The sequence below is a fragment of the Arthrobacter sp. PAMC25564 genome (genome assembly GCF_004798705.1).
Taxonomy (GTDB): Bacteria; Actinomycetota; Actinomycetes; order Actinomycetales; family Micrococcaceae; genus Arthrobacter.
This window is the reverse complement of the sequence record NZ_CP039290.1, coordinates 3430137-3891509: the sequence shown is the minus strand read 5'-3', so window position 1 is coordinate 3891509 and position 461373 is coordinate 3430137. Positions and strand designations below refer to the sequence as shown.

Genomic DNA, 461373 nt, shown 5'->3' with positions numbered 1-461373 from the left:
TTGAGGGAAGTCACGGAGCAGACGTACCTCTCGCAGGAGACGTTGCGGCTGAACCAGGGCGTGAATCCCCACGGACAGATTCAACTTGCCAAGCAACTGAAAACGGCGCAGCGTTCCGCGTTCAGGGACATCCTCTGGGAAACAGCCGCCCCGTCCTATCCGCAGTTACTTGCTGTCTTCAGCCTGTTCTGGAAGACAATGCCGCCGCGAGGTGTCTCCTCTCACGGGGCGCGGTCACCCGAGCATCTCGCCATGCTTTGCTCAAAGATGGCGGCCGCCCATGGCGACATCCGTGAGGTCATCGCTAACTTCACCTCCCGTGCGGAAACCGACAAGGACCACGACAAACTTGTTGAGGATGCCTTCGATTTCGTGAGGTTCTGGATTGACCACAACCTTCCGGTGTTCATCAGAGCTGTGGACAGGATCGCCAAGGAAGTTCTGGAGCAGCGGGGAATCACCCCCGGAAACTTCGCCCCGTATGCCGCTCGTGTGGAAGCAGGATTCCAGACGCCCCTATTTCTGACCGCGGAGGAGTATGGCATCCCCTCGCAAGTCTTGAAGAAGCTCCAGCGAAGACTTTCGAGCGTTCAGAATCTCGACCAGTTGATGCTCGGGCTGAAAGTCCTCAGCGGCCGCAATCTTCCTGAACTGACTGCGTTCGAGCGACGTCTCCTCGACGATGCTCTTGCCAGCATGGCGACGCCGGCCGCGTGAGCAGCGCCGCTGGATAACCTCTAACACCACGGACGACCTACTCTGTCGAAGCGGGAATTGTGGTTCCGGTGTGTTCAATACTTTTTCCTACATAGGTAGGAATGCCTGTTTCTCAGAGATGGGGCGCTCAAGGAGCGACAAGAGTTCAAATACGTTGCTGTTGATTTGCGCCGTCGACTCCTTCAGTTAGAGCCTAGGTGCCGTGACTTGGAGTCCCCGCAGGGTTGGTCTTTGCGTCCCCTTAGAAATACCCTGGCGAAGTGAATAAAATCGACGGGGGACCGGTGGCGGAGCAGCTGCCGGAGGGATTATACGAGCTACTAAACACCGACGCGCTCTCGGCGCAGTTGCTGGCAACGCCGGGACTTGATTCCCGCTTCATGCCGGTAGAAGACGAAGATACCCCGGGCATCCTCTCCCGCCACGTCGCCGACGCCGTCCGGCAGGCCCTCGCCGCGGCGAAACCGGCAGAGAGAGTCGGCCTGGCCAACCGCCTCCTCCAGGAACTGAACACCACAGACCGCATCGCCGCTGGTCCCACCCAACTCCAGTCCCTGCACCGCCCGGACACCCTCAAACGCCGCAGCCTACGCCGCCCCACCACGAAGCTGAGTGATTCCGCCCTGCTCACCAACAGCAAGGACGATCCAAACCTCGCCGCCGAGCTAAGAACCGAGATCGAGTCCGCCAACACGGTGGACCTGCTCTGCGCCTTCGTCCGGTGGACGGGCCTCAGGCTCCTCCAGCCCGCGCTCGAGCAGCTCAAGGAACGCGGTGCCCGCCTAAGAGTCATCACCACCACCTACATGGGCGCTACGGAACGCCGCGCCATCGACGAGCTCGTCACGCGCTATGGCGCCGATGTAAAGATCAGCTACGAAACCCAGGCCACCCGGCTGCATGCCAAGGCCTGGCTGTTCCGCCGGGACTCGGGCTTCGACACCGCCTACGTCGGCAGCTCTAACCTCAGCCAGGCCGCCCTCCTGGACGGTCTCGAATGGAACGTCCGGCTCAGCTCAGTCGGAACGCCCACACTATTGCAGAAGTTCGAGGTCACCTTCGACAGCTACTGGGAGCAGCGCGCCTTCCAAAGCTACGATCCGGAACGGGACGGCGACAAGCTGGACGCCGCACTGGAACGCAACGGCGGCCGGCGCACCGCAGCCCCGGACGCCGCCACCGGTCTCGAAGTCCAGCCCTTCCTGCACCAGGAGGAGATGCTCGAAGACCTGGAAGCCGAGCGACTCAAGGGGTTCAACCACAACCTCGTCGTCGCAGCCACCGGCACCGGGAAGACAGTCATCGCCGCGCTGGACTACAAGCGGCTCTGTGAAGCGGAGGGCAAAGACCTGAAGCTGCTCTTCGTCGCCCACCGTCAGGAAATCCTCAAACAGGCCATGCGCACCTACCGTGACGTCATGCAGGACGGCGCCTTCGGCGAGCTCTACGTCGGGGAGCACAAACCCCGGCAGTGGAAGCACATCTTCGCCTCCGTCCAGTCGCTGTCATCCCTCGGCATCGAACAGCTGGAGCCGGACTTCTTCGACGTAGTCGTCATCGATGAATTCCACCACGCCATGGCGCCCACCTACCGCCGTCTGCTGGACCACCTGCAGCCGCAGCAGCTCCTTGGGCTGACCGCGACGCCGGAACGCGGCGACGGCGTCGACGTCGCCAAGCAGTTCTTCGACGGCCGCACCGCCAGCGAACTTCGCCTCTGGGACGCCCTGGACGCCGATCTGCTGGTGCCGTTCCACTACTTCGGCGTCTCGGACGACGTCGACCTGAGCCAGCTGGAATGGAAGCGCGGCAACTACGACACCGCGCAGCTGAACAACCTCTACACCGGCAACGACGCCCGCGCCGCCAAGGTGATCCGCGAACTCCGCGACAAGGTCACCAGCACCGAGCAGATGCGGGCCATCGGCTTCTGCGTCTCGGTCCAGCACGCCCACTACATGGCCGAGGTGTTCAACCGCGCCGGCATCGCCTCCATCGCGGTCGATGGCAGCACCGCCGACGCCGACCGCGCGGCCGCGCTGAAGCGTCTCGCCGAACGCGAGATCAACTGCATCTTCGCCGTCGACCTCTTCAACGAAGGCCTGGACCTGCCGCAGGTGGACACCATCCTGCTGCTCCGGCCCACGCAGAGCGCCACGATCTTCCTCCAACAACTGGGACGCGGGCTGCGCCGCGCCGAGGGCAAAGCGGTCCTGACCGTCATGGACTTCATCGGCCAGCAGCGCCGCGAGTTCCGCTTCGACCTGCGCTACCGGGCACTGACCGGCTACGGGCGCAAGGAGCTGGAGAAGGCGGTGGAGGATGAGTTCCCGTATCTGCCGTCCGGCTCTCAGATCGTGCTGGACCGGGTTGCGCAGAAGGTGGTGCTGGACAACATCAAGGCCCAGCTGCGGTTCAACCGGGCCCAGCTGGTCCGGGACATCGCCTCGTACGCGGAGACGGAGCTAGAGGCCTACCTGGAGCGGTCCGGAAACGACGTGAAGTCGATTTACCGGTCGACCAGGGATTCGTGGACCGGATACCTCCGCCAGGCGGGCCTGATCGACGGGTTCTCGCCGCTGGAGGCAGTCATCAGCGGGAAGATCCAGGAGCTCTCGGACGCCGACGAGAAGAAGCTCCTCGGTCGGATGGCCGCGCTGATCCACGTGGACGATCCGGAGCGCGCCGAAACCTACTCGATGCTGGTCGGCGCCGACGCGCCCCGCTACGCGGAGCTTGGAATGCGGGAACAGACGTTTGCCAGGATGCTGTTCTACACGCTGTGGGACGACGGCGGCGGTTTCCAGTCATACGACGCCGGACTGGACTATCTGCGCGGCTACCAGTTTGTCTGTAGCGAGATCCGCCAGCTCGTGAAGCTCGGCGTGGCCGCGTCCAAGCATGCCGCCAAGGGTTTGGGGGCGGGGCTGCAGCACGTCCCGCTGCTCTCGCACGCCACCTACCGCCGAGAGGAGATCCTGGCTGCCTTGCAGTACGGGTCGCTGGAGCTCGGCAAGAACGTGCAGCACCGCGAGGGCGTGGCGTGGTGCCCGGCGACGTCCACCGATGCCTTCTTCGTCACGCTCAACAAGGACGACAAGAAACACTCGGCCACGACCATGTACAAGGACTACGCCATCAGCCCGGAGCTGTTTCACTGGGAATCGCAGAACGCGACCTCACCCGGAAGCCCGACGGGCAAGCGCTACCTGGGCCGGGCTGCCCACGGTTCGAAGATCCTGATCTTCACACGGGATACTTCAGAGGATGAGACCGGGCTGACCGTTCCCTACACGTGCCTCGGTCAGGTGGACTATGTGCAGCATGCGGGGGAGAGGCCGATCGCAATTACTTGGAAGCTGCACCGGCCGATGCCTGCTGATGTCTTCGCGACAGCGGCTGCCGTGGCGCAATAATGACAGGATGTTTGGGTGATTGACCGAATAACGGCACCAGGCATGCGATTACTATCCAGCGGCAGGGGGCAGTGTCAACATGACAGAAATAGTCATTGACAGAGGCTCAATAGTCCAGCTACCTGTTTAGAAAAGAAGCTGGTCAGCGCGGCAAGCATAAACGGCAGCGACGCAAGCGAGGCCCTCTGTCCGAATGCCGGGTAGATATCCGGGCTGCTTAGCGCTCCTGAAGTTGATGATGCGAAGATACCGGGGTTGTCAGGACGGTGGGCATGATGACAGGCGCCCTGGACTCGCCGGCAGGGGTGTTGGCTGGGGAACCCCGGACACGTCGACTGGCTAGCGGAGCCGCTGCCGTTCGCCGACGCTGACGGCGCTGTCGGACACAACGTAGTCCCGGCGTCGTCTTTCCAGCCTTTCCTGCTGGCCCGGAGAGGGAATCCTGGCGCTTTTCGCTCGATTGCATCGGGCGCAGGCGGCGACAAAATTCTGCAGGCTGGTGGATCCGCCCTTGGACCATGGATAGAAATGGTCCCCGTGTTCAGCGGGCCGCGAACAACGGCGTCGGAAACCCGCCTCCATCTCACACTGTCCACCAGCCCTTGCCATGCCCTCACGGCGCTGCTGCCGCGTGAACCGTCGGACCGGGTCCCGGCGCCTGACGTCCCGGGCGCGGATGATGACCGCCGCGACTGTCAAGCCAACGATGAACAGGCCAAGCAGCGCGACCGCCGCCAGTACATCGTCGAAGATGCCGCGAAAAATGTCGGCGACGGACGAGGTGCCTAGACGGGCGCTGACGTTCGCGTTCGGCATGAGCGCCAGGACAACGGAGGCGCTCAACCAGACAATTACCGCCGAGTATGCCAGACGCAGAGACCGGCGGCTCCAGTAGATGCGTTTCAGTTCCACCATTAAGTCGTCCCCCATCGATCTTCAGCTCCGTCGAAGCTGCTGGCCTGTTGCTAGGGAGATCGTACCGTCGCGATGAACCAGGTGGGATGTTCTCGTGGCCATATTCTGACCATCCAGCGTGACCGCCGGTCGACGCCTGACCTACGAGCGCAGTCCCTAATCCGCAGCTGCCACTCCTGCCCTAAACGACAAGTACCGGGGATCGCCTCGTCCAATCAGACTGCCCAGCGCCTCTATCGCCGACATATCCGCGGAACCCATATCCGTGGACAGCCATCGGATGATGAGCCCGGCGTCGAGGCTGGAACGTACGGCCGCTCCCAACGCCAGGTCCAGCCGGTCCCGAAGGAGCTGCACGGCCAGGGTTCCGGAGCGGCTAAGTAGGGGAGCCCGGTAGGCCTCAAGCGCGTCAGACACCCTGCCCTCACGCAGCAGCCGCAGCACGCGACCGGCATCCGAATGGTCGGCGAGGCCTGCACTGAACCGGTAAGGATGTGACGCCACAGTATCGCCCAGCATGGAGCGGACCCTGAACATCTCGGTACGGATGGAGGCTGCGATGCCCGCATCACCGTGGAGCTCGTACGCCAGCTCGTCCGCAGTCCAGCCCCGGGCGCGCGAATCCAGCAGGGCCAGGATTTCCGCACGCCGCAGTGTCAGAGGCATACGGGTTCCGTCCCGAAATACCGCCGTCGGCTGCTCACCGAGCAGTTCCAGCGACTCGACTGCTGTCGCCGGCCGTTCAACCGGGCGTTGTACCTGCCGCTGGGTGGGCCGCCGGGCCGGGCGGCCAGCAGAACCTGCATGAAGTAAACCTCCCGCGTTGGGCCTGGTCAGCAGGACCTCGGCCATGCTGACCGCGCACCGTACCATGCGAAGCGTGTCTGCCGTGAGGGACTCCAGCGGCCCCGAGACATCCAGCACGCCCAGCAGTTGGCCGGTGGTCGTATCGGTGATGGGCGCCGCCGTGCAGGCCCACTCGTGGTGGGTGCGGACCAGATGCTCGGCGGAAAACAGCTGCACCGGCTGGCCGGTGACCAGAACCTCGCTGATGGCGTTGGTGCCGATTCCGGCCTCCGACCAGTCCGCGCCTTCGGAGAACTCAAGCTGGTCCGCTTGCCGCAGCACCTGCGGGCTGCCCACCCGCCACAGGATTTCCCCGTTGGCGTCGGCCAGCACCAGCAGATGCCGTCCGTCGCCGGAATCATCGGCCAGCAACTCGCTGAGCGCGGGCATCACCTGCTGCAGCCGGTGTTCCCGTCGCAGCTCCAGCACCTCGGACGCCTCATGCAGATGGCGGGGGCTGTGCTGATCTGGGCTGATCCCCAACGCCATCGATCGGCGCCAAGAGTCAGCCAGCATCTCCGGGATCTCGGGCCGCGGAACGCCGGAGATCACAAGTTCGTGGGCGCGGCGCAGCACCCGCGAATATTTCGCCGGGTCCGAAAATTTCAGGCCATGGTCCATGGTTCCCTCCCACCGCCGTCGCCGTCGACCGGCAGTGCTCGTGCAACGCTGCTGTAACCCCCACTGCGTTTCACTAGGGTGATGCAGCTCACGCCAGCCCAGCATATCGCAGGGTTCTGGACGGAATAAGGGCGGCCGGACCATCGACTAGACGGACCATCACACAAAGGAGTGGACATGACCGAATCACCCACTGCAGTCGCGCAGGCTTGGCTTAAGGGATTGGATGACGCCCTGCAGCGGCGCGACGTGGACGCAGCACTAAAGCTCTTCGAGGACGAAAGCTACTGGCGGGACTTCGTAGCCTTCACGTGGAACCTCAAGACGCTGGAAGGCAAGGCCGATATCCGGCGGATGCTGGAGGCCACCCTTGACCGCGTGCAGCCCTCCAACTGGACCCTGGCCGAGGACGCCACGGGCGACGCCGACGCTGTGGAAGCCTGGATCACCTTCGAAACCGGAGCGGCCCGCGGCTACGGTCACCTCCGGCTGCGGAACGGCAAGTGCTGGACCCTGCTCACCACCATGAAGGAGCTGAAGGGCTTCGAAGAGAAGAAGGGGCCCCGCCGCGAAAAAGGCGTTGCCCAAGAAATCGTCAAAGGGCGCCGGTCCTGGCTTGAGCTGAAGGAAGAGCAGGAGGCGAAGCTCGGCTACGACGAGCAGCCCTACTGCGTGATTGTGGGCGGCGGGCAGGGCGGCATCGGCCTCGCGGCCCGGCTGCGACGCATGGGCGTTCCGACGATCGTCGTCGAAAAGAACCAGAAGCCGGGGGACTCCTGGCGGAACCGCTACAAGTCCCTGCACCTGCACGATCCCGTCTGGTACGACCACCTGCCCTACCTGCAATTTCCGGAGGACTGGCCGGTCTTCGCGGCGAAGGACAAGATCGGCGACTGGCTGGAGCACTACACCAGGATAATGGAACTGAATTACTGGTCCGGCACCGAGTGCGTGGGCGCTGAGTTCGACGACGACACCCAGGAATGGGTGGTCAACGTCCGCCGCAACGGCGAACCCGTCACGCTGCGCCCCAAACAGTTGGTCTTCGCCCTGGGCGTCTCGGGTTACCCCAACATCCCCACCTTCGACGGCGCCGAGAGCTTCATGGGGGAGCAAAGGCACTCTTCGCAGCACCCGGGCGGCGGGGACTGGACCGGGAAGAAGGCCGTGGTGATCGGCTCCAACAATTCGGCGCATGATATCTGCGCGGACCTGTGGGAGCACGGCGCCGATGTGAGCATGGTGCAGCGTTCCTCCACGCACATCGCTCGGAGCGAATCGCTGATGGACCTGGCGCTGGGCGGGCTGTATTCCGAGGAGGCTTTGGCAAACGGCGTCACCACAGAGAAGGCGGACCTGCTGTTCGCCTCACTGCCGATGCGGATCCTGCCCGAAACGCAGGTGCCGGTGTACCAGGAGATGGCCGAGCGCGATGCCGAGTTCTACTCGCAGCTGGAGGCCGCAGGTTTCGACCTGGACTTCGGCGTCGACGGTTCCGGTCTCTTCGTGAAGTACCTGCGGCGTGGCTCCGGCTACTACATCGACGTTGGAGCTTCCCAGCTCCTTATTGACGGGCGGGTGAAGCTCCGGTCCGGCCAGGTCTCCAAGATCACCGGAAACGCCGTGGTCATGGCGGACGGGACCGAGCTGGAGGCGGACCTCATCGTCTACGCCACCGGCTACGGCTCGATGAACGGCTGGCTGGCCGATCTCGTCTCTCCCGAAGTGGCGGACCAGGTGGGAAGATGTTGGGGTTACGGCTCGGACACTCCGAAGGACCCGGGCCCCTGGGAAGGGGAGCTGCGCAACATGTGGAAGCCCACCAACGTGCCGAATCTCTGGATCCATGGCGGCAACCTGCACCAGAGCAGGCATTACTCCTCATACCTGGCCCTGCAGCTCAAGGCGCGAATGGAAGGACTGGACACGCCCGTTTACGAACTGCAGCCCACCCATCACAACCGCTGACAGAAGGGATCCATCATGAAGGCAGCACGTTTCCATGGCCGCAAGGACATCCGCATCGAGGATATCCCGGAGCCGGAACTCCGGGCAGGCGCAGTGAAGATCGACGTCGCCTGGTGCGGCATCTGCGGCACGGACCTGCACGAATACCTGGAGGGCCCCATTTTCGTCCCCGCTCCGGGGCACCCGCACCCGCTCTCCCATGAGGAAGCGCCGGTGACGCTCGGGCACGAATTTTCCGGGACGGTATCCGGAGTCGGTGACGGGGTGGAGGGCCTGGCGGTGGGTGACAACGTCGTCGTCGAACCGTATTTTGTGGACGGCGACTGCGACATGTGCCAGGCGGGCAGCTACCATCTGTGCCGGCAGATGGGCTTTATCGGGCTCTCCGGCGGCGGCGGGGGCCTGAGCGAAAAGATCGTGGTCGATAAGCGGTGGGTGCACCCCATCGGCGACATCCCCCTTGACGAGGCGGCCCTGATCGAGCCGCTGTCCGTGGCCCACCACGCGGTGGCGCGCAGCGGCGCCAAGGCCGGCGACGTCGCCCTGGTGGGCGGTTCTGGTCCCATCGGGCTGCTGACCGCGGCCGTCCTCAAAGGCATGGGAGTGACCACGATCATCAGCGAACTCACCCAGGCGCGCAAGGAGAAGGCCATCTCCAGCGGCGTCGCCGACCATGTGCTTGACCCCAGCCAGGAGGACGTCCCGGCCCGGGTGCTGGAACTCACCGGCGGCGCCGGGGCCGACGTCGCGTTCGAGTGCGCCGGCGTGAACGCGGTGCTGGACACCATGCTGGCCGCCGTCCGGCCCGGGGGAGTGGTGGTCAATGTATCCATCTGGGGCGCGCCGGCCACCGTGGACATGCAGAAGCTGGTGCTCAAGGAGATCGACCTGCGCGGCACCATCGCCTACGTCCGGGACCACCCGGCCGTCATCAAGATGGTGCAGGAGGGCAAGGTGGACCTCAAGCCGTTCATCACCGGGAGGATCGCGCTGGAGGACCTCGTGGCGCAGGGCTTCGATACGCTCATCAACCACAAGGACACGGCCGTGAAGGTGCTGGTGCATCCGTAGGCGCAGGACCAAAGAGTGGGCGTCAGCGCCGCGGGCGCACGAGCGTTGCCCACAGGTGCCAAAGCATCGCGGCAAGGGTGGCGAGGAATGCTGCGACTGCCAGCCACAGCTCCGTGCGGCCAATCAGCGCCACGAGGGGAAGATGGTCGGCGCGCCCCAGATAGATCCCGGCCACGGCGTACATACCCAGGGGGAAGATAACGCTCCAGAGGCCGGGTTCGTAGGACAGGGGCACGCGGTGGATGACGTGCCTCCACCATCCGGCGGCGAGGAGGACCGGAAAGAGCCACGAGGCGAAGGCCCAGAACACGACGGAGGAGCCGGCCACGAGTCCGCGCGTCGCATCCGCCATCGGCGCGCCGGCCATTTCTACGATCCGTGCGCCGGCGAGGACACTGATCGCCATGGCACCCATGGCCACGAAGTATGGCGGGCGCAGGTCCTCGGCCCGGATGGGGTAGGTCATGAGCCGCAGCGAGACGAAGATCCCCACTGCGGCGTACAGGATGAGCCCCACCGACCAGGCGACGACGGCGGCCAGCGCCAGGGCCGCGCGCCAGTCCGGCCCGGCGAGGGGTTCCACGGACGCCGCCGCGACCGCCACGGACTGACTGGCCACGCACCAGATGAACCAGCTGCCGTTGGCATCCTTCAGCACGGGGCGTTCCTCCCGGCCAAGCACGGCGGTCCACGGCACAACGTAGCCAAGCACCACCCAGGCGAGCACCGCGACGGCCAAAAGCGCCGCCGTCGTCCCCGGCCACCCCGCCATGCCCAGGCGCACGCCGAGCACATTCGTTCCGGCGATGAAGGTGAAGAAGCCGAACGCCCTGCCGGGGTCCAGGAAGTCGCGGCGCATGTCGGCGCGGAACCTGGCCAGCCGCACCAGGCTAAGAACCAGGAGCACGGCGTAGGAGACCGCGCAGACCACAAGGAGTGCGGCTGAGAGTGCGTCGAAGCCCTCGAGCTCGAGACCCACCGAGATGATCCCGCTGGCCATAGTGAGGGCGAAGTACCCCGGCGTGAGGGTCTGCACGGCTTGTGAGACGCGGGAGCCGAGGGGGTTGCGTTTCACAGGGGCAGTGGTCATGGCACCCAGCTTAGGGCTTGCTGATTCGGGCTTCTTCGCTGAACGGGCCGGGCGCAACGTCAATGGCAATGGAGGCCAAATGAACACCGCTCCCCACGTCGGTATCGACGACCTTCAGAAGGCGGCCGAGGACATCCTCAAGCTCAACGACCTGGGCGCCATGACCACCGCGGCGCCCAACTTTCACCCCCATATGTGGAGTTTCTGAGGGTGTTCGCCAACCGCTGCTCGGGTAGCGAAATTCTCACGGGTCAAGAGACGTAAGCGCCCAGTCCCAGCGGATCAGCTCCTGTTCCAGCCTGACTGACTCCCCGAACTGGCCGCTGCCCAACGCTTCATAGAGCGCAGCCTCCTCACCGGTCAGCCGTGTCAGCGCAGCCCGGGACGGCGACGGTTCGCTGCCCCAGGCATCGCGGTGCGCCAACAGCGTGGCCTCGTCCATCAGCACGCTGGCCACGTGAGGGTGGACCGCCCGGAGCTGGTCCAGGATCCGGAAGCCGTGCGTGTCCAGGTCGCCCCAGTACAGGACGTCACAGTCCCGCAGCCACTCCGCGTCCTGCAGCGAGGAGAACCCGTACCCGCCGCCGTAAATGGCCAGCGTGTCGGGGCGCGTGGGAAGGGCAAGGAAGTTCACGAGGTTTTCGGTGACGATCACTCGTTCAACCGGCAGACTCAGTGTGCTGAACGCCTCGGCGGTGACGGTGAGGTCCCGCGCCTCGCCGAGCAGGGGCAGCCGGAGGTCGAGCGCCCGGAACCTGACCAGCTCGGGCGGGTGCAGGAAACCGTGCCGCGCGGCGAAGCGTGCCGCCGGGGTCCGTGCCGCAGCCTGGCCCAGCAGGGAGCCCTGCACTGCCGGCACCTCCGGGAGGTCCCCATCGTCCGCGACGTCAGCGGGAACCGGCGGCCCGGCCCGCAGCTCCGCCGCCAGCTCATCGATGACTTTCCGGTGGTTCTCGACGAACTTCGTGTGCACTCCGGGCAGGCCCAGCTGCCGCACATAGATTCCCGGCGACGGGTTGTCCCGCAGCCACAGGGCCACCCGGGCGGCGGTCAGCGCGTTAGCCCCGAGTTCCAGCAGCTGCAGCGGCCGCCTCAGCGCCCAGGCACGGAAGGCAGCGTCCAGCCCGGACAACCCGTCGGCGAGCCCACGGAAGCGGGCCGCGTCCTTCGATCTGCCCACGAACGCAATCTCGTCCTCCACCGAGGTGAACACCGCCGCGGCCGGCAGCAGGTTGGACCCGATGGTGGTGCGCCCCACCTCCGCGGTCTCCAGGCTGAAGTGACCCGTGGCTGCGAACAGCTCGGCCGCCCACGCCCGGGCCGCGGCGTAGTCACTCCGGAGAGTGGCCGCCGTCGGACGTTTCAGCGGACGGCGCCGCGGATAGGCGCCAGAAGGTTCCAGCAGCTCGCGCAGCAGCTGGCTCCGGGACCACGCGGCGAGGGACAGCCCGCGCAGCTCGGCCAAAGTCGTCCATTTTTCCGGCCGCTCAGCGCGGAGGTCCCTCCCCAAACCTCGCAAGCTCGGTTCGGGGCCCTCGGGACGCCGCTTAGGCACGCCGGTCCCGTTCGTCCCGGTATTCCTGGATGGTCATGTTCCGCAGCTGCGAGTCGTCGCCGTTGGTGTTGGCCACGAAGCCCACATGGGCCACAAACGGTTCGATCACGTGGATTTTCTGCAGGGGAGTGACGATCAGCAGCTGCAGCTTCATCCGCTGGAACAGCTCCAGCCCGTACCGGGCGGACTCGTCGGATCCGCGGCCGAAGGCCTCATCGATGACGACGAACCGGAAGCTGCGGCCGTTGCCGGCGTTCTTTCCGGCGCCCTGCCCGGAGCCCAGGCCGAACTGGAACGCCAGTGCGGCGGCGAGGATGGTGTAGGCGAGCTTCTCCTTCTGGCCGCCGGATTTTCCGCCCGAGTCGGTGAAATGTTCGAACTCCTCGCCGGTCTCGGTCCACTTTTCGGACGCGGAGAACGTGAACCAGTTCCGCACATCCGTGACCTTGGCCGTCCAGCGTTCATCCAGCGTGGTGTAGCCGTCCCGGCCGCGGAAACGCTCGATCAGCCTCGCCACCTGCAGGTACTTCTGCTCCGAGTACTGCTCCTCGTCCCCGATGGTCCCTTCCGAACAGGCCCGCAGGTCGATGCCGAACTGGCGGACGTCCAGGTCGGTGCTGTTCTGGTGCTCCAGCTGGATGTGCCGGCCGGGGTTGTATTCGATCCCGGCCAGCGAGAGGTTGATCTCGCCGATCCGGTTCACGATGTCCTGCCGGCGGCTGTCCAGGAAGGCATTGAACGCCACCACTTCGTGGATGGTGTTCTGGTTGAGCGAGTCCTTGAAGTGGGCTTCGAAGCGGGGAAGGTCGTTGTCTTGCAGCTGCTCCAGGAGCTTGTTGTAGTCCCCGGCGGCCTCGAGGGCGGCGTCGATTTCGGTGGTCTCATTCGGGTACCTGTTGCGGAAATCGGCCATCAGCCGCACCGTGGTTTCCGCCGTGCGGGCGATCCGCTTCACCAGGGCATCGATGATGTCCGTCAGCCCGGCCCGTACGGTGCTTTCCACCGCCGCGGTGTTTTTGTACGTCAGCGGCTTGTCCCCGAGCGCACCGGCGGCGAGCTTCGCGACGGCGGCCAGCACGCCGTCGTCGTCCGTCAAGGGCTGCTCAGCCAGCACGGACGCGCACTCCTCGAGCGCGGCGGCGATCTCCTTGGCCGCTTCCTCGTTGGCGCCGATGCGTTGCTGGAGTTTGTTCGCCTGGTCTTCCAGACGCCCCAGCCGCCCGGCCATCTCCGTCTCCTTGGCGGCCAGCTGCTGCAGGACATCGCTGGCGGACTCGAGCTCGCTTTTCTCCGTCTTGAGGTCCTCGATGCGGCGGGCGGTGAGCTGCCAGCTGATCTCGGCGAAATCCGTTACGGACCGGACCGTGCCGAGCTGCTGGTTCTGCCTGCCGAGCGCGCCAAGGTAGTGGTCCACCTTCCCGAGCCGGGCGGTGTTGCCCTGGAGCTGGCCCCGGACCTCATCCTGCTCGGCGAGGAAGCGGGTGACCTTGTCCTGGTTGTCCCAGCCGAGCACATAGTTGCGGCGGTCGGCCAGGTCCTTGCGGTCGTCCTTCTCATGCCGGCCGCGGCCGCCCTTGAGCTGGCCGTTGAGGGTCAGGGCCTTCGGGTAGCGGCGGAAGTCCTCCAGGTTTTCGCAGCAGAAGTAGTCGAACCGGCTGCTGAGCTCGTCGAGGAGGAAGTCGCGGAACGGGGTGCCCTGCTTGATCGCGATTTTGGCCGCCAGTGTTCCCGGTTCGGCTGCCCTGGGCGAATGCGACTCGCCGATCTTCAGGTACACCAGCCGGCCACGGAGGTTGTTGGTATCCACCCACTTGCTCACGGCCGCATAATGCTCGGAGGGCACCAGCAGGGAGAGCGCGAAGCCGTGGAGGGTGCGTTCCGCGGCGCCCTCCCACTCGGCTTCCCCGTCGCGGACCCGCAGCAGCTCGCCGGCGTAGGGCAGCGCGTTTTCCGGAATCCCGGTTCCGTCACACAGACGACGGCGGAGCTCCAGTTGGGGCCGCGGCAGCAGGTTGGGGCGGGACTGCAGGCTGGTCAGTTCGGCGCCGATCTCGGCGGCGCGCTCGGTGAGCGTGGTCCGCTCGATGGTCAGCGCGGTGCGGCTTTCCTGCAGCCCGCGGGAGTTCTCGCCGAGCTCCGCTTCCACCGCGGCGAGCCGGGCGCGGTTGGCGTCGAACAGCACCCGGTCCTCCGGGACCTGCAGGCCCAGGCCGGCGGCCGCTTCGGTGTAGTTCTCGAAGCGCTGCCGCTGGGTGCGTGATTCCTCGGCGAGGCGCGTGGCCTCGGCATCGATGGCGGCCAGCCGGCCGCCGCCGTTGCTGCGGATGTCCTCCTTGACTGCGGAGAGGTCGTGGCGCAGCGCGGTGATCGCCGTGGACAGCTTGCTGCCGTCCTCCCGCAGCCGGACTCCGGTACCCTCCAGTTCCGCCTGGTGTTCCAGGCTCAGCTTCAGCCGCTGGTCCGTGAACCAGGGGTGGAGCTGGTCCCGCTGTGCCCGGGCGAGTTCGTCCTCAAGGCTCAGCCGGGCGTGCTGGGCGGAGCCCTCCTTTATGGGCGTCAGCAGGCCGATCTGGTCCTTGGCCCGGAGCACGGCGTCGTGCGCCTTCTTCAGATCGTCGAAGTGGTGGATGAGGTTGCCGATCCGCGCCGCCACATCGTCTTCCTCGAGCATGTTGGTGCGCACGAAGTGGGTGATGTTCTCCACCTGCTTCATGGACACGGTGCGGTGGAACAGCTCCATGGCCTGGTTCCCGCTGATGCCGAACTGCCGCTTGAACGCCGCCGCGTAGGGGTCGAAGGAGTCATGGACGGCCGCGCCCGCGGCACGGAGCTTCTTCTTCAGCTTCGCCGGATCCTGGCCGAAGTGCGCGAAGTCCGCCGCGATGGACTGGTCCGCCTCGGCCAGTGAGTAGAACCGGTTGGGCTGGCCCGCCTCCTGCATGGCCCAGAGCGTGACGGCCAGGGTGACGGATTTGCCCAGCACCGCGTTGTGGAAGACGCCGAGCACCACGGTGAGGGTTCCCGTCCCGCGCAGTGCCACCGGCTTGGAGTATTCACCGCCCGTGCTGCGGGTGCTCTTGTGGAAGCCCCGGACATAGGACATCAGGCTGCGTTCCTTCTTCTGCGCGCCCGCGGCCTTGTTGTACTCGATCTTGTTCGCCGGCAGCAGCAGGGTGGTGATCGCGTCCACCACGGTGGACTTTCCCGAGCCGATGTCACCGGTCAGGAGGCTGTTGGCGCCGTCCAGCCGGAAGGTGCGGATCCCCTGATGGAAGGTGCCCCAGTTGAGCAGCTCCAGGCGGTGCAGCCGGAAGCCCGGGGGAGTACCGGCGTCGTCCGCTTGTTCATCCAGGCTGAAAAGGCTGTCCTGCAGCTCGGCCGTCATTTGCTTTCCCCTTCCATTGCCTCGGTGCCTGCGCCGGCGGCTGCGCCTGCGCCTGCGCCGGTGAGCGAGGAGCGGTAGTCCGCCAGCCGCGCGTCGAACTCCTCCAGCCACTGCGCGTCCACGTAGGCCTTGAGGATGCGGGCCACCTCGTAGGTGCCCGTCTGGCCGCGCAGTTTCCGCAGGAAACCGAGCTCCACGACTTTCTTGATGTTGGCACCGAGCTGGTCCAGGATGCGGGCCTCGTTGCTCGATTCGGGCAGGAAAACCGAGACCATGTCCGCGATGTCCTGCTCCGTCATGATGAGGCGGAGCTCGCTGGAGTTGGTGTCAAACTCCAGCATCCGGCCGCGCAGCAGGGCGAGCAGCAGGCTCACGTTGAAGGTCAGCTGGCGCCGCGGGATCAGCCGGGGGAGGGTGCCGTCCGGGTCCTCGCGCGACTTCAGGAACGCGTAGCCCTCGGATTCGTCCAGGATCAGGTCCAGCCCCAGCACGGCAACGTAGTCGCGGACATGGGAGGCGAGGCCGATCAGCGACTGCCAGATCTTCTCATCCGCCTCGGCGTAGACCACGCCCTTGAAGAGCCGGGTGACGACGCCGGGAAGTTCCTCGGGTGTGCTGGTTTCCGTCTGCGTTGCCTGGGCTTCGCGGTTCATGCTGGCCTTCCAAAGATGATCTGGTCGATGGTCGCCTCGCGGATGCTTCCATCCGGCAGTGACCAGGACAATTGCTGCGTGGCCCCGGGATTGATGTCCGCCCAGTCCGACTCGGTGGCGAGCTGGTAGTAGGCGACGATCTCGGCCAGGCCCTGGGACAGCGGATACGCGTAGGTGATCTCCGCGAGGGTGGCCTGCTCCGCGTCGGCCAGGACGGCGTCGATGTTGGATTTGAGCCGCTCCGTATCCACGTGGAACTGGCTGAACAGGGCGCCGGCGTCCACGTCCGTGTCATCGGCGGCCACGACGTCATCGTCCACCATCACCTTCCGGCTGGGCTCATAGAGGGGACGTTCGAACGGCAGCGCCACGTCCACGGACGGCGCGGCGACGTCCATAAAGACGCCCGACGGCGGCGCCTCCCGGGTGCCCAGCGCGCCGGATTCGATCCTCCGGATCAGCCGCATGATGCGTTTGTTCTCCAGGAAGACCTTGTCATCGAGCAGGCGGCGCATCTGCTGGGACAGCTGGCGGACCGTCGCCTGGGTCTGTTCGACGGCGGGCAGCCAGTCCTGGTGCAGGTTGGTCACGGCGCTCAGGTTCTCGGCGCCGGACAGCGCCTCGATCTGCGTGGCCCGCTGCAGCAGGTCCCGGAGCTCGGTGCGCAGCTGCGGGGACATCAGGTAGTCCCAGAAACCCTGGAATGTGCGGCCCTGGACAGAAGTGTTGATGTCCTGCTGGTTGGCGAAGATGGTCTTCAGGAGATCGCCTTGGCTGCCCTCCCAGGTGGCGATCTGTTCGCGGACCTGCCGGTCCAGCTTCCGGAAGTTCTGTTCGACCTCGCGGAAGTCCGAGAGCAGGTCCCTGGCCAGTGAGGTCAGCTGCTGGAAATGGTCCAGCGCTTCCGGGACGCTCATGACCCGGACGTTTCCGTCGCGGATGCGCTGCATCTCGGCGTCGATCCCGTCCCGCTGGCGCTGGAGCTCAGCCAGGCGCACCTCCGGGTCCGTCTCGGACTGCTGGACGAGGGTTTTGAGGACGGCGAAGATGCTGGTCAGCCGTGACTGGGTGGCGACGAAATCCCGGCCGCGCAGGCTCTCCACCCAGCGGACCACGTCCTCTGCGGCGGCGGTGAGATCGTAGCGCGGCTCGTCCTGGCCGGGCACGTAGTACTTCCGCAGCCAGGCCCGTTCCGGGGCGGCCCAGTCGTCGAGGTATTCCGACGCCGGACGGGGGAATTTGTCCTCGCCGTAGGCATCCCGCAAGCCGAACAGCACATCATCCAGGGTGTCGACGAGCTGCTGGCGGCCGATGTTGCGCTGGTTGGGCCCGGTGAAGGCCGCCATAAAAAACGACACCGCGAGCGGGGCATTCTGGGCACGAAGCAAGGACCATCCTGCGTGGTTCTCACGCAGCGAATTGATCGCGTAGTAGTCCATGGCGTCCTTGGTTGCGGCTTGCGTGCCGCTTGATTGCAGCTTGACTTCAGCGTCCCCGGTCTGGCCGGTTTCCCTGTACCTAAGCTACCTTCAACCGCCGACATTTTCCGGTGGAACAACGATCGGATTGCTTCATGTTCAGACGCCGCTACCCGGCTACAGGCTCCCTGGGGACAAGACGTTGAAGCCGGCGTCAACGGCGGCGGCCAGCAGTTCGGCGTCGTAGGCGACCAGGACGTCGGCCTGCAACCGGATGGCCACGGCCAGATGGATGCCGTCTGCGCTGCGCCGTCCGCCGGGGAGGGCGGCCGCGTACATCAGGTCCGGGCGCGCCAGATCCACCAGGTTGATGCCGCCCAGCACGGCATTGACCAGCTGGCCGGGAAAACCGCGCCGGTGTGCCGCACAGTGCAGCTCGGTGTAGAGGAGCATGGACGCCACGAGCGTGTCGCCCTGGGCCGCGGCTGTGGAGAGGTACCGGGCGGCGGCGGATGATTCCTTCTCCTCCACTACAAGTTTGAGGACCGCTGAGGTGTCCACGTAGATGATCAACGGTCCCCGCGGAGGTCGGCCAGGATTTCCGCCGTGCTGGTGGGCGCCGCGACCCGCGGCAGGGATTGAAAGTCAACTGCTCCGCCGGCGGCCGGCCGCACCAGCCCTGCCAGGAGCAGCCGCTCGAAGGGGGAGGAGGACGGCGGGATCAGGGTGGCGGCTATTTCGCCGTTGTTCGTGACATCGATGGTTTCGCCGTTTTTTACGCGCTCAAGGATCTTGCTGCTCTGGTTGCGCAGTTCGCGGTGCGGGATGGTTGTCATGGCTGCCTCCGTAGCAATCGTAGCAATCGTAGCAAGCAGCGGCCCGCGCCGGAAGACGCGGGGATGTCGCCGCGGCACCCTTGGGGGCACCCGCGGCGACATCCCCGCCGTCGTTCCTGTGTCAGGCCTGGTTGAAGCGGACCATGTTGCCGGAAGGGTCACGGAAGGCGCAGTCGCGCGGGCCCCAAGGCTGGACGATCGGTTCCTGGAGGACCTCCGCGCCGGAGGCCCGGACGGCCTCAAACGTGGCGTCGAGATCGTCCGTGCTGAACACGAGCATGGGCATAACGCCCTTGGTCAGCAGCTCCTGGATGGCGTCCCCGTCGGCCTGGGAGCGGCCGGCGTGCGGAGGGGACAGGACGATCTCAAGGTCGGGCTGGGCTGCGCTGCCAAGGGTGACCCAGCGCTGTCCGTCCGAGCCGACGTCGTTCCGGACTTCCAGGCCGAGGGCGTCGCGGTAGAAGGCGAGAGACTCATCGAGATCGTTGACGGTGACGTGTGCGTACTTCAAAGAAATGTTCATGTCCCACACGCTATTGCAGCGGCCGCGGAGACGCTTCTTCAATCCTGCTCGGCTTGCGCGCGGGCCGTGTGCGCTGCCGGGCAATGCACAACGGCATGGCCTTCACCGCGTGGTGCTCCCGGGCCCGGTACGCGCTGGGCGGCATGCCGACGATCTCGGTGAACCGGGAGCTGAACGAGCCCAGCGAGGTACAGCCGACCTCCATGCAGGCATCCGTCACGCTGGCACCGGCCCGCAGCAGCGCCATGGCCCGTTCGATCCGCCGCGTCGTGAGGTAGTTGTACGGCGTCTCGCCGTAGGCCGCCTTGAACTGGCGGGAGAAATGCGCGGGGGACATCAGGGCACCGGCGGCCATGGTGGGCACATCGAGGGGCCGGGCGTATTCGCGGTCGATCAGGTCCCGGGCCCGGCGCAGGCGCGCCAGGTTGGCCAGCTCCTGTGGTGTCATGCCGCCATTTTAGTTGTTGACGTCCTGCAGTGGTTTCGGGAAAACCTCCGTGCCGGCCGCAGTGGTAATCCGCCCCCACAATCTCCTGTACAGTTGATCTTGTTGTTGTGTTTATGCAGTTCGTAGTTCAGGCAGTACGCAAGGTTGAAAGACCCTGTTCTTCTGAAGTAGCGGTTTTGAACACCCCACACCGGAGGACCCGAAAGTCGGGACTTTTCCTCCACCTTCACGAAGGACAAAAAATAATGGCTACTGGTACCGTCAAATGGTTTAACGCTGAAAAGGGCTTCGGCTTCATTTCCCCCGATGACTCCTCACAGGACGTCTTCGCACACTACTCCGCGATCGCCTCTTCCGGCTTCCGCTCCCTCGAAGAGAACCAGAAGGTCTCCTTCGAGACCGAGCAGGGCCCCAAGGGCCCGCAGGCCGTAAACATCCAGGCTCTCTAAGACTTAGTTTCTAACTAACTCTTCTGAGTCCGGGGCCGCAAGGTTTCGAGCAGGGCCCGTCATTGACGGGCCCTGCTTTTGTTAACCCACTTTTGTTAACCCGGTGTGCGGCCCGGGCCCAAGTAGCTGGCAGTTGTTGCCGTTTTGAGCCCTGAAAACGGCAACAATTGCGAGCCAGTTGGGGCCGCCGGGGTATTCGAAAGGCTCAACCGCCGTGGCGTTGCGCCAGGAACGCGGTCAGCGCGGGGTTGTCGATCTCCTTCGCGAGCCACGGCACCGCCTCGGCGGCGGCCGCGTCACCGAGGACGGCGCGGTGCGACTGCGCCCGGACCACGAACTCCCGCATCCCGCTGCGGCTGGCCAGTGCGCCGAGCCGCTCAGCGAACTCGGAAGCCCGTGGCGACTGCGTGGCGATGGCGACTTCCGCCGCGGCGTCCAGCAGCCGGGCCGAATACCAGAGATACCACGGGGCGGGTTCGAGACCCCGGTTGATCCAGTGTTCGGCGGCAGCGAGATCACCATGGGCCAGGAACAGCCGGGCTTCGGCGCCGGCCGCCAGGGCCATGTAGCAGTGGTCGCCGGCAAGGTCGGCCATCACCCAGGACCGGTCAATCAGGGCGGCGGCTTCCTCCAGCCGGCCGGCGGCCAGGTACGTCTCGCCCCGCAGGCCGGCCACAAACGGCTCGAACGCCGTCCAGTGTTCCGCCGCGACCAGGCCCAGGGCCCGGTCCAACGAGGCGGCCGCCTGCTCCACCTCCCCGCGCAGGAGCTGCACGCGGCCGAGCAAGGCGCCGCTGAACGCCTGCTGACGGCGGTTCCCGGCCGCCTCGGCGAGGATCCCGGATGCGGTGAAAGCCGTCACGGCGTCCGCGTAATGCGCGGTGTCCGACGCCAACATGCCCTTGATCGCCAGGATCCGTGACTGCTCGTCGGGAATTCCTTCCGCTGCCAGCATCGCCCGGTCAAGCCAGCTGGCCGCATGGTCCGGGACGCCCCGCTGGACGGACAGATAGCCAAGCTCGCGGTAGGCGGCCGCCGCCGTCCGGGAGACGCCGTCGGGCGCAACGGCGGCCAGCGCGCGGTGCAAATAATCGGCAACCTCGGCGCCGCGGCCGCCGGCCTGATGGATCAGCGCCCCGGACAACGTCACGAGGGACTCGGCGAGGAGATGACTGTCACCGGTGCGGCCGGCCAGTTCGACGGCGGCGCGCAGCTGATCCAGCCCCCGGTCCACGGAGCCCGCCGAGAGTGAAGCTTCGCCGGCGTCGAGATAGGACCGTACCGTTGCCGCGTTGGCCGCAATGCCGGGGTCCGCCGCCGGGCCCGCATCGGAAAGGGCCCGCCGTACTTCCTCCGGCAGCGGCAGACCCAGCTCCCGGTGATAGAGCTCACCGCATCTGGTGACCTGCTCACGTGCCCGCCGATGCTCGCCCAGCGCGACGAGCGCCTTCACCAGGACGGCGGTGCAGTCCGCATTGAAAGGATCCCGGCGCAGCGCCTGCGAGGTCAGCTCGACCGCCTCGCCGGCTGCGCCTGCGGCCAGTGCGGTCAGGGAGGCGTCATAGAGCAGCGACTGGACACAGTTCTCGAGCCGGTACCGCTGGTCCGCCAGCCAGGAATCAAAAACGGGACAATCCGCGAAGGAGAGCCCCTCAAGCAGCTGGCCGTCGAGCTTCCGGGGATCGACGTCGCGGCTGCCGGCCGAGTCAACCAGGGCGACGACGTCGCAGCGCCAGTCCGGCTGCAACGCCAGCCCCAGGGGGTCGCCGGCTATCGCTGCCCCGCCGAGGGCCCGCCGCAGTTCGGAGAGGTTCCAGCGCAGGGCGCCCAGCGGATCCGCGGCGTCAGGGAAGAGCAGCGCGGCAGTGCGGGAGCGGCTGGTGCCGGCCGTTTGCAGCGCGAGGTAGGCCAGCACGGCCCAGGCCTTGCGGCCTCGGGGCTGCGGGAAATCCCGTTCAGGGGACTCAATCCGGGGCGGACCCAGGAGCCGAATCCAGGTGTCGGCCATAGCAGTCATTTTACCGCCGGGCTTCCGACGCCGTCCGGCGGAAATTGGTTCACACGGCCGCTCACACGCTGCCTGAACAGACTGGATTCATCCCATCCACCCTCATATTCACCCGAGGTGAATCACAATGGAACTGTTTGTAGCCCTGCTGGCCGGAATCGTGATGGTCTCCGGCGGTGCCACGTTCCGCGCAGTGCTCAGGGACGGCCACGGCCATATCCCCGAAGTGCGCTCGAACGCGTCCTGGACGGCCGGCGACCTGCCGAGCGAACCGTACGCAGTTTCCCCTAATCGCATCCCGACGGCGTTGTGGTTCCGGTAGGTGCGCTGGTAGCCGGCGTTTGCCCTGGACACTCAACGAGTCTGGACACGAAAGCGGGGCGGTGGGATTCTGAGGCTGGCACCATCGGCGAGGGAGGCTGGTACCAGCTCATGGATGAATCACCGGATACACGTCAATTGCTCGCCGCCCGCATCGAACAGAAGCAAAAAGTCGTCCGCTCCTATCTGGGACGGGAGCGGCCCCGACGGAACAAGCTCGCCAACATCAGCATCGTGGGCAGCGCCCTTGCCGCCATGCTCACCGCCGGCCCGGCAGCCGGGGGCACCGGATTCACCCAAGCAGTGCAGGGGATCTTCTCGTTGGCAGACAGTTCGGTGGTGTGGCGCGTCCTGTGCCTAGGGGCTGTCCTGTTGTCCGTCGCCGCGGCACTGGCCACGAATTTCGCCAATTCACATTCCTTGGCGGACCGGGTCAGCGCAGCGGAGACCTGCAAGGCGCAGCTGGAAGGGTTGCAGGATACTTTGAGCTTTGGCCACATCGCCATTGACGATGCACTGAAGCTGTATCACCAATACACGGCCCAGGTGGCCTTCATGGACGAGCTGCCGTCCCGCTGACTTCCCGACACAGGATCCCGGCCACACGAGGGCCGTTGCTGTGATGCGCTCCACACAAAGCGCCCGGGCCTGTGCGCAGCCCGCAGGAGGGGTACCCGGGGCCGTAGCCCCCGCCAATCCGGGGAATTTATTGCCTTGCACCGCCACTTCGGGTGGATTTGCGCGGGGTGCGTGGGGCGTGTAAAGTCATTCGAGTCGCCGCCGCTGATGCGGAAAGATAGCGACCGACCCCCTTGATGAACAGCCTGGAAAATGGCGCACTTTGTGTGTGCCGGATGCGGGTGGGGGCCTTCCCGGGAGGGTGCGGATTGCGGAAACGTTGATTTGCTTTGTTTTCCGGGTTCGGGTAAGTTTGTTAGGTTGCTCCGGAGCGATCCTGGACCGTGTGGTCCGGGTGGTGCCGGGTGTGTCTGTTGTTTGAGAACTCAATAGTGTGCCAAGTTTGTTGATACCAATTTATTGTATTGGATTGGTTGAATTGACTGGATCCGCCACCCCGTGGTGTGGTCTGGTTTTTACAGCTGGTTTCAAATTTTGTGCAGCCTGGGTCCGCGTTTTCCCGTGGGCCTGTTGGTTGTGTCTGTTTTTGTTTTACTTCAACGGAGAGTTTGATCCTGGCTCAGGATGAACGCTGGCGGCGTGCTTAACACATGCAAGTCGAACGATGAACCTCACTTGTGGGGGGATTAGTGGCGAACGGGTGAGTAACACGTGAGTAACCTGCCCTTAACTCTGGGATAAGCCTGGGAAACTGGGTCTAATACCGGATATGACTCCTCATCGCATGGTGGGGGGTGGAAAGCTTTATTGTGGTTTTGGATGGACTCGCGGCCTATCAGCTTGTTGGTGAGGTAATGGCTCACCAAGGCGACGACGGGTAGCCGGCCTGAGAGGGTGACCGGCCACACTGGGACTGAGACACGGCCCAGACTCCTACGGGAGGCAGCAGTGGGGAATATTGCACAATGGGCGCAAGCCTGATGCAGCGACGCCGCGTGAGGGATGACGGCCTTCGGGTTGTAAACCTCTTTCAGTAGGGAAGAAGCGAAAGTGACGGTACCTGCAGAAGAAGCGCCGGCTAACTACGTGCCAGCAGCCGCGGTAATACGTAGGGCGCAAGCGTTATCCGGAATTATTGGGCGTAAAGAGCTCGTAGGCGGTTTGTCGCGTCTGCCGTGAAAGTCCGGGGCTCAACTCCGGATCTGCGGTGGGTACGGGCAGACTAGAGTGATGTAGGGGAGACTGGAATTCCTGGTGTAGCGGTGAAATGCGCAGATATCAGGAGGAACACCGATGGCGAAGGCAGGTCTCTGGGCATTAACTGACGCTGAGGAGCGAAAGCATGGGGAGCGAACAGGATTAGATACCCTGGTAGTCCATGCCGTAAACGTTGGGCACTAGGTGTGGGGGACATTCCACGTTCTCCGTACCGTAGCTAACGCATTAAGTGCCCCGCCTGGGGAGTACGGCCGCAAGGCTAAAACTCAAAGGAATTGACGGGGGCCCGCACAAGCGGCGGAGCATGCGGATTAATTCGATGCAACGCGAAGAACCTTACCAAGGCTTGACATGGACTGGAAACATCTGGAGACAGGTGCCCCGCTTGCGGCCGGTTCACAGGTGGTGCATGGTTGTCGTCAGCTCGTGTCGTGAGATGTTGGGTTAAGTCCCGCAACGAGCGCAACCCTCGTTCTATGTTGCCAGCGCGTGATGGCGGGGACTCATAGGAGACTGCCGGGGTCAACTCGGAGGAAGGTGGGGACGACGTCAAATCATCATGCCCCTTATGTCTTGGGCTTCACGCATGCTACAATGGCCGGTACAAAGGGTTGCGATACTGTGAGGTGGAGCTAATCCCAAAAAGCCGGTCTCAGTTCGGATTGGGGTCTGCAACTCGACCCCATGAAGTCGGAGTCGCTAGTAATCGCAGATCAGCAACGCTGCGGTGAATACGTTCCCGGGCCTTGTACACACCGCCCGTCAAGTCACGAAAGTTGGTAACACCCGAAGCCGGTGGCCTAACCCCTTGTGGGAGGGAGCTGTCGAAGGTGGGACTGGCGATTGGGACTAAGTCGTAACAAGGTAGCCGTACCGGAAGGTGCGGCTGGATCACCTCCTTTCTAAGGAGCACCTACAACTTTCCGTGCCCCGTGTATGCGGGTGTTCAGGGGTTGTCAGGAGTAGGCCCGTTGCGCAGGCGATTGTTCTGCGGCGGGTGCTCACGGGTGGAATATCAGCAGATAGGTGCCTGGCGGCACAGGCCGGCAGCTAGTACGGACGGGTTCCCTTCGGGGTGTCCTGTCCTGGAACGCTCGCCGGGATGGTCCGCCGGGTAGTGTTTGGCACACTGTTGGGTCCTGAGGCAACAGGGCCATGCCGCATGTCTGTTTGTTCCCTTGTGGGGGCGGGCGGGGTGTGGTGTGGGTTTGTTTGTTTCTGGTTTCCTGGCTGCACCGATCACACGGTTCCGGTTCCTGCTTTGGCGGGGCTGGTGTGTGGGGTGTGTGGTACGGGGTTGTTGTTTGAGAACTACATAGTGGACGCGAGCATCTTTTATAAGAAGCAATTTCCAAGAATATGAACCTGGATCTGTGCCGTTGCGTGGTTGTGCCTCTTCGGGGGTGTGGCTGGTGGCGGTGTGGTTTCCGTGGTTCTCTCGAAAATAGCGTTTTTGATCTTTTGTGGTCAAGTTTTTAAGAGCACACGGTGGATGCCTTGGCATTAGGAGCCGAAGAAGGACGTAGGAATCTGCGATAAGCCTGGGGGAGTCGATAACCGGACTGTGATCCCAGGGTGTCCGAATGGGGAAACCCCGCCAGGGGCGCGAGCTGCCTGGTGACCCGCATCTGAACACATAGGGTGTGTGGAGGGAACGCGGGGAAGTGAAACATCTCAGTACCCGCAGGAAGAGAAAACAATAGTGATTCCGTCAGTAGTGGCGAGCGAACGCGGATCAGGCTAAACCGTTCCATGTGTGATAGCCGGCGGGCGTTGCATGGTCGGGGTTGTGGGACTTTCCGTACCAGTTCTGCCGGACTGGTGAGGTGCGAAGTGTGGGCATAGGTGAACGGTCTTGAAAGGCCGGCCAGAGAGGGTGTGAGCCCCGTAACCGAAATGTTGTCATACCGCCTGGAGAGTATCCCAAGTAGCACGGGGCCCGAGAAATCCCGTGTGAATCTGTCAGGACCACCTGATAAGCCTAAATACTCCCTAATGACCGATAGCGGACCAGTACCGTGAGGGAAAGGTGAAAAGTACCCCGGGAGGGGAGTGAAACAGTACCTGAAACCGTGTGCTTACAATCCGTCGGAGCCAGTCTGATTCTGGTGACGGCGTGCCTTTTGAAGAATGAGCCTGCGAGTTAGTGTTACGTCGCGAGGTTAACCCGTGTGGGGAAGCCGTAGCGAAAGCGAGTCTGAACAGGGCGTTGCAGTGGCGTGATCTAGACCCGAAGCGAAGTGATCTACCCATGGCCAGGTTGAAGCGACGGTAAGACGTCGTGGAGGACCGAACCCACTTCAGTTGAAAATGGAGGGGATGAGCTGTGGGTAGGGGTGAAAGGCCAATCAAACTTCGTGATAGCTGGTTCTCCCCGAAATGCATTTAGGTGCAGCGTTGCGTGTTTCTTACCGGAGGTAGAGCTACTGGATGGCTAATGGGCCCTACAAGGTTACTGACGTCAGCCAAACTCCGAATGCCGGTAAGTGAGAGCGCAGCAGTGAGACTGTGGGGGATAAGCTTCATAGTCGAGAGGGAAACAGCCCAGACCACCAACTAAGGCCCCTAAGCGTGTGCTAAGTGGGAAAGGATGTGGAGTTGCGAAGACAACCAGGAGGTTGGCTTAGAAGCAGCCATCCTTAAAAGAGTGCGTAATAGCTCACTGGTCAAGTGATTCCGCGCCGACAATGTAGCGGGGCTCAAGTACACCGCCGAAGTTGTGGATTTCAGACAAGTGCCTAGCCTTCGTGGTTCAGGTGTCTGGAGTGGTAGGGGAGCGTCGTGTGGGCAGTGAAGTCGCGGTGTAAACCAGCGGTGGAGCCTACACGAGTGAGAATGCAGGCATGAGTAGCGAAAGACGGGTGAGAAACCCGTCCGCCGAATGATCAAGGGTTCCAGGGTCAAGCTAATCTGCCCTGGGTAAGTCGGGACCTAAGGCGAGGCCGACAGGCGTAGTCGATGGACAACGGGTTGATATTCCCGTACCGGCGAAAAACCGCCCATGCTGAACAGGGGATACTAACCGCCCGAGACCTGCCCGACCGCCCTTGTGGTGTGAGGGTTTTGGTGGAGCGCGGGACCTGATCCTGGGAGGCAAGCGTATTAACAGGTGTGACGCAGGAAGGTAGCCGGGCCGGGCGATGGTTGCCCCGGTCTAAGGATGTAGGGCGAACGGTAGGCAAATCCGCCGTTCATGATGCCTGAGACCCGATGGGACCCCCTCACGGGGGGATCCGGTGATCCTATGCTGCCGAGAAAAGCATCGACGCGAGGTTTTAGCCGCCCGTACCCCAAACCGACACAGGTGATCAGGTAGAGAATACTAAGGCGATCGAGAGAATTATGGTTAAGGAACTCGGCAAAATGCCCCCGTAACTTCGGGAGAAGGGGGGCCCCCAGCGTGATGGACACAAGCTGTCCGGAGCGTGCAGGGGCCGCAGAGACCAGGGGGAAGCGACTGTTTACTAAAAACACAGGTCCGTGCGAAGTCGCAAGACGATGTATACGGACTGACTCCTGCCCGGTGCTGGAAGGTTAAGAGGACCGGTTAGCCGCAAGGCGAAGCTGAGAATTCAAGCCCCAGTAAACGGCGGTGGTAACTATAACCATCCTAAGGTAGCGAAATTCCTTGTCGGGTAAGTTCCGACCTGCACGAATGGAGTAACGACTTCCCCGCTGTCTCAACCATAAACTCGGCGAAATTGCAGTACGAGTAAAGATGCTCGTTACGCGCAGCAGGACGGAAAGACCCCGAGACCTTTACTATAGTTTGGTATTGGTGTTCGGAGTGGCTTGTGTAGGATAGGTGGGAGACGTGGAAGCCCGGACGCCAGTCCGGGTGGAGTCATCGTTGAAATACCACTCTGGTCACTTTGGACATCTAACTTCGGCCCGTAATCCGGGTCAGGGACAGTGCCTGATGGGTAGTTTAACTGGGGCGGTTGCCTCCTAAAAAGTAACGGAGGCGCCCAAAGGTTCCCTCAGCCTGGTTGGCAATCAGGTGTCGAGTGTAAGTGCACAAGGGAGCTTGACTGTGAGAGAGACATCTCGAGCAGGGACGAAAGTCGGGACTAGTGATCCGGCGGTACATTGTGGAATGGCCGTCGCTCAACGGATAAAAGGTACCTCGGGGATAACAGGCTGATCTTGCCCAAGAGTCCATATCGACGGCATGGTTTGGCACCTCGATGTCGGCTCGTCGCATCCTGGGGCTGGAGTAGGTCCCAAGGGTTGGGCTGTTCGCCCATTAAAGCGGTACGCGAGCTGGGTTTAGAACGTCGTGAGACAGTTCGGTCCCTATCCGCTGCGCGCGCAGGAAATTTGAGAAGGGCTGTCCTTAGTACGAGAGGACCGGGACGGACGAACCTCTGGTGTGTCAGTTGTACTGCCAAGTGCACCGCTGATTAGCTACGTTCGGATGGGATAACCGCTGAAAGCATCTAAGCGGGAAGCTCGCTTCGAGATGAGATTTCCATACACCTTGTGTGTGAGAGGCCCCCAGCCAGACCACTGGGTTGATAGGCCGGACGTGGAAGACAGGACTAAAGACTGTTGAAGCTGACCGGTACTAATAGGCCGATAACTTACACCACACACTCTCTTCGTGAACGGATTCAAAAGACGCTCACACCATGAAGAGAGTACAAAGAAACAAGACTGCTTGCGTCCACTATGTGGTTCCCAAACAACAAACCCGCACCACGGGCACGTTGCACCAGGGAACACCACCACAACACAACAACACCACCACTGCACACACATGCAGCGGACAGGTTGTAACCACAGATTTCCCACCACACCCACCAGGGTGCCAGGTGCGGAGCAAGGGTTACGGCGGTCATAGCGTGGGGGAAACGCCCGGTCCCATTCCGAACCCGGAAGCTAAGACCCACAGCGCCGATGGTACTGCACCCGGGAGGGTGTGGGAGAGTAGGACACCGCCGGACAACCATTAACACGGTCGAGAGCCCCAACCACACGGTTGGGGCTCTCCCGCATTTAACCCCGAAATCCACATAGGAAACATTGCCCATCCCGGCGTCGTTGTGGTTCGGTAGGCTCGATTCTGACAAGCCCAGTTGCTGCTTCTGCTCAAAGGACTCTCCATGACCGTACGGACCATTGTTATCACCGGCGCCAGCGACGGCATCGGCGCGTCCGCCGCGCGGGCCCTGAGCAAACAGGGGAGCGGGTCGTCGTCGTCGGGCGTTCCGCGGAAAAGACCGGGCGGATCGCAGCAGAGATCGGCGCGGACTACTTCGTCAGCGATTTCGCCGAGCTGGCCCAGGTCCGCAGCCTCGCCGCGCAACTGAAGGAGAAGTACCCGCGGATCGACGTCCTGGCCAACAACGCCGGCGGGATCATGGGGCCGCGCGGGCTCACGATGGACGGCCACGAGAAGACGTTCCAGGTCAACCACCTCGCCCCGTTCCTGCTGACCACCGAACTGATGGACGTGCTCACCGCCAGCAACGCCACCGTGATCAACACCTCCAGCGCGGCCAACAGCGCCTACGGCAAGCTGGACATCGACGACCTCGAAACGGCCCGGGCATACTCGGCCAAGCGGGCCTACGGCAACGCCAAGCTGGCCAACATCCTCTTCACGGCCGAGCTACACCACCGCTACCACGCGGCAGGAATCTCGACGGCGGCCTTCCACCCCGGGGTGGTCGCCACGAATTTTGCCGCCGAAACCGGCAGCCCGTTCCGCTTTGCCTACCGGAGCTTCCTGAACCGCTTTATGCTTACCCCGGAGCAGGGCGCGGACACCCTGGTCTGGCTCGCCACGGCCACACCGGGTCAGGACTGGGTCTCCGGCGCCTATTACGCCAAGCGGGCGCTGGCGAAGGCGAACAGGCAGGCCTACGACGCGGACCTCGCGCGGGAGCTCTGGGACCGCAGCGAGGCGATGGTGAGCCAGGATCGCGACAAGCTCGAACGGTAGAACCGAGGGGAGCTCCAAGACCCGTGATCTCGTCGAGCGCGTTGGCTGGCGGGTCAGGCTCCCTGGGGCGTGGTGATCGGGTCCGCGTGCCGGTGCACGAGGGCCCACGTGGTGCCTTCGGGGCGGTAAATGCTGGTCACCCGCAGATCCAGGGACGAAATCTCATCCCCGCCGCCGATCCTGGCCTGCCAGTGTTCGACGTCGAGGAAGCACGCGAGATTGGGCGTGACATGCCGGGTCAGGGGATCGACGCTGGTGACGGTCCCGTCCCGGAACCGGGCCGCCGCGGCGTCCAGGGCCGCAGAGACTTTCTTCCAGCCCACCACCGGAGGGCCCCAAGGGTTGGCCAGGGACACGTCCGCGCCGTGGGAAAAGACGGCTTTGGCGGGTTCCGGATCGCCTTTGGCAAACTGATTCGCGGCGTCGCGAAACTGTTCGAGGACCTCTTCAAGGCGCATTGTTACCACTTTCTGACTCACAAGATATCGGCCCGACGGCGCCGACTTATTGCGGCGTCAGGGATATCCGAATCTTATCCCCGCCGCGGCGGGCCGGCACGCGTGCGGGCCCTCGGCCCAGGCCGCGGATGGTCCAGCCTTCCGCTTCCCAGGCGGAAGCGTCCAGGGCGTTGCGGGCGTCCAGCAGCGTCCGGCGTCGTACGAGGTCTCCGGCGGCTGCCGGGCAGAGCGAGGCGTACTCGTCCCATTCGGTCAGCAGCAGCACGAGTTCCGCGCCCTCCAGCGCGTGACGGGTGGAGGGCTCGAAGCGCAGCTGCGGGTAGCGCAGCCAGGCATTGTTGACGGCCGCCGGGTCCGTGGCCGTGACGTGCGCGCCGGCAGCGGCGAGCTGCTGGGCGACGTCGAGGGCGGGGGAGTCCCGGATGTCGTCGGTGTCCGGCTTGAAGGCGGCGCCGAGCACGGTGACGCGGCGGCCGCCGAGCTGGCCCCCGCACAGTTCCCGCGCCAGCTCCACGGTGCGGGAGCGCTGGTCCTGGTTGACGGAGTCCACCACCTCCATCCAGCGGTCCACCGACGGCACGCCCAGGGCCGCGGCCTGGACCCGGAGCGAGCGGATGTCCTTGGGCAGGCAGCCGCCCCCGAACCCCAGCCCGGCATGCAGGTACCGGCTGCCGATCCGCGGATCCAGGCCCATCGCCCCGGCCAGCTGGGTCACATCCGCGCCGGAGGCGTCGCAGAGCTCGGACATGGCGTTGATGAAGCTCAGCTTGGTGGCCAGATACGCGTTCGACGCCGACTTGATCAGTTCCGCGGTGGCGAAGTTGCAGACGAGCCGCGGAATCCCGGCGGCCAGCAGGGGTTCGTAGACGGCGTCGAGGGCGGCGGTGACGGCATCGCCATTGACCGCGGGGACGCCGTAGACGAGCCGGTCCGGCACGAGGGTGTCCTTGACCGCGGTGCCCTGGCGCAGGAATTCGGGGTTCCAGCCCAGCAGCACATCCGGCCGGGGCGACAGCACCCCGCTGAGCATGTCCACCGTGCCCACCGGAACGGTGGACTTGCCCACGACGGCGGCCCGCGGGGCCAGGTAGGGGAGCAGCGCCTCCGTGGCGGCGACGAGGTAGCTGAGGTCGGCGCCGTCGGAGGTCTTGGACTGCGGGGTTCCCACGCAGAGGAAGTGCAGCCGGGCGCCGGCCGCTGCAGCGAAATCCGTGGAGAAGCTGAGCCGGCCGGTGGCCCGGCCGTCCAGCAGGAGTTCCTCGAGCCCGGGCTCGAAGAAGGGTGCGACGCCACGCTGCAGCTGCGCCACCTTGGCTGCGTCGACGTCGATGCCCACGACGGTGTGGCCCATCGACGCCAGGGTGGCCGCGTGCACGGCCCCGAGGTAACCGCAGCCGATCACGGAAATTTTCATAGGGTGACTCCTTCTGGGGATTCGCTTCGGGTTCCGGGATCCCGGCCGCCCGCCTCGCCGGCGATGACTGCCTTGTAGTGCCGGACCAGCTCGGCGCCGAGCGCGGACCACGTCCGGCCCTGGACCGAGGCGTGCGCCGCGGCCGCGAACGCCCGGCGCTTGGCGTCGTCTCCGATCAGGTCCATCACCCGGGCCCGCAGCGCGGACAGGTCGCCCGGCTCGTACAACCAGCCGGTGCGGGAGTTCTCGACGAGGTCCAGCGGGCCGCCGCGGCCCGTGGCCACCACCGGAACACCCGATGCCATGGCTTCCTGGATGGTCTGGCAGAAGGTCTCGAACTCGCCGGGGTGCACGAACAGGTCGAAGGACGCCACTGCCCGGGCCAGTTCCTCGCCGCCGAGGAAACCGGTGAACACCGCGTCCGGCAGCGAAGCCTCCAGGGCCGCCCGCTGCGGTCCGTCGCCGACGATCACCAGCCGGGTCCCGGGGATATCCGCCAGCACCGCCAGGTCTTCCACCTGTTTCTCGACCGCGAGGCGGCCGACATAGCCGATGATCCGCTCGCCGTCCGGCGCGACGGCGGCCCGCCAGCCGCCGTCGCGCTTCGCCGGACTGAACCGTTGCGTGTCCACGCCGCGCCGCCACATGTCCACCCGCGGAATGCCGCGGCCGCGGAGCTGGTTCCGCGCAAAAGTCGAGGGCACGAGGGTCCGGGATGCCAGCAGGTGGATGTGCTCCACCCGGTTCCAGGCCCAGTTCTCCAGGAACGGGACGCCGTAACGTCCGGCGTACCCGGGAACCTCGGTCTGGTAGATGGCAACGGTGGGGATCCCCAGCTGGTGCGCGGCCTGCGCCGCCCGCCAGCCGAGCACAAACGGGGACGCCAGGTGGACGACGTCCGGTGCGTAATCGGCAAGGATTCGCTTGACCCGATAGACACCGCCCAACGCCACCCGCACATTCGCGTACCCGGCCAGCGGCACCGAGGGCAGCCGGTGGACGTACGCGCCGAACACTTCCGCAGGGACATCAGTGTCCTGCGTGGACGGCGCGATCACCAGCACCTCGTCCCCGCGCTCCTGAAGATGCTCCAGGACCCGCAGAATCGAGTGTGTTACCCCGTTCATCAGCGGCAGGAATGATTCGGCCACAATTGCGATCCTCACCCCTCCACGGTGCGCGGGGCGGCTGTCGGGAGGGGGGAGGGGGCGTGACAGCGAAGGGAAGAGTGGGTTAACAGGAGGGCCCGGCGAGCGGGTCGGACGGGGTCCGGCCGCGCCGCAGCGGCCGCGCGGCCCGCGATTCGCCAGGAATGGCCGCTAAGCCGACCCTATAGCGGCCGTCTGTGGCAAATCGCCGCCTGCGGCACTCGGCCGGACTCGGTGTGGCGTGCCCGGCCGTGAGCTCCGGAGCGGCTGCTAGTCCTTCTTGAGGACGTCCGGGAGTGCATCGACGTAGACCGTCTGGGGCGGCTCGTAGTAGATGACCAGGACCTTCTCGCCCACCGTAAAGACGCTGGTCTTGTCGAAGGGGTGGGCGTGGAAGGCGCTGGTGCCGCCGAGGAACGGCAGCATGACTTCGCCGATGGTGCCCGGCGCGATCCGTCCGGTCACCCGTCCGATCCTGCCGGTGAGGCTCCGGTCAACTTCTCTATGCATCAGGGGCTTTCGGCGGCTGTTTTGTCGCTTCCTTGCCGCTCTTGAGGGCGGTACGGAGGGCCGGGAGGTAGTCGCCCACCTGTGCCAGAATCCCGCCGATCATCCGGTTGATGCCTTCTCCGCCGTTGAGGACCGTGAACTGGCCGACATGGGCAAAGGGCTCGGCCGCGGCCGCGATGATCGCCGGCATGTTCTCGGCCAATTGCTGGGAGATGACGGCTTCCTGGTTGGTCCCGAGCGCTTCAGCCCGTGCCTTGATACCGTCGGCCTCGGCCAGGGCCTTGGCCTTGATGGCGGAGGCAGCAGCGTCACCGCGGGCCTTCGTGGCTGCCGCCTCGGCTTCGCCGGTGACGCGGGTGGCTCCCGCCGCGGCTGCCGCCGCCGTCGCGTTGGCCTGGGCTTGGAGCTCGGTCCGCCGGGCATTGGCCTGGGCTTCGAGTTCCGTGCGCCGGGCGAGTGCCTCGGCGGCACTGATGTCGGCGGATTTCTGGCCTTCGGCGTCGGTGCGCTTGGCGTAGGCCTTGGCATCGGCGGGCTTGCGGACGGTGGTCTGGAGCTTCTGCTCCTCACGGTCCGCCTCGAGCTTGGCCACCTCGGTTTCCTGGACGACGACCTGCTGGCGGGCAGTTGCGTCGGCCAGCGGACCGGCCTGGGCCGCATTGGCCTTGGCTTTCTCGGCATTGGCCAGCGCCATGGATTGCCGGATCGCGGAGACGCTCTGGGCATCGGCAATCAGCGCCTCTGCCTCGGCTTCCTTTTCCGCCGCCTCCCGGTTCCGGGTGGCCTCGGCGATGCGGGCCTCCATCTTGACCTGGGCAATGTGTGGCTTGGCGATGTTCTGGATGTAGCCGGTGGGATCCTGCAGGTCCTTGATCTGCAGTGAGTCGACCACGAGGCCGAGCTTTTCCATTTCAATGCCGCTGGCGCCGCGGACCTGCGACGCCAGCTTGTCGCGCTCGCGGATGATTTCCTCCATGGTCATGCTGCCGATGATCGAGCGCAGGTGCCCTTCAAAAACGTTGTAGACCTGGCTTTCCATTTTGGGCTGCTGGCCGAGGAAGCGCCGCGCCGCATTGGCGATGAAGGGCGGGGCGTCACCGATCTTGTAAATGACGACGCCTTCGACAATCACCTGGATGCCTTGCGACGTCACGCAGGAAACCTTGAGCTCGGTTTCATTCAGCGTCAGCGACAGGGTCCTCACCGTCTGGAGCCCGGGCAGCACCAGGGCTCCTTTGCCGGTTACGATCTTGAAGTCCATTCCCTCCCTGGTGTCCAGCGTGCCCCGCGTCAGCCCGGAGATGATGAGGGCCTCGTTGGGCTCAGCCACCTTCCACATCAGCTTGGTTGCCACCCAAACGACGGCGATGATGATGACCGCCCCAATGAGCACGGAAATGAGCGGGAAGAAGGCTGAGAAGTCCGGCATGACCAGGTCCTTTCGCGACGATGGAAAAGGCATTGCGGCAAGGCCCCCAACATTGCCGCTGATAGAACCCGGCTGGACTCGAATGCGGAATTGCGGGGCCGCGAAGCCAGCTGTTGTAGACAGTCTGATGCGCTCCCTGCCGGGAAGTCCAGCGATTCGGGGACACGATGCCGCCGGACGCCGGCCGGCCGGGGACCAAAGCCCTTGTTAAGGCGCCTGCCGCCGTGGAAGGGTGGGCATGGGACCGTGGGCGGCCCCGGAGAGGTGATTCGCGATGCGTGTCGGATCCGGAGTGTTCGGGATCGCGTGGGACGCCTGGCGGGCTGGGCACGGAGGCGCAGACGCGATCGCCCGCCGGCAGCAGGCCCGGCTTGCCGAACTCGTAGAATTTGCGCGGTCGGCGTCGCCCTTTTACCGCAAGTTGTATCGGGACGTGGCGGAGAGCGTCACGGACCCGTGTCAGCTTCCATGGGTGGGCAAGCGGGAGCTGATGGAAAACTTCGACGACTGGGTGACGGACCCGCACATCACGCTGGCTGCGCTGAAATCGGACTGGCTCTCCGACCTGTCCCGGCTGGGGAGCTGCTACCGCGGGAAGTACCTGGTGGTCACCACATCCGGGACGAGTGGGGAGCCCGCCGTGCTGCTTCACGACCGGTCCTCATGGGCTGTGGCGAACATCCTGGTCCGGGTCCGCGAGCGTCGGACCCTGGTCCGGGCCCAGGAGGTGCGGGCTTTTCTTCGGCAAGGGCTACGGGCGGCGGCCCTCATTGCGGGCGGCGGCCATTTCGCGGGCGTGGTGCTGACGGAATCCGCGCGGCGGCGCAGCCCCGCCATCGCCCGGCGGGTACGGGTCTTCTCGGTGCTCAGGCCACTTCCGGAGCTGGTGGCGGAACTCAACGACTTCAAACCAACGGCGCTTTACGGCTACCCGAGTGCGATGCTCCAGTTGGCCGCGGAGCAAAAGGCCGGACGGTTACGGATCCGTCCCATCCTGGCAATCAGTTCAGGCGAGAACCTGTCCGAGAACGGGCGTGCGGAGATCGAATCGGCGCTCGGCTGCCGCATCACCGAACGGTATCTTTCATCTGAGGTCCCTGCCCTGACCAGCCGGTGCCGCCACGGCTCGTTCCATGTCAACGCGGACTGGTACATCATGGAGCCGGTGGACGCGGACTACCGTCCAGTCCCGGCCGGTGTCACCTCCCATACGGTGCTCGTCACGGGCCTCGCCAACCGGGTCCAGCCGCTGATCCGCTACGACCTTGGGGACCGGGTAAGGCTTGCTGCGGAGCCCTGCTCCTGCGGCAGCCCCTTTCCCGTTGTGAGCGTCGAAGGCCGCGCCGGGGACCTTCTTTCCTTCAGGGCGCCCGACGGCGGCGCGGTGACGGTGCTGCCGCTGGCACTGGGCACGGTGATCGAGGAGACCGCCGGAGTGCGCCGGTTCCAGGCGATCCGGACCGGGCCGGCAACGCTGGCCGTGCGGCTGGAGACGTGGCCGGGCGCAGCCCTGGCCGAAGTGCGGAGGGCAGTGGATGAGCGGCTGGGCGGGTTCTTCGCGGCCCAGGGGGCGGACACGGTTGCCATAGAACATGAAGATACGCTTCCCCGGCCGGACCCCAGCGGCAAGTTCCGGCAGGTCTGGTCCGCTTGAGGGTGTTGCGGCAGCGCCGGGCGCCGTCGGGGGAGCGGAGCGGCGGCAGCGCCGAAGCCGGGCTACTGCTGTTCCAGCATCCGACGCGCTTCGCGTTCCGCTTCCAGCTCCTCTGGGCTTACCGTTGCCCCGGCCAGGAACCCGGCTCCGGCGATGATCCGGCGCAGTTCCGCCACGGTCCTCGGTGTGCTCACGCCCTGGTGCGCCATGGCATGGCAGTTGGCGCAGAGCGGCACCAGGTCCGTGATCGGATCAAGCTGATAGCCGCCGCCGAGTTGCGACACCGGGACGACGTGGTGGACGTGGATGAAATCCCTGCCGACTTCGCCATAGCTGACTTCGAAGGAGAATCCGCAGGCCGCGCAGTTGCTGCCGTGATAGGCGATGCACGCCTGCCGGGCCTCCGGGCTTCGCTCGTAGCGGTTAACTTCGACCCTGCTGACGGCCCCTTCCGGGTACGTGCCCGGCACGGGCTCGGTGGGGTCCGGTCCCGGCGGCGGCCCGAACTCGCTCCAGAGCGCACGGATATTCGCCTCCTCGGACGGCCCCACGGCCAAACCCGAGCCATAGACTCCGTCCCACGGAACCCCGGGCGCTTCCTCCTGAAGGACATCGACGGGGATCTGCTCGCCGAGGGGAAGGAGGGCATCGAAGGCCACCGTCACGTACATCGTCGTCTTCCCGGGCTCGGAGTGGTGCGCCCCCGGTTCCGGTTGCTGCGAAAGTACGACGCCGTGCCCGATCAGCCCGCGCCCGTGGCGCCCCTGCAGGAGCAGCCAAGCGTCGGCGCCGGCAGCGATGTCCTTGTGGCGGCCGACGCTCCATGGCTCCAGGTACAGCCCGGTTGCGGCGACCCGTTCGACGACTGCCGCGTAGTTCCAATCGTTCCAGCGGGCCGGGTTCCAGCCCAGGATGATGGCGGTCATGGGCCTATTGTTCCAGTGAGCCGGGCCGGGGCCTGTGAGTTGCCGAAAATGGCCGCTAAACCGTGGGGCTTAGCGGCCGTTTGTGGCAAACTGCCGGGCTCGGTCACCTGGCCGCCGCCGTCGGGCTCGGTCGCCGGGCCGCCGCCGTCGGCACAAAGAAGTTGGCACAAAGAAGCTGGTGCAGCCGCTGCGTTTCCGCGAGGCGCCTGCACCAGCAGGTAGTACGAATTTTCAGTTGCTATGAAACGGTACTCATTCGCGGCTCCCTTTGTCCCGGTGTTTGCTTCCGGGTTTACCGTGCGTCGTCGGCCAGATGCCTCGACATCAGCCAACCGGCGCCAACCATTGCCAGGCCCAGCACCATAAAGGTCCAGTTGTCCAGGGTGTTCAGCGACAGGAAATTGGCCGCCGACCCCACGCCGACAATGAGCCCGTAAACGCTAAGGACGATGTACAGCAGGCCAAAGCCCATGAGGAAGTTCCGGGAGCCCATGGCGTTCCGGGACATGGTCCAGCCGGCAGCACCGATGGCGAGCTGAACGATATTCAGCAACATCGACACCGGGAAGAGGTTCAGGAACATGGCCCTGGAATCAGGCCCGAAGAACCTCAGTTCGCTGTACTGCGTGGTGATACCCGGAATGAACCCCAGGACACCCACGACTAATAAGACGATACCCACACCCATGCCGACGTTCTGGACATCAGTCCGTCCGAAGTGAACGCCATGTGCATGTGGGGATGCGGTAGTCATTTTCTGCCTCCAACCACTGATTGCGGACATTCCAATTTTACGGCGGCCCTCTGGAAAAAGCTCCCGTGCGGGCAAGCACCGGATTCGGGAAAAACGCAGGTATTCCGGGACCAAGCCTGTCGAAACCGTGGCCGTGCCGCGCACATGGCACCATGGAACACGATGAAACTGCGCGCTGATCAGACCGGAGAACGTGGCCTTCCCATGCCCTTGTGGCTGCAGGGGGCGCTCGAGTCCGCGCAGGCAGCCGTCATTTCGGCCCTCGTGGTGGCCGCCCCGATCGTCGCTGTGTGGGCCACGGCGGGCTTCCAGAACGGCGGCTTCGACGTGCTGGCCCGGCTGGCCGGGCAGGCCTGGCTGCTGATCCACGGAGTCCCGCTGCTCCTTGACACCGCAGGCACGGGCGCCGCCGGGGCCGCGGCGCAGCCGGGCCCGGGCACGCTCTCCCTCATTCCCCTGGGGCTGACCCTGATCCCGTTCCTGCTGGCCTGGCGTGCGGGCCGCCGGCTGGCCCGCGCCTCCTACACCGATCAGCTCTGGCAGGCGCTGCTCGGCTCCTGGCTGGTGTACGCCGGCTTCGGGCTGACCACCGGCTTCATCTGCCGCACCTCCGACGTCGGGATCAACCTGTGGTCCGCCGGCCTGGTCCCGGTGGTGCCGTTCGCGCTCGGCATGGTGATCGGGGCCCGCCGCGAGGCCGGCTCGTGGAGCCGGCTGATCGGCGTCGACGCGGTGGACTGGATCTCCCGGACCAGCCAGCACTCGCGCTGGGCCGGCTCGTACCTGGGCTCCGCCATCAAGGCCGGCTCGGTGGCGCTGATGGCCAGCCTCACGATGTCCGCCCTGCTGCTCGCCGTCGACATCTTCATCCACTGGAACCTGGTGGTCGCCGTCTATGAGGGGCTCGACGCCGGAGCCATGGGCGGTGCCGTCCTCACCATCGCGCAGCTCGGCTTCCTGCCCAACCTCGCGGTCTTCGCGCTGGCCTGGACCTCCGGCTCGGGCTTCGCCCTGGGCGTGGGCTCGCAGGCCGGGGCGCTGGGAACCGCCGTCGGACCGCTGCCATCCATTCCGCTGTTCGCGGCGCTGCCGTCCGGTCCGCTGGACTACGGCTTCGTGGGGCTCGTGGTGCCGGCGCTCGCCGGCGCACTGGCCGGCTGGTGGTTCCTGCGCGAGGGCGAAAACCACTTCGACGAATGGCTGTCCATCAAGATCCGCGCCCGCTGGTTCACTGCCGCGGCGTCCACGCTCGTCCTGGGCGCCATGATCGGCAGCGTTGCCGGGCTGCTCGCCGCCGGACTCGCCTGGCTGGCCCGCGGCTCCGCAGGCATCGGGCGGCTGACGGACATCGGCCCGGACCCGCTGCGGACGGCCCTGTATGTGGCAGCCGAGGCGGGAATCGGCGTCGTCATCGGCTACACGGCCGGGCCCTGGCTGGAACGCCAGCAGAAACTGCGCGAAGCGGACCTCGAAGCGTCCGCCAGCAATTAGCCGGCCCGGCTAATGCAGTTGGCCGGGCATCGAATTCTGCAACTGCGTGCGGCACTCCGAGGCGGCCTGCAGGGTGAGGGCATGGCGCACGCATTGCTGGAAGTCCCGGAACTGGTTGAAGAACAGCGTGGTGCCGAGGATCACCAGGACCATCACCACCGAGGCCACCATCCCGGCAATCGTCCCCAAGAGCACGAGCCGGGATTCCCGATATTTCAGGGCCCGGATCAGCACCACGATGCCCAGCACGATGCCCGCCGCCGTCAGGATCGCGGTCAGCCACAGGTAGTTGATGTCCAACTGGAAGACGAAGACCGAGCCCAGGACCGTCAGGACGAAGATGCGGAACAGGGTGTGGGTCTTCAAGAGCGAGGCTTTGGCCGCATCGCTGAGCACTGGCTGGCTCCGCTGGCCGTCGCCGAAGCCCTTCGGGGGATTCATGGTTTCCAGCCTACGCGAGCGGCCCCATAAGCTAGGACGATGCGCATAGTTGTCCTCGTCTCCGGTACCGGCTCGAACCTCCAGGCCGTCATCGACGCCGTGAAAGAGGGCAGGCTCGACGTCGAGATCGCCGCCGTCGGCGCGGACCGGCCGGGGACCTTCGGGATCGAGCGTTCGGCGGCCGCAGGATTCCCGACCTTCGTGGTGGACTTCAAGGCCTACCCGGACCGTGCGGCCTGGAATGCCGCGCTCACCGAGGCCGTGGCCGCCTTCGCGCCGGATGTGGTGGTGTCCTCGGGCTTCATGCGGATTGTCAGCGCGGACTTCATTGCTGCGTTCGGCGGCCGGTACCTCAACACGCACCCGGCGCTGCTGCCCGCGTTCCCCGGCGCCCACGGGGTCCGGGATGCCCTGGCATACGGCGTGAAGGTCACCGGCTGCACGGTGCACTGGGCCGACGCGGGGGTGGACACCGGGCCCATCATCGCGCAGGAGGCCGTGGCGGTGGAGGACGGCGAGACCGAGGAGTCGCTGCACGAACGCATCAAGGTGGTGGAGCGCCGGCTCCTGGTGTCCACCCTGGCCTCCCTCGCCGCGGCCCAGAAGTAGCCCGCCCACCCCTAAGTAGCCCACCCACCCAACTGACTCGCAGCAGGGGCCGTTTTGAGCGCTTAAAACGGCCCCTGCTGCGAGTCAGTTGGGCACACGGGCTGCGTCCTGTGGATAACTCTCCGGGGCACTCCTCGGCTTTGCGACGATGGGTCGATGAAGACACCCCGACCGCTCCCGGTGCCGCTCGGCTCGGCGCCCTTTACAGTCCAGGAGGCGGTCGACGCCGGGGTCAGCCGGCGCAGGCTCAAGCATCGCTCCCTGCACATTCCGAGCCGCGGGATCCGGTTGCCATCCGAACACCCCGCTGAACTGAAGCTCCATGCCCGGCCCCTCACCCTGGTCACACAATTCTCTGCGGCCTCCCACGCGACAGCCTTCCTGATCTGGGAGTTTCCGGGCTTCCTCCCGGGCTCTGATGCCCCCGGCATCCACATTTCCCGTCCGGACACGATGGCAATACCCCGGCGCAGGGGCGTGATTGGCCACGTCGGGCAATTCTTCGCCGACGAAATCACCACGACCGACGGCGTGCTGGTCACCACACGGACCCGAACGTGGTTGGACTGCGCCCGGAAGATGAGCATTGACGAGCTGACCGTGGTGGCGGACCACTTGTTGCGGCATCCCCGGCCTGCGTTTGAAAGCCGGACGGAGCCTCATGCCACTCCGGGGCAACTGGCCGAGATGCTGGACCGGCACAAGGGCACGCCCGGCATCCGCAAGGCGCGGCTCGCCTTGGAGCAGGCCCGGATCGGAGCGGATTCCGCCCCCGAGACGAGGCTCCGGCTCGCGCTTTGCCGTTCAGGACTTCCGGAACCGGAACTGAACGTGGACACTGTCCTGCGCTCCGGCGTCGTACGTCAACCTGATCTTGCCTATCCGGAGCACGGGGTTGCTGTGGAGTACGAGGGTGCCGCGCATTCCGAGGCGGCCCAGGTCATCCGTGACATCGCCAGGGAAGAGGACTTCAGCGGCGCTGGTTGGATCCTGGTCCGGATCTCGAAACGGCACATGGAGAACGACGCGCGCGCCGCCGTCGCCAAGGTCCGCGCCGCTCTCGCCTGCCGCGGCTGGCACCCCAACTGACTCGCAGCAGGGGCCGTTCTGGACGCTCAAAACGGCCCCTGCTGCGAGTCAGTTGGGAAGAGAGGGCGCTACTCGAGCCGGCGCTGCTTGGTTTCGGGGGAGAAGAACGCCATCCACAGCACGCTCAGCAGCACCAGCCCGCCAGCCAGGGCGAACGACGTCGCGAGGCCCAGCTGCGGCCACAGGACCGCCGCGAAGATCAACGGACCGAAGCCGGCCCCGAGCCGCGAAAACGTCGATGCCCAGCCGAAGCCCGAGCCGCGCAGCTCCGTCGGGTACAGCTCCGACACGTACGCGTAGAGCACGGGGATGGCCACCTGCACGACAAAGCCGAACACCAGCAGCCAGAACACGGCCGCCGTCGGGATGTCCACCACGACCGCCACGATCACCAGGGTCAGCGCGGACAGCGGACCGGTGATGGCCAGGATCCACTTCCGGCCCACCCGCTCCACCAGCAGGGCTGCCACCACCACGCCGATGAGCCCGACGGCGGACATCGACGCCGTCGTCAGGAACGCCTGGTAGTCCTCGAAACCGGCGCCGATCAGGATCCGGGGCATCCAGGTCAGGGACAGGTAGTAGACGAGCAGGATGCTGAAGAACAGGGACCAGGCCGCCGTCGTGATCTTCCAGTTGAACTGCCAGAGCAGGCGCAGCTGGGTCCAGGCGCTGCCGGCGGAGAGCCGCGGCGAGTCCTGCGGCTCGGGCAGGCTGTAGACGCGCGGCTCGGCGCCGGTCGCGGCGACCAGGTCATCGATCACCCTTGCGGCCTCCCCGCGGCGGCCCTTGCGGATCAGGAACAGCGGGGACTCGGGCACGCTGCGCCGGATCCAGAACACGAGCAGCGCCGGGATCACCATCACGAGCATGGTCAGCCGCCAGTCCGCGAAGGCCGCAATCAGCCCCGCGGACACGAAGCCGCACAGTGCGGCGCCCACCGGCCACCAGCCGTCCATCGCGGTGAGGACCCGGCCGCGCTGCTTGCGGGGCGTGAATTCACCCACCAGCGCGTAGTCCACCGGGATGCAGCCGCCCAGGCCGAAGCCGGCCAGGAACCGGAACACGCAGAACCAGAGGAAGTCGGGGGAGAACGCGCCGAGCACGGTGAAGAGCGAGAAGACCAGCAGCGTGGCCGTGAAGGCCTTCTTGCGCCCGATCGTGTCCGCGATGGTGCCCCAGACGAAGGCGCCCAGCGCCATACCGATCAGGTTCGAGGCGCCGATCCAGGCGGCGGCGCCGGGGTCCAGGGACCAGTGCTTGGACAGCAGCGGAATCAGGATGCCGTTCAGGGTCACATCCCAGGCATCGAACATGAAGCCCAGGCCGCCGATCAGGAAGATCCGGCCCTGGACCTTCCACCGCCACGGCAGTTCCTGGACCACCTGTTCGCCGCTGGGCACAGTGGTGTAGGTATTCATCTCGGCCTCCTGTGAAAACTCTACGTGGCCCGCGCGCGGCCCGGGTGTGCTTCACACTCCGGCGCGCGGGAAGGGCCGGCGCCGGGACGCGATAAACTGACCCCATCCCCACCACCCGCGGCGCTGCCGCGATATAAGACGGAGACTTTTGTGAGCTTTACGCAGCTTGAGCGTGTATCCATCGACCGTGTTCCCATCCGCCGGGCCCTGATTTCGGTCTACGACAAGACCGGTCTGGAGGAGCTCGCGCGGGGCCTGCACGAAGCCGGCGTCAGGATCGTCTCCACCGGCTCCACCGCCAAGAAGATCGCCGCCGCCGGCATCCCGGTGCAGGAAGTCGAAGAAGTCACCGGCTCCCCGGAAATGCTCGACGGCCGCGTCAAGACCCTCCACCCGCGCGTCCATGGCGGCATCCTCGCGGACCGCCGCGTCCCGGCCCACATGCAGACTCTCGCGGACATGGACATCGAGCCCTTCGACCTCGTCGTCGTGAACCTCTACCCCTTCGTGGAGACCGTGAAGTCCGGCGCCGCGCAGGACGACGTCGTCGAGCAGATCGACATCGGCGGCCCCGCAATGGTGCGCTCCGCCGCGAAGAACCACGCCGCCGTCGCGATTGTGGTGGACCCGTCCTCGTACGGCGATGTGGTTGAGGCCGCCGCTTCCGGCGGCTTTGACCTGAAGACCCGACGCCGGCTCGCCGCCAAGGCGTTCGCGCACACCGCCAGCTACGACACCGCCGTGGCCACCTGGACCGCGAGCCAGTTCCTCGACGAGGACGGCGACGGCGTGATCGACTGGCCCGCCTACGCCGGACTGGCCCTGGAACGTTCCGAGGTGCTCCGCTACGGCGAGAACCCGCACCAGCAGGCCGCTCTCTACGTGGATAAGGCCGCCCCGGCCGGCATCGCCCAGGCCGACCAACTGCACGGCAAGGCCATGAGCTACAACAACTTCGTCGACGCCGACGCAGCCCTGCGCGCAGCCTTCGACTTCGACGGACCGGCCGTCGCCATCATCAAGCACGCCAACCCCTGCGGCGTGGCCGTCGGTTCCGCCTCCGCGGCGGACCCGATCGCCGATGCGCATGCCAAGGCGCATGCCTGCGACCCGGTCTCCGCGTTCGGCGGCGTGATCGCGGCCAACCGTACGGTGACCGCCGGCATGGCCCGGACCGTGGCGGGAATCTTCACCGAGGTCGTCATCGCCCCGGGCTTCGAGGACGAGGCCGTGGAAATCCTCTCCAAGAAGAAGAACATCCGCCTCCTGACCCTGCCGGAAGGATACGGCCGCTACCCGACCGAGTTCCGTCAGGTCTCCGGCGGCATGCTGGTGCAGGCCACGGATAAAGTCGACGCCGAGGGTGACAACCCCGCCAACTGGACCCTCGCCGCCGGTGAAGCTGCGGACGCCGCCACCTTGGCCGATCTCGCGTTCGCTTGGACCGCGTGCCGCGCGGCCAAGTCCAACGCCATCCTGCTGGCCGCCAACGGTGCCGCCGTGGGCATCGGCATGGGCCAGGTCAACCGGCTCGACTCCTGCAAACTGGCCGTGGAACGCGCCAACACGCTCGGCGTCACCGTGGAGTCCGACAGTGCTGCTGGGGGCGATGCCCCCGGCGGTGCCGCTGCTGTTCAAGCAGAACCGGGCGCGAGCGAAGCACCCGAGCGTGCCCGCGGTGCCGTGGCGGCGTCGGACGCGTTCTTCCCGTTCGCCGACGGACTGCAGATCCTGATCGACGCCGGCGTCCGCGCCGTCGTCCAGCCCGGCGGTTCCGTCCGGGACGAGGAAGTCATCGCCGCGGCCAACGCCGCCGGCATCACGATGTACTTCACCGGAGCCCGGCACTTCTTCCACTAGGGCCGGTTTCCGGGGCCTGCGGGTAGGCTCCGGCAGGCCCTTGCAGCACCAGGAATGGACATGCCCTCCCTTGATCGGAGGGCATGTCCATTTTTCGTGCGCAGGACCGGGCACAAGGGGATTATGTCCATGCCCGGCGCGGTGCGGAGGGCATGTCCGGTGGGGCTGCAGCGTCATGGAGGGCCCCGCGGCCGACGCCGGGACGCGCCACTACGGTCAACTCGGGTAAGTTAGGTGTGTCGAAATAACACACGATTCCGGATATCCGCAGACTTTCAGGAGACGCCCGAGCAATGGCCAAGATTATCTATACCCACACCGACGAAGCGCCGATGCTGGCTACCTATTCGTTCTTGCCGATCGTCGAGGCGTTCGCTTCCACGGCCGGTGTGGAGGTCGAGACCCGCGATATCTCGCTGGCCGGCCGCATCATCGCCGCGTTCGGGGACTACCTCACCGAAGCGCAGCGCGTCAGCGATGCCTTGGCTGAACTGGGCGGCCTCGTCAAGAAGCCGGAAGCCAACATCATCAAGCTGCCCAACATCAGCGCCGCGGTGCCCCAGCTGAAGGCCGCCATCGCGGAACTCCAGGGCAAGGGCTACGCACTGCCGGACTACCCGGACAGCCCCTCCTCCGATGAGGAGACGGACATCCGGTCCCGCTACGACAAGATCAAGGGTTCCGCCGTCAACCCGGTGCTGCGCGAAGGCAACTCCGACCGCCGCGCCCCGCTCTCGGTCAAGAACTACGCGCGCCAGAACCCGCACAGCATGGGAGCCTGGAGCCCGGAGTCCAAGACCAACGTCGCCACCATGGGCACCGGTGACTTCCGCGACAACGAGAAGTCCGTCGTCATCAAGGCCGACGGCACCATCAAGATCCAGCTCGTCAAGGAAGACGGCACAGTCAAGGTCCTGAAGCGGGCCTTCCCCGTCCTGGCCGGCGAGGTCATCGACGGCACCGTGATGCGGGCAGCAGCGCTGGACAAGTTCCTCGCGGCCCAGGTGCTCCGCGCCAAGGAAGAGGGCGTGCTGTTCTCCGCCCACCTGAAGGCCACCATGATGAAGGTCTCTGACCCGATCATCTTCGGCCACGTCGTCACGGCGTACTTCTCCGAGCTCTTCGACACCTACGGCAAGCAGATCGCCGCCGCCGGCCTGAGCCCCAACAACGGCCTCGCCTCCATCCTCAACGGCCTCCAGGACCTCCCCGAGGACATCCGCGACGACGTCGAGGCACTCATCAAGAAGGGCCTCAACGACGGTCCCGAACTTGCGATGGTCGACTCGGACAAGGGCATCACCAACCTGCACGTGCCGTCCGACGTCATCGTCGACGCCTCGATGCCGGCCATGATCCGCAGCTCCGGCCACATGTGGGGCCGCGACGGGCAGGAAGCGGACACCCTCGCCGTCCTCCCGGACAGCAGCTATGCCGGCATCTACCAGGTCGTCATCGACGACTGCCGCGCCCACGGCGCCTTCGACCCGACCACCATGGGCACCGTCCCGAACGTCGGCCTGATGGCCCAGGCCGCCGAGGAATACGGCAGCCACGACAAGACCTTCGAGATTTCCGCGGCCGGAACCGTCCAGGTTGTCGACGACGCCGGCACGGTGCTGATCGAGGAGCAGGTCGCCCCGGGCGACATCTGGCGCGCCTGCCAGACCAAGGACCTGCCGATCCGGGACTGGGTCAAGCTGGCCGTCACCCGCGCCCGCGCCTCGGCGATGCCGGCCGTCTTCTGGCTGGACAAGGGCCGCGCCCACGACGCCCAGATGATCTCCAAGGTCGAGGAATACCTCAAGGAGTACGACACCGAGGGCCTGCAGATCGAAATCATGTCCCCGGAAGAGGCCACGGCCTTCACCCTGGAGCGGATCCGCAAGGGCGAGGACACCATCTCGGTGACCGGCAACGTACTCCGCGACTACCTCACGGACCTGTTCCCGATCCTGGAACTCGGCACGAGTGCCAAGATGCTCTCCGTGGTCCCGCTGATCGCAGGCGGCGGACTGTTCGAAACCGGCGCCGGCGGCTCCGCCCCGAAGCACGTCCAGCAGCTGCTCAAGGAAAACCACCTGCGCTGGGACAGCCTGGGTGAGTTCCTGGCCCTGGCCGTGAGCTTCGAGCATCTCGCCACCAGCACCGGCAACGCCCGCGCGCAGATCCTGGCCGACACACTGGACCGCGCCACCGGCACCTTCCTGCTCGAGAACAAGTCCCCCAAGCGCAAGGCCGGCGAGCTCGACAACCGTGGAAGCCACTTCTACCTGGCCAAGTTCTGGGCCCAGGAGCTGGCACGCCAGAGCGACGACGCCGAGCTGGCCGCCGCTTTCGCAGCTGTTTCCGGCGCGCTGGACTCCGGTGAAGAGACCATCGTCGGAGAGCTCCTCGCGGTCCAGGGCTCCCCGGTCGACATCGGAGGCTACTACCGCCCCGACGAAGCCAAGGTCACCGCGGTGATGCGCCCCTCCGCGAAGTTCAGCGAAGTGCTGTCCCTGCTGGCCAAGTAACAGCGCCCCGGCAGCCTCGCTGCTGCACCGGAAACGCCCCGACTCCCGGAAGGGAAGCGGGGCGTTTCCGTATTCTGATGCGGCCGGGACCGCCGTCAGGGCTCCTGGAGCGACGCCGGTGCCCGCACCGGTCACGGAACGGCTGGGCCTTAACCGTTGCCTTTGCTTTTGCCGTTCCCCTTGGCCTTGGAGTTGTCGGCGGGGGCCGGTGCGGGAGCGACCACGGCGGGCGGTGGCGCAGTTGAGGCGGCGGCTGCTGCTGCGGCCGCCTGCTGTTCGGCCGCCAGCCTGGCCGCCTCGGCGGCCTGCTTGGCGGTCAGATCGGCCCGGACGGCGTCGATGGCGGCCCTGATGCTTTGGTGGCGTTTGAACGAAACATCCCCGTTGGCGGCGGCCTGATCCAACTTAGTCACCAGGGCGTCGAGCAGCTTCAGAGAACCGGCCGGGTTGTCGGCGGCCGCAGCCTCGCTGACGGCGAGCACCTGGGACTGGAGTTGCCGGGCAGTTTCGCTGCCCAGCTCGGGACCCGGAGTCCCGCAACCGGCCAGGACGCCGGCAAGCAGGACGGCGCTGAGCAGGGACCCCGCGGTCACTGCCAGCTGGCGGCGCCGGCTCGTGATGCTGCGGCTCATGGCTCGACGCTCTTCTGCAGCTGTTCCAGATGTTCCCCGAGGCTGCCGGTGACCGCCGGGTAGGGGACGACGGCGGGCGCCTTCGGCGAAATGACGGTGACGGCGACGGTGACGGCGACGGCCAGGAGGGTGACGGCGGCCAGGAGCAAGGCGATCCGGGTTCGCCGGCTGCCAGGGCGGAAACGGGCGACGGCGCGCGAGGCGAAGGAGGCGCGGACCGTTCCGGGAGCTGTTACCGGATCCGGGTCCGACTGATGCAGGGGACGCGCGCCGGCGTCGGGGCCGGGCAACCGCGGGGGACGGGGCGGCGGCGCGGGAAGCACCCGGGTGCGCGTTCCGGAGAGGATTCCGGGACGCGAATCCGGTGAGACGAGTGCCTGGCGCAGGGCCGCTTCAAGCGACGCGGCGCCCGGACGGTCCAGGGGGTCCAAGGCCGTCGTGGCCCGAAGCAGTTGCGCCCATTCGGCCGGAACGCCGTCCGGGATGGCAGGGGCGCGGTACAGCCGGGCAACGGCCGACTCCACGGCGCTGCCCGGATATTCCACCTCGCCCTTGATGCACTCGAGCAGGACCAGCCCAAGCGAGTAGATGTCACTCGCCGGGCCAAGATCGGCACCCCGGGCCTGTTCCGGGCTCAAGTAGGCCGCAGTCCCCACCATCGTGCCGGTGGCGGTGAGCCGGGTGCCATCCAGGATCCGGGCGATGCCGAAGTCCGTGAGCTTTGGCCGCAAGGGCTCGCCCGGCCGGACCGGCACCAGCAGGATGTTGGCCGGCTTGATGTCGCGGTGGATTATGCCCAGGCCATGCACATAGGCCAAGGCATCGGCTACCCCCGCGCCGATGACGGCCAGTTCGCCCCAGGACACCGGACCACGCCGGATCCTGGCCCTGAGGTCCTGGCCGTCCACCAGTTCCATGGTCAGGAACGGCCGCGGTTCCTCGGGGATCCGTGCGTCTGTCCCGGCGTCGAACAGGGTCACAAGGCTCGGATGATTCAAGGTGGCCAGAAGTTCAATCTCGGCCTCCTGGCGCCTCAGCTCGTCAGGATCGGCGGACTGCGGGCCGAAGAGTTTGAGCGCGACATCCCGGCCGAGATTGACGTCCTTGGCAGTGTAGACCGTGGCCATGCCGCCCCGGCCGATCACTTCCCCCAGCCGGTAGCGGCCGCCCAGCAGTTCCCCCGTGAGGCTGTTGGGCGAAATGTCCACGATGTCCCCGACCTTTCCCTTGGGCACCACGGTGGCGCCCCTCAAGAATAATACGGGTACCGGTATCGTCCGTCCCTCAGCGTGGCCTGAGTCCGGCTGCAGTGCAGCGGCCACGCTGAGGGACGGTATTCCGCCGGAGCCAATGAGTGCCGTTCGGTCCCCCAGCGGACCCAACGACGTCGCTCCGGCGGTCACGGGACCTGGACGGGAGCAGCGGATGCCTGACGGAGGGCGCTCCAGAGGCGCCGCCGACGGTTGGTGCCCGGCGGGCCGCGGGGCGGCTGAGCCCGGCCGCCGCGGCGCTGAAGGATGCCCTGGGGCGGGCGTCGGAGCAGGCAGGGAGGGTGCGCAATGGCAAATAGGATGCCGGAAACCCGGTTGGGGACGGTGGTGTCCATTGGGAATTCTCCTGAATGACTGATGGCGGGCGCCCAAGGCAGCCCGGTTGGCCGTGCTCTGTGGAGACAGAGACGGCCAACTAGTCAGGAGAAGAACCGGGGTCAGCGGAAACCGCTGAAGGCGCGTGCTGGAGCGGCCCGCGGATCGGGTCGGCGCCCGTCGGGGGCAGGTAGAAGTACAGGCTCGGAATCCAGGCAGCCGTCCCCGTGGGTCCGCTGGAGGAGTGTCCGCTGCCGGAGCCCGAGCCGGGAGCGGCAGGCAGGGCATCCGGAGCCGGCAGCCCGGTGCCACCGTGCCACGGGTTCGGGCTGTCATGGCCGATTGGTGGCGGTGTGCCCCCGGGTCCGGGATTCGGGGCGGTGGCCGGGGCAACCACGCCGGCGGCAGGGTCGCCGGGGACCCGCACTGCGCCAGCAAACAGGGCCGGGTAGGAGCCGGGCGGTGAAACGTAGAGGGCGGGCAGGCCGCCGGCGTTCGATACAGCCGGAAGATCCGTCGCCGTTGGCTGCGGAGTCGTGGCCTTGTCGCGGGCGGCCAGAGATCCGGGGGCTGCTGCGGGTGCCGGGGCCGTTGTTTCATGCGGCGGTGCGGATGCCACGGCAGCCGGCAGATCCTTAGCTGCTGGCGGGGCACCCGGAGGCGGGCTCAACGGATTTGGAACCGGCACAACCGGAACAACCGGCACAACCGGAACAACCGGAACAACCGGCGGGACGGGATTCACGGCCGGCAGCGCAGCGCCGGGGTTTGGAACCGGCAGGACCGGCACAACCGGCGGGACGGGGTCGACAACCGGCAGCGCAGCGCCGGGGTCCGGAACCGGTAGGACGGGGTCCGTGACCGGGACCACCGGATCGGAGACACGAACGGGGTCCGCTGCGGGAACGCCGGGAACCGGGGCGGCCGGCGTCGGATCCGGAACGGGAGGGACGGGGTCCGTCGCGGACGGTGCCGGCTCCGCTGCGGGCAGGGCGGGATCCGGGCATGCGGCGACAGCCCGGCGGTGGCCCACCGTTAGGGGGGCCACCGAATCCGCGGCCGGCGCACTCGCCGTGGCGTCGTCCGGATCCGCGCTGGCCGCCGTAACAGAAACGGTCGTGTCACACGGGAGGGGTGTGGAAGCGTCGGCGCTGGCGGCTGTCGCGGAGAGCGCCAGCCATGCCATTCCGGCCAGGCCGGCAAGGAGGACCCGGTGGACGGTGCGGCGGGCACGCCACGGAACTGCTGCTGGGTCCACCCGCACACCCCCGTTCCCAAGTCTCGACGATTGCCTTCAGGGTAAGTCCCTGCGCAGGGGCGAGTCCAGAGCGCACCCCAAAGTGTGGCGAATCCGAGACCGCCAGCGTGGGCTCAGCGGGCGTCGTTCGGGTAGCTGACGCCCAGTTGGGCACGGACGCCGTCGAACAGCCGCATGGTGTTCAGGGAGTCCTCCAGCGGCATGACCGGGCTCTCGGTCAGGCCCTGCTGGATGCAGCGTGTCACCTCGCGGAGCTCGTAGCTGTAGCCCCGCCCGACGACGGTGAAGTGTTCGCTGCGCGGCTCGTCGAAGCCGATCCTCAGCTGGATTTCCTTGGGGTTGTTGATCGAGCCGGTGGTCTGGAGGTAGCCCAGGCTGCCGGCCACGGTGGCCGTCCGGGGGCCGTACGCCAGCAGCGAGGAAATCAGCTGTGCCTGAGCGCCATGGTGGTATCCCAGGGTCAGCGCATTCTGGGCGTCCACGCCGTCGTCGTTGACCCAGCCGGTGGCGCTCACCGTCTGCGGGAATCCCAGGGTGCCCAGCGCCCACAACAGCGGATAGACGGTAAGGTCCAGCAGCGCGCCGCCGCCGTCCTTGGGCGCCCAGAGCCGCGAGCTGGGTGAGTACGGTGCGGGGAAGCCCAGGTCCGCCCCGACCCACTTGACCTCGCCGATCTCACCCGAGCCGGCGATCTCGAAGACCCGCTGCATGCTTGGCAGGAAACGGCTCCACATGGCCTCCATCAGGAACAAGCCCTTGGCCCGGGCCAGTGCCACGAGCTCGGCGGCTTCCCGGGCATTGACGGTGAAGGCCTTCTCGCAGAGGACATGCTTGCCTGCGGTCAGGGCGGCCAATGCGATTTTGTGATGATAGGCGTGCGGAGTGGCGACGTACACGATGTCCACGGCTTCGTCGGCCAGCAGCCGTTCATAGCCCGCCTGGCCGGCGCTGTCACCGTAGGACCTGGCAAAACCATAGTCGGCGGCGAAGGCTTCCGCGGCGGACTGGGCGCGTGAGCTGACGGCATAGAGTTCGGCGTCGGCCAGAAGCGTCAGGTCACGGGTCACGGAGGCCGCGATGCCGCCGGTGGCGATGACCCCCCAGCGGAGCCTGGCACCGGTGGCCGTGCGGGGATCCTGGTCCGGCTGGGTGAACAGCCAGGGCTTCGCGATGGGGACGGTCATAAGGCCATCATCCCACCGGCTGCCGGTGGGTTGCGGGAATGGCGGCGGAATGTGCGGGAGGGTTGCGGGAATGCCGGCGGAAGCTGAGGGAGGGTCGGGGGAGACCCGCCCCAGCTTCCGCGCGGCGCGGCGTGCGGGGAGCTACGCGGGTGAACCCGCCGTCGCGCGGTTCCTTGCCGGCTCCTCCGTAAGGCGGCCCTGCTGGAGCCGGAAGCGGCGGTCCGTCTTGTTGGCCAGGGTCCGGTCATGCGTGACCACGAGGATCGTGGTGTTGTGGTCCCTGCTCAGCGAGCTGAGCAGTTCGATGATGTGCTCGCCGGTCTGTTCGTCCAGGTTTCCGGTGGGCTCGTCGGCCAGGATCAGCTTGGGGGCGTTGGCCAGCGCCCGGGCGATGGCCACGCGCTGCTGCTCGCCGCCGGAGAGCCGGTTCACGCGGCGGACATGCTTGTCCGGATCGAGCTGCACCTGTTCGAGCAGCTGGCGGGCACGCTCCTGGCGTGCGGACTTGCGGATCCCGGCAAACTCCATCGGCAGCATGACGTTGTCCAGGGCGGAGAGATTGGGGATCAGGTTGAACTGCTGGAACACGAAGCCGATGTCCCGGCGCCGGTACTGGGTGAGCTTGCTGTCCGGCATGCCGGCCAGGCTCACGCCGTCGACGATCACGTCGCCACTGGTGGGTTTGTCCAGGGCGCCGAGCAGGGACAGCAGGGTGCTTTTCCCGCTGCCGCTCTTGCCCACGATCGAGGCGAGCGTGCCCTGTTCGAGTTCGAAGCTGACGTCGTTGACGGGTTTGATGGTTTTGTCGCCGGAATTGAACGTGCGGACGAGGTTCTTGACTTCGATCATGGCTACTCTCCTCGGAGGACTTCGATGGGGCGGATGCGTGCGGTGAGCAGGGCCGGGACGAGCGCCCCGATGATGGCGACGCCGAACACCGCGGCGATGCCGGCGGCAATCACGCCGGGGGAGGCGCTCGCGGTCACGGAGGTCAGCAGCTGGTTGGCGCCGCCGAAGGGGCTCCCCTGGCCGCCGGGGAAGCCAGCCGCCCCGCCGGGGAAGCCAGCCGCCCCGCCCGGGAAGCCGGCCCCGCTGCCGGGAACGCCGCGCTGCCCGGTGGCCGCGCCGCCCGTGGTGTTGGAGCTGATCAGGGCAGAGGCGATGCCTCCGCTGGCGAAGGATGCGACGGCGGCGCCCACGACGCTGCCCATGGCCACCAGCACCAGGGCCTCGAGCACGAACTGCAGGCCGACGGTGCGGTTCGGGGCACCGATCGCCTTGAGCACACCGATTTCACGGCGGCGCTCGCGGACCAGCATGACCATGATCAGCAGGATGATCAGGCCGGCGGTTCCGAGGGCGGCGACGAAGGCGATGAAGGAAATGTTCTTGACGCTGCCCAGCGAGCTGACGGCGCTCTGGAGGTTGCGCTGGCCCTGGCTGACGTCGGCCTTGTCCGTGCCGAGGGCGGCCTGGAGGGCGGTCTTGGCGGCGTCGACGTTTTCCATGGAATTGACGGTGACGATCATCGTGGACAGTTCTCCGGGAAGGGCCGCAATGGTCTGGGCGGCCGGGAGTGTCACGTAGAGGGCGTTGTTGCCGAAGGCCGTGCCGGCGTCGAACAAGCCCGCCACGGTGAAGGTCTGGTCCTTGATGGTGAAGGTCGAGCCCACGCTCAGGCCGTTCTTCTCGGCGAGGGTGGTGCCCAGCAAGGCGCCGGTGGACGCGGCGTTGTAGTCACCCAGGCCGGTTCCCTGCGTCAGTTCCAGTGCCTTGCCCGTGGCGTCCACCTCTGCGCCGATCCCGGTGGCGGTGATGGGCAGCGTGAAGGCGGGGGCCGCCTGCGTGGCGGTGCCGCCGGAGCTGCCGGAGGTTCCGGTGGCAGCCTGGTTGCGGTTGCCGAGCGTGCCGGCGTCGATGGCGGCGGTCAGGCTGGTGGTCACCGTGGTGGCAGACTGTCCGCCGGGGCCGCCCGGTCCGCCCTGCCCGGTCTGGGCAGCGGCGGCAGTGGCGTTGCGCAGCCGGAGTGCCTTGGTTCCGACGACGGAGGTCACGTTCGGCACGGCTGCCGCCGTCGCGGCCTGCGCGGCGGTCAGCGGCTCGCCGCCGCCCTCGAAGCCCTGGCCGCCGGCGGGGTTGACGGTGAGGACGGTGCCCACCGAGGCGTTCAGTTCGGCGACCTTGCCCGCCACTGCCTGGTTGGCCACCAGCATGGACAGGGCAAGGCCGATGGCCACGGCCAGGACGGCTACGACGGCGGCCGTCCTGACCTTGTTTCGAAAGGCATTGCCTACACTCCGGGCGAGGACGCTCACGGTACTCCTAGGGATCTTGGCCGGACGGATTGGCCGGCGACTGCTCCCTACACTGGTGGCTGGCGCTGTGCAGGAGGCACGGGGAAGCTATGTGTCCGCTGTGAAGGACCGGTCCGGAAGCTCCGGGCAGCAAAAGGCCCCGGGCGGTAGAACCCCGGGCAGCAAAAGGCCCCGGTCCGCCTGGAATTCAAGGAGGCGGAGCCGGGGCCTTTGAGGTGCTGTTTGAACAGTTACTACTTGGTCAGCGGTCCGAGTACCGGATCGTCGACGTAGGCCGTCTTGACGTTGTCCTTGGTCACGATGACCGGCTGCAGGAGGTAGGCCGGAACGGTCTTGACCGTGTTGTTGTAGGACTTGGAATCGTTGATCTCGGGCGTCTTGCCGGCCTGGATGTCCTGGACCATAACGATCGAGTGCTCAACGAGCTTGCGGGTGTCCTTGTTGATGGTGGAGTACTGCTCGCCGGCGAGGATGGACTTGACCGATTCAACCTCGGAGTCCTGGCCGGTGATGATCGGGAGCGGCTTGCCTGCGGCCTTGACCGAGGTCAGGACGGCGCGGGCCAGCGTGTCATTCGGGGACAGCACACCGTCGAGGGACGCGCTGCCGTAGGTGCCGCTGAGCAGGGTGTCGGCACGACGCTGGGCGTTCTCTGCCTTCCAGCCCTGGGTCACGGCCTGTTCGAAGGTCGTCTGGCCGGAGAGCACCTTGAGGGTGCCATCGTCGATCTTCGGCTTCAGGATGCTCATGGCGCCGTCGAAGAAGACCTTCGCATTGGCGTCATCCGGGGAACCGGCGAACAGTTCGATGTTGTACGGGCCTGTCGGCTTCTTGGCCTTCATGCCGTCCAGCAGCGCCTGGCCCTGGAGTACACCGACCTTGAAGTTGTCGTAGGCCACGTAGTAGTCCACGTTCGCCGTGTTCAGGAGCAGGCGGTCGTACGCGATGATCGTCGCCCCGGCGTCCTTGGCCTGCTTGAGCTGGGTGCCAAGCTGCGCACCGTCGATGGCGCCGACGATGATGACCTTGTCACCCTTGGTGACCATGGCGCTGATCTGGTTCTGCTGCTCCGAAACGCCGCCGTTGGCGAACTGTACATCCGGTTTGAACCCTGCGCTGGTGAGGCCGTCGTTGAACAGCTTTTCGGCGAGGACCCAGTTTTCGGAAGTCTTCTGGGGGAGTGCGACGCCGATTGCGGAGCCCTTGGGGAATGCCTCGCCGCCCGAACTGGAGCCGGTGGTTCCGGTGTCGGAACGGCCGCAGGCTGTCAGCGCCAATGCCGCAATAGCAGCGATTGCTGCTGCCTTTCCTGCTTTACCAATCAGTTGCATTGCTTGGTTCACTTTCTATAGGTGGTGTGCGGAGAAACCGTGGGGAAGCGGCTCAGGCGCCCTTGGAGATGGCCTCTTTGGTGGAGGTGGTCTCGTCGGGCTTGAGCTCGTTGTTGCGGCCGAAGTTCTTCATCATCATGCCGATGAGCGACTTCTTGCCCTGGGTCTTGTTGTAGACGTCGAACGCAACGGCGATCAGGAGCACCAGGCCCTTGATGATCTGCGTCAGGTCCGCGCCGACGCCCAGGAGCTGCAGGCCGTTGTTCAGCACGGCCATCACGAGGCCACCGACGATGGAACCGATCACGGTGCCGACGCCGCCGGTCACCGCAGCGCCGCCGATGAACACGGCTGCGATGGCGTCCAGTTCCCAGCCGACGCCGTCGAACGGGCCCGAGGCGGTGGAGCGGCCGACGAAGATCATGCCGGCGAGGCCGGCAAGGATGGACATGTTCATCATGACCAGGAAGTTGACCTTTTTGGACTGGACGCCGGAGAGTTCCGCGGCGTGCCGGTTGCCACCGACGGCGTAGATATGGCGGCCGATGATGGTCTTCGAGGAGATGAAACCGTAGATGATGACCAGGACGGCCAGGATGAGGCCCGGGATCGGGAACGAGGTGCCCGGCCGGCCGGTCGCGAACAGGTACGTGGCGTAGAGGATGGCGCCGCAGACCAGGACCAGCTTGACGATGGTGACCCAGCTTTCCGGTACGTCCGCACCCAAGGCCTTGGCGTTGCGGCGGGAGCGGAGCTCGCTGAAGATCACGAAGGCGACGCCGAGCAGGCCCAGCAGCAGGGTCAGGTTGTTGTAACCCGTGTTCGGCCCGAATTCGGGAAGATAGCCGGAGCCGATGTACTGGAAGTCCGCGGATACCGGGATGGTGTTGGACTTGCCGACGAACTGGTTGAAGCCGCGGAAGAGGAGCATGCCCGCCAGCGTCACGATGAAGGCCGGGATGCCGACATAGGCGGTCCAGAACCCCTGCCAGGCTCCGATCAGGGCCCCCAGCAGCAGCCCGAAGAGGATGCCGGCATACCAGGGGATGCCCCAGTCACGCATCACGAGAGCCACGCTGACGCCCACGAAGGCCGCGACCGAGCCGACCGAGAGGTCGATGTGGCCGGCAATGATCACCAGTACCATCCCGATCGCGAGGATCAGGATGTAGGAGTTGCCGTTGAAGAGGTTGATGACGTTGCCCGGGGTGAGCGTGCGGCCCTCTGTGAAAATCTGGAAGAAGACGATCAGCGCAACCAGGGCGAAGATCATGCCGAATTGGCGGGTGTTGCCGCCAAAGAGCTTCTTGAGCGCGTTCATTGTTTCAGTCCTTGTTTCCGGAGTGATCGGAGTGTTCTGGATGGTCCCAGAGGGTCAGGCGGTCTTGCGGGCGGAAGTCATGAGTTTCATGAGGCTTTCCTGGCTGGCTTCGTCCTTGTTCAGCACGCCGGTGATGGCGCCTTCGAAGATGGTGTAGATGCGGTCCGAGAGTCCCAGCAGTTCGGGCAGCTCGGAGGAAATGACGATGACGCCTTTGCCCTGGTTGGCCAGCTGCTGGATGATGCCGTAGATCTCGTACTTGGCGCCGACGTCGATCCCGCGGGTGGGTTCGTCCAGGATCAGCAGGTCCGGATCCGTGAACATCCACTTCGCCAGTACCACCTTCTGCTGGTTTCCGCCGGACAGCTTGGCCACACCTTCCTCCACGGACGGTGCCTTGGTCCGCAGGGATTTGCGGTACTGCTCGGCGACGGTGAATTCCTTGTTGGCGTCCACGATGTTGTGCTTGCTGATCTTCTTAAGGTTGGCCGAGACCGTGGTGGCCTTGATGTCGTCCAGCAGGTTCAGCCCGAGCGTCTTGCGGTCCTCGGTGACGTAGCCGAGTCCGGCGTCGATGGCTTGTTTGACGTTGCGGAGGCTGATCTCCTTGCCGTCCTTGTAGATGTGGCCGGAGATGAAGCGGCCGTAGGAGCGGCCGAAGACGGACCGGGCGAGCTCGGTGCGTCCGGCGCCCATGAGCCCGGCGAAGCCGACGATTTCGCCGCGGCGGACGAAGAAGGCGGAGTTCTTGCAGACCATGCGGTCCTGGATCTGCGGGTGGCCCACGTTCCAGTTCTTGACCTCGAAGAACACGTCGCCGATCTTGGGTTCGTGGTCCGGGAACCGGGATTCCAGGGTCCGGCCCACCATGCCCTTGATGATGCGGTCCTCGTCGACGCCGTCGGCCTTGACATCGAGCGTTTCGATCGACTTGCCGTCGCGGATGATGGTGATGGAATCCGCGATCTGTTCGATCTCGTTGAGCTTGTGCGAAATGATGATGGAGGTGATTCCACGGCCCTTCAGTCCGAGCATCAGGTCCAGCAGGTGCTGGGAATCGGATTCGTTCAGCGCCGCCGTGGGCTCGTCCAGGATCAGGAGCTTCACGGACTTGTTCAGGGCCTTGGCGATTTCGACAAGCTGCTGCTTGCCGACGCCGATCTCCTTGATGGGGGTTTCAGGATCGTCCCGCAGGCCCACCCGGGCAAGCAGCTCGGTGGAGCGCTTCCGGGCCTCGGCCCAGTCGATCACCCCGCGCCTGGTGGGCTCGTTGCCGAGGAAAATGTTCTCCATGATGGACAGTTCCGGGATCAGCGCGAGTTCCTGGTGGATGATCACGATTCCGGCGTGCTCGCTGGCCCGGATGTCCTTGAACTGCTGGACCTCGTTCTGGTAGACGATGTCGCCTTCGTAGCTGCCGAACGGGTACACGCCGGACAGCACCTTCATGAGCGTGGATTTGCCGGCGCCGTTCTCACCGCAGATGGCGTGGATCTCTCCGGCCTTCACCCGCAGGCTCACCTCGGACAAAGCTTTAACGCCGGGGAATTCCTTGGTGATGGAGCGCATCTCGAGGATTATCGGATCGCTGTGCGTGTCGAGGGACGTCATCTGCCCTTACGCCTCCAATGCATGACTTCGTTGTCCGCCCCTGCAAACCGCAGGGCCGTCTGATGAGAAAGTAAACTGGATCACAGCCCTTGTCGTCAAGTCTTTAACGCAACGAGGGGATAACGAATGGCTCAGTTCCGCCGGATTCCGGCATGCTGGAAGACCAAAGCCGTGGCTCCGAGGGCCTCGGCCCGGTCTCCCAGCGAGGACATCGTGAGGGTTGTCGTCTCACCGATCACGGGCACCGCATGGCGGATCAGGCCCCGCCGGATCGGGTCCAGGAGCAGGGGGCCAAGGTCCGCGAGCGGTCCACCCACAACGATCACCTCGGGATTGATCAGGTTCGCCACATTGCCCAGGGCGCGTCCGACGGCGAGCCCGGCGTCGTCCACCACGCGCAGCGTCGCGGAGTCCCCGGCGAGGGCCTTGCGGACGATGTCCGCCGGCGCGAGCGGCTTGTCCTCGCCGCGGCTTAGGAGCTCGATCATGGTGGTCGTCGAGGCGATGGTTTCCAGGCAGCCGCGGTTTCCGCAGCGGCAGACGAGTCCGTGTTCATGGATGGTGGCATGGCCGATTTCGCCGGTGATTCCGACGTTGCCATAGTAGGGCGCGCCGTTGAGGATCAGCCCGGCGCCGATGCCTGAGCCGATCTTCAGGAACATCAGGTTGCTGACGCCGGTGTGCGGCCCCCAGGTGACCTCCGACAGGGCGCCCAGGTTGGCGTCATTGTCAACAAAGACGGGGAGTTCCAAGGCTTCTTCGAGGCGGTGCAGGATGTTGATCCCGACCCATTCGGGCAGGATGGCGCCCTGCGCCACGGTCCCCGTGCGGCGGTCGATCGGCCCGGGAATTCCGACGCCGGCGCCTACCAGGGCGCTGCGTTCCACCCCGCTGTCAGCCAGCAGCCGGTCAAGGACTCCGACGGCGGCCGTGATGCCTTCCTCGGCATGGTGGCCCAGCGGGAGCAGCACCGATTGCTCGGCGATCACGTGGTAACTGAGCGAGGCCAGGACCACGCGCAGGTGCCGCCGGCCGAAGTCGATCCCGACGGCGACGGCGCCGTTGCTGTTGAGCCGGACATTCAGGGCACGCCGTCCGGAGCTGGTGATCGGCTCGGTGGAAGCGAGTCCGGCGTCCTGCATGATCTTGACGATATTGGAGACCGTCGCCGTGGAAAGGCCGGTCTGGCGAGCGAGTTCGGCCTGCGTGGAAGGGCCGGCCAGGAGGCATTCGATGATCCGCTGCTGGTTCAGATGCCGGAGTGCCGACTGCGATCCGGGGTTCTTGGTCCGGCTCCTCGTTGGGCGCGTTGGTGAGGGCATGGATGAAGCGTCCCGCATTCCCATCTTGTAGTCAAGAAGTTAACGCATAAGTCACGCGGGACCGGCTGCGGGAGGGCCGGGCGATCCGCCCTGCCGGCGGCACATCCGGGCGGAAATGCACCGGGACGGCGGCAGCACAGGGTGGCTAGGCTGGGCAGCAAGAGACAGTGGCCGGGCTTCCGCGTGCATTCTGCGTGCTGCGGAGCCCCCGTGGAAGAGGTTGGGTGGTAATGGTGCTGCTGGCCGTGATGCAGGCGAATGCCGCCGTGCTGGATATGGACGCAAACTGCCGGGCGGTGGATGAGGCTGCGGGGAAGGCTGCCGCTGCCGGTGCCCGGCTGCTGCTCACGCCGGAGCTGTTCCCGGTGGGCTACGCGCCGCTCAGGCTCCGGGCGGAACTGGACCCCTCGCTGCTGCCGCCCCTCCGCGAAACCCTCGCGGAGATAGCCCGCAGGCATGGCATCGCGCTGGTGTACAGCCTGCCGGCAGTCACCGCGGCGGGGGAGTGGCGGATCACGGCCACCCTCCTCGACGTGACGGGGGCGGAGCTGCTCAGCTATGCCAAGGTCCATCTCTTCGGCCCGGAGGAGCGCGCGGCGTTCGCCGCGGCCGGCGCCGCGCCCGGCGTCGTGGATTTCCACGGCGTCAAAACCTCGTTGGTCATTTGCTACGACGTCGAGTTCCCCGAGTCCGTCCGTGCCGCCGCCGTGCGCGGGGCCGGGCTGCTGCTGGTCCCGACGGCCCTTTCCGAAGGGTTCGACGCGGTACCGCAGGTGCTGGTCAGGGCGCGGGCGCTGGAGAACCAGCTGACCGTGGCCTACGCCAACCACTCCGGCGCCGAGGACGGCTGCGATTTCCTCGGCGGCAGCGTCGTGGCCGCTCCGGACGGCTCGCTGCTGGCTTCGGCTGGTGCCGGGGAGGAGCTGCTTTTTGCCGAAGTGCCGGAGCCGGACGTGCGTGCCGCAAGCGGGGAAGTGGCGTACCTGCGGGACCTCCGGCCGGCGGTCTACCGGTCCTGGGGGAACTGAACGCCCGGCAGCTGAACGCCCGGCAACTAAACCGTGTCTCAGGCAGGGCCGGTGTCCGGGGCGGGCTGAAGGCCCGGGAGCTCGCCGGTGTATTGCAGTGCGATCCAGAACTCCGCGCGGGCCTGGGCCTGGTTGAAGTCCGTCCCGAGCAGCTCCGAGAGCACGCCGATCTGGCGGCGGACGCTGTTGCGGTGAAGTCCCGTGGCCTTGGCCGTGGCGTCCCAGCTGCCGTTCTCGCCGAGCCAGGCGCGCAGGATGCCGAGCAGGGTGTCCCGGCGCTCCGGTTCGAGGGCCATGACCGGTTCCAGCAGCCGGGCGGCCAACATGGCGCCTGCCTGGTTGCCCAGCAGTCCCGTCACGGACCAGGTGACGTCATCAACCCGGACGCTGCTGCCGGTGGTCCGGACCCTGGGGCGGAGCGAGGAGGCGCGCTCGTAGGCGCCGGCCAGGCCGGTAAATTCGGTGGCGCTCCCGACCACCAGGCGCCAGCCCAGCCGTTCGACCTCGGCCAACAGGGCGTCGTCGACCTTCAACCGGGTAATGGCGGCAAAGCCGTACTCGGTGATCTCCACCAGCTTGGTATCAAACATCCTGCGCCACTCCAGCAGCTCCCGGACGGGGCTGTCGCCGGCACGGCCGCCACCGGATGTGCCGGCCGCGCCGGCCGGGCTACCTGGGCGGTCCGGGCGCCCGGCGGCCTCCGGGCGGATGCCCTGCACCACCCGCAGTTGCCCGGAGCGGGTGGAAGAGGCACTCTGCGCCAGCAGGTCCCTGAGGCCGTTGATGTGCCGGCTCCCACCCGACGTCGCGCTCTCCGGATGCAGCAGCAGCGCGGTGGCGAGCTGGCTGGGGGCCAAGGAGCCGCTGGTGCGCTGCCGCACCAGCAGTTCCAGGAGCCCGACGGCGGAGGAGACGACGCTGTTCTGGGCGGGCGTCAGCGGCGCATCCGTCCCGAGCACGAGGGCGCCCAGGTTGGCGTCCCGGGTGCTGCGCAGGGGATACCCGAAGACCAGCGCCGATCCGGCGGTGTCGAACGAGTCCAGTTCCACCCGCGGGCCGCTGCCGGCCAGCAGCCGTGAGAGCAGCGGCTGCAACTCCGCCGGATCAACACCGGCGGCACCGGTACCCTGCGCCTGGCTTGTCCCGTGTGCCTGGCCCGCCCCGCGGGCGCGGACCCGTCCGTCGGCCCCCACCAGCACCGCCCAGACCGGAACCCGCTGCACCAGCGCCGCCAGGAGCTCGTGTTCCGGCCGTGCCGACAGCACGGCGCGCATGAGCTGCCGGTTGGTGTCGGCCAGTTGCCGGAACGTTGTGGCGTTGTCCGATTCCAGCAGCTGCGAGAATTCCAGCCCGACGGCGGCGAACGGGACGGTCTTCGGGATTTCGACCAGGGTCAGGTTGTGCCGTCTGCAGGCCTGCACCACGCTCTCCGGCACCGCGTCGAAGTACGGCTCGAGGCCGAAGCCAAGAGCGCCGACCCGCGCCCCGACCAGCCGCTGCACGTAGCCATCCACGCGCGGTTCCTCGCCGCCCCCGCCAAGGAACGGCAGGCCGGCAGTCAGCACGAATTCGCCGTCCAGCAGGTACGGAGTCGGATCCTCCAGCTCACTGGGCTCCACCCAGCGCAGCCGTCCGGCACCGTTTCCGCCGTCGTGCAGGACCCTCAGATCCGGCGGCAGCTGCAGCAGGAATTGCGCCAGGGTCACGAAGCCGAGCCGCTCCGCGGCTTCAGCCGTCACGGCCGCCAGCTTCGCCGGTTGCGGGGGTGCAGGGCATTAAGTCTCATGGGTGAAGACTATAGGTCATTTTGCACAAGGATGAGAGCTGCCTCACAGCCCTACGCTGAACGGGGGAAAACGACCACTAGACAAGATAAAGGACGTCAACGATGACTGTGCCAACTCTTACGAGGGAACGCCCGCCGGCCACCTACCGCCGTCCCGGCCTGGCCGCGCAACTGCTTCGACGCAAGCCGATCGGCCAGCTGGTCAGCGAGGCCGAAACCGGCCACGGGGGCACCGGCCTGGTCCGCAGCTTCGGGGTCATGCACCTGACGATGATCAGCGTCGGCGCCACCCTCGGCACCGGCATCCTCGTCATCCTGGGCGAAGCGGTACCGCTGGCCGGACCGGCCATCTGGATTTCCTTCGTCATCGCCGGACTCGCCGCCCTGCTCTCCGCGGTCTCCTACGCGGAGATGGCCGGCCTGGTGCCCGCCGCCGGTTCGAGCTACTCCTACACCTACGCGACCATGGGCGAAGGCATGGCCTGGATCTGCGGCTGGTGCCTGGTCCTGGAATACGCCGTCTCCGTGGCCGCCGTCGCCGTCGGGGCGGGGCAGTACGTCAACGAATCCCTGGCGGTCTTCGGCCAGGTCCTGCCCGACGCCATCTCCGCACCGCCGGGCGACGGCGGGGTGCTCAACGCGCCCGCGATCGTCATCGTGGTCCTGGCCATGGTGCTGCTGGTCCGTGGCGCCAAGGAAAGCGCCTGGATCAACACCGCGATCGTGCTGATCAAGGTCGGCATCCTCGTGTTCTTCTGCGCCGTGGCCTTCACCGCCTTCAACGGCGGGCACTTCGAGCCGCTGATGCCGATGGGCGCCGCCGGCGTCTCGGCCGCCGCGTCCCGGGTGTTCTTCTCCTACATCGGTTTCGACGCGGCCTCCACGGCCGGCGAGGAAGCGCGGAACCCGAAGCGCGACCTCCCGCGGGCCATCCTGCTCTCGATGCTGATCGTCACCACCATCTACGTGCTCGTCGCCGTCGCCGCCATCGGTGCCCGGCCGTGGGGCTGGTTCGACGGCACCGAAGCCGCCCTCGTGAAGATCCTCGAAGAAACAACCGGGCAGCCCTGGGTCGGCGTCGTGTTCGCCGTCGGGGCGGTCCTGGCCATCGCCAGTATCGTGCTGACCGTCCTCTACGGGCAGACCCGCATCCTGCTGTCCATGGCGCGGGACGGGCTGATCCCCAGGATCTTCGGCCGCGTCTCACCCCGCACCGGCACCCCGGTTGCCGGGACCCTGATCGTGGGCACCGTCGTCGCACTGACCGCCGGGCTCGTGCCGCTCGGTGCCCTGGCCGACGCCACCAGCATCGGCACCCTGTTCGCCTTCGCCCTGGTCAACGTCGCCGTCATCCACCTGAGGCGCACCCGGCCCGAACTCAAGCGCAGCTTCCGCGTCCCGCTGTTTCCGTTGACGCCCATCCTCGGAGCCCTCATGTGCGCCTACCTGATGGCCAACCTCGGTGCCGAAACCTGGGCCGTCTTCGGCCTCTGGATGCTGGTCGGCGTCGCGGCCTACTTCGGCTACGGCCGCCGGCATTCCCGGGTGGCCGCCCTGAGCCACGAGGAATACCGTGGACTATCCGGCGCACAACCATCCGACCCAGCTTGCAATCCCACACCGTCCACCCCCGAACCGATGAAGGCAGGGATCTCATGACCACCGCCACCGAACTGCCGGCCCCCGGACCGGCCGCGGCTCCGGCCGAAGCACCCATCACCATGCTGAATCCGGATTTCCCGTTCAGCTACGACCACTACCTCGCCCACCCGGACGGCCTGGGGTCGGTGCCGCCGGCGTTGTACGGGACGGAGGTCGCCGTCGTCGGGGCCGGCCTGTCCGGGCTGGTGACCGCCTATGAACTCATGAAGCTGGGCCTCCGCCCGGTCGTTTACGAAGCGGACCGGATCGGCGGCCGGCTGCGGACCGCGAGCTTCCCCTCCGCGCCCGGCGTCGTCGCGGACCTCGGCGGGATGCGCTTCCCGGTCTCCGGCAAGGCTTTTTACCACTACGTTGAGCTGCTCGGGCTTCAGACCCAGGAGTTCCCGAACCCGCTGGCGGCGGCGACCTCCAGCACAGTGATCGAACTCGCCGGGCAGAAGCATTACGCCACCACAGCGGCGGACCTCCCGCCGTTCTTCCGGGAGGTCGCGGAGGCATGGAAGGCCGCGGTTAACGACGGCGCCAGCTTCGCGCAGATGCAGGAGGCCATCCGGGCCCGGGACACCGCCCGGATCAAGGAACTGTGGAACGAACTGCTCCCGCTCCTGGACGAACAGACGTTCTACGGCTTCATCGCCGGCAGCGACTCGTTCAAGGAAGCGGGCTTCGCCCACCGCGAGGCCTTCGGCCAGGTCGGGTTCGGCACCGGCGGCTGGGACACCGACTTCCCCAACTCCATCCTCGAAATCCTCCGCGTGGTGTACACGGACGCGGACGATGCGCACCGTCTCATCTCCGGCGGCGCCCAGCGGCTCCCCGAGGCACTCTGGCAGCACGCGCCGTCGGGCATGGCACACTGGCCCGAGGGGACCTCCTTGGCATCACTTCACGCGGGGGCCCCGCGGGGCGCCGTGGACCGGATCGCCCGCGAGGGCAGCGGAGACTTCCGGATCCGGGAACGGTGGGGCCGTGAGTCCGCCTATCCCGCCGTCGTGACGACCTGCCAGTCGTGGCTGCTGTCCACCCGGATCCACACCGAGGAAACCCTGTTTCCCGCAGCACTGTGGACGGCGATCGAGCGCTCGCACTACATGCAGTCGTCCAAGACCTTTGTTATGGTGGACCGGCCGTTCTGGAAGGACACCGATCCCGCGACCGGCCGCGAGGTGCTGTCCATGACGCTGACGGACCGGCTGAACCGCGCCACCTACCTGCTGGACAACGGCCCGGACCAGCCCGCGGTGATCCTGCTGTCCTACACCTGGAACGACGACGCGCTGAAATGGCTGGCACTCGATGCGGACGAGCGGGTCGAACTGATGCTGCACTCGCTCGCCCAGATCTACCCGGACGTTGACATCGCCGGCCACATCGTGGGCCAGCCGATCACCGTCTCCTGGGAAGCGGATCCCAACTTCATGGGCGCCTTCAAAGCCAACCTGCCCGGGCACTACCGCTACCAGCAGCGCCTCTTCAGCCACTTCAAGCAGGACAAACTGCCGGATGAACAGCGCGGGATCTTCCTCGCCGGCGACGACGTCTCCTTCACGGCAGGGTGGGCCGAAGGCGCCGTCACCACCGGGCTGAACGCCGTCTGGGGCGTGGTCAACCACCTCGGCGGCCGGACGCCCGCCGGCAACCCGGGACCCGGGGACCTGCTCGACGAGCTCGGGCCGATCTCCCTGGACTGAGCCCCATGGACGGGGCGGCACCCTGGCCGGCGCCGCCGTTCGGCGGCGTCAGGCGTGGATTTCCCGGTGGGCCCTGGCCAGCTCCTGGTAGTGCGAGGCGTTGTGCTGGATCCCGGCGAACTCCTCGTCGCTCAGCTCCCGCCGGACCTTGGCCGGGACCCCGGCGACGAGCGAGCGCGGCGGGATGACGGTGCCTTCCAGCACGACGGCGCCGGCGGCAATGAGCGATCCGGCGCCGATCACCGCACCATTGAGGATCGTGGCGCTCATGCCGATCAGGCAGTCGTCCTCGACCGTGCAGCCGTGCACCACGGCGCTGTGGCCGACGCTCACGCGGGCCCCCACGCTGCAGGGGAAGCCCGGGTCCGCGTGCAGCACCACGTTGTCCTGGAGATTGCTGCCGGCGCCCACGGTGATGGCGGCGGTGTCGGCGCGGACTGAGACGCCGTAGAAGGCGCTCGAGTTCTCGGCCAGCCTGGCCTTGCCGATCACCGAGGCGCTGGGCGCGATGAAGGCGGAGTCGTGGACGGCCGGGGTATCGCCGGCGAAAGCGTAAATAGGAGCCATGCCTCCAGCCTAGGACACGTCCGAAGCTGCTTGGGTCAGGCGGGGGAGCGCAGTACCGTGAAGCCCTCGCCGCGGCCCTGGGGAACAGGGTCCGGGAGTACGACGGCGATCGGGGCGCCCGGCGCCGTCACCCGCCCGAGCTCGCGGACGACGTCGTCCCACTCCTCGGGCGGCAGGCCCACCAGGGCGTCCACCGCCCAGACGGACGGGAACGCCGCATCGGCAAAGGGCAGCGAGACAGCCTGCGCTACCGAGGCCTCGAGGCCCCGGGCGCGGGCGGAGTGGATGTTCTCCTCCGACGGGTCCACGCCGGTGAAATGGATGCCGGACTGGACAAAGCGCAGCCCGTCCGAGCCCGCGCCGCAGTCCAGCCCCAGCACGCCGTTGCGGCCCTCGGACTTGAGCAGGGCCACGAACGCGGCCAGCGGGTCTTCCGCGGAAAGTGCCATACCCCTATTCAATAACCGGGGTCAGTTGAAGACAACCGTCCGGTTGCCGTCCAGGAGTACGCGGTGTTCGGCATGCCACTGCACGGCCTGGGCGAGAGTGCGCCCCTCCACATCGCGGCCCATCTGGACGAACTGTTCGGGGGTCCGCCGGTGGTCCACCCGGATGACTTCCTGCTCGATGATCGGCCCCTCGTCCAGGGCGGCTGTGACGTAGTGCGCCGTGGCGCCGATGAGCTTCACGCCGCGGGCATGCGCCTGGTGGTACGGCTTGGCGCCTTTGAAGGACGGCAGGAACGAGTGGTGGATGTTGATGGCCTTGCCCGTGAGTTCCCTGCACAGATCGTCGGAGATGATCTGCATGTACCGCGCCAGGACGGTGAGCTCGATGTCGTGCTCCTTCATCAGGGCGCGGAGGTCGTCCTCGGCCTGGACCTTGGTGTCCGGGGTGACGGGGATGTGGTAGAAGGGGATGCCGTAGAACTCCGCCAGGCCCTCAAGATCGCGGTGGTTGGAGACAATGGCCGGGATCTCGATCGGCAGGGTGCCGGAGCGCTGCAGGAAGAGCAGATCGTTGAGGCAGTGGGCCGAGGTGCTGGCCATCAGCAGGGTGCGGACCTTGCGTCCTGCCGGGTTGAGGCTCCACTGCATGCCGAAGGCCTGGGCCACGGGCTCGAGTGCGGCCTGGAGTTCGGCGTGGGAGGCCGCCGTCGCGGCCTCGACCCGCATGAAGAAGGTGCCCGTACTCTGGCTGCCGTACTGCTGCGAGTCAGTAATATTGCAGCCCGCCACCAGGAGGGCGCCGGCGACGGCGTGGACGATTCCGGGCCGGTCCGGGCAGGAGAGAGTCAGGATGTAGGAAGCAGCCAGTTGGTCGTCAGTCACGAAGAACAGCCTACCTGCGCGGAACGGCGGCCCCGGGCAGCGGCTGGGGTAGGCTTAACCCGTCGCAACTGGCGTTGGGTGGGCTAACCACCGGGGAGCGGCACTGATGAAGACCACGAATCGTACGCCTGGGCCGAGGGTCATGTTTTGCCGGTTGGCAGCGCCATGCTGCTGCCTCACCGCTGGCGCTCCCGGGCGCCGGCCCTTGGGCGCGTGTTCCTCCCTTGCGGGGCCCGTAATCTAGGACGCCGCAGCGTCCAAACCGGTAACCTGACCTTAAGCAGTGCCCGTTGCCTAGCCAGGAGTCCTTCGTGACCACTTCTCCCTCTTCCGTTAGCCTTTCCTCAGCCGCCGTGAGCAACCAGCCGCTGGCCGAGCTCGACCCCGAAATCGCCGCCGTACTTGCCCAGGAACTTGGCCGCCAGCGCGGCACCCTGGAAATGATCGCCTCCGAGAACTTCGCCCCGCGCGCCGTGATGGAAGCCCAGGGCTCGGTCCTGACCAACAAGTACGCCGAGGGCTACCCGGGACGCCGCTACTACGGCGGCTGCGAATACGTCGACGTCGCCGAGCAGCTCGCGATCGACCGCGTCAAGGACCTCTTCGGCGCCGAATACGCCAACGTCCAGCCGCACTCCGGCGCGCAGGCCAACGCCGCGGCACTGTCCGCCATGATCACCCCGGGCGACAAGATCCTGGGCCTGTCCCTGGCGCACGGCGGGCACCTCACCCACGGCATGAAGCTCAACTTCTCCGGCAAGCTCTACAAGGTTGCCGCGTACCAGGTCGAGGAGGACAGCTTCCGGATCGACATGGACAAACTGCGCGAGCAGGCCATCGCCGAGAAGCCGCAGGTCATCATCGCCGGCTGGTCCGCGTACCCCCGCCACCTCGACTTCGCGGCCTTCCGCTCGATTGCCGACGAGGTCGGTGCACTGCTCTGGACGGATATGGCGCACTTCGCCGGCCTCGTGGCCGCCGGCCTGCACCCGAGCCCGGTGCCGCACTCCGACGTCGTGACCTCCACCGTGCACAAGACCCTCGCCGGTCCCCGCTCGGGTGTGATCCTGGCCAAGCAGGACTGGGCCAAGAAGCTCAATTCCGCCGTCTTCCCCGGCCAGCAGGGCGGCCCCCTCATGCATGTCATTGCTGCCAAGGCGGTGGCCTTCAAGATCGCCGGCACCGAGGAATTCAAGGAGCGCCAGGAGCGCGTCCTGGAGGGCGCCAAGATCATCGCCGACCGACTCAACCAGTCCGATGTGGCCGACGCCGGCGTCTCGGTCCTGACCGGCGGCACCGACGTGCACCTGGTCCTGGTGGACCTGCGCAACTCCCAGCTCGACGGCCAGCAGGCGGAAGACCTCCTGCACTCGGTCGGCATCACGGTCAACCGCAACGCCGTGCCGTTCGACCCCCGCCCGCCGATGGTCACCTCGGGCCTGCGCATCGGCACCCCGGCCCTGGCCACCCGCGGCTTCGGCGCCGAGGAGTTCACGGAGGTCGCGGAAATCATCGCCACCGCACTGAAGGCCGGCGCCGCCACCGACATCGAGGCGCTCCAGTCCCGCGTGGACAAGCTCGCGGCCGACTTCCCGTTGTACCCGCAGCATGAGCAGTGGTAAGCGGATGACCAACACGGCCGGTACGGCAACAACAAACACGGCGACAACAGCACAGATCCTCGACGGCAAAGCCACCGCCGCCACGATCAAGGCCGAACTGAAGGTACGCGTCGCCGCCCTCAAGGCCCGGGGCGTCGTCCCGGGCCTGGGTACCATCCTGGTCGGCTCCGATCCCGGGAGCACCTGGTACGTCGGCGGCAAGCACAAGGACTGCGCCGAGGTGGGCATCACCTCCATCCGCCGCGACCTGCCCGAGGACACATCCCAGGACGATCTGCTGGCCGTGGTCCGGGAGCTGAACGAGAACCCGGAATGCACCGGCTACATCGTCCAGCTCCCGCTGCCCAAGCACATCGACCAGGACGTCATCCTGGAGGCCATGGACCCTGAGAAGGACGCCGACGGCCTGCACCCGATGAACCTGGGCCGGCTCGTGGCCAACGTCAGCGGACCCATGAAGTCCCCGCTGCCGTGCACGCCCAAGGGCTGCGTCGAGCTGCTGTCCCGGCACGGGATCAAGCTCAGCGGCAAGCGCGTGCTCGTCGTCGGCCGCGGCGTCACCATCGGCCGCCCGGTGGGTCTGTTGCTGACCCGCAGGGACGTCAACGCGACCGTCATCCTGGCCCACACCGGCACGGTGGACCTGCCCGCGGAACTGCGGCAGGCCGACGTCGTGATCGCCGCGGCCGGCGTGCCGCACCTGATCAAGGCCGGGGACCTCAAGCCCGGGGCGATCGTGCTCGACGTCGGCGTCAGCCGGGTCGACGACGGCACCGGCAAGGCCGTGGTCACCGGAGACGTGGACCCCGCCGCGGCCAACGTCGCCGCCTGGCTCTCCCCGAACCCCGGGGGAGTGGGCCCGATGACCCGCGCCATGCTGCTGGCCAACGTGGTCGAAACCGCGGAACGCCAGCTGGCGGCGGACAGCTTCTCCGAAAGCCACTGAGGGACCAGCCAAGGCATTTCCCTGACCGCAGGGCACCTGATCCTCCGGGACCAGGTGCCCTGCCGCTGTTCGGGAGGTGGCGGTCCCAGGAAACTGTTGCTGAAGCCCCGGGCCCCGGCGGCCCGTTCGCCCGGGGTGGAAGCGGGGCAGGCGGCGGCCGGGGTTTGCGATAATGGGCTCATGCGAACTCTCGGCAACTCCCCGTCTTCCAAGCCGTCCGCGTTCAACGCCGCGACGGGCCGGTTCTCCATGTTCCGCATCGGCGGGCTCGGGATGACGGTCTTCATCATCGCGTTCATCGTGGCCGTGATCTTCGCGGCCAACCAGAACGACGTCGTGGGCTGGGTCGTGGCGATCATCGCCGCCTTCTGGCTCGCCCTGGCATCCTTCGTCGTCTTCAGCATCCAGAAGGCAGCCCGGAGGGCGACCGCCAAACTCACCGAGGCGCAGAACGCGTTCAGCGCGGCGACCGGCCGGGCGCCGTCGTCGGGCAGCGCCGACCATGGCGGCACCCGCCTGGTGGAGGAACGCCGGGGGGGTCAACGCCGGGAGGCGGACGAAGTCCGGGACCTGAAGCTGGACCACTCCTTCAAGATCGTCCAGGTGCAGGTCCGCGTCGTCGAGCAGGAGCGTGCCAAGGGCGAGGCCTCGGACCAGGACACGATCCGCCGGGCGCTGGAGACCATCGCGATCACCGCCACGAACGCGCGGGACATGATCAAGTCCGCCGGCGGCGCCGACGAGCCCGTGACCGGAACCATCATCGACTAGAGTGGATCGGGTGAGCTCGGCATTGAAGAAGGACCACCTTCGTATCGCATCAGTCAACGTCAACGGCCTGCGCGCCGCCTACAAGAAGGGCATGGCGGAATGGCTGGAGCCCCGTGAAGTGGACATCCTCTGCCTCCAGGAAGTCCGCGCCCCTGACGCGATCGTCCATGAACTCCTCGGCGAGGGCTGGCACATCCTGCACGCCGAAGCCGAGGCCAAGGGCCGCGCCGGCGTCGCGATAGCCTCCCGCGAAGAGCCGCTCGCCACCCGCGTCGGGATCGGGGACGACTTCTTCGCCACCACCGGGCGCTGGGTCGAAGCGGACTACACCGTCCGGAACGCCGAAGGGCAGGCTTCGCAGCTGACGGTCGTCAGCGCCTACGTGCACTCCGGCGAGGCCGGCACCCCCAAGCAGGACGACAAGTTCCGGTTCCTGGACGTGATGCTCAGCCGGCTGCCTGAGCTGGCCAAACACAGTGACCATGCCCTCGTGGTGGGCGACCTCAACGTCGGCCACACCGAACTGGATATCAAGAACTGGAAGGGCAACGTCAAGCGTGCCGGCTTCCTTCCCGAGGAGCGCGCATATTTCGACCGCTTCTTCGGCGGGGAAATCGGCTGGAAGGATGTTCACCGGGGCCTGGCGGGTAACGTCGACGGCCCTTACACCTGGTGGTCGCAACGGGGCCAGGCCTTCGACAACGACACGGGCTGGCGCATCGATTACCACATGGCCACGCCCGCCCTCGCTGCTGCCGCAGTGTCAGCCGTTGTCGACCGGGCACCGTCCTGGGACACCCGCTTCTCCGACCACGCCCCGCTGGTAGTGGACTACCGGCTCTAAACCCGAAGGTTTTCTGCGAATGACTAGCTCTACCACCCCTGTTACCAAGAAGCGCATCCTGTCGGGTGCAAAGCCCACGGCGGATTCACTGCACCTGGGCAACTACATCGGCGCCGTCCGCAACTGGGTGGCCATGCAGGCGGAATACGACGCCGTGTTCTTCATCCCCGATCTCCACGCCATCACCGTGGACTTCGAGCCGTCCGAGCTTGCCAAGCGCACCCGCGTGGTTGCCGCGCAGTACATTGCTGCCGGCATTGACCCGGACAAGTGCACGTTTTTTGTGCAGTCGCATGTGCCGGAGCACGCGCAGCTCGCCTGGGCGCTGAATTGCATCACCGGTTTCGGCGAAGCGTCCCGCATGACCCAGTTCAAGGACAAGACGCAGAAGGCGGGCGCCGACGCCGCCACCGTGGGCCTGTTTGCCTATCCCACCCTGATGGCCGCCGATATCCTCCTTTACCAGACTGACCTGGTGCCCGTCGGCGAGGACCAGCGTCAGCACCTTGAGCTGACCCGAAACCTGGCCCAGCGCTTCAACACCCGCTTCGGCCAGACGTTCACGGTGCCTGAGGCCACCATCCTCAAGGCCACCGCCAAGATCTACGACCTCCAGAGTCCCACCGCCAAGATGTCCAAGACGGGCGGGTCACCCCACGGTTCCATCCAGCTGCTGGAGGACCCAAAGATCGCCGCCAAACGCATCAAGTCCGCCGTGACGGACACCGGCAGCGAGATCAGGTTCGATGCAGAGGCCAAGCCTGGTGTGTCCAACCTGCTGACCATCTATTCCACGCTGACCGGAAAATCGGTCGCGGAGCTGGAAACCGAGTACCAGGGCAAGATGTATGGGCACCTGAAGGCGGATCTGGCGGAGGTCATGGTGGATTTCATCACGCCGCTGCGGAACCGCACCCAGGAGCTTATGGCGGATCCGGCGGAGTTGGACCGGCTGCTGGCAAAGGGCGCCGAGCGCGCCCGCGAAATCGCGTCAGTGACGCTCACCCAGGTGTATGAGCGCATGGGGTTCCTGCCGTCGCTGAGCCTGGCCGGAGTCCGCTAGGCCGATGGCGTCCGTCAGCAAAGCCACCGCCGACGACGTTTCGCGCGTCCGTGCCCGCGGCGCGGGCGGCGACGGACAGGCCCGCAGCGAAGGCGTCAGCATCGGCGTGATCCTGGGGTTCCCGGCGGATATCGCCGACGAACTCCAGCGCTGGCGTGCCTCCTTCGGCGACCCCATGGCCGGTGTCATCCCGGCGCACATCACCCTGGTGACCACCACCATGACGCAGGACTGGGAAGCGACGCGCCGCCACGTGCGGGAGATCGCACGCAAGCAGGCGCCATTCAACGTCACCGTCGCCGGCACCGGGTCCTTCCGGCCGGTTTCCCCGGTGGTCTTCCTCAACGTCGAGGACGGTTTCGGGGACTGCGTCAGCCTGCACCGGAAGCTCCAGTCCGGGCCGCTGGAACGTGAACTTCCCTTCGCCTACCACCCGCACGTCACCGTGGCCCACGACGTGGCACCGGAAAGCCTCGATGAGGCCGAAACGGCGCTCAAGGACTACAGGGCCACGTTCCCGGTGGCTAGCATGGGACTTTACGAGCACGACGACAATGGCATATGGCAGCTACGGGAAGAGCTTGACTTTGGCACCGCACCTGACGACGACAGAGGCCCGGACGGCTCAGCAGCCGTCCGCTGATCCTCCGCTTCCCACCGAACTGGCCCGGCTGAAGCTGGAAGTCATCCGCAAGAGGATCGACTGGGGAAAGGCGCGCCGTTCCGGCGGTGGAGGGCCGGCCGCGTTGCTGCCGCTGCTCCAGTGGCTCCTCGCCCGGCTCAACGCCGTCCGGCCCATCCGGGCCTTCCAGCACTACAGCCTCCAGCATGGTCCGCTGATGAGCGCCGGCATCGGCTTCCGGATGTTCTTTTCGGTCACCGGCCTGCTGGCCACCGGCTTCTCCGTCGCTGGGCTGGTGCTGCGCGGGCAGCCGGCGCTGCTGGACCGGGTCATCAGCAGCGTTGCCATCAATGCCCCCGGCCTCTTGAAGGTCGACGGCGGACAGGGCCTGGTCGATCCGCAGGACCTGCTGAACCCCAATGGCCTCGGCTGGACGGCCGCGATCGCCGCCGTCGTGACGCTGGTGACCTCGCTCGGCTGGATTGATGGCCTCCGCGACGGCCTGCGGGGCGTGATGCGGCTGGGGCCCCGGAAGCTGAACCCGGTCCTGGTCAAGCTGCGCGACGCCGGTATCCTGCTGCTCCTGGGCGTGGCCTTGGGGATCAGCGCCGGCGTCTCGCTGGTCTTCGGCACGGCCGCCGGCTGGGTCACCGGGCAACTCCACCTTGACCCCCTGGTGGCCGGCCCGCTGACCACCTCGGTCAAGATCGCCGTGCCCTTGTTGCTGGGCTGGTGCACCGCGCTGGTCATGTTCCGGCTCGCGGCCGGGCTGAAGCTGGCCAGGCGCGCCCTGCTGGAAGGCACCGGCCTGGCCGCGGTGGGCACGGCCGTGCTGCAGATCTTCAGCGCCGAACTGCTGGCCGGTGCCGGACGGAACCCCATCCTGGCACCTTTCGCCATCATCATCGGCCTGCTGATCTGGTTCAACCTCGTCAGCCAGGTCTACCTGGTCTCGGCAGCCTGGGCCGCGGTCCGCGACGAGGACCTGAGGGCGGATCCCGCGGCCACGACGAACGGCTGGGGCGCCCGCCAGGTGCAGCCGGGCAAAACGCCTCCTGCCGGAAAACAGGCTGCGGGAAAACAGCGGAGTGAGCGCTCAGCCGTGCTCAGGCATCGAGGTACTGATCGGCCCACGCCGAGATAATCTTCGCCGCCCGCGCAGCCTGCCCCTTGCCCGTCAGCAGGTGGTCGCTGCCCTCCAGCGAGACGAAGCTGCGTGGATGCCGCGCCGTCTGGAAGATGGTGCTGGCGTTCTCGATCCCCACCGTGTTGTCCGTGGGGGAGTGGAGCACCATGAGCGGCCTGTGCAGGGCCCTGATGCAGTCGGTCAGATCGGCGTTCTCGAGGTCCTCGACGAAGTGCCGCCGGATCTCCACCCGCTTGCCGCCCAGGTCCACCTCCGCGCTGCCCTCGCTGAGGATGCGGTCCAGCGCCGCATCGAAGACGTGGGCCACGTGCTTGGGCGAAAACGGCGCACCGACGGTGGCCACGGCGTCGAGGTCCGGAATCTGCCGGGCCGCGGCCAGGACGGCGGCTCCGCCAAAGGAATGCCCCACGAGCAGTGAGACCGCCCGGCCCGAGGCGTTCATGAATTCGGCCGCTTTCACGGTGTCCGCCACCTTGTGGCTGAAGGACCCCTCCGACCACAGCCCGGCGGATTCGCCGAGGCCGAGGTTGTCGAAACGGAGCATGCCCACGCCGTTGTCGGCCAGCGCCTTGCACATCCGGGACGCCGCGGGGCTGTCCTTGCCCAGCGTGAAGCCGTGCGAGAAGACGCCCCAACCCTTCACTTTCCCCTCGGGGACGTCGATGATGCCGGAGAGCATTTCGCCGGTGGAACCTTGGAAGGAGACTTTTTCGGAACTGGACACCGTGGGCCCTTTCATGTGGGCGGGTAGACGACGGCGGCGCCCCCACCCGGAAGGTGAGAGGCGCCGTCGTCGTCTGTTTCCTTTGGTTCTGACGAACCAGTTGCTAGACCTTGCGGGACAGGATGGCCTGCTTGACCTCTGCGATGGCCTGCGTGATCTGGATGCCGCGGGGGCATGCCTCGGTGCAGTTGAAGGTGGTGCGGCAGCGCCACACGCCTTCCTTGTCGTTGAGGATCTCCAGGCGCATGTCGCCGGCATCATCGCGCGAATCGAAGATGAAGCGGTGCGCGTTGACGATGGCCGCCGGGCCGAAGTACTGGCCGTCGGTCCAGAACACCGGGCAGGACGAGGTGCACGCGGCGCACAGGATGCACTTGGTGGTGTCGTCAAACCGTTCGCGGTCCTCGGCGGACTGCAGGCGTTCCTTGGTGGGCTCGTGGCCGCGGTTGATCAGGAAGGGCATCACCTCGCGGAAGGACTGGAAGAACGGCTCCATGTCCACGATCAGGTCCTTCTCCACCGGCAGGCCCTTGATAGGCTCAACGGTGATGGGCTTGGACGTGTCCAGGTCCTTGAGCAGGGTCTTGCAGGCAAGGCGGTTGCGGCCGTTGATGCGCATGGCATCGGAACCGCAGACGCCGTGGGCACAGGAACGGCGGAACGAAACACTGCCGTCGATCTCCCACTTGACCTTGTGCAGGGCGTCGAGAACACGGTCGGTGCCGTACATGGTGACGTGGAAGTCATCCCAGGTGGACTCTTCGGAGACCTCGGGGTTGTAGCGGCGCACGCGCAGGTGGACGTCGAAGGACGGGATCTCCCCGCCGCCCCCGATGTGGGCGGGCAGTTCGATCTTGGAGGCTGGCTCAGCAAGTTCGGCGGTCATCTTAGTACTTCCTCACCATCGGCTCGTAGCGCGTAAAGACAACCGGTTTGGTGCCAAGCCGGATCCCTGCAATTGCCTCCGCAGATCCGTCCGCCGGGGCATGCTCATCCTTGTACGCCATGGAGTGTTTCATGAATTTTTCGTCGTCGCGTTCGGGGAAGTCCTCGCGGAAGTGTCCGCCTCGGGATTCCTCGCGGTGCAGGGCGGCCACGGTCATGACCTTGGCCAGCTCCAGCAGGAAGCCCAGCTCGACGGCCTCGAGCAGGTCAAGGTTGAACCGCTTGCCCTTGTCCTGGACGCTGATGCGCTGGTACCGCTCGTCGAAGGAGGCGATGTCCTTCAGGACCTGGTTCAGCGTGTCCGCCGTTCGGAACACCTGCATGTTGGCGTCCATGGTGTCCTGCAGTTCCTTGCGGATCGCAGCGACCTTTTCGGTGCCCTCGGAGGTGCGGACGTGGTCCAGCAGGTTCAGCGTGTAGCCCTCCGGGTCAGCCGGAAGTTCGACATAGTCAGCGGTCTTGGCGTACTCGGCCGCATTGATGCCCGAGCGCTTGCCGAAGACGTTGATGTCCAGCAGCGAGTTGGTGCCCAGGCGGTTGGAGCCGTGCACCGAAACGCAGGCGACCTCGCCGGCGGCGTACAGGCCCGGGATGACCGTGTCGTTGTCCTGGAGGACCTCGCCCTTGATGTTGGTCGGGATGCCGCCCATGGCATAGTGCGCCGTCGGGAAGACGGGAACCGGCTCCGTGTAGGGCTCGACGCCGAGGTAGGTGCGGGCGAACTCGGTGATGTCCGGCAGTTTCGCGTCGATGTGCGCCGGCTCGAGGTGGGTCAGGTCAAGGAGGACGTAGTCCTTGTTCGGACCACAGCCGCGTCCCTCACGGACTTCGTTGGCCATGGAGCGGGCCACGATGTCGCGGGGGGCGAGGTCCTTGATGGTGGGGGCGTAGCGCTCCATGAAGCGTTCACCCTCGGAGTTGCGCAGGATCGCGCCTTCGCCGCGGGCGGCCTCGGAGAGGAGGATGCCCAGGCCCGCGAGGCCTGTCGGGTGGAACTGGAAGAACTCCATGTCCTCCAGCGGGATGCCGCGGCGGAACGCGATGCCCATCCCGTCACCGGTGAGGGTGTGGGCGTTGGAGGTGGTCTTGAAGACCTTGCCGGCGCCGCCGGAGGCGAAGATCACGGACTTGGCCTGGAAGACGTGCAGCTCGCCGGAGGCGAGGTCGTAGGAGACGACGCCGGCGACACGCTTCTGCTTGTACGGGGTGCCGTCCTCGCGGACGGCGTCTTCCTCGACGGTCAGCAGGTCCAGTACGTAGTACTCGTTGTAGAACTCGACGTTGTGCTTGACGCAGTTTTGGTACAGGGTCTGCAGGATCATGTGGCCGGTGCGGTCGGCGGCGTAGCAGGCGCGGCGGACCGGAGCCTTGCCATGGTCCCGGGTGTGGCCGCCGAACCGGCGCTGGTCAATGCGGCCCTCGGGTGTGCGGTTGAACGGCAGGCCCATCTTTTCCAGGTCCAGGACGGCGTCGATCGCTTCCTTCGCCATGACCTCGGCGGCGTCCTGGTCAACCAGGTAGTCGCCACCCTTGATGGTGTCGAAGGTGTGCCACTCCCAGTTGTCTTCCTCGACATTCGCCAGGGCCGCGCACATGCCGCCCTGCGCCGCGCCGGTGTGGGACCGGGTGGGGTAGAGCTTGGTCAGTACTGCTGTTCGCGCGCGCTGACCGGATTCGATCGCCGCGCGCATCCCGGCGCCACCGGCACCGACGATGACGACGTCGTACTTATGGACCTGCATACCAGACGCTCTTTCTCTCAAAATTCGCTGTAAAACACCGGCCGGCGAAGCCTGTCCGGTGAAATCTCGTGGATATCCTGCCTGCGACGGGCGGGCGGGGATCCGTTACGGAAGCGCCCTTACGGCGCGGGGCAGAAACCGCCCGGCAGCTGGACACCGCTGACCACGGGGCACGGGTTGAAGGTGAAGATCACCAGGGTGCCCAGGATGATGATGGCGGCGGTAGCCGCGAAGAGGACAATCTTCAGCCAGAGGCGTGTGGAGTCCTTCTCAGCGTAGTCGTTGATGATGGTCCGGACGCCGTTGGTGCCGTGCAGCATGGCGAGCCACAGCATGGCGAGGTCCCAGACCTGCCAGAACGGGTCGGCCCACTTCCCGGCAACGAAACCGAAGTCGATCGCGTGGATTCCCTCGCCGACGAGCAGGTTGACCGTCAGGTGCCCGAAGATCAGGACCACCAGGACAACGCCCGAAAGCCGCATGAAAAGCCATGCCAGCATTTCGAAGTTGCCCCTGGACGGACCGCTGCGGCGGTACTGCGGCTGGATCTTTCCGCTACTGAGTTTTCCACTACGTGGGGGCTGAATGGTGGCGCTCATGGCTAGTGACCTCCGAGGGCGAGGGAAAGGTGGCGGATGGAGAAGCCAACCATGACGACGACCCACAGGGCCAGCACCGTCCACAGCATCTGGCGCTGGTACTTCGCGCCCTTCTTCCAGAAGTCGACGGCGATGATCCGCAGGCCGTTGAAGGCGTGGAACACGATCGCTGCGACAAGGCCCGTTTCACCCAGGGCCATCAGGGGATTCTTGTAGGCGCCGATCACGGCGGTGTATGCCTCGGGGGACACACGCACCAATGAGGTGTCCAGCACATGGACCAACAAGAAGAAAAAGATCACAACACCGGTAATGCGGTGTCCAACCCAGGACCACATGCCTTCACGGCCGCGGTACAAGGTGCCAGCTGGTTTTGTCGGCACTGAATAAACCTCCCTGCGACACAGCGGCGCTGGCATGGGATCCACGCGGGGGGAACGCCGGCTGCGAGAGCACTCGTAAGCTCAAGCCTAAATCTAGGCTTCGCTCACAGCTTATTCAATTCAAGGCATAGATCGTGACGGCACCGGGCGCGGTGCCCGGTTTTGAGACGAACGCCACACTGGCGGGCTTTCGGGGGTGTCCCAGGGTGCGGGTCACGGTCCCTTGCGGGCTGTTCGGCTAAAGTAGCCGTGATGAGTACAGAAAAAGTGACAAGCCAGAATTCGCCCCTTGACCGTTTTATTGCGGTGATTCCGGCAGGCGGTGTGGGGACCCGTCTCTGGCCGCTGTCGCGGGCAGCAGCCCCCAAGTTCCTCCACGACCTCACGGGTTCCGGCAGCACCTTGCTGCGCGCGACATACGACCGTCTGGAGCCACTCGCGGGCAAGCGTGTGCTCGTCGTGACCGGAACGGCACACCGGGCGGCAGTCTGCCGCCAGTTGCCCGAGGTGCAGGCGGCCGACCTGGTACTGGAAAGCGAGCCCAAGGACTCGGGGGCGGCGATCGGACTTGCCGCAGCCATCCTCTACGAACGGGATCCGGACACCATCATGGGCTCCTTCGCCGCGGACCAGGTGATCAGCCCGGACAGCCTGTTCCAGGACGCCGTGCGCGAGGCCATCTACACCGCGGCGGCGGGGAAAATCGTCACGATCGGCATCAAGCCCACCCACCCTTCCACCGGATTCGGCTACATCCGCTCCGGTGCCGCGCTCAACATCTCCGGGGCCCCCAGCGCCCAGGCCGTCGTCGAGTTCGTGGAGAAGCCCAGCGAGGACGTCGCCCAGCAGTACGTGGACAGCGGTGAATATGTCTGGAACGCCGGCATGTTCGTGGCCCCGGTCTCTCTTATGCTCAAGCATCTCGAAGCCAACCAGCCCGAGCTCTTCGCGGGCCTGCAGGAAATCGCCAAGGCCTGGGACACCCCGCTGCAGGACGAAGTCACCGCCCGAGTCTGGCCCACCCTGCCCAAGATTGCCATCGACTACGCCGTGGCCGAACCTGCCGCCGCCGCCGGTGATGTAGCGGTGGTGCCCGGCACCTTCCGCTGGGACGACGTCGGCGACTTCGCCTCCGTGGGCCGGCTCAACAGCGCCAAGGAAGTCGACGACGTCACCGTCATCGGCGAGGGCGCCCGTGTGTTCACCGAAAACGCCAGCGGCGTGGTGGTCTCCGACACCAAGCGCGTCATCGCCCTGATCGGTATCAAGGACGTGGTCATCGTGGACACCCCCGATGCCCTGCTGGTCACCACGAAGGAACACTCCCAGCGGGTCAAGCAGGCCGTCGACGCGCTCAAGGCCAAGGGCGACACCGACGTCCTGTAGCCGCCAGGCGGGCGCCGGCGCGGGCACGGGATGTTCAGGAATCCGTAACGCGCCGTATGCGATGCCGCTAATCATTGTGTGGTCGCTAGAGTTACCCTGTGCGCAACTACACTACTGAAGCCGAACCCACCACTGTGGTGGGGCCGTGGCTGGAGCCCCTCCTCCCGGAACTGATCGCTTTCCGGCGTGACCTGCACGCGCACCCCGAGCTGTCCTTCAAGGAGTTCCGCACCACGGACAGGCTCGCGAAACGGCTCGAGGCTGCCGGCCTGAAGCCCCGCCGCCTCGAAGGCACCGGCCTGACCGTGGACATCGGCGAAGGACCCATCGCCACCGCCCTGCGCGGCGACATCGATGCCCTTCCCATCATCGAGGACACCGGCCTCGAGTTCGCCTCGAAGAACCACGGGGTCACCCATGCCTGCGGGCACGACGTGCACACCACGACCATGCTGGGCATCGCCCTGGTCCTGCAGCGCATGCACGAGGCCGCTCCGCTGCGCGGCTCCGTCCGGATCATTTTCCAGCCCGCCGAGGAAACCATGCCCGGCGGCGCGCATGCCTGCATCGAGCAGGGTGTCCTCGAAGGCGTCCCGCGGATCCTGGCCCTGCACTGCGATCCCCGGATTGAGGTGGGCAAGATCGGGACCCGGATCGGCGCCATCACCTCCGCCTCGGACACCATCAAGATCGAACTTTCGGGGCGCGGCGGCCACACCTCCCGCCCGCACCTGACCGAGGAACTCGTCTTCGCGCTGGCCCAGATCGCGGTCAACGTTCCGGCGGTCCTGTCCCGCCGCGTCGATGTTCGCAGTGGCGTCTCTGTCGTCTGGGGCCAGATTTCCGCCGGCTCCGCCCCGAACGCCATTCCGGGCAGCGGCTACATGGCTGGCACGATGCGCTGCCTGGACCGCGACGCCTGGCACAGTGCCGGCGAGATCCTCGATGACGTCGTGCAGCAGATCGCCGCCCCGTACGGCGTCGACGTGCGCCTGGAGCACACCCGCGGCGTGCCTCCCGTGGTGAACTCCGAACACGAAACCGCGTTGATCGAGGCCTCTGCCCGTGCCGAGATCGGCGAGGGTGCCGTCGTCCTGACGCCGCAGTCCATGGGCGGGGAGGACTTCGCCTGGTTCCTCGCGGACCTTCCCGGCGCCATGATGCGCCTGGGCACCATGACCCCCGGCGGCGAAGAGTACGACCTCCACCGCGGAGACTACATCCTCGATGAGCGGTCCCTTGGGATCGGCATCCGGGTCCTCACCGCAGCGGCGCTGCGCACCCTCCGCGACCTCTAGGCCGCACCTCCCACGGCAGTCCGCCACAACGGGCCCCTTCCGCCTCAACCATCCGCAATTCAATTGTGCACAATTCAATTGTGGGCTATCATTTCCATATGACAGGCGCTCCGATCCCCGCAGTAGGCCGGCCGGATGCCCTCCGGCTCAACAGGCAGTTGTGCTTTGCGATGTATTCGGCGTCCCGTGCCGCCACCGCGGCCTACCGGCCGATGCTCGAAGAGCTTGGCCTGACCTACCCGCAGTACCTCGTGATGCTCGTGCTCTGGGAGGAGCAGCCGCGCAGCGTCCGCGGGCTGGGGGAGGAGCTCGGGCTCGATTCGGGCACGCTCTCGCCGCTGCTGAAGCGGCTTGAATCCTTGGGGTTCGTGGAGCGGCGGCGGTCCGCCGCGGATGAGCGCCGGGTGGAGATCTTCCTGACCGACCCCGGCACCGCGCTGAGCGCCGGGGCGGCCGGCATCCCGCAGCGGCTGGCGGATGCCGCCGGGCTCTCCGGCGCCGAACTCGACCAACTCCGGGAGACCCTGAACCGGCTCGCCGCCGCGCTGCATTCCTCCCACTGACACTTCCCACCCACAGGCTCGGAAATCCCGCGCACTTGCCACACAACGGAACGGAATCCCCATGAAGACTCTCTATACGGCAGAAGCACTGGCATCAGGCGAGGGCCGCGACGGCAACGCCCGGACCCAGGACGGCAAGCTCAACGTGACCCTGGCCAGCCCGGTGGAACTCGGCGGCAACGGGGAAGGCACCAACCCCGAACAGCTGTTCGCGGCCGGCTATGCGGCATGCTTCCACTCGGCGCTGCGCCTCGTGGGACGCAAGGAGCGGGTGGACCTGACGGACTCCGCGGTCGCGGCCAGGATCCACTTCGGCGCCCTCGCGGACGGTGCCGGCTACGGCCTTGCCGCGGAGCTCGAGATCGCGCTGCCCGCGGTCGGCCGGCAGACCGCCGAGGCCCTCGTGGCCAAGGCCCACCAGATCTGCCCGTATTCCAACGCCACCCGTGGAAACATCACCGTCGACATCAAGATCCTGGAGGTCGCCGCATGAGCACCAGCGCCGAAACCACTACCCTCCCGACCAGCACGCGGGAGATCCAGCTTGCCTCGCGGCCGCACGGCCGTCCACGGCCGGAGAACTTCCGGCTCGCCGAAACGAAGCTGCCGGAACTTCAGGACGGCCAGGTCCTGGTGCGCAACCTATACATCTCCGTGGACCCCTACATGCGCGGCCGGATGAACGACGCCAAGTCCTACTCCGCGCCGTTTGCGCTGGACGCGGCGCTCGACGGCGGCGCCGTCGGTGAGGTCATCGCCTCCCGTTCCGCCGACCGCAAGGTAGGCGACGCCGTCGTGCATCAGCTCGGCTGGCGCGAGTACGCGGTCGTCGATGCGGAGGCCACCACCCCGGCGCGCACGGACCTGGCCCCGGCGCCGGCGTTCCTCGGTGCCCTGGGCATGACGGGACTCACCGCCTACGCGGGCCTGCTGAAGGTGGCCGGGTTCAAGCCCGGCGACGCCGTCTTCGTCTCCGGTGCCGCCGGCGCCGTGGGTTCGCTGGTGGGGCAGATCGCCAAGGCCAAGGGCGCCTCCCGCGTGATCGGCAGCGCCGGAAGCCCGGAGAAAGTCGCGCGGCTGCTCGAACTCGGCTTCGACGCCGCCTTCAACTACCACGACGGTCCGGTGCGGGAACAGCTCCGGGAGGCGGCGGCCGGCAAGGGCATCGACGTCTACTTCGACAACGTCGGCGGCGAGCACCTTGAGGCGGCCCTTTCGGAACTGAACGTGGGCGGGCGTGTGGCCCTGTGCGGGGCGATTTCCCAGTACAACGCAACCGTTGCGCCGGCGGCCCCGCGCAACCTGGCCCTGGCGATCGGGAAGCAGTTGACGCTCCGGGGCTTCCTCGTCGGCGGCCAGCGGCAGCACGCGGCGGAATTCGCCGCCCAGATGTCGGCCTGGCTGGCCGACGGCACCGTGCGCTACGACGAGACGATCGTGGACGGGCTGGAAAACGCGCCGCAGGCCTTCATCGACCTGCTCGACGGCGCCAATACGGGCAAGATGCTCGTCCGCATCTAGCGCCCCGGCCGGTTGCGCACAGGAGGCGCAACCGGCCGCCACCGGAGGGAACTTCAGTGGCGGCTACTGCGAGGTAACAAGTTCTAAACAATCTGGGAATTCACAGAGTACTGTGCTAGCAAACGTGTCCCAGGACACTAAAGTAACGTCCATCAGTGCGCCTCGGCGCAGTGCTGCGAAGCCGTCAGTGAAAACTCCAGTTTCAGTGGAACACCGGAAACACCCACTCATTGAACGCCCGTCGTAGCGCCTACTCTTTCTTCCTGGAGGAAAATTGAAGAACTCACTGCGTGCAACCCTCAAGCGAGGTTCTGCGGCCGGAGTTGCGGCCGCGGGTGCGGCCGCTCTCCTGCTGACCGGCTGCGGGGCCGCCCCGTCCTCATCCGGCGGCTCGAGCAGCGCCACGAAGTCGGACTACACCGCATGCATGGTCTCCGACTCCGGCGGCTTCGATGACAAGTCATTCAACCAGTCCGGCTACGAGGGCCTGCAGCAGTCCGTCAAGGATCTGGGCATCCAGGAGAAGCACGTCCAGTCCAAGGCTGACACGGACTACGATCCCAATCTGCGCTCCATGGTGCAGCAGGGCTGCAAGCTCACCGTCACCGTCGGCTTCCTGCTGGGCGACGCCACGAAGTCCATCGCCACGGCAAACCCGAACAGCCACTTCGCGATCATCGACTACAACGATTCGACCTTCCCCAAGAACGTGAAGCCGATCGTCTACGACACGGCCCAGGCAGCCTTCCTGGCCGGTTACCTGGCTGCGGGAACGTCGAAGACCGGGAAGGTTGCCACCTTCGGCGGCATCAACATCCCCACGGTCACGATCTTCATGGACGGTTTTGCCGATGGCGTGAAGTACTATAACGACAAGAAGGGCAAGAACGTCCAGCTTATTGGCTGGGACAAGGCCAGGCAGGACGGTACCTTCGTCGGTGACTTCAAGCAGGTTGACAAGGGCAAGGTGCTGACCCAGGGCTTCCTGGACCAGGGCGCGGACATCGTTCTTCCGGTCGCCGGTCCCGTCGGCTCCGGTGCGGGCAGCGCCATTCTGGAGGCCAAGGCCAAGGGCAAGGACGCCAAGCTGATCTGGGTTGACTCCGACGGCTACCTCACGGCTCCGGACTACAAGTCCGTGATCCTCTCTTCCGTCCAGAAGACCATGGCGACCGCCGTTGAAACGGTCATCAAGGATGACAAGGACGGCAAGTTCGATGCCGCACCGTACATCGGCACCCTGGAAAACGGTGGCGTGGCACTGGCGCCGTTCCACGATCAGGATTCCGCCGTACCGGCTGATCTCAAGAGCGAACTGGACCAGCTGAAGAAGGACATCGTCTCGGGCAACGTCAAGGTTGAATCGAAGTCCAGCCCGAGCAAATAGGCTGCAACCGCGGGGCGCGCTGCCCTTCCGCCGTTACCCCGGCCGAAGGGCAGCGCGCCCTGTCTGTTCACCAGCCCACGCTGCCCAACGACCCTTGCGGACACTAGGCTGGCACTACCCGTTGGCCTGCCGCTGGTAACGCGCCCGAGGCAGACCCATACACACAGAGATTGGTTGGGGTTTTGAAACTCGAACTGAGAGGGATCACGAAGCGATTCGGGTCCCTGGTAGCCAATGACCACATTGACCTGGTGGTCGAGCCGGGACAGGTGCACTGCCTGCTGGGCGAGAACGGCGCAGGCAAATCCACGCTGATGAATGTTCTCTACGGCCTGTACGATCCCACCGAGGGCGAGATCCTGATCGACGGCAAGCCCGTTGTGTTCAAGGATCCCGGCGAGGCGATGGCTGCCGGCATCGGCATGGTGCATCAGCACTTTATGCTGATTCCCGTCTTCACCGTGGCCGAAAACGTCGCGTTGGGCAATGAGACGACAAAGGCGGCCGGCTTCCTGGATTTGGAAGCGACGCGCCGCAAGATCCGGCAGATCTCGGACCAGTACGGGTTCGACGTCGACCCGGACGCCATGGTCGAAGACCTCCCGGTCGGTGTCCAGCAGCGGGTTGAAATCATCAAGGCCCTGGTCCGGGACGCCGAGGTCCTGATCCTGGATGAGCCCACCGCCGTGCTGACCCCCCAGGAGACCGACGAACTGCTCGATATCATCCGGCAGCTCAAAAGGGACGGCAAGTCGATCGTCTTCATCTCGCACAAGCTTCGCGAGGTCAAGGCGATTTCGGACACCATCACCGTCATCCGCCGCGGCAAGGTCGTCGGCCAGGCCGAGCCCACAGCTTCCGCCAGCGAGTTGGCATCCGCCATGGTCGGACGCGCTGTCAGCCTGACGCTGGAGAAGGGGGCGCCCCGGATCGGGGACGTCACCTTCAAGGTGCGGCACCTGACCGTGGTTGACCACAATGGCCAGCACGCCGTTGACGATCTCTCCTTCGACATTGCCAAGGGCGAAGTACTGGCCATCGCCGGCGTCCAGGGCAATGGCCAGACCGAACTGACCGAAGCCATCCTTGGAGTCCAGCCGCATGCCTCCGGATCCATCACGCTGGACGGCGAAGAGCTGCTCGGCCGCAGCGTCAAGCACATCCTGGGAGCCGGGGTTGGTTTTGTGCCCGAAGACAGGACTGTCGACGGCTTGATCGGCACCCTGTCCATCTCGGAAAACATGATCCTGGATCTCTACGACAAGCCGCCTTTTGCCCGCGGCCTCGGCATGAAGCCTTCGGTGATCGCCGAAAACGCCGCGAAAAAAGTGGAGGAATTCGACGTCCGGATCTCGACCGTCACCGCAGCCGTCGGCACGCTGTCCGGCGGAAACCAGCAGAAGGTTGTGCTGGCCCGAGAGCTGTCCCGGCCGCTGCGCCTGTTCATCGCCTCGCAGCCGACCCGGGGGCTGGATGTGGGTTCCATCGAATTCGTCCACAAACGGGTCATCGCTGAACGGGACCACGGAACCCCGGTGATGATCGTCTCGACCGAACTCGATGAGGTGGTGCAGCTGGCGGACCGCATTGCCGTGCTCTACCGGGGTCGGCTGGTGGGCATCGTCCCGGCCACCACCTCCCGCGACGTCCTGGGCCTGATGATGGCCGGCGTCCCGGCCGACGAAGCCGAAGCCAGCGCCGCGGCGCACACCCGTCCGGTCGTGGATGCCGCCGGCAATGAAGGAGACGCAGATGTCTGAGAAGACGACGCCGGAGCCGGTTGCTCCGCACCGCAAACACAGGGCGGAGGAGTCCGCCGCGGACAGTGCGCTCCCGCCGACCCCGGCCGACGCTATCGCCTCCGACGTGGTTCTTGACACCGCCGGCGGCCAGATCCCGCCGTCGGCTGTTCCGCCGGCAAGCCCGCGGGGCCGGGGACGGCCCGGCGGCGAAACCGTGCTGCATCAGATCTTCACCGGCAACGCCATGGTGTCGGTGCTGTCCGTGCTCCTCGCGATCGTGCTGGGCGGCATCCTGATGGCTGTCACCAACCCCAAGGTCGCCGCCGCCGCGGGCTATTTCATGGCCCAGCCAGGAGATCTGCTGACCGAGGTCTTCCGCCCCTACACTGCCCTGGTCCAGGGATCCATCTTCAACTGGGCGGGCACTGACCTGGCCGCGCAGATGTACCCCATCACGGAAACCCTGACGGTTTCCACCCCGCTCATCTGCGCCGGCCTGGGCGTTGCCCTCGCCTTCCGTGCGGGCCTGTTCAACATCGGTGCACAGGGGCAGATCATCTTCGGCGCCCTGTTCGGCGCCTACACCGGATTCGCCTGGCACCTGCCGGTGGGGCTGCACCTGCTGGTCGTCATCCTTGCCGGCCTGGTCGGCGGCGCGGTGTGGGGCGGAGTTGTGGGCCTGCTGAAGGCAAGGACCGGGGCCCACGAGGTGATCGTGACGATCATGCTCAACTACATTGCCAACTTCCTCCTGCTGTTCCTGCTGACGACCCCCGCCTTCCAGCGCAAGGGCTCCACCAATCCCATTTCGCCGTTCCTGGACCAGAACGCGCTGTTCCCGGAACTGCTGGGAGCCCAGTTCCGGCTGCACGCGGGATTCATCGTTGCCTTGCTGGCCACGGCATTCGTCTGGTGGCTGCTCAACCGCTCCACGGTCGGCTTTGAATTCCGGGCCGTGGGCGCCAACCCCAGCGCCGCCAGGACCGCGGGCATCAACGTTTCCCGGGCCACCATCCTGGTGATGGCGATCGCCGGCGCCCTGGCAGGCCTGGCAGGCATCGCCCAGGTGTCGGGGACAGAGAAGTACCTGTCCGGGGGCGTCGCAGCCTCCATCGGCTTCGACGCGATCACCGTGGCGCTGCTGGGACGTTCCACGCCGTGGGGAACCTTCTTTGCGGGGCTGCTCTTCGGCGCATTCCGGGCCGGAGGTGTGGCCATGCAGGCGCAGACCCAGACGCCGATCGATATCGTGCTGGTCATCCAGTCCCTGATTGTGCTGTTCATTGCGGCGCCGCCGCTTGTCCGGGCGATCTTCGGGCTCAACCCACGTAAGAAGAAATCCACCAGGGGCGGGACCGCCGGTTCAACGGCCGGCGGCGTGACGAGCGGAGCGGCAGCATGAACGCCACAACACAATCTCCAGCCGGCCAGCCGCGGGCGGAGGAAACTGCGCCGTCTGCGGGTTCCCGCCCGGCCAAGTCAGCGACCTCCGAACTGGTCAGCTGGAAGGCCGGCATCGGACTCGGACTGCTGGCCGTGCTGGCCACCATTCTCTTCGGCTTGATGGGCAATGCGAAGACGGCCGGTTTCCGCATTGCCGAGGCGAGGGACCCGAACGCGTCCAACGCCGCTGCATGGGTGACCCTGGTGGTGGCGCTGGCCGCCGCAGCCTATCTGGCCTATCTCTGGGCCGCCCGCCGCCGGCAGGGCGGCGTTGTGAACCGCTGGATTCCGGCAGCCACCATCGCCGCCGTCGTGGTGCTTGGCCTGGCCGCCCTGGGCGTAACCCGGGTCGAAAAGGTTTCCGTGCCGTCGATGGCCGCGGGATGGAGTTGTTCGGTCCTTCTGCTGGCTTTGGCCGGGTACGCCATCTTCCTGACGCTGCGGCACCGCCGCACGCCGCGCTGGCTGGGAGGAGCGTTCGCCGTCGTCTTCCTGGTCGGATTCATGGTCTGGATCGTCGCCGGAGGCCGGGACAGCGAGCCGTCGATCTCCCTGGGCGGGCTGCTGGCCGGATCGGTGACGCTCGCCGTTCCGCTGGTATTCGGCTCTCTGTCCGGCGTGCTCTGCGAGCGTGTCGGCGTGGTCAATATCGCGATTGAAGGGCAGCTGCTGCTGGGCGCCTTCTCTGCCGCCGTGGTCGCGACAATAACCGGAAACGTCTACCTCGGCCTGGTCTCCGCGGCGGTAGCCGGCGCCCTGGTATCACTCGTGCTCGCCGTCGTCAGCATCAAATACCTGGTGAACCAGATCATTGTCGGCGTTGTACTGAACGTCCTGATCAGCGGGCTCACCAGCTTCCTGTTCTCCACCCTGCTGACGGCCGACCCGCAGCACCTGAACAAGCCCGGCCGGCTGCAGACCGTGGACATCCCGTTCCTCGCCGACATCCCGATCATCGGACCGATCCTGTTCCGTCAGTCGCTGGTCGGATACCTGATGTACGTGGCCGTGATCGTTGTGTACGTCGGGCTCTTCCACACCAAGTGGGGCCTGCGCGTGAGGGCGGTCGGGGAGCACCCCCAGGCCGCGGACACGGTTGGCATCAACGTCAACCGGACCCGGTTCCGCAACGTCCTGATGGGCGGTGCGGTTGCCGGCATCGGCGGGTCCTTTTTCACCCTCGTCTCGGTGGACGCGTTCAGCAAGGACATGTCCGGCGGCCGGGGCTACATAGCGTTGGCTGCCATGATCTTCGGCCGCTGGAATCCCATCGGCGCCTTCCTGGCCGCACTCCTGTTCGGCTTCGCCGACAACCTGCAGAGCATTATCACCATCATCGGGTCCCCGGTGCCCAGCCAGTTCATGGCGATGCTGCCCTACGCGCTGACGGTGATCGCGGTGGCCGGACTCGTAGGACGCTCGCGGCCGCCTGCGGCCGACGGCATACCGTACGTCAAGGGTTGAGCATGGCGCCCGATGTCGTCGACTGGGCGGCCCTCGAGGCCGCGGCCACCCTGGCCATGAAAAACGCCTACGCACCGTACTCGAAGTTCCCGGTCGGGGCGGCCGCCCTCACCGCGGACGGCCGGATCGTGAGCGGCTGCAACGTGGAAAACGCCAGCTACGGGCTGACGCTCTGCGCCGAATGCATCCTGGTGGGCAACCTCCAGATGACCGGAGGCGGCCGGTTGCGCGCCTTCTATTGCGTCGACGCCGGCGGCAGCGTCCTGATGCCGTGCGGACGGTGCCGGCAACTGCTGTACGAATTCCGGGCTCCGGAGATGGAGCTCATGACCACACAGGGCATCAAGACCATGGACCAGGTGCTGCCCGATGCCTTTGGCCCCGAACATCTGGAGGAACCCCGGTGACACAAACCCCAAACACGGCTGAAGCGTTCGACGCCGTCGACATCATCCGGATCAAGCGGGACAAAGGCGTACTGAGCCCCGCGCAGATTGACTGGACCATCGACGCCTACACCCGCGGCGCCATCGCCGACGAGCAGATGGCCGCCCTGAACATGGCAATCCTGCTCAACGGCATGGACCGCGCCGAGATCTCACGCTGGACCGCGGCGATGATCGCCTCCGGCGAACGGATGGACTTCTCCAGCCTGCGGCGGCCCGACGGCGGCGTGAAACCCACGTCCGACAAGCACTCCACCGGCGGCGTGGGGGACAAGATCACGCTCCCGCTGGCGCCCCTCGTTGCGGTCTTCGGGGTAGCGGTGCCGCAGCTGTCCGGCCGCGGCCTCGGGCACACCGGCGGCACCCTGGACAAGCTCGAATCGATTCCCGGCTGGCGCGCCGCGCTGAGCAACGAGGAAATGCTGGCCCAGCTCCAGGACGTCGGTGCGGTCATCTGCGCCGCGGGCGCCGGGCTGGCCCCCGCCGACAAGAAGCTCTACGCCCTCCGGGACGTCACCGGAACCGTCGAAGCCATCCCGCTGATCGCCTCCTCGATCATGAGCAAGAAGATCGCCGAAGGCACCGGCTCGCTGGTGCTGGACGTCAAGGTGGGCAGCGGCGCCTTCATGAAGGACGAGGCCCGGGCCCGGGAGCTGGCCGAAACCATGGTGGCCCTCGGCAAGGACGCCGGCGTCAACACCGTGGCGCTGCTGACCAACATGGACACGCCGCTGGGCCTCACCGCGGGCAACGCGATCGAGGTCGAAGAATCCGTCGAGGTGCTCGCCGGCGGCGGGCCGGAAGACGTCGTCGAACTCACGGTCCGGCTGGCGCAGGAGATGCTGGCGTGCGCCGGCGTCCATGATGCCGACCCCCGGGCCGCGCTGAAGGACGGCCGGGCCATGGACGTCTGGAACCGCATGATCGCCGCGCAGGGCGGGGACCCCCGCGCCAAACTGCCGGTGGCCAGGGAGTCCGAGGTCATCTACGCGCCGGCCGACGGCGTGCTGGTCCAGCTCGACGCCCTGGCCGTCGGCGTCGCCGCCTGGCGCCTCGGCGCCGGCCGCGCCCGCAAGGAAGACACGGTCCAGGCCGGGGCCGGGGTGCGGATGCACGCCAAGCCGGGCGCGCTGGTGCGGGCCGGCGAGCCGCTGATGACGCTCCTGACGGACACGCCGGAGAAGTTCACCCGGGCCCGGGAAGCCCTCGAACACGCCGTCGTGATTGCCCCGGAAGGCTCCCGCCCGGCCCGGCAGCTCATCATCGACCGCATCGCCTGAGCCCGAACCATGCAGGCCATCAACGACTTCATCCTGGCCGCCGCGGCGCAGCCCTGGGTCCTGTTCCTCGTCTTCGCCTGCTGCGTCATTGACGGCTTCTTCCCGCCCATCCCCAGCGAATCGGTGGTGGTCGGGCTGGCCGCCGTCGCGGCGACGGCGGAGGTCCCGAACCCTGTGTTCCTGGTCGTCACCGCGGCCGCCGGCGCCTTCCTGGGCGACAACATCGCCTATCTGGTCGGCCGGGGTGCCGGAACGCGCCGCTGGGCGTGGATGCGCGGGCCGCGCATGCAAAAGGCCTTCTTCTGGGCCGGACGGGAACTGCGGAAGCGGCCCGCGTCCCTGATTCTGGTGGCCCGCTTCGTCCCGATCGGCCGGGTGGCCGTGAACCTGACGTCCGGTGCCACCGGCTACCGCCGGTCCAGGTTCGTGGGCCTGACGGTCCTGTCCGGAATCCTGTGGGCGGGATACTCGGTGGCGGTCGGAATGTTCTTCGGGCAGTGGTTCGAGGACAACCACCTGCTCGGTGCGATTATCGCCATCATCTGCGCGATCATCCTGGGCATCGGCGTGGACCTCGGCATCAGCAGGCTGCGGGGCAGGATTCCGGAGGAGGCGGACCGCCCGGATTTCCGCCGGGGAACGTAGCGGATCCCTCCCCGCCGTGGGACACTGAAGATCGATTTTCCTTAACTTCCTAGGAGCAAAGCCCGCGTGGAATTCATCAATGAGGCTATTCTTCACGCCGCGGGACAATGGTGGATCTATCCGACGCTGCTGGGCTTCTTCTTCCTCGACGGCTTCGCGATGGTGGTCCCCAGCGAGACCCTCATTGTTGCCCTGGCGGCATATTCCCTGCACAGCGGCCAGCCCAACCTCTGGATCCTCGGCCTCACGGCGCTCGTCGGAGCCATAGCCGGCGACAACATGGCATACCTGCTCGGCCGGAAGATTGGTCTCGAGCGGTTCCGCTGGATGCGTAAGCCGAAGGTACAAAAGGTCTTCGCCTGGGCACACTACGAACTCGAGAAGCGCGGCGCCGTGTTGATCTTCACCGCCCGGTATATCCCCTGGGGCCGCGTCGCCGTCAACTACGTGGCGGGCACGACGGCGTTTCCGCACCGGAGATTCTTCTTCCTGGACGCCTTCGCGTGCCTCACCTGGGTCGGCTACTCGATCGGGATCGGCGTCCTGGCCAGTTCCTTCCCGTGGCTGCACCATAATCCGCTGCTCAGCGCTGGGATTGCCGTGGTGTTCGCGATCGTTCTCGGTGTCCTTATCGACCACCTGCTGCGCTGGTGGCACAAACGCCTTGGCCGAAACGACAGGCATCCCGCTGCCCCTGTCGGGGAACCTTCGCTGGCGGCCTCCCCGGGACCCGGTGCGGTACTCCCGGGCCCAACTGCAGAGGCCGAGGCCGGCAGAAAGTAGCGTCCGGGCCCTTGCGACCCTAAGGTTGGAACGTGACTGAGACTATTCCTGACGCTGCCCCTGACCTCGACTTCGACCTGAAGGGCCTCCCCAAGGTTTCCCTTCACGACCATCTGGACGGCGGACTGCGTCCGGCCACCATCATTGAACTGGCGCAGGCCGCAGGCCACACGCTGCCCTCGACGGACCCCGTCGCGCTGGGGGAGTGGTTCCGGGAATCCGCCGACTCCGGCTCGCTGGTGCGTTACCTCGAGACCTTCGACCACACCATTGCCGTGATGCAGACCAGGGAAGGCCTGTTCCGCGTCGCCAAGGAGTTCGTTGAGGACCTGGCGGACGACGGCGTCGTCTACGGCGAAGTGCGCTGGGCCCCCGAACAGCACCTGCAGCAGGGCCTGAGCCTGGACGACGCCGTCGAGGCAGTGCAGGCCGGGCTGGAAGCCGGCGTGGACGCCGTCGCAGAAACCGGCCGCGAGATCCAGGTGGGCCAGCTCATCACGGCCATGCGCCACGCGGACCGCGGCCAGGAGATTGCCGAACTGGCCGTCCGCCACCGCCACAACGGCGCCGTCGGCTTCGACATCGCCGGAGCCGAGGACGGCTTCCTGCCCTCCCGCTTCAAGGACGCCTTCACCTACCTTGCCCAGCACAACTTCCCGGCCACCGTCCACGCGGGCGAGGCCGCCGGCCTGGACAGCATCCAGTCCGCGCTCGTCGACGGCCGGGCCCTGCGCCTGGGCCACGGCGTGCGGATCGCCGAAGATATCACGGTTGAATTCGACGACGACGATGAAACCGGTGACGCCGGCTCCGGCGACGAAGTCAATGACAACATCGGCATGGTCACCCTCGGCGAGCTTGCGGGCTGGGTCCGCGACCGCGGCATCGCACTGGAAATCTGCCCGTCCTCGAACCTGCAGACCGGCGCCATTGCCGGCTTCGGCGAGGGAATCGAAAGCCACCCGCTGGACATGCTCTTCCAGCTCGGCTTCAACGTCACCATCAACACGGACAACCGGCTGATGAGCGGCGTGACCCTGACGGACGAGTTCGAACTCCTCATGGAGACCTTCGACTACGATCTCGACGATCTGCTGGAGCTGACGCTGAACGCGGCCGAAGCCGCATTCCTGCCGCTCGAAGAGAAGGAAGCCCTCGTCGAATACATCAACGAGGCTTACGCCGACCTTGGCTAACGAGGACACTTCACCCGTCCAGGCGCCGCCTTGTGGGCCCACCGCTGCAGGGGTCCCCGACCGAGCTTGCGAGGTCGGGGCGCTGCGGGGGATCATTACCGCCCTGCGCGAGCACTGCCCCTGGATGGGTGCCCTCACCCATGAGTCCCTCGTGGAGTACCTCCTCGAGGAGGCCTACGAGGTGGCCGAAACCATCGAGACGGCCGGCGGCGACGCCGACTTGAAGTCCGAGCTGGGGGACGTGCTGCTCCAGGTGGTCCTCCATGCCCGGCTGGCCGAGGAGCGCGGTGCCTTTGACCTCGACGACGTCGCCCGCGGCCTTGCCGCCAAGATGATCCGCCGCAATCCGCACGTCTTCCGCCCGGACGGCGCGCTGCAGGATTCCTTCCCGGCAACGGTGGAGGAGATCGTCCTGACCTGGGATGCCGTCAAGAAAGCGGAGAAACCGGAACGCGGCCACGTCTTCGAGGGAGTTCCTGCCGCGCTTCCGGCCCTGGCCCGGGCACAGAAGCTCCTGGACCGGGCCGAACGGGCCGGCCTGCCGGCGGCCGCTGGCGCCCCTGCCGTCGGACTCCCGGCCACCGAGGAACAGCTCGGGGAGCTGCTGTTCGGCATCGTGGCCGCCGCCCGCGCCCAGGGGCTCGACGCCGAGCGGGCCCTCCGCGGGGCAGCCCGCCGCTTCCAGGACCACAACACAGCCAGCCACAACACAGCATCATGACGTCCGATCAGTGGATAGGTTTCCGTAACCTTCGCTGCCCTCGACTACGCTGGTAGGGACTAGGACGTCGAGTTTTTCCGCTAGATTCCCAGCTGTCAGATTCCCAGCCGATCGCTTCACCCAAAGGAGCACATCCATGGCGCTTATCGATGCCATCCACGCCCGCGAGATCCTCGATTCCCGTGGCAATCCCACCGTAGAAGTTGAAGTCCTGCTCTCCGACGGCCAGATTGGCCGCGCGGCAGTTCCCTCCGGAGCTTCCACCGGCGAGCACGAGGCCGTTGAACTCCGCGACGGCGACAAGGGCCGTTACCTCGGCAAGGGCGTCCAGAAGGCCGTCGACGCCGTCATCGACCAGATCGCCCCGGCCCTGATCGGCTTCGACGCCACGGACCAGCGCAGCATCGACCAGTCCATGATCGACCTGGACGGCACTGCCAACAAGAGCAAGCTCGGCGCCAACGCCATCCTGGGCGTGTCCCTGGCCGTCGCCAACGCAGCGGCGGCCTCCGCCGACCTGCCGCTGTACAAGTACCTGGGCGGCCCGAACGCGCACGTCCTGCCCGTCCCGCTGATGAACATCCTCAACGGTGGCTCGCACGCCGACTCCGACGTCGACATCCAGGAATTCATGGTTGTCCCGCTCGGCGCCGAAACCTTCTCCGAAGGCCTGCGCTGGGGTGTCGAGGTCTACCACGCCCTCAAATCCGTGCTGCAGGAAAAGGGCCTGTCCACCGGCCTCGGCGACGAGGGCGGCTTCGCGCCGAACCTGCCGTCCAACCGCGCAGCCCTGGACCTCATCCTGGAAGCCATCAAGAAGGCCGGATACACCCCGGGCACGGACGTCGCCCTGGCCCTGGATGTCGCCTCCTCCGAGTTCTTCAAGGACGGCGCCTACCAGTTCGAAGGCAAGGCCCTCAGCGCGACCGAGATGAGCGCATACTACGCCGAACTCGTTGCCGACTACCCGCTGGTATCCATCGAGGATCCGCTGGATGAGAATGACTGGGAGGGTTGGAAGACCCTCACGGACGCCATCGGCGACAAGGTGCAGATCGTGGGCGATGACCTGTTCGTCACGAACCCCGAGCGCCTGCAGACCGGCATCGAGACGAAGACCGCCAACTCGCTGCTGGTCAAGGTCAACCAGATCGGTTCCCTGACCGAGACCCTGGACGCCGTTTCCCTCGCCCAGCGCGCGGGTTACACGACCATCACCTCGCACCGCTCCGGCGAGACCGAGGACACCACGATCGCCGACATCGCGGTTGCCACCAACGCGGGCCAGATCAAGACCGGCGCCCCGGCCCGCTCCGAGCGCGTCGCCAAGTACAACCAGCTGCTGCGCATCGAAGAGGAACTCGACGACGCCGCGCGCTACGCCGGCCGCAGCGCCTTCCCGCGTTTCAAGGGCTAGAAGCAGTAAAACCCGGTAACCGGTGGCTATGGTTGAAAGACCATGGCCACCGGTTTCTGCTGTGGCACCGCTCAAGGTGGATTGACCACACGTGGTGCCGCCGGTCCAGGCCACGGGCGTCAGCATAAGAGCAGCAAGCCAGCCCGGCAAGGACCGGGCATTACAGGAGTCACATGGCCACCCGCCGTCCCAAGGTTCCCCGGGCCACGCCTGCGGCCCCCGAGTCCCCGGCCGCAGGCCTGGGGGCAGGCGACGGCGGGGACGTCATCCAGGCTGATTTCGGCGGCTTCCGTAGCGCTGGAGTGGGCTCCGGAACAGGCTCCGGAACAGGCGCCGCGGCAGGCAAGCCGTCGACGGGCGTCCCGGCGTCATCACGCCCGGCGGCCGGAAAACCGGCGGCCGGGGCCCCTGGTGCGGGCAAGGATCCGGCCCGGCCAGGCACCGGGCAGTCCTCCCCGAAACGGAAGTCCGCGGGGAAGCCCGCCGTTGACGAGCCAGGGGAATCCCTCGATCCGGTCCCGGCCAAGGCGTTCTCGGGCCGGATGCTGGCCCTTGGAGTCGTCATGATTGCCATCACCATCATGCTGGCACCCACTGTGAAGATCTTCGTCGACAAGCGCGCCGAAATCGCCGGGCTTCAGGCGGATATCGCGGCCCAGCAGGCGAAGCAGACGGATCTCAAACGCCAGGTGTCGCGCTGGCAGGATCCGAACTACGTGAAGCAGCAGGCCCGCGACCGCATTAACATGGTTATGCCCGGTGAGACGGGCTACTGGGTATTCGGCAGCGAGCTTCCTGCCGGACAATCCGGTGGCGCGGCCGGTGAAGGAACAGCACAAGACCCGGCCGACCTGCCATGGGTGGACGCCCTCTGGCAATCCATCAGGCGGTCGGCAACAGACTAGAAGCGGCGCCCGCCGCCGGATTGTCCGACGGACAACCTTTACCGGGCAGGAAGGTGCCGCGCCAGTGGACGAGAACCCAGGGGCCCAGACCCCAGTGGCAGAGAACCCGGCAAGCACACCGGAGGAATCCCGCGGTCCGTCACCGGAGGACCTCGACGTCCTGAGCCGCCAACTGGGACGCCCGGTCCGCGACGTCGTCGAAATTCCGGCCCGGTGCGTATGCGGCAACCCCCTCGTCGCGGCAACCTCGCCCCGGCTCAGCAACGGCACGCCGTTCCCCACCACCTTTTACCTGACGCACCCGGTCATTACCTCCGCGGTTTCCCGGCTGGAGGCCGCAGGCCTGATGAATGAGATGAACGAACGGCTAGGCGCCGACGAGGCTTTGGCCGCGGACTACCGGGCCGCGCACGAGGCCTATCTCGCCTCGCGCGCCGAGATCGGCGCCAGGGCCGGCATCGGGAGCGTGCCTGAGATCGACGGCATCTCCGCCGGTGGAATGCCGACCCGCGTCAAGTGCCTGCATGTCCTGGTGGGCCATTCCCTCGCGGCGGGACCCGGCGTCAACCCGCTCGGTGACGAGGCCATCGCCGCCATCAGCGACTGGTGGACCAGGGACCGCTGCTACTGCGGCGGCGCGTGGGACACCGGCGGGGAGGCCCCCTCACGGGACCTCAGCCGCCACGGACCGCAGGGCCTGCCGGAGATCGTCGGGCGTCCCGCACCGGTCCGCAAGGCGCGCACCGAAGGCAGCCGGGACAGCGTCCGGCCGGTGAGCCGCGTCGCCGCCATCGACTGCGGCACCAACTCCATCCGCCTCCTCATCGCAGATGTGAAAACAGCAGATGTGAACACAGCAGATGTGAACACAGCAGACGAAACGGACGGCGGCGCGCCCCGGCTGAGCGACGTTGTGCGCGAAATGCGTGTGGTCCGGCTGGGCCAGGGCGTGGACGCCACCGGTGAACTGGCCCAGGAGGCCCTGGACCGCACTTTTGCGGCCGCGAAGGATTACGCCGACCTGATCCGGCACCACGGTGCCGGGAAGGTGCGTTTCGTGGCGACCTCCGCCACGCGGGACGCCAGCAACCGCCAGGTCTTTGTCGACGGGATCCGCGGGCTCCTCGGCGTGGAGCCGGAAGTCATCACCGGGGACGAGGAGGCCGCGCTGTCCTTCGCCGGCGCCAGCAGCGTGCTGCCTTCCCGCGGCGCGGACCCGGTGCTCGTGGTGGACCTGGGCGGGGGCAGTACGGAGTTCGTGCTGGGAAACGCCGACGGCGTCATCGCCGCGAAGAGCGTGGACGTCGGCTGCGTCCGGATGACCGAACGCCACCTGCGCAGCGACCCGCCGACAGCGGAACAGATCGCCGCGGCGGAGGCCGACGTCGACGCCGCGATCAGCGAGGCGGCTCTGCTCGTTCCGCTGGGACGCGCCACCGCCATCGTCGGCGTCGCGGGCTCCGTCACCACCATCACGGCCCACGCGCTTCGCCTGCCGGAGTACTCTCCGGCGGCGATCCACGGCGCCGAGCTGTCCCTGGCGGCCGTGGTGGCGGCCTGCACGGAACTGCTGGCGATGTCCCGGGCGGAGCGCGCCGCACTGCCCTACATGCACCCCGGCCGGGTGGACGTGATCGGAGCAGGGGCGCTTGTCTGGCGGCGCATCCTGGCACGCCTGGCGGACGTCACCGAGGGCCGGATCACCACGGCGGTCAGCAGCGAGCACGATATTCTTGACGGAATCGCCCTCAGCATCAGCTGAACTGCGCAGCGCCACCGCGAACTGCAGCACCACCAGCTGTACCGCCGATAGGACCCGAATGAGCAGAGCAACAGCCAGGCCCCGCCGGACCGCCTCCGCGTTGATGGCCGTGGCCCTTGCCGGCGGTGTTCTCACAGCAGCGCTGACCGGTGCCTTCTTGGCTGCGCCGGCCGCCCAGGCCGATTCCTGGCGCGACAAGGAATACTGGCTGGCCGAGTCCGGCATCACCAAGGCCTGGGAAGTCTCCAAGGGTGCCAACGTCAGGGTCGCCGTGATCGACAGCGGCGTGGACGGGAAGCACCCGGACCTGAAAGGTGCACTGATCGGCGGAACCGACGTTTCCGGTGCCGGCGACCCGGACGGCCAGAAGAGCATCGGCGCGAAACCCGAGCACGGCACGCTCGTGGCGACCATGCTCGCCGGGCGCGGCCACCAGCCGGCGGGAGCCACGGCCAGCCCCAGTCCGGACCAGGGCTCAGCCGCCGGCCCGGACGGGATCGTGGGGGTCGCCCCGGAGGCTCAACTGCTCTCTGTCTCCACCTGGCTCGGATCGGCCAACCCCGGCGGCAAGAGTGACCAGGACCAGATCCCGGAGGCCGTCCGGTGGGCCGTCGACAACGGCGCCCGGGTGATCAACATCTCCCTCGGCAGCACCTCACCCGAGTGGCCGCAGAGCTGGGACGCGGCATTCCTCTACGCGGAACAAAAGGACGTCGTGATCGTGGCCGCCGCGGGCAACCGTGTGGGCGGCAATGTGCAGGTCGGTGCGCCGGCCACCATCCCCGGGGTGCTGACGGTGGCCGGGCTGGACCGCAAGGGTGCCGCCAGCATCGACTCATCATCCCAGGGCATCAGCATCGGCGTCGCGGCTCCCGCCGAGAACCTGATCGGGGGCATGCCCGCCGGCGGCTACGCCGAATGGGCGGGGACCTCCGGAGCCACTCCCATCGTTGCCGGCGTCGCCGCGCTGATCCGTTCCAAGTGGCCCGACATGTCAGCCAGCCAGGTCATCAACAGGATCGTCAGCACCGCCAAGGACGCCGGAGCGCCGGGGAAGGATCCGTTGTACGGCTTCGGCGTGCTCAACGCCGAGGCGGCCCTGAAAGCCGATGTTCCGGAGACCAAGGTCAATCCGCTGGGCTCGATTTCGGACTGGATCCGTGTCCACCGGCGGGGGAACCTCGCGACGACGCCGGCGGCGGCCATTCCGACGCCCTCCAGCGCCGCCCCGACGCTTCCAGACGCCACGGTGCCGGTCGCGGAGCCGCCGTCGCAGCTCGACAGCGCTGTCCCGGCCCTGGTGGTCCTGGGCTTCGGGGGATTGTTCGTGGGCATCGTCGGAGCGGCGGCATTCCAACTGCGCCGCGCCACGCGAACGCCCGGAGCCGGGTCCGCCGACCCGGAGGCAGGGGTCCTGGATCCGGTGGATTCCGGGGGCCAACCATAGTTAGTGAAGTTTTTCACAAACTAATGTATTCTTGACGCATGGCATCCACCCCTCAGCTCCAGGACCGTCCCAGGGTACTCGTCGTCGGCGGCGGGTACGTCGGCCTGTACGTAGCCCTCAAACTGCAGAACAAGATCGCGAATGCCGGTGGCATCGTCACCGTCGTTGATCCCCTGCCTTACATGACCTACCAGCCCTTCCTGCCGGAAGTCGCAGGCGGCAACATCGAGGCGCGCCACGCCGTCGTCTCCCACCGTCAGCACCTGAAGCAGACCGAACTGATCCAGGGCCGGGTCACCTCGATCGACCACGCAAACCGCACCGCCGTGGTGGCTCCGGCCGACGGCGGCGACAATTTCGAGGTCCCGTACTTCGACGTCGTGGTCTCCGCAGGTGCGATCACCCGCACGTTCCCGATCAAGGGCCTCGCGGACAAGGGCATCGGCCTGAAGACGATCGAGGAAGCCGTTGCGCTGCGCAACAAGGTCCTCGAACGCATCGAAACCGGCTCACTCATCACGGACCCGGCCGAGCGTGCCCGCGCCCTGACCTTCGTCGTCGTCGGCGGCGGCTTTGCCGGCATCGAGTGCATCACTGAAATGGAAGACCTCGCCCGCGCCGCGGTCAGGAACAACCCGCGCGTCAAGCAGGAGGAAGTCCGCTTCGTCCTGGTCGAGGCCATGGGCCGGATCATGCCCGAGGTCACCGAGAAGCAGGCCGTCTGGGTTGTGGAGCACCTTCGCAGCCGCGGCATCGAGGTGCTGCTCAACACGTCACTGGACAGCGCCGAGGGCTCGCTGAAGCTCATCAACCTCCCGGACAAGAGCCCGGCGCAGGAGTTCCAGGCGGACACCCTGGTCTGGACCGCCGGTGTGCAGGCCAACCCGATGGTCCGTTCCACCGACTTCCCGATCGATCCCCGCGGCCGTGTCCGCGTGCTGCCGGACCTTCGCGTCTCCGGCGATGACGGCATCGTCGAGAACGCCTGGGCCGCCGGAGACGTTGCGGCCGTGCCGGACCTCACGGGCAGTGGCCTGCCGGACGGCACCTGCGTCCCGAACGCCCAGCACGCCCTGCGCCAGGCCAAGCGCCTCGCCAAGAACCTGTGGGCCTCCCGCTGGGACAAGCCGCTCAAGGACTACAAGCACAAGAACCTGGGCGCCGTCGCCGGCTTCGGCGAATGGAAGGGTGTAGCCAACATCAACCTCGTGGGCCGCATCGGCCTCAAGGGTCCCCTTGCCTGGCTGGCCCACCGTGGCTACCACGGCCTGGCCATGCCGACGGTGGAGCGCAAGATCCGCGTCATCGCAGGCTGGTTCTGGGGCCTGGTCCTGGGCCGCGACACCACGCAGCTCATGGATCTGGACCACCCGCGTGCCGCCTTCGTGGCGGCGGCGACGCCGGCGCCCAAGCCGGCCGCTGCCGCTCCCGCTCCCGTTGCTGAGAAGCCCGCGGCAGAGCCTGCCAGGACCGAATCCAAGGAAGCTGTCCCGGCCGACTCCAAGTAGCCTGCAGCAGCATTCGACGGCGGCCGTTCCCTCGCGGGGGAGCGGCCGCCGTCGTCGTTAACCCCGCCGTGTCGATCGCAGCCGCGGCCGGGAGCCGTCGGGCAGCCGCCGGCCTACACTGGCAGCATGACCGGTGAAAAGGACCTCCGCACGCTGTTGGCGCGGATGCATCCCGTGCTCCGCGACGGCGAGTTCGTCTACGCGCTGTGGCCGCACGGCAGGCCGCTGGCAGGGGACATCGCTGCTGCCGTGCGCGAGGCCGAGGGGCTGACTGTCGTGTTGCCGCGGGCGGAAGCGGACCGCATGGGGCTCGCGTACGACTTTGTCGCGGCCTGGATCACGCTCGAGGTGCACTCATCCCTGGAGGCCGTGGGCCTGACCGCTGCCGTCAGCGCCGCCCTGACCGAGGCGAAAATCAGCTGCAATGTGCTCGCCGGATTCCACCATGACCACCTGCTGGTGCCCGTGGCGGAGATGGACCGGGCCCTGGAGATCCTGCACCGGCTGTCCGCAGAGGCCGGCGGGCAGCGGCAACCGTCGGTGTAGTCGAAGGGCGGGCCTGAGGGGATACCATGGACCGGGCGCCCCAGTAGCCCAATTGGCAGAGGCAGCGGACTTAAAATCCGCGTGTTGTGGGTTCGAGTCCCACCTGGGGCACTGCCGGATGGGTAGCCGCCTGCGCCGGCCGTGCATCTCCTGCGGTCCGCTTCTGCAACGGCCAGATTCCTTCCATGCAACGAGTGTTATAAGGATGTGACCCGTCTCACTTATGTTCCCGTTAAATATGCATTAGCTTGAAGCTAAATCAGGAACACCTGATCTTTCGCGTCAAAGGCCGTTCGCACCTTTAGATCGAGGAGATTGTAAATGACTTCACTCCCCCAGGTGGCGCCGCGCATCGCTAAGCTCACAGCGCTTAGCATCGGCGTCGCCCTTCTGGCTACGGCCTGTGGCGGTTCGTCCACGCCGACGTCAACAACAGGATCAGCTTCCGCCAAGGCCGCAGGCATCTCCTGCCCGGCCCCCAGCGCCAGTGCCGCCACCACTGCCACAGCCGGCGCCGGCGGCTCCGTCCCGGCCTCCTCGACGACAACACCAACCCCGCTCAAGATTGGCTCGCTGCTGCCGACCACCGGATCCCTGGCGTTCCTCGGGCCGCCCGAAATCGCGGGCGTCAACCTCGGCATCAAGGAAGTCAACGACGCGGGCGGTGTGCTTGGCAAGCCGGTCGAGGTCATCCACCGCGACTCCGGTGACACGAAGACGGACATCGCCACGCAGTCCACCACGGCATTGCTTGGCCAGGGCGTCAGCGCAATCATCGGTGCCGCATCATCGGGCGTGTCCAAGACCGTGATCAACCAGATCACTGGGGCAGGGGTCGTCCAGTTCTCGCCGGCCAACACCTCTCCGGACTTCACCACCTGGGATGACAAGGGCCTCTACTGGCGCACCGCGCCCTCGGACGTGCTCCAGGGCAAGGTCCTCGGAAACTACATGGCCACCTGTGGGGCCCAGACCGTCGGCATGATCGTCCTGAACGACGCCTACGGGACCGGGCTTGCAAAGAACGTGCAGGCAGCCTTTGAAGCAGCCGGCGGCAAGGTTGTTGCCCAGGAGCTCTTCAACGAAGGTGATTCCCAGTTCAGCAGCCAGGTGGACAAGGTCCTTGCGGCCAAGCCGGATGCCATTGCCCTGATCACCTTTGACCAGGCCAAGAGCATCGTTCCGCTCATGACGGGCAAGGGCGTCAAGCCCACCCAGATCTTCATGGTGGACGGCAACATGTCCGACTACAGCAAGGACTTCCAGCCCGGCACCCTGAAGGGTGCGCAGGGCACCATCCCGGGCACGTTCGCCAAGGATGACTTCAAGAAGAAGCTCCTCGCCATCGATCCCGCGCTGAAGGATTACAGCTACGCAGGCGAGTCCTACGATGCAGTGAACCTCATTGCCCTGGCTGCCGAAGAAGCCAAGAGCACAAAGGGTGTTGATATCGCGGCACACCTCAAGGACGTCTCCGAAGGCGGCGAGAAGTGCAACGACTTCCCGTCCTGTGTCACGCTGCTCCGGAACGGCAAGGACATCGACTACGACGGCCAGTCCGGCCCCGTAACGTTCTCCGACGCCGGTGACCCGACGGAAGCCTACATCGGCATCTACCAGTACCAGGATGACAACACCTACAAGCCCGTCAAGGAAGAATTCGGCAAGCTGTAAGCCGACTCCTCGTCGCATATCAGAAGGCCCCCGTCCGCTCCGGACGGGGGCCTTCTGCGCGTCGGGGAAGGTGAGACGAGCGCTGAGGCGCCGGAGGCAGCCGCTTGTGAAAGCGCCGTTGTTGCTGGCCCACGGCGGCAGGGTTCCCTGCCCGAGCTTGCGAGGGGAGGGGACGCCGGGGAGGAACGAGCGCAGGCGCCGAGCAAGTGGCTGCGGAGGCGCCCGGAGGAGGATCACGCCGTTTGGGCTGCGCCGGGCACGCAGGAGGGCCGCCACCGGCTGGTGACGGCCCTCCTTGGCGCCTATCGGGTACTGCCTGGAAGGGCTTACCCGACCTCGTCCGCCAGGGTGCCCAGATAGAGCTGGATGACCTTGGGGTCCTTCATGAGCTCCCGTCCGGTGCCCGTGTACGCGTCCTTGCCCTGGTCCAGGACGTAGCCGCGGTCACAGATCTGCAGGCAGCGCCGTGCGTTCTGCTCGACCATGATCACCGAGACGCCGGCCCGGTTGATCTCGTGGACCCGCAGGAAGGTCTCATCCTGTTTGACGGGGGAGAGGCCTGCGGAAGGCTCGTCGAGCAGCAGCACGGCCGGATCCATCATCAGGGCCCGGCCCATGGCCACCATCTGGCGTTCACCGCCGGAAAGGGAGCCGGCCCGCTGCGCGCGCCGCTTGCCGAGTTCCGGGAACAGGCTCGTGACGAAGTCGAACCGCTCGGAGAAATCCTTGGGCCGCTGGAACATGCCCATCTGCAGGTTTTCCTCGATGGTCAGGGTGGCGAAAACGTTGTTGTTCTGCGGGACAAAGCCGACACCCCGGCTGACGAGTTTGTTGGCCTTCAGACCGGTGATGTCCTGGCCTCGGACGACGACCGATCCCGAGTGGACCTTGACCAGGCCGAACATCGCCTTGAGCAGCGTTGACTTTCCGGCGCCGTTGGGGCCGATGATGCCGATCAGTTCGCCCTTGCGGGCCTCGATGCTGCAGCCGTTGAGGATGTTGACGCCGGGAAGGTAGCCGGCCACGAGGTCGGTGACCTTGACGACCGAATCCTCATCGTAGCCGGGCTTCGCGGCGGGCGCCGCGCTGGTGGCGCTCATTCTGTGTCCTTCCCTGTGCGGTCGGCCCCGGGGCCCTGGTCGGTCGGTTCGGCGTCCAGGACGTCGACGGCGATGATGCCGGCATTCTCGGTTCCCACGATCGACTCCTCGTCGGCTTCAAGCTCGGCGGCGAGTTCCTTGATGCCCTCGGTGTCGCCGAGATCCACGTCATGGTGTGCGCCCAGATAGGCGTCGATCACGGCCGGGTTCTTCATGACTTCGGCGGGCGGGCCCTCGGCCACGATCTTGCCCTCGGCCATCACGACGACCCAGTCGGCGATGTGGCGGACCATGTTCATGTCATGTTCGACGAACAGCACGGTCATGCCCTCGGCCTTGAGGTTCTTGATGTGGTCCAGGAGGGACTGCGTCAGTGCGGGGTTGACCCCGGCCATCGGCTCATCCAGCATGACGAGTTTGGGCCGGACCATGAGGGAACGGGCCATTTCCAGCAGCTTGCGCTGGCCGCCGGAGAGCGAGGCCGCGTAGTCGTCCTTTTTCGCGTCCAGCTTGAATTTCTCCAGCAGGACATTTGCCTGGGCGGTGATCTCCTTTTCCCGGCCGCCCCACATACCCTTGAACAAGGCCTTCGAGAGCCGTTCGCCGGGCTGCTGGGACCCGCCCAGGCGCATGTTTTCCATGACGGTGAGCTTGCCCATGACCTTGGTGAGCTGGAAGGTGCGCACCATGCCCATCCGGGCCAGCTTGTACGAGGACACGCCGGCAATGCTGCTGCCTTCGAACTGCCACTTGCCCGTGTTCGGCGTATCGAAGCCCGTGAGCAGGTTGAACAGGGTTGTCTTGCCGGCCCCGTTCGGGCCGATCAGCGCCGTGATCTTATGCCGCGGGATCTCGAGGTATTCGACGTCGACGGCGTTGATGCCACCAAAGGTGCGCGTGACGTTCTCGGCAACCACGATGGGATCGCGCTTCTTGCAGCCGGGCGCAGTCTCGCCGGCGGCAATCGGGCGGGTATCCGTCATGTAGTTGATGGTTTCTTCTGATGACTCTTCGCTCATGCGAACGCCAGCTCCTTCTTGTTGCCGAAGACACCCTGGGGCCTGAAGATCATCAGCAGCATCAGTGCGACGCCCACCAGGATGTATCGAAGCTGCCCGGCCTGGACGGTGTTCAGCCAGGTGACGGCGCCGGATTCGATCAGGCCGTAGAGGATGTCCTGGGTGAGCGAGAGCACGACCCAGAAGATCATGGCGCCGACGACCGGCCCCAGCACGGTGCCGAGGCCGCCCAGCAGCAGGCAGGTGTAGAGGAAAAAGGTCAGCTCGGTGCCGTAGTTCGCCGGCTGGACCGCGCCGCGGGGGAGCGTGAAGATCATCCCCGCCAGGGCGCCGAGGATGCCACCGATGATGAGCGCCTGCATCTTGTAGGCGTACACGTTCTTGCCGAGCGAGCGGACGGCGTTCTCATCCTCGCGGATGCCCTTCAGGACGCGGCCCCAGGGGCTGCGCATCAGCAGCCAGACCAGGGTGCAGCAGATTGCGACGACCGCCCAGCCGACGACGCGGATGAAGAAGTCCCTGTTGTTCATGCCCAGATAGCTGCCTTCAGGGAACGGGTTCATCGCGTAGAAGTCGCCTTCGAAGGCGGCGAGGCCGTTGGCCGAGCCGGTCACCGAGGTCAGCTGGTTCGTTGTAACGATGTATCGGACGATTTCCGCCGCCGCGATCGTGACGATGGCCAGGTAGTCGGCCCTCAGCCGGAGGGTCGGAATACCCAGCAGCATGGCGAAGATCGCCGAGCAGACCACCGCGATGAGCAGGCCGACGAAGAACGGGACCTTGAAGGTCAGGGTGGAGATGGCGAAGCCATAGGCGCCCACCGCCATAAAGCCGGCCTGGCCGAAGTTGAGCAGGCCCGAGTAGCCGAAGTGAACCGCAAGGCCGAGCGCGGCGAGCGCGTACGCCGCCGTCGTCGGGCTGAACAATTCACCGGCAGCGCTGGAAAGAATGAATCCGAAGTCCATGGCTGTCCCCTAACCCACGCGCTCGCGACGGCCCAGAATGCCCTGAGGCCGGAACAGGAGGACAACAATCATGATGAACAGCGCTCCCACATATTTAAGGTCGGCGGCAAGGCCGAACACGGTGGTCAGCTCCACGAAGATGCCGACGATGATGGATCCGATCAGGGCGCCGAAGACCGTGCCGAGGCCGCCCAGGGTCACGCCGGCGAAGATGAGCAGCAGGATCTGCGAGCCCATGTCGAAGGTGACGCCGGGCCGGTAGTACGCCCAAAGAATGCCCCCGAGGGAGGCCAGCATGCCGCCGACGACCCAGACGAGCCGGATGACGGAGTCGACGTCGATGCCGGAGGCGGCAGCCAACGCCGGGTTGTCGGCCACCGCGCGGGTGGCCTTCCCCAGCCGGGTCTTCAGCAGGACGATGCCGATCAGGGCGATGACGACCGCGCTGATGACGAGCGACCAGAGGTTGTTGGGCGAGATCGAGACCGGGCCGATCTGGATTTCCGCGCTCTGGGCGTACGGCAGTTGCTGGGTGGCGCCGCCGAAGTAGAACTGGATCACATAGCGGACGGCCAGTGCGAGGCCGATGCTGACGATCATCATGGGGACCAGTCCCGTGCCGCGGCGCCGCAGCGGCTTCCACAGGCCGGCGTCCTGGACGTAGCCGAACAAACCGCCGCCGAGCAGGGCGAGGAGGATGGCCAGCCAGAACGGCAGGTGCATGGCATTGAACGCGAAGACAAGGACCGCACCGAGGGTGACCATCTCGCCGTGGGCGAAGTTGGTCAGGCCGGTGGTGCCGAAGATCAGCGAGAGGCCGACGGAGGCAAGTGCCAGCAGGAGGCCGAAGCTCAGGCCTGCCACCAGCCGGTTCAGCAGGTTCTGGCCGAAGTCCTGCTGCTGTATGACGATGCCCTTGCCGAAGGCGAAGATCACCGAGAGGTTGGAGGTCTGGCTGAAGGTGACCTTGCGCGGGTTCTCCTGGCCCTCGGCCAGCTTGATGCCCTGCGGAAGGGTGGATTCATCCAGCTTGATCTCGTACGTTCCCTGGGTGGGGACGCCGATGGTCCAGGAACCGTTGGCTGCGGATTTGGCCGTTCCCGTGAAGTCGCCGCTTGTGGCGGTGATGGTCACGTCCGCGAGCGGTGCGCGGTCGTCGCCGCGAAGAAAGCCGCTGATGGTGTCCGTGAACTGGGTGGCCGACGGGGATGGTGTTGGCGCGGGAGACGTGGCCTGCGAAGCCGGGGCGACGATGAGCAACAGCGCGGCGACGGTGGCAAAAACAGCCCCCACAACTTTCAGCAGTCTGCCGCGCCGTCTCTGCGACAGGCCTCTCGGTGTGTTTCTCAAATTGAAAACCTCCACATGGGGTGGTGTGGGTTGCGCCTGTGCAACCGCTGCGAACGGTCAGGGGGACGAACGGCGGTGCGGTGGTGCTGTGCAATGTGATGCTTAGGACTTGTGACATCCATCACCCTGTGCGGCCCATGTTACAGCCCGCGGGGGCCAATGAATGCCGTCGCGAGCAGGCAAAACGTCGCGATCGGATAACAACCGTGGGAACTATCCGTACCTGCCGGACGTGGGAATTGGTAGCGTGAGCTTTATCGGTCAGCACGCACCGGATCATCACTTACCCCCTATTTGGAGGACACCAGCAATGGCACTTGGCGGAAACCCGATCTTTAACGGAAAGAATTTCCGTGGGGCCATCCAGGCACCGCCTGCCCCACAGGCCTACGGACAGGGTTCCTACGGCCAGAACGCCTACGGCCAGGGCCAGTTCGGCCAGGTGCCGGGCCGGGCGCCCGGCCAGGTCATGGACGCCCAGGGCGGCTGGAGCGCTGCCCGGCAGGGGATGACCCAGGAGCAGTTGCAGCAGATGTACAACCGGCCCGCCGCCGGTCCTGCCGACACGGGCCGCATGACGTTTGACGATGTGATCGTCAAGACTGCCGCGTGCCTGGGCGTGCTGATCGCCGGCGCGGCCGTCACACTCCTGGTGGCGCAGGGCCCGGCCATGATGCTGATGCTCGCCGGCGCGCTGGGCGGCTTTGTCCTCGGCCTCGTCAACACGTTCAAGAAGCAGCCTTCACCGGCGCTGATCCTGGCGTATGCGGGCCTGGAGGGACTCTTCCTCGGCGGACTGACCCGCGTCCTGGACGGGATGTTCCCCGGAGTCGGCCTGCAGGCCGTCATCGGTACGCTCTCCGTCTTCGCCGTGACCCTCGTACTGTTCAAGAGCGGCAAGGTGAGGGCGACACCGAAGGTCATGCGGTTCTTTATGATCGCCATGATCGGCTACGCGGTCTTTGCGCTCATCAACATGGTCATGATGTGGACCGGCGCCGTAAATTCCCCCTTCGGCCTGCGCACCAGCGTCGAGATCTTCGGTATCCCGCTGGGCGTGTTCATCGGCCTGTTGGCGATCGGCCTGGCCGCCTTCTCGCTGATCATGGACTTCACCAGCATCGAAGCCGGCGTCCGCAGCGGCGCCCCGCAGCGCTTTTCCTGGACCGCGGCCTTCGGCCTCACCGTTACCCTGGTGTGGCTCTACGTCGAGATCATCCGCCTGCTGGCAATCCTCCGCGGCGACGAGTAACCCCGGCGCCACCCTGGTCTGCGGAGCGTCAGCTGAGCCGCTCCAGGATGACCGCCATGCCCTGGCCGCCGCCGACGCACAGCGTGGCGAGGCCCAGGTGTCCGTCCCGTTCCCGGAGCCCGTTCAGCAGGGTCGTGGTCATCCGGGCGCCGGTCATGCCGAAGGGGTGCCCCAGCGCAATCGCCCCGCCGTGGACGTTGAGCCTCTCCGGGTCGACGCCGAGTTCCCGTGCGCTCGCCACGACCTGGACCGCGAAGGCCTCGTTGAGCTCCACGAGGTCGATATCCCCGATCTTGAGCCCGGCTAGTTGCAGCGCCCGTCGGGTGGCCTCGACCGGCCCCATGCCCATCAGTTCGGGGGACAGCGCGCTGACTGCGGTGCAGACGATCCGCGCCAGCGGGTCCAGCCCCAGTTCGCGGGCCCGCGCGTCGCTCATGACGACGACGGCGGCCGCGCCGTCGTTGAGCGGGCAGGCATTGCCTGCCGTCACGGTGCCTTCGGCCCGGAACACCGGCTGCAGCGTACTGACCGACCCGAGCGTCACAGCTGCCCGCGGGGAATCGTCCCGGTCGACGACGGTGCCGTCCTTCCTCCGGTACGGCGTGATTTCGCGGGCGTAGAACCCGGAAGCGATGGCGGCTTCGGTCCGGTTCTGGCTGAGCACGGCCCAGGCGTCCTGCTCCGCGCGGCTGATGCCGTGGCTCGTGGCGACATTCTCCGCCGTCTGGCCCATGGCGATGTACACGTCCGGCATCCGGGCGCCCAGCCGCGGGTCGGTCCAAGGGGTGTTCGAGGACGCGCGGGCCGCGGTGCGCTTCCCGGCTGCGTCGAAGAGCGGGTTGTGGGTGCCGGCGTCGGTTTCCCCGGCACCGGCCCAGTCCCGGTAGCGCGACACTGACTCCACCCCCGCCGCTAGGAAGGCCTGCCCTTCCCCTGCCTTGACGGCGTGGAACGCCATCCGGAGGGTCTGCAGGCTCGAGGCGCAGAAGCGGTTGATCGTGGCGGCGGGTACGTTGTCCAGTCCGGCCAGGATGGTGACCACGCGGGCCATGTTGGAGCCGGCCTCGCCGCTCGGTTCCGCGCAGCCCAGGTACAGGTCGTCCAGGCCCTGGCCGGGGCCCGCCTGCGCGTCGAAAGACGGAAGCTTGGCAAGGGCGGCCGCCACCATGGCCGCGGCGAGGTCATCGGGCCGCTCGTCCTTGAGCGAGCCTTTGAAGGCCCGTCCGATGGGGCTTCTGGCAGTAGAAACTATGACGGCTTCCGGCATGCGCCCAGCCTACGCTCCGGCTACGCCAGCCGCATGGCCCCGGCCGCGGGGCGCACGCTGAAGATGTCCGGCGCCGCGTAGCCGGCCTGCGCGAAGGCGCGTTCGACGGCGGCCCGGACCTGCGGTTCGGCGCCCGCCGGGGCCAGCGCGATTGCCGAGCCGCCGAAGCCGCCTCCGGTCATGCGGGCACCGATCGCGCCGCCGGAGCGGGCGGCGTCCACCGCAAGGTCCAGCTCGGCGCAGGAGATCTCGAAATCGTCCCGCATCGAGGCGTGGGAGGCATCGAGCAGCGGGCCGATCGCCTCCGGACCGGCGGCCTCGAGCAGACCGACGGTCCGCAGCACGCGGTCGTTCTCCGTGACGACGTGGCGGACCCTGCGGAATGTCTCGGCGTCCAGCAGCCCGCTGGCCTCTTCCAGGTCCTCCATCCCGACGTCGCGCAGGGCCTTCACGCCGAGCACTTCGGCGCCGAGTTCGCAGGATTCCCGCCGCGAGCCGTAGCCGCCCTCGGCGTGCGAATGCGAGACCCTGGTATCGATCACCAGCAGGACCAGACCGGCGCCCTCGGCGTCGAACGGCACCAGGCGGACGCTCTGGTCCCGGCAGTCGAGGAAGACGGCGTGCCCCGGCGTGGCCCGCAGCGAGGCGGACTGGTCCATGATGCCCGTCGGGGCGCCGACGAATTCATTCTCGGCCCGCTGGGTGGCCAGGACCATGTCCTCAACCCGCAGCCCGGCGGCGGTGAGGGTGTTCAGGGCGGAGATCACAGCGCATTGGATCGCATGCGAGGAGGCCAGCCCGGCGCCCCGGGGCACATCGGAGTCCAGCAGCAGGTCCAGCCCGGGAATGGGAAGGCCCCGCTGCTGCAGCGCCCAGATGACGCCCAGCGGATACTTGGTCCAGCCCCGCGCGGTGGAGCGGTCCAGGGCGCCCGTATCCGCCGTCGTTAATCCCTGGTTGCCGAACGTGGACAGCATCCTGAGGGTGGAATCAGGGCGGAGGCGGACGGCCACCCGGGCCGTCCTGTCGATGGCGAAGGGCAGCACGAAACCTTCGTTGTAGTCCGTATGCTCGCCGATCAGGTTCACGCGGCCGGGCGCCTGCCAGACGCCGTCGGGGGCCACGCCAAACACGCCCTCGAACCGGGACGCAAGTTCATTGGTGCCCAGGATCATGCGGTTCCTTCCCATTGGGGGGTGACGGATGCCCCAGCTTATCCGCCGCCCTGTACCGTGGTGCCATGGATCTGAGCGAATCCCCCGGCACTCCGGGTAGTCCCGATAATTCAGTGCGGCGCTGCGCCACCGGCAGGCAGTATGAGCTGCGGCGCGGAGACGCCCGCGCCGTCGTCACCGAACTGGCCGCCGGCCTCCGGCTGTACAGCCGGGGCGGCACCGCGCTGACCGAGAGCTACAGTGACTCGGAGATTGCGCCCGGCGCCGCCGGGATCACACTGGCGCCCTGGGCCAACCGCGTGGAAGACGGGGTCTGGCACCTGGACGGCAAGAAGCAGCAGCTGGACATCACCGAAGTATCCCGGAACAACGCCAGCCACGGGCTGCTGCGCAACGCCTCCTACGAACCCGTGGCCCGATCCGAATTCGCCGTGACGCTGGAAGCTGCCATCTTCCCCCAGCACGGCTACCCCTTCCTGCTGCGGCACCGGGTCCGCTACGAACTGGGCGCCGAGCTGGGGCTGGCAGTCCGGCAGACCCTGGTCAACGACTCCGGCACGCCCGCGCCGTTCGTCCTGGGCTCCCACCCCTACCTCCGGCTGGGGGAGGTGCCCAGCGAGGAACTGACCGTGACCGTGGGCGCCCGCACCCGGCTCGTGACGGACGGGCGGCTCATCCCGCGCAGCACCGAGGCGGTCAGCGGGGACTTCGACCTACGGGGCGGCCGGAAGGTGGCCGGGCTGGAGATCGATTCCGCCTACACCGACCTGGACTTCGACGGCGGGGTGGCCCGCCACACCCTCCGGGCGCCGGACGGGCGGAGCGTGAGCCTTTGGCAGGACGGGAGCTGCGGCTACGTCCACGTCTTCGTGACAACGAACTTCCCGGGCCGCGCGAAGGCGGTGGCCATCGAGCCCATGACCGGCCCGGCCAACGCCTTCAACAGCGGCGCGGGCCTGCGCTGGCTGGCGCCGGGGGAGAGCTTCAGCATGAATTGGGGTATCAGCGCGTCGCTGGGCTAAGCCCAGGGGCGCGGATCTGCCCTGGGATGCGCCGGTTTCCCGTGCGCTTCCCAGCGGTTTTCCATCGGTTTCCCATTCGGGGTGTACTGGGGAATCATGGGGCTATGATGCCAGCTGAGGACGCCGCCCCACGGACCCGCATCGATTCCGGCGGGCCCGTGGCCGCGCCGGCGCCGGCCGCGCGGGTACTGACGGACCGTGAGCTCGATCAGGATATTCCCTACGGCGTCCGCATCGCGGCGTCCTGGGCCTGGCGGATCGGGCTCATCCTCCTCGTGGCCGGCACGCTTATCTGGCTGCTGGGCAAGATCAGCTTCCTCATCATCCCCGTTATGGTCGCTGCCCTGCTCGCGGGGCTCCTGAGCCCCGTGGCGCGGTGGCTGGCCCGGCACCGGGTGCCGAACGGCCTCGCCGTCGCGATCACTGTCCTTGGCTTCATCGGCGTGATCGCCGGCGCGCTGTCGCTCGTTGGCCGGCAACTCGCGGCCGGCTTCGGTGAACTCTGGTCCGAGGCGCTCGCCGGGGTCCAGCAGGTCCAGGCGTGGCTGTCCGAAGGCCCGCTGCAACTGACGGCCGCCCAGATCGACCAGTACATCAAAGACGCCACCGCGGCGCTGCAGAACAACAGCAGCAGCATCCTCAGCGGGGCGCTGACTTTCGGCAGCACGGCAGGCCACTTTGCCGCCGGCCTGGTCCTGGCGCTCTTCGTCCTGATCTTCTTCCTGCTCGAAGGCAGCCGGATCTGGGGCTTCCTCGTCGGGCTGCTGCCCAGGAAGGCCCGGGCCGCCACCTACGGGGCCGGCCGCCGCGGCTGGGCCTCGATGGTCAGCTACGCGCGGATCCAGATGTTTGTCGCGTTCGTGGACGCCGTCGGCATCGGGGCGGGCGCCGCCATCATCGGAGTGCCGCTGGCGCTTCCGCTCGGCGTGCTGGTGTTCCTTGGCTCCTTCATCCCGATTGTCGGTGCCCTCGTCACCGGCGCCGTCGCCGTCCTGCTGGCCCTCGTGGCCAACGGGCCGGTCAACGCCCTGGTCATGCTGGGCATCGTGCTGGCCGTGCAGCAGCTGGAGAGCCACATCCTGCAGCCCCTCGTGATGGGCAAGGCCGTGGCACTGCACCCCGTGGCCGTGATCCTGTCCGTCGCCGCCGGATCCTACCTGGCGGGAATCCCCGGTGCGCTATTCTCGGTGCCGATCCTCGCCGTAGCAAACTCGTCGATTCGCTATATTGCCGGCAGAACGTGGGAACATGAGGAAGTGCCGGCAACCGCGCGTCTCCAGGGCATCCCTGCACCCGACGGGACCGGCGCAGACAACACGTTTATGGACGTCCACGTGCCGGGCGACACCCCCGGCCGCCGCGACGCCCGCCATAACGGTGTTCCGGGCGGCGATGCCGGACGGGACGCCGGAGCCTGATCCGACGAAGGAGAACAGTTCGTGAATACCCTTGAGAGCCTGCCCGTCACGCTGGACGATGTCCTGGAGGCGCAGAAGCTGCTCGACGGGATCATTACGCGGACACCGATCGAGTCCTCGCGGGCCCTCGGCGCCATGGTGGGCGGCGAGGTGTTCCTCAAATGCGAGAACCTCCAGCGCGCCGGGTCCTTCAAGGTCCGCGGCGCCTACGTGCGGATGGCCAAGCTCACCGCCGAGGAGAAGAAGCGCGGTGTCGTCGCTGCCTCGGCCGGCAACCACGCCCAGGGCGTAGCGGTGGCCGCCAAGAGCCTGGGCATCAAGGCCCGCATCTACATGCCGCTCGGCGTCGCCCTGCCGAAGCTCGCCGCCACCCGCAGCCATGGCGCCGAGGTCGTACTGCACGGGCACAACGTCGACGAGGCCCTCGCCGAGGCCAAACGCTACGCGGATGAAACCGGCGCCGTCTTCGTCCACCCCTTCGACGACGTGGACATCGTGGCAGGCCAGGGCACGGTCGGACTCGAAATCCTCGAACAGGTCCCCAACGTCGACACCATCCTGATGGGCGTCGGCGGCGGCGGCCTGCTCGCCGGCGTCGCCGTGGCCGTCAAGGCACGGGCGAAGGAACTCGGCCGGGAAATCCGGATCATCGGGGTGCAGGCCGAAAACGCCGCCGCCTACCCGCCGTCGCTGGCCGCGGACGCCCTCGTCCCGCTCAAGCGCGTATCCACCATGGCCGACGGCATCGCCGTGGGACGGCCGGGCCAGCTGCCCTTCAGCATCATCCGCGAACTCGTCGACGACGTCGTCACCGTCAGCGAAGACGCCCTGGCCCGGGCCCTGATCTTCCTGCTGGAACGCGCCAAGATGGTGGTCGAGCCCGCTGGTGCGGTCGGCGTCGCGGCCCTGATGGAAGGCAAGATCGAAAACCCCGGGACCGTTGCCGTGATCCTCTCGGGCGGCAACATCGACCCGATGCTGATGCTCAAAGTCATCCAGCGGGGCCTCTCCGCCGCCGGCCGCTACATGACGGTGCGGATGATGCTGGACGACCGTCCGGGCTCGCTGGCCACCATCGCCCGCATTATCGCCGAAAATGACGCCAACGTCACCGGGCTGGACCACACCCGCCTGGGCGGCTCCATCAGCATGGGTGACGTGTCCATCACGGTCAACCTGGAAACCAAGGGCCACGAACACAGCGAGCAGGTCCTCGCGGCGCTGCGTGCCGAGGGTTTCCAGCCGATTGTGGTGCACTAGCGGCCATGGTGCTGGACGCCTTCCGGAGTGAACGGCCCCGCGCCGGTGACACCCCGGCCGCCCGCGCCCGCCGGGGGCTGCTGGTGGTGGGCTCGTTCGTTGGGCTGCTTTTCGTGATCGAGATCGTCAATACGGTCCTGCTGCACTCCCTGAACGGCGTGTTCGGCCTGCGCCCGCGCAGCCTGGACGGAATCCTGGACATCCTGACATTCCCGCTGCTGCACGCCAACCTGGCGCACCTGCTCTCCAATGCGCTGCCGCTGATGGTCTTCGGCTTCCTGGTGTTTCTCTCCGGGCTGCGGGTGTTCGTCACCGCGCTGGCGTCCAGCTGGCTGGGATCCGGCGCGGCGGTGTGGCTGATCGGACTGAACCTCACCGTCGGCGCCTCCGGGCTGGTCTTCGGGCTCTTCGCATTCCTGCTGGTGCGGGGGTTCTTCAACCGCAGCTGGTGGCAGATCCTGCTCGCCGTAGTGTTGTTCATGGCCTACGGCGGCATCCTCTTCGGCATCCTGCCGACAGTGGCAGGCTTCGTCTCCTGGCAGGCGCACCTCGGCGGGGCTGCTGGCGGCGTCGTGGCGGCGCTGCTCCTGAGCACCCGCCGGGCGGGGCAGCTGCGCGCCGGACGCTAAAAGAAGTCCACCAACGACGACGCCGGCCCTCCCGCTGAAGGGGAGGGCCGGCGTCGTGGTTCCGGTGTGCTGTATCCCGGTGTCAGCCCGCGAAGGGCTTGGCGGAGATGATCTCGACCGTGATGACCTTGCCGTTCGGGGCGGTGTAGCTGAGCGACTCGCCCTCCTTGTGGCCGACGATGGCCGCGCCCAGGGGAGATTTCTCGCTGAAGACGTCGAGATCGGAATCCCCGGCGATTTCGCGGGAGCCGAGCAGGAACGTCTCTTCGTCGCCGGCAATCCTGGCCACGACGAGCATTCCGGGCTCCACGATTCCATCGTCCGCGGGGGACTCGCCGACGTGGGCGTCCCGGAGCAGTGCGGTGAGCTGGCGGATACGGGCTTCGATCTTGCCCTGCTCCTCCTTGGCGGCGTGGTAGCCACCGTTCTCCTTGAGGTCGCCCTCCTGGCGGGCGGCCTCGATCTTCTGGACGATTTCCGCGCGGCCAGGGCCGGAAAGGTGGTCCAGCTCTGCCTTCAGGCGGTCAAAAGCTTCCTGGGTAAGCCAAGCTGCAGTTGCGCTGTTGGTGGTAGACACGGACTTCTCCTTTTTGTGGTCAAACAAGCAAAGACCCCGCCACGGTGGCCACTTTTAAGACTCAGTAACCAGCTCAGCGGGGGAAAGGTATTGATCCATTGTAGTCAATCCTGTGGATAAACCAAAGATCGCTGCGGCGTGGGTCACACCGCGTTATCCGGCGCCGCCGGCTGGTGCCGTGCTCCATGGGCTACTTTGCCGCGTCCGGAACCCAGCAGCTGTCCACGACGCCGGAGACGGCCTGCGATTCGGTGCGCACCAGCGCCCGCTGGACGCTCGTGCGGCCGCCGTCCGCCCCCGAGCCGGCGGCATTGGGCCCGATATCCAGGACTTTCCAGCCGACGACGGCGAACCTGTCATCGAGGGCCTTGACGGCGCATTTGGCGTCCGCTCCCGGGTCCTTGGTCACCTGGAAGTCGATTTCCGCGAGCGTGGCGTCCGGGGTGCTGTAGCCGATGTCCTTGAAGCTGACCGCGGGAGTCGCGGACGAGATCGAGAGCCAGGCCAGGAGTCCGATGACGGCCACGAGGGCGGCGATCAGGATGCCGCGTTTGGCCTTGCCGGTCAGGGCACGCTTTTGACCGCCGTAACGATTGGCTAGGCTGGTAGGGGCCGGTGCGGGCGCGGCAGGCTGATCCTCGGAAGTCACCACTCCAGTTTAGTGTGGATCGGACGGGCTAATTTCCGCGCCGCCGGGCCGCAAGGCACACCGGCCTGGCCAGCACCGCTTTTTCAGCCCGCTTTTTCAGACCCGCCGAACGAACCTGCAGAAGAAAGAGGAGCCGTCCCACGATGACAGCGTCCCCCAGCCCGTCAGTGCCGCTTCGACTGCTGGCCGTCCATGCTCATCCCGACGACGAATCCAGCAAGGGCGCCGCCACGATGGCCATGTATGCCGCCGCGGGCATCGACGTCCTGGTGGCGACCTGCACCGACGGCTCCCGCGGTGACATCCAGAACCCTGCGATGGAAGGCGAACCGCACCCCAAGCGCGACATGGCAGGGGCCCGCCGGCTGGAGATGACCCGGGCGGCCCGGATCCTCGGCGTCAGCCAGCGCTGGCTGGGTTTTGTGGATTCCGGACTTCCGGAAGGCGATCCCTTGCCGCCCCTGCCGGCGGGCTCCTTCGCCGTGCAGCCCCTGGAACGGGCCGCCGCGCCCCTGGTCAGGCTGGTCCGCGGGTTCAAGCCCCACGTGATCCTCAGCTACGACGAGAACGGCGGCTACCCGCACCCGGACCACATCATGGCGCACCGGGTGGCAGTGGAGGCCTTCGAAGCCGCCGCCGATCCCGCCCGCTACCCGGGAACGGGCGATCCCTGGGCGCCCGGCAAGCTGTACTACGACCGCGCTTTCAGCCCGGACCGCTTCCGTGCCCTGCACTTCGCGCTGGAGGAAGCCGGGCTGCAGTCCCCGTATGCCGAACGCCTGGCAACCTGGCTGGAGGCGGATGCGGAAGGCCACACCCCTCCGGCGCCGACGCACCCCACCACCACCCAGATCGAGTGCGGGGACTTCTTTGAAGCCCGCGACGATGCGCTCCGGGCGCACCGCACCCAGGTGGATCCGGAGGGATTCTTCTTCGCGGTTTCCCCGGCGATGCAGCGCCGGATCTGGCCGTGGGAAGACTACTCCCTGATCCAGTCCCGGATCCCCACGGAGCTGCCCGAAACGGACCTCTTCGCCGGGCTAAGATAGACCCAGCGGGCCATTTCTATACGGTGTAGAAGCCGTTTGAAGCACTCCCACAGCAGAAACCCGGCAGCAGAAAACCAGTAGACGCGGCCCGCCGTCGGATCCCGCCACCGGGGCCGACCCAGTTCCCACAGAAGGTTCCCAAGTGCATTCCTTGCTCATCGCCCTGGCAACGGCCCCGGCGCCCACCCCGTCGCCGTCGCTGCGTCCGGGACTCTCCCAGGACCAGGTCACGCCCGGCCTGCTGGGCTTCCTGCTGACGGCCTTCATCGTGGTGCTGACGGCGCTGCTGATCGTGGACATGGTGCGGCGCATCCGCCGGGTCCGCTACCGCGGGCAGGTGGAGGAAGAACGCGCCGCGGCCGAGGCAGGAACTGACGGCGCCGGCCAGGAGCCTGAAGCCGGCGGCGCCCCGGGGACTGCCCACGGTGCCGGCTCCCGCCCGGAAGCCAACGGTCATGCCGGGCCCGGAACCCGCTGACGGCGGTCCATCCCGAACCTTTCCCGAGGCCGCCAACGCCCTGGGCGGAGAACCCTCTGCCTACCTCCGGCAACACGCCGGGAACCCCGTCCATTGGCGCCCGTTCGGCGACGAGGCCTTCGCCTTTGCCGCCGCCCGTGACGTCCCGGTGTTCCTCTCGATCGGCTATGCGGCCTGCCACTGGTGCCACGTCATGGCCCACGAATCATTTGAGGACCCGGCCACCGCGGAGTTCCTGAATGCCAACTTCGTCGCCATCAAGGTGGACCGCGAGGAGCGCCCTGACGTCGACGCCGTCTACATGGCCGCCACCCAGGCGATCAGCGGCGAAGGCGGCTGGCCGATGTCAGTCTTCCTCCTGCCTGACGGCAGGGCCTTCCATGCCGGCACCTATTACCCGCCCCGGCCGATGCCGGGCCGGCCTTCCTTCGGCCAGGTCCTCGAGGCCGTACGGGAGGCCTGGCGGGAGCGCCGCGGCGCCGTCGAAGCCAATGCCGCCACCTTGGCGCGAGGCATCGCCGGGTCACAACTTGGTTCAGCCGTCCGGCTCGACGGGCCGCCCGGGCCCGTGGACGCCGCCTTGCTCCCGGAAGCCGTGCGCGCGCTGGCCCGTTCGGAAGACCCGGAGGACGGCGGTTTTGGCGCCGCGCCCAAGTTCCCGCCCTCCGCGGTCCTTGAATTCCTGATCCGACACGCCGCCGTGCCGTCGGCCGCTGCTGGCCCGGACACCGCGGCGGCCGCCCGGGACATGGCGGGCCGCACGCTCGCCGCGATGTCCCGGTCGGCGCTGTTCGACCAGCTCGACGGCGGCTTCGCCCGCTACTCCGTGACGCGGGACTGGTCCGTTCCGCACTTCGAGAAAATGCTCTACGACAACGCCCAGCTGCTCCGCGTCTACGTGCACTGGGTCCGGCTCGGCGGTACGGCGCACTTCCCGGCCGCGGAGGCTGCGGAGGTCGCCTCCCGCACCGCCGACTGGATCCTGTCCTCGCTGGGCCTCGGGGCCGCCGGCGGGGCGGGCCCAGAAGGCGGCCCCGAGGCTCTCGCCTCGTCCCTGGACGCCGACACCGTGGTGGAGGGCGTGCACTCCGAGGGGGCCAGCTATCTCTGGACGGCCGCGGAGCTGGCCGGTCTGCTGGGGCCCGCGGACGGTCCGGCCGTGGCGGAACTGATGAATGTGCATGCCCGCGGCACGGTCTCCGCGGACGGCTCCCCGCTGCACCCCGGGCGCGCGGCCGGCGGCGGGGAGGCCGCCCTGTGGCAACGGGCCCGGCCGTTGCTCCTGGCAGCGCGGAACCGCCGGCCGCAGCCGGCCCGGGATGACAAGGTCGTGGCCGGCTGGAACGGGCTGGCCGTCGCGGCGCTGGCCGAAGCCGGCGCCGTGCTGGGCCGCCCGGAGCTGGCCGGAGCCGCCGAACGGATCGCGGCGTACCTGGCGCGCGTGCACTGGAAGGCAGGCTCCGGCGGCGGACCCGGCACGCTCGTGCGGGTGTCCCATGCCGGGGCAGCCCGGGGGATCGGCGGCCTGCTGGAGGACTACGCCTTCTGCGCCGAAGGCCTGCTCGCGCTTTACGCCGTCTCCGGCCGCACCCGCTGGTACCGGCTGGCCGACGCCATGGTGCAGGCCGCCTGCACGCGGTTCGTGGCCGACGGCGCCCTGACGGACACCGCGGGGGAGTCGGAGCAGGTGTTCAATGCCCAGGGCCGGCGCGCCGCTCTGGACCCCTTCGACGGCGCCACCCCCAGCGGGGCCGCGGCCTTCGCGGGCGTGCTGCTGTCCTACTCGGCACTCTCGGGTTCGAGTCAACACCGTGCCCTGGCCGGCAACATCCTGTCCCTGCTGCCGCCGCTGGCCACCCGGGCGCCCCGGGTGGCAGGGTGGCTGCTCGCGACGGCGCAGGCCGGGCTGGCAGGCCCGGTGGAGGCCGCCGTCGCCGGCCCGGACACGCCGGAGCGGGCGGCAATGCACCGCGAGCTGCTGCGCTCGCCCAGCCCGGGGCTGGTGATCGCGGTCCAGGACGGCGGCGACGCCGGCGGTGAAGATGCCGCGGCGGTGCCGCTGCTGCACGGCCGCGGCGCCGGTCCGGACGGCGGCCCCCAGGTGTTCCTGTGCCGCGGCATGGTCTGTGACCGTCCGGCGGGTTCCGTCGAAGGGCTGCGGGAACGCCTGGCTGCCATGTCCCGATGACCCGCGCCCAGGCAATTCATTGCGCGCGGGGCCGGGGCGGCTCAGCCCAGGACGGCGATGGCAATCGCGATGAAATGGGCGGCAAAGGCGAACACCGTGAACGCATGGAACAGTTCGTGGAAGCCGAAGTGCTGGTAGCTGAAGTTCGGTTTCTTCAAGGCATAGAACACGGCGCCGGCGATGTAGAGGGCACCCCCGACGCAGATCAGCACCGCCGATGCGACATTGGCGGCGAAGAACTCCGGCAGGTAGAACAGCGAGCCGCAGCCCAGGGCGATGTAGATCGGCACATACAACCAGCGCGGCGCATGGGTCCACAGCAGCCGGAACAGCACACCAAGGATGGCTCCGGACCAGATGATCCCCAGCAGCAGTTCGGCCTTGGGCCGCTCCAGCAGCGCCCAGGCCAGAGGCGTGTAGCTGCCGGCAATGACCAGCATGATGTTGGTGTGATCGAGCCGCTTCAGCACGATCTTGACCCCGGGCGACCAGTTCCCGCGGTGGTAGATGGCGCTCACCCCGAAGAGCAGCACCCCGGTGAAGGCATAGACGGCGGAGGCGGTCTTCAGATCGGGGGTGGGGGCGAGGATCACCAGGACCAGGCCCGCGGCCAGGGCAAACGGCGCCGTGAACGTGTGGATCCAGCCGCGCCACTTGGGCTTGATCATCAGGAGTTCGGCAATCCGGACCGCGGCTTCGTCCACCGGACCGTGTCCACGGCCCGGGTGCCGCTCCGGCCGCGGCTCGCGGCTGTTGCTATCCATGCCGCCATAATAACTTACGCGGCAGTAAGTTACCGGAGGGTAAGTATTGTGCGGTCGGAAATGGCGGCGGGCTTGCACACGGCCCCTCCTTCCGGAAGGTAGCCTAGGATCTGCACTGCAGTCGTACTTTAAGGAAGCCAGGTGAATCTCCGGATGGAACTGCCCGGGTTCCTTTATGGCTTCTACGAGCGCTCGCTCCAGCGCTCGCTGGACCCGGGGCGCATCCCCAAACACATCGGTGTCATGGTCGACGGCAACCGGCGCTGGGCGCGCCAGTTCAACGCCCCCACGAGCCAGGGGCACCAGGCCGGGGCCGACAAGATCCACGAGTTCCTCGGCTGGTGCCAGGAACTCGGCGTCAAAGTCGTCACCCTGTACATGCTGTCCACGGACAACATGAGCCGCTCAGGCGAGGAACTTGACCTGCTGATGGGGATCATCGCCAACACGCTGGACCGGCTGGACGACGACGCCGACATTTCCGTACACGCCATGGGCGCCCCGGAACTGCTGCCGGACTACCTGGCCGAGCGGCTCAACCACCTGACCGCCCGAACTCCCGTACGCGACAAGATCCACGTCAACGTCGCCGTCGGCTATGGCGGCCGCCGCGAGATTGTCGACGCCGTCCGCGAACTGCTGCACGACGCCGTCGCCCGCGGGGAGGACATCGGGAAGCTGGCCGACGAGCTCACCGTGGACGACATCTCACGGTTCCTGTACACGCGGGGCCAGCCCGATCCGGACCTGGTGATCCGCACCTCGGGGGAGCAGCGGCTTTCCGGGTTCCTGATGTGGCAGAGCGCGTACAGCGAATTCTACTTCTGTGAGGCCCTTTGGCCGGCGTTCCGTAAAGTCGATTTCCTCCGCGCCCTGCGCGACTACGCCGGAAGGCAGCGGCGCTTCGGCACCTGAGCCGGTGTTCATCACGAGTTAATCAGACGGCAACAGGAATCGCCCACGAATGGCCGGGGAAACGCCGGGTCGGAGATTTACCTTTGACGCATTGGCAGGCAAACCGCCGGCCAATCGGGGAGGCCAGTACATGGAGCGGATGTTCGCACCGGGTGCAGGGGAGGCCGCGTCCGGCCTTCAGGCCGAACCGCCTCACCAATAACAATTCCGGGCATGTGCCCCGGGGCTGGAGTCGATGTGGCTATCTCTGAACAACTGCCCGACGTCAATACCGACCAGGGACGGAAAGCTACCTCTCGCGCCAAGCGAGCCACCTCAAAGACCGGTCCAGCGGATTCCCATGCTGCGGCCGGTCCCGCTGTTTCCGGGGAAGAAACGGCAGGGCGGGAATCGGCCCGGAGCTTCGTGATCGACACCTCGGTGCTGCTCTCGGACCCGCGGGCCCTGCTGCGCTTCGCCGAACACGAGGTCATCCTGCCGATCGTTGTCATCACCGAGCTCGAAGGCAAGCGCCATGATCCCGAACTCGGCTACTTCGCCCGCAAGGCGCTGCGGCTCCTCGATGACCTGCGGCTTGAGCACGGCGGCCTGGACCGGCCCATCCCGATCGGCCGCGACGGCGGCACGCTTATGGTGGAGCTGAACCACATCTCCGCCGAGGTGCTCCCGGCCGGATTCCGCGGCGGGGACAATGACAGCCGGATCCTCGCGGTCGCCAAGAACCTGGCCAACGAGGGCCGGGACGTCACGGTGGTGTCCAAGGACCTGCCGATGCGCGTCAAGGCCTCGGCCATGGGGTTGCAGGCCGACGAATACCGCAACGAGCTCGTCAAGGACTCGGGCTGGACCGGCGTCGCGGAAATCGACGCGAGCGAGGAGGACGTCTCCACCCTCTACGGCCACGAGCCGGTCTTCATCCCCGAGGCGGCCGAGATGCCGACAAACACGGGGCTGGTCCTGCTCTCCAGCCGCGGATCGGCCCTGGGCCGGGTGGGGGCGGACAAGCAGGTGCGCCTGGTGAAGGGCGACCGCGACGTCTTCGGACTGCACGGGCGCTCGGCCGAACAGCGGCTCGCAATCGACCTGCTGATGGATCCCGAGGTAGGCATCGTGTCCCTCGGCGGGCGCGCCGGCACCGGAAAGTCCGCGCTGGCCCTCTGCGCCGGCCTCGAGGCCGTCCTGGAGCGCCAGGAGCACCGCAAGGTGATCGTCTTCCGGCCGCTCTACGCGGTGGGCGGCCAGGAACTCGGCTACCTGCCAGGCTCAGAGGCGGAGAAGATGAATCCGTGGGCGCAGGCGGTCTTCGACACCCTCGGTGCGCTCGTCAGCCAGGAAGTCGTGGAGGAAGTGATGGACCGCGGCATGCTCGAGGTCATGCCGCTGACCCACATCCGCGGCCGTTCGCTGCACGATGCATTCGTGATCGTGGATGAGGCACAGTCCCTCGAGAAGAACGTGCTGCTCACCGTGATGAGCCGCATCGGCCAGAACTCGAAGATCGTCCTGACCCACGACGTCGCCCAGCGCGACAACCTGCGGGTCGGCAGGCACGACGGCGTTGCCGCCGTCGTCGAGACGCTCAAGGGGCACCCGCTCTTTGGCCACGTCACCCTCACCCGCTCGGAGCGCTCGCCGATCGCGGCGCTCGTGACGGAGCTGCTGGAGGGGGCGGAGATCTAGGCTGCGGGCCGCGGCCTCCCGCCGTCGCTCCTTGGAAGGGCCGTGGCCGGGTTTGCCGGGCCGCGGCCCTTTTGCGCGCGGTTGTGATCGGGTTTGCCCGGCCGTGAAAGAGGCACCTTGCATAGGGACCGTGGTCCGGCGTGTGCATGGGTCAATTCTTGCCGATATCCGGCTTCCGCTGGATCTTGAGGTACTTTGCTGTTGCCTCGTGGCCTCCCACCGTCAGCTGCCAGTCGGGGCGGTTGAAGGTTTCGTTGGTGAGGCGGACTTTCTGGACGTTCTGGGGCTTGCCGCCCCAGGACACGCGCGTGACTCCGTTGAGTTCGTAGCCGAGCGAATGGGAGACCCCGAGGGACTGGTGGTTCCAGGCAACGGCTTCGGATTCTGCGACCTCCGCGCCGAGCCAGTCGAAGGCATAGAGTGCGACGGCGGCACGCATCTCCTTGCCCAGGCCGCGGCCTTGGGCGCTTCTGCGGAGCCAGGAACCGGTGGTGACGGTCTTCAGCGTCGCGAAGTCCTTGGCTGCGATGTCCTGGCAGCCGATGAACCCGCCGTCGTGCCAGATGCCCAGCAACAGGGTCCAATCCTGTGGTGACATGTTTGCGCGGCAGCGCCAGTACCACTGGGCCATCTTCAGCCCAAGCTCGTGCGCCGGGGCTTCGCTCCAGGGGTTGCTGAATGGGTTGTGGCCAGGTTCGTGGATGCCGCTGAGGGCAGCCTGCACCGCTGCCGGGATATCGTCGTCGCTGATAGGCCGCAGGACGAGGCGCGGGGTGGTCAGCATGAGGGCAAAGGGCGGGAAACAGCCGGCGAGCTCAGTCATCCCGGAAGCCTAGCGCCGTGCTTCCGGCTCCGCGAGTTACGGGCGCCCTCATGCCTCCGGCGCGATATCCCAGCTGATGTGGCTGCGCACGTCCGTGAGGTTCATGGATTCGGCCAGGAACAGATCGTCGAGCATGTACTCGTCCACGGCCAGGATCCGCAGCCAGTGGCCGTAGCCTGCCGGCTCATCCTCCAGCCAGCGGCTCGCGACGCACACTCCGGTGCCGGCGTCGATCCTCAGCAGCGTGCGTCCCGGGCGGCAGAGCGGCGCCGCGGGATCAGCAGGCCGGTAGCTGGCATTGGGGACAACCCTGGTTTCCAGGGCAGGCCGGCTCTCGTGGTCCACCTCGGTGATAGGGCCCAGCTCCACGGCATTTGAGTTGGGGAACTCAAGGGGCACCGGGGCGTTTCCTGCCAGCTCCACCGGGTCCAGGGCGGCGCCGAAGCGGCCGTTGCCGAAGCATGGCTCGCCGTAGGCGGCCTCGGGGCGGCGGCGGACCAGGCCGCCGTCGTCGTACACCGGGGTGATCAGCTGTGGCGGCAGCAGCCATGACTTCCGGGTGGCGCTGACGTAGAAGCCGTCCCGGGAATCATTGATGCCGGTGGTGCTGTGCAGCACGAGCCCGTCAGCCGTCTCCAGCCGCAGGGCTCCGGGGCGCCGCAGCCAGGCCCTGACCAGACCCGACGGCGCGGCGGAGCCGGGGGAAGCGGCCGGATCAGCGGAACTGACGGGCCGGTCCAGGTATTCGAAGCGCAGCGACTGCCACTTCCACGGCGAGGAACGGCACAGGTTCCGGAACGCAGTGGCCGGATCCACGGTACCGCCGGAAGTGCGCGGCTCGCGCCGGTTCCTGCTGTCCCATGCCGCCATATCCACAGTTTACGCACACAGGAAGCCGCGTCCGGCGAATATCCAGTAGCATCCGAGGATGATCCAACGACTCGGCGAACTCGGCGCCGGCAATGCCCTGGCCTTCTGGCTGGTGCTGGCGGCCTGCGCCTATTTTGCCGTCATGGCCGTCCGGCTCACCGTCATCGACGTCCGCCACCACCTGCTGCCGAACCGGATCGTCTTCCCTTCCTACGGCGTCGCGGGGGTACTCCTGCTGGGAGCCGCTGCCAGCCTTGTCCTTTCCGGCGTCCAGGGCGCCACGCCCGACGGCGGCGCCGGGCTTTTCGGAGTGCCGGGACTCCGCATCCTGGCCGGGGGAGCGGTGCTGTGGCTGTTCTACTTCCTCCTGCGGGCCGCCTACCCGCCGGGGATGGGCTTCGGTGACGTCAAGCTTGCCGGCGTGCTGGGGATGTACCTGGGGTTCCTGGGTTGGCCGCACGTGTTCGCCGGAACGTTTGCCGCGTTCCTGTTCGGCGGCCTCTGGAGCCTGGGGCTGCTGGCGGTGCGGCGCGGGTCGCTGAAATCCAGCATCCCCTTCGGGCCCTTTATGCTGGCCGGCACCGCAGCCGCCATGGTCCTGCTGCCGGCGTCCTGACTGACCTCTACCCGCCTGGACATGCCCCGCCCTGCCCGCGGCCACCGGACATAAGCCCCACGTGTCCACTTCCCACGTGCAGGGCTGGACATGTCCCCTGCCGCGGGCACAACGACGAAGGAACGCCGCACCCCCAAGGCTGCGGCGTTCCTTCGACCCATCCAGGACTGCCGGGGCTCAGCTGCGAAGCTGCGTGAGCTCGTCGTCGTTCTTCGGTCCGGCTTCCCCGGCGGCCCGGGCCGAGTGCCGTTCGGCGTCGAGCCGCTCGGCTTCCTCGCCGCCCACGGCCTCGCCCCGGGCCACCATGCCGGCGGTGTCCGAGAGCGGGATCTGCTTCAGGGTCAGCGCCAGGATCAGCGCGATTCCGAGAAACGGCAGGAGATACCAGAACACGGGCGCCAGGGAGTCGGCGTAGGCGTTGACGATCGCATCCTTGAGCTGGGCCGGAAGCTGGCTGAGGGCCTGCGGATCCAGCGTCCTGGTGGACTGCGAGGCCTGATCGGCCGAGGCCCCGGCGCCGCTGAAGGCCTTGGTGAGGGATTCGGAGAGCCGGGACGTGAAGATCGAGCCGAACACTGCGACGCCCAGCGAGGCACCCACCTCACGGAAGTAGTTGTTGGTGCTGGTCGCGGTGCCGATCTGGTCCGCCGGCACCGCGTTCTGCACCACCAGGACGATCACCTGCATGATGGATCCGAGGCCGGCGCCGAAGACGAACAGCTGGACGCAGATGACCCAGATGGGGGTCGCCGCGGTCAGGGTCGTCAGCCAGAGCATGGCAGCGACGGTGAGGATGCCGCCGAGGATGGGGAACATCTTGTACTTGCCGGTTTTGGAGATGCGGATACCGGAGAAGATGGCCATGCCCATCAGGCCCACCATCATGGGGAGCATCAGCAGCCCGGACTCGGCGGCCGACGTGCCGGAGGACATCTGCAGGAACGTCGGGACAAAGGCGATCGCGGCGAACATGCCCAGGCCCAGGGTGAAGCCGATTGCTGTGGCATTCACAAAGATCGGGTTCTTGAACAGGCTCAGGGGAATGATGGGATCCTCGGCCTTGCGTTCCACCAGCACGAAGGCAACGACGGCCAGCACCAGGCCGGCGCCGAAGGTCCAGGTCAGCGGTGAATCCCAGCCCTCGTCCTTCTTGCCGCCGAAGTCGGTGAAGAAGATCAGGCATGTGGTGGCGGCCGAGAGCAGCAGCACCCCGAGGATGTCGATGCGCTTTTCCGCCTTCTTGTTCGGCAGGGTCAGGGTGAACCAGGCGATCGTGAACGCCGCGATCCCGATCGGGATGTTGATGTAGAAGGCCCACTCCCAGGTCAGATGGTCCACGAAGAACCCGCCCAGCAGCGGGCCCGCGACGGCGGAGAGGCCGAAGATGGCACCCAGCGGGCCCATGTATTTGCCGCGGTCCTTGGCCGGTACGATGTCGGCGATGATGGCCTGCGAGAGGATCATCAGGCCGCCGCCGCCCAGGCCCTGGATGGCACGGAAGATGACGAGGCCCCAGAAATCGGTGGCAAACGCGCAGCCGACGGAGGCGAGGGTGAAGAGTGCGATGGCCACGAGGAAGAGGTTCCGCCGGCCCAGGATGTCACCGAATTTGCCGTAGATGGGCATCACGATGGTGGTGGCCAGCAGGTAGGCGGTGGTGATCCACGCCTGGTGCTCCACGCCGCCGAGTTTGCCGACGATGGTGGGCATGGCCGTGGACACGATGGTCTGGTCCAGGCTGGAGAGAAGCATGCCCGCGATAAGGGCGGAGAAAATGATCCAGATGCGTTTCTGGGTCAGCAGCAGGGGTGCGGCTGCCGCCTTCGGACTGTCGGTGGTACTCATTGGGGTCCTTCTGGGGAGGGGAGGAGATTGAAAGACTGGGAAAAAAGTGTGCGGGCCGCGGCGATATTCTCCAGCAGCAGCTCCCTGTGCGGGCGGGTATTGCTTTCGGAGAAATACGCCATGCTGCTCTTGCGGGCGATCCCGCCGATCAGCAGCACGGCCATCCGGACCACCGGATGGTCCGGTGCCACGCCTTCCCTGGCCGCCAGCATGCGGGAAAAATCGGCCTCGCGTTGTTCCGAGGCGCCGATGATCCGCAGCACCAGTTGCGGTTCCTTCTTGATGACCCGGATCAGCTGGCGGGTTTCCTCCTCGGAGGAGCTCATCCTTTCGGACAGCTGCAGCGTCAGGGTCACCAGATCCTGGAAGAGCGTGGCGGAGATCTCCCCGGCCGGGGAACCCGCGCCGCCGCGGATGAAGGCTTCGACGGTTTCGGCCGGGAATTCGTCGTCGACGTGGCCGATGATGGCGTCTTCCTTGGATGGGAAGTAGTTGAAGAAGGTCCGGCGGGAGATCCCGGCCTTTTCGCAGACCTCATCCACGGTGTAACCGTTGAGGCCGCGCTCGGCTGTCAGGGATCGTGCGACGGCGGTGATCGCCGACCGCGTGGCCAGGCGCTTGCGCTCGCGGAGGCCGCCTTCTTGTATTGCACTATTGCTCACAAAGTAAAGTTTTGCACTATTTCTGGATAAGTGCAATTTTGTGTGCAGGCGGACAATTCCAACACCGGCCGGCCCGCGGCTGCCTTAACGCCAGCGGCCGGCCCCTTTCGTGGGAAAGGTGCCGGCCGCGGACGTACGTCGGAGGAAACTAGGCCTTGTGCGGGGGACGCGTCATGGACATAACGTCCAGGGCGGTGTCCAGTTGCTCTTCGCTCAGCTCGCCGCGCTCGAGGAAGCCCATGGCCACCACGGTCTCGCGGATGGTCAGGCCCTCGGCCACGGCCTTCTTGGCGATCTTGGCGGCGTTCTCGTAGCCGATGAACTTGTTCAGTGGGGTGACGATGGACGGCGAGGCCTCGGCGAGGAAGCGCGCGCGCTCGACGTTGGCGGTGATGCCGTCGATCATCTTGTCCGCCATGACGCGGCTCGTGTTGGCCAGCAGGCGGACCGACTCCAGCAGGTTGGATGCCATGACGGGGATGCCGACGTTCAGCTCGAAGGCGCCGTTGGTACCGGACCAGGCGATGGCCGTGTCGTTGCCGATGACCTGGGCGCAGACCATGATGGAGGCTTCGCAGATGACCGGATTGACCTTGCCGGGCATGATCGAGGAGCCCGGCTGCAGGTCCGGGATGGAGATCTCGCCGAGGCCGGTGTTGGGGCCGGAGCCCATCCAGCGCAGGTCGTTGTTGATCTTCATAAAGGAGATCGCGATGTTGCGCAGCTGGCTGGAGGCCTCGATCAGGCCGTCACGGTTGGCCTGCGCCTCGAAGTGGTCGCGGGCCTCGGTCAGCGGGAGGCCGGTGTCGGCGGCGAGCAGCTCGATCACGCGTTCCGGGAAGCCGGCCGGGGTGTTGATGCCGGTGCCGACGGCGGTGCCGCCGAGCGGGACTTCGGCAACGCGGGGGAGGGAGGCATTGATGCGCTCGACGCCGTAGCGGACCTGCGCGGCGTAGCCGCCGAACTCCTGCCCCAGGGTGACGGGGGTGGCATCCATCAGGTGCGTGCGGCCGGACTTCACGACGTCCTTGAACTCGACGGATTTGCGTTCCAGCGAGTCCGCCAGGTAGCCGAGGGCCGGAATGAGGTCGTTGATCAGCGCGGACGTGGCGGCCACGTGGACCGAGGTCGGAAAGACGTCGTTGGAGGACTGCGAGGCGTTGACGTGGTCGTTCGGGTGGACCACCTTGTCGCTGCCGGAAGCCTTGAGTGCACGGGAGGCGAGCTCGGCGATGACCTCGTTGGTGTTCATGTTCGAGGACGTGCCGGAGCCGGTCTGGAAAACGTCGATCGGGAAGTCGCCGTCGTACTTGCCGGCAGCAACCTCATCGGCGGCCGCGGCAATGGCCTGGGCGATCTCGTCGTCGAGCACTCCCAGTTCAGCGTTGGCCTGGGCGGCCGCCTTCTTGACGCGCGCGAGGGCCTCGATGTGGGCGCGTTCCAGGGTTTTGCCGGAAATGGGGAAGTTCTCCACTGCACGCTGCGTCTGGGCGCGGTACAGGGCGTTCACGGGGACGCGCACTTCGCCCATCGTGTCGTGTTCAATGCGGAATTCTGCGGTGTTCAATTCTTCTGTGGAAGTCATGGGCCTAGCTTATTGGGGGAGGGCGTGTCATCGAAAACCGTGAACGGCCTGCAACGGGCCACACGCCGGCGATCAGAGCCGGCCGATGCTCGAGACGAGGTCGGCCCGGCCGTCCGCCAGGCTGTAGGCCAGACCGATCACGGCGGTGCGGCCGCTGTCGATGGCGCCCGAAATCACCCGTGAACTGTCCACCAGCCGCTGCGAGGTCTGCTTGACGTTTTCGACCACCATGTCGTTGATGTCGGTCTGATTGTTACGCAGCGAGGTCAGCACGGACGGGGTGATCCGCTCCACCAGGCTGCGCATGAAGCCGACCGGCATCTGCCCGGTTTCCACGGCCGTCTTGGTGACGGTGACGGCACCGCAGTTGTCGTGGCCCAGGACCACGATCAGCGGCACGTCCAGTTCGCTGATGCTGTATTCCAGCGAGCCGAGCACGGCGTCGTCAATGACCTGGCCGGCCGTGCGGACGACAAACGCATCCCCGAGGCCCAGGTCGAAGATGATCTCGGCGGCCAGCCTGGAGTCTGCGCAGCCGAAGATCACGGCGAAGGGGTGCTGGTTTTCCACAAGGGAGGAACGGCGCGGGGCATCCTGGTTGGGATGCGACGCGGTGCCGGCGACAAAACGTTGGTTGCCTTCACGGAGGCGCTGCCAGGCGAGGGCGGGAGTCAGATAGGTAGCCACGGACTTACCTTACGGCGAAGGGACGGTGGAGGGTGAAACTGTTGCGTGTGGCGCGTTCCCCGGCGACGGCACGGCCGTCGGGGTTGTGGCGCCGGCGTCGATTGACTTTACGACGGCGGCGGCGAGCACGCTGAACTCGTCCAGTTGCGCCGCTCCGGTCAGGATGACGGTAGTGCCGCCGTGCACCAGCACCATGGACTTCTCGCCCTTGCCCGTGTCGCGCAGTTCCCAGTCCACTCCGCCGGCGTTCCGGGTTCCGGTCACGGCAGCGTTCCTGGTCTGCTGCAGCAGCCAGGTGGGATTGGACTGCCGGGTCTGCACCAGCCCGATGAACGACTCCTTGGGCGTGAGGTAGCCGACCTCCCAGGTGGGCACACCGCTGCCGGATCCGGACTCCCAGCGGGCGTAGTTCGCCCGGAATGTGTCGCCGGTATCCGGCGCCGCGGGTGTGAATCCCGCCACACCGGCGGCGTTCTGCGCCACGGCGCTGACGTTGACGTTGGGCCGGTAGCCGTCGGTCTTCGGCGACGGGTTCAGGAGGACGATCGGCAGGAAGACGGCGATGCTCAGGAGCAGGGCAATGAACATGCCGATCACGGAGGCGTTCGCGCGTTTCGCCGCCGCGGCGCGGAGGACGGGCTTGACCGGCGGTTGCCCGGCGGCGCCGGGACCCTCCGGTGCGGCTCCGCCGGACGGGGCTGCTGGGGCGGCGGGGGACGTATCCTGCAATTCACTCACCCCTCTATAGTCGCCCATGACCGGGCCGATGCCACATTCGGTCCGGGTGGCCGGGAAGGACATGAGCCGTTTCACCCGTTGGTCATTCAATGACCATTGATGCTGCCGCGACTATGATCAGTATCAGACGAATCACCGCGACGGGCCGGTACCGGCCGCGCGGGTTCAACGATCGCCACTCGAAGAAGAGGTTTACGTGACAACAGCGCCTATGCCCCAGCAGTACTCCACGCTTTCCCCGTCGCTCGCCGTCGGGATTGACGAGCCTGACCGTAACCTTGCACTGGAACTGGTCCGCGTCACCGAAGCGGCAGCCATTGCCGGCGGCCACTGGGTTGGCTTCGGGGATAAGAACAAGGCCGACGGCGCTGCCGTCGACGCCATGCGCTCCTTCCTGCAGACCGTGCACTTCAACGGCGTCGTCGTCATTGGTGAGGGCGAGAAGGACGAAGCCCCGATGCTCTTCAACGGCGAACGCGTCGGCGACGGCACGGGCCCCGAGTGCGACGTCGCCGTCGACCCGATCGACGGGACCCGCCTGACCGCCCTCGGCATCAACAACGCCCTGGCGGTCCTGGCGGTTGCCGAGCGCGGCTCAATGTTCGACCCCTCCGCCGTGTTCTACATGGAGAAGCTCGTGACCGGCCCGGAAGCGGCCGACATGGTTGACCTGCGCCTGCCGGTCAAGCAGAACCTGCACCTCATCGCCAAGGCCAAGGGCGTCAAGGTCAACCAGCTCAACGTCATGATCCTGGACCGCGACCGCCACCGTCCCCTCGTGGAGGAAATCCGCCAAGCCGGCGCCCGCACCAAGTTCATCATGGACGGCGACGTCGCCGGTGCCATCGCCGCCGCGCGTGCCGGTACCGGCGTGGACGCCCTGATGGGCATCGGCGGGACGCCGGAAGGCATCGTCGCGGCCTGCGCCATCAAGTCCCTGGGCGGCGTGATCCAGGGCCGGCTGTGGCCCACGAGCGATGATGAGAAGCAGAAGGCGATTGACGCCGGCCACGACCTGGACCGCGTGCTCTCCACCAATGACCTCGTCTCCAGCGACAACTGCTACTTCGCCGCCACCGGCATCACCGACGGCGACCTGCTCAAGGGCGTGCGCTACTCCAAGGACAAGGTCCTCACCCAGTCCATCGTGATGCGCTCCAAGTCCGGCACCATCCGCTTTGTCGAGGGCGAGCACCAGGCCAGCAAGTGGGAAGGCTACGCCCGTAAGAGCTAGCTCCTAGCGGCCGACCAGCAATGCCCGGATCCCGGGCCGCGTTCCGTGCGGTCCGGGATCCGCTGGATTAAAAGCCGTTTCTTTAGGGTCCCGGCCCCGGAATCGGGCCGCGCGGTTCGGTAGGGTGGTGCCATGACATGGCTCGTGACTGGCGGCGCAGGGTATATCGGTTCGCATGTGGTGTCCGCCTTGCGCGGCGCCCGGATCCAGCCGGTGGTGATCGATTCGCTGTCCAGCGGCCACCGGGAATTCGTCCCGGCGGATGTGCCCTTCATCCACGGCAACATCCTCGACACCGAACTGGTGGCCCGTACGCTGCGGGACCACGCGGTGACCGGTGTGATCCATCTGGCCGGGTTCAAGTATGCCGGGGTCTCCGTGCAGGAGCCGCTGCTCACCTATGAGCAGAACGTCACCGGCACCGCGCGGCTGCTCAAGGCCATGGAGCTCTCGCGGGTCGACAAGCTGGTCTTTTCCTCCTCCGCTGCCTGTTACGGAACGCCCACCGGCGACGTCGTCACGGAGGCCACCCCCACCCGCCCGGAATCGCCGTACGGGGAGAGCAAGCTGATCGGCGAATGGCTGATCAGGGACCAGGGCCGGGCCCGCGGGCTCAAACACACCTCGTTGCGCTACTTCAACGTCGTCGGCTCAGGCTCAGGCGAACTGTATGACACGAGCCCGCACAACCTCTTTCCGATCGTGCTTCGGGCGCTGACGTCCGGGGAGACGCCCCGGATCAATGGCACCGACTACAACACCCCTGACGGCACCTGCGTGCGCGACTATGTGCACGTGGCGGACCTGGCGACTTCTCACGTCGCGGCCGCGCAGGCCCTGGCCGGCGGCAAGCCGTTGGAACCGGTCTACAACCTGGGTTCCGGGGACGGGCTCTCGGTGCGCCAGATCATGACGGCCGTGGCCGAGGTGACCGGGATCGACTTCGAGCCGGAAATCGGGCAGCGGCGGGCGGGGGATCCGGACCGGATCGTCGCCGATGGAACGCTGGCCGCCCGGGACCTGGACTGGAAAATGCGGCACTCCGTCGAACAGATGGTCGCCAGCGCCTACGCCGCCCAGAAACGGGCAGCAGCAGGAGAGTAGCCGGTGGGCCGGCAGCTCACGGCATAAAGCTAGCGCGGGAGCCTGCTCCGCAGCGCTTTGAAGAGTTTCGCGGCAGCCTGGGCGCCCTTCCGGGCGAGCTGGTAGCCGCCGTAGCGGAGCTTCCGGACGGGCAGGTCCCACGTCCCGGGGTAGGCGATCCCACGGCCGCCGAACGATTTCTTGAATGCCGTGAAGCCGGCCCACTTATGGTCCGGCTGATCCGCCGGTGCCACGCCCCAGAGGTCGACGTGCTGCAGGCCCTTCTCTTTGGCGTCGGCCATCAGGGTGACCAGCAGGGGAATCCCCGCGCTCAGTTTCCGGTGCGTGTCGTCCAGGGCGGCATGGGCATACGTCCGGGTGTCCGCGGAGTCGTAGGCGAGGGCGGCTGCGATGGGCGTGCCTTCGAGCTCGGCTATGAACAGGGTGGCGGCCCCGGCGGGCATCAGCGAACGGGCCACCTGGCGCAGGTACTCATCGCTCTGCGGTTTGAAGCCGTTCCGGGCCGCCGTCAGGTGCAGGAACTCCAGGAGCACCGCGACCTCGGCCGGATCCTGGCTTGAGCGGAATGTCACGCCCTTCTTGTGGATGTTCCGGTACAGATTGCGGTTGACCGGCTTCATGCCGGCCAGCACATCTTTGAAGTCCCGGTCCAGGTCCACGATCCAGCTGAGCTCGGGCTGCTGGTTCGCCGGTGCGGGACGCAGGCCGCGGCTGCGCAGCACGGCATCGGCGTCGGCCGCCCCGAAGCCGGCAGCCACCGGTTCGATCCGGACAAACACGGCGCCGCAGCGGCGCGCCAGCTCCGTCAGCGCCGCCAGCGCCGCGTCGAACGCCGGCAGGGTCCCGGCCACCGGGCCGTACGGTGCGTAGAGCAGCTTGCCGGCGGGGTTGCTCTCCTCGACGGCGAGGAAGCTCCAGCCGGGGCCCGCCTGTTCATGGACGGTGCGGCCGAGGGCACGCTGGAAGCCTGCCCACGCAGGGCCCTGCAGGAAATAGTCCACAGTTCAGGCTTTCAGGGCGGTAGTGACGGCAAAGGCCAGGGCGGTTCCGGTGGCGCCGGCGACGGCGTGCACGTTGACCGGGGCCTCGGCCGCAGGCAGGAATGCACTGGCGCCGCGGCACAGCTGGAGGTCGCCCTTGGGCGAATCGAGCAGGACGGACCCTGAGACGACGAGGATGACGGCGGCTCCGGACTGCGCCAGCGGCACAGGCCCGGCCCCGGGCTCCAGCTCTATCCGCTGCAGCTGGAATTCCCGGAATGGCGGGCAGAAGAGTTCCTGGCCCAGCGGGGAGGTTGCCGGGTTCAGCAACGGCACGCCGACCGCTTCGAAGGCAATGGTCTTGAGCAGCTCAGGGACGTCCACGAACTTCGGCGTGAGGCCGCCGCGGAGCACGTTGTCCGAGGACGCCATCACCTCGACCCCGAGGCCATGCAGGTAGGAATGGACTTTGCCGGCCGGCAGGTACACGGCCTGCCCGGGCTTGAGCGAAACCCGGTTCAGCAGCAGCGAGATGAGCACGCCGGGATCCCCGGGGTATTGGCTGCTGAGGTGGATGACAGTCGAGAGCTCCGCCTCGTGGCCGGACATCGGCGCTCCGGACACGAGGGCCGCGGTCACGCGGGCCGTTGCGTCTATGACATCCGGCCCGCCGGCGATCAGGCGCTCGAAGGCGGCCCGGAGGGCCGCCGGCTCGTCGGTCCCGGCGAGATCCTCCATCAGGCGGGGGAGCAGCGGCGGGACTTCGAGTCCGGCGAGGTTGAAGCACGCCACGAGATGTTCAAAGACCTGGCGTGAGTCTGCGGCCGGCCGGAAGCCGCACAGCGACTCGAACGGTGTCAGCGCCAGGATCATCTCCGGCTTGTGGTTGTCATCTTTGTAGTTGCGCGCTGGGTCCGCGTGGTCCACGCCGGCAGCTTCCTCCCGGGCGAATCCTGCCCGGGCCTGGGCGAGCGTGGGATGAACCTGCAGCGACAATGGACTCTCGGCGGCCAGGATCTTGAGCAGGAACGGCAGGCGGGGACCGAATTCGGCGACGCTGGCAGACCCCAGATGGTGTTCCGGGTCTTCGGCGATCAGCTCGTCCAGCCCTAACTTCTCGTCGCCGTCAGCGCCGCCGGCAGCGGCCGGCTGCACAACGGCGGACGGGGAATCCGGATGCGCGCCGATCCAGAGTTCGGCCTCCGGCCCACCCGAGGGAGGCCTCCCGAGCAGCCCGGCGATCGCGGTGGTGGATCCCCAGGCGTACGGCCGGAGGACGTTGTGCAGTTCGTACATGGGCAGATCCTTGTCTGTGCAGGGAAGTTTGGTCACGTCCGGGCGTGCGGCGCAATAGTCCCGGAATCAGAGCGGTGCGCACTGGCCGTTGGTGGCAACCAGGTTGCGGATCGACTGCTCGTCCCCGTCACGCTTGAACTGGTTGAGCATCTCCTCGGTGATCGGCTCGCCCTCGGGCGTGGTGGTCACCGGTGTGAAGTCCGGGGTCGACGGCGCAGGCGGCGTCTTCGGCGTGGCCCCTGCCGCCGAGAGCGGCCCGGGCGCGGTGCCCGGCACGCGGAGGGTGTCCTCCGCGGCTCCGGCCGAGGGGCCGGAGCCCAGGAGTTGGTGGACGCGATCATGGATGACATCGAAGTCCGGGGTCGTGGAGAAGGCCGCGTCGAAGTCCGGCGGCCCGATCGTCAGGCGGCTCATGTCCTGGCCCTTGGCCTTCATGGCCAGGTCCACGAAGCTGCCGAGCTGGCTGGCGGAGATGTTCGACTCGACCACCTTGGTGCCGGCCTTGGCGATGTCCTCGAACTTGGACAGCAGGGTGGCGGGATCCAGCTGCTTCAGCATCGCCTGCTGGACGCACTGCTGCCGCTGGATCCGGGCGTAGTCGTCCACGAACTCGCGCGAACGGCCGTACCAGAGGGCGTGGTAGCCATCGAGCTTCTGATCGCCCGCCGGGATCCAGCCGGTGGGCATCCCGTGGATGCCGTTGGCCTCATCGATCATGTCTCCGCTGAGCGGGACCCAGCCGCCGGCCCTGATGCGGATGCCGCCCATGGCATCGATGAGCTTGGAGAAACCGTCCATGTCCACGAGCACATAGGCCTGGACCTTGATGCCCAGGGTCCCGGACACGGCCTCGAGCGTGGCCTGCGCGCCCGGGTCGTCAACGCCGGGGTAGAGGTCCTGGTGCTCGTTGGTGACCTCGGTGTTGATGGCGTTGATGAGGCATTCGTCGCCGCAGTTGTAGCCGTCGGGGTAGATCTTGCGCATCGGGGAATCTTCGCTGAACTGCGCATTCTGCAGGTTGCGTGGCACCGAGATGATGGATGTTTTCCCGGTCTTGGCATCGACGCTGATGACCGAGAGGCTGTCCGGACGCCGTCCGGTGCGGTCCGCTCCGGCGTCGCCGCCCATCATCAGGAAGTTGTACCGGCCGTCCGACGGGGCGATGGCGGGGCCGTCGGAGGAGAAGATGCTGCCGATGGCGTCACGGCCGACGTTGAGCAGGTAGGCGGCGTAGCCCAGGGAGCCGCTGCTGAGAACCATGGCCAGCACGAGGGCCCCGACGGCGGCGGGGCGGATCCCGGGCGCGAGCAGCACCGGCCGGATCAGTCGGAGCGTGTTGACGAACAGTGCTGCCCAGCCGATGGCCAGCGCGGCGAGCCCGATTACCAGCAGGAGCGAGGCGAGAGGATTGGTGACCAGGCTGATCAGCGTGGAGCGGCTGAGCAGGAGCAGTGCGGCCGCCGCGATAACGAGCACCCAGACGGTGAAGGTGGCCCGCAGCGCGATCCGTCCCAGCCGGTGGCTGCCCGCGACCGTCTGGGCGCTGCCGGGGAGCAGCAGCGTCATCAGGACCAGGGCGAAGGCCCGCTTGGTCAGCACCGGGGCCGGTGCCCCCGAGGGGTGACGGACCGGGTCCGTCAGGGCCCGCTTCGGCTGCCCGATGTCCTGCTGAGGCGGGGCGTAACTGTTGGTCATGTGGTGATCCTTAACGGCTGCCCCGCGTCGTGACGTTTCCGTCGGAGAAGACTTCGGCCACCTTGCGCCGCAGCGCGGCGCCCTTGCGGGTGGCGACGTCGTTGAGTTCCTGCGAGAAATCCAGCAGATCGGCCCGGAGCTGTGCCGCGAGGTGGTCGGTTCCCGAGGCCAGGATGCGCGCTGCCAGCAGCCCGGCGTTCCGTGCGCCGCCGATCGAAACGGTGGCGACCGGCACACCGGCCGGCATCTGCACGATGGACAGCAGCGAATCCATGCCGTCGAGGGTCTTCAGCGGCACGGGAACGCCGATCACCGGCAGCGGGGTGACGGAGGCGAGCATGCCCGGAAGATGGGCGGCACCGCCGGCGCCGGCAATGATGATGCGCAGGCCCCGCTTATGTGCGGTCTGCCCGTAACGGATCATCTCGGTGGGCATCCGGTGGGCCGAGACGACGTCGGCCTCGAAGGGGATGCCGAACTCGGCGAGGGCCTCGGCGGCGGCTTCCATGACGGGCCAGTCCGAGTCGGAGCCCATCACCAGGCCCACGACCGGGGCCGCGTCGGCCGGCTCTCCGGTGTCCCGTGCTGCGGAGTCGTGCGGCTCGATGCTGGCGCTCATGCGTTCTCCTCGGAAGTTCCCGGGTTGGCGACGGCGCTGGCCGGTCCGTTCCGGATAATGTCGGCCACGGTGGTGGCGCGGTGCCGGACGGAGTCGACGTCGGCGGCCGATGTGCCGACCAGGTTGACGTGGCCGATCTTCCGGCCGGGCCGCACGGCCTTGCCGTAGCAGTGGACCTTCGCGGCAGGTTCGCTGGCAAGGGCGGCAGGGTAGGCGGAAAAGAGGTCCTGGTTGTCCCCGCCGAGGAAGTTCTTCATGACGACGACGGGACCGAGGACGTCCGTGGCTCCGAGCGGCAGGTTCAGGATGGCCCGCAGATGCTGTTCAAACTGGCTCGTGACCGAGCCGTCCTGGGTCCAGTGGCCGGTGTTGTGCGGGCGCATGGCAAGTTCGTTGATCAGGAAGCCGGCGCCGACGCCCGGGGTTTCGAACAATTCAACGGCCATGACGCCGGTAACGCCCAGCTCGTTCGCGATCCTGATGGCCGCGTTTTCGGCAGCCGCGGCCACCTCAAGCGGGATGTCCAAAGCAGGGGCGATCACTTCGTCGCAGACGCCGTCGACCTGGATGGTGTGCACCACAGGCCAGGCCCGGCACTCACCGTCAGGGGTCCGTGCGACCAGGGCCGAGAGCTCGCGGCTGAACTCCACCTTGGCTTCGGCCAGCAGGGGAGCCATGGCATCGAACCAGGCCGATGTTTCCGCGGCGTCCGCTGCCGAGGAGACGATCCGCACGCCCTTGCCGTCGTAGCCGCCACGGGGCATCTTCAGGACCACCGGCCAGCCGGTGTCCTCGCCGAAGGCGATCAGCTCCGACACGTCGGCCACCGGGGCCCAGCGGGGGTTGGGGAGCTCCAGCCTGTCGATGGCGGCGCGCATCACCAGCTTGTCCTGGGCGTTGACCAGGGCATCCGGGCCGGGGTGGACGTTGACACCGGCCCGGATCAGGGAGCGCAGGTGCTCCGTGGGGACATGCTCGTGGTCGAAGGTCAGCACGTCCAGGCCGCGGGAGAACTCGAGCAGGTGGTCCAGGTCCGTATAGTCGCCGACCGGCGCGGTGGCCACGGCAGCGACGGCGGAGACGTCGTCGGCCTCCGCAAGGACACGGAGCTCGAAGCCCAGGGCGGTGGCGGCAGGGGCCATCATACGGGCTAGCTGGCCGCCGCCAACAACACCGATTACAGGAAAATTCACAAGCCCCAGCCTACCGAAAACCTCGCGGTTTCCCGGCTTTTACCCCGCCCGGCGCCGCAATCAGCTGCTGTGGGGCGCTCCCTTGGGGCGTCTTCAGGGCGTCTTCGGGGCGGGCTCCCGGGAATCGGCGCTAAAATGGGCAGTTGGCCCGAAGGCCGACAGTTCCAGCAGGCCACGGAGGGTCATGATTAATTCACTTACTGAACGCATGCGCGGATTAGCGTCGCTTTTCTGGCGCGAAGTGGCCAAGTTCGGCGCAGTCGGCGCCATCGCGTTCATCATTGACAACGGACTCACCTTTTACCTGATGCACGGCCCCATGACCGACAGTGAGGCAAAAGCGCGCTTCTTCGGGGCCAGCGTCGCGACGGTCTTCTCCTGGATCGCGAACCGCTTCTGGACCTTCCGTCACCGCCGCCAGGACAATGTGCTGCGCGAGTTCGTGATGTTCATCCTGATCAACGGCATTGGCATCGGCATCTCCACAGGCTTCACCGCGCTCGCCAAGTACAGCCTGGGCATCACGGACAAGAACATGCTCTTCTCGGCCGGGATCGTCGGCATCCTCGTGGCGACCGTCGTGCGCTTCTTCGCCTACCGCTTCCTGGTGTTCAACAAGGAACTCGATGACGAGCCCGAGTTCTCCCATGACCACGAGATCATCGACCGGCATCCGCACACGCAGCCGGGCGTTACGGTCCCGAAGCAGTCCGTCGCGGATCCGGAGCTGCCCGGCCCCAAGGCCTAGGCGGGGTTTCAGCGCCCGTGGACGCGTTCGTCACCGAGCAATCTTTCCGTCACCTCGACGTCGGGGTGCACCAGCACCACCGAGCCGTTGCTCCGCCAGGCGCCCAATGACTGGGCCAGGGCGGCCTCCAGCCCGTCGCCGGCCGGAACCAGCAGCCGCGGAGCGCCGTCGTGGATTGCCGCGAATCGTTGCAGCAGTTCCCCGTGCGTGTGCACGGCACCCGCCGCGGTCAGCACCGCGCGCCGCGATGCCTCCGGGTCCACATGGGGAATGAAGACGTCGCCGTGCGAACGCACCTCCGCGGCATAGTCCACGACGCCGGAGGGCAACTCGCCCGGCCACCGCATGGCCAACGCGGGCAACGCCACTGCCAGCACGGCATCGAAGGCTCCCGCCGCCGCGCCCGGGCCAGGGTCTGCGGTGGCCAGGAGCTCGGCCGCCGCGTCGTCGAAGACCACCTCCATTCCGAGCTGCCAGGCCGCCAGGGCCAAGATCAGCGATTTCCAGTGGGCCGGCAGATCCAGCCGCAGGCGGGTTCCCGGCTCGGCGTCGAGTTCGTCCTGCAGCAGGTTGCTCGTCTTGGCCACCCAGTTGTCCAGCACCCGGCCCGAGAGTTCGACGCGCTCCGAGTCCGGGCCGTACCAGGTGAGCCGGGGGGAGGTGGACTGGCCCGAACGCAGGGCTGTCATCAGTTCAATTGCCGGGATGGTCATGCCTTCATCTTGCCACGGTCCGGACTGCAGTGATCTGTGTCATAAGGGCACCTAAGAATTTGTCCGGACAGTGGAGGGCGGTTGCCTAAAATTCCCCGGAAATTCAACAAAAGCCGACACAAGTACTGTGTACTCTAATGAACCTGCGGCTTCGTGGCGGGCGTGTCGAAAAACCCCGGGCGTGGCGTGCCCCCGCTTTGCCTCCCCGGTTGATTATTATCCCCGCCGTGGCTTGACTCCCGGATACTTACACACGTGTAATTAGGTATCGAAGGCCAATGCGCATAAACCGGACCACAACCGAGTGTCCAGGTCTCAGTCAAAGGCTGCAAAATCAGAGAGGGAACGCCAATGGGGCTAGCAGAGCGTATCCATGAAGATGCCGTCGTTGCCGGCCAGGCCACGGCGAAATACCGTTCACGCGGAGTGCCGACTGACTGGTATGTGGATCCGGCCGATCCGGACGCGGCAGACCGCTACAACGAACACGCGCGGGACTCCTTGCAGGATGCCGCCACCGCCTTCCTCGCAGCGCACGATGAGCTGGTGTCCGGGCCGGATCAGGACAACGATCCGCTTGACCCGCCGATGGAACTCCGCACGCTACACGCCGTCCCCAGCACGCAGCCGGTCTGGATCGGGTTGCCTTCCCGGCAGGATTTCGACGACGAAGGCGAGCTCGGCTGGCAGACCGATGCACTCTGCGCCCAGACGGACCCGGAAGCCTTCTTCCCTGAAAAGGGTGGCTCAACGCGGGACGCCAAGAGGGTCTGCGGAGCCTGCAACGTGCGTTCCCAGTGCCTCGAATATGCCTTGTCCAACGACGAGCGATTCGGCATCTGGGGTGGCCTCTCCGAGCGCGAGCGCCGTCGGCTTAGGAAGCGAGCAATCTAATTCTTCAGGAAGTACGAGTCACCGCCATCGTGGTCTCCCACGACGGCGGTGACTTTCTCCCCAGGACCCTGGCGGCGCTGGCGGGCCAGACCCGGCCGGCGGATGCGTTTATCGGGGTCGATACCGGTTCCCGTGACCACTCGGCCGCCCTCCTCCAACAGGCATTCGGCACGGCCAACGTCACCGTTTTCGACCAGGCCAGGAGCGGCATGGGCGGAGCCGTCATGGCCGGGCTCAGCTTGCTGGCGCCCTGGCCCGCGGACGGCAGTCCGGCTGGGCGGCCGGGTTCCGAATGGATCTGGCTGCTGCACGACGACGCCGCGCCGGCACCCGAAGCCCTGGCCGAGCTCCTCCGTGCCGTCGAGCGGGCACCGTCCGTCACCGTGGCCGGCTGCAAGCAGCTGGACTGGCACGCCACGCGGCGGCTGATCGACGTCGGCCTGTCCACGAGCCGCTGGGCCGAACGGCTGACGCTGATCGACGCCGACGAGCTGGACCAGGGGCAGTACGACGGCCGCAGCGACACCTTCGCCGTGAACTCCGCCGGCATGCTGATCCGCCGGGATGTCTGGGAAGACCTCCAAGGCTTCGACCCGGCCCTTCCGGGAAGCGGCGACGACGTCGACTTCTGCTGGCGCAACCGGCTGGCCGGACACCGCGTCGTTGTGGTCCCCGGCGCGAAGATGTTCCACGTGTCCCACCGCCCCCATGCCCTGGGAAATGCGGTGGCGGCGCGCAAGGCCCAGGTCTACCTGCGGCTCAAGCATGCGGCCGGCTGGAAAGTTCCGTTGCACGCCCTCGGCTCGCTCCTGGGGAGCCTGTTCAAACTGGTCCTCAGCATCGCCGTCAAGGACCCGGGGCACGGATTCTCCCAGTTGCTCGCGACCTTTGCCGCGCTGGGCCGCCCGGCCGCCGTGATCCGCGGCCGCCGCAACGCTGCCCGCACCCGCCGCATCCGGCGGTCCGTCATCAAGGGGCTGCAGACGCCACGGCGTGAGGTCTGGGCCCACCGGCGCTCCCTGATGGAGGCCTGGGGATCGGACGAGGCGAGGGTGGGGCTGCCGGGCCACGACCCGCTGGCCGAACAGCCCAGCGGGGACTCGGCCGACGACTTCGCCGCCCTCACCACGTCCGAGCGCGGCTGGGTCGGCAACGGCGCACTGCTCGCGGTCCTCGTCACCGCGGCCCTCTCGCTGGCCGGCCAGCTCAGCCTGTTCCGGGCCGAGGCAGTCTCCGGCGGCGCGCTGATCCCCGTTTCCGCCCGGCTGGCCGAGATCTGGAACCATGCCTCGGGCTGGTGGATCACCCTCGGCGCCGGCCTTCCCGGCCATGGCGATCCCTTCGGCTACGTCCTCTGGGTGCTGGGCGTGCTCGGCGCCGGCGACGCCAACGGTGCCATGATCTGGCTCCTGATCCTTGCCATGCCACTATCCGCGCTGGGCGCCTGGTTCGCCGCCGGCGCCCTCACGCAGCGGCGACGGCTCCGGCTGGCAGCCGGCCTTGTCTGGGCTGCCGCGCCGGCCCTTCAGGTGGCACTTAACCAGGGACGCGTGGGCGCGCTGCTGGCCCACGTCATGATGCCCCTGCTGGTCCTCGCACTGCTGCGGGCAACCGGCACGGCCGCGGGCCGCGGCAACTATGCCGTTCCGGCCCCCGGGGAGCGGCGCTTCACCCAGGCGCCTCCCGCCAGGCCCGGAATCAACGGCACTCCGTCCTGGACCGCTGCGGCTGCCGCCGGGCTGGTCCTCGCCCTGGTCACCGCCTCGGCACCCTCGCTGCTGGTGCCCGCTGTGATCGTCGTGGCGCTGTGCGGGGTCCTGCTCGGCCGCCGGGGCCGCACTCTTTGGTGGACGCTGCTGCCCAGCCTCGCCCTGTTTGTTCCGTTCGTCTTTTCCGTCATCGACAGCCCCCGGGCCGCGCTGGCGGACCCGGGAATGCCGCTGGGCTTCGACGCGGCACCGCTCTGGCAGCAGGTCCTGGGCCAGCCGCTTGGTTTTGCGTCCGATGGCGGCCTGACCGGACTGGCAGTTTTCGGAGGGTCCGCGGGAGGAGTGCCCTGGGCGCTCCTGCTGGCCCTGCTCGCCGGGCTCCCCGTGCTGCTGCTGGCTCTTGCCGCCCTGTTCCTGCCCGGCCGCCTGGGTCCGGGACGGCCGTCCCGGATCGCACAGTGCCTCTGGGCCGCGGCAGTCCTCATGCTGGCCGGAGGCTGGCTTGCAGGACACGTCGCCACGGGTGCCGGCACCGAAGTCCTGGTCACGCCGTTCACCGGACCTACCGTTTCCGCCGCCGCGTTTGCGCTGCTCGGAGCCGCCCTGATCGGGCTTGACGGACTGCTGGACTCGGCTGACCGGGCCGCCGCTGCTGGACTGGGCCGCAAGTTCCTGTTCCGCGCCACGGCCGTCGTCGGCCTGGTCCTCCTGCTGGCAGGTCCGCTGGCGGGCCTCACCGCCTGGGCTGCCCAGAATCTGCTGCAGCCGACTGGACCGGCGGAATCCGTGGCCGGCACCGGCAGCCTGGGCACATCCCGGCTGGTCCAGCCGGCCAAGGCCCGCACGCTCCCGGCCACCGCCATCGACCGCGGCGAAGGACCGGAACAGACCAAGACCCTGCTGATCTCCGCCAGCGAGAACGGAAGCTACAGCGCCTCGGTCATTCGGGGCGCCGGCACTACCCTGGACGCGCTGTCCACGATCGCCGCGGCCCGCAACATCATCGGCGAGCCGGGACACGAGGGAGTCCGGGACGATGACGCCGTCGCCGGATCCCTCCGCAGCGTCGTCGCCATGATCGTTGCCGGACAGGGCGTGGACCCCCGGGACGACCTCGAACAGCTCGGCGTCGGTTTCGTGGTCCTGCGGGCCTCGGACAGTGCTGCCCAGCTGACGGCCAGCCGGATGGACGCCGTGCCAGGACTTGTCGCCGTCGGCCAGACCGACGTCGGCTGGCTCTGGCGGATCAGCCCGCTGAACCAGCCGGTGGTCGGGGCCGCCGACGTCGCACACCGGGTACGGATCGTCGACGGTGCGGGGGCTACGATCGGGCTGCTCCCGTCCGAGGCAGTCCCGGCCGCGGCCGAAGTGCCGGGCGGCCCCGAAGGCCGGCTCGTCGTCCTCGCCGAGCGTGCCGATCCGGGCTGGAGCGCCTGGCTCGACGGCCGGCCCCTGACTGCCACGACCTCGGGGTGGGCGCAGGCGTTCACGCTGCCCCCAGGGGGCGGCCAACTGAGTATCCGGTACGAAGCGCCCTGGGCCCTGTGGGCCGGGATTGCCCAGACCGTCGTGATCGGCCTGACCATTCTGCTCGCCATTCCCATGCCGGCCCGCCGGCCGAACACGGGCCTCTCCAGGGACGAAGGCTCCCTGCGAAAGGAACACCAGCATGCATAAGGACGGCGCCGCAGCGGCGCAGAACGATTCCGCAGCGGCCCCGGAGCCGCTGGTCCCATCCGCCCACGCGGACACAGCCGGCCGGCCACCCACGCGGACCAAAGGGACGAAGAAGGCGGCGGCCCGAAAGGGTCCGCGTCCGAAGGGATCCCCGCGGGGCGGGACCGTGGCGCGGGTCCTGTCCGCCCTGATCCTCGTCGCGGCGGGCGGCGGACTGGTCTCCGCGGCGGCGCTGTCGCCCCAGGGCCCGGCCAGCAGGCAACTCGAGGCACCCCTGACGGCCGTGCCGGCCGGCAGCAGCACCGGAGTCTGCCCGGGCCCGGCGCGGTTGCTCGAAGGCACGGCGGTGGGCTCCGATCCCCAGTTCAGCCCGGAGTCCGCCAGCGCCAAGACTTCGGTGAACGCAATCGTGCTCAGCTCAGGCACGGGCGTGCTCCCCGGAAGCCGGCTGGCGCCGCTCAAGGGCAGTCCCCTCGTGGAGCTCGCCAAGGCGACGGCGGCGCCCCCTGCCACTCCGGCCGCCGGGCCGCCTGTGCCGGTGGCAGGCGTGGTGTCCCAGCGCGAGGTGGACGCCGTCAGTGTGCTGAGCGCCGATGCCCAGGCAAACCGCCAGGCGGCCGCCGGGGCCGTCATGAACTACACGGCCGGCGACGGAGACCTCCGCGGGTCCGCCGCAGCGGCCTGCCAGCAGCCCGCCAATGATCTCTGGCTGTCCGGGGCGGACACGGCCTTGGGCCGGACCTCGGTCCTGAACCTCAGCAATGCCTCCGGCACCCCCGCCACGGTGAGCCTGGACCTCTTCGGCGCCAAGGGCCTGATCCAGGCTCCGGGGAGCCGCGGCCTCCTGGTGGGACCGGACAGCACCCGCTCCGTCATCCTGGCAGGGCTGGCTCCGGGCCAGGACCGGCTCAGCGTCCGGGTACGCAGCGCCGGGGGCCCGGTGTCTGCCGTCATCCAGCAAAGTGCGCTCCGCGGACTCACGCCGGGAGGCGTCGACTTCATCGCTCCGGGCACGGCCCCGGCCGTCCACCAGGTGCTCTCCGGCGTCGACATCCAGGATCCGGCCGGTCTGGCGGCGCTCACAGCCAAGCCCGGCTTCGCCGATGCCGGACCTGCCCTGCAGCTGACCGTGCCCGGGTCCTCCGACGCGGTCGTGGAAATCAAGCTGTACGGCCGTGACGGCCAGAAGGCACTGCCCGGCGGCGGCGTGGTCACGGCAAAGGCGGGCGCCGTCACGGAAGTTTCGCTGGCCGGTGTGCCCGCCGGTCTGTATACCGTCGCCGCCAGCTCGGATGTCTCCTTCACCGCCGGCGCGCGCGTCACGAGGGGGCTCAAGTCCGAGGACGCGACTGACATCGCGTTCTCGCCCGCCTCGGCCCGGCTCGGAAGCCAGCACGTGGTTCCTGTACCCCGGACGGGGGACCGGTACCTGGTATTCGGGGCGCCGGAAGGCAGGGCCAGGATCTCCTATTCGCCGATTACCGCGGACGGGAAGATCGGGACCGCGGCCGCCGCCGACATCGCCGGTGGCACTACCGCTTCCATCAAGGTCCCCGCCGATGCCGACGGTTCACCGCTTGTGGGCTACCTGGTCTCCGCCGCAGGGGACCCCGCCTACGGGGCGGTGCTGCTCGAGCAGGACGGCAAGCAGGATATATCAACGATCGCCATCGCCCCCGGTGTCTCAGGCCAGGAACAGGTTCCGGTCACCCTGGGGTATTAGGGCAGGTGCCTGCGGGTTTCAGGCCAGGTGGCGGCTGCTGCGCCGGTTCCAGCCGGCTAGTACCGCCGGCGGTACACCGGGTCCAGCGATTCGGGCGGCACACCCAGCATTTCGGCCGTGTGCTCCACAACGACGTCGTGCACCAGGTCCTGGAGTTCCTCCCTGCCGCCGCACGCCTGCTCAACCACGCGGCGGTACAAGGTGATGACAGGGCCCTCCTCCGCGGTGGCCGGGGAGTAGGCGCCCATCGGCGCGGGCGTGCGGTCCGCCACAAGCTTCTCCAGCCCCGGAGGAATTTCCTCCACGGCAAAGCGGACGCCATCCAGGGGCTTGCCCCAGATGTCGTGCAGCCGTTGGGCGGAATCCAGGACCAGGTCGTCGAAGATATCGGAGCGCGTCCGGTAGGCCGGCAAGGTCGGCAGCATGAGTTCGCCGCGCAATCCCCGGCCATGCCTGTTCCTGCGGCGTTGCCGGAAACTCTTTCCCTTGACGGTGCCCTCCGGGACGGTTCCAGCGGAAACGGAACCGGCCGCGGCACGTCCGGTGGCGGGGTCAGCCAAGCGGACCGTAAAACCCGGATCTTGGTGCGATGACTGCATATCTTGACTCTAAACCCGGCGGATGAAATACGCGATATGGCGCCCGCCGCGACCCGCCGCCGAACCGGCCGCAGCGGAGCCTGTGCGGGCGCCTGCCGGTTCTGCCAGGCCCGGCCGCCGGATTTAACCGGGCCGGGCGTTTCAATGCGCGGTTCCGGCGGCCGGGGGGAGTAGTCTCTGATGTCGTGGGTGCAATACGTCTCTGTTCAAGGTCAGCCTGCCGCAATTCAGCGGTGGCCACTTTGACGTACGTCTACGCCGACTCCACCGCTGTTCTGGGACCGCTGGCAACGTACGCCGAGCCACACTGTTACGACCTGTGTCAACAGCATGCTGATTCCCTGACTGTTCCCCGCGGCTGGGAAGTGATGCGCCTCGCGATGCCGGCAACCCCTGCAGGTCCCGGTCCCGACGACCTGCTGGCCCTGGCCAACGCCGTCCGTGAGGCAGCCGCCCGCCCCGCAGCGACGGAGCCGGTCAAGGGGCAGCGCACCCTGCACCCCGCGCTCGAGGCTCCGGCCGTCGCCGAGGGCACACGACGGGGGCATCTGCGCGTCCTGCGCGAACCTTCGTGAGCCGCGAACTGGCGGTAGGCTGGGAACTGCAAAATCCGTAAAGCCACCGGCGCCTGTCGCGGCGCCCACCAGGGAGCGATCACTATGCCAAAGCTCAGTCCCGAACTGTTGTCTGTCCTTCGATGCCCCGTGACCGGATCCCCGCTGGTGCAGGACGGCGAGGAACTCGTGACCACTTCCGCCGATGACTCCGGGCAGAAGCTGCGCTACACGATCGAAGACGGCATCCCCCTGCTGCTGCCGCCCGAGCTGCTCCCGGCTGCCGCCGCGGCCGCCGCCGATCAGCACGACGCGGGCCAGCACGACGCCGGGCCCCTCCCCGCCGCCAACTAGCCACCCCCACCGAGCCGCCAGCAGGCTACAACAAAGGACTCACATGACTTTCGATTACAAGATTGCGGACATCTCCCTGGCCGAGGCGGGCCGCCATCAGATCCGCCTGGCCGAGCACGAGATGCCGGGACTCATGTCCCTGCGGGAGGAATTCGGCGCCAGCCAGCCGCTCAAGGGTGCGCGCATCGCCGGCTCCCTGCACATGACGGTCCAGACCGCCGTGCTGATCGAGACCCTCACCGCGCTCGGCGCCGAGGTGCGCTGGGCCTCCTGCAACATCTTCTCCACCCAGGACGAGGCAGCAGCCGCCGTCGTCGTCGGCGCCGGAACCGTTGAGGACCCGCAGGGCGTCCCGGTGTTCGCATGGAAGGGCGAGACGCTGGAGGAGTACTGGTGGACTGCCCAGCAGATCCTTTCCTGGCCGGGTGCGGACAGCAACCCGGACCTGGGCCCGAACATGATCCTGGACGACGGCGGCGATGCCACCATGCTGGTGCACAAGGGTGTTGAATTCGAAGCCCTCGGCGCCGTCCCGTCCGCCGCGGCGGACGAATCCGAGGAAGGCCGCGTCTTCCTCGACGTGCTGCGCGCGTCCCTGCAGGCCGATCCGCAGAAGTGGACCCGCATCGGCTCCCGCCTGCTCGGCGTCACCGAGGAAACCACCACCGGCGTGCACCGCCTCTACCAGCTCGCGGAGCAGGGCAAGCTGCTATTCCCGGCGATCAACGTCAACGACTCGGTCACCAAGAGCAAGTTTGATAACAAGTACGGCATCCGGCACTCCCTGCCGGACGGCATCAACCGCGCCACCGATGTGCTGATGGGCGGCAAGGTCGCGGTCGTCTGCGGTTATGGCGACGTCGGCAAGGGCGCCGCGGAGGCGTTCCGCGGCCAGGGTTCGCGCGTGATCGTCACGGAAATCGACCCGATCTGCGCGCTCCAGGCAGCCATGGACGGCTACCAGGTGTCCAAGCTGGAATCCGTCCTCGGCGAAGGCCACATCTTCATCACCACCACGGGCAACAAGGACGTCATCATGGCCGAGCACATGGCCGGGATGCGGGACAAGGCCATCGTGGGCAACATCGGCCACTTCGACAACGAGATCGACATGGCCGGACTGGCCCGGATCCCTGGTATCAGGAAGGTCGAGATCAAGCCCCAGGTGCACGAGTGGGTGCTCGACGCCGGGACCGCGGAAGAACGCTCCATCATCGTCCTCTCCGAGGGCCGCCTGCTGAACCTGGGGAACGCCACCGGTCACCCCTCCTTCGTGATGAGCAACTCCTTCGCCAACCAGACAATCGCGCAGATCGAGCTGTTCACCAAGCGGGACCAGCCCGAGGGCGCGCGCGAGTACGAAAAGCAGGTCTACGTGCTGCCGAAGATCCTGGACGAGAAGGTTGCGCGCCTGCACCTTGACGCGCTCGGTGTTGAACTGACCGAGCTGTCCAAAGAACAGGCCGAGTACCTGGATCTGGACGTCGCCGGCCCGTACAAGCCGGAGCACTACCGCTACTAGAAGGCGCCGCGTTTCGCGACGGCGCGGCCGCACAGCGGCAGCCGCCGCGACAGCAGCGGGAGGGCTCCGGACCATGGTCCGGAGCCCTCTCTTTGTGACCCGATCGTGGCGGAACGTGCCCGGGATTCCGAGCTGAATCGCCTATGCTGGCAGGATGACGCGTGGAACGACCCGGGAACTGTGATGGCCCGGAAGACCTGGAATGCCGGCCGCAAGATCGCCCTTCTGGGGGTGGTCTGCGCCCTGGCCGCCGGTGGCGGAGCCTTCGCGGCAGCGGCCCCGGGGCTGGCCCACGCCATCGCCTCGGAAGCGTCGGGGCCGGAACGGACGACGCCGGGCCTTGCCATCCCCGTCGTCGCACCGGCGCAGCTCACCGTATCGCCGGCCGACGGCGCCAAGCAGGTCAATCCCGCGGCTCCGGTTTCCCTCAAGGTCAGCAGCGGGCGGATCGAACGCGTTGCCCTCACGAGCGAGACCGGTGACGCCGTGGAAGGGACGCTGAGCGCCGACGGCGCCGGCTGGACGGCGTCCGGGGTGCTGAAGTTCAATACCCACTACAGCTTCACGTACTCGGTGGTGGACAATGTCGGACGGAAATCCAACAGCACCCGGAGCTTTGGTACCGTGTCTGCCGCGAACGAGGCGGACGCCGCGATCTACCCCCTTGACGGGATGAAGGTCGGGGTCGCGCAACCCCTGCAGATCACGTTCAGTGAACCTGTGCTGAACCGGGATGCCGTGGAGAAGGCCATCAGGATCAGTTCCAGTTCAGGCCAGATCGGGGCCTTCCACTGGTTCAGCAACACCATGGTCAGGTACCGGCCGGAAACCTTCTGGGCCGCGAACAGCACCATCACCATGGACATGCAACTGTTCGGGGTCGACCTCGGCAACGGGCAGATCGGAAACTTCAACAAGAAGGTCACGGTCCACATCGGCGACAAGAAGGTCGCTATCGCCGACGCTACGGCGCACACCTTCACGGCGAGTATCAACGACCAGCCAGCCGGCCAGTGGCCCGCGACCATGGGTGACACGCGGTTCCCGTCGGCCCGCGGCTTCCTGGTGCTGATGGAGAAGTACCGCGTGGAGCACATGTCTGCCGCCAGCATCGGGCTCAAGCCGGGCGACCCGGCGTATTACGGCGAGCTTGACGTCAACTATGCCACGCGCCTGACACCCAGCGGGGAGTTCATCCACCAGGCCACGGACTCCGCGATGCCCTACATCGGCGTAACCAACCTCTCGCACGGCTGTATCGGCCTTGGTCCGGACGGTGCCAAGTGGGTCTTCGACAACATGACCAGCGGCGACGTCGTCCAGGTGATCAACACCGAAGGGGATTTCGCCAACTTCGACGACGGCTTCGGGGACTGGAACATCCCCTGGGCCCAGTACGCCAACTGAACGGGTCCTTGCCGGCCGGATCGGCTGCCGGCGCAATTGCCGCGGCGCCGGGGTGGCACCTCGTCCAGCCCGGTTCCCTGACGGTAGGCTCAGGGGCAGATAAGCAGCGGTGCCCGGCGCAGGCCAGGCAGCGCGGAAACCGACGGAAGCGAAACTGCAGTGACTGACGCAAGTCCCACCCCGCCGAACCGGCAGGATCCGCACCTGGACCCGGCCGATGACTCCGACGAACCCGCCTTCGACTGGATGAAGCCGCACTCGGCGATTCCGGCGGACCCGACGCCGGCGGACCCGACGCCGGAAAGTGCGACGGCGGACACCCCAATGCCCGAGGAATCCGCCACGGTGAGCCCGGTGCCGGTGCCGGAGGAATCCGCTTCCGCCCGGAACCAGCAGGGACGCCGGGCCGACCGGAATGCCCAGGAAGACGCCGTCGGACCTTCGCGGAAGGGGAACGACGCCGTCTTCAGCGAGCCGCTGCCCACCTCCGCCCTGCAGATCCGTCCTCCGCAGGAGGATGTGGAACGCCGGAACGCTGAACGCGAGCTGGCGGCCAGGGCCAAGCCGATCACCCCGCGGGTGATGCAGGTCCTGCTCGCCGTCTTCTACCCGCTGATCCTGCTGGTGCTGGCCGTCCGCGCCGTGACCAGCCCGCTGTTCCTCTGGGTCGAATACAACCGGCCAGGCTTTCCCGGAGACGGCTACGGGTTCAACACGGATGACCGGATGACCTACGGTTCCTACGCCGTGGATTACCTCAGCAACTGGTCCGGCCCGCGCTACCTCGGCGAGCTCGTCAGCCGCAGCGGGGAACCGCTGTTCAGGGACGGCGAAGTCAGCCACATGGCCGACGTCAAGCTCGTCATCCTGTCCACCTTCGGCGCCGGCGCCCTGCTGATCCTGCTCAGCCTGATCGCCGTGATCTACCTGCGCCGCCGCGGTCCCGGGGGAGTGCGCCGCGGCCTGTTTGCCGGCTCGATCATCGCCCTGGTCATCATCATCGGCCTCGGAGCGCTCGCCGCCCTCGGCTGGGAGCAGTTCTTCACCGAGTTCCACCGCATCTTCTTTGCCAACGGCACCTGGACGTTTTCCCTGCAGGACACCCTGATCCGGCTCTTCCCCGGCCAGTTCTGGGTGGACGCCGGAATCGTGATCGGCGCCCTTGTCCTGCTCACATCCCTCCTCACGCTGATTCTTACGTGGCCGACAAGGAAACGCCGCGGCCTGGCCAAGGAAGCCCGTGAGACGGGGCCAGCGAAGGGGATTGTGAGGGGGAGCCGCGGGAAGGGCTCCAAATCCAGGGACATGATCGCCGGCGGCGGCGCCGGGCCGGAGGATGCCCCGGACCCGGCCCACGAGGGCCACCACCACGAACCGGTATAGGCCTTAACAGCAACGCGGGGTCACTTCCGGCCCATCCCGATGCCTGGGATGGGCCGGAAGTGACCCCGCGTTGCTTTCTGCCCTAGATCCAGGAGGGCATCCACATCCTGAAGCGCCAGTCCTGGTACGTGATCGTCTCGGCGGTCCAGACCGGGTAGAAAAACGCGGAGAGCAGCACGGCCGTGACCACGAACAGCGTGACCAGGTACAGCCCGGAACGTCGGCGCCAGGGCGGGTCCGTCCGGCGTCCCAGGACCAGGCCCAGGCAGTACACCAGCGCCAGCACGAGGAACGGCTCGAAGGACACGGCGTAGAAGAAGAAGGTGGTCCGTTCGGGGTACATGAACCAGGGCAGGTAGCCCGCCGCTACCCCGGCGAGGATGGCGCCGGCACGCCAATCGCGGCGGCCCGCCCACCAGAAGAGCAGGATACCCAGGCTGATGGCCGCGCTCCACCAGATCACCGGGTTGCCGACCGAGAGGATGGCAGCGGTGCAGCTGGCGGTGTCGCAGCCGGGACTGCCCTGCTTGGGGGATTCGTAGAAGAAGGAGGTGGGCCGGCCCATCACCAGCCAGGTCCAGGCGCTGGCCTTGTACGGGTGGTCCGCGCTGAGTCCCTGATGGAAGTTGTAGGCCTCGAGGTGGTAGTGGGCCAGGGACCTGACGGCGTTGGGCAGCCAGCCCCATTCGGCCGAGGGATTGGCCTCGGCCCAGTGCCGGTAGTAGGCGTCCTTGGAAAGGAACCAGCCGGTCCAGGTGGCCGTGTACACCAGGACGGCGACGGGGACGATGCTCAGGAAGGCCCCGACGCCGTCCTTGAGGATGCCGCCGCTGATCCACCCATGCACGCCCGCAATCCGGCGCGCGCTCAGGTCCCAGAAGACGGTCATCAGGCCGAATCCGGCAAGGAAGAACAGGGCGGACCATTTGGTGCCCACCGCAAGGCCCAGGCAGATGCCGGCCGCGAGGCGCCACCAGCGGATGCCCAACCATGGGCCGGCGGCGAGCTGGAGAGGGGAGGGGCGGCCGCCGGCGGAGGCGGCCGCCTGGCGGCCGAGCCGTTCCGCGAGCCGGCGCCGGCCGTCGTCGCGGTCCATCAGCAGGGCCCCGAAGGCTGCCAGGAGCCAGAACATCAGGAAGATGTCCAGCAGGGAGGTCCGGGACATCACCAGGTGATGGCCGTCCACCGCGAGGAGCACCCCGGCGACGGCGCCGAGGGTCAGCGAGTGGAAGAGCTTCTGGGCGATCAGGGCCAGCAGGAAGATGGACAGCGTCCCGGTCAGGGCTGCCCCGAACCGCCAGCCGAAGGGGTTGTCCGGGCCGAACAGCCACATCCCCGCGGCGATCATCCATTTGCCGACCGGCGGGTGCACGACGTACTCGGGGGTGTCCAGCAGCACGCCGGGATTGCCGGCCATGAAGGAGTCATTGGCCTTGTCGGGCCAGCTCCGCTCGTAGCCGCTGACCAGGAAGGAGTAGGCGTCCTTGACGTAATAGGTCTCGTCAAAGACGAGTTTGCCGGGCGTGTCCAGTCGGACGAAGCGCAGGACGCCGCCGAGGGCAGCCGTGAGGACGGGAATGAGCCAGAACCACAGCCGGAGCGACGGCGGATAGTCCCGCCAGCTCTGGATGCTGCCGATCAGGCGCTCTTTCAGTGCCTCGGAGGTGAACGCCTCCGAGGGGCGGCTGATCCAGCGGTGCCCCTCCAGGTTCCGTCCTGCGGGGATCTTGCCGGTAGCGGCGTCTGGGGGCGCCGATCCGGCGGAACCGGCCTCGAGCGTCCGCGTGGGGGTCTGCGTCACGTTGCCCATGCTACCTTTTGCGGCTGGCCGCTCCTGCCAGCAGTAGGCTGGTCGTGTGGACCATGAACCGAGCACCTCCCCGATTTTTCCCTCCGACGAGGCAAGCCCGGCTGATGACCGCGGGGCGGGCGCCGCCCCCGACGCCGGCCCGGCGACGCTGCCCGTTCCGTCGGGTGGGCCCGGCAGGATCGTGCTGGCGGCCACCCCGATCGGCAACGTGGGTGACGCATCGTCGCGGCTGGTCGAACTGCTCTCGACGGCGGACATCGTCGCGGCCGAGGATACCCGGCGGCTGCACCGGCTGGTCCAGACTCTCGGCATCACCGTCGTGGGCCGGATCATCAGCTATCACGAGCACAATGAAGCGGCCAAGACCGGCGAGCTGCTGGAAGCGGTCCGTTCCGGCAAGACCCTCGTGATGGTGACCGACGCCGGGATGCCGTCCGTCTCTGATCCCGGCTTCCGCCTCGTGGAGGGCGCAGTGGCCGCCGGACTTACCGTCACGGCCGCCCCCGGGCCGTCCGCGGTACTGACGGCCCTGGCACTCTCCGGCCTCCCGACCGACCGCTTCTGCTTCGAGGGCTTCCTGCCCCGCAAGGCCGGCGAACGGGCTTCCCGGCTCGCGGACCTGGACGCCGAGCGGCGGACCATGGTGTTCTTCGAAGCACCCCACCGGCTCGAGCCCATGCTGCGGGCCCTGCGTGAACGGTTCGGCGCCGAACGCCGCGCCGCGGTCTGCCGCGAACTGACCAAGACGTATGAAGAGGTCATCCGAGGCACGTTGCTCGAACTCCTCGAATGGGCCGAGAGCAATGAGGTCCGCGGCGAAATCGCCGTCGTGGTGGGCGGAGCTCCGGAACGGGAGCCCGGCAAGCCGGAAGACCATGTGGCCGCCGTTAACGGGCTCATTGCGCAGGGAATCCGGCTGAAGGAGGCCGTTGCCGCGGTCGCCGAAGACGCCAAGGTCAGCAAGCGGGAACTCTACTCGGCGGTCCTTGCCGCACGCTGATCTTCCGTTGTGCAGCTGCACAACACCAGAGGTCCCGCATAGTGCGGCCAAGCGTAGACAGCCCGGAGAATCCGGCAGTACGGTGGCAATGATCCAGCGCAATCCTGGCGGGTCCCCTGGGGCCGAATCTCCGGGACCCGGTTCTCCGGAGCCGGTGCTGAACCCCGATCCCTACCCATACTGAAACTGCTGACGAGGGAGTCATCGTGACTGTAACTGCCCAGCCCACTGTTACCGCGGAGCGTGAGAGCGCCCTGCTGGCCTCTGTACCGACCGGCCTGCTGATCAACGGGCAGTGGCGTCCGGCTGCGTCCGGGAAGACCTTCGATGTCGAGGACCCGGCGACGGGCAAGGTGCTGCTGGGCATTGCCGACGCCGGGCCCGAGGACGGTGCTGCGGCGCTGGACGCCGCCGTGGCCGCGCAGGAGTCCTGGGCCAAGGTCCCGCCGCGGGAACGCGGCGAAATCCTGCGCCGGGCCTTCGGGCTCGTGACCGAGCGGGCCGAGGACTTCGCGCTGCTGATGACCCTTGAGATGGGCAAGCCGCTGGCCGAGGCCCGCGGCGAGGTCACCTACGGAGCGGAGTTCCTGCGCTGGTTCTCCGAGGAAGCCGTCCGTGCGTTCGGCCGCTACTCCGTGGCCCCGGACGGGAAGTCCCGGCTGCTGGTGACGAAGAAGCCGGTGGGCCCTTGCCTGCTGATCACGCCGTGGAACTTCCCGCTCGCGATGGCCACCCGCAAGATCGCCCCGGCCGTCGCCGCGGGCTGCACCATGGTGCTGAAGTCCGCGAACCTGACCCCGCTGACCTCCCAGCTCTTCGCGGCCGTCATGCAGGAGGCCGGCCTGCCCGCCGGCGTCCTGAACGTGATCCCCACCTCCACCGCCGGTGCCACCACCGGGCCGCTGATCAAGGACCAGCGCTTGCGCAAGCTCTCCTTCACCGGCTCCACCGAAGTCGGCCGCCGCCTGCTCGCCGACGCCTCCGAAACCGTGCTGCGGACCTCGATGGAGCTTGGCGGGAACGCCCCGTTCGTGGTCTTCGAGGACGCCGACGTCGACGCCGCCGTCGCCGGCGCGATGATCGCGAAGCTGCGGAACATGGGCGAGGCCTGCACCGCGGCGAACCGCTTCATCGTCCACGAGTCCGTCGCCGGCGAGTTCGCGGAGAAGTTCGCCGCGAAGATGGCGGAGATGACGACCGCCCGCGGCACCGAAGCACATTCCAAGGTCGGCCCGCTGATTGATGCCAAGAGCCGGGACAAGGTCCACGCGCTCGTCGCCGACGCCGTCTCCGCCGGTGCGGTCGCGGTGATCGGCGGCGGACCCGTCGAGGGCCCCGGCTACTTCTACCAGCCGACCATCCTCACCGGCGTCACCGAGGGAACCCGGATCCTGTCCGAGGAGATCTTCGGACCCGTCGCCCCGATCATCACCTTCGCTTCCGAGGACGAGGCGGTCCGGCTGGCCAACAACACCGAATACGGCCTGGTGGCCTACGTCTTCACGAGGGACCTGAGCCGCGGCATCCGGATGGGCGAGCGGCTCGAGACCGGCATGCTGGGCCTGAACGCAGGGGTGATCTCCAACGCCGCGGCACCGTTCGGCGGCGTCAAGCAGTCCGGCCTGGGACGTGAGGGCGGGCTCGAAGGCATCGAGGAATACCTCTACACCCAGTACATCGGCATCTCCGACCCGTACGCCGGCTAGCACCCGCGCTCCGGCAAAGGGGCGGCTAACCCCGGCGCAGCCGGCGGACGGCGTCGTGGATCCTCAACCAGGCATCCGCGGCGCCACGCCGGATGCGCTTTACCGTGCCTGAAACGGCATGGATGGCGGATGCGGCCGAGCGCCGCCAGGCGGCCAAGACCGACGGCGGCAGCCAGTCCGCGCGGAAGCGCACCAGGGGCTTCGCGTTGGCCCGCAGTGCCGCCTGCACCAAGGCAATCCTGGTGGCGGAGGACCCGTCGTCATCGGTGCCGCCATCTGGAACGGGGGCGCCGGCCGGGCGCCCGTACTCCTGGCGTTCGAAGTCCCCGGTCAGGGCAGCGACGGCCCGGTTTACCGCCGCGTCGATGCTGGCCGGTTCTCCCAGTGCCCCCGAGCTGAGCAGCCGCGCGGAGAAGTGCCGTGGCGTCTCGCTGGTCCGGGACGACACACCGTAATCCGTGCCGAGGTCCCGCAATTCCGCCCAGGCCGGAAGCGCCGCACGGGCCACCGGGGCGCCCCCGGCGGCGCCGGTGAGCCGGCGCCGCCGGATGGTGCCGCGCGCCAGCCGGGGCGAGGCCGCCAGCAGCGCCAGCAGCAGGAGTGCGACGGCACCGGACAGCACCGGCACCACGGGGTTGCCGGCAGCCGCCGGTGCCCCCGGGATCGGGACGGGGACGGTGCCGGGCGCTGGCACCGGGGTTGCCCTGTCCCTGGGAGTCAGCCCGTCACTGTTCTCGTTGGTGCTGGCGCCGCCGGGCGTTGAGGGTTCGGCGGCGTAGGCCGGCACCACGCCGCGCGAGGGCGTCGGTTCGAAGGCGACCCAGCCGGCGCCCTGGAAGTACAGTTCCGGCCACGCATGGGCATCCCGGGCATCGACCTCGAATTCGGGCAACGCCCCCTGCCCGGCGATGGACACTGTGCCGCCGGTGGGCCGGCCCGGCGCGTAGCCGACGGCGATGCGGCTGGGGATCCCCTCAAGCCTGGCCATCACCGCCATGGCGGAGGCGAAATGGATGCAGTATCCGCTCTTCTGGGTGAGGAAGTCCGCCAGCACGGACAAGCCGTTGCCGTCGTAGCCACCCTGCACCGGGGACTGCAGGGAATAGCTGAACCCGGGCGAGCGCAGGTACTGCTGGATCGCCATCGCCTTGGCATACGGCGTGCCCTTTCCGGCCGTCACGGAATCCGCTGTCTTCCGCACGATCTCCGGAACGTTATTCGGCTGGCGGGTGAACTGGTCCGCAACGCCCTGCGCCGGTGCCGTCGACTGCGCCAACAGCTCCGGCGTGAGCTGCGGAGTGACGGAGAGGACCACGTACTGCTGCTCGCGGGAATTCGTGTCGACACCCTTGATGCTGAGGGTGGCCGGGTCCCAGCTCCACCGGCCGGTGAGGCCGTTGACTGCCTCGGGGGCATAAGGCGCCGGGAGGTAGGGGCTCGTGAACTGGCCCGTATTGATGGCCGTAACAACCCGCAGCTCCGCCGTGGACGGCTCCAGTCCGGCGTCCATCCTTCCCGTTCCGAGCCGCCGGGTGGCCTGGCGGTCGTCCGGCGCCCAGGCGTCACCCTCGAAGCTGTCCACGGTCACGGACCGCAGGTAGGGTGCGGCCGGCGCGTTCGTGGCATAGGTGATCCTGCCGTCGCCGGAGGGACTGCGCAGGCTGGTGCCGAGACTGATCATGGGGTTGAGGCCTGTGGCCGGGCCAAAGGGGTTCAGCCGCGAGCCTTGGGGAAAGGTGCCCTGGTCGAAGCCGGGAATGACCAGCTGCAGCAGCAGCGTGCCGGTCAGCGCCACCGCACCGGTGAGGACGGCACGCTTGAACTGCCCGGGATCCGGTGCGGTGCCGGCCCGGGTCCGGGGATCCGGAGCGAACCGCCGGCTGCATCCCAGAATCAGCAGATAGCCGACGGCGGCGGCTGCGAAGCCCAGCGCCCCGACGCTTTGCGGTTTGACCACTGCGGGCACCACCAGGATGGCCAGGATGCCGAACCCGCTGGTGGCAGGCATGGCCAAGGGGAAGGCAAGGGCGTCCACCAGGATCACCATCAGCCCCAGGACGGCGCAAATCAGCATGACGATTCCGGCGTTGGGTGCGACGGGGGAGCTTTCGGCCAGCACCGTTTCGCTGGCCCGGCGCAGAAACATCCCCAGCTGGTCCATGGTGTCCGGCGACGGAATGAATCCGGCGATGCTGCGCTGCCGGAAGAAGGTGAAGGTCAGGACCAGGACGAGCGCGGCAAAGCCGCCGGAAGCCACCAGCAGGGCGTGAAGCCTCAGCGCCCGGAATACCGCCATAGCAAAGGCGACGGCAACGACCGTGGTGAAAACGGGGGAGTACCACGCCCAGCCCCGCAGCACTCCGTTGAGGCTGAGGGCCGGACCGGCGACGGCGACGGCGACCGCCAGGCCCATCGCCCATGGCTGCACCCCGGCACCCTGAAGCAGGGAAGGGGCACCGGGGGTGTGGGCCGCAGCCTCGCCCGTGCCGGGGGTGCGCTGCGGTGCCAGGGTCATAGCTGGCCCCCTGCCCGGCGGGGGACCCCGGCGGCGGCCGGGGACTTCCCGGCCCGGTCCTGGTCGAATGCCTGCCATGCTGCCGGCAGCGGCGTCGACTCGGAGACGGCCACCGCCCGCCACCCGCCGAGCCGCAGCGCTTCGAGAACGTCGCCGGAATCCCCGGCCCGGTCCGTGACCAGGAGGGCAAAGGCATTCGCTCCGAACCCGGCGGCCGGGGACAGCCTCCGGGCCTCCGGCAGGGACAGCCTTCCCAGGATGGCGAGAACCGGGCCCCGCAGCCGGTGGGCGGAGAGCTTGTCCATGAGCCCGTCGTCAAACGATTGCGGGCCGGCTTCCGCCGCGGCGGCGGTTCCCCGCCGGAACGGGTCCTTCCCGCCCGTGCGGGCGTGCTGGGGGCCGGTGAGCTGGATGGCGGCCAGGCTCTCGGCCACGGTCTGCAGCCCGGACGCGCCGCCGAACTCCTCCGCCCCGGGGTCGGGGGCGGACGGCGAATGCAGGAACGCGGGATCGCCTGCGGTGTCGAGGAACCGCAGGGCGTAGTTGCGCTCCGAGAGATGTGTTCCGATGGAGATTGCAGCCGTCACGGCCCACTCGAAGGTGCCGCTGGTGACCAGCTCATGGCCGTCCGCGTCCGTGGACCCCCCGGAGGCCGGGCCGCCACCGGGGTGATGCCCGCCCTGGGAAAAGGCGGCGAGACGCTGGTCCAGGATGATGGTCGCTTCCGGCGTGGTGACCGACTCCTCCTGGCGGACCATGAGGGCGCCGTGGCGTGCGGTTGCGGCCCAGTGCACGCGGCGCATCGGGTCGCCATGACGGTACTCGCGGGTCATGACGTCGTCGTCGCTGGGGTTGGCGCGGATCCGCGTGGCCGTGGCGCCGTCGTTGCCCCGGGCGCCGGCGAGGCCGGTCGCGGGGAGTTCGACGGCGGCGGGCGTCACGGTCAGGATGTCTCCGCCGTCGATCGCATGGCGGTGCACGGACAGCCCGAAGGGATCGCCGAATTCGGCCGTCACCGGCCCGACCCGGAACTGGCCGCGCTGCAGGGACCGCAGCCGGTACTCGTAGCGGCTCGTCCCTTCCGCGGCCGACCGGGAAGGGAACCGGAAGGCGGGGGATTCCCCGAACCTGGCCGGAAGCTGCTCTTCCATGACCGCCTGGCCGGAACCGGTGCCGGTCCGGGCGACGGCGAGCCGGACCGTCGCCGTCGCAGACGTTTCGACCGCGGACGGAATGAACTCCCGGTAGACCCGGAACCTGGGCTTGAGCATGCGCGTCCCTGCCAGGGACACCAGCGGCAGGATGATCAGCAGCACCGCCAGGGCCAGCAGGTCACGGCGTCCCATCATCTGCGCAGCCAGCAGGGACACGGCGCCCGCGCCGAGCAGGCCCCAGCCGCGCCTGCTGAAGATATGCCCTGGGAACCGATCCATGACCGACACGGCGGAGCCAACACCTACCGGCGGTTCGGCAACTTGGGCGCCGGGGGTGTCGCGCTTCCACGGCCGGCACGGGCGGCGCCGGCCGGCGCCGCCACCCCCGGGCTGACGGGGATGCCGGCCAGGATGGCCCGGATGACGCTTTGGGGCGTCTGACCCGTGCTGGCCGCCTTCCGGTCCAGGATGATCCGGTGGGCCAGGACGGCTACGGCGACGCTGACGACGTCGTCGGGCAGGACGAAATCGCGCCCCTCCAAGGCGGCCGTGGCCTTGGCAGCGCGCAGCAGCTGCAGCAGGGACCGGGGGCTGGCGCCCAGCCGGAGCATCCCGCTTTCCCGCGTGGCGCGTCCCAGCGACACTGTGTATTCCTTGACCGACTGCGAGACGTAGACCTGCTGCACGGTAGCGATCATGGATGCCACGTCCGCGGCGGTGACGACGGCGGTCACACGGGTCAGCGGTGATGTCGCCTGATGGGTCTCCAGCATTTCCATCTCGGAGTCCTTGTCCGGATAGCCCAGGGAGATCCGGGCCATAAAACGGTCCCGTTGGGCTTCAGGAAGCGGGTAGGTGCCCTCCATCTCGATGGGATTCTGCGTCGCCACCACCATGAAGGGCTCATCGAGCTTGTACGATTTGCCGTCAACGGTGACCTGGTGCTCCTCCATGCACTCCAGCAGGGCGGACTGGGTCTTGGCCGAGGCCCGGTTGATCTCGTCACCGATGACGATGTTGGCAAACACCGCGCCCGGCCGGAACTCGAAGGTCCGGGACGCCTGGTTGTAGATGGACACGCCCGTGACGTCGGAGGGGAGCAGATCAGGGGTGAACTGGATCCGGTTCACCGTACAGTCGATGGTGCGGGCCAGGGTCTTGGCCAACAGCGTCTTGCCGACTCCGGGGACGTCTTCGAGCAGCAGGTGCCCCTGGGCCAGGAGCACCGTGAGGGCCAGCCTGGCAGCGTCGGCCTTGCCATCGATCACCGTGTTAATGGCCCTCAGGATGCGTTCGCTGGCGGCGCGGAACGCCTGGGAATCCAGGGCGGCCGGCGCATGCGGCGCGGTCCGGCTTCCCGCGACGGGTTCTTCCACGGCGGAGCCGTCCGTGAAGCCCTGCCCCGTCGGGAAGACTTCGTCCACGGAGGTGCGGTGGCAGTCCATCGGCAGCCTTTCAGCCCTGGCGGGCCCCTTGGCGGATCGGCACTGGCTGCCGGGCCCCCACCGGGCGTGTTTGCCTGTATTCCTAACAGACTACTAACACAACTGCCGGCGCTGACAGAGAGTTCCGCGGAAATCTCTTGCCCCCGGGCGGCTGGCGGCGCCCGGGAACCGGCCCCGGTTAAGCTGGGAAGATGTGCAACCCACTCACCCCCGTTCCTTTCCGCGCGCCAGGCAGCGACGGCACCGGACGCCACGGCTATCCGCCGGCGCCGGAGCCCCTGCCCGTTCCCGTCATGGACAACCACACGCATCTGGATTTCCCCAACGCGGAGCTAACGGTCAGCGTCAAGGACGCCCTCGATGCCGCCGGGGCCGTGGGGGTCCAGGGTGCCGTGCAGGTGGGGTGTGACCTCGAATCGTCCAGGTTCACGGTCCAGGCCGTCGAACTCGACTCCCGGCTGCTGGGCGCCGTTGCGATTCATCCCAACGATGCGCCGGAGTACGCGGCACGCGGGGAGCTGGAAGATGCCCTGGCCGAGATCGAGGCACTCGCCTCGCACCCGCGGATCCGGGCGATCGGGGAAACCGGCCTGGATTTCTTCCGGACCGAGGGGGAGGGGCTGGCCCACCAGCGGTATTCCTTCCGCCGCCATATTGATATTGCCAAGCGGCTTGGCCTCACCCTGCAGATCCATGACCGGGATGCCCACGACGACGTGGTGCAGGTCTTGCGCGAGGAGGGCGCCCCCGAGCGGGTCGTCTTCCACTGCTTCTCGGGCGGGGAGGAACTGGCCAGGACCTGCAACGAGGAGGGCTGGTACATGTCCTTCGCCGGGACCCTGACGTTCAAGAACGCGGCCAACCTCCGGGCCGCGCTGGCGGTCGCTGTGCCGGAGCGGATCCTGGTCGAGACGGATGCGCCGTTCCTCACTCCGCACCCGCACCGCGGACGTCCGAATGCGAGTTATCTGGTCCCTTACACCGTCCGGGCCATGGCGGAATTGACCGGATCCGAGCTCTCCGCGCTGTGTGCCCAAATCGCCGGAAATACGGTGCGGGCATACGGATCCTGGGACTGAAAAAGACGCCTCGCTGGCCTCCTTCGGACCATACCGGGTATGCACAAAATCTTGGTGGGTTTATAACGCTCCGGTTACAGTTGACAACTATTAGCCGGGGTCGGGGAAGGCCTTCGGATATTTTCACTCCAGCAGGGCGTGCATCGTGGCCAACAAACCACATGCGCGCTCTCGTTTGTGAGTGTGGCAGTGCACGCATCTGCCGCGAACAGCCGGACCCGTTCCGGAGCTGCCTTTGGGGCGTTTGCGGTGGGTGGTCCAGTGCGCTTTTCCCCGTGCCCGGATGGTCCAAGAGATATGGGCAATCGTGGTCAAGTTCTTCACATCGGACGGCAAGTTCAGCTTTGTCAAGGTCGGCGCGCAGCTTGTGGTGCTTGTGGCACTCGTGCTGGGCCTGGTGGCCTTCGTCGGCAACAACAAGACAGTCACCCTCAATGTCGACGGGAAAGTGAGCTCCGTCCAGACCTTCGGCGGCACCGTCGGACAGGTGGTCAAGGGTGCCAAGGTCGAACTGCAGCCTTCCGACAGGGTGTCCCCCACGGTGGACTCCCATGTGCAGGACGGATCGGTCATCAACGTCAACCTCGCCAAGGACGTCAAGGTCAGCCTCGACGGCGCGGAGCGGACCATCAGCACCACCTCGCCCACCGTCGAAGGACTCGTGACGGAACTCGGCGTAGCCAGCGCCTCGCAGCTGTCCGTCCCGAAGGAAGCGCAGCTGGCCGTCTCCGGCTCCTTCGTGTCCATTTCGACGCCGAAGACCGTGAGTATCGTCGCGGACGGCAAGGCCACCCAGACCACCACGACGGCGGCCACCGTCGCCCAGGTGCTTTCCGATGCCGGCATCTCTCTCGGCGCCAGCGACCGCACTTCGCAGCCCGGCAACGCCCCCGTCGTCGGCGACATGGTCATCAAGGTTTCCCGTGTGGACGCCAGCAAGACGGCCGACACCACCGAGCCCGTCCCCTTTGAAACCCTCACCACCGAGAGCGCCGACCTGTTCAAGGGTGACAAGACTGTGACCCAGGCCGGCGTGGCCGGCACCACGAACAAGAGCTTCAAGCTGGTCCTGGTGGACGGCCGTGAAGCGTCCCGGACGCTGGTCGCGCAGACCGTCAGCGCCCAGCCGGTCACCGAGAAGGTCACCGTCGGGACCAAGGACAAGCCCAAGCCCGCGGCCGCCGCCAACACCGGTGCCGCAGCCCCCGCCATGATGAACGAAGCCATGTGGGACAAGATCGCCCAGTGTGAGTCCGGCGGCAACTGGGCCATCAACAGCGGCAACGGCTACTACGGCGGCCTGCAGTTCGATATCTCGTCCTGGCTGGCCAACGGCGGCGGAACCTATGCCCCGAATGCCGCGGCTGCCTCCAAGGCCCAGCAGATCGCTGTCGCCAACACGTACTACGCCAAGGCCGGCCTTGGCCCCTGGGGCTGCGGCTGGGCCGCCTCCAGCTGACAGCCGGCACCGGCAGGGCCTCCCTGCCACTTTTCAACAATGGCTCCCGCAGCGGCTGACCACGGCTGCGGCGCCCGGCAAAGGCCGGGTCCGGATCACCGGACCCGGCCTTTGCCATGCCCGGCCCTCCGGGGGCGGGATAGGATACCCAAGTGACTGAACCGACCCCCTCCGCGCCCGGCGCCAAGCCTGGCAGCGCGCCCGCACCCCTGATGGGCGCCTCCGACATCCGCCGGCTGGCCGAGGAAATCGGAATACGCCCCACCAAGACCCTGGGCCAGAACTTCGTCATCGACGGCAACACCATCCGCCGGATTGTTGCCGCCGCGGACATCCACCCGGACGAGACGGTCCTCGAAGTGGGGCCCGGGCTGGGATCGCTGACCCTGGGCCTGCTGGATGCTGCGGCATCCGTCGTCGCCGTCGAAATCGATCCGGTCCTCGCGGCCCGGCTTCCCGCCACGGTCAGCCAGTGGCGCCCGGACGCGGCCGAAAGCTTCCACCTTGTCCTGGCCGACGCCATGAAGGTGACACAGCTCCCGGTGGAACCGACCGCACTTGTGGCGAACCTGCCCTACAACGTTGCCGTCCCGGTGGTCCTGCATCTCCTGCAGCACTTCCCCAGCCTCCGGCACGGCCTGGTAATGGTGCAGGACGAGGTCGCCGACAGGCTTGCGGCCGGCCCGGGTTCCAAGACCTACGGTGTGCCCTCGGTCAAGGCCGCCTGGTACTCCAGCATGCGCAAGGCCGGTGTGATCGGCATGAACGTCTTCTGGCCCGCGCCCAAGATCCACTCCGGTCTCGTCGCCTTCACCCGCCGGGAACCGCCCGTCACCACCGCCACACGGAAGCAGGTCTTCGCCGTCATCGATGCGGCGTTCGCGCAGCGCCGCAAGACCCTCCGCGCGGCTTTGGCGGGCTGGGCCGGAAGCGCCGCCGAGGCTGAACGTTGCTTGCGTGCCGCCGGTGTGGATCCCACTGCACGCGGCGAAGTGATCGACATCGCGGCGTTTGCCAGGATTGCCGAAGCGCACGCCCGGCCCGAAGCCTGAGCACTGCCCCGGGGGGCGCCGCATCTGAGCACCGCCCCTGGGCGCCGCCGGCCGCGGCCTGGCACGAAGCTTCGGGTCCATGCTTGGAGCCTGAGCATGCCATGCCATAGCGTGGAGCCATGAACGCAGTGAGAGGGCGCTTTGCCGCGAGGACAGTCCGGGTCAAGGCCCCCGGCAAAGTGAACGTCTCGCTGGATGTCGGGCCGCGGCGCGCCGATGGATACCATTCCGTGGCAAGCGTGTATCTCGCCGTCTCCCTCTATGAAGAGGTCGCGGCCACCAACACGGACACCGGCTGTATCACGGTCAGTATCAGCCCCGCCAGCACGCTGGACCTCGACGCCGTGGACATCCCCCTTGACGAACGCAACCTGGCGTACAAGGCGGCAGCCATCATGGCCGACGTCTCGGAGCACTCCACCGGGGTCCACCTCGAAATCACCAAGCGGGTCCCCGTCGCCGGCGGCATGGGCGGCGGCTCGGCCGACGCCGCAGCCACCCTGCTCGCCTGTGATGCGCTGTGGAACAGCGGCCTCTCCCGCGACGAGCTGGCACACCTCGCTGCCGAACTCGGGGCGGATGTGCCGTTCTCGCTCCTGGGGGGAACCGCCGTCGGGCTGGGCGTGGGCGATGAGCTCTCCCCGGCGCTTGTGAAGGCCCAGACCGACTGGGTGCTCGTCGTCGCCGACTTCGGGCTATCCACCCCGGAAGTCTTCCGCACCCTGGACCGCTTGCGCACGGCGGAAGGCGCCGAGATCGAGGAACCTGCCGCCGTCGATCCGCGGATCCTCACCGCGCTGCGGAGCGGAGACGCGGACGCCCTCAGCCGGGTCCTGGTCAACGACCTCCAACGCGCCTCGATCGAACTGGCCCCCGGGCTGCGGGACACCCTGGGGCTGGGCGAATCCTGCGGGGCGATCGCGGGCATCGTGTCCGGCTCCGGGCCCACTCTGGCCTTCCTCACGCACAGCCCGGCCGCGGCCGCGGGACTGGCCGAAGACCTTCGCCACCACGGCCTCGATGCCATGGCCGTCCACGGCCCGGTGCACGGGGCGCGCATCATCTCCGATACGCTCCTTTAATAGCGTTGACCTAAGTTTGTCGAAAAATAACGAAGAAAGCAGTTCCCAGTGGCACACCTGCTCGGCGGCGAGAACCTCACGGTCTCGTATGCAACCCGTACCGTCCTCGACGGCGTTACCCTCGGACTTGAAGAGGGCGACCGGATCGGCATGGTGGGCCGCAATGGCGACGGCAAGTCCACGCTCATGCGCCTGCTCGCCCTGCGTGCCACCCCGGATTCGGGGCGCGTGACCAAGCGCGGGGACGTCAACATCGGCTACCTGGACCAGAGCGACGTGCTCGACGGGGACCTCACTGTCGGTGCCGCCATCGTCGGCGACCAGGCGGATTATGAATGGGCCCGGAACCCGCAGATCCGCGAGGTCATGGGCGGGCTCGTGTCCGACGTCGACTGGCACGCCAACGTGCACGCGCTCTCCGGCGGCCAGAAACGCCGCGTTGCCCTGGCCAAGCTGCTGATCGAGGACCACGACGTCATCATGCTCGACGAGCCCACCAACCACCTTGACGTCGAAGGCGTCGCCTGGCTGTCCCGGCACCTGAAGACCCGCTGGCGGGCCAACCAGGGCGCCTTCCTCGTGGTCACCCACGACCGCTGGTTCCTCGACGAAGTCTGCAACAAGACCTGGGAAATCCACGACGGCATCATGGACCCGTTCGAGGGCGGGTACGCCGCCTACGTGCTCGCCCGTGCCGAGCGTGACCGTTCCGCCTCCGTGGTGGAAAGCAAGCGCCAGCAGCTCGTGAAGAAGGAGCTCGCCTGGCTGCGCCGCGGCGCTCCCGCCCGCACCGCCAAGCCGAAGTTCCGCATCGAGGCGGCGAACGCCCTGATCGCCGACGTCCCCGAGCCGCGCGACTCGATGGCGCTGAGTAAGATGGCCACGGCCCGGCTCGGCAAGGACGTGCTGGACCTGGAAGGTGTCTCACTGGACTTTCTCGGCGGCGAAGCCGGGCAGAAACTCTTTGACAACATCACGCTGCGGCTTGCGCCCGGTGAGCGGCTGGGCCTGGTCGGCGTCAACGGCGCCGGCAAGACCACCCTGCTGAAATTGCTTAACGGCGAGATCCAACCCACCTCCGGAAAGGTCAAACGCGGCAAGACGGTGGTCACCGCCGTGCTGACCCAGGAGGTCAAGGAGCTCGACGACGTCTCGGATCTGCGTGTCATCGAAGTGATTGAGCGGGAAAAGCGGTCCTTCAATGTCGGCGGCAAGGAATTCACGGCCGGTCAGCTCGTGGAGCAGCTCGGCTTCACCAACGAGAAGCAGTGGACCCTGGTCAAGGACCTGTCCGGTGGCGAACGCCGCCGCCTCCAGCTCCTTCGCCTGCTGGTGGGGGAGCCGAACGTGCTGATGCTTGACGAACCGACCAACGACCTCGACACGGACACCCTCGCAGCGGTGGAAGACGTGCTGGACGGCTGGCCCGGGACGCTCGTTGTGGTCAGCCACGACCGCTACTTGCTGGAACGCGTCACGGACCACCAGATGGCGCTCCTGGGCGACGGCAAGATCCGCGCCCTGCCCCGCGGCGTCGACCAGTACCTGGAACTGCGCGAAGCGGCGCTGGCCGGCTCCACCATCACCGGCGGCGGCAACCCCGTCATCTCCGGCAGCTCCGCCCCCGCGGCCGCCGCCAGCGGCCCCTCCGAAGCCGAGAAGCGCGACGCCCGCAAGGCCAAGAACCGGATCGACCGCCAGCTCGGCAAAATCAAACAGCAGGAAGACAAGATCCACGCCCAGATGACGACGGCGGCCGCCGACCCCTCTGCCGTGGGCCAGCTCGGGGACCTGAACAAGAAGCTCAAGGACCTCACCGGCGAACGCGAAGCCCTTGAACTCGAATGGCTCGAGGCCCTGGAGGTCCTCGGCGAGTAAGCCCCAGCCGAAGCCCGCAGCACAGCCATCCTCTGCGTGCACGCTCGTTTAGACGCACGCTGCCGGATGCCTGCTGCTGCCAGCATGTGGGCAACTTCGCCGGGGGAGAACTTCGTCTACTCGGCAACCCGTTTCGATTCCTCTCCGAATGACAGCGCCCGATCTCGGCTTGCGCTAGTCCTCGCTGCGGAGTTCCGGGTCTTTTTGCAGGCCGGTCAGGCCGTTCCAGGCCAGGTTGACCAGGTGCGCGGCGACTTCGCGCTTGTCCGGGGTGCGGCTGTCCTGCCACCACTGGCCCGTCATGGCCACCATCCCGACGAGCATCTGGGCGTACATGGCCCCGTCGGCGGTACTGAAGCCCCGGCGGGCCAGTTCATCCTCCAGGATGTGCTCCACACGTGCCGCCACGTGTGAGAGCAGGGTCGAGAATGCTCCCTCAGGCTGCGAGGGTGGTGCATCGCGCATCAGGATGCGGAAGCCGTCGGTGCGGTCTTCGATGTAGCTCAGGAGCGCCAGGGCGGCCCGTTCCACGAGGACGCGAGGCTTGGCCTCCTCGGCCAGGGCGTCGTTGATGGCGTTGAGCAGGATCCGGAATTCGTACTCGACAACCTGCGTGTACAGGCCTTCCTTGGATCCGAAGTGCTCGTAGATCACCGGCTTGGACACGCCCGCGGAGGTGGCAATTTCCTCGATGGTGGTTCCGTCCAGGCCACGCAGGGCGAAGAGGCCGCGTCCGATTCCAATCAGCTGGCTGCGGCGCTGCTGGCCCGTCATACGGGACCGGGGAATGTAGCCGGCGGTCCGCACCGGCCTGCCGGTCCGGCCGTCCGCCCCTTCGGATGCACCTGCGATCTTGCTCACAGCTCCATCATGCCTTACCGGGGAGGGCCTGTTCCCGAAGCCGCCTGCCCGCATCTCAGCCCTCGATGCCTGTGCTGAGGCTGAGGTCCCGCCATTGGTCCAGTTCCGTGCGCTCTGCCTGGGCGACGGCAGCAAATGCGTCGAAAGCGTCTTTGCCCAGCACCAGCAGGGACGGCGGGTCCGCACTTTCGGCGATGGCCAGGATGGCTTCTGCGGCCTTTGCCGGGTCGCCCGGCTGGGTGCCGTGGACCGTGTCGTTCTCCTTGCGCCGTTTGCCGGCCGTCTCCGCGTAGTCCCCGATCGCCGTCGCAGACTGGGTGAGCGAGCGGCCGGCGAAGTCCGTGCGGAACGCGCCGGGTTCGATGACGGTGACGCTGATGCCGAGCGGCTGCAGTTCCTTGTGGAGGCACCCGGACAGGCCCTCCAGGGCCGCCTTGGTGGCCGAGTAATAGCCTGATCCGGCCGGTTTGATCCGGGCTCCGATGGAGGAGATGTTCAGGATGTGCCCGGCCCTTTTTGCGCGCATGTCCGGGAGGACGGCCTTGATCATGTCGACGGCGCCGAAAACGTTCGTGTCGAACAACTGCCGGATGTCGGCGTCGTCCGCTTCCTCGACGGCGGCGCGGTAGCCGTAGCCGGCATTGTTGACGAGCACGTCGATGCCGCCGAAGCGCGTCCGGGCCTGCTGAACCGCCGCGCCGATCTGTGCCCGGTCGGTGACGTCGAGCGGGAGGGCCAGTGCCGTGTCGGGGAAGACGGCCGCGATGTCCTGCAGGGCCGTGACGTTCCGTGCCGTGACGACGGCGTTGTGCCCGTGGGCGAGTACCGCCTGGGCGAGTGCCCGGCCGAGTCCGGTCGAGCATCCTGTGATGAGCCATGTAGCCATGGGGTCTTCCTTTCGTGGCGTGCGTTGCGGGCGGACCAGGGCCACCGACTTCCTGATGGACGGCGGCGCCGCGGCATCCCACTCCTACGGCGACCTTGCCCCGCGGTGATCAGCCGGGGCGGCACCATCAGGAGGTGATGCCGTCGATGTCTATCAGGAGGTGGGAGGGACCGCGCAGGAACGGGCTCGGCCGGTACGGGGGCGGGTCGGTGACCAGCCGCGGGTTCTTCAGCCGGCTGGCGAATGCGGTGAGGGCGATCTGCGCTTCCAGCCGGGCCAGGGGGGCCCCGAAGCAGAGATGGACGCCGCCGCCGAAGCCGAGGTGCTGGTTGTTGGGCCGGTCCGGGATGAACAGGCCGGGGTCGGTGACGTGGGCGGGGTCGCGGTTGCCTGCGGCCAGGACCAGCGTGAGGGAGGCGCCGGCGGGGATTGTCGTGCCGGCGATGTCGATGTCGTCGAGGGCTGTGCGGAAGGGTACGAAATGTACCGGCGGCTCGTAGCGGAGCAGCTCCTCGACCATCGGGATGGCAAGGTCGGGGTCGTCGCGCAGCCTTTGGAGTTCGGCCGGGTGGCGGAGCAGTGTCAGTGCGCCGTTGGAGATGAGGTTCACGGTGGTTTCGTGTCCGGCGATGAGCAGAAGAAGACCGGTACTCACCAGTTGCCCGTCAGGCATGCGGCCTTCCGGGCCGTCATCCGTGGCCATGGCCGAGATCAGGTCTGTGCCCGGTGCCTGCCGGTGGGCCTCGACCAGCTCTTCCATGAACGCGCGCAGTTCCCTGCCCGCTTCAGCCCTCTTCTTCTGCTGAGTTTCCGGATCGAGACCGGGATCCGTGGATTGCAGGGCCACGTCCACCCAGACCCGGAAGCGCTGTTCGTCGCCCGGGGGTACCCCAAGCAGCTCGCAGATCACCGTGACGGGCAGCGGATACGCCAGGTCATCGACGATGTCGATGCGGCTGGGGCCCGCCATCTTGTCGATGAGATCGGTGACAATTTCGGTCATCCGGGCCTCCATCCCGGCGACCCTGCCCGGCGTCGCAGGCGGTCCGAAGTGCCGCATGGTGATCCGTCGGAACTTGTCGTGGTCAGGCGGGTCCATGCTGAGGAAAGTCGGAGTCATGCCCTGGCCGTCGCCGTCGTCTCCGACGGAGGCGCCCGCAGCGGCGGCAGCCGGGTTGCGGCCGATGTCGGAACTTACCCGCGGGTCGTGCAGCAGGGCGGCGATCTCCGCATAGCTGCTCACGAGGTAGCTTCCGTCCGCAAGCCGTGTCACCGGCCTCCTGCGGAGCTCGTCGTAAAGCGGGTAGGGGTTGGCCCGGTTGGAGTAGTCGAGGATCTGCTCCCATGTGCTGGGCTCGGTCATGGCGAAGGCTCCTTCGGTCGTTGGGCCGGTGGCTGCCGGCCTCCGGGACGGCGTATTACGGGAGGCGGCGATCGGTCAATCTGGCGCGTCGTTCATTGGGGTAGTGGCCGGTCACGACGACGGTCGCATCCTGGGTAGGGTTGGCCGCCGGCTGGAACCTGGCAGGCACGGGCTGGGCGTCGGCCGGCTCGTCGACATGGTGGAAAGACGGTGGGAAAGACGCCGCCTGCTCGATCAGCGGTTCGTAGAATTCAAGCCATTTGTTCTGGTTGAAGGCGACTGCAGCCACGATGCGGCCCTTGTAGCCGTAGACCGCCAGGAAGCGCCGCCGGGCGACCGATCCTTGGACGACGGCGACCTCATCCGCGGCCGAGGGTACACCCACGCTCTTGATTTCGGTGCCGAACTGGACGGACCAGAACTTTGGCACAGCAAGGTGCGGCCACCGTCCGGTCTCGCTGCTGAGCATATTGTGCGCTGCAACCTCGGCCTGGGAGATCGCGTTGCCCCAGTGCTCGACGGCGAGGAACTGGTAGCCGAACATCGGCTGCGGGGCGCGCGACACATCCCCGGCGACAAAGACATCATCGGTGACCAGCCCATTGACATCGAAAGCGCGGCAGCCGGCGTCGCACGCGACGCCCCACTTGCCGCTTGCCAATCCGGAACCGGCGAGCCATTCGCCGTTTCGCACGGTCCCGAGCGCGGCGACCGCCACGTCCACGTCCAGCGTTGTGCCATCGGACAGGTGCGCGCGGCACAGCTGTCCGGTGGCATCGCCGTCCAGCGAAACGACCCTGACGCCGCAGCGCAGGTCCACGCCGTTCTCGATCTGCAGCTCTCCGGCGATTGCACCGATCACACCGCCGAGCGCGGCGCCCAGCGGTGCCGGACCTGCCTCCGCCACAGTGACAGGCAGGCCGAGTTCACGGCACACCGAAGCGACTTCGCAGCCGATGAACCCCGCGCCAATGACCAGGACCCGACGGGGGCGCCGGGCCAGGAGCTGGCGAAGCGTTGCCGCGTCCTCCCGGGTTCGCAGGGTCAGGACGCCGGCCAGCGCCGCCTCCGCCGCGTTTGGCCAGGACCGGGCCCGCACACCGGTGGCGATCAACAGCTTGTCGAATCCGATCCTGCCACCGTCCGCGAGCTGGACCTGCTTCGCGGCCAGATCCAGGCCGGTGGCCGCGACGCCCAGACGCCAGTCGGCGTCGATTTCCCGGCGGCGTGGCAGCGTGGTGTCTTCCGACGGTACCGATCCGGCCAGGACCTGTTTTGACAGCGGAGGCCGGTCATACGGCTCGTGCGTTTCCTCGCCGATGATGGTCAGCGAGCCGGTGAACCCTTCCTCGCGAAGCCTCTCCGCTGCGCGCAGCCCGCTCAATGACGCGCCGACGATGACGATCCGTCCGGATCGCTTGAACGAGCCACCGTTGCCCTCGATGGGGGCTGCCGTTCCTGGAGTTCCGTCCGGATGCCGGGCCCCCTCGGACCTGTCAGGCTGGTCGATCCGGATGGCCTGAACGGGACACGCAGCGGCGGCCCGCCGGATCCTCCTGCGCTGGGCCTCGTCAGGGACCGGGTCGTACGTGAGCGCCTCGTCGCCCTGGATCGTGAAGACGTCCGGGGCGAGAAAGGCGCATTGGGCGTAACCCTGGCATTTAGTGAGATCGACGACGAGCCTCATGCCGGACTTCTCCCTGTTAACGGGTCCCTGACGGGCTTGCACAAGTGAGTCGAGTTTAAGCCCGGCGGGCGGGCCGCGGAAGAGGCCGGCGTGGGGCCCAGCCGCGGCCGGTCCTGGGTGCAAGAACGGCGTGGCAGAAACTGTGTGGCAGAATTGGTTCTCGTGCCACAGGCCATGCGCCCGGGCACGGTCCGCCCTGGTGTAATGGCAGCACCCCGGCCTTTGGAGCCGTGGAGTATAGGTTCGAGTCCTATGGGCGGAACATTTGCGGGCGATCGGCGCCGGAAGGCGTCCCGGCGGGCAGGGCCCTGCCAGAGTCAAGTAGGATGAACCTGTTGCCGTGACCGGTTTCCGGTCCGGACCTTGCCGCGCGGATCCGGCAACCGAGGTGTAGCATCAGGCCTCGGCCGCGGGGCAGCACAAATCCACCGAGCAGCGGCATCAGCCAAGCCACTGAGCAAGGAGAGCCCGTACGTGAGCCCCGAGAATACCGGCCCAACCGCCGTAATCGTGCTAGCTGCAGGTGCCGGTACCCGGATGAAGTCCCGTACCCCCAAGATTCTCCACGAGATCGGCGGGCGGTCCCTCGTCGGCCACGCCCTCCAGGCGGCCCGCACCGTAGCGCCGCGCCGGCTGGCGCTTGTGGTCCGGCATGAACGGGACCTCGTGTCCTCGCACATCGCCGCCCTCGACCCGGAAGCCGTGATCGTTGACCAGGACGAGGTGCCCGGCACGGGCCGCGCCGTCGAAGCCGCCCTCGAAGCGCTTGACGCCCTCGACCCCCAGGGACCGCTCAGCGGAACGGTCGTCGTCACCTATGGCGACGTTCCCCTGCTCACCGGCCAACTGCTGGCCGAGCTCGTCGCCACCCATGAGGCGGACGGCAATGCCGTCACCGTCCTCACCGCAGTCCTGGACGACGCCACCGGCTACGGCCGCATCCTTCGCGCCGCGGACGGAACGGTGACGGGCATCCGCGAGCACAAGGACGCCACGGAAGCCGAACGCGCGATCCGGGAGATCAACTCGGGAATTTACGCCTTCGACGCCGACGTGCTGCGCGACTCGCTGGTGCACATCACCACCGACAACGCCCAGGGCGAGAAGTACCTCACCGACGTCTTGAGCCTGGCGCGCGCCGCCGGTGGCCGCGTCGCCGCCGTCGTCACGGAAGACCGGTGGCAGGTTGAGGGCGCCAATGACAGGGTCCAGCTCGCGGCGCTCGGCGCCGAACTCAACCGCCGCACGGTCGAGGCCTGGATGCGGGCCGGCGTCACCGTCGTAGATCCGTCGACCACCTGGATCGATTCCACCGTCACCCTTGCCGAGGACGTCCGCCTGCTGCCCAACACGCAGCTGCACGGCGCCACCACGGTGGCGCGGGACGCCGTCGTCGGCCCCGACACGACCCTGACCGACGTCCAGGTCGGGGAGGGCGCCACGGTGATCCGCACCCACGGTTCCGGCTCCAGGATCGGCGCCAAGGCAAGCGTCGGACCGTTCACCTACCTGCGCCCCGGCACCGTCCTGGGGGAGGCCGGCAAGATCGGCGCCTTCTACGAGACCAAGAACGTCACCATCGGCCGCGGCTCCAAGCTCTCGCATCTCGGCTATGCCGGCGACGCCGAGATCGGTGAAGACACGAACATCGGCTGCGGCAACATCACGGCCAACTACGACGGCGAGAAGAAGCACCGGACGGTCATCGGCTCCGGCGTGCGCACCGGCTCCAACACCGTTTTCGTGGCCCCCGTGCAAGTGGGCGATGGCGCCTACAGCGGCGCCGGCGCCGTGATCCGCCACGACGTCCCGGCCGGCGCCCTGGTCCTGTCGCTGGCGAAGCAGCACAACGCCGAGGGCTGGGTCCTGGCGAACCGGCCGGACTCGATTTCCGCGTCCCTGGCCCAGGCCGCCCGCGCCACCACAACTTCCTCCAGTACTCCGGCATCGACAGAAGAGGGCTAGCAATCATGAGCGAAATTACGGCACACGGCGAGAAGAAGCTGGTGCTTGCCGCTGGGCGCGCGCACCCGGAACTGGCGAAGGAGATCGCCAAGGAGCTGGGAACCGAACTGCTGCCACTGGATGCCTACGACTTCGCCAACGGCGAGATCTACGTCAGGGCGGGCGAAAGCGTCCGCGGCACCGACGCCTTCGTCATCCAGGCCCACCCGGCCCCGCTGAACAACTGGCTGATGGAGCAGCTGATCATGATCGATTCGCTCAAGCGGGCCTCCGCCAAGCGCATCACCGTGGTTTCGCCGTTCTACCCCTACGCACGCCAGGACAAGAAGGGCCGCGGCCGCGAGCCGATCTCGGCACGCCTCATCGCCGATCTGTACAAGACGGCCGGCGCCGACCGCATCATGAGCGTGGACCTGCACACCTCGCAGATCCAGGGCTTCTTCGACGGCCCGGTCGACCACCTGATGGCCATCCCGCTGCTGGCGGACTACATCCGCACCCGGGTCGGTTCGGACAACATCACTGTCGTATCCCCGGATACCGGCCGGGTCCGCGTCGCCGAGCAGTGGGCCGAGCGGCTCGGCGGGGCGCCGCTGGCGTTTGTCCACAAGAGCCGTGACCTCACGGTCCCCAACCAGGCCATCTCCAAGACCGTGGTGGGCCAGATCCAGGGCCGCACCTGCGTCCTGATCGATGACATGATCGACACCGGCGGAACCATTTCCGGCGCCGTCCAGGTCCTGATGAACGCGGGAGCCAAGGACGTCATCATCGCGGCCACCCACGCCGTCTTCTCCGACCCCGCCGCCCAGCGGCTTTCCGAGTCCGGCGCCCGCGAGGTTGTGGTCACCAACACCCTGCCGATCGCAGCAGACAAGCGCTTCCCCCGGCTCACCGTGCTGTCCATCGCACCGCTGATCGCGCGCGCCATCCGTGAAGTGTTCGACGACGGCTCCGTCACCAGCCTGTTCGACGGCAACGCCTGACCAGCCTGGGCGAACCGCCTGTTTTTGACCGCCTGTTTTTGACCGCCTGCGGCGGGCCCGTCATGGCCGTTTTCATGAACCGGGCCCAACGCTGGTAAGCTCTTTCCGATACCTTGGCGAGGGAGAGCGCCGGTAGTCCGTCTTCACGGACAACCGGACTGCTGGTCTCCGTTATCGACTGGGTCTGAATCTCCCTTCGGAAGGGTGGCCGTAAGCCGCCCGGCGTTGAAGGTCGCAACAGACCTCCGCCCTTGCTGAACACCGCTATTCCACCAGGAGATACCCATGTCTGAGCTGAAGCTTGCAGCAGAAGTCCGCACCGAATTCGGCAAGGGCTACGCCCGCCGCGCACGCATGGCCGGCCTGATCCCCGCCGTCATCTACGGCCACGGCGCAGAGCCGATCCACATCACCCTGCCGGCCAAGTCCACCACGCTTGCCGTCCGCGTCGCCAACGCCCTGCTGACCCTGGACATCAACGGTGAAAAGCACCTCGCCCTGGTCAAGGACATCCAGCGCGATCCGATCAAGCAGATCATCGAGCACCTTGACCTCCTGACCGTCCGGACGGGCGAAAAGGTCACGGTTGACATCCCCGTTCACCTGACCGGCGAACTTGCCCCCGGCAACGTCTACAACCAGGAAATGACCGTCATCTCCCTTGAGGCCGAGGCAACCCACCTGCCGACCGCCATCGAGGTGAGCATCGAAGGCCGTTCCGCCGGCGAGCACATCTACGCCTCGGACCTGGTCCTGCCGACGGGCTCGGTCCTCCTGGCCGACGCTGAGACGCTCGTCGTCAACATCTCCGAGGCAGCGGAAGAAGAGGCAGAAGAAACCTCCGCGGCTGCTGCCGAGTAATTCCGGCGAATTCTCCGGCGGCCGGGTCCCTTTTGGGGCCCGGCCGCCTTCGTCTCCGCTCTCCGCCCGCCGACGCCTCCGCGGCTGACCTGGCCCAAAAGGACTGATCCATGACTGATACCTGGCTGATCGTAGGCCTTGGCAACCCGGGACCCGATTACAGCAAAAACCGGCACAATGTGGGGCAGATGGTCCTCGACGAACTCGCTGCCCGCGTCGGCGGCGGCTTCAAGTCGCACAAGTCGCGGGCCCAGGTCCTCGAAGGACGCCTCGGCATCGGCGGCGCCCGGATCGTGCTCGCCAAGCCGTTGTGCTACATGAATCTGTCCGGCGGACCAGTCTCGGCCCTTGCGAAGTTCTACGATATCGACCCCGGCCACGTGATTGCCGTGCACGACGAGATCGACATCCCTTTCAACACCGTGAAACTGAAAATCGGCGGCGGCGAGGGCGGCCACAACGGACTGCGCGACATCTCGAAGGCCCTCGCCACCAAGGACTACCTCCGCGTGCGGGTCGGCGTCGGGCGCCCGCCCGGCCGGATGGACACCGCGGACTATGTCCTGCGGGATTTCTCCGCCACCGAAAAGAAGGAGTTGCCCTTCCTCGTCGACTCCGCAGCCGATGCCGTGGACAGCCTGGTCAGAGAGGGACTGCAGGCCGCCCAGCAGAAATTCCACCCCGCGAAGGCCCCTTAGCCACGGCGCCGCCCGGGCCCCGGCCAGCTGGCGGCAGCGGCGGTGTTTGTCCAGGTCCGCGGCTTCACCGGCTGACATGGACCGCGGCTTTCCTTTCCAAGCGTCCGGCATTCCGGCTATGATCTGTCTACTCTCATGTCGGGGGATAGGGATACGCTACTTCTAAGCGGGCAGTCTGGGGTTTGCTGTCCGCAAAGCAGTACGAAGGAAACTAGATGTCGAGGGATTCGTTGGGCTGGGGGAATGTTTCCATTACATTGGCACCCGCCGAAGAAGAGCATGCTGCCGGTCCGGTCAACAGGCACAGGTGGTCCGGTCTCGCGCGCAACGCCGACGCCGACCGGGTCCGGAAGGCACTCCTCGCCGAAGACCGCATGGGCGTCGTCATCACCGGTGACCGGGGCGTCGGGAAATCCCTCGTCGGACGGACAGCACTCTCGGGATTCGGTCCGGACGTCTACACCCTCCAGCTCCGCACCTCGGGTCCCGGTTCCGCAACGCCGTACGGATGCCTTGCCTTCACCCTTGCACGGTTGCCGCAGAGTTCCCTCGGATCACCGACCGCCATTCTCCATGGAATAACCTCCCTGATCCGTAGCGATGCCGCGGGACGGAAGTGCGTCATCCTGCTGGACAACGCCGGCGCCCTGGATGAGCTGAGTACGGGTGTGCTGATGAACCTGCTGCAGACCCACACCGCACGCCTGATAGCCACTGCCCAGCGCACCACCGATCTTCCCCCCGACTTTTACTGGCTCATCACGTCGGGACAGCTGGCTGAGGTCCGGCTCGCCAACCTGACCGAGTTGGAGACACTGGAGGTGCTGCAGGCCGCTCTGGGCCACCGGGTGTCGAGCGCGCTGGCCAACCAGATGCACCAACTGGTCGGTGGCAGCCCCACCCTGCTGCAGGCGGTTGTTTCGGAACAGATCGAACGCGGGAACCTCGTTTTGTCCGGATCCGTGTGGACCCTCGTCGACGAGGTGGTCCTCGATGGCCGCACGGCGCTGGAAGACATTGTCAGGGCCCGGTACGCCCGTGAGACGCCCGTGGCACGCGAGGTTATCGAAGTTCTGTCCTGTGCGCGGACCATGTCCCTGTCCCGGCTGGCGAAGATGTACAGCTCGGGCCTCATCGCGGACATGGAGGACGCGGGCCAGATCGTCGTTGACCGCACCGACCGCCACTTCGTCACGCTCGGCGACCGCTACCTTGGGGACATCGTCCGCAACTGGCTCAGCGTTGAACGACGGCTGGAGCTGAGGGACAAGGTCCCCGGACACCAGCAGCACGAGCTCGCCGAGCTGACCGTGGAAGACCTGCTCGCCTACGCGGCATGGACACATGACTGCGGGGCGCAGCTCGCGCCCGCCCATGCACTGGCTGCAGCCAGTGCCGCCGTCAGGCTCTTCGACCCGAAGTTCGCACTCGAATGCGCCAGCAGCCTGAATCCGGGGGACCGGGAGTGGGCCGAGGGGCAGCTGCAGAAATCGGCCGCGTACCTGCAGCTGGGCCTGCCCCTGCAGGCGATGTCGGCCCTGGACGATGTCTCCGAGCCGCAGATCAACGCCCTCAAGGTGGAGGCATTTGCCGAGTTTGTGGCGGCGAAAGCCGATTGCATGGCGTGGCTGTCGGACCGCTCCGGCCAGGTTCCCGAACTGATCCGGCAGGCCCGGGCGCGGCTCCTCGACCTCAGTGTCAACGAGCCCGCCACGGCCCCGGACGAGCTTTCCCGGGCGGCCCTGTGCCTGGACCTGTGCGAGTTCAACTACCTGTCCTTCATCGGGGAGTACCAGCCCATGATGGAGCGGCTCCACGCGGCCGCCACAGCGGACGTCGACGCCATTGATCCTGTCCACCGGCTCAGGGCATCGATCATCCTGATGGAAGCGCTGTGTATGACAGGGAAGGAAGTCGACGCCCGCAAGCTGATGCGCGAAATAGGCGGCCAGCTGGGCGAATGGTCCAACGTCCCCCGGATCCGGGAGAATTTTGCCTGGCGATCCTTCAACGTCCTGCTCCTGTCCGGACAATGGCGTCAGAGCATCGACATGCTCAAAGACGCCAGCGGCCGTGCCGGCCACGGGCTGCATTCCGGCAGTGCGGCGACAGACCTCGCAGTCGGCCTTGCCTATGTCTACGCGGGCCGCGGCTATATGGCGCTGGACCCGCTGCTGGCTGCCATCGCCCAGCTCGAGGTCCGGTCGAGTCTGCATTCGTTGCGGCAGGCTTACGCCGCTACCGCCTTTGCCTACGCCCAGACGGGCAACTCGGTCCAGGCTGCGGTCTATCTGGACCGTGCCCGGTCCGCTGACGGGGCGGCGCGGTTCACGGTCAGCAGCTCAGCCGAATTCTGCCTGGACATGGCGTCGCGGTGGCTGGGCGACCCTGAGGCGAAGGACCGGCTGGTGCGGTCGGCCGAAGGGCACTTCCGGAAGGGCCGCTATACCCTGGCCGGCATCTGGATGCTCGGTGCCACCGTCAACGGCACCGTCAAGGATTTCCAGTACATGGAGGAAATCGCCGGCCTGCGTCAGGGCCCCCTGGCGGAGTTGTCCCGGGTCATCGCGATCGGCAGCCGGAAGAAGGACGCGTCGGTCATGCTCGAAGCCGCCGAACTGGCAATCTCCCTTGAACTTGACGCCGTCCAGGCGCGGTGTGCCGCCCTGGCCTTCGACTTTGCCAAGGCGGCAGGCCAGACGGGCAGCGCCAACGCCGCGTACAGCATGCTCGAGAGCCTTTCGGAAGCCGTTCCGGCGCTGCCCATCGTGCCTCGGAACAAGGGTCCGTTGCTGACGGAGCGGGAGCGGCAAATAGCCACCCTTGCCGGCCACGGCGTGTCCAACAAGGACATTGCACTGAATATCGGGATATCCGTGCGGACGGTGGAGGGTCATTTGTATCAGGTGTTCACGAAGCTCGGAGTATCCTCGCGAAGTGATCTGCTTGGACTCATCTAGTACTCGCGCAGCGGCTACCGGGACCGAATCGTCCCCCGCACTGACGGGTCGGGCGGATGACCTGCAGTCGGCTGTTGCGGCCATCCACGGCGGGACCCCTGTGGCCGTCTTCCTGCTCGGGGACAGCGGCATCGGCAAATCCACCCTCATGGAAGCCATCGTGGCCGAGCTCGGCTCCGAGGTGACGCCCGTCCGCATCCATGGCAGCCCCTCGCTGACAAATGTGCCCTACGGAGTGCTGGGTCCGTTCATCGTCGGCCTCCCGGTGCAGGAGGCGACGTCGCAGCTGGCTGTCCTGAGGACGCTGTGGTCCCATCTGGAGGAGCAAAAGCGCGCCACCCACAAGCCCCTGCTGCTGATTGTTGACGACGCCCATGACCTGGACGAGGCGACGGCAGGGATCCTTGCCGAACTCGCCGCCGCCGGTTGGGCGAAACTGCTGGTGGGCGCGGCAGCCCGTCACGGACTGCCGGAACCGCTGCTGCAGCTGTGGTTTGAAGGCCTGGCCGAGCGGCATGACCTGCGGCCACTGACCCTGGCGCAAACGACGGAAATGCTCGAACTCGAACTGGGCCCACGGGTGCTGCCCACCGTCGCAGAGATCCTCTGGGAGGCGTCAGGCGGCAACCCGATGCTGCTAAACGGCCTCCTTGACGATGCCCGGAATGACGGAACGCTCCTGCAGCGCAACGGAGTATGGCTGTTCACACGGCAACTGAAAAGTCACGGCGACCGCCTGACGGATGTGGTGCGGAGGCAGTTGCTCCAGCGGTCACCGGATGAGCGGCAGGCCTTGAACCTGGTTGCCCTCGCGGAGCCGGTGCCCCGGGAACTGATTGAAGCAGTCGTTGGTGAAGAACTAGTGGCGGCACTGATCGAACACGAGCTCATCCGGGTGTCAGCTGCCCCGATTCCCGAGCTGCGGCTGTGGCATGCCGTGTATGGGGATACGCTGCGGAACCTGATTTCCCCGGCGCGGAGCCTTCAGCTCCGGCAGAGTCTTCTGCGCCTGATGGATCATGAGCCCGTCTCGGCCGAAGGGCTGCTGCGCCACGTGAGCTGGTCGATGGAATGCGGAGCCGAGGTCGAGGACCGGCAGTTGCTCCGGGCCGCAGTCCTGGCAAGCAGGCTCTATGAAGACGAACTGGCCCGCAAGGCAGCATCGCTGGTCAAGGATCCCGAGCTGCAGATGGCGGCGCGGTCCGTGCTCGCGCGGACCCACTACAACATGTCCGACTACGCCGCAGCGCGGGACATCCTCGAGGCCGACGTCGGCCGGGGCAACACAGTCGCGGGCCTGCTCGCGGGATCGCTGCTGTGGGCGGCCGTCCTGTCCGCGCTGGGCCATACCCCGGCGGACATCATGGACCGGACCGGGGCAATTTTGCGTGCCGGTGAACAGTTGGCCCAAGACAACCCTGAGGGCGCCGAGGGCATCCTCGCGGCCACGAACGAACGCCTGGCGACCATCCGCAGCATGGTGTTCTCCCTGGCGGGCGAGTACGGGGAAGACGACGCGCCGGCGGCGGCAGCGGTCGCGGTGTCGGCAACCGCCAGCGCTGCCGGCCGGCCAGCGCCGGCCAACTACCTCGAAGGGGTATTCCGGCAGTCCCTGGAAGCGGAACGGCTCATCGTCCAGGGCAAGCCGCTCAGCGCGTTCATGGTGGCGTCCGAAGCCCCTGAAACAGCAGGTTCCGAGCCCGACGAACTGTACTGCCTCACGGACTTCCTGGTTGTCCGCGCGGCGGCGGCAGCCATCCACGGCGGTGACTGGCAGGCGGCGACGAATCTCCTGGCGGGCTTTTCAGCGGCGGCCGGGCCCACCCTGATCTCGTTCGGCGGGGGAGTCCACGCGGCGCATGGAATCATCATGCTCTACCAGGGGAAAGCCAGCCAGGCGCTGGACACGCTCAGCGCCGCACTGGAAGCCTTGCGGCTGAAGGACCCCCAGCAGCTCTTCGCACTGACCGCCGCGATGGCATTCGCCGCCGCCGCGGAGGTCGGTGCCAAGGAGAAGTCGGCGCTGTTCCTGGCAGACTATGAATCAGCCCTTGGGCCTGTCTCCCGGTACTTGCGCATTCTCGCCGAAATGGCAATCATCTACGGCAAGGCACGCCTGGGCAACTACCCGGGTGCGATAGCAGCGCTCAAGCGGCTGGGACGTCCCGATCCGGCCAGGAACACAAAAGGGCTGGAGCTCGACGCGCTCGCATTCTGCCTCGCCCTGGGCGACCGGGATTCGGCGTCCAGGCTGCTGGAGCTGAAGCCCGATCTCGAAGGCCGCCGGGCCGCAGCAATCTGCGACTATGCCGGCGCCATCAGCACGGACCAGGCCGCGGATCACCTGGAGGCCGCGAAGAGCTGCGAAGCTGCCGAGCTGTGGGGGTTCGCGGCACTCGCCTATGATGCCGCGTCCCACGCCTACCGGGCCGCCGGCGACACCTTGAGGGAACGCATGGCGAGCGGGCAGCGGAAGCGTTGCCTGGACCGGGCCGACAACAGGGCAGGTGAGGATCCGGCGGGCCCCGAAGGCGCCCTTGGAATCCTGACACGGCGGGAGCGCGACATTGTGGCGCTCGCGGTGCGCGGCCTCAGCGACCGGCAGATCGCCTCCGAGCTCCAGGTGTCCGTCCGGACGGTGGAAGGCCACCTGTACCGGAGCTACGCCAAGCTCAACGTCAAGGGTCGTGAACAACTCCCGGGCCTGGCAAACGACGGAAACGGAACCCCGGGATAGCGGGGCTGCCGCGCCGGCAGTCAGCCGTTCCGGGCGGTGGCAGTTGTCTGCGTGGAGGAGGCTACGGGCAGCGACACCTGATGAGGCTCGCCGAATACTTGGTTTAGGACCGTCGGCGGCTCAAGGCCATCTGAGTACAGCTACGTAGACCCGGGCCGAATACCTGCTCACGAATCGAGTACTACTTACGCATCCGGAAATTCGCCAAAGTCCATACCGTGGACTTATCACTGGTCAAACTTTGATTGCGAAGGTCTCACCCATGTTTCAGGAAGACGCCGGATTGCCTGCGGGCAGCGGTAGAACAGACGCTATTCCATCACCACCGAGGCTCACCCAGGGACGGTATGACAAGCCCTTCACCCGCCAGCAGATCGGGGCTGATGTTGTCGAGACGCTGACATCGGGCTCAGGTTGCGGCGTCGTCCTCGTCGGGGACCACGGGGCCGGAAAATCCTTCATTGCCCAGCGGGCCCTGGAGCAGCTCGGCGAGGACTATATGGTGGTCCAGGTACGGGGCAGCTCCATTTCCTCCAGGCTTCCCTACGGCGCCCTGAGCGTCCTCCTGAACGAACTCGATGCCTCCCATCTTGAGCACCCTCTTATGGTGCTGCGGGGGCTCACCCAACTGCTCCACACCAAGGCCCAGGGCCGCGCCATCATCCTGTTCGTGGACAACGCACACGACCTCGACGATCTGTCCTGCATGATGGTGGCCCAGCTCAGCGCCGGAGGGCACGTGACGCTGCTTGCCGCCTGCGTGGACCTTCCCCAGGTCGGTGGCGACATCATGGGTCTCTGGAAGGACGATCTGCTCCGCCGCGTGGACCTGGGGCCTTTCGATTTCGCCGAGACGGCCGCTACGCTCAACCAGGAATACGGGGGGCATTTTTCACACACGGCTGCGCGGGCCCTGTGGAGCGCCAGCGGTGGGAACGCACTCTTCCTGCACTCACTGGCGCGGGAACAGATCAGGCTCGGCACGGTGCTACGGCAGGAAGACACCTGGGTCCTCGGAAGCAGGCCCATCGCCTTGACCGGGGAAGTGCGGGACATCCTCAAGGCGCGGTTGAACAGGCTCAGTCCCGGCCAGCGCGACGTTTTTGAGCTTCTGGCCCTCGCCGGCGCCGTTCCGCTGCAGACGCTCATGAGCATCTTCAACCCGCAGGACATGGATGCGCTGCAGGAAAGGGCCCTGATCCATGTCAGCCATGATCATCCGCCGATGGTCAGCATCGCCAACCCGGTCACGGCCGGAATCGTCGCCAGTGTCGTCCCCCCGGGCCGGAGCGCGGAACTCAGGCGCCGGCTCACAGCCGTGCTGACAGACGCCGAGCAGGCCGAACCCGGCGGTTCCACGGGTGTGGCGTGGGCCCTGGACTGCGGGGAAAAGATTAGCCCCGAACTGGCCCTGAAGGCTGCGCGTCTGGCCAACAACGCTTCGGATCCAACCGCGGCGCTGAGGTTCATCAGCGAAATCGATGGCAGTGGGGCATCCGCCGGAGTGGCCATCGAATCCGTGCATGCCCACATTTCGATCAACAACGACGAGTCCGCCCGCCGGATCCTGCACAGCCTGGATGATTCCGCCGGTGCGGATCTTCCGCTGGCCGAGTGGGTCGCCGTGCAGTTGCTTCGCATCGGGCTGGACCAGCGCAGCCCCGTAACCGCGGCCGACGCCCGCGCCAGGCTGCGCCTGGTCCGCGAACGACTCGATGGATTGCCTGTGGAAGACTCGGCCGCGGCGGGAGCAGCGCTGGAGCAGTTGCGCCTGGCCGAGGTAAAACTGGCAGTCTTCGAGGGCCGCTACGAGGACGTCCTGGAAATCCGGGAGGAGCTTGACTCTGCGCTGGGCACCGAGACAGGAATTCTCGCCGCGAGCCTGCTCTGCGAGGCCCTGGCCGTCAGCGGAAACGTTCCCGGCGCCATGGGGCTGGGCAAGCAGGTCATCGCGGCGGCGGCGACAGTTCCGCTGGCTGACCCCACCATGCGCGAAATAAGGGGGCGGTTCCTGCTGCTTATGCTGCTTTCTGCGAAGTTCAGGGACGCATCCGCCTTCCTTTCGGCCGCATCCGGAACCTCCGACCCGCACTCCCGATTTGGGGGGATGTTCGAGATCGGGCAAGGCCTGATCGATCTTCATGCCGGGCACTTGGACGTTGCCATCCCGTGGCTCGAGGCCGGGATGTGGCAGCTCCGGACACAGGACCCCGAGTCCCTGGCCGGTCTGGCCACGGCGGCCTGCGCCTACGCGGCCGGGCTGCACGGGGACGAGGAAAAGGCCAGCCGGCTGCTCGCGGAACTGACGCAGCCCCAACCCCGCAGCTCCTGGCTGGTGGGCCGCATGACGCGGTACTTTGAGCTTTGCGCCTTGGCCGAACTCGGCCAGCGCGCCGTTGCAATCCGCACGCTCGTTGCCGAAGCAGACAGCGATGCGGACGCCGGAGCCGTGGCCACGGGGCTGCTCTTCCTTTCCGCAGCGGCCAGGCTCGGCGACCGTCAAGTGAGCCAAAAGCTCGACGCGCTCGCCGGCCGGGTCTCGGGCGAGTTTGCCCTGCTGTGCTCCCGGCTCGCCGAGGGCATGAAGGAGTCGGCCAGCGAAACGTTGCTGGCGGCGGCCAAGGATTTCGAAGCTGCGGGAAACGCGGTTTTTGCCAGGGACGCCGCCCGCAAGGCCGTGACCTGCGCCAACGACGCCGGGAACCGGATAGCCCTTCGGGTCGCCCAGCGCACTGAGCAATCGCTCGACGACTCGTTCGGCAGCCCGAAGAACGGCCTTCATTCGCTCACCGCCTCGACCTTGACGGCAAGGGAGTGTGAAGTGGCGGTCCGGGCGGCAGCCGGGACGACGAACCGCAAGATTGCCGAACAGATGCACGTGTCGGTGCGCACGGTGGAAGGTCATCTCTACCAGGTGTACGCCAAACTCCACGTCGCAAGCCGGTCGGAGCTGAAAGATGTACTCGCGGCGCCGGCCGCCAGCGCCCGCCTCGGCTGACAGCACACCCCGGGATCCGCGCCCCGCGGGACCCTGGGACAATCCTCGGTGACGGGAGGGACTCCGCGTGGAGAGCCTGGTTGACCGCGCACTGATTGGTCGCTCCGGCGTTATCAGGGACGCGCTGCGGTGCCTCCGCGACGAGGGGAAGGGCGGAGTGCTGATTGCGGGCAGCCCGGGCTCGGGGAAGTCCGCCGTGGTCAAGGCCGTCATGGATGAGTTCCGGCCACGGGGAACGGTCATCCGGCTCACGGCAACCCCGGCACTGGCCGCGGTGCCGTTTGGCGCCCTCTCGCCCCACCTTGCCGGTCTGCCGGTCGATGATCTCGATTCTTACGCCGCCGTTGTCAGCGACGTCACGGCAAGGCTGCGGGCGGAAAAGAGTCTCGCGTTGTTCGTGATCGACGACGCCCATAGCCTCGACAGCGGAACCCGCGAGCTCGTTGCGCAGGCAGTTGCCACCGGCGCCGCCAAGCTGCTGGCCAGCTCCCGGCCCGGACCGCTGATCCCGGAGGAATTCCTGGCTCTTTGGGATGACGGAATCCTCGCGAAGTTCGGCTTGGCCCCGCTCAGCCGGCCCGAAGTCCACCAGCTCTGCGAACGGGTCTTGAAGGCTAAAGTTTCCCCCTGGGTGAGCGGGCTCTTCTGCAATTTGACCGCCGGCAACCCCCTTATGCTGATCTCCCTGATCAGACACGCACGCCGAAGCGGTGCCATCGCAACGCGCCGAGGCATCTGGTTCCTGCACGAGCAGCCCGAACTGGCTGGCATTCCGGCAGCGGACCTCGTTGACCACCAGGTGCGCTCGCTCCCGCCCGAGGAGAAGGCCGCTGCAGCCATCATCGCCCTGGCAGGGCCGCTGTCGCTCGGCCAGCTTCTCCGGTTCAGCAGCCCCAGGGTCGTGGACGCCCTGGAAATGGCGGGCATCATTACCATCTCCCGGGACCGCCAGCGAACGGTCCGGCCGGCGAGCCCCCTGATTGGCGAAATCATCCGCAGCCGTGTCCCGGCGGGACGAAGTGCCAGCCTCCGGGCGAGCCTGCTCGCCCTCCTTCCGGGCGGCGAAATCCATCCGGAAGCCGTGCTCAACCAGTTGCGCTGGTCGCTGGACTGCGGCGCGCAGCCGCCACCGGAGCAGCTGCTGGCGGCCGCCGCGGCAGCAAACGCCGCGCTGGACCCTGCGACGGCGCTCCGGGCCGCAGGCGCGGTCGGGCATCAGCGCTTCCTCCCGGAGGCCAAAATCCAGCTGGCGTATTCCCACTTCATCCTGGGTATGCGAGAGGAGGCAACTGAAGAGCTTTCAGCCGCCCAGGACCTGCTGCACGGCCGCCAGTCGTTCCTGGCGGCCCTTCTGGCTGCCAGGCTTGGCCAGGGGGAGGTGACAGCCGGGACGCTGGCTCCAGCCGGCCGGGAGACGCGGCTGCCGGAGCTTCAGGGCGGTCTGCGGCCGCTTTCTGAAGCGGCCGGGGCGGCTCCCGAGCTGTACGTGCCGGCGCTGTCCAGGCTCGCCGAAGTCCGGAGTGTACGAGGAGAAGTGCTGGCGGGGCTGGGCGCCGACAGGGAGGCGTGGCGCGGTGCCGCGGGTGCCAGCCAGGCGCTCCCTCTCGTCTACGAGGACCTCCTGACCCGTCACTGCATGAACCTGGTCCGGGCCGGCGAATGGGAAGAGATTACCGTCGCCCTCGACGACTATTCAGCGACCCTGCCGGAGCGGCTGCTGTACAGCGGGGGTCTCACCCACACCATAGGCGGGTATTCCCTGCTTCGACAGGGCAGGCTGCGGGAAAGCCTGGCCGAACTTCTCCTCGGGGTGGAAGAATTGCTGATTGCCGATCCGTGGGAACTGTTGGCGTTCGCGCGCCCTCTGGCCGCTTACGCTGCGGCGGTGGTGGGGCAGTTGAGAGAGGCCCAGGAGTATGCGCTTGCCTTCCGCAGTTCGGCACACCAGGAGGAACCGCAGTCTCTACGGCTGCTGGCGGAAGCCTACTGCACCGCCGCCGAAAAGATCGCGGGAGAGAGTCGCGCGGACGAGGACAGCCTTCGGGCCCTTGCCGACTCGGCCCAGCGGCAAGGGCTCCGGAGCGTGGAGACCGAGATCAGGAGGCTCGCGCTCCGCGCCGGGGACGAGAGTGCCGCGACGGCGTTGGCCGAAAGCAGCCGCGCCGTCGAAGGGCGCGAGGCCCAGCTGGTTCAGGCCTTCGCGGTCGCCGTTTCGGCCGCCGATTCCGCCCGGCTGGTGGCGCTCAGTGACCAGGCGATGAGCGCCGGATACCTGCTGCTGGCCTTGGAAGCCGCCCAGCAGGCAGCGCATTTCCTGGAAAGCGATCCCGACAAGTGGAAGCTCACCTCGGTCCAGCGGAAAGTCCACCACCGGATGGTTGCCGCCGGCATCGCCGGCAACATGCACCTTGTCCGGACCGAACGCCAGGGCGGACTGACCCCGCGCGAGACAGAAATCGTGAAATTGCTGTCCGGAGGGGCTACGAATGCCGAGATCGCAGTGCAGCTTTGCGTTTCGGCGCGGACTGTTGAAGGTCATCTGTACCGCATTTTCGGAAAGCTCGGGGTTAGCCGGCGGGGGGAGCTGGCGGATGCGGAAAATGAGGCTCCTCTCGCCTAATATCGGCAGCTGCCAACTGGACCGGCCCGCGACTGCGTAATTTTCGGGTGAACCGGCGGACCCGCGGGAGTATTGCCAAGTAGTGGGGAAGGGGTGCACCGGCAGAAGTCAGGTAAACCCTACTCGTGCGCTGCACAGGCCCCAGCGATTGACTTAACCCAGTCAGGGAATGAAGACTAGAACGAACCAAGACGGACCTAGGTTTTCAAAAACTCAGCTTTCCAATACCTTGCTTTTCAACAAACTGGCACACCGAACTCCTTCACTGGAGCCGTACGGTGCCTTAACCGGCAGCCGTACCCCAAGGTCGGAGCCGGCGGCGTCAGAGCCTTCTGAGACCGAGGCTCTCCCCCCAGCCGCCGCCGGCTCCCTGTACTGTACCCATCACGGGCGTTAATCAACCGGGCGCCCTATTCGACGCCCCGCAGGAGCCGTAAGGCCCCGGCGGGGCGTTTTGGCGTCCTGCTGCTGGAGCGGAAGGAAGCCAAAGGGGAACGTGAGATAATTAGGTCTAATCTGTGTGACGTATTAGCGTCGGCTTCGTCGGTGCGGACGGTGCGCCACAGCGAATGCCGATCTAGGAGTTTCTGCCAATGGTTGCCACACCAGCCCATCTCCTCCGCTCAGCCGCAGCGCTGGGCAACGAGGAGGTCTTGAGGATCCGCAACGACTTCCCGATCCTGCACCAATCCGTCAACGGGAAGCCGCTCGTCTACCTTGATTCCGGCGCCACCTCGCAGAACCCGCTCAGCGTGCTGGAGGCCGAACAGGAGTTCTACGAGCAGCGGAACTCCGCCGTGCACCGGGGTGCGCATCACCTCGCGGTGGAGGCCACCGAAGCCTTCGAGGACGCACGCGAAACCGTGGCGGATTTCATCGGCGCAGATCCGGACGAACTTATCTGGACCTCCAATGCCACCGAGGGCCTGAACCTGCTCAGCTACTCCTTCCTGAACGCCTCGCTCCCTGGCGCCTCTGCAGAAGCCGCCCGCTTCGCGCTCGCCGCCGGTGACGAGATCGTGGTCACGGAGATGGAACACCACGCCAACCTGATTCCCTGGCAGCAGTTGGCCGAACGTACCGGCGCCACGCTGAAGTTCATCCCCGTCGATGATGCAGGGGCACTGGACCTCGACGCCGCCGCCAGCCTGATCGGCGGGCGCACCCGTGTGCTGGCCTTCACACACGCTTCCAACGTTCTCGGCACGATCAATCCGGTGTCCACCTTGGTCTCCCTCGCCCGGGCCGCAGGCGCGCTCGTAGTGCTGGACGCCTGCCAGTCCGCCCCACACCTGCCTCTGGACGTCAAGGCCTTGGACGTGGACTTCGCTGTCTTCTCGGGACACAAGATGCTCGGCCCCACCGGGATCGGCGGTCTTTACGGGCGCTCGGATCTGCTCAACGCCATGCCGCCCTTCCTGACCGGCGGATCGATGATCACCACCGTCACGATGGAACGTGCGGGATTCTTGCCCAGCCCGCAGCGCTTCGAGGCCGGCACCCAGAAGATTTCGCAGGCCGTGGCGCTTGCCACCGCCGTCGACTACTTGAGCGAAACCGGCATCTCCCGGATCCACGCGTGGGAAGCGGAGCTGGGCCAGCGGCTCGTGGAAGGGCTTGAGGCCATCCCCGGGATCCGTGTGCTGGGTCCGGCCGCCGGCCAGGAGCGGATCGGCCTGGCGGCGTTCGACGTCGCCGGGGTGCACGCGCACGACGTCGGACAGTTCCTCGACAGCCGCGGCATCGCCGTCCGTGTGGGGCACCACTGCGCCCAGCCGCTGCACCGCCGTCTCGGGCTGACGGCGAGCACCCGGGCCAGCACCTACCTTTACAACACCACGGATGACGTCGATGTGTTCCTCGACGCCGTCGCGGGTGTCCGCGGATACTTCCAAGCCTGAGGACGGCACTGCATGAGTCTTGACCAGCTGTACCAACAGATCATCCTGGAGCACGCCAAAGCGCGGCACGGCAGCGGGCTGGCCGGGGCCGCCGTTCCGGAAGCGGCCAGCAGCGGCCAGTCGCACCAGCTCAACCCGGTCTGCGGCGACGAAATCACCATGCGGGTCTCGGTGGCCGGCGGCAAGGTCAGCGAGCTCCGCTGGGACGGCGAGGGCTGTTCGATCTCGATGGCCTCGGCCTCCGTGCTGACGGATCTGGCCGAGGGCCTGGAAGCGGACGAGCTGCGCCGCGTGATCGACAGCTTCCGCGAGGTGCTGCGCTCCCGCGGCAAAGTTCCAGCCGATCCGGAGATCCTGGGCGACGCGGCGGCCTTCGAGGGCGTGGCCCGGTATGCCGCCCGGGTGAAGTGCGCCATGCTGTCCTGGGTTGCCGCCGAGGACGCCCTGAATCAGGCTCTGTCCCACTAATCCCCTCACCGCTGGCCTCCTCTGTGGGCAGGATCAGTGATTCCGTCTTGGCATAGAGGCCGCCGGCGCGGCAGAGGGCGCGGGCGGCGCGGTCCGCTATTGGCGCGTCTACCGTCGTCGGCGGCATACGGCAATCCAGCTGTCGAGCTCAACCCTGAGCGATATTTCTCCCGCCCCGGCGGTATCGAGTAGCCAATCGAGTGGTGGACCGACGCCGGTACGGGTATCGGACTGCCACTTTAGTGGTTGACGTGCCTTAAAGACGGGTAGAGCCCACTCGTGCCGGAGTAGTGCTGTGTTCATAGGCTGAATCATGTTGGGGCGTAGACAGAATCGGGGACGAAGCGGGGTCTCAGAAAAATGCAAGCTGCGTCTGACTTTCGGCCACGGGGATCGCTCATTACCGGTTCCCCATTGTTCGGGGTCAGGGCGACTTGCATCCTACCGGGAGCGGGAACCCACTTTTGAACCGGTGACGAGCTGGGCAGTATCCGCAGTACCCAGACCTCTCCGTCGTCGGCCTTTTTCAGTGGGACACAGGAAAACAACGGGACAGCATGAATACCGGGAGGTCGACGAACATGACGCCGAACACCAAGATCAAAAATCGCAGAGCCAAGATGGCAGGAGTCTCGCCACTGACGGAGGCGACGCATGAGTGGCCCGATGAAGAGGCCATGAACTTGGCGCCGGTGCACGCGAACGCGGCGGTCCCCTTCCAGGAGATTGTGGAAGAAGAACAGACCTTCACCTTTGATGTGGCCATCGTGGGTCTTGGCTATGTAGGCCTGCCGACGGCACTTGCGGTCAATGCATCCGGCCGCAGGGTTCTCGGGCTCGATGTGTCGGAATCGCGGCTTGCTGTGATCCGCGCCCAGGAGGCTGACCTGCTGGAGTCCGACAAAGTCCGGTTAGGCAACGCCCTCCGCGACCCCTCGTTCATGATCAGTACAGATCTTTCCTTGCTGGCACGGGCTGCTGCGGTCGTGGTGTGTGTGCCTACCCCCGTGGATCCCTATCTCGTTCCCGACCTCGGAATTCTCCGGGCCGCCTGCGCCTCGGTGGTCGAGTTTGCCGTTCCGGGCCAGCTCCTGATGCTGACGTCAACGACTTACGTCGGCTCTACCAGGGATCTCCTTGCCGTGCCGCTGGCTGCCAAGGGACTCATTCCGGGACGGGACATCTTCGTGGCGTTTTCGCCCGAGCGCATCAATCCCGGGGTGGACGCCTTCTCACATGAGGACGTTCCCAGGGTTGTCGGCGGAGTGACGCCGGCTTGTGGCGACGCGGCCGCGGCGCTGCTGGGCGCAAGCACCAAGCTCGTGCACAAGGTTCCTTCCGCCGATGTGGCTGAAATGACCAAGCTGGTGGAAAACACCTTCCGTGCGGTGAACATCGCACTGGCCAACGAGTTCGCGGATATCTGCCACGAACTTGGCATGGAGGTCATGGACGTCATCGATGCCGCGTCAACAAAGCCATACGGCTTCATGCCGTTCACTCCCGGCCCCGGCGTCGGCGGCCACTGCATCCCGTGCGATCCGCACTACCTGCTGTGGCAGTTGCGCAAGGCCCGGGTGACGGCACCGGTTATTGAGCACGCGATGGCAGGCATCGCGGGTCGGCCGCACCAGGTGGTGGACAAGGCCCGCCGGATTCTCTCGGAACGCAACCATGGCCTCACAGGTGCCCGGATTCTCGTCCTTGGGGTGGCCTACAAGCCCGACGTTGAAGACCTGCGGGAATCGCCGGCCCTGGAAATCATCGCGGAGCTGATCGCAGACGGCGCCGAGGTGGCCTACCACGATCAGTGGTGCCCGACCGCGCCTAACGGGCACGGTGGCCGGCTCGAGTCACTTGAGGATCCGACGCTTTGGGAGGCCGATCTGGTGATCATGCACACGAAACATACGGCAATGGATACCGACTGGCTGAGGGATGCTCCGGCGGTCCTGGACACGACGTATCGACTTCCCAACCGGGCCAACGTGACGCGGCTGTGAATCGTTCTTCCGATGAAGCTGAACTAAGAAGGTAGGAGCAATGAAGACCACAATCACTGGGGGAGCCGGCTTCATCGGAAGTCACCTTGTCGAACACCTGCTGGCCGCGGGTGACGAGGTAACCGTTCTGGACAACCTCTCCACCGGACGGTTGGAGAACCTGCGGAACGTCATCGGGCACCGGAAATTCCATTTCCTTGAAGGGAACATCCTGGACAGATCAGCAGTGGACAAGGTGGTTGCCGGTTCGGACCGCGTCTTCCACCTCGCCGCGGCCGTTGGCGTGAACCTGATCGTGGAGCATCCGCTGGAGAGCCTGCGCACGAACATTCACGGCACTGAGGTTGTCCTGGATTCTGTCCTGGCAGCCGGGGCATCGCTCCTTCTGGCCTCAACCAGCGAGATCTACGGGAAGAATACCTCGGACAGCCTGAGCGAGGAAGCCGACCGGATTCTCGGTTCCGCGCTTAAATCCCGGTGGACCTATGCCGCAGCAAAGGGCATCGACGAAGCCTTCGCGCACGCCTACTGGCGGGAGTTCGGGCTGCCCGTGGCAATCGTGAGGCTCTTCAACACTGTGGGGCCGCGGCAGACGGGACGCTACGGCATGGTGGTGCCGCGGCTCGTGAAGCAGGCTCTCGCGGGGGAGCCGCTCACTGTCTACGGTGACGGGAAGCAGACACGGTGCTTCTCGTATGTGGGAGACATCGTGCCCGCGATCACCAGGATCTCTGAGGAAGCTTCGGCCCACGGCAACGCTTACAACCTCGGGGGAAGCTATGAGATCTCCATTCTCACGCTCGCCGAGCGCATCGTGGCGCTTCTTGGCAGCGAAAGCAGTATCACCCTCGTCCCCTATGAGGAGGCGTACGCCGAAGGCTACGAGGACATGCGGCGGCGTGTGCCGGACAACAGCAAGGCCCGGCAGTTGGTCGGGTTCGACCCGAAGACCACCCTGGACCAGATCATCCGCAACGTTGCGGCGGACCAAAGCCCGCAGATGCGACCTGACCCTGTCCAGTGGAAAGTGACGATGGTTAACAACTAAACCTAAGTCACGACGGCCGTGAACCAGCGGCCATTAAGGTGCAGCGCCGGCTGGGGGCGGCCGCCTTCTTCTATCGCAACAACGCGAATTTCCATAAGCTGTCCTCATCCAGTACAGCAAGGTTCAACAATTTGCAGGCGGACGGCCGTGCATCCGGAGCTGCTTTTCCGGGGGCACGGCCGCCCGACGTTGCAGCAGCGTTCTATTGGCAATCGACAGTCTGGGCGGAACACAGTGAAGCAATCAAGAGAGCGGTCCAAGGAATCCCTGTTCAAGCGATTCGTCATAGTAGGCCTTGTGGGATTCTTGACGGTGTCCTGCTCGGGGCCCCAACCGGAACCCACTCCCTCGACGCAGGCAGGATACCCGTGGCACACGGGTATCGTGGCGACGACCTTCTGGGTGGGAGAAATCTTCGACCCCAACGCGGAGGACGGCAGCCAGGTGACGTCCACTTACGACAGCCAATGGATGCAAAGTTACGGAGGGTGCGACGGGGTGGTGAAAAACGGTTGCGAGACGGAGGCCAGGACAAGTTCGAACGACTATTTCCCCAGCAGCATGACGCCCAAGGAAAACCCCTTCTATTTGGATCTGCCCTATGACGACATCAACAATAGAGTCGCTTTCTCCGAACGGGCCGCGGTCATCCCCTGGGCCAAGGATGCGACCCTTGCCGGCCAATCTGCCAACTTGAGGGTCAGCTACATGAAGAACCGGTGGGTGAAGATCCGGATGAACGGCAAGGAATGTTATGGCCAGATTGAAGACGCCGGTCCCGGTCAGTACGAGGACAAGGCATACGTTTTTGGAAACGACGACGCCCGGCCCAAGAACAAGGAATTCAACGGAGCCGGGATGGACGTCTCACCCGCGCTCAACGGTTGCCTGGGCTTCAAGGAATTAGACGGGGAGAACGACAAGGTGGACTGGCAGTTCGTCGACCGCAAGGATGTGCCTGCCGGCCCGTGGTTGAAGCTGGAGACCCAGCGCCCGGTCCAGTAGGCCGCCCCGGACCGGTCAGCGCTGTCCCATCCGCCCCTTCAAGCTGCCGCCGAGGAGATCCGAGAACTGCCCGGCCTGTTGGCTGACGCCGCTGCAGACGTGGCTGACAGTATCCGGGCCCGCTCCGCCCGGACATGCCACGTCCCGGTTCAGCGACCACATTGACAGCCGCTGGATCCCTTTCTGAACTGCAAAGTCACGGAGTCCCTGGGCTGCGGAAAGGTCAAAGACCTCGCCGGGAAGATCGTTCTGACCGATCATCGGGGTGAGCCCCAGCTTTTCCCAGAGCTCCTCGCTGCCCAGGTTGATTCCTGCTCTCTGGTAGACGATGCTGAGCTGGTCGTGCGCGGATGTGGCGGCGGATATTGAAGCTTCCAGCATGCTTTGGGAGGATCGGCGGCTCTCCCCGTAGTTCATGGTCATGACGTTTACGCCCGAGAGCTGCACGCCGGCGTCGAGCATCTGGTCGACGGCGGTGATGCCCGCATCCGTCAGGCCCCGCGGCGACGCCGGAAGGGTCAGCCAGACGTCGAGCTTCCTATCCGAGGAAGCACGCTCCCGTTGCAGCTCTCCGATGGCTTTCGCCCTGCGTTCCCCGGCAGCCGTGTCCAGCAGGTTGTCGCCCTCCACATCGAAATCGAGGGCGACCGGATCATAGCGGTCGATGACTTGCCGGTAGGCGGACTGCAGCCACGAATCATCCAGGCAGGAATTCGCAAGCTCCAGGTTGAGCGCGCCTCCAAACGAGATCCCTACCGTGCCGCCCCGGGACTTCAGCGACTTGAGCCGGTTGTCCAGATCCAGCGATTGGGCGGCCTCATCGAGGCTGTAGAGAGTGCCCCAGCTGGGAGTGCAGGGATTTTGGGGCGAAGCGACCACGAATGCCAGGACGATATCCTTCACCGTCGCGGTCTCGAAGTTGTAAGCGGGCGCGACGGTGACATCGACGTAGCCGGCAAACCACGTCGGGTTCGCAATGCCGCGCTCAACACCGAATTTTGACACCAGGAACAGCGTAGCCGCCAAGGTGAGAACAATTGATGCAGCGGCGGCTCCGCGCCTGAGCGGCTGCCCCTTGGACCGCTTTCGCCGGCCGGTCCGACGCGCCGTCTGCAGCGGGGGCGTGAGCGGATCCGCGTCCGGATCAACGTCGCCGTGCGCTGTCATTCGACCTCTTTGTCCCATCTGCGGTACTACGAATACACCATTTCACCACGACCTCGGCACACATGGGCTGAGGCGCCTCCTGATTGTCAGTGTTCGCCGGTGCCGGTCGCCGTGCGAGTGGCGGTTTGTGCGGGCCGAGTAGTGATCCTCCAGTACCTAGGTGCTGTACACGAAACTCGGAGGCTGTTCCCACGAAAGACGGGTAGAAGCCACTCGTGCCCTCGGGTAACCCGCTCTTTAGGCTTTGGATGTCGGTTGAAGCCAAATGGGGGAGAAGCAGGTCTCGCTATGGGAATGGATACGCAGGATGGGCCGCGCGCCAATCTTCCCATCGCCAGTCCGCGGACGTCCCTTTCAACGGGTCCCCTTGGCTCCTCGGACCAGGGCCAATGGTATGGACTGGTGACGGGCAAACCATCGGGACCGGGACTTCACCCCAGCCGTCGCCGCCCTCTCCAGACGGGGAAATGCTGAGTCGCCGTTGACCGGGAGTTCTCCCGATCAGCCGGATGGACGGGTCAGCACGATGAGAGGGGCATCTGTCATGACGAATGGTTCCACGAGGGGGAAGCCACCAGGCGGGGCTGCTGGACGGCCCGCAGACAACGTCGGCAAGCGGCACAAAGTTACTGCGGTGTGGGCACTCTCCGGCCTGGTTGCCCTCGCCGTCCTGACCGGTTCTGCGCTCCTGGCGCCCAAAGGCGAGACGGCGTCGCCGTCAGTTAAGGCGGTGCAATCCGGTACGCCGGCAGCCGGCGGACCGGCCCTGACTACCGTCAGCCTCACCTTTGACAGCGGCCGTTCCAGCCAGCTTGTTGCCGCAGAGGCGCTCAAGAAGCACGGGATGCGCGGTACGTTCTTCGTCAATTCCGGGTTTCTCGGGGCTCCGGGATTCATGGGCGTCGAGAACCTTCATACTCTGGTGGCCGACGGAAACGAAATTGGCGGACATACAGTGACGCTTGCAGACCTGAGTGTTGTCGTGGGCGATGAAGCCGCGCGGCAGGTCTGCGCCGACCGCAGTAATTTGATGGATCTTGGCTTCAACGTCGTTTCTTTTGCCTATCCCTTTGCCGCCGTAACGCCACAGGCGGCGAGTCAAGTGGCCGCCTGTGGTTACAACAGCGCAAGGAGCAGCGCTGATATCCGAAGCCCCTTCGGCTGCGCCGATTGCGACGTCGCCGAAAAGGTGCGGCCGGCTGACCCGTTCCGAACGCGTGCCGCCGTCGAGATCGGCAGCACCTGGAAGCTCACTGATCTGCAGCAGGTGGTGACCGCCGCAGAGGAGCATGGCGGATGGCTGCAGCTGGTGTTCGACGACATCGACGATTCCGGCGCCCCGCAATCCATAAGTCCGAAGCTCTTTCAAGACTTCGTCGGCTGGCTGGCACCGCGCGGCGATGCTAACTCGACGGCTGTCCGCACGGTCCACGAGGTGATCGGAGGCACTGTGAAGCCCGCCGTCGCCGGCCCCTCGGCACCCCCGGCTCCGGCTGGTGTCAACGCCCTCAAGAATCCCGGGCTGGAGACTGCAGGAAGGTACGGGCTGCCGCAGTGCTGGCAGCTTGGATCCTACGGCGAAAATGACCACGTGCTCGCCACCGTCACCCCGGGGCATGGCGGCACGATCGCCAGGCGCCTCGATATCAGCGGCTACAGATCCGGGGACGCCAAGCTGCTGCCCACCCTTGACCTCGGCGAGTGCTCACCAAGCGTCGAAGCCGGACACGCCTACTCGCTCGGTGCCTGGTACACCTCCACGGCCCCGACACAGTTCGAACTGTATTACCGAAACAAGGTTGGCATCTGGACCTACTGGACAGCCAGCCCATGGTTTACCGCCGCGTCTGACTACCAACAGGCCCGGTGGACAACGCCAGCGGTGCCGGCCGACGCCGTCGGCATCAGCTTCGGTCTCAACCTTTTCAGCAACGGAGCGCTCGCCACCGACGACTACGAGATGTTGGACGCCGGCAAGCCCTGAGTCAAGTCAGCCCGTGTGCACTTCCGCGCGCTCCGGGCTGGAACATAAGGAATCGAGTGGTACCCATGAATGCGATCGAAAGAACGAGTTCGTCCGTCCAAACTGATTCTCCCCCGAGATCGTCCGGCAGCAGATTCTGGTCGAAGCTCGTCACGGCGTTGGGGGTCCTCGCCCTCACGGTCGCAGGTCTCGCCGGCATGGCATCCCCGGCACAGGCGGCAGCGCCAACCGTCGTGACCCTGACTTTTGACGACGGGAACGCGGACCAGCTCAACGCCGCCCAGATTCTGAACAACAACGGGCTGAAAGGCACCTTCTTCATCCCCTCAGGAGCTGTTGGCACCCCCAACTACATGACACTCGCCAATCTCCAGGCCTTGGCGGCCGCCGGGCACGAGATCGCCGGGCACACCGTGACCCACCCGGATCTGACAACACTGACCACGGATGAAGCCACGCGGCAGATTTGCAATGACCGCGTCAACCTGAGCAATTGGGGGTTCCGGGTCACGAATTTTGCCTATCCCTTCGCGGCCGAGAACGCTACGATTCAAGGCATTGTGAAGAACTGCGGCTACAACAGCGCACGCGGTCTGGGCGATATCAGGACCCGATTCAGTTGTGCCGGCTGCCCGCTCGCCGAGGCGATTCCTCCCGCGAACCCCTACAACACGGCTGCCCCGGATGAAGAGGACTCCTCCTGGACCTTGGCCGACCTGCAGAAGTCGGTCACCCAGGCCGAGGCTGGCGGAGGGTGGGTGCAGCTGACGTTTCACCACGTCGCGGCCTCCAGCACGGACCCGCTGAACATCACGCCGAATCTGCTGACGCAGTTCGTGACCTGGCTCAAGGCCAGGCCCGCCACGACAACAGTGAAAACCGTGGATCAGGTCATCGGCGGAACCGTGAAAGCCGTCGTCTCCGGGCCCGCGGTACCGCCGCAGGCAACGGGTGGAAACCTGGTTAAGAATCCCAGCCTGGAGACTCTCGCCAACGGAGCGCCCCAGTGCTGGCAGGCAGGCGGCTACGGAACAAACACCGCCGCCTTCAGCACGGTCAGCCCGGGCCATACTGGAAGTATGGCCGAACGCCTCGTCGTGACCAACTACGCCAATGGCGACGCAAAGTTCCTGCCCTCCCTGGACCTTGGCGGGTGTTCACCCGTGGCGACAGCCGGCCACAGCTACAACCTCGGTGCGTGGTACAAATCGACGGCGAACACACAGTTTGCCCTTTATTACCGGACCGGCGTCGGTTCGTGGGTCTACTGGACATCGAGTCCCTGGTTCGCGGCCGCCACCACCTTCCAGAAGGCAAGCTGGACGACGCCTGCCCTCCCCGCGGGTGCGAGCGGGATCAGCTTTGGGCTGAACCTGTTCAGCAACGGAACGTTGACCACTGACGACTACGAAATGATCGACACCGCCAACGCCCCGGCACCGGCTCCGCCGCCCGCGGGTACAAATCTGGTGCAGAATGCCGGCCTCGAAACCGCTGGCGCATCCACGCCCCAGTGCTGGCAGACCGCAGGCTACGGCACCAATACCGCTGCGTTCAGCACCGTCACCGCCGCTCATTCCGGCACCGCCGCCGCGCGCCTGGCCGTCAGCGCCTACAGCAGCGGGGATGCCAAGCTGCTCCAGACCATGGACAGCGGTTCCTGCGCCCCGCCGGCGATTGCGGGTCACACGTATTCGCTCCGCGCCTGGTACATGTCAACGGCCGTCACTCAATTCGCGGTGTACTACCGCAACGCATCCGGGACCTGGGTCTACTGGACGTCCAGTCCCTGGCTGGGTACCGCCAGCAGCTATACGCAGGCAAGCTTCACGACGCCGGTCCTTCCGGCGGGTGCGTCGGCAATCAGCTTCGGCCTGAATCTCTTCAGCATCGGCACTCTCACGACCGATGATTATGCAATTTACGACACGGTAGGAGCGCCGGCGCTGTGATTCTCGTCTACATGATTCTGGTTCTCGGTATAAGCACGATCTTCTGGACACTTATCGGATTGATGAGAGTCGCGTGCGAAGGATATGAACGGCACAGGGCAGCGTTGCCGGCCCGCGGCCTGGCAGGGGGGCGGCGCTGGCTGGCGGGCGACTGGTTCGGCTCCGGAACAAGCCGGTTCCCGTCCCTTCCCAGCAACGGGCTCGCCGCCAGGATGCTGCGGGACCATGGCCGTCGCAAGGCCAAGCCCGTCCGAGTGCTGCCCGCCAATGTCGCGGTCCTGATTGCGGCCCACAATGAAGCGCTCGTGATCAGCGAAACCATTCGGACCGCCGCTGTCCTGGTCCCCCGGGGGAACATCCATGTCGTGTCGGACATGTCCTCGGACGATACCGCGACAATCGCGCGGAGGGCGGGCGTGAAAGTGCTCGAACTCGAGACGAACCGTGGCAAGGCCGGGGCATTGGCTGCGGGGATCGCCTACTTCGGCCTGTGCCAGAAGTTCAAGGTGGTGATGCTGCTGGACGCGGACACCCGTCCGGCCCCGGACTACCTCGAGACCGGGCTGCCGCTGTTCTCCGACCCCGAGGTGGTCGCCGTAGCGGGCCGGGCCAGGTCCATCATGACCCCGACGACACCCAGTGTGCTTGGCCGCTTCCTGGTGGCGTACCGCGAGCGGCTGTACATCGTGGTGCAGTTGCTGCTCAAGTACGGTCAGGCTGCGAGGGGCGCAAATGTCGTGTCGATCGTACCGGGCTTTGCCAGCATGTATCGGACCAGCGCCCTCGAAAAGGTTGACGTGCGGGCGCCCGGACTGGTTATCGAGGATTTCAACATGACATTCGAGCTGCATGCGAAGAAGCTGGGCAGGATCGCCTTTCATCCCTCGGCCGCCGTGGCCTACACCCAGGATCCGGACACGCTCCACGACTACATCAAGCAGGTGTGGCGCTGGTCCCTCGGATTTTGGCAGACGGTACGGCGCCACAGGATCCAGGCCGGCAAGTTTTGGCTGGTGCTCGTGATCTACATGGTAGAGCTCGTGCTCAGTTGCATATTCCTGGTGTTGCTCATCCCGGTATTCCTGCTCTCGGTCATGGCGGCGGTGCAGTTGCAGCTCGGAAACGCATCCCCCGAGATGATCGGCGTGGCAGGGCTGCTACGCCCTCAGGACCTCCTGCTCGGAGTCTTCCTGCCGGACCTGCTCCTGACGATCATCGCCGCGGTGTCCCTGCGCCGGCCGTCCATACTGTTGATGGCACCGTTGTTCCCGTTCATGCGGATTCTCGATGCGGGAATCTGCTTGTTGGTCCTGCCTCGGGCATTCTCGGCGGCCTCAACGGGAGTCTGGACCAGTCCGACCCGCCGGGCCCAGAACGAGCCTCACCATCCGGGCCTCGAAGCGCTCCCGAGCCCAGCGGGTCCGGGCGCGGGATTCAGCCGTTAGCTGCCCGGTCGGGCAGAAAAGCCGAAAGCACCCCCGCCGCAATGATGATGTGGCGGGGGTGCTGCCGGGTGCAGCCCGGCGATGATCCGCCGTGCTGTGTCCCGAGGTGTGCTAGCTCACGCCGGAGGTGGTTTGAACCGTGAGCCACGGTCCGGCCGGCACGTTGGCGCGGTCCACGAAGGACCAGGAGACGTGGTCGCCGCTGCCGTCCAGCTCGGCGAACCCGAGGCAGCCGTTCAGCGCGGGGGAGACGTCCATTCCGGCACCCTGGGCCGCGTCGGCCGAGAAATTGGTGTTGGCCGGACGGAGGTTGGTCGAGCCGAAGACGTATGCGGCATCGTGATACGCGGTGCCGCTTGACGGGCCGGCGTCCTCGATCTGGCCGTAGCAAACGTTTCCGTTGGGGCCGCTGAGCTTCACCCAGTGGTTCTTCATGTAGCTGTAGCTGGGATCCGCGCAGTGGTTGACGCCGGTGGCGGCGTTGTCCGCAGCGGCCCAGGGGATGACCTGGCAGCGCTGCTGGAAGGCAGCGCTGTCATTGACGTCGTCGTACGGCAGATCCAGGTAGAACGGGTTCTCCTTGGGGGTGGGCTGATTCTTCGGGAAGTACCCGTTGGAGGCGTCGCGGGCTTCGGTCGAGCAGGTGAAGTTGCTGCCGGTACCGGAACTGACACCGTCGCAACCGCCGTAGACGCTGCCCGGGCAGCCGGAAGCCGATGAGGGGGTGGTGCCCAGGTTGACCCCGGTGTGCTGAAGGGCCCACTGCCCGTTATAGGTGGAGCAGACCTGGGATCCGTCGGCCAGGTTGGCGTTGAAGATCTCGCCCACCCAGAACGTCGTGCTGACGATATTGGTGTGCGTGGGGTAGGCGCTGGGGGCGGGGGCTACGGGTGCGGGGGCTACGGGTGCCGGGGCCGGCTTCGCAGCCTTTACAGAATCCGCGGGCGCAACCGGCGGGGCAACGGTGCCCTTAGCCGGTGCTGACGCGACCGGCGCCGCCGAGGCGGCAGCGGACGACGGCGCCGCCGTCGGTGCCGGGGTGGCAGTCCCGTACGACCCCTTGGTGCTGGGGGGCTGGCTCTTGGTAGGAGTCTGGCAGTTGGCGGTGTTGCCATCGGAATGGCAGGCCACAGCCTCCGGTGTGGACGAGGCTGCGCAGCCGGTAGCCAGTCCGCCGATCAGGAGGACAAACACGGCCATAAGGGTTGTACTCAATTGTTTCATTGATGGGTGCATATTCTGTTGGGGACATGGAAAAAGACAGCATTGAGCCAGTGACGGCATGCTGAAGTTCGGCCACGATGAGACCACGCCAGTGACGCACGGTCTGTCGGTGGGTTATCCGGCTAAATGAAGCCGGTCAGCCATGCCGGCATGCTCCCCCCGGAGCGGCCGGCTGGACATCATGGCACGCAGAGACCAATTCGTGCAGGCTCAACCATACATGGAGCTCCACCCCCGTGCGCCACGCCGAGGCGCTCTCCGCGGTGCCACGTGATATTTCTCACGCCTCGGAGCGACGTCTCGAGGCGCTGCCGGTGCCTGCCCGGCCGCCGGCCCGGAAAACGAAGAAAACCCCGGTCGAAGAGTTTTTCGACCGGGGCGGTAAATAGTTGTGACAGGACTTATCCCTGGCTAATGCGGGTAGGTAACAATGACCCAGGAGATAAGGCCCAGCATGGCCAGTGCGAAATACATTGACCAATTCTTCCTGCCGTCCCGGCGGTGGCTTCCATGCCAAACCCGCTCCATCCCATTCATGTCCATGGGACCATTTAATGGCGGTTTGGCGGCGCCGGACAGCGTGCTGTGCACTCCATTAATTGGCGCCAGCCACTCACCCTGGCCGGGTACCTACTCGCGGTGCAGGAGCAGTCGCGCCGGCTAGAGGAGCCCTGCAATCCCGATGGCCGCCGTGGCCGCTCCGAGCACCATTGAGATGCTGACGAGGATGACGTGGACCGTCAGGAATTTGGTCGCTTTGCCGCCGGCATCGCGGGCCCGCGGGTCCTTCATCACCCGGCGCAGGAACTGCGGCCAGACAACGAGGGACCAGATGCCTGCGACGATCAGTACGACGGCCAGGAAGGCGGGCAGTTCCATGCCGCTAGTGGCTCTCGAGCCAGGCCTGGGCCTGCGTGGACTGGATGTTCAGGGCCTTTCCCACCATCGGCTCGGCCGCATCGGCGATCTTGCCGCCGAGGAACGGAACCGAGGACGTGACGGTGCCCTCCAGCTCGATCCGGGTGCTGCCGCCGTCGGACACGAGGCGCTGGACGGCGCTGACGTCCAGGGGCGCTCCACCGATTTTCAGGGAGATCTTGCTCTGCCGCGAACCGTCGGCCGCGGGGGCGTCCCAGGTTTCCAGCTGGGTCACCTTGAGGCTTTCGCCGACGAACTTCCGGGCGATTTCCGGCATGCGGGTGGTGGGGATCGTGCGCACCGTGGTGGTGCTGAACGCGCCGGCGGTGTCGCCGTCGACGGCGAAGGATTCAAGGGTGCCGCCGACGAGTTCGCTTGTGTGGCGCAGGAAATCCTCGTTGACGAAAACAGCGGTGACGCGGTCAACGCTGTGCGGAACGGTGGTGGATGCACTCAGGGACATTGGGGGTCCTCCGTGGGGTGTGGCTGGACGATTCGGGCTCCAAACATCGTACGGCGTGTGCCCGGCAGACTCCGATTCGAGCTCCTGCAGGCCCCGGGCCGCGGCCGTGATATTCCGTGACATGGCAGGGAAAATCAGGCTGTGAAACGGCAGCACGGCAAGCCAGTAGAGGCGCCCGCTCAGGCCTTTGGGGAAGAAGATGGCCCGCTGCCGGTAGCGGCTGCCGGTCCCGTCCGGCTCCACCGAGAGCTCCAGCCAGGCGCGGCCCGGGGCCCGCATCTCGGCCCGCAGCCGGAGCAGCCGGCCGCGGTCGACGCGCTCGACCCGCCACCAGTCGACCACTTCGCCTTCGGCCAGCAGATGGGGGTGCCGCCGGCCGCGCAGCAGCCCCGCGCCGCCGGTGAGCTTGTCCAGCCAACCCCGCACACGCCACGCCAGCGGCAGCGAGTACCAGCCGTTGCGGCCGCCGATCCCCTCGATGATGGTCCAGACATGTTTGAGGTCCACCGGGCTGGAGTAGCTCCGTTCGTCCAGGTACACCCGGTGCCCGGCCCAGTCGGGATCGCTGGGGAGGGGATCGGCGTCGGCGCCGGCGCTGGCCCATGTGGTCTCCACCTGCCCGTCGCGCTCCTTGGCCAGGGCCAGGGCCACCGCGCGCCGGTACGGGGTGAGGCCGCCCTCCGGAAGGGGGATGTAGGAATCGATGTCATGTTCCCGTGAGACGGCGTCGTGCTGGAGGGATTCCACCAGCGGCAGCGACATGGACAGCGGGATGGGTGTGGTCAGGGCTACCCACATGCCGGCAAGTTTGGGTGCCGGGACCGGCAGCGCCAGCACCAGCCGCCGCGGCAGGCCGGCCTCGGCGGCGTACTCCTTCATCATTTCCGCGTACGTCAGGACCTGGCGGCAGCCGATGTCGAAGGTGCGGTTGATGGTGCCGTCCAGGGAGGCGGCGGCCACGAGGTAGTGCAGCACGTCACGGACGGCGATGGCTTCGATCCGGTTCTTCACCCAGTTGGGGGCGGGCATCACCGGCAGTGTCTCGGCCAGGTGCCGGATCATCTCGAAGGACGCGGAGCCGGAGCCGATCACGACGCCGGCCTGGAAGACGACCGCGTCCACCGGCCCGTCGAGGAAGATCTTGCCCACGGCTTCGCGGGACCGCATATGGGTGGACAATTCGGCATTGGCAGGGTGCAGCCCGCCCAGGTAGATGATCCTGCCGACTCCGGCGTCCGTGGCCGCGGTGGCGGCGATCCCGGCCATTGCCTTTTCCTTGGATTCGAATCCCGGCCCGGCCGCCATCGAGTGGACGAGGTAATAGAGGACGTCGACGCCGTCCAGCGCCCCGCGCAGGGCGGCGCCGTCGTCGAGGCTGCCGTGGATGACTTCCACATCCGCCAGCCACGGCACGCCGGCGATCTTGGCCGGGGTCCGGACGAGGACCTTGACCGTGTGGCCGGCCTCCAGCAGCCGGGGCACCAGCCGCCCGCCGATGTAGCCCGTGGCGCCCGTGACAAGCACCGTCTTCGGGGCTGCAGGCGTGGGGGTTCCGTTGTCCCGGGTGCCGTTCATGGGTGGGCTCCTTGTCATCTGTTGTATGCAGCCGCCTGGACACGCGCCTGCAAACCATTCGGGGCGGAAGCCGTTGTGGATGGCCTTGCCTGGCCGCACGTCCTGCCAGCCTAATCCCGCGGCCCCGGCACCGGGCAGGTGCGGGCCCGTCCCGGCTCCCGCGGTAGGCTTGGAAGACCCGGGATTCTCGCGAATTTCGGCTATTCGTGTTGCCTGCATCCCCGTGATCCCTTCAGGAGCTTCCGCCATGAGCCTCAACGGCCCCTCTCTCACCGGTTTGCGCCGCGTCCTCGCCGAAGACCGGAACTACGCCCGCGTCAAGGCCGAGGCCGCCCGCGGTTTCGCCGGCCGCAGCGAGGATTACCAGATCAGCGCTCCCGCAGGCCTGCGGTCCGCACTCCTGGCGGAAATGGCGGACGGCGTGGCGGCGTCAGCCGAAAGAACAGCGGAAAATACCGCGGACGGCGGCGGCCTGTCACCGGTGGTCCTGGCCGTCACCGCGACTGGCCGGGAGGCCGAGGACCTGACCGCGGCCCTGCGCGCCTTCCTGCCGGCGGACGCCGTGGCCGAGTTCCCCAGCTGGGAGACCCTGCCGCATGAACGGCTCTCGCCGCGCTCGGACACCGTCGGCCGGCGGCTGTCCGTGCTGCGCCGGCTGGCCCACCCCGAATCCTCGTCCGGCGGCGCCCTGCGTGTTGTTGTGGCTCCCGTGCGCGCCGTCGTCCAGCCGATCGTGGCGGGGCTGGGCGAGCTGGTGCCCGTGGCGCTGAAGGTCGGCCAGGAGGTTCCCTTCGGTGACGTCGTCCGGAGCCTCGCCGACGCCGCCTACGCCCGGGTGGACATGGTCACACGGCGCGGGGAATTCGCGGTCCGCGGCGGAATGCTGGATGTCTTCCCGCCCACCGAGGACCACCCCGTCCGGGTCGAGTTCTTCGGCGACGAGGTTGACCAGATGCGCTGGTTCGCCGTCGCCGACCAGCGCTCGCTGACCGCACCGGGCGTACACCACCCCAACGAACTGCACGCCCCGCCCTGCCGTGAAATCCTGATCACCCCCGCCGTTATGTCCCGCGCCGCGACGCTGAAAACACAGCTCCCGGCCGCCGCGGACATGCTGGAGAAGATTGCCGGCGGGATCGCCGTCGAAGGCATGGAATCCCTGGCCCCGGTGCTGGTGGACTCGATGGTTCCGTTCCTGGACCAGCTCCCGGGCGGCTCGATCGCCGTCGTGATCGAGCCGGAGAAGGTGCGGACCCGCGCCCATGACCTCGCCGCAACCAACGAGGAATTCCTCGAGGCGGCCTGGTCCACGGCCTCGGACGGCGGAACCGCACCCCTTGACCTGAACACGGACCTGGGCTCCGCGGCCTCGGCTGCCCTGCACTCGGCGAGCTTCCGCTCGCTGACCGAGACCCGTTCCGCGGCCCTCGCGCACGGCGTCTCATGGTGGTCCATCAGCTCGCTCGCCACCGACGAGGAGCTGCTGCCCGACGTCGACGTGCTCAACCTGCACGCCAAGGAACCCCGCGGCTACCAGGGCGACGTGGCCGAAATGATGGAGTTCATCGGTTCCCATGTCCGGGACCAATGGCGGATCGTGGTGGCCACCGAGGGCCCGGGCCCGGCGCAGCGCCTCGCCGAACTCTTCCACGACAACGACATCCCCTGCGCCCGGGTGGAGTGCCTCGACAAGGACCCCCAGGCCGGCATCATCGAGGTGACCACCGCCGCCGTCGGACGGGGCTTTGTCCTGGACAGCCTCAAACTCGGCCTCCTGACCGAAGCGGACCTCCTGGGCCGCACCTCCGCGGGCTCCACGAAGGACATGCGCCGGATGCCGTCCAAACGGCGCAACGCCGTGGATCCGCTGCAGCTCGTGGCCGGTGACTCGGTGGTGCACGAACAGCACGGCATCGGACGCTTCGTCGAACTGATCCAGCGCAAGGTCGCAGGTGGCGGGGACGGCGTGCGCGAATACCTGGTCCTGGAATATGCGCCGTCCAAGCGCGGCGCCCCGGGCGACCGGCTCTTCGTGCCCACCGACCAGCTGGACCAGGTCACCCGCTATGTTGGCGGGGACACCCCGGCCCTGAGCAAGATGGGCGGCTCGGACTGGGCCAGCACCAAGTCCAAGGCCCGGAAGGCCGTCAAGGAAATCGCCGGCGAGCTGATCCGGCTCTACTCGGCCCGGATGGCCTCCCGCGGCCACGCCTTCGGTCCCGATACCCCGTGGCAGCGCGAACTGGAGGAGGCCTTCCCGTACGTGGAGACCCCGGACCAGCTCACCACCATCAACGAGGTCAAGGCCGACATGGAGCGTGAGATCCCGATGGACCGGCTGATCTCCGGCGATGTGGGCTACGGCAAGACCGAGATCGCGGTCCGGGCGGCCTTCAAGGCGGTCCAGGACGGCAAGCAGGTCGCCGTGCTCGTGCCCACCACCCTGCTCGCCCAGCAGCACTTCGAGACTTTCACCGAACGGTTCTCAGGCTTCCCCCTGGTGGTCAAGCCGCTGTCCCGCTTCCAGGGAGCCAAGGAAACCAAGGAGACGGTCGAGGGGGTCAGGAACGGCTCGGTGGACGTCGTGATCGGCACCCACCGGCTGCTGTCCAAGGACTTCGAGTTCAAGGACCTCGGCCTGGTGGTGGTCGACGAGGAGCAGCGCTTCGGCGTCGAACACAAGGAGGCGCTGAAGAAGATGCGCACCAACGTGGACGTCCTGGCCATGAGCGCCACCCCGATTCCCCGGACCCTGGAGATGTCCCTGACCGGCATCCGCGAGACCTCCACCCTGGCCACCCCGCCGGAGGAGCGCCACCCGGTGCTGACCTACGTGGGCCCCTACACGGACAAGCAGACTTCCGCGGCGATCCGCCGCGAGCTGATGCGCGAAGGCCAGGTGTTCTTCGTCCACAACCGGGTGTCCACCATCGACCGCACCGCCGCGAAGATCCGCGAGCTTGTCCCGGAGGCCAGGGTCGAGGTGGCGCACGGACAGATGTCCGAGAGCCGGCTCGAGCAGATCATCGTCGACTTCTGGGAGAAGCGCTTCGACGTGCTGGTCTGCACCACCATTATCGAGACCGGCCTTGACATCTCCAACGCCAACACGCTGATCGTGGACGGGGCGGACAAGTACGGACTCTCGCAGCTGCACCAGCTCCGCGGTCGGGTGGGCCGCGGCCGGGAACGCGCCTACGCCTACTTCCTGTACCCCTCCGAAAAACCGCTGGGCGAGGTGGCGCTGGAGCGCCTCAAAGCCGTCGCCACGCACAACGAGCTCGGCGCCGGCATGCAGCTGGCCATGAAGGACCTCGAAATCCGTGGCGCAGGGAACCTGCTCGGCGGCGAGCAGTCCGGCCACATCCAGGGCGTCGGCTTCGACCTCTACATCCGGCTGGTCGGCGAGGCTGTCGCGGAATACCGCGGCGAGGCGGAGGAGAAGGCCGCCGAAATGAAGATCGAACTGCCGGTCAACGCGCACCTTCCGCACGACTACGTGCCCGGCGAACGGCTGCGCCTCGAGGCGTACCGGAAGCTCGCGGGCGCCATCACCTACGAGGCGATCGACGAGGTCCTCGCCGAGCTCGTGGACCGTTACGGGGAGCTGCCGCTGCCCGCGAAGAACCTGATCGACGTCGCCCGCTTCCGCGTGGGCGCCCGCGAAGCCGGGCTGTCCGACATCGCCCTGCAGGGCAACTTCATCAAGTTCTCCCCGGCGCAACTGCCGGAGTCCAAGCTCATGCGGCTGGCCCGGATGTACCCCGGCTCGCAGTCGAAGCCTGCCCTGGACGCGGTGCTGATCCCGAAGCCCAAGACGGCGAAGATCGGCGGCCGGGACCTGCAGGACGCCGGGATCCTCGAATGGGCCAACGGCGTCATACGCAACATCTTCTCCGACGCCGCTGTGGAAGCCGCGAGGAGCCAGCCGTGATGGGTGGACACCACGCCGCGTCGGGAGCCGCAGCGTGGGTGGCCATTGCCTCCACCGGGCCGTACGCGCTGGGCTGGTATCCGCTGGACCCCACCGGGATCCTGATCGGCGGGATGGCGACGGCGGGGACGGCCCTGGTGTGCGACTGGGACCACCGCTCCAGCACCATTGCGCACTCACTGCCGCCGCTGTCCAACATGATCGCGATCGGGATCGAGAACGCGTCCGGCGGGCACCGGCAGGGCACCCATTCGGTGCTCGGCGCGGCATTCTTCGTGTTGCTCGCGACGATGGCCGGGCAGCTTCAGCTGCAGACCGGGTGGGGCCTGCTGTCCGTGGGCGCGGGGCTGCTGTGCATGTTCATGATCAACATCGCCGCCAAGGCCCTGAAGCTCTTCCCGAAGTACGGCTGGATCAGCAACTGGATCTTCGCCCTGACCATGGCCGGGCTCGTGACCTGGTTCGCGCCGCACCAGTGGACGTGGCTGCCGGTCTCGATGCTCACCGGTGTGCTGGTGCACATCATCGGGGACATGGTGACCACCGGGGGAGTGCCGCTGCTCTGGCCGATCGTGATCAAGCCGCCGAAGTTCCTGCGCAAGCTGCCGTTGCTTAAGGACGTCTGGAAGGCCAACGGGGCGTTTTCCATCCCGCTGCTGGGCCGTGCCGGCTCACGGCGGGAATGGCTCGTCCTGATCCCCGTCAGCGGCTACGCCATGGTCGGGATGTGTGTGGCGGCGCTGGCCCTGGCCAAGGCACATTTCCCGGGGGTCCTGGCGCTCGGGGCCTCGCTCGTGAACAGCCTCGTCGGCCGGTTGCCCGGCTGAACGCCCCGGGCCCGCGGCACTGTTGAGGGTCCCTGTTCCGGCCGCGACCCGTTAAACAGCTGAAGCTCCGGGAATCCGGAGCTTCAGGCGCTTAAGAAGCGGTGACCTTAGTTCTCGCCGGCCGAATCCGAACGGCCAAGGATGGTCTGCGGGAGCCAGAACGCGAGGGCGAACAGGCCCAGGCAGAGAGCCATCGGCCACGGGTTGCTAAGCGACACGAAGGACAACGAGTACAGGGCGCCGAGGAAGAGGACCATCATCGGCACGAAGACGATGATGCTGGAGCCGAGGCTGTTCTCGTTCTGCGGGGTCTTGCTGATGATCTTGGACATTCGTTCCTCCTCGGCCCCGTGGGGCTCAAAACTGTGGCCGCTGCAGGATCGTGTCAGTACGCGGACGAACCCTGTTCACCCTTGACGATCGCGATCCCGGAGCTGGCGCCAATACGTGTTGCACCAGCAGCAATCATAGCCTGTGCATCGGCCAGGGAACGCACGCCGCCGGACGCCTTGACCCCCAGATCCGGGCCTACCGCGCGGCGCATCAGGGCAACGTCCTCGGCAGTGGCACCGCCGCCGTTGAAGCCGGTGGAGGTCTTCACGAAATCAGCACCTGCCTCCACCGCGGCCTCGCAGGCCAGCACTTTCTGGGCGTCGTCCAGCAGCGCCGTTTCGATGATGACCTTCAGTATGGCGCCGCCTTCATGGACGACCTCGGCGACGGCCGTGATGTCATCGACGAGGGCTCCCTTGTCATTCGCGCGGGCCGCGGCGATGTTGATGACCATGTCGACTTCTTCGGCGCCGTCCAGGACGGCGCCGCGGGCCTCGAACTCCTTGACGTCCGTGGGGGTGGCACCGAGCGGGAAGCCCACCACCGAACAGGTCAGGACGCCGGATCCCTTGAGGGCCTTCTTGACGGTTTTGACCCAGATCGGGTTGACGCAGACGGACTTGAAGCGGTACTCGGCAGCCTCGGCGCAGACCCTGAGGATCTCGGCCTCGCTCGCCTCGGGCTTGAGCAGGGTGTGGTCAATGTAGGAGGCAATCGTTCCTGCACTTTCCGGAGTTTCCGGGGCAGCGCTTGCGGCAGCCGTGCCTGGGGTGGTGGCTTCGTTGCTCATAGTGGTCCCTTTCCTGGCGGGCCTTAGGACCGGGTTGTCCCTCTGGGGTTGTCCCTCGGGGGCCTTGAAGGCCCGTCGGCACCGCTGTCATCGTGGCTCGTCAGATGTCCATCTTGCCACAGCGGCGGCGTCCCGGCGGGCGGCCAGCCGGGTCCTCAGGCGGCCTCGGACAGGGCATCGGCCATGGTCGCCTGGCGCAGCTGGGAAGCGCAGACCGAGGCGGCGGAGGCGGAGGCCACCAGGAGTCCCAGCCGGACGCCGTCGAACACCGCCGCGTCACCGATCGCCCAGATGCCCGGAACAGAGGTGCGGAAGTCCTTGCCGATCACGATGCCGCCGCTGGATGCCGTCCTCAGCCCGGCACTGACCGCGAGGGCGTCCCGGGCAATCCGTTCCTCGGCCAGGACCACCAGGTCACAGTTCACGCTGGAGCCGTCCTCGAACACGATTCCCGCGGCCGGCAGCATGGAACCGGCGAGGTTGGGAACGACGGCGGCCGGCCGGAGCGTCGTGCGGACGGGCCGGACGCCGCGGGCGCGCAGCACCGCTTCGGCCTGGCCCGCGGCGGTGCCGGTTCCCACCAGGATGCCCACCGGGCGCCGCCCGAGGACCCGGGTGATGTCCTTGACGGCGTCGCCGAGCCGGTGGGCGTCATCGATCGTGGCGTAGCTCAGGCAACGCCCGGAGCCTTCAAGCGGTGCATGGGCCGGGGAGGATCCGGTGGCGATGACCAGCTGGTCGTAGCTGAATTCCAGGCCGTCCGCGGTGATCACGTAACGGCCGTCGGGATCGATGTAGCTGGCCGGCTGGCCGAACCGCACCGAGACCTGCGGAAGCGCGGCAAGCTCCAGGAGTCCGGCGGGGGCCTCGTCCCGGTTGCTCAGCACGGTGATCCCGCCCGCGAACGGTGTCCGGGTGAGCTGGCGGACGAGGTCCTGGGCGGTCGGACCGGCACCTGCAATGACGATCCGGGGCCGGGTCTGGGAATCGGGAGTAACGCTGGTGGCGGACATGGTGGTCCTTTCGCTGGTGGCCGATGGTGTGGCCGGTTCTGCTTGATGGACCCCAGCGTAGGCGCCCGTCTTTTCGGGGGTGTTTCCCGGGTGTTGCCGTTTCTGCGCTGCCCGTTCGCCAGTGTTTACCCGCTGGTAACAAAGCAACGCGGGGTCACCTACGGCCCATTGGACCCCTCCGGATGGGCGCTAGGTGACTCCGCGTTGGTGTCTGGTGCGTGGGGCGCAGCCGCCGGTTCACGCCCTGTCACACCCGGATCCGGTAGCCGCGCTTCACCACGGTTTCCACCAGCCGGCCGTCCGGCAGCGAGGACCGCAGACGGCTGACGGTCATGTCCAGCGCGTGGACCGAACCGCGGAGTTCCAACAGCTCAGAAAGCGCCTCGCGGGTCAGTACGGCGCCGCCGGCGCCCATCAGGGCACGCAGCAGCAGCAGCGGGGCCGGGGCCAGCTCCACTGCCTCGCCGTTGATCCGAAGCGAGCGGCCGCGGAGTTCCACTGTGCCCGAGACGGTGTCCAGCCGGCGGACGTGGTTGAGGGCCAGGTGCTCGCAGACCAGGCGGATCAGGGCCCCCATCCGGAAGCGTTCCGGGATAAGCGGCTGCAGGCCGGCGTCGATCAGCGGCTGGGCGGTGATGGGCCCCACGACGGCGGTGGCGACGGTGGTCTTCAGGGCGTGTACCAGCTCCTTGTACACGCCCATCTCGTGGGCAGTGCTCCACATCGCATCCACGGCGGGGGCGCTGGTGAAGGTCAGGACGTCCAGGTTGCCGCTGCACGCCGCCTCGATCAGCCGCGGCAGCCGGTCGGCGCCGTCGGGCTTGACCCAGCGGTACGGCGTGACCGTCAGGACGGTGGCCCCGGACATCCGCAGGCGTTCGAGCTGGCGCACGTCCGTGTAGCCGTGCAGCTGGACCGCGATGGTCTTGCCCCGGACGCCTTCGGCAAGGAGCATGTCCACCAGGGTCGCGGTGGTTTCGTCGCTGCTGATCCCGACGTCGGCAAGGCCTGCCGCGCGGACGGCGCCGCGGGCCTTGGGGCCCCGGACGAACATCCGGGTGGCGCCGAGGGTTTCCAGCAGCGCCTCGCCGATGCCGAAGCTGTCCGCGGCTTCGCACCAGCGGCGCATTCCGTAGGCGGTGGTCGCAATGCACAGGTCCGGCCGGGCGGCGATGATGGCCCGGGTGTCCGTGATCAGGCTCAGGTCCTCCTGTACCGGGGCGATTTTCAGGGCCGGCGCGTGCAGCACCTCGGCGCCGCGCCGTTCCAGGGCCTCGATCAGGTCCTGGGAACGCCGGTGTGAGGTGACGCCGATCCGGAAGCCCTCCAGCGGCAGGCCCGCCTTGTCGGGGCCGTCCTCGGGCGCCTGGCCATCCTGCGGAATCGTAGGAAGTGCCGCCGTGGTGTCGGCCGGCGTATGCAGCGGGCTCACGGTGTCACGCCCCCATCAGGGACGCCGCCAGGCGGCCCAGCTCGGCTTCGGCCTCGGCGCAGCCCCGGTTGGCCTCGGCCACCCGGACGACGTCGCCGATGACCAGCACCGCGGGGTTGCTGCAGTCCGCGGCCGCAGTGGTGATGGTGCCGAGCTCGGCGATCGTGGTGCGCTGGCCGGGGCGGTAGCCACGCTCGACGACGGCCATCGGCATGTCGGTCCGCATGCCCGCCCGGCGCAGGCCGGCGGCCAGCTGGTGCAAGGTGCCGATGCCCATCAGGACCACGATTGTCCCGCCGAGGCCGGCCAGGTGCAGGTGCTCCTTTTCGGTCAGCGGGGCGTGGCCGGACACCACGGTGAACATGTGGCTGACCTCGCGGTGCGTCACCGGGATCCCGGCGGCGGCCGGGACGGAAATAGCACTGGTGACGCCGGAAATCACCCGGACCGGCACACCCGCCTTCACGCAGGCGGACACTTCCTCGCCGCCGCGGCCGAAGACGTACGGGTCCCCGCCCTTGAGCCGCACCACGTTCTTGCCGGCCAGGGCCGCCGCCACCATGAGCTCCTCGATCCCGGACTGGCTCACCGGGTGGTGGCCGGGGCGCTTGCCCACATCCACCAGTTCCGCCGTGCTCAGCGAGGGCAGTTCCTGGTACGGGGCAAGCCGGTCGTAGAAGACGACGTCGGCGTCTCGCAACGCCTTGATGGCCGCGATGGTGAGCAGTTCGGTGGTTCCGGGCCCGCCGCCCACCAGGGTGACGTGCCCGTCCGGTCCCGCGGCGGGTTCGGCCGCGACGGGGATGCCGGTCTCACGGCAGCGCTCCAGCAGGGCCTCCCAGCCGGGCTGGCCGTCGTCGACCGCCGCCACCAGGAACGGCCGTTCCGGCAGGGGGCCGTCCTGCGCTGCGCCCCTCGGGCTGCTGAGCCGGGAGACGACGGCGCCGGCGGCCTCGTATCGGCGGACGGCCTGGCGGGCGGCGTGGTCGGCGCCGGTGACGAGTACTTCGCGTCCGGTGAGATCAATGTTGAGCTGCATGGCTATACCTCGTTCTCGTCGCGGGCACGGACCGGGATGGAAGAACCGATCAGGACGGGTTGCTGTTCGGCCAGCGTCTTTTCTTCTGCCGTGGCGGGGCGCATCTGGCCGCGCTCGTCGGGGACGAAGGTAATGGAATCGTCCTTCTGGTCGGGGGCGTTGACGAAGGAGCGGAAGCGGCGCAGGCGCTCGGGGTCCTTCAGGGTGTCGGCCCATTCGTCGACGTAGGTGTCGACGTGCTTGGCCATGGCGGCCTCAAGGTCCGCGGCGATGCCCAGCGTGTCGTGCACCACCACGTCCTCGACGTGCTTGATGCCGCCGTCGAGCTCTTCCTGCCAGCGCGCGGTGCGCTGCAGGCGGTCGGCGGTGCGGATGTAGTACATGAAGTAGCGGTCGATGTACTTGATCAGGGTATCGTCGTCGAGGTCCTTGGCCAGCAGCTGGGCGTGCGCCGGAGTGGCCCCGCCGTTGCCGCCGACGTACAGGTTCCAGCCGTCCGCGGTGGCGATCACGCCGACATCCTTGCCCCGGGCCTCGGCACATTCGCGGGCACAGCCGGAAACGCCCATCTTCAGCTTGTGCGGGCTGCGCAGGCCGCGGTAGCGCAGCTCAAGCTGGATTGCCATGGCCACCGAGTCCTGGACCCCGAAGCGGCACCACGTGGAGCCGACGCAGGACTTCACGGTCCGCAGGCTCTTGCCATAGGCCTGGCCGGATTCGAACCCGGCATCCACGAGCACCTTCCAGATTTCCGGGAGCTGCTCCAGCCGGGCGCCGAACATGTCGATCCGCTGGCCGCCGGTGATTTTGGTGTAGAGGCCGTACTGCTCGGCGACCGCGGCGATCACGCCGAGCTTCTTCGGGGTGATCTCGCCGCCGGCGATGCGCGGGACCACCGAGTAGGTGCCGTCCTTCTGCATGTTGGCCAGGGCGCGGTCGTTGGTGTCCTGCAGGGTACCGCGGCCGGCGTCCAGGACGTAGGCGCTGTTCTGGCTGGCCAGGATGTTGGCGATGGTCGGCTTGCAGATGTCGCAGCCGGCCCCGGTGCCGTACTTGGCCATGATCTCCTCGAAGGAGGTCAGTTCCAGGACGCGGATGGCGTCGAAGAGTTCCTGGCGGGACAGCTCGATGTGCTCGCACAGTGCCTTCGAGACCTCGACGCCGGACTTGGTCAGTTCGCCTTCCAGCAGCTTCTTGAGCATCGGCACACAGGAACCGCAGCTGGTCCCGGCGCGGGTGCAGCCCTTGAGCTCGCCAAGTTCCTGGACAGGCGCGTTGCCGTCGCAGCCACCGCAGCCGTTGACGGTGTCGCGGATGGTTCCTGCAGAAACGTTGTTGCAGGAACACAGAATGGCGTCGTCCGGCAGCTCGGTCTCCGGGGCCTCACCGCCGCCGGCCGCGGTGAGGTAGGCGCCGGGTTCGGCGGCCAGTTCGCGGCCCAGCATCGGGCGCAGCGAGGTGTACGGGGTCGCGTCGCCGACGAAGATGCCGCCCAGCAGGGTCTTGGCATCGTCCGTCGTGACGATCTTCTGGTAGACGCCGCGGGCCGGGTCCGCGTAGACGATTTCGAGGGAGTGCTCGGTCCGGGCGAACGCGTCACCGAAGCTGGCGACGTCGACGCCGGAGAGCTTGAGCTTGGTGGCGGTGTCGAAGCCCGGGAAGGTCGCAACGCCCCCGTGCAGCCGGTCCGCCACGATTTCGGCCATGGTGTTGGCCGGGGCCACGAGGCCCAGGCACATTCCACCGAAGTTGGCGACCTCACCGATGGCCCAGACGCCGGGGACCTGGGTGGAGCAGTCCTCGGAGATGACGACGCCGCCGCGGGGGCCGAGGTCAAACAGCGGGGCGGCGCCTTCACTCTCCGGGCCGTTCGCGCCGCGGAACAGCTCGTCACGGGGCTTGACGCCGATGGCGACGATGACGATGTCGGCGTCGATGATGCGGCCGTCTGCCATCAGCACGCCGGTGACCTGGCCGTCATCGGAGAGGACCTCGGAGGGGAACACTCCGCCGTGGACGGTGAAGCCCTTGGCCTCGATCAGGCGGCCCAGCGCCTGGCCGGCGCCCTCATCCAGCTGGGTGTTCATGAGCCAGGGCGCGCCGTTGATCACGATGGGGGTGGCGCCGAGCTGCTCGGTGCCGGCTGCCGACTCGAGGCCCAGGAGGCCCCCGCCGATGGTGACGGCGTTGATCTTGCGGCCAAGCTTTTCGGTGAGCCCGGCGATGGCCAGGTTGATGGCCCGGACATCCTCCAGGGTTCGGTAGACGTGCACATGCTCGGCGCCGGGGATCGGCAGGCGGGCCGCGTCCGAGCCGGTGGCGACGACGAGCTCATCGTAGGGGTACACCGTGCCGGCCGCGGTAGCGACGGTCCTGGCCGCGGTGTCGATGCTGATGACGCGCTCGCCGGTCACCAGGTCCAGGGCCTCGTGCTCCCACATGGAGGCGTTGCCGAGGGTGAGGTCCACCGCGCTGTCCGTGAGGGCCTTGCTCAGCGCGACGCGGTCATAGGGGAGGTGCGCTTCCTCGGTGAGGACGGTGACGTGCCAGCCGTCGAGACCCCGGGCATGCATGGCATCGGCGAAGCGGTGGGCGGCCGGGCCGCCGCCGGCGACGACGATGCGGCGGGTTTTGGGGCGCTGTGTGCCCTGGTTCTGGGGGCTTGATGTCTGTCCGGTCACGGTGGGCCTTTCGCATGGGGCGCAGGCGCTGCTCTGCGACCTTCTCAATCGAAGTGTCCATCCAGACTATGCAGCCGCAGTTTCGCTTCAGTTTCCCTTTTGTTTCGTGATCTTAACTTCTGCATCACGGACGGGTTTCCGGCCGCGTGAGTTCTCTTTTACGCGCCGGACACATCGCAAGCATGCTGTCGAAACACCCCGGCCCTAGCTTGGATATGTGGCCGCACCGGCGGTTGAGTGAATGTGAGAGGGGCCGAGATGACCGCAGTACTGGAACGTGTTGAATCCGGGAAACAGTCCGAAGGACTAAGGGGAGTGTTTGGGACGGGCTGGCACCGCGTGTGCACCGTGGAGGACCTTGAGCCCGGCTGGGGCGAGGCTGCCCTGGTATCCGGACGGCAGGTGGCGCTGTTCCGAACCGCCGCCGGTGAGGTGTTCGCCGTCGCTCAGGAGGATCCGGCGACGGGCGCCCATGTGATGGCCCGCGGCATCACCGGTTCCCGCGGGACGCGCCCGACGCTCGCCTCGCCGCTGCACAAGGAGGTCTATGACCTTGGAACCGGGGAGTGCCTGGGCACTCCGGAACTCAGGCTTGCCACCTTCGGTACCCGGATTGTGGGCGGGTACATTGAGGTGGAACTCTAGCTGCCCGCGGTTACAGGAGCCTTACAGCCCCAGGGCCTCGCGGACGTCCGCGAGGACTCCGTCCAGCGCGGCGCGGGCTTCGTGCCGCGCCGCGGGCAGCTCGGCGGCCGAGCCGACGCTGCGGATGACCTCCAGATAGCACTTGAGCTTCGGCTCCGTCCCGCTGGGGCGGATGATCACGCGGCTGCGGTCCTTCGTCAGGTACAGCAGCCCCTCGGTCGGCGGCAGCTGCGCGCTGCCTTCGGCCAGGTCGGTGACCGTTTCGATGGCGGAGCCGCCGAACGATTCCGGCGGGCTGACACGCAGCCGGTTCATCATCGCGTCCAGTAGGCCCAGGTCCGCGACCCGGATGCTGAGCTGGTCGCCGGCATGCAGCCCGTGGACGAGGTACAGCTCATCGAGGGTGTCGAAGATGGTCTTGCCCTGGGCCTTGGCCGTTGCCGCGAGTTCGGCGATCAGTACCGCTGCGGAGATCCCGTCCTTGTCCCGGACCAGCGAGGGCGCGACGCAGTAGCCCAGCGCCTCCTCGTAGCCGTAGAGCAGTCCGGGCACGCGGGCGATCCATTTGAAGCCGGTGAGGGTCTCCTCGTGGGCGTAGCCCGCCGTGGCGGCGATCCGCGCAAGCAGCCGTGAGGACACGATCGAGTTGGCGAAGACCCCTTCCGGGGATCCCTCGCCGGCGGCCAGCCGTGCCACGACGTGCGCTCCCAGCAGGGCTCCCACCTCGTCGCCGCGCAGCATACGCCAGGCGCCGGAGTCCGGATCCTTCGCGGCCACCGCGGCGCGGTCGGCGTCGGGATCGTTGGCGATCACGATGTCGGCCTCCACCCGGGCCGCCGTTTCCAGTGCCAGGTCCAGGGCGCCGGGCTCTTCGGGGTTCGGGAAGTTCACGGTGGGGAAATCCGGGTCCGGTTCCGCCTGTTCCGTGACCAGTGTGACGTCGCCGAAGCCGGCGGCGTCCAGCACCGAGACTGCCGTCCCGCCGCCCACGCCATGCATCGGGGTGAGTACGATCTTGAGCTCCCGGGCCGGGAAATACAGCGGATCCGCGAGGGCTGCGACGGCGGCCTCGTAGTCCGCGGCGGTGGAGCGGTCCAGCACCGTCCAGCCGTCCGTGGCCAGCGCGATGGAGTCCAGCTCACCGACGGCGGCGATCTTCGCGGCGATCCTGGCGTCGTAGGGCGCCACAATCTGCGCGCCGCGGCCGCTTTCCTCGACGGCATGGCGGCCCAGGTAGACCTTGTAGCCGTTGTCCTGCGGGGGGTTGTGGCTGGCCGTGACCATGACGCCGCCGTCGCACTCCAGGGCCCGGACGGCGTAGGCGAGCAGCGGCGTCGGGAGTGCCTGCGGCAGCAGGAACGTCTCGATGCCCGCGGCGGTGAGGATCGCCGCCGTTTCCGCCGCGAAGGTATCGGAGTTGTGGCGGGCATCGTAGCCGACGACGGCGCGCGGCCGGGTGCCGGGAGAGGCCTCCGTGACGGCGTCGGCCAGGAAAGCGGCGAATCCCGCGGCGGCGCGGCGCACGACGACGCGGTTCATCCGGTTCGGTCCCGGGCCCAGTGCTGCCCGCAGCCCGGCGGTGCCGAACTGCAGGGTGCCGTTGAAGCTGTCCGCCAGCTCCTGGCGGGCGGCGGCTTCGCCGTCGTCCGCCAGGGAGACGAGCGCGGTCAAGGCGGCCGCGGTGGCGGGGTCCGGATCCTGGGCAGCCCAGGCGCGGGCGTCGCTCAACAGCTGGGACAGTTCGGCATCGGAAGACGTCATAAGAACCAAACTATCGCCAAACGTGTGCGATGCCGCCCCCGCAATCGAGAGTTGGGGTTTCAGTTGCATCACGCCCGGGCCGCAGCCCGGACTCAGGAGAGGCCTTGACACCCAATTTTCCGGACACGTAACGTCTGGAATATGAAGATGGGCCGGGGGGTGGAATGGGCCGTCCACAGCTGCGTCAACATGGCATGGACGCCGGCAGGGGAAGCCGTGAACAGCGCCCGGCTGGCGGAGTTCTATAAACTCCCCGGGGCCTACCTCAACAAGCAGCTCCAGTCGCTGGTCCGCGCGGGAATCCTGGCCTCCGTCTCGGGACCGCGCGGAGGCTTCCATCTGGCCCGCAGGCCGGAAAACATCACCGTCCTGGACATTGTCCTCGCCCTCGAGGGTTCCGAGCCGGTGTTCCGCTGCGAAGCCATCCTGGCGAACGTGCCGGAGGCGGACAGCCAGGAGAACTTCGTGCGGACCTGCCTCATCTCGCAGACCATGCGCCAGGCCGAGCTGGCGTGGCGCCAGGCGCTGGCCCGGCAGACCATCGCCGGGATCGCCGACTCGATGGACCGGCGGTTTCCCGAGGACAAGCTGAAGGCAGTGCGGTACCTGGCCGGGGAGTCCTGAAGGCTCAGAGTTTCGCGATGATGTCCGCGAGCAGCCTGGAGATCCGCGGGCCCGCTGCGGCACCGGCCTCGAGGACTTCCTGATGGCTGAGCGGGACCGGGCTGATACCGGCGGCGAGGTTGGTCACGAGCGAGATGCCGAACACCTCCATGCCGGCATGCCGGCCCGCGATCGCCTCCAGGGCGGTGGACATGCCCACCAGGGACGCACCGATCCGTTTCGCGTACTGCACCTCGGCCGGAGTCTCGTAGTGCGGGCCGGTGAACTGTGCGTAGATGCCCTCGTCCAGCGAGGGATCGACTTCGCGGGCCAGGGCCCGGATCCGGGCGGAGTACAGGTCCGTCAGGTCCACGAAGGTGGCACCTTCGAGCGGGGAGGCGGCGGTGAGGTTGATGTGGTCGCTGATCAGCACAGGGGTGCCGGGGGCCCAGTCTTCGTTCAGGCCGCCGCAGCCGTTGGTCAGGACCAGGGCCTTGCAGCCGGCGGCCGCCGCGGTGCGCACGCCGTGGACCACGGCGCGGACTCCCTTGCCCTCGTAGTAGTGGGTGCGGGCGCCGAGGACCAGGGCACGCTTGCCCTCCTTGGTCAGCACCGAACTGATGGTGCCGACGTGTCCTTCCACGGCCGGTGCCGAGAACCCGGGGATCTCGTCCGCGGACAGGGTGGCGGTGGTCTCGCCGATCAGCCCGGCGGCCTCGCCCCAGCCCGAGCCGAGCACGAGGGCGACGTCGTGGGACTCGACCCCGGTCTCTGCGGCGATGTAATCGGCGGCGTCGCGGGCGGCGTCGAAGGGGTCCGTGCTCAGGAATTCTGTTCTACTCACCGGTACAAGTTATCGTGCCGGCGCCGTGCTGCCCAGCACCGGGGCAGCACGGCGCCAGCCCGGTTCTTGGTGGTGCCGGTCCGGATGGTGGACAATGGCTGATTGTGACTACGCATCCCGATTTCAGCTCACCCCGCATTGCAATTCTCGGCGGAGGGCCTGGTGGCTACGAAGCCGCCATGGTCGCCGCATCCCTCGGTGCGAAGGTCACCATCGTCGAGCGTGCCGGTCTCGGCGGATCCGCCGTGCTGACCGACGTCGTGCCTTCCAAGACGCTGATCGCGACGGCGGACCTGATGACCCGGATGGGCGAGGCGGGGGCGCTGGGCGTTATGTTCGACGTCGACGGCGGCGATATCGCCCCGGTGATGCGTGCGGACCTCAAGCACATCAATGACCGCCTCCTCGGCCTGGCCCGGAAGCAGTCCGAGGACATCCGCGCGGCCCTCGAGCACCAGGGCGTCCGCATCCTGATCGGCTCCGGCAAGATGCTGGACAACCGCACCATCGAGGTCCTCACCTCCGAGGGAACCGAGAGAATTGAGGCGGACGCGATCCTGCTGGCCGTCGGCGCGCACCCGCGGGAACTGCCCACGGCCAGGCCGGACGGCGACCGCATCCTGAACTGGGCGCAGATCTACAACATGGACGAGCTCCCCGAGGAACTGATCGTCGTGGGTTCCGGTGTCACCGGCGCCGAGTTCGCCTCGGCCTACAACGGCCTGGGCTCCAAGGTGACCCTGATTTCCAGCCGCGACCGGGTCCTGCCGGGCTCGGACACCGACGCCGCCGAGGTCCTCGAGGGCGTCTTCGAACGGCGTGGGCTCAGGGTGCTGTCCCGCTCGCGCGCCGAGACCGTGGAACGCACGGAGGACGGCGTGGTGGTCACGCTCGGGGACGGCTCCAAGGTCACCGGCAGCCACTGCCTCGTCTGCGTCGGCTCCATCCCGAACACCGACGGGATCGGGCTCGCGGAGGCCGGCGTGGCGGTCACCGGGAGCGGCCACATCAAGGTCGACGGCGTTTCCCGCACCACCGCCTCCAACATCTACGCCGCGGGGGACTGCACCGGCGTCCTCGCCCTGGCCTCCGTGGCCGCGATGCAGGGCCGGATCGCGATTGCGCACTTCCTGGGCGATGGCGTCATGCCGCTCAAGCTCCACCAGGTGGCGTCCAACATCTTCACCTCGCCGGAGATCGCCTCCGTGGGCGTCTCCGAGGCGGAGATCGATTCCGGCAAGTACCAGGCCGATGTCGTCAAGCTCTCGCTGCGCAGCAACGCCCGGGCCAAGATGCGCAACCACAAGGACGGCTTCGTCAAGATCTTTGCCCGCAAGGGCTCCGGGACCGTGATCGGCGGCGTCGTCGTCGGCCCGAACGCGTCCGAGCTGATCTTCGCGATCTCCATCGCGGTGACCCAGAAGCTGCACGTCGACGACGTCGCCAGTACCTTCACGGTGTACCCGTCACTGAGCGGATCCATCTCCGAAGCAGCCCGGCGCCTGCACGTCCACATGTAGCTAGAACGGGTACGGGGCGATGTCCGGCCGGACCGTGAGCCACTGGATTTCCGTGAAGGACTCCATGTTGGCGTGGTGTCCGCCGATCCGGGAGCCGTTGCCGGAGCTTTTCATTCCGCCGAAGGGCGAGTTCGCCTCGTCGGACACCGTCTGTTCGTTGATGTGGACCTTGCCGGAGTCCAGTTGGTCGGCGATGGCCATCGCCATGCCGACATCGCCCAGGATGCCGATCGAGAGGCCGTATTCGTTGCCGTTGGCTAGGGCCACGGCTTCCTCGATGGTGGAGAACTTCATCACCGGGGCCACTGGGCCGAAGATCTCGTCCTTCCACGCCGGGCTGGCCACGTCCAGGTCCGCGAGCACTGTGGGCCGGTAGAACCTGCCGTCGTGAGTGCCGCCGGCGGCCAGCCGTGCCCCGCCCTGCACCGCGTCCCGGACGATCGAGTCGACGCGGTGCAGTTGCTTCCCGTCGATGAGAGGGCCCAGGGCCACGGTCCCGCTCTTGGGATCCCCGACGGGAAGATGCATGGCTTTCTCCGCGAGGGCGCTGACATAGTCCTCATAGAGGTCTTCGTGGACGATGTGCCGGCCGGCGGCCATACAAATCTGGCCCTGGTGCATAAAGGAACCGAACGCCGCCGCGGAGGCGGCCTTGGCCAGGTCCGCGCCCGGCAAGACAATGAGCGCGTTGTTCCCTCCGAGTTCCAGGTGCGCGCGCTTGAGCAGCCGCCCGGCCGTCTCGCCGATCTTCCGGCCGGCCGCCGTCGAGCCGGTGAACGCGATGACGCCCACTTCCGGGGCCTCGACGACGGCGGCGCCGATGTCGGCGCCTCCGGGCAGCAGCGCCAGAAGCCCGGGGGGCAGTCCGGCTTCCTCGAAGATCCGGACCAGTGTGACCCCGCCGCAGACCGCGGTGCGCGGGTCCGGCTTGAGCAGCACGGCGTTGCCCAGCGCCAGGGCGGGGGCGACGGCGCGGATCGAGAGGATGAGCGGGAAGTTGAACGGCGCAATCACAGAGACGACGCCGACGGGCCGCCTCCGGGCGAAGGACCAGCGGTTCTCGTTTGAGGTGAGCACGTCCCCGGCGGGGAGGGCGGGCAACGCGGAGGCGTCGTAGCATTCGTTGGCGGCGATATGCGTTTCCAGGCCTGCCTTGGGCGCAATGCCGCCGGACTCACGGACGATCCAGTCCTGGATCTCCGCCTCATGTTCTTCCCAGAGCAACCCCGCGCGGCGCAGCACGGCGGCGCGGTCCTCGGGGTTGAGCTTGGCCCAGTCCTTCTGCGCAGCCGCCGCTGTTGTGGCGGCTTCACGGACGTCGTCCACGGAGGCGAGGCCATAGTGGCACAGGGTTTCGCCGGTGGCCGGTTCGACGGCTTCTGCTGTGCCGCCGCCTCCCGGGCGCCAGCCGTTGAGGTAGATCTTGCCCTCCCAGAGGGAGGCGTCGAGCAGGGACATGTCCTGTCCTTTCATCGTGGGGGACGTGGCACTTCAGCGGCCTGTCGCCGGGAACACGCCGGACCCTCCGTCCATCAGATGCCGCACGGCCTTGATCGTCAAGAGTCCAAGGCCCCCTGCCGCCGGTGGCTGGGTTTGTCGCCACCCGGGGACCTTCGGCCGTATCGCATCGCATCCGGGTGCGGACATCATGGAACATGGCCAAGATCTATATCCCCTACGGAACCGTTGAAGGACAGACCGGCCGGATCGCCGAGTACATTGCGGAGGTGGTCCGGGCCCACGGCCACCAAGCGGACACGGCGGACCTCAAACACTCCGGCGATGCCCTTCCGGACGGCTACGACGCCGTCATCGTCGGGGGCTCGGTCCATGTCGGCAAGCACGAGGCCTACGTCCGTGACTTTGTCCTGCGGAACCGGGCCGAGCTGGAGCGCCTCCCGTCTGCCCTCGTTTCGGTGAGCCTCGCCGCCCGTGGCGACGGGGAGAACGCTGAGAGCTATGTGGAGAAGTTCGAGGCGGCGACGGGCTGGCATCCGGCCCACGTCGGGCTCTTCAGCGGCGCCCTGCTGTATACCCACTACAACTTCCTCAAACGCCAGCTCATGAAGAAGATCACCAAGGACAAGGGGTCCCCGGACCTGGATACCTCCCGCGACTACGTCTACACCGAATGGGACGGCGTGAAGCGGTTTACCGAGGATTTCCTGGCCGGACTGGCTGCTCCGCAGGCTTAGCCAAAGGCGTAAGGCGGGACCGCGTCCCCGGGCGCAAAGGGTTCGAACCAGTGCTCGAAGCCCAGCGTGTCGGCGTCGTCCTCGAGATCGTCGAGGTTGTCCGCGTACAGTGTTTCGCTGTCCGCGTCCTCCAGCAGGACCTCCTCAACCTCTGCCCGCCAGTCCTCCGGCAGGTCCAGTTCGTAGATGTCCTCGGTGATTTCCGCCTGGTCGAGCAGGCAGCGGACCGCGAGTTCGGCAGCCAGGCATCCCGGAGCGATCCAGCCGCGGACCAGGGCTGCGGTGACGTCCGCAGCGACGACGATGAACTTCCGGGTGAACTTCAGGTCGTAGCGGGCGGCGAACTGAGGCGGCAACGAGGACAGGACCGAGGTGCCGGCGATGTCGGCCGGGGCGATGGTCGCGAGCTCGTTCAGGGTGTCGAGATCGCGGAAAAGCTGGTCGATGAGGACACTCGAGGAGTTCCAGAGCAGGCCTGCCAGCAGACGGGTCTGGAGCACGGACTTTTGACGGTCTTCGGGGGAGAAGGCGGCCATTTCGTCGAGGTCCTCGGGGTCGAACTGGAGGCGCTGTTCCGGGGTCATGTCAGCCGGGTGCGGGTCAAGGCCCAGCAGTTCAAGGCTCAGCCCGGTCAGTTTCCCGGCGTCGGCCAGCAGTTCTTCGGTGATGTCGTCTTCTTCGTCGGCAGTCATGGCCCCGATGCTACCTGCCGTTTGGTCTCTCCCCGATTTCCGTGACGCGCACGTGTCCGGCAGGAAATATTGGTGAAAAGTTCTGCTTCCGTTGCCGGACCGGCCGATCCGTCGGTGTACGGTTTCAACGTAATTCTTGCCGGTCTTCGGCTTTTCCGGATTCTCCCGGTACAAGAGAAGACGGGACAGGCGGGTTAGGGACCCAGCCGTAAACACGAACAAAGGAATATTGGATGTCGATGGACCCCTTGGCCGCTCCGGCATGCGCCGACGGCCCGCAGCCGGCTGGCACGATGCCGGGTGGGCCCGACGCCGATATCGTTGCGGAGAACATCCGCCGGCAGGCAGCCGTGATTATCGAGGCGGTGCTTTCGCGCACGACGCCCGAAGAAGCCGCGGTCAGGGACAGACTGCGCGGACACCTTGCCGCCAACCCCGGGCATCCGGAGGTGGCGCTCGCGGAACACCTGATGTCCCTCGGGTCCTTGGATACGTTCACGGCGAGCGTCCAGGAGATGCGGCTCCCCGCGGGCCAGCCCGACGGTACAAACGAATACGAAACGACGGCCCCCGACGTGGCCGAGAGCGCCTGAGCAGCGCCTGCCCGAAGGCGGTTTTCTGCGATTGGTTCCTACGGCGGCTGCCCCAGCCAAAAATGTAGCCGAGGCGACCATCCACCACGGATAATGAACGGGCGCCCGACTGCGTACTTCTACTTACGCGGCTATCCGGCGGAATAAATATATGCCGGTAACGTTGCCTCGGGTGACAACTCCTTGCCCGGTGGACATGACGCGGTTGGTGGACGTAGAGCCGGTTTCGATAAACACATAGCCGACGTGCTCTAGATGCCATCCCTTAGCTTCGATTTGCGCAAGAACATCGGTAGCACCTCCTGTATGACGAACTGCGTTATCTGATGATCCGAATGATGACGCGAACCCGTTGAGCTCACTCACTTCGATTTCAAGCTGGAAGAAACCGTCGCCGTTTTGATGAGCTGCAGAAGCACGCCCAACTGGGCTTGCTGCATATCGAGCCTCTGCCTGGACTTTCTTGGCCTCGAGTTCGAGTGCCTTCCTCGCTGCTTGTTCTTCCAGTTTTTATTCCTCTGTCTTACCCCAAGCCATCGAAATTTTCCCCTTCACGCCAAGCTCGCCGAGTCTCTGGAAAGCCCACAGGATCCAACGGCGGCAGCATGATGCCGCCGTCGTGACCAGTCTCCCTCGTGGCTCAGTCATAAGGGATGAAGTTGAGGGCCTCGCGCGATGTGTCGGATGGTCACCTCCGGAGTGCGTTCAGCTGAGGAGTAAGGAGTAGTTGCTGTGCAAGTACTCCGCAGGGGGGCCATGCGTCCAGTCCGAAGGCTAATTTTCCCTATGTGAGAAAAAGATCCGGGCTACCCAAGTTCAGGTCAGTTCACTCTTCTTGGGCCGGGACCACCAACTGATACCTTCCCAACCAAACGCAGTGAATCGATTTTCGTAACGCTGGAGCGACCTTGTCGAAACGTAGATGAGTCCCGTCGGTGCGGTGCTACGGTGACGTCGTCACATTTGCATCATTCTTAGTTTCCTGGGGGAAATATGTTCGATATTGAAAAAACTTCATCGCGCCAAAAAATCAAGTGGCGCCCATCAATTTCCTTCTGGATCATGGCGGCCATTGTGTTGATTTTGGTCATTATCTTCGCTGCCTCTGGCGGCTTCGGCGGAGCCCTTATTCTGCTGGGCATCATCGCGCTGATTACGGGTCTCTACGCGCTGCTGTCCAAGCGGCGCAGCTGGGTCGGAATTCCTCACCGCAAGAGCGCATTGATCGTTGCGGGCTCGGGAATCGTAGTATTCATCGTCGGAGGCATTGTCGCCGGTGCGACTGCTTCGACGACGGGAAGCCAGAATAAATCAGCGTTGGTTGCAACCTCGGCCTCCGCAACTGCGAGTCCCACTCCGACAGCCACCGCAACGGACCCGGCTAAGACTGCCTGCCTCACGGCCAACGATACAAAGACGTATAACGGTGACGCCTTCGTCTGCACCATCGGTACAGATCAGCGTCTGGTGTGGTTGCCGGAAGCGGAATCCAAGACAGTCATCGCGAAAGCGGCTGCGGACAAGGTAGCCGCCGACAAAGCCGCTGCAGACAAGGTTGCCGCCGACAAAGCCGCTGCAGACAAGGTTGCCGCCGACAAAGCGGCTGCGGACAAGGTAGCCTCCGACCAATTGGCCGCCCAGCAGGCCGCTGCTGCGCAGCAAGCAGCAGCGCAGCAGGCCGCCAAGAACGCGCCAGCGGCTGTAGTGCCTGCTGCGCCCGTAGCGCCGGCGGCTCCGGCTGCGGCCTACTACGCGAACTGCACCGAGGCCAAGGCTGCGGGTGCCGCTCCCATGTACAGGGGCACGCCGGGGTACCGCTCGCCCTTGGACCGCGACGGAGACGGAATCGCCTGCGACAAGTAACAGCGCGCAAAGAAGGGGCCACCAGCGGTGGCCCCTTCTTTGCGCTCAAATTTCGACGTCGATTCCTGGTTTCAGGCAACCGCTACCTGAAAGTGCTTCTCAATAATCCCCTTGATGTCGTCGTGGCACCCACCACATCCGGTCCCCGCACGAGTGGCCCCGGAGACCTCGGCAACCGTGCCGCACCCGTCGGAGGCCGCGGCGGCGATGGCCGTCCCGCTGACCCCCGCGCAGCGGCACACCGTGCGCCCGGGGTCGGCGGCGCCGGCGGCGGCCGCCTGGTCCGGGCCGTCCAGGCGCAGCAGCAGGGACCGGTCCGCGGGGAGCTCGGCGCCGCGTTCAAACAATTGCACGAGCTCCGCCGCGGTGCGGGGCATGCCCACGGCCACGAGGCCTTCGAGAACTCCGGCGCGGGTGGTCATCTTCACGTAGCGGCCGTGCTCGGGATCGGCCCACTGGGCAATCTGCAGCCGGGGCCGGCCGTTCCCCGCCCCGGCGGTCAACAATTCCTCGTCCCACGGCTCCGTGGCGTTGTCCCCGGCGACGGCCATGTTCAGGCCGCGGGCCTTGAGTACGATCACGCCCGGCAGTTCCGCCGGAAGCGCCGGCAACGCCCCGGCCTCGACCTCGGCGCCGGACGCCAGCAGGGTCAGGTATTCGGCGAGCCATTCGGCCTGCCGCCAGCCCGGACCCACCAGCCCGGACGGGCCGCGTGCCGTCCGGCAGTCCACGCACTCCGGGTCCGGGCAGCGGACCTCGGCGCAGTCGCCGATCGCAAAGATGTGCGGTTCGTGGTGCGCCCGGAGCTTGTGGTCCACCAGGATGCCTGCCGCCGTCGAAAGCCCGCAGCCCTCGGCAAGTTCGGTCCGCGGCCGGACGCCGCAGGAGAGGACCAGCAGCTCGCCGTCGATCGCGGAGCCGTCATCGAGCAGCAGGGCGGAGAAGCCGCCGTCGGGCCCGTTGTGTTCGACGCCGGTGGAGCGGGCGTTGCCGGCCACCCGCACGCCGCAGTTCCGCAACGAAGCCGCGAGCACCGCGCCGCCGCCGCGGTCGATGCTGCGGCCCAGCGGGTGCGGGCCATTGTGCACGACGGTTACCGTGGCGCCTTCCTCGGCCGCGGCGAGGGCCGTCTCCAGGCCCAGCACGCCGCCGCCCAGCACCACCACGCGCTTGCCCCCGGCCACCGCCTCCCGGAGTCCCGCGGCGTCGCGCAGGTCCCGGAGCGCGGTCACGCCCAAGGGGAGCACGGGCGTGGCCGGGTCCGGGTTGAGCCCGGTGAGGTTGGGGATCACCGGCCGGGATCCGGTGGCGAAGACCAGCCTGTCATAGCCGGGGGAGGTGCCGTCGCCGAGGATCAGCTGCTGCCGGGCACGGTCCACCCGGCGGACCCGGACGCCGAGCCGGACGTCGACGCCGTCGGCAATCAGCGCGGCGGCGTCCGCCAGCGCCAGGGCCGGCGCCGTGGTCCGGCCGACCCCGAGGTCCGCCACGAGCACACGGTTGTACGCGGCCTCGGACTCTTCACCGATCACCGTCAGGTGCGCCAGCCCGCTGCGCACGGCCGGCAGCAGCTCGTCGACCAGCCGCGCGGCCACCGGTCCGAAGCCCACAACAACAATGCGCTCAGTCATGACGCACCTTCCTTTTGCAGTTCATCGTCGCGGAGATTGGCGGCGGCGGGACGGATCCAGACCTTGCTGGTCTTGAACTCCGGCATTCCGGATATCGGGTCCGTGGCTGCCTCGGTGAGGCGGTTGGCGCTCTCCAGTTCCGGGAAGTGGAACGGCAGGAACACCGTCTCGGGCCGGATGTCCGTGCTCAGCGCGGCGCGGCAGGAAACCTCGCCGCGCGCGTTGGAAATCGAGATGACGTCGCCCTCGGCGATGCCCTGCGCGGCGGCGGCCGCCGGGTGGATCTGCAGCCGGGCCTCCGGCTGCGCGGCCATGAGCGCGGCCACCCGGCGGGTCTGCGCGCCGGACTGGTAGTGCTCCATCAGCCGTCCGGTGATGAGGGTCATCGGCGTGCCGGCGCGGTCTGCGGACGCAGGGCCGGCGGAAGCCGAAGAAACAGCACGACGGCGCGGCGCCACCGGAGTGAACACGGCCCGCCCGCCGGCGTGGGCAAACGCGTCCAGGAACAGCCGCGGCGTGCCGGTGCTGCCCGCGGGATAGGGCCAGTAGGCCGCCTCGCCGCGGTCCAGCATGGCGTAGTCGATCCCGGAGTAGTCGGCGAGGCCGCCGGAGGACGCGATCCGGAGTTCTTCGAACACGGTTTCCGGGTCCTCGCTGAACGTCGACGGCGCGTCCAGGGCCTGGGCGAGCCGGGTCATGATCCACAGCTCGCTGCGCACCCCGGGCGGGGGAGCGAGGGCCCGGCGGCGGCGGAGCACCCGGCCCTCGAGGTTGGTCAGGGTGCCTTCCTCCTCGGCCCACTGGGTGACCGGCAGGATCAGGTCCGCCTCGGCCGCGGTCTCGGACAGGAAGAAGTCGCAGACCACCAGGAAGTCCAGGCTGCGCAGGCCCTCGATCACGGCATTCGCGTCCGGCGCGGAGACCGCCACGTTGGCGCCGTGCACGAAGAGGCAGCGGACGCCGTCGGGCTTTCCCAGGGATTGCAGCAGTTCGACGGCGGGGACGCCGGGTCCGGGGATCAGTGCCTCCGGGACGCCCCAGACTTTGGCCATGTGCGCGCGGGCGGCGGGGTCGGTGATCTTGCGGTAGCCCGGGAGCTGGTCCGCCTTCTGGCCGTGTTCACGCCCGCCCTGGCCGTTGCCCTGGCCCGTCAGCGTGCCGTAGCCGCTGCGCGCGGAACCGGGCAGGCCCAGCAGCAGGGCGAGGTTGATGGCGGCGGTCGCGGTGTCCGTGCCGTCCACATGCTGTTCCACGCCGCGGCCGGTGAGAATATAGCTGCCGCCCTGGCGGGCGCCGTCGGCCAGCCGCCGGGCGGTATCCCGGATCAGCCCGGCGGGAACCCCGGTGAGGGACTGGACACGCTCGGGCCAGTAGGGGGCGACGCTGCGGACCAGGGCCGCGTAGCCGGTGGTGCGCGATGCGATGTACTCCGTGTCCGCCAGGCCCTCGTGGATGACCACGTGGGCGAGGCCCAGCAGGAGGGCGAGGTCGGTGCCGGGCAGCGGCTGCAGGTGCAGGCCGCCGCCGTCGGTCGTGTTCGCCGCGGTGGCGGAGCGGCGGGGGTCCACCACAATCAGGCCGCCGGCGTCGCGCGCACCCTGGAGGTGCTGCACGAACGGCGGCATGGTCTCGGCGACGTTGGAGCCGAGCATCAGGATGGTGCTGGCGGCGTCGAGGTCCTCCAGCGGGAACGGCAGGCCCCGGTCCAGGCCGAAGGCGCGCATCCCTGCCGCGGCAGCCGAGGACATGCAGAACCGGCCGTTGTAGTCGATCCGCGAGGTGCCCAGGGCCAGCCGGGCAAACTTGCCCAGCTGGTAGGCCTTCTCATTGGTGAGCCCGCCCCCGCCGAACACGCCGACGGCGTCGACCCCGTACCGGGCCCGGGTTTCCTTTACCGCGGCGGTGATCAGCATCAGGGCCTCATCCCAGCTGACCGGGCGGTGGACGCCGTCGGAGCCCTTGAGCAGCGGTTCCGTGACGCGGCCGGGGTGGTTCAGCAGCGACGCCGAGGTCCAGCCCTTGCGGCACAGGCCGCCGCGGTTGGTGGTGAAGTCGCGGCCGGACACGGCGAGGGGCGCGTCCGGGAGGGAGGCGTCCCTGGTGGCCTGCACAGGTTCGGACCCCGGCTGCGGAGCCGGGGTCAGAACCGCTGGTGACGTCAGCGTCATGGCGCACTGCAGGGCGCAGTAGGGGCAGTGCGTGTCGGCGCTGTTGGTCATGTCAGACGTGTCCATTTCCGTTGCGGTTGGCTGGCCGGATGTAGCAGGCCCAGCAGACGGCCAGCATCAGGACATACGCCCCGACGAAGCCGTAGAACGCCGGGGTGTACGTGCCGCTGGCGGTGTTGGAGGCGTTCAGGACCTGCGGGATCACGAAGCCGCCGTATGCGCCGATGGCCGAGATCAGGCCGAGCGCCGAGGACGCGAGCCGCTGGGTGGCTACCGGGCTGGCGCCGGAGCGGGCCGCCCGGCTGGAGGTGGCGAAGATGACCGGGATCATCCGGTACGTGGCACCGTTCCCGAAGCCGCTGGCGGTGAAGAGGAGCAGGAAGAGGACCAGGAAGAGCCAGAAGTTCTTCAGCGGCAGGGTCCAGATCATGGTCAGTGTGATGGCGGCCATCGCGGCGAAGGCGGCCACGGTCATGCGTGCCCCGCCCATCCGGTCCGCCAGGCGGCCGCCGTAGGGGCGGGCCAGCGATCCGACCAGCGGGCCGAGGAAGGCCAGTGACAGGGCCACGGTGCCGACTCCGATCGAGGAGAACGCCGGGAAGTAGTCCTTGATGAGCTTGGGAAAGACGCCGGCGAAGCCGATGAAGGAGCCGAAGGTGCCGATGTACAGCAGCGCCATGATCCACAGGTGGGGTTCCTTGAGCGCGGCCAGCGAGCCCGCGACGTCACCCTTGGCGCTGGTGAGGTTGTTCATGTACTTCCATGCACCGAATGCGGCAAGCAGGATGAGCGGGACCCACATCAGCCCTGCCATCGGCAGGTTCACCGAACCGGCGGCCAGCAGGGTGATGACGATGGGAACGGCCAGCTGGGCGACGGCGGCACCGAGGTTGCCGCCCGCGGCGTTGAGGCCCAGCGCCCAGCCCTTTTCCCGTGCGGGGTAGAAGAAGGTGATGTTCGCCATCGAGCTGGCGAAGTTGCCGCCACCAAAGCCGGCCAGGCCCGCCACCAACAGCATGATGCCGAACGGCGTGCCCGGGTTGGAGACGCACAGCGCGAGCCCGATGGACGGGATCAGCAGAAGCAGGGCGGAGACGATGGTCCAGTTGCGGCCGCCGAAGCGGGGGACCATGAAGGTGTAGGGGATCCGGAGGGTGGCGCCGACCAGGCTCGGCATGGAGATCAGCCAGAAGATCTCCGAGGTGGAGAACTTGAAACCGGCGCCGGGGAGCTGGACCACCACGATCGACCACAGCTGCCAGACGACGAAGCCCAGGAACTCCGCGAAGATGGACCAGTTCAGGTTGCGCCGGGCGATGGAGCGGCCGGTGGATTCCCACTGCTCCTTGTTCTCGGCGTCCCAATTGGCGATCCAGCGGCCGGGACGGTGCTCGAGGACGGGTGCGTCAAGGGTCAGGGCATCGGCGGCACGGGTGTCGCGGACATCGGCGGTGCGTTCAGCAGTCACGGGGGAGGCCTCCTTGGAATGTAGTCCTTCCAAGCTAGGGTTGCGGCGTTTCCGGGACCGTCGCCGTTTGTTAACGTGCTGTGACGTTTGCCTATCGGCGCCAATATGGCGGTGTGAGGATCGGAGGGAGGCGCAGTGTGACGACCAACACGTGAGACGAACGGGAATGTCCAGATAATGGAACGTTTGTCCATTGAGTGGACGTCGGGAACTAATATGTAAGCATACGTATCCTTATCCGGGCGGCCCGGGCAACGGGCTTTTGGGGAATATCCGTCCGGTCCTCATGAAAGCGCTACTACATGTCATCCACTGCAACCTCCGCGGAGCATGGGTCCGCCAAAAAGGTGAACTCGCGCGGCCGCGTGATCGTCGCCAGCCTGATCGGCACCACCGTCGAGTTCTATGACTTCTACGTGTATGCCACCGCCGCTGTGCTGGTCTTTCCGAAGCTGTTCTTCCCGGGGCAGAATGAAACCACCCAGCTGCTGAGCTCTTTCGCAGTCTTCGGCGTCGCATTCGTCGCCCGTCCGCTCGGCTCCATCGTCTTCGGCCACTTCGGTGACAAGTTCGGCCGCAAGGGCACGCTCGTGGCCTCCCTGCTGACCATGGGAATCGCCACCTTCCTGATCGGCTGCCTCCCGACGGCGCTCGTCCCGGGCTGGACCTTCTGGGCTCCGGCGCTGCTCGTCGTGATGCGCTTTGCCCAGGGACTCGCCCTCGGCGGCGAATGGAGCGGCGCGGCCCTGCTCGCCACTGAGAATGCCCCGGCGAACAAGCGAGCCGTCTACGGCACGTTCCCGCAGCTCGGTGCGCCGATCGGCTTCATCATCGCCAACGTGATCTTCCTGGTCTTCAGCTACACCCTGACGCCGGAGGCCTTCATGGATTGGGGCTGGCGCGTGCCGTTCCTCGTCAGCGCCGTCATGGTGATCATCGGCCTCTACGTCCGCCTCAAGCTGATCGAAACGCCCGCCTTCACGAAGGTCCTCGAATCCAACGAGGTCGCCAAGCTGCCGGTGGCACGGGTCTTCAAGACCAGCTGGCGTCCGCTCATCCTGGGCACGTTCATCATGCTGGCCACGTACGTGCTCTTCTACCTGATGACCACGTTCACGCTGACCTACGGCACCAAGCCCACGCTGGCCGGCGCGCAGGCAGCAGCCGTCAAGGCGGGCAAGCCGATGACGGACGCAGCAGCTGCTGCCTTCGTCCCGGGCCTGGGTTACACCCGCAACGACTTCCTCTGGATGCTCATTGCCGGCGTCGTCTTCTTCGGGATCTTCACCCTGGTGTCCGGCCCACTGGCGGAGAAGTTTGGCCGCCGCAAGATGCTCCTCACCGTGACCGCCGGCATCTTCGTCTTCGGTCTGCTGTTCGTCCCGCTGTTCGGCGGCGGCTTCGTGGGCACCATGTCCCTGCTGATCCTCGGATTCTCCCTGATGGGCCTGACCTTCGGACCCATGGGCGCAATCCTGCCGGAGCTGTTCCCCACCAACGTCCGGTACACCGGCTCCGCCATCAGCTACAACGTGTCCAGCATCCTGGGCGCAGCCGTGGCCCCGTTCATCGCCGTGTGGCTCTGGGAACTGGCCAAGGGCAGCCCGGTACTCGTGGGCCTCTATCTGACCGTCATGTCCGTGCTGACCCTGATCGCCCTGTTCCTGAGCAAGGAAACCAAGGATCTCGACTACGAGAACAACATGGTCTGACGTTCCGTCCCGGTTTCAACCGGAAATGCCCGGTGTGTCCGCTGAACACGCCGGGCATTTCCGTGTCCGGAGGAAAGCAACCGGGCGGGAAGGCGGAATCGGGCTCTGGCGGGCCGGCCTCGTCCAGCACTAGGATCCTTCGTAGTGGCACCGCTTCCATCGAGGATGGGATCCAATGGTCAGGAAATCCGGAACCGCCCAGCAACCGCCCGCAACTGAAAACCAAAGTGAAGGCGGAGCCCAGGCCGACGTTCTGTGGGAGTATTACCGGCGCATGTCGCTCATCCGCAACTTCGAGCTTCGCGCCGAGGAGATGTACAAGAAAGCGAAGATCGGCGGCTACTGCCACCTGAACCTGGGTGAGGAAGCGACAGTCGTGGGCCTCATGGCCGCCCTCCGAAAGACCGACTACCTCTACGCGAACTACCGCGTCCACGGCTACGCGCTCATGCGGGGACTGGACCCCGGGCGCGTCATGGCAGAACTCTTCGGCAAGGCCGACGGCGTCTCCGGCGGATGGGGCGGATCCATGCACCTGTTCGACGTCGGCGCGAGGCTTATGGGGGGCTACGGGATCGTGGGCGGACAGATTCCCCCTGCCACCGGCGCCGCCTACGCGCTTGCCTACCGCCAGGAGCCGGGGCCGGACGCCGAAGCCGTGATGTGCCTCCTCGGGGACGGGACGACGGCCATCGGCGCCTTCCACGAGTCCCTGAACATCGCGGCACTGTGGAAACTTCCGATCGTCTACGTCATCATCGACAACGGCCTGGGCATGGGTACCACGGTGGAGCATTCCTCCGCTGAACCACTGCTCTACAAACGGGGGTCCGCCTACCGGATGCCGAGCCAACGCGTGGACGGCAATGACCCTGTCGCCGTCCGGAAGGCTGCCGAGGAAGCACTCCGGCTGGCCAGGGAAGAACGGCAGCCCTACCTGCTGGAGACAATCAGCTACCGGCTCAAGGGGCACTCCGTCGTCGACCCGGCCCGCTACCGGACCAAAGCTGAAGTCGCGGAACTCAAAGTCCATGATCCATTGCCCGCGTTCAGGGTCCAGCTGCTTCAGGAGGGCATCATGGCGGAGGACCAGGCCAAGGCAATCGAAGCCGAGGCCGAAGAGATAGTCGACGCGGCGGTTGCCTTCGCGGACGCCGCTCCCTTCCCCCAACTTTCCGGGCTGTTCGGCAACGCCTACGCCACGAAGGTGCCGAACGCGCCGCACCAACTCCCGGGCGACCCCGTCATCACCCTCTAGCCAGCCGCACCAGGACAAGGAGCCCACGTGGCCGAGATCAGCTACCGGCAGGCACTGCACGATACCTTGCGGTCCGAGATGCAACGGGATGAGAACGTCTTCCTTATCGGCGAGGAGATCGGAATCTTCGAAGGATCCTACAAAATCACCGCCGGGCTGCTCGCGGAATTTGGCCCGATGCGGGTCCGGGACACCCCCATCGCCGAGGAAGGCTTCGCCGGCGTTGCTATCGGCGCAGCCATGCTGGGCCTCCGGCCGGTCGTGGAATTCATGACGATCAACTTCAGCCTGCTGGCGCTGGACCAGATCGTGAACCATGCGGCCAAGATCCACGCAATGTTCGGCGGCCAGTCATCCATCCCGATGGTCATCCGGACCCCCGGCGGCGGCGGCCAGCAGCTGGCCGCCACACACTCCCAGAACCTTGAGGTCTGGTACGCCCATGTGCCGGGCCTCAAGGTCGTGGCACCCTCCAACCCCGCGGACGCCAAGTCACTGCTCACCGCGGCCATCCGTGACGACGACCCGGTGCTGGTGCTGGAGAACCTGAGCCTATACAACACCAAGGGGGAAGTACCCGACGGCGAGCAGCTTGCCGAGATCGGCACCGCCGCGGTGCCCCGTGAGGGGAACGACCTCACCGTAATCACCTATTCGCGCGGCGTCAGGATTGCCCTGGAGGTCGCCGCTGAATTCGCCAAGGACGGGGTGTCCATCGAGGTTGTCGACCTGCGCAGCCTGCGCCCGCTGGACCGGAGGACCTTCTGCGAGTCGGTGCGGAAGACCAGCCGCGCCGTCGTGCTGGAAGACGACTGGCTCAGCTACGGGATCGGGGCCGAAGTGGCCGCGTCGGTGCAGGAAGGCGCCTTTGACTATCTGGACGCACCGGTGCGCCGGGTGGCCGCCGCTGAGATACCGCTGCCGTATTCCAAGCCCCTCGAACTGGCCTCGCTGCCGGACGGCGCTGCCTTATCAAAGGTCATCCGCGAGGTCCTCGATGCCACACGGTTCGGCCGATAGGAGATCGCCATGACGGATGTGATGATGCCGAGATTGTCCGACACCATGGAGGAAGGCGTGGTCAGCCGTTGGCTGATGAAGGTGGGGGACCGGGTCCACAAGGGAGACGTCCTGGCCGAGATCGACACCGACAAGACCACCATGGACCTGGAGGCCTACGAGGAGGGGGTCCTCGAGCAGCTCCTGGTTCCCGAAGGCGAGACGGTCAAGATCGGCCTTCGGATCGCCGTCATCGGCGACGGTTCCGGCACGGCGGCACCGGCGGCGGAGCCAGGCACAGCACCGGCTGCTGAGCCACGCCCGTCCCCGGCTGAGGCGCCGGGCAGCCTCGCACCGCCGGCACCTGCCGGCCCTCCGCCGGTACCCGGCGCGGGGGTGCCGCGGAGCGGGCCGGAGAGTGAACCGCCCGAACGGGTGCTGCGCTCCCCGCTGGCCCGTCGGATCGCCCGCGAGCATCACCTTGACCTTGCCGCGATCAAGGGCACGGGCCCCGGCGGGCGAATCGTCCGCGCAGACGTCGAGGATGCCGTCCACGCCGCAGAAGGAACCGAAGGGCACCCGGCGGAGCAACCACCGTCAGGGGCACCAGCGGCTGCCGCCGCATCGGCCCCGGCGGCGGTCACGGCTCCTGCGACGGCTCCCATGCCGGCGGGCGGGACCGACGTCGAGCTGCCGCTGAACGCGAATCAGCGGATCACCGCCGAGCGGTTGTCAGAAAGTGCTGCGGTGCCCACCTTCTGCCTGACCGCCGTCGTGGATGCGGACCGGCTGCTCGCCTTCCGGGCGGAGATCAACCAGCGGCTCGCCGGCGCCGGCGTCAAGTTAAGCGTGACGGACCTGCTGGTCCGGGCCTCCGCCGTGGCGCTGCGGCTCCATCCCGAGGTCAACTCATCCTGGGGCGGCAACAAGATCATCAGGCGGGGCGGCGTCCATGTGGGCATCGCCGTCGCCCTCGAAACCGGGCTCATTGTTCCGGTGATCCGGGACGCGGACCGCAAATCGGTGGGGCAGATCGCTGCCGAGGCCAAGGAACTTGCGACCCGCGCCCGCGAAGGAAAACTCGCCCCGGCGGAGTTCAAGGGCGGCACGTTCACCATCAGCAATCTGGGAATGTTCGGCATCGACAACTTCACGGCCATCATCAACCCGCCCGAGGCCGCGATCCTGGCCGTGGGATCCGCCGTGCAGGAGGCGGTGGTGCGGGACGGCCAGCTCGGCACCCGCTCCGCCATCAAGCTCACGATGACCGTGGACCACCGGGTGCTCAATGGGGCTTCCGGGGCGGCGTTCCTGCGGGACCTCACCTCGATCCTGGAGGAGCCGCTGCGGATCGTGGTCTAGCGGCGCCGTTCAGGCCGCGTAGCGCTCCACGAAGTTGCGCAGGATTGCCATCGGCTCGGTCGCGCTGAATCCTCGGGCGCTGGCCATCAGCTCCTCCGCGGACTCGGGCGGGAAATAGCCGGCGTGGCGGTAGATATCGATCCGCGTGATGAGCCCGTCGGCGTCGAGCTCCGGGTGGAACTGGGTGGCATAGAGGTTGGTGCGGATCCGGAACATCTGAACCGGGCAGGCGGCGGAGCTTGCCAGCAGCACGGCGTGCGGCGGCAGGACAGTGCACGCCTCCTTGTGGCCGGCGAACGCGATGAACTGCTCCGGCATCCCTTTCAGCAGGGGATCCTGCAGCCCCTCCGGCGTCAGGGAGATCATCACCGCGCCCAGGCCTTCGCCGTAGGTCCTGTCGATCACAGCGCCCTGGTGCAGGCCCAGCGTCCCGACCCCGTAGCAGGCGCCCAGGAAGGGGAAGTCCCCGGGCACGATCCGGTCCAGCAGCGCCGCGAGCTCCCGCTCAACCCGGTGCTGCGTCGCGCTCTTGTGTTCGTCGGGATCGCTGGAGGTGAAGGGGCTGCCGCCCACGATCACTCCGGAATACTTCGTGAGGTCCAGCTCCGGGAGCGGGGCGGCTTCCATCCGGATGCGGTGCAGCTGCTCCGGCTCAAGCCCCGTGTAGCGCAGGTAGGCGCCGTATTCGTCCTCGGCGGCGGCGTCTTCTGCGCGCGAGGCGAGGAGCAGGAATGGCTTCACATCCCAAGTCTGCATGGGCCGGGCACCGGGCGCCAGAGGCGCGCCCGGCCCGGCAGCAATGCGATGCCTACTCTGCTGCGGCATCCTCGATCAGGGCGATGATGGCGCCGGCGGAGACGGTCTCGCCGGCAGAGGCTGACAGGCTGATCACGATTCCGGAACGGTGTGCGGTCAACGGCTGTTCCATTTTCATCGCCTCGAGCACGACGATGAGGTCGCCCTCGGTGACGACCGCGCCCTCGTCCACGGCCACCTTCACGATGGTGCCCTGCATGGGGGAGGTCAGGGCGTTGCCGCTGGCGGCAACCACCGCGCCGCCGGTGCGGGAGCGCTTCTTGGCCTTGGCGGGCTTGGCGCCGCCCGGACCGCCGAGGGAACCGAGCGACGCCGGCAGGACCACTTCAAGGCGTTTGCCGCCGACCTCGACGACGACGCGCTGGCGTTCGCCGGCGTCGGCCGCTTCGACATCGGTTCCGGTGGGTGTCCAGGCGGGGATGTCGTTGACGAAGGCCGTCTCGATCCAGCGGGTGTGCACCTTGAACGGGCCTTCGGCGGGAGCGAAGTCGGGGTTGGTGACGACGGCGAGATCGAACGGGATGACGGTGGGGATGCCTTCGACCACCATCTCCTGGAGGGCCCGGCGGGCGCGCTGGAGGGCCTGCGGGCGGGTGGCGCCGGTAACGATCAGTTTAGAGAGCATCGAGTCGAAGTTGCCGCTGATGACGTCACCCTGCTCCACGCCGGAGTCGATGCGGACGCCGGGGCCGGTGGGGTTCAACAGCCGGGTGATGGTCCCCGGGGCAGGCATGAAGTTCCGCCCCGGGTCCTCGCCGGTGATGCGGAATTCGATGGAGTGGCCGCGGACCTCGGGGTCCCCGTAACCGAGCTCCTCGCCGCGGGCCAGCCGGAACTGTTCACGGACCAGGTCGATCCCGGTGACTTCCTCGGAGACGCAGTGCTCCACCTGGAGGCGGGTGTTGACCTCGAGGAAGGAGATGGTGCCATCCTGGCCCACGAGGAATTCGCAGGTGCCCGCGCCGAGGTAGCCGGCTTCCTTGAGGATGGCCTTGGAGGAATCGTAGAGGCGGCGGTTCTGCTCTTCGGTGAGAAACGGGGCCGGGGCTTCCTCGACGAGCTTCTGGTTGCGGCGCTGCAGCGAGCAGTCACGGGTGGAGACCACCACGACGTTGCCATAGGCGTCGGCGAGGCATTGGGTCTCGACATGGCGCGGGGCGTCGAGGAAGCGTTCGATGAAGCACTCGCCGCGGCCGAAGGCTGCGGTGGCCTCACGCACGGCCGATTCGAAGAGTTCGGGGATTTCCTCGCGGGTACGGGCCACCTTGATGCCGCGGCCACCGCCGCCGAACGCTGCCTTGATGGCCACGGGCAGGCCGAACTTGTCCACGAACTCGAGGATTTCCTCGGCGGACTCCACCGGGTCCGCCGTGCCGGGAACCTGCGGGGCGCCCACCTTCTCGGCGATGTGGCGGGCCTGGACCTTGTCGCCCAGGGCGGCGATCGCCGCGGGGGAGGGGCCGATCCAGGTGATGCCGGCCTCGATCACCTTGGCGGCGAATTCGGCGTTCTCGGCCAGGAAGCCGTAGCCCGGGTGGATCGCGTCCGCGCCGGACCGGTGGGCCACCTCGATCAGCTTGTCCATCACGAGGTAGGACTCGGCGGCGGTGTTGCCCCCGAGCGCGTACGCCTCGTCGGCGAGCTTGACGTGCAGTGCGTCGCGGTCCGGGTCCGCATAGACGGCCACGGCGGTGATGCCCTCATCGCGGGCGGCGCGGATGATGCGCACGGCGATTTCGCCGCGGTTGGCGATCAACACCTTGCTCAGCCGGTGGGTGCCACCTGCTGCTGAGGGTGCGGGGTTTGCGGACTGCTCCGAAATTGCTGACAAGGCGTCTCCTTCTTTCCTTCAGGGAGCCTAGCGCGGTTTTGTGGGTTCCGCCGATATTCCTTGCGGATTCCGCGCGTAAAGCGCCCAGCCTTTGTAGGGATGCTACAAAGAGCCGCGAAATCGTTCACTCAGCACGGACGTCCGCCGGATCCACGGCCCCGCCGCCCCACAGTTCTGTGATGCCCACCTTGGCCTGGCCGAGCAGCCCGCGGAGGGTGGAAATGGACAGCCCGACGACGGTGTGGGGGTCGCCGTCGACCTTGCGGATGAAGGCCCCGCCGTAGCCGTCGATCGTGAAGGAGCCGGCGCACTGGAGCGGCTCTTCGGTGGCGATGTAGGCGTCGATTTCCGCCTCGCTCATCTCCATGAAGTGCACCTCGGCGGAGGCCACGGAGCCCAGCGTCGCCCCGGAGCCGGGCGCGCTGTCGCTGTCGGTGTCCCGGCAGTCCACGAGCCAGTGGCCCGTGTACAGCACGCCCATGCTGCCGCTCATCCGCAGCATCCGCTCCTTGGCGACCTCGGCCGTGTACGGCTTGCCGTGCGCCTCGCCGTCGAACTCGAAGACCGAATCGCAGCCGATCACCAGGGCGCCCTCCGCCTCGGGCAGCGAGGCGACGGCCTCGGCCTTGGCCCGGGCCAGCAGCAGGGCGGTGTCGTGCGGGTCGGTCACGCCGTAGCGGGCCTGGACCGCGTCCTCGTCGACATCGGAGACGAGGACCTCGTGGACGATGCCGGCGTGGGTCAGCAGTTTCGTGCGGGCGGGGGACTGGGAGGCAAGAATGAGGCGGGTCACCGCTCCAGCCTAGTTCACCGCGGCAGAGCAACGCAGGGTCACGTACGGCCCATCCGGCACGGGATTATGGGCGCGAAGTGACCCCGCTTTGCTTTAGCGGGCGGGGATCCGCGAACCGGCACGGGCCGGGGCGAAAGACTCTGGACACGCGTTTTTGCCCGTGGTGGGGTTGAACCGGGACCCCCATTAGAGAATCGAGCAGCCCATGGCCGGATGGCTTGGAGCAGGCGTTGGCACGGTAGGCGCCGGAACGTATTTTGGTTGGGATGGTTTCACGATCCAGTCGGGAAACCTGATTGTGATCGTGGTGATGGTCATCCTGTTCGTCCTGGCACTCGTCCTCCCGTTCCCCGGCGGGAAGGGGCGGAAATGACCGGCCAGGCCACACCGGCGCACGGGTTGCCGGTGGAGGACAGCGACGCGCACACGTGGACCGGCAGGGCCCGCAAGTGGATGCTCGGGAAGCTTCCGCCGGACAAGCTCCTGCCCGAGGACCAGCCAAGCTATGTCATGTCCTGGGCTTATGTCTTCGGGATGGGGGCCATCGCCTCGCTGCTGTGGATCATCATTTCCGGGGTCGTGCTGGGATTGAACGGTCCCCAGTGGTATCACGTGTCTTCGCTGGGCAGCTTCGTCAACAGCACCCATCTGTGGAGCGTGGAATTGTTCTTCATCTTCATGGTGGTGCACCTCTGGCTGAAGTTCTGGATGGCGGCCTGGCGCGGTGGCCGGGTCCTGACCTGGATCACCGGGATGCTCTCGTTCGTCGTCTCCATCGTGGCGGCCTTCACCGGGTATCTGCTTCAGACGAACTTCGATTCCCAGTGGATTGCCTTCGAAGCCAAGGACGCGCTGAACGCCGTCGGAGTCGGTGCCTGGTTCAACGTGGCCAACCTCGGACAGATCTTCGTATGGCACATCACCCTGTTGCCCCTGGCCGTGGGCGCCGTAGTCGTCCTGCACGTCCTGCTGGTCCGGGTCCACGGGGTGGCACCCCCGTTGGAGGCAGCCGAGGGCGATGCCCAGTTGTTGCACGCTGGCCCGGACTCCACCGAACCCAAGGACGTAGTGCGATGACCAGGAAGAACAGCAGCACCTCCTGGCGGAAGGCAGACAACGTTGCCAGCCGGCCCTGGGCGGGCAGCGTCCGCGAGTACGACCTCCTCAAGGAATTGACCATCGGCGTTGTGGTGGTCGGACTGCTGGTGCTCGGCATATCGGCCTTCTTCGGCTCGCCTGATGAACCCAGCGTCAGCCTCAAGGGCTGGGCAACTGCCGCCCCCTCGGATTTCGTGGCCACCGCCGCAAAGGAACTTGGTGGGACCAGCGATACCGCAGGGTACGGGCCGCCATATAACTCGACTCCGGACGCCTCGCAGAAGATCGGTCCCGTCGACCTCCAAAGTCTCTCCGGTGTCCGCCTTCCGGTAGATACGGCCAATGACCTCGTCATTGCCCCGCTTGAGACGCTGCCGTCGCCCCCGGCCGCCATCGCCGATTGGACGGCAGCGACGGATCAGCAACGGGCCGACTGGACAGCCGCCTATTCCGATGCCCTCTCGGCTGCCCCGGACAACGACCCGGCCAAAGTGGCTGACGGCGACTACGGCCCGGTTCCGGCGCTGACCGGCGCGTTGTTGGAGATGGCGCGGCAGGGCAATCTTGATGGCGTGCTGAAAGTCGGTGGAAACTTCTACAACATGGACTACACGCGCAGCCTCCTGTTTCTGGGAGACGGCAGCTATTTCCCGGATCTGGCGGCCAGCCAGCACCTCACCGGCGACCAGTGGGGCGTGATGAACGAGACCGGCGACACGCCCGGGCAGTCCTGGCTGTGGCTCTTCTCGCTCCTGTACCAGGTGGAACCGTTCAAGTCCTCGCCGAATGCCGATGCCCTGGTCGTCGTGACGATGCTCGTGCTGACCGCGTTGCTGACACTGCTCCCGTTTATCCCCGGTCTAAGGTCGCTGCCGCGGAAGATACCGCTTCATCGCCTGATCTGGAGAGACTACTACCGGAACCGGTGAAGCAGCCGGCGTCGTAATCCAACGCGGGGTCACTTGCCGCCCATTCCAGCCTCTGGGATGGGCGGATAGTGACCCCGCGTTGCTGTATCGGGGCGGCGGCGCATTACCGTCGCACCCCGCTCTGTCACCCGGCGCGCCAGCCACGCCGCCACCGAGCGGCATGTCAGTTTCGCCCGGAGCCCGACACGGCGGCCTGATCAGCGGGCGGCCCATTGACACTCAGCCGGCAAGCCGTGACGGTCAGTGCGCGGCGACCTCTTGAGGCTCCCCTTCGGAAGAAGCCGCCGCGGCAGCTGCCGGCTTGCGCAGCTTCGCGCCTTCAACGTCCACGTCCGGCAGGATGCGGTCCAGCCAGCGGGGGAGCCACCAGGCCTTCCCGCCAAGCAGGTACATCACCGCCGGGACGATCGTCATGCGGACCACGAAGGCGTCCACCAGCACGCCGAAGGCCATCGCGAAGCCCATCGGCCGGACCATGTTCAAGTGCGAGAAGATGAAGCCCGAGAACACGCTGACCATGATGATCGCGGCGGCGGCGACGACGGCGGCGGCGTGGCTGAAGCCGGAGCGGACGGCGTGCCTGGCGGAGTCTCCGTGCATGTACGCCTCACGCATGCCGGAGGCGATGAACACCTGATAGTCCATGGCCAGGCCGAACAGCACGCCGATCAGGATGATGGGCAGGAAGCTCAGCACGGCGCCCGGGTTGGCGACGTCGAATACGGTTCCCAGCCAGCCCCACTGGTAGACGGCGACGACGGCGCCGAAGGCGGCGGCGAGGGAGAGCAGGAAACCGCCGGTGGCCAGCAGCGGCACCACGATGGAGCGGAACACGAGCAGCAGCAGGATCAGCGAGAGTCCCATGACGATGGCCAGATAGGGCGGCAGGGCGTCGCCGAGCCTGGTGGAGACGTCCACGTTGCCGGCGGTCTGGCCGGTGAGGCCGATGCTGACCCCGGTGGTGTCCCTGATGTCCGCCTTCCTGCCGCGCAGCTCGGAGACCACCTTGACGGTGCTGGCGCTGGCCGGGCCCTCCCGGGGGACCACTTGGAACACCGCGGTGCGGCGGTCCTCGCTCAGGGCCACCGGCACGGCAGCGGTCACGTTGTCCACGCCCCGCAGGATGTCCGCGACGTCGAGCTGCTTGGCCTGCGCCTCGGCCTCGCTCAACCCGGCGGGGAAGTCGCCCACGACGACGATCGGGCCGGTCATGCCTTCGCCGAAGCTGCGCCCGGTGACGTCGTAGGCCTTGAACGCCTGCGACTCGACGGGTTCGGAGCCGCCGTCGGGCAGGGCAAGCCGGAGCTGGCTGGCCGGCAGCGCCACGACGCCGAGCAGCACGACGCCGGCGATCAGGGCGAGGACCGGATGCCGGGTGACGAGTCCGCCCCAGCCGCGGCTGCTGCGGCGTTCGTCCTTAGCCCGGTCCTGGGTCTCGTGTCCCGGCGCGGCGTTGTGCTTCTCCGCCTTCGCCCAGGCGCGCCGGGAGATCAGTCTCCGGCCGATGAGCGAGAGCAGGGCCGGGGTCAGGGTCAGGGCGACGACGACGGCGACCGCCACCGTTCCCGCGGCGGACAGGCCCATCACGGCCAGGAATGGCAGCCCGGGGACGACAAGGGCGGCGAGGGCAATGATGACGGTCAGGCCGGCGAAGAGCACCGCGTTGCCGGAGGTGCCGGTGGCCAGGGCCACGGATTCTTCGGCGTCCATTCCTGCGAGCAGCTGGCCGCGGTGGCGGTTGACGATGAACAGGGAGTAGTCGATGCCTACGGCGAGGCCGAGCATCAGTGCCAGCATGGGCGAGATCGAGCTCATGTCGACGGCGCCGGTGAGGGCGAAGGTGCCGCCGACTCCGACACCGACGCCGACGAGGGCCATCAGCAGCGGGAGTCCGGCGGCGATCAGGGTGCCCAGCATCAGGATCAGGACCAGGGCCGCGATGGCGATGCCGAGGATCTCGGAGATGCCGAACAGCTCCGAGACGTCCTCGGTGATTTCCTTGCTGGCGAGGGCGGTGACGCCGGCGGAGGAGACTTCCTGGGCGATGTCCTGGACCTGCTGGCGGACCGCGGGGGTCAGGGCGTTGATCGAGGTCCTGAACTGGACCTGGGCGATGGCGGCCGTGCCGTCCTCGGAGACAAACCGCATCCCCTGGGAGGCGGCGAGCTGGCGCTTGCCGAGCGCGAGTTTGGCGTTGCCGGCCTCGAGTTCCTGGCTGCCGGCGTCGAGCTTTGCCTGGCCTGCCGTGAGGGCAGCCTTCTGCGCGCCCAGCTGTGCCTCGATGGCGGCGGCGGGCAGTCCGGCCGCGGTCATCTGCTGCTCGGCGGCGGCGAGCTTGGCTTTGCCGGCGGCGAGTTCAGCGGTGGACGCGTCCAGCTGGGCCCTGCCGGCGGCGGCCTGCTGTTCCCCGGCGGCGATGTCCGCGGCGGCCTTGTCCAGCTGCGCCTGCGTGGCGAACGGGTCAACCGTCCCCTGGACGTCGGGCAGTGTCTTGAGCCTGGTCAGCGCGGCACTGACGGCGTCCTTGCCGGCCTGGCTGAACTGGCCGTTCTTGGCCTCGAACACGATGCCGGCCGAGCCGCCCGAGGACTTGGGCAGCTCCTGCTTGAGCTTGTCAGCCATCTGCTGCGTCTCGGTGCCAGGGATCTGGAAGTTGTTGGACATTGTGCCGTGGAAAGCGGCTGCGGCGCCGCCGACGGCGAGGATGACGGCCAGCCAGAGGGAGATGACCAGCCAGCGGTGGCGGTAGGAGAACTTGCCGAGGCGATAGAGCAAAAGGGCCATGTCAGTGCCGATCTGGGGAGGGGATGGCTGCGGGCGGGGTGGGCGGTGCAGTTGCCGGGCCGGCGAAACCGGAGCCGAGCAGGCTCATGGAATCGATCAGGAGCTGGCGCAGGGTGGAGAGGGAGCCGGGGCCGAGGTCGCCGCCGCACCGGGCGAACCACACGTCCAGCGCGGCTTTGCCGCAGGCGATGACGGAGCCGGCCAGGGCGTGGAGGTACAGTTCATCGATCCCGCCGGCGGCTCCGTCATCGGCTCCGTCCCGGGCTCCGTTGGCAAAGCGTTCGCGGGCGGCGTTGATGATCTGTTCGGTGCAGTGGTCCCAGGCCTCCAGCTCGGAACGGCTGAGCGCCGGGTTGGCCTGGCCCAGGCTGTAGAGCTCGGCCACGGGTGCGACGGTCATGGGGTCGGCCAGCTGGACAAGGGCTGCCCGGGCCGATTCCAGGATGGGTTCGCCGGGCGGGCGCAGCCGGAACTGCTGGAGCGCGGTGTCCAGGAAGCCGAAGGTCACCGAGGCGAGGGCCGCTTCGGTGCTGCCGAAGTAGTTGAAGAAAGTCCGGCGGGAGATCCCCGCGGCGTCGGCGATGTCCTCGACAGTGAAGTTGCCGGGCCCCCTGACTCGGAGCAAGCCCAGGGCCGCGTCCGTGATGGCCTGGCGGGTGGCCGCCTTGTTGAGTTCGCGGCGGGTTGGCGGGGGCGCCGGGGGGCTGTCGGATATCGCGGGGGGCACGCGCTTACACTACGTGCATCTTTGCACTCCGGGCAAGTATCCGTTGCTGTGGCGGCGCCAGCAGGATTCACAGGAAGCTGAAAGGTGGGAAACAGCCATTTGTGATGCTGCGGCGGCAAACTAGGAGTGGTCTTGAAATATGGACTCCCCGGGAAGACCGCCAGCCACAGCGCCGTCACCGCACGGCAGATCCAGGAGAAACACATGTCACGCAGGAAGAAGATCGCCCTCGGCTTGGGGGCCGGGGCCCTGGCCCTCGGAGCCGGGCTCGGAGTCGCCGGAATGGCATCCGCAACGACGACTCCCGCACCTACGCCCAGCTCGAGCGCCCAGGCGGGCGCCCAGGACGGCGGCCACGGCATGCGCGGACGCCACGGCGGCCTGGGAATGGGGGAGCGAGCCAAAGAACTCGCTGCCAAGCTGGGCATCGACGAGTCCAAGGTCGCCGACGCGCTGAAGGCCTTCCGGCAGGCCAACAAGCCGGCCACCCCGCCGGCCGACGGTAGTAACGACGGGCAGAAGCCGGACCGTGCCGCAACGGAGAAGGCCTTGGCCGCGTCCCTGGCGAAGTCGCTCGGCATTGACGAATCAAAGGTCACCGCGGCCCTCGACGAACTCCGCACGCAGGCGCAGACTGACCACGCCGCAGCGCTGAAGCCCCGGCTGGACCAGGCCGTCAAGGACGGCACCCTGACCCAGGCTGAGGCGGACGCCGTCACCAAGGCTGCCGAAAAGGGCGTGATCGGCGGCCGCCGCTGACCAACGCGAAACGCAGCTTAACGAAGAAGTCCCCGGGAGATTCCCGGGGACTTCTTCGGCGTAACGCTACTGTTTCGCAGCGAGGTCAGGCTTTGGCACCGGCCAGTTCGCGGCTTTCCTGGGGCGCCGCGGAAGCAGCGGCAGCGGAAGGGTCGACGGCGGCGGCGTCGACGTCGTCCGCGAACGGATCACCGTTGCGCGGTGCGTTGTAGAGCACCTCGTCCAGCATGCCCTGGCGCTTGGCCACGATAGCCGGGACGAGCGCCTGCCCGGCCACGTTGACGGCGGTGCGGCCCATGTCCAGAATCGGGTCGATCGCCAGCAGCAGGCCGACGCCGGCCAGCGGCAGTCCCAACGTTGAGAGCGTCAGGGTCAGCATGACGACGGCGCCGGTGGTGCCTGCCGTCGCGGCCGAGCCGAGCACGGAGACGAGAACGATCAGCAGATACTGGGTAAAGTCGAGCTGGATGCCGAAGAACTGCGCCACGAAGATCGCTGCGATGGACGGGTAGATCGCGGCGCAACCGTCCATCTTGGTGGTGGCGCCCAGCGGCACCGAGAAGGAGGCGTAGGGGCGGGGGACGCCCAGGTTCCGCTCGGTCACGCGCTGGGTCAGCGGCAGGGTGCCGATCGAGGAGCGCGAGACGAAGGCCAGCTGCACTGCGGGCCAGACGCCGGAGAAGTACTGCCTGATGGACAGGCCGTGGCTGCGGATCAGGATGGGGTAGACCACGAACAGGACAAGGGCCAGGCCGATGTAGATGGCGACGGTGAACTTGCCCAGCGAGCCGATGGTGTCCCAGCCGTAGACGGCGACTGCGTTGCCGATCAGGCCGACGGTACCGAGCGGTGCAATGCGGATGATCCACCAGAGCACCCTCTGGATCACGGCGAGGGCGGAGGCGTTGAGGTTCAGGAACGGCTCGGCGGCTGTGCCCGCCTTGAGGGCCGCGACGCCGACGGCGATGGCGATCACCAGGATCTGGAGCACGTTGAAGCTCACAGCGGTGGTGGCGACGCCGTCGGTGACGGTGGTGCTTGCGCCGAGGCCGAGGAAGTTCTTGGGGAACAGGCCGGTCAGGAAGGCCCACCAGTCACCGGACTTGCCGGTGTACTTGGCCTGCTGGGAAATGCCGGTGTTGGCGCCGGGCTGCAGCAGCACGCCCAGGCCGATGCCGATCAGTACGGCGATCAGCGAGCTGATCGCGAACCAGAGCAGCGTGTTCCAGGCCAGCCGGGCAGCGTTGGAGACTGCGCGGAGGTTGGAGATGGAGCTGACGACGGCGGTGAAGATGAGGGGGACGACGGCAGTCTGCAGCAGCGAGACGTAGCTCGAGCCGATGGTCTGCAGCGTGGTGCCGAGGGCGTTGGGGTTTGCCTTGGTGCTGCCGGTGTACTTGGCGAGAAGGCCAAGGCCGAGGCCGACGACCAGGGCGGCGATGATCTGGAAACCGAACGATCCGGCCCATTTGGGCAGCTGGAAACCGGGCTTTCCTGCGCGGGAGGGGGTGCTTGTCTGAGTGCTCACCGGAACACGCTAGGCCGGGTAAGATACAGCTTCCACTCGATATTGAGGAACGTTACGCCAGGAAATTCCCGGGCCATCGTCACATCGTCTGAAAATCGCTGGATCTGGGCACTTTTGTGAAGTTATTCCCGGCAAGCATGTGGCAAGCGTCTCGCTGATAGGGCCGACCTCCGGCACGGCGGGTGGTCGAGGCCTTACCCCAGCAGTGCGCGCTTGAGGGTGTCGAGCCCCACGGAGCCGATGTTCAGGGCCTTGGTGTGGAAGGCCTTGAGCTCGAAGCCGGGCCGGGTTTCCAGCTCGGCGCGGATCTGCTCCCACAGCCGCTGGCCCACCTTGTAGGAGGGGGCCTGGCCCGGCCAGCCGAGGTAGCGGACGAATTCGAACTGCAGCTGGCCTTCGCTGTCCGGGAGGTTGGCACGGAGGAACCCGAGGCCCTTCTCCGAGGTCCAGGTCCCCGAGCCCCATCGTTCGGGTACCTCGAGCTCGAGGTGCACACCGATGTCGAACACCACGCGGGCGGCCCGCATCCGCTGCATATCCAGCATGCCCATGTGGTCACCCGGATCCGTGAGGTAGCCCAGTTCCGCCATCAGCTTCTCGGCGTACAGCGCCCAGCCCTCGCCATGGCCGGAGGTCCAGCAGACGTTGCGGCGCCACTTGTTCAGCAGTTCCCGGCGGTAGGTGGCGGTGCCAATCTGCAGGTGGTGGCCGGGGACGCCCTCGTGGAACACGGTGGTGGTTTGGGCCCACGTGGTGAAGGTGTCCTCGCCCGGCGGCACGGACCACCACATGCGGCCGGGGCGGCTGAAGTCGTCCGAAGGGCCGGTGTAGTAGATGCCGCCCTCGTCCGTCGGCGCAATCCGGCATTCGAGCTTCTTCATGACGTCCGGGATCTCGAAGTGGACGCCCGCGAGGTCCGCCACGGCCCGGTCCGAGAGGCCTTGCATCCAGGCCTTCAGGGCGTCGGTGCCCTTGATCCGGCGGGCGGGATCGTTGTTCAGGATCTCCTTGGCCTCCTCGATCGTGGCACCGGGCCGGATCTGCGCGGCCACGCGTTCCTGCTCGGCGACGATGCGGTCAAGGTCCTGCACACCCCACGCGTAGGTCTCCTCGAGATCCACCGTGGCGCCCAGGAACTCGCGGGAGGCAAGGGCATAGCGCTCGCGGCCGACGGCGTCCTTGGCGGGGGCCACGGGCAGCAGTTCGGACTCCAGGAAGCCGGCCAGCCGGGAGTAGGCGGCACGCGCGGCGGCAGCACCGGCGTCGAGCGTAGACTGCAGTTCCGGCGACAGCGGCCCCTCGGCGGTCTTGGCGCCGGCCGCGAGCTTCGCGAAAAAGCCGTCCCCTGCGGCGTACTTGGTGACCTGCTCGATCACGATCGAGACCTGGCGGGCTGCGGCGACTTTGCCGTCCTCCTTCGCGGCCCGCAGCGAGTCGATGTAGCCGCCGATCGCGGCGGGGACGTTGTGCGCCCGGCCGGCGATGTGGCCCCACTGGCCGGCGGTGTCGGTGGGCATCAGGTCGAAGATCGCACGGATCTCCTGCGGCGGGGAGGCGATGTTGTTCAGCTCGGCCAGATCCCAGCCGGAGGCGTGGATCTCCAGCTTCAGGCCCAGCCGCTCGCGCATGGCATCAAGGGTGACGGCGTCGACGTCGTCGGCCGGCTCCAGGCCGTCCAGGCCTGCGAGGGCTTCCCGCGCCGCGGCGGCGAATTCCTCCTGGCCCGCAGGGGAGAAGTCCTGGTACCCGGTCTCGTGGCCCGGCAGGCCGAGCTCGGTGGCGAAGCTCGGGTTAAGCCGGATCAGGGCGTCCGTGTAGGCATCGGCAACGGCATCGATGGCGGTCTTCGCGCGCACCCCGGACGTGTTTTCGGAAGCGGTGGTTTCGGTAGTCACCCGACGAGACTAGCCGGGCCCCGGCGGTTATGAAAGGGTTGCTGAACTTTTCCGCGGTGGGTTGCAGCCTTCCTGTGCCGTCCTCCTACGCCGTCTTCCTTCGCCGCAGTCCTTCGCGTTTTCCTTCCAGGGGGCGTCAGCCGCGGCTGCGGCGCCAGGCATCGGGGCCGGGCTTCGGGGCGAGCCGCAGCTGCTGCCGGCGGACCCAGTGCCGGGCGCTCGGCTTCTCCGGCGCCGCCGGTTGCCCCTGTCCCAGGGACAGCACGACGGCGGTCAGCGCGGCCAGTTCCTCCGGCGTCGGCTCACCCTTCACAACGGCGAGCACGGGTGCGTCTGGAGCGTCGACAGGTCCCACCGGCGGATCGGCGGGGATCACAGCGGGATGTTCCCGTGCTTCTTGGCGGGCAGGGGGGCCCGTTTGTCCCGCAGGGCGCGCAGGCCCTTGATGATCTGCACGCGGGTTTCGGACGGGGCGATGACGGCGTCCACGTAGCCCAACTGCGCGGCCTGGTACGGGTTGAGCAGCTCTTCCTCGTACTGGCGGATGACCTCGGCGCGCTTGGCCTCGACATCGCCGCCGGCCTCCGCCACGGCCGCGAGCTCGCGGCGGTACAGGATGTTGACCGCGCCCTGGGCGCCCATGACGCCGATCTGCGCGGTGGGCCAGGCGAAGTTCAGGTCCGCGCCGAGCTTCTTGGAACCCATCACGATGTACGCCCCGCCATACGCCTTGCGCGTGATCACGGTCAGCTTGGGAACTGTGGCCTCGGCGTAGGCGTAGAGCAGTTTGGCGCCGCGGCGGATGATGCCCTGGAACTCCTGGTCCTTGCCCGGCAGGAAGCCCGGCACATCCACCAGCGTGATGATGGGGATGTTGAAGGCGTCGCAGTGCCGCACGAAGCGGGCGGCCTTTTCCGAGGCGGCGATGTCCAGGGTGCCGGCGAACTGCATGGGCTGGTTGGCCACGATCCCCACCGTGTGGCCCTCGACCCGGCCGTAGCCGATGATCACGTTCGGGGCGTAGAGGGACTGCATCTCCAGGAAGTGGGCGTCATCCACGATCTGCTCGATGACCTTGCGCATGTCATAGGGCTGGTTGGCCGAGTCCGGGATGAGGGCGTCGAGGGCGAGGTCCTCGTCGTCGGGCTCCAGCTCCTGCGCGTGACCGAGCACGGGGGCCTCGGCGAGGTTGTTGGAGGGCAGGAAGTCGAGCAGTTCGCGGACGAATTCGATCGCGTCGGTCTCATCGGAGGCGAGGTAGGTGGAGGTTCCCGTGGTGGAGTTGTGCTGGCGGGCGCCTCCGAGGGTTTCCATGTCCACGTCTTCGCCCGTGACGGTCTTGATCACGTCCGGGCCGGTGATGAACATGTGCGAGGTCTTGTCCACCATCACCACATAGTCGGTCAGCGCGGGGGAGTAGGCGGCGCCGCCGGCGGACGGGCCCATGATGAGGGAGATCTGCGGGACGACGCCGGAGGCGTGGACGTTGTTGCGGAAGATGTCCGCGAACATGGCCAGCGAGGCGACGCCTTCCTGGATGCGGGCGCCGCCGCCGTCGAGGATGCCCACCACGGGGCAGCCGTTGCGCAACGCGAACTCTTGGACCTTGACGATCTTCTCGCCGTTGACCTGGCTCAGCGAGCCGCCATAGACCGAGAAGTCCTGGCTGTAGACGGCGACGGGCCGGCCGTCCACCGTGCCGTAGCCGGAGACGAGGCCGTCGCCGAGCGGCTTCTTCTTTTCCATCCCGAAGGCCGTGGAGCGGTGCACCGCCAGGGCGTCAAACTCGACGAAGGAGCCGGCGTCGAGCAGCAGGTCGATGCGCTCGCGGGCCGTGTTCTTGCCCCGCGCATGCTGCTTCTCGATGGCTTCCGGTCCGGAGGGTTGCTCGGCGCGCACCTGGCGGTCACGGAAGTCTGCAATCTTTCCCGCAGTCGTGGTCAGATCGTGGCTCATCGAGTGTCTCCGGCTCTGTAGCTGATGGTGGTACGGGTAGTCGCTGGCCCTGTACCGCGCACCGGTTTAAGTGGATTCCGCACAAAACTCGGGGACGTTCGCCAGGGCCCTGATGGCAAGTCTAGTGATGCCGGCGGCCCATGCCGCTGTAGAAAACCTACAATTTTCCCCCGTTTCCTCGCCGCCAACAATGTTACCCATGAGTAACATCAGTCGGCTACAGTGTGCTCATGACTTCAAGCAACGATGCCTCGGGCCCCGTCTCAGGCCCGTACCAGCCCGCCGGTTCCCTCCGGGGCCGCACCATCCTCATCTCCGGCGGCAGCCGGGGGATCGGTCTGGCCATCGCCACCCGGGCGGCCCGGGACGGCGCCAACATCGTGCTGATGGCCAAGACCGGCCAGCCGCACGCCAGGCTGGAAGGCACGGTCCACTCCGCTGCCGAACAGATCCGGGCCGCCGGCGGCGAGGCGCTGCCCCTCGTGGGGGATGTGCGCGATGACGACGACGTCGCCGGTGCGGTTGCCGCCGCCGTCGGACGCTTCGGCGGGATCGACATCGTCATCAACAACGCCTCCGCCATCGACCTGTCCAGGACCGACGCCGTGGACATGAAGCGCTACGACCTGATGCAGGACATCAACGTCCGCGGCACCTTCCTGCTCTCCAAGCTCGCCCTGCCGGCACTGCGCGAATCCGACGCCGGGCAGATCCTGACGCTCTCCCCACCGCTGAACCTGGATCCCAAATGGGCAGGCCTGCACCTGGCGTACACCATGGCGAAGTACGGCATGAGCCTGACCACCCTGGGGCTGGCCGAGGAGCTCAAGGAGGACGGCATCCGGGTGAACTCGCTCTGGCCCTGCACCCTGGTCGACACCGCCGCGATCCGGAACATGCCGGGCGGCGAGATGATCGTCAAGGGCGCCCGTGGTTCCGGGATCATGGCCGACGCGGCCCACGCCGTGCTGACCGGAAGCAACGCGGTTCCGGATTCGGGCAGCCGGAGCGGGAACTTCTACACCGATGAGCAGGTCCTCGCCGCGGCCGGCGTCACGGACTTCACCCCGTACAGCCCCGGGGTGCCGGAGGACCGGCTGGTCCCTGACATTTTCCTCTGAACTTGCTGACTGTTTTCAGCCGCCTGGCCTGCGGAACTTCCCCGCGTTTGAGGACCCGGGGCCGAAAATCCCCGGCATGTCCGGCCGACCCGCCGGAGCTGCCGGCCAAAGGCGGGGAGCTTCCGCGGACCGGGCCGGAGCCGGAGGGGTGGTAACTCGGTAGGATTCAAGCATGGAAGCCGCACAGGAAACCCCGGACCGCCCGCCGTTGGACCAGAATGCCCTGTGCGACGGGGCGTTCCTCTCCGCCAACGGCATCCCGCAACTGGCCGTCGTGGAGTCCACCGGGTCCACCAACGCGGACCTGCTGCGCGGCGTGACCGAGGATCCGGATGCGTGGCCCGACCTCTCCGTGCTTGCCGCCGAATACCAGAGCGCCGCCCGCGGCCGGCTGGACCGCCGCTGGGAAGCACCGGCCCGCAGTTCCCTCTCCGTCTCGATCGTGCTCCGGCCGGTCAACGCCGAGGGACGGCCGTTGCCGACCCAGAGCTACTCCTGGCTCTCGCTGCTCGCGGCGCTGGCACTGCGCGAGGCGCTGCTCGAAACCGCGGGCATTCCGGCCGAGCTCAAGTGGCCCAACGACGTCCTGGTGCGCGGCAGGAAGATCGCCGGGATCCTCGCCCAGCTCGGCCCCCTGGGTGACGGTGCGGTGCCGCCCGTGGTACTCGGCACCGGGCTCAACGTGACCCTCACGGAGGCCGAACTGCCGGTTCCCACCGCCACCTCCGTGCTGCTGGAAAATCCGGCCACCGTGAACCGCACGGCACTGTTGAAGAGCTATCTGTCCCGCTTCGCCGCCCTCTACCGGAGCTTCTGCAACGCCGACGGCGACCCGGCCGCCGGCATGGCCGGCGGCCCCTCGCTGCACAAGCGGGTGGAGCACCTGCTCAGCACCCTCGGCAAGCAGGTCCGCGCGCAGCTCCCCGGCGACCATGAAATCATCGGCCACGCCTCGCGGCTGGATGAGTACGGCTCCCTCATGGTGGTCGACGCAGCCGGCCATGAGCACGTGGTGACCGCCGGTGATGTGGTGCACCTGCGCCCCTGGACCCCACCGGGCACCGGATCAGATGCCGGGGACGATGCAGCCGGATCGGATGCCGGCGGCGCCGAGAGCGGCTATGCGTAAAGAGCTCCTGCCGGGAGAGCAAGTGATTGTGGTGACCCGGCCCCAGCCCCGGACGCTGATTGTTCCGGCGCTGTTGTTCGTTGTGGTTCCCGCCCTGGCCGCCTATGCCAGCGCCTGGATTGTGAAAGGTGGCCCCGGCAAGCTGGTCCCGCTCGTCACGAAGGACTGGACGGCCTGGCTTGTCGCGGTCTGCGTGGCGCTGGCGGCGTGGGTACTGCTGGGCTACTGCCTGCCGCGCGTGCTGAGGTGGCATGCCACCCGCTACACCCTGACCAGCCAGCGCTTGGTTGCCCGTTACGGCATGCTCCGGCGGCGCGATCAGCAGGTTTCTTTGGCCGCTGTCCGTAATGTGCTTATTGAGCAGTCGTTGCTTCAACGCGCATTGCGGTCCGGGAATATATCCTTGGATACCGGACACCCCTCCAGCACGGTGGTCCCCGACGTCCCGGAGGCCGCGACGTTCCGAAACTTCGTACTGGATGCCATCGACGGCCTGCCACCGGGCGGGACGCCTGGGGCCGAAGGCATGATGCATCACCCCGAGGGGGCCTGGCCGTGGGAGACGAGAGAAGGTGGAAGAGATGAACGCTGAGAACGTCCACCAAGAGACCGGACTCGTGGCCGGGGAGCCGTCGCAGGACGCTGACGCCGTCGTCGACGCCGCCGCTCTCGAAGCAGCCGTGTTTGACACCGATGCCCCGCGGACCGGCACCGTCTCCGCTGAGCGGCTTGCCGAACGCCTCGCCGCCAAGGCCCTGGAAACCCGGCTGCTCGGCGGCGAACGCAAGCTCCGCCGTCGGGAAGTCGCCGCGGGCGCCGGGCTCTCCCTTCTGTCCGCCCGGAAACTCTGGCGCGCCCTGGGCTTCCCCAACTTCGGGGATGAAGACGTCGCCTTCACCGAGCGGGACCAGGCGGCGCTGAACACCGTGGTGGACCTGGTGCGGGCGGGCAAACTGACCGAGGAAGCCGCGATTTCCGTCACCCGCTCCATCGGCCAGATGACCGACCGCATGGTGGTGTGGCAGATCGAAGCCCTCGTTGAAGACATGGTGCAGAAGCAGGGCGTCACCGATGCGGTGGCCCGCAAGCGGCTGGTGAGCGAACTGCCGTCCCTTGTGGACGCCCTTGAGGAAATGCTCGTCTACTCCTGGCGCCGCCAGCTCAACGCCGGGGTCCAGCGGCTGGCCCTGCGCGCCGAGGCCGGGCTGGCGTCCAGCGAGGAAGGCCGCGAAGGCGACGAGGACGATGCCCCGCTGCCGCTCGCCCGCGCCGTCGGCTTCGCGGACCTGGTCTCCTACACGAGCCTGTCCCGGCGCATGAACGAAAAAACGCTTGCCCAGCTCGTGCAGCGCTTCGAGAACAAGTGCGCCGAGATCATTTCCGTCGGCGGCGGCCGGCTCGTGAAGACGGTGGGCGATGAGGTCCTGTACATTGCCGAGACCCCCGCGGCCGGCGCCGAGATCTCGCTGGCCCTGTGCCAGGCCTTCACGGAGGATGAGATCCTGCCGGAAGCCCGGGTCGCCATGGTGTGGGGCCGCATCCTCTCCCGGCTGGGGGACATTTACGGGCCGACCGTCAACCTCGCCGCACGGCTCACCGCGCTGGCGGACCCGGGAACGGTGCTGGTGGACTCCATGACCGCGGCTGCCCTGGACCAGGACGAACGCTTCGTCCTGGTGCCGCGCCCGGCCGAGGACGTCCGCGGCTTCGGCGAGATCCATCCGGTGCAGCTCCTGCGCGGCCGCGGCCGGGGCCTCGTCCTGGACTGAGGCCCGGGCTTCCCACCTGCAGGCCCGTATGCAATAGTCGGACCGGCGGTTGCAGCCCGGCAGGGCCCCGGACCGCCGTAGTTTTCGCCAGCGATGCCTTAGCTAGGACTGTCATGAATCCAGAGCCGGACGCCCCCATCCCTGCTCCGCAAGGGAAGCAGGGACTGCGGCTGCGCTGCGGGTACGGCACGGACCGGGGCCTGCGCCGTGAGACGAACGAGGATTCCTTCATCGCCGCCGATCCCGTCTTCGCCGTCGCGGACGGCATGGGCGGGCACGAGGCAGGGGAGGTGGCCAGCGGCATCTGCGTGCGCACCCTCGCCGGGATCCCCCAGCTGGCCGGCGGGGGCCGGGACGCCACCGCCGGCGTCGTCCAGCAATATCTGTACGCGGCGGACGAGGGCATCCGCGAGGCCACCGGATCCCTCGCCGGGACCACGCTCTCCGGCGTCGTGGTGGTGGAACAACTGGGCGTTGCCTACTGGCTGGTCCTGAACATCGGCGACTCGCGCACCTACCGGCTCAGCCACGGCACGCTCAGCCAGGTCAGCGTTGACCACTCCGAAGTCCAGGAACTGGTCGACGCCGGCCAGATCACCCGAGCCCAGGCCGCGGTCCATCCGCGCCGGCACGTGGTGACGCGCGCCCTCGGCAGCGGGGATGAGACGGAGGCCGACTTCTGGCTCCTGCCGATCGAGGACGGCGACCGGATGCTGGTCTGCTCCGACGGACTCAACGGTGAACTGGACGACGACCGGATCGCCCGCATCCTGACGTCCGAGGCGGATCCGCAGCAGGCCGTTGACGAACTGATCCAGGCGGCCCTGCGCAGCGGCGGCCGGGACAACGTCACCGCGATTGTCGTCGACGCCGGTCTCGACGCCGGACCCGCCGCGGGCTGACCGGACCCCGCCGGCCGGACAACGGCCGCGATCTAGGGCAGGATAGTCCTGTGAGTACAGGGAAGACTGCGGCAGGCACCGCAACACAGCGTGACGTACCGGGCGAAGGGCAGGATCAGGCGGGCGGGCTGGTCCCCTCCGGGGCCGTCCGCGAAGAGTACGAGGACCTCGTCGAGCAGGTCCGCAAGCACCGCTTCGCGTACTACCAGGAGGATGCGCCGATCATCTCCGACGCCGAGTTCGACGAACTCTACCGGCGGCTGGAGACGCTCGAGGCCATGCACCCCGAACTCGTCGCCAACGATTCGCCCACCCAGGAGGTCGGCGGCGAGGTGTCCGCCGCGTTCGCCGCCGTCGAACATCTGCAGCGCATGTACAGCCTGGAGGACGTCTTTTCGCTGGCGGAGCTGGAGGCCTGGATTGCCAAGGCGGAAGCCAACATCGCCAGGCTCGGCAACGGAACGCCGTCCTGGCTCACCGAACTCAAGATCGACGGCCTGGCCGTCAACCTTCTCTACCGCGACGGCGTACTGGTCCGCGCCGCCACCCGCGGCGACGGCACCACCGGTGAGGACATCACCCACAACGTCCTGACCATCAGGGAAATCCCGCAAAAGCTCACCGGCGGCAACTTCCCGGCCGAGATGGAGGTCCGCGGCGAGGTCTTCATCCCGTCCAAGGCCTTCGCCGAATTCAACGAGGCCCTGATCGAGGCGGGCAAGGCGCCGCTGGCCAACCCGCGCAACGCCGCCGCCGGGTCTCTGCGGCAGAAGGACCCGGCGGAGACCGCCAAGCGGCCACTGCGCATGTATGTGCACGGCATCGGCGCCCGCGAAGGGCTCGAGACGGCCAGCCAGTCGGAGACCTACCGCCAGCTCGCCGCGTGGGGGCTGCCCACCAGCCCGTACTTCGAGGTCCTTCCAACCCTCAAGGACGTGCTGGAATTCATCACCCGCTACGGGGACAAGCGTCACAGCCTTACGCACGAGATTGACGGCATCGTGGTCAAGGTGGACGCCTTCGCCACCCAGCGGGCGCTCGGCTACACATCCCGCGTGCCGCGCTGGGCCGTGGCCTACAAGTACCCGCCCGAGGAAGTCCACACCAAGCTGCTGGACATCCAGGTGAACGTGGGCCGCACCGGCCGGGTCACCCCGTACGGCGTGATGGAACCGGTCAAGGTGGCAGGCTCCACGGTGGAAATGGCCACCCTGCACAACCAGGAGGTCGTCAAGGCCAAGGGCGTGAAGATCGGCGACATCGTGGTGCTGCGCAAGGCCGGGGATGTCATCCCGGAGATCGTCGGCCCGGTCCTGGCCCTCCGGGACCAGCAGGATCCGCCGGTCCGGGACTTCGTTATGCCCACCGAATGCCCCGCCTGCGGCACACCCCTGGCCCCGGCCAAGGAGGGGGACGTCGACATCCGCTGCCCCAATTCCCGCTCCTGCCCGGCGCAGCTGCGCGAACGCGTCTTCCACCTGGCCGGCCGCGGCGCCTTCGATATCGAGGCGCTCGGCTGGGAAGCCGCCATCGCCCTGACCCAGCCGGCCGAGCCGGAAACGCCGCCGCTGACCACCGAGGCGACGCTGTTCCGGCTCAAACCCGAAGACCTCGCCAACGTCCGGATCCGGCGGGAAAAGCGGTCCAAGGGCGTGGCCACCGGCGAGTTCGAGCTCGTGCCCTACTTCTACAGCAAGGGCACCGCCAAGACGCCGTCCAAGCCGACCGCCACCACCGACAAACTCTTCAAAGAACTCGAAAAGGCAAAAACCCAGCCCCTCTGGCGCGTGCTTGTGGCGCTGTCCATCCGGCACGTCGGGCCGCGGGCTTCGAGGGCGCTGGCCACGGCGTTCCGCAGTATGGACGCCATCCGGCAGGCCTCCGAGGAGGAGCTCGCCCACGTCGACGGCGTCGGGCCGGTGATCGCCGCCGCGCTGAAGGAATGGTTCGCCGAGGACTGGCACCGCGAGATCGTGGCGAGCTGGGCGGTCGACGGCGTGCGGATGGAAGACGAGCGCGACGAGTCCATGCCACGGACCCTGGAAGGGCTGACGATCGTCGTGACGGGCAGCCTCGAGGGCTTCAGCCGGGACGAGGCGAAGGAAGCGATCCTGATCCGCGGCGGCAAGGCTGCCGGATCGGTGTCCAAGAACACGAGCTATGTCGTGGCCGGCGAGAACTCCGGCACCAAGCTGGACAAGGCCGAGCAGCTCGGCGTCCCGGTCCTGGACGAGGACGGCTTCCGCGCCCTGCTCGCCGACGGCCCGCCCAACGCTTCCGACAAGGAAGAAACCCAGAAAGTGGTAGCCGAATGAATGCGGACCCCGCAGCCTTACTGGAACTTGCCAAAGCGGCGGCAGCAGCCGGGGCGGCCGTCCTGGCCACCCGCAACGCCGCTGCCCTGGACGTCAGCAACAAGGGCGATTCCGGGGACTGGGTGACCGCCTTCGACGTTGCCGCCGAGGCCGCCGTCCGGGACATCATCACTACGGCCCGGCCCCAGGACATCATCACGGGAGAGGAGGGCGGGACCGTCCTGCCGGACACGCCGAGCGGCTACCGCTGGTCCATCGATCCACTCGACGGCACCACGAACTTCATCCGGAACATCGTCTACTACGGCACCTCCGTGGCTGTGGCGGACCCCGACGGCGTCTGGCTGGCCGGCGTCGTCAACGCCCCGGCGCTGGGCCGGACCTACTTCGCCGCCCGCGGACACGGCGCCTGGCTCCAGGAGAAGGGGCAGCTGACCCAGCTCAACGGCCCCGTCCCCGGACGCACCGGGCAGATCCTGGCCACCGGCTTCAGCTACGACCCGGCCGTCCGGGCGGAACAGTCGGCCGGTCTCGGCAGCATCATGGCGGGCTTCGCCGATGTGCGCCGCCTCGGCTCCGCGGCACTGGACCTGTGCCTCGTGGCCGACGGCACCCACGACGCGTACGGCGAACGCGGCCTGAACGAACACGATTTCGCCGCGGGCGCCCTGATCGCCGAGGAGGCCGGCTGCTGGGTGCGCCGGCCGCGGCTGACCAGCCCGCTGGCCGGCGGCCCGTCCGACGGTGAACGGCTGGCATCCTGGACCTGCGCCGGCACCCTGGAACTCTCCGGCACGTTCCCGCTCTGAGGGGCCGGCCCGTACCATGGACAGGTGCATCCGCAGATCCTCATCCGTCCCGCAGTTCCGGCCGATTACGACGCCATTGCCCGCATCACCAGGGAGTCCTACCTGGCCGCGGGCTATTTCGAAAGCGCCGACCACCCCTATATGCGGCAGGTCCAGGATGTTGAAGAGCGGGCGGCGAAGGCCACCATCTGGGTGGCGGAACGCGCGGGCCAGGTCGTGGGGTCCGTGACGCTCGCCGTGGCGGGGGAGCCCTACGCCGACATCGCCCGGAGCGACGAGCTGGAGTTCCGCATGCTCGTGGTGGACCCGGCTGTACAGCGCAGCGGCGCCGGCAAGGCCATGATCGAGGCCATCATCGAGCATGCCAGGTCGCTGCCCGGGATCAGGGCGGTGGCCCTGACCACGGGCGTGAGCTGGGAAAGTGCCCACGGGCTGTACCGGAAGACGGGTTTCCGCCGGGTCCCGGAGCGGGACTGGCTGGTGCCGGGCACCGACATAAAGCTGCTGGTTTACCGGCAGGACGTCGGGCCGACCTAAAGTGGTGCCGACCCAACCGCGAAAGGCACACCATGCGCAAGACATTCGGCACCGGCTCCACCTGGGAAGAGAAGGTCGGCTACTCCCGCGCCGTCCAGGTGGACAACACCCTCTACATCTCCGCCACCGCGGCCAGCGGTGACGACGGCGTCGTGGGCCAGGACTTCTACACCCAGACCCGCTACATCCTGGAAAAGCTGGGGGCCGTGCTGGCCGACGCCGGCTTCGACTACGCCGACGTCGTGCAGTCCAAGCTGTACCTGACGGACATCAGCCAGTGGGAGGAAGCCGGGCGCGCCCACGGCGAGGTCTTCGGCGGGATCCGCCCTGCCCTCGCACTGGTCCACGTGCTGCCGTTCCTGGACCCCAAGATGCTGGTCGAGATCGAACTCGTCGCCCAGAAGAGCGTCAACTAACCGCAACTAACGGCAACTAACCGCAACTAACCGCAACGCGGGGTCACTTCCGGCCCATCCCGAACCCCGGGATGGGCCGGAAGTGACCCCGCGTTGGTTGTCCGGGGCATCAGCCGGGTGTTGCCGGCAGCCGTAGCGGTGTTCGGGCCGCCCGGTAGTGCCGTAGCGCAGCTGGATTTCCACGGCGCCGTCGTCGGCGAGCGCTGACAGGTACCGCTGGGCGGTGGCCCGGGACACTCCCACCCTCCCGGCGACCTCGGCGGCGGAATACTGCTCGCCCGGCACCAGGGATTCCAGCACCGTGGCCTCGGTGGCAGACCGGGGCCTGGCCGAGGCAATGACGTCGCCCGGGATGAGGGCGCGCTTGGCGCGTTCCACCGTGTGCTGGTCCGCCGCCCCCGGCTGGGCCAGGATACGCCGGTACCGGGCATAAGAGCGCAGCTGCTGCGAGAGGGCTTCCGCGGTGAACGGCTTGAGCAGGTAGCCCAGGGCCCCGCGCCGGAACGCGAGCCGGAGGGACGCAGCGTCCGAGGCTGCGCTGAGGATCATGGTGTCCACATCCAGCTGGTGCAGCAGATCCAGCCCGGAGGCATCGGGCAGGTAGACGTCCAGCAGCACCAGGTCCGGGCGCAGGCTGTGGATGGCCTGCAGCGCCTGAGAGGCGGAGCCGGCCGTCGGCAGCGCCACGAACCCCGCCACCGAATCCACATAGGCGGCATGCAGCTTGGCGACGTGGAAATCATCATCCACAATCAGCACCCTGAAATCCTCAGGCATCGTTGTCCCTTTCGTTGGGCTTTGTCGCTCCCGGCAGCGTGGCCATGAACACCGCTCCGGGGCCGCCGGGGGAGCCCTGGTCCAGCACCCGCACGTCCCCGCCGCGGCGGCGGGCCAGCTGGCGGGCCAGCGCCAGCCCCAGCCCCTGGCCTGCCCCCGTCCGGGCCGGCCGTTCCGACGTCGTGAACCCCTCCGCGAACGCGGTGTCCGCTCCGGTCCCGGCGGCGGGCAGCCCGTCGCCGGAATCGCCGACGACGATATGCAGCGTGCCTCCGTCGGATCCGGTGCCGGGTTCGTCCAGGATCTCCACCTCGACCCAGCGCTCCGGTGAGGAGCCGGCGACGGCGGCATTCACGGCGTTGTCGACCAGGTTGCCGAGGACGGTGGTGACCTCCTGCGGTTCGGTGACCTGGCCGCGGACCTGGGTTTCCGGCCCGAGCCGCAGGGTAACACCACGCTCGTCGGCTTCCACCCCCTTGGCCCCCAGGAAGGCCTGGAGGTACGGGTCCTGGAGCAGCCCGGCCTGGTCGACCGGGAATTTCAGCGGACCCGTGGCCACCAGCCCGGCGACGTACTCACGGGCCTGCCGGTGCTGTCCGATGCCCATGAAGCCGGCGATGGTGTGGAGCTGGTTCGCGAACTCGTGCCGCTGGGCCCGGAGCGCGCCGGACATGGTACCGACGGCATCGAGCTGGCGGGTCAGCTGCTGGAGCTCGGTGCGGTCACGCAGCATGAGGACCCAGCCCAGGTCCTCGCGCCCGTGCAGCGCCTTGCGGGCGCTCGCCACCAGGACCCTGCCGCCGGCCACGAGCTCGACCGCGTCGCCCTCGGCCGCGTCCGCCTTGGTCAGCGCTTTCAGCCGGGCAGGCACCGGCGCCCCGGCCCAGGAGGTCCCGGTCAGATCGGGCTCCCCGAGCAGCCGCTGGGCCGCCGCGTTGAAGACGCTGATCCGGCCGTCCTCGGAAACGCCGATCACGCCGTCGTCCACGCCCTGCAGCACGGCCACCTGGTCATGGACCAGGGTACTGATTTCTTCCGGTTCCAGTCCCAGCGTCAGCCGCTGCAGCCGCCGTCGCAACAGGAACGACGCCAGCGCCCCGACGATCAGGGCCCCGGCTGCGGTCAGGGCAATGGGGATGATGTCCCGGGCGAGGCTTTGGCCGATGGTCTCCGTGGAGTAGCCGACGCTCACCTCGCCCACGACGGCGGCGGAGCCCGGGGCGAACACGGGGACTTTGGCCCCGGCGGAGGGACCCAGTGTGCCGGTGTTCCGGGTGGTGACCTCCTTGCCGGCCAGGGCCTCGGACGGGTCCGTGCTGACCTTTTCGCCCAGCCGCTCGGCGTCCGGGTGCGCCAGGCGGATGCCGGTCTCGTCCGTGATGACGACGAACAGCGCCCCGGTGCGGGCGCGGGCGCCTTCCGCGGCGGCCATCAGCGGACCGGCGAGCAGCTCGGCCGCCGGGGGAGCGGCGGGAAGGGCGCTGATGGATTGGACCTCCGCCCGCACACCCGGGTCCGAGGCCACGGTCCGGGCCAGGGTCAGGGCCTGGTTCTCGGCTTCGCGTCCCAGCCGGTCGTAGCTCAGCCAGGCATGGACGGCGCTACTCAGGAGCACCACCAGCGCCACGACGCCCAGCTGCAGCAGGAGCATCTGGGTGGAAAAGCGCAGGGGAGTACGGCGGGATGTTCTCTCCATGATGGTCCTTCCCTGGCGGCTTAGGGCGTGTGAGCACAATGAGCTAAATGCGTCCAATAAGCAGTATGCCAATCAAATGAGGCAAAGGGCCGGCCGTGACGGACGCCACTCTAACGTCTGTAGTGCGCATCACACCGGAGTGGTGCCGTTCACAAGAAGGAGCCGGCCGTGCTGGTATTACTTGGATTCGCCATGAGCGCGGTATTCATGGTGCTGATCATGACGAAGAAGCTGACGCCGGTGCTGGCGCTCATCATCGTCCCCACAATCTTCGGACTCTTCGCCGGCGCAGGCCTGGGCATCGGCACCATGGTGCTTGACTCGATGAAGTCCATGACGTCGACCGCCGCGCTGTTGATGTTCGCGATCATCTACTTCGGCCTGATGATCGACGTCGGGCTCTTCGACCCGCTGGTCCGGTTCATCCTGCGCAAGCTCGGCAACGACCCCGCCAAGGTGGTCCTGGGCACGGCCATCCTCGCCGCCGCGGTCTCCCTGGACGGTGACGGCTCCACCACGTTCATCCTGACCACCGCGGCAATGCTGCCGGTCTACCTGCGGCTGAAGATGAGCCCCGTGGTCCTGACCTGTGTGGCCGGCCTGGCCAACGGCACCATGAACATCCTGCCCTGGGGCGGTCCGACGGCCCGTGCCGCCACCGCGCTGAAGATCAGCGTTTCCGAAGTCTTTGTCCCGATGATCCCCTCGCTCATTGCCGGCCTGGTGGTCGTGTTCGTCTTCGCCTGGCTGCTGGGCCTGCAGGAACGCAACCGCCTCCGCTCCGCCGCCCCGGAAATCTGGGGCCCTGCTGACACGCCCGACGGCGGCGCGTCCACCCGTGGTACCGGTGCCGGCCGCTTCGGTTTCGGACGCAAGGGCCGTGGTCCCCGTGCTGCGGGCCCCGCCGGCGGAACCGCCGCCGCCGGCGGCTCTTCGGTGGCCATCCTGGACCGCACCGATGACCTTGTCGATGAGCGCGACTCCGCCATGGCCGACACCGCTCTGGATCCCAACCGCGCCACCCTGCGGCCCAGGCTGCAGTGGTTCAACCTGGGCCTCACCGTCGCCATTATGGTCCTGCTGGTCGCCGACCTCGTCCCGCTGCCGTTCGTGTTTATGGTGGGCTCCGCGTTCGCCCTGCTGGTCAACTTCCCCAAGCTCAAGGACCAGGGCGCCCAGCTCATCGCCCACGCCCCTTCGATCGTGGCCGTGGTCAGCATGGTCATGGCCGCCGCGGTCCTGACCGGTGTCCTCAACGGCACCGGCATGGTCAAGGCCATGTCCACCTGGCTGGTCCAGATCATCCCCGCCGACATGGGCCCGCTCATGGCCGTCATTACCGGGGTCCTGAGCATCCCGATGACGTTCTTCATGAGCAACGACGCCTTCTACTTCGGCGTCCTGCCGGTGCTCAGCGAAACGGCAGCCCACTACGGCATCAGCGCCGCCGAAATGGCCCGGGCTTCCATCACCGGCCAGCCCTTCCACCTGCAGAGCCCCCTGGTCCCGGCCATCCTGCTCCTGGTCTCCCTCGCCAAGGTGGATCTCGGCGACCACCACAAGAAGGTCCTCTGGCGCACTGCCGTCGTCTCCCTCGTAATGCTCGGAGTTGGAGTGGCAACCGGAGCCATCGGCATCGGCTGACAAACCCAAACAGCAACGCGGGGTCAGCTACGGCCCATTCCGGCCTTCCGGATGGGCCGTAGCTGACCCCGCGTTGCCTGGGCCGGCGGCGGACGGCGGCAGGGCGTCCGGACACGTAGACTGGGACGGAAAATAATCCGAACTTGCAGGGGAGATCCATGGCTGCGATCAACCGCGACGACGTCGCGCATCTCGCGCATCTCGCGCACATCGAGATGAGTGCTGAAGAGCTGGACAGGATGGCCGGCGAACTCGCCGTCATCGTTGAATCGGTGAAATCCGTCAGTGAAGCCGCCGGTGATGACGTCCCGGCCACTTCCCACCCGATCCCGCTGACGAACGTCTTCCGTGAGGACGTGGTGGGCCACACTTTCACCGCCGAGCAGGCACTCTCCGGCGCCCCCGACGCCTACGAAGGCCGCTTCAAGGTCCCGGCAATCCTGGATGAGGGCTAAGAACATGACTGACAACGAACTGATCCGCTCCTCCGCCGCCGCGCTCGCCGCGAAGCTGGCCGCCCGCGAAGTCTCCGCCGTCGACGTCACCCAGGCGCACCTGGACCGCATCGCCGCCGTCGACGGCCAGGTCCATGCCTTCCTGCACGTCAACACGGACGAGGCGCTCGCCGTCGCCGCCGAGGTGGACGCCATCCGTGCCGCCGGCGGCGCCGCCGCCGGGGAGCTCCATGCCCTGGCCGGCGTGCCGATCGCCGTCAAGGACCTCATCGTCACGATCGGCCAGCCCACCACGGCCGGCTCGAAGATCCTCGAGGGCTGGCACAGCCCCTACGACGCCACCGTCGTCGAGCGCCTGCGCGCGGCCAGGATGCCGATCCTGGGCAAGACCAACCTGGACGAATTCGCGATGGGCTCCTCCACCGAGCACTCCGCGTACGGCCCCACCCACAACCCCTGGGACCTGGACCGCATCCCGGGCGGCTCCGGCGGCGGTTCCGCTGCCGCCGTCGCGGCGTTCGAAGCCCCGCTGGCCCTCGGCACGGATACCGGCGGCTCCATCCGCCAGCCCGCTGCCGTCACCGGCACCGTCGGCGTGAAGCCCACCTACGGCGGGGTCTCCCGCTACGGCGCCATCGCGATGGCGTCCTCGCTGGACCAGATCGGCCCGGTCTCCCGTACCGTGCTGGACTCGGCCCTGCTGCACCAGGTCATCGGCGGCCACGATCCGCGCGACTCCACCTCGCTGCCGGACCCACTGGAGGACCTCGTCGCCGCCGCCCGGATCGGCAATGTGGACGGCATGAAGATCGGCATCATCAAGGAACTCCACGGCGAGGGCTACCAGGCCGGCGTCGAGACCCGTTTCAACGAGTCCCTTGAGCTGCTCAAGGGTGCCGGCGCCGAGATCGTCGAGGTCTCCTGCCCCAACTTCAAGTACGCCCTGGGCGCGTACTACCTGATCATGCCCTCCGAGGCATCCTCGAACCTGGCCAAGTTCGACGGCGTCCGGTACGGCCTGCGGGCCCTGCCCAAGGACGGTCCGCTGACGATCGAACGCGTTATGGGAGCCACCCGCGCGGCCGGCTTCGGCGACGAGGTCAAACGCCGCATCATACTGGGCACCTACGCCCTGAGCGCCGGCTACTACGACGCCTACTACGGCTCGGCCCAGAAGGTGCGCACCCTGATCCAGCGCGACTTCGACGCCGCGTTCGCCAAGGCCGATGTGCTGATCTCCCCGACGGCCCCGACCACGGCGTTCAAACTCGGCGAGAAGCTCAACGACCCGCTGGCGATGTACCTCAACGACGTCGCCACCATCCCGGCCAACATGGCAGGCGTTCCCGGACTGTCCCTGCCCGGCGGCCTGGCGGACGAGGACGGGCTTCCGGTCGGCGTCCAGCTGCTGGCCCCGGCCCGCCAGGATGCCCGGCTGTACCGCGTCGGCGCGGTGCTCGAATCCCTCCTCGAGGCGCAGTGGGGCGGCCCGCTGCTGGACAAGGCCCCTTCCCTGGCGGCTCCTTCCCTCACCGCATCTTCTGACGCCGTCGCGAGCCACGGAGGTTCCCACTAATGACTGACGCAACCCTGAGCTTCGAAGAGGCCATGGAGAAGTACGATCCCGTCCTGGGGTTCGAGGTCCACGTGGAGCTCAACACCAAGACCAAGATGTTCTCCTCCGCGCCCAATGTCTTCGGCGACGAGCCCAACACGAACGTCAACGAGGTGGACCTGGGCATGCCTGGCGTGCTGCCGGTGGTGAACAAGACGGCGATCGAGTCCTCGATCAAGATCGGCCTGGCCCTGAACTGCAAGATCGCCGAGTCCTGCACATTTGCCCGGAAGCAGTACTTTTACCCGGACACACCCAAGAATTTCCAGACGTCACAGTATGAAGACCCGATCGCGTACGACGGCTACCTGGACATCGAACTCTCCGACGGCACGATCTTCCGGGTGGAGATCGAACGCGCCCACATGGAAGAGGACGCCGGCAAGCTCACCCACATGGGCGGCGCCACCGGACGCATCCAGGGCGCGGACTACTCCCTCGTGGACTACAACCGCTCCGGTGTGCCGCTCGTCGAGATCGTGACCAAGCCGATCGAGGGCGCCGGCAGCCGCGCCCCGGAACTCGCCAAGGCCTATGTGGCCGCCGTCCGCGAAATCGTGAAGAACCTCGGCGTCTCGGACGCGAAGATGGAACGCGGCAACGTCCGCTGCGACGCCAACGTCTCGCTGCGCCCGCACGGCCGCGAGCGCTTCGGCATCCGCTCGGAGACGAAGAACGTCAACTCGCTGCGTGCCGTCGAACACGCCGTCCGCTACGAGATCCAGCGGCACGCCGCCGTGCTCGATTCCGGCGAGCCGGTCATCCAGGAAACCCGCCACTGGCACGAGGACACCCGCACGACGACGTCCGGCCGGGCCAAGTCCGACGCCGACGACTACCGCTACTTCCCGGAACCGGACCTGGTGCCGATCGTGGCCTCCCGCGAATGGGTCGAGGAACTGCGCGCCACGCTGCCCGAGCCGCCGGCCGCGCGCCGCAAGCGACTGCAGGCCGACTGGGGCTACTCGGACCTCGAGTTCCGCGACGTCGTGAACGCCGGCGTTATGGACGAGATCGAGGAAACCATCGCCGCCGGCGCCACCGCCACGGTCGCCCGCAAGTGGTGGATGGGCGAGATCGTCGGGCGCGCCAAGAACGCCGACGTCGACCCGGGCCAGCTCGGCGTCGAACCCGCCACCATCGTGGAGCTGAACCAGATGGTCGAGGACGGCAAGATCAACAACAAGATGGCCACCGAGGTCCTCGACGGCGTGCTCGCCGGCGAAGGCACCCCGGCGGAAATCGTGGCGAAGCGCGGCCTCGCCGTGGTCTCCGACGACGGCCCCCTGCTCGAAGCCATCGACGCGGCCCTCGCCGCGCAGCCCGACGTCGCGGACAAGATCCGCGGCGGCAAGCTCCAGGCGATCGGCGCGATCGTCGGCGGCGTCATGAAGGCCACCCGTGGGCAGGCCGACGTCGGCCGGGTGCGCGAGCTGATCCTGGCGAAACTCGGAGTTGAGGGCTAAGCCCGAAGCACCGCACGACGCGCAAAAGCCCTGCCGCTGCCGGAATTCCGGCAGCGGCAGGGCTTTTGCGCGTCGCGGGGCGGGTTGCGCAGCGCCAGGCGCGAGGGGGCTTAGTGCGTCAGGTCCTTGCCCTTGGTCTCGGGGATGGTGACGACGAAGGCGATGCCGATCAGCAGCAGGATCACCGCGTAGACGTTGAACAGCCTGGCCTGTCCGATGGTGCCGAGCCAGGTCTGCAGGTACGGGGCGGTGCCGCCGAAGACCGCGACGCAGATGGAGTACGGGATGCCGACGCCGATGGTGCGGATCTTGGTCGGGAAGAGCTCGGCGTAAACGGCGGGGACGATGGCCGCGTTGCCGGCGATGAAGAACAGCATCACGGACATGCCACGGCCAGCTGCCAGGGCGAGTCCTTCAGGAGCCACGTCATCGGGAAGAACAGCACGGCGGCCCCGGCCGAGCTCGCGATCAGCACGGGCTTGCGGCCGATGCGGTCGGACAGCTTGCCCCAGAACGGCAGGGCGGCGATGAAGACGATGTTGGCGATCACACCGGCCCACAGGGCGTCTCCGCGGTCCATCTTGAGCGTGGTGGCGGCGTAGCTCGGAGCCACCGCCCCCAGATGTAGTAGGACACCGTGGCGACAGCAGCGGAAATCGCCCGGGCGCTGGGCCGCAACCCCGCCACCGTCCAGCGGCAGCTGAACCGGGTGCTGTCCAGCCAGATGCTGTCCTTCCGCTGCGAAATCGCGCAGCAGTACTCGGGGTATCCGGTCACCTGCCAGTGGTTCGCCAACGTGCCGCCGGGCCAGCATGAGGCCGCAGCAGCCGAGCTGCGCAGCTTCCGCAACGTCAGGCTCAGTGCCTCCACCACGGGACGCACCAACTTTGTCATCCTGATGTGGTTGCATTCCCTTGCGGACGTCATGAACGCCGAGCTGGCACTCCAGCAGCGGATCCCGGGCATCGTGCTGGTGGAAAGCGTTGTTGTGCTCAGCGCCGCCAAGCGGGTCGGCTGGATGCTGAACCCGGACACGACGGCGAGCGGCGCCGTCGTCGTCCCCGCTGCCGGGCCCCGCCCAACTGGCTCGCAGTTGTTGTCGTTATGAGCGCTCAAAACGACAACAACTGCGAGCCAGTTGGGATGAGCGGACGGATCAGGTGACCAGTTCGGTCATGATGGTCTGCAACGCGTCGCAGACCATCATGACCGAGGTGCGCTTGAGGTTTTCCGGCCGGGCCAGGATGTCGATCCGGCGCCGGGTGCTGATGCCCTCCAGCGGCCGCAGCACGATCCCCGGGTTCAGTACCGGCCGGGCAGTGTGCCGGGGGAGCAGGCCGATCACGCTCCCGGTCGCCACGAGCGCCGCCACCGTGGAGTAGTCGTTGATCCGGTGGACGATGTTCAGTTCCTGGCTGGAGACGGCGGCGACGGCGGAGAGCACGTCCGCGGGGGAGTAGCCCGTGCGGCTGGTCACCCACGGTTCGCCGACGACGTCGTCCGCGGTCACCGCGTCCTGGCCCGCCAGCCGGTGCCCGGCCGGCAGTGCGACATCCAGCGGCTCGTGCGCGAGCGGGATCACCGCGACGCGTTCCTCGGGCCAGCGCGGGCTGTGGTCCATCCGGTGCGCGAGCACCAGGTCATAGCGCGCCGTGAGGGCCGGGAAATCCTGCTGGGCGACGTCTTCGTCCGAAAGCAGGATCCGTGGCTGGCCCGGGGCGGCCAGCAGCCGGGCCAGCGGCGCAAACAGCGCCTGCCCCGCGCTGTGGAAGCCGCTGAGCGTCACCGGCGCCACCGGGGAGCCGTGGTAGGCGCCGATCGCCATCCTGGCGTCCGCCATGGCACTGACGACGGCGGCGCCGGCGTCGGCGAGCACCTGCCCGGCCTCGGTGAGCACCAGGTTGCGGCCCTCTTTCCGGGTCAGCGGGACCTCCACCGACCGCTGCAGCGCGGCCAGCTGCTGGGACACCGCCGACGGGGTGACCAAAAGGGTTTCGGCGACGGCTTTGACGCTGCCCAGGGCGCCGAGTTCCCTGAGCATTTCAAGCTGGTGGATTTCCATGGCCCCAGTCTATGCGGAAGTAAAATCTACATCGTTGATTGAGGAAATAGCGGTTGTGCTAATGCTTTGCAGCCGGTCTAATGAGGTGGGTTGAACCACACCAGGTGTCCCCGACAGCACAGTTTCAGACAGCACAGTTAGGAAGGCCCATGAAGGCTCTCTACAAGGCAGGCGCCCACGCAGGATTTGAGCTGGTCGACCGCCCGGAGCCGGAAACCGGCCCCGCGGATGTCAAGATCCGCGTCATGACCACCGGAATCTGCGGAACCGACCTGCACATCCAGTCCTGGGATGCCTGGGCCCAGGGCATCATCAACGCCCCGCTGATCGCCGGGCACGAGTTCTACGGCGAGGTCGTGGAGACCGGCGAGGACGTCCTGGACGTCAAGGTCGGGGACCGCGTCTCCGGCGAAGGCCACATCGTCTGCGGCATCTGCCGCAACTGCAGGGCCGGCCGCAAGCAGATGTGCATCAACACCGTCAGCGTCGGCGTCCAGCGCGACGGCGCCTTCGCCGAGTACGTCGTGATCCCGGAAACCAACGTCTGGGTCCATCAGGATCCCTCCGTGACGCCCGAACTCGGCGCCATCTTCGACCCCTTCGGCAACGCCGTGCACACCGCCCTGAGCTTCCCGCTCGTCGGCGAGGACGTGCTGATCACCGGCGCAGGTCCCATCGGGCTGATGGCAATCGCTGTCGCCCGCCACGCCGGCGCCCGCAAGATCGCCATCACCGACGTCTCGGCTCCGCGGCTGGACCTGGCGCGGAAGCTCGGCGTCGACCTCGCGATCGACGTCTCGAAAATGCGAGTCAGGGATGCCCAGCGCGAACTCGGCATGCGCGAAGGCTTCGATATCGGCATGGAAATGTCGGGACACCCCACGGCGCTGCCTGAGATGATCGAGAACATGAACCACGGTGGCCGGATCGCGATGCTGGGACTGCCCAGCCAGTCCATCGACATCGACTGGGGCAAGGTGGTCACGCACATGCTGACGATGAAGGGCATCTATGGCCGCGAAATGTTTGAGACCTGGTACGCCATGAGCGCCATGCTGTCCTCCAACCCGGTGCTGCACGCCAACATCTCGGCCGTGGTCACGGACGCGCTTCCAGCCACGGACTGGGAAAAGGGCTTCGAGATCGCCCGCGCCGGCGTGGGCGGCAAGGTCGTCCTCGACTGGACCGGATTCTAGCCCCCGGGTTCCACCCTTCTTCCTTTTCCGGCATACCGCACGAAAATTTCATCCCAGCCGAGGAGCACAACCCATGTATTCAGCCATCAAGGACCAGTTGCAGCAGGAACTGGAAGAGATCCGCAGCGCGGGTCTGTTCAAGACCGAGCGGCACATCGATTCGCCCCAGGCCAACCACATCAAGGCCGGACAGATCGGCGGGGCCAGCGCGGACGTCCTGAACTTCTGCGCCAACAACTACCTGGGCCTCGCGGACCACCCGGAGATCATCGCGGCAGCCAAGGCCGCCATGGACGAGCGCGGCTTCGGCATGGCGAGCGTGCGCTTCATCTGCGGCACCCAGGACCTGCATCTGGCCCTGGAAGCGCGGGTCTCGAAGTTCCTCGGCACCGAGGACACCATCCTCTTCTCCAGCTGCTTCGACGCCAACGGCGGCGTCTTTGAGTCCCTCTTCGGCCCGGAAGACGCGGTCATCTCCGATGCGCTGAACCACGCCTCCATCATCGACGGCATCCGGCTCTGCAAGGCCCAGCGCTTCCGCTACGCCAACCAGGACATGGCGGACCTTGAAGCCAAGCTGATCGAGGCCAGCACGCAGGAGAACCCGGCGCGACGCAAGATCATCGTCACCGACGGCGTCTTCTCCATGGACGGCTTCCTCGCCCCGCTCGAAGCGATCTGCGACCTCGCGGAAAAGTACGACGCCATGGTCATGGTGGACGATTCCCACGCCGTCGGCTTCATGGGGGCCACCGGGGCCGGGACCCCGGAACACGCCGGCGTCTCGGACCGCGTGGATATCTTCACCGGCACCTTCGGCAAGGCCCTGGGCGGGGCCTCCGGCGGCTATGTCTCGGGGCGCCGCGAGGTCGTCGCCATGCTCCGCCAGAAGGCGCGCCCGTACCTGTTCTCCAACTCGCTGGCCCCGGCCATCGTCGCCGCCACGCTCACGGCCCTGGACCTCGTCGAGAACTCCGGCGAACTGCGCGGCAGGCTCTTCGCCAATGCGGAACTCTTCCGCAACCGGATGTCGGAAGAGGGCTTCGAGCTGCTGCCCGGCGAACACGCGATTGTTCCGGTCATGTTCGGCGACGCAGTCCTGGCAGCCAAGGTGGCGGACGCGATGCTGCACAACGGCGTCTTCGTCACCGCGTTCAGCTACCCCGTGGTCCCCAAGGGCGCCGCGCGGATCCGCGTCCAGCTCTCCGCCGCCCACAGTGCCGAAGACGTGGAAGCCTGCGTCAAGGCTTTCGTACGCAGCCGTGAGGCGGTCGCGGGCCAGTAGCCGCCCGGAGGCGCCCCCGTGACGCCGCTTCACTGGTGCGGCCTTCAAGGTTGCGGCACCCCAAACGGCGCCGCGACCGCCTCCGTCTGCGAGGATGTAACCATGTCTGCTAATTACGATGTCGTGATTGTCGGCGGCGGTATCGCCGGCCTGTCCCTTGCCTCGGCCCTGGCCGGAAAATGCAGTGTTGCGCTGGTGGAAGCCGAGCAGTCCCTGGCCTACCACAGCTCCGCGCGCTCGGCCCGGCAACTGATTCCCAGCTACGGACCTCCCGTGGTCCAGGAGCTCACGCTCCGTACCCTCGAACTCATCGCCGCCCAGGACGGGACCCGGCCGGAACCGGTGCTCTCCCCGCGCAGCTTCATGCTGATCGGGGACGATTCCTCCGTCCGCGAGAAGGCCAGCGGCCACATGCGCCGGATCACCCACGCCGAGGCGATGGAGCTGTGCCCGGTCCTGAATCCGGAAGCCTTCACTGCCGCCGGCCTGGACACGGGTTCCTATGGCTGCAATGCGCCCCTGCTGCTGGAGGACCACCGCCAGCGTGCCGAGGCCGGCGGCGTGGACATCCTCACCGGCGCCAGGGTCCACTCGGCCCAGCGCCTCGGCTCCGGCTGGGAGCTCGGGGCCGGGCAGGAGGGCTTCCAGGCTGCCGTTGTGGTCAACGCGGCCGGCGCCTGGGCGGACGAAGTGGCCGTCCTCAGCGGGGTCGAAAAAGTCCAGCTCCAGCCGTACCGGCGGACCGCGGCCATCGTCGACGTCGAACGTCCCCTCCCGGAGGGCACCCCCATGGTGGCGGCCGCCGACGACAGCTTCTATTTCCGGCGCGACAGCGAACACCAGATCCTGATTTCGCCCGCGGAGTCCGTGCCGAGCGGCCCCGAAGATGCGCAGCCGTACCCCGGTGACGTCGAGGCCCTGATCGCCAGGCTCAACACCCTCACCACGCTCGGGATCCGCGGCGTCAGCAAGGCCTGGACAGGCCTGCGGACGGAAGCGGCCGACGGCCTCCCCGTGGTGGGGTTCGATGCCGAGGCCCCCGGGTTCTTCTGGCTCGCCGGCCAGGGCGGTTACGGATTCCAGACGTCCTCCGGCATCGCCGAGCTCGCCGCCGGGCTGATCCTTTCTGGAATGGTCGCCGGGCAAGGCCCCGTGCCATCAGCCGGAGCCGCGGGGACGGCAAGTCCGGCATCCCGGACGGCGGAGGCGCTGGCTGCGACCCGGTGGTCCATCCGGCGCTGAAGAATGGAGCCATGAGCACCCTCATCACCAACATCGCCGAACTGATGACCCAGGACGCGGAGCATCGCGTGCTCCGTGATGCGGCGGTGGTCATCGAGGGGGAACGGATTTCCTGGCTCGGGGCGGCGGCGGCTGCCCCGGCCGCCGACGAGGCCGTCGACGCCGGCGGCCGCGCCCTGCTGCCGGGCTGGGTCGATTCGCACACCCACCTGATCTTTGCCGGGGACCGCACCGCCGAGTTCGAGGCCCGGATGGCGGGGGAGAGCTACAGCGCCGGCGGCATCGCCGTGACCACCGCTGCCACCCGGAGCGCCGGGGACTTCGACCTCACCCGGCTGGCGATGGGCCGGGTCGCAGAGGCCGTCTCGCAGGGCACCACGTACCTGGAAACCAAGACCGGCTACGGCCTGGACGTGGAGAACGAGGCCCGCAGCGCCCGCATCGCCTCGACCGTGGTGGACGAGGTGACCTACCTTGGCGCGCACCTCGTCCCCGCGGGGATCGACGCCGAGGAGTATACGGACCTCGTCTGCGGGCCGATGCTCGCCGCGGTCCGCCCCTATGTCCGCTGGGCCGATGTCTTCTGCGAGCAGGGGGCCTTCAACGAGGACCAGTCCCGCCGGGTGTTGCAGGCCTGCAAGGACGCGGGGCTGGGACTGCGGGTGCACGGCAACCAGCTCGGCGCGGGCCCCGGGGTGCAGCTGGCTGTCGAATTCGGCGCCGCGAGTGTGGACCACGTCAATTACCTCTCCGCCGCGGACATCGACGCCCTCGCGGCCAGCTGGTCCGGCTGGGACGCGGACGGCGCCCGCGCAGCCGGCCCGGCGGGCACCGGGCAGCGGGGCACGGTCGCCACCTGCCTGCCGGCCTGCGACCTCTCGACCCGCCAGCCGCTGGCTCCCGGCCGGGAGCTGATCGACGCCGGGGTGCAGCTCGCGCTGGCCTCCAACTGCAACCCCGGCACCTCATACACGAGTTCGATGGCGTTCTGCGTCACCACCGCCGTGCTGCAGATGCGCCTCAGCGTGCACGAGGCCGTGCGGGCGGCGACGTACGGCGGCGCGCTGGCGTTGCGCCGAGAGTCCGGGAACGACGTCGACGGCGAACGCGCCGTGGGTTCGATCGCCGTCGGACACCGCGCGGACCTGCACCTGCTCAACGCACCCTCGGCCACCCATCTGGCCTACCGGCCCGGCATTCCGCTGACGCACGCCGTCTGGCGGGCCGGCGTGCCGCAGCGGGTGAAATAAGGCGCGCCGGGTGTTCGGACCATTGTCGCCGTAGGCAGATGCCGGGCCTGGACTTACTCTTGCCTGACGATATCCACCGAGTGATCGTTCCCCGCAGGATGTAGACGATGCCTGGCCGGCCTTTATGGTCGTGAACCGGGCCGAAGACGCCTCCCGGCTCGATGGTAACCATCCGCATTCGAAGTTGGCGCCCCGCCATGCCCTCGATCTCAGGGCCAAGGTCAACCGTGGCAAGTAACTCCGCCGTAACACCATTCGTCTCAGGTTCCGCCTGGTCGTTGCTCATCGTGCTCTCCTCTGTACTTCCAAGGCGCAACATTCGACCTTCAACCCAGGAGGAGCCGATCTCCGGATTGAAACCGTCCGGCTTCACGTCGTAGAGCCAAAGTACTGCTAGAAGACCATCGGCGGGGCGTCCAGGACGGTCTCGTCCACGCGGCGGTCCTCCCACTGGGTGAACGGCTTGTCCAGCTCGTATTTTCCCCAGTCGGTGCGCAGGAGGGTGCGGACCTCGGCGTTGTCCGGGTTGTTCAGGGACTCGAAATACTCCACGGACCAGTGGAACCAGCGCATGCAGAATAGCCGCATGGTGAGCCCGTGCGTCACGAACAGGGCATTCGGGGCATAGTTCGGTTTGGACCAGTGCCGGTACAGGGTTTCCATGAACGAGGAAATCCTGTCGTACACATCGGAGCCGGACTCGCCTTCGCGGAACCGGTAGAAGAAGTGGCCATAGGCGTTGCGGAGCTCTTTTTGGTCCTCGATGTCACCGGCGATCTGGAAGTTGGCCCAGTCCTGTTCCCGGAGCCGGGGCTCTTCGATGACGCGCTCGACCAAGGGCCCCAGGTTGAGGGCCTCAAGGGTCTGGTAGGCCCGCAGATAGGGGGAGACGTAGACGCACACCGGCCGGCCGTCCAGCTGGCGCCGGACCTCTTCGCCGGCCGCCCGGGCCTGCCCGACGCCGAGCGGAGTCAGCGGGATCCGGTAATCCGGCACCCGGTTATAGATCGAAGTGTCGGCGTTGGCAGCGGACTGGCCATGCCGGATCATGATGATTTTCCCGGGCGCACTCATAACCTCCAAGCATAGGGCCGGGCGGGGCGCCAGCTTGGGAGGGCCCGGGAACGGGCAGCAACAGCCAATTCCCGGCAAGGGCAGGCAAGATAGGAACATGTTGGTTCCCTCCCGCCGTCGTTTGCGGATAGAAGTATGGATTGTGCTGGGGCTGTCGCTGGGACAGTCCGCGGTGTACTCGGTGGTCCAACTGCTGGACAAGCTGACCACGGCGCCGCTGGCACAAGGCACCTCCACGCTGAACCGCTCGCAGAGCAGCCGCGAATACTTCGACCTCACCTACCAGTTGCTGGACATCATCTTTGCCCTGGTCCCGGTGCTCCTGGTGATCTACTTCCTCACCGACCACCGGGCCGGCCTGTCCGGAAGCAGCCCGCGCGGCGCCTCGGCGTTCCGGAAGCTGGGGCTGGACTTCGCCCGGCCCGGCAAGGACCTGCTGCAGGGGGTGGGGCTGGCCGCCCTGATCGGGATTCCCTCCCTGGGCCTATACGCTGCCGGCCGGGCGCTGGGCATCACGACGGCGATCATCCCCAGCGCGCTGGACTCCTACTGGTGGACGGTCCCGGTGCTGATCCTTTCCGCGGTCCGGCACGGGATCGTGGAGGAGGTGATAGTCGTGGGCTACCTGTTGGACCGGCTGGGCAAGTTCGGCTGGAGCACGCCGCTGGCGATCTTTGTCAGCTCCATGCTGCGTGGCAGTTACCACCTGTACCAGGGATTCGGGCCCTTCATCGGCAATGCCATCATGGGCGTCATCTTCGCCCTGATCTATACGCGGACCCGGCGGGTGATGCCGCTGGTCATCGCACACGCCATCCTGGACACCGTGGCCTTCGTCGGATTCAGCCTCTTCGGCAAGGCGATCGGCCTGGGCTGAGCGCCCGAGGCCCGGGCGCCGGCGGCCGGTCGCAAGGCAGCCCTTAAAGGATTTCGGCCGCCATCGGCGGGTGACGTCATTGGCACCCGCTGATGGCGGCCGAAGGGTAAGGCAGCAGAAGCGTCAGATGGTGACGGCTCCGGTTGCAGTTTCGAAGGTGACTGACATGATGCCCGGCGTGCCGCGGGGGGCAAGCCAATGCACGGCAACGTCTTCCAGCGGCTTCTCCACCGGGACACCGAGCCATTCGGTGACGCGCTCTGCCGAGCCGGCGATGGTCAGGGCGGACATCTTGACGTTGCTCTGGTAGGCGTTGGAGGGGTGGAGCTCCGGATCGCCTTCCCACTTGAGCATGTAGGGGACCTGCGGATCCGCGATGAGGCCCAGGATACCGATCTGCTTCCAGACCAGCTCGCGGCCGTCGGGGAACTTCCGGTTGCCGTTGACCGCGGCGCGGCCAAGGCGCTCTTCGAAGGGTGCCAGGTCGTCGACCTCGACACACCAGCCCATCCAGCCGCCGCCCGCTTCGGAGCGGGCGCGGACTGCCTGGCCGAAAGGGGCCTTGTCGGAAGCCGGGTGGTTCAGGACCTCCACGACCTCCACATACTTGTGTCCCGCGAGCGGGATGATCATGTTTCGGGTCCCGAAACGGGGATGTACTCCACCCTTCACGGCTTCGACGCCGAGGGCAGACGCAATTCGTTCGGTGGTGGCTGCCAAGCCATCTTGTTCACAGGCGTAAGAGACGTGATCCATGCGCATGCCATCATCTTGACACTTTGTGATGGGGCTCTCAGCTTAGGCGCCCCTAACCATGATGGGATGTCCTCCGGCAGCCCACCGGGGCGCGGATATGCCCGTCGTGGCCGTCGCTTCATCTGTCCGGGCAGGGGCGGTTTCCTCCTTTTCACAGGGGGCCAGGGCGGCAGCTGCTACCGGCATGGACCGGCATGTGGGCCGGATCAGGCTTCCGGGATCTCCCGTCCGAAGGCCTCGAGGGTGATCGAGTCGGGATCGGGGCCGCCGCGCACTCCCGTGTCGAGCGCCTCGAGGGCATTCATCTGCCCCGGAGTGAGCTCGAAATGGAAGACGTCGAAGTTTTCGGCGATGCGCTCCGGGCGGTCTCGATGAAGACCTCGGAGCGGTCAAGACCGGAGCGGCGGATGCCCTCGCCCACTTCGCGCTCGTTGGCGTACGCGGCCGCGGTGTCGATGTGGCGGTAGCCGGTCTCCAGCGCGGTTGCGACCGCACCGGTGGTGACCTCGGGAGGGGTCTGGAAGACACCGAGGCCGATGGCGGGCATGACGACGCCGTTGTTGAGTGTGATGTTCATGGTTTCGTGTTCCTCGGGTTACGGGCGGACGAGTACTTTGAGCGCTTCGCGGTCGGCCATGGCCTGGTAGCCGGCGGGAACGTCGTCCAGGCCGATGGTGCGGTCGAAGACCTTGCCGGGGTCAATGGTTCCGGCGAGCACGAGCGGCAGCAGTTCCTCGATGTATGCGCGTGCCGGTGCGACACCACCGGTGAGCGTAATGTTGCGCATGAACTCGGGGAACCCGAGTGGAACTTCGGAGAATTGCGGTGCACCGACACGGCTGATGACGCCGCCGTCACGGACGACACCGATGGCCATCTCGATCGCCGCCTTGAGGCCCACTGCTTCGAGTACGACGTGGGTTCCGTCGCCGTTCGTGAGCTCCTTGACTTTGGCGATGCCCTCGCCTCCGCGTTCGGCGACGACGTCAGTGGCACCGAACTCGCGGCCGAGACTGGTGCGGGCCTCGTGGCGGCCCATGAGGATGATGCGCGAGGCGCCCATCAGCTTGGCGGCGATGACCGCGGAGAGTCCGACTGCCCCGTCGCCGATCACGGTGACCGTCTGTCCGGGCTTGATGCCAGCCTTCTTGGCCGCGTGGTATCCGGTCGACATGACATCGGAGAGGCTCAAGAGCGACGGGATCAGCTTCTCATCGAAGCCAGCGGGAACTGCGACTAGGGTGCCGGATGCCTGCGGCACGCGGGCGAATTCGCCCTGGCCGCCGTCATCCTGGCCGCCCCAGTGTCCCCCGTGGCGGCAGGAGGTCTGCAGGCCTTCCTTGCAGAAGTCGCAGGTGCCGTCGGAGGCGACGAACGGGGCAATGACAAAGTCACCCACCGCCAGGCCGGTCACACCGGGGCCGAGCTTTTCGACGATGCCGACGAACTCGTGGCCCATGCGGGAGCCTTCTGCAGTCTCGGGCCTGGAGGCATAGGGCCACAGGTCGCTGCCGCAGATGCATCCGGCGACGATGCGCACGATGGCGTCCGTGGGCTCCTGGATCGTGGGGTTGGGAACGGTTTCGACACGCACGTCGCCGGCGCCGTACATCAGTGTTGCTCGCATGTTCAGGGGTTCCTTTACTCAGTTGTCGGTCAGGTTCCAGTCAACACCCGCGAAATCCATCTTGGGAGTGCCTGTCGTTACAGGCATGCCGGGTCCGATGGCCTGCTGGCAGGGAATACCGGGGTGGTATTCACGGCGTCCTCCCTGTTGAGCCCGCTTCATGTTCTTCAACCCGGAAGCACGCACCTTCTTCCCGGACTGGGAACAGGCGGCGAATGACATCGTGGCCGTCTTGCGCGGCTACGCCGGCCGGAATCCGCACGACAGAACTCTCCGAGCTGATTGGCGAGCTCGCAACGCGCAGCGACGAATTCCGCACCGGCTGGGCCGCCCACAATGCGCGCTTCCACCGGACCGGCCTCAAACGCATCCACCATCCCGTGGGTGGTGACCTCGAGCTCGGCTATGAAGCGATGGAACTGCCGGCCAACCCCGGGTGGACCATGTTCGCCTACACCGGAGACCCAGGTTCCGCCAGCGACGAAAGTCTGAAACTGCTCGCCAGTTGGGCCGCGACCGCCACAGTCACTTGCCCGGTGGCTTCATCTTCGTCACAAAGCTATCCAGCGCCGCTGGAGCGTCCCTACACTGAAGTCAGGTCATGAGTGCCAGCAGATAGCCCCGGCTTGCTGGCCGGCAACCCTCGTATCGCGGTGGGGTGCCCCGGGTGAAGACCTGGCCGTCCGGCGCCCGCCGGAGGGCAAGCGCGGCCCCGTGCCGTCCCGAGCCGATCAGCTCCGGGCGGACCTGTGCCCGGTCCTTGAGGAGCTTTTCCGATGTCCAATGCCTGGTCCTTCGAAACCCGCCAGATCCACGCCGGCCAGGAGCCGGACAGCGCCACCGGCGCGCGGGCCCTGCCTATCTACCAGACGACGTCGTTCGTGTTCCCGAGCGCTGAAAGCGCCGCCAACCGCTTCGCCCTCGCCGAGCTCGCCCCCATCTACACCCGGATCGGCAACCCGACCCAGGACGCGGTGGAGCAGCGCGTGGCCAGTCTTGAGGGCGGCCTCGCGGCCCTGCTGCTCAGCTCCGGCCAGGCCGCGGAGACCTTCGCGATCCTCAACGTCGCCGAAGCCGGTGACCACGTGGTGGCCAGCCCCAGCCTCTACGGCGGAACCTACAACCTGCTGGCCCACACGCTGAAGAAGTTCGGCATCTCCGTCACCTTCGTGGAGGACCCGGACAACCTGGAGCAGTGGCGCGACGCCGTCCGGCCCAACACCAAGCTGTTCTTCGCCGAGGTAGTCTCCAACCCGCGCCAGGACGTGCTCGACATCGAGGGCGTCTCCAAGGTGGCGCACGAGGGCGGCGTGCCGCTGATCGTCGACAACACCCTGTCCACCCCGTACCTGATCCGTCCGATCGAGTGGGGCGCGGACATCGTGGTGCACTCCGCCACCAAGTACCTCGGCGGCCATGGCGCCGCGATCGCGGGCGTGATCGTGGATTCCGGGAACTTCGATTTCGGCAAGGACCCCGAGCGGTTCCCCGGCTTCAACACCCCGGACCCCAGCTACAACGGCCTGGTCTATGCCCGGGACCTGGGCGCGGACGGCGCCCTGGGCGCCAACCTCTCCTACATCCTCAAGGCCCGCGTCCAGCTCCTGCGCGACCTCGGCTCGGCCGTCTCCCCGTTCAACGCCTTCCTCATCGCCCAGGGCATCGAGACCCTGAGCCTGCGCGTCGAACGGCACGTCGCCAACGCCACCAAGGTGGCCGAATGGCTCGAGGCGAGGGACGACGTCGAATCCGTCGCCTACGCGGGGCTGCCCTCCAGCCCGTGGTACGAGCGGGGCCGCAAGTACGGTCCCAAGGGCACCGGTGCGGTCGTGGCGTTCAACATCGCCGGGGGAGCCGAGGCGGGCAAGGCGTTCGTTGATGCCCTTGAACTGCATTCCCATGTGGCGAACATCGGTGACGTGCGCTCCCTGGTCATCCACCCGGCGTCGACCACGCACAGCCAGCTGACCCCGGAACAGCAGGCCATCGCCGGCGTCAATCCGGGACTCGTGCGGCTCTCGGTGGGCCTGGAGCACATCGATGACATCCTCGCGGACCTCGACGCCGGATTCCGCGCGGCCAAGAGCGTCTGACGTGCACTGACTCCCGGCGTCCCTGATCCGCCGGCGACGGCGCCGGGACGCCGGGAGTCACATGGCCGTCACAATCTTCGCCATTCCGTCGCCTCGTTTCGTAAACTCATTGAAGGTCATGAGCGCCAGCGACAGCCCCGGCTTGCTGGCCGGCAACCCTCCTTTTGCGGCGGGGTGCCCCGGGTGAAGACCTGGCCTGCCGGTCAGCTGACGGCAGGCAAGCGCGAAGTTAGGTCCTCATATGACACTTTCCCTCACCCACAGCGGTGTACCCGGCACCGATCCATCCCGGCGTGCCGTCGAAGAAGAAGTCGAACAAGCCGTGCCGGACGGAACCGTCCAGTACCTGCGGATCGGCGACCTCGAGCTTGAGTCCGGTGCCCGGCTCCCCGATGTCGTCCTCGCCTACGAGACCTGGGGGAGGCTGAACGCGGACGGCTCGAATGCGGTGCTGATCGAACATGCGCTGACCGGCGACACCCACGTGACCCGGGGCGCCAGCGAGGAACCGGGCTGGTGGGAGCAGCTCGCGGGCCCCGGCGCCCCCGTGGACACCGACAAGTACTTCGTCGTCTCCATCAATATCGTGGGCGGCTGCTACGGCTCCACCGGTCCCTCGACGCAGGCCCCCGACGGAAAGCCCTGGGGTTCACGGTTTCCGCTGGTCACCCTGCGGGACACCACGGAGGCCGAGGCCAGGCTTGCGGACGCCCTGGGCATCCGCAGCTGGTTCGCCGTACTGGGCGGATCCCTCGGCGGGGCACGTGCCCTCGAGTGGGCCGTCAGCTACCCGGAACGGGTCCGGCGCTGCGCCGTGATTTCCGTCGGCGCGAGCAGCACCGCGGAACAGATTGCCTTCGCCCAGGCCCAGACCCTGGCTATCCGCCTGGACCCGGACTTCAACGGCGGGGACTACTACGGCGGCCCCGGGCCGGTTGCAGGCCTGGCCCTGGCACGCCGGATCGCGCACATCACCTACCGCTCGGCGGCCGAACTGGACGGGCGCTTCGGCCGGAACGCCCAGGAAGCAGAGGCGCCGCTGGACGCCGGTTCGCTGGCCGGGCGCGGACGCTACCAGGTGGAAAGCTACCTCGACCACCAGGGCAACAAGCTGGTCCGGCGCTTCGACGCCAACAGCTACATCGCCATCACCGAGGCCCTCATGAGCCATGACGTGTGCCGCGGACGCGGCCCCCTCCAGGAATCGCTGGCCCACGCGACGGCGGACTTCATTGTCGCGGCGGTGGATTCGGACCGGCTGTATTTCCCGGCGCAGTCCCGTGAACTCGCCGATGCGCTGCCGGGCGGAGCGGAACTGCACATGATCGAGGCCCCGATCGGCCACGACGGCTTCCTGACCGAAATCGGCCAGCTCAGCGAGCAGTTCCGGCAGAACTTCTTCGGCCAGGCGGCCGAACAGGCGGTCAGCCCTTCATGATCTCCGCGCGCTGGGCCATGTAATCCTCCATGGCGAGCTCGCCATCGCTGTACCGCTGGTCAAGTTCGGCGAGCTTGCGCGCCCGGAACCCCTGCGTGCCCGACGGCGGCGTGGGAACTGCAGGGGTTCCGGGCGGCTGTCCGGCAGGCTGCTGCCACGCGCCCTGCTGCCCGGAGGGCTGTTGCCCGGACCCGGGAGGGTTGTTCAGGTACTCGGGGCTGTCCTCGTAGGGGACGGGGTTCCGGTAGCCCGCCTGGCCCGGGTACGGCGGCAAAGGCTGTCCGGGGGTGCCGGCCTGGAAGCCGCCGCCGAAGTAGTCCTGCTGGGTGTAGCCATCCCGGGGCTGCTTGCCCTGCTGGCCCGGGTACTGGCCCGGATACCCGCCGTCCGGCAGGTTCGGAAACCCGCCGGGCATGCCCTGGCCGCGGTTCCGGCCGCGGACTGACTTCCGGTACAGGCGCAGCGCCGTCGGGACCACGAAGGTCAAAACGATGATCCAAAAGAACAGACTGTTCACGGTGCCGGGCCTCCCAAGTGTTTCCCCCAGCTTATGCCCGGACCCGTTCAGGACCGCACTGGTTCTTCTGCCCCCGGGGGGCCCTCGCCGGAGCCCAGGGGGACCCCGGGGCCGAACACCGGTCCGGGCAGGGGGCGCTTTGCCGTTATGCCGTCCCCGCTGGAGCGGTGCCGCAGCCGGCGGACCACCCAGGGGACGAAGTAATCCTTCGCCCATACGAGGTCTCCGGACCGTGCCTCCCGCCAGCTGCGCTGCGGCAGGGGCTTGGGCGAGAGGGGCTCCAGGGTGTGCTGGACGTTCAGCGAATCCAGCACCATGGCCGCGATCGTGTGGTGGCCCAGCGGAGAAAAGTGCAGGCGGTCCGCGTCCCACATCCGGGGATCATTCAGCTGCCGCAGGGACCACATGTCCGCGATGACGGCATCGTGCCGGGCCGCGATGGTCCGGAGGTTTTCGTTGTAGATGGCAACCTTGCTGCGGATCCGGCCAAGCACCGTGGAGCCGGTGTCGGGACCGTTGAAGAGGACCACGGTCGCGCCGCCCAGGGCCAGGATCTGTACCACCGAGTCGAGCTTTTCCGCCAGCGCATCCGGATCGCCGCCGGGACGGATCAGGTCGTTGCCGCCGGCCGAGAGCGTGATCAGATCGGGTTTGAGGGACAGGCAATGGGCCAGCTGCTGGTCCACGATCTGCTGCAGGAGCCGGCCGCGGACGGCCAGATTGGCGTAGGCGAAGTCAGTGTGGCCGCGGCTCAGTTCTTCAGCCACCCGGTCCGCCCAGCCCCGGTGCCCGCCGGGGCTGGCCGGTTCGGGGTCCCCGATGCCTTCCGTGAACGAATCGCCCATGGCGACATAGCGGGTCCACGGGTGGGTTACGACGCTCTCGGGGGAGTTCTCCATGGCTTCGGTTTCGCTCACCTTCATATCCTCCACTGTTGAGCCAAAGCTACGCCACCGTAAGTTGTTACCGGCGGGTAACTGTAAGAATGGTTCCATGACTCTAGCTGATGCCTTCCCTGCCCCCGTTGTCCTGTGGTCCAAGCCGGAGGAGGCCACGGCCGGCAAACCGCTCCTGGTCCTGTTGCATGGCTACGGCGCCAACGAGCAGGACCTGCTCGGCCTGGCGGACATGCTCCCGCAGGATTTCGCGGTAGCCTCCGTCCGCGCCCCGATCACCATGGGACCGGGCTTCAGCTGGTTCCCGCTCGTGGGTTCGGCCGACTACTCGGTGCAGGCCGTCAAGGACGCCGCCGCCTATGTCTTCGGCTGGCTCGACGCCGTCAAGGCCAACCACCCGTCAGTGACGCTGCTCGGATTCTCGATGGGCATGGCGATGGCCACAACGCTGCTGCGGCAGCGTCCGGCGGACTTCGCCGCCGTCGTCGGCCTGTCAGGGTTTGCGATCGACGCCGGGGATGACCCGAGCTTCCGCGACGGCGAACTGGACGGAACCCTGCCGCTGTTCTGGGGCCGGGACCAGCAGGATCCCGTGATCACGCCCGACAAGATCGAATACACGATGGGCTGGGTCCGCAAGCACGTGAAGCTCACCAAGGTGCTCTACTCAGGAATGTGGCATGGCATCAACCAGCAGGAACTGGGCCATGTGTCCGAGTTCCTCACCCACGAGGTGCTGAACAAATAACCGCCCGGACGACGTCGGGCGATGCCCGGGTAGCGGCGCCGCCGGCAGCGCCGGGCCAGGCTACGAACCGGCGGGTGTGCTGATCCGCACGGTCCGGCCGTTCACGGTCACCGTGTCGCCGTCGTGGAGCTGGCGCCCGCGGCGGTCATCGATCTCGCCGTTGACCTGCACCAGGCCGTTCCTGATCAGCTCCGTCGCCTCCACGCCGTCCTCCACCAGGCTGGCAAGCTTCAGCAGCTGCCCCAGCCGGATCATGTCGTCGCGGATGGGGATCTCTTCAATTTCCGGGTTGCTCATACAGCAATAATGCCTGACGTAAGGTGTCTCCAATGACCCATGCACCACGCCTTCCGCTTATTGCGGGCCTGCCATTGGCCGTGGCCGCCGGCCTGTTCATCCCCGTGCAGGGACGCATCAACGGTGCCCTCGGCGCGGTGCTGGCGGACGGCATCGGAGCCGCGGTGGTGAGCTTCACCACGGGGCTGGTCCTGATGATCGTCATCTCCGTGGCCCTGCCGAAGGGCCGGGCGGGGCTGGCGCGGATCCTGCCGGCCGTCCGGGAACGCCGGATCCCGCCGTACTACGTGCTGGCCGGCTGCATCGGGGCCTTCTTCGTCTTCGCGCAATCCTTCACGGTGGGCCTGCTGGGCGTCGCCCTGTTCACCGTCGCCACGGTGACCGGGCAGACCCTCAGCGGCCTGCTGGTGGACCGGATGGGGATCGGACCCGCCGGCAAGAAGCCCGTCACAAGCATCCGGGTGATCGGGTGCCTCCTGACCATCGCCGCCGTTGCCTGGGCGGTGTCCCCGCGCCTCGCCGCATCTGCCGCGGGTGGCGGCGGGCACGACGCCGGATCCGGCACCGCGCCGCTGCTGGCCACGATCCTGCTTCCGGTACTGGCCGGATTCCTGATGAGCTTCCAACAGGCTATGAACGGCACCGCCACGGTCCACTACGGCACCCCGATCGCCGCCACGCTGGTGAACTTCATCTCCGGCACGGCCCTGCTGTGGATCGCGTGGCTGGTTAAGCTCGCCGTCGCCGGCGCTGGCAGCGGACTCCCGGCACAGTGGTGGTACTACCTTGGCGGCCCGATGGGCTGCGTCTTCATCGGCCTCGGCGCCCTGCTGGTCCGCAGTCTCGGGGTGCTGGTCACGGGGCTGGGCATGATCGCCGGACAGCTGCTGGGGTCCCTGGCCCTGGACGTGGTGCTGCCCGTGCCCGGCACCGTGGTGGCGCTGCCCACGGTCCTCGGCACGCTCCTGACGCTTGCCGCCATCGTGCTCGCCACCCTGCCCTGGCCCAAGGGGGCTTTGAAGCGGTAGCTGGCCGGTAGGCTAGGAAGCGCAGCATCCTGCACATCAATCTTTCGTACTGCTCCGTCCGGCAACCAGCCGGGGATCCGGGGCGCAGACCGCGGACCGCACCCAGCGGCCCTGTAGAAATTGGAGTCCCCCCATGGCAGCAAAATCCGTCCTCGACCAGATCATTTCCCTCGCCAAGCGCCGGGGTTTCGTATTCCAGGCCGGTGAAATCTATGGTGGCTCACGTTCTGCCTGGGACTACGGGCCCCTTGGAGCCGAGCTCAAGGAAAACATCAAGCGCCAGTGGTGGCAGTCCGTGGTCCGCGGCCGCGAAGACGTTGTCGGCCTGGACTCGTCCGTCATCCTGCCCCGCCAGGTCTGGGAGGCATCCGGCCATGTCGAGGTCTTCTCCGATCCCCTCGTGGAGTGCCTTTCCTGCCACAAGCGGTACCGCGCGGACCACCTCGAGGAAGAATACGAGGAAAAGAAGGGCCGACCCGCCGAGAACGGCCTCAAGGACATCGCCTGCGCCAATTGCGGCACCCGCGGCGAATGGACCGAGCCCCAGGAGTTCTCCGGACTGCTCAAGACCTACCTCGGACCGGTTGCCAGCGAAGAGGGCCTGCACTACCTGCGCCCCGAGACCGCCCAGGGCATCTTCATCAACTTCAACAACGTCCTCACAGCCTCCCGCAAGAAGCCGCCGTTCGGCATCGGCCAGATCGGCAAGTCCTTCCGCAACGAGATCACGCCGGGCAACTTCATCTTCCGCACCCGGGAATTCGAGCAGATGGAAATGGAATTCTTCGTCGAGCCCGGCACGGACGAGCAGTGGCACCGGTACTGGATGAAGGAGCGGATGTCCTGGTACACCAGCCTGGGCATTCGTGAGGAAAACCTGCGCTTCTTCGAGCACCCGCTGGAGAAGCTCAGCCACTACTCCAAGGGCACCACGGACATCGAATACCGCTTCGGTTTCCAGGGCTCCGAGTGGGGCGAGCTTGAGGGCATTGCCAACCGCACGGACTTCGACCTCTCCACCCACTCCAAGGCCTCCGGCACGGACCTGAGCTACTTCAACCAGGCCACGAACGAGCGCTACACCCCGTACGTGATCGAACCGGCCGCCGGCCTCACCCGCTCCTTCATGGCGTTCATGATCGACGCGTACACCGAGGACGAGGCACCCAACGCCAAGGGCGGCGTCGACATCCGCACAGTACTGAAGCTGGATCCGCGCCTGGCCCCGGTCAAGGCCGCCGTGCTGCCGCTGAGCCGCAACGAGGACCTTTCCCCGAAGGCCAAGGACCTCGCCGCCCAGTTGCGCAGGAGCTGGAACATCGAGTTCGACGACGCCGGCGCCATCGGCCGCCGCTACCGCCGCCAGGACGAGATCGGCACCCCGTTCTGCATCACCGTGGACTTCGAAACCCTTGATGACCAGGCCGTGACGATCCGCGAACGCGACACGATGAGCCAGGAGCGCGTCTCCCTGGACAAGGTGGAGGGCTACCTGGCCGCACGCCTGATCGGCGCCTAGGCATGGCGATCGCATACCGTGAATGGCGCGACGGCGATGACCTCGCGCTGCTGGAAATCTGGGGCGGCCCGGAAACGGTCCAGGCCGGACAGTTCCGCGGCACGCTGGCGCCCTCGGGCAACTCGCCGTGGCGCCGCTGCATCGTGGCCGAGGACGTCGTCGACGGCGTGGCCATCCCGGTCGCGGCCGGCGTGGTACATGAGGCCTCCCTGCATCCGGAACGGCTCTGGGCCTACATCGAGGTCGACCGGAACCACCGCCGCGCCGGCATTGGCTCCACCCTGCTGACGATGCTCCGCCACGAGGCCGAACGGGCGCCGTCGGGCGTCTCCAGGCTGCGCTGCAAGGTGGAGCCCGGCACCCCGGGGGCGGCGTTCGCCGAGGCGGCGGGACTGTCCCCGATCCAGCGCTCACGCCTCGTCGTCGTGGCGCCCGGTGCGCTCAGGCTGCCCGTCTTCGGTGACGGTTCCGAATCCGCGGCCTCCGAGCGGGTGGAGGATCTTGCCACCGGTTCGGTGGAACTGAGCGACGTCGTGGGCCGCTACTACACGGCGGTGCACGGTTGGGACAGCCCGGGGGAGCTGGGCATCGGCACCGTGCAGCGGCTGTTCCTGGATGAGCTCAGCGGTGCCCACGGCGCGATCGTGCTGCGGGCCCCGCAGGCCAGCGCCTTCGGCCAGGGCATCCCGGCCAGCAGGAAAGGCCGGCTGGAGGCTTTCGCCATCAGTTATGCGGAGCTGAGCCCCGGGGACGGCCCCTCCGGGCAGCCCTCGGAGGTATTCCTGGGCCACGATCCGCAGCTCAGCCCGGAGCAGGCCCAGGCCTCGGTCCGTGACCTGCTGGCCTTGATCGCGTACCAGTACCCGGTGCTGCTGGAAGTGGACGATTCGATGACGGCGCTGCGTGCCGTCGTCGAGCCGCTGCTGGAAAGCGGCAACGCGCACATCCAGGGCGCCGAAACCCTGGTTGTCTCCGACTGACCCGCAGCGCCCGGCGCCCGTCGCTGCGCAAATGCCCTGCCGCTGCCGGAATTCCGGCAGCGGCAGGGCATTTGCGCGTCGCGTGGCCGGTGGCGACAACTAGCGCGGGCGGGGCGGCCAGGGGATGAAACCCGAGGTGGACTCGATGTACTCCCGGTAGCCCGGGCGGGCGGACATGGCTTTCTCCGTCAGCGGTTTCCCGGTTTTGCCGGCGAGGGTCCAGATCATCAGGGCCGGGGAGAGGACGGTCAGGACGCCGGGCCAGGAGTCGGCGGCGACGAGGAAGAGACCGGCCCAGACGGCGGCGTCGCCGAAATAATTGGGATGCCGGGTGTAGCGCCAGAGCCCGGTGTTGAGGACGGTTCCACGCCTGGACGGATCGGCCTTGAACCGCGCCAGCTGCCAGTCGCCGACCGTCTCGAAGATGAAGCCCAGGGTCCAGGCCAGGACCCCCGCCAGCGCCAGCCAGCCGAGCGGGCCCGTACTGAACATGCCAAGCTGCACGGTGAGCGAGACGAAGAACAGCACCAGGCCCTGCGGCAGGTAAACCCGCCGCAGAGCATAGACGTGGCGCGAGCCCGGCGCAGCGGAGAGCATGTCCACGTACCGCGGATCCTCGTGTCCGCCGCGTGAGCGCAGCCCGATGTGGGCGGCCAGCCGGATGCCCCACACCGCCACCAGGGCCAGGAGCAGCAGGCGGCGGCCGCCGTCGCCGTGTCCTGCCGAGAGCAGCCAGGAGACAGCGGCCACCACCACAAAGCCGAGTCCCCAGACCGTGTCCATGACCGAATGACGGCCCTGCCGTACGGCGACCGCGAAGGTCAACGCCAGCAGGACCGCGAGCGCCGCGGCCGCCCACGGCAGGCTGGCGAGGAAGGCGCCGAGCGGGAAGAACGGCATCACAGCACCACCGGAAGGCTGCCGCCGGCCGCGGGCAGGATACGGCGCAGGGCCTCCGTGCCGGCCTCAATCCCGGTTCCGATGCCGGTGCCCGCCGCGAAAGCGTCGAGGATGAAGCCGTTCGCGAGCGAGTTCCATAGCCCCACGCGGCGGAGCATGAAGTGCCCCGCGCCCTTGAGCGCGACGTAGTCCACGGATTCGGCGACGCCGTCTGCCCGCCGTGCGTAGGCCAGCGAGTTGGCCGGGCTGGTCCAGCGGTCCTCCGTGCCATGGACGATCAGGATCCGCCTCCCGGCCACCCGTTCCACCGGTGTTTCCATGCTCAACCATGGGGCGAGGGCCACCACGGCCGCCACCTGCGGGTCATCGGCTACGCACATGGCCGTGAGCCCGCCCATCGAGTGCCCCAGGAGGTAGACGGGGAGCCTTGGATGCTCGCGGCTGATCTGCGCGAGTGCCCACCGGGCGTCCTGGACAGGGGACATGTCCTCCCCGTTCCACCCCCGGTACCGGTTCCGGAGGTTCCACACGGCCAGGCCGTGGGGACCGCCCTGGGCCCGGAGCGCCTGCACAAACGGCAACATCCGGGCCGGGCTCAGGTTCCGGGCGCGGACGGTGCCATAGCTGTCCGCCTCCCCGCCGTGCAGCACCAGTGCGACGCCGCGGGTGGTCCCGGCCGCCTCGGCAACCGTCAATACAGCCTTGGCTGCCGGCCCCGCCCCGGCCGCCTCATGTTCGCGGTCGTCCAGTCTGCGCTTGGCCACGCCGTTGCCCTCCACATCCGTCAATTACCTACCATAAGTCGCTGCGCCCGCGGGTCAAACCGCGGCTTCGAACCGACGTCGTCCGCCGGGCATTCCCGCGGTCCGCCAGGACCTGCCTATAGTCCATTCGGAGCCGAGGGCCCGGGCGATTGGCGCGGCGCCGCGGGCGTTCCGCAGACAGCAGCATCCTATTGACGGCGCATGGCCGGAGGAGTATTTCTTTTGACGTAAACCTCCGGGCGTCATGCCGGCTGGGAGCGCAGATTACCGTCCGGGTCGGGTCTCACGATGAAATCGACGGTACAGAAATGAACGCAACATCTTTGGATGGCCTGCGGGAGCAGGTCCGCGGGCAGATCGTCACGCCCGCCGACGCCGACTACGATGCGGCACGCGCGGTCTACAACGGCATGATCGACAAGCGCCCGGCGGCGGTGGTCCGGGTGTCCCAGGTGGCCGATGTCATCGCCTGCATCAACTTCGCCCGCGACAACGCCATGGACCTGGCCATCCGCGGGGGAGGCCACAGCGCCCCGGGCTTCGGCACGTGGGATGGCGCCTTGGTCATCGACTTCGCCAACACCTCGGGGGTCCGGGTTGATCCCGTAGCCAGGACGGCGCGTTCCGAGGCGGGCGCCACCTGGGCCGACTTCAACCACGCCACGCATGCCTTCGGGCTGGCGACCACCGGCGGTATTGTGGGCTCGACCGGCGTGGCCGGGCTGACTTTGGGCGGCGGGATCGGCTACCTGGCCCGCAAGTACGGCCTCAGCTGCGACAACCTCATCTCGGCCGACGTTGTGACGGCGGAGGGAAAATTCGTGACGGCCAGCGAAAGCGAGAACGAGGATCTCTTCTGGGCGCTGCGCGGCGGCGGTGGGAACTTCGGGGTCGTGACCTCGCTGGAGTACCGGTTGCATCCGGTGGACATGGTCCACGTCGGGATCGTCATCTACCCGATGGAGCACGCGGAGACGGTGGCGAAGTTCTATCGCGACTACTTGGCGTCAGCCCCCGAAGAGTTTGGGTCTTTCCTTGGATTCGCCCTCGGGCCGCCGGTGCCGTTCCTTCCCGAGGAATGGCATGGAAAGCCGGTGGCCGTCGTCGTCGGGATGTGGGCAGGCGATCAGGCCGAAGGGCCCAGCCGTTGGAAGCCTTTCCTGGACGTCGCCCCCGTGGCCGGATCCATGGTCGGGCCAATGCCCTACCCGGCCCTGAACCAGGCCTTCGACCCGCTGCTGCCCAAGGGGCTGCAGGGTTACTGGAAGGCGGACTTCCTGGCCGAGCTCAACGACGGCGCCATTAATACTCACCTCGACTACGGGAGCAGAGTGCCCAGCGTGCAAACCGCCGTGCACCTCTACTCCATCGACGGAGCTGTGCAGCGGGTGGGGGCCACCGAAACGGCCTTCGCGAACCGCAACGTGAAGTTCGCCCCGGTGATTGCCGGCATTTGGTCCGATCCTGCCGATAACGAGGCCAACATCGCCTGGGTGCGGGAGTATGCGGCCGCCCTGCGGCCCTATTCGGCGCCCGGCGGCTACATCAACTTCATGGACGGCGATGACCTGCCCAGAGTTGCGGAGAACTATGGGGAGAACTTCAAGCGACTGAGTGCCATCAAAGCCAAGTATGATCCGCAGAACCTCTTCCACATCAACCAGAACATCCCTCCCCAGTAAAGCCTCCGGGATCCGGTCAAAGGGCGTGTGAAGCCCCCGGCAGCCCGGCGGGTGCCGGGGGCTTCTCGTGTGCGGCAGGACTCCGCGCAGGCCGTAAAGTTGCATGGCATGAGGTTGAACTGCTGATGGGTGCCGGACATTCACATGCCCACACGGACCATGCTGAGCCGACGCCCCAGGCGCTCGCCGCCCGGAAGAAAGCCAACTGGATCCTGGCCGCTGTCCTGGTCCCGCTGACGCTCCTGACGCTCGCCGCCATGGTGATGATGTGGCCCTCGGGCAGCAAGGAGGGCATCACACTGGCCAGCCCGTACGCGGCGGCGCCCGGCGTTACCTTCGACACCGGCAAGATCCAGCGGGTGGTGTCAGGCAACTGCATGGACGGGCAGCCTGCGCAGCAGGGCTCGCAGTGCACCTTCGCCTACACCGAGCCGGACAAGGGCGGCAATCCCGTCAAGGTCGTCATCAACCCCGACGTCGCCAAATCCCACGGCGTCAAGCCCGGCGACAACATCCGCTACCTGAATCTCTCCCAGGCCCAGGGCGCCGCCGCAGGCCAGGGCTCGCCCGCCTATGTCTTCGTCGACTTCGTCCGCACGCTGCCCATCATCTTCCTCGCTTTGCTCTATGCCGTCGTCGTGATCGCGGTGGCGCGCTGGCGCGGGCTGCGGGCCCTGATCGGCCTCGTGGGGGCTTACGCCGTGCTGGTCTCCTTCATTCTCCCCGGGCTGGTGGAAGGAAAGCCTCCGCTGCTCCTGGCACTCGTCGGGTCCACGGTGATCATGATTGGGGTGCTCTACTTCGCCCACGGCTTCTCCGCCCGGACGTCGACGGCCCTGCTGGGCACCATGTTCGGCCTCGGCATCACCTCGCTGCTGGCTGCCTGGGCCACCGACGCCGCGAACCTTGCCGGGGTGGGCAACCACGACGCCGCCACGCTCGCCAACATTTCAGACCACATCTCGATCTCCGGGATCATCCTGTGCGGCCTCATTATTTCCGGGCTGGGCGTCCTGAACGACGTCACCATTACCCAGTCCTCCGCCGTCTGGGAACTGTGGGAACTCGCCCCGCAGACCAGCGCCCGAAAGCTCTTCAGTTCCGCCATGCGGATCGGCCGCGACCACATCGCCTCCACCGTCTACACCATCGCGTTCGCCTACGCCGGCGCCGCGCTGCCCATCCTGATCATCGTGATGCTCTACGAGCGGCCCCTGGGGGACGCCCTCACCAGCGCCGAACTGTCCGAAGAAGTGATCCGCACGCTCGTCGGCTCCATCGGGCTGGTCCTGGCGATCCCCGTCACCACGCTGATCGCGGTGCTCGTGGTCAAAGCCACCGGAATCAAGGCCGGCGCCCGCGGCGTCCGGATGACAACGGGCGGCCGCGTCAGCGCTGCCGTGCAGGCCCCGCCCCGGGCGGCGGACGACGCCGTCGGCGTCACCGGCCGCGACCGCGGGGGTGACGCCGCCGGCGGGTCCGAAACGGCGCCCGACACCCGCCGCGGGCGCCGGGCCGCCGTCCGGAGCTGAGGCAATTTACCCACATAGCCGAGGTGGACGCAGCCGATTTGCCCGGCTTTGAGACAATGGACGGGTGACTGTTGTAGCAACGCCTCCCGCCCCCAAGCTGGAACTCCCGCCCCTGAGGCTGGGCCCCCTCACGGTGGACACCCCCGTGATCCTGGCACCCATGGCGGGCATCACCAACTCCGCCTTCCGCAGGCTCTGCCGTGAGTACGGCGGCGGCCTGTACGTGGCGGAGATGGTCACCTCGCGTGCCCTCGTGGAGCGCACGCCCGAATCGCTGCGGATCATCGCGCACGACGACGACGAAAAGGTCCGCTCCGTCCAGCTCTACGGCGTGGACCCGGTGACCGTCGGTGCGGCCGTGCGGTTGCTGGTCGAAGAGGACCGCGCGGACCATATCGACCTCAACTTCGGCTGCCCGGTCCCCAAGGTCACCCGGCGCGGGGGCGGATCGGCCCTGCCGTGGAAGACGGACCTGTTCACCTCGATCGTCCGGACCGCCGTCAAGGAGGCCTCCAACGGCAACATCCCGCTGACCATCAAGATGCGCAAGGGCATCGACGAGGACCACCTGACGTACCTCGATGCCGGCCGGATCGCCCGGGATTCGGGCGTGGCCGCCGTCACGCTTCACGGCCGCACCACCGCACAGTTCTATTCCGGGCAGGCCGACTGGTCTGCCATCGCCCGGCTGCGCGAGGCGCTGCCGGACATCCCGGTGCTCGGCAACGGCGACATCTGGTCCGCGGACGACGCCATCCGGATGGTCCGCGAAACCGGCGTCGACGGCGTGGTGGTGGGCCGCGGCTGCCAGGGCCGGCCGTGGCTGTTCGGGGACCTCATGGCGGCCTTTGAAGGCAGCGACGTCCGCCACAAGCCGGACCTGCGCAAGGTGGCCGAAAGCGTCTACCGCCACGCCCAGCTCATGGTCGAGACCTTCGGCGACGAGGGCAAGGCCCTGCGTGAGATCCGCAAGCACATCGCCTGGTACTTCAAGGGCTACGTCGTCGGCAGCGAACTGCGCACCAGGCTGGCGCTCGTGACAAGCCTCGAGGTGCTGCGCGGGACGCTGGACCAGCTGGATCTTGATTCGCCGTACCCCGGTGTCGACGCCGAGGGTCCGCGCGGCCGTGCGGGTTCGCCCAAGAGGCCCGCGCTGCCCAAGGACTGGCTGCTGGACCGCACGATGGACGCCGAACAGTCGCGCGAGATCTGCCACGCCGAACTGGACGTCTCCGGTGGCTGAGACCAGGACCACCGCCCCGGTGCTGGACGGCTACGAGGCCCGCGACTGCGCCCGCTGGGTGGAGGAGCCGCCCAAATCCACCTACCGCTCCGATTTCGAGCGCGACCGCGCCCGGGTCCTGCACTCCTCGGCCCTGCGCCGGCTTGGCGCCAAGACCCAGGTGGTGGCCCCGGACACCGATGACTTCGTGCGCACCCGGCTCACGCACAGCCTCGAAGTCGCGCAGGTGGGCCGCGAGCTGGGCCATGCCCTGGGCTGCGACCCCGACGTCGTTGACACCGCCTGCCTCAGCCATGACCTGGGCCATCCGCCCTTCGGGCACAACGGCGAATCCGCCCTGAACGAGGTTGCGCACGCGATCGGCGGCTTCGAAGGCAACGCCCAGACCCTGCGCCTGCTGACCCGGCTGGAACCGAAGGTCCTGGCCCCGGACGGACGGCCCGCCGGGCTGAACCTGACCCGCGCCAGCCTCGACGCCGCCGCCAAATACCCGTGGTCGGCCGAGAACGCCCCCGTCCTCCACGGCGAACGGACCAGCAAATTCGGCGCCTACGAGGACGATCTGCCGATCTTCGACTGGATCCGCGAGGGCGCCCCGGGACGCCGATCCTGCCTGGAAGCACAGGTCATGGACCTCGCGGACGACATCTCCTATTCCGTGCACGACGTCGAGGACGCGATCGTCGCCGGCCACTTCCAGCTCCGCTGGATGGACAACCCTGACCACCGTGCCCGCGTCGTGGGCTACGCCAAGCAGTGGTACCTGCCGCACAATGATCCCGCCGCCATCGACGCCGCGCTGGCCAGGCTTGAGGCGACGAGGGTCTGGGTGCGCGAGGCCGACGGCAGCCGCAAGTCCATGGCAGCGCTGAAGGACATGACCAGCCAGCTCATCGGCCGGTTCTGCCAGAGCGCCCTCGAAGCCACCCGCGCCGTCTACGGACCGGAGAACCTCACCCGCTACAACGCGGAGCTGATCGTTCCGGACGAGACCGTGATGGAAATCGCGGTGATGAAGGGCCTGGCCACCACCTTCGTGATGACCACCGAACACCGGCAGCCCATCTACGAACGCCAGCGTGAGGTCCTGCATGCGCTGGTCACCGCCCTGACCGCCACTGGGGACCGCCACCTGGAGCCGATGTTCGCCGCCGACTGGCGCGACGCGGAGGACGACGGCGCACGGCTGCGCGTCGTCATCGACCAGGTCGCATCGCTCACGGACGGCTCCGCGCTGGCCCTCTACGAACGGCTCGTCGGCAGCCTGCCGTCGCTGTGGTGACTAGGATGGCACTGTGTCCGGCCTGATCAAGCGTGTTGATATTGACGAAGTACGCCAGCGCACGGACATCAAGGAAGTTGTCGACGGCTACGTCACCCTGAAGGGCGCGGGGCTGGGATCCTTCAAGGGCCTCTGCCCTTTCCACGACGAGCGCTCGCCCTCTTTCACCGTCCGTCCGCAGGCCGGGCGGTACCACTGCTTCGGCTGCGGCGAGGACGGCGACGTCATCTCCTTCGTGCAGAAACTGGACCACACCTCGTTCCAGGAGGCGGTGGAAAAGCTGGCGTCCAGGATCGGCTTCGAACTCCATTACGAGGACGGCGGCTCCGGTCCCAACCGGGACGAGATCGGCCGGCGGCAGCGGCTGCTGGACGCCCACAAGGTGGCCGATGAATTCTTCCGCGCACAGCTTCTGACCCCGGCGGCCACCGAAGGCCGCAACTTCCTCTACGGCCGCGGCTTCGACCGCGCGGCATCCGAACAGTTCGGCGTCGGCTACGCCCCGCAGGGCTGGGACTCCCTGCTCAAGCACCTCCGCGGCCGCGGCTACACGGACCCCGAACTGAAGCTGACCGGGATGTTTTCTGAAGGCGGCCGGGGGATCTACGACCGTTTCCGCGGCCGGCTGATCTGGCCCATCCGGGACATCGCCGGCGACACGATCGGCTTCGGCGCGCGCAAGCTGTACGAGGACGACCAGGGCCCCAAGTACCTCAACACCCCCGAGACCGCGCTCTACAAGAAGTCCCAGGTCCTCTACGGGATCGACCTCGCCAAGCGGAACATCGCCAGGGAACGCCAGCTCGTGGTGGTGGAAGGCTACACCGACGTGATGGCCTGCCACCTGGCCGGAATCACGACGGCGGTTGCCACCTGCGGCACCGCCTTCGGTACCGAGCACATCAAGATCGCCCGCCGGCTGCTCTCGGACGACGGCAGCGGGGGAGAGGTCATCTTCACCTTCGACGGCGACGCCGCCGGCCAGAAGGCGGCGCTGCGCGCCTTCGAAGAGGACCAGCGCTTCGTGGCGCAGACCTACGTCGCGGTCGAACCCAACGGCGCCGACCCCTGCGACCTCCGCCAGTCCAAGGGCGATTCCGCGGTCCGTGACCTGATCAACACCCGCCGCCCGCTGTTCGAATTTGCCATCCGCGCGTCCTTGAAAAGGCACAACCTCGACACAGTCGAAGGCCGGATCGCAGCCCTGCGCGAAGCCGCCCCCGTCGTGGCGCAGATCCGCGACGCCGCGATCCGTCCGGGCTACGCCCGCGAGCTCGCCGGCTGGCTGGGCATGCCGGTCGAGGAGGTCAACCGGGCCGTCGGCGCGGCTGCCAAGCGGGCCCAAGGCTCCGGGGCCGGAGGGAACGGGCAGGGCAACAGGCAGGACCACGGGGGCGGGCACGGGATCGCCCGAGGGTACGCTTCCGGAGGATCCGCGCCGGGAGTGGCGCCCTTGCCGCCGTCGCCGGCCCTGCCGTCCTTCAACCGGCCAGATCCCCGGGACCCGGTGGCGGCGATGGAACGCCAGGCGCTCGAGGTCGCCCTCCAGGAACCGGCGATGCTGGAAGGCGAGACATGGCAGCGGTTCTCGGAGGCGCGCTTTTCGACGCCGGCCTACCTCGCCATCCACGAGGCGATCCGGGCCACCGGGCTCGGCTTCGCCGGGGATCCGGCGCGCTGGGTGGAGCAGCTGCTGCAGGAAGTCCCCGAGCCGCTCAGGCCGCTCGTGTCCGAACTCGCCGTCGTGCCGCTGCCTGCCAACACCGCTGAGGGAGTGCTGCGGTACTGCAGGGACATCCTGGCGCGGCTGTTTGAACTGCAGATCACCCGGGTCAAGGCGGACAAGATGGGCCAGTTGCAGCGGCTCGATGCCTCCGCCGATCCCGAGGAGTTCCAGCGGCTGAACCGGGAACTCATGCAGCTCGAGATGGAGCGCCGGGCGCTGCGCTCGGACGCCTGAGGGCCGGTGCCCCAGGCCCCAATTTCACTTCCCGGCCGGGTGTTGCTAGGCTTATAGCCGCTTCATTCCTCCTTAGCTCAATTGGCAGAGCATTCGACTGTTAATCGAAGGGTTGCTGGTTCAAGTCCAGCAGGAGGAGCGCGCAGTCCCCGTTCCGGGTCACCGGGACGGGGACTTTTTTATACCCGGAGGGGGTATTTCCTCGGTTCCCGCCGCGGGGTGCGCCGCCGATTTCCAAAGCGGCGAAACCTTTGCTAATGTCGTACCTGCTTCATTCCTCCTTAGCTCAATTGGCAGAGCATTCGACTGTTAATCGAAGGGTTGCTGGTTCAAGTCCAGCAGGAGGAGCGGACAGGTCTCGCGGCCGGTGAACAACCGGCCGCGGGACCTTTTTTATGCGCCGGGTTCTTGGTGGGGATTCTTTGTGTTTTATGCGCCGGGTTCTTGGTGGGGATTCTTTGTGCGGCGCTGTGGGCTCAGACGAAGTACATCTCGACCTGGAGGAAACGCTCGGCCTCGGCCACGGCGGCCAGGAACGCTTCATCCTCGGTGGGGGCCTGCCGGGGCTCGCGGGGATGCCACTCGTGGGGCGCCGAATGCACCTGGGTGAAACCGCCGCCCGGCGGGGCGTAGAAGATGCCGAACCGCTGCACGGGCCATTCGGGGGAGGTCTCGGGGGCGACCAGGAGAGCCGACTCGTAGGCCGGATTGTACCACTGGGCGATCGGACGGCGCCGGTCTTCGGCGAACAGGCCGCCCGCGTACAGGGCCGCCGACTGCGGACTGGTCTGGCTGCACAGCCGTTCCCACCACAGAGGCAGGATCCCGGCGTCGTACCGCTGCCACGTGGCCGGTAGGGGTGGCGGGTTCTGCCAGTCGGGCATGAAACAACTTTATCGCCTGCAGCGTACCGGGAACAGGGCGGCTTGGGACCCGCGGCTACTGGATCGAAGGGACGGTGCGGGGCCGTACAACGAGCCTCCGGACATGCCCCACGCCCGGGTTTGCGGGTGGACATGATCTCGTTGTGTCCAGTCCTGTGTGCCAGGACTGGACATGTCCTCCCGGGAGGGCGGCTTGGGACCCGCGCCTACTGGATCGAAGGGACGGTGCCGGGCCGTACAACGAGCCACAGGGCCGCCGCGGCGGCGAGGAGGCAGGCGGCCTGGACGGCGCCCATGGGGGTGGCGGACCCGACGCCGAGCCAGCCGACCACGGGGGAGACGAGCCCCGCCATCAGGAACGTCGCGGCGCCCAGCAGCGAGGCCGCGGTTCCGGCCTGGGCGCCGTGCTTGGCCAGCGCCAGCACCTGGACGGTCGGGAACGTGAAACCGGCACCGAGGATGTAGAACCAGAGCGGCACCAACACGCCCCACAACCCGAAGCCCAGCTGGTCGAAGATGACGATCAGCACGGCCATCAGGAACATCCAGGCCGTGGAGCAGGCCAGGATCCATTGGGGCGGGACGCGCCGGATGAGCCTGGAGCTGGTCTGGACGCCCGCGACGATGCCCAGCGAGTTCACGCCGAAGAGCAGACCGTACTGCTGCGGCGTGAACCCATAGATGTCCTGGAACAGGAAGGGCGACGCCGAGAGATAGGTGAAGAGCCCGGCGAAATTCATGCCACCCACCAGCAACACGCCAACGAAGATCCTGTCGGCAAACAGCACCTGGTACCGCTGGCGGGCCGTCATCCCGGTCTTGCCGCGCAGCTGGCGGGGGAGCGTCTCCCGCACGACGAAGACCGCCGCGATGATCACGCACGTCCCGTAGCCGGCCAGGAAGACGAAGATGCCGGGCCAGGGCGTCAACAGGAGCAACTGGGAGCCGATGACCGGCGCAAGGATCGGGGCCAAGCCGTTCACAAGGGCCATCCTGGAGAACATCCGCACCATGGCGTAGCCGCTGAACAGGTCCCGGACCATGGCCATGGCCACGACGCCGCCTCCCGCGGCGCCGACGCCCATCAGGACCCGGAAGAAGCCAAGCGTGGCGATATCCGTGGACACGGCGGCCCCCAGCGAAGCAGCGATGTGCACCGCCGTGGCCAGGATCAGGGGGACCCGGCGGCCGAACTTGTCACTCAGCGGACCCACCACGAGCTGTCCGAGCGCGAAGCCCACCGTTGTCCCGGTCAGCGTCAGCTGCACGGCCGCCTGGGAGACACCAAGGCTTGCTTCCAGGGCGGGGAACGCGGGGAGGTAGAGGTCCACCGTGAAGGGGCCGAGAGCTGTCAGGGCGCCAAGCATCAGAACGTAGAGGAGCCTGCGGCGTCGGCTCAGGGAATCACCGGGATTCGTGGGGGTGGTCACAGGGACCAATCCTAGGGCCCTGCCGCACCGCCCCCGGGCTGCGGCAGGGCCGCGCCACACCCCGCCGGCACAGCCCCGCCGGGGACCTGAATGGTACTTTTGACACCGAGGTCTGTGCGAAACAGTGCAGCCCCGGCCAATCCGTGGAAACGGAATGACAGATGGAACCAGTTAGGCGGGACCGATGAGCGGACGTCACAGCGGCGGGACAAGCGGCGGGCTGCGCATTGCCGCGCTGCCCAAGACCCTGAGGCTGATCTTCAAGCTGGTGCCACGGCAGCTCAATGACGAGATTGCCCTCGCCAAGGTCGAGCTCAAGCGCAAGGGCATCCAGCTCGGCGTTGCCGCAGCGTTCTTCGCAGTCGCCCTGGCCTTTGTCGCCTTCCTGGTGATCGGTCTCATTGTTGCCGCCATCATGGGGCTCGCCACGATCATGCCGGCCTGGCTGGCTGCGCTGCTGGTCTGTGCCCTGTTCCTGGTGATTGCCCTGATCGGCGGAATGGTGGGCCTCAGGAAGTTCAAAAAAGCCATGCCGCTGGTTCCGGAAGGGACCCTCCGCGGACTCAAATACGATCTCGGCATCGCCAAGGAAGGCTCCGGCTTCAACCCGGCGGTCCTGGACCCCGATTCCGAACAGTACAAGGCAGCCAAGGCCGAGGCCGCCGCCAAGGCGAAAGCCGAGAAGGAAGCCAAAGCCGCCGCCCGGCCCGACTTCGGGCCGCCGCCCAGCGAAGACGAACTGCGGCGCCGCCTCGACCAGCGCCGCAGCCACCTCACCGGCGTGCGCGATGAGCTCGACGCCGAGCTCGACGTCAAGACCCAGGCCCAGGCCCTGCTGGCCGCCGCCCAGGTCCGACTGCAGGACGGCAAGGAGCAGCTCAGCGGCAAGGTCGCCGGATTCCGTTCCTCCGCCCGGAGCGCAATCACGGCGAACGCCGCAAAAACGGCAAACGCCGCAACCACGGCAAACACCGCCAACACCGCGGGAATCGCCGAACAGCTCGGCCAGCGCTGGAAGCCGCTCGTCGCGCTCACCGCCTCGGCCGCCGCCCTGGTCTACCTCCTGCGCAAGCTGATCAAGGGCTAGGCCCCGCTGAGCTCCCACGCTAAATCGTTGCCGGCCACGAAAAGGGGGAACTGATGAGGTTCATCGGCGCTGGTACCCGGTCCGGACAGCCCCTGATCCACCACGACACGGTCTTCACCGTCCCCAACCTCCTGACCGTGGTGCGGTTCCTCGGTGTCCCCCTCTTCATCTGGCTCGTGCTGGCGCGGCAGGAATACGGCTATGCCGCCCTGGTCCTCGGCATCATGAGCAGTACCGACTGGGTGGACGGCTACATCGCCCGCCGGTTCAACCAGATGTCCAACCTCGGCCGGGTCATGGACCCCATCGCGGACCGGCTGTCCCTGATCGCCGTCGCCGTCACCCTCGTGATCGCCGGCGTCCTCCAGTGGTGGTACCTGACCGCCCTGCTCGTCCCGGATGCCGTCCTGCTCACTCTGTCGCTGCACTACTTCCACAGCCACCCGGACCTGCCGGTCAGCAGGACGGGCAAGCTCCGCACGGCGCTGCTGCTGACCGGCACACCCCTGCTGGTGCTCTCCAGGATGCCCATCCCGGCCGCCGAGACCTGCTTTGTGGCCGCGTGGATCTTCCTTGGCCTGGGCCTGTTGGCGCACTGGATCGCGGGCTACAACTACTTCCGGGCCATCCTCAGTAAAGGCAAGAGACTTAAGATCGGCGACGACGATGGCGGCCTCAGCTGATGGTCTGGCTCGCCGTGCTGCTGGCGGTCCTTGGTGCCTTCTTCCTTGCCTTCGGCGCCCAGCGCCAGGGCAGTGCGGTCAAGGCCGACACCGGCGGACTGGCGCTCAGCACCCATGGCCTGCTGCGCCTGATCCGGAACCCCCGCTGGGTCTTCGGGCTGCTGCTGCTGGGCGCCGGCATGGCGATGAACGCCGTCGCACTGGTGACAGCGCCGCTGACCGTAGTCCAGCCGATCGGGGCGATCGCGCTCGTCATCACCACGATCGTCAACTCTAAGGACCAGGGGCTCAGTATCAACAGGGCCACGGTGGTGGCCATCTCCGCGTGCGTTACCGGGTCCGCGCTGTTCGTGGTGCTGGCCGTCAACGTGACGCAGGAAAACCACCACGTCAGCCGTTCGGACGAGCTGACCATCGTGCTGCTGCTGGCCCTCGCCGTCGGCCTCTTCGGCACCCTCGCCCTGCTCTTCAAGCACCGGATGAGTGCCTTCATCTACATCCTGGGCGCCGGCGTCCTGTTCGGCTTCGTGGCAGTCCTGACCCGTATTATCGGCAAGCACCTGTTGGATCCGAACGGGCTCGCCCTGCTGAACGTGCAGTGGTATTCCGTGGTGGCAATCGCGGCCGCGGGCGGCCTCGGATCGTGGTTCGTCCAGAGCGCCTACTCCGGAGGCCCGCCGGACCTGGTGATCGCCGGATTGACCGTGGTGGACCCGATCGTGGGCATTGCGATCGGCATCGCGATCCTTGGTGAACTGCGTCCCGACGTCCACGCCGTGATGGCAATTGCGATGGGGGCGGCCGCAACCCTTGCTATCGTGGGAGTGATCGCCCTGTCCAGGCACCATCCCGAGGTCACGAAGCGCAAGAAGGACGCGCGGAGGGCCGCGGGCCGGCTGTCCTAGGGCTTCAGTCAGACATCAGCAGCAGGCCCGGAGCGCCTGCACCGACGGCCAGCAGGCCACCACAGACCCAGCTGCCGCACCGTGAACACCAGGAGCTATCCACGTGACCATGTCCGACAACCAGAAACCGCTGACCATCCTGATTGCGGCGGAAACGTACCCGCCCAACATCAACGGCGCGGCCATGTTCGGCTACCGCCTCGCCAAGGGAATGACCGCCCGCGGACACAACGTGCACGTCCTGGCCTGCCGCCCGGGCAAGGGTAAGAGCTACACCGAATTCCGCGACGAAGGCACGGTCCACCGGATCCGCTCGCACTCGGTTCCCACCCACGAATACTTCCGGATCACCTTCCCCTGGGAGATCAAGAAGGAAATAAGCCTGCTGTTCGACAAGATCCAGCCCGACGTCGTACACATCCAAAGCCACTATATGATCGGCGAGCACGTGCTGTACGAGGCCGTGAAGCGTGGCGTCCGGATCGTGGCCACCAACCACTTCATGCCCGAGAACCTGAACCCCTTCCTGCCCTTCCCGCAGTGGTTCAAGGACATCGTGGGACGCATCTCCTGGAAGGACATGGGAAAGGTCATGGGCCAGGCCGATGTGGTGACCACCCCGACGCCGCTGGCCGCCAAGGCCATGCATGATCACGCCTTCCTGCCCAAGGTCCTTCCCCTCTCCAACGGCATTGACGCCGCGGCCTACGAGCCCAGGCCCGGCGAGACGGTGGAGCGCCACGCCAGCCCCACGGTCCTCTTCGTCGGCCGGCTTGCCGAGGAAAAGCACATCGACGTGTTGATCGACGCCGTCGCCAAGACCCCCAAGGAGTTGGACATCCACCTCGAGATCGTCGGCGGCGGGGAAGTCCGGCGGGCCCTCGAAGCGCAGGTTGCCCGGCTGGGGCTGGCGGACCGGGTGAAGTTCTTCGGCCTGGCCAGTGACGACGATCTGCGCAAGGCCTACCTTGCGGCGGACCTGTTCTGCATGCCAGGCACGGCCGAACTGCAGTCCCTCGTGACGCTGGAAGCAATGTCCGCGTCCACCCCTGTGCTGCTGGCGGACGCCATGGCCTTGCCGCACCTGGTCCGCGACGGCGAAAACGGCTACCTGTTCACACCGAACGACAGCGACGACCTGGCCGCCAAGATGGTCCGGGTGCTCACGCTTCCCGCCGGTGAACTGGCTGCCATGGGCAAGGCAAGCCGGGGCATCGTGGAGAACCACAGTATTGAACGCACCTTGAAGACTTTCGAGGAGATCTACCGGGGCGCCAGCTACGACGACCTCGTCGTCTAGCCCTGCCGCGTCGTATGGACGCGTTGCACGGCCGGATGCGCGGCGTGGCCGACTACTATTGTTAGAGTGTTTTTGCCCGGAAGCAGTCCGGCCCGCACGGGCCGCAATGGTTCCGGGCGCAGGGGGCTATAGCTCAGCTGGTTAGAGCGCGGGACTCATAATCCTAAGGTCCTCGGTTCAAGTCCGAGTAGCCCTACATTTTCTGCTGCACCTCCCGATCCGGGGGCCGCACCCACGGGAGCCGTGGCCGATGTCCGACGTCGGCCCGGCTCCTTTTGCATTTCCGGCGCCTTCCGGCCTGGTCCCGTCCGGCCCTTCACACCCGTGCCTTCATTTGCCGGCCATCACGGCTCTGCGGTAAGTTACTCATCGGTAACATAATGCCGATGCGACGCCCGCATCCTTGGCCGCTGCTGATCCCAAGTGAAGGAATCCCATGTCCAAAGCTGCAATCGACATCAACAACCTCCCCTACGCCGATGGCGACTTCTTCGCGTTCGAGCAGCTGCTCAGCGGCAAGGAGCAGGACAGGCTGGCGGAAGTCCGGGAGTTCCTGGCCCGAGAGGTCAAGCCGATCGCCGTCGACTGCTGGAACCGCGGTGAGTTCCCGATGGAACTGATCCCGAAGCTGGCAGAGATTGACCTGGTCAGCCCGGTCAGGCGGCAGGGCTATTCCAACCTCTTCGCCGGGATCCTGCACGCCGAAGCCACCCGTGCGGACACCTCCATCGCCACCTTCATGGGAGTCCACGACGGACTCTTCACCGGCTCGATCGAGGCCCTGGCCTCCCAGGAGCAGCAGGAGGCCTGGCTGCCGGACATCTACTCCCTGAAGAAGATCGGAGCCTTCGGCCTGACCGAGCCCCTCGGCGGCTCCGACGTCGCCGGCGGCACCAGGACCACCGCCCGGCGTGAGGGGGACAGCTGGATCCTCAACGGCGCCAAGCGTTGGATCGGCAATGCCACCTTCTCCGACTGGGTGGTCATCTATGCCCGGGACCTCGCGGACAACCAGGTCAAGGGCTTCCTCGTGGACACCAGGACCGAGGGGTACAGCGCGACCAAGATCGAGAACAAGATCTCGCTGCGCACGGTGCAGAATGCCGACATCACCCTTGAGAACGTGGTGGTGCCCGGCTTCTTCAAGCTCGCCAACGCCAACAGCTTCCGGGACACCAACAAAGTCCTTAAGGTCACCAGGCTCGCCGTCGCCTGGCAGGCCGTCGGGCAGCAGCTCGCCGCCTTCGACGTCGCCCGCCGGTACGCGGTGGAGCGCAGCCAGTTCGGGCGGCCCATCGCCTCCTTCCAGCTGGTCCAGCACCAGCTGGTGCAGATCCTCGGCAATGCGGTCAGCTCCATGGGCATGATGGTCCGGCTGGCCCAGCTGGAGGACGCCGGCCAGGCCAAGGACGAACAGTCCGCCCTGGCCAAGGCCTTCACCACCGCCCGGATGCGCGAAAGCGTGGCCCTGGGCCGCGGCATCCTCGGCGGTAACGGGATCGTGACGGACTACGAGATGGCCAAGGTCTTCGCCGACGCCGAGGCGATCTACTCCTACGAGGGCACGCATGAGATCAATACCCTTGTCACGGGGCGGGCCATCACGGGCATTTCCGCGATCGTCTAGCGCCGCGGGCGACGGGTCGAGGGGAAGCAGCACCGAGGGCCGCAGATCCAGCACGAACGCGAGGGGGTTGAGATACTCCTCGCCGCGGCGCACCCCCCAGTGGATACAAGGCACCGGCCCGCAGTGGCCGGCCCGCGACGAGCCCAGGGTCTCGCCCTTGGCGACGGCGGCACCGGGAAGGAGCTGGCTCGCCACCGGCTCGAAGCTGCTCCGCAGCCCGTTGCCATGGTCGACGGTGATGACCGGCCGGTCCACGACGACGCCGACGAAGCTCACGGTGCCGGCCGCCGGCGAGGCGACGGGGGCGCCGTCGTACGCGGCCCGCAGGTCCACGCCGCGGTGGCCGATCAGCCAGGGCCTCGCCGGCGGATCAAAAGCGCGGAGCACCGCCGGCCGGGGATTCAACGGCCATCCCCACCCGGCCGTAGCCGGAACTGCCCGCGGTCCCGCAGCCGCCGGAACGGCGCCCTCCAGGGGGCCGGCCGCCGCTGCCGTGACGGGCGACAATGTGACGGAGGACTGTGTGACCGGGGACAGCGCCATCGGGGATGGGGCCAGGAACAGGGCCGCGAGGAGTGCCGGAATCTTCATCCGGCCAGCCTGCTGGCCGCGCCCGGCCGGCGGGAAGCGCCGGTACGCGCCATGTGGATAAGCCCCGGTACGCGCCATGTGGATAAGCCCCGGGACGGGCACCCCGGCAAGACCCCGGAACCACCCCGGAGCGTGCCGACAACGGTCCGGCGGGCGGGGACCCCTGTAGTACACTAGGTGGAGCAGTTTGCTGCGCCCTCATGCTCGGTCAATTTATTGTCAAAGCCGGCACGTCTCATTCAGAGGTGCGGGGGAGCAGTGGCTGACTACGCGTATCCAGCCCTCCACATTCGAAGCCCGGCTTCCCACGGTGCGGAGGACTGCGCTCCTTGCGGTCCGGTCCCCATGGGCCCGGATAAGGGGTGCGGTGGATGCCAGGAGCAGCGCCCGCCTGGGTGTTGCTAATTAACCGTCAACTATTGGCAGGGTAAGACAGCCTGAGGGCTCTCTCATGAATGACCTGCCGGAAGGAGCGCCGGCATGCCCGTCGTAACTATGCGCCAGCTGCTTGACAGCGGCGTCCACTTTGGACACCAGACCCGCCGTTGGAACCCGAAGATGAAGCGCTTCATCTTCACGGAACGCAACGGTATCTACATCATTGACCTGCAGCAGTCGCTGTCCTACATCGACCGCGCCTACGAGTTCGTCAAGGCCACCGTTGCCCACGGCGGCACCGTCCTCTTCGTCGGCACCAAGAAGCAGGCGCAGGAATCCATCGCCGAGCAGGCCACCCGCGTTGGCCAGCCGTACGTCAACCAGCGTTGGCTCGGCGGTATGCTGACCAACTTCCAGACGGTCTCCAAGCGAATCCAGCGCATGAAGGAACTCGAAGAGATTGACTTCGACGACGTTGCCGGCTCCGCTTACACCAAGAAGGAACTGCTGCTCCTTCGCCGCGAACTCACCAAGCTGGCCACCAATCTCGGTGGTATCCGCAACCTGACGAAGGCCCCCTCCGCTCTGTGGATCGTTGACACCAAGAAGGAACACCTTGCTGTTGACGAAGCCAAGAAGCTGAACATCCCGGTTGTTGCCATCCTGGACACCAACTGCGATCCGGACGAAGTCGACTTCCCGATCCCGGGCAACGACGACGCCATCCGCTCCGTCAACCTGCTGACCCGCGTTGTTGCAGATGCTGTTGCCGAGGGCCTGATCGCCCGCCACAACCGCGCCACCGGCACCACGGAAGCTCCGGAAGAGCCGCTGGCCGAGTGGGAGCGCGAGCTCCTCGAAGGCGGCAAGGCCGATCAGGCTGCTGCCGCTGAAGCCGCTCCTGTTGCCGAAGCTGCAGTTGCCGAAGCTCCCGCCCAGGAAGCACCCGTTGCTGCTGCAGACGAAGCCCCGGCAGCTGCCGAGGCCACTGAAGTTGCTGACGACGCCAGTGGCGAAGCCAAGTAACCAAGCACAAGTAAACAAGTAACCAAGCACAAGTAAATCTGGATCTCCCCCTACGCCGTCCGCGGCGCAGGGGGTACTGACAGGATGGCCGCTCACCAGGTGAGCAGCCGTCCTGTCGGTCCGTACACCACATAAAATTTCTAGACAGAGGGGTTCACATGGCGAACTACACTGCCGCTGATATCAAGGCTCTGCGCGAGCGCACCGGCGCCGGCATGATGGATGTCAAGAAGGCTCTTGACGAAGCCAACGGTGACGCCGAGAAGGCCATCGAAATCATCCGCATCAAGGGCCTGAAGGGCGCTACCAAGCGCGAAGGCCGCTCCACCGCAGAAGGCCTGGTCACCGCCAAGGTCGACGGCGGCGTCGGCGTGATGATCGAAGTTAACTGCGAGACCGACTTCGTCGCGAAGGCTGACAAGTTCATCCAGCTCGCCGACAAGGTCCTCGCCGTTGCTGTTGAGTCCGGCGCGGCCGACCTCGACACCCTGCTGGCCACCGAGGTCGACGGCAAGCCGCTGTCCGAGGTTGTCATCGAAGAGGGCGCCGTCCTCGGCGAGAAGGTTGTGGTTCGCCGCATCTCCCGCATCGAGGGCGCTACGGTCGACGCTTACCTGCACAAGACCTCCAAGGATCTCCCGGCGCAGGTCGGCGTGCTGTTCGCCGTTGACGGCGAAGGGGAAGCGGCCGCTACGGCCGCCCACGACGTCGCCGTGCACATCGCTGCGATGTCACCGAACTACCTCTCCCGCGAGGACGTCCCGGCCGAGCTGGTCGAGTCCGAGCGCCGCATCGCCGAGGAAACCGCCAAGGCTGAAGGCAAGCCCGAGGCCGCCATGACCAAGATTGTGGAAGGCCGCGTAACCGGCTTCTACAAGGGCGAGGTCCTGCTGGACCAGTCGTTCGCCAAGGACGCCAAGAAATCCGTCGCCCAGATCCTCGAAGAGGCCGGCGTCAAGGGAACCGCATTCGCGCGTTTCCGCGTCGGTTCCTGACCAGGAGCCGGACACCAGTCAGGCACTAGCCGGACACGCTAAGGGGGTGGTCACTGCGGTGGCCACCCCTTTTGCATGCACCCGGGGCAGCATGCGTACACCAGAGTGGAATCACACCCCTGGCCTCCGGCACGATAACCTTTTTCAGAGTTCACCAACGGGAAGGCACCATGGAAACCGTCACTTCAGCCCAGCCAAGAAAGACCCGGCGCCGCGTTCTCTTGAAACTTTCCGGCGAGGTCTTCGGCGGCGGCAAGCTGGGCGTTGACCCGGATACCGTCCGCGGCGTGGCCAAGCAGATCGCCGCCGCAGTCCCCGACGTCGAGGTCGCCATCGTCGTCGGCGGCGGGAACTTCTTCCGCGGCGCCGAATTGTCCCAGAGCGGCATGGACCGCTCACGCGCCGACTACATGGGGATGCTCGGCACCGTTATGAACTGCCTCGCGCTCCAGGACTTCCTGGAACAGGCCGGAGTCGAAACCCGTGTCCAGAGCGCCATCACCATGGGCCAGGTCGCCGAGGCCTACATTCCGCGCCGCGCCATCCGCCACATGGAAAAGGGCCGCGTTGTCATCTTCGGTGCCGGCGCCGGCCTGCCGTACTTCTCGACCGACACCGTCGCGGCCCAGCGGGCCATGGAGGTCCACGCCGACGTCGTCCTGATGGCCAAGAGCGGGGTCGACGGCGTCTATACCGCTGACCCAAAGAAGGACCCCTCGGCCGAAAAGCTGCACCACCTCAGCTACGACGAGGCCCTGCGCCGCGACATCCGTGTGATGGACCAGACCGCCATGACCATGTGCAAGGACAACAACCTCACAATGGTGGTGTTCGGCATGGAAGGCGAAGGTAACGTCACCCGGGCCATCCGCGGCGAGGACCTCGGCACCGTCGTCACCCCCTAGCAACGGCTAGGATGTTTTCAGGACAGTTCCGTACCCGGACAGGGTACCGGCATGCGGAAGACACCGACGGAACGAACGAAGACCGTGCAGCGGCCCGCCAACCGGGACGCACCAATTTCTGAGGAGAGATCGTGATCGAAGAAACCTTGCTCGAAGCCGGGGACAAGATGGACAAGGCGGTAGAGGTAGCCAAGGAAGACTTCGCCTCGATCCGGACCGGCCGCGCCACGCCCGGCCTGTACAACCGGGTCCTGGTGGACTATTACGGTTCGCCGACGCCCCTGCAGCAGCTGGCCTCCTTCGCGGTTCCGGACGCCCGCACCATCCTCATCACCCCGTTCGACAAGACGGCCCTGCGCGACATCGAACGGGCACTGAGCGACTCCGAGGTCGGCGCCAACCCCTCGAACGACGGCAACGTCATCCGGATCACCATCCCGGAGCTGACGAAGGAACGGCGCAAGGAATACGTCAAAATCGTCAAAGCCAAGGGCGAGGACGCCAAGGTCTCCATCCGCAACATCCGCCGCAAGGCCAAGGAGACACTGGATAAACTGGTCAAGGACGGGGACGCCGGCGAGGACGAGGGCAGCCGCGGCGAAAAGGAACTGGATGCCATGACCAAGGCACACGTTGACGGGATTGACGAGCTGCTCAAGCGCAAGGAAGCCGAGCTGCTCGAGGTCTGATGGGTCAGGCACAGCAGGCCCCCGGACCACGCGTCCGGGGGCGGGGGAAAGAACGAAAGAATCCGACGCCGAAGGCCGGCAGGAACCTTCCTGCCGCCACCGCGGTGGGCCTTGGTATGCTCTTCGCCGTCCTTGGCGGGCTGATCTTTCTTCCGCTGGGCTTTGTGCTGATCGTCACGGCCTTCGCCGTCTTCGGCGTCTGGGAGATCTTCCGGGCCCTGGAAGCATCCGGGACCAGGCTCCCCATTATCCCGGCCATGACCGGGACCATCGCGATGCCCATCGCAGCGTACTTCGGCGGCGTCGAAAGCCTGCTCTTCGCCATGCTGCTCAGCAGCGTGGCCGTGCTGCTATGGCGCTCCCTGGAAGGAGCCGCGGGCTCGGCCCGCAGCATCTTCGCCGGCGTCTTCACCCTCGCCTGGGTGCCGTTCCTGATCAGCTTCGCTGTGCTGCCGCTGCACACCACGGGAGGCATGGCACCGGTGGGCCCCTGGCCCGGCGGCGTGGTGCCGCCCGGCGCCTGGCAGATCGCCACGCTCCTGCTGCTGGTGGTCTCCAACGACACCTTCGGCTACCTCGTGGGTGCCTTCCTGGGCAAGCATCCGATGGCTCCCAAAATCAGCCCCAAGAAGACCTGGGAAGGCTTCGCCGGTTCGATCGCCGGGGCGATGATCATCGGCGTGCTGGCCAGCATCTTCCTGCTGGGAAGGCCCTGGTGGGTCGGGGCCGTGCTCGCCGTCGGCATGGTGGCCGCGGCCACCGCAGGGGACCTTGCCGAGTCCATGGTGAAACGCGAACTGGGCATCAAGGACATGAGCAGCATCCTGCCCGGCCACGGTGGAGTGATGGACCGGCTGGACTCGATTGTGTTCGCCTCGCCGGTGGCTTTCATCCTCTTCTCGGCCGTCGCCGGCGCATAGGCGCCTCCCGGATCAACACTTCCGGCCCTAGAATGGTGCCGGGCAAACCAGCCGAACGGCCCGAAGGAAACCCCGAAGGAAACATAGTGACAGTGGACATTCAACGGCAGATTCCTGCGTCCTTTGACCGCGTGCAGCGGAACCAGTATGGCTACAACGCCAAGCAGGTCGATCAGTTCCTGCAGCGGGCGCGGGTATCGTTTGAATCACCTAAGGCCGCGGGCCGTCCCATCAGCAGTGCCGATGTCAGGGCCGTCTCCTTCGACCCTGTCAAGGGCGGCTATGCCGCGGCCGGCGTGGATGCGGCCCTGGACCGGCTCGAGGATGCCCTCGCGCGGCGCGAACGCGATGAACTGGTCGCCGAGCGCGGCGAGGAAGCCTGGCTGCGCGAAATCGGCCGGCTTGCCGGCGTGCTCCGCGGCCGGTTGCACCGGCCGGACGGCCAACGCTTCCGGCGCCCCACCAAGGCCAAAGCCCGCAGCTACAACACCACGGACGTCGACGACCTGTGCCATGAGCTGATCGGCTACCTCGAAGAGGACCGGGCGCTGAGCGTGGACAACATCCGCCGCGCCGTCTTCCGGCCGGCCATCGGCCGGGACGGGTACGAGGAAAGCCAGGTCGACGCCTTCCTGGAACGCGTCGTGGAACTGATGGCCTCCATCGACTGAGGGCCGCCTGCTCAGCGTTCGGTTGCCAGCGGCCGTTCCGGGGTGTGGAGCCGCGTCATCAGCCGCGTGATCGTCCGGGGTACCCGGTCCTTCGTCGCCCGGGACACCAGGATAACGACGCCGAACGCGGCCGGGACCGTCCACGCGGCGGGCTGGGCGAGCCACGACGGCGTCCCGGCGGCACCCAGCACCGAGCCGGCCACCATGGCCCCGCCGCAGAGCACCCCGCCGGTCAGCATCCCGGCGATCGCTCCCGTATCCGTCAGGCCCCGCCACCAGATGCCCAGCAGCAGCACAGGGCAGATCGTGGACGCGGTGAAGGCGAATACGAGCCCCACGCTTCCGGCCAGCGCCAGGGAGTCGGTCATGGACGCTATCCCCAGCGGCACGACCGCCGAGATCAGCGCCGCCCACCGGAAGCCGCGCACGCTGCCGCCGAACACATCCTGGCTGATCACGCCTGCGAGCGAGACCACCAGCCCGGAGGTCGTGGACAGGAACGCGGCGAACGCCCCGGCCACCACCAAGGCGGAAAGCAGGTCGCCGGCCGTCCCGCCGATCATCCGGCCCGGCAGCAGCAGCACGAGGGCATCCGCCCTGCCGCTTTGGGCAAGCCCGGGCGCGAACATACGCCCGATCAGGCCGTACGCCGTCGGGAACAGGTAGAAGACGGACAGCAGGCCCAGCACAATCAGCGTGGTCCGGCGGGCCGACTGGCCGTCCGGATTCGTGTAGAACCGCACCAGTACATGGGGCAGTCCCAGCGTGCCGAACAGCAGGGCCACGAGCAGGGAGAAGTTCTGGTAGGGCCCGGCTGGTGCTGCGGCCGTGGGATTCGCCGCGGCGTCGGCGACGGCGGGGGCACCGGTTCCGGCGAGCACAAAGAAGATGAAGAGGATCGGCACGGCCAGCGCCGTCAATTTCAGCCAGTACTGGAACGCCTGGACGAAGGTGATGGAACGCATCCCGCCCGCCACCACGGTAATGCAGACGACGGCGACCACCGCCACCTGCCCCACCCAGCCCGGCAGGCCCGTGGCGATCCGGATGGCCAGCGCCGCGCCGTGCAGCTGCGGAACGATGTAGAGCCAGCCGACGAGCACCACCACAATGCTCGTGACGCGGCGGACTGCCCGCGAGTCAAGCCGCGCCTCGGTGAAGTCCGGAATCGTGTACGCGCCGGAGCGCCGCAGCGGAGCGGCCACGAACAGGAGCAGCATCAGGTAGCCGGCCGTATAGCCCACCGGAAACCACAGGGCATCGGTGCCCGAGAGCAGGACGAGCCCCGCCACGCCGAGGAAGCTCGCGGCCGAGAGATACTCGCCGCCGATGGCCGAGGCATTCCACCAGGGCCGCACCGTCCGCGAGGCCACATAAAAGTCACTCGTGGTGCGGGAGACCCGCAGCCCGTAGAAGCCGATGACGGCCGTGGCGAGGGAGACGGCGGCTAACGCCGCAATCCCGAGGACCGGGTTCACGGCCGCATCATTTGTCCCCCGCCAGCTCCCGGTACCGGGCCTCGTTCCGTGCCGCCGTCCGGACATACAGCCACGCGCCGAGACCGATCACGGGATAGATTCCGGCGCCCAGCAGGACCCAGTCGAAGGGAAGGCCGGCAATCTTCGATTCCGCCAGCCCCGGGACCAGCCCCAGCATAAGCGGGAAGGCGAGCAGGATGAGCATAAAGCCTCCGGCCACCACGACGCCCAGCCTCAGCTGCGAGCGGATCAGCGAGCGGACGAATACCTGGCCGGCGTCGGACTCCTCTGCGGCTTCGCGCAGCTCGGCGGCCGACCGCGCAGCGGGCAGTGCCGTACTGGCCTGGGCGCTGGTGCGCGGAGCGGTGACACGGACCCGGGTCATGCCTGCGGCCGGATCCGGGTCGCCTCGAGTTTCTCCCGCACGGAGGGCAGGTGCCGGCGGCTGATCGGCAGTTCGGCGCCGGCCAGGGTCACGCTGGGCCGTGCCACGGCGAGCTTCATATGGCTGACGTGGTTCAGGGAGATCAGATAGGAGCGGTGGGTGCGGATGAACCCGGCGTCGGCCCATTGCTGCTCAAGGTCCGCGAGCGGCACCCGGATCAGGTAGCTCGCGTCCGCGGTGTGGAGCCTGGCGTAATCGCCCTGCGCCTGGACGTACGTGACGTCGTCGCGCCGGATCATCCTGGTGGTGCCGCCGAGGTCCACGGTGATCATCTCCGGCACCGCGGCGCCGTCCTTGAGCAGCTCACAGATACGGCCGACCGACTTCGCCAGCCGTTCGGCACGCACGGGTTTGAGCAGGTAGTCCACGGCCGCGAGCTCGAACGCCTCCAGCGCGCAGTCCTCATCGGCGGTGACAAAGACGACGGCGGGCGGGTGCGCGCTGGAGGCGATGGACCGGGCGATGTCGAGCCCGGACACAGCGGGCATATGGATGTCGAGGAAGACGGCGTCGACGTCCCCGGCTGCCAGGGCGCGCAGGGCCTCGGCGCCGGAGGAGGCGCGGTGGATGGTGCCGATCCGGTCGTCCCTGCCGAGCAGGAAGGCCAGTTCCTCGACGGCGGGCAGCTCGTCGTCGGCGACGAGGACGTTAATCATGGTTCCAGACTACTGCCGGCGGATTCCGCGCGGCGTTCCGCCCGGCGCCGCGGCGGTTTGTGCGGTGTCAGGCAACCGCGTCAGGCGTCGTGGCGGGGCTGCGACTTGGGCACACGCATGGTGATCAGCGTGCCCTCGCCCGGGGCGGTCTCGATGACCAGCCCGTTGTCCTCACCGTAGACCTGCCGCAACCGGGCGTCGACGTTGCGCAGCCCGACGTGGTCGCCCTCGCCATGGCCGGCCAGCAAGGACCGCAGCTGTTCCGGATCCATGCCCACGCCGTCGTCCTCGATGGTCACCTCGGCGAACGCCCCGGAATCGTTCGCCGTGATGGAAATGTGGCCCGGCCCCTCCTTGGCCTCCAAGCCATGCCGCACCGCGTTTTCCACGAGGGGCTGCAGGCTCAGGAAGGGGATCACTGTGCTGAGCACCTCGGGGGCGATCCGCAGGCTCACCTGCACCCGGTCCCCGAACCGGGCCCGCTCCAGGAGCAGGTAGCGGTCGATGCAGCGCAGTTCCTCGGCGAGTGTGGTGAAGTCTCCATGCCGCCGGAACGAGTAGCGGGTGAAGTCGGCAAACTCCACCACGAGTTCCCGCGCCCGCACCGGGTCCGTGTTGATGAAGGACGCGATAGCGTTCAGCGAGTTGTAGATGAAGTGCGGGCTGATCTGGGCGCGGAGCGCGCGCACCTCGGCCTCCATCAGAAGCGTGCGGGAGGCATCGAGCTCGGCCAGTTCCACCTGGGCCGCCACCCAGTCGGCCACCTCGCCCGTCGCCCGGACCAGCCCCGCGCCGGCCGCGGGGGCGAAGGCCGCCACGACGCCGACCACCCGGGTGCCGGCCTTGATCGGGGCGATCACCGCGGCGCGCTCCACCTCCGGCCGGGCCACCGGGACGTCCGTGGCGTGCGCGAGTTCATGCACCTCGCCGGCCGGGATCACGGCGGTATGGCCGCCGTCGAGCACCCCGGCCGCGAGGCCCATCAGCAGGGGCCTGAGCTCCTCGCCGGCGCCGTCCCACGCCAGCACGCCCGTCGTGTCCGTGATCGCCAGCGCGTCGCAGCCGAGCAGGCTGCGCAGCTGCCGGCTGGCCTTGGCCGCGCCAGCCGGATTCAGGCCGGTCCGCAGGTGCTGCCCGGCCCGGGACGCCGCGTGCAGCGTCTTGTAGGTGGCGCGTTCGGCATCGGTGCCCAGCTCCCGGAAGGAGCGGAGGACGTTGAGCCCGACGGCGACGACGACGGCGATCGCCATGGCGATCACGGCGACGGCGGCAGCGGTCAGCAGGGGAGAGTCCAGCATGCGCCCAGCGTATCGCGGGTGCCGTTGGGCGCAGCACCGCGACCGCTGGGCGCGCAGGCCACGCCGGTTATGGATTGTAGTGCCCGTCACCCTGCACAGTGATAACAGTCACATTGGCCGGAGGGCTGTTTCGATCAGGACAGGGCGGCCGATGTGGACTCACCAGTCTCAATGAGGAGGAACGATGGGTCACGACGCCCAAGAAACGGACGCCGCGGCGGCCGTGGATTTCAAGGAAGTCCAGTCGACGGAGCGGTTCCAGGAACTTCGCAAACGTCACCGCAGCTTTGTTTTTCCCATGGCCATAGCATTCCTGCTCTGGTACTTCGCCTACGTCCTGCTGGCTGACTACGCGGTCGGCTTTATGTCCACGAAGGTCTGGGGCAACATCAACATCGGCCTGATCCTGGGCCTGCTGCAGTTCGTGTCCACGTTCGCCATCACCGGCTGGTACGTCAGCTACTCAAACCGCAAGCTTGACCCCATCGCCGCCGAGATCCGCCATGAGATCGAAGGCCATGAGTTCGACAAGCACGGCAACCAGATTGGCGGGGTAACAAAATGATGGGAATGGTTCCCGCAGTCAACGTTGCGGATCTCAAAGACACCACCCTGCTGAACATGGGCATCTTCGCCCTGTTCGTCGCGATCACCATGGTGATCGTGATCAAGGCCAGCCGCAATAACAAGACCGCGGCCGACTACTACGCGGCCGGGCGTTCCTTCACCGGGCCCCAGAACGGCACCGCCATCGCGGGCGACTACCTCTCGGCTGCCTCGTTCCTTGGCATCACCGGCGCCATCGCCATCAACGGCTACGACGGCTTCATGTACTCCATCGGCTTCCTCGTCGCGTGGCTGGTGGCCCTGCTGCTCGTCGCCGAGCTGCTCCGCAACACGGGCAAGTTCACCATGGCTGACGTGCTCTCGTTCCGCCTCAAGCAGCGCCCGGTGCGCATCGCCGCGGCGATTTCCACGCTCGCCGTCTGCTTTTTCTACCTTCTGGCGCAGATGGCAGGCGCCGGAAGCCTGATCTCCCTGCTCCTGGGCATCAGCGACTGGGGCGGCCAGGCGCTGGTGATCATCGTCGTCGGCGCCCTGATGATCATGTACGTCCTGATCGGTGGCATGAAGGGCACCACCTGGGTCCAGATCATCAAGGCAATGCTCCTGATCGCCGGTGCCGCGGTCATGACCTTCTGGGTCCTGGCCATCTACGGCTTCAACCTCTCCGATCTGCTCGGCGGTGCCGTGGAGACGTCCAAGAACCCCAACATGCTCAACCCCGGCCTGCAGTATGGCAAGACCGAAACGTCCAAGCTCGACTTCATGTCACTGGGCCTGGCCCTGGTCCTGGGCACCGCCGCCCTGCCGCACGTGCTGATGCGCTTCTACACGGTCCCCACCGCCAAGGAAGCACGCAAGTCAGTGGTGTGGTCCATCTGGCTGATCGGTATCTTCTACATCTTCACGCTGGTCCTGGGCTACGGCGCAGCGGCGCTGGTGGGTGCCGACACGATCAAGGCGGCTCCGGGCGGGGTCAACTCCGCGGCACCGCTGCTCGCTTTCCACCTCGGCGGACCGCTGCTGCTCGGCTTCATCTCGGCGGTGGCCTTCGCCACCATCCTGGCTGTTGTCGCCGGCCTCACCATCACCGCGGCGGCGTCCTTTGCCCATGACATCTACGCCAACGTCATCGCCAAGGGCAAGGCCGACGCCGACACCGAGGTCAAGGTTGCCCGCCGCACCGTTGTGGTCATCGGCATCCTGGCCATCATCGGCGGGATCTTCGCCAACGGACAGAACGTCGCGTTCCTGGTGGCGCTCGCCTTCGCCGTGGCCGCCTCGGCCAACCTGCCCACTATCGTGTACTCGCTGTTCTGGCGCAGGTTCACCACCCAGGGCGCGGTGTGGAGCATGTACGGCGGACTCGGCTCGGCCATAATCCTGATCGCGCTGTCCCCGGTGGTCTCGGGCGCCAAGACCTCGATGATCCCGGGAGCCAACTTCGCGATCTTCCCGCTGAGCAACCCCGGCCTCGTCTCCATCCCGCTCGCGTTCCTCCTGGGCTGGCTCGGCACGGTGCTGGACAAGAACCTTGAAGACACCACCAAGCAGGCCGAAATGGAAGTCCGCTCCCTCACCGGAGTGGGCGCCGAAAAGGCCACCGAGCACTAGGCACTGCCGCGCTGACGCTTTCCGTCGGCCAACAAAACGCCAGGAGCTCCCTTGCCGCAGCACGGGAGCTCCTGCCGTTAAGGCGTGAATGGCCAGCCGCCGGACGTTCAGCCCTCGGCGGAGGCCCGTTCCAGCAGCGGCTGGACCCGGAAGGGAATGAGTTCGCCCATGGCAAGGGCTGTGTCGGTGCGGTCCACGCCGTCGCAGGCCAGGATCTTGCCGTTGATCCGGAACAGGTCCTCGGCGTCGAGCGCCACGACGCGGAGCAGGAGATCGGCGGAGCCGGTCAGGCCGTACCCCTCGAGGATCTCCGGGATGCCGGCCAGCTCCACGGCCAGCGTGCCCAGTTTCTGCTGCTGGACATGCACGGAGATGAACGCCATCAGCGGGTAGCCGAGCGAGGCGGGATTGATCCGGCGTTCGAAGGACAGGAAGACGTGTTTCTTCTCCAACTGGGCCATCCGGGCCTGCACAGTATTCCGGGACAACCCCAGCTTCTGGGCCAAGGCGACGACGGTGCGCCGGGGGTCGCGGGCCATGGCCGAAAGCAGGCGCGTGTCTGTGCCATCCAGGGGTTGCATAATGCGCAAGATTAGCACGGTCCGGGGCGTCCAGATAGGGCATAATGCTCAACTTATCCGCGGGCGGTTGTACCCGATGAGCATTGTGAGTAGGGTCACAATTATCCGGGGCAACGGCGCCCGGGCGGCTGGCGTACCCCGGGATCACGAGTCCTGGAAGCGCCGGTCAAACGACGTCAGAAGGTGCGGACAACTGTGTTTACCGACGACGCGGGCAAGGGCGGCGCTGCCGCCGGTGGCCCGGGCAACAGTGCAGGATCAAACAGGCGGACGGGCGGGGACCTCGTCCAGCTCATCACCCCGGCGGGTGAACGCGTCAGCCATCCCGAGTTCGACCTCTGGGTCCAGGATGTCAGCGACGAGCAGCTCTGCTCGCTCTACCAGGACATGGTGGTGATCCGCCGGATCGACACCGAGGCCACCGCCCTCCAGCGGCAGGGTGAACTCGCCCTCTGGCCCCCGCTGCTGGGACAGGAAGCGTCCCAGATCGGCTCGGCACGGGCGCTTCGGGACGACGATTTCGTTTTCCCCAGTTACCGCGACAACGGTGTCGCCTACGTCCGCGGGGTAAACCTGGCGGACATCGTCAAAGCCTGGCGGGGCAACGCCTTGGCCGGCTGGGACCCCTACACGGTGAACGTCGCAACGCAGCAGATCATCATCGGCTCCCAGACGCTGCACGCCACCGGGTACGCCATGGGCATCCAGAACGACGGCGCCGACTCGGTCGCCGTCGCCTACTTCGGCGATGGTGCCACGAGTGAGGGCGACGTCAGCGAGGCCATGGTGTTCGCGGCCAGCTTCCAGGCACCGGTGGTCTTCTTCTGCCAGAACAACCACTGGGCCATTTCCGAGCCTGTTATGCTGCAGTCCCACATCCAGCTCGCGGACCGCGCCGCCGGCTTCGGCATTCCCAGCATGCGGGTGGACGGCAACGATGTCCTGGCCGTGATGGCCGCAACGCGCATCGCCATCGACCGGGCACGCCACGGCGGCGGCCCGACCTTCATCGAGGCCGTCACCTACCGGATGGGACCGCACACGACGGCGGACGATCCCACCCGCTACCGGGACGCCAACGAGCTCGAGGACTGGGCGGCGAAGGACCCGATCGCGCGGGTGAAGTCCCTGCTCGAGCGCAAGGGCCTGCTCACCGGGGAACTCGAAGCCGCCGTCGCCGCAAAGGCGGACGCCGTGGCCAAGGAACTGCGGGCCGGCACCATCAACATGCCCGAACCGCAGCCGCTGGACATCTTCAAGAACGTCTACAGTACCCCCAACTCCTGGCTCGACCGCCAACAGGACCACTATTCCCGCTACCTGGCTTCCTTCGGCGATCCCGCAGAAGCCGCTTCTGAAGAAGGTGCACGCTGATGACGCAGATGACCTTTGCCCGAGCCATCAATTCGGGCCTGCGCAAGTCCCTGGAAAACGACCCCAAGGTCATCCTGATGGGGGAAGACATCGGCGCCCTCGGCGGCGTCTTCCGCGTCACGGACGGCCTGCAGAAAGACTTCGGCAAGCACCGCGTCGTGGACACCCCGCTCGCCGAATCCGGCATCATCGGCACCGCCGTCGGCCTTGCCTACCGCGGCTACCGCCCGGTGGTGGAGATCCAGTTCGACGGATTCATCTACCCGGCCTTTGACCAGATTGTCAGCCAGGTCGCCAAGATGCACTACCGCACGCAGGGCGCCGTCAAGATGCCCATCACCATCCGCGTCCCCTTCGGCGGGGGCATCGGTTCCCCGGAACACCACTCCGAATCACCCGAGGCGTACTTCACGCACACCTCCGGGCTGCGCGTCGTCAGCGTCTCCAACCCGCAGGACGCCTACACCATGATCCAACAGGCCATCGCCTCCGATGACCCGGTGCTCTACTTCGAACCCAAGCGCCGCTACCACGACAAGGGCGAGGTGGATGAGTCCCAGGACCTCGGCACCGCCCTGCCGCTGGACAAGGCCCGGGTGGTCACCGAGGGCAAGGACGTGACGCTCGTGGCATACGGCCCGCTGGTCAAGACCGCCCGCGACGCCGCGCTCGCGGCCGCCGACGAGGGAATCTCGATCGAAGTGATCGACCTGCGCTCGCTGGCCCCGGTTGACTTCGCGACCCTGGAAGCCTCCGTCCGCAAGACCGGGCGCCTGGTGATCACGCACGAGGCAGGCCAGTCCGGCGGCGTCGGCGCCGAGCTGGCAGCCAGCATCACCGAGCGCTGCTTCTACCACCTCGAAGCAGCCCCGGTCCGGGTGACCGGCTTCGATGTCCCGTACCCGTATTCCAAGCTGGAAATGCACCACCTGCCGGGCCTTGACAGGATACTCGACGGCGTCGACCGCGCGCTGGGCCGCCCCAACTCCCTGAGCGGGCTGGAAGGATGACGGCCACCATGATCAAGGAATTCAGGCTCCCGGACCTCGGTGAGGGTCTCACTGAATCGGAAATCGTCGCATGGAAGGTCGCGGTGGGGGACACGGTCTCCCTCAACCAGATCATCGCGGAGGTGGAAACGGCCAAGGCCGTCGTCGAACTTCCCTCGCCCTACGCCGGCGTGGTCACCGCGCTGCTTGAACAGCCGGGCACGGTGGTGGAGGTGGGGAAGCCGATCGTCTCGTTTGAGATCGAGGACCACGACGGCGACGCTCCCGCCGGCGGTGCAGCGGGCGGTGCCGGCGAGGCCGCGGCTGTCAAGCGGGAGCCCAACCTCGTCGGCTACGGCGCCGTGCTGGAAAGCTCCGGCCGCCCCGCCCGCCGCACCCGCACTTTCGCCTCACCCACGGCCACGCCTGTTGCCGTGGCACCACCTGTGGCTGTGGAGCCTGCGCCGGTGGTCGAGCCTGCCGGGACCCCGGTCGCCACCGGCCCCGCAACCCATCCGGCCACCAGCCCGGCAACCCATCCGGAGGAGCGGCCGCGGTCCACGCCGCCGGTGCGCAAACTGGCCAAGGACCTCGGCGTCGACCTCGAAGCAGTGACCGGCACCGGTGAGCGCGGGCTGATCACCCGCGACGACGTCCGGAACTTCGTTGGCGGCGGGGACTTGCCCGCCGCGGCCCACGAGCTCGCCGGCGTGCCTGCCTCGGAGCCGGAGGCGGATCAAACCCAGGCTCACGCCCCGGCCCCCGGCGTCCGGGAGACGCGCACCCCGATCAAGGGCGTCCGGAAGTTCACCGCCGCCGCCATGGTCCAGAGTGCCTTCACGGCGCCGCACGCCACGGAATTCCTCACCATCGACGTCACGCCCACGATGGAACTGCTGGCCAAGCTCAAGGCCAGCCGCGCCTTTGCCGGGTTCAAGCTCACGCCGCTGACGCTGGTGGCCAAGGCGGTGCTTATCGCCCTGCGGAACCACCCGACGCTGAACACCCGGTGGGACGAGGCCACGCAGGAGATTGTCCAGTACCGCTACGTGAACCTGGGCATCGCGGCCGCGACGCCGCGGGGGCTGACCGTGCCGAACATCAAGGACGCGGACCGGATGTCGCTGAAGGAACTCTCCTCAGCCCTGACCGCGCTGACGGACACGGCGCGGGAAGGCAAAACCGGTACGGCCGATCTCTCCGGCGGCACCATCTCCATCACGAACATCGGCGTCTTCGGCATCGACGCCGGCACTCCGATCCTGAACCCTGGCGAGGCTGCCATCCTGGCGCTCGGGGCCGTCCGGAAGATGCCGTGGGAGTACAAGGATGAGGTGGCGCTGCGCCAGGTCATGACGCTCAGCCTGTCCTTTGACCACCGGCTGGTCGACGGCGAGCAGGGCTCCCGCTTCCTGCAGGACCTCGGCGCCATGCTGGCCGATCCGGGCATGGTCCTGGCCATGGTCTAGACCCGCCGCGGCCGGCCGTCCCTCTCGAATGGGGCGGCCGGCGGCTTCGTGCCGTACCGTGCGGGGGCACTTTGGGAGGGATCCCGACGCCGGTCCCGGCATTTAGCGGCGTGTCCGCACCAAAGTGCCCCCTGACGGCGCCGGCGGCGGGCAAAAGAAGGCGGCCGGCTCAGGCCAGGGGTGGGGGCGCCGCCGGAGCCATCAGGGCAGCCAGGGCCATGCTTTCGAGCAGCGGCCGGGCCCGCTTGATCGCCAGCCGGCGCCCATGGCTGCGCACCGAGTGCGGGGTGGAATTGATCAGGCCGAACGTGGCGTGCGCCCGCACCCGCAGTTCGATGGCATCGGTTCCAGGATGGAGCCCGGCCAGGACCTCCACCCACAGCTCCACGTAGTTGCGCTGCAGCATCCGGACCTCGGCCTGGTCCCCGGCGTCGAGGTTGCTGAAATCCTGGTCCTGGACCCGGATGACGTCGGGATTGTGCAGCGCAAAGTCCACCTGGAACCGGACCAGCCGGGCCAGGGCTTCCGCGGCGCCGCCGGACTCCGCGACGACGCGGCGGCCGCCGTCGAGCAGGTCCTGGCTGACGCTCAGCAGCAGGGCGCCGAGGACGGCCTGCTTGCCGGTGAAGTGGCGGTAGACGGCAGGGCCGCTGACTCCGGCCGCGGCCCCGAGGTCCTCCAGCGAGACGCGGTTGAAGCCTTCGACGGCGAAGAGTGCGGCAGCGGCGGACAACAGGGCCTGCCGGCGGTTCTCCTTGGCCTGGCTGCGCTGGCTAGGCGAAGGCCGGGTTGGTGACGGCTGGGCAGTCTGGCTGGGCTCGGTCACCGGCACATTCCTCAATTCAACTCGGCGCTGTGTTGGACATCACAGTTAATAGAGACTAACCTAAAACTCAGTTATGCGGTACTAACTGAAATAGCCGGGCGGCTCGAGCCGCCCGGTCCGGCACGCAGGCTACGGAACGGAAGCAGTCAATGGAGACAATCGCCAGCCAGGTGGACGCCACCGCTGCCGCCTTCGCCGCGAACCGCGAGGCCCAGCTGGGGCTGGCCCGCGAGCTGAAGGAGCGCCTGGCCACCGCCGCGCTGGGCGGGCCGGAGAAGTCCCGGGAACGCCACATGGCCCGCGGCAAGCTCCTGCCGCGGGAGCGGATCGACCGGCTGCTCGATGACGGCAGCCCGTTCCTGGAGATCGCGCCGCTGGCTGCCAACGGCATGTACAACGACGATTCCCCGGGCGCCGGCATGATTGCCGGGATCGGCCTGGTGCACGGCCGGCAGGTGCTGGTGATCTCCAACGATGCCACGGTCAAGGGCGGCACGTATTACCCGATGACGGTGAAGAAGCACCTGAGGGCCCAGGAAATCGCGCTGGAGAACCGGCTGCCCTGCATCTACCTCGTGGACTCCGGCGGCGCCTTCCTGCCCAAGCAGGACGAGGTCTTCCCGGACAAGGAGCACTTCGGCCGGATCTTCTTCAACCAGGCCAGGATGTCCGCGGCCGGGATCCCGCAGATCGCCTCCGTGATGGGGTCCTGCACCGCCGGCGGCGCCTATGTGCCGGCGATGAGCGATGAGACGGTGATTGTCCGCAACCAGGGCACTATCTTCCTCGGTGGGCCGCCGCTGGTGAAGGCCGCGATCGGCGAGATCGTCACCGCCGAGGAGCTCGGCGGCGGCGAGGTGCACTCGAAGATCTCCGGCGTCACGGACCACCTGGCCGAGAACGATGAGCATGCCCTCCAGATCGTCCGCGACATCGTCTCCACGCTGCCCCGGCCTGCCGCCCCCGCCTGGGACGTGGCCACCGCCGTCGAACCGCTTGCGGACCCGGGCGAGCTCTACGGCGCGGTCCCCACCGACGTCAACGCGCAGTACGACGTGCGCGAGGTGATCGCCCGGCTGGTGGACGGCAGCCGCTTCCATGAGTTCAAGAAGAACTACGGCACCACCCTGGTCACCGGCTTCGCGAGGCTGCACGGCCACCCGGTGGGTATCGTGGCGAACAACGGCGTGCTGTTCAGCGAATCAGCCCTCAAGGGCGCGCACTTCATCGAACTGTGCGACCAGCGCGGCATCCCGCTGGTCTTCCTGCAGAACCTCTCCGGCTTTATGGTCGGCAAGGACTACGAGCAGGGCGGGATCGCGAAGAACGGCGCCAAGATGGTCACCGCCGTCGCCACCGCCCGGGTGCCCAAGCTGACGGTGGTGATCGGCGGGTCGTTCGGTGCGGGGAACTACTCCATGTGCGGGCGGGCCTACTCGCCGCGTTTCCTGTGGATGTGGCCGGCGTCGCGGATCTCCGTGATGGGCGGCAACCAGGCCTCCAGCGTGCTCGCCACCGTCAAGCGGGACCAGTACGAGGCCCGCGGCGAGGAATGGTCCGCCGCGGACGAGGAAGCGTTCAAGGCCCCGATCAGGCAGCAGTACGAGGACCAGGGCAGCCCCTACTACTCCACCGCCCGCCTCTGGGACGACGGCGTGATCGACCCCGCGGACACCCGCACCGTCCTGGGACTGGCGCTCGACGTCGTCTCCCGCACCCCGCTGCCGGAGACCTCCTTCGGCCTGTTCCGGATGTGAGCCAGCAGTGACCACTACTCTTTCAACACCCCCCAAGCCCCTCTTCGGCACCGTCCTGGTCGCCAACCGGGGCGAGATCGCCTGCCGCGTGATCCGCACCCTGCGCGCCCTGGGTATCCGCTCGGTTGCCGTCTATTCCGATGCCGACGCCGGCGCCCGCCATGTGCGCGAGGCCGACGTCGCCGTGCGGATCGGCCCCGCCGCTGCGCCCGAGAGCTACCTGAAGATCGAGGCCATCATCCAGGCCTGCCGCGAGACCGGCGCCGAGGCCGTGCACCCCGGCTACGGCTTCCTGAGCGAGAACGTGGACTTCGCCCGCGCCCTGGAAAAGGCCGGCATCACGTTCATCGGCCCCGGCGTCGAATCCCTCAACATCATGGGGGACAAGATCCGCTCCAAGAACCACGTCACCGGCTACGGCGTCCCGGTGGTCCCGGGCATCGCCGAACCCGGCATGACGGACGCGCAGCTGATCCGGGCCGCGCCCGGCGTCGGCTTCCCGCTGCTGATCAAGCCCTCCGCCGGCGGCGGGGGCAAGGGCATGCATATCGTCGAACGCCCAGGTGACCTGGCGGCCACCCTGGCCACCGCGCGCCGGGTCGCGGCCAGCGCCTTCGGCGACGACACCCTCTTCCTGGAACGCCTCGTCCTCACCCCGCGGCACATCGAGGTCCAGGTCCTGGCCGACAACCACGGCAACGTCATCCACCTCGGGGAGCGCGAGTGCTCGCTGCAGCGCCGCCACCAGAAGGTCATCGAGGAAGCACCCTCGCCGCTGCTGGAGTCCCTGCCCGACGGCGCGGAGATCCGCGCCCGTCTCGGCGAGGCCGCCTGCAACGCCGCGCGCAGCGTCAACTACTCCGGCGCCGGCACCGTGGAATTCCTGGTCTCGGACAACGCCCCGGACGAGTTCTTCTTTATGGAGATGAACACCCGGCTGCAGGTCGAACACCCCGTCACCGAGATGGTCACCGGCGTCGACCTCGTCGAATGGCAGGTCCGGATTGCCGCCGGCGAGGAACTCACCGTGGCCCAGGACGACGTCGTCCTCACCGGGCACTCGGTGGAGGCGCGGGTCTACGCCGAAATCCCGGAGCGGAACTTCCTGCCCTCCACCGGGACCGTGCTGCTGCTGGACGAACTGCCCGGACCCGCGCAGCGGCCAGGCGCCCCGGGCCGCGTCCGGGTGGACTCAGCCCTGGTTGAAGGCCTGGAGATTTCTTCGAGCTATGACCCGATGATCTCCAAGGTCATCGCGTGGGGCCAGGACCGCACCGTCGCCCTGGATACCCTGGACGAGGCGCTCACCGGGTACACCGCGCTAGGTGTGGACACCAACGTCGAATACCTCCGTCTTCTGGTCAACGACGCCGACGTCCGCGCCGGCCGCCTCGACACGGGCCTGATCGAACGCAAAATGCCGGACTTCAGCTTCCGGCGCGTGGGCGACTTCGAGCTGGTGGCCGCCGCCCTGTACGCAGTGGCGATGGAGGAGCAAAACAACCCCGCCCCGTCGGCGGGCCCCTGGCGGCGCCGTGACGGCTGGCGTCTCGGCGCGCAGGCTCCGCGGCGGGTCAGCCTGGGAACATCAGATGGCGGCATCGGGGCAGTCGGCGTGACAGGCCGTGCCGCCGACGGTGCGGTCCTCGTGTCGGTCGGCGACGGCCCGCAACGTACGGCGTCCTTGCAGTTCCTCAGGAGAAGTCGTATCGAGCTGACCCTCGACGGTGAAACCCGCGGCTACTCCCTTGCCCCGGCTTACACAGGACCTGCCACACCGGGCGGGGACAGTCCGACGCCCCGCGCACCCACCGAGCTCTTCCTCGGCAACGAGGGCTGGTCCTGCCGCCTGGAGGTGCTCGCCCGGGAGACGAGGCTGGCCCGGGTGCTGGCGGCGATCGAACGCGAAGAGGGCGCCGCGGACCCCGCCGTGCGCTCGCCGATGCCCGGCACCGTGGTGTCCGTCTCCGTCAGCAACGGCGACACCGTGGAGGCCGGCCAGGTGTTGCTCTCCGTGGAGGCCATGAAGATGGAACACCAGCTCGTGGCGCCCCTCGCCGGCACCGTGCACATCAGCATCATGTCCGGGGACCTCGTGAAGGCGGACCAGGTGCTCGCCACGATCCACGCTCCGGCCCCGCCCTCGGCGGAGAACGCAGCCGAGGACACCATCGAGGAAGCCGTCATCGCCATGGGCGCGGCGGAGTAACACCCCAGCTTCAGCAACAGACCACGCAGCACAGACACAGGAGCCCCCAATGGATTTTGAACTCAGCGAGGATTACCAGGACCTCAGCGACACCGTCCGCGAATTCGCCGATGAAGTGGTGGCCCCGGTGTCCGCCAAGCACGACGAAGAGCACAGCTTCCCCTACGAGGTCGTCGCCCAGATGGCGGACATGGGCCTGTTCGGCCTGCCCTTTCCGGAGGAGTTCGGCGGAATGGGCGGGGATTACTTCGCCCTGGCCCTCGCCCTGGAACAGCTCGGCCGCGTGGACCAGTCCGTCGCCATCACCCTGGAAGCCGGAGTCTCGCTCGGCGCCATGCCGATCCACCGCTTCGGCAACGAGGCGCAGAAGCAGGAGTGGCTGCCGCTGCTGGCTTCCGGCAAGGCGCTCGCCGGCTTCGGCCTGACCGAGCCCGAGGCCGGCTCGGACGCCGGCGGCACCAAGACCACCGCCAAACCCGGCGGGGGAGAGTGGGTCATCAACGGCAACAAGGAGTTCATCACGAACTCCGGCACCGACATCACCCGCCTCGTCACCGTCACCGCCGTGACCGGCCAGGAGGAACGCCCGGACGGCAGCATCAAGAAGGAAATCTCCACGATCCTGGTGCCCACCAACACCCCCGGATTCACGGCGGAAAAGGCCTACAACAAGGTCGGCTGGAACGCCTCGGACACCCACCCGCTGACCCTGGACAACGTCCACGTCCCCGAGGCGAACCTGCTCGGCACCCGGGGCCGCGGTTACGCCAATTTCCTGTCCATCCTGGATGAGGGCCGGATCGCCATCGCCGCGCTCGCCACCGGGGCCGCCCAGGGCTGCGTGGACCAGTCGGTGAAATACGCCAAGGAACGCAGCGCCTTCGGGCAGAACATCGGCAAATACCAGGCGATCGCGTTCAAGATCGCCCGCATGCAGGCCCGCGCGCACACCGCCCGCCTGGCCTACTACGACGCGGCCGCCCGGATGCTCGCCGGCAAGCCATTCAAGACGCAGGCGGCCATCGCTAAGATGGTCGCAGGCGAGGCAGCCATGGACAACGCGCGGGACGCCACCCAGGTGTTCGGCGGCTATGGCTTCATCAACGAATTCACCGTGGCGCGCCACTATCGCGACTCCAAGATCCTTGAAGTCGGGGAGGGCACCACGGAGGTCCAGCTGATGCTGATCGCCCGCGAACTGGGCCTCTGACCGAGGCCCGGCGGCAGTGCCTGTCTGGACCCTCTGGAAGGATCATCGATGATTAACAAGGTTGTTGCCAGCGCTGCAGCGGCGGTGGCGGACATTCACGACGGCGCCTCGCTCGCCGTCGGCGGGTTCGGGCTCTGCGGCATCCCGGTGGCCCTGATCGATGCCCTGCACGAGCACGGCACCACGGACCTGGAGACCGTCAGCAATAACTGCGGCGTCGACGACTGGGGGCTGGGGATCCTGCTGCGGGACGGCCGGATCCGCCGCACCATCAGCTCCTATGTGGGGGAGAACAAGGAGTTCGCCCGGCAGTACCTCGCCGGCGAGCTCGAGGTGGTCCTCACCCCCCAGGGAACGCTGGCCGAAAAGCTGCGCGCCGGCGGGGCCGGCATTCCCGCGTTCTACACGCCGGCCGGTGTCGGCACCCAGGTGTCCGAGGGAGGGCTGCCGCAGAAGTACGACGCCGAGGGCAACATCGCGATCGCCTCCGCACCGAAGGAGGTCCGCAGCTTCAACGGTGCCGACTACGTCCTGGAAGAATCGCTGACGCCGGACTTCGGGCTGGTGCACGCCTGGAAGGGTGACCGCCACGGAAACCTCGTCTTCCACGCCACCGCCATGAATTTCAATCCGCTGTGCGCCATGGCGGGGAGGGTCACCATAGCGGAGGTCGAGGAACTCGTGGAACCGGGGGAGCTGGATCCGGAGCACGTCCACGTTCCCGGCATCTTCGTCCAGCGGGTGGTCGTTGCGCCGCAGATGGAGAAGCGCATCGAAAAGCGGACGGTCGCGGTGCCGGCCACCGGCCCCCTCTCCGGCAGCACCGACCAGGCAGGAGCATAGCCGTGGAAACGAACAGCCCTCAAGGTGAACCTCCCCGTCCCGAAGCCGTCCGCCACGAATACCGGCCGGCCGCCGTGGGACATCCCGCCGGTAATGAGGGTAAAGGCTGGACGCGGAACGAACTTGCCGCCCGGGTGGCGCAGGAACTGCGGAACGGGCAGTACGTCAACCTTGGCATCGGCATGCCCACGCTGATCCCCAATTACATTCCCGCCGGCATCGAGGTGGTCCTGCACTCGGAAAACGGCATCCTGGGCGTCGGGCCGTACCCGGGCGAGGACGACGTCGATCCCGACCTGATCAATGCCGGAAAGGAAACCGTCACGGTCAACAAGGGCGCCGCCTTCTTCGATTCCGCGGCCTCGTTCGGCATGATCCGGGGAGGGCACGTGGATGTGGCCGTGCTTGGCGCGATGGAAGTGGCCCAGAACGGGGACCTGGCCAACTGGATGATTCCGGGCAAGATGGTCAAGGGCATGGGCGGCGCCATGGACCTGGTCTTCGGCGCCAAGAAGGTGATCGTGATGATGGAGCACGTGGACCGCAACGGCAAACCGAAGATCGTCGAACAATGCACCCTGCCGCTGACAGGGAAAGCCTGCGTGGACCGGATCATCACCGACCTCGCCGTGATCGACGTCGTATCCGACGGCGGGACGTCCCGGCTGGTGCTGCGCGAACTGGCGCCCAACGTGTCGGCAGAGGACGTCGCGGCGGCGACGGGCGCCGAGCTTTTCGAGGAAGACCAGGAACTGACCGTATGACCGCGAATCCTCCGCCGCAGCGGGTCATTGAACCCCGGGTGATAGAGCAGCGCGGCCTCTACTTCGACGAACTCGAAGAGGACGTGGTCTACGCGCACCGGCCCGGCCGCACGGTCACCGAGACGGACAACGTCCTGTTCACCACCATGACCATGAACACCCAGGCGCTGCACCTCGACGCGGCCTGGAGCGCGGACCAGCCGTTCGGCCAGCGGCTGGTGAACTCGATGTTCACCCTGGCCACCGTGGTGGGCCAGTCCGTTCCCCAGCTCACGCAGGGCACCATCATTGCCCAGTTGGGCCTGACGGATGTGTCCTTCCCGCACCCGATGTACCACGGGGACACCCTGTACACGGAGACCGTCGTGACCGGGAAGCGGCTCTCCGCCTCACGCCCGGGCCAAGGGATCGTGACCATGAAGCACACCGGAAAGAACCAGCACGGCGACGTCGTGGCCCTCGCCACCCGCAGTTGCCTGATGTGGACACGCGCGGCGCACTCGGATGCCCAGGAACGAACAATGCAGGGGAGAATAGAGACATGAGTTTCCAGATGGGCCCTGCCCTGTTGTTCTGCCCGGCAGACCGCCCCGAGCGGTACCAGAAGGCCGGCGAGCGTTCCGACGGCGTGATCGTAGACCTGGAGGACGCCGTCGCGCCCGCCGACAAGCAGCGCGCCCGCGGCGCCATCCTTGCCCAGCTCGGCTCCGCGGGCGACGTCCCGGAGCTGGATCCGAGCCGGACCATCATCCGGATCAACCCTGCCGGCACAGAGGAGTTCGAGAAGGACCTGCACTGCCTCAAGCACACCCCGTACCGCCACATCATGCTCGCCAAGGCCGAGAGCGCCGAACAGCTCCGGGAGCTTGAGGGCTACAGCGTGATTGCGCTCTGCGAGACCGCGGCGGGGATCCTGAACGCCGCCGCCATCGCGGCCGAACCCAATGTGGTGGGCCTGATGTGGGGTGCGGAGGATCTGCTCGCCTCCCTCGGCGGCACCTCCAGCAGGACGGACGACGGCGCCTACCGTGCCGTCGCGCTGCAGGCCCGCTCCATGGTGCTCCTGGCCGCGGGCGCATCCGGCAAGGAAGCCATCGACGCGGTGTACGTCAACATCCCGGACCTGGACGGCCTGGCCGCGGAAGCCCGCGACGCCGTCGCCTCCGGCTTCGGGTCCAAGGCCTGCATCCACCCGAGCCAGGTGGCGGCGGTCCGGACCGCCTACGCCCCCTCCGATGTCGAGCTTGCCTCGGCCACGGAACTTCTCGACGCCGCCGCCGCGGCAGGTTCCGGAGTGTTCGCGTTCAAGGGGAAGATGGTCGACGGGCCCATCCTCAAGCACGCCGAGTCCACCCTGCGCCGCGCCGGCCGCTAAGGGCTCCGGACCGGCGTCGGGCTCCGGCAGCCGCGGGGACTTAGCCGGTTGCGTGTCTGTTCGCCACAGATGGCCGGAAAGAAGACCGGCATTCCGGCCATTTGCGTCCAATGAGTGCACTCCTGGACAGGAAATTCAGTCCTCCGGCAGGGACAACGGCGGGATGACCTCGTGCAACGGGATCCGCATCCACCGCTGGCCGGTTGCCCGGAACTCCGCCCGGGTCGAGAAGTGGTAGAGGTAGCTGCGGGCCCTTACCCAGTGGGGGCGGGCGCCGTCGAACGGGTCATGGCGGAGCAGGCGCAGGGTGGGGCGGTCGGCCTCCAGCAGCCTGGCCAGGAAGGCGTAGAACCACCTCTCGTGCACGGTCCGCAGCGGCAGGAACCACATCAGCCAGTCGAGCCGAAGGTGGTACGGGGCCCACTGCCGCGGGATGCGGCGGACGTCGCCGGGCTTGCCCTTGAAGCCGTACTCGCGCCAGTCCGAATCGTCGTCGGGCTCGGCGGCAAGGGTTCCCTCGACGACGATCTCGATCCGCCGCTTCGTGACCGTGCCGAACGCGCCATAGGTGTTGACCAGCTGCCAGCGGTTGAAGGCAGCGTTCATCAGCTGATGGTGGGAGAACAGGTTCTCGATCGGCCGGTAGCTGAGCACCAGCAGCAGGAGGCTGGCCGCCAGGACCACGGCCAGCCACCACAGCGGGGTCTGGGCCGAAGCGGCCGGGCTGCTCCAGTCCAGGGGGATGATGGGGAGCACGGCGTGCGCCACCGGGTCACTGACCGCCGAGAAGGCGAGCAGGATCGCCATCCAGTTGAGCCAGGCAAAGTTCCCGCTCGCCACGAGCCAGAGCTGGGTGAAGATGATGATCCCGGCCGCGGCGCTGGCCAGCGGCTGCGGTGCGAAGAGGAAGAACGGCACCACCAGCTGGGCGAAATGGTTGCCCAGGACCTCGAGCCGGTGGAAGGGCTTGGGCAGCAGATGGGCCTGCCGGCTCAGCGGCCCGGGCATCGGCTGGGTCTCGTGGTGGTAGTACAGGGCCGTCAGGTCCCGCCATTCGCGGCCGCCGCGGATCTTGATCATGCCGGCGCCGAACTCCAGCCGGAACACCAGCCAGGCCAGCAGGATCAGGATGGTCCGGGGCGGGGGAGTCTGGTCGGAGCCGAGGAAGGCCACCGTGAACCCGGCCTCGAGCAGCAGCATCTCCCAGCCGAAGCCGTAGAATGTCTGGCCCACGTTGACGATCGACATATACAGCAGCCACAGGGCCAGGAAGGCGAGCAACGGAATCCACGGCGGACCGAGCTGGGGGAGCCCGAGGATGAGGGCGGCCGCAATGGCCAGCCCGGCCCAGCAGACCGCCCGGAGCAGCCGGTCCGAGTAGCGCCAGCGGAACAGGCTGGGCCGGCGCAGCAGGCTGAAACCCTCGAGGAAGGCCGGCACCGGCAGCAACCCACGCTCGCCGAGCAGGGCGGGAAACTGGTTGAGCGAGGAGAGGAACGCCACGAAGTAGAGCGAGGCGATGCCGCGCTGCAATACCTGCCGGGCGAACTCGTACTCCGGCGCATCGAACCACGTGGCCCACTCCACGTTTCCCACGTTACGCCTGGCGTGCGTGGCGTCAATGTGCTGCGATCCACGGCCTGATGGTGGGCGGCGCCGTCGGGTGGGCGGTGCCGTCGTCGCGATTGTTCGTCGGTTTGCCGCAAACGGCCGCAATGGCGATCCCATAGCGGCCATATCCGGCAAACGGCTGAGCCAGGGCACAGCGGGCCCAGAAACAGCGGGCCCCGAAGTGGAGCCGGTCCCGCGGAAGGACCGTGAGCCGCAATACGGGATACTTAAGCCATGCAGCCGCGCAAGATCGTCATCCTCGGGTCCACCGGTTCCATCGGCACACAGGCGATTGACGTCGTCGACGGCGCCGCCCACCTTTTCGAGGTCGTGGCGCTCAGCGCCGGCGGCGGGAACCTCGGGCTCCTCGCCCGGCAGGCCGTGCACACCCGGGCCCGGGCGGTCGGCGTTGCCGCCGGAGACGCCTCCGTCCTGCAAAAGCTGATCGACGACGCCGCCCGCTCCGCGGGCCTGGCCGGGTACCGGCCCGAACTTATCACCGGCCCGGACGCCTCCACCCGGATCGCCGAGGTTCCGGCCGACGTCGTCCTCAACGGCATCACCGGCTCCATCGGACTGGCACCCACCCTGGCCGCGCTCAAGTCCGGGGCGACCCTGGCCCTGGCCAACAAGGAATCACTCATTGTCGGCGGTGCCCTCGTCAAGGCCGCGGCCCGCGAAGGCCAGATCGTCCCGGTGGATTCGGAGCATTCGGCCATCGCCCAGTGCCTGCGCTCCGGCACCGCGGCCGAGGTGGACCGGCTGATCCTGACCGCCTCCGGCGGACCGTTCCGCGGCCGGACCCGGGATCAGTTGCACGATGTTTCCCCGCGGGACGCCCTGGCGCACCCGACCTGGGACATGGGCCTGATGGTCACCACCAACTCCGCCAGCCTCGTCAACAAGGGACTTGAGGTGATCGAGGCCCACCTGCTCTTCGACATCCCGCTGGAGCGGATCGACGTCGTCGTCCATCCCCAGTCCGTGGTCCACTCGATGGTCCAGTTCGTCGACGGCTCCACGATCGTCCAGGCGTCCCCGCCGGACATGCGCCTGCCCATCGCCCTGGGCCTCGGCTGGCCGGACCGCGTGCCCCGGGCCGCCCGGGCCTGCGACTGGAGCACGGCCACCAGCTGGACGTTCGAGCCGCTGGACACGGTGGCCTTCCCCGCCGTCGGCCTCGCGAAGGACGCCGCCAGGCGGGGGAGCACCTACCCTGCGGTCTTCAACGCCGCGAACGAGGAGGCCGTGATGGCATTCCACGCCGGCCGCATCCGCTTCACCGACATCGTCGATACGATCGAGGCCATACTCAGCGAACACACAGGCTCCTCCGGGCTGACGGTGGAGTCCGTGCTGGATGCTGAAAAGTGGGCACGCGCGCGGGCCCACGATCGTTTGGCCGTCAGAAGTCTCTAAGGAACGCGCCGAAGAGAAGTGTCGAATTAGCCAAGAAGTCTCCAGGAAGCAGCAGATCAACGCATGAGCCCCGTCCTCCTCTTTATCCTCGGTGTCGTCTTCGTGGCGATCGGCGTCGCCGTGTCCATTGCCCTGCACGAGGTGGGGCACCTGCTTCCCGCCAAGCTGTTCAAGGTCCGGGTCACCAAGTACATGATCGGCTTCGGGCCCACCGTCTGGTCCCGGAAAAGGGGCGAGACCGAGTACGGCTTCAAGGCCATCCCGCTGGGCGGCTACGTGTCCATGATCGGCATGTACCCGCCGAACAAGGACGACGGCACGGTCCGTCCCTCCAGTACCGGCATGTTCCAGTCCCTCGCCTCCGACGCCCGCTCCCTGGCCCATGAGGAAGTCGGCCCGGGAGATGAGAACCGTGTCTTCTACCGGCTCCCGGTCTGGAAGAAAATCATCGTTATGCTCGGCGGACCGGCGATGAACATGCTGATCGGCGTCGTACTGACCGCAGTGCTGCTGATGGGGTTCGGCGTCGCGGCGCAGACCACCACGGTCGCCGACGTCTCCAAATGCCAGGTCAAGGCCGGCGAGACCGTGGACCCGAACTCCGCTGACTGCAAGCTCACCCCCGCGGCCGCCGCCGGACTGAAGCCCAACGACGTCATCACCTCCTTTGACGGCAAGGCTGTCACGAACTGGGACGAACTCACCGGCTGGATCCGCGCCTCGGCGGGCAAACAGGTCAGCATCACGGTTCAGCGCGACGGCGCCCCGGTGACCACCACCGTCACCCCGGTGCTCTCGTCACGCCCGGTGGTCGGCGTCGACGGCCGGCAGGCCAAGGACGCAGACGGCAAGCTCCTTTACCAGGACGTCGGATTCCTGGGCATCGGCGCGCAGACCGCGCTGGTGCAGCAGCCGGCGTCGGCCGTGCTTCCGATGGCGGGCGAGAACATCAAGCAGATCGCCGGCGTCATCGTGAACCTCCCGGCGCGCGTGGCGGGCGTGGCGAAGGCGGCGTTCAGTGAGGAGCCCCGGGATCCCAACGGGCCGATCAGTGTGGTGGGCGTGGGCCGCGTGGCGGGCGAGGTCGCCGCCATGGAGGACGTTCCGCTGCAGTCCCGCCTGGCCGTCCTCGTCGGGCTGCTGGCCGGGCTCAACTTCGCCCTGGCCGTCTTCAACCTCGTTCCGCTGTTGCCGCTCGACGGCGGCCACGTGGCCGGTGCGCTCTACGAGGGGGCCCGGCGCCGGATTGCCAAGCTGTTCGGCCGTCCTGATCCCGGCGCGTTCGACATCGCGAAACTGCTCCCGGTGACCTATGTGGTGGCGGTGCTGCTGATGGGCATGGGGGCGCTGCTGATCTACGCGGACATCGTCAAGCCGGTCAACCTCTTCGGCTGACCCGGCGGCCTTGCCCTGCGGCCCGGGGGCACTTTGCCGTGGTCCGGCGTCGAAATGGACGACGGCGCCGGGCGTTTCGTGTCAAAGTGCCTCCGGGTGGCGCCGGGTCCGCCCGCCCCGGCAGCGTGGGCAGCCTCGGTGGGTCCCGCCGGGCCAGTTAACCGGGTTGAACTTCGTTAGTTATCAGCTAATATCGGCTTATTTTCGCGAATCAGTTGAATATGATTGATTTTTGAATATCAGCCTTTTAGGGTTGCCGTATGTACGTGATGACCATTGACCAGCGCGGCAGTACTGCCGACGTCGACCGGGTCCCCGCGCTCCTCGCCGAGCTGGGCACACTCTCCACCGCCGGGCGCTTCGAGCGCTCCGTGGGCGACGAGGTCCAGGGCGTGGTGGAACGCCCGGACGAAGTGGTGGAGATCGCCCTGCATGCCCTGCGCAGCGGCCGGTGGTATGTCGGGATCGGCGTCGGGGCGGTGGACCTCCCGCTGCCGGCCAGCCCCCGCGAGGGCTCCGGACCGGCGTTCGTGGCAGCCCGGCTCGCCGTGGACCGGGCCAAGGCGGCAGCAGCCCATGTGCCGCTCTCCGTGGTTTCCGGCACCCTCCCAACGCGAAATGCCGCGCCGCCCGCGGATGGATCCGCGGCGGTATCGGCGGTATCGGCGGGAACCAGGGCCTGCGCCAACGCCGAGGCGGTGCTGCGGCTGATCGGACGGCTGGTCCAGGACCGGACCGCGGCGCAATGGAAGGTGGTGGACGTGCTGCGCTCGGTGCAGCAGGGCCATCCCGGCACCCACGGGACGCAAAAGATGGCCGCGCGGAAACTCGGAATCACCGAACAGTCGGTGAGCCGTGCGCTCCTGCGGTCCGGCTGGCAGGAAGAATGGGCGGCGAGGCCCGCTGCGGAAATGCTGCTGGCCTTCGCCCATGACAGCACAGCCCATGACAGCACAGAAGGAGCCCGGTGAACGCCCTCTGGATCACCGTGGCCCTGCTCACGGCGGGATTCGCCGGCTGGCCGGTCACCGCCCTGGTCTTCCGGCTGGCCCGGACCATCGACGAACGGGCCGACGCCGCCAGCAGTCCCGGCAGTCACGGCAGCGCCGCCGCCGCCGTGGAGGACCCCTCGGCCGACGTCACCGTTGACCCGGCCGTTAACGTCGGTGATATGGCAGATTCAGCGGCCCAGCAGCCGCAGCAGGCACCGTCTCCGGTGCCGGAGCCCGAGGCCGTCAGCAACGCACGCATCCTGCGGGGAGGCGCGATCATCGGTGTCCTCGAGCGGCTGGCGGTCTGCTTCGCGATCCTTGCCGGCCAGCCGGTGGCCATCGCCTACGTGGTGGCCATCAAGGGCCTGGGCCGCTTTGCCGAGCTGAAGGCGACGCCGGTGGCGGCCGAGCGGTTCATCATCGGAACCTTCACCTCGATGCTGTGGGCGGCCGGTATCGCGGCGCTGGCCAGGGTCTTCTTCCCGGGCTGAGCCCGGGAAAGCCCCGGAATGAGCCCGGACGGCCGCTCCCGCGGCCCGGATGGGAACCCGGCGGGCGGGGCGATAGTGTATCCGTATGACTGTTTTTGCTGTGGAGTACGTATACGACGCTGAATCCTCCGATGCCCGTGACGCCAGCCGTCCCGCGCACCGCGAATGGACCGCGGGCCTGGTAAGCGAAGGCGCGCTGCTCGCCAGCGGCCCCTACGGGGACGGAGCGGGCGCCCTGCTGATCTTCAAAGCGGCCGATGAGAAGGCCCTGAATGAACTCCTGAAGCAGGATCCGTTCGCTGCCGCCGGCGCCATCTCCGGCACGCGGACGAGCGTGTGGGCCCCGCTGACCGGCCTCCTGGCCGACCACGCAGCCTAGCCCGTCCCGCCAACAGACCAGCGATACTTCGATCTAAGGAGTCCATGTGACCTCGGTCAGCCTGGGAATGCCGTCAGCACCGCCCCCCGTTCTTGCCCCCCGCCGGAAGACCCGCCAGATCAAGGTCGGTTCCGTCGGCGTCGGCTCCGATTCCCCGATCAGCGTCCAGTCGATGACCACGACGCCGACCACGGACATCAACGCCACCCTGCAGCAGATTGCCGAACTGACGGCCTCCGGCTGCGACATCGTGCGGGTCGCCTGCCCGTCCGCCGACGACGCCGAAGCGCTGCCGATCATCGCGAAGAAGTCCCAGATCCCGGTGATCGCGGACATCCACTTCCAGCCGAAATACGTCTTCGCGGCGATCGAGGCCGGCTGCGCGGCAGTGCGGGTGAACCCCGGCAACATCCGCAAATTCGATGACCAGGTCAAGGAAATTGCGCGCGCCGCGAAGGACCACGGCACCTCCATCCGCATCGGCATCAACGCAGGCTCGCTGGAGCCCGGCATCCTGAAGAAGTACGGTAAGGCCACCCCGGAAGCCCTCGTGGAATCTGCCGTCTGGGAAGCCTCGCTGTTTGAAGAGCACGGCTTCCACGACTTCAAGATCTCGGTCAAGCACAATGACCCGGTCATCATGGTCGCCGCCTACGAGATGCTCGCCGAGCAGGGCGACTGGCCGCTGCACCTCGGCGTCACCGAGGCCGGACCGGCATTCCAGGGCACCATCAAGTCCGCCACGGCCTTCGGCGCGCTGCTCTCACGCGGCATCGGCGACACCATCCGGGTGTCCCTCTCCGCGCCGCCGGTGGAGGAAATCAAGGTGGGCAACCAGATCCTGCAGTCGCTCAACCTGCGCCCGCGCAAGCTCGAGATCGTCTCCTGCCCGTCCTGCGGCCGCGCCCAGGTGGACGTGTACACGCTCGCCGAGCAGGTCACCGCAGGTCTTGAAGGCATGGAGATCCCGCTGCGCGTCGCCGTCATGGGCTGCGTCGTGAACGGTCCCGGTGAAGCCCGCGAGGCGGACCTTGGCGTCGCCTCGGGGAACGGCAAGGGGCAGATTTTTGTGCGCGGCCAGGTCATCAAGACTGTGCCTGAGGACCAGATTGTTGAGACACTGATCGAAGAGGCCATGCGTATCGCTGAAGAGATGGGGGAGGCCGGTGGCGAAGATGCTGTCAAGGGTAGCCCCGTGGTTAGCGTCTCGTAGGGAGGGCGCCGCTGCCGGCGTCGCCGTCCGCGTCCTGGGCGGCGCGGACACTGCACAACTGTTGGAACTGGCCCGGCAGGAACCGGTCGCCAATGCCTTCATCCTGTCCCACCTGGAGGCGGCCGGAACTGCGTCGCCCACTGCCGGCGGTGCCAGTATCCTTGGCGTGTTCGACGGCGGAACCCTCCTCGGTGCCTGCTGGGCAGGCGCAAACCTCGTGCCCGTGCAGCTGGACCCCGAACTGGCGGGCCTTGTGGCGGCAGCTGCGCACCACTCCGGGCGCCGCTACGCCTCGATCTTCGGTCCGGCCGAAACGGTGATGGCCCTCTTCGCCGGCCTCGAGCAGTTCGGCCAGACTGCGCATGAAATCCGCGAAGACCAGCCGCTGATGAGCATCTCCGGGCCGCCCGCCGTCCGCCCGGAGCCCGCGCTGGGCTTCGGCCAGCTCGCGGATTTCGACAAGATCCTTCCCGCCTGCGCCGCGATGTTCGAGGAAGAAGTGGGATACTCTCCGTACCTCGGCGGCAGGGAGTACTACAGCCGGCGGGTCAAGGGCCTGATCCGGGCCGGGCATTCGCTGGCGCATCTGAACGACGACGGGGACGTTGTGTTCAAGGCCGAGCTTGGCGCAGTGACGCCGGAGGCAACCCAGGTCCAGGGCGTCTGGATGAACCCCAAATTCCGTGGCCTCGGCCTCAGCGCCGGCTACATGGCCGCCGTCGTGGTCATGGCCCAGACGATGGCGCCGGTCACGAGCCTCTACGTCAACGGCTTCAACACCCGGGCCCGCGCCACCTACGAGCGGGTGGGCTTCCAGCAGGTCGGCACCTTCGCCACCGTCCTGTTCTAATTCGTTCCCGGTCCTTGTGGGGGCCAGGCAAGCGCTCCGCAGAGGCCACCGCGGCCCGGCTGCGGAGTCTCGACTGCGGAATCTTGGCGGTAGATTAGTACCTAGACGTTTTTCGCCAGTTTTCCCCGCACTTCCCAGAAACGGATACCTATCTAGTGGTCCTTCGACTTTCCAAGCTGTTCCTGCGCACCCTGCGTGAAGATCCCGCCGACGCCGAAGTGGCCAGCCACCGGCTCCTGGTCCGGGCCGGATACATCCGCCGGGCCGCGCCGGGCATCTACACCTGGCTGCCGCTGGGACTGAGCGTGCTGCGCAAGGTCGAAGAGATCATCCGTGAGGAAATGGCGGCCATCGGCGCGCAGGAGGTCCACTTCCCGGCGCTGCTGCCCAAGGAGCCCTACGAGGTCACCAACCGCTGGACCGAGTACGGCGAGGGCATCTTCCGGCTCAAGGATCGTAAGGGCAACGACTACCTGCTGGCCCCCACCCACGAGGAGATGTTCACCCTGCTGGTCAAGGACCTGTACTCCTCGTACAAGGACCTGCCGCTGAGCATCTACCAGATCCAGAACAAGTACCGCGACGAGGCCCGGCCCCGGGCGGGCCTGCTGCGTGGCCGCGAATTCATCATGAAGGATTCCTACTCCTTCGACGTCGACGACGCCGGCCTGGATGCCAGCTACGCCGCCCACCGCGGCGCCTACCTGAAGATCTTCGAGCGCCTGGGCCTCGAGGTCATTCCGGTCGCGGCCACCGCCGGCGCCATGGGCGGCTCCAAGAGCGAGGAATTCCTGCACCCCACCGAGATCGGCGAGGACACCTTCGTCCGCTCCGCCGGCGGCTATGCGGCCAACGTCGAGGCCGTCACCACCGTCGTCCCCGCGGACATCGACTTCAGCAATGCCCCCGCCGCGGAGGTCCGTGACACCCCGGACACCCCCACGATCGACACCCTCGTGGACGCCGCCAACCTGCTGGCTCCCCGCGCGGAGGCCGACGGCGGCGCCTGGACCGGCGCCGACACCCTCAAGAACGTCGTGCTCGCCGTGACGCTGCCCACCGGCGAACGCCAGATCGTCGTCATCGGCCTGCCGGGCGACCGCGGCGTGGACCTCAAGCGGGTGGAGGCGAACATCGGCTCCTTCCTGCCGATCGCCGGCGAAATCACGCTCGAGGCCGCCAACGAGGAAGACCTCAAGAAGCAGCCCCTGATCGTCAAGGGCTACCTCGGCCCGGGCCTTACCCTGGACGCGCCCCTGCTGGGCACCGAGGGCGCCGCCAAGCTGCTCTACCTCGTGGATCCCCGCGTCGTCAGCGGCTCCGCCTGGATCACCGGCGCCAACGAGGCCGGAAAGCATGTCTTCGGCCTGGTCGCCGGCCGCGACTTCGGCTGGGACGGCGTGATCGAATGCACCGAGGTGCGTGCCGGTGACGAGGCCCCCGACGGTTCCGGTCCGCTGGAAACCGCCCGCGGCATCGAAATGGGCCACATCTTCCAGCTCGGCCGCAAATACGCCGAAGCCCTCGAACTGAAGGTCCTGGACCAGAACGGCAAGCAGGTCGTCGTGACCATGGGCTCCTACGGCGTCGGTGTCACCCGCGCCGTCGCCGCCCTCGCCGAGTCCAACCACGACGACAAGGGCCTGATCTGGCCGCGCGCCGTCGCCCCGGCCGATGTGCACGTCGTGGCTGTGGGCCGCGGCGAGGAAATCTTCGCCGCCGCGGAAAAGCTGGCACTGGAGCTGGAGGCCGCGGGCCTGGACGTCATCTACGACGACCGCCCCAAGGTTTCCCCCGGGGTGAAGTTCGGCGACGCCGAGCTCGTCGGCGTGCCCACCATCCTCGCCGTCGGGCGCGGCCTGGTGGACGGCGTCGTGGAGATCAAGGACCGCCGCAGCGGGAACGCTGAGAACGTGGCCGTTGACAAGGCCGTGGACTACGTCGTCAACGCCGTCCGCAACAGCTGACGCGCTGCGCTGTTCTTGGAAGGCATGGTCTCCGGACTCGAGTCGATCCAGCTCAGCACCCTCATCCTGATCGTGGTAGCAGGCTTCGCCGCCGGCTGGGTGGACGCCGTCGTCGGCGGCGGGGGACTCATCCAGCTGCCGGCGATGCTGCTGGTTCCGGGCATCAGCCCGGTCCAGGCGCTGGCGACGAACAAGATGGGTTCCATCTTCGGGACGACGACGAGCGCCGTGACCTACTACCGCCGCGTCCGTCCGGACCTGCGCACCGCCGTGCCGATGGCGGTGATCGCCCTGGGCGGCAGCTTCGGCGGCGCGGTGCTCGCGGCGACGCTTCCGGCCAGCTTGTTCAAGCCGATCATCGTCGCCGCGCTCGTCGCCGTCGCACTGTTCACCGCCTTCCGGCCCAACGTCGGTGAGCTGACCAGGCTGCGGCACGAGGGCCACCGGCACTACGTGGTGGCCTGCCTGATCGGGGCCGTGATCGGCTTCTATGACGGCCTGCTCGGCCCCGGAACAGGTTCCTTCCTGGTCATCGCGCTCGTCTCCGCGATGGGCTACGCCTTCCTCGAGGCCAGTGCCAAGGCAAAAATCGTCAACATGGCCACCAACGCCGGCGCCCTGATGTTCTTCCTGCCGCACGGCTCGCTGCTGTGGGGGCTCGGGCTGGTCCTGGGCCTGGCCAACATGGCCGGCGGCTACCTTGGCGCGCGGACGGCCGTCAAGCAGGGGAGCAAATTCATCCGGATCGTGTTCCTGATCGTGGTGGGGACGCTCGTCATCAAGCTCGGGTCCGACATCTGGCAGGACACCTTCGCCTGACCGACCCCGGGCGCCCGTCCACTCCCGGCCGGTACCCCGCCAGTCCCCTCCCCGAACCGGGGCCTTCGGCGTAGCATGCAGCTATGTCAGCAGCTGAGGAACGCTATGAGGCTGCCCTGGCGGCCGCAGCCGGGCACGCACGCCGGTGGCTGGAGAGCCAGGGAACACGCCCGGTGGGTCCACGCGTCACCGCGGGGGACCTGGCGGCCGACTTCGGCGGTCCGCTGCCCGCCGGGGGCATGCCGGCCGCGGAGGTCGTGGACTATCTGGCCACCAAGGCGGAACCCGGCCTGATGGCCATGCCGTCCGGACGGTTCTTCGGCTGGGTTATCGGCGGCACCCTTCCCGCCGCACTGGCGGCGGACTGGCTGGTCAGCGCCTGGGACCAGAACGCCGGGCTGCGCTACGCCACTCCCGCCACCGCCGCAATCGAGGAGGCCGCCGGCAGTTGGCTCCTGGAGTTGCTGGGGCTTCCGGCGGAGTCCGACGTCGGCTTCGCCACCGGCGCCACGATGGCCAACTTCACGGGCCTCGCCGCCGCACGGTGGCGCCTGATGGCCGAGGGCGGCTGGGACCTTGACAACAACGGCCTCGCCGGTGCGCCCCGGATCCACTGCTTTGTGGGGCAGGAACGGCACGACACGATCGACCTCGGCCTGCGGTACCTCGGGCTGGGCCGGCCGACGGCGGTCCCCGCGGACCGGCAGGGCCGGATCATTCCCGGGGAACTGGACCGCGCCCTGGATCACGCGCTGGACGGCGCTCCGAGCCGTGCCAGCAGATCAGGCCGGGCACCCGCACTGGTCTGCCTGCAGGCCGGGAACCTGCATTCCGGAGCCTTCGACCCCTTCGTGGAGGCAATCGCCGTCGCGAAATCGTACGGGGCCTGGGTGCACGTGGACGGTGCGTTCGGGCTTTGGGCCGCAGCAGTGCCCGAACTCGCCGGGTTCACGGCAGGTCTGCAGCTGGCGGACTCCTGGGGCACCGACGCGCACAAGACGCTCAACGTCCCCTATGACTGCGGCATCGCGGTGGTCCGGGACGCCCAGGCGCTGCGTTCTGCCATGGGCGTGCACACCAGCTACCTGATCCAGTCCGGGGACGGAGCGGCGGATCCGTTCGAGAAGGTCCCCGAGCTTTCCCGGCGGGCGCGCGGCGTGCCCGTGTGGGCGGCCCTGAAATCGCTCGGCCGGGACGGCGTCACGGCCCAGATCCGCCAACTGGTGCGCCGCGCCTCACAACTGGCGGAACAGCTGTCCGCGCTGGACGGCGTCGAGGTGCTCAACGACGTCGGCTACACCCAGGTGTCACTGGCCTTCGGGGACGACGCACGGACGCGCGCGGTGACCGAACGGATCATCGGCGACGGCCGGGTGTGGATGTCCGGCTCACGGTGGCAGGACCGGGACATCCTGCGGATCTCCGTGAGCAACTGGAGCACGGACGACGACGACGTCGCGGTCGCCGTCGGCGCCGTCAGGGATGCCCTGGCCGCCGTGCGCGCCTGAGGCAGGCGGGGAACCGGGGGTGAAACGGTCCGCCGCCCCCGGTGCGCAGCTTAGGGGTGCGCGGAAAGACGGACCGCGGTCAGCTTGTACTCCGGGCATCCGGTGACCTCGTCCTCCACGGGGGAGGTGAGGCTGTTGACCGTTGCGCCGGGAAAATGGAAGCCCGCGAACACCTGGCCGGGCTCCACCTCGTCGGTGACCCTGACGCGAAGCAGCGCCGTGCCATGCCGGCTGGACAGCTCGACCCGATCGCCGTCGTGGAAGCCCAGCCCCGCCGCATCGCCCGGTTCGACGTCGACCGTCTCCCGGGCCAGCAGGCGCAGGTTCCCGGTACGACGGGTCATGCTGCCGGAATTGTAGTGCTCTGCCCTGCGGCCGGTGATGAGCAGGTACGGGAAAGCGGCATCGCATTGCTCGCCCGGCGGCAGGTAGGGCCTGGCGGCGAGGTGGGCCAGGCCGTCCGGCGTCGCGAAGCGATCCCGGTACAGCCTGGGGGTCCCGGGAGATTCGGCAGACTCGCACGGCCAGTGCAATGGGCCTTCGCGGTCCAGCCGCTGGTGGGAAATTCCTGCAAAGAGCGGCGCCACCCCGGCACATTCGGCCAGGGCATCCGCCGGCGTGGCGCAACCGAGGTCCGCCCCCATCCGGGCCGCGACGGCGTGCAGCACCGCGAAGTCCGAGCGGGCACCGGCCGGCGGCGTCACCGCCGCCCGCACCCGCTGGAAGCGCCGGTCGAAGTTGACGAAGGTGCCTTCCTTCTCGAGCCACGCGGCCACCGGAAAGACGACGTCGGCCGCGGCGGCGGTCGGGGAGAGGAAAAGATCGTTGCAGATCACGAGCGGACACGCATCCAAGGCTGCCCGCACGGACGTGCTGTCCGGGTCGGTGGCGAGCACGTCCTCCCCGATCACCCACAGCGCCTTCAACGTCCCGTTCCGGGCGGACGCAAACATCTGCGGGATCCGAAGACCGGGCAGGGGTGGAAGTCCGGCCTGCCAGGCCTGGGCGAAACGGGTCCGCGCCGCCGGCTCCGTCACCTTCTGGTATCCGGGCAGCAGGTCGGGCAGGGCCCCCATGTCAGACGCCCCCTGGACGTTGTTTTGCCCGCGAAGCGGGTTCACCCCTCCACCGCCACCCGGACCCACGGCGCCGCGGAGGAGAGCCAGATTGGACAGGGTCCTGACGCCGTCCGTGCCGTGCAGGTGTTCGGTCACCCCGAGTCCATAGAAGATCGCCGGCGACTGCGCCCGGCCGTAAATCAGGGCTGCGCTGACCAGGTCATCCGGGGCCACACCTGAGATTTCGGCTACGCGTTCCGGAGGGTAGTCGCCCAGCAATCCAAGCAGCTCCCCGTAACCGCTCGTGTGCGCCTTGAGGAAGGCTGGATCGACCAGCCCGTCACGGACCAGGATGTGCGCGAGGCCGTTGAAGACGGCCACGTTGGTTCCCGGCCGCGGCCGAAGGTGGACATCGGCGTGCCTGGCCAGGGACGTGCGGCGGGGATCGACGACGACCAGCCGGGCGCCGTCCATGACCTGTTGGAAGATGCGCGAGCCGACAACGGGGTGGGCCGCCGTCGGGTTGGCTCCGACCAGGAGGATGGCGTCGCACCGGTCGAGGTCATCGAAGGGGTTCGTGCCGCCACCGAGGCCAAACGTGGCGGCCAGTCCAGCCGCCGAGGGTGCATGGCAGAGCCGGGCGCAATTGTCCACGTTGTTCGTTCCCATCACGGCCCGGGCAAACTTCTGGGCCAGGTAATTCTCCTCATTCGTGGCCCGGGCTGAGGAGATGACAGCGAATCCGTCCGGGGCGGTGTCCCGGATTTCTGTCAGCCTGGCGGCCACATAAGCCGTTGCCTCGTCCCATGTCGCGGGAGCCAGGATCCCGTCCTTGCGGATCAGCGGGGTTGTCAGCCGGTCGGCGGAGCCGAGGAACCCGTGCGCAAACCGTCCCTTCACACAAGCGTGGCCGCGATTGACCGATCCGTCAGTCGCGGGGCGGACGGTCATGATCCCATTGTCGCGGGTGGACACTTCCAGGCTGCAGCCGACCCCGCAGTACCCGCAAGTGGTCTGGGTCCGCCGTTCGATCGGCAGCAGATTAAGCAGTCCGTGCTCGGACAGGGCACCCGTGGGGCAGGTGTCCACGCACGCTCCGCACGAGACACAATCGGACTCTGCCCATGGGCCGCCGGTGCCCGGTGCGACCACGGTGGCGGCCCCGCGGCCCACGAGGGTCAGGGCGAACGTGCCCTGGACCTCTGCGCAGACGCGGACGCACCGTCCGCAGGCAATGCACAAGTCACGGTCCAGCTTGACGTAGGGGTGCGAGTGGTCGACGCCGCGCCCGGGTGGAGCGGGGGAGCCGGGGACGGCAGTAACTCCGTAATCGGCGCATTGCCGGGCCAGTTCGCTGCGGTCGGCCAGGACGTCCAGTGCCCGGGGCGGCAGCCCAGCGACGATGGCCTGCAGAGCGTCGCGCCGCAGCTCCCGGGATGCGTTGACCCCGACACGCAATTCATCCTCCGCCGGGGTGCTGCAGGCTGCCGCCGGACCCCGTCCGGTGATGTCCACCAGGCAGGTACGGCACGAGGCAACAGTGGTGAGCCGATCGTCATGACACAGCGTCGGGAGGACCAGGCCTGCGGCGCGGACGGCATCGAGCAGCGTGGCACCGGCGGGGACCTCGACCTCGCGGCCGTCTATCACCAGCCTCACGACGGCCACCCCGCCAATCCGTAAACGCGGGCGAGGCTGCGCACCGCGGCCGGCACCCGGCGGCCGAAGGCGCACAGGCTGCCCACCGCCATGCTGCGCAGCACGTGCGCGCGCTCGCCCCGCACGTCGGGGCCGTCGGGGCGGTCCGAAAGCGCACGGCCGCGCCATGCACCGACCCGGCAGGGCGAGCACTGGCCGCAGCTCTCCGCGGCGGCGAAGTCCCACAGATTCCTCAGCACGTCCTCGCCGGCAAGTGTGTCGTCAAAGGCAACGATGCCAGCGTGGCCGAGGGCTGCGCCATGCCGGGACAGGGCGGCGTCGCTGAATTCCACGTCGAGGTCTTCGGGGCCAAGGAAGCCGCCCAGGGGGCCGCCGATTTGAAGGGCACGCAGGACCGCCCCGTCCCGCAGGCCGCCGCCGAGGTCCTCCACGATCCGCCTGACGGGGGTTCCGATCTCCACTTCGTATGCGCCGGGCCGGAGGAACCGTTCGGAAAGGCAGGCAACCACGGTTCCGGCCTCATCCGGGGTTCCCATCGCCGCGTATGCCGCTGCGCCATGCTTGATGATCCAGGGGATCGCCGCGAGCGTTTCCACGTTGTTGACCACCGTGGGCCAGCCGTGCAGTCCTCGCTCGGCGGGGTACGGCGGACGGGGCCGCACCACCCCGCGTAGCCCTTCGAGCCCGCTCAGCAGCGCGGTTTCCTCGCCTGAGACATATGACCCTGCACCTTCAACCACGTCGATCTCCAAGGTGAAGCCGCTGCCTCCGATGTCTGTGCCGAGATGACCTGCCGCGCGCGCCTCCACCGCCGCCTCCTGCATCCGGGCGAAGGCCTGCGGGTACTCTGAGCGGACAAACACGACGCCGCTCTCCGCACGGACGGCGAAGCAGGCCAGGGCGAGGCCCTCGAGCACGCGGTGCGGGTCCCGCTCCATCAGCAAGCGGTCCGAATACGAACCAGGGTCACCTTCGTCGCCGTTGGCCACCACCACACGTGGTGCCGGGCGGGCAAGTGCGGCCCGCCACTTGGCACCGGCCCGGAACCCGGCCCCTCCCCGGCCCCTCAAACCGGAAGAATCGACCTGGCTGAGGACATCCTCGGACGAACCCGAGGCGACGGCTTCCGGCCACACCGACCAAGGCTGAGACGTTCCGAGCAGCCCGGCCGTCACCACGGGGACCCGACTGTTGCTGTGGACAGGGATGGGCGGGGCGTGCCGGGGGGACAATCCCTGCAGTTGAGCGGCCAGACCGGCCCCGGCACAGGCCTCCCCGCCGTCGAGCGCCGCCGGGCCGGAAAAGCAATAGCCGAGGCACCGCACCTCCTGGAGCGACACGGTTCCGTCCGGGCTCCGGCTGCCGGCCCCCACGCCGAGGACTGCCGCCACCTCCGCCACATGCCGGCCCCCGGTCGCGGCGAAGCAGGCCGCGGCCCCGCACACCCGGATGTGCCGGCGCCCCCGGGGTGCGGAAAAATCGGCGAAGAACGACGCCGGGCCTTCGACGGCTGCCGCGGGCAGCCCAAGCGAGCGGGCGACGTCGGCAGGGACTGCCCCGAAGGCGCCGATCATGTCTCTCACGTCCGCGATCGGCCGCCCGAAGCGCTCGGCGTACCGGAGGAAGGGATCGTCATTTTGCCTGCCGGGCCGTCCGCCGGCAACGGCGCCGGAAGGCCTGGCACGGAGCTCGTGCATGCCTCCCACGATCGCCGTGTGCCCCGTGGCGGGGAAGAGTCGAAAGTCCCCAAGACAGAGCTCACACGACAGATCTAACAACCCAGGGAGGCGGCGCGGCCTGTGAAACCATGAGGCTAGCGCTGGTCCGCCACCCGCTCCGCCCCAGCCATCCCCGGCTCGGGCAGTTCTTGTGGCGCGGGGAGCCCCGGCAGCGTGCGGCCGGCAAGCGTGCTGGCCACCCAGAGCGAGCGGGCCAGGTCGCCGTCGTGATGCCGGCGCGAGGCGTACCGGAGGGCGTTGTCGACCTCGCGGGCCAGGGCCCACTGCCGGGCTGTCTCGGCGTCGAGGCCGGCGGCGGCGCTGAACTCCCGGCAGCGCTCCAGAAGGGCACGTTGGGGGCCGGACCGGTCCAACTCCCGGAGCCGGTTCCACAGCAGCGGGGCCACCGCGAATTCTGCCTCGCCGATCATGGGCTGGGGATCGATCGCGGCGAAGTCTTCCACGCCGGCCGGTTCCGGCCCGTCCGCCGAATCCGGCCGGGCCAGGATGTTCAGGTAGTGCAGGTCCGTGTGGACCAGTACATCCTTCGCGGAACGCCGGCCGACGGCGCCGCGGGTCTGGCAGACTTCGAGCGCCGCTTCGAGCAGCCACCGCGGGAACGGCCGGGCGAGCTGCTCCCAGGTCTCCGGCAGTTCGTCGCTCCACTGTTCGGCACGGGCTGCAACATGGTCGAACGCCCGCCACTCCGGCTTGTCGTCCGGCACCAGGCTGAGCCGGCGCATCACGGCGCCCCAGGCAGGCACGGCCGTGTCCAGCGGCGCATCCTGCAGCGAGCGGGCTGCGTCCAGCCGCTCCAGCAGCAGTGCTCCGGCGTCGGCCGCCAGCAACCGGACGGCGCCGTGCCCGGCCCACAGGGTGAGCGCATGCCGTTCCACGAGCGCTTCGCCGTGCGGATATGCGATTTTCAGGGCGGCAGCTTCGCTGCCTCCGCCCTTCTTGTCGGCGTCCCGGCCGCGGCAGACCGGGACCACGATTGCCCCGTGGCCGGTCCATGGAAGGGTACCCGCAGTGAGGTCAAGTTCCAGCCGCCACTGGTCCAGGCAACGGCTGATCAGCCGGGGAATCGATGCCAGCCAGTCCCTGCCGTTGACGCTCCCGCGGTAACGGCGGCTCAGCTCGGGCGGGATCGGGACTTCTGCGTGCTGGTTCATCGGAACCAGCGTAGTTGCCCGGCGCGGCGGCGAGTCGCTGCGGCAGCCGGCACGCCGGGCCGGCCCGGGCCTCGCCGGATCAGGCAGGAAGGTCAGGCGGTGATGCCGCTGGCGCCGAGCCAGCTGCCGATGAGGAAGGTCGCGATGAGCGCTACAGCGCCGCCCAACACCACCCGGACCGCCGCCTTCATCTTCGATCCTCCGCCGATCCACGCGCCGATGGCCCCGGTCGCGGCCAAGGCCACGAGGACGGCAACGAAGGTCAGCGGGACGCGGATGTTCTCCGGCGGCAGCAGGATGGCCAGCATCGGCAGGATGGCGCCGATCAGGAACGCGACGGCCGAGGCGAAGGCGGCGTGCCACGGGCTGACGATGTCTGTCTCGTCGATGTGCAGTTCCGCCGAGAGATGGGCAGCCAGGGCATCGTGCTCGGTGAGCTCGAGGGCCACGGTGCGGGCCGTCTCGGCGCTGAGCCCCTTGGACTGGTAGATGGCGGTAAGCTCTTCCAGCTCCTCTTCCGGCTCCTCCAGCAGTTCCCGGCGTTCTTTCTCGATCAGGTCGTGCTGGCTGTCCTTCTGGCTGCTCACCGAAACGTATTCGCCCAGTGCCATGGAGATGGCACCGCCCACGACGCCGGCGGCGCCGGCGATCAGGATGGGACCCGAGTCTGTGGTGACACCCGCAACGCCCACCACGATGGCGGCCACGGACACAATCCCGTCGTTCGCGCCCAGCACGCCCGCCCGGAGCCAGTTGAGTCGCTGGGCAATGTCGTTCTTGTGGGGTTCGTTCTCATGAAGGGTCGCGGCGCCTGGGGTTTCCATGACTCCAGCAAAGCACCGACGCCTTATCCGGGCCAGTATTACGTCCCTAAGCAAGGTAAGCCAAGGCTTGCCCGGGGCCGCAGGCTCGCGGGTGTCCCAAGGCGTCCCTGCGGGGGCACTTTGAGCCGGACTCGCCGGACTTTCGCAGGGATTCACCGGATGCGGGCCTCAAAGCGGCCCCGGTCCGCCCGCATCGTGGTCAGCGCAGTGGGGCCGCGCTTCCGGCAGGCAACGTGGGAAATGCCGCCGGGTCTGCCGTCAGTCCGGGCACCGGGCCGGGATCCGCGCCCCAGAGCACGGCCCGCCGGGCTGCGTCCAGCAGGCCGGAGATGGCCCATCGGCGGGTTTCGCCATCGCTCAGGGCCACGAGGTCGGCGTAGACCGGCAGTGTGGCGGTTTCCAGCCCGGCCAGGCCGGTAGCGGGCGCTGCCAGGAACGACTGCCCCAGGCTGTAGCCAGCCTCGCGCGGCGGGACCGGGGCGCAGTGCATCCGGCTCAGGGATTCCGCGGCGCTGACCAGCTCCTCATGGCGGGCCAGCTGTTCGGCCGCCGGCTTCGCCGCCTCCCCGCCGAGCCGAGTCAGGGCCACCTGGTAGCCGTACACGGTCTCCATTTCGGTCCGTACCGTCGCGGCCAGTGCCCCGTCCAGGGTGGCGTCTCCGGTGGGGGCGTCATGCCCGGCAGAGGAGGACGACGCCGCTGCCTCCGGAGACGGGCATGCTCCGGAAAGCGGGGAAGCGGGGTCGGCTTGCACGGGGTCGGCTTGCACGGGGTCGGCCTGCGCGGGCGCCGGGGCGCCCGCGGCGGCCGCGAGGGCGGATGCCTGCAGCAGCTGCGCCGTCCCGACTGCTGCGAGCAGGCGCGCCATGCCGCCATCGGCCGCTGCCGCATCGGCCAGGCGCCGGCGGCCGCTGCCCGCGAGGTCGGCAGCCAGGCCGGCCGCCGAAGCGGGCAAGGGAGCCGGGGAAGAGGCAGCGGACGGAGTGGCAGAGGGAAACGGAGTGGACGCATCATGGGGGACATCGCCCGGTGCCAGGAGCGCCCGTGACTGGGTTGTCAGCAAGGTCACAGTCCGGGAAAAGTCCGGCTGCCCCGTGCCGGATCCGTTGCCCGGCGCAGCCTGCGCGAGCTGCTCGCCTGCCGCCTTGAGCCGCAGCGTTTCCGCCAACGCGGATACCCGGACCTGTTCGGAAAAAGGCGGTTCCGCGGGTTCCCGGGGGCGTACGGGCGTCAACGCCGCCCCCAGGGTGACGACCACCAGGGCGAGAGCGGCCAGGAGGGCCATGCGGGGGAGGAACCGGGGAAAAAGGCGGAGAGGGGAGTCCTGCCCCCGCTTTTCCCTGGTGTCATCTTTCACAACAGACCATGTTGTCATGCCGGGGCGGAACTCCGTGCACCACGGCGCCTGGAAAATCGCTAGGCTAGTACACACAACATCATCTAGCGGGAGGCGGCCGGCATCATGACCAACGCAGAAGCCACGACTTCAACAGACCGGACCGGGACGGGTAAGGCTGAAGCCGCACCCGCTCACAACCTGGAGGCCGAACGTCTGTACGCCCTCCTGACGCCTACAGTCCAGGCAAACCGGCTGTACCTGGAGGACGTTTCCATCCACATCGCCGGCGCCAACCGCGTCGTCCACGTAGTGGTGGACCTGCCGCAGGAAGAGGCCGGAGGGGTCAGCCTCGATGTGATCGCGGAGATCTCCAAGACCCTCTCCGACATCCTGGACAACGATCCCACCACGGACGCACGTCCCTACGAGCTCGAGGTTTCCTCGCCCGGCGTCGGACGCCCCCTCACCGAAGAGCGGCACTGGCACCGTGCCCGCGGCCGGATGGTCACGGTCAAGGTCATCCAGGGGGACAACGTCACCGGCAGGATCGCATCCGTGGATGACGAGGGCGTCACCCTGGTCCCGGAGATCGCCGTGAAGAAGGGGATGAAACCCAAGCAGGGCGACCCTGTCAAGCTTCCTTTCGACAGGATCCGCAGCGGAAAAGTCGAGATAGAGTTCAGCCACCTCGACGAGGCCGGTCTGGAGAACGAACACAACGGACCTTCTGAGGAGGCCTAATGGATATTGACATGAGCGCACTGAGACTCCTGGAGCGTGAGCGTGAAATCCCGCTGGATCTCCTGATTCCGACCATCGAGCAGGCACTGCTGGTGGCGTACCACAAGACGCCGGGTGCTTTTGAAAAGGCCCGCGCTGAACTGGACCGCAAGAGCGGACACGTGACGATCTGGGCCACGGAGATTGACGACGATGGCGCCCCCATCGGTGAATTCGAGGACACTCCCGCGGGCTTCGGCCGCATCGCCGCCAGCACCGCGCGGCAGATCATCCTGCAGCGCCTGCGCGACGCCGAGGATGACAACGTGCTGGGCCAGTTCAAGGGCCGTGAAGGTGAACTTGTCGCCGGAACCATCCAGCAGGGCAACAACCCGCATATGATCCAGGTCAATCTGGGCACTGTGGAGGCACTGCTGCCGCCGCCCGAGCAGGTGCCGGGGGAGAAGTACATCCACGGCAACCGGCTCCGCGCCTTCGTCATCGATGTCCACCGCGGCACCAAGGGTCCCTCGATCACGCTGTCCCGCTCGCACCCCGGACTGGTCCGAAAGCTCTTCGAACTGGAAGTTCCCGAGATCGCCGACCGTTCCGTGGAGATCATGGCCCTGGCCCGCGAAGCCGGGCACCGCACCAAGATCGCGGTCAAGGCGAACGTCCCCGGCGTCAACGCCAAGGGCGCCTGCATCGGCGAAATGGGCTCACGTGTCCGTGCCGTCATGACCGAACTGAACGACGAGAAGATCGACATCGTCGACTACAGCGAGGATCCCGCGGACTTCATCGCCAGCGCCCTCTCGCCGTCGCGCGTGAATTCGGTCACCATCACGGACGAGGCAACCCGTTCGGCCCGCGTAGTCGTCCCCGACTACCAGCTCTCGCTTGCGATCGGCAAGGAAGGCCAGAACGCACGGCTCGCCGCCAAGCTCACGGGCTGGCGGATCGACATCGTCTCCGACGCCGCGGTAAGCCGCGACAAATAGGTAGCAGTTATGGCCAGCCCGTCCGGGCCCGCGTCCCCGCAAGTTCGGGACCCGGGCGCCGGAGGGGCTAGAATAGAGATGACCGGGCCTAACGGCCGGTATCCGCGTGCCCTGAGCGCGTCCGGGTTTCAGCTTGGCGAAGGGTTCAACCCTTCGCCGGCCCATCCGGAAGCCAGGGCCGGCAGATATGGACTGGCAGGAAGATACTCGTAAGTGGCACAAGTGCAACACCTCGAGAATCAGCCGCAGCGCACCTGCATCGGATGCCGACAGAAAGGCTCGCAGTCTGAGTTACTCCGGCTCGTCGCCGACGGCAGCGGTTCATCCGCCGTCCTTGTGGATGAACGGCGCCGGATGGCTGGCCGGGGTGCATGGCTGCACCCCAGCGAGAAGTGCCTGGCACTGGCGGTCAAACGTCGTGCGTTCGGACGCGCCCTCAACGGCGCAACCGGAGCAGCCGACGTCGAACGCCGGATAAAGGCAGGCACAAAAGCCGTGGACACCCCGGTGGCCGCAGCGAAAACCGTCCAACCTGAAAGCGGGTAAGAAAACTGATGGAAACCCGATGAGTTCCCAGCGATGAGTGCGCAACGATGACAACTTTGTTGCGCTTTGCAATGGACCTTTCAGCTGCACCCGCGGCGGAGGTCCGCATTAAGAAGTAGACGGTTCGTGCCTGGCTCGGTGCGGACCGAGACAGGAGAAATGTGGCCAAGGTCCGCGTACATGAGCTCGCTAAAGAGCTCGGTATTACTTCCAAAGATGCAGTAACCAAACTGCAGGAACTGGGCGAATTCGTTCGCTCCGCCTCTTCAACCATTGAGGCGCCCGTTGTGAGGAAACTCCGCAACGCATTCCCCGCCGCAGCAGCAGCTTCGAAGTCAGAAGCTCCCACGGCGGCCCCCCAGGCATCCGCCAGCCCCTCGGTGACGCGTCCGGCGCCTGCGCCCGGCCCCGCTGCGCCCAAGGCTGCGGCAGCCCCCGCAGCAGCACCGGCTCCCGCCCCCGCAGCAGCACCGGCTCCCGCCCCCGCAGCAGCACCGGCTCCGGCCGCCGCCGCACCGGCACCCGCCCCCGCAACAGCACCCGCTGCTCCGGCCGCACCCGCTGCCACGGCTCCGGCTGCTCCGTCGACGGGCATCAAGCCCGGCGCACGGCCGGCTCCGAAGGCTGAAGCCCCGGCTGCTCCGGCACGCCAGGGCGGCTCGGCACCCCGTCCGGGCGGTCCGCGTCCCGGTAATAACCCCTTCGCCACGTCCCAGGGCATGCCCCGGGGCCGCGGCGGCGACAACGAACGTCCGTCACGTCCGGGTAACAACCCGTTCGCTCCTTCCCAGGGCATGCCGCGTCCGGGCGGAAGCCGTACCGAGGGTGAACGCCCCGGTGGCCCGCGCCCCGCTGCAGGTGCCGGTGGCCCGCGTCCCGGTGCTCCCCGTCCCGGTGGCACCGGCGGCGCACGTCCGGGCGCTCCGCGTCCGGCCGGTGCTCCCGGCGCACGTCCCGGTGCCGGCGGAAACCGTCCGACTCCCGGCATGATGCCCAACCGCACCGAACGTCCCGCACCCGCTGGTGCAGGCCGTCCCGGTGGCGCCGGCCGCGGCCCGGCCCGTCCGGGTGGCGCTCCAGGTACCGGCGCACCCGGTGCCGGTGGCGGCGCTCCGGCCGGCGGTGGCTTCGGCAAGGGTGGACGCGGTCGCGGCGGCACCCAGGGTGCCTTCGGTAAGGGCGGCGCAGGCCGTGGCAAGCAGCGCAAGTCGAAGCGTGCCAAGCGCCAGGAACTCGAGCAGATGAGTGCTCCGTCGCTGGGTGGCGTAAGTGTGCCCCGCGGCGACGGCAACACCGTAGTCCGGCTTCGCCGTGGCTCGTCCATCACGGACTTTGCCGACAAGATCGAGGCGAACCCCGCCGCACTGGTGACAGTCCTCTTCCACCTCGGCGAAATGGCCACGGCCACGCAGTCGCTGGATGAAGAGACCTTCGCCCTGTTGGGCGAGGAGCTTGGCTACAAGCTGCAGGTCGTATCGCCGGAGGACGAGGAGCGCGAGCTGCTCTCCGGCTTCGACATCGACTTCGACGCCGAGCTGGAGGCAGAAGGCGACGAAGACCTTGAGCCGCGTCCTCCGGTAGTCACCGTCATGGGTCACGTTGACCATGGTAAGACCCGCCTGCTCGATGCCATCCGCAAGTCCGACGTTATGGCGGGCGAGCACGGTGGCATCACGCAGCACATCGGTGCTTACCAGGTCACGCATCCGCATGAAGGCATCGATCGCAAGATCACCTTCATCGATACTCCGGGCCACGAAGCGTTCACCGCCATGCGTGCCCGTGGTGCGAAGGTCACCGACATCGCCATCCTGGTGGTCGCAGCGGACGACGGCGTGATGCCCCAGACCATTGAAGCCCTCAACCACGCACAGGCAGCCAATGTGCCGATCGTTGTGGCCGTGAACAAGATCGACAAGGAAGGCGCCAACCCGGAAAAGGTCCGCGGCCAGCTGACCGAGTACGGACTGGTTCCGGAAGAGTACGGTGGCGACACCATGTTCGTGGAGGTCTCTGCCCGCCAGAACCTGAACATCGACGAACTGCTCGAGGCCGTCCTACTGACCGCAGACGCTGCATTGGACATGCGCGCCAACCCGGACAAGGACGCCCGCGGTATCGCGATCGAAGCCAACCTGGACAAGGGCCGCGGTGCTGTTGCTACCGTCCTGGTCCAGTCCGGCACGCTGCACGTCGGCGACACCATCGTGGCAGGCACGGCCCACGGCCGCGTCCGTGCGATGTTCGACGACGACGGCAGCGCCCTGACCGAGGCCGGCCCGTCCCGCCCCGTCCAGGTGCTGGGTCTGTCCAACGTCCCGCGTGCCGGTGACACCTTCTTCGTGACCGCTGACGAGCGCACCGCCCGCCAGATCGCCGAGAAGCGTGAAACCGCAGACCGCAACGCCGCCCTGGCCAAGCGCCGCAAGCGCATCAGCCTGGAAGACTTCGACCAGGCCGTCGCCGAAGGCAAGATCGACACCCTCAACCTCATCCTCAAGGGTGACGTGTCCGGTGCCGTGGAAGCCCTCGAGGACGCGCTGCTCAAGATCGATGTCGGCGAGGGTGTCCAGCTCCGCATCATCCACCGCGGTGTCGGTGCGATCACGCAGAACGACGTCAACCTGGCAACGGTCGACAGCGCCGTCATCATCGGCTTCAACGTCAAGCCCGCCGAGCGGGTTGCCGACCTGGCAGACCGCGAAGGCGTGGACATGCGCTTCTACTCCGTCATCTACGCAGCAATCGATGACATTGAGATGGCCCTCAAGGGCATGCTCAAGCCGGAGTACGAAGAGGTCCAGCTTGGCACCGCCGAGGTCCGCGAAGTGTTCCGTTCCTCCAAGTTCGGCAACATTGCAGGCTCGATCGTCCGCTCGGGTGTTATCCGGCGCAACGCGAAGGCCCGTATCAGCCGCGACGGCAAGATCATCGGTGACAACCTCACCGTTGAGACGCTCAAGCGCTTCAAGGACGACGCCACCGAGGTCCGCACGGACTTCGAGTGTGGTATCGGTCTTGGCTCGTTCAACGACATCACCGAAGGTGACATCATCGAGACCTTCGAGATGCGCGAAAAGCCGCGCGTCTAAGGTTCGTTGCGTGACTAAGTAGTCGCTTGAAATGCAGTGCAGGTGCGGGGCCGTTGGATTTTTTCCGGCGGCCCCGCCCCTGCGCTGGGCGGCCAACGTCTGACGACGTCGGCCGCCCAGCTCCGGCCGCGGCGTCAGCCTTCCCAATGCTCGCAAGCTCGCATCGGGGCCTCGGCTGCCGCCTTGGATGCCACTGCCAGGCCGCCGGAAAAAATCCAACGGGAGTCCGACGTAGACTCGCCTTAGGCGCGTGGCAACAAACCCAACGTGTGTACGCCAGCCGTTAACGCGCCGTCGTACATCCAAATTTTTAGGAGTGGAAATGGCTGATCCCGCACGGGCTGCCAAGTTGGCGCAGCGGATTAAGGTTGTTGTTGCCGAGGCCTTGGGCCGGAAGGTCAAGGATCCCCGGCTTGAGGGCATTACTGTTACGGATGCCCGCGTGACCAATGACTTGCAGCACGCCACGGTCTACTACACCGTTTTCGGCGACCAGCTGGTCCAGGCCGAGGCCGCCAAGGGGCTGGAGAAGGCCAGGGGCGTGCTCCGGCAGGAAGTCGGCCGCAACATCACCGTGCGGCTGACTCCGACCCTTGAGTTCGTGGCGGACCAGATTCCGGTCAACGCCTCCAACCTTGAGGAACTGCTCCGGGCAGCGAAGAAGCGCGACGCCGAGGTGGCAGCCCTCGCCGCGGGTGCCAAGCACGCGGGCGACGCCGATCCCTACAAGAGCGACACTCCCGAGGACGTGGAGCTTGACGAGGACGACTTCGACGAAGAGGACCTGGACCTCATCGACGATGACGGACTCGACGAGGACAGCAACAAGGAGTAACGCCCAGTAACGCCACGAAACGGCCGGACCCGCGAACGGGTCCGGCCGTTTCTGTTGCGACTGGCTATGATCGGACCATGCCACCGACGCCGACCCCTGCCGAGATCCAGGACTGCCTGGGCCAGGCCATCCGGATCGCCGTCCGGAATGTGTCCGACGGCGGGGGCCCGTTCGGCGCCCTTGTTGTCACGGCGGACGGCCGGAGCTACGACGGCGTCAACCGGGTGACCCTGGACAACGACCCCACGGCCCACGCCGAGGTTGTCGCCATCCGGAAGGCGGCTGCCGGATCCGGCAACTTCGATCTCAGCGGGGCCGTGCTCTATGCCAGCTGTGAGCCGTGCCCGCTCTGCCTGGCCGCGGCCTTGTGGGCCCGCGTGGACCGGGTGTATTTCGCCGCGGACCGGCACAACGCTGCCGCCACCGGCTTCGACGACGCCTTGTTCCATGAGTACTTCGACGGGACCCGTCCGGAGTTGATGCCGGCAAGCCAGACGGACCTTCCGGCGTCGGACCTGCCCTTCCAGGCGTGGCGCGGCAACCCGGACCGCACGGCCTACTGACCCCTGTCCGGAACCGCCGGCCGGGGGCGGGGCCGCCTGCAGGACCTTTGACCCTAGGCCCGGGTCCCGGCGCGGGAGTCCCATGTAACCATGACTGTGGGTAGGCGCGAAGGCACCGGCGGGCCGTGGACTTCAGCCTGATCAAATGCCCCCATTGCGGGAAGACGAACCGGATTCCGGCCGCGGCGGCCGGCCATCCGCGCTGCGGAAACTGCCGCCAGGACCTGCCGTGGATCGTGGCCGCCGGCGACGGAGACTTCGGCCTGGTGGCGGAGCAGTCCGCGGTTCCGGCACTGGTCGACTTCTGGGCTGCCTGGTGCGGACCCTGCCGCATGGTCAGTCCGGTGCTGGACAAACTGGCCCGGGAGCGTGCAGGCAGGGTCAAGCTCGTCAAGGTCGACGTCGACACCTCGCCGGCCCTGTCACGGCGCTTCGATATCCAGGCCATCCCCACCCTGCTGGTGATCCGGGACGGCAAGGTCGTGGCCCGCCAGGCTGGAGCGCCTCCGGCGGCTGCCCTGCGCAGTTGGCTCGACGGCGCCCTGGCTGCCACGCCCAGATGACCATCAGTCCGCTGCATGTCGAATTGGAGAAAGCAATGACCGAGATACTGCGCTACGAAGTCGGGTCCGGGGCGGTGCTGGTTGAGGTCGAGGACAACAGCTTCGGCGTGGAACGCCCCTCGCGCAATGAACAGGGCATCCTCGACGCCGGGCGGCGGCTCGAGGACGCGCTATCAGCCGTCCGACCCGCGGCCAATGCCGCAGCGGAGGTGATGAAGGAGCTCGGTCCGGACCATCTGGAACTCCAGTTCGGCGTGAAGCTGGCGGGGGAGGCTGGGGCGATTATCGCCAGGAACTGCGCCGAAGGCCATTTCATTGTCACGATGTCGTTCACCAGGGAACCGGGCGGGGCGGTGCCCCCGGAGGCCGAAATCGTTCTCTGAGTGCCGGTGCAATGGATGGACGGCGCACTGGCTGGCAGTTCGAAGTGAAGGCCCTTAGCGCCTGGCGCGGGCGCCCAGGCCACCGAGCACCGGGGAACCCATGCCCAGCAGGAAACCGAAGTCGTACCAGTTCCCGGCACGGGCGGAGTTGTAGAACGGGAACTCGCTCCAGGCCCCGAAGACATGGACGATCAGCACGATCCAGGCGGTGATCCCGTTCCAGAAACCCCACAGCAAGTCTTGCCACCACACGATGTACCCCCTTGGCCGGAGAAGCAGGCACCTCAGACCGAAGGTGCCGTGTGGTCAGGCTACGGCGCGTTCCGTTCCGGCGGTAGGGGCTATCGGCCCGCCGGCCTGTTGGCTGATGGTGTCCGGAGGCCGCCGGCCGGTGGAATCAGGACAGCCGCGCCGGGAGCCGGCCGAGGCCTTCAACCAGCTCCGACTGGCTGCCGCAGAGGGCAATCCGGATCCAGCCTTCACCGATGGAACCGAACGCCGTCCCCGGGGCGAAGGACACCCGGGAATCCGCCAGGAATCGCCGTACCCAGGCCCGGACGTCCCCGCCGCTGGCATGGGACACGTCCGCCCAAAGGTAGAAAGCCCCCTGCGCGGTGAGGTACGGGATTCCCCTGGACCGCAGCACGGCGGAGGCGGCGTCCCGGTTGGCCCGGTAATGGGCGTGGGCGTGGCTGACGTAATCCTGCGGACCCGTGAGCGCCGCCAATGCCGCATACTGCGAGGGCGACGCCACGCAGGAGACGATCGACTCCATCACATTGTTCATCTTCTGCTCCAGCCCCGGCGGGCAGACCAGCGCGCCGATCCGCAGCCCCGTCAGCCCATACGTCTTGGACAGGGTCAGCGAGGTGAACACGCGGGCTTCGCCGGGGACGTCGCTGTCGAAACGGGCCGGGCTGACATGGGGGACATCGTAGGTGAACGCCTCATAGCATTCGTCGGAGATGATCCACAGATCGTGCCGCCGGGCCAGCTCCACGAGGCTCCGGGTGAGCTCCTCGCCCAGGACGGCTCCGAGCGGGTTGGACGGTGAATTGAGGACCAGCACCTTGGTCCGCGGCGTAATCAGCGCCTCGATGTCCCCGATCCGCGGCTGGAAGTCGTGGCCCGGGTAGAGCGGGTACCGCACGGGGACGGCATGAAGCAGGCTGCTGGTCATGGCGAAGGTGGGGTAGCCCGGGTTGGGGATCAGGATTTCGTCCCCTGGGGAGAGCAGCAGGCTCATAGCGAAATGCAGGCCCTGCTGGGCGCCGTCAACGATGTAGACGCGGTCCGCACCGACCGGCGTCGCGTTGTGCTCGCGGAACCGGGCGGCAAAGGCCTCGCGCAGCGCCGGGATCCCGGCGTTGGGCGTGTAGTTGGTCTCGTCCCGCTCCAGGCACGCCATCCCGGCTTCAAGGATGTGGCGCGGGACGGCGAAGCCGGGCTCTCCGATGCTCAGCACGATGGCGCCGGGGCTGGCCCAGGCCGCTTCGGTGATCTCGCGTATCTGGTTGATGGGGACGTCGCGGACGTGGGCGGCAAGCTCGGGCATGTCAGCTATCCTAACGTCCTCGGATTCCCGGGCCGGGCGCGGGGAACAGTACCGGGACGGAGCCGGATGGGGGCCGTCGTCGGCGGCGGGCCCCGCGCAGATATACTGGGGAGCGTGCTTTCTGGACTGGTGATAGTGGACAAGCCGCAAGGCTGGACCAGCCACGATGTGGTTGGACGGATGCGGCGGCTCGCCGGTACCCGAAAAGTGGGCCATGCGGGAACGCTGGACCCGATGGCCACCGGTGTGCTGGTGGTCGGCATCAACAAGGCGACCCGGCTCCTGACTTACATCGTGGGCACCTCCAAGACCTATACAGCCACGATCCGCCTCGGCGAATCGACAGTGACTGACGACGCCGAAGGCGAGGTCACCGCGACGCACAGCGCCGCCGTCGTCACCGAAGAAGCCGTCCGGGCCGGCGTCGCCGCCCTGACCGGCGAAATCTCCCAGGTTCCCAGCAGCGTCAGCGCCATCAAGGTCAACGGCGAACGCGCCTACGCCCGGGTCAGGTCCGGCGAAGAGGTCAAACTGGCTTCCCGCCCGGTTACCATCCACCGCTTCGAGGTCCATGAGGTCCGCCGCGTGCGCGACGGTGCGGTGCTCGACGTCGACGTCACGGTGGAATGTTCCTCCGGCACCTACATCCGTGCCCTGGCCCGCGATCTGGGGGAGGCCCTCGGCGTCGGCGGCCACCTGACGGCGCTCCGCAGGACCCAGGTGGGACCGTACACCCTGGACCAGGCGCACACCCTTGAGCAGTTGGCCGAGGACCTGGACGTCCTGGAAATGTCCCAGGCAGCCCGGGCGCTGATGCCGAACCGTGAGCTCAGCGACGAGGAAACCACCGAGCTCTCCTTCGGCCGCAGGATTGCCGCCGGTGCGGCTGGCGGTGCAACGGCGGACAGGCCCGCCGCTGCCTTCGCCCCGGACGGCACGCTGGTGGCCCTGCTGGCCGATGCGGGAAGTTATGCCAAGCCCGTGCTGGTCTTCGCGCCGGACAACGAGAAGCACTCCGGGGAAAAGGATGCCACCGCCAGGAACGCCAGCACCCCTGATCCGGAACACCAGCCTGAAGAGCAGGGCACGTAGCGTTGGACGCGTATTTCTACATCATCCTGGTGGTCGGGCTGCTCTCCACCATCATCTGCATCACCGCGGGCCTCCTGAAAAAGGCCCCAAACGACACAACGATCCTGTCGGTGGCCGCCGTCGAACTGTCCCTGCTGGTATACCTCGTCGGTTCCATCGTCCGGGTCGTGGCAGGGGAGCGGATCGCGGGGGAGCCCTGGGAGTTCTGGGGCTATCTCGTGACGGCCCTGATGCTCCCGGTCGGCGCGGTGTACTGGTCCATCCTGGAGCGCACCCGCTGGAGCAACTTTGTCCTGGCCGCCGTCGGCGTCACCGCGCTGGTGATGGCCGCCCGCATGAACCAGATCTGGTATTGACATGGAAGAGGCACACAACGTGACGGCAAAACCTTCGCCGCAGGGCACCGGGACCAATCCGGGGGAGACCTCCGCAACCCCCGGTCCGGCGCCGGCCGACACCCGCAATACCGGTCCGGGCCGGCTGCTGATCGCCGTCTACGCAGTGTTTGCGATTTCGGCGACGGCACGGGCGGGCTACCAGATCCTCACCAAGTTCTCCGAAGCGCCGCTGGCTTACTCGCTGTCCGCGTTCGCCGCCGTCGTGTACATCGTGGCAACCGTGTCGCTGGCGAAGCCCGGCCGGACCTGGTTCAAGATCTCCGTGACGGCGGTGCTCGTGGAACTGGTCGGCGTGCTGGTCGTAGGGGCGTTGAGCCTCGTCGACGCCGTCAACTTCCCGCACGAGACCGTCTGGTCCCTGTTCGGCCGCGGCTACGGCTTCATCCCGCTGCTGCTGCCCATCCTCGGGTTGATCTGGCTGTACCGCCGGCGTCCGGCCCCCAAGCAGGCCTGATACCTCGTCCCTGCGGCCAGGCGGGGTCAGGGCCTCTGCGCCTTAGGGATTTTCCGTGCCCAGGCCCTGAAGCCTGCCGCGGAGGGCCGGCCACGCCGCGGCAAACCCGGGGTGCAGTTCCTTCTCGCTGACGCTGTCAATCCCCACCCATTGCAGCTCCAGGCTTTCCGGGTCGCTGATGGCGGGTTCAAAGGGCTCCAGCACCTGGGCGGCGACGGTGGTGTAGGACCAGTAGCCCACATCGAAGACTGAGGTGAACAGGACGTGCAGGTTCTCCGGCGGGACGGCAGCTTCTTCCTTGGCTTCGCGCAGCGCCCCGTGGATCGCCTCTTCGCCCTGGTGAAGGGCGCCGCCCGGCAGTCCCCACGTTCCTCCTTGATCGCTCCATAAGGCGCGGTGCTGGAGCAGGATGCCCTTGGCCGGATCGTGGACAAGCAGTCCGGCCGAGCCGAAACGCCCCCAGAACTTTCCGCGGACGCCTTCGACCCAGGCATCACCGGGGTCGCGGGGGCCGAGGGGGCGCCGCAGCTCAAAAGGGACCTCCCGGGATCGTGATGCCGCGGATAATGATTCCCCGGGCCAGGGGGTGACTGTGCTGTCCATGCCCCCAGTTTCCCATGGAAGCCACTTTTCCTTGGGGGAGGCCTTAGCCTGGCGACCTTTTGAGTGTGCCGGCCGGGCCGGGGGCCGGGCCGCTGATACTGTCGTGGCCCGGCAGTAGTGTGAAGTCATGGAAGCCATCGGGGGTTTCGTCTCCTTCGCGGAAGCCGGGCAGGATACACAGCCTGTGCTGGGGGATGCCCTGGGTTTGCTCCGGATACTGGGCGCGACGGCGGTGCAGGACGCGGCGCTTTGGGGGTTCCGGGCGGCGGCGGACTTCGCGGATGACGTGGAGGAACTCTCGCGGACCGTGGAGTATCTGCAGCTCGTGGCGGCGGCGGCGGTGGACCGGAGCAGGAACCAGGCGGCCGCGTCCGCCGGTGCGGGGACGGGTGCCGGCTGGCTGACCGGCTGGAAGGACCAGCCCGGCATACCGGCGGGAGTGGAGGCAGCCCCGGCGGGACCGGCGGGTCCTGACCAGGGGCCGCGGGAAGTCCTGGACGACGGCTTCCGGAACACCACGGACTTCCTGCGGGCCCGGCTGCGGATCAGCGCCGCGGAGGCCCGCCGCCGGCTCGCCCTGGCCGGGAGCGTCCTTCCGCGCAGGGGCCTGGCGGGCCGGCCGCTTCCTGCCGTCCACGCGGAGCTCGGCGCCGCGCTGGCGTCCGGGACCGTCGCCTCCCGGTCCGCGACCATCATCACCGTGGCCCTGGACCGTGTCCGGCCGTGCTGTGATGCCGCGGCTGCGCTGGAGATGGAGCATGCTTTGACGCGCACCGCCGCGGAGAACGATCCGGATTTCCTGGCACGGATCGCGAGGCGCTGGACCGACGCCCTGGACCAGGACGGTACCGAACCCTCCGAAGAGGCGCTGCGCCACCTCCAGGGCGCCTTCATCCGCCGCACCCGCCACGGCCTGCACCACCTCGAGATCTTCGCGACCGCCGACCAGTTCGAACACCTCCTCACCGTCATGAATACCGCCACGAACCCGCGGACCAGCGGCGCGGACGCTGCAGAACCCGGCAGCCGGCACCCTGCCACGGACCCCGCCGGTCCCGGAACCGGCCGTTCCCCCGGCGGGGAGGAGAATGATTCCGGCACGGCGGGGCTGGACCGCCGATCCCGGCCGCAGAAACTCCTCGACGGCCTCGTCGGCGCCTGCAAAATCGCTTTGTCATCCGGGCCGCTGCCCGCCGCGGGAGGACTCCGCCCCCAGGTCATGGTCACGATCGGCTACCGGGACCTCCTGGACCGCCTCGGACACCCAGCCAGCACCGCGGCCGGCAGCCCACCAGGCGCGGCCCCGGCGCCGTCGAACACCGGAACCCTGCCGTTCACCGGACCCGTCACAGCCTCAACCGTCCGGAAGATCGCCTGCGACGCGGACATCATCCCGGTCCTCCTCGGCGGGGAAGGCCGGATCCTGGACATCGGCCGCGCCGCACGGATCTTCCCGCCCCACATCCGCAAAGCCATCACCGCCCGGGACCAGGGCTGCACCTTCCCGGGCTGCACCATCCCGGCACCCTGGTGCGAAGCCCACCACATCAGCTACTGGTCCCGCGGCGGCACCACAAGCACAGAGAACGGGACGCTCCTCTGCTCCCACCACCACCACCTGGTCCACAAGGAACAATGGACCATCCAGAACCGCACCGGCATCCCCTGGTTCATCCCGCCACCCCACCTGGACCCGCGCCAGAAGCCACAACGCAACCACTACTTCCGCCTTGAATGACGCCGCACGTGCCGGCTCAGGAAGCCGGCACGAACAGGAATTGGGTCCCCGGCTCGAACGGCTCGAACGGCACGGCGGCCTGGGCAGGGGTCATGGTGAACCACTCGCCGTGCTTGCTGGCAAGGCCGCCCACCAGCAGCCCGACTGCTGCTGGCCCCAATGCCCTCCGCATCCTCAGAATTTAGCCGTCTGCAGAAGGGGCCGTCCAGAGTCATCGCTCAGGCCCTATGGCATCCCGATGCCTCTAGGATGGCGCGGCAGGCCGAAAGCCTCTGAACAGAAGACCGCAGCCGGCGCCTACGGTAGTGCCATGAGGGTACGCCGATTAATGCTCAAAGCCGTGAAGTCCCTTCATACCTTTGCCTGGTTCACGATTGAGGCCTGCATGGTCTACGTGCTGTATGCCGGTATCCGCGGCCGCACCGACCGAAAGGCCAGCCTGGCCGCCGGCGTCGTGACCGCCGAAACCCTGGTCTTTGCCGCCAACGGCTTCCATTGCCCGCTCACCGCCGTGGCGCAGGACCTCGGTGACGCCACCGGGTCAGTTACGGACATCTACCTGCCGAAATGGTTTGCGCGGAACCTTCCTGCGATCCACGTTCCCCTGATCCTGCTGGCGGTCTTCCTGCACTGGCGGAACTACCGCTCCAATTCTGAGGGTGCGGGACACGCGGCATGAAAGCTTGGCTGGGCGTCGTCTCCGCGGAACATGTGGAGCACGGAGTCACGCTGGGCATCGCCCAGCTTGGCCACGGAAAAGGTCGGGGCCGGCGCGGATGCAGGCACCAAGCTGGGGCTACCAGCTCCGCCGCGGGCTCATGGAACTGACGCTCGAAGATGCCGCGCTGATCCGATCCGCGCTCGGCCGGGGCGGTACCCAGGGCAAGCCAAGGCAGTAAGCGAAGCGGCGACACAAGGGAGCCGGAGCTGCCTACTTCTTCCCGAACAATCCTCCCGGCAGCCCGCCGAGGCCGCCTTCGTCGTCGTTCTTCTGTTCCTCCTGCGATCCGCCCGGAAGATCGACGTCGATCAGCTCACCCGGCTGCGGTGCGCCGCCCGCAGCCTGGCCCTGTGGATAGGCCTGGGGTTCCGTTCCCGAATCCTGCGCGGCTTCCGGTGCCACCGACCGCGGGGGCTGCTGGCCGCCGCCTGGAAGTCCTCCGCCGAGCAGGCCGCCCAGGAGACCACCCGGCCAGCGCCGCCCGCGCCACCCGCGGCCCCGCCCAGGAGCCCGCCCAGAATGCCTCCCAGATCGATACCACCAGGCTGGCCGGCAGTCTGGGCCGGACCGGCATTGGCCCCGCTCTGGCCGCCGCGACCGCCGAAAACTTTGCCCGCAAGATAGGACATCACGAGCGGTGCCAGGATCGGCAGGAGCTTCTTGACCAGATCCCCGCCCGCGCCGCCCAACTGGGGGTTCCGGCAAGCTGGCTGGCTACCTGGTCCTGCTGTCCGCCAAAGACGTGGCTGACGATCCTTTCGCCGTCCGCGGTATCCACCTGCGAGACGTCCACGCCGCCGTCGATCAGTCCGTGCTGATGCTGGCTCAGCGCGGATTCCAGCGCCGCCGCGCCGTCGGGAGCCTGGGCGTTGTTGTGCATGCCGGCCAGAAGCGTGGGCACGGCGGCTTCCACTGCGGACCTGGCCGTCCCTTCGTCGGCGCCGAGCAGCCCCGCAATCTGGTCGATCGGGATCTGCCCAAGAATGTCGTGGAGCTCAGTCATGGCGTACTCCTTCAGCCGCACGTGGACCGCGGCGTCGTTGGAAACGGAGCCCGCACGGGCGTCGCCGAACTGCGGCCCTTGATTCATAGTCCCGGCGCGCCGCACGCGGAAGGACGCACCAGGCAGCCCGGCCTGACCGTCCTGGACCGGCACCGAATGCGGGTAATCTTAGAGGGTTCCGGAGCCGGCACTGTCTCCGGAAGAGTTCATGGCAGGCAGTAAAAAGGCGAGGTTCATGGTCCACATCTGGAACGATCCGTCCGAAGTCCCGGCGGACTTCGGTCCTTCCGTTGTCACGTTCGGCAACTTCGACGGCGTGCATCGCGGCCACCAACAGGTGCTCTCGCAGCTGATCCGCACCGCGCGCCTGAACCATGCGCGTGCCGTTGCCATCACCTTCGACCCCCATCCGGCGCTGGTGCACCGGCCCGAATCGGCCCCTGAACTGATCATGGGGCTGGAGGACAAGCTGGTGGCCCTCGGCGAGCTGGGCCTCGACGCCGTGCTGGTGTTGAAGTATTCCCTCGAGCTGGCCAGCCTCACCGCGGAAGAATTCGTCGCCACCATCCTGGTCGGCAGCCTCAAGGCCAGCCATGTGGTGATCGGCCACGATGCCCGCTTCGGCCGCGGCAACTCCGGCGACCTGGCCACCATGCAGGAACTGGGCAGGAAGCTCGGGTTCGAGGTGCTGGTCATCAGCGAATTCGGTTCCGAGGGCTTCCCCCTCCACGACGACGGCGGCGCGGACCGCCGCTGTTCCTCCACCTGGGTGCGCGAGGCCTTGCAATCGGGCGACGTCGCCACCGCCGCCGCCGTCCTGGGACGCCCGCACCGGATGCGCGGCGAAGTCGTGCACGGCGCCGCGCGCGGCCGGGACCTGGGCTTCCCCACGGCCAACCTCGCTTCCACGGCGAGCGGCTACATCCCCGCCGACGGCATCTACGCCGGCTGGCTCGTGGACCAGGCCGGCACCCGGTGGCCTGCCGCGATCTCCGTGGGATCCAACCCCACGTTCGACGGCGTCAGCCGGCAGGTCGAGGCGCACGTGATCGACCGTCCGGACGAAGAAGTCGGCGACTTCGATCTGTACGGCCAGACAGTAGTGGTGGAATTCGTCGCCAGGCTGCGGGGCATGGTCGCGTACCGTGGGCCTGATGCGTTGGTGGAACAGATGCGGCTGGACGTGGTCCAGGCGCACGGGCTCCTGTTCGCGCACTGACCCGCGGCGGTCCGCGGGTGGATCCAGGCCCTGAGCTGCGGAAGGCAAAACTGTGAGCATTGAGAAGAACACGAGGGAGCTGGACCGGGACATTGTCCGCGACTTCAGCACCCGGATGAGCTACGCGTCGTACCTGCAGCTGCCCACGCTGCTCAGTGCCCAGCAGCCGGTCAGCACGCCCGAGCACCACGACGAGATGCTCTTCATCATCCAGCACCAGACCACGGAGCTGTGGCTGAAGCTGGTCCTGCACGAGCTGCGCAGTGCCGCCGGCTGGTTGCGCACCGATGACCTTGGCTCGGCCCTGAAGGCGATCGCCCGGGTCAAGCACATCCAGAAGACGCTGACCGAGCAGTGGTCCGTGCTGGCCACGCTGACCCCCACCGAGTATTCGCAGTTCCGCAGTTTCCTCGGTAACTCCTCCGGCTTCCAGTCCAGCCAGTACCGCGCGGTCGAGTTCCTGCTCGGTAACAAGAACTCCAAGATGCTGCCGGTGTTCGAGTCCGACCCCGAAGCCCACGCGCTGCTGCAGGAGCTCCTCGAGGCACCGAGCATCTACGACGACTTCCTTGCCTACCTCAAACGGCAGGGCTTCGACATTCCTGCGTCGGTGCTGGACCGGGACGTCAGCCGGGCCCACGAGTTCTGCCCGGAGCTTGTGCCGGTGTTCAAGTACATCTATGAGCACGCTGCCGAACACTGGGGCGCCTACGAGGCCTGCGAGGAACTCGTGGACCTGGAGGACAACTTCCAGCTCTGGCGCTTCCGGCACCTGCGCACGGTCCAGCGCACCATCGGCATGAAGGCGGGAACCGGAGGTTCCAGCGGCGCCGCGTTCCTGCAGAAAGCCCTTGAGCTGACCTTCTTCCCCGAGCTCTTTGCCGTCCGGACGGAGATCGGCCAGTGAGCGCCACGGAAAACCCCGACGCCCTGTGGCGGCGTGCCCTGGAACTGGACGCCGCGGATCCGCTGGCCGCGTACCGGGAGCACTTCATCGGCACGGACACCGAGCTGTCCTATCTTGACGGGAACTCCCTGGGCCGTCCGCTGAAGCGGACCGTCACGGACATCAGCGGCTTCATCCAGGACAGCTGGGGCGGCCGGCTGATCCGCGGCTGGGACGAGGAATGGCTGGAACTTCCGCAGGCCATCGGCGAGCAGCTGGGCCGTGTGGTCCTCGGTGCCGCCCCGGGCCAGACCATCATCGCGGACTCCACCACTGTGGTGCTGTACAAGCTGATCCGCGCCGCCCTGGCCGCCGTCACGGATCCGGCCCGGACCGAAATCGTCCTGGACACGGACAATTTCCCCACCGACCGCTACCTCGTCGAGGGCATCGCCCGCGAAGAGGGCCTCACGCTGCGCTGGATCGACGCCGATCCCGCCTCGGGCGTGAGCGTTGACCAGGTGCGGGCCGCCACCGGCCCGGCCACTGCCGTCGTGCTCCTCAGCCAGATCGCCTACCGCTCCGGGTTCCTTGCGAACCTGCCGGGAATCACCGCCGCGGTGCACGACGCCGGCGCGCTCGTCGTGTGGGACCTGTGCCATTCCGCCGGGTCGGTGGAGATCGGACTGGACGCCGCCGGCGCAGACTTCGCCGCCGGCTGCACCTACAAATACCTCAACGGGGGACCGGGCTCGCCCGCGTTCGCTTACGTCAACGCCCGTCACCTGCCCGGCCTGCGCCAGCCGATCTGGGGCTGGATGGGCCGGAAGGATGCCTTCGAGATGGCGGCCGGCTATGAGGCCGCTCCCGGCATCCGGGGTTTCCTCAGCGGCACCCCGGCCATCTTCGGCATGCTCGCCATGCGCGGCACCCTGGACCTGCTCGAGGAAGCGGGGATGGCCGCCGTCCGGGCGAAATCCCGGCTGCTGACCGCATTCGCCGTCGGGCTCCACGACGCCTGGCTCGCGCCGGCGGGCGTTGGACTGTCCACGCCGCGGGATCCGGAACTGCGCGGCAGCCACATCACAGTGGACCACCCGGCGTTCCTGGACATGACCGCGGCACTGTGGGAGCAGGATGTCATTCCGGATTTCCGGGCTCCGCAGGGGATCAGGATCGGGTTGTCACCGCTGAGCACTTCCTTCGCCGAGCTGTACCGCGGCGTGGCCGCGATCCGCGATCGGCTGGAGAGCGGCGGTTTCGACAAGATCGGGAACGTGCCAGTAAACTAAACGTTGGATCCGGCTGCAGTCCGTGGCGGCTGGTTCTTGCTGTGTTTCGGAGGCCTTTTCCCCTGGGGGAGGCGCTCCGCTACCGGTACCCCCGGCAGTGAAGTACTGTTTCGGGCCTCACGGCACATCTCTAGGAGTTATCGTGGCACTTGAAGCCGCTGTAAAGCAGTCCATCATCAAGGATTTCGCAACGTCCGAGGGCGACACCGGTTCACCGGAGGTCCAGGTTGCAGTCCTGACTCAGCGGATCAAGGATCTCACTGAGCACATGAAGGAGCACAAGCACGATTACCACACCCAGCGCGGTCTGCTGGCCATGGTTGGTCGTCGCAAGCGTATGCTCACCTACCTCAAGAACACTGACATCACCCGCTACCGTGCGCTCATCGAGCGCCTCGGCCTGCGCCGCTAGTCAGCTTTAAGGGGGCGGCCCCTTCCGTGACGGAAAGGGCCGCCTTCTTCAAATAAAACTCAACAGGAGGATCAACCGCATCACGCATTCGCGGTCCTCGGTAGTGACCCCCGGGAACGGCAATCAAGGAAATGTTGCCCCGCCCGTGGGTCTCGATCGATGACCGGGTGCAGTGCAGGCCAGTAGACAGATGCTGGACTGGGTTGATGCGGCTGGGCTCCGTGAACCATGAAACGGAGGTGACTCTCTATGGAGGGTCCCGAAATCCAGTTCTCAGAAGCAGTCATTGACAATGGCCGCTTCGGCAAGCGTGTAATCCGCTTTGAAACCGGCCGCCTTGCCAAGCAGGCAGCCGGCGCAGCGATGGTCTACATCGATGAAGAGACCGCACTGCTGTCCGCAACCACCGCCGGCAAGCACCCGCGTGAAGGTTTCGACTTCTTCCCGCTGACCGTCGACGTCGAAGAGCGTATGTACGCTGCGGGCCGCATCCCGGGCTCGTTCTTCCGCCGTGAAGGCCGCCCGTCCACCGAAGCGATCCTGGCCTGCCGCCTGATGGACCGCCCGCTGCGTCCGGCCTTCGTCAAGGGCCTGCGCAACGAGGTCCAGATCGTCGTCACCGTGCTGTCCATCAACCCGGACGAGCTCTACGACGTGGTCGCGATCAACGCGTCCTCGATGTCAACCCAGCTCTCCGGCCTGCCCTTCTCCGGCCCGATCGGCGGCGTCCGCGTTGCCCTCGTTGCCGACGAGCAGGGTTCGCAGTGGGTTGCGTTCCCGAAGTACTCGCAGCTGGAGAACGCCGTCTTCAACATGGTCGTTGCCGGCCGGGTTGCAGGAGACGACGTCGCCATCATGATGGTTGAAGCCGAAGCCACCGACAACTCCTGGAACCTCATCAAGGAACAGGGCGCCACCGCCCCGACCGAAGAGGTTGTCTCCGAGGGCCTCGAGGCTGCCAAGCCGTTCATCAAGGCCCTGTGCGAGGCCCAGGCCGATCTGGCAGCCCGCGCCGCCAAGCCGACCGTGGAGTTCCCGATCTTCCTGGACTACCAGGACGACGTCTTCGCCGCCGTCGAGGCCGCCGGCGCCGAGAAGCTGGCTGCCGTCTTCCAGATCGCCGACAAGCAGGAACGCGACACCGCTTCCGACGAGCTCAAGGACGAGGTCACGAGCTCGCTGGCCGGCCAGTTCGAAGGCCGCGAGAAGGAACTGTCCGCGGCATTCCGCTCGGTCACCAAGCAGGTTGTGCGCCAGCGCATCCTCAAGGACCAGATCCGCATCGACGGCCGTGGCCTGACGGACATCCGCCAGCTCACCGCCGAGGTTGAGGTCCTGCCCCGCGTCCACGGCTCGGCCATCTTCGAACGCGGCGAGACCCAGATCCTGGGTGTCACCACGCTGAACATGCTCAAGATGGAACAGCAGATCGACTCGCTGTCTCCCGTGACGCGCAAGCGGTACATGCACAACTACAACTTCCCGCCGTACTCCACCGGCGAGACCGGCCGCGTCGGTTCCCCGAAACGCCGCGAAATCGGCCATGGCGCCCTCGCAGAGCGCGCCATCATGCCGGTGCTGCCGTCCCGCGAGGAATTCCCGTACGCCATCCGCCAGGTGTCTGAGGCGCTCAGCTCCAACGGTTCGACGTCGATGGGTTCCGTCTGTGCCTCCACGCTGTCCCTGCTCAACGCAGGTGTGCCGCTGAAGGCTCCCGTCGCCGGTATCGCCATGGGCCTGGTCTCCGACCAGGTTGACGGCCAGACCCGCTACGCCGCCCTGACCGACATCCTCGGCGCCGAAGATGCCTTCGGTGACATGGACTTCAAGGTCGCCGGTACCTCCGAGTTCGTCACGGCCATCCAGCTGGACACCAAGCTCGACGGCATCCCGGCCTCCGTCCTGGCAGCCGCCCTGAAGCAGGCCCGCGAAGCCCGCCTGCACATCCTGGACGTCCTGAACTCCGCGATCGACACCCCGGACGAGCTCTCCGAGTTCGCGCCGCGCGTCATCGCGGTCAAGATCCCGGTTGACAAGATCGGCGAGGTCATTGGGCCGAAGGGCAAGATGATCAACCAGATCCAGGAAGACACCGGCGCCGACATCTCGATCGAGGACGACGGCACGGTCTACATCGGCGCCACGAACGGCCCGTCTGCCGACGCGGCACGGTCCGCGATCAACGCCATCGCCAACCCGCAGATCCCGGAAATCGGCGAGCGCTACCTGGGCACGGTCGTCAAGACCACGACCTTCGGCGCCTTCGTTTCCCTGACTCCGGGCAAGGACGGCCTGCTGCACATCTCCGAGCTGCGCAAGATCGCCGGCGGCAAGCGCGTTGACAACGTCGAGGACGTCGTCTCCGTGGGCCAGAAGATCCAGGTGGAAATCACCAAGATCGATGACCGCGGCAAGCTCTCGCTGTCTCCCGTTGTGGCTGACGAGGAAGGCGCAAACGCCGCTGAGGTCTCCGAGGAGCCCGCAGAGTAGTTGGCACTGTAGTTCGCAGAACAGCCAGTGACGGCGGGGCCGGTGGATCATCCACCGGCCCCGCCGCCGTTAAAGGTAGGATTGCACGCAGATTTGGCACGTATTTACTGAAAGGCCTTGATGACTGTCGTCCCCCTGCCGCTTGAGCAGAACCAGCACGCTGACACCCTGATCCACGGAGCCGACGGCGGTTCCGAGGTGCGCCGCTCGGTCCTGCCCGGCGGCGTCCGGGTGCTGACCGAAGCCATGCCCGGCCAGCGTTCGGCAACCATCGGTTTCTGGGTCGGCGTGGGCTCCCGGGACGAGGCACCCGGGCAGCACGGCTCCACCCACTTCCTCGAACACCTCCTGTTCAAGGGCACCCGGCGCCGCACCGCCCTTGAGATCGCCTCGGCCTTCGACGAGGTCGGCGGGGAATCGAACGCGGCCACGGCGAAGGAAAGCACCTGCTACTTTGCCCGCGTGCTGGACAGCGACCTGCCCATGGCGATCGATGTCATCGCGGACATGATCACCGGCGCCGTCCTTGACCCGCAGGAGATGGAGCAGGAACGCGACGTCATCCTTGAGGAGATCGCCATGGACAGCGACGACCCGACCGACGTCGCGCACGAGAACTTCGTCGCCGCCGTGCTCGGGACCCACCCCCTCGGCCGCCCGATCGGCGGCACCCCTGACGCCATCCGCGCCGTCGCACGCGACTCGGTCTGGGACCATTACCGGCGCTACTACCGGCCCGACGAGCTCGTCATCACCGCCGCCGGGGGACTGGACCACGACGTCGTCTGCGGCCTCGTGGTGGACGCCCTCCACGCCGCGGGCTGGAACCTTGAGCCGGCGGCCACCCCGGTGCAGCGCCGCCCTACCGACCGCGCCGAAATCACCGGCACCGCGGGCCTGCATGTGGTCAAGCGTCCGGTCGAGCAGGCCAACATCATCATGGGCTGCCCCTCGCTCGTCGCCACCGATGACCGCCGCTTCGTGATGAGCGTGCTCAACGCGGTGCTCGGCGGAGGCATGTCATCCCGGCTCTTCCAGGAGGTGCGGGAGAAGCGCGGCCTTGTCTACTCGACCTACTCCTTCGCTTCCTCCTACGCGGACGCGGGCTACTTCGGGATGTACGCCGGCTGCACGCCGTCGAAGGTCCGGCAGGTCGTCGAGCTGCTCGGCGCGGAACTGGACAAGCTGGCGGAGGGCGGCATTTCCGAGGAGGAGCTCCGCAAGTCCGTGGGGCAGCTCTGCGGCGGGATCGTGCTGGCCCTCGAGGACACCGGATCCCGGATGTCCCGGCTGGGCCGCGCCGAGCTGGTCTCCGGCGAATACCAGGACATCGACGAGACGCTGCGCCTGATCAAGGCCGTCACCGCCGCCGAGGTCCAGGAACTTGCCCGCGAGCTTGCCGCTGCGCCACGGACCATCACCGTCGTCGGCCCCTTCGACGAAAACGAGACCTTCGGGCTCTGAACTGCGGCGATGCCTCCGGACCGAGGCATCGCCCGTGCGGCACCGGCACCGCCGGACGCTGGACAGGGCGGCGGTGGCGCGTGATGATGGGGGGCGGGGTCACTCGGGAGGACCCCTGGAAGGAAAACATGGACCGGCTGCTGCCAGGCAGTGCACACGAGGCGCTTGAGGCGTTCCTCGGGCATTGGACAGGAACCACAAAGTGGGAGGCCACGGCCTGGGGGCCGGCGCGGACTGCGGCCGTCGAACTGACGTTTGCCCGTGCGGCCGCCGGCCTCGCGGTCACCCAGGCGTACCGGCATACCGAGGCCGACGGCACCCGCTCCGAGGGCCACGGTGTCTTCACCATGGACCCGGACCGCCCGGACACCCTCTGGTACCACGTCAACAGCATGGGGCTGCCTCCGGAGGCGCCCGCGCGCGCCAGCTGGCAGGAGGGCACCCTCACCATGGAGCGGCGCAGCGACCGCGGCACCGCGCGGCACACCTTCCGGGTGGACGACGGCGTGCTGACGCACAGCGCTGGGCTCCGGCTGGGCAAGGCGAGTGAGTTCACCCCGTTCATGACCTCGGTCTGCCGGCGGGTGCCCGAAGCCTAGCCGTATTACCCCCGGAGCTTAGCCGCCGGCGAAGGGCGGCAGCACGTCGACGACGTCGTCCGGCTTCAACACCGCTGTCTGGCCGCGCACCGCGACCTCGTTGAGCAGGAAGCTGGAGCGGGACAGGATGCGGGCCAGCGGTGGTGTCCCGGCCGGCGGCTCCGGGCGTTCGACGGCGAGGATCGCCTCCAGCAGCGAGGCCATCGTGGCGCCGTCGGCCAGGTCGAAGTGTTCCTCGTCCAGGCCTGCGGCAGCGCGCGCGGCAGCGAAGTAGCGTACGTTCACGGGAAAATCAGCCTCCGATGGCGCTCATGCTGCGGTCCGGCTGGATGAAGTCCGGGGCGTCCAGGCCCACGTGGTCCATGCCGTGGGCCTTGGGCTTGATCCACATGGCGTCCTGCCAGCGTTCGGCGAGCTGGTCATCGCTGGCGCCCTCGCGCAGCAGCCCGAGCAGGTCGACCTCCTCGCGGGAGAACAGGCAGCTCATGATCTTGCCTTCCGCCGTGATCCGGGTGCGGCGGCAGTCGGAGCAGAAGGGCTCGGTGACCGAGGCGATGATCCCCACGGTTCCGAGCACGGGGCCGGCAGCCTCTTCAGTACCGGGCACCCGGGCGCGGACCTCAAAGCGTTCCGCCGGGGCTCCGTCGCGGTCCCGCGGATCGGCGCTGAGCACATAGTCGGCGGAGAGCAGTTCCCGGATCTCCGCCGCGGTGATCATGTTCCGGCGGGTCCAGCCGTGATCGGCATCGAGGGGCATCTGCTCGATGAAGCGAAGCTCGTAGCCGCGGTCCAGCGCCCAGGCCAGGAGGGCCGGCGACTCGGCGTCATTGATCCCGCGCATCAGCACAGCGTTCAGCTTCACGGGACCCAGTCCGGCGGCCCAGGCGGCGTCCACTCCGGCCAGCACCCTGTCCAGGAAGGGCCGCCGCGTCAGCTTGGCGAATGTTTCCTCATGCAGCGAATCCAGCGAGACGTTGATCCGCGAGAGTCCGGCGGCCTTGAGGCCGGCGGCCTTCTTGTCCAGGCCGACGCCGTTGGTGGTCATCGAAATGGGCAGCCCGGGATGGGCCTGGCGCAGGGCGGCGATGATGTCCAGCAGATCGGCCCGGACCAGCGGTTCGCCGCCGGTCAGCCGCAGTTCCCGCACACCCAGCAGGTCCACGCCGATCCGCACGATCCTGACGATTTCCGCTGCCGACATAACCGCCTGCTTGGACAGCCATTCCAGTCCTTCGGCCGGCATGCAGTAGGTGCAGCGCAGATTGCATTTGTCCGTGAGCGAGAGCCGCATGTCCGTGGCGCGGCGTCCGTAGCGGTCCACCAGCCCGGCCGGCATGGCGGCCGGGCGCCCGGGAACGCCGGAGATGCCCGTTCCAGGGCTGCCGGCCCCGCGGTGTTGGGGCATGCCGAGCTGAACTGTCATGAAATCAGGCTACGCCACCCAGGGGCAAGCATCACGTCCGTCCCGTCACGGATCTGGCGGATGCCGTGCGGATTTGCCCCGTACCCGTCGCGGGGCCCGGCACCGTGCCGTGAAGGCGCCGCGAACCTATGCTGGAAGCGTGAACACGATCCAGACCGCGCCGGCAGCCGCGCCCACCGGAAACCCACATCCCTCGCGGTGGGCGGCGGCAGCCGGGGTGGTGGCCGTCGGCACCGGCGTGGCGCTCGGCGAACTCGCGGCCGGGCTCGTGAGCCCCTCGCTGTCACCCGTGACAGCCGTCGGGGGCGCCGTGATCGACGCGGTCCCGCCCGGCGTCAAGGAATGGGCGATCTCTCTCTTCGGCACCTCCGACAAGGTGGCCCTGCTGGGCAGCATGGCGCTGGTCATCGCCGCGCTGGCGGCCCTGTCCGGGGTCGTCGAACGGCGCCGCCGCTTCGCCGGGGTTGCCATCATTGCGGTCTTCGGGGTGGTGGGCCTCGCGGCTGTGCTGGGCCGGGCCGAACTGACCGCGAACGCGATCCCGGTCCCGCTGCTCGTCGCCGTAGTCGGCATGGTGCTGCTGCGCTGGCTGATCCGTCGGCTGGAGGAGTGGCGGCCGGTGGCGGGCCCGCACGACGCCGGTGCAGCCGTACGGCGGCAGACGGACGCGTCGGGGCCCGTGCCGGTCCCCGTGACGGGCTCAATCCATGGCCCTGTCCCTGGTCCCGCCCCCCGGCCCGTCCCTGGCCCGGTCCAGGCCCCGGGGGAGCCCGCCCGGCGCCGCTTCCTGCAGGTGCTCGGCGGGACGGCCACCGTCGCTGTCCTCGGCGGATTGCTCGCCTCCACGCTAAGGGGAGCCGCCGCCGTCGTCAGCGAGGTGCGCAGCAAACTGGCGCTCCCGGCCGCAGCCTCGCCGGCGCCCCCGATTCCGGCGGGCGCGGAGATCAAGCTGGACGGCCTCGGTCCGCTCGTGACGCCCAACAAGGACTTCTACCGGATCGACACGGCGCTGCGCGTCCCGCTGGTCGATCCGGAGCAGTGGACGCTGAAGGTGACCGGGCTGGTGGAACGCGAGATCGAACTGGATTTCGCCACCCTGCTGGCCAAACCCCTGACGGAACGGCATGTGACCATCGCCTGCGTCTCCAATGAGGTGGGCGGGGACCTGATCGGCAATGCCCGCTGGCTCGGCTGGGCGGTCCGCGAGCTGCTGGCCCTGGCCGGCCCCAAGCCGGGGGCGGACATGGTGCTCTCCCGCAGCGCGGACGGCTGGACCGCGGGCACCCCGTTGGAGGCCCTCACGGACAGCCGGGACGCGCTGCTGGCCGTGGGCATGAACGGGGAACCGCTCCCGCTGGAGCACGGATTTCCGGTCCGGCTGATTGTCCCGGGGCTCTACGGCTACGTCTCGGCGACCAAATGGGTCACCGAGCTGAAGCTGACCCGCTTCGCGGACGACGCCGGCTACTGGACACCCCGGGGCTGGTCCGAGCGCGGACCCATCAAGACGTCCTCCCGTATCGATGTGCCCCGGGACGGGCGCAGCGTGGGCGCCGGGACGGTGACGTTCGGCGGGGTCGCCTGGGCGCAGCACACGGGCATCGGCAAAGTGGAGCTCCGGGTCAACCGCGGGCCCTGGCAGCCGGCCCAGCTGGCGCCCGGAATCTCCCAGGACACCTGGTACCAGTGGAAGCTGGCGCTGCCGCTGACCCCGGGCCAACACGAGGTCCAGGTCCGCGCCACGGACCTCGCCGGCGTCCCGCAGGTGGAGGACCAGGCCCCCGTCGCGCCCAGCGGGGCCACCGGGTACCACACGGTTAGAGTTAGCGTGAAGTAGCCGGGCCGCCCCGAATCATCCCGCCGAGCCAAAGGTCACCACCACATGCACCGCACCCAGACACGGCACGTCACCGTGGAAGAGCACCGCGAGAAGGTCCGCGCGCTGCTGGCCCCGCTCCGCACCCCGGACCGGGTCGAGCGCGTACCGCTCCTGGTTGCCCTGGGCCGCGGGCTTGCCGCCAACGTCCTGGCCCCGCTGGACCTGCCACCGTTCGCCAACTCCCAGATGGACGGCTTCGCCATCCGCACCGCGGACGTGCCTGACGGCGGCGCGGAGCTGCGCGTCGTCGCGCCCGTCCCCGCGGGTGCCGCCCCGGCGGAACTGGCCCCCGGAACGGCCGCCCCGATCATGACCGGCGCCATGATGCCGCCGGGAGCAGACGCCGTCGTACCGATTGAACAGGCCGTCCCCGACACCTTCCCAGCGCCAGGGGCACCGGCCACCGTCCGGCTGCCAGCCGCCGCGGCGGGAAGCTTTGTCCGTGACGCCGGCAGCGACATCCGTGCGGGCGAGTTGGCGCTCGCCGCCGGAACATTCCTGGGCCCGGGGCAGCTGGGACTGCTGGCCGCCCTGGGATACACCGAGGTACCGGTCCACCCGGCGTTGAGGATTCTCCTGGTCACGACCGGCGACGAGGTCGTTGAACCGGGCAGCCCGCTGGGGCCCGGCAGGATCTACGACTCCAACGGCACCTTGCTGGAGGCCTCGATGCGGCAGGCCGGTCTGAAAGTCACGAGGACCGGCATCTCCACCGACCGGCCGGAGGAGCTCGCCGTACTGCTGCGCCGGGACGCCCCGGCCGTGGACCTGATCGTCACCACCGGCGGCGTCAGCAAGGGCGCCTATGAGGTGGTCCGGCAGGCGATGGACGGGCACGACGTTGAGTTCCAGCCTGTCGCGATGCAGCCGGGCGGCCCGCAGGGGATCGGCAGCTTCGACGGCGTTCCCGTGCTGGGCTTCCCCGGGAACCCGGTCAGCTGCCTCGTGTCCTTCGAGATGTTCCTCCGCCCCGTGCTCTCGGAGCTCTTCGGCTCGCCAGCGCCACGGACTGTCGTCCGGGCGCGGCTCGCGGAACCGCTGAGCTCCCCGCAGAACAAGCACCAGATCAGGCGCGGCACGCTGGGCCCGGACGGCACCGTCCGGCTCGAAGGCGGCGCCGGATCGCATCTGGTCCATGCACTGGCACACTCCAACGCCCTCATCCAGGTCCCCGAGGGAACAGCGGCGCTCGCCGCGGGGGCGGAGGTGGAAGTATGGATGTTGTGAACGAAGCAGAGAATAAACACGGCTTTACCCACCTGCGCCAGGATGGCACGGCCCAGATGGTGGATGTGTCCAACAAGGCGGAGTCGACGCGCGAGGCCACGGCCACGGCGACAGTCCGGAGCACCGTCGAGGTCCTGGGCCTGCTGGGGGCCGGGGACCTGCCCAAGGGTGATGCCCTGGCCGTCGCCCGCGTGGCCGGAATCATGGCCGCCAAGAAGACCGCGGATCTCATCCCGCTGTGCCATCCGCTGCCGATCGCCAAGGTCACCATCGACTTCGAACTCGACACCGATTCGATCACCGTCTTCGCCACGGTCAAGACCCGCGGCGTCACCGGGGTCGAAATGGAAGCGCTGACCGCGGCCTCGGTGGCGGCGCTGAGCATGTACGACATGATCAAGGCCGTGGACAAGCACGCGGTCCTGACCGACATCAAGGTGCTCGCCAAAAGCGGCGGCAAGAGCGGGGACTGGACCCTATGAGCATGCCCGAACCCCACCGCCACGGCGAAGCCACGGGCCGGAAGGCTGGCGTCGTCATCGCCTCGACCCGCGCCGCGGCCGGGATATACGAGGACCTCACCGGTCCCGTCATCATCGACTGGCTCACCGAACACGGTTTCGAGGCGTTTCCCGCCCTCGTTGTGCCGGACGGGGCGCCGGTCGGTGCCGCGCTCCGCGCGCTCCTGACCCAGCAGCCGGCCGTCATCATCACCAGCGGCGGCACCGGCCTCAGCCCCACCGACGCCACCCCCGAGGAGACCCTTCCCCTGCTGGATCGGGAAATTCCGGGCATCATGGAGGGAATCCGGCGGGCCGGGATGGCCAAGACGCCGCTGGCCATGCTGAGCCGGGGCCATGCGGGCGCGGCCGGCCAGACGTTCATCGTCAACCTCCCGGGATCCCCGAAAGGCGTCATGGACGGCCTGAGCGTGCTGGACCCCGTCCTCGGACACCTCTGCGACCAACTGGAAGGCAGCCATGGGCATTGAATCAGCGTTTGAAGTGGTGCATGCGGTGCTCAGCGCCGAGCCCATCTCGGTGGACCAGGCTATCGCCGCGGTCGGGTCGGATACCGCCGGGGCAGTGGTGAGCTTCAGCGGCATCGTCCGGAACCACGACGGCGGCAAGCAGGTTTCCCGGCTCAGTTACACCGCACACCCGACGGCACACCAGGTCATGGCCGAAGTCGTTGCCGGGCTCGTGGCGGAGCACTCCGTCCCGGCCGGCGACCGGGGACCCGAGGGCAGCGCCGGCGGTGCCGCCCCCGCCGGCAGCGTCGGGGAACAGCAGCGGCAGCCGGTGCGGATCTGGGCAGCCCACCGGATCGGCATGCTGGAGGTCGGGGACCCCGCCTTGGTCTGCGCCGTCTCGGCGGCGCACCGCGGCCAGGCCTTTGAGGTCTGCTCGGAACTGGTGGACCGGATCAAGGCCCAGGTGCCGATCTGGAAGGAACAGTTCTTCACCGACGGCAGCGTCGAATGGGTCGGCGCCGGCGGCTGAACGGTCCGGCCGGATGTTCCGGCCGGACCTGTCGGCCCGGGCAAGGAGGACCGGCCGGCTCCGGGAGGCAGCAGCCCCGGCGCGGGGCTGTCACGCTGGCCGCCGGTTCGAGGCGGCACCGGCCCCGGCAGTAGGGTTGATGCCATGACCGAACAACTTGCAGTCGCCGTGTTGGGCGCGAACGGGCGCATGGGCGCCGAGGCGGTGAAGGCTGTCGAAGCCGCCGCGGACCTGAAGCTCGTGGCGGTCCTGGGCCGGAACGATCCGCTGGACACGCTGCTCTCTTCGGGCGCCCGGGTAGTGGTGGACCTGACGGTCCCCGGAAGCACCGAGGCCAACGTCCGCTTCGCCGTCGAACACGGCCTCCACGCCGTCGTCGGCACCACCGGCTGGGACGCCGGGAAGCTGGCACGGCTGGCGGAACTCCTCGCCGGCCAGCCCGGCGTCGGCGTCCTGATCGCCCCCAACTTTGCCCTCGGCTCGGTGCTGGCCTCGGCCTTCGCAGCCAAGGCCTCCAAGTACTTCGAATCGGTCGAAATCATCGAGCTGCACCACCCGGAGAAGGTGGACGCCCCCTCGGGAACAGCCGTACGCACCGCGCAGCTGATCTCGGCCGAGCGTGCCGCCGCCGGGGTGGCCCCCAGCCCGGACGCCACGACCACAGAGCGTGCGGGCGCCCGCGGCTGCGACGTCGACGGCGTCCGCGTCCACAGCGTCCGCCTGCGCGGCCTTGTTGCGCACCAGGAAGTCCTCCTCGGCGGACCGGGGGAGCAGCTGACCCTCCGTCATGACTCCTTCGACCGCGCCTCCTTCATGCCCGGCGTGCTGCTGGGCGTCCGCAACGTCGCCGCGAACCCGGGCCTCACCGTGGGCCTGGACGGTTACCTGGACCTGGGACTCTGAGCGCCATGGCCAACGCGCTGACCGCCTTCAAAACCAACCGCACCAAGATCTGGGTCGGCGCCGTCACCCTGCTGCTGGTCTTCTACCTGGTGGTGTCCTTCGAGCGTTCGGTGCTGCTCATGTCCGACCCCAACCTTGTGGCGAAGGCGATCGGGGTCGGCTACCTTGTGCTGCCCTTCATCGGGGCCTGGGCCCTGGTCAAGGAGCTGTTGTTCGGCGCCCGCACGGAGCGGATGGCCAAGGTCCTCGAAGCCGAAGGCGGCCTGCCCGAGGACAATCTGCCGCGTACGCCCGCCGGCCGGATCATCCGCCAGGCCGCGGACCTGGAGTTCGAAAAGTACCGTGCCGAGGCGGAAGCAGCCCCGGAGGACTGGCGTTCCTGGTTCCGGCTCAGCTGCGCCTACGACGCCGCCGGCGACCGCAAGCGGGCCCGCGCCTCGATGCGCGACGCGGTCCGGCTGTTCCACGACAAGGCACCGCAAGCCTGACGCCGGGCGCTGCCGCCGGTTTGCTCAGCGCGTGCGGGCCGGCTGAAACCGCCCGAGCCGGTTCGCGGCGTGCGCCAGCCATTCCAGCGGCCCGCGCCATGCCAGCGCGGCGAATGCCCCGCCGACCACCACGGCGGCGGCGGCCTGCACCCAGTAGACCAGGTCCACCGTCCAGCCGGCCGGCAGCGGCTGCCCGCGCAGCGCTGCCATGACGCACAGATGGGCCGCATAGAGGCTCAGGGTCATGGCGCCCGCGCCGCGAAGCGGGAGCAGCAGGTCCAGCTCCACCCATTGGCCGAGCCTGCCCAGCAGCAGGCAGGCCCCGACGGCGGCCGCGGCGACGCCCGAGGTGTGGAGGAGGTCCAGCGCAGTGCCCGAATGCGGGGCGCTGGTGGCCAGCCACCACCATGATCCGGATTGTTCGACGCCGGCAAGGTTGACCTGCAGGAGGCTGCCAAGGGGGTAGGCCGGGTCCGCGAACCGTGCCTGCAGGGCTGCCAGGCCGCCCCAGTCCTCCATCATCACGATGCTGAACCACTTGGCGAGGACCGCGAGCACCGTCCCGCCGGCCAGCAGCAGGACCGGGACGGCCGCCGTCGTCAGTGCCAGCCGGCCAATCGCAAGGCCGATCAGCAGGTAGGCGATCCATTGGAACACGGGGTAGTAGCCGGTCAGGAAGAGGTCACCCAGCAAGGATGCCGGCCTGGAAAAATCATCCCAACCGGGATTGTGCCCCAACTGCAGGGGCGGTGTCACGGCCAGCAGCCAGGGCCGCAGCAGGAAGGCCAGGACCGGGCCGGCCAGCACCCAGCCGGCCGCGAGTCCCAGAAGGCGTTTCACGCCGAATCCGATGAACGGCAGGATGCAGAGGAAGAGCACCGCGTAGTGGACCAGGATGATGGCGATGTTGACCTCCAGCCCGCCCAGGGAGAGCCCGACGGCGCCCACCACCACGGCTCGGCAGGCGATGCCGCGGCGCGCTGCAGACAACGCGGAACCCTCGAGCGGCTGCTGCTTCCCGGTGGACAGCGCCAGCCCGACGCCGGCCAGCACCGCAAAAAGTGCCGAGGCCCGCCCTGAGAACACCAGCCCGGCCCAGGTGGGCGTAAGCTGCGCGTTGGATTCGAATGTGGGCAGCACATGCGTCGCCATCATGCCCAGCAGGGCCAGCCCGCGGGCGGCATCGATCCCGGCCAGCCGGGGACTGATTGCCCTGCCCTTGGCAGGTTTGCGCTTGGCAGCCTTGCCCCTGCCGGCGTTGCCCCTGGCGGTCCGGGAACTGGCAGCCATTCCGCGCGGGGTCATCGTCCGATCGTCTCATATCCGGCCATGCGGGAGGGCCGGGTCGGAGAGCGCAGGGCCCGGGAGCGCCGATTCTCCCCGACTTTGGACCCTCGATGCCCGGACATGCCGCGGGTTTCTTTCGCCACGCCGGGCGAACGCTCAGAGATGGGGAGAATCCGCGGCCGAAGGGGGTTTCCGCCCGGCTCTTGTATTCGAATATATGTTCTAATAACATGAGTCCATGGACAACGCATCAGAGCTGTCATTTCAGAAACATGGATATCAGAAACACGGATTTCAGAAACACGGATTTGAGAAAAACGCTTCCCCCCGCGGGGTGCCCGGCGTGCTGAAGGCGATGAGTCCGGGCGTGGTGGACTTCCTCTTCAGGCGGCTGGTTGCCGGGGAACCGGCCGCTGACCTCCAATGGCATCGGGAGGGTACGGCCCTCTCGGCGCAGACGCCCGGCGCGGAGCTTGCCCGCCGCCTGTCCGAGACCGACCTCGATGCCCTCACGCCCACCGAGCTGTTCCACTATGTGCGCGCCGCGCAACGGCTGGCCGCCTGGGCCGAAGGCCTGCGGGAGGAGGCCGTCGGCCGTTACTGCACGGAACCTTCAGGGGAGGATGCTCCGAGCGCCTGACCGTCGGTCAGGACGCATCCGGTGACGTGCCCGATGGTGTGCCGGCCCGGCCCCCGAGTGCCTAGGATGGCAGGGTGACCACCCCGCTGACGCTTTCCGCGATCCAGTACCAGGCCCTCGACGGCGGTCTGGCCGCCAACGTGCCGGAGCACATCCGGCTCATCGAGGATGCCGAATCCCATGGCGCCCGGCTCGTGATCTTTCCGGAACTGTCCCTCCTCGGCTATGAGTTGGACTTGCTGGCGGATCCCGGGCAGTGGGTGGGCGCAGCGGACAACGGGCTGGATGGCATCCGGGAGATCTGCCGGCGCACCGGAATCACCGCGGTCGTCGGGGCAGCCTTCAAGGAACCGGACGGCACGCCCCGGCTGGCCTCGCTCGCCGTCCATCCCACCGGCCGGCTGGAGGCCGGTTTCAAGGTGAGGCTGCACGGACCCGAGCAACGGCTCTTCAGCGCCGGGACGCACGCAACCGTCCTTGACCTCGACGGCTGGAAGATCGCGCTGGCAATCTGCTTCGACGCGGCCCACCCGGACCATGCCCGGGACACTGCGGCGGCCGGCGCGGACATCTACGCCGTCTCGGCCCTCTACGCCGCCGGGGAAGAACGCCGCCTGGCCCTGCATCTCGGGGCCCGCGCGATGGACAACCGGATGTTCACGGTGCTGGCCAACCTGGGCGGCAGCACGCCGTCAGGGCCGTCCTGCGGGCTGAGCGGCTTCTGGGGCCCGGACGGGCTGATCATCCGCCAGGCCGCCGGGACGGGGACCGAGGTGCTGACCGCAACGCTGCAGCACGGTGACCTTGACCGCTGCCGCACAGCCGCAAAGTGACGCCCGGACCGGGAGTTTGACGCGTATCACGCCGCCGCCATTGTCCTAACATGCCGCCGACAGGGTAACGTTTTTCATATGGCTGCATCTGACATTCGCTCTTACACGTTCGGAACCCTCGTGACCGCCATGGTCACGCCTTTCACCACCGACGGTGAGGTCGACTATAAGCAGTCCGCGGAGCTGGCCAGCAGGCTCGTGGATGACGGCAATGATGCCCTCGTCATTTCGGGCACCACGGGGGAGACCTCGACGCTGGAGGACGACGAAAAAGAGAAGCTGTTCCGCGTCATCGTCGAGGCTGTCGGGGACCGCGCCAAGGTCATTGCCGGGACCGGCACCAACCACACCTCGCACTCGATCGAGATGGCCAAGCGTGCCGCCAAAGCAGGCGCCCACGGTCAGCTGATCGTCACCCCCTACTACAACAAGCCAAGCCAGGCCGGCATCCAGGCCCACATCGAAGCCGTGGCTGACGCCGCCGACCTCCCCGTCATGGTCTATGACATCCCCGGACGTGCCTGCGTCCCCATCCTGCCCGAGACCATGATCCGGCTCGCGGACCACCCCCGGATCGTGGCGCTCAAGGACGCGAAGGCGGATTTCGCCGCGGTCACCCGGGTCCTCGCGAACACGGACCTCGATGTCTACTCCGGCGACGACGGCCTGACGCTGCCCTGGATGGCAGCCGGCGCCGTCGGCCTGGTCAGCGTCACCGCGCACGTGGCCACCCGCCAATTCCGCGCCATGATTGATGCCGCACTTGCAGGCGATTTTGCCACCGCCCGCACCATACATTTCGAACTGGACCCCGTGGTCCGTGCAGTGATGACCCATATCCAGGGTGCTGTAGCTGCCAAGCAGGTTCTTAAGTGGCAGGGAGTCCTGCCCAACTCGGTTGTCCGTTTGCCCCTCGTGGAGCCGGGCGAGGCCGAGATCGCAACCATCCGCGAGGATTTGGCGGAAGCCGGGTTGGCCTTTCCCTGATCAGGTGTTTTTCCTGATCGGCCAAGACCAGTCCAGTTCCCGCCTGGAAAGTAGTGCACTATGACCCAAACCGCCCTTCCCGGCCTTGTTACGCCGCCCAAACTCACCAAGGACACGCTGCGGATTGTGCCGCTCGGCGGCCTGGGGGAGATCGGCCGCAACATGACCGTCTTCGAAGTCGATGGCAAGCTGCTCATCGTCGACTGCGGTGTCCTCTTCCCTGAGGAGACCCAGCCCGGCGTCGACCTGATCCTGCCCGATTTCTCCTACATCGAGAACCGGCTGCAGGACATCGTCGCCGTCGTCCTGACGCACGGCCACGAGGACCACATCGGCGCCGTTCCCTACCTGCTGCGCCTGCGAGCCGACATCCCCCTGGTCGGTTCCCAGCTGACGCTTGCCCTCATCGAGGCGAAGCTGCAGGAACACCGGATCAAGCCGGTCATGCAGACGGTCACTGAAGGCGAAGTGGAGAAGTACGGCCCGTTCGAATGCGAGTTCGTGGCCGTCAACCACTCGATCCCCGACGCCCTCGCCGTGTTCATCCGCACGGCCGGCGGCACCGTGCTGCACACCGGTGACTTCAAGATGGACCAACTGCCCCTCGACGGCCGGATCACCGACCTCCGCCACTTCGCAAAGCTCGGCGAAGAAGGCGTTGACCTGTTCATGTCGGACTCCACAAACGCCGACGTGCCCGGATTCACCACCGCCGAGAAGGAAATCGGCCCCACCCTGGACCGGCTCTTCGGCCAGGCCTCCAAGCGTCTGATCGTGGCGTCGTTCTCGTCCCACGTGCACCGCGTCCAGCAGGTCCTCGACGCCGCCGCCAACCACAACCGCAAGGTTGCCTTCGTCGGCCGCTCCATGGTCCGCAACATGACGATCGCCGCGAAGCTGGGCTACCTCGACGTCCCGCCCGGCATCCTCGTGGACATCAAGAACATCGACAACCTTCCGGACAACCGCGTGGTGCTTATGTCCACCGGTTCCCAGGGCGAGCCCATGGCGGCCCTGTCCCGGATGGCCAACGGCGACCACCGCGTCGTCGTCGGCCAGGGCGATACCGTCATTCTCGCCTCAAGCCTGATCCCGGGTAACGAGAACGCCGTCTTCCGTATCATCAACGGTCTGCTGAAGCTCGGCGCGGATGTGATCCACAAGGGCAACGCCAAGGTCCACGTCTCCGGTCACGCTGCCGCCGGGGAACTGCTGTACTGCTACAACATCCTGGAGCCGCTCAACGCGATGCCGGTGCACGGCGAGACACGCCACCTGATCGCCAACGGCAAGATCGCCCTTGACTCCGGTGTCCCCGAGGAGAGCATCCTGCTGGCGGACAACGGCACCGTGATCGATCTTCGGGACCACCAGGCCGACATCGTCGGCCAGGTCGAGGTCGGCTTCGTGTATGTCGACGGATCCAGCGTCGGCGAAGTCACCGAAGCCGATCTGAAGGACCGTCAGACCCTCGGTGATGAAGGTTTCATCTCCATCATCACGGTCATCCACCGCGCCACCGGCAAGGTCGTTTCCGGGCCGGAAATCCACGCCCGCGGCGTGGCCGAGGACGATTCAGTGTTCGACGAAATCATCCCCAAGATCAACGCCGCGCTGGAGGAAGCCGTGCTGAACCGCACGGACCACACCACACACCAGCTGCAGCAGGTTGTCCGCCGCGTTGTCGGCACCTGGGTCAACCGCAAGCTGCGCCGCAAGCCCCTGATCATCCCGGTGGTCCTGGAGGCCTAGGCGCCCTCGCCCCACCCAACACCGACGCGGCCGTCCCGGCCTGCCCAGCTCCCCGGCTGCCGCAGGCGGGGAGGCCGCTTCTGCATGCCAGGCTGCCCGCCGCCGGAGTGGGGACGGGCACGGCTGATCCAACATGGCGCCCGGAAAGCCCCGGAAATCCGGGGTTTTAGGCCCCGGTTCGGGTACCGTGGCAGGTATGGCGACACGAACTTCCTCCGCGCCAAGAGGGAACTCAAGCGGCAAATCAGGCAGCACCACGGGCCGGAGCTCCGGCACGGCTGCATCAAAAACCAGCCGGTCGCAGGGGACCTCGGGAACCGCGCGCACCCGGCAGCTGGCGGCCGTGGAGCCGAAGCAGCCCTGGCTCGTCAGGGTCATGGCCGGCGCCTGGCTCGGCGTTGCCCACATCGTCGGCGCCGGGGTCCGCCGGATCGGCCAGGATGTCAGCGACCTCGCCCCCGAGGAGCGCCGCGACGGCGCCGCCTTGTTCAACCTCGCGCTCGGGGTCTTCATCGCTACTTTCGCCTGGTGGGGTTTCCAGGGCTGGCTCCCGGACCTGGTCTTCGGGATTGTCAACGGCACCTTCGGCTGGATGTCCCTGCTGCTGCCGCTCATGCTCTTTGTCTGTGCGTTCCGGCTGTTCCGCCAGCCCGTTGACGGACGCGGCAACAACCGGATCGGGATCGGCTTCCTGATCATGACCTTCGCCGGCTCCGGCCTGGCCCACATCATCGGCGGACAGCCGACCGTCGCCGACGGCTTCGACGGGCTGCGCCACGCGGGCGGCATGCTCGGCTACCTGGCCGCCGCGCCGCTGGCCGCGTTACACCCCGCGGTCCCGGTGGCCGTCTACAGCGTGCTGGCCTTCACCTCCCTGCTGATCGTCACGGCCACCCCCTTCGGTGCCATCCCCAGCCGTCTGCGGGACGCCTATGAGCACCTGATGGGCATCGACCTGCAGGATGAGGACGGCGACGGCGGCCGCCACGACCGCAGCTACCTGTACGGGAACGACGCCGCGGCCCCGGCGAAGAAGAAGCGCCGCCGGCTTTTCGGCAAGGACCACGGCGCCGACGCCCGCCTCGAAGGCTACGTCGGCGACGAAGCCTTCGAGCGCGCCCTGATCGAGGACGAGGACGAGCGGGCAGCCGAGGCGGCCAAGGGCGGCAAGGGCGCCAGGTCCGTGGCCCCCGGCGTCCGCCGGCCCACCCAGGCCGAGATCGCCGTCGAAAAGATCAAGGCGGCCCAGGGCCTTGGCACGGCCGGCAGCGTGTCCGGGTCAGCGGCCGGGAATGCCACCGAGGCCATCCCGCTCGTCACCCCCGGCATGGTGGCCGCGGGTTCCCTGAACCAGCCCTCCACTCCGGCCGTGGCCGCCGCCCAGGTCCCCTCCCGGCCGGTCACCCCGCCGCCGCTGCCCACCCCGATTCCACAGCGCACCGAACAGCTCTCCCTGGCCGGCGACGTCACCTACACCCTGCCGTCCTCGGATGTGCTGACGCCCGGGTCCATCCCGAAGGAGCGCACCGAGGCCAACGATGCGATTGTGGCCTCGCTGACCGAGACCCTGAACCAGTTCAACGTGGATGCCCAGGTCACGGGTTTCAGCCGCGGCCCCACCGTCACGCGCTACGAAATCGAACTCTCGCCGGGCACCAAGGTGGAACGCGTCACGGCCCTGTCCAAGAACATTTCCTACGCCGTCGCAAGCTCTGATGTGCGCATCCTGAGCCCGATCCCCGGCAGGTCCGCGATCGGTATCGAGATCCCCAACACGGACCGCGAGACCGTGTCGCTGGGTGACGTGCTGCGGAGCCAGAACGCCCGCCGCACGGAGCACCCCATGGTCATCGGTGTCGGCAAGGACGTCGAGGGCGGCTACGTCGTCGCCAACCTCGCCAAGATGCCGCACCTCCTGGTGGCCGGCGCGACCGGTGCTGGTAAATCTGCCTTCGTGAATGCCATGATCACCTCCATCCTGATGCGCGCCACCCCCGACGAGGTGCGCATGGTCATGGTGGACCCCAAACGCGTGGAACTCACCGCCTACGAAGGCGTCCCGCACCTCATCACGCCCATCATCACCAACCCGAAGAAGGCCGCCGAGGCCCTGCAATGGGTGGTCCGGGAAATGGACGCCCGGTACGACGACCTCGCCAACTATGGCTTCAAGCACATCGATGACTTCAACAAGGCCGTCCGGGCCGGCAAGGTGATCCCGCCCGAGGGTTCCAAGCGGGTCATCCGGCCGTACCCGTACCTGCTGGTGATCGTGGACGAACTCGCCGACCTCATGATGGTGGCCCCGCGCGACGTCGAGGATTCCATCGTCCGCATCACCCAGCTGGCCCGCGCCGCCGGCATCCACCTGGTCCTCGCCACCCAGCGGCCGTCGGTCGACGTCGTCACCGGCCTGATCAAGGCCAACGTGCCTTCCCGGATGGCGTTCGCGACGTCCTCGGTCACCGACTCCCGCGTGGTCCTGGACCAGCCGGGGGCCGAGAAGCTCATCGGCCAGGGCGACGCGCTCTTCCTGCCGATGGGCGCCTCGAAGGCGATGCGCGTGCAGGGCGCCTGGGTCACCGAGTCCGAGATCCACAAGGTGGTGGAGCACGTCAAGGGCCAACTCAAGGCCGTCTACCGTGACGACGTCGCCCCCGAGGCGCCGAAGAAGCAGATCGACGACGACATCGGCGACGATCTCGACGTCCTGCTGCAGGCCACGGAGCTGGTGGTCACCACCCAGTTCGGATCCACCTCGATGCTGCAGCGCAAGCTGCGGGTCGGTTTTGCCAAGGCCGGCCGGCTCATGGACCTGCTTGAGTCCAGGGGAGTGGTGGGCCCCTCCGAGGGGTCCAAGGCCCGCGACGTGCTGGTGAAGCCGGACGACCTGGCCGCGGTCCTGGCTGCCATGAACGGGCTGGAGGCGCCCGCCGTCGCCGATTCCCAGACCGCCGCGCTGAGCGAGAATGCGAACGCAAACATCGCCCAGGGCGGCTACGCAGAGGACCTCGTGGCCGCCGATCTGGACCGGCGGACGCAGAACACCGAGTATCACGACGGCGCCGACGGCGGCTCTGGGGACGAAGACGGCTCCGAGGACGCCTGGTCCCTCACCGGACGGTAGCCTGTGAAGACGGTAGCCTAGGAGGGTGACTAGCGCCGAAGCCAACAGCGCCGGGTCCGCCTCGCGGATCTGGAACCTGCCGAACATCCTGACGATGCTGCGGATTGTGCTGGTGCCATTTTTCGTCTGGTTCCTCGTGGCCGACGCTCCGGGGCTGCACGCCCAGAACGGGCTCTGGCGCTGGATTGCCGCCGCGACGTTCGCGGTGGCCATCTACACGGACAAGCTCGACGGCGACATCGCCCGCAGTCGCGGACTGATCACCGACTTCGGCAAGATCGCGGACCCGATCGCTGACAAACTCCTGATCGGCTCCGCACTGGTCATGCTGTCCCTGCTGCAGGAGCTCCCGTGGTGGGTCACCATCCTGATCCTGGTCCGTGAGTGGGGCATCACGGCACTGCGCTTCTTCGTCATCCGCTACGGCGTGATCCCTGCATCGCGCGGCGGAAAGCTCAAGACCGTCGTGCAGACGGTGGCCATCTTCCTCTACGTCATTCCGCTGGCTTCCCTCGCGCCATGGCTCGGCGCCGTGGCCTTCGCCGTCATGATGGTCGCCCTGGCCATCACGCTCTGGACCGGCGGCGAATACGTCATCGAGGCACTCAAGCTGCGCGCCAGCGGCATCCGGGCAGCGAAACAACAGGTTCAGGAAGGCAAGCCATGATCAATCTGCACCCCAATCTTCACCGCATGGCCGGGCAGGCCGTCACCGGCGCCATGGATCGCGGGCTGACAGTGGCCACCGCCGAATCCCTCACGGCCGGCATGGTGGCCGCCGTGCTGGCTGACACCCCCGGCGCCTCCGGCATGCTGCAGGGCGGTGTGGTGTCCTACGCCAACTCGGTTAAGGTAGGTGTCCTGGGCGTCCCCGGCGAACTGCTCGACGCCGTCGGTTCCGTGGACGGCCGGGTCGCGGCGGCGATGGCCGAGGGTGCCCGCAGGATCTGCGGTGCCGACATCGGCGTGTCCACCACCGGCGTGGCCGGCCCCGAACCGCGCGACGGCAAAGCGGTGGGCACGGTCTTCATCGGCGTCGCCACGGCCGGCGGGGCCACGTCGTACGCCTACGCTTTCGAGGGCAGCCGGCCGGAAATCCGTTCCCTCGCCTGTGGCGCCGCCTTGGAGCGCCTGCTCGAAGCCCTATCTTCCTGAAGCTACCCGGCGTAAAGTTGCCGGGAACAAAAGTTGGTTCCTAATAGTTGTTACATTGTGTCGCCTCCGAATATGGGAGGCGCCTAGGATGAGAGCATTAATTGTTCGCTGTGATGGCGAGCTCGACGTACGAGGGAGCAAGGCGATACAGATGGTAAAGCAGCCCGTATCCGTAAACGGCGTTGTCCGCTGGAAGGATGTGGGCCTCGCCGATCAGGCAAAGAGCGAACAGAAGGGGCGCAAAATGGTTGTACTTCGTCACGAAATCGGTGATGTGCTTCGCGATGTCCGCCAACGCCAAGGCCGTACCCTCCGCGAAGTCTCGCACAGTGCCCGCGTTTCCCTGGGCTACTTGAGCGAAGTGGAACGCGGCCAGAAGGAAGCCTCCTCGGAGCTGCTGTCCTCGATCTGCTCGGCCCTCGATGTCCCGCTCTCGCTCATGCTCCGTGAAGTCAGCGACCGCGTCGCCGTCGCCGAGGGTGTGGCAGTGCCGGACACCGTCCCGCAGGAGTTCGCGCAGCGCTATGGCCGCGACCTGGACCGGGAGCTTAACTCGGACTTGAACGAGGAACTGGCCAAGGGACTGCTTTCCGGGGCACGCTAAGCCGGATCCCGACCCACTAAGACCCAAGAGTTCCTAAACTCTGACGAAAGGGCTCCGGCTACGCCGGGGTCCTTTCGTCGTGACCGCCTTGGCGCTACTCGCCAGCGCTAGTCGTCCTTCGGGAAGCCGTCGCGTTCGTAGGTGGAGTTGAGCTTCGCCATGTAGCGGGCGAGCGCCTGCAGTTCCTCGGCCGGCCATTCTGCCAGCCGTTCGCGGAAGACCTCGCGCCGGGCATCCTGAACCTGGTGCATCTTCTCTTCGCCCTTGGGCGTGAGCCGGATCGACTGTGCGCGGCCGTCGACGGGATCGGCCTCCTTGGACACCAGGCCGAGGTTTTCCAGGAATGCGACCTGCCGGCTCACCGAAGGCTTGCCGACGCCGATGCACGAGGCCAGCTCCGTCAGGCGGATGGGGCCCTGCTTGCGGATCACGCTCAGGAGGCCGTAGGCGGCCGGATCCATGTCGGGGTGGACCTGCCGGGACAGCTGATGGGAGATGGAACGGCCGCGGCGCCAGAGTAAGCTCATCTGTTGCTCGACGGCGGTCAGTGCTGCCTCGGCAGGATCCTCGGCGCTGCCGGGGACACCGTTACCCTCGGTTGGGTTGCTCATGGCAACCATTCTAGGGTCCCGCCCCGTGAGAGACTTTACCGGTGCGAATCAGTGACTTTTGGCGACTCATGGATGACGAATTCGGGGCCGGATACTCCCGTGTCCTCAGCAGTTCGCTGGTCCTGGCGGGAGTGGGAGGCCGTACGGCCGATCAGGCACTGAGCGCCGGTGTTCCGCCCAGGCAGGTCTGGCTCGCACTGTGCGAGGTCCAGGACGTCCCGCCTGAGCGCCGGCTCGGCCGCGATGTGAAGCCCCGCTGACCATCCCCTGACACGCCGCACTATTGTTCGAATATCTGTTCGGATAGAGCTATGCTTTTTTCAGAGCGTTTTCCACATGCGCGATGTCAGCCGGCAACAGTGTCGGTGGGTGCCATTAGCGTCAGTGATGACAGAAAAACGGCCGCAACGGCCGCTCCACAGCGAGAAAGCATTAGAGGTGTGAACCATGGCCGCAGCCCCGGATCGTGAAAAGGCGCTCGAAGCAGCGCTTGCCCAGATCGACAAGCAGTTTGGCAAAGGCTCCGTCATGCGCCTGGGCGACGAAGTCCGTGCGCCGATCGAGGTCATCCCGACCGGCTCGATTGCACTGGACATAGCCCTTGGAATTGGCGGCCTGCCCCGCGGCCGCGTCGTTGAAATCTACGGTCCGGAATCTTCCGGTAAGACCACCGTGGCCCTGCACGCGGTGGCCAGCGCCCAGCGCATGGGCGGCATCGCCGCCTTCATCGACGCCGAGCACGCCCTCGATCCCGAATACGCTGCCAGGCTGGGCGTGGACACCGATGCCCTCCTGGTCTCCCAGCCGGACACCGGCGAGCAGGCCCTGGAGATCATGGACATGCTTATCGGGTCCGGATCACTCGACGTCATCGTCATCGACTCCGTCGCCGCACTGGTTCCCCGGGCTGAAATCGAAGGCGACATGGGCGACAGCCACGTCGGTCTCCAGGCCCGCCTGATGAGCCAGGCACTGCGTAAGATCACCGGCCGGCTGAGCCAGACCAAGACCACCGCCATCTTCATCAACCAGTTGCGCGAAAAGATCGGCGTCTTCTTCGGCTCCCCGGAAACCACCACCGGTGGTAAGGCGCTGAAATTCTATGCGTCCATCCGCATCGACGTCCGCCGGATCCAGACCCTCAAGGAGGGTGCTGACTCCGTCGGTAACCGCACCAAGGCCAAGATCGTCAAGAACAAGATGGCTCCGCCCTTCAAGATCGCCGAATTCGACATCATCTACGGCCTGGGCATCTCCCGCGAGGGCGGCATCATCGACATGGGTGTCGAACACGGCATCATCAAGAAATCCGGTTCCTGGTTCACGTACGACGGGGACCAGCTGGGACAGGGCATGGAGAACTCCCGCCGCTTCCTGCGCGACAACCCGGAACTGGCCGCAGAACTGGAGCGCCTCATCAAGGAGAAGCTCGGTGTGGGCGTCAAGGCACCGGCCGAGACCGAAGCTTCGCCGAAGCTGAAGGCCGTTGACGGCTTCTAGCGGCAGAGTCCGTGAGGGGTCAGGATTCCGGCCGCGGAATCCTGGCCGTGGCGTTGCCGGTGGCACCGGTCCTGCGGGCGATGCAGCCGCCGGGCCGGTGTCCGGTGATGTAGCGCTTGACGCTGAAGCGGCGCCGGACCGCGACGCCGATCCGGCGGGCGTCGCGCGGGCCATCGTGCTCCGGCAGTTGACGAATTCGCCGAAGAGCCGGCTGCAGCTCTCCCGCAAGCTGGCCGAGCGCAATGTCCCTGAGGACGTCGCCGAGGCCGTGCTGGACCGCTTCGAAGAAGTGCGGCTCATTGACGACGCCGAGTTCGCGGATATGTGGGTCCGCAGCCGGTCCCGGACCCGCAGGCTCGCCAAGGGCGCCCTGCGCCGTGAGCTCGCTGAGAAGGGCATCGATCCGGACACCGCGGCCGGCGCCCTGGAACAGCTCAGCGACGAGGACGAGGAAGCAGCAGCCCGTGAACTCGTCGAGCGCAAGCTCCGGGGATCCCGCGGCTTCGAAGACCGGGCCGAGCGGGACAAGGCCACGCGCCGGCTGGCCTCCATGCTCGCCCGCAAGGGGTATCAACCCTCGCAGGCGTTCCGGATTGTCGGCGAAGTCCTTGATGCTGCTGCCGGGCACGCCGAACCCGGACCCTGAATCAGCAGCCGCCGCTGCGCCGCCGGAAGGACCCCCACGCGGCGACAGCGCCGACCCGGTACCCTTAACAGGTGAGTTTGACCATTCCCTCCCCAGCAGCCGGCACCACTCCTTCCACGGATACTGCGTCATCCCCTGACACGCCGGAGCCCCGCACCTACCAGGTGCGCACCTTCGGCTGCCAGATGAACGTGCACGATTCCGAGCGCATGTCCGGGATGCTGGAAGCCGCCGGCTACGTCCCCGCCGCCGGCGACCTGGCGGACGTCGTGGTCTTCAACACCTGCGCCGTGCGGGAGAACGCCGACAACAAGCTCTACGGCAACCTCGGCATGCTGGCTCCGGTCAAGGCCGCCAACCCCGGCATGCAGATCGCCGTGGGCGGCTGCCTCGCGCAGAAGGACCGCGAAACCATTCTCAAGAAGGCGCCCTGGGTGGACGCCGTCTTCGGGACGCACAACGTCGGCGCCCTGCCTGCCCTGCTCGAGCGCGCACGCCACAACAACGAGGCCCAGCTGGAAATCCTCGAGTCCCTCGATGTTTTCCCGTCCACCCTCCCCACCAAGCGCGACTCGGTCTATGCCGGCTGGGTGTCCATCTCGGTCGGCTGCAACAACACCTGCACCTTCTGCATCGTCCCGGCCCTGCGCGGGAAGGAGAAGGACCGGCGCCCCGGCGATATCCTGGCCGAAATCCAGGCCCTCGTCGACGACGGCGCCATCGAAGTGACGCTGCTGGGCCAGAACGTGAATTCCTACGGCGTCGAATTCGGCGACCGGCAGGCGTTCTCGAAGCTGCTGCGCGCCTGCGGCGGGATTCCCGGCCTGGAACGCGTCCGCTTCACGAGCCCGCACCCCGCCGCCTTCACCGACGACGTGATCGACGCCATGGCCGAAACCCCCAATGTCATGCCGCAACTGCACATGCCCCTGCAGTCGGGCTCCGACAAGGTCCTCAAGGACATGCGGCGGTCCTACCGCTCCACCAGGTTCCTCGGCATCCTGGACAAAGTCCGCGAAAAGATCCCGCACGCCGCGATCTCCACCGACATCATCGTCGGCTTCCCCGGCGAGACGGAACAGGACTTCCAGGCCACCCTCGACGTGGTGGAGAAGTCCCGCTTCGCTACCGCCTTCACCTTCCAGTACTCCAAGCGCCCCGGCACCCCTGCTGCGGATCTGCCGGACCAGCTCCCCAAGGCCGTGGTCCAGGAGCGCTTCGAGCGGCTCACCGCCCTGCAGGACCGTATCGCGGCCGAGGAAAACGCCCGCCAGCTCGGCCGCCGCCTGGAGGTCATGGTCACCGCGCAGTCCGGCCGCAAGGCCGAGGAGACCCACCGTCTCTCGGGCCGCGCCCAGGACCAGCGCCTCGTCCACTTCTCCGTGCCTGCCGGTGCCGAGGTGCCGCGCCCCGGCGACCTCGTCACGGTCACCATCACGGAGGCCGCCGCCTTCCACCTCGTCGCCGACCCCGCCACGGCGGCTGACTACAGCCTCCGCCGCTCCCGCGCCGGCGACGCCTGGGACCGCTCCCAGGCCGACTCCTGCGGGGCCCCCGTGCCGGGTGCCGGCTCCGGCACGACGGGCGTGTCCCTGGGCATGCCGAGCCTCCCGGTCCGCGGCCGCTAGCCTGATGGCCGTCACGCCGCAAGGCACGACGCCGGTCCCTCCGGAAGGCGCGCACGGCGCGCCGGTCACCGCGCCGCCGGTGATCGCCGTCGTCGGGCCGACGGGCTCCGGCAAGTCCGATCTTGCCGTCTCGCTCGCGCTGGAACTCGACGGCGAGGTCATCAACGCCGACTCCATGCAGTTCTACCGTGGCATGGACATCGGTACCGCCAAGATCAACGACGCCGAACGCAGGGGAGTGCCCCACCACCTCCTGGACACCATGGACGTGACCGGGGAAGCCAGCGTCTCCGACTTCCAGCGGCAGTCCAGGGCCCTGATCGCCGACATCCACAGCCGCGGCAAACGGGCGATTCTCGTCGGCGGCTCCGGGCTGTACGTCCGCGCGGCCCTGGACGTCCTGGAGTTTCCCGGCACGGACCCGGCCATCCGCCGCCGCCTCGAAGCGGAGCTGGCAGCGACGGGACCGGACCCGCTGCGGACCAGGCTGGAACGTGTTGACCCGGTATCCGCCGGCCGGCTCGGCGACGCCCGCCGGATCATCCGTGCCCTGGAGGTATTTGAACTGACCGGGCGACCCTTCAGCTCCTTTATGCCGGGCCGCGAGTACTTCCAGCCGGCCGTGCAGATCGGCCTGTCGGTGGACCGCGCGCTGCTCCACGAACGCCTCGCCCGCCGCGTCCACCACATGGTGGACCAGGGCCTGCTCGAGGAAGTCCGGACGCTCGACGCCGCCGGACTCCGGCTCGGGAAGACAGCACCCCGGGCCCTCGGCTATGCCCAGTTCCTCAAGGTCATCGACGGCGAATCGGACGTCGATGCGGCCGCGGAGGCGACCATCATCGCCACCCGGCAGTTCGCCCGCCGCCAGCTCACCTGGTTCCGCGCGGACCCCCGCATCACCTGGCTGGACCGGCAGGATCCCGGGCTGGTGGCCAAGGCCGCTGCGCTCTGCGCCCCGGCCCCTAAGGACAGGACACGGCCTAGCATTCCGCTGTGATCCGCCGGGAGCGTAGTTTTTCCGGGCACTGCGGCCGGACCGGTAGCCTTGGACCATGGATGATTCCCGAGCCGCGGCCCCCGACCTCACTGCCGAAACCGACACTGCGGCCCTGAGCGGACTGAAGTTCTCCAAAGGCCACGGCACGGGCAACGACTTCGTGCTGATCGCCGATCCCAACGGCACCCTCTCCATCACGCCCGGGCAGGTCGCGGCGCTGTGCGACCGCCACCGGGGGATCGGCGGCGACGGCCTGATCCGTGCCGTCCCGTCCCGGCTGCTCCCCGAAGGCCAGGCCCTGCTGGCAGGGCACCCCGACGCCGAGTGGTTCATGGATTACCGCAACGGCGACGGCTCGCTCTCGGAAATGTGCGGCAACGGTGTCCGGGTGTTCGTGCATTTCCTGATCGCCGAGGGCCTCGTCGATCTGCCCGCCGGTGAATCGTTGACCATAGGCACCCGCGGCGGTGTCAAGACGATCGTCCGCACGGCGGCCGGCTATGCCGTGGATATGGGCCCCTGGGCATTCATTTTCCCCGGCGAGGCCACCGCCCGGGCCATGGATTCGCTGGTCAGCGCAGCGGGACTGGAAGTTGCCAGGCCCGCACTCTCGGTGAGCATGGGCAATCCGCACACCGTCGTGGCCCTGGCCGAACCGGCCGAGCTCGAGGCCACCCGGCTGTTCACCGCGCCCCACGTCGACCCGATCCCGCCGCACGGCACCAACGTCGAGTTCGTGGTTCCGTCCGAGCCCCTGGTCCACGACGGCGTGGGCACCATTACGATGCGCGTGCATGAGAGGGGAGTGGGGGAAACCCAGTCCTGCGGAACCGGCGCGTGCGCCGCCGCCGTCGCGATCCGTCACTGGGCCGGCCAGGGGGCACCGGATGCCTGGAACGTGCACGTGCCCGGCGGCGTCGTTGGCGTGAAGTTCTTCCTCGGGGCGGAGGGTCACGAGCATGTCGAGCTGAGCGGCCCGGCCGTGATCGTTGCTAGCGGGACGATTTCCTGACCCGCAGGATCCGGAACGACTTCGAGGTGCTTTCACGGGTCACCGTGAAGCTGCTGTCCAGCTCCGCCGCCAGCCAGCGCTGAAGCGAATCCGAGCCCAGGTTCTTCTGCACCACCAGCCAGGCAGAACCGCCGGGGGCCAGCCGCGGCAGCCAGAGGAGCATGAGGGCGTGAAGCTCATCCTTGCCGATCCGGATGGGCGGGTTGGACCAGATCGTGTCGAAGCGGAGCTCCGGGTCGACGGCGTCCGGCGTGCTGGCCGTGATATTTTCCAGCCCCAGCAGCGCGGCGTTTTCGTTCGTCAGAGTCACACAGCGCTCATTGACGTCCACGGCATAGACCCTCGCATGGGGCGCGCGCAATGCCATGGTCAGCGCGATCGGGCCCCAGCCGCAGCCGATGTCCAGCAGGTTTCCCTGCGGTGCCGGGGCGGGAACATCGGCGAGCAGGACCGCGGTGCCCTTGTCGATGGCGTCCGGGCTGAAAATCGCAGAGGATGTCTGCAGGTGGCGCGTCTGGCCGGCAAGCTCCACGATGAGTGGCTTGCGGGTGAACGGCCCGGCCGGCTGGGCGCTGAAATAGTGTGCAGAATCCATAACTGGCCAGATTAGTTGGCTGCCGGCCGGTATGGGAAACCGGATGGACATCGCGGGGCCGACGAGACCCGGTATCCCGGCGGCGGTCAGGGGTGGACAGAGCGGTCTGCTAGTGTTAAATACATGTTCCTGACCTTCAAATAAGCGGCACGCTGCAAGCAGGCACGGGTTCAATCCCGTCCCCGGAGCGACGCAGGTAGTTACCTTCCGCCCGGTCTGCCACCCCGTCTGATCCTTGTGGCCCTTACCGTGAGCCGGCTCACCTGCCGGCGCCCGGTCCGCTTGGAGCCCGGCGTGTGCTTGGCGTCAGGACCGGCGGACCGTTTCCCGCACCATCAGGCGCGCCGCCGCCTGGTCCCTCCCTCAATTCACTGCTCCACCACGGAGCCCGCCCCGCCCGCGGCATCGCTGCCGCCGGCACCCCAGGAGGCACGGATGACCAATAGTCGTCAGCCCAGCGCGAATACAGCAGCAGAGAGCATCAATCGGCACTATTCTGAAATTGCCGAACCTTCAAAGGAGACCATGACCAGTCAGCCCAACCCCGGACACGATCCAGCAGCCCAGGACATGAGTCCCGAGGAAATCCAGGCTGTTATCGACCGGATCCTCTCCAAGGACACCCCGGCCCGGAATGCAGGCCACAACGGCGGCTCAAGTGCCGGCGGGTCCAAAACCGTGCTCGGCAAGGCCCAGGCCATTTCCGGGCTGTCAGCAGAACCCAGCAGCTACGACGGCGACCAGCAGGATCTCGAGGAACGGCACGCCCTGCGCCGTACCGCCGGCCTGTCCACCGAACTCGAAGACGTCACCGAAGTCGAATACCGGCAGCTGCGCCTCGAGCGCGTGGTGCTGGCGGGGCTTTGGACCGAAGGCACCCTCGCCGACGCCGAGAACTCGCTGCGCGAACTGGCGGCCCTGGCCGAGACGGCCGGCTCGGAAGTTCTCGACGGCCTCGTCCAGCGCCGGGCCAAGCCCGATCCGGGCACTTTCCTTGGCTCCGGCAAGGCCCAGGAGCTCAAGGACATCGTGATGTCCACCGGCGCCGACACCGTCGTTGTCGATGCCGAGCTCGCCCCGTCGCAGCGCCGTGCCCTCGAAGACATCGTCAAGGTCAAGGTCATCGACCGTACGGCCCTGATCCTGGACATCTTTGCCCAGCATGCGAAGAGCCGGGAGGGAAAGGCGCAGGTCGAACTGGCCCAGCTCGAATACCTGCTCCCGCGGCTTCGTGGCTGGGGCGAATCGATGTCCCGCCAGGCCGGTGGCCAGGTGGGCGGTGCCGGCGCAGGCATGGGCTCCCGTGGCCCCGGTGAAACCAAGATCGAACTGGACCGGCGCCGGATCCGCACCCGGATGGCCAAGCTGCGCCGCGAAATCGCCGCGATGAAGCCGGCACGGGAAACCAAACGCGCCAACCGCCGTCGGAATGCGGTTCCCTCGGTGGCGATTGCCGGATACACCAACGCCGGCAAGTCGTCCCTGCTGAACCGCCTGACCGATGCCGGGGTCCTGGTGGAGAACGCCCTGTTCGCCACCCTGGACCCGACGGTCCGCAAGGCCGAGACCTCGGACGGCTTGGGCTACACCCTGGCCGACACCGTGGGCTTCGTCCGCTCGCTGCCCACCCAGCTCGTGGAGGCCTTCCGCTCCACCCTGGAAGAGGTTGCCGACTCGGACCTGATCCTGCATGTCGTGGACGTCTCCCACCCGGATCCGGAGGGCCAGATTGCCGCCGTCCGGGCAGTGTTCAGCGAGGTCGACGCGCGCAAGGTGCCCGAGATCATCGTCCTGAACAAGGCCGACGCCGCGGATCCCTTCGTCGTCGAACGGCTCAAGCAGCGCGAACCGCGCCACGTTGTGGTCTCGGCACGCACGGGCGAAGGCATCCCGGAGCTGCTCAAGGCCATCAGCGAGGCGATTCCGCGGCCCAGCGTGAAGCTGGAACTGTTGATCCCGTACAACCGTGGTGACCTGCTCAGCAAGCTGCACGAAACCGACGCCGAGATCATCAGCCTCGACCATGAGGAGAACGGCACCCGGGCCGTGGTGAAGGTGCGCGAAGGCTTCGCCGCTGAACTGGATTCGTTTATCAGCAATGACTGAGTCAGCAACCGGCCCGGCCGGCGAGCAGTTCGTGATCGAGCTGCTCGACCGGGCCGTGTCCGGCATGGGCGGCCAGAGCCGGGACGGCCAGCACGAGATGGCCCGGCAGGTGGCGCACGCGATCGACAGCGGCGACCACCTGCTGGTCCAGGCCGGAACCGGCACGGGAAAGTCCCTGGCGTACCTGATTCCGCTGATCGCCCACTCGCTGGTCAGCGACAAGCCCACCCTGGTGTCCACCGCCACCCTGGCCCTGCAGACCCAGATCGTGGGCCGGGACCTGCCCCGGCTGCTCAAGACCATCACCCCGTCCCTGCAGCGCCCTGTCAAAGTCGCGCTGGTCAAGGGGCGCTCCAATTACGTCTGCCGGCACAAGCTCGACGGCGGGTTCCCCTCCGAGGAACCGTCCGAGGGGCAGCTTTTCTCGCTGGGCGAGGATACCTCCGTCCCGCATTTCGCGGCGGCCATGGGCGGCCCGTCCTCCCAGCTGGGCAAGGAAGTCGTCCGGCTGCGCGAATGGGCCGAAGACACTGTCACGGGGGACCGGGACGAACTTATGCCCGGTGTGACGGACCGGGCCTGGCGCCAGGTCTCCGTCACCTCGATGGAATGCCTCGGCGCCCAGAAGTGCCCGCTCGCGGCCGAGTGCTTCAGCGAGCTGGCCCGGCAGAACGCCGCCGACGCCGACGTCGTCGTCACCAACCACGCCATGCTGGCCGTCAGCGCCTTCGAGGGCCTGGCCGTCCTGCCGGACTATGACGTCGTTGTCGTGGACGAGGCCCACGAGCTCCAGGACCGCGTCACCGGCGCCGTCTCTGGCCAGCTCTCCGTGGCCATGGTGCATGCCGCCGCCTCGGGCGCCCGCAAACACACCGGCATCACCGTGGACGCACTCAACAACGCGGCGTCCCACCTGGAACTTGCCATCGAAGGCGTCCCCAGCGGACTGATGCCCAACGGGCTCAACAGCGAACAGCTGGACTGCGTGGACCAGTTGCGGGATGCCTGCCGTGCGGCTCTGTCCGATTCCAAGGGGGACAGCGCCAGCACGGCCGACGGCGGCCGCCAGCTCGCGCGCTCCCGGCTCATGGTCATCCTGGAACTCTGCGAACGGCTCCTGGCTGCCCGGGAAAACCGCGAGGTGGTCTGGTTTTCCCGCAACAGCACGTTCGACCCGCAGCAGGGCTACTCCCCGCCCGACGAGACCGCACCGGCCCTGATCAACGTGGCACCGCTCAGCGTCGCCGGACGGCTCCGCGAGGGCCTGTTCGCAGACCACACCGTGATCCTGACCTCGGCGACGCTCGCGATCGGCTCCGCCTTCGAACCGGCTGCAGGCGGCCTCGGGCTGGTCGGACCCGGCGCCCCCAGCTGGACCGGCGTCGACGTCGGCTCGCCCTTCGACTACCCGAAGCAGGGCATCCTCTACGTCGCCAGGCATCTGCCCAAGCCCGGCCGCGGAGCGTCCCCGGAAGCCCTCGACGAGCTGGAAAAGCTGATCACGGCCTCCGGCGGCGGGGCACTGTGCCTCTTCTCCTCCCGGCGCGCCGCCGAAGACGCCGCCGAGGCCATGCGGCCACGGATGGACGTGGACATCCTGTGCCAGGGTGATTCGACCATGACGGCACTCGTGCGGCAGTTCGCCGAGGAGCCGGACACCTGCCTGTTCGGCACGATGTCCCTTTGGCAGGGTGTCGACGTTCCCGGCGATTCGTGCCGGCTTGTGGTCATCGACAGGATTCCCTTCCCTCGTCCGGATGACCCGCTGATGACCGCGCGCTCACGGGCGGTCGCCCAGTCCGGCGGGAATGGGTTTATGTCCGTCTCGGCCACGCACGCCGCCATCCGCCTCGCCCAGGGGGCAGGCAGGCTGATCCGCTCGACGTCGGACAAGGGCGTGGTGGCGGTCCTGGATTCACGGCTGTCGACAGAACGCTATGGGGCGTTCCTTCGCGCGGCCTTGCCGCCGTTCTGGCCGACCACCGATCCGGCAATCGCCCTGGCGGCGCTGGAACGGCTCGCCACGGAATCGCGGCAGGCTGCCACCTAGCCGCGGGGGAGCCGCGGGGCTTTAGCTAGGTGCCCTCCCGGGCTGCGGGCCGGACCAGCCCTAAAGGGAGCGCAGGACGGAGACGACCTTGCCCATGATGACGGCGTGGTCGCCGAGGATGGGCTCGTAGCGGGTGTTCTGCGGCAGCAGCCAGGTGTGGCCGTCGCGCTGCCGGAAGGTCTTGACTGTTGCCTCGTCATCCAGCAGTGCGGCAACGATATCGCCGTTGAGGGCATCACCCTGGCGCCGGACGACGACCCAGTCGCCGTCGCAGATGGCGGCGTCGATCATCGAATCGCCGGCGACCTTGAGCATAAAGAGTTCGCCGTGGCCCACCAGCTGGCGCGGCAGCGGCATAACGTCTTCCACGACCTGGTCTGCCAGGATGGGGCCACCGGCGGCGATCCGGCCCACGAGGGGCACCATTGCGGTATCCGTGGCGCTGGCGAGCTCCGAGACGGACAGCCCTCCGACGGTGCGCAGTCCGCCGGACTTCTCCACGCCTGAAATCCTGGTGCTTCCCTCATCGAGGGTCAGCGGCATCAGCACTTCCATGGCGCGCGGACGTTTGGGATCCCGCCGGAGATAGCCGAGCTTTTCCAGTTGCGAGAGCTGGTGCGTGACGCTGGACAGGCTGGCGAGCCCTACAGTGTCGCCGATCTCGCGCATCGACGGCGGATATCCCTTCTCCGTCACAGACCGCTGGATCGTTTCCAGGATCTTCTTCTGCCGGACGGTAAGGCTCTTGGGGGCCCGGGCTGGCTGGGGGTTCCGTGGAGCGGCCCTGCCGCCGGTGGCTTGTGCTGCCATGTTCGCCAACGCCTTTCCAATCCGCCCGGCTGCCGTTGCTGCACGTGCCGGGGTCTTCCGGCCTGAAATGTCAGACCCTGCTGATCAACTACTGGTGTTCAACCGCGGAAACGGTTGAGCTGTGATTCAAACGTAGGCCAGCCCCACGGCTTTTTCAAACATTTGTTCTAGCGAGTCTCGACAATGTTCGTCAATAAGTGCTAAAACGGAACCAGCAAAGTTCGAATATGTGTTCTACTCTGGACTGGCCGGGTGCAGGATGGCGTTCGGCAACATGTTCGAAGGTCAGGCCGGTTGGCGGCAGGTACGTGGAGTACGCCGGGCGGGAAAGTGTCGGCACCGTATGGTCCAGGAGGGCTCAGTTCATGTCAGCATCAAGCGCGTTTCACGATACATTCGGCCAGTACGATCCGTCCGAACAGGTCCGGTCTTTCGACCATCATGTCCCTGCAGGTCCGGCAGGTCCGGCAGGTCCGGCAGGTCCGGCGGGTCCGGCGTCCGCACCGCGCACCAAGCAGGGGCCGCTCCGGCTGACCCGGCGGGGAAGGTTCGTCTTCTTCGGTGTGCCGCTCATCCTGCTGGCCGCCCTTCTTCTGTCGCTCAGCGGCTTCCTCAACGCTCCCGCCAAGGCGGCGGAGTCAGCGTCCGAGCTGTCGCCGACCCCGGCCGTGTCCGTGACGGTCCAGTCCGGTGAATCCCTGTGGGCCATCGCAGCCGCCGTGGCACCGGGGCGCGATCCCCGGGACGTGGTCGCCGACATCGTCCAGCTCAACAACCTGGATGCCGCGCGCGTCTTCCCGGGCCAGCGGCTCTTCGTTCCGTCCAAATAGGGCGCCAGGCGTCACAGTTTCAGGGCTCGCCACGGCCTCACTTAAACTGTTGAGGTGACTGACCAGTTAGAGCGCCTCAACCGACTTCCCCTCCGGACCAATCTGCGGGGCCTGCACCCGTACGGTGCGCCCCAGCTGGATGTCCCCATCCTGCTCAACGTCAACGAGAACACCCATGGTGTTCCGGCCGACGTCCAGGCGGCCATCGCCGAGGCCGTCACGGCGGCGGCCGCCGGCCTGAACCGGTACCCTGACCGTGAGTTCACGGAACTGCGCGAAGCGTTGGCGGAGTACCTCGGCCACGGACTGGGCGCAGAGAACATCTGGGCGGCCAACGGTTCCAACGAGGTGCTCCAGCAGATCCTCCAGGCCTTCGGCGGCCCGGGCCGCACCGCCCTGGGCTTCCCTCCCACATACTCCATGTACCCCCTGCTGGCCGCAGGAACGGACACCGGATACATCGTCGGAGAACGGGCCGGGGACTACGGACTCAGTGCGGAATCGGCGGCACGCCAGGTGCGCGAACTCCAACCCAACGTCGTCTTCCTGTGCTCCCCGAACAACCCCACCGGCACCGGCCTCGGCCTCGACGTCGTGGAGGCCGTCTACGCCGCCGGTGAGGCCAGCCAGACCATCGTGATCGTCGACGAGGCCTACCACGAGTTCGCCCACGACGGCACGCCCAGTGCGCTCACGCTGCTGCCCGGCCGGGAACGGCTCATCGTCTCGCGCACCATGAGCAAGGCCTTCGCCCTCGCCGGCGCCCGGCTTGGGTACATGGCCGCGGCACCCGGGGTGACTGACGCGCTGCGCCTGGTCCGCCTCCCGTACCACCTCTCGGCGATCACCCAGGCAACCGCCCTGGCCGCGCTGCACCACCGGGTGGCGCTGATGGCCGACGTCGAGGACATCAAGCGCCAGCGGGACCGGATCGTCTCCGAACTGCAGCGGATGGGCCTCAAGCCGGCCGCCTCTGATTCCAACTACGTCTTCTTCGGCGGCCTCGAGGACCAGCACGGGATCTGGCAGGGGCTGCTCGACGCCGGCGTGCTCATCCGCGACGTCGGCATCCCCGGACACCTGCGCGTCACGGCCGGCACTGAGACCGAAACCACAGCCTTCCTCGAAGCCCTCGAGCGGATCCTGACCGGCCGCGCAGCGCTGCAGGCCTAGACTTAAGCCCGGGACCAGATCACTGCACGACTGCCCAGCACCATGCCTTCTTCCAAAGGAAACACCCACATGAGCAACACCGGATCAGCTGCCGAGGGCCGGACCGCACGGATGGAACGGACCACCAGCGAGTCCTCCGTCCTGGTCGAAATCAACCTGGACGGCACCGGCACTTCGGACATCAGCACCTCGGTTCCCTTCTACGACCACATGCTGACGGCGCTGAGCAAGCACTCCCTGATCGACATGACGGTCAAGGCCACCGGCGACACCCACATCGACGTCCACCACACGGTGGAGGACGTCGCCATCACCTTCGGCGAGGTGCTGAAGACCGCCCTGGGCAACAAGGCCGGCATCCGGCGCTTCGGTGAAGCCACGGTGCCGCTGGACGAGGCCCTCGCGCACGCCGTCGTCGACGTCTCGGGCCGCCCGTACCTGGTGCACGGCGGCGAGCCCGCAGGCCAGGAATACCACCTGATCGGCGGCCACTTCACCGGCTCGCTGACACGCCACGTCTTCGAAGCCATCACCCTGCACGCCGGTATCTGCCTGCACATGAACGTCACCGCCGGCCGGGACCCGCACCACATCGTCGAGGCCCAGTTCAAGGCCTTCGCCCGGGCCCTGCGCTCGGCCGTGGAGCCCGATCCCCGGGTCAAGGGCATTCCGTCCACCAAGGGCGCACTGTGACCGGCAAGGTCGTCCGGGACGGGGCCGTCATCAACCCCGAGGCCGGCCGGAAACTTCCCTCGCCCGAGGGCAAGCCCACCGTCACGGTGCTGGACTACGGCTCGGGCAACGTCCGCTCCGCCGTCCGCGCGCTGGAACGCGCCGGTGCCCAGGTCATCCTCAGCGCCAAACCGGAGGACGTGCTCAACGCCGACGGCCTCGTGGTCCCCGGCGTCGGCGCCTTCGAAACGGTCATGAACGAGCTTAAAGCCGTCGACGGGATCCGCATGATCGGACGCCGCGTCGCCGGCGGACGGCCGGTGCTCGCGATCTGCGTCGGACTCCAGGTGCTGTTCGAGGCCGGCGTCGAACACGGCACCGAAGCCGAAGGCATGGGGGAGTGGCCCGGGAAAGTCGAGCTGCTGCCCGCCGACGTCGTCCCGCACATGGGCTGGAACACCGTCTCGGTCCCGGAAGGCTCCAGGCTCTTCGCCGGCGTCGAAAACGAACGGTTCTACTTCGTGCACTCCTACGGTGTCCAGCACTGGGACTTCGACGTCATCCAGCCCCGGATGGCGGCACCCCTCGTCACCTGGTCCGAGCACGGCGCACCGTTCATCGCAGCCGTCGAAAACGGCCCGCTGTGCGCCACCCAGTTCCACCCGGAGAAGTCCGGCGACGCCGGTGCCCGGCTGCTGCGCAACTGGGTGGAGGGCCTGCGCGGCGGGTCCAAAGCCGCCGATGCCACCGAAGCCGCTGAAGCCGCCCCGGTTGAGGCAACCGGCCCGGAACAGACCGCCTAGATGTGGTCCTTGGTACTTATGGGCCTGGCCGGCCTGCTGGTCGGAGGGGGGCTGTCCTTCCGGCAGCAGAAGAGCCCGGTCTGGGTCCAGATTGTCTTCTATCTCCTGGCCGGAATGTCGCTGCTGGCCGCCTATCTCCTGACGCTGCCGGCCGCTTGACGGCGCCGCAGCCCGCCTGACCAACCCCCGCCCCACCGAAGCTGAGGATCCACGATGACCACCGAAACCCCGCTGCCCGTACTCGAACTGTTGCCCGCCGTCGACGTTGTCAACGGCCAGGCAGTCCGCCTCGTCCAGGGGGAAGCAGGCAGCGAGACCAGCTACGGCACACCGCTGGAAGCCGCGCTCAACTGGCAGCAGCAGGGCGCCGAATGGGTCCACCTCGTTGACCTCGACGCCGCCTTCGGCCGGGGCTCCAACGCCGAACTGCTGCGCGAAGTGGTGGGCCGGCTGGACATCAAGGTGGAGCTCTCCGGCGGCCTCCGCGACGACGAATCGCTCGAGAAGGCCCTGGGCCTTGGCATCGCCCGGGTCAACCTCGGCACCGCGGCACTGGAAAACCCGGACTGGACCCGCCGCGCGATCGAGCGCTTCGGCGACCGGATCGCCGTCGGCCTCGACGTCCGCGGGACCACGCTGGCCGGCCGGGGCTGGACCAAGGAAGGCGGCGATCTCTGGGAGGTGCTGGGCCGCCTCGAGGAGGCCGGCTGCGCCCGCTACGTCGTCACCGACGTGACCAAGGACGGCACCCTGCAGGGCCCGAACGTCGGACTGCTGCGCCAGATGGTCGAGCAGACCGGCAAGCCCGTCGTCGCGTCCGGCGGAATCTCCAGCCTGGCGGACCTCAAGGAACTCCGGTCCCTGGTGCCCCTCGGCGTCGAGGGCGCGATTATCGGCAAGGCCCTCTACAACGGCAACTTCACGCTGCCCGAGGCCCTCGACGTCGCCGGCCGCCGCTAGGCGGCCAGCGATCATGGCGCACACCCACGAGCCCCGCGAAAGCGCGCAGCCGGACACCGGCGCCGCGCCCGTCCGGCATCTGCCCGGCCACATCGCGGCCGCCCTGGCCGGCGCCGGCGGGGCCACCGATTCGGCAGGCCGGCCCTGGGCAGGCCGCAGCCTGTCTGGGGATGACGCGAAGATCCACAACTTCGAGGACGACGACGGCGCTTCCGACGCCGGCTATCTCGCCGCCCTCGCTGCACTCGCGGCGGGTGAAGGAGATGAGGCTGCCGTGGTGGCCGCACTGGCCACCGCACGGGTCTTCGTGCCCATCCTCGCCCAGCTCGCCGAAGAGGGCGAAGGTGTGACGCGCCGGCACAGGGACAAACTGCACGGTGAAGTGCTGCATGGGGACAAACAGGCCGACATGGCCCTCGTGACCCTCAAGGCACCCGACGGGCGGACGGCCATGCCCGTCTTCAGCTCCGCGGCCGCACTGGAAGCCTGGCACCCGGAAGCCAGGCCCGTCGCGGTGTACGCGGCGCGGGCGGCGCTGTCCGCCGTCGCGGAAGGGGCCCAGCTGCTCGTGCTCGACCCCGGCTCGGAGCTGACCTTCGTGGTGCGCCGGCCCGCCGTCTGGGCGCTGGCCCAGCAGCAGACCTGGACGCCGTCGTACGATGATACGGAACTTGCCCGGGCCCTCGGGGACAGCGCGGCTGGCTTTCCGGCGGTCCGGCGCGTTGAAATTCAGCCGGGGGCTGGAGTTTCCTCGGCCACGGCCGATGGCAGCCGGCTCCCCGGCGGGGGAGCAGGCCCGGAACTCCGCGTGATCCTGTACCTTGAAGACGGACTCGACGCCGCCGGCGTGCAGTCCATCGTCGCCGGCCTGAACAACGACTGGGCCAGGAACGAAATCTTCGCCGCGCGGGTTGACTCGATCGAGGTCAAGCTGCAGCGCGCAGCACCATAGCTGACGGCCCAACGGGGGGACCTCCCGGTGCTGCCGTGGGCAGTACCAGAAGGATGTGGTCCGTGAACTTCGCGCTTTACCGGGAGCTGCTCGCCGTCCGGCCGATCAGGCGGCTCCTGCTGGTCGGGATGATCGCCCGCATACCGCACTCGGCGGCCGGCGTCCTGCTGACCCTGCACATCGTCCTGACCCTCGGCCAGGGCTACGCCGCCGCCGGCGCTGCGGCCGCCGTCATGACGATCGGAATTGCCCTCGGGGCGCCCTGGCGGGGCCGTCGGGTCGACACCGCGGGACTGCGCAAGGCGCTCATTCCGTCCGTCATCTCCGAGGCCGTGATCTGGTCCGTCGTTCCGCACGTGTCCTACGAACTGCTGCTGCCGCTGGTCTTCGTCGGCGGCCTGCTGACGCTGCCCATCTTCAGCGTGGTGCGGCAGTCACTGGGCGTGCTGGCCACCGGAAAACAGCGCCGCACGGCCTTCGCCCTGGACGCCATCGCCACCGAACTGGTCTTCATGATCGGCCCCGCCGTGGGCGCCGTCGCCGCCACCAGCGGGCACTCCGTCCTGGGCCTGACGGTAGTCGGACTGGCCACGTCCGTCTCGGGACTCTTCCTGATGTGGTTCAACCCGCCCACCCGGAGTGTTTTCCCCGACGCCGGGCTCGAGGCGGAGGAGCTTGAAGGCGCGGAGGCCGCCGTCGTCGCCGCCGCACCGGCCCACCTGCAGGAGGCCGCGGCCGAACTGGCACCGCTGGCGGCCGCGGCCGAGGAACGGCGGCAGCATGGCTCCGGGCTGCGGCACCGGGTCATCCACAACTTCAGCTGGTTCACCGCTGCCGTGGCCGCCGTCTTCGCCGTGGCAGCCGGGGCCGGCATGGTCCTCAGCGGCACGGATGTGGGGATCGTCGCCGCCCTCGAGAGGACCGGCCACCAGGCCGAGATCGGCCTCGTCTTCGTCTTCTGGTGCGGGGCCTCCGTGCTCGGCGGACTCCTCTACGGCGCCATGCACCGCCCCGTCTCCCCGTTCCTCCTGCTGCTGGGCATGTCCGTCCTCACCATCCCGATGGCCTTCGCGGCGGACACCTGGACCCTGAGCCTGCTCTCGCTCCTGCCCGGGCTGCTATGTGCGCCGGTCCTCTCGGCAGCGTCGGAGAAGGTGGCCGAAGTCGTCGAGGAACGCCGCCGCGGCGAGGCGATGGGCTGGTACGGCTCCGCCCTCACCGCCGGGGTCGCACTGGGCGCGCCGCTCGCCGGACTGTTCATCGACGGCGTCGGCCCTTCAACCGGGTTCGTCGCCGTAGGGGTGGCCGGCGCCGCCGTGTGCCTTCTCGGCCTCGTGTTGCAGCACCGGCGGCGGCGCCGCCGGGAGGCTGCCGCCGGCTAGGGGGCCCGCTGGAGCCGGTACCTGCTGCCGTGATGTTCCTCGGGGAGCCGGTCTCCGCGGCCAAACAGCTTGTTCCGCAGGGTGCCTGGCGTGTATTCGGTGGGGTACGCGCCGCGTTTTTGCAGTTCCGGGACCACATAGGCGACGACGTCCTCGAAGGATCCGGGCGTAATGGCGTAGGCCAGGTTGAATCCGTCGACATCGGTTTCCTCGACCCAGGCTTGCAGCTCGTCGGCGACGTCGGCGCCGGATCCCACGATCAGGGGGCCCAGACCCCCGATCCCGGCCCAGTCGGCGATGTCCCTGACGGTCCAGGGCCGGCCGTCGTCGTTGACTTTCTGGAAATTCGCGACGGCGGACTGGATCGCGTTGGATTCCACGTTGCCGATCGGCTCATCGGGAGCATACCGGGACAGGTCCACCCCCATCCAGCCCGACATCAGGACCAGGGCGCCTTCGTAGCTGCAGTACTGCTTGTATTCTTCATGCTTGGCCTGCGCCTTTTCCGTCGTCTCATCGGTGATGATGGTCAGCATGGTGTAGATGCGTACGGAATAGCGGTCCCGGCCGGCGGCCTCCACGGCGTCGCGGATCGTGGCCACCGTTTCCTTCAGGATTGTCCTGGTCGGGGAGCCTACGAAGACCGCTTCCGCGTTGCCGGCGGCGAAGGCGATCCCTCTCGGCGAGGCGCCGGCCTGATAAATGACCGGCGTGCGCTGGGGGGAGGGCTCGCTGATGTGGATGCCGGGGACCTTGAAGTATTTTCCCTCATGGCCGATTTCGTGCACCTTCGAGGGATCGGCGAACACCCCGGCTTCCGAGTCGCGAACAACGGCATCTTCTTCCCAGGAGCCTTCCAGCAGCTTGTAAAGGACCTCCAGGTATTCGTCCGCGTGGTTGTAGCGCTCGTCATGTTCCATCTGGTCCGCGTTCCCCATGTTCCGGGCCGCGGAGGGAAGGTATCCCGTGACGACGTTCCAGCCTACGCGGCCGTTGGTCAGGTGGTCGAGGGTGGAGAGGCGCCGGGCAAACGGGTAAGGATGCTCGTACGCAGTGCCGGCGGTGACCCCGAAGCCCAGGTGCTCGGTGACCAAGGCCATGGCCGAGACCAGCAGCAGCGGATCACTGACCGGCACCTGGGTTCCCTGGCGCAGGGCCGCCTCGTTAGATCCGCCGTAGACGTCATAGGTGCCCAGGACGTCGGCGATGAAGATGCCGTCGAAGAAGCCCTTTTCCAGTGTTTTGGCCAGGTCTGCCCAGTAGCGGAGGTCCGTGTAGCGGGAGGACTGGTCCTCGGGATGGCGCCATAGACCGGGCGACTGATGGGCCACGCAGTTCATGTCAAAGGCGTTGAACCGGATGCGGCGGGTCTCCGCAGCCGGAACAGGGGTGTTGTCGGAACCGGTCACCGGTTTCACATCCTCACATTCAGGGGCACGCCGAGGAAGCGGCGGTACCTGCTGGTCCTGGGTCCGGCGGCTGGGCCGTCCGGATTCTTGCCGGGCAGCCCCCTCACGCCGGGGTGTTGCTGCCCTCCGGGCCCGGGAACCAGATGCCCCGGACCCGGGAAGGTTTAGCCCTCGACGGGCAGCAGGAGCCCCTTCACGGCGGGGTCGGTGCGCAGGAACTCCTGGACGGCCGGGTCCTTGAAGGCCTTGACCAGGTTCTTGATGTTGTCGGTGTCCATGTACTTGCTGCCGACCGTCAACTGCCCGGCGAACTCATCCGGGGCCGCGGGAGCGTAAATCTGCTGCTCGAGCGGGATCTTGGCTGCGGTGTAGTACTCGGTGTAACCGACGGCGGCATCCAGGTCCGGGAGCGCCCGGGACTGGGCGGCGAAGTCGAGCAGCTTGAACTGGAGCTTCTTGGGGTTCTCCACGACATCCTTCTGCGTGGCCTGCCATTTGTCGATTCCGTCCTTGAGCTTGATCAGGCCGGCACGTTCCAGCAGCCACAGGCCCTGGGCCTCGTTCGCGGGATCGGAGTACAGGGAAACGGTTGCCCCGTCGGGCAGATCCTCGACGGACTTGTGCTTGGCGGACCAGATCCCGAAGCCCCAGCGGAACACCGGGGTGGCGGCGGTTTCCTTGAAGTCCGGGTTGGCTTCAAGGACCTGGGAGAGCCAGAGTTTGTGCTGGTAGACGGTGGCGGCCACCTCGCCGGTGCTCACGGCGCGGTTGAGGGTGGTGCTATCGGAAAGGCCCTTGAATTTCACGGTGATGCCGTATCTGGGTGCGACCTTTTCGGCGACGAAGTTCACCAGCGCCTGTTCGGCCTGGTTGCCTTCCGCGGTGACAACGGTCAGGGTGGCGCCGGGGGTCTCGTTGGGGGACTTTGCCGCCCCAAAGACCGAGCCGGCGACCAGCGAGCCGGCCACGACGACAACGGCAGCGGAACCGCCCAGGATCCAGGGAAGTTTGCGTCGTTTGCGGACGGTGAAGCCGTGGCCCTCCGGAGAGGAGCCGGTCTTTTCTTCGGTGATGGTCATGGCTGTGCCTTATCTGTAGCGCTAAATGGGGGTGGTGGAGGTGGAATGAACAGGGATCAGCGCCGCAGCCGCAGGGCGGGGGTGGTGAACCGGACCAGCCGGTCCCCGGCCAGCTGGACGACGGCGACAGTGACGACCAGGACGATGATGGTGGCGAGCATGACGGTGTTGTCGAACCGCTGGTAGCCGTAGGTCACGGCCACGTAGCCGATGCCGCCGGCACCGATGGTCCCGGCAATCGCCGAGTACTCGATCATCGCGATGGTATTGATGGTCAGGCCGCCGATGATGGCCGGAACCGCTTCACCGAGCTGCGCCGTCCGGATGATCTGCAGCGGTGAGGCACCGGAAGCCCGTGCGGCCTGGGTGACCGAGCGGGGGACATCGCGCAGGCAGTTTTCCACCAGCCGGGCGAAGAACGGAATGCCGGCCAGGGACATGGGCACCACGGCGGCCGGGATGCCGATGTTGGTGCCGGTGATGAACCGGGTGAAAGGAACGACCGCGGCCATCAGGATCAGGAACGGCAGGGAGCGCCCGATGTTGACGACCCAGGTGAGCGCGCCGTTGACGCCGCGGTTTTCGAAGAGCCCGCCCGGAGCCATGTTGTGCAGGGCAACACCCAGCGGGGTCCCGGCCAGCAACACGATGGCCATCACGATGCCGACCATGGCCAGGGTTTCCCCGTAGGCCGGAATCAGCAGGCCGGGAAGGTCTGCCAGGGCGGTGTCCCCGGAACGGGGGATGACCACATTGACGGCTGTGGGAAGGCTCATAGTACGTGCTCCAAGGATGCTGGCGCGGCGGCCCGCGCGTCGTCGTCGATTGTCAGTGCATCATTTGTCAGTGCATCAGGGGTGGCTGGGGCAGCGCCGTCCGGCTCCGCGCGCAGGCCCAGCCTGGTGAAGGCATCCCGGACGGCGGCCGGGGAGGTGGAGCGAAGGCCAACGGTGGCTTTGCCCGTGCCGACCCCGCCGATGGTCTGGATGCTGGCGGCGAGCAACGAGACCGGTTCGCCCAGGTCCTGTGAGACGAGTTGGAGCCAGTCGTGCGGGACATCGCGCGAATCGTAGGTGACCTGCCAGGGGCGGGCACCGTCGGCGGGCGCCGCCGGAGTCAGGTGCGGCTGCAGGGCCCGGCCCAGCGCGGAGTCATGGTCAGTCAGCAGGTCCACCAGCCGCCCGGATTCGACGATGCGTCCGTGCTCAAGCCGGGCTACGGCATCCGCTATCTGCAGCACCGTATCCATCTCGTGGGTGATGAAAACGACCGCCAGGTCCAGGTCGTCCCGCAGTTCGCGCAGCAGGCGCACCACCGAACGGGTCGCCTCCGGATCCAGGCCCGAGGTCGCCTCGTCCGAGAGCAGCACGGAGGGCCGCAGCGCCAGCGCCCGGGCAATGCCCACCCGCTGCCGCTGGCCGCCCGAGAGCTGGAACGGGTAATGGCCGGCCCGGTTTCCCAGCCCGACGCGCTCGAGGAGTTCGGCCACCCTGGCCTTGACTTCGCGGGGCTCCACGCCAAGGTACTCCAAAGGGGCAGCGATATTCTGCGCGGCCGTCCGGCGGCCGAAAAGGCTGGCGGACTGGAACACCGTCCCGATCCGGCGCCGGGCTTCGCGCAGCCGCTTCTCCGGCAGGCTGCTGAGGTTTTCTCCGTTGACGACGACGGACCCGGAGGTCGGTCGTTCCAACAGGTTGATGCATTGGGCCAAGGTGCTTTTGCCGGCACCGCTGTGGCCGACGACAGCGAATATTTCGCCTTCGTCGACGGCGAAATCGAGCTTGTCCAGGACCGTGACGGCGTTCTCGCCGTGGCCGTAGACCTTGGTCAGCTGATCGATGCGGATCATGTCGGTTCTTTTCTTTGGTACTCGGTGGGCCTCGCGGCCGATCGTGGGTGGGGATGCCCCGGCGCGCCGGGGATGGTGGCATGCGGGCAGGGCAGAGCGGCCGGACTGATCAGAGTCCGGAGAACTGGGGTGGAGGGCCGGGTGGCGGCCTAGGTGGGCGTGCAGACCAGCGCCTGCCGCGCTAGCGGCAGGCGGAGTTGCCCGGACATGGACAGGGCGTGTCCGGCTGTGGGCCCCGGAGCAGGGTCATGCGGGGTCTCCTTGCCCTCAGGCAGATCCGCGGGGCAGCCAGCCCCGCATCTGCGCTACTTGCCTGCCGGTTCTCCGGCAGGCCCGGCCGGAGCACCCCGGGCGGGGGCAGTGCCGGCCAACAAGCCCAACGTTCACGCTGGGACTCATGATTCAGATACCAAGCTAGGGGCACGCTGCAGCCCGGTCAACCAAAAGCCACACAGCGTAAGACGAGCCAACAAATCGTAAAGAAGTGGGAATTTCAGTCCGGTGTGCTGATCGCGCCGCCCGCCGGACTTTTCATCGACGGCGTCGGCCCTTCAATCGGCTTCGTCGCCGGCCCACCGCGGTCCGGCCCTGGGCGGTCCGGCCCGGCGACGATCGGCTTAACGCCGACCGGCTTAACGACGACGGCGGGCGGACCAGTCTGGTCCGCCCGCCGTCGGCGTCGTTCGATTCAAAGGTGTCCGCCGGGAGGCTCCTAGTTGACGGGCCCGGTGTACTTCTCGCCCGGGCCCTTGCCCGGTGCATCCGGAATGATGGATTCTTCGCGGAAGGCCAGCTGCAGCGAACGCAGCCCGTCGCGCAAGGGCCCGGCGTGCTGTGAGCCGATCTCGGGAGCCGCTGCGGTGACCAGGCCGGCGAGGGCAATGATCAGCTTGCGGGCCTCGTCGAGGTCCTTGAGCTCCTCGGCGTTGTCGTCCGCCGCAAGGCCAAGCTTCACGGCGGCGGCGCTCATGAGGTGCACGGCGGCGGTGGTGATGACCTCGATCGCGGGGACCTCGGAGATGTCGCGGATCTGCTGTGAGACGTCGGCCTGGGCGGTCGAAGGCTCAAAAACGTGTGAATTACTGTCTGAAGTGCTCATGCTGGTAAGCTTGTCACAGACCGACTGGATGTCGTTATTTTGCAGTTTTATATCACAGTCCCTCCGGGTGCATGCCTGATCACTCACGTAGCGCCGGATGGGATTTGTTCTGTAGAATCGGTTTCCAGTTTGCAAGCGGAGTTCTCTCCCACCCGCGTCAGCCGCTCTCCTTCGGGAAGCTTCGCAAGAAGCAAGGTTGCCGGGTACCTGGTCGGGCATTCTTCCCGGGCGTCAGCCTGGCGGGATGTATGCCGCCTCTTAGGAGGCAGGCAACTCCGATCTTCGAGGCCTTCGATTGCTCCGGCAATTGGGGGCCTTCTCTTTTTGCCGGTGGAATACCCCTCACGAACACAGGAGCTTTAACATTAGCGAGCCAAGAATCAATGAGCGTATCCGCGTCCCCGAGGTGCGGCTGGTCGGCCCCGCAGGCGAGCAAGTAGGAGTTGTCCGTATTGAGGATGCCCTGCGTTTGGCTGCGGAGTCCGATCTTGATCTCGTTGAAGTTGCACCGCAGGCCAAGCCTCCGGTGTGCAAGCTGATGGACTTCGGCAAGTACAAGTACGAAGCCGCTGTCAAGGCACGCGAGGCCCGGAAGAACCAGACCAACACGGTCCTGAAGGAAATCCGCTTCCGCCTGAAGATCGACACCCACGACTACGAGACCAAGCGCGGCCACGCACTCCGCTTCCTCGGCGCCGGTGACAAGGTCAAGGCCATGATCCAGTTCCGCGGCCGTGAGCAGCAGCGCCCCGAGATGGGCATCCGCCTGCTGCAGCGCTTCGCAGACGACGTCGCCGCAGTCGGCGTAGTGGAGTCCAGCCCGCGGATCGATGGCCGCAACATGGTCATGGTGGTCGGTCCCCTGAAGAACAAGGCAGAAGCCAAGGCAGAGGCCCGCCGCGCATCGCAGCGCGCCGAAGCCAAGGCCGAGAACGAAGCCAAGGCTTCGGGCCGGGTGGATACGTCGGGTGTCGATGCGCCCCTGACGCAGTCGCTCGCCGATCTTCTTCCGGAGGGCTACCAGGTCCGGACCGAGGCACCCGAGGCTGAGGTAACTGGGCTTCCCGCAGTGGAGGCCGCTCCCGCCGTCGACGAGGCCCCGGCCGAGAAGACGGCAGCGGAAGAAACCGTGGTGACGGAGGCCCCGGCTGCCGAGGCCAAAGCCGAGGAAGTTCCGGCGGCCAAGGCTCCCGTCCAGGAAGCGCCGAAGCAGGAGGCCCCCAAGGCCGCCACGCAGGCAGCTCCGAAGCGTGAGGCTCCGAAGGTCGCTGTCCAGCCGCCGGTAGCCAAGGCTGCGGCGGCACCGGCGAAGGCCCCGGAAGCTCCGAAGGCCCCGGAAGCTCCGAAGGCAGCTGCTGCGGCGCCGAAGCCGGTGGCGGCCCCGAAGCCGGTACCGCGTCCCTCGGCGCCGAAGCCTGCGGCACGGCCGGCGGCTCCGAAGTCCGCTGCCAAGCCGGGCAGCAAGAAGACCAACTAGTTCACGGCTGCCGGACAGCAATGTCCGGCAGCAAGCAACCAGCACGCCGCCCGCAGGGGCGGCTGCACGATAGAACTGCAGACCATGTCTGCGGCTACGTAAGGAGATCGGTTCCCATGCCGAAGATGAAGACCCACAGCGGTGCTAAGAAGCGCTTCAAGCTGACCGGCAGCGGCAAGCTGCGCCGTCAGCAGGCCAACCGCCGCCACTACCTCGAGCACAAGTCCTCAAGGCTGACCCGCCGCCTCGCCGGCGACAAGATCGTCTTCAAGGGCGACGCCAAGGTCATCCGGAAGATGCTCGGCATCTAAGTTCCAAGTTCTCTGGCTGACTGCCATCTGGCACCAGTCAACTACCAATAAGGCTTCTCAGGCCAGCCGGTCCGTCCGGCAGTAGATGCTTGGGATCAGAATTTTCGAAGGAGTACGCACGTGGCACGTGTGAAGAGGGCGGTCAACGCCCACAAGAAGCGCCGGGTTATCCTTGAACGCGCAAAGGGCTACCGCGGACAGCGTTCACGCCTGTACCGCAAGGCCAAAGAGCAGCTGCTGCACTCGTTTGTGTACAGCTACGGCGACCGCAAGAAGAAGAAGGGCGACTTCCGCCGCCTGTGGATCCAGCGCATCAACGCTGCATCCCGCGCCAACGGCCTCACCTACAACCGCCTGATCCAGGGCCTGAAGGCTGCTGAGGTCGAGGTTGACCGCCGGATGCTGGCCGAGCTGGCCGTCTCCGACGCCAACGCTTTCGCCGCGCTGGTCCAGATCGCCAAGGACTCGCTGCCTGCTGACACTTCCGCTCCGGCCGTCACGGCTGAAGCCGCAGCCGCCCCGAAGGCTGCCAAGAAGGCTCCCGCGAAGAAGCCTGCTGCCAAGAAGGCTGACGCCGAGGCTGCAAAGTAGTTCCCGCCGCGGTTGAAAAACTGCGTCGTTCAAGAGCCGGCTGGAATAGCCACTAAGGTTCTTATATGAACGAAACCGGGCGCCCGCAAGACTTTCCACTCTCCAACCCCCGAGCTGATCGGATGAGGAAGGTGGCACAACTTGCCGGGCGCCCGGCCCGTTTAAAGCGTCGCGAGTTCCTGGCCGAAGGCCCGCAGGCGGTCCGTGAGGCCCTGGTCCTGCACCGGAAGAGGATCGCCGCGGGGGAGCCCGGCATCGTCTATGAGGTGTACGCCACCGAGGCCTGCCTGGACCGCCACCCGGAGCTGGAGAAGCTGGCCGAGGGAACCCATGCGCACCTTGCAACCGACGAAGTGATCGCAGCGATGGCGGACACCGTCACCCCGCAGGGCATCATCGCCGTCTGCGGTTTCCTGGACGTCAGCCTTGAGCAGGTGCTCGACGCCGGGCCGCGGCTGATCGCCGTGCTGTGCCAGGTCCGTGACCCCGGCAACGCCGGAACCGTGCTCCGGGCGGCCGACGCCGCCGGCGCCGACGCCGTCGTCCTGACCGCCTCCAGCGTGGACATCTACAACCCCAAGGCCGTCCGTTCGACGGCGGGATCCCTCTTCCACCTGCCCGTTGTCCTCGGCGCCGAGCTGGGGGAGCTGGTGGCCCGCTGCAAGGAACGCGGCATCGGAATCCTCGCGGCGGACGGCCAAGGACAGCTGAACCTGGACCGGCTGCAGGACGAAAATGCGGCCCGGCGCCTGGGTGCCGCCACCGCAGAATCGGGCTATGCGCTGGAACGCCCCACGGCCTGGCTTTTCGGCAACGAGGCCCAGGGCCTCTCTGAGGAGGAGCTCGCCCTGGCTGAGCACCGGGTGGCGGTACCGGTGTACGGCGCCGCGGAGAGCCTCAACCTTGGCACCGCCGCGACGGTCTGCCTCTACGCGAGTGCCCGGTCCCAGCAGGACAGCGCGTCCCGGCAGGACAGCTCATCCCAGCAGGGCTAGCGGACACCTGGCGGAAAACAGATGCGGCGGGGACCCACCAATTCGTGGGTCCCCGCCGCATCTGTTTTCCGCCACCTCCTCGGCACCATGGTGCCCGGCCGGTGGCCAGTGCAATACTTGCGGTTACGTGGTCCGGTTGCGTCCGGTTACGGCGCCGTAGATACCGGCAACGACGAGGCCGCCGACAATGGCCAGGAGCCAGGAACCGAGATTCCAGAATTCCATCTTGCCGCCGCCGAACAGCAGGTCACCGATCCAGCCGCCGACAATGGCTCCGACGACGCCGAGCACCAGGCTGGTGACCCAGCCGCCGCCGACCTTGCCAGGCATGATTGCCTTGACGATTGCACCTACTATGAGTCCGAGAATGATCCAGCCAAGAAAGCCCATGTCTCCTCCTACATATTCGTCGGCATCCAAATTGTGGATCCCGAGTATGGCTTCAAGCTAACATAGGCGCGTTTACTTGTCAGCAGGCCCACCCCCAATCGTTACCCGGCCCGAGTGTGTCCTGTGCAATGCGGGGCGGCGCCGGGGACGGGTACGGTATTCCTTGCGGGTCCGGGCATTTGCCGGCCGCCGCATCCACCCACCGAAGCACCCCAAATAGGAGAAGCCCACGTGTCTGCCAACGGCGGTACCAAGGCGATTGTCGCGGCGCTGGCCGCCAACCTGACCATCGCCGTCCTGAAGTTCGTCGCCTTCGTGCTGACGCTGTCCTCGTCCATGCTGGCGGAAGCGATCCACTCCGTGGCGGACTCCGGCAACCAGCTGCTCCTCCTCCTTGGCGGCAAGCGCGCGCAGAAGGCTGCCAGCCCGGAGCACCCCTTCGGCTATGGACGCGAACGCTACATCTACGCCTTCATCGTCTCCATTGTGCTGTTCAGCGTCGGCGGGCTTTTCGCGCTGTATGAGGCGTGGGGAAAGATCCAGCACCCGCATGCCATAGAGGGCGGCTTCTGGTGGGTGCCGCTGGCCGTGCTGGTGGGCGCCATCGTTGCCGAATCGTTCTCCTTCAAGACCGCCATCGCCGAATCCAATCCGCTGCGAGGCAAGCAGAGCTGGGTCAAGTTCATCCGCAATGCCAAGCAGCCCGAATTGCCGGTCATCCTGCTCGAAGACTTCGGCGCCCTTGTGGGCCTCGTGTTCGCCCTGCTCGGTGTCGGGCTCACGCTCATCACGGGCGACGGTATCTGGGATGCCCTCGGCACCGGCATGATCGGCCTGCTGCTCGTGGCCATCGCCGTCGTGCTGGCTGTGGAAACGAAGTCCCTGCTGCTGGGGGAGTCCGCCACCAAGGAGGACGTCGCGAGGATCCGGACCGCCATCGAGGCCGGTGGCACCGGCATCATCCACCTCAAGACCCTGCACCTTGGGCCCGAGGAGCTCCTGGTGGCCGCCAAGATCAGCATCGGCCGGGCCGACTCCGGCCAGGACATCGCCCAGGCGATTGACGACGCCGAAGTCCGGATCCGCGCGGCCGTCCCGATTGCCCGGGTCATCTACCTCGAACCGGATGTGGAGCGCGTCAACGCGTCCTGACCAGGACTATTGACCGGGGACTCCCCAGAGACGTTTAGGAGGGGCCGCTGGGCCGTAGCCGCGCTGTGCGGGGCTACCGGGCCAGCGGCCTCTTGCGTTCGACAAGGCCGCTGACGAGGGCGACGCCGAGCCCGAGCAGCGCCAGGACGGCGCCTACCAGCGCCGGGGCGACGTAGCCCCAGCCCCAGGCGATCACCAGGCCGCCGAGGAAGGCACCGAGGGCATTGGCCACGTTGAGGGCCGCATGGTTCAGTGAGGACGCCAGCGACGGGGCATCCGGGGAGGCATCCAGCAGCCGGGTCTGCAGGGCCGGGACCAGCATGGAACCGGCACCGCCCACCACGAAGACCATGACAAACGCGGACCACGGCCAGTGCACGGCCACGGCGTAGACCACCAGTGCCACAGCGGTGGCGGGCAGGACCCAGTAGATGGTTCCCATCACGGATTTGTCCGCGATCCGGCCGCCGACGATGTTGCCGGCCACCATTCCGAGGCCGTATAGCGCCACCACGAGCGGCAGCCACGCGGCGGGGATACCGGCCACGTCGGTCATGGTGTGGGCGATGTAGGTGTAGGTGGCGAAGAAACCGCCGAAGCCGACGATGCCGATCAGGATGGCCAGCCAGACCTGGAGCCGCTTGAGCGCGCTGAGCTCCCTGCGGAAGCTGGCATCCGCGTGGGGTTCCTGGAACGGTACGAACCTCCAGAGCATAAGGAGCGTGATGATGCCGATCAGGCCGACCAGCAGGAAGAGCAGCCGCCAGCCGAAGTTCTGCCCCAACCAGGTGGCGAACGGGACGCCGACGACATTCGACACCGTGAGGCCCGCCATGACCATCGAGATCGCCCAGCCGCGCCTGGTCGGAGCGACCAGGGAGGCCGCGATGACGGCCGCAACGCCGAAGAACGCGCCGTGCGGCAGGCCCGCCGCGAACCGGGACACCAGCATGGTGCCGTAGTCCGGGGCGATGAACGAGGTGAGGTTGGCGATGCTGAAGAACAGCATGAGGCCCAGGGCCAGGTACTTCCGGGGCATCCTGGCCCCGACTGCGGCCAGCACCGGCGCGCCGATGACGACGCCGAGCGCATAGGCCGAAATCAGGTGGCCGGCCTCCGGGGTGCTGATGTCCAGGCCCTGCTCCACCTCCTTGAGCAGGCCCATCATGGAGAACTCGGTGGTTCCGATGCCGAATCCGCCCATGGCGAGGGAAACGATGGCAAGGGCAAGATGGCGGGTGCCGGTTTTGGGCGCCGCCTGGGCTTGTTTGGTGGTGGAAGGCATTCGTCTGCTTTTCGGGACGTTCCAGGCGGTCGCCGGGAGAATTCGGAAGGTTAAATCTGCTTTATGCAACTTGGTGGGCGCACCCGATATTCCGCGGGTGCCCGGGAAGGCGGCCGGTACCATTCTCCCCTAAGGCAGCGCCACCCTAGACTTGGGGCGTGACTGGACTCATTAACGTCGTTGGCGGCGCAGTATTGGACTCCCTGGCGGAACCGGGGCGGCTGTTGGTGGCACGCCGGACGGCGCCCCCGCAGTTCGCCGGAATGTGGGAGTTCCCCGGCGGCAAGGTGGAGTCCGGCGAGACTCCCGAGCAGGCTCTGCACCGTGAACTGCTCGAAGAGCTGGGCGTGACCGTCAGGCTGGGAGCCGAGCTGCCGGCGTCGTCCGCCTCGGGCTGGCCGCTCAACGGGCGCGCCGCGATGCGGGTGTGGTTCGCGGAACTGGCCGACGGCGCGCCGCGCCCCCTGCAGGACCACGACGAATTGCGCTGGATCGACATCCGGAACCGGGAGGAAGTGCTGGGCCTGCCCTGGATCCCTGCAGACTTCCCCATTGTCGAAGCGCTGCTGGAGGCCCTCCCGATCCAGCTCAAGCCAGGTCTCTTGCACTGACCCTCGCCAAACCGGCCGGCATGTGGCTACGCTGAAGCGGATCGAGAGGAGTGGCCCGTGCAGGTCGGCGTCAGGCGGGAGCAGCGTGCGGGGGAGCGCCGGGTCGCGGCCACGCCGGAGACGGTAAGGCAGCTGGCAGCCCTTGGACTCGATGTCGTCGTCGAGAGCGGTGCGGGAATGGAATCCGGCTACCCCGATGCCGCTTACAAGGAAGCCGGCGCCACGACCATCGCCGAGCTCCCGCCCGAAACGCTGGATGTCCTCCTGCACGTCCGGCCGCTGAGCCCGGAATTTGCGGCCACGCTCCGGCCCGGCACCGTCACCATCGGGTTCGCGTCCCCGGCGTCGGAACTGCCCACCGTCCGGGCCCTGGCCGCAGGCCGGATCACCTCTTTCGCGCTCGAACTGGTCCCGCGGATCTCCCGCGCCCAGTCCATGGATGCGCTCAGTTCCCAGTCCCTCGTGTCCGGTTACCGCGCGGTGCTGGAGGCGGCCCTACGCTATCCGCGGTTCTTCCCGCTTTACATGACCGCCGCCGGGACGATCCCGCCGGCCCGGGTGCTGGTCCTCGGCGCTGGTGTCGCCGGGCTGCAGGCGATCGGCACCGCGAAACGGCTGGGCGCCCGGGTGTCGGCCAATGACATCCGGGCGGCCTCCGCCGATGAAGTCGCCTCGATGGGCGGCACCTTCATCAACCTGGACCTCGATGCCCCGGCGGAGGGGACCGGGGGCTACGCGCGCGAACTCGGCGAGGACCGGGCCAGGCGCCAGCGTGGCCTGCTGACACCGCATGTCGCGGCCGCGGATGTCCTCATCACCACGGCAGCCATTCCCGGCCGCGCCGCACCTCTGCTCGTCACGATGGACATGGTGACCGGGATGCGGGCCGGTTCCGTCGTCGTCGACCTCGCCGCCGAATCCGGCGGGAACGTCGAAGGCGTCATCGCCGGCCGGGACGTCCAGGTGCCCGTTGTGGGCGGTTGTGTCACTCTTGTCGGCTTGCAGGATGCGGCATCGACAATGCCCTCGGACGCCTCCCGGCTGTACGCCAAAAACGTCAGCAACCTGCTCGCCCTGATGACCCACGACGGCCAGGTCAGGCCGGATTTCGAGGACGAGGTGGTGTCCGGAGCCTGCCTTACCCGCGCCGGGTCCGTTCAGCATGCCGCCACCGCGTCCGCCTTGGCCGCGTCCGCCTTGGCCGCGTCCGCCTTGGCCGCGTCCGCCTTGGCCGCATCGGACCTGGCGGCATTGAAGGAGGGGGAACAGCCCTGATGGATCCGGTCACGCTGCTGACGGTCGTGGTGCTCGCCGTCTTCGTAGGCTTCGAAGTCGTCTCCAAGGTCACCAGCAAACTGCACACCCCGCTGATGTCCGGCGCCAACGCCATCCACGGCATCATCCTCGTAGGCGCGATCATCGTGGCGGGACAGGCGGACGACCCCTGGCTGCTGACGATTGCCCTGGCCGCCGTGGTCCTCGCGACGGCGAACCTGGTCGGCGGGTTCGTGGTCACCGACCGGATGCTGGAGATGTTCGGCGGCCCCCGGAGCGACCGGACGCCGGCCCGGCGGCGCTCCGGAGGGGCCGTCAAGGGCGGGGGCACATGAATATCCTCGCGCCCGGCTGGACCGCCCTGCTCTATCTGGCGGCCGCCATCTGCTTCATCCTCGCGTTGAAGGGCCTCAGCTCGCCCCGGACCGCGCGCCGCGGCAACGCCATCGGGGCCGCCGGCGCCCTGCTGGCCGTGGTCACGGTGTTCCTATCCGTGAAGCTGGAGAATGTTCCGCTCATCCTGGCCGCCATCGCCGTCGGCTCCGCCGTCGCCGTTCCCGTGGCCCGGCGGGTGCAGATGACCCAGATGCCCCAACTGGTGGCCCTGTTTAACGGAGTGGGAGGCGGAGCTGCCGCGCTGGTCGCCGTGCTCGAACTCGGCCACAGCGAGGACCCCTGGGTGCGGCTGGCGGTGGTCTTCACGATGCTCGTCGGCGCGGTCTCGTTCGCCGGCTCGGCCGTGACCGTGGGAAAGCTGCAGGAGCTGATCAGCACCCGCCCCCTGCTTTTTCCCGGCATGGCCTGGATGATGGCCGTGGTGCTGCTGGGCGCGGTGACCTTCCGGGGTTTTCGTCATTCTCAGCGGTTCCACCAGCTGGGCCATCGCGCTGCTGGGGCTGGGGCTCGCGGCCGGGCTGCTGCTGGTGCTGCCCGTCGGCGGCGCCGATGTGCCGATCGTGATCTCGCTGCTCAACGCCTTCACCGGGCTCGCGGTGGCGGCATCCGGCGTGGTGCTGGGCAATGTGCTCCTGCTCGTCGCCGGGACGCTCGTCGGGGCGAGCGGAACCATCCTCACCAAGGTGATGGCCTCGGCGATGGGGCGCGGGGTGGCGGGCATCATGTTCGGGGCGTTCCGCGGCGGCTCGACGGCGGGCTCGACCACGCAGAGCGACCGGCCGGTGCGGTCCTCCTCTCCGGAGGACGTTGCCGTCCAGCTCGGCTACGCCCAGCGCGTGGTGATCGTGCCCGGCTACGGGCTGGCCGTGGCGCAGGGCCAGCACACGGTGGCCGAGCTCGCGACGGCACTGGCGGCCCGCGGGGTCGAGGTGGTCTTCGCGATCCACCCGGTGGCAGGGCGGATGCCCGGCCACATGAACGTGCTCCTCGCGGAGGCCAACGTGCCGTATGAGTCGCTGCGGGAACTCGACGAGGTCAATCCGGAATTCCCGAATACCGACATCGTCCTCGTGGTGGGCGCCAACGACGTGGTCAACCCGGCGGCGAAGTCCTCTCCCGGCTCGCCGATCTTCGGCATGCCGATCTTGGAAGTGGTGCAGGCCCAGCAAGTGGTGTTCCTGAAGCGCTCGATGCGTCCAGGGTTCGCCGGCATCGAGAATGAGCTCCTCCACGACCCCAAGACGACGCTGTTGTTCGGGGACGCGAAGGACTCGCTGGCCAAGGTGTTGGGCGCCGTCAAGGCGCTCTGACCCGGTCGGGCACACGGCCTCGCGCCCGCACGGGCGGCGCGGGCGGCGGGGCCGGATTCAGTGGGGCGGGTTCAGAACAGCGTGGACTGCGCGGCGTCTGTCCGCCCGCCGCCCGCCGGCACGGGCTTTCCGGGGTGTTGCGGTCCGGCGGCCGTTTCCGGGATGCTGCCGGCCGGGTACTGGGCTTCCTCCTCCCGGGGATCGTCGTGGGGATCGCGGTGGCTGAAGCCCTGTGAGCCGGAGAAGCCATGGAGCGCCTTGAAGTGCCAGATGCGTCCGGCGAGCCAGGCCCGGTATTCCTTCGAGGCATAGGAGCCGCTGCCGTACAGGCGCCGGTACCGGCCGGCAAGCTGTGGATACTCCCTGGCGATCCACTGCATGAACCACTCCCGGGTACCGGGCTTCAGGTACAGCGCACCCGCCGTGACGCCGGTGGCCCCGGCCGCCGCCAAGGATCCGAAGAGGGAATCCAGGGCTTCGTCGCTGTCCGAAAGCCAGGGCAGGATGGGCATGGCCATGACGCCGCAGGGCAGTCCTGCCTCGCGGAGCCGGGTGATCAGTTTCAGCCGTGCGCGGGGTCCGGGGGTTCCGGGCTCCACGGCTTCTGACAGCGCCTCACTGGTCATGGCCAGCGAGATGCCCACCCCCACGGGAACCTGGGCTGCGGCGTGCTTCAGGAGCGGGATGTCCCGGGCCAGGAGCGTGCCCTTGGTCAGGATGGACAGCGGAGTGCCGGAGTCGGCGAGGGCGCCAATGATGTCCGGCATCAGTCGATAGCGGCCCTCGGCCCGCTGGTAGGGGTCCGTGTTGGTGCCGAGGGCCACGTGCTGCCGGCGCCAGGACGGCTTGGCGACTTCCTTGCGCAGGACCTCGGCGGCGTTGATCTTGACCACCACCTGGCTGTCAAAATCGAGCCCGGCGTCGAAGTCAAGGTAGGTGTGGCTCTTGCGGGCGAAGCAGTAGACACAGGCGTGGCTGCAGCCGCGGTAGGGGTTGATGGTCCATTCGAACGGCATCAGCGAACCGGCGGCCACCTTGTTGAGCACCGATTTGGCGGTGACCTCATGGAAGGTGACGCCGGCAAACTCCGGCGTGGAAACGGAACGGACCAGCCCGGCCAGCGGGAGCAGCGCAACGGCGGCCGGGGCTCCGCTGTTGTCACCGGAATCTCCCGGCGGGGTGATTGCCTGTGCGTCCCATCTCATGGATACATTCGAAGGTATGTTCGAGTTTAAGTCAAGGAAGCCGCCGGAAAGCCTCAGGCCTGGCGAAGACAGCTGACGCAGGCTCCCGCCTCCGCACGTCCCGGGGCACCCGTCAGGCGATAAGTTCCCAGACGACGCCGACCGTCGCGCTGACGCTGGACTCGCCGGCTTCGACTGTGAGTGGCTCCGCCGAGACGGCGCGCTGCATCTTCGCCACCGGAACGGGAGCCTGGAACCCGGCCTGCTGGGTGATGGACACGGCCTTGCCGAGCTCCACCCCGGCCAGGGAGGCGAAGTGCTGCGCCGTCGTGAGGGCGTCCTGCCATGCGGCCTCACGCGCCCGGGACAGTACCGTGGACGGGTCCGCGAAGCCGAGCTCCAGGCCGTTGAGCCGGACGTCGTTGCCGCCGGCGGCAATGGCCGCCGCGATGATCTCCGAGGAACCCGCCAGCTCGCGGATCCGGACGCTGAGCACACTGGACGCGAGGTAGCCGGAAACCGTCTGGCCACGGCCCTCCTGCCAATTCACCTCCGCACGGACATTCAGGCCCGAGGTCGTGATGTCAGGGCTGCCGACGCCGTGCTCCCGGAGCGCCGTGGTGATCGCGGCCGAGGCCTTTCCGGCGTCGCCGTAGGCCGTGCCGACATTCTCACGGCGGCACTCGACGCCAATCGAGAGGGTCAGCAGGTCCGGTGCGGCTTCCGCGCTGCCGGATCCGGTGACAGAGATGATCCTGGGGCTGTCCGCCATGTTATGCCTCATTCCGTTCAGGGGCCGCCGGGCCCGGACCAGGATGGCCGCCAGGATGGCCGCCAGGATTGCCGTCCAAGCTGCGATCCAGATAGCCGCCGGCCCGGAGGCCGGCATGCCGTTCGAAGAAATTCCCCGACGCCGGATTGCCGGTCCGCCACCAGGACCACCCCGCCGCCAGGAAGTAGAGCGGCAGGAAAGGCATCCCGAAGCAGCAGGCATATTGCGTGCTGTGCCGTTCCTCGTGCCCCAGCAGCCCAGTGTTGGCCAAGGCCTCTTCGGGACCGGCGCGGAACAGCACCACGTTGCCGACCGTGAACGCCCCGGCGAAGGGGAGCCGCCAGCGGTAGCCGGTGGCAATCAGCAGGCCGCGCGGCCCGCTGCCGATGGCCGTGCGGGCAGCGGCTGCCAACAGCAGCCCCAGCAGGGTCGAACCGTTCAGCACATTGGCAAGCTGCCGCAGCTGTTGTCCGGAGGTCATGAGGCCATGGTAGCGGGGGAGACCCCCGTCACGTTCGGGTGCGGGGGTGCCGTCAACTAGACTGGGGGAGGGTACCCGCCGGAGGGATTCCGGCGTTGCTTGGCCTTGGTGACTGTCCTGTGACCATGGCTGTGACCCTGCCATATGTCGACGACGGAAGCGCTGCGGATGGAACGCTCGCAGGCGCCTCGGCCGTTGGCATGACCCGACTCGTAGCTAAGAACAGTAGATGACTGATACTTTGCCGGGCGCCGCCATCCCGAATCCTCTGGATGAAGCCGCCATTACCGCTGCCGTAGACCAGGCCGTTGCCGCCATAGCCGCAGCCTCCACGCTCGATGAACTCAAGGCCGTGCGCCTGGCGCACACCGGCGAAAAGTCCGCGCTGAGCCTTGCGAACCGTGAGATCGGCGGGCTGCCCAAGGACCAGAAGGCCGCCGCCGGAAAGCTCATGGGCTCCTCCCGCGGACGCGTCAACAAGGCGCTCGCGGACCGTACCGCCGAGCTCGAAGCCGAGAACGACGCGCGGATCCTGGTCGAGGAGACCGTGGACGTCACCGCCGCTCCCCGCCGCCGCAAGGCCGGCGCCCGCCACCCGCTGTCGACCCTGCAGGACCGAGTGGCCGATATCTTCGTCGGCATGGGCTGGGAAATCGCTGAGGGGCCCGAGGTCGAGTCCGAATGGTTCAACTTCGACGCGCTGAACTTCAAGCCGGATCACCCGGCCCGCGAAATGCAGGACACTTTCTTCGTGGAGCCGCCCGAGGCGCACCTGCTGATGCGCACCCACACCTCCCCGGTCCAGGTCCGCTCGATGCTGGAACGCGAAGTTCCCATCTACGTGCTGTGCCCTGGCAAGGTGTTCCGCACCGACGAGCTTGATGCCACGCATACCCCTGTCTTCCACCAGTTCGAAGGCCTGGCCATCGACAAGAAGCTGAGCATGGCCGACCTCCGCGGAACCCTGGAGCACTTTGCGCGCCAGATGTTCGGCGACGAGGCCCAGATCCGCCTTCGGCCCAACTACTTCCCGTTCACCGAGCCGTCCGCGGAGCTGGACATCTGGCACCCGGGCGCCAAGGGCGGACCCGGCTGGATCGAGTGGGGCGGCTGCGGCATGGTCAACCCCAACGTCCTCCGTGCCGCCGGCATCGACCCGGACATCTATTCAGGTTTTGCCTTCGGCATGGGCATCGAGCGGACCCTGATGTTCCGCAACGAGGTCGGCGACATGCGCGACATGATCGAAGGCGATGTACGCTTCAGCGAGCACTTCGGGATGGAGATCTAATAGTGCGTATCCCACTTTCCTGGCTGCGTGAATTCGCGCAGGTACCGGCCGGAGCAACGGCCGAAGACGTGATGGCCGAACTGGTCAAGGTCGGCTTTGAAGAAGAAGCAGTCCACCGGCCGACGGACACCCTCCAGGGCCCCATCGTGGTGGGCCAGGTCCTGAGCATCGTCAAGGAACCCCAGACCAACGGCAAGACCATCAACTGGTGCCAGGTCCGGGTGGTCCCCGAAGGACAGCCCCAGACCCTCACCGGCGAGGGCATCGACCCCTCCGGCGTGCAGGGCATCATCTGCGGGGCCCACAACTTCGTGGAAGGCGACAAAGTGGTGGTCACCCTTCCGGGTGCCGTGCTGCCCGGCGACTTCCACATTTCCGCGCGCAAGACCTACGGCCACCTGTCCGCCGGCATGATCGCCTCCGTGCGCGAGCTCGGCATCGGCGAGGACCACGACGGCATCCTGGTGCTGTCGAGGATCGGGCTGGACCCGGAAATCGGCACCGATGCCATGGAGCTCCTGGGCCTCTACGACCAGGCCGCCGAAATCAACGTCACCCCGGACCGCGGCTATGCGTTCTCGATCCGCGGGGTGGCCCGCGAGTACGCCCACGCCACCGGCACGTCCTTCACCGACCCGGCGTCCAAGGTCCAGGCACCCGCGGAGCTGGCCGGCGGCTACGGCGTGAAGCTCAACGACGACGCGCCGATCTACGGCAAGCCGGGCTGTGACCGCTTCGTGGCCCGGACCGTGCGCGGCGTCAACGCCACGAAGCCCACGCCGCCGTGGATGTCCTCGCGGCTCCGCCTCGCCGGCATCCGCTCCATCTCCCTGCCGGTGGACATCTCCAACTACGTCATGCTCGAGCTCGGCCAGCCGCTGCACTTCTATGACCAGGACAGGCTCACCGGCGACATTGTCGTCCGGCGCGCCGTTTCCGGCGAGAAGCTGCGCACGCTGGACGGCAAGGAACGCGCGCTCGACTCCGAAGACCTCCTCATCACGGACGCCTCGGGCCCGATCGGTGTGGCCGGCGTGATGGGCGGCGCCTCCACCGAGGTCAGCGACGCGACGTCGACGATCCTGATCGAGGCGGCGCACTTCGAGGAAGTCTCGATCGCCCGCTCCCGCCGCCGCCACAAGCTGCCGTCCGAGGCCTCAAAGCGCTTCGAACGCGGCGTGGACTGGCACGTTGCCGGCATCGCGGCCCAGCGCGCCGTCGACCTCCTGGTCGGGCTCGCCGGCGGCACCGCCGTCGCCGGGGGGACCGACGTCGGAACCGCACCGGACGCCGTCACCGTCCAACTGCCCGCGGCCTTCGCCTCGGACCGGATCGGAATCGACTTCAGCGAGGAGCAGATTGTCACCTCGCTGAAGGACCTGGGCGCCGCCGTCGAGAAGAAGGAAAGAGGCTCCGGCGCTTTCTACGAAGTCACCGCGCCGAGCTGGCGCAACGACCTGGAAACCAAGGAAGACCTCTCCGAGGAAATCGCGCGGCTCGTCGGCTACGACAAGATCCCCGCGACGCTTCCGGTCGCGCCTCCCGGCCGCGGCCTGACCCGCGTCCAGCAGCAGCGCCGCCGCCTGGTCCAGTCCCTGGCGTCCGCCGGCCTCACCGAGGTCCTGGCCTACCCCTTCGTCTCCAAGGCCGCCAACGACACCTTCGGCGTACCGGTCGAGGGCACGCCGCGCAAGGCACTCAAGCTGGCCAACCCGATCAGCGAGGAGCACGGTTACCTGCGGACCTCCATCCTTCCCGGGCTGATCGAGGTTGCCAAGCGGAACCACTCCCGCGGCTTCCGCGACCTCGCGCTGTTCGAGGCGGGTCTCGTGTTCCTGCCGGGCGAAAAGCTGGGCACCGCCTCGATCCCGCCGCTGGGCGCCAAGCCCTCCGACGAGGTGCTCGATGCCCTGTACGACGGCGTCCCGGACCAGCCGCTGCATCTTGCCGCGGTCCTCACCGGCCATGATTCACCCGCCGCCGCCGGCCACACACCCCGTCCCTGGGACTGGGCCGATGCGCTGGACATCGCCCGGCTCGCCGGCGATGTCCTCGGCGTCGACATCGTCGTCAGCCAGGGCCACCACCAGGCCTTCCACCCGGGACGGGCCGCGCAGCTTGCGCTCCGTTCCGGCGAGGTGCTGGGCTACGCCGGCGAACTGCACCCGAAACTGCTGGCGGCGCATGACATGCCGGCACGCTCGGTGGCGGTCGAGTTCAACGCCGATGCACTGTTCGAAGCCGCGGCCGACGTGATCGTGGCCCGGCATATCTCGACGTACCCCGTGGCCAGCCAGGACGTCGCCCTCGTGGTGGCCCAGGATGTCCCGGCAGAAGAGGTGCTTGCGGCCCTGCGCGAGGGCGCCGGCGAACTCCTCGAGGATGTGGCGCTCTTTGACGTGTACGCGGGCAAGGGCATCGAGGAGGGCAGGAAATCGCTGGCCTTCAGCCTGCGTTTCCGTGCCAGTGACCGGACCCTGACGGCCGAGGAGGCGTCCGCGGCCCGCGAGAGCGCCGTCGCGGTGGCCCATGAGCGCTTCGGAGCGCTTCAGCGCTGAAACGGCTGACGGACTGATCGCCCCGTGAGCCGCCAGGTGCCACCGCTGGCCGTCCTGCGGTCCTGCCCGCCCGGCTGGCCCTCAGGCCCGTCGGGTGGGCAGCCGCGCGGGCTGGAACTCGACGCTCTCGAGCTCCTGGACGCCGTCGAACTGGAGCGGGCAGACGCCATGATGCCCGGCCCCCGGGCCGCGTTCCTGTCCGGCCGGCTGGCACAGCGGCGCTTGGCTGCGGAGCTGCTGGATGTACCGGCCGCCAGGCTGACCGTGGACTACAGCTGCCCGCGCTGCGGGACCGGCCCCGGCATCTCCCATGGCCGGCCCGGATACGCGGTGGCCGGATCCTCACGGGCCGGATCCCCGATGACCCGGGTGCCTGCTCCCTTGCTGCTCAGCCTGTCGCGGAGCTCCGGGTGGACGCTGCTGGCGGCCGTGATCGATCCGGAGCCGGGCCTGCGGCTGGGGATCGACGTCGAGGATCCCGTGCGGCTGGACTTTGACGGGTTCGACGACGTCGCGCTGGCTCCGGCGGAACGGCAGCAGCTGCGGGAGCTGTCAGGCTCGGCACTGCTCCGCGGACGGGCGCGGCTCTGGGCCCGGAAGGAGGCCTGGCTCAAGCTGACCGGTGAAGGGCTGCGGACCGCCCCCGAATCCGTTGACGTGCTGCACCGGTCCGGGCTCCGGGACCTGCCACCGGCGGAGACGGGACTGCCCGCGGACCTTGTTGCCGCCGTCGCCCTTGCCACAGCCCATTAGAACTGCAGGCGCGTTTATGGGGTGTGGCCGCGGGCCTGGTAGCGGCAGTGCTTGTCGCGTTTCTGGTGTTTTCGGCGCCGGCGTGACCTTCTCAGGAGGTCCCGGGTGCCTCTTTGGGCGCTGGGTGCCAAACTTAGCCGTTGATGACCTGGGGTACCCCGAGAGCTTTGAGGCCTTCGACGCCGAACTCAAGGCCGTAGCCGGACTGCTTGGCGCCGCCGAACGGGATCCGGGGGGTCCACGGCGCCGTGTTTGTTGATCCAGACGGTGCCGGCTTCGAGCCGGGCGGCGACCTTGCGGGCGGCGGGAAGGTTGGAGGACCAGACTGTCCCGGTCAGACTGCCGCGGGCCGATCCGCCTGCAGGAGGGGAGCAAAGAACGCGGCGAGCTCGGCCGTCGCCGTCAGCGGCAGGACGTTGGCGACGTACTGGTCCGGGCGCACGACCACGACGACTCCGCCGCGGTCGAGGCCGCGCAGTTCGAAGATGTCCGCCGCCGGATCCGTGGCATAAACCTTCTCGTAATCCGTAAGCTGGAACGGGCCGACCTGGGGCTTGAATGCCTTGGGAACGGCGCCGATGTCGATCCTCGTGTGATTCTGCTGGTAGATCACCTTCACGTCGAACCACGCGTCAGGATCGGCACCCGCCGGTGTGGCGGCGAGCGGCGATTCCGGCGAATTGGCAATCCACTCGGCGAAGTCCGCAGCAGGCGATGCCGTCCCCTGCTCTCCCGTTCCGGGGGTTGCCTTGTCGGCGAAGACGTAGATGCGCCACCGGCCGTCCGCCGTGGCGTGGTGGCCGAGGTGCACCGGGTTGATATCACCGACCCGCACAACGGGCGCTGACTTGAAGCGCTTGCCGACGGTGAAGCCGGTGGCCAGGGCCTGGTGTTCAGAGGCGGCGACAAGCATGGAGGGGGCGTACTGGGTCATGAATCCGGCGGGGAACTCGGCGGTGCGCACGTAGAAGTCCTCGAGCTCGGAGGGGTCCTCGAACTCCTCGGGCCTCTTCGCCATCAGGGTCGACCATTCCTTGTCGAAGTCGATGAGGTTTTTCGCGATGACCTGACGCTCGGCCGAGTAGGTCGAGAGCAGGCTCTCCGGGCTGCGGCCCTCGAGCACGTGTCCGAGCTTCCAGGCCAGGTTGAAGCCGTCCTGCATGGAGACGTTCATGCCTTGGCCTGCCTTGGCGCTGTGCGTATGGCAGGCGTCGCCTGTGATGAAAACGCGAGGTGTCCGGGCACCGCGCTCCTCCGGAAGGACGTCGTCGAACCGGTCGGTGAGGCGGTGGCCCACCTCATACACGCTGTGCCACGCGACGTTGCGGACATCAAGCGTGTAGGGGTGGAGGATCTTGTTCGCCTTGTGAATGATTTCCTCAATGGTGGTGTTGCGCACGGCGCCCTTGTCGTTCGGGTCCACCTCGCCGAGGTCAACGTACATGCGGAAGAGGTGGCCGCCTTCGCGTGGGATGTGCAGGATACTCCCGCCTTCACCGGACTGGATGGCGCACTTCGTGCGGATGTCGGGGAAGTCCGTAACGGCGAGGACGTCCATGACGCCCCAGGCGTGGTTGGCCGCGTCCCCGGCGAGCGTGCAGCCGATCGCCTCGCGGACCTTGCTGCGCGCACCGTCCGCACCGATGACATACTTGGCCCGGACAACGCGCTCCTGGCCTTCGTTGGGGCCGGCGGTGTGGAGCAGCGTCACAGTCACGGGATACTCCCCTTCGCCGGTGACCTCGAGGCTGCGGAACTCAAAGCCATAGTCGGGCGACATGCGCGTGGGCGAGTTCGACATGAACTCGGCGAAGTAATCCAGCACCCGGGCCTGGTTGACGATGAGGTGCGGGAACTCGCTGACCCCGGCCGGGTCGTCGATGGTACGTGCGGCGCGCACGATGCGCGAGGGGTCCGCGGGGTCCGGCTTCCAGAACGCCATCTCGGTGATCCGGTACGCCTCGGCGATGATCCGCTCGGCGAAACCGAAAGCCTGGAAGGTCTCGACACTCCTGGCCTGAATTCCATCGGCCTGGCCGATGGGAAGCCGCCCCGCGCGACGTTCAATGATGCGCGTGGTGACGCCCGGGAACTGGGACAGCTGAGCGGCGGCGAGCATACCGGCGGGCCCGGTGCCGACGATAAGCACGTCGACCTCGTCGGGAAGCTCCGTGGGGCGATTGATGCCGACGCCGGCGGCTTGCTGGACTCGCGGGTCACCGGATACGTAACCGTGGTGGTGGAACTGCACGGGATTTCCTCACTTCGTTGTGTGGCGGGATCGCCAGAGGCCTGTTCGATATTAGAACTCAATGTTCGATAATCGAATAACGAACCTTTGATCCAAAACTGTACGGCAGATATGACGTGGGTTACAAGCGCTTTGAAAACTCCCGAAAACAGGGGATGGCGGTCCGCAGTGCCCGGGCATAGTTTTCCTTTATTGGGTATCTGCTTAGCTGAAGTCACTCCGCAGATGCGGAGATGACCAGATTCTTCAGTGGCTTCGGTCCGGTATTGACGGACTGTTGGAGCAGCCGGTAGAACAACAGCCCGCGGTTGGCCGATGTCCTGTGGTTGAAGCGGAACGTGAACTCGTCCAGGTAGTAGCCCAGCTGTTCCCGGGAGATGCCCTGGTGCAGAGTGCCGTCAATCCAGTGCTTGAGCTGGGAGGCGGCCATGTGCACTGCGGGCATGTTGAGGTGTGCCGGGATGTCCGAGCCGAGCTGGGTGAAGTATTCGTGCTCGTAGCCAAGCGTGGCGAAGCGCCTCAGCTGTGTCGCTCCGTCGGTGCGGATAGTGGAACCAGGGGCGACGACACGTTGGCCGAATTTCACCAGCGCGAGTCTTCGGTCGGCAGGCCCGGGCTCGAGGCGGATGCGGCCGATTCTGTTGTGGTCCAGATGCTCGGCGGCGATCAGGACGGAGATCTTGTCAGGACCGGGGCCGGGCTTCCCACGGGCAACGCCGCCGATGAAGCTCTCGTCCACTTCGACAGTCCCCGAGAGTACTTCCCGGTCGGGCCGGACCATGGCCCGGCGGAGCTTATGCATCCAGGCCCACGCAGTTTCGTAGGATCTCAATCCCAGAACCCGCTGCAGGTCGAGAGCGGACACGCCGTTCTTCTGTGCGGTGACAAACCAGACGGCGGCAAACCATGTGCGCAGCGGAGTGCGGGTGCGGTCAAAAATGGTTCCTGCTGTCACCGAGGTCCGCCGTGAGCATCCCCGGCACATCCAGAGCCCAGCACCCGTACGCCAGTACTCGCCGGAGCCGCATTTGGGGCAGAGGAATCCATCTGGCCAGCGCAGCTTTGCCAGGTATTCCAGACAGGCATCATCGGTACTGAACCAGTCCTGAAGCTGTCCAAACGTCTTGGGATAGTCCACGCCTGCGCACGGCATCTGCGGCGGTAGATCGGTCATGCGTCAGTCTACTTCAGCTAAGCAGATACTCAATGCATATGTTCCCATCAGCTCCGGTGCCGTTTTAGGGGTTTGACCTTCGCATTTACCTAGCGGACAGGGGTCCATGACTGCGGAGGCCGCGACTGGGCCTGTGAGCTACGCCGCCTCAAGGCATCGACTTACCTGCAAACAGGAGGCCTGGAGATACCGACACGTGGATGTCATCAGGTCAGCGCGGCCCAGAGTCCCCGCAACCGGCATGCGAGCGGCACTGCACCGCGCGATCCGCTCCGAAGCGCAGCGTCTGATGCCGGCATTTTGCTGCCGGGCAGGTTCGGGGGTCTCCCTAGCCTCCCTTGAACGAGCGGCTATACGGGCGGGGCCAACGGGAAGCATCGATGAATCCCCGCGAGGCGCGGGCCCGCTAGTGAACCGGCTTGTGCGACGGGCATCAGCCGCCGGAATGGAGGGACACCGCCAGGTCGTCCCATCTGTAAAGGGTGGTTTCCGATGATCAGGTCTTGGTGGTTGACAGTACAAACCGTTTTGGCTAATGTGACACACGCGACATACAAAACGTTTTGCAAAGGGGCAAGGTCATGGCAAAAGTAGGCATCCGGGATGTGGCGAGAGCCGCACAGGTTTCCGTCACGACTGTGTCGCACGCCCTGAGCGATACGCAGGGCTCCCGCGTCAACGCCTTGACGAGGGAGCATGTCCGGGCGGTCGCCGAGGACCTCGGTTATGCACCGAACAGGTTGGCGAGCGGGCTCCGCAACCACCGCTCGTATCTGCTCGGTCTGGTGAGCGATGAGATTGCGACGACTCCTTTTGCGGGCGAAATGATTCTGGGGGCCCAGGATGCTGCGTATGAGCGCGGGTGGCTCCTGATGATGCTGGACACCGCCAGCGACCGTGAGCTGGAAAAGCGGCAGATCAGCACCCTGCTTCAACACCAGGTCGATGGCATCGTCTACGCGAAGATGTACCATCAGCGGATCGGGCTCCCGGCCGAACTGGCTGGAGTGCCGACCGTCCTTCTGGATGCCGTTTCAGAGGACGGAAACGTGTCCTCCGTGGTCCCGGATGAGGTGGAGGCCGCACGGACCGCCGTGCGCGCCCTGATCGGCGCCGGGCACCGGAGCATCGGATTCATCAACAACATCGATGACATTCCCGCCACGCACGGACGGTTCCAAGGGTACCGGGAGGCGCTGAGGGAGAGCGGCATCGAATTTGACCCCGCCCTGGTCGCGGCAGCCGTATCCGAGGCCCACGGCGGCAGAACGGCTGCATACCATTTGCTCTCCCGTCCCGAGCGTCCGACGGCCCTGTTCTGCTTCAATGACCGGATGGCCATGGGCGCCTACCAGGCCGCCGGCTCCCTCGGTCTGAAGATTCCGCACGACGTGTCCGTCGTCGGGATTGACAATCTTGAACTGATCGCCGGGAGCCTGTGGCCGGGTCTGACAACCGTGGCACTTCCCCATTACGGTATGGGCCGTTGGGCCGTGACCCGGCTCCTGAACGAGATCGAAGGATCGGAAGACGCGGAACCCGTCCACAAGATGTTTGACTGCCCGCTGATCCAGCGCGGGTCAGTCGCTTCGCCGCTGCAGATCTGAGGGCAACGGCACAGCGCACATATCCATGGTGCGCACAAAAATGGGAGCGTGGCCGCAGCCACGGCCACGCTCCCTTGAACGGAACCGAACCATTCACGCAGGAATCAAGCAGAAAGATTCACCAACAATGAACAATCGTCTTAAGCGGCTCCTGGCCGCCAGTCTAACCGCCGGCGCCCTTGTCGGCAGCATGGCCGCCTGCGGGACAGGAACCGGAAACTCCAAGGACGGAGCCAACGGCGAAGTCACCCTCTGGACGCACAACGCCGGAAACCCCGACGAACTGGGGGCCATCCAGTCTGTTGTGGATGCCTACAACCAGAGCCAGACCAAGGTCAAGGTCAAGGTCCAGGCCTTCCCGCAGGACTCCTACAACGACTCCGTTGTCGCCGCGGCCTCGGCGAACAAACTGCCGTGCATCGTCGACATCGACGGGCCGAACGTCCCGAACTGGGCGTGGTCGAAATACCTGGCGCCGCTGAAGCTCTCGACCGATCTGTCCCAGAACCTTCCCAGCACCCTGGGCAAATGGAACGGCCAGACCTACTCGGTCGGATACTACGATGTGGCCCTGGCCATGCTGGCCCGCGCCTCGGATCTGAAAGCGGCCGGGGTGCGGGTGGCTACCGCGGACAAGCCATGGACCAAGGACGAGTTCGATAGCGCACTGGCAGCGCTGAAGAAGCTGGGCAAATGGGACAACCCGCTGGACCTCGGCACGGCCGGCACGGGTGAATGGCTCCCTTACGCCTACTCACCGTTCCTGCAGTCCTTCGGCGGGGACCTGATCAACCGCAACGACTACCAGGGCGCCGACGGTGCCCTCAACTCTGACAAGGCGGTCGACTGGGCCAACTGGTTCCACGGCCTGATCGCCAAGGGCTACGCCGCGCAAAAGAGCGGCAAGGACTCCACCGCGGACTTCCTGAACAACAAGAGCGCGATCGTCTACACGGGCAGCTGGGCCGCGGACAAGGCGCGCACTGCGCTCGGTGATGACCTGGTGGTCATGCCGTCCGTGGACCTGGGCAACGGCCCGAAGATCGGCGGCGGATCCTGGCAGTGGGGAGTGACCACGGGCTGCAAGAACCCGGACGCAGCGATGGACTACCTCTCCTTCTCCCTCAAACCGGAAAATATCGCCAAGGTGGCCAAGGCGACCGGCACGATCCCCGCCACCGACGCCGCCGCTGCCCTGGTGCCCGGCTACGAACCGACAGGCAAGAACAGGGCCTTCCTTGACTTCTCCAAGAAGTCTGCCGTTCTGCGACCTGAAACACCCGCCTACCCGTTCATCGCCACCGAGTTCGGCAAGGCCACCCAGGACATCATTTCCGGCGCCGACCCGAAACAGGTCCTGGACAAGGCCGTCAAGAATATTGACGCAAACATCAAGTCCAATAGCGGCTACAAGAACTAGCCCGCCTCCGGGGTGCCGCGTTGCGATCGAGCCGGCGCGGCACCCCGGACCCGGACCCGGACCACTCAGGACAAGACACGATGAATTCCTCTGCAGCCCCGGCATCCTTGCCGACAACCGCGCCTGCCATCCCTTCAGCCTCTTCACCGCAGGAACCACTCCGGATTAGACCGAAGGAACCACTCCGGATTAAGCAGTACCACCGTCGCGAGCAGCGCGCCGGATGGGCCATGCTGAGTCCGGCCCTGCTCCTGCTTCTGCTTTTCGTGTTCGTACCGGCCATGCTCGCCTTCGGGCTGGCCTTTACCAACGCACGCCTGATCTCCCCGAACCCGCCAACGTTCGTCGGGCTGGACAACTTCGTCCGTCTGTTCGCGGATGAAACGTTCTACCGCGCCCTGCTGAACGTGGCGTACTTCGCCGTCATCGTGGTCCCGCTGCAGGCCGGAGTGGCCCTGATCATGGCGCTGCTGGTCAACGCCAAGGTCCGCGGAGTCAACTTCTTCCGCACCGTGTATTTCCTGCCCGTGGTCACTTCCATGGTGGTCGTCTCCCTCCTCTGGCTGTTCATTTACCGTCAGGACGGTCTGCTCAACGAAATCATCACCAGGCTGACGTTCGGGGCGGTCCATGGACCGGACTGGCTGAACAACACCGCCACGGCCATACCGGCCATCATCCTGATGTCTGTCTGGCAGGGAGCAGGTTTCCACATGATCATCTGGCTCTCGGGCCTGCAGACCATTTCAGCCGAGCTGTACGAAGCGGCTGATATTGACGGGGTCAGCCGGTGGCAGCGGTTCAGGTATATTACCTGGCCCGGGCTTGCCGCCACCCGGGGCCTGATCCTTATCACCATCACCATCCAGGCGTTGAGCCTGTTCACACAGGTGAATGTGATGACCCAGGGCGGACCGCTCGATTCGACGACGACCATCGTCTACCAGGCTGTCCGTGCCGGCTTCAAGCAACAGGAAACCTCCTACGCCTCCGCGATTTCCCTAGTCTTCTTCGCGCTGGTACTCATCATCTCCGCAGTACAGCGCTACCTCACCCGAGAGAAGTCCTGACATGGCCACGACTTTAGACGCCGCCGGCCGGCGCGCCCGATCCCGTTCAACCTCCGAGAATTCAACCTTCCAGAGACCGCGGCGGTTCCGCGGCCTCACCGGCTGGATCGTGAGAATCCTTCTCGGCGTCATCTTTGCCTTCCCGCTGCTGTTCATGTTCGTGTCCTCACTGAAGCCGGACCAGCAGATCTTCGGCGACCTGTCCTCCATCGCCGCATTCCTGCCGGTAGGGAACCTCTCATTGGATAACTACGGCGCCGTCTTCGACCGGGTACCCGCAGCCCGGTTCCTGATCAACTCCATCGGCATCTCAGCCGTGACCGTCATTCTGGGTGTCCTGATCAACAGCCTCGCGGCATTCGCCCTGTCACGGATGCGGGTCCGCGGAAAGGGAATCATCCTGACGCTCATCATCGCCACCCTGATAGTGCCCTTCGAAACACTTGCCCTGCCGCTGGTCTGGTGGGTCAACCAGCTGCCCTGGCTGGACATCAACGGGTTCTCGCTGTCACTGACCACCGGATGGCTGGACACCTACCATGTGCAGATCATCCCGTTCGTGGCCAACGCCTTTTCCATCTACCTGTTCCACCAGTACTTCGAATCGATCCCTAAGGAACTGGACGAAGCGGCCCGGGTGGACGGGGCCGGCTGGTTCAAGATCTACCGTCAAATTGTCATGCCACTTTCCGGGCCGGCCATCGCCACGGTTTCCATTCTGACCTTCCTCCCGGCCTGGAACTCCTACCTGTGGCCGCTCATGGTTGTCCAGAGCGAGGAACTACGCCCGGTCATGATCGGGGTGCAGTACTTCTTCCAGCTCAATGTCTCCTGGGGCGAGGTCATGGCCTACTCCTCGATGATTACGCTGCCGGTCGTCGCCCTCTTCATCGCGTTCCAACGCTCTTTTGTGAACAGCATCGCCTCCAGCGGAGTCAAAGGCTGACCACGGCTACCTCTCAAGCCCAGCAGTTTTGCTGCACCACACCGCCTGGCCAGGGCCGGCCCCTGGCCGGGGCCACCACCCACGGCGTCTTTGTATTGCCTTGAGTCGTTCCGGCTGAGCGCCCCGCCCGGGCCTGTCCCGCAGAACCACCAAACGGAGCTTTGGAAAAGCCGGCATTCGACCTGTGGACAAGCCGCGATCCCACCCGGCAGGACAACTGCGGCCCGATCGTCGAAACCCTGCAGCAAGATGCCGGCGCTCTGCTGACCCAGCCCGCGGCCGGCCCCGGCAATGGTGAGGGCCTACTACCGCTGCACGAAGAGCTCATAACCCAGCAACTCAAACGTCGTCCCCGCTTAGGGGGCGCTCCCAACACAGAACAGAAGCGAGATTCAGACCCCATGACTGCCGTGACCGCCACGACGGCCGACACTTTCCGGCCTGCCCTGCACTACGCAGCCCGGAATACCTGGCTCAACGATCCCAACGGCCTGATTTTCCATGAGGGCGTCTACCACCTCTATTACCAGAACAACCCGCTGGGCAATGTCTGGGGAAACATGTCCTGGGGCCACGCATCCTCTGCGGACCTGCTGACCTGGACCGAGCACCCGGTCGCCATCGCGTGCGACGATCTCGAAGATATCTTTTCCGGCAGCATCGTCTTTGACCGGCACAACTCCAGCGGATTCGGCAGAGAATCGAGTGCGCCGCTGGTGGCCGTCTACACCAGCGCCTACAAGTCAGCCTCCGTACACCACGGCATCCAGGCCCAGTCACTGGCCTACAGCCTCGACGGGGGCTACACCTGGACCAAGCACACCGGCAACCCCGTATTGAACCGCGGATCATCCGACTTCCGCGACCCAAAGGTCTTCCGCTATGAGTCAGACGCCGGGAGCTACTGGGTCATGGTGGCTGTGGAAGCCCAGGATTTCGAAGTTGTCCTCTATAAGTCCCATGACCTCAAGAGCTGGGAGCTGCTGAGCAGCTTCGGCCCGGCAAACGCGACCGGCGGCGTGTGGGAGTGTCCGGACCTCTTCCCTCTGCCTGTCGACGGTGATCCGGAAAATCTCAAATGGGTCCTGACAGTAAACCTCAATCCCGGCGGCCCCAACGGCGGCTCGGCCGGGCAGTACTTCGTGGGAGATTTCGACGGCGTCACCTTCACCTCCGCCGCCACGGTCACCGAAGGCCTGCAGGACCCGGACAGGCTGGGCGACTACCAGTGGCTCGACTGGGGCCGCGATTACTACGCGGCAGTCTCCTTCAGTGACGTTCCCGAAGGGCGGCGGCTCATGATCGCGTGGATGAACAACTGGCAGTACGCCAACAACATCCCCACCTCCCCGTGGCGCAGCCCCATGTCACTGGTCCGTGAAGTATCCCTGCACACCGTGGACGGGAGCTTGCGGCTGGTGCAGCAGGTCGCGCAGGAACTCGCCTCGCTGCCTGCCGGGCACCCGCCGTTCACGGCCGATGTCGTCGAGATATCCGAAGGCACACATCTCCTTGACGGTGCCGCGGGCAGCGTCCAGCGGATCGAGGCAACCCTCACCGCCGGAACAGCCGAGGAATTCGGACTGATTGTCCGCGGCAACGGAACAAAGGGCACCCGCATCGGCATCCGGCCCGCGGAAGGGAGCATCGTCGTCGACCGCCGGGAATCCGGTCAAACACACTTCCACGAATCGTTCGCCTCGATCGACGCAGCCCCGATCGAACCGGCGGGCAATTCCTATGAGCTCACCATCTACGTGGACCAATGCTCCGTCGAGGTTTTCGCCCAGGGAGGCCACGTCACCATGTCGGAGCTGATCTTCCCCGCCAGCACCAGCACGGACGTCTCGCTCTACACCATCGGCGGCACAGCAACCCTAAATAACCTGTGTATCACTCAATACGCTTGACGGCGGAACTTGCCCTCGAAACGGCAGCGGCTGCCCGCCGACCTCACGGCACTCAAGGCCTCATCAAATCCCGCAGCATCGCCGACGCCACAGCGTGAACGCCGCATCATTACCCGTGAGCCCGGCAGCACACCAACTGAAGAAAGACATGACATGCACTATCTCGAGGCCGCCGGCCCGGCCCGGCAGTTCCTGGACGTCGTCGTTGTCGGCGAAGCCCTCATCGACGTCGTCACCTCGCCCGAGGGTACGAGCGAATACCCCGGCGGGTCACCCGCCAACGTCGCCTACGGGCTGGGCCGGCTCGGCGTCAACACCGGGCTGTTGACCGCCATTGGCGACGACGAGCGCGGCGCCGCCATCGACAGGCACCTGCGCAGTGCCGGTGTGACGCTCCTGCCTGGCTCATACTCCCTGGGCGGAACCGCGTCGGCGACATCAACGCTCGCCGCGGATGGGTCCGCCAGCTACGACTTCGACATTTCCTGGGCCCTTGAACCGGTCGCTCCCGCCTACGTCCCGAAGGTGCTTCACACCGGTTCGATCGCCACTTTTCTCGCACCGGGCGCCGAAGCAGTCAAATCACTCCTGCAGCAGTGCCGTCGCGAATGCACGGTCACCTATGACCCCAATATCAGGCCCGCCCTGCTCGGCAGCCACGCTGAGGCAAAATCCATCTTCGAAGACCTGGTTCACCTGACGGACGTCGTCAAGCTCAGCGATGAGGACGCCCAATGGCTCTACCCCCGGGAGGATTTGGATGACACCGCCGCGCACCTCCTGGGGTTGGGTGCCTCCCTGGCAGTCATCACCAAAGGCTCACATGGTTCACTGCTCGCCACAGCCGCGACACGGCTGAACATCCCATCGGTGAAATCCGGAGTCGCCGACACGATAGGCGCCGGCGACTCGTACATGGCAGCCCTGATCCTGGGACTCCTCACCCGCGGGACCGATGGCCTCGCGCCCGCTGTTCTGGAGCAGCTGGGACGCACAGCATCCATGGCCGCCGCCATCACCGTGCGGCGCCCCGGCGCAAATCCCCCGACCTTAGAGGAACTCCGCACCCATCTGCAGCCCGCGTCATAGCCCGGGCAGCAAGACCCATACTTCCGACATTTCAGACCCCTCCCGCGTCGCCGCCGTCAGGATCTGACTCCGAAGGCAACAGGAGCATGGAATACCGCAAACTTGGTTCCTCCGGCATGTACATCAGTGAAATGGCCTATGGGAACTGGGGCACGCACGGTGAGCAGATCGACCAGGACGCTGCCACGGCCTGCGTCCGGCAGGCCCCGGATCTGGGCATTACCACCTTCGACATCGCCGACGCCTATGCCAGGTATTCCAGACAGGCATCATCGGTACTGAACCAGTCCTGAAACTGTCCAAATGTCTTGGGATAGACCACGCCTGCGCACGGCATCTGCGGCGGTAAATCGGTCATGCGTCAGCCTACTCCAGCCAAGCAGATACCCAATTTTCCTATCCAATTTCGTACTCGATGGGTAGGCCGCCTACGTCTACAGCCGCGACTTCAGGCTCCTGTGGGTGGTCGACCACAGTCGGCTGCAACGCCCGGGGTCATATCTCCCGGATTTCGGCCGAACCGGCTGACATGTCGTGCTGAGCGAAGTGGGTGAGGCATGAAGCCCATGGCTTGCACTACGTGCCGGCAGTGCCACCGTCGGGATCGGCGAACAATGGCACCGGACCACCGGCCCGGAACACGTCCTGGAACACTCAACCTGGCGACGAAACAACAACACCGCGCCCGATATTGTCATTTCAAGACCCGCGGACAGACCCCATAAGCACGACTGTGGTACTAGGGGGCGCCCCGGCGAACGCCGGACCCGGTTCAGCGCGGCAGTGCCGGGAGTGCCTCTTCGAAGAGCCAGGGGTGCAGCAGGGCTTCCGCATCGATGCCGGTCGCCGCGTTGGTGGCGAGGATGAACTCGGGGGTGGATACCGTGCCATGACGGTTGTGGTCCGCCCAGTCGTGAAGGAGCGCGAAGAACGCCAGGTCCCCACACGCAAGGCGAAGCGCGTGGAGCGTGAGGGCGCCGCGCTTGTAGACGCGGTCATCGAACATCAACTCGGGCCCCGGGTCGCCGACCAGGATGTCCTTGGCGGCGGCGTTGACCTTCCGCCACGCGGCGGCCGCCCGCTGGGCGATGGGCATGACGCCTGCCTCTTCGGACCAGATCCACTCGGCGTAGCAGGCGAATCCCTCGTGCAGCCAGATGTCCTTCCAGGACGCCGCCGTCAGTGAGTTCCCGAACCACTGGTGGGACAGTTCGTGGGCGATCAGCCGCTGCGATTCCCAGTCCTGCAACAGATGGTTGGGACCGAAGATGGACAGTGTCTGTGCCTCCAGCGGGATCTCCAGCTCGTCCTCCGTCACCACCACGGTGTAGTCCGCGAACGGGTACGGGCCAAAGCAGTTGGTGAAGGTCTGCATCATCTCGGGCTGGCGCGCGAGCCCCCTGCGGGCGGCCTCGGTCAGGGACGCCGGAACCGCCGCGTACTGCGGCACTTGCCCGGCTGGCCGGACCGCGTTGAGCGTCAGGAGCTCGTAGCGGCCGATCTGGACCGTGGCGAGGTAGGTGGACATCGGCTCGGCCTGCTCGTAGACCCAGGTCTCGCGGCTGGACCGGCGGGTGCGGGAAAGCAGCACACCGTTGCACACGGCCCGGTAGTTGGCGTCCGTGGTGACCGTGATCCGGTAGCTGGCCTTGTCCTGCGGGTGGTCGTTGCAGGGGAACCAGGACGCCGCCCCGTTGGGCTGGCCGGCCACCAGGACGCCGTCGGTGAGTTCTTCCCAGCCCACTTCGCCCCACAGGCCGCGGCGCGGGCCAGGGTTGCCCTCGTAGCGGATGTCCAGGGTGAAGTCCTCACCCGGCAGGAGCGCGGCGTCGGGGACCACCACGAGCTGGTCTGCGTGCTGGCTGAACTTGCGCACCTTCCGGCCGCTGAGCTGGATCCTGGTGGCGCGGAGCCCTGCCAGGTCCAGCACAATGGCCGAGGTCGGGCGCTGGGTGACCGCGTGCAGGATGGCTCGGCCGTTCAGGCGGTTGCTGCTGAGCTTGTAGTCCAGTTCGAGTTCGTAACGGGTGACCCGGTACGCGGTGGTGCCGTGGCCGGGGAGGTAGGGATCCGGCGCGCCGGCTTCCACGCCAGCGGGCGGGACGCTGCGGTTGCCGGATGGTGCGCTCGATGGTGCGCTGGAACTCATGGGACGGCCTTCGGGATTGCGGTTGCTGGACTGGCTGTGGATGCTGCACGGGCGCTGGCCCGGGGGCTACCTGGGCTTGGGGGCAGGCACCGACGGTCCGCCCCACGGGCTCACGGGATTGCCCATCCAGTACGTCGCGGCGGGCACCGTCTCGCCCCTCATAACGAGCGACGCCGGACCCACCGTGCCGCCGCTGCCGATCCTGGCCTGCGGGAGGATGACCCCGTGCGGGCCCATGGTTGCTCCGTCATCGAGCGTAACAGTGTCGATGCTCATAACACGGTCGTGGAACAGATGGGTCTGCACGACGCAGCCGCGGTTGACCGTGGAATTCCTGCCCAGGGTGACGAGATCCGCCTCGGGAAGCCAGTAGCTCTCGCACCAGGTGCCGGCACCGATCCTGGCGCCGAGGGCCCGGAGCCACCAGACCAGGGCCGGTGTTCCGGAGGCCGCGCGCGCGAACCACGGGGCGCTGACCATCTCGATGAAGGTATCGACCACCTCGTTCCGCCAGATGAATGAGCTCCAGAGCGGGTGCTCACCGGGACGGATCCGTCCCACGAGGACCCATTTGGCCACCACAGCGCTGCCTGCCGCCACGGCGCCGGCCAGCAGGACCACCACCCCGCCCAGGACGGCGGCCACCCCGTAGTTGAAGGCGGCGGCCAGCCAGTCGAAGGCCAGCAGGACGCCCGCCACGATGGCGACCGTCAGCACCACCGGGACAAAGCGGCACAGCTCCCACAGGGTGCGGGCAACCTTGAGCCGGAAAGGCGGCTCGTAGGTCCTCGTGTCGTCGGAAGCGATGGCGGTGCGCCGGAGCCGCACGGGAGGGCTCCCCAGCCATGATGTCCCGGATTTTGCCTTCGCAGGCGTCGCCGACAGCACCGCCACGAGGGAGTTCTTGGGGACGTTCCGTCCGGCCGCGGTCATCCCTGAGTTGCCGAGGAAGGAGCGCTTGCCGATCTTGGCCGGGGCAATCCTCATCCAGCCGCCGTCGAGTTCGTAGGACGCCACCATGGTGTCGTCGGCCAGGAAGGCACCCTCGCCCACGGTCGTCATCTTGGGGATCAGCAGCACCGTGGAGGCCTCCACATTCCTGCCGACCTTGGCGCCGAGGAGCCGCAGCCAGACCGGTGTGAACAGGCTGGCGTAGATCGGGAACAGCAGGTCGCGGGCCAGGTCCAGGACCCGTTCCGTGGCCCAGACCTGCCAGCCGATCCGGCTGCGCACCCGGTAGTAGCCCTCCTTCAGCCCCACGCCGAGGAGCCTGGTGGTGACCAGGATGAGCAGGAGGTTGGCCAGGAACCAGGCCAGCGCAGCCAGCGGAAGGGACAACACCAGCTCCGGGAGCGCCGCGGACAGCGAGGTGCTGCCCTGAATGAACAGGTAGACCACCAGGGCGGCGGCGGCAGCGGAGACGTACGGGATCAGGGCCAGCAGGGCCGAGGCCGCAGCGAAGGCCGCAAACCAGAGCCGGCCGATCAGATGATGTTCAGGGGGAGTGCCCGGCCGGGAATGTTTGGCCTTGCCGCGCCGCTCCGCAGGCGATCCGGCGACGAGCTGCCCGGCCTTCACCTTCCCCAGTACGGCCGAACCTGGCTCCACCTGGGCCCCGGCGCCGATTGTCGCGCCGGGCATGAGCGTGCTGCGCGCCCCGATGGTCGCGCCGGGGCCGATGTGGATGGCACCGATGTGGACGATGTCCCCGTCGATCCACCAGCCGGACAGATCGACTTCCGGCTCGATGTTGGCGCCGCTGCCGAGGGAGAGCAGCCCGGTGACGGGTGGGAGCGAGTGCAGCTGGACATCGTTGCCGATCTTTGCCCCGAGCGCCTTGGCATAGTAGGGCACCCAGGGGGCACTGGCCAGGCTGATGGCACCGGCGAGGTCCTGGATCTGCTCCGCGAGCCAGAGCCGCAGGTGCACCCGGCCGGACCGGGGATACGTTCCGGGCACCACGTTCCGGAGCAGGATGCGGGCGGCAGCGATGGAGATCAGCATCCGGCCCGCGGGGCTGACGAAGACGAGCCACGAGGCACCGACCCACCACCAGGAGATCGTGGGGGCGGCGCTGAAGCCGGCCAGTGCGGCCAGCAGGTTGTTGGCGGCCATCAGGTAGCTCAGCCAGCGCATGCCCACCAGGATGTGCAGCGGAACGCCCATCAGGGTCTGGAAGATTTGGGACTTGCGGGTTGTGGGCCGGACGGTGCGCTCCGGCGCGGGGCCGGCACCGCCCTCGGGCAGCGATTGGCGGGCCGCGTCAACGAGCGCGCCGATCCGCGGGGTGGCATAGATGTCGGCCACGGTGATGGTGGGGTAGCGGACGCGGAGGGCGGACACGAGCTGCGCGGCGGCGAGGGAGCCGCCCCCATAGGCGAAGAAGTCGGCGTCGAGGTCCGCGACGGCGCTGCCCAGCACGGCGGTCCATTGTTGGACGATCCATTGGGCATCTTCGGGGAGGTTCAGCGGGGCGGTCTCGGCATCGGCCGCTCCGGCGCCGGTGAGCGGCCACGGCAGGGCATGGCGGTCCACCTTGCCGCTGGTCTTGGTGGGCAGCGAATCCACGAGGGTGAGTAGGGGGATCAGCGGGGCCGGCAGGCTGGCGCCCAACAGCTCCCGCGCGGTGGCGAGGTCGACCTCCTGGCCGGCCACGGGGGCCAGGTAACCGACGAGGATCTGGTTGCCAGCCGCCGTCGTCTGAACCGCTGCGGCGGCGCCGGCGATGTCCGGCAGCGCCTGCAGGGCGGCGTCGATTTCGCCCAGCTCGATCCGTCGGCCGCCGAGTTTGACCTGCTCGTCGGCGCGGCCCTGGAATACGAGGCCTTCGGCCTCGTAGCGCACCAGGTCCCCCGAGCGGTAGGCGCGCTCCCAGCCCAGCGAGGGCATGGGCGCGTACTTTTCGGCGTCTTTCGCCGGGTCCAGGTAACGGGCCAGCCCGACGCCGCCGATGATCAGCTCGCCCACCTCGCCTTCGCCGACGGGCAGCGCATCGGCGTCGACGACGGCTAGGTCCCAGCCGTCCAGCGGCAGGCCGATCCTGACCGGCCCGGTGCCGCCCAGTTGCGCCGCACACGCGACGACCGTGGCCTCGGTGGGGCCGTAGGTGTTCCAAACCTCACGGCCCTCGACGGCGAGCCGCTCAGCGAGCTCGGGCGGGCAGGCCTCGCCGCCGAAGATCAGCAACCGGACGCTTTCCAGGGATTCGACGGGCCACAGCGCGGCGAGCGTGGGGACCGTGGAGACGACCGTGATGCCGTGGCTGATCAGCCACGGGCCGAGGTCCATCCCGGTCCGCACCAGCGCCCGGGGAGCGGGCACCAGGCAGGCGCCATGGCGCCACGCGAGCCACATTTCCTCGCAGGACGCGTCGAAGGCGACGGAGAGCCCGGCGAGGACGCGGTCCTGTGCCCCGATCGGCTCGTCTTTCAGGAAGATCCTGGCCTCGGCGTCGACGAAGGCCGCCGAGGAGCGGTGCTGCACGGCGACGCCCTTGGGGGTTCCGGTCGAGCCGGACGTGAAGATCACCCAGGCGTCGTCGTCGGGGCCTGGCAGCCTCCCGGCAGGGAACGGCTTGGGCCGCTTGGCGTCCGTGACAATCTCGCCGCCGCCGTGCAGGATGCCCGCGACGTTCGCTTCGCCAAAGACAAGTTTCGCCCGCTCGTCCGGGTCGTCGGCGTCCACCGGAACGTAGGCCGCGCCCACCATCAGCACGGCCAGGATCGAGATGTAGAGCTGGTTGGTACCGGACGGAATCCGCACGCCGATCTTGTCGCCCGCGCCGAGCCCGGCCATGTGCAGCTGCGTCGCGGTGGACCGGACCTCCGCCAGGAGCTGGGCGTAGCTGAGCGAGCTCTGGCCGTCGTCGAGGGCCGAGGCGTCCGGGAAGCGGTGGGCGGTGTCCTGGAGGATGTCGATCAGCGTGCGCTCCGGCGGCGCCGCCAGGGCGCCCGGCAGCTGCGCCCGGTACACGAGGTCTGTAGGCGGGCGGTTCCGGTCGTGCGGTTGCTGTTCAGTCACAGGGGGATTATCTCTGGCGCAGATGAACAAAAGGTGTCCGGGTTTGCCGGTTGTTCGGCCATTGTTCGCCGGCGGTTCGCCTGATGTTCGCCTGCCGTGGTGCCGGTCACGGCGCGGGCCTGCTGAACCGTGCGCCCGCTTCAGGGCACCAGGATGACTTTGCCGGTGGTGCGGCGCTGCTCCAGGTCGTCGTGGGCCCTGGCCGCTTCAGCCAGCGAATAGCGGGCGCCGATCCGGACCTTGAGGTTCCCGTCGGCGGCAGCGGCAAAGACCTCGCCGGAGCGCCAGCGGCGTTCCTGGGCGTCGCGCAGGTAGTGGGCCATCGTCGGACGGGTCAGGTACAGCGAGCCGCCGGCATTGAGCCGCTGCGGATCGAATGGCGGGACCGGACCGGAGGCGCCGCCAAAGAGCACGAGGGTGCCGCGGACGCGCAGCGCGGCGAGGGAGCCGTCGAAGGTGTCCTTCCCGACGCCGTCGTACACCACATCGGCGCCGGTCCCGTCGGTCAGATCCCGGACCTTGGCGGTGAAGCCTGCGTAGCGCAGCACATGGTCGGCGCCCGCTTCGCGGGCCAGCCGCTCCTTCTCATCCGTGGAGACGGTGGTGATGACGTTCGCGCCTTTGGCCTTGAGCAGCTGGATCAGGAGCAGGCCGACGCCGCCGGCTCCTGCGTGGAGCAGCACGGTGTGGCCTGACTCGACGCGGAAGGTGGAATTGATCAGATAGTGGGCCGTCACGCCCTGCAGGGGGAGTGCGGCGGCTGTGAAGTCGTCCAGGCCTTCCGGGACGGGGAGCGCCTTGTCCTCATCGACGAGGGCGTAGCCGGCGTAGCAGTTGATGCCCTCGGCTGTGGCGACCCGGTCGCCCGGGGCGAAGCCGGTGGCGCCTTCCCCGAGTTCCTCGACGGTGCCGGAGGCCTCGGAGCCGGGGATGAAGGGGTACCGCACCTTGTAGATGCCGCTGCGCTTGTAGGTGTCGATAAAGTTCACGCCTGCCGCCGCGACCTTGATGAGCAACTGGCCGGGGCCCGGGACCGGACGCTCTGTCTCTGCCAGCTCCAGTACCTCGGGGCCGCCCGACTGCCGGGCAAGGATTGCGTGCATCATAAGTCTCCCTTTTCCGGGCGGGGATTTCCTGGCCCGGATCCTGAAACCATCCTAGGACAGCGGCGGAAATGACGAAGTGACGGCCGGATGTCCGGCCGTCACTTCGTGGTCATGCTGTTGAGCCCGCGGCCTGGCGCCGGGGGCGCCGGCTCAGCTGCAGCTCAGTAGCGGCGGGTAACGGTGGCCATCGGGCACTCGAAGTGCCGTCCGGCGGAGAGGCCGACCTCGTTGAGGTAACGGACGATGATGCCGTAGGACTGCAGCAGCGTGGTTTCCGTGTAGGGAACCTGGTGTTTCGCGCAAAACTCGCGGACGATCACGGCCGCCTTGTCCAGCTGCGGGCGGGCCATGTCCGGGAAGAGATGGTGCTCGGCCTGGCGGTTGAGGCCGCCGAGCAGGATGTCCATGAAGCGGCCACCGGAAATGTTCCGTGACGTGAGGACCTGCCGGCTGAAGAAGTCCACGCGGCTGTCGGCCGGCAGGACCGGCATGCCCTTGTGGTTCGGGGCGAAGGAGGCTCCCATGTAGAACCCGAAGATGGCGAGCTGGACCGCGATAAACGCGAGCGCCATGCCCCACGGCAGGAACGTGAACGCGAGTACCGGCAGCAGGCTGAGGCGGACCGCGAGGATCGGGATTTCAACCCAGCGGTGCGTGACCTTGGCGCGCCGGAAGATGAACTTGATCGAATCGATCTGGAGGCCCAGGCCTACCAGGAACAGCAGCGGGAAGAAGAACCAGCCCTGCTTGCGGGTCAGGAAGGAGAACCGGCCCTGCCGGGTCGCTGCGGCTTCCGGGAAGAATGCGATAGCGCCCGTGGCGATGTCCGGGTCCTTGGAGATGACGTTCGGGTGGTTGTGGTGCGCGCCGTGCTTCTGCTCCCACCACGAATAGCTGATGCCGGCCACGGAGGTGGCGAGCAGCCGGGCGGCCCAGTCATTGGCCCGCCGGGATGCGAAGATCTGGCGGTGTCCGGCCTCGTGGGCCAGGAAGCTCAGTTGGGTGCAAAGGATGCCCAGTGCGGCGGCGATCAGGAGCTGGAACCAACTGTCGCCAATCAGCGCGAAGCCGAACCAGGTGGCGGTCATCAGGAGGGCCAGGCAGGAAAACACGGTGACGTAAAAGCCGACGCGGCGCTCGAGGAGGCCGGCGGCCTTGACGCTCTTGAGGAGTTCCGAGTAGCTCAGGACGACGGCATTGGGTTGTCGGACACGCGATTTCGGGCGCTCCGAGGTGGCGGTGGGGGTCATAAACACTTGCCTCGTAACTGTTACGGGCAACGCTGCAGCCGACATTCGCGGCTGCACGGTCTGGATCACCCTTAACCTAGGATACGCCCCGCGGTTTTTCCGGCGTGCCAGGCCGGGGCCGGACAGCCTGCCGCCGGAACTTCCGGACACGCATGAGTTCATGCATAAATATCGACATCTATGCATACTCTTGCTGTATAGTCGTGCCTATGACTATTTCTGTTGCCGTCTCCGGCGCGAGCGGTTATGCCGGCGGCGAGGTGCTGCGGCTCCTGGCCGGTCATCCCGATGTCACGATCGGCGCCATTACGGCCCACAGCAATGCCGGTTCCAGACTAGGGGAATTGCAGCCCCATCTCCATAGCCTCGCGGACCGCATCCTCGAAGACACCACCGTGGAAAACCTGTCCGGACACGACGTCGTGTTCCTGGCGCTGCCGCACGGTGCGTCCGCGGAGATCGCGGCGCAGTTGCCGGCCGGGACCGTCGTGATCGACGCCGGCGCCGACCACCGCCTCGAGGACCCGGCCGCCTGGGAGAAATTCTACGGATCGCCGCATGCCGGAACCTGGCCGTACGGCCTCCCCGAGCTTCCGGGACAGCGCGAGGCCCTCCGCGGCGCCACCCGGATCGCCGTGCCGGGCTGCTATCCGACCTCGGCCCTGCTGGCACTTACCCCGGGCTTCAGCAACCACCTGCTGCAGGCGGAGGACGTCGTCATCGTCTCCGCCTCCGGCACCTCCGGGGCCGGCAAGGCCGCCAAGGTCAACCTGATCGGCTCCGAGGTCATGGGCTCGAT

At 67.4% G+C, this 461373-nt stretch carries 391 protein-coding genes, 5 tRNA genes, 3 rRNA genes, 10 pseudogenes and 2 riboswitches (2 of these 411 running past the window's edge); of the genes and pseudogenes, 254 read left to right on the top strand and 155 right to left on the bottom strand.

Features of this window, described 5'->3' with window-relative positions:
• Positions 1 to 717 carry the 3' portion of a DEAD/DEAH box helicase gene (locus tag E5206_RS17965; RefSeq protein WP_136323677.1) on the top strand. The gene continues 1302 nt to the left of window position 1, outside the view, so 717 of the gene's 2019 nt are visible here — the last part of the coding sequence; the start codon falls outside the window, past its left edge; it ends in the stop codon at positions 715 to 717.
• A 296-nt stretch (positions 718 to 1013) separates the two neighbouring features.
• Entirely contained in the window at positions 1014 to 4133 is a 3120-nt protein-coding gene (locus E5206_RS17960) for a DUF3427 domain-containing protein (RefSeq protein WP_346763477.1), read from the top strand.
• A gap of 339 nt (positions 4134 to 4472) precedes the next feature.
• Here the strand turns inward: E5206_RS17960 and E5206_RS17955 are convergent, their stop codons facing one another.
• Both E5206_RS17955 and E5206_RS17950 read right to left on the bottom strand, forming a co-directional pair.
• On the bottom strand, positions 4473 to 5048 hold the full coding sequence (locus E5206_RS17955) for an HNH endonuclease signature motif containing protein (protein WP_136323676.1): 576 nt from the start codon (positions 5046 to 5048) through the stop codon (positions 4473 to 4475).
• A 156-nt stretch (positions 5049 to 5204) separates the two neighbouring features.
• Positions 5205 to 6515, bottom strand: a complete 1311-nt coding sequence (locus E5206_RS17950; RefSeq protein WP_136323675.1) for a GAF domain-containing protein — start codon at positions 6513 to 6515, stop codon at positions 5205 to 5207.
• A 177-nt stretch (positions 6516 to 6692) separates the two neighbouring features.
• Between E5206_RS17950 and E5206_RS17945 the strand changes: the two genes are divergently transcribed.
• Entirely contained in the window at positions 6693 to 8483 is a 1791-nt protein-coding gene (locus E5206_RS17945) for an NAD(P)/FAD-dependent oxidoreductase (RefSeq protein WP_136323674.1), read from the top strand.
• A 15-nt stretch (positions 8484 to 8498) separates the two neighbouring features.
• Positions 8499 to 9554: a 2,3-butanediol dehydrogenase gene (locus tag E5206_RS17940; protein WP_136323673.1), complete on the top strand. Its 1056-nt coding sequence runs from the start codon at positions 8499 to 8501 to the stop codon at positions 9552 to 9554.
• Positions 9555 to 9576: 22 nt separating this feature from the next.
• Here E5206_RS17940 and E5206_RS17935 read toward each other — a convergent pair whose 3' ends face one another.
• A complete protein-coding gene (locus E5206_RS17935; protein ID WP_136323672.1) occupies positions 9577 to 10644 on the bottom strand; it encodes a tellurite resistance/C4-dicarboxylate transporter family protein in 1068 nt (355 codons plus the stop codon).
• A gap of 79 nt (positions 10645 to 10723) precedes the next feature.
• Between E5206_RS17935 and E5206_RS19795 the strand changes: the two genes are divergently transcribed.
• Positions 10724 to 10852: a hypothetical protein gene (locus E5206_RS19795; RefSeq protein WP_276605948.1), complete on the top strand. Its 129-nt coding sequence runs from the start codon at positions 10724 to 10726 to the stop codon at positions 10850 to 10852.
• Positions 10853 to 10888: 36 nt separating this feature from the next.
• Here the strand turns inward: E5206_RS19795 and E5206_RS17930 are convergent, their stop codons facing one another.
• The 8 genes from E5206_RS17930 to E5206_RS17895 form a co-directional block, all read right to left on the bottom strand.
• Entirely contained in the window at positions 10889 to 12109 is a 1221-nt protein-coding gene (locus E5206_RS17930; RefSeq protein ID WP_168709378.1) for a DUF3322 and DUF2220 domain-containing protein, read from the bottom strand.
• An 82-nt stretch (positions 12110 to 12191) separates the two neighbouring features.
• Entirely contained in the window at positions 12192 to 15584 is a 3393-nt protein-coding gene (locus E5206_RS17925) for an ATP-binding protein (protein ID WP_136323670.1), read from the bottom strand.
• Positions 15581 to 16237 (bottom strand): DUF4194 domain-containing protein, encoded by a 657-nt coding sequence (locus E5206_RS17920; RefSeq protein WP_136323669.1) that lies wholly within the window; start codon positions 16235 to 16237, stop codon positions 15581 to 15583. The genes E5206_RS17925 and E5206_RS17920 overlap by 4 nt, the downstream gene beginning before the upstream one ends.
• Positions 16234 to 17676: a DUF3375 domain-containing protein gene (locus E5206_RS17915; RefSeq protein ID WP_136323668.1), complete on the bottom strand. Its 1443-nt coding sequence runs from the start codon at positions 17674 to 17676 to the stop codon at positions 16234 to 16236. Before E5206_RS17915 ends, E5206_RS17920 begins: the two co-directional genes overlap by 4 nt.
• A gap of 156 nt (positions 17677 to 17832) precedes the next feature.
• A complete protein-coding gene (locus E5206_RS17910; protein ID WP_240689824.1) occupies positions 17833 to 18216 on the bottom strand; it encodes a type II toxin-antitoxin system VapC family toxin in 384 nt (127 codons plus the stop codon).
• 8 nt (positions 18217 to 18224) lie between these two features.
• A complete protein-coding gene (locus E5206_RS17905; protein WP_136323666.1) occupies positions 18225 to 18491 on the bottom strand; it encodes a type II toxin-antitoxin system prevent-host-death family antitoxin in 267 nt (88 codons plus the stop codon).
• Positions 18492 to 18612: 121 nt separating this feature from the next.
• On the bottom strand, positions 18613 to 19014 hold the full coding sequence (locus tag E5206_RS17900; RefSeq protein ID WP_136323665.1) for a VOC family protein: 402 nt from the start codon (positions 19012 to 19014) through the stop codon (positions 18613 to 18615).
• Between the two features lie 10 nt (positions 19015 to 19024).
• Positions 19025 to 19462: a helix-turn-helix transcriptional regulator gene (locus E5206_RS17895; protein ID WP_136323664.1), complete on the bottom strand. Its 438-nt coding sequence runs from the start codon at positions 19460 to 19462 to the stop codon at positions 19025 to 19027.
• A 245-nt stretch (positions 19463 to 19707) separates the two neighbouring features.
• On the opposite strand from E5206_RS17895, the gene E5206_RS17890 reads away from it, so the two are divergent.
• Positions 19708 to 19911, top strand: a complete 204-nt coding sequence (locus E5206_RS17890; RefSeq protein ID WP_024365339.1) for a cold-shock protein — start codon at positions 19708 to 19710, stop codon at positions 19909 to 19911.
• Between the two features lie 205 nt (positions 19912 to 20116).
• On the opposite strand, the gene E5206_RS17885 is transcribed toward E5206_RS17890, so the two are convergent.
• A complete protein-coding gene (locus E5206_RS17885) occupies positions 20117 to 21919 on the bottom strand; it encodes an SARP family transcriptional regulator (protein WP_240689822.1) in 1803 nt (600 codons plus the stop codon).
• 127 nt (positions 21920 to 22046) lie between these two features.
• Here E5206_RS17885 and E5206_RS17880 point away from each other — a divergent pair, with 127 nt between their 5' ends.
• The 6 genes and pseudogenes from E5206_RS17880 (at position 22047) to E5206_RS17855 (ending at position 29984) form a co-directional block, all read left to right on the top strand.
• Positions 22047 to 22241 carry a hypothetical protein gene (locus tag E5206_RS17880; protein ID WP_136323662.1) on the top strand — a complete coding sequence of 65 codons (195 nt, stop codon included), beginning with the start codon at positions 22047 to 22049 and terminating at the stop codon, positions 22239 to 22241.
• A 110-nt stretch (positions 22242 to 22351) separates the two neighbouring features.
• Positions 22352 to 22819, top strand: coding sequence for a hypothetical protein (locus tag E5206_RS17875; protein WP_136323661.1), 468 nt, complete (start codon positions 22352 to 22354; stop codon positions 22817 to 22819).
• A 596-nt stretch (positions 22820 to 23415) separates the two neighbouring features.
• Positions 23416 to 24939 (top strand): 16S ribosomal RNA (locus E5206_RS17870).
• 563 nt (positions 24940 to 25502) lie between these two features.
• Positions 25503 to 28629 (top strand): 23S ribosomal RNA (locus tag E5206_RS17865).
• 237 nt (positions 28630 to 28866) lie between these two features.
• A 5S ribosomal RNA gene (gene rrf / locus E5206_RS17860) occupies positions 28867 to 28983 on the top strand.
• Together the 16S, 23S and 5S rRNA genes form the textbook arrangement of a ribosomal RNA operon.
• Positions 28984 to 29142: 159 nt before the next feature.
• Positions 29143 to 29984 (top strand): annotated as a pseudogene (locus E5206_RS17855) (SDR family NAD(P)-dependent oxidoreductase).
• A 53-nt stretch (positions 29985 to 30037) separates the two neighbouring features.
• Here the strand turns inward: E5206_RS17855 and E5206_RS17850 are convergent.
• The 5 genes from E5206_RS17850 to E5206_RS17830 form a co-directional block, all read right to left on the bottom strand.
• Complete coding sequence (locus E5206_RS17850; RefSeq protein WP_136323660.1) at positions 30038 to 30442, bottom strand: nuclear transport factor 2 family protein; 405 nt, start codon at positions 30440 to 30442, stop codon at positions 30038 to 30040.
• Between the two features lie 46 nt (positions 30443 to 30488).
• On the bottom strand, positions 30489 to 31856 hold the full coding sequence (locus tag E5206_RS17845) for a UDP-glucose/GDP-mannose dehydrogenase family protein (RefSeq protein WP_136323659.1): 1368 nt from the start codon (positions 31854 to 31856) through the stop codon (positions 30489 to 30491).
• Positions 31853 to 33022 carry a glycosyltransferase family 1 protein gene (locus E5206_RS17840; RefSeq protein WP_136323658.1) on the bottom strand — a complete coding sequence of 390 codons (1170 nt, stop codon included), beginning with the start codon at positions 33020 to 33022 and terminating at the stop codon, positions 31853 to 31855. The genes E5206_RS17845 and E5206_RS17840 overlap by 4 nt, the downstream gene beginning before the upstream one ends.
• Before the next feature lie 252 nt (positions 33023 to 33274).
• A complete protein-coding gene (locus tag E5206_RS17835; protein ID WP_136323657.1) occupies positions 33275 to 33514 on the bottom strand; it encodes a hypothetical protein in 240 nt (79 codons plus the stop codon).
• A complete protein-coding gene (locus E5206_RS17830) occupies positions 33507 to 34943 on the bottom strand; it encodes a flotillin family protein (RefSeq protein ID WP_136323656.1) in 1437 nt (478 codons plus the stop codon). The genes E5206_RS17835 and E5206_RS17830 overlap by 8 nt, the downstream gene beginning before the upstream one ends.
• A 472-nt stretch (positions 34944 to 35415) precedes the next feature.
• On the opposite strand from E5206_RS17830, the gene E5206_RS17825 reads away from it, so the two are divergent.
• Positions 35416 to 36597 (top strand): phenylacetate--CoA ligase family protein, encoded by a 1182-nt coding sequence (locus E5206_RS17825; RefSeq protein WP_240689820.1) that lies wholly within the window; start codon positions 35416 to 35418, stop codon positions 36595 to 36597.
• A 62-nt stretch (positions 36598 to 36659) separates the two neighbouring features.
• Here E5206_RS17825 and E5206_RS17820 read toward each other — a convergent pair whose 3' ends face one another.
• Positions 36660 to 37523: an HNH endonuclease gene (locus tag E5206_RS17820; RefSeq protein WP_136323654.1), complete on the bottom strand. Its 864-nt coding sequence runs from the start codon at positions 37521 to 37523 to the stop codon at positions 36660 to 36662.
• A gap of 292 nt (positions 37524 to 37815) precedes the next feature.
• On the bottom strand, positions 37816 to 38277 hold the full coding sequence (locus E5206_RS17815) for a DUF4383 domain-containing protein (protein ID WP_136323653.1): 462 nt from the start codon (positions 38275 to 38277) through the stop codon (positions 37816 to 37818).
• Positions 38278 to 38439: 162 nt separating this feature from the next.
• Here E5206_RS17815 and E5206_RS17810 point away from each other — a divergent pair, with 162 nt between their 5' ends.
• Positions 38440 to 39768, top strand: a complete 1329-nt coding sequence (locus E5206_RS17810; RefSeq protein ID WP_136323652.1) for a DUF6350 family protein — start codon at positions 38440 to 38442, stop codon at positions 39766 to 39768.
• A gap of 9 nt (positions 39769 to 39777) precedes the next feature.
• Here the strand turns inward: E5206_RS17810 and E5206_RS17805 are convergent, their stop codons facing one another.
• On the bottom strand, positions 39778 to 40209 hold the full coding sequence (locus E5206_RS17805) for a hypothetical protein (protein ID WP_136323651.1): 432 nt from the start codon (positions 40207 to 40209) through the stop codon (positions 39778 to 39780).
• A gap of 39 nt (positions 40210 to 40248) precedes the next feature.
• On the opposite strand from E5206_RS17805, the gene purN reads away from it, so the two are divergent.
• Together purN and E5206_RS17795 are read left to right on the top strand one after the other, a co-directional pair.
• The gene (gene purN / locus E5206_RS17800; RefSeq protein ID WP_136323650.1) at positions 40249 to 40818 is read left to right on the top strand and encodes a phosphoribosylglycinamide formyltransferase; all 570 of its coding nucleotides are present in this window, start codon (positions 40249 to 40251) and stop codon (positions 40816 to 40818) included.
• Positions 40819 to 40974: 156 nt separating this feature from the next.
• Positions 40975 to 41907: a hypothetical protein gene (locus tag E5206_RS17795; RefSeq protein WP_136323649.1), complete on the top strand. Its 933-nt coding sequence runs from the start codon at positions 40975 to 40977 to the stop codon at positions 41905 to 41907.
• A gap of 68 nt (positions 41908 to 41975) precedes the next feature.
• Here the strand turns inward: E5206_RS17795 and E5206_RS17790 are convergent, their stop codons facing one another.
• Positions 41976 to 43328 (bottom strand): MFS transporter, encoded by a 1353-nt coding sequence (locus E5206_RS17790; protein ID WP_136323648.1) that lies wholly within the window; start codon positions 43326 to 43328, stop codon positions 41976 to 41978.
• Positions 43329 to 43478: 150 nt separating this feature from the next.
• Between E5206_RS17790 and purH the strand changes: the two genes are divergently transcribed.
• Together purH and E5206_RS17780 are read left to right on the top strand one after the other, a co-directional pair.
• Positions 43479 to 45188, top strand: a complete 1710-nt coding sequence (gene purH / locus E5206_RS17785; RefSeq protein ID WP_136323647.1) for a bifunctional phosphoribosylaminoimidazolecarboxamide formyltransferase/IMP cyclohydrolase — start codon at positions 43479 to 43481, stop codon at positions 45186 to 45188.
• Positions 45189 to 45481: 293 nt separating this feature from the next.
• Positions 45482 to 47704 carry an NADP-dependent isocitrate dehydrogenase gene (locus E5206_RS17780; RefSeq protein WP_136323646.1) on the top strand — a complete coding sequence of 741 codons (2223 nt, stop codon included), beginning with the start codon at positions 45482 to 45484 and terminating at the stop codon, positions 47702 to 47704.
• A gap of 149 nt (positions 47705 to 47853) precedes the next feature.
• On the opposite strand, the gene E5206_RS17775 is transcribed toward E5206_RS17780, so the two are convergent.
• The 10 genes from E5206_RS17775 to E5206_RS17735 all read right to left on the bottom strand — a co-directional run bounded on the left by E5206_RS17775 (position 47854) and on the right by E5206_RS17735 (position 60264).
• Entirely contained in the window at positions 47854 to 48336 is a 483-nt protein-coding gene (locus E5206_RS17775; protein ID WP_136323645.1) for a mucin-associated surface protein, read from the bottom strand.
• On the bottom strand, positions 48333 to 49547 hold the full coding sequence (locus E5206_RS19700; protein WP_240690209.1) for a serine/threonine-protein kinase: 1215 nt from the start codon (positions 49545 to 49547) through the stop codon (positions 48333 to 48335). Before E5206_RS19700 ends, E5206_RS17775 begins: the two co-directional genes overlap by 4 nt.
• Positions 49548 to 50022: 475 nt before the next feature.
• Positions 50023 to 51180, bottom strand: a complete 1158-nt coding sequence (locus tag E5206_RS19695; RefSeq protein WP_240689818.1) for a hypothetical protein — start codon at positions 51178 to 51180, stop codon at positions 50023 to 50025.
• Between the two features lie 113 nt (positions 51181 to 51293).
• The gene (locus tag E5206_RS17765) at positions 51294 to 52364 is read right to left on the bottom strand and encodes a Gfo/Idh/MocA family oxidoreductase (RefSeq protein ID WP_136323644.1); all 1071 of its coding nucleotides are present in this window, start codon (positions 52362 to 52364) and stop codon (positions 51294 to 51296) included.
• Between the two features lie 141 nt (positions 52365 to 52505).
• Entirely contained in the window at positions 52506 to 53213 is a 708-nt protein-coding gene (locus E5206_RS17760) for an ABC transporter ATP-binding protein (protein ID WP_136323643.1), read from the bottom strand.
• 2 nt (positions 53214 to 53215) lie between these two features.
• On the bottom strand, positions 53216 to 54679 hold the full coding sequence (locus E5206_RS17755; protein ID WP_136323642.1) for an FtsX-like permease family protein: 1464 nt from the start codon (positions 54677 to 54679) through the stop codon (positions 53216 to 53218).
• A gap of 233 nt (positions 54680 to 54912) precedes the next feature.
• A complete protein-coding gene (locus E5206_RS17750; protein WP_136323641.1) occupies positions 54913 to 56010 on the bottom strand; it encodes a sugar-binding protein in 1098 nt (365 codons plus the stop codon).
• Positions 56011 to 56062: 52 nt separating this feature from the next.
• On the bottom strand, positions 56063 to 57331 hold the full coding sequence (mmsB, locus tag E5206_RS17745) for a multiple monosaccharide ABC transporter permease (protein ID WP_136323640.1): 1269 nt from the start codon (positions 57329 to 57331) through the stop codon (positions 56063 to 56065).
• Between the two features lie 54 nt (positions 57332 to 57385).
• Positions 57386 to 58942: a multiple monosaccharide ABC transporter ATP-binding protein gene (gene mmsA, locus E5206_RS17740; RefSeq protein WP_136323639.1), complete on the bottom strand. Its 1557-nt coding sequence runs from the start codon at positions 58940 to 58942 to the stop codon at positions 57386 to 57388.
• 131 nt (positions 58943 to 59073) lie between these two features.
• Positions 59074 to 60264: an ROK family transcriptional regulator gene (locus E5206_RS17735; protein ID WP_136323638.1), complete on the bottom strand. Its 1191-nt coding sequence runs from the start codon at positions 60262 to 60264 to the stop codon at positions 59074 to 59076.
• 230 nt (positions 60265 to 60494) lie between these two features.
• Here E5206_RS17735 and E5206_RS17730 point away from each other — a divergent pair, with 230 nt between their 5' ends.
• Positions 60495 to 61292 carry a nitrilase-related carbon-nitrogen hydrolase gene (locus E5206_RS17730; protein WP_136324212.1) on the top strand — a complete coding sequence of 266 codons (798 nt, stop codon included), beginning with the start codon at positions 60495 to 60497 and terminating at the stop codon, positions 61290 to 61292.
• 38 nt (positions 61293 to 61330) lie between these two features.
• Here E5206_RS17730 and E5206_RS17725 read toward each other — a convergent pair whose 3' ends face one another.
• Positions 61331 to 63031, bottom strand: a complete 1701-nt coding sequence (locus E5206_RS17725; protein WP_136323637.1) for a PucR family transcriptional regulator — start codon at positions 63029 to 63031, stop codon at positions 61331 to 61333.
• A gap of 149 nt (positions 63032 to 63180) precedes the next feature.
• Here E5206_RS17725 and E5206_RS17720 point away from each other — a divergent pair, with 149 nt between their 5' ends.
• A complete protein-coding gene (locus E5206_RS17720) occupies positions 63181 to 64737 on the top strand; it encodes an amino acid permease (protein ID WP_136323636.1) in 1557 nt (518 codons plus the stop codon).
• Complete coding sequence (locus E5206_RS17715) at positions 64734 to 66431, top strand: NAD(P)/FAD-dependent oxidoreductase (RefSeq protein WP_205759961.1); 1698 nt, start codon at positions 64734 to 64736, stop codon at positions 66429 to 66431. The genes E5206_RS17720 and E5206_RS17715 overlap by 4 nt, the downstream gene beginning before the upstream one ends.
• Before the next feature lie 48 nt (positions 66432 to 66479).
• Here the strand turns inward: E5206_RS17715 and E5206_RS17710 are convergent, their stop codons facing one another.
• The 3 genes from E5206_RS17710 to purU are packed head-to-tail and all read right to left on the bottom strand — an operon-like array spanning position 66480 to position 68329.
• On the bottom strand, positions 66480 to 66998 hold the full coding sequence (locus E5206_RS17710) for a gamma carbonic anhydrase family protein (protein WP_136323635.1): 519 nt from the start codon (positions 66996 to 66998) through the stop codon (positions 66480 to 66482).
• A gap of 35 nt (positions 66999 to 67033) precedes the next feature.
• On the bottom strand, positions 67034 to 67447 hold the full coding sequence (locus E5206_RS17705; protein WP_136323634.1) for a class I SAM-dependent methyltransferase: 414 nt from the start codon (positions 67445 to 67447) through the stop codon (positions 67034 to 67036).
• A gap of 21 nt (positions 67448 to 67468) precedes the next feature.
• Entirely contained in the window at positions 67469 to 68329 is an 861-nt protein-coding gene (purU, locus tag E5206_RS17700; RefSeq protein WP_136323633.1) for a formyltetrahydrofolate deformylase, read from the bottom strand.
• A 311-nt stretch (positions 68330 to 68640) separates the two neighbouring features.
• On the opposite strand from purU, the gene glyA reads away from it, so the two are divergent.
• The 7 genes from glyA to E5206_RS17665 all read left to right on the top strand — a co-directional run bounded on the left by glyA (position 68641) and on the right by E5206_RS17665 (position 75341).
• Positions 68641 to 69951: a serine hydroxymethyltransferase gene (glyA, locus tag E5206_RS17695; protein WP_136323632.1), complete on the top strand. Its 1311-nt coding sequence runs from the start codon at positions 68641 to 68643 to the stop codon at positions 69949 to 69951.
• Between the two features lie 4 nt (positions 69952 to 69955).
• Positions 69956 to 70897 carry a bifunctional methylenetetrahydrofolate dehydrogenase/methenyltetrahydrofolate cyclohydrolase gene (locus E5206_RS17690; RefSeq protein ID WP_136324210.1) on the top strand — a complete coding sequence of 314 codons (942 nt, stop codon included), beginning with the start codon at positions 69956 to 69958 and terminating at the stop codon, positions 70895 to 70897.
• Between the two features lie 180 nt (positions 70898 to 71077).
• Entirely contained in the window at positions 71078 to 71668 is a 591-nt protein-coding gene (locus E5206_RS17685; RefSeq protein ID WP_136323631.1) for a hypothetical protein, read from the top strand.
• A gap of 10 nt (positions 71669 to 71678) precedes the next feature.
• A complete protein-coding gene (locus tag E5206_RS17680; protein WP_136323630.1) occupies positions 71679 to 72512 on the top strand; it encodes an exodeoxyribonuclease III in 834 nt (277 codons plus the stop codon).
• Between the two features lie 19 nt (positions 72513 to 72531).
• Positions 72532 to 73575, top strand: a complete 1044-nt coding sequence (gene trpS / locus E5206_RS17675) for a tryptophan--tRNA ligase (RefSeq protein WP_136323629.1) — start codon at positions 72532 to 72534, stop codon at positions 73573 to 73575.
• 4 nt (positions 73576 to 73579) lie between these two features.
• On the top strand, positions 73580 to 74218 hold the full coding sequence (locus tag E5206_RS17670) for a 2'-5' RNA ligase family protein (RefSeq protein ID WP_136323628.1): 639 nt from the start codon (positions 73580 to 73582) through the stop codon (positions 74216 to 74218).
• 55 nt (positions 74219 to 74273) lie between these two features.
• On the top strand, positions 74274 to 75341 hold the full coding sequence (locus E5206_RS17665) for a YihY/virulence factor BrkB family protein (protein WP_240690208.1): 1068 nt from the start codon (positions 74274 to 74276) through the stop codon (positions 75339 to 75341).
• Here E5206_RS17665 and E5206_RS17660 read toward each other — a convergent pair.
• The 5 genes from E5206_RS17660 to sdhC all read right to left on the bottom strand — a co-directional run bounded on the left by E5206_RS17660 (position 75304) and on the right by sdhC (position 79692).
• A complete protein-coding gene (locus tag E5206_RS17660) occupies positions 75304 to 76068 on the bottom strand; it encodes an alpha/beta fold hydrolase (protein ID WP_136323626.1) in 765 nt (254 codons plus the stop codon). The two genes, E5206_RS17665 and E5206_RS17660, sit on opposite strands and share 38 nt — an antisense overlap.
• A gap of 103 nt (positions 76069 to 76171) precedes the next feature.
• The gene (locus E5206_RS17655) at positions 76172 to 76954 is read right to left on the bottom strand and encodes a succinate dehydrogenase iron-sulfur subunit (RefSeq protein ID WP_136323625.1); all 783 of its coding nucleotides are present in this window, start codon (positions 76952 to 76954) and stop codon (positions 76172 to 76174) included.
• 1 nt (position 76955) lies between these two features.
• Positions 76956 to 78755 carry a succinate dehydrogenase flavoprotein subunit gene (sdhA, locus tag E5206_RS17650; protein WP_136323624.1) on the bottom strand — a complete coding sequence of 600 codons (1800 nt, stop codon included), beginning with the start codon at positions 78753 to 78755 and terminating at the stop codon, positions 76956 to 76958.
• A gap of 119 nt (positions 78756 to 78874) precedes the next feature.
• Complete coding sequence (locus E5206_RS17645; protein ID WP_136323623.1) at positions 78875 to 79354, bottom strand: succinate dehydrogenase hydrophobic membrane anchor subunit; 480 nt, start codon at positions 79352 to 79354, stop codon at positions 78875 to 78877.
• Between the two features lie 2 nt (positions 79355 to 79356).
• A complete protein-coding gene (sdhC, locus tag E5206_RS17640; RefSeq protein WP_056347392.1) occupies positions 79357 to 79692 on the bottom strand; it encodes a succinate dehydrogenase, cytochrome b556 subunit in 336 nt (111 codons plus the stop codon).
• A 297-nt stretch (positions 79693 to 79989) separates the two neighbouring features.
• Here sdhC and E5206_RS17635 point away from each other — a divergent pair, with 297 nt between their 5' ends.
• From E5206_RS17635 to E5206_RS17525, 24 genes and pseudogenes are all read left to right on the top strand, one after another.
• Complete coding sequence (locus E5206_RS17635) at positions 79990 to 81123, top strand: sugar phosphate nucleotidyltransferase (RefSeq protein WP_136323622.1); 1134 nt, start codon at positions 79990 to 79992, stop codon at positions 81121 to 81123.
• 98 nt (positions 81124 to 81221) lie between these two features.
• The gene (locus E5206_RS17630; RefSeq protein WP_136323621.1) at positions 81222 to 82421 is read left to right on the top strand and encodes an amidohydrolase; all 1200 of its coding nucleotides are present in this window, start codon (positions 81222 to 81224) and stop codon (positions 82419 to 82421) included.
• Between the two features lie 98 nt (positions 82422 to 82519).
• Positions 82520 to 82984, top strand: coding sequence for a MarR family transcriptional regulator (locus tag E5206_RS17625; RefSeq protein ID WP_136323620.1), 465 nt, complete (start codon positions 82520 to 82522; stop codon positions 82982 to 82984).
• A gap of 61 nt (positions 82985 to 83045) precedes the next feature.
• Positions 83046 to 83477, top strand: coding sequence for an organic hydroperoxide resistance protein (locus E5206_RS17620; RefSeq protein WP_136323619.1), 432 nt, complete (start codon positions 83046 to 83048; stop codon positions 83475 to 83477).
• The gene (locus tag E5206_RS17615) at positions 83474 to 84505 is read left to right on the top strand and encodes an NADP-dependent oxidoreductase (RefSeq protein ID WP_136323618.1); all 1032 of its coding nucleotides are present in this window, start codon (positions 83474 to 83476) and stop codon (positions 84503 to 84505) included. The genes E5206_RS17620 and E5206_RS17615 overlap by 4 nt, the downstream gene beginning before the upstream one ends.
• A 274-nt stretch (positions 84506 to 84779) precedes the next feature.
• Positions 84780 to 85892, top strand: coding sequence for a BMP family ABC transporter substrate-binding protein (locus E5206_RS17610; protein ID WP_136323617.1), 1113 nt, complete (start codon positions 84780 to 84782; stop codon positions 85890 to 85892).
• 182 nt (positions 85893 to 86074) lie between these two features.
• On the top strand, positions 86075 to 87652 hold the full coding sequence (locus tag E5206_RS17605) for an ABC transporter ATP-binding protein (protein ID WP_136323616.1): 1578 nt from the start codon (positions 86075 to 86077) through the stop codon (positions 87650 to 87652).
• Positions 87645 to 89036, top strand: a complete 1392-nt coding sequence (locus E5206_RS17600) for an ABC transporter permease (protein ID WP_136323615.1) — start codon at positions 87645 to 87647, stop codon at positions 89034 to 89036. The genes E5206_RS17605 and E5206_RS17600 overlap by 8 nt, the downstream gene beginning before the upstream one ends.
• On the top strand, positions 89033 to 90541 hold the full coding sequence (locus E5206_RS17595) for an ABC transporter permease (protein WP_205759959.1): 1509 nt from the start codon (positions 89033 to 89035) through the stop codon (positions 90539 to 90541). The genes E5206_RS17600 and E5206_RS17595 overlap by 4 nt, the downstream gene beginning before the upstream one ends.
• A 2-nt stretch (positions 90542 to 90543) precedes the next feature.
• The gene (locus E5206_RS17590) at positions 90544 to 90948 is read left to right on the top strand and encodes a cytidine deaminase (RefSeq protein ID WP_136323614.1); all 405 of its coding nucleotides are present in this window, start codon (positions 90544 to 90546) and stop codon (positions 90946 to 90948) included.
• The gene (locus tag E5206_RS17585; RefSeq protein WP_136323613.1) at positions 90945 to 92267 is read left to right on the top strand and encodes a thymidine phosphorylase; all 1323 of its coding nucleotides are present in this window, start codon (positions 90945 to 90947) and stop codon (positions 92265 to 92267) included. Before E5206_RS17590 ends, E5206_RS17585 begins: the two co-directional genes overlap by 4 nt.
• A gap of 9 nt (positions 92268 to 92276) precedes the next feature.
• Complete coding sequence (locus tag E5206_RS17580) at positions 92277 to 92912, top strand: DedA family protein (protein WP_136323612.1); 636 nt, start codon at positions 92277 to 92279, stop codon at positions 92910 to 92912.
• A gap of 66 nt (positions 92913 to 92978) precedes the next feature.
• Positions 92979 to 93695 carry a DedA family protein gene (locus E5206_RS17575; protein WP_136323611.1) on the top strand — a complete coding sequence of 239 codons (717 nt, stop codon included), beginning with the start codon at positions 92979 to 92981 and terminating at the stop codon, positions 93693 to 93695.
• Positions 93696 to 93727: 32 nt separating this feature from the next.
• A complete protein-coding gene (locus E5206_RS17570) occupies positions 93728 to 94891 on the top strand; it encodes an adenosine deaminase (RefSeq protein WP_136323610.1) in 1164 nt (387 codons plus the stop codon).
• A 124-nt stretch (positions 94892 to 95015) separates the two neighbouring features.
• Positions 95016 to 95612: a MazG nucleotide pyrophosphohydrolase domain-containing protein gene (locus E5206_RS17565; RefSeq protein WP_136323609.1), complete on the top strand. Its 597-nt coding sequence runs from the start codon at positions 95016 to 95018 to the stop codon at positions 95610 to 95612.
• A 136-nt stretch (positions 95613 to 95748) separates the two neighbouring features.
• A complete protein-coding gene (gene eno, locus E5206_RS17560) occupies positions 95749 to 97029 on the top strand; it encodes a phosphopyruvate hydratase (RefSeq protein ID WP_136323608.1) in 1281 nt (426 codons plus the stop codon).
• A gap of 173 nt (positions 97030 to 97202) precedes the next feature.
• Complete coding sequence (locus E5206_RS17555) at positions 97203 to 97934, top strand: septum formation initiator family protein (RefSeq protein ID WP_136323607.1); 732 nt, start codon at positions 97203 to 97205, stop codon at positions 97932 to 97934.
• Between the two features lie 94 nt (positions 97935 to 98028).
• Positions 98029 to 98682: pseudogene (locus E5206_RS19690) on the top strand (DUF501 domain-containing protein); the annotation flags it as partial.
• Positions 98683 to 98706: 24 nt separating this feature from the next.
• Positions 98707 to 99696: a Ppx/GppA family phosphatase gene (locus tag E5206_RS19685; protein ID WP_240690207.1), complete on the top strand. Its 990-nt coding sequence runs from the start codon at positions 98707 to 98709 to the stop codon at positions 99694 to 99696.
• Between the two features lie 58 nt (positions 99697 to 99754).
• A complete protein-coding gene (locus E5206_RS17545; protein WP_136323606.1) occupies positions 99755 to 101143 on the top strand; it encodes a S8 family serine peptidase in 1389 nt (462 codons plus the stop codon).
• Between the two features lie 38 nt (positions 101144 to 101181).
• A complete protein-coding gene (locus tag E5206_RS17540) occupies positions 101182 to 102651 on the top strand; it encodes an FAD-dependent oxidoreductase (RefSeq protein ID WP_136323605.1) in 1470 nt (489 codons plus the stop codon).
• 126 nt (positions 102652 to 102777) lie between these two features.
• Positions 102778 to 103149: pseudogene (locus tag E5206_RS17535) on the top strand (ACT domain-containing protein); the annotation flags it as partial.
• 85 nt (positions 103150 to 103234) lie between these two features.
• Positions 103235 to 103308 (top strand) — tRNA-Leu (locus E5206_RS17530).
• A gap of 210 nt (positions 103309 to 103518) precedes the next feature.
• Positions 103519 to 104871 (top strand): ABC transporter substrate-binding protein, encoded by a 1353-nt coding sequence (locus tag E5206_RS17525; protein WP_136323603.1) that lies wholly within the window; start codon positions 103519 to 103521, stop codon positions 104869 to 104871.
• A gap of 326 nt (positions 104872 to 105197) precedes the next feature.
• Here E5206_RS17525 and E5206_RS17520 read toward each other — a convergent pair whose 3' ends face one another.
• From E5206_RS17520 to E5206_RS17505, 4 genes are read right to left on the bottom strand one after another with little or no spacing between them, the layout of a single operon-like run.
• A complete protein-coding gene (locus E5206_RS17520) occupies positions 105198 to 105971 on the bottom strand; it encodes an ABC transporter ATP-binding protein (protein ID WP_136323602.1) in 774 nt (257 codons plus the stop codon).
• Positions 105968 to 106990 carry an ABC transporter ATP-binding protein gene (locus E5206_RS17515; protein ID WP_136323601.1) on the bottom strand — a complete coding sequence of 341 codons (1023 nt, stop codon included), beginning with the start codon at positions 106988 to 106990 and terminating at the stop codon, positions 105968 to 105970. The genes E5206_RS17520 and E5206_RS17515 overlap by 4 nt, the downstream gene beginning before the upstream one ends.
• Entirely contained in the window at positions 106987 to 107955 is a 969-nt protein-coding gene (locus E5206_RS17510) for a branched-chain amino acid ABC transporter permease (RefSeq protein WP_136323600.1), read from the bottom strand. Before E5206_RS17510 ends, E5206_RS17515 begins: the two co-directional genes overlap by 4 nt.
• A 9-nt stretch (positions 107956 to 107964) precedes the next feature.
• Positions 107965 to 109248 carry a branched-chain amino acid ABC transporter permease gene (locus E5206_RS17505; RefSeq protein WP_136323599.1) on the bottom strand — a complete coding sequence of 428 codons (1284 nt, stop codon included), beginning with the start codon at positions 109246 to 109248 and terminating at the stop codon, positions 107965 to 107967.
• A gap of 367 nt (positions 109249 to 109615) precedes the next feature.
• On the opposite strand from E5206_RS17505, the gene E5206_RS17500 reads away from it, so the two are divergent.
• The gene (locus E5206_RS17500) at positions 109616 to 110557 is read left to right on the top strand and encodes a Bax inhibitor-1/YccA family protein (RefSeq protein WP_136323598.1); all 942 of its coding nucleotides are present in this window, start codon (positions 109616 to 109618) and stop codon (positions 110555 to 110557) included.
• A 28-nt stretch (positions 110558 to 110585) separates the two neighbouring features.
• Here E5206_RS17500 and E5206_RS17495 read toward each other — a convergent pair whose 3' ends face one another.
• Both E5206_RS17495 and galK read right to left on the bottom strand, forming a co-directional pair.
• Positions 110586 to 111824: an acetyl-CoA C-acetyltransferase gene (locus E5206_RS17495; RefSeq protein ID WP_136323597.1), complete on the bottom strand. Its 1239-nt coding sequence runs from the start codon at positions 111822 to 111824 to the stop codon at positions 110586 to 110588.
• Between the two features lie 20 nt (positions 111825 to 111844).
• Positions 111845 to 112999 (bottom strand): galactokinase, encoded by a 1155-nt coding sequence (galK, locus tag E5206_RS17490; protein WP_136323596.1) that lies wholly within the window; start codon positions 112997 to 112999, stop codon positions 111845 to 111847.
• A 65-nt stretch (positions 113000 to 113064) separates the two neighbouring features.
• On the opposite strand from galK, the gene E5206_RS17485 reads away from it, so the two are divergent.
• The 4 genes from E5206_RS17485 (at position 113065) to E5206_RS17470 (ending at position 117328) form a co-directional block, all read left to right on the top strand.
• Positions 113065 to 114021: an aldose 1-epimerase family protein gene (locus E5206_RS17485; RefSeq protein WP_136323595.1), complete on the top strand. Its 957-nt coding sequence runs from the start codon at positions 113065 to 113067 to the stop codon at positions 114019 to 114021.
• A 104-nt stretch (positions 114022 to 114125) separates the two neighbouring features.
• Positions 114126 to 115439, top strand: coding sequence for an AI-2E family transporter (locus E5206_RS17480; protein ID WP_136323594.1), 1314 nt, complete (start codon positions 114126 to 114128; stop codon positions 115437 to 115439).
• 21 nt (positions 115440 to 115460) lie between these two features.
• Positions 115461 to 116699, top strand: coding sequence for a threonine ammonia-lyase (gene ilvA, locus E5206_RS17475; RefSeq protein ID WP_136323593.1), 1239 nt, complete (start codon positions 115461 to 115463; stop codon positions 116697 to 116699).
• A gap of 5 nt (positions 116700 to 116704) precedes the next feature.
• On the top strand, positions 116705 to 117328 hold the full coding sequence (locus E5206_RS17470; protein WP_136323592.1) for a rhomboid family intramembrane serine protease: 624 nt from the start codon (positions 116705 to 116707) through the stop codon (positions 117326 to 117328).
• A gap of 82 nt (positions 117329 to 117410) precedes the next feature.
• On the opposite strand, the gene greA is transcribed toward E5206_RS17470, so the two are convergent.
• Positions 117411 to 117905, bottom strand: coding sequence for a transcription elongation factor GreA (gene greA / locus E5206_RS17465; protein WP_136323591.1), 495 nt, complete (start codon positions 117903 to 117905; stop codon positions 117411 to 117413).
• A 190-nt stretch (positions 117906 to 118095) separates the two neighbouring features.
• Positions 118096 to 118554, bottom strand: a complete 459-nt coding sequence (locus E5206_RS17460; RefSeq protein ID WP_136323590.1) for a DUF4307 domain-containing protein — start codon at positions 118552 to 118554, stop codon at positions 118096 to 118098.
• A gap of 143 nt (positions 118555 to 118697) precedes the next feature.
• Here E5206_RS17460 and mca point away from each other — a divergent pair, with 143 nt between their 5' ends.
• The 3 genes from mca to E5206_RS17445 all read left to right on the top strand — a co-directional run bounded on the left by mca (position 118698) and on the right by E5206_RS17445 (position 122269).
• Positions 118698 to 119603 (top strand): mycothiol conjugate amidase Mca, encoded by a 906-nt coding sequence (gene mca, locus E5206_RS17455; RefSeq protein ID WP_136323589.1) that lies wholly within the window; start codon positions 118698 to 118700, stop codon positions 119601 to 119603.
• Between the two features lie 142 nt (positions 119604 to 119745).
• A complete protein-coding gene (locus tag E5206_RS17450; RefSeq protein ID WP_136323588.1) occupies positions 119746 to 120081 on the top strand; it encodes a hypothetical protein in 336 nt (111 codons plus the stop codon).
• A complete protein-coding gene (locus E5206_RS17445; RefSeq protein WP_136323587.1) occupies positions 120059 to 122269 on the top strand; it encodes a thioredoxin domain-containing protein in 2211 nt (736 codons plus the stop codon). Before E5206_RS17450 ends, E5206_RS17445 begins: the two co-directional genes overlap by 23 nt.
• Positions 122270 to 122310: 41 nt before the next feature.
• Here the strand turns inward: E5206_RS17445 and E5206_RS17440 are convergent, their stop codons facing one another.
• Entirely contained in the window at positions 122311 to 123033 is a 723-nt protein-coding gene (locus E5206_RS17440) for a hemolysin III family protein (RefSeq protein WP_205759958.1), read from the bottom strand.
• A gap of 153 nt (positions 123034 to 123186) precedes the next feature.
• Between E5206_RS17440 and E5206_RS17435 the strand changes: the two genes are divergently transcribed.
• Together E5206_RS17435 and E5206_RS17430 are read left to right on the top strand one after the other, a co-directional pair.
• A complete protein-coding gene (locus tag E5206_RS17435) occupies positions 123187 to 123948 on the top strand; it encodes an isoprenyl transferase (protein WP_136324206.1) in 762 nt (253 codons plus the stop codon).
• Between the two features lie 237 nt (positions 123949 to 124185).
• A complete protein-coding gene (locus E5206_RS17430; protein WP_136323586.1) occupies positions 124186 to 125628 on the top strand; it encodes a PhoH family protein in 1443 nt (480 codons plus the stop codon).
• A gap of 151 nt (positions 125629 to 125779) precedes the next feature.
• On the opposite strand, the gene E5206_RS17425 is transcribed toward E5206_RS17430, so the two are convergent.
• Together E5206_RS17425 and E5206_RS17420 are read right to left on the bottom strand one after the other, a co-directional pair.
• Entirely contained in the window at positions 125780 to 126451 is a 672-nt protein-coding gene (locus E5206_RS17425) for a GNAT family protein (RefSeq protein ID WP_136323585.1), read from the bottom strand.
• 48 nt (positions 126452 to 126499) lie between these two features.
• Positions 126500 to 127321 carry a hypothetical protein gene (locus E5206_RS17420; RefSeq protein WP_168709377.1) on the bottom strand — a complete coding sequence of 274 codons (822 nt, stop codon included), beginning with the start codon at positions 127319 to 127321 and terminating at the stop codon, positions 126500 to 126502.
• Between the two features lie 58 nt (positions 127322 to 127379).
• On the opposite strand from E5206_RS17420, the gene E5206_RS17415 reads away from it, so the two are divergent.
• Positions 127380 to 127937 (top strand): A24 family peptidase, encoded by a 558-nt coding sequence (locus E5206_RS17415; protein ID WP_136323584.1) that lies wholly within the window; start codon positions 127380 to 127382, stop codon positions 127935 to 127937.
• Positions 127938 to 128114: 177 nt separating this feature from the next.
• On the opposite strand, the gene E5206_RS17410 is transcribed toward E5206_RS17415, so the two are convergent.
• The 5 genes from E5206_RS17410 to E5206_RS17390 all read right to left on the bottom strand — a co-directional run bounded on the left by E5206_RS17410 (position 128115) and on the right by E5206_RS17390 (position 133472).
• On the bottom strand, positions 128115 to 129782 hold the full coding sequence (locus tag E5206_RS17410; RefSeq protein WP_136323583.1) for an MDR family MFS transporter: 1668 nt from the start codon (positions 129780 to 129782) through the stop codon (positions 128115 to 128117).
• The gene (locus tag E5206_RS17405; protein WP_136323582.1) at positions 129779 to 130444 is read right to left on the bottom strand and encodes a TetR/AcrR family transcriptional regulator; all 666 of its coding nucleotides are present in this window, start codon (positions 130442 to 130444) and stop codon (positions 129779 to 129781) included. Before E5206_RS17405 ends, E5206_RS17410 begins: the two co-directional genes overlap by 4 nt.
• 148 nt (positions 130445 to 130592) lie before the next feature.
• The gene (locus E5206_RS17400; RefSeq protein ID WP_136323581.1) at positions 130593 to 132029 is read right to left on the bottom strand and encodes a class II fumarate hydratase; all 1437 of its coding nucleotides are present in this window, start codon (positions 132027 to 132029) and stop codon (positions 130593 to 130595) included.
• 72 nt (positions 132030 to 132101) lie between these two features.
• Positions 132102 to 132716: a carbonic anhydrase gene (locus E5206_RS17395; protein WP_136323580.1), complete on the bottom strand. Its 615-nt coding sequence runs from the start codon at positions 132714 to 132716 to the stop codon at positions 132102 to 132104.
• 9 nt (positions 132717 to 132725) lie between these two features.
• Entirely contained in the window at positions 132726 to 133472 is a 747-nt protein-coding gene (locus E5206_RS17390; RefSeq protein WP_136323579.1) for a DUF4245 domain-containing protein, read from the bottom strand.
• Positions 133473 to 133665: 193 nt separating this feature from the next.
• Between E5206_RS17390 and glpX the strand changes: the two genes are divergently transcribed.
• Entirely contained in the window at positions 133666 to 134688 is a 1023-nt protein-coding gene (gene glpX, locus E5206_RS17385; protein ID WP_205760069.1) for a class II fructose-bisphosphatase, read from the top strand.
• 132 nt (positions 134689 to 134820) lie between these two features.
• Entirely contained in the window at positions 134821 to 135792 is a 972-nt protein-coding gene (gene galE / locus E5206_RS17380; protein ID WP_136323577.1) for a UDP-glucose 4-epimerase GalE, read from the top strand.
• A gap of 29 nt (positions 135793 to 135821) precedes the next feature.
• Here galE and E5206_RS17375 read toward each other — a convergent pair whose 3' ends face one another.
• The 5 genes from E5206_RS17375 to E5206_RS17355 form a co-directional block, all read right to left on the bottom strand.
• On the bottom strand, positions 135822 to 136793 hold the full coding sequence (locus tag E5206_RS17375) for a peptidoglycan bridge formation glycyltransferase FemA/FemB family protein (protein WP_136323576.1): 972 nt from the start codon (positions 136791 to 136793) through the stop codon (positions 135822 to 135824).
• 3 nt (positions 136794 to 136796) lie between these two features.
• On the bottom strand, positions 136797 to 138068 hold the full coding sequence (manA, locus tag E5206_RS17370; RefSeq protein ID WP_136323575.1) for a mannose-6-phosphate isomerase, class I: 1272 nt from the start codon (positions 138066 to 138068) through the stop codon (positions 136797 to 136799).
• Positions 138069 to 138134: 66 nt separating this feature from the next.
• Entirely contained in the window at positions 138135 to 139763 is a 1629-nt protein-coding gene (locus E5206_RS17365; RefSeq protein ID WP_136323574.1) for an LCP family protein, read from the bottom strand.
• A gap of 10 nt (positions 139764 to 139773) precedes the next feature.
• Positions 139774 to 140298, bottom strand: coding sequence for a 5-(carboxyamino)imidazole ribonucleotide mutase (purE, locus tag E5206_RS17360; RefSeq protein WP_240690206.1), 525 nt, complete (start codon positions 140296 to 140298; stop codon positions 139774 to 139776).
• Between the two features lie 80 nt (positions 140299 to 140378).
• A complete protein-coding gene (locus E5206_RS17355; protein WP_240690205.1) occupies positions 140379 to 141527 on the bottom strand; it encodes a 5-(carboxyamino)imidazole ribonucleotide synthase in 1149 nt (382 codons plus the stop codon).
• Between the two features lie 232 nt (positions 141528 to 141759).
• Here E5206_RS17355 and E5206_RS17350 point away from each other — a divergent pair, with 232 nt between their 5' ends.
• Positions 141760 to 142323 carry a GtrA family protein gene (locus E5206_RS17350; protein ID WP_136323571.1) on the top strand — a complete coding sequence of 188 codons (564 nt, stop codon included), beginning with the start codon at positions 141760 to 141762 and terminating at the stop codon, positions 142321 to 142323.
• Positions 142324 to 142331: 8 nt separating this feature from the next.
• On the opposite strand, the gene E5206_RS17345 is transcribed toward E5206_RS17350, so the two are convergent.
• Positions 142332 to 143036: a TIGR03089 family protein gene (locus E5206_RS17345; RefSeq protein ID WP_136323570.1), complete on the bottom strand. Its 705-nt coding sequence runs from the start codon at positions 143034 to 143036 to the stop codon at positions 142332 to 142334.
• A gap of 351 nt (positions 143037 to 143387) precedes the next feature.
• Here E5206_RS17345 and E5206_RS17340 point away from each other — a divergent pair, with 351 nt between their 5' ends.
• From E5206_RS17340 to E5206_RS17330, 3 genes are read left to right on the top strand one after another with little or no spacing between them, the layout of a single operon-like run.
• The gene (locus E5206_RS17340; RefSeq protein ID WP_136323569.1) at positions 143388 to 143930 is read left to right on the top strand and encodes a WhiB family transcriptional regulator; all 543 of its coding nucleotides are present in this window, start codon (positions 143388 to 143390) and stop codon (positions 143928 to 143930) included.
• Between the two features lie 29 nt (positions 143931 to 143959).
• Entirely contained in the window at positions 143960 to 147316 is a 3357-nt protein-coding gene (locus E5206_RS17335; protein WP_136323568.1) for a glycosyltransferase family 2 protein, read from the top strand.
• Positions 147309 to 149039, top strand: a complete 1731-nt coding sequence (locus E5206_RS17330) for a DUF5719 family protein (RefSeq protein ID WP_240689814.1) — start codon at positions 147309 to 147311, stop codon at positions 149037 to 149039. The genes E5206_RS17335 and E5206_RS17330 overlap by 8 nt, the downstream gene beginning before the upstream one ends.
• 56 nt (positions 149040 to 149095) lie before the next feature.
• On the opposite strand, the gene E5206_RS17325 is transcribed toward E5206_RS17330, so the two are convergent.
• Entirely contained in the window at positions 149096 to 149638 is a 543-nt protein-coding gene (locus tag E5206_RS17325; protein ID WP_136323567.1) for a metallopeptidase family protein, read from the bottom strand.
• Positions 149639 to 149823: 185 nt separating this feature from the next.
• On the opposite strand from E5206_RS17325, the gene E5206_RS17320 reads away from it, so the two are divergent.
• The 5 genes from E5206_RS17320 (at position 149824) to E5206_RS17300 (ending at position 154858) form a co-directional block, all read left to right on the top strand.
• Positions 149824 to 150213, top strand: coding sequence for a DUF3499 domain-containing protein (locus E5206_RS17320; RefSeq protein ID WP_136323566.1), 390 nt, complete (start codon positions 149824 to 149826; stop codon positions 150211 to 150213).
• Between the two features lie 84 nt (positions 150214 to 150297).
• Positions 150298 to 150546 (top strand): Trm112 family protein, encoded by a 249-nt coding sequence (locus tag E5206_RS17315; RefSeq protein WP_136323565.1) that lies wholly within the window; start codon positions 150298 to 150300, stop codon positions 150544 to 150546.
• A gap of 43 nt (positions 150547 to 150589) precedes the next feature.
• The gene (gene ahcY / locus E5206_RS17310; protein ID WP_136323564.1) at positions 150590 to 152068 is read left to right on the top strand and encodes an adenosylhomocysteinase; all 1479 of its coding nucleotides are present in this window, start codon (positions 150590 to 150592) and stop codon (positions 152066 to 152068) included.
• Between the two features lie 183 nt (positions 152069 to 152251).
• Positions 152252 to 153475, top strand: a complete 1224-nt coding sequence (locus tag E5206_RS17305) for an Ig-like domain-containing protein (protein ID WP_136323563.1) — start codon at positions 152252 to 152254, stop codon at positions 153473 to 153475.
• Positions 153476 to 153634: 159 nt separating this feature from the next.
• A complete protein-coding gene (locus tag E5206_RS17300; protein WP_136323562.1) occupies positions 153635 to 154858 on the top strand; it encodes a TIGR01906 family membrane protein in 1224 nt (407 codons plus the stop codon).
• Between the two features lie 82 nt (positions 154859 to 154940).
• Here the strand turns inward: E5206_RS17300 and E5206_RS17295 are convergent, their stop codons facing one another.
• Positions 154941 to 156668 (bottom strand): phospholipid carrier-dependent glycosyltransferase, encoded by a 1728-nt coding sequence (locus tag E5206_RS17295; protein WP_136323561.1) that lies wholly within the window; start codon positions 156666 to 156668, stop codon positions 154941 to 154943.
• 148 nt (positions 156669 to 156816) lie between these two features.
• Here E5206_RS17295 and rsmI point away from each other — a divergent pair, with 148 nt between their 5' ends.
• Both rsmI and E5206_RS17285 read left to right on the top strand, forming a co-directional pair.
• A complete protein-coding gene (gene rsmI, locus E5206_RS17290) occupies positions 156817 to 157668 on the top strand; it encodes a 16S rRNA (cytidine(1402)-2'-O)-methyltransferase (protein WP_136324204.1) in 852 nt (283 codons plus the stop codon).
• Positions 157669 to 157874: 206 nt separating this feature from the next.
• Complete coding sequence (locus tag E5206_RS17285; protein WP_136323560.1) at positions 157875 to 159374, top strand: NAD-dependent succinate-semialdehyde dehydrogenase; 1500 nt, start codon at positions 157875 to 157877, stop codon at positions 159372 to 159374.
• A gap of 25 nt (positions 159375 to 159399) precedes the next feature.
• On the opposite strand, the gene E5206_RS17280 is transcribed toward E5206_RS17285, so the two are convergent.
• The 3 genes from E5206_RS17280 to E5206_RS17270 are packed head-to-tail and all read right to left on the bottom strand — an operon-like array spanning position 159400 to position 164488.
• On the bottom strand, positions 159400 to 161889 hold the full coding sequence (locus tag E5206_RS17280; RefSeq protein ID WP_136323559.1) for a DUF3488 and transglutaminase-like domain-containing protein: 2490 nt from the start codon (positions 161887 to 161889) through the stop codon (positions 159400 to 159402).
• The gene (locus E5206_RS17275; RefSeq protein WP_136323558.1) at positions 161886 to 163331 is read right to left on the bottom strand and encodes a DUF58 domain-containing protein; all 1446 of its coding nucleotides are present in this window, start codon (positions 163329 to 163331) and stop codon (positions 161886 to 161888) included. The genes E5206_RS17280 and E5206_RS17275 overlap by 4 nt, the downstream gene beginning before the upstream one ends.
• A 14-nt stretch (positions 163332 to 163345) precedes the next feature.
• Complete coding sequence (locus tag E5206_RS17270; RefSeq protein WP_136323557.1) at positions 163346 to 164488, bottom strand: MoxR family ATPase; 1143 nt, start codon at positions 164486 to 164488, stop codon at positions 163346 to 163348.
• A gap of 191 nt (positions 164489 to 164679) precedes the next feature.
• On the opposite strand from E5206_RS17270, the gene E5206_RS17265 reads away from it, so the two are divergent.
• From E5206_RS17265 to E5206_RS17245, 5 genes are all read left to right on the top strand, one after another.
• Positions 164680 to 165567 (top strand): TatD family hydrolase, encoded by an 888-nt coding sequence (locus E5206_RS17265; RefSeq protein ID WP_136323556.1) that lies wholly within the window; start codon positions 164680 to 164682, stop codon positions 165565 to 165567.
• Positions 165568 to 165850: 283 nt separating this feature from the next.
• Positions 165851 to 167026: a resuscitation-promoting factor gene (locus E5206_RS17260; protein ID WP_240689812.1), complete on the top strand. Its 1176-nt coding sequence runs from the start codon at positions 165851 to 165853 to the stop codon at positions 167024 to 167026.
• Positions 167027 to 167238: 212 nt separating this feature from the next.
• Positions 167239 to 168078, top strand: coding sequence for a 16S rRNA (adenine(1518)-N(6)/adenine(1519)-N(6))-dimethyltransferase RsmA (gene rsmA, locus E5206_RS17255; protein WP_136324202.1), 840 nt, complete (start codon positions 167239 to 167241; stop codon positions 168076 to 168078).
• Between the two features lie 119 nt (positions 168079 to 168197).
• Positions 168198 to 169160 carry a 4-(cytidine 5'-diphospho)-2-C-methyl-D-erythritol kinase gene (locus tag E5206_RS17250; protein WP_136323555.1) on the top strand — a complete coding sequence of 321 codons (963 nt, stop codon included), beginning with the start codon at positions 168198 to 168200 and terminating at the stop codon, positions 169158 to 169160.
• Between the two features lie 48 nt (positions 169161 to 169208).
• Positions 169209 to 171038: an ABC-F family ATP-binding cassette domain-containing protein gene (locus tag E5206_RS17245; protein WP_136323554.1), complete on the top strand. Its 1830-nt coding sequence runs from the start codon at positions 169209 to 169211 to the stop codon at positions 171036 to 171038.
• A 174-nt stretch (positions 171039 to 171212) separates the two neighbouring features.
• Here the strand turns inward: E5206_RS17245 and E5206_RS17240 are convergent, their stop codons facing one another.
• From E5206_RS17240 to E5206_RS17225, 4 genes are all read right to left on the bottom strand, one after another.
• Complete coding sequence (locus E5206_RS17240; protein WP_136324201.1) at positions 171213 to 171812, bottom strand: TetR/AcrR family transcriptional regulator; 600 nt, start codon at positions 171810 to 171812, stop codon at positions 171213 to 171215.
• Between the two features lie 142 nt (positions 171813 to 171954).
• Complete coding sequence (locus E5206_RS17235; RefSeq protein WP_136323553.1) at positions 171955 to 172785, bottom strand: oxidoreductase; 831 nt, start codon at positions 172783 to 172785, stop codon at positions 171955 to 171957.
• 127 nt (positions 172786 to 172912) lie between these two features.
• Complete coding sequence (locus E5206_RS17230; protein ID WP_136323552.1) at positions 172913 to 174148, bottom strand: cytochrome P450; 1236 nt, start codon at positions 174146 to 174148, stop codon at positions 172913 to 172915.
• Positions 174149 to 174203: 55 nt separating this feature from the next.
• Positions 174204 to 175835 (bottom strand): FAD-dependent oxidoreductase, encoded by a 1632-nt coding sequence (locus E5206_RS17225; RefSeq protein ID WP_136323551.1) that lies wholly within the window; start codon positions 175833 to 175835, stop codon positions 174204 to 174206.
• 190 nt (positions 175836 to 176025) lie between these two features.
• Here E5206_RS17225 and E5206_RS17220 point away from each other — a divergent pair.
• From E5206_RS17220 to E5206_RS17155, 14 genes are all read left to right on the top strand, one after another.
• A tRNA-Gln gene (locus tag E5206_RS17220) sits at positions 176026 to 176097 on the top strand.
• 212 nt (positions 176098 to 176309) lie between these two features.
• Positions 176310 to 177800: a bifunctional UDP-N-acetylglucosamine diphosphorylase/glucosamine-1-phosphate N-acetyltransferase GlmU gene (gene glmU / locus E5206_RS17215; protein WP_136323550.1), complete on the top strand. Its 1491-nt coding sequence runs from the start codon at positions 176310 to 176312 to the stop codon at positions 177798 to 177800.
• Positions 177801 to 177805: 5 nt separating this feature from the next.
• Entirely contained in the window at positions 177806 to 178786 is a 981-nt protein-coding gene (locus E5206_RS17210; RefSeq protein ID WP_136323549.1) for a ribose-phosphate diphosphokinase, read from the top strand.
• A gap of 285 nt (positions 178787 to 179071) precedes the next feature.
• The gene (locus E5206_RS17205; RefSeq protein ID WP_136323548.1) at positions 179072 to 179647 is read left to right on the top strand and encodes a 50S ribosomal protein L25/general stress protein Ctc; all 576 of its coding nucleotides are present in this window, start codon (positions 179072 to 179074) and stop codon (positions 179645 to 179647) included.
• A 110-nt stretch (positions 179648 to 179757) separates the two neighbouring features.
• Positions 179758 to 180345: an aminoacyl-tRNA hydrolase gene (pth, locus tag E5206_RS17200; protein ID WP_136323547.1), complete on the top strand. Its 588-nt coding sequence runs from the start codon at positions 179758 to 179760 to the stop codon at positions 180343 to 180345.
• Positions 180346 to 180560: 215 nt separating this feature from the next.
• Positions 180561 to 183305: a helix-turn-helix transcriptional regulator gene (locus tag E5206_RS17195; RefSeq protein WP_136323546.1), complete on the top strand. Its 2745-nt coding sequence runs from the start codon at positions 180561 to 180563 to the stop codon at positions 183303 to 183305.
• On the top strand, positions 183292 to 186042 hold the full coding sequence (locus tag E5206_RS17190; protein ID WP_136323545.1) for a LuxR family transcriptional regulator: 2751 nt from the start codon (positions 183292 to 183294) through the stop codon (positions 186040 to 186042). The genes E5206_RS17195 and E5206_RS17190 overlap by 14 nt, the downstream gene beginning before the upstream one ends.
• 262 nt (positions 186043 to 186304) lie before the next feature.
• Complete coding sequence (locus E5206_RS17185) at positions 186305 to 189040, top strand: LuxR C-terminal-related transcriptional regulator (protein ID WP_136323544.1); 2736 nt, start codon at positions 186305 to 186307, stop codon at positions 189038 to 189040.
• A 67-nt stretch (positions 189041 to 189107) separates the two neighbouring features.
• Complete coding sequence (locus E5206_RS17180) at positions 189108 to 191660, top strand: LuxR C-terminal-related transcriptional regulator (RefSeq protein ID WP_136323543.1); 2553 nt, start codon at positions 189108 to 189110, stop codon at positions 191658 to 191660.
• A gap of 587 nt (positions 191661 to 192247) precedes the next feature.
• A complete protein-coding gene (locus E5206_RS17175) occupies positions 192248 to 193561 on the top strand; it encodes a SufS family cysteine desulfurase (RefSeq protein WP_136323542.1) in 1314 nt (437 codons plus the stop codon).
• 12 nt (positions 193562 to 193573) lie between these two features.
• On the top strand, positions 193574 to 194029 hold the full coding sequence (gene sufU / locus E5206_RS17170; RefSeq protein WP_136323541.1) for a Fe-S cluster assembly sulfur transfer protein SufU: 456 nt from the start codon (positions 193574 to 193576) through the stop codon (positions 194027 to 194029).
• Between the two features lie 581 nt (positions 194030 to 194610).
• Entirely contained in the window at positions 194611 to 196032 is a 1422-nt protein-coding gene (locus tag E5206_RS17165) for a nucleotide sugar dehydrogenase (RefSeq protein ID WP_136323540.1), read from the top strand.
• A 40-nt stretch (positions 196033 to 196072) separates the two neighbouring features.
• Positions 196073 to 197080 (top strand): GDP-mannose 4,6-dehydratase, encoded by a 1008-nt coding sequence (locus E5206_RS17160; protein ID WP_136323539.1) that lies wholly within the window; start codon positions 196073 to 196075, stop codon positions 197078 to 197080.
• A 384-nt stretch (positions 197081 to 197464) separates the two neighbouring features.
• A complete protein-coding gene (locus tag E5206_RS17155; RefSeq protein WP_240689809.1) occupies positions 197465 to 198085 on the top strand; it encodes a hypothetical protein in 621 nt (206 codons plus the stop codon).
• A gap of 15 nt (positions 198086 to 198100) precedes the next feature.
• Here E5206_RS17155 and E5206_RS17150 read toward each other — a convergent pair whose 3' ends face one another.
• Positions 198101 to 199252 carry a chitinase gene (locus E5206_RS17150; protein ID WP_240689808.1) on the bottom strand — a complete coding sequence of 384 codons (1152 nt, stop codon included), beginning with the start codon at positions 199250 to 199252 and terminating at the stop codon, positions 198101 to 198103.
• A 634-nt stretch (positions 199253 to 199886) separates the two neighbouring features.
• Between E5206_RS17150 and E5206_RS17145 the strand changes: the two genes are divergently transcribed.
• The 3 genes from E5206_RS17145 (at position 199887) to E5206_RS17135 (ending at position 204633) form a co-directional block, all read left to right on the top strand.
• The gene (locus tag E5206_RS17145) at positions 199887 to 201236 is read left to right on the top strand and encodes a polysaccharide deacetylase family protein (RefSeq protein WP_240689807.1); all 1350 of its coding nucleotides are present in this window, start codon (positions 199887 to 199889) and stop codon (positions 201234 to 201236) included.
• A 197-nt stretch (positions 201237 to 201433) separates the two neighbouring features.
• A complete protein-coding gene (locus E5206_RS17140; protein ID WP_240689806.1) occupies positions 201434 to 203188 on the top strand; it encodes a polysaccharide deacetylase family protein in 1755 nt (584 codons plus the stop codon).
• Positions 203185 to 204633, top strand: a complete 1449-nt coding sequence (locus E5206_RS17135; RefSeq protein ID WP_136323537.1) for a glycosyltransferase — start codon at positions 203185 to 203187, stop codon at positions 204631 to 204633. Before E5206_RS17140 ends, E5206_RS17135 begins: the two co-directional genes overlap by 4 nt.
• Before the next feature lie 111 nt (positions 204634 to 204744).
• Here E5206_RS17135 and E5206_RS19790 read toward each other — a convergent pair whose 3' ends face one another.
• The 3 genes from E5206_RS19790 to E5206_RS17120 form a co-directional block, all read right to left on the bottom strand.
• A complete protein-coding gene (locus tag E5206_RS19790) occupies positions 204745 to 205857 on the bottom strand; it encodes a hypothetical protein (RefSeq protein ID WP_136323536.1) in 1113 nt (370 codons plus the stop codon).
• A 660-nt stretch (positions 205858 to 206517) separates the two neighbouring features.
• Positions 206518 to 206736 carry a hypothetical protein gene (locus E5206_RS17125; protein WP_136323535.1) on the bottom strand — a complete coding sequence of 73 codons (219 nt, stop codon included), beginning with the start codon at positions 206734 to 206736 and terminating at the stop codon, positions 206518 to 206520.
• Between the two features lie 4 nt (positions 206737 to 206740).
• Positions 206741 to 208813 (bottom strand): DUF2505 family protein, encoded by a 2073-nt coding sequence (locus E5206_RS17120; protein WP_205759957.1) that lies wholly within the window; start codon positions 208811 to 208813, stop codon positions 206741 to 206743.
• A gap of 247 nt (positions 208814 to 209060) precedes the next feature.
• Here E5206_RS17120 and mfd point away from each other — a divergent pair, with 247 nt between their 5' ends.
• Both mfd and E5206_RS17110 read left to right on the top strand, forming a co-directional pair.
• Complete coding sequence (gene mfd / locus E5206_RS17115) at positions 209061 to 212747, top strand: transcription-repair coupling factor (RefSeq protein WP_136323534.1); 3687 nt, start codon at positions 209061 to 209063, stop codon at positions 212745 to 212747.
• Positions 212747 to 213574, top strand: a complete 828-nt coding sequence (locus tag E5206_RS17110; RefSeq protein ID WP_136324198.1) for a metal-dependent hydrolase — start codon at positions 212747 to 212749, stop codon at positions 213572 to 213574. Before mfd ends, E5206_RS17110 begins: the two co-directional genes overlap by 1 nt.
• 107 nt (positions 213575 to 213681) lie before the next feature.
• Here the strand turns inward: E5206_RS17110 and E5206_RS17105 are convergent, their stop codons facing one another.
• The 6 genes from E5206_RS17105 to nirB all read right to left on the bottom strand — a co-directional run bounded on the left by E5206_RS17105 (position 213682) and on the right by nirB (position 220862).
• Positions 213682 to 213906: a hypothetical protein gene (locus E5206_RS17105; RefSeq protein WP_136323533.1), complete on the bottom strand. Its 225-nt coding sequence runs from the start codon at positions 213904 to 213906 to the stop codon at positions 213682 to 213684.
• Positions 213907 to 213959: 53 nt separating this feature from the next.
• Entirely contained in the window at positions 213960 to 214697 is a 738-nt protein-coding gene (gene deoC, locus E5206_RS17100) for a deoxyribose-phosphate aldolase (RefSeq protein WP_205759956.1), read from the bottom strand.
• Positions 214698 to 214852: 155 nt separating this feature from the next.
• Positions 214853 to 215710 carry an FAD-dependent oxidoreductase gene (locus tag E5206_RS17095; RefSeq protein ID WP_136323532.1) on the bottom strand — a complete coding sequence of 286 codons (858 nt, stop codon included), beginning with the start codon at positions 215708 to 215710 and terminating at the stop codon, positions 214853 to 214855.
• Positions 215711 to 215957: 247 nt separating this feature from the next.
• Positions 215958 to 217094 (bottom strand): uroporphyrinogen-III synthase, encoded by a 1137-nt coding sequence (locus tag E5206_RS17090; protein WP_136324196.1) that lies wholly within the window; start codon positions 217092 to 217094, stop codon positions 215958 to 215960.
• Positions 217095 to 217146: 52 nt separating this feature from the next.
• Positions 217147 to 218181: a uroporphyrinogen-III C-methyltransferase gene (cobA, locus tag E5206_RS17085; RefSeq protein ID WP_136323531.1), complete on the bottom strand. Its 1035-nt coding sequence runs from the start codon at positions 218179 to 218181 to the stop codon at positions 217147 to 217149.
• Positions 218182 to 218183: 2 nt separating this feature from the next.
• Entirely contained in the window at positions 218184 to 220862 is a 2679-nt protein-coding gene (gene nirB / locus E5206_RS17080; RefSeq protein WP_136323530.1) for a nitrite reductase large subunit NirB, read from the bottom strand.
• 258 nt (positions 220863 to 221120) lie between these two features.
• Between nirB and nirD the strand changes: the two genes are divergently transcribed.
• Positions 221121 to 221507, top strand: coding sequence for a nitrite reductase small subunit NirD (nirD, locus tag E5206_RS17075; RefSeq protein ID WP_136323529.1), 387 nt, complete (start codon positions 221121 to 221123; stop codon positions 221505 to 221507).
• A 21-nt stretch (positions 221508 to 221528) separates the two neighbouring features.
• On the opposite strand, the gene E5206_RS17070 is transcribed toward nirD, so the two are convergent.
• A complete protein-coding gene (locus E5206_RS17070) occupies positions 221529 to 223268 on the bottom strand; it encodes a phospho-sugar mutase (RefSeq protein WP_136323528.1) in 1740 nt (579 codons plus the stop codon).
• Positions 223269 to 223409: 141 nt separating this feature from the next.
• Here E5206_RS17070 and E5206_RS17065 point away from each other — a divergent pair, with 141 nt between their 5' ends.
• Positions 223410 to 223892 (top strand): Rrf2 family transcriptional regulator, encoded by a 483-nt coding sequence (locus E5206_RS17065; RefSeq protein ID WP_136323527.1) that lies wholly within the window; start codon positions 223410 to 223412, stop codon positions 223890 to 223892.
• Between the two features lie 4 nt (positions 223893 to 223896).
• Here E5206_RS17065 and E5206_RS17060 read toward each other — a convergent pair whose 3' ends face one another.
• Positions 223897 to 224715: a purine-nucleoside phosphorylase gene (locus E5206_RS17060; protein WP_136323526.1), complete on the bottom strand. Its 819-nt coding sequence runs from the start codon at positions 224713 to 224715 to the stop codon at positions 223897 to 223899.
• Positions 224716 to 224819: 104 nt separating this feature from the next.
• Between E5206_RS17060 and E5206_RS17055 the strand changes: the two genes are divergently transcribed.
• Entirely contained in the window at positions 224820 to 226235 is a 1416-nt protein-coding gene (locus tag E5206_RS17055; protein ID WP_136323525.1) for an NAD(P)H-quinone dehydrogenase, read from the top strand.
• Here E5206_RS17055 and E5206_RS17050 read toward each other — a convergent pair whose 3' ends face one another.
• Positions 226236 to 227693, bottom strand: a complete 1458-nt coding sequence (locus tag E5206_RS17050) for an aldehyde dehydrogenase family protein (RefSeq protein WP_136323524.1) — start codon at positions 227691 to 227693, stop codon at positions 226236 to 226238.
• A gap of 197 nt (positions 227694 to 227890) precedes the next feature.
• On the opposite strand from E5206_RS17050, the gene E5206_RS17045 reads away from it, so the two are divergent.
• The gene (locus E5206_RS17045) at positions 227891 to 228430 is read left to right on the top strand and encodes a flavodoxin domain-containing protein (protein WP_136323523.1); all 540 of its coding nucleotides are present in this window, start codon (positions 227891 to 227893) and stop codon (positions 228428 to 228430) included.
• On the opposite strand, the gene E5206_RS17040 is transcribed toward E5206_RS17045, so the two are convergent.
• The gene (locus tag E5206_RS17040) at positions 228427 to 229122 is read right to left on the bottom strand and encodes a hypothetical protein (protein ID WP_136323522.1); all 696 of its coding nucleotides are present in this window, start codon (positions 229120 to 229122) and stop codon (positions 228427 to 228429) included. The genes E5206_RS17045 and E5206_RS17040 overlap by 4 nt on opposite strands.
• 233 nt (positions 229123 to 229355) lie before the next feature.
• Between E5206_RS17040 and E5206_RS17035 the strand changes: the two genes are divergently transcribed.
• Together E5206_RS17035 and E5206_RS17030 are read left to right on the top strand one after the other, a co-directional pair.
• The gene (locus E5206_RS17035) at positions 229356 to 229715 is read left to right on the top strand and encodes a hypothetical protein (protein WP_136323521.1); all 360 of its coding nucleotides are present in this window, start codon (positions 229356 to 229358) and stop codon (positions 229713 to 229715) included.
• Between the two features lie 993 nt (positions 229716 to 230708).
• Positions 230709 to 231578, top strand: a complete 870-nt coding sequence (locus tag E5206_RS17030; RefSeq protein WP_240689805.1) for an excalibur calcium-binding domain-containing protein — start codon at positions 230709 to 230711, stop codon at positions 231576 to 231578.
• Between the two features lie 71 nt (positions 231579 to 231649).
• Here the strand turns inward: E5206_RS17030 and E5206_RS17025 are convergent, their stop codons facing one another.
• The 3 genes from E5206_RS17025 to E5206_RS17015 are packed head-to-tail and all read right to left on the bottom strand — an operon-like array spanning position 231650 to position 236794.
• The gene (locus E5206_RS17025) at positions 231650 to 233209 is read right to left on the bottom strand and encodes an FAD-dependent oxidoreductase (RefSeq protein ID WP_136323520.1); all 1560 of its coding nucleotides are present in this window, start codon (positions 233207 to 233209) and stop codon (positions 231650 to 231652) included.
• Positions 233206 to 235428 carry a molybdopterin oxidoreductase family protein gene (locus tag E5206_RS17020; RefSeq protein WP_136323519.1) on the bottom strand — a complete coding sequence of 741 codons (2223 nt, stop codon included), beginning with the start codon at positions 235426 to 235428 and terminating at the stop codon, positions 233206 to 233208. Before E5206_RS17020 ends, E5206_RS17025 begins: the two co-directional genes overlap by 4 nt.
• Position 235429: 1 nt before the next feature.
• Positions 235430 to 236794: an MFS transporter gene (locus tag E5206_RS17015; protein WP_136324194.1), complete on the bottom strand. Its 1365-nt coding sequence runs from the start codon at positions 236792 to 236794 to the stop codon at positions 235430 to 235432.
• Between the two features lie 353 nt (positions 236795 to 237147).
• Here E5206_RS17015 and E5206_RS17010 point away from each other — a divergent pair, with 353 nt between their 5' ends.
• The 4 genes from E5206_RS17010 to E5206_RS16995 all read left to right on the top strand — a co-directional run bounded on the left by E5206_RS17010 (position 237148) and on the right by E5206_RS16995 (position 242176).
• Complete coding sequence (locus tag E5206_RS17010) at positions 237148 to 238557, top strand: MFS transporter (protein WP_136323518.1); 1410 nt, start codon at positions 237148 to 237150, stop codon at positions 238555 to 238557.
• Positions 238558 to 238732: 175 nt separating this feature from the next.
• Positions 238733 to 239815, top strand: coding sequence for a pyruvate dehydrogenase (acetyl-transferring) E1 component subunit alpha (gene pdhA, locus E5206_RS17005; protein ID WP_136323517.1), 1083 nt, complete (start codon positions 238733 to 238735; stop codon positions 239813 to 239815).
• 27 nt (positions 239816 to 239842) lie between these two features.
• On the top strand, positions 239843 to 240835 hold the full coding sequence (locus E5206_RS17000) for an alpha-ketoacid dehydrogenase subunit beta (RefSeq protein WP_136323516.1): 993 nt from the start codon (positions 239843 to 239845) through the stop codon (positions 240833 to 240835).
• Between the two features lie 9 nt (positions 240836 to 240844).
• Entirely contained in the window at positions 240845 to 242176 is a 1332-nt protein-coding gene (locus E5206_RS16995) for a dihydrolipoamide acetyltransferase family protein (protein WP_168709375.1), read from the top strand.
• Between the two features lie 9 nt (positions 242177 to 242185).
• Here the strand turns inward: E5206_RS16995 and E5206_RS16990 are convergent, their stop codons facing one another.
• The 3 genes from E5206_RS16990 to E5206_RS16980 all read right to left on the bottom strand — a co-directional run bounded on the left by E5206_RS16990 (position 242186) and on the right by E5206_RS16980 (position 245616).
• Positions 242186 to 242917, bottom strand: coding sequence for a glutamine amidotransferase (locus E5206_RS16990; RefSeq protein ID WP_136323515.1), 732 nt, complete (start codon positions 242915 to 242917; stop codon positions 242186 to 242188).
• A 67-nt stretch (positions 242918 to 242984) separates the two neighbouring features.
• Positions 242985 to 244814, bottom strand: a complete 1830-nt coding sequence (locus tag E5206_RS16985; protein ID WP_240690204.1) for a biotin carboxylase N-terminal domain-containing protein — start codon at positions 244812 to 244814, stop codon at positions 242985 to 242987.
• A 133-nt stretch (positions 244815 to 244947) separates the two neighbouring features.
• Positions 244948 to 245616 carry a nucleoside triphosphate pyrophosphatase gene (locus E5206_RS16980; protein ID WP_136323514.1) on the bottom strand — a complete coding sequence of 223 codons (669 nt, stop codon included), beginning with the start codon at positions 245614 to 245616 and terminating at the stop codon, positions 244948 to 244950.
• Positions 245617 to 245821: 205 nt separating this feature from the next.
• On the opposite strand from E5206_RS16980, the gene E5206_RS19375 reads away from it, so the two are divergent.
• Genes E5206_RS19375 through E5206_RS16970 form a run of 3 tightly spaced genes read left to right on the top strand, consistent with a single transcriptional unit; the run spans position 245822 to position 247643 of the window.
• Complete coding sequence (locus E5206_RS19375; protein WP_168709374.1) at positions 245822 to 245989, top strand: hypothetical protein; 168 nt, start codon at positions 245822 to 245824, stop codon at positions 245987 to 245989.
• Complete coding sequence (locus tag E5206_RS16975) at positions 245986 to 246693, top strand: cytochrome b N-terminal domain-containing protein (protein ID WP_136323513.1); 708 nt, start codon at positions 245986 to 245988, stop codon at positions 246691 to 246693. The genes E5206_RS19375 and E5206_RS16975 overlap by 4 nt, the downstream gene beginning before the upstream one ends.
• Complete coding sequence (locus tag E5206_RS16970; protein WP_205759955.1) at positions 246690 to 247643, top strand: hypothetical protein; 954 nt, start codon at positions 246690 to 246692, stop codon at positions 247641 to 247643. Before E5206_RS16975 ends, E5206_RS16970 begins: the two co-directional genes overlap by 4 nt.
• Positions 247644 to 247883: 240 nt before the next feature.
• Here E5206_RS16970 and E5206_RS16965 read toward each other — a convergent pair whose 3' ends face one another.
• Together E5206_RS16965 and E5206_RS16960 are read right to left on the bottom strand one after the other, a co-directional pair.
• Entirely contained in the window at positions 247884 to 250427 is a 2544-nt protein-coding gene (locus tag E5206_RS16965; protein WP_136323512.1) for an MMPL family transporter, read from the bottom strand.
• Between the two features lies 1 nt (position 250428).
• The gene (locus E5206_RS16960; protein ID WP_240689804.1) at positions 250429 to 251154 is read right to left on the bottom strand and encodes a TetR/AcrR family transcriptional regulator; all 726 of its coding nucleotides are present in this window, start codon (positions 251152 to 251154) and stop codon (positions 250429 to 250431) included.
• Between the two features lie 204 nt (positions 251155 to 251358).
• On the opposite strand from E5206_RS16960, the gene E5206_RS16955 reads away from it, so the two are divergent.
• The gene (locus tag E5206_RS16955) at positions 251359 to 251913 is read left to right on the top strand and encodes a hypothetical protein (protein WP_136324190.1); all 555 of its coding nucleotides are present in this window, start codon (positions 251359 to 251361) and stop codon (positions 251911 to 251913) included.
• Between the two features lie 85 nt (positions 251914 to 251998).
• Here the strand turns inward: E5206_RS16955 and E5206_RS16950 are convergent, their stop codons facing one another.
• The 4 genes from E5206_RS16950 to E5206_RS16935 form a co-directional block, all read right to left on the bottom strand.
• Positions 251999 to 253441, bottom strand: coding sequence for a dicarboxylate/amino acid:cation symporter (locus tag E5206_RS16950; RefSeq protein ID WP_136323511.1), 1443 nt, complete (start codon positions 253439 to 253441; stop codon positions 251999 to 252001).
• A 194-nt stretch (positions 253442 to 253635) separates the two neighbouring features.
• A complete protein-coding gene (locus tag E5206_RS16945; protein WP_136323510.1) occupies positions 253636 to 255336 on the bottom strand; it encodes a DUF885 domain-containing protein in 1701 nt (566 codons plus the stop codon).
• Positions 255337 to 255472: 136 nt separating this feature from the next.
• Positions 255473 to 255712, bottom strand: coding sequence for an acyl-CoA carboxylase subunit epsilon (locus tag E5206_RS16940; protein WP_240689803.1), 240 nt, complete (start codon positions 255710 to 255712; stop codon positions 255473 to 255475).
• The gene (locus tag E5206_RS16935; protein WP_136323509.1) at positions 255709 to 257292 is read right to left on the bottom strand and encodes an acyl-CoA carboxylase subunit beta; all 1584 of its coding nucleotides are present in this window, start codon (positions 257290 to 257292) and stop codon (positions 255709 to 255711) included. The genes E5206_RS16940 and E5206_RS16935 overlap by 4 nt, the downstream gene beginning before the upstream one ends.
• A gap of 230 nt (positions 257293 to 257522) precedes the next feature.
• On the opposite strand from E5206_RS16935, the gene E5206_RS16930 reads away from it, so the two are divergent.
• The 9 genes from E5206_RS16930 to E5206_RS16890 all read left to right on the top strand — a co-directional run bounded on the left by E5206_RS16930 (position 257523) and on the right by E5206_RS16890 (position 266290).
• Positions 257523 to 258413: an NAD(P)-dependent oxidoreductase gene (locus tag E5206_RS16930; RefSeq protein ID WP_136323508.1), complete on the top strand. Its 891-nt coding sequence runs from the start codon at positions 257523 to 257525 to the stop codon at positions 258411 to 258413.
• Positions 258414 to 258585: 172 nt separating this feature from the next.
• Entirely contained in the window at positions 258586 to 259542 is a 957-nt protein-coding gene (locus E5206_RS16925; protein WP_136323507.1) for a biotin--[acetyl-CoA-carboxylase] ligase, read from the top strand.
• Positions 259535 to 260134: a PH domain-containing protein gene (locus E5206_RS16920; RefSeq protein ID WP_136323506.1), complete on the top strand. Its 600-nt coding sequence runs from the start codon at positions 259535 to 259537 to the stop codon at positions 260132 to 260134. Before E5206_RS16925 ends, E5206_RS16920 begins: the two co-directional genes overlap by 8 nt.
• Entirely contained in the window at positions 260124 to 261311 is a 1188-nt protein-coding gene (locus E5206_RS16915; protein ID WP_136323505.1) for an adenylate/guanylate cyclase domain-containing protein, read from the top strand. Before E5206_RS16920 ends, E5206_RS16915 begins: the two co-directional genes overlap by 11 nt.
• Positions 261312 to 261424: 113 nt before the next feature.
• Positions 261425 to 262213, top strand: a complete 789-nt coding sequence (locus E5206_RS16910; protein ID WP_136323504.1) for a protein phosphatase 2C domain-containing protein — start codon at positions 261425 to 261427, stop codon at positions 262211 to 262213.
• A gap of 128 nt (positions 262214 to 262341) precedes the next feature.
• On the top strand, positions 262342 to 264528 hold the full coding sequence (gene ligA / locus E5206_RS16905; protein WP_240690203.1) for an NAD-dependent DNA ligase LigA: 2187 nt from the start codon (positions 262342 to 262344) through the stop codon (positions 264526 to 264528).
• Positions 264525 to 265337 carry an inositol monophosphatase family protein gene (locus E5206_RS16900; protein ID WP_136323502.1) on the top strand — a complete coding sequence of 271 codons (813 nt, stop codon included), beginning with the start codon at positions 264525 to 264527 and terminating at the stop codon, positions 265335 to 265337. Before ligA ends, E5206_RS16900 begins: the two co-directional genes overlap by 4 nt.
• 24 nt (positions 265338 to 265361) lie before the next feature.
• Positions 265362 to 265874, top strand: coding sequence for a GNAT family N-acetyltransferase (locus tag E5206_RS16895; RefSeq protein ID WP_136323501.1), 513 nt, complete (start codon positions 265362 to 265364; stop codon positions 265872 to 265874).
• Between the two features lie 32 nt (positions 265875 to 265906).
• A complete protein-coding gene (locus E5206_RS16890; RefSeq protein WP_136323500.1) occupies positions 265907 to 266290 on the top strand; it encodes a RidA family protein in 384 nt (127 codons plus the stop codon).
• Positions 266291 to 266419: 129 nt separating this feature from the next.
• Here E5206_RS16890 and E5206_RS16885 read toward each other — a convergent pair.
• Positions 266420 to 267067: pseudogene (locus tag E5206_RS16885) on the bottom strand (response regulator); the annotation flags it as partial.
• On the bottom strand, positions 267060 to 268763 hold the full coding sequence (locus tag E5206_RS16880) for a sensor histidine kinase (RefSeq protein ID WP_205759954.1): 1704 nt from the start codon (positions 268761 to 268763) through the stop codon (positions 267060 to 267062). The pseudogene E5206_RS16885 and the gene E5206_RS16880, both read right to left, overlap by 8 nt.
• A 168-nt stretch (positions 268764 to 268931) precedes the next feature.
• Between E5206_RS16880 and E5206_RS16875 the strand changes: the two genes are divergently transcribed.
• The 4 genes from E5206_RS16875 (at position 268932) to gatB (ending at position 273943) form a co-directional block, all read left to right on the top strand.
• Positions 268932 to 270407, top strand: a complete 1476-nt coding sequence (locus E5206_RS16875) for an SLC13 family permease (RefSeq protein ID WP_136323499.1) — start codon at positions 268932 to 268934, stop codon at positions 270405 to 270407.
• 158 nt (positions 270408 to 270565) lie between these two features.
• A complete protein-coding gene (gene gatC, locus E5206_RS16870; protein WP_136323498.1) occupies positions 270566 to 270862 on the top strand; it encodes an Asp-tRNA(Asn)/Glu-tRNA(Gln) amidotransferase subunit GatC in 297 nt (98 codons plus the stop codon).
• Between the two features lie 4 nt (positions 270863 to 270866).
• Positions 270867 to 272438, top strand: coding sequence for an Asp-tRNA(Asn)/Glu-tRNA(Gln) amidotransferase subunit GatA (gatA, locus tag E5206_RS16865; protein ID WP_136323497.1), 1572 nt, complete (start codon positions 270867 to 270869; stop codon positions 272436 to 272438).
• Positions 272438 to 273943, top strand: coding sequence for an Asp-tRNA(Asn)/Glu-tRNA(Gln) amidotransferase subunit GatB (gene gatB / locus E5206_RS16860; RefSeq protein ID WP_136323496.1), 1506 nt, complete (start codon positions 272438 to 272440; stop codon positions 273941 to 273943). Before gatA ends, gatB begins: the two co-directional genes overlap by 1 nt.
• Before the next feature lie 110 nt (positions 273944 to 274053).
• Here gatB and E5206_RS16855 read toward each other — a convergent pair.
• A pseudogene (locus E5206_RS16855) lies at positions 274054 to 274582 on the bottom strand (MFS transporter); the annotation flags it as partial.
• A 1-nt stretch (position 274583) separates the two neighbouring features.
• Between E5206_RS16855 and E5206_RS16850 the strand changes: the two are divergent.
• Positions 274584 to 275051 (top strand): annotated as a pseudogene (locus E5206_RS16850) (Lrp/AsnC family transcriptional regulator); the annotation flags it as partial.
• Positions 275052 to 275099: 48 nt separating this feature from the next.
• Here the strand turns inward: E5206_RS16850 and E5206_RS16845 are convergent.
• Positions 275100 to 276005 (bottom strand): LysR family transcriptional regulator, encoded by a 906-nt coding sequence (locus tag E5206_RS16845; protein WP_136323495.1) that lies wholly within the window; start codon positions 276003 to 276005, stop codon positions 275100 to 275102.
• Positions 276006 to 276154: 149 nt separating this feature from the next.
• Here E5206_RS16845 and tdh point away from each other — a divergent pair, with 149 nt between their 5' ends.
• The 4 genes from tdh to E5206_RS16825 all read left to right on the top strand — a co-directional run bounded on the left by tdh (position 276155) and on the right by E5206_RS16825 (position 280978).
• Positions 276155 to 277201, top strand: a complete 1047-nt coding sequence (gene tdh / locus E5206_RS16840) for an L-threonine 3-dehydrogenase (RefSeq protein WP_136323494.1) — start codon at positions 276155 to 276157, stop codon at positions 277199 to 277201.
• 73 nt (positions 277202 to 277274) lie between these two features.
• Complete coding sequence (locus E5206_RS16835) at positions 277275 to 278486, top strand: glycine C-acetyltransferase (RefSeq protein WP_136323493.1); 1212 nt, start codon at positions 277275 to 277277, stop codon at positions 278484 to 278486.
• Between the two features lie 102 nt (positions 278487 to 278588).
• Positions 278589 to 279728 (top strand): FAD-dependent oxidoreductase, encoded by a 1140-nt coding sequence (locus E5206_RS16830; RefSeq protein WP_136323492.1) that lies wholly within the window; start codon positions 278589 to 278591, stop codon positions 279726 to 279728.
• 11 nt (positions 279729 to 279739) lie between these two features.
• Positions 279740 to 280978 carry an amidohydrolase family protein gene (locus E5206_RS16825; protein WP_136323491.1) on the top strand — a complete coding sequence of 413 codons (1239 nt, stop codon included), beginning with the start codon at positions 279740 to 279742 and terminating at the stop codon, positions 280976 to 280978.
• Positions 280979 to 281371: 393 nt separating this feature from the next.
• Here E5206_RS16825 and E5206_RS16815 read toward each other — a convergent pair whose 3' ends face one another.
• Positions 281372 to 282052 carry a histidine phosphatase family protein gene (locus E5206_RS16815; RefSeq protein ID WP_240689802.1) on the bottom strand — a complete coding sequence of 227 codons (681 nt, stop codon included), beginning with the start codon at positions 282050 to 282052 and terminating at the stop codon, positions 281372 to 281374.
• A gap of 97 nt (positions 282053 to 282149) precedes the next feature.
• Between E5206_RS16815 and E5206_RS16810 the strand changes: the two genes are divergently transcribed.
• Complete coding sequence (locus E5206_RS16810; protein ID WP_136323489.1) at positions 282150 to 282929, top strand: CPBP family intramembrane glutamic endopeptidase; 780 nt, start codon at positions 282150 to 282152, stop codon at positions 282927 to 282929.
• Between the two features lie 123 nt (positions 282930 to 283052).
• Here the strand turns inward: E5206_RS16810 and E5206_RS16805 are convergent, their stop codons facing one another.
• The 4 genes and pseudogenes from E5206_RS16805 to E5206_RS19370 form a co-directional block, all read right to left on the bottom strand.
• On the bottom strand, positions 283053 to 283691 hold the full coding sequence (locus tag E5206_RS16805) for a VOC family protein (RefSeq protein ID WP_136323488.1): 639 nt from the start codon (positions 283689 to 283691) through the stop codon (positions 283053 to 283055).
• Between the two features lie 200 nt (positions 283692 to 283891).
• Positions 283892 to 284262, bottom strand: a pseudogene (locus E5206_RS16800) (aldo/keto reductase).
• A gap of 18 nt (positions 284263 to 284280) precedes the next feature.
• The gene (locus tag E5206_RS16795) at positions 284281 to 285312 is read right to left on the bottom strand and encodes an alcohol dehydrogenase catalytic domain-containing protein (RefSeq protein ID WP_136323487.1); all 1032 of its coding nucleotides are present in this window, start codon (positions 285310 to 285312) and stop codon (positions 284281 to 284283) included.
• Between the two features lie 18 nt (positions 285313 to 285330).
• On the bottom strand, positions 285331 to 285534 hold the full coding sequence (locus E5206_RS19370; RefSeq protein ID WP_168709242.1) for a hypothetical protein: 204 nt from the start codon (positions 285532 to 285534) through the stop codon (positions 285331 to 285333).
• On the opposite strand from E5206_RS19370, the gene E5206_RS19860 reads away from it, so the two are divergent.
• From E5206_RS19860 to E5206_RS16780, 4 genes are all read left to right on the top strand, one after another.
• Positions 285473 to 285703, top strand: a complete 231-nt coding sequence (locus E5206_RS19860; protein WP_346763456.1) for a hypothetical protein — start codon at positions 285473 to 285475, stop codon at positions 285701 to 285703. The genes E5206_RS19370 and E5206_RS19860 overlap by 62 nt on opposite strands.
• Positions 285591 to 285917, top strand: coding sequence for a hypothetical protein (locus E5206_RS16790; RefSeq protein ID WP_346763476.1), 327 nt, complete (start codon positions 285591 to 285593; stop codon positions 285915 to 285917). Before E5206_RS19860 ends, E5206_RS16790 begins: the two co-directional genes overlap by 113 nt.
• Positions 285910 to 286025, top strand: a riboswitch (SAM riboswitch). It overlaps the preceding gene by 8 nt.
• Before the next feature lie 63 nt (positions 286026 to 286088).
• Positions 286089 to 287405 (top strand): bifunctional o-acetylhomoserine/o-acetylserine sulfhydrylase, encoded by a 1317-nt coding sequence (locus E5206_RS16785; protein WP_136323486.1) that lies wholly within the window; start codon positions 286089 to 286091, stop codon positions 287403 to 287405.
• A gap of 114 nt (positions 287406 to 287519) precedes the next feature.
• Positions 287520 to 287635: riboswitch (SAM riboswitch) on the top strand.
• An 11-nt stretch (positions 287636 to 287646) separates the two neighbouring features.
• On the top strand, positions 287647 to 288843 hold the full coding sequence (locus tag E5206_RS16780) for a homoserine O-acetyltransferase (RefSeq protein WP_136323485.1): 1197 nt from the start codon (positions 287647 to 287649) through the stop codon (positions 288841 to 288843).
• Here the strand turns inward: E5206_RS16780 and E5206_RS16775 are convergent.
• Entirely contained in the window at positions 288830 to 289360 is a 531-nt protein-coding gene (locus E5206_RS16775; RefSeq protein ID WP_136323484.1) for a hypothetical protein, read from the bottom strand. The two genes, E5206_RS16780 and E5206_RS16775, sit on opposite strands and share 14 nt — an antisense overlap.
• Before the next feature lie 47 nt (positions 289361 to 289407).
• Positions 289408 to 290283 carry an SGNH/GDSL hydrolase family protein gene (locus E5206_RS16770; RefSeq protein ID WP_240689801.1) on the bottom strand — a complete coding sequence of 292 codons (876 nt, stop codon included), beginning with the start codon at positions 290281 to 290283 and terminating at the stop codon, positions 289408 to 289410.
• Positions 290284 to 290353: 70 nt separating this feature from the next.
• Here E5206_RS16770 and E5206_RS16765 point away from each other — a divergent pair, with 70 nt between their 5' ends.
• On the top strand, positions 290354 to 291004 hold the full coding sequence (locus E5206_RS16765; protein ID WP_136323483.1) for an alpha/beta fold hydrolase: 651 nt from the start codon (positions 290354 to 290356) through the stop codon (positions 291002 to 291004).
• A 60-nt stretch (positions 291005 to 291064) separates the two neighbouring features.
• Here E5206_RS16765 and E5206_RS16760 read toward each other — a convergent pair whose 3' ends face one another.
• Positions 291065 to 291301: an RNA-binding S4 domain-containing protein gene (locus E5206_RS16760; RefSeq protein ID WP_136323482.1), complete on the bottom strand. Its 237-nt coding sequence runs from the start codon at positions 291299 to 291301 to the stop codon at positions 291065 to 291067.
• A 32-nt stretch (positions 291302 to 291333) separates the two neighbouring features.
• Between E5206_RS16760 and E5206_RS16755 the strand changes: the two genes are divergently transcribed.
• From E5206_RS16755 to E5206_RS16745, 3 genes are all read left to right on the top strand, one after another.
• Positions 291334 to 292329, top strand: a complete 996-nt coding sequence (locus E5206_RS16755; protein ID WP_136323481.1) for a DMT family transporter — start codon at positions 291334 to 291336, stop codon at positions 292327 to 292329.
• A 133-nt stretch (positions 292330 to 292462) separates the two neighbouring features.
• Positions 292463 to 293848: a glycine--tRNA ligase gene (locus tag E5206_RS16750; RefSeq protein WP_136323480.1), complete on the top strand. Its 1386-nt coding sequence runs from the start codon at positions 292463 to 292465 to the stop codon at positions 293846 to 293848.
• Between the two features lie 2 nt (positions 293849 to 293850).
• Positions 293851 to 294828 carry a GNAT family N-acetyltransferase gene (locus E5206_RS16745; RefSeq protein WP_136323479.1) on the top strand — a complete coding sequence of 326 codons (978 nt, stop codon included), beginning with the start codon at positions 293851 to 293853 and terminating at the stop codon, positions 294826 to 294828.
• Between the two features lie 99 nt (positions 294829 to 294927).
• Here E5206_RS16745 and E5206_RS16740 read toward each other — a convergent pair whose 3' ends face one another.
• Together E5206_RS16740 and E5206_RS16735 are read right to left on the bottom strand one after the other, a co-directional pair.
• Entirely contained in the window at positions 294928 to 295728 is an 801-nt protein-coding gene (locus E5206_RS16740) for a DUF1295 domain-containing protein (RefSeq protein WP_136323478.1), read from the bottom strand.
• Positions 295728 to 296507: an alpha/beta hydrolase gene (locus E5206_RS16735; protein WP_346763475.1), complete on the bottom strand. Its 780-nt coding sequence runs from the start codon at positions 296505 to 296507 to the stop codon at positions 295728 to 295730. The genes E5206_RS16740 and E5206_RS16735 overlap by 1 nt, the downstream gene beginning before the upstream one ends.
• Before the next feature lie 293 nt (positions 296508 to 296800).
• Between E5206_RS16735 and E5206_RS16730 the strand changes: the two genes are divergently transcribed.
• The 7 genes from E5206_RS16730 to E5206_RS16700 all read left to right on the top strand — a co-directional run bounded on the left by E5206_RS16730 (position 296801) and on the right by E5206_RS16700 (position 304539).
• Complete coding sequence (locus tag E5206_RS16730) at positions 296801 to 298174, top strand: FAD-binding oxidoreductase (RefSeq protein ID WP_136323477.1); 1374 nt, start codon at positions 296801 to 296803, stop codon at positions 298172 to 298174.
• Positions 298175 to 298299: 125 nt separating this feature from the next.
• Positions 298300 to 299706 carry a YibE/F family protein gene (locus E5206_RS16725; protein ID WP_136323476.1) on the top strand — a complete coding sequence of 469 codons (1407 nt, stop codon included), beginning with the start codon at positions 298300 to 298302 and terminating at the stop codon, positions 299704 to 299706.
• A 64-nt stretch (positions 299707 to 299770) separates the two neighbouring features.
• Positions 299771 to 300949, top strand: a complete 1179-nt coding sequence (gene dusB, locus E5206_RS16720; RefSeq protein ID WP_136323475.1) for a tRNA dihydrouridine synthase DusB — start codon at positions 299771 to 299773, stop codon at positions 300947 to 300949.
• The gene (locus E5206_RS16715) at positions 300942 to 302231 is read left to right on the top strand and encodes a deoxyguanosinetriphosphate triphosphohydrolase (protein ID WP_136323474.1); all 1290 of its coding nucleotides are present in this window, start codon (positions 300942 to 300944) and stop codon (positions 302229 to 302231) included. Before dusB ends, E5206_RS16715 begins: the two co-directional genes overlap by 8 nt.
• Positions 302232 to 302244: 13 nt before the next feature.
• Entirely contained in the window at positions 302245 to 304191 is a 1947-nt protein-coding gene (gene dnaG, locus E5206_RS16710) for a DNA primase (RefSeq protein ID WP_136323473.1), read from the top strand.
• A 66-nt stretch (positions 304192 to 304257) separates the two neighbouring features.
• Positions 304258 to 304330 (top strand) — tRNA-Asn (locus E5206_RS16705).
• Positions 304331 to 304466: 136 nt separating this feature from the next.
• Positions 304467 to 304539: transfer RNA gene (locus tag E5206_RS16700), tRNA-Asn, on the top strand.
• Between the two features lie 128 nt (positions 304540 to 304667).
• Here E5206_RS16700 and E5206_RS16695 read toward each other — a convergent pair.
• Both E5206_RS16695 and E5206_RS16690 read right to left on the bottom strand, forming a co-directional pair.
• Positions 304668 to 305075 (bottom strand): hypothetical protein, encoded by a 408-nt coding sequence (locus E5206_RS16695; protein ID WP_136323472.1) that lies wholly within the window; start codon positions 305073 to 305075, stop codon positions 304668 to 304670.
• Positions 305076 to 305281: 206 nt separating this feature from the next.
• A complete protein-coding gene (locus E5206_RS16690) occupies positions 305282 to 306505 on the bottom strand; it encodes a multidrug effflux MFS transporter (protein ID WP_136323471.1) in 1224 nt (407 codons plus the stop codon).
• A 184-nt stretch (positions 306506 to 306689) separates the two neighbouring features.
• Here E5206_RS16690 and E5206_RS16685 point away from each other — a divergent pair, with 184 nt between their 5' ends.
• The 6 genes from E5206_RS16685 to E5206_RS16660 all read left to right on the top strand — a co-directional run bounded on the left by E5206_RS16685 (position 306690) and on the right by E5206_RS16660 (position 312107).
• Positions 306690 to 307592 carry a phage holin family protein gene (locus E5206_RS16685; RefSeq protein WP_136323470.1) on the top strand — a complete coding sequence of 301 codons (903 nt, stop codon included), beginning with the start codon at positions 306690 to 306692 and terminating at the stop codon, positions 307590 to 307592.
• Between the two features lie 53 nt (positions 307593 to 307645).
• Positions 307646 to 308275: a CDP-alcohol phosphatidyltransferase family protein gene (locus E5206_RS16680; RefSeq protein ID WP_136323469.1), complete on the top strand. Its 630-nt coding sequence runs from the start codon at positions 307646 to 307648 to the stop codon at positions 308273 to 308275.
• On the top strand, positions 308275 to 309180 hold the full coding sequence (locus tag E5206_RS16675) for a DMT family transporter (RefSeq protein WP_136323468.1): 906 nt from the start codon (positions 308275 to 308277) through the stop codon (positions 309178 to 309180). Before E5206_RS16680 ends, E5206_RS16675 begins: the two co-directional genes overlap by 1 nt.
• 103 nt (positions 309181 to 309283) lie before the next feature.
• A complete protein-coding gene (locus E5206_RS16670) occupies positions 309284 to 310480 on the top strand; it encodes a glycosyltransferase (RefSeq protein ID WP_136323467.1) in 1197 nt (398 codons plus the stop codon).
• 122 nt (positions 310481 to 310602) lie between these two features.
• Positions 310603 to 310676 (top strand) — tRNA-Ile (locus E5206_RS16665).
• 240 nt (positions 310677 to 310916) lie between these two features.
• A complete protein-coding gene (locus E5206_RS16660; protein ID WP_136323466.1) occupies positions 310917 to 312107 on the top strand; it encodes an acyl-CoA dehydrogenase family protein in 1191 nt (396 codons plus the stop codon).
• Between the two features lie 123 nt (positions 312108 to 312230).
• On the opposite strand, the pseudogene E5206_RS16655 reads toward E5206_RS16660, so the two are convergent.
• Positions 312231 to 312650: pseudogene (locus E5206_RS16655) on the bottom strand (M23 family metallopeptidase); the annotation flags it as partial.
• Between the two features lie 528 nt (positions 312651 to 313178).
• On the opposite strand from E5206_RS16655, the gene rpsB reads away from it, so the two are divergent.
• From rpsB to E5206_RS16625, 6 genes are all read left to right on the top strand, one after another.
• Complete coding sequence (gene rpsB / locus E5206_RS16650; protein WP_136323465.1) at positions 313179 to 314102, top strand: 30S ribosomal protein S2; 924 nt, start codon at positions 313179 to 313181, stop codon at positions 314100 to 314102.
• A gap of 158 nt (positions 314103 to 314260) precedes the next feature.
• Positions 314261 to 315097, top strand: coding sequence for a translation elongation factor Ts (tsf, locus tag E5206_RS16645; protein ID WP_136323464.1), 837 nt, complete (start codon positions 314261 to 314263; stop codon positions 315095 to 315097).
• A gap of 170 nt (positions 315098 to 315267) precedes the next feature.
• Positions 315268 to 316002 carry a UMP kinase gene (pyrH, locus tag E5206_RS16640; RefSeq protein ID WP_136323463.1) on the top strand — a complete coding sequence of 245 codons (735 nt, stop codon included), beginning with the start codon at positions 315268 to 315270 and terminating at the stop codon, positions 316000 to 316002.
• A gap of 131 nt (positions 316003 to 316133) precedes the next feature.
• A complete protein-coding gene (frr, locus tag E5206_RS16635) occupies positions 316134 to 316691 on the top strand; it encodes a ribosome recycling factor (protein ID WP_136323462.1) in 558 nt (185 codons plus the stop codon).
• Positions 316691 to 317611, top strand: coding sequence for a phosphatidate cytidylyltransferase (locus tag E5206_RS16630; protein ID WP_136323461.1), 921 nt, complete (start codon positions 316691 to 316693; stop codon positions 317609 to 317611). Before frr ends, E5206_RS16630 begins: the two co-directional genes overlap by 1 nt.
• An 86-nt stretch (positions 317612 to 317697) precedes the next feature.
• A complete protein-coding gene (locus E5206_RS16625) occupies positions 317698 to 318282 on the top strand; it encodes a DivIVA domain-containing protein (protein WP_136323460.1) in 585 nt (194 codons plus the stop codon).
• Positions 318283 to 318293: 11 nt separating this feature from the next.
• Here the strand turns inward: E5206_RS16625 and E5206_RS16620 are convergent, their stop codons facing one another.
• The 4 genes from E5206_RS16620 to E5206_RS16605 all read right to left on the bottom strand — a co-directional run bounded on the left by E5206_RS16620 (position 318294) and on the right by E5206_RS16605 (position 322159).
• Positions 318294 to 319760, bottom strand: a complete 1467-nt coding sequence (locus E5206_RS16620; protein ID WP_136323459.1) for a cation acetate symporter — start codon at positions 319758 to 319760, stop codon at positions 318294 to 318296.
• A gap of 7 nt (positions 319761 to 319767) precedes the next feature.
• Positions 319768 to 320145, bottom strand: coding sequence for a DUF485 domain-containing protein (locus E5206_RS16615; RefSeq protein ID WP_136323458.1), 378 nt, complete (start codon positions 320143 to 320145; stop codon positions 319768 to 319770).
• The gene (locus E5206_RS16610) at positions 320142 to 320861 is read right to left on the bottom strand and encodes a LytTR family DNA-binding domain-containing protein (protein WP_136323457.1); all 720 of its coding nucleotides are present in this window, start codon (positions 320859 to 320861) and stop codon (positions 320142 to 320144) included. Before E5206_RS16610 ends, E5206_RS16615 begins: the two co-directional genes overlap by 4 nt.
• An 80-nt stretch (positions 320862 to 320941) precedes the next feature.
• Positions 320942 to 322159, bottom strand: coding sequence for a histidine kinase (locus E5206_RS16605; RefSeq protein WP_136323456.1), 1218 nt, complete (start codon positions 322157 to 322159; stop codon positions 320942 to 320944).
• A gap of 184 nt (positions 322160 to 322343) precedes the next feature.
• On the opposite strand from E5206_RS16605, the gene E5206_RS16600 reads away from it, so the two are divergent.
• Positions 322344 to 322724 carry a DUF485 domain-containing protein gene (locus E5206_RS16600; protein ID WP_136323455.1) on the top strand — a complete coding sequence of 127 codons (381 nt, stop codon included), beginning with the start codon at positions 322344 to 322346 and terminating at the stop codon, positions 322722 to 322724.
• Entirely contained in the window at positions 322721 to 324337 is a 1617-nt protein-coding gene (locus tag E5206_RS16595) for a cation acetate symporter (RefSeq protein WP_136323454.1), read from the top strand. Before E5206_RS16600 ends, E5206_RS16595 begins: the two co-directional genes overlap by 4 nt.
• 107 nt (positions 324338 to 324444) lie before the next feature.
• Here the strand turns inward: E5206_RS16595 and E5206_RS16590 are convergent, their stop codons facing one another.
• On the bottom strand, positions 324445 to 324918 hold the full coding sequence (locus E5206_RS16590; RefSeq protein ID WP_136323453.1) for an Lrp/AsnC family transcriptional regulator: 474 nt from the start codon (positions 324916 to 324918) through the stop codon (positions 324445 to 324447).
• 195 nt (positions 324919 to 325113) lie between these two features.
• Between E5206_RS16590 and pdhA (E5206_RS16585) the strand changes: the two genes are divergently transcribed.
• Genes pdhA (E5206_RS16585) through E5206_RS16575 form a run of 3 tightly spaced genes read left to right on the top strand, consistent with a single transcriptional unit; the run spans position 325114 to position 328750 of the window.
• Positions 325114 to 326292, top strand: a complete 1179-nt coding sequence (gene pdhA, locus E5206_RS16585; RefSeq protein WP_136323452.1) for a pyruvate dehydrogenase (acetyl-transferring) E1 component subunit alpha — start codon at positions 325114 to 325116, stop codon at positions 326290 to 326292.
• Entirely contained in the window at positions 326292 to 327302 is a 1011-nt protein-coding gene (locus E5206_RS16580; RefSeq protein ID WP_136323451.1) for an alpha-ketoacid dehydrogenase subunit beta, read from the top strand. The genes pdhA (E5206_RS16585) and E5206_RS16580 overlap by 1 nt, the downstream gene beginning before the upstream one ends.
• Complete coding sequence (locus E5206_RS16575) at positions 327299 to 328750, top strand: dihydrolipoamide acetyltransferase family protein (RefSeq protein WP_136323450.1); 1452 nt, start codon at positions 327299 to 327301, stop codon at positions 328748 to 328750. The genes E5206_RS16580 and E5206_RS16575 overlap by 4 nt, the downstream gene beginning before the upstream one ends.
• A gap of 169 nt (positions 328751 to 328919) precedes the next feature.
• On the opposite strand, the gene E5206_RS16570 is transcribed toward E5206_RS16575, so the two are convergent.
• A complete protein-coding gene (locus E5206_RS16570) occupies positions 328920 to 329576 on the bottom strand; it encodes a TetR/AcrR family transcriptional regulator (protein WP_136323449.1) in 657 nt (218 codons plus the stop codon).
• Positions 329577 to 329725: 149 nt separating this feature from the next.
• Here E5206_RS16570 and E5206_RS16565 point away from each other — a divergent pair, with 149 nt between their 5' ends.
• Genes E5206_RS16565 through E5206_RS16535 form a run of 7 tightly spaced genes read left to right on the top strand, consistent with a single transcriptional unit; the run spans position 329726 to position 337734 of the window.
• The gene (locus E5206_RS16565) at positions 329726 to 331333 is read left to right on the top strand and encodes a carboxyl transferase domain-containing protein (protein WP_136323448.1); all 1608 of its coding nucleotides are present in this window, start codon (positions 329726 to 329728) and stop codon (positions 331331 to 331333) included.
• Positions 331334 to 331340: 7 nt separating this feature from the next.
• On the top strand, positions 331341 to 333542 hold the full coding sequence (locus E5206_RS16560; protein ID WP_136323447.1) for a biotin carboxylase N-terminal domain-containing protein: 2202 nt from the start codon (positions 331341 to 331343) through the stop codon (positions 333540 to 333542).
• 49 nt (positions 333543 to 333591) lie between these two features.
• Entirely contained in the window at positions 333592 to 334752 is a 1161-nt protein-coding gene (locus tag E5206_RS16555; RefSeq protein ID WP_136323446.1) for an acyl-CoA dehydrogenase family protein, read from the top strand.
• 48 nt (positions 334753 to 334800) lie between these two features.
• Positions 334801 to 335595: a CoA transferase subunit A gene (locus tag E5206_RS16550; protein ID WP_136323445.1), complete on the top strand. Its 795-nt coding sequence runs from the start codon at positions 334801 to 334803 to the stop codon at positions 335593 to 335595.
• Between the two features lie 2 nt (positions 335596 to 335597).
• Positions 335598 to 336359 carry a CoA transferase subunit B gene (locus E5206_RS16545; protein ID WP_136323444.1) on the top strand — a complete coding sequence of 254 codons (762 nt, stop codon included), beginning with the start codon at positions 335598 to 335600 and terminating at the stop codon, positions 336357 to 336359.
• Complete coding sequence (locus E5206_RS16540) at positions 336356 to 336904, top strand: MaoC family dehydratase (RefSeq protein ID WP_136323443.1); 549 nt, start codon at positions 336356 to 336358, stop codon at positions 336902 to 336904. The genes E5206_RS16545 and E5206_RS16540 overlap by 4 nt, the downstream gene beginning before the upstream one ends.
• Positions 336901 to 337734 carry a CoA ester lyase gene (locus tag E5206_RS16535; RefSeq protein WP_136323442.1) on the top strand — a complete coding sequence of 278 codons (834 nt, stop codon included), beginning with the start codon at positions 336901 to 336903 and terminating at the stop codon, positions 337732 to 337734. The genes E5206_RS16540 and E5206_RS16535 overlap by 4 nt, the downstream gene beginning before the upstream one ends.
• Positions 337735 to 337869: 135 nt before the next feature.
• Here E5206_RS16535 and E5206_RS16530 read toward each other — a convergent pair whose 3' ends face one another.
• A complete protein-coding gene (locus E5206_RS16530; RefSeq protein WP_136323441.1) occupies positions 337870 to 339321 on the bottom strand; it encodes a lipase maturation factor family protein in 1452 nt (483 codons plus the stop codon).
• A 258-nt stretch (positions 339322 to 339579) separates the two neighbouring features.
• On the opposite strand from E5206_RS16530, the gene dxr reads away from it, so the two are divergent.
• The 10 genes from dxr (at position 339580) to E5206_RS16480 (ending at position 350378) form a co-directional block, all read left to right on the top strand.
• Positions 339580 to 340764, top strand: a complete 1185-nt coding sequence (gene dxr, locus E5206_RS16525) for a 1-deoxy-D-xylulose-5-phosphate reductoisomerase (RefSeq protein WP_136323440.1) — start codon at positions 339580 to 339582, stop codon at positions 340762 to 340764.
• A 63-nt stretch (positions 340765 to 340827) separates the two neighbouring features.
• The gene (locus E5206_RS16520) at positions 340828 to 342159 is read left to right on the top strand and encodes a site-2 protease family protein (RefSeq protein WP_136323439.1); all 1332 of its coding nucleotides are present in this window, start codon (positions 340828 to 340830) and stop codon (positions 342157 to 342159) included.
• A gap of 260 nt (positions 342160 to 342419) precedes the next feature.
• On the top strand, positions 342420 to 343130 hold the full coding sequence (locus E5206_RS16515; protein ID WP_136323438.1) for a MarR family transcriptional regulator: 711 nt from the start codon (positions 342420 to 342422) through the stop codon (positions 343128 to 343130).
• Positions 343127 to 343642 (top strand): hypothetical protein, encoded by a 516-nt coding sequence (locus E5206_RS16510; protein WP_136323437.1) that lies wholly within the window; start codon positions 343127 to 343129, stop codon positions 343640 to 343642. The genes E5206_RS16515 and E5206_RS16510 overlap by 4 nt, the downstream gene beginning before the upstream one ends.
• A gap of 85 nt (positions 343643 to 343727) precedes the next feature.
• Positions 343728 to 344021, top strand: a complete 294-nt coding sequence (locus E5206_RS16505; protein ID WP_136323436.1) for a YciI family protein — start codon at positions 343728 to 343730, stop codon at positions 344019 to 344021.
• 46 nt (positions 344022 to 344067) lie between these two features.
• Positions 344068 to 345234 (top strand): flavodoxin-dependent (E)-4-hydroxy-3-methylbut-2-enyl-diphosphate synthase, encoded by a 1167-nt coding sequence (ispG, locus tag E5206_RS16500; RefSeq protein ID WP_136323435.1) that lies wholly within the window; start codon positions 344068 to 344070, stop codon positions 345232 to 345234.
• Positions 345197 to 346084, top strand: a complete 888-nt coding sequence (locus E5206_RS16495) for a GNAT family N-acetyltransferase (RefSeq protein WP_136323434.1) — start codon at positions 345197 to 345199, stop codon at positions 346082 to 346084. Before ispG ends, E5206_RS16495 begins: the two co-directional genes overlap by 38 nt.
• 155 nt (positions 346085 to 346239) lie before the next feature.
• Positions 346240 to 348051 (top strand): proline--tRNA ligase, encoded by a 1812-nt coding sequence (locus E5206_RS16490; RefSeq protein WP_136323433.1) that lies wholly within the window; start codon positions 346240 to 346242, stop codon positions 348049 to 348051.
• Positions 348052 to 348075: 24 nt separating this feature from the next.
• Positions 348076 to 348870 carry a TSUP family transporter gene (locus E5206_RS16485; protein ID WP_136323432.1) on the top strand — a complete coding sequence of 265 codons (795 nt, stop codon included), beginning with the start codon at positions 348076 to 348078 and terminating at the stop codon, positions 348868 to 348870.
• An 83-nt stretch (positions 348871 to 348953) separates the two neighbouring features.
• Positions 348954 to 350378, top strand: a complete 1425-nt coding sequence (locus E5206_RS16480; protein WP_136323431.1) for a pyridoxal-dependent decarboxylase — start codon at positions 348954 to 348956, stop codon at positions 350376 to 350378.
• A 50-nt stretch (positions 350379 to 350428) separates the two neighbouring features.
• Here E5206_RS16480 and fdhF read toward each other — a convergent pair whose 3' ends face one another.
• From fdhF to E5206_RS16455, 5 genes are all read right to left on the bottom strand, one after another.
• Positions 350429 to 353095 carry a formate dehydrogenase subunit alpha gene (gene fdhF, locus E5206_RS16475; RefSeq protein WP_136323430.1) on the bottom strand — a complete coding sequence of 889 codons (2667 nt, stop codon included), beginning with the start codon at positions 353093 to 353095 and terminating at the stop codon, positions 350429 to 350431.
• Positions 353092 to 354792, bottom strand: a complete 1701-nt coding sequence (locus E5206_RS16470; RefSeq protein ID WP_136323429.1) for an NAD(P)H-dependent oxidoreductase subunit E — start codon at positions 354790 to 354792, stop codon at positions 353092 to 353094. Before E5206_RS16470 ends, fdhF begins: the two co-directional genes overlap by 4 nt.
• Positions 354793 to 354908: 116 nt before the next feature.
• Positions 354909 to 355985: an aminoglycoside phosphotransferase family protein gene (locus E5206_RS16465; protein WP_136323428.1), complete on the bottom strand. Its 1077-nt coding sequence runs from the start codon at positions 355983 to 355985 to the stop codon at positions 354909 to 354911.
• Between the two features lie 92 nt (positions 355986 to 356077).
• A complete protein-coding gene (locus E5206_RS16460; protein WP_136323427.1) occupies positions 356078 to 356809 on the bottom strand; it encodes a VIT family protein in 732 nt (243 codons plus the stop codon).
• Between the two features lie 199 nt (positions 356810 to 357008).
• Entirely contained in the window at positions 357009 to 358094 is a 1086-nt protein-coding gene (locus E5206_RS16455; RefSeq protein WP_168709372.1) for a ferritin-like domain-containing protein, read from the bottom strand.
• A gap of 177 nt (positions 358095 to 358271) precedes the next feature.
• Here E5206_RS16455 and rimP point away from each other — a divergent pair, with 177 nt between their 5' ends.
• From rimP to E5206_RS16415, 8 genes are all read left to right on the top strand, one after another.
• Entirely contained in the window at positions 358272 to 358889 is a 618-nt protein-coding gene (gene rimP / locus E5206_RS16450) for a ribosome maturation factor RimP (RefSeq protein WP_136323425.1), read from the top strand.
• Positions 358889 to 359869 (top strand): transcription termination factor NusA, encoded by a 981-nt coding sequence (gene nusA, locus E5206_RS16445; protein WP_136323424.1) that lies wholly within the window; start codon positions 358889 to 358891, stop codon positions 359867 to 359869. Before rimP ends, nusA begins: the two co-directional genes overlap by 1 nt.
• A 222-nt stretch (positions 359870 to 360091) precedes the next feature.
• Complete coding sequence (locus E5206_RS16440; RefSeq protein ID WP_346763455.1) at positions 360092 to 360415, top strand: YlxR family protein; 324 nt, start codon at positions 360092 to 360094, stop codon at positions 360413 to 360415.
• 161 nt (positions 360416 to 360576) lie between these two features.
• A complete protein-coding gene (gene infB, locus E5206_RS16435; RefSeq protein WP_136323423.1) occupies positions 360577 to 363507 on the top strand; it encodes a translation initiation factor IF-2 in 2931 nt (976 codons plus the stop codon).
• A 322-nt stretch (positions 363508 to 363829) separates the two neighbouring features.
• Complete coding sequence (gene rbfA, locus E5206_RS16430) at positions 363830 to 364342, top strand: 30S ribosome-binding factor RbfA (protein ID WP_136323422.1); 513 nt, start codon at positions 363830 to 363832, stop codon at positions 364340 to 364342.
• A 77-nt stretch (positions 364343 to 364419) separates the two neighbouring features.
• Positions 364420 to 364905 carry a nucleoside deaminase gene (locus E5206_RS16425; protein WP_136323421.1) on the top strand — a complete coding sequence of 162 codons (486 nt, stop codon included), beginning with the start codon at positions 364420 to 364422 and terminating at the stop codon, positions 364903 to 364905.
• 125 nt (positions 364906 to 365030) lie between these two features.
• Positions 365031 to 365468: a thioredoxin gene (trxA, locus tag E5206_RS16420; RefSeq protein WP_136323420.1), complete on the top strand. Its 438-nt coding sequence runs from the start codon at positions 365031 to 365033 to the stop codon at positions 365466 to 365468.
• Positions 365469 to 365503: 35 nt separating this feature from the next.
• Complete coding sequence (locus E5206_RS16415; RefSeq protein ID WP_136323419.1) at positions 365504 to 365851, top strand: CU044_2847 family protein; 348 nt, start codon at positions 365504 to 365506, stop codon at positions 365849 to 365851.
• Positions 365852 to 365905: 54 nt separating this feature from the next.
• On the opposite strand, the gene E5206_RS16410 is transcribed toward E5206_RS16415, so the two are convergent.
• Positions 365906 to 366103: a hypothetical protein gene (locus tag E5206_RS16410; protein WP_136323418.1), complete on the bottom strand. Its 198-nt coding sequence runs from the start codon at positions 366101 to 366103 to the stop codon at positions 365906 to 365908.
• Positions 366104 to 366248: 145 nt separating this feature from the next.
• Entirely contained in the window at positions 366249 to 367406 is a 1158-nt protein-coding gene (locus E5206_RS16405) for a pyridoxal phosphate-dependent aminotransferase (protein WP_205759952.1), read from the bottom strand.
• Positions 367407 to 367520: 114 nt separating this feature from the next.
• Here E5206_RS16405 and truB point away from each other — a divergent pair, with 114 nt between their 5' ends.
• The 3 genes from truB to E5206_RS16390 are packed head-to-tail and all read left to right on the top strand — an operon-like array spanning position 367521 to position 369350.
• Complete coding sequence (truB, locus tag E5206_RS16400; RefSeq protein ID WP_240689797.1) at positions 367521 to 368498, top strand: tRNA pseudouridine(55) synthase TruB; 978 nt, start codon at positions 367521 to 367523, stop codon at positions 368496 to 368498.
• A gap of 2 nt (positions 368499 to 368500) precedes the next feature.
• Positions 368501 to 368854, top strand: coding sequence for a hypothetical protein (locus E5206_RS16395; protein WP_136323417.1), 354 nt, complete (start codon positions 368501 to 368503; stop codon positions 368852 to 368854).
• 1 nt (position 368855) lies between these two features.
• Entirely contained in the window at positions 368856 to 369350 is a 495-nt protein-coding gene (locus tag E5206_RS16390) for a hypothetical protein (protein WP_136323416.1), read from the top strand.
• Positions 369351 to 369392: 42 nt separating this feature from the next.
• Here the strand turns inward: E5206_RS16390 and E5206_RS16385 are convergent, their stop codons facing one another.
• Entirely contained in the window at positions 369393 to 369953 is a 561-nt protein-coding gene (locus tag E5206_RS16385; protein WP_136323415.1) for an NUDIX hydrolase, read from the bottom strand.
• Between the two features lie 127 nt (positions 369954 to 370080).
• Between E5206_RS16385 and E5206_RS16380 the strand changes: the two genes are divergently transcribed.
• Positions 370081 to 371691, top strand: coding sequence for an HNH endonuclease signature motif containing protein (locus E5206_RS16380; RefSeq protein WP_136323414.1), 1611 nt, complete (start codon positions 370081 to 370083; stop codon positions 371689 to 371691).
• Between the two features lie 16 nt (positions 371692 to 371707).
• On the opposite strand, the gene E5206_RS19365 is transcribed toward E5206_RS16380, so the two are convergent.
• Positions 371708 to 371851, bottom strand: coding sequence for a hypothetical protein (locus tag E5206_RS19365; RefSeq protein ID WP_168709370.1), 144 nt, complete (start codon positions 371849 to 371851; stop codon positions 371708 to 371710).
• 180 nt (positions 371852 to 372031) lie between these two features.
• Between E5206_RS19365 and E5206_RS16375 the strand changes: the two genes are divergently transcribed.
• A complete protein-coding gene (locus tag E5206_RS16375) occupies positions 372032 to 372370 on the top strand; it encodes a hypothetical protein (RefSeq protein WP_240689796.1) in 339 nt (112 codons plus the stop codon).
• 97 nt (positions 372371 to 372467) lie between these two features.
• Positions 372468 to 372590, top strand: coding sequence for a hypothetical protein (locus E5206_RS19785; protein ID WP_276605947.1), 123 nt, complete (start codon positions 372468 to 372470; stop codon positions 372588 to 372590).
• Between the two features lie 32 nt (positions 372591 to 372622).
• Here the strand turns inward: E5206_RS19785 and E5206_RS19675 are convergent, their stop codons facing one another.
• Together E5206_RS19675 and E5206_RS19670 are read right to left on the bottom strand one after the other, a co-directional pair.
• Positions 372623 to 372814: a hypothetical protein gene (locus tag E5206_RS19675; RefSeq protein WP_240690212.1), complete on the bottom strand. Its 192-nt coding sequence runs from the start codon at positions 372812 to 372814 to the stop codon at positions 372623 to 372625.
• A 226-nt stretch (positions 372815 to 373040) separates the two neighbouring features.
• A complete protein-coding gene (locus E5206_RS19670; RefSeq protein WP_240689794.1) occupies positions 373041 to 373415 on the bottom strand; it encodes a DUF937 domain-containing protein in 375 nt (124 codons plus the stop codon).
• 235 nt (positions 373416 to 373650) lie between these two features.
• On the opposite strand from E5206_RS19670, the gene E5206_RS16360 reads away from it, so the two are divergent.
• From E5206_RS16360 to E5206_RS16330, 7 genes are all read left to right on the top strand, one after another.
• On the top strand, positions 373651 to 374634 hold the full coding sequence (locus E5206_RS16360) for a bifunctional riboflavin kinase/FAD synthetase (protein WP_136324184.1): 984 nt from the start codon (positions 373651 to 373653) through the stop codon (positions 374632 to 374634).
• Positions 374635 to 374686: 52 nt separating this feature from the next.
• Complete coding sequence (gene kynA / locus E5206_RS16355; protein ID WP_136323412.1) at positions 374687 to 375541, top strand: tryptophan 2,3-dioxygenase; 855 nt, start codon at positions 374687 to 374689, stop codon at positions 375539 to 375541.
• Positions 375538 to 376812, top strand: coding sequence for an aminotransferase class V-fold PLP-dependent enzyme (locus tag E5206_RS16350; protein ID WP_136323411.1), 1275 nt, complete (start codon positions 375538 to 375540; stop codon positions 376810 to 376812). Before kynA ends, E5206_RS16350 begins: the two co-directional genes overlap by 4 nt.
• A gap of 142 nt (positions 376813 to 376954) precedes the next feature.
• Positions 376955 to 377224 (top strand): 30S ribosomal protein S15, encoded by a 270-nt coding sequence (gene rpsO / locus E5206_RS16345; protein WP_136323410.1) that lies wholly within the window; start codon positions 376955 to 376957, stop codon positions 377222 to 377224.
• A 249-nt stretch (positions 377225 to 377473) separates the two neighbouring features.
• On the top strand, positions 377474 to 379714 hold the full coding sequence (locus E5206_RS16340) for a polyribonucleotide nucleotidyltransferase (RefSeq protein WP_136323409.1): 2241 nt from the start codon (positions 377474 to 377476) through the stop codon (positions 379712 to 379714).
• A 120-nt stretch (positions 379715 to 379834) separates the two neighbouring features.
• Entirely contained in the window at positions 379835 to 381178 is a 1344-nt protein-coding gene (locus E5206_RS16335; protein WP_136323408.1) for a pitrilysin family protein, read from the top strand.
• A 128-nt stretch (positions 381179 to 381306) separates the two neighbouring features.
• A complete protein-coding gene (locus E5206_RS16330; protein WP_136323407.1) occupies positions 381307 to 381777 on the top strand; it encodes a DUF1579 family protein in 471 nt (156 codons plus the stop codon).
• Between the two features lie 18 nt (positions 381778 to 381795).
• On the opposite strand, the gene E5206_RS16325 is transcribed toward E5206_RS16330, so the two are convergent.
• Positions 381796 to 382062 (bottom strand): MoaD/ThiS family protein, encoded by a 267-nt coding sequence (locus E5206_RS16325; RefSeq protein WP_136323406.1) that lies wholly within the window; start codon positions 382060 to 382062, stop codon positions 381796 to 381798.
• 7 nt (positions 382063 to 382069) lie between these two features.
• Positions 382070 to 383200 (bottom strand): GTP 3',8-cyclase MoaA, encoded by a 1131-nt coding sequence (moaA, locus tag E5206_RS16320; protein ID WP_205759951.1) that lies wholly within the window; start codon positions 383198 to 383200, stop codon positions 382070 to 382072.
• 139 nt (positions 383201 to 383339) lie between these two features.
• Between moaA and E5206_RS16315 the strand changes: the two genes are divergently transcribed.
• The 7 genes from E5206_RS16315 (at position 383340) to E5206_RS16285 (ending at position 389199) form a co-directional block, all read left to right on the top strand.
• Complete coding sequence (locus tag E5206_RS16315) at positions 383340 to 385037, top strand: molybdopterin-dependent oxidoreductase (RefSeq protein ID WP_136323405.1); 1698 nt, start codon at positions 383340 to 383342, stop codon at positions 385035 to 385037.
• A 45-nt stretch (positions 385038 to 385082) separates the two neighbouring features.
• Positions 385083 to 386306, top strand: coding sequence for a gephyrin-like molybdotransferase Glp (glp, locus tag E5206_RS16310; protein ID WP_136323404.1), 1224 nt, complete (start codon positions 385083 to 385085; stop codon positions 386304 to 386306).
• Complete coding sequence (gene moaC / locus E5206_RS16305) at positions 386294 to 386788, top strand: cyclic pyranopterin monophosphate synthase MoaC (RefSeq protein ID WP_136323403.1); 495 nt, start codon at positions 386294 to 386296, stop codon at positions 386786 to 386788. Before glp ends, moaC begins: the two co-directional genes overlap by 13 nt.
• Positions 386785 to 387297 (top strand): MogA/MoaB family molybdenum cofactor biosynthesis protein, encoded by a 513-nt coding sequence (locus E5206_RS16300; RefSeq protein WP_136323402.1) that lies wholly within the window; start codon positions 386785 to 386787, stop codon positions 387295 to 387297. Before moaC ends, E5206_RS16300 begins: the two co-directional genes overlap by 4 nt.
• Complete coding sequence (locus E5206_RS16295; RefSeq protein ID WP_136323401.1) at positions 387287 to 387808, top strand: molybdenum cofactor biosynthesis protein MoaE; 522 nt, start codon at positions 387287 to 387289, stop codon at positions 387806 to 387808. The genes E5206_RS16300 and E5206_RS16295 overlap by 11 nt, the downstream gene beginning before the upstream one ends.
• Before the next feature lie 144 nt (positions 387809 to 387952).
• Positions 387953 to 388711, top strand: a complete 759-nt coding sequence (gene dapB / locus E5206_RS16290) for a 4-hydroxy-tetrahydrodipicolinate reductase (protein WP_136323400.1) — start codon at positions 387953 to 387955, stop codon at positions 388709 to 388711.
• A gap of 5 nt (positions 388712 to 388716) precedes the next feature.
• Complete coding sequence (locus tag E5206_RS16285) at positions 388717 to 389199, top strand: hypothetical protein (RefSeq protein WP_136323399.1); 483 nt, start codon at positions 388717 to 388719, stop codon at positions 389197 to 389199.
• Between the two features lie 24 nt (positions 389200 to 389223).
• Here the strand turns inward: E5206_RS16285 and E5206_RS16280 are convergent, their stop codons facing one another.
• Positions 389224 to 390504, bottom strand: a complete 1281-nt coding sequence (locus tag E5206_RS16280) for a heparan-alpha-glucosaminide N-acetyltransferase domain-containing protein (protein ID WP_136323398.1) — start codon at positions 390502 to 390504, stop codon at positions 389224 to 389226.
• 337 nt (positions 390505 to 390841) lie between these two features.
• Here E5206_RS16280 and E5206_RS16275 point away from each other — a divergent pair, with 337 nt between their 5' ends.
• The 8 genes from E5206_RS16275 (at position 390842) to E5206_RS16240 (ending at position 399584) form a co-directional block, all read left to right on the top strand.
• The gene (locus tag E5206_RS16275; RefSeq protein ID WP_136324182.1) at positions 390842 to 391126 is read left to right on the top strand and encodes a hypothetical protein; all 285 of its coding nucleotides are present in this window, start codon (positions 390842 to 390844) and stop codon (positions 391124 to 391126) included.
• A gap of 74 nt (positions 391127 to 391200) precedes the next feature.
• Positions 391201 to 391959 (top strand): carbon-nitrogen hydrolase family protein, encoded by a 759-nt coding sequence (locus E5206_RS16270; RefSeq protein WP_136323397.1) that lies wholly within the window; start codon positions 391201 to 391203, stop codon positions 391957 to 391959.
• 78 nt (positions 391960 to 392037) lie between these two features.
• Complete coding sequence (dapA, locus tag E5206_RS16265) at positions 392038 to 392946, top strand: 4-hydroxy-tetrahydrodipicolinate synthase (RefSeq protein WP_136323396.1); 909 nt, start codon at positions 392038 to 392040, stop codon at positions 392944 to 392946.
• Between the two features lie 60 nt (positions 392947 to 393006).
• Positions 393007 to 394698, top strand: a complete 1692-nt coding sequence (locus tag E5206_RS16260) for a ribonuclease J (protein ID WP_136323395.1) — start codon at positions 393007 to 393009, stop codon at positions 394696 to 394698.
• A gap of 196 nt (positions 394699 to 394894) precedes the next feature.
• A complete protein-coding gene (locus E5206_RS16255; RefSeq protein ID WP_136323394.1) occupies positions 394895 to 397825 on the top strand; it encodes a DNA translocase FtsK in 2931 nt (976 codons plus the stop codon).
• A 25-nt stretch (positions 397826 to 397850) separates the two neighbouring features.
• Complete coding sequence (gene pgsA / locus E5206_RS16250; protein WP_136323393.1) at positions 397851 to 398492, top strand: CDP-diacylglycerol--glycerol-3-phosphate 3-phosphatidyltransferase; 642 nt, start codon at positions 397851 to 397853, stop codon at positions 398490 to 398492.
• Entirely contained in the window at positions 398489 to 398980 is a 492-nt protein-coding gene (locus E5206_RS16245; RefSeq protein ID WP_136323392.1) for a nicotinamide-nucleotide amidohydrolase family protein, read from the top strand. The genes pgsA and E5206_RS16245 overlap by 4 nt, the downstream gene beginning before the upstream one ends.
• 151 nt (positions 398981 to 399131) lie before the next feature.
• Entirely contained in the window at positions 399132 to 399584 is a 453-nt protein-coding gene (locus tag E5206_RS16240; protein ID WP_136323391.1) for a helix-turn-helix transcriptional regulator, read from the top strand.
• 107 nt (positions 399585 to 399691) lie between these two features.
• On the opposite strand, the gene E5206_RS16235 is transcribed toward E5206_RS16240, so the two are convergent.
• The gene (locus E5206_RS16235) at positions 399692 to 400195 is read right to left on the bottom strand and encodes a MarR family transcriptional regulator (protein ID WP_136323390.1); all 504 of its coding nucleotides are present in this window, start codon (positions 400193 to 400195) and stop codon (positions 399692 to 399694) included.
• A gap of 68 nt (positions 400196 to 400263) precedes the next feature.
• On the opposite strand from E5206_RS16235, the gene E5206_RS16230 reads away from it, so the two are divergent.
• The 6 genes from E5206_RS16230 (at position 400264) to dapF (ending at position 405981) form a co-directional block, all read left to right on the top strand.
• The gene (locus E5206_RS16230) at positions 400264 to 400455 is read left to right on the top strand and encodes a DUF3046 domain-containing protein (RefSeq protein WP_240689792.1); all 192 of its coding nucleotides are present in this window, start codon (positions 400264 to 400266) and stop codon (positions 400453 to 400455) included.
• A 187-nt stretch (positions 400456 to 400642) separates the two neighbouring features.
• Positions 400643 to 401695, top strand: a complete 1053-nt coding sequence (gene recA, locus E5206_RS16225; RefSeq protein ID WP_136323388.1) for a recombinase RecA — start codon at positions 400643 to 400645, stop codon at positions 401693 to 401695.
• A 172-nt stretch (positions 401696 to 401867) separates the two neighbouring features.
• Positions 401868 to 402341, top strand: coding sequence for a regulatory protein RecX (locus E5206_RS16220; protein ID WP_240690202.1), 474 nt, complete (start codon positions 401868 to 401870; stop codon positions 402339 to 402341).
• 71 nt (positions 402342 to 402412) lie between these two features.
• A complete protein-coding gene (gene miaB / locus E5206_RS16215; RefSeq protein WP_136323386.1) occupies positions 402413 to 403969 on the top strand; it encodes a tRNA (N6-isopentenyl adenosine(37)-C2)-methylthiotransferase MiaB in 1557 nt (518 codons plus the stop codon).
• A 4-nt stretch (positions 403970 to 403973) separates the two neighbouring features.
• Positions 403974 to 404969 carry a tRNA (adenosine(37)-N6)-dimethylallyltransferase MiaA gene (gene miaA / locus E5206_RS16210; RefSeq protein ID WP_136323385.1) on the top strand — a complete coding sequence of 332 codons (996 nt, stop codon included), beginning with the start codon at positions 403974 to 403976 and terminating at the stop codon, positions 404967 to 404969.
• A 55-nt stretch (positions 404970 to 405024) separates the two neighbouring features.
• Positions 405025 to 405981 (top strand): diaminopimelate epimerase, encoded by a 957-nt coding sequence (gene dapF, locus E5206_RS16205; protein WP_136323384.1) that lies wholly within the window; start codon positions 405025 to 405027, stop codon positions 405979 to 405981.
• Here dapF and E5206_RS16200 read toward each other — a convergent pair.
• Positions 405962 to 406576 (bottom strand): methyltransferase, encoded by a 615-nt coding sequence (locus tag E5206_RS16200; RefSeq protein ID WP_136323383.1) that lies wholly within the window; start codon positions 406574 to 406576, stop codon positions 405962 to 405964. The genes dapF and E5206_RS16200 overlap by 20 nt on opposite strands.
• 525 nt (positions 406577 to 407101) lie before the next feature.
• On the opposite strand from E5206_RS16200, the gene hflX reads away from it, so the two are divergent.
• Entirely contained in the window at positions 407102 to 408682 is a 1581-nt protein-coding gene (hflX, locus tag E5206_RS16195) for a GTPase HflX (RefSeq protein ID WP_136323382.1), read from the top strand.
• A complete protein-coding gene (locus E5206_RS16190) occupies positions 408675 to 410732 on the top strand; it encodes an ATP-dependent DNA helicase (protein ID WP_136323381.1) in 2058 nt (685 codons plus the stop codon). The genes hflX and E5206_RS16190 overlap by 8 nt, the downstream gene beginning before the upstream one ends.
• A 60-nt stretch (positions 410733 to 410792) precedes the next feature.
• Here E5206_RS16190 and lexA read toward each other — a convergent pair whose 3' ends face one another.
• Positions 410793 to 411542 (bottom strand): transcriptional repressor LexA, encoded by a 750-nt coding sequence (gene lexA / locus E5206_RS16185; RefSeq protein WP_136323380.1) that lies wholly within the window; start codon positions 411540 to 411542, stop codon positions 410793 to 410795.
• Between the two features lie 530 nt (positions 411543 to 412072).
• On the opposite strand from lexA, the gene E5206_RS19665 reads away from it, so the two are divergent.
• The 8 genes from E5206_RS19665 (at position 412073) to E5206_RS16150 (ending at position 418314) form a co-directional block, all read left to right on the top strand.
• Entirely contained in the window at positions 412073 to 412372 is a 300-nt protein-coding gene (locus E5206_RS19665; protein WP_240690201.1) for a LysM peptidoglycan-binding domain-containing protein, read from the top strand.
• A 54-nt stretch (positions 412373 to 412426) separates the two neighbouring features.
• Positions 412427 to 413545: a histidinol-phosphate transaminase gene (locus E5206_RS16175; protein WP_136323378.1), complete on the top strand. Its 1119-nt coding sequence runs from the start codon at positions 412427 to 412429 to the stop codon at positions 413543 to 413545.
• A 69-nt stretch (positions 413546 to 413614) separates the two neighbouring features.
• Complete coding sequence (gene hisB, locus E5206_RS16170; protein ID WP_136323377.1) at positions 413615 to 414238, top strand: imidazoleglycerol-phosphate dehydratase HisB; 624 nt, start codon at positions 413615 to 413617, stop codon at positions 414236 to 414238.
• Positions 414235 to 415020 (top strand): imidazole glycerol phosphate synthase subunit HisH, encoded by a 786-nt coding sequence (gene hisH, locus E5206_RS16165; protein ID WP_136323376.1) that lies wholly within the window; start codon positions 414235 to 414237, stop codon positions 415018 to 415020. Before hisB ends, hisH begins: the two co-directional genes overlap by 4 nt.
• Positions 415021 to 415179 (top strand): hypothetical protein, encoded by a 159-nt coding sequence (locus tag E5206_RS19360; protein ID WP_168709369.1) that lies wholly within the window; start codon positions 415021 to 415023, stop codon positions 415177 to 415179.
• A 54-nt stretch (positions 415180 to 415233) separates the two neighbouring features.
• Entirely contained in the window at positions 415234 to 415980 is a 747-nt protein-coding gene (gene priA / locus E5206_RS16160) for a bifunctional 1-(5-phosphoribosyl)-5-((5-phosphoribosylamino)methylideneamino)imidazole-4-carboxamide isomerase/phosphoribosylanthranilate isomerase PriA (RefSeq protein ID WP_136323375.1), read from the top strand.
• A 13-nt stretch (positions 415981 to 415993) separates the two neighbouring features.
• On the top strand, positions 415994 to 416932 hold the full coding sequence (locus tag E5206_RS16155; protein WP_136323374.1) for an SseB family protein: 939 nt from the start codon (positions 415994 to 415996) through the stop codon (positions 416930 to 416932).
• A 62-nt stretch (positions 416933 to 416994) separates the two neighbouring features.
• Entirely contained in the window at positions 416995 to 418314 is a 1320-nt protein-coding gene (locus E5206_RS16150; RefSeq protein WP_136323373.1) for an MFS transporter, read from the top strand.
• Here E5206_RS16150 and E5206_RS16145 read toward each other — a convergent pair.
• The 5 genes from E5206_RS16145 to E5206_RS16125 form a co-directional block, all read right to left on the bottom strand.
• Positions 418311 to 419654, bottom strand: coding sequence for an LLM class flavin-dependent oxidoreductase (locus tag E5206_RS16145; protein WP_136324181.1), 1344 nt, complete (start codon positions 419652 to 419654; stop codon positions 418311 to 418313). The two genes, E5206_RS16150 and E5206_RS16145, sit on opposite strands and share 4 nt — an antisense overlap.
• Positions 419655 to 419887: 233 nt before the next feature.
• On the bottom strand, positions 419888 to 420802 hold the full coding sequence (locus tag E5206_RS16140) for a MetQ/NlpA family ABC transporter substrate-binding protein (RefSeq protein ID WP_136323372.1): 915 nt from the start codon (positions 420800 to 420802) through the stop codon (positions 419888 to 419890).
• A 56-nt stretch (positions 420803 to 420858) separates the two neighbouring features.
• Complete coding sequence (locus tag E5206_RS16135) at positions 420859 to 421578, bottom strand: methionine ABC transporter permease (RefSeq protein WP_136323371.1); 720 nt, start codon at positions 421576 to 421578, stop codon at positions 420859 to 420861.
• Positions 421575 to 422651, bottom strand: coding sequence for an ATP-binding cassette domain-containing protein (locus E5206_RS16130; RefSeq protein WP_136323370.1), 1077 nt, complete (start codon positions 422649 to 422651; stop codon positions 421575 to 421577). Before E5206_RS16130 ends, E5206_RS16135 begins: the two co-directional genes overlap by 4 nt.
• Positions 422652 to 423363: 712 nt before the next feature.
• Positions 423364 to 423750 (bottom strand): DUF1844 domain-containing protein, encoded by a 387-nt coding sequence (locus E5206_RS16125; protein WP_136323369.1) that lies wholly within the window; start codon positions 423748 to 423750, stop codon positions 423364 to 423366.
• 406 nt (positions 423751 to 424156) lie between these two features.
• Between E5206_RS16125 and infC the strand changes: the two genes are divergently transcribed.
• The 4 genes from infC (at position 424157) to E5206_RS16105 (ending at position 427124) form a co-directional block, all read left to right on the top strand.
• A complete protein-coding gene (infC, locus tag E5206_RS16120) occupies positions 424157 to 425227 on the top strand; it encodes a translation initiation factor IF-3 (RefSeq protein WP_240689790.1) in 1071 nt (356 codons plus the stop codon).
• Positions 425228 to 425343: 116 nt separating this feature from the next.
• Positions 425344 to 425538: a 50S ribosomal protein L35 gene (rpmI, locus tag E5206_RS16115; RefSeq protein WP_009358635.1), complete on the top strand. Its 195-nt coding sequence runs from the start codon at positions 425344 to 425346 to the stop codon at positions 425536 to 425538.
• 120 nt (positions 425539 to 425658) lie between these two features.
• Positions 425659 to 426129 (top strand): 50S ribosomal protein L20, encoded by a 471-nt coding sequence (gene rplT, locus E5206_RS16110; RefSeq protein WP_136323367.1) that lies wholly within the window; start codon positions 425659 to 425661, stop codon positions 426127 to 426129.
• 65 nt (positions 426130 to 426194) lie between these two features.
• Entirely contained in the window at positions 426195 to 427124 is a 930-nt protein-coding gene (locus tag E5206_RS16105; protein WP_136323366.1) for an RNA methyltransferase, read from the top strand.
• Between the two features lie 123 nt (positions 427125 to 427247).
• On the opposite strand, the gene E5206_RS16100 is transcribed toward E5206_RS16105, so the two are convergent.
• Positions 427248 to 427514 (bottom strand): GlsB/YeaQ/YmgE family stress response membrane protein, encoded by a 267-nt coding sequence (locus E5206_RS16100; protein WP_136323365.1) that lies wholly within the window; start codon positions 427512 to 427514, stop codon positions 427248 to 427250.
• Between the two features lie 231 nt (positions 427515 to 427745).
• On the opposite strand from E5206_RS16100, the gene E5206_RS16095 reads away from it, so the two are divergent.
• Positions 427746 to 428666 carry a cation diffusion facilitator family transporter gene (locus E5206_RS16095; protein WP_136323364.1) on the top strand — a complete coding sequence of 307 codons (921 nt, stop codon included), beginning with the start codon at positions 427746 to 427748 and terminating at the stop codon, positions 428664 to 428666.
• Between the two features lie 73 nt (positions 428667 to 428739).
• Here E5206_RS16095 and E5206_RS16090 read toward each other — a convergent pair whose 3' ends face one another.
• Entirely contained in the window at positions 428740 to 429951 is a 1212-nt protein-coding gene (locus E5206_RS16090; RefSeq protein ID WP_136323363.1) for an MFS transporter, read from the bottom strand.
• Between the two features lie 158 nt (positions 429952 to 430109).
• Here E5206_RS16090 and E5206_RS16085 point away from each other — a divergent pair, with 158 nt between their 5' ends.
• From E5206_RS16085 to E5206_RS19855, 4 genes and pseudogenes are all read left to right on the top strand, one after another.
• Positions 430110 to 430562, top strand: coding sequence for a (deoxy)nucleoside triphosphate pyrophosphohydrolase (locus E5206_RS16085; protein ID WP_136323362.1), 453 nt, complete (start codon positions 430110 to 430112; stop codon positions 430560 to 430562).
• 57 nt (positions 430563 to 430619) lie between these two features.
• On the top strand, positions 430620 to 431837 hold the full coding sequence (locus tag E5206_RS16080) for a Re/Si-specific NAD(P)(+) transhydrogenase subunit alpha (RefSeq protein WP_136323361.1): 1218 nt from the start codon (positions 430620 to 430622) through the stop codon (positions 431835 to 431837).
• Positions 431837 to 432172, top strand: a complete 336-nt coding sequence (locus E5206_RS16075) for an NAD(P) transhydrogenase subunit alpha (RefSeq protein WP_136323360.1) — start codon at positions 431837 to 431839, stop codon at positions 432170 to 432172. The genes E5206_RS16080 and E5206_RS16075 overlap by 1 nt, the downstream gene beginning before the upstream one ends.
• A pseudogene (locus E5206_RS19855) lies at positions 432169 to 433543 on the top strand (NAD(P)(+) transhydrogenase (Re/Si-specific) subunit beta). The gene E5206_RS16075 and the pseudogene E5206_RS19855 overlap by 4 nt, the downstream one beginning before the upstream one ends.
• Positions 433544 to 433614: 71 nt before the next feature.
• Here the strand turns inward: E5206_RS19855 and E5206_RS16065 are convergent.
• The 3 genes from E5206_RS16065 to E5206_RS16055 all read right to left on the bottom strand — a co-directional run bounded on the left by E5206_RS16065 (position 433615) and on the right by E5206_RS16055 (position 435980).
• On the bottom strand, positions 433615 to 434748 hold the full coding sequence (locus tag E5206_RS16065) for an Rv2578c family radical SAM protein (protein WP_136323359.1): 1134 nt from the start codon (positions 434746 to 434748) through the stop codon (positions 433615 to 433617).
• A 112-nt stretch (positions 434749 to 434860) separates the two neighbouring features.
• Positions 434861 to 435499, bottom strand: a complete 639-nt coding sequence (locus E5206_RS16060) for an SIMPL domain-containing protein (protein ID WP_136323358.1) — start codon at positions 435497 to 435499, stop codon at positions 434861 to 434863.
• A gap of 1 nt (position 435500) precedes the next feature.
• Complete coding sequence (locus E5206_RS16055) at positions 435501 to 435980, bottom strand: hypothetical protein (protein WP_240689788.1); 480 nt, start codon at positions 435978 to 435980, stop codon at positions 435501 to 435503.
• A gap of 229 nt (positions 435981 to 436209) precedes the next feature.
• On the opposite strand from E5206_RS16055, the gene pheS reads away from it, so the two are divergent.
• Genes pheS through E5206_RS16040 form a run of 3 tightly spaced genes read left to right on the top strand, consistent with a single transcriptional unit; the run spans position 436210 to position 440582 of the window.
• Positions 436210 to 437271 carry a phenylalanine--tRNA ligase subunit alpha gene (gene pheS, locus E5206_RS16050; protein ID WP_136323357.1) on the top strand — a complete coding sequence of 354 codons (1062 nt, stop codon included), beginning with the start codon at positions 436210 to 436212 and terminating at the stop codon, positions 437269 to 437271.
• A 2-nt stretch (positions 437272 to 437273) separates the two neighbouring features.
• On the top strand, positions 437274 to 439829 hold the full coding sequence (gene pheT / locus E5206_RS16045; protein ID WP_136323356.1) for a phenylalanine--tRNA ligase subunit beta: 2556 nt from the start codon (positions 437274 to 437276) through the stop codon (positions 439827 to 439829).
• Positions 439830 to 439853: 24 nt separating this feature from the next.
• On the top strand, positions 439854 to 440582 hold the full coding sequence (locus tag E5206_RS16040) for a 4'-phosphopantetheinyl transferase superfamily protein (protein WP_240689786.1): 729 nt from the start codon (positions 439854 to 439856) through the stop codon (positions 440580 to 440582).
• 133 nt (positions 440583 to 440715) lie between these two features.
• On the opposite strand, the pseudogene E5206_RS16035 reads toward E5206_RS16040, so the two are convergent.
• The 3 genes and pseudogenes from E5206_RS16035 to E5206_RS16025 all read right to left on the bottom strand — a co-directional run.
• A pseudogene (locus E5206_RS16035) lies at positions 440716 to 440911 on the bottom strand (aldehyde dehydrogenase family protein); the annotation flags it as partial.
• 5 nt (positions 440912 to 440916) lie between these two features.
• The gene (locus E5206_RS16030) at positions 440917 to 442833 is read right to left on the bottom strand and encodes an FAD-binding monooxygenase (RefSeq protein WP_136323355.1); all 1917 of its coding nucleotides are present in this window, start codon (positions 442831 to 442833) and stop codon (positions 440917 to 440919) included.
• A 214-nt stretch (positions 442834 to 443047) separates the two neighbouring features.
• Positions 443048 to 444007: an IS1595 family transposase gene (locus tag E5206_RS16025; protein ID WP_136323354.1), complete on the bottom strand. Its 960-nt coding sequence runs from the start codon at positions 444005 to 444007 to the stop codon at positions 443048 to 443050.
• 581 nt (positions 444008 to 444588) lie between these two features.
• On the opposite strand from E5206_RS16025, the gene E5206_RS16020 reads away from it, so the two are divergent.
• The 7 genes from E5206_RS16020 to E5206_RS15990 all read left to right on the top strand — a co-directional run bounded on the left by E5206_RS16020 (position 444589) and on the right by E5206_RS15990 (position 452342).
• Complete coding sequence (locus tag E5206_RS16020) at positions 444589 to 445614, top strand: LacI family DNA-binding transcriptional regulator (RefSeq protein ID WP_136323353.1); 1026 nt, start codon at positions 444589 to 444591, stop codon at positions 445612 to 445614.
• Between the two features lie 127 nt (positions 445615 to 445741).
• Positions 445742 to 447034 (top strand): sugar ABC transporter substrate-binding protein, encoded by a 1293-nt coding sequence (locus E5206_RS16015; RefSeq protein ID WP_136323352.1) that lies wholly within the window; start codon positions 445742 to 445744, stop codon positions 447032 to 447034.
• A 230-nt stretch (positions 447035 to 447264) separates the two neighbouring features.
• Positions 447265 to 448104, top strand: a complete 840-nt coding sequence (locus E5206_RS16010; protein WP_240689785.1) for a sugar ABC transporter permease — start codon at positions 447265 to 447267, stop codon at positions 448102 to 448104.
• A gap of 154 nt (positions 448105 to 448258) precedes the next feature.
• Complete coding sequence (locus E5206_RS16005) at positions 448259 to 449050, top strand: carbohydrate ABC transporter permease (protein WP_240690200.1); 792 nt, start codon at positions 448259 to 448261, stop codon at positions 449048 to 449050.
• A 401-nt stretch (positions 449051 to 449451) separates the two neighbouring features.
• Positions 449452 to 450960 carry a glycoside hydrolase family 32 protein gene (locus tag E5206_RS16000; protein WP_136323349.1) on the top strand — a complete coding sequence of 503 codons (1509 nt, stop codon included), beginning with the start codon at positions 449452 to 449454 and terminating at the stop codon, positions 450958 to 450960.
• 153 nt (positions 450961 to 451113) lie between these two features.
• Positions 451114 to 452049 (top strand): carbohydrate kinase, encoded by a 936-nt coding sequence (locus tag E5206_RS15995; protein ID WP_136323348.1) that lies wholly within the window; start codon positions 451114 to 451116, stop codon positions 452047 to 452049.
• A gap of 86 nt (positions 452050 to 452135) precedes the next feature.
• On the top strand, positions 452136 to 452342 hold the full coding sequence (locus E5206_RS15990; protein ID WP_346763454.1) for an aldo/keto reductase: 207 nt from the start codon (positions 452136 to 452138) through the stop codon (positions 452340 to 452342).
• Positions 452343 to 452821: 479 nt separating this feature from the next.
• Here the strand turns inward: E5206_RS15990 and E5206_RS15985 are convergent, their stop codons facing one another.
• From E5206_RS15985 to E5206_RS15970, 4 genes are all read right to left on the bottom strand, one after another.
• On the bottom strand, positions 452822 to 454198 hold the full coding sequence (locus E5206_RS15985) for a M1 family metallopeptidase (RefSeq protein ID WP_136323347.1): 1377 nt from the start codon (positions 454196 to 454198) through the stop codon (positions 452822 to 452824).
• Between the two features lie 66 nt (positions 454199 to 454264).
• Complete coding sequence (locus tag E5206_RS15980) at positions 454265 to 458218, bottom strand: Pls/PosA family non-ribosomal peptide synthetase (RefSeq protein ID WP_168709368.1); 3954 nt, start codon at positions 458216 to 458218, stop codon at positions 454265 to 454267.
• A gap of 140 nt (positions 458219 to 458358) precedes the next feature.
• Complete coding sequence (locus E5206_RS15975; RefSeq protein ID WP_136323345.1) at positions 458359 to 459324, bottom strand: quinone oxidoreductase; 966 nt, start codon at positions 459322 to 459324, stop codon at positions 458359 to 458361.
• A gap of 161 nt (positions 459325 to 459485) precedes the next feature.
• A complete protein-coding gene (locus E5206_RS15970) occupies positions 459486 to 460574 on the bottom strand; it encodes an acyl-CoA desaturase (protein WP_136323344.1) in 1089 nt (362 codons plus the stop codon).
• Positions 460575 to 460783: 209 nt separating this feature from the next.
• Here E5206_RS15970 and argC point away from each other — a divergent pair, with 209 nt between their 5' ends.
• Positions 460784 to 461373: the 5' portion of an N-acetyl-gamma-glutamyl-phosphate reductase gene (gene argC / locus E5206_RS15965; RefSeq protein ID WP_136323343.1), read on the top strand. It continues 442 nt past the right edge of the window; the window shows 590 of its 1032 coding nt (coding positions 1-590); the start codon lies at positions 460784 to 460786; its stop codon lies off the right edge, out of view.

Excerpts from the sequence above, each read along its gene's own strand:
- E5206_RS17955 (WP_136323676.1), bottom strand. The coding sequence starts at position 5,048 with ATGGTGGAACTGAAACGCATCTACTGGAGCCGCCGGTCTCTGCGTCTG.
- E5206_RS17950 (WP_136323675.1), bottom strand. The coding sequence starts at position 6,515 with ATGGACCATGGCCTGAAATTTTCGGACCCGGCGAAATATTCGCGGGTG.
- E5206_RS17945 (WP_136323674.1), top strand. The coding sequence starts at position 6,693 with ATGACCGAATCACCCACTGCAGTCGCGCAGGCTTGGCTTAAGGGATTG.
- E5206_RS17940 (WP_136323673.1), top strand. The coding sequence starts at position 8,499 with ATGAAGGCAGCACGTTTCCATGGCCGCAAGGACATCCGCATCGAGGAT.
- E5206_RS17935 (WP_136323672.1), bottom strand. The coding sequence starts at position 10,644 with ATGACCACTGCCCCTGTGAAACGCAACCCCCTCGGCTCCCGCGTCTCA.
- E5206_RS19795 (WP_276605948.1), top strand. The coding sequence starts at position 10,724 with ATGAACACCGCTCCCCACGTCGGTATCGACGACCTTCAGAAGGCGGCC.
- E5206_RS17925 (WP_136323670.1), bottom strand. The coding sequence starts at position 15,584 with ATGACGGCCGAGCTGCAGGACAGCCTTTTCAGCCTGGATGAACAAGCG.
- E5206_RS17920 (WP_136323669.1), bottom strand. The coding sequence starts at position 16,237 with ATGAACCGCGAAGCCCAGGCAACGCAGACGGAAACCAGCACACCCGAG.
- E5206_RS17915 (WP_136323668.1), bottom strand. The coding sequence starts at position 17,676 with ATGGACTACTACGCGATCAATTCGCTGCGTGAGAACCACGCAGGATGG.
- E5206_RS17905 (WP_136323666.1), bottom strand. The coding sequence starts at position 18,491 with ATGACAACCATCCCGCACCGCGAACTGCGCAACCAGAGCAGCAAGATC.
- E5206_RS17900 (WP_136323665.1), bottom strand. The coding sequence starts at position 19,014 with ATGAACATTTCTTTGAAGTACGCACACGTCACCGTCAACGATCTCGAT.
- E5206_RS17895 (WP_136323664.1), bottom strand. The coding sequence starts at position 19,462 with ATGACACCACAGGAGCTGGCCAACCTGGCGCGCCTGCGCCGGGCCCGG.
- E5206_RS17890 (WP_024365339.1), top strand. The coding sequence starts at position 19,708 with ATGGCTACTGGTACCGTCAAATGGTTTAACGCTGAAAAGGGCTTCGGC.
- E5206_RS17885 (WP_240689822.1), bottom strand. The coding sequence starts at position 21,919 with ATGGCCGACACCTGGATTCGGCTCCTGGGTCCGCCCCGGATTGAGTCC.
- E5206_RS17880 (WP_136323662.1), top strand. The coding sequence starts at position 22,047 with ATGGAACTGTTTGTAGCCCTGCTGGCCGGAATCGTGATGGTCTCCGGC.
- E5206_RS17875 (WP_136323661.1), top strand. The coding sequence starts at position 22,352 with ATGGATGAATCACCGGATACACGTCAATTGCTCGCCGCCCGCATCGAA.
- E5206_RS17850 (WP_136323660.1), bottom strand. The coding sequence starts at position 30,442 with ATGCGCCTTGAAGAGGTCCTCGAACAGTTTCGCGACGCCGCGAATCAG.
- E5206_RS17845 (WP_136323659.1), bottom strand. The coding sequence starts at position 31,856 with ATGAAAATTTCCGTGATCGGCTGCGGTTACCTCGGGGCCGTGCACGCG.
- E5206_RS17835 (WP_136323657.1), bottom strand. The coding sequence starts at position 33,514 with ATGCATAGAGAAGTTGACCGGAGCCTCACCGGCAGGATCGGACGGGTG.
- E5206_RS17830 (WP_136323656.1), bottom strand. The coding sequence starts at position 34,943 with ATGCCGGACTTCTCAGCCTTCTTCCCGCTCATTTCCGTGCTCATTGGG.
- E5206_RS17820 (WP_136323654.1), bottom strand. The coding sequence starts at position 37,523 with ATGACCGCCATCATCCTGGGCTGGAACCCGGCCCGCTGGAACGATTGG.
- E5206_RS17815 (WP_136323653.1), bottom strand. The coding sequence starts at position 38,277 with ATGACTACCGCATCCCCACATGCACATGGCGTTCACTTCGGACGGACT.
- E5206_RS17810 (WP_136323652.1), top strand. The coding sequence starts at position 38,440 with ATGAAACTGCGCGCTGATCAGACCGGAGAACGTGGCCTTCCCATGCCC.
- E5206_RS17805 (WP_136323651.1), bottom strand. The coding sequence starts at position 40,209 with ATGAATCCCCCGAAGGGCTTCGGCGACGGCCAGCGGAGCCAGCCAGTG.
- purN (WP_136323650.1), top strand. The coding sequence starts at position 40,249 with ATGCGCATAGTTGTCCTCGTCTCCGGTACCGGCTCGAACCTCCAGGCC.
- E5206_RS17795 (WP_136323649.1), top strand. The coding sequence starts at position 40,975 with ATGAAGACACCCCGACCGCTCCCGGTGCCGCTCGGCTCGGCGCCCTTT.
- E5206_RS17790 (WP_136323648.1), bottom strand. The coding sequence starts at position 43,328 with ATGAATACCTACACCACTGTGCCCAGCGGCGAACAGGTGGTCCAGGAA.
- E5206_RS17780 (WP_136323646.1), top strand. The coding sequence starts at position 45,482 with ATGGCCAAGATTATCTATACCCACACCGACGAAGCGCCGATGCTGGCT.
- E5206_RS17775 (WP_136323645.1), bottom strand. The coding sequence starts at position 48,336 with ATGAGCCGCAGCATCACGAGCCGGCGCCGCCAGCTGGCAGTGACCGCG.
- E5206_RS17765 (WP_136323644.1), bottom strand. The coding sequence starts at position 52,364 with ATGACCGTCCCCATCGCGAAGCCCTGGCTGTTCACCCAGCCGGACCAG.
- E5206_RS17760 (WP_136323643.1), bottom strand. The coding sequence starts at position 53,213 with ATGATCGAAGTCAAGAACCTCGTCCGCACGTTCAATTCCGGCGACAAA.
- E5206_RS17750 (WP_136323641.1), bottom strand. The coding sequence starts at position 56,010 with ATGCAACTGATTGGTAAAGCAGGAAAGGCAGCAGCAATCGCTGCTATT.
- mmsB (WP_136323640.1), bottom strand. The coding sequence starts at position 57,331 with ATGAACGCGCTCAAGAAGCTCTTTGGCGGCAACACCCGCCAATTCGGC.
- mmsA (WP_136323639.1), bottom strand. The coding sequence starts at position 58,942 with ATGACGTCCCTCGACACGCACAGCGATCCGATAATCCTCGAGATGCGC.
- E5206_RS17735 (WP_136323638.1), bottom strand. The coding sequence starts at position 60,264 with ATGCCCTCACCAACGCGCCCAACGAGGAGCCGGACCAAGAACCCCGGA.
- E5206_RS17730 (WP_136324212.1), top strand. The coding sequence starts at position 60,495 with ATGGTGCTGCTGGCCGTGATGCAGGCGAATGCCGCCGTGCTGGATATG.
- E5206_RS17720 (WP_136323636.1), top strand. The coding sequence starts at position 63,181 with ATGACTGTGCCAACTCTTACGAGGGAACGCCCGCCGGCCACCTACCGC.
- E5206_RS17715 (WP_205759961.1), top strand. The coding sequence starts at position 64,734 with ATGACCACCGCCACCGAACTGCCGGCCCCCGGACCGGCCGCGGCTCCG.
- E5206_RS17710 (WP_136323635.1), bottom strand. The coding sequence starts at position 66,998 with ATGGCTCCTATTTACGCTTTCGCCGGCGATACCCCGGCCGTCCACGAC.
- E5206_RS17705 (WP_136323634.1), bottom strand. The coding sequence starts at position 67,447 with ATGGCACTTTCCGCGGAAGACCCGCTGGCCGCGTTCGTGGCCCTGCTC.
- E5206_RS17690 (WP_136324210.1), top strand. The coding sequence starts at position 69,956 with ATGACCAACACGGCCGGTACGGCAACAACAAACACGGCGACAACAGCA.
- E5206_RS17685 (WP_136323631.1), top strand. The coding sequence starts at position 71,078 with ATGCGAACTCTCGGCAACTCCCCGTCTTCCAAGCCGTCCGCGTTCAAC.
- trpS (WP_136323629.1), top strand. The coding sequence starts at position 72,532 with ATGACTAGCTCTACCACCCCTGTTACCAAGAAGCGCATCCTGTCGGGT.
- E5206_RS17670 (WP_136323628.1), top strand. The coding sequence starts at position 73,580 with ATGGCGTCCGTCAGCAAAGCCACCGCCGACGACGTTTCGCGCGTCCGT.
- E5206_RS17655 (WP_136323625.1), bottom strand. The coding sequence starts at position 76,954 with ATGACCGCCGAACTTGCTGAGCCAGCCTCCAAGATCGAACTGCCCGCC.
- sdhA (WP_136323624.1), bottom strand. The coding sequence starts at position 78,755 with ATGCAGGTCCATAAGTACGACGTCGTCATCGTCGGTGCCGGTGGCGCC.
- E5206_RS17645 (WP_136323623.1), bottom strand. The coding sequence starts at position 79,354 with ATGAGCGCCACCATTCAGCCCCCACGTAGTGGAAAACTCAGTAGCGGA.
- sdhC (WP_056347392.1), bottom strand. The coding sequence starts at position 79,692 with ATGTGGTCCTGGGTTGGACACCGCATTACCGGTGTTGTGATCTTTTTC.
- E5206_RS17635 (WP_136323622.1), top strand. The coding sequence starts at position 79,990 with ATGAGTACAGAAAAAGTGACAAGCCAGAATTCGCCCCTTGACCGTTTT.
- E5206_RS17625 (WP_136323620.1), top strand. The coding sequence starts at position 82,520 with ATGACAGGCGCTCCGATCCCCGCAGTAGGCCGGCCGGATGCCCTCCGG.
- E5206_RS17620 (WP_136323619.1), top strand. The coding sequence starts at position 83,046 with ATGAAGACTCTCTATACGGCAGAAGCACTGGCATCAGGCGAGGGCCGC.
- E5206_RS17615 (WP_136323618.1), top strand. The coding sequence starts at position 83,474 with ATGAGCACCAGCGCCGAAACCACTACCCTCCCGACCAGCACGCGGGAG.
- E5206_RS17600 (WP_136323615.1), top strand. The coding sequence starts at position 87,645 with ATGTCTGAGAAGACGACGCCGGAGCCGGTTGCTCCGCACCGCAAACAC.
- E5206_RS17595 (WP_205759959.1), top strand. The coding sequence starts at position 89,033 with ATGAACGCCACAACACAATCTCCAGCCGGCCAGCCGCGGGCGGAGGAA.
- E5206_RS17590 (WP_136323614.1), top strand. The coding sequence starts at position 90,544 with ATGGCGCCCGATGTCGTCGACTGGGCGGCCCTCGAGGCCGCGGCCACC.
- E5206_RS17580 (WP_136323612.1), top strand. The coding sequence starts at position 92,277 with ATGCAGGCCATCAACGACTTCATCCTGGCCGCCGCGGCGCAGCCCTGG.
- E5206_RS17565 (WP_136323609.1), top strand. The coding sequence starts at position 95,016 with ATGGGTGCCCTCACCCATGAGTCCCTCGTGGAGTACCTCCTCGAGGAG.
- eno (WP_136323608.1), top strand. The coding sequence starts at position 95,749 with ATGGCGCTTATCGATGCCATCCACGCCCGCGAGATCCTCGATTCCCGT.
- E5206_RS17555 (WP_136323607.1), top strand. The coding sequence starts at position 97,203 with ATGGCCACCCGCCGTCCCAAGGTTCCCCGGGCCACGCCTGCGGCCCCC.
- E5206_RS17545 (WP_136323606.1), top strand. The coding sequence starts at position 99,755 with ATGAGCAGAGCAACAGCCAGGCCCCGCCGGACCGCCTCCGCGTTGATG.
- E5206_RS17540 (WP_136323605.1), top strand. The coding sequence starts at position 101,182 with ATGGCATCCACCCCTCAGCTCCAGGACCGTCCCAGGGTACTCGTCGTC.
- E5206_RS17525 (WP_136323603.1), top strand. The coding sequence starts at position 103,519 with ATGACTTCACTCCCCCAGGTGGCGCCGCGCATCGCTAAGCTCACAGCG.
- E5206_RS17520 (WP_136323602.1), bottom strand. The coding sequence starts at position 105,971 with ATGAGCGCCACCAGCGCGGCGCCCGCCGCGAAGCCCGGCTACGATGAG.
- E5206_RS17515 (WP_136323601.1), bottom strand. The coding sequence starts at position 106,990 with ATGAGCGAAGAGTCATCAGAAGAAACCATCAACTACATGACGGATACC.
- E5206_RS17510 (WP_136323600.1), bottom strand. The coding sequence starts at position 107,955 with ATGGACTTCGGATTCATTCTTTCCAGCGCTGCCGGTGAATTGTTCAGC.
- E5206_RS17500 (WP_136323598.1), top strand. The coding sequence starts at position 109,616 with ATGGCACTTGGCGGAAACCCGATCTTTAACGGAAAGAATTTCCGTGGG.
- E5206_RS17495 (WP_136323597.1), bottom strand. The coding sequence starts at position 111,824 with ATGCCGGAAGCCGTCATAGTTTCTACTGCCAGAAGCCCCATCGGACGG.
- galK (WP_136323596.1), bottom strand. The coding sequence starts at position 112,999 with ATGATCCTGGGCACCAATGAACTTGCGTCCCGGTTCGAGGGCGTGTTT.
- E5206_RS17485 (WP_136323595.1), top strand. The coding sequence starts at position 113,065 with ATGGATCTGAGCGAATCCCCCGGCACTCCGGGTAGTCCCGATAATTCA.
- E5206_RS17480 (WP_136323594.1), top strand. The coding sequence starts at position 114,126 with ATGATGCCAGCTGAGGACGCCGCCCCACGGACCCGCATCGATTCCGGC.
- E5206_RS17470 (WP_136323592.1), top strand. The coding sequence starts at position 116,705 with ATGGTGCTGGACGCCTTCCGGAGTGAACGGCCCCGCGCCGGTGACACC.
- mca (WP_136323589.1), top strand. The coding sequence starts at position 118,698 with ATGACAGCGTCCCCCAGCCCGTCAGTGCCGCTTCGACTGCTGGCCGTC.
- E5206_RS17445 (WP_136323587.1), top strand. The coding sequence starts at position 120,059 with ATGCCGGGCCCGGAACCCGCTGACGGCGGTCCATCCCGAACCTTTCCC.
- E5206_RS17440 (WP_205759958.1), bottom strand. The coding sequence starts at position 123,033 with ATGGATAGCAACAGCCGCGAGCCGCGGCCGGAGCGGCACCCGGGCCGT.
- E5206_RS17435 (WP_136324206.1), top strand. The coding sequence starts at position 123,187 with ATGGAACTGCCCGGGTTCCTTTATGGCTTCTACGAGCGCTCGCTCCAG.
- E5206_RS17425 (WP_136323585.1), bottom strand. The coding sequence starts at position 126,451 with ATGACTGAGCTCGCCGGCTGTTTCCCGCCCTTTGCCCTCATGCTGACC.
- E5206_RS17420 (WP_168709377.1), bottom strand. The coding sequence starts at position 127,321 with ATGGCGGCATGGGACAGCAGGAACCGGCGCGAGCCGCGCACTTCCGGC.
- E5206_RS17415 (WP_136323584.1), top strand. The coding sequence starts at position 127,380 with ATGATCCAACGACTCGGCGAACTCGGCGCCGGCAATGCCCTGGCCTTC.
- E5206_RS17410 (WP_136323583.1), bottom strand. The coding sequence starts at position 129,782 with ATGAGTACCACCGACAGTCCGAAGGCGGCAGCCGCACCCCTGCTGCTG.
- E5206_RS17400 (WP_136323581.1), bottom strand. The coding sequence starts at position 132,029 with ATGACTTCCACAGAAGAATTGAACACCGCAGAATTCCGCATTGAACAC.
- E5206_RS17390 (WP_136323579.1), bottom strand. The coding sequence starts at position 133,472 with ATGGGCGACTATAGAGGGGTGAGTGAATTGCAGGATACGTCCCCCGCC.
- glpX (WP_205760069.1), top strand. The coding sequence starts at position 133,666 with ATGCCCCAGCAGTACTCCACGCTTTCCCCGTCGCTCGCCGTCGGGATT.
- galE (WP_136323577.1), top strand. The coding sequence starts at position 134,821 with ATGACATGGCTCGTGACTGGCGGCGCAGGGTATATCGGTTCGCATGTG.
- manA (WP_136323575.1), bottom strand. The coding sequence starts at position 138,068 with ATGTACGAACTGCACAACGTCCTCCGGCCGTACGCCTGGGGATCCACC.
- E5206_RS17365 (WP_136323574.1), bottom strand. The coding sequence starts at position 139,763 with ATGACCAACAGTTACGCCCCGCCTCAGCAGGACATCGGGCAGCCGAAG.
- purE (WP_240690206.1), bottom strand. The coding sequence starts at position 140,298 with ATGGGCTCCGACTCGGACTGGCCCGTCATGGAAGCCGCCGCCGAGGCC.
- E5206_RS17355 (WP_240690205.1), bottom strand. The coding sequence starts at position 141,527 with ATGATGGCCCCTGCCGCCACCGCCCTGGGCTTCGAGCTCCGTGTCCTT.
- E5206_RS17350 (WP_136323571.1), top strand. The coding sequence starts at position 141,760 with ATGATTAATTCACTTACTGAACGCATGCGCGGATTAGCGTCGCTTTTC.
- E5206_RS17345 (WP_136323570.1), bottom strand. The coding sequence starts at position 143,036 with ATGACCATCCCGGCAATTGAACTGATGACAGCCCTGCGTTCGGGCCAG.
- E5206_RS17340 (WP_136323569.1), top strand. The coding sequence starts at position 143,388 with ATGGGGCTAGCAGAGCGTATCCATGAAGATGCCGTCGTTGCCGGCCAG.
- E5206_RS17330 (WP_240689814.1), top strand. The coding sequence starts at position 147,309 with ATGCATAAGGACGGCGCCGCAGCGGCGCAGAACGATTCCGCAGCGGCC.
- E5206_RS17325 (WP_136323567.1), bottom strand. The coding sequence starts at position 149,638 with ATGCAGTCATCGCACCAAGATCCGGGTTTTACGGTCCGCTTGGCTGAC.
- E5206_RS17315 (WP_136323565.1), top strand. The coding sequence starts at position 150,298 with ATGCCAAAGCTCAGTCCCGAACTGTTGTCTGTCCTTCGATGCCCCGTG.
- ahcY (WP_136323564.1), top strand. The coding sequence starts at position 150,590 with ATGACTTTCGATTACAAGATTGCGGACATCTCCCTGGCCGAGGCGGGC.
- E5206_RS17305 (WP_136323563.1), top strand. The coding sequence starts at position 152,252 with ATGGCCCGGAAGACCTGGAATGCCGGCCGCAAGATCGCCCTTCTGGGG.
- E5206_RS17295 (WP_136323561.1), bottom strand. The coding sequence starts at position 156,668 with ATGGGCAACGTGACGCAGACCCCCACGCGGACGCTCGAGGCCGGTTCC.
- E5206_RS17280 (WP_136323559.1), bottom strand. The coding sequence starts at position 161,889 with ATGACCCTGGCACCGCAGCGCACCCCCGGCACGGGCGAGGCTGCGGCC.
- E5206_RS17270 (WP_136323557.1), bottom strand. The coding sequence starts at position 164,488 with ATGGACTGCCACCGCACCTCCGTGGACGAAGTCTTCCCGACGGGGCAG.
- E5206_RS17265 (WP_136323556.1), top strand. The coding sequence starts at position 164,680 with ATGTGCAACCCACTCACCCCCGTTCCTTTCCGCGCGCCAGGCAGCGAC.
- E5206_RS17260 (WP_240689812.1), top strand. The coding sequence starts at position 165,851 with ATGGTCCAAGAGATATGGGCAATCGTGGTCAAGTTCTTCACATCGGAC.
- rsmA (WP_136324202.1), top strand. The coding sequence starts at position 167,239 with ATGGGCGCCTCCGACATCCGCCGGCTGGCCGAGGAAATCGGAATACGC.
- E5206_RS17250 (WP_136323555.1), top strand. The coding sequence starts at position 168,198 with ATGAACGCAGTGAGAGGGCGCTTTGCCGCGAGGACAGTCCGGGTCAAG.
- E5206_RS17240 (WP_136324201.1), bottom strand. The coding sequence starts at position 171,812 with ATGACGGGCCAGCAGCGCCGCAGCCAGCTGATTGGAATCGGACGCGGC.
- E5206_RS17235 (WP_136323553.1), bottom strand. The coding sequence starts at position 172,785 with ATGGCTACATGGCTCATCACAGGATGCTCGACCGGACTCGGCCGGGCA.
- E5206_RS17230 (WP_136323552.1), bottom strand. The coding sequence starts at position 174,148 with ATGACCGAGCCCAGCACATGGGAGCAGATCCTCGACTACTCCAACCGG.
- E5206_RS17225 (WP_136323551.1), bottom strand. The coding sequence starts at position 175,835 with ATGAGGCTCGTCGTCGATCTCACTAAATGCCAGGGTTACGCCCAATGC.
- E5206_RS17210 (WP_136323549.1), top strand. The coding sequence starts at position 177,806 with ATGAGCGAAATTACGGCACACGGCGAGAAGAAGCTGGTGCTTGCCGCT.
- E5206_RS17205 (WP_136323548.1), top strand. The coding sequence starts at position 179,072 with ATGTCTGAGCTGAAGCTTGCAGCAGAAGTCCGCACCGAATTCGGCAAG.
- pth (WP_136323547.1), top strand. The coding sequence starts at position 179,758 with ATGACTGATACCTGGCTGATCGTAGGCCTTGGCAACCCGGGACCCGAT.
- E5206_RS17195 (WP_136323546.1), top strand. The coding sequence starts at position 180,561 with ATGTCGAGGGATTCGTTGGGCTGGGGGAATGTTTCCATTACATTGGCA.
- E5206_RS17185 (WP_136323544.1), top strand. The coding sequence starts at position 186,305 with ATGTTTCAGGAAGACGCCGGATTGCCTGCGGGCAGCGGTAGAACAGAC.
- sufU (WP_136323541.1), top strand. The coding sequence starts at position 193,574 with ATGAGTCTTGACCAGCTGTACCAACAGATCATCCTGGAGCACGCCAAA.
- E5206_RS17165 (WP_136323540.1), top strand. The coding sequence starts at position 194,611 with ATGACGCCGAACACCAAGATCAAAAATCGCAGAGCCAAGATGGCAGGA.
- E5206_RS17160 (WP_136323539.1), top strand. The coding sequence starts at position 196,073 with ATGAAGACCACAATCACTGGGGGAGCCGGCTTCATCGGAAGTCACCTT.
- E5206_RS17150 (WP_240689808.1), bottom strand. The coding sequence starts at position 199,252 with ATGACAGCGCACGGCGACGTTGATCCGGACGCGGATCCGCTCACGCCC.
- E5206_RS17140 (WP_240689806.1), top strand. The coding sequence starts at position 201,434 with ATGGCATCCCCGGCACAGGCGGCAGCGCCAACCGTCGTGACCCTGACT.
- E5206_RS19790 (WP_136323536.1), bottom strand. The coding sequence starts at position 205,857 with ATGAAACAATTGAGTACAACCCTTATGGCCGTGTTTGTCCTCCTGATC.
- E5206_RS17125 (WP_136323535.1), bottom strand. The coding sequence starts at position 206,736 with ATGGAACTGCCCGCCTTCCTGGCCGTCGTACTGATCGTCGCAGGCATC.
- E5206_RS17120 (WP_205759957.1), bottom strand. The coding sequence starts at position 208,813 with ATGAACGGCACCCGGGACAACGGAACCCCCACGCCTGCAGCCCCGAAG.
- mfd (WP_136323534.1), top strand. The coding sequence starts at position 209,061 with ATGAGCCTCAACGGCCCCTCTCTCACCGGTTTGCGCCGCGTCCTCGCC.
- E5206_RS17110 (WP_136324198.1), top strand. The coding sequence starts at position 212,747 with ATGGGTGGACACCACGCCGCGTCGGGAGCCGCAGCGTGGGTGGCCATT.
- E5206_RS17105 (WP_136323533.1), bottom strand. The coding sequence starts at position 213,906 with ATGTCCAAGATCATCAGCAAGACCCCGCAGAACGAGAACAGCCTCGGC.
- deoC (WP_205759956.1), bottom strand. The coding sequence starts at position 214,697 with ATGAGCAACGAAGCCACCACCCCAGGCACGGCTGCCGCAAGCGCTGCC.
- E5206_RS17095 (WP_136323532.1), bottom strand. The coding sequence starts at position 215,710 with ATGTCCGCCACCAGCGTTACTCCCGATTCCCAGACCCGGCCCCGGATC.
- cobA (WP_136323531.1), bottom strand. The coding sequence starts at position 218,181 with ATGCAGCTCAACATTGATCTCACCGGACGCGAAGTACTCGTCACCGGC.
- nirD (WP_136323529.1), top strand. The coding sequence starts at position 221,121 with ATGACCGCAGTACTGGAACGTGTTGAATCCGGGAAACAGTCCGAAGGA.
- E5206_RS17070 (WP_136323528.1), bottom strand. The coding sequence starts at position 223,268 with ATGACGTCTTCCGATGCCGAACTGTCCCAGCTGTTGAGCGACGCCCGC.
- E5206_RS17065 (WP_136323527.1), top strand. The coding sequence starts at position 223,410 with ATGAAGATGGGCCGGGGGGTGGAATGGGCCGTCCACAGCTGCGTCAAC.
- E5206_RS17050 (WP_136323524.1), bottom strand. The coding sequence starts at position 227,693 with ATGTCCCTGCTCGACGCCTCCCTCTGGGAGGGCAAGATCTACCTCAAC.
- E5206_RS17045 (WP_136323523.1), top strand. The coding sequence starts at position 227,891 with ATGGCCAAGATCTATATCCCCTACGGAACCGTTGAAGGACAGACCGGC.
- E5206_RS17040 (WP_136323522.1), bottom strand. The coding sequence starts at position 229,122 with ATGACTGCCGACGAAGAAGACGACATCACCGAAGAACTGCTGGCCGAC.
- E5206_RS17035 (WP_136323521.1), top strand. The coding sequence starts at position 229,356 with ATGTCGATGGACCCCTTGGCCGCTCCGGCATGCGCCGACGGCCCGCAG.
- E5206_RS17030 (WP_240689805.1), top strand. The coding sequence starts at position 230,709 with ATGTTCGATATTGAAAAAACTTCATCGCGCCAAAAAATCAAGTGGCGC.
- E5206_RS17025 (WP_136323520.1), bottom strand. The coding sequence starts at position 233,209 with ATGACTGAGCGCATTGTTGTTGTGGGCTTCGGACCGGTGGCCGCGCGG.
- E5206_RS17020 (WP_136323519.1), bottom strand. The coding sequence starts at position 235,428 with ATGACCAACAGCGCCGACACGCACTGCCCCTACTGCGCCCTGCAGTGC.
- E5206_RS17010 (WP_136323518.1), top strand. The coding sequence starts at position 237,148 with ATGTCATCCACTGCAACCTCCGCGGAGCATGGGTCCGCCAAAAAGGTG.
- pdhA (WP_136323517.1), top strand. The coding sequence starts at position 238,733 with ATGGTCAGGAAATCCGGAACCGCCCAGCAACCGCCCGCAACTGAAAAC.
- E5206_RS16995 (WP_168709375.1), top strand. The coding sequence starts at position 240,845 with ATGACGGATGTGATGATGCCGAGATTGTCCGACACCATGGAGGAAGGC.
- E5206_RS19375 (WP_168709374.1), top strand. The coding sequence starts at position 245,822 with ATGGCCGGATGGCTTGGAGCAGGCGTTGGCACGGTAGGCGCCGGAACG.
- E5206_RS16975 (WP_136323513.1), top strand. The coding sequence starts at position 245,986 with ATGACCGGCCAGGCCACACCGGCGCACGGGTTGCCGGTGGAGGACAGC.
- E5206_RS16970 (WP_205759955.1), top strand. The coding sequence starts at position 246,690 with ATGACCAGGAAGAACAGCAGCACCTCCTGGCGGAAGGCAGACAACGTT.
- E5206_RS16965 (WP_136323512.1), bottom strand. The coding sequence starts at position 250,427 with ATGGCCCTTTTGCTCTATCGCCTCGGCAAGTTCTCCTACCGCCACCGC.
- E5206_RS16955 (WP_136324190.1), top strand. The coding sequence starts at position 251,359 with ATGTCACGCAGGAAGAAGATCGCCCTCGGCTTGGGGGCCGGGGCCCTG.
- E5206_RS16935 (WP_136323509.1), bottom strand. The coding sequence starts at position 257,292 with ATGAGCCACGATCTGACCACGACTGCGGGAAAGATTGCAGACTTCCGT.
- E5206_RS16930 (WP_136323508.1), top strand. The coding sequence starts at position 257,523 with ATGACTTCAAGCAACGATGCCTCGGGCCCCGTCTCAGGCCCGTACCAG.
- E5206_RS16925 (WP_136323507.1), top strand. The coding sequence starts at position 258,586 with ATGGAAGCCGCACAGGAAACCCCGGACCGCCCGCCGTTGGACCAGAAT.
- E5206_RS16920 (WP_136323506.1), top strand. The coding sequence starts at position 259,535 with ATGCGTAAAGAGCTCCTGCCGGGAGAGCAAGTGATTGTGGTGACCCGG.
- E5206_RS16915 (WP_136323505.1), top strand. The coding sequence starts at position 260,124 with ATGAACGCTGAGAACGTCCACCAAGAGACCGGACTCGTGGCCGGGGAG.
- E5206_RS16910 (WP_136323504.1), top strand. The coding sequence starts at position 261,425 with ATGAATCCAGAGCCGGACGCCCCCATCCCTGCTCCGCAAGGGAAGCAG.
- E5206_RS16900 (WP_136323502.1), top strand. The coding sequence starts at position 264,525 with ATGAATGCGGACCCCGCAGCCTTACTGGAACTTGCCAAAGCGGCGGCA.
- E5206_RS16890 (WP_136323500.1), top strand. The coding sequence starts at position 265,907 with ATGCGCAAGACATTCGGCACCGGCTCCACCTGGGAAGAGAAGGTCGGC.
- E5206_RS16880 (WP_205759954.1), bottom strand. The coding sequence starts at position 268,763 with ATGGAGAGAACATCCCGCCGTACTCCCCTGCGCTTTTCCACCCAGATG.
- gatC (WP_136323498.1), top strand. The coding sequence starts at position 270,566 with ATGGCTGCGATCAACCGCGACGACGTCGCGCATCTCGCGCATCTCGCG.
- gatA (WP_136323497.1), top strand. The coding sequence starts at position 270,867 with ATGACTGACAACGAACTGATCCGCTCCTCCGCCGCCGCGCTCGCCGCG.
- gatB (WP_136323496.1), top strand. The coding sequence starts at position 272,438 with ATGACTGACGCAACCCTGAGCTTCGAAGAGGCCATGGAGAAGTACGAT.
- E5206_RS16845 (WP_136323495.1), bottom strand. The coding sequence starts at position 276,005 with ATGGAAATCCACCAGCTTGAAATGCTCAGGGAACTCGGCGCCCTGGGC.
- tdh (WP_136323494.1), top strand. The coding sequence starts at position 276,155 with ATGAAGGCTCTCTACAAGGCAGGCGCCCACGCAGGATTTGAGCTGGTC.
- E5206_RS16835 (WP_136323493.1), top strand. The coding sequence starts at position 277,275 with ATGTATTCAGCCATCAAGGACCAGTTGCAGCAGGAACTGGAAGAGATC.
- E5206_RS16830 (WP_136323492.1), top strand. The coding sequence starts at position 278,589 with ATGTCTGCTAATTACGATGTCGTGATTGTCGGCGGCGGTATCGCCGGC.
- E5206_RS16825 (WP_136323491.1), top strand. The coding sequence starts at position 279,740 with ATGAGCACCCTCATCACCAACATCGCCGAACTGATGACCCAGGACGCG.
- E5206_RS16815 (WP_240689802.1), bottom strand. The coding sequence starts at position 282,052 with ATGAGTGCGCCCGGGAAAATCATCATGATCCGGCATGGCCAGTCCGCT.
- E5206_RS16810 (WP_136323489.1), top strand. The coding sequence starts at position 282,150 with ATGTTGGTTCCCTCCCGCCGTCGTTTGCGGATAGAAGTATGGATTGTG.
- E5206_RS16805 (WP_136323488.1), bottom strand. The coding sequence starts at position 283,691 with ATGCGCATGGATCACGTCTCTTACGCCTGTGAACAAGATGGCTTGGCA.
- E5206_RS16795 (WP_136323487.1), bottom strand. The coding sequence starts at position 285,312 with ATGCGAGCAACACTGATGTACGGCGCCGGCGACGTGCGTGTCGAAACC.
- E5206_RS19860 (WP_346763456.1), top strand. The coding sequence starts at position 285,473 with ATGTTCTTCAACCCGGAAGCACGCACCTTCTTCCCGGACTGGGAACAG.
- E5206_RS19370 (WP_168709242.1), bottom strand. The coding sequence starts at position 285,534 with ATGTCATTCGCCGCCTGTTCCCAGTCCGGGAAGAAGGTGCGTGCTTCC.
- E5206_RS16785 (WP_136323486.1), top strand. The coding sequence starts at position 286,089 with ATGTCCAATGCCTGGTCCTTCGAAACCCGCCAGATCCACGCCGGCCAG.
- E5206_RS16780 (WP_136323485.1), top strand. The coding sequence starts at position 287,647 with ATGACACTTTCCCTCACCCACAGCGGTGTACCCGGCACCGATCCATCC.
- E5206_RS16770 (WP_240689801.1), bottom strand. The coding sequence starts at position 290,283 with ATGAAGGTGAGCGAAACCGAAGCCATGGAGAACTCCCCCGAGAGCGTC.
- E5206_RS16765 (WP_136323483.1), top strand. The coding sequence starts at position 290,354 with ATGACTCTAGCTGATGCCTTCCCTGCCCCCGTTGTCCTGTGGTCCAAG.
- E5206_RS16760 (WP_136323482.1), bottom strand. The coding sequence starts at position 291,301 with ATGAGCAACCCGGAAATTGAAGAGATCCCCATCCGCGACGACATGATC.
- E5206_RS16755 (WP_136323481.1), top strand. The coding sequence starts at position 291,334 with ATGACCCATGCACCACGCCTTCCGCTTATTGCGGGCCTGCCATTGGCC.
- E5206_RS16750 (WP_136323480.1), top strand. The coding sequence starts at position 292,463 with ATGGCAGCAAAATCCGTCCTCGACCAGATCATTTCCCTCGCCAAGCGC.
- E5206_RS16745 (WP_136323479.1), top strand. The coding sequence starts at position 293,851 with ATGGCGATCGCATACCGTGAATGGCGCGACGGCGATGACCTCGCGCTG.
- E5206_RS16740 (WP_136323478.1), bottom strand. The coding sequence starts at position 295,728 with ATGCCGTTCTTCCCGCTCGGCGCCTTCCTCGCCAGCCTGCCGTGGGCG.
- E5206_RS16730 (WP_136323477.1), top strand. The coding sequence starts at position 296,801 with ATGAACGCAACATCTTTGGATGGCCTGCGGGAGCAGGTCCGCGGGCAG.
- E5206_RS16725 (WP_136323476.1), top strand. The coding sequence starts at position 298,300 with ATGGGTGCCGGACATTCACATGCCCACACGGACCATGCTGAGCCGACG.
- E5206_RS16695 (WP_136323472.1), bottom strand. The coding sequence starts at position 305,075 with ATGCCCGACTGGCAGAACCCGCCACCCCTACCGGCCACGTGGCAGCGG.
- E5206_RS16685 (WP_136323470.1), top strand. The coding sequence starts at position 306,690 with ATGAGCGGACGTCACAGCGGCGGGACAAGCGGCGGGCTGCGCATTGCC.
- E5206_RS16680 (WP_136323469.1), top strand. The coding sequence starts at position 307,646 with ATGAGGTTCATCGGCGCTGGTACCCGGTCCGGACAGCCCCTGATCCAC.
- E5206_RS16675 (WP_136323468.1), top strand. The coding sequence starts at position 308,275 with ATGGTCTGGCTCGCCGTGCTGCTGGCGGTCCTTGGTGCCTTCTTCCTT.
- E5206_RS16660 (WP_136323466.1), top strand. The coding sequence starts at position 310,917 with ATGTCCAAAGCTGCAATCGACATCAACAACCTCCCCTACGCCGATGGC.
- rpsB (WP_136323465.1), top strand. The coding sequence starts at position 313,179 with ATGCCCGTCGTAACTATGCGCCAGCTGCTTGACAGCGGCGTCCACTTT.
- tsf (WP_136323464.1), top strand. The coding sequence starts at position 314,261 with ATGGCGAACTACACTGCCGCTGATATCAAGGCTCTGCGCGAGCGCACC.
- pyrH (WP_136323463.1), top strand. The coding sequence starts at position 315,268 with ATGGAAACCGTCACTTCAGCCCAGCCAAGAAAGACCCGGCGCCGCGTT.
- E5206_RS16630 (WP_136323461.1), top strand. The coding sequence starts at position 316,691 with ATGGGTCAGGCACAGCAGGCCCCCGGACCACGCGTCCGGGGGCGGGGG.
- E5206_RS16615 (WP_136323458.1), bottom strand. The coding sequence starts at position 320,145 with ATGACCCGGGTCCGTGTCACCGCTCCGCGCACCAGCGCCCAGGCCAGT.
- E5206_RS16610 (WP_136323457.1), bottom strand. The coding sequence starts at position 320,861 with ATGATTAACGTCCTCGTCGCCGACGACGAGCTGCCCGCCGTCGAGGAA.
- E5206_RS16605 (WP_136323456.1), bottom strand. The coding sequence starts at position 322,159 with ATGCTGGACTCTCCCCTGCTGACCGCTGCCGCCGTCGCCGTGATCGCC.
- E5206_RS16600 (WP_136323455.1), top strand. The coding sequence starts at position 322,344 with ATGGGTCACGACGCCCAAGAAACGGACGCCGCGGCGGCCGTGGATTTC.
- E5206_RS16595 (WP_136323454.1), top strand. The coding sequence starts at position 322,721 with ATGATGGGAATGGTTCCCGCAGTCAACGTTGCGGATCTCAAAGACACC.
- E5206_RS16590 (WP_136323453.1), bottom strand. The coding sequence starts at position 324,918 with ATGCAACCCCTGGATGGCACAGACACGCGCCTGCTTTCGGCCATGGCC.
- E5206_RS16580 (WP_136323451.1), top strand. The coding sequence starts at position 326,292 with ATGACGCAGATGACCTTTGCCCGAGCCATCAATTCGGGCCTGCGCAAG.
- E5206_RS16575 (WP_136323450.1), top strand. The coding sequence starts at position 327,299 with ATGACGGCCACCATGATCAAGGAATTCAGGCTCCCGGACCTCGGTGAG.
- E5206_RS16565 (WP_136323448.1), top strand. The coding sequence starts at position 329,726 with ATGGAGACAATCGCCAGCCAGGTGGACGCCACCGCTGCCGCCTTCGCC.
- E5206_RS16555 (WP_136323446.1), top strand. The coding sequence starts at position 333,592 with ATGGATTTTGAACTCAGCGAGGATTACCAGGACCTCAGCGACACCGTC.
- E5206_RS16550 (WP_136323445.1), top strand. The coding sequence starts at position 334,801 with ATGATTAACAAGGTTGTTGCCAGCGCTGCAGCGGCGGTGGCGGACATT.
- E5206_RS16540 (WP_136323443.1), top strand. The coding sequence starts at position 336,356 with ATGACCGCGAATCCTCCGCCGCAGCGGGTCATTGAACCCCGGGTGATA.
- E5206_RS16535 (WP_136323442.1), top strand. The coding sequence starts at position 336,901 with ATGAGTTTCCAGATGGGCCCTGCCCTGTTGTTCTGCCCGGCAGACCGC.
- dxr (WP_136323440.1), top strand. The coding sequence starts at position 339,580 with ATGCAGCCGCGCAAGATCGTCATCCTCGGGTCCACCGGTTCCATCGGC.
- E5206_RS16520 (WP_136323439.1), top strand. The coding sequence starts at position 340,828 with ATGAGCCCCGTCCTCCTCTTTATCCTCGGTGTCGTCTTCGTGGCGATC.
- E5206_RS16515 (WP_136323438.1), top strand. The coding sequence starts at position 342,420 with ATGTACGTGATGACCATTGACCAGCGCGGCAGTACTGCCGACGTCGAC.
- E5206_RS16505 (WP_136323436.1), top strand. The coding sequence starts at position 343,728 with ATGACTGTTTTTGCTGTGGAGTACGTATACGACGCTGAATCCTCCGAT.
- E5206_RS16495 (WP_136323434.1), top strand. The coding sequence starts at position 345,197 with ATGCTGTCAAGGGTAGCCCCGTGGTTAGCGTCTCGTAGGGAGGGCGCC.
- E5206_RS16485 (WP_136323432.1), top strand. The coding sequence starts at position 348,076 with ATGGTCTCCGGACTCGAGTCGATCCAGCTCAGCACCCTCATCCTGATC.
- E5206_RS16480 (WP_136323431.1), top strand. The coding sequence starts at position 348,954 with ATGTCAGCAGCTGAGGAACGCTATGAGGCTGCCCTGGCGGCCGCAGCC.
- E5206_RS16470 (WP_136323429.1), bottom strand. The coding sequence starts at position 354,792 with ATGCACGAGCTCCGTGCCAGGCCTTCCGGCGCCGTTGCCGGCGGACGG.
- E5206_RS16465 (WP_136323428.1), bottom strand. The coding sequence starts at position 355,985 with ATGAACCAGCACGCAGAAGTCCCGATCCCGCCCGAGCTGAGCCGCCGT.
- E5206_RS16460 (WP_136323427.1), bottom strand. The coding sequence starts at position 356,809 with ATGGAAACCCCAGGCGCCGCGACCCTTCATGAGAACGAACCCCACAAG.
- E5206_RS16455 (WP_168709372.1), bottom strand. The coding sequence starts at position 358,094 with ATGGCCCTCCTGGCCGCTCTCGCCCTGGTGGTCGTCACCCTGGGGGCG.
- rimP (WP_136323425.1), top strand. The coding sequence starts at position 358,272 with ATGACCAACGCAGAAGCCACGACTTCAACAGACCGGACCGGGACGGGT.
- nusA (WP_136323424.1), top strand. The coding sequence starts at position 358,889 with ATGGATATTGACATGAGCGCACTGAGACTCCTGGAGCGTGAGCGTGAA.
- rbfA (WP_136323422.1), top strand. The coding sequence starts at position 363,830 with ATGGCTGATCCCGCACGGGCTGCCAAGTTGGCGCAGCGGATTAAGGTT.
- E5206_RS16425 (WP_136323421.1), top strand. The coding sequence starts at position 364,420 with ATGCCACCGACGCCGACCCCTGCCGAGATCCAGGACTGCCTGGGCCAG.
- E5206_RS16415 (WP_136323419.1), top strand. The coding sequence starts at position 365,504 with ATGACCGAGATACTGCGCTACGAAGTCGGGTCCGGGGCGGTGCTGGTT.
- E5206_RS16405 (WP_205759952.1), bottom strand. The coding sequence starts at position 367,406 with ATGCCCGAGCTTGCCGCCCACGTCCGCGACGTCCCCATCAACCAGATA.
- E5206_RS16390 (WP_136323416.1), top strand. The coding sequence starts at position 368,856 with ATGGAAGAGGCACACAACGTGACGGCAAAACCTTCGCCGCAGGGCACC.
- E5206_RS16385 (WP_136323415.1), bottom strand. The coding sequence starts at position 369,953 with ATGGACAGCACAGTCACCCCCTGGCCCGGGGAATCATTATCCGCGGCA.
- E5206_RS16380 (WP_136323414.1), top strand. The coding sequence starts at position 370,081 with ATGGAAGCCATCGGGGGTTTCGTCTCCTTCGCGGAAGCCGGGCAGGAT.
- E5206_RS19785 (WP_276605947.1), top strand. The coding sequence starts at position 372,468 with ATGCAGGCACCAAGCTGGGGCTACCAGCTCCGCCGCGGGCTCATGGAA.
- E5206_RS19670 (WP_240689794.1), bottom strand. The coding sequence starts at position 373,415 with ATGACTGAGCTCCACGACATTCTTGGGCAGATCCCGATCGACCAGATT.
- E5206_RS16360 (WP_136324184.1), top strand. The coding sequence starts at position 373,651 with ATGGTCCACATCTGGAACGATCCGTCCGAAGTCCCGGCGGACTTCGGT.
- E5206_RS16340 (WP_136323409.1), top strand. The coding sequence starts at position 377,474 with ATGGAGGGTCCCGAAATCCAGTTCTCAGAAGCAGTCATTGACAATGGC.
- E5206_RS16335 (WP_136323408.1), top strand. The coding sequence starts at position 379,835 with ATGACTGTCGTCCCCCTGCCGCTTGAGCAGAACCAGCACGCTGACACC.
- E5206_RS16330 (WP_136323407.1), top strand. The coding sequence starts at position 381,307 with ATGGACCGGCTGCTGCCAGGCAGTGCACACGAGGCGCTTGAGGCGTTC.
- moaA (WP_205759951.1), bottom strand. The coding sequence starts at position 383,200 with ATGACAGTTCAGCTCGGCATGCCCCAACACCGCGGGGCCGGCAGCCCT.
- glp (WP_136323404.1), top strand. The coding sequence starts at position 385,083 with ATGCACCGCACCCAGACACGGCACGTCACCGTGGAAGAGCACCGCGAG.
- moaC (WP_136323403.1), top strand. The coding sequence starts at position 386,294 with ATGGATGTTGTGAACGAAGCAGAGAATAAACACGGCTTTACCCACCTG.
- E5206_RS16300 (WP_136323402.1), top strand. The coding sequence starts at position 386,785 with ATGAGCATGCCCGAACCCCACCGCCACGGCGAAGCCACGGGCCGGAAG.
- E5206_RS16295 (WP_136323401.1), top strand. The coding sequence starts at position 387,287 with ATGGGCATTGAATCAGCGTTTGAAGTGGTGCATGCGGTGCTCAGCGCC.
- dapB (WP_136323400.1), top strand. The coding sequence starts at position 387,953 with ATGACCGAACAACTTGCAGTCGCCGTGTTGGGCGCGAACGGGCGCATG.
- E5206_RS16285 (WP_136323399.1), top strand. The coding sequence starts at position 388,717 with ATGGCCAACGCGCTGACCGCCTTCAAAACCAACCGCACCAAGATCTGG.
- E5206_RS16280 (WP_136323398.1), bottom strand. The coding sequence starts at position 390,504 with ATGACCCCGCGCGGAATGGCTGCCAGTTCCCGGACCGCCAGGGGCAAC.
- E5206_RS16275 (WP_136324182.1), top strand. The coding sequence starts at position 390,842 with ATGAGTCCGGGCGTGGTGGACTTCCTCTTCAGGCGGCTGGTTGCCGGG.
- dapA (WP_136323396.1), top strand. The coding sequence starts at position 392,038 with ATGGCTGCATCTGACATTCGCTCTTACACGTTCGGAACCCTCGTGACC.
- E5206_RS16260 (WP_136323395.1), top strand. The coding sequence starts at position 393,007 with ATGACCCAAACCGCCCTTCCCGGCCTTGTTACGCCGCCCAAACTCACC.
- E5206_RS16255 (WP_136323394.1), top strand. The coding sequence starts at position 394,895 with ATGGCGACACGAACTTCCTCCGCGCCAAGAGGGAACTCAAGCGGCAAA.
- E5206_RS16245 (WP_136323392.1), top strand. The coding sequence starts at position 398,489 with ATGATCAATCTGCACCCCAATCTTCACCGCATGGCCGGGCAGGCCGTC.
- E5206_RS16240 (WP_136323391.1), top strand. The coding sequence starts at position 399,132 with ATGGTAAAGCAGCCCGTATCCGTAAACGGCGTTGTCCGCTGGAAGGAT.
- E5206_RS16235 (WP_136323390.1), bottom strand. The coding sequence starts at position 400,195 with ATGAGCAACCCAACCGAGGGTAACGGTGTCCCCGGCAGCGCCGAGGAT.
- E5206_RS16230 (WP_240689792.1), top strand. The coding sequence starts at position 400,264 with ATGGATGACGAATTCGGGGCCGGATACTCCCGTGTCCTCAGCAGTTCG.
- recA (WP_136323388.1), top strand. The coding sequence starts at position 400,643 with ATGGCCGCAGCCCCGGATCGTGAAAAGGCGCTCGAAGCAGCGCTTGCC.
- miaA (WP_136323385.1), top strand. The coding sequence starts at position 403,974 with ATGGCCGTCACGCCGCAAGGCACGACGCCGGTCCCTCCGGAAGGCGCG.
- dapF (WP_136323384.1), top strand. The coding sequence starts at position 405,025 with ATGGATGATTCCCGAGCCGCGGCCCCCGACCTCACTGCCGAAACCGAC.
- E5206_RS16200 (WP_136323383.1), bottom strand. The coding sequence starts at position 406,576 with ATGGATTCTGCACACTATTTCAGCGCCCAGCCGGCCGGGCCGTTCACC.
- hflX (WP_136323382.1), top strand. The coding sequence starts at position 407,102 with ATGACCAGTCAGCCCAACCCCGGACACGATCCAGCAGCCCAGGACATG.
- E5206_RS16190 (WP_136323381.1), top strand. The coding sequence starts at position 408,675 with ATGACTGAGTCAGCAACCGGCCCGGCCGGCGAGCAGTTCGTGATCGAG.
- lexA (WP_136323380.1), bottom strand. The coding sequence starts at position 411,542 with ATGGCAGCACAAGCCACCGGCGGCAGGGCCGCTCCACGGAACCCCCAG.
- hisB (WP_136323377.1), top strand. The coding sequence starts at position 413,615 with ATGAGCAACACCGGATCAGCTGCCGAGGGCCGGACCGCACGGATGGAA.
- E5206_RS19360 (WP_168709369.1), top strand. The coding sequence starts at position 415,021 with ATGTGGTCCTTGGTACTTATGGGCCTGGCCGGCCTGCTGGTCGGAGGG.
- priA (WP_136323375.1), top strand. The coding sequence starts at position 415,234 with ATGACCACCGAAACCCCGCTGCCCGTACTCGAACTGTTGCCCGCCGTC.
- E5206_RS16155 (WP_136323374.1), top strand. The coding sequence starts at position 415,994 with ATGGCGCACACCCACGAGCCCCGCGAAAGCGCGCAGCCGGACACCGGC.
- E5206_RS16145 (WP_136324181.1), bottom strand. The coding sequence starts at position 419,654 with ATGAACTGCGTGGCCCATCAGTCGCCCGGTCTATGGCGCCATCCCGAG.
- E5206_RS16140 (WP_136323372.1), bottom strand. The coding sequence starts at position 420,802 with ATGACCATCACCGAAGAAAAGACCGGCTCCTCTCCGGAGGGCCACGGC.
- E5206_RS16135 (WP_136323371.1), bottom strand. The coding sequence starts at position 421,578 with ATGAGCCTTCCCACAGCCGTCAATGTGGTCATCCCCCGTTCCGGGGAC.
- E5206_RS16130 (WP_136323370.1), bottom strand. The coding sequence starts at position 422,651 with ATGATCCGCATCGATCAGCTGACCAAGGTCTACGGCCACGGCGAGAAC.
- E5206_RS16125 (WP_136323369.1), bottom strand. The coding sequence starts at position 423,750 with ATGAGCACTTCAGACAGTAATTCACACGTTTTTGAGCCTTCGACCGCC.
- rpmI (WP_009358635.1), top strand. The coding sequence starts at position 425,344 with ATGCCGAAGATGAAGACCCACAGCGGTGCTAAGAAGCGCTTCAAGCTG.
- E5206_RS16105 (WP_136323366.1), top strand. The coding sequence starts at position 426,195 with ATGAACGAAACCGGGCGCCCGCAAGACTTTCCACTCTCCAACCCCCGA.
- E5206_RS16100 (WP_136323365.1), bottom strand. The coding sequence starts at position 427,514 with ATGGGCTTTCTTGGCTGGATCATTCTCGGACTCATAGTAGGTGCAATC.
- E5206_RS16090 (WP_136323363.1), bottom strand. The coding sequence starts at position 429,951 with ATGCCTTCCACCACCAAACAAGCCCAGGCGGCGCCCAAAACCGGCACC.
- E5206_RS16075 (WP_136323360.1), top strand. The coding sequence starts at position 431,837 with ATGGATCCGGTCACGCTGCTGACGGTCGTGGTGCTCGCCGTCTTCGTA.
- E5206_RS16065 (WP_136323359.1), bottom strand. The coding sequence starts at position 434,748 with ATGAGATGGGACGCACAGGCAATCACCCCGCCGGGAGATTCCGGTGAC.
- E5206_RS16060 (WP_136323358.1), bottom strand. The coding sequence starts at position 435,499 with ATGGCGGACAGCCCCAGGATCATCTCTGTCACCGGATCCGGCAGCGCG.
- E5206_RS16055 (WP_240689788.1), bottom strand. The coding sequence starts at position 435,980 with ATGACCTCCGGACAACAGCTGCGGCAGCTTGCCAATGTGCTGAACGGT.
- pheS (WP_136323357.1), top strand. The coding sequence starts at position 436,210 with ATGACTGATACTTTGCCGGGCGCCGCCATCCCGAATCCTCTGGATGAA.
- E5206_RS16025 (WP_136323354.1), bottom strand. The coding sequence starts at position 444,007 with ATGACCGATCTACCGCCGCAGATGCCGTGCGCAGGCGTGGACTATCCC.
- E5206_RS16020 (WP_136323353.1), top strand. The coding sequence starts at position 444,589 with ATGGCAAAAGTAGGCATCCGGGATGTGGCGAGAGCCGCACAGGTTTCC.
- E5206_RS16015 (WP_136323352.1), top strand. The coding sequence starts at position 445,742 with ATGAACAATCGTCTTAAGCGGCTCCTGGCCGCCAGTCTAACCGCCGGC.
- E5206_RS16010 (WP_240689785.1), top strand. The coding sequence starts at position 447,265 with ATGCTGAGTCCGGCCCTGCTCCTGCTTCTGCTTTTCGTGTTCGTACCG.
- E5206_RS16005 (WP_240690200.1), top strand. The coding sequence starts at position 448,259 with ATGTTCGTGTCCTCACTGAAGCCGGACCAGCAGATCTTCGGCGACCTG.
- E5206_RS16000 (WP_136323349.1), top strand. The coding sequence starts at position 449,452 with ATGACTGCCGTGACCGCCACGACGGCCGACACTTTCCGGCCTGCCCTG.
- E5206_RS15995 (WP_136323348.1), top strand. The coding sequence starts at position 451,114 with ATGCACTATCTCGAGGCCGCCGGCCCGGCCCGGCAGTTCCTGGACGTC.
- E5206_RS15990 (WP_346763454.1), top strand. The coding sequence starts at position 452,136 with ATGGAATACCGCAAACTTGGTTCCTCCGGCATGTACATCAGTGAAATG.
- E5206_RS15985 (WP_136323347.1), bottom strand. The coding sequence starts at position 454,198 with ATGAGTTCCAGCGCACCATCGAGCGCACCATCCGGCAACCGCAGCGTC.
- E5206_RS15975 (WP_136323345.1), bottom strand. The coding sequence starts at position 459,324 with ATGATGCACGCAATCCTTGCCCGGCAGTCGGGCGGCCCCGAGGTACTG.
- E5206_RS15970 (WP_136323344.1), bottom strand. The coding sequence starts at position 460,574 with ATGACCCCCACCGCCACCTCGGAGCGCCCGAAATCGCGTGTCCGACAA.